Source organism: Acinetobacter sp. FDAARGOS_494, from assembly GCF_003812225.1.
Classification (GTDB): Bacteria; Pseudomonadota; Gammaproteobacteria; order Pseudomonadales; family Moraxellaceae; genus Acinetobacter; species Acinetobacter baumannii.
Genome location: NZ_CP033866.1, coordinates 2130115 through 2591487, shown reverse-complemented (window position 1 = coordinate 2591487; position 461373 = coordinate 2130115). Strand labels below are relative to the sequence as shown.

Below are 461373 nucleotides of genomic sequence, written 5' to 3'. Positions count from 1 at the left end.
ACATTTGTTGTGGGCTTTCATACTGCTCCACTTCAAACGGACTTTTATTTCTGGCACTACCTTCTACTGTTTTGCCATTTGAAAGTGGCTCAACCAATTTACTTACCTCACCAATTTGACTTTGCTGCAAGATGTTTAAACCAGTAGAACTGAGCTTTTTAGCCACTCCGAAGACCTGAGAAAACAAATTGTCAGATTGATTATTATTAAATTTTGTCATCCAGTACCTCGATTTTTTAATTTATCTAATTAGAGATAAATACTAGGTGGAATGTGGATTTATCTCAACTTGAATGTGTGTATTTTAGTTAACCCTAAATGCAACATACTGTGTATTTGGTTATTTTTTTTAAATGCAAAATTGACATAAAGATTTGCCATAAGAAATAAAAAACCTTTCTGCTATCATGGTAGCAACGAAAACATGGGTCTACTGTTCTTACAGCTATATTCTCCTATCATTTAATAGCTGCTCATGATCATAGACTTTAAATATCACCATAAAGGGACCTGTAGATGAAACGTGTTGTAATCACTGGTATGGGTATTAACTCATGTATCGGTAACTCTTTAGAAGAAGTTACTCATTCACTTAAAAATGGAATCTCCGGGACACGTTTTAACCCAACTTATGCTGAACTCAATTTTAAAAGTCATGTCAGCGCTGCGGCAGAACAAGATTTTGACAATATTGATCGTAAATTAAAACGGTTCATGGGCGTATGTGCAATGTACGCTTATAACTCTGCTGTTGCAGCTGTTGAACATGCTGGCTTAAAAGCAGAAGATTTAGCAGATAATCCACGTTATGGTATTGCCGGTGGTTCAGGCGGTGGTTCAACTGCTTCTGTTGTAGAAATGACTGAACTTTTAGAAACTAAAGGTGCTCGTAAAGTTGGTCCTTTCTTTGTTCCACGTAACATGACAAATACAATCACTGCAAACGTGGGTGTAGCATTTAAACTTCAAGGTATTGCTCACTCAATTGCAAGTGCTTGTGCAACTTCTGCAGACGCAATTGGTTATGCATATAACCTTATCGCTCTAGGCAAACAAGATCTTATGCTTGCTGGTGGTGGTGAAGAAGATCACTGGTCTCAAAGCCTATTGTTTGATGCAATGGGTGCTCTGTGTTCTAAATACAACGACACACCTGAAACAGCGTCTCGTCCATATTCTAAAGACCGTGACGGTTTCGTTATTGCTGGCGGTGGCGGTTTCGTTGTTCTTGAATCTCTTGAACATGCTCAAGCACGTGGTGCAAATATTCTTGCTGAAGTTGTTGCTTATGCTGCAAACAGTGACGGTGCTGACATGGTTGCTCCAAGTGGTGAAGGTGCAACTCGCTGTATCTTGATGGCTCTTGAAGAAGCGAAACAACACGGCGTAGATAAAATTGACTATGTAAATACGCATGGTACTTCTACACCAGCAGGTGACGTGACTGAGCTTAAAGCAATGGAACGTGCTTTCGGTGAAGGTAAAGTTCCACCTCTTAGTTCAACTAAATCTATGACTGGTCACAGCTTAGGTGCTGCTGGTGTTCATGAAGCAATTTACTCTGTATTAATGCTTCAAAATGACTTTATCGCGCCAAACATCAACGTGACTGAGCTTGATGAAGGTACTGAAGGCTTTGATATTGTGCTTGAAAAACGTGATACAAAATTGAATACTGTAATGAGTAACAGTTTTGGCTTTGGCGGTGTTAACGCTTGCCTAATTTTCAAGAAGTGGGATGCATAATCCCGCGTAGGATTATCGATGGATGCACCTTCTGATGCCTTTTTGTGGGTAAAAGCATTACATATTATTGCTGTGGTTTGTTGGTTCGCTGCTTTGTTCTACTTACCACGTCTTTATGTTTACCATGCAATGAGTGATGATGCTACCAGCCATCAGCGCTTTGAAGTGATGGAACGTAAGTTGTATCGAGGTATTATGTGGCCATCTATGATTGCCACATTAATTACTGCTCACTTTCTCGTAGATTGGGGTGATGCAACTAGACATTACCATGAAGCCACTTGGTTTTATCTAAAAGTTGGATTAGTGGCTTTATTAGTGATCTACCATTTAGTTTGTGGTTACTATCGCAAAAAGCTTATTGGAAATGCTCACTACAAATCACATAAGTTCTGGCGTTTCTTCAATGAAATGCCAACCTTAATTTTATTTGCTGTTGTGATTTTAGTTGTTGTAAAACCTCAGTTTTAACTGGGGTTTTTTATTATCTAGGACTCTCATCTCATTCTCTTATGCATTTTACTGGCTCAACCTATTCATAATTTATTATTCAGAGCAAAAGACTTTTATACCAGTCTTAATACATTCTTATAAAAACATCTCATCTTTTTTATAAATTCAATCAACAGAAAGGATAAAGCATGAAAAGTCTGGCTTTTATTCATCGTAACGATACTCGCTTTGCGGTCGGTGATTTTTATCCAGTTCTTTCTGTTTTTTCCTACCATGAGTTAGGCAATACCCTCTCACCCTTCTTACTACTCGACCATTTAGGTCCCGGAAAAATTGCACCTTCTATGAAACGTAGAGGAGTTAATGATCATCCTCATCGTGGATTTGAAACGGTAACACTTGTTTATGCAGGTGAACTGGAGCATAAAGATTCATCTGGTGGAGGTGGATTTATAAGTGCTGGCGATGTGCAATGGATGACCGCAGCCTCTGGTGTGATTCATCGGGAATTGTTTAGTGAAGAGTATTCTCGATCTGGTGGTCCCTTTGAAATGATTCAACTTTGGGTCAATTTACCAGCAGCAAATAAAATGAATTCTCCACGCTATCAAAGTTTAAAGAAAGCTGAAATACCGATGGTGAAACTGGAAAATGAAGCTGGATTTGTACGTATTATTGCAGGGCAGTTTAAGCATGTTATGGGCCCTGCACTTACTCACACTCCTATTACCGTATTAGATGTAGAGCTCCAGGCAGGTCAACAAGCTGCCTTCCCTGCTCAATCCGGTGAAACAGCTTTAGTTTATTTACGTTCAGGTCGGGCACAATTTCATAAAGATGAAGACGTTTTAGAGGAACAAGGCCTAGCAGTCATGTCAAACCAAGGAGAGCATTTCTCTATTACTGCCCTGCAAAACTGCAAATTACTTATTTTGACAGGACAACCCATCGCAGAACCGATTAATGGTCATGGTCCATTTGTAATGAATACTTATGATGAGATTTTACAAGCCTATGATGATATTAAAAATGGAAGATTTGCCAAGTAAAACAGACCAGCTGCCGCATGAGAAACAAATGACAGTTATTTGCGTCTGTCTTTCAACATAGTTGATGTATGTTATGCTACAAACCAATAGATGAACTTATTTATTAGCAAAACTATGTTCACTCTCAACGCTTTTAAAATTGTCATATATCGACAATTTATTATTTTCACCCTTTTTATATTTCGTCACTTAAAAAGCTATCCAATTCGATTTCTTACACCTGAAGAAAAAGCTTTAGCACAAAGGGTGTTTGGGAGTTTGCTAGATTGTGAACGTCCTAAAATTATTGCTACTCGTTACTTACCGTGGCAAGCGCATGGAATTTTGATGGCTCCAAATGGGAATATATATGTCAATCTTTCTGACTACAGCAGTAATTACGCGCTAGAGTCTAAATTCATACAAGGGATTTTTATTCATGAGCTAGCTCATGTTATGCAATACCAACGAGGTATTCATGTATTACTAAAAGGTGCGTTACTGCAATCCGCCTACTATCTGAGTTTTAAGTATTACAACCCTTATAAATATACTTACCATCCTCAGAAAGCGTTTAGTTCTTACAATATTGAGCAGCAAGGAGAAATTGCTAGAGATATCTGTTCAGGTAAACTGCCAAATATCATTTGTTTACCTCAGCTTGATTTGTAACCAAATAATCCAGTTTGTTTTCAACGTAACTTTTTTGCTAACTTAACAACAGAAATTTGATAAACAAAAAACATAAAAATAAAGTTGAGATCTAAATTTACTAATGTCAAATTATTGAAAATAAGTATAAAAACTTATTTCAAATTTTTGAGCGATAAGGCAGTATACAAACAATAAAAATAATGAAGCTTGTTTCTATTGTATACAGAAAATCTCGTTATTTTTACGCAGAAAATATGTGATTGGTATATATTATTGATCTTGACATTTTTGTTTACTATTTTACGTGTTTATTATCGTGCTATACACATCGTTGAAAAATTATATCCATAAAAATCAACACTATGTGTATTTATATTCGTTATGATCTAGGATTAGGTTTGAATGAAAAGTTTTAAAGTTGCCCTTGCTCAGTTTTCTCCGCATATTGGCAATATTGACTCAAACACCCAAAAGATGATTGAGCAAGCAAATCAGGCGAAAAAACAAGACGCTGACCTGATTATTTTTCCTGAGCTTTCTGTGATTGGTTATCCAGCTGAAGACTTATTGTTACGTCCAAATTTAAATAAGCGGATGCAAAAGGCTTTTGCTCAACTTAGTGAAGTTAAAGATATTGTGATGGTTTTCGGCTTCGTAAACCAGACAGAAGATGGCCAACGTTATAATTCAGCTGCTGTCATGAAAGACGGTCAGGTTTTAGGTGTCTTCAATAAACATAACTTGCCAAACTATGGCGTTTTTGATGAAAAACGTTATTTCCAAAAAGGCCATCAGCACTTGGTGTTTGAGTATTTAGGCCATAAGTTTGGTGTACTCATTTGTGAAGATATCTGGTCAATCAATACAGTAAAACAATTAAGCCAATTAAATGTTGATACTGTACTTGTGCTTAATTCATCGCCATATGAAGTGGGTAAACCACAGCATCGTAAACAGACATTAAGTGAGCTTGCAAAGCAGCTTCATTTAAATATTGTTTATGTTAACCAAGTTGGTGGACAAGATGATTTAATTTTTGATGGCACAAGTTTTGTCAGCAATCAAAATGGTGAAATTGCTTTACAAGCACCTAGCTTTAAAGAAGATCTCTATATTGCTGAATTTGACCGCGATACAAAATTATATAAAGTTGTCGAGTCTGCTCCTGCATTAGAAACTTTTGCAGAGATCTATCAAGGCCTAGTCATGGCAACACGTGACTATGTAGAACGCTCAGGTTTTCCTGGAGTAATTTTAGGTCTTTCTGGCGGTATTGACTCTGCCCTTACGCTTGCTATTGCAGTTGATGCAATCGGTGCTGAGAGAGTTCAAGCTGTGATGATGCCATATACTTACACATCTCAAATTAGTGTAGAAGATGCAGCGGAACAAGCTCGCCGTATGGGCGTGACTTTCGGTATTGCCGAAATTCATTCAATCGTAAATAGCTTCATGCAAACTTTGTATCCGTTCTTTGGTAATTCACCAGCCGATGCGACTGAAGAAAATTTACAAGCGCGTGCTCGTGGCACATTACTTATGGGCTTATCTAACAAGTTTGGTAATTTAGTCCTTTCTACAGGTAATAAATCTGAACTTTCAGTTGGCTATTGCACACTTTACGGTGACATGGTGGGTGGCTTTGCTGTTCTCAAAGATGTTTATAAAACAATCGTGTTTGAATTAGCAAAATACCGTAATAGCTTAAGTGAAACTCCGGTTATTCCTGAGCGTGTAATTACTCGCCCACCTTCAGCAGAACTACGTCCAGATCAAAAAGACCAAGACTCTTTACCAGCGTATGATGTATTGGATGCTATCCTTTATGCATACATTGAGGAAGATTTAGGTCAGGCAGACATTATTGCCAAAGGTTTTGATAAAGAAGTTGTTGAAAAAGTCATCCGTTTAGTTGATCGTAATGAATATAAACGTCGTCAAGGTGCGATTGGCCCGAGAATTACTTCTCGTGCATTTAGTCGCGAACGACGTTATCCGATTGTCAACGGTTGGACAGCGAATGACTGAGCAGAAAAACTCATCAAAAACTACAGCACTTGCTCAAGCACTTTTGCTTGAGCAGGTGGAATTTTTCAAAAAACAATTATCTATAGAAAACTCACCTATTTATTTCCGGCAATTTATTCAGCTTTTTATGCAACATGCCGACGAAATTAAACTTTATGAAGTTGTGGATTTAGAACAATTACAAGCCGTTGTGAAACGCTATGCTTTTGAAATGCAGCTTGGTGCAGGCTTGCTTGAGTTTATTGGGGAAATTGCACAGCGTATTTATTTATCTGCCATGAAATCTCCAGTTCAGCTACAAGACTTGGTATCCGATCACCAGTTTGAAATGTGGCTTTCCAAGTTTTTGGAAATGGAGCATATTCCACATTATCTCAATCAGTTTTTAAGAACTAGCCCATCTGTCCAACAGCTTTGCCAATATATTGCCACTTCAACCTTAGAACAAAAATTACCTAAATTTCTAACGGCCTCTAGAGTGGATGACTACCATTTTGAATGGCAACATAAACTCAAAAAATTCTCTTTTTTACAGCAACAACGTCTTGAGCATAAACTTGAAACGTGGATTGCCGGCTTTATTCATGAACAACTGACAGAATTAAGCCTTTTATCGGCTGAAGATTTAGAAAGCTTAGTACGTCATATCTGGGAAGATATTAGACATAAAAAAATCTATGAGTTTATGAAACAGCTCACTCCTCTCGATGTTGAGGAGTTCTTTGTTTTAATTTATGAATACTGGAAAGAATTACGACAGTCACAATTTATGCAAGGTCTTATTTTGTATGGTGTCGAAGTTTTTTATGATTTTTATAAAGATCAGAGTTTATTTGAAGTATTAAGTGCAATTGGTTTATCCGAAACTGACTTACAAACTGAAGCTTTACGTTTTTATCCAAAAGTTATGGATGCCTTTAATGAGCACGGTATTTTGGAACCGTTACTTCAAGCGCTCTTAGCTCCTTTTTATCAAAGCTCAAAAACACTCGATATAATTGAAAAACATTTTAGTGAGTAAAAAATAGATAAAAAGAAACCACGCAGGAGCGTGGTTTTTAAAATGGTGGCTATGACGAGACTTGAACTTGTGACCCCCGCATTATGAGTGCGGTGCTCTAACCAACTGAGCTACATAGCCGTAAACTGTGTGCGCATTATCTATAGTTCTGTATAGCAGGTCAATACTTCAAAACTCTTTATGCCCACCAAATGAACAAATATGATTCAGATCACCATTATTTGTTCATTTTTTAGCAAATTCTTACTTTAAGCAATTGATCGGCCACAGAAATATATTAAAGATCTAATATCAATTTTTTGCCTTTTGCTCTTGATACACAAATCATCATGCTCTTTTGTGAAGCTTTTTCGGCATCACTTAAGTATTGATCGAAGTGTTCTGCTTCACCTTCTAAGATAGCGGTTTCACATGTACCACAAACCCCTTCTCGGCATAGACATTCCACATCAATATTTAATGTCTCGATGGCTTGTAAAATAGTCTGGTTACTTTGTACTTCAATTTCCTGATTAGATTTGGCAAGTACCACCGTAAATGCTTCACCATCTTCAGGAACTGTTGAGGCAAATTGTTCCCAATGAATGTATTCATCGCGGTAACGATGCTTGTTACAACAATCAATCACCGCATCAATCATAGGTTTAGGTCCACATACATATACATGTGTGCCTTTTGGTTGCGATGAAATTAATTCATCTAAGTTAAGCATGCTGCCTTCTGAATCGACATAACTAAATACGTGCTCTGCATGTTTCTGCTTTAATTCATCAAGTAAAGCCGCGTGTTCAGGTGAACGGTAAGCATAGTGCAGCTCATACTCTGCTCCACGTGCTGCCAGCTCATCCATTTGAGGTAAGAATGGTGTAATACCAATACCACCAGCTATCAAGATATGTTTATTGCCTGTTTCAGCTAGCGGGAATAAATTTTTTGGTTCTGAAATCTGGATTTCACAGCCTTCATTGCACTGATCATGCATGAAAACTGATCCACCCTTACCTTCCACATCCTTACGAACGCAGACTTGGTAAGTTGATAAATCTTGCGTACAGCTCATCAATGAGTAGGCATTAGAAAGTTGTTCATTCATTTTGACAATAATATGGCTTCCCCCACTAAATCGAGGAAAGTTCTGCCCATCTTGACGTTTGAACGTAAACCGTTTGATTAAAGGGGTTAGCTGTTCCACACGAGTAACAACCGCTGGGAACATTTCATAATGACTCGCCATATTAGAATCCTTCTTTTACCGCATATTTTTGTTGTTAGGGCTTATCCTTAAAGCCCTAAACACATGTATTTAATGGTCATGAATTCTTCAAGACCATATTTTGAGCCTTCACGCCCAACACCTGATTGTTTCACACCGCCAAATGGTACAACTTCATTTGAAATTGCAGTGGCATTCATACCGACCATTCCATATTCAAGCTGTTCTGACACTCGCCATAAACGTGAAATATTTTCGCTATAAACATACGCTGCCAAACCGAAGATTGTGTCATTTGCTTGAGCAACCACATCTGCTTCATCTGTAAAGCGAATGAGCGGCGCAACTGGACCAAAAATTTCTTCTTGGACAATTTCCATTGTACGGTCAACGTTAGTTAAAACTGATGGTTCGTAAAAGGTTTGTCCTAAAGCATGCTGCTTACCACCACAGGCAATCTTAGCGCCTTTGCTCACTGCATCATCAATTAACTGCTGTGCTTTCAAAACTGCTTTTTCATTAATTAATGGGCCAATTTGTACGCCATCTTCAAGTCCATTACCGACTTTAAACTTTTGTACTTCTTGTACAAACTTCTCGGCAAAAGCTTGATAAATATTGTCATGTACATAAATGCGGTTAGCACAAACACAGGTTTGGCCTGCATTACGAAACTTGGCAAAAATCGCGCCTTGTACAGCTTTATCTAAATCGGCATCATCAAACACAATCAGAGGAGCATTTCCGCCCAACTCAAGCGCCAATTTTTTAATGGTGCTTGAACACTGCTGCATCAGTAAGCGTCCCACTGGCGTTGAACCAGTGAAAGTCAACTTCTTCACTTTTTCATGTGAAGTAAATACCGAGCCAATTTCTTGAGATTTACCAGTAACAACATTAATCACACCAGCTGGTATACCTGCCTTTTCTGCAAGCTTTGCAATCGCTAATGCACAGTAAGGTGTTTCATTGGCTGGCTTAATCACGACCGTACAACCCGCTGCTAAAGCTGGCGCTGCTTTACGGGTAATCATGGCAATCGGGAAATTCCACGGCGTAATCGCAGCCACCACACCCACAGGTTCTTTACTGATAATAAAGCGCTGCTGGTTATTTACGGTTGGAATCACATCACCATAAATACGCTTGCCTTCTTCGGCAAACCATTGAATAAATGATGCAGCATAGCGAACCTCGCCTTTTGCTTCTGCTAAAGGCTTGCCTTGCTCAATGGTCATGATTAAAGCAAGTTCATCGGTATAATCGAGAACCAGTTTATGCCAAGCCAATAAGATATCAGCACGGTTTTGGGCCGTTAAAGCTTTCCAACTTTGTAAAGCCGTATAGGCAGCTTCAATTGCTTGGGTTGCCTCCGCCGCTCCCATATTAGGAATTGTGCCAATTTCTTCGCCTGTAGCTGGGTTACTCACCGGAACAGTCGCATTTGACTGTGCAGCTAACCATTGCCCATTAATATAGGCTTGTTGCTGAAATAGTTCAGTACTTTGTAAACTCGACATATCGTCTTCCTAACTGAAGAATCAGGTGTAAGTCATGTTTACACCTGAATAAATCCCTTTGTTTTTATTGATGGTACTGCGCCACAAGATGTTGGAAGTAAGCAATACCATGCTCACTGATACCAGAACGTTGCTTGTCAGTCATGATACGGCCTTGACCACGATAACCACGTGATTTCAAACCACGTTGTACGCTCTCTACCAAGTTCAAATCTTCCGGACGGAATACATTGCGATACCACTCAATCAAATCTTTTTGATCTTGAGTCAGTTCTTCGTTAGTGAAGTAAATATCGTAATGCTGCAAAGTTGTTTCTGCATCAACAGGGAATTCATAAATAACTGTCATGAAGTTACTGCCTGGCGGTACGTTGAACATGGTGCAAGGCCAAGTCCAGAAACCATGAAACTCAGGATCTGTTACTGATGGATCAAGTTTGAATGACTTCTCAGATGAACGTGCAAAGCCATATTGCAATGTCCAGTTTTGATGAGTTGTATGCCAGTATTTATCGACTTGTACAGAGTCAGCAAAGCCCGGATGTGCAGGTCCACAGTGGTAGCATTCCATGTAGTTATCAACAATCACTTTCCAGTTTGCTGGTGTTTCTGTCACAAAGCGTGCTGCCAATTTTAAATCTTTAATCACACCACATGCTTGATTTAAACGTTCAGCAAAGCCCGGCAGCTGGTCTTCTACGCAAGTCGCATTTTCATCCATATTAATAAATACGAAACCTGCATATTCTTCGACTTTTAAAGGCACCATGCTTGAGTTTTCTTTATCGAAAGATTCAACGTGGTCACAGTTACGTGCCAATGCCAAGCTACCGTCTAGCTTAAACGTCCATGCATGATATGGGCAGGTAATTACATTTTTTGCTTTACCACTACCGCTTAAAAGTTCATGACCACGGTGCGGGCACACATTATAAAATGCGCGTAGAACACTATCTTTACCACGAATGATGACAATATTTTCACCAATCACTTTACGGGTAATATAGTCATTTGGCTGAGCCAACTCACTACCATGTGCAACGCAGATCCAGCTTTTAGCAAAGATTGCCTCTTTCTCGTGCTCGAAAACTTGAGATGAAGTATAGAAAACTTTAGGGAAAGTCCATGCAACATCTGGGTTTGCGCAAAAATCTTCAGGTAATTTTTCAACTGCACTCATGTTTTTACTCCATTAAATTCTTTTCGTCCAAATGACTCGATATTAAATTGATGTCTTTTCGACACTGCCAAACATGCGGCGTATCGCACTCAGCATGTTTTGATATAACTGTTGAACTTCCGGACAGTCACGCATCAGACGTAAACTGCCATGTAATAAACCTTTGCCTAAATGGAACTCGTTAGGGATACCTGCTTGTTCCAATTTTTGGGTAAGGAAATAACCGTCATCACTTAAAGGGTCATATTCAGCAACGGCTACAAAACTTGTAGGCATATCTGAAAAGTCCGTCGCCAATAAAGGGGCTAGACGTAAATCCTGCCAATCTTGTGAGTCCGGAGCATATTCCTTTAAATAAAAATGCATATCTTCTGTCGTTAACAACGGCGCATGGGCGTGCTTTTGTGCGGATGCAGTATCAAATGCTGTCGTTAAACATGGATAAACCAATGCCAGCCCTTGAGCTTGTAAACCACTATGTTGTAGTTCCACTGCAAGGGCAGCTGCTAAATTACCGCCCGCGCTATCGCCTGCTAGAACGATATTTTCACTATCGATTTGCCAAGCTGAACCATGTTGTTTAAGCCAGTGATAGACTGCTAAACAATCTTCAAAGGCTGCTGGAAAGCGATGCTCTGGTGCCAAGCGGTAATCCACACTAATAACAACCGCATTTAAGTCCTTACACAAATAACTGATAATAAACTCATGTGAATCGAGTCCACCTACCATCCAACCACCACCATGTAGATACAACACACATGGCCAACCAGACTCAGGTCGATTTGTTTTTGGTAAATACACACGAACAGGCACAGGATGCTCTTCATTTGCAATCACTCGATCTTCTACATCTAACTTGTCATCACGTGGCAAAGTGTAGTGTCGGCACATGGCATCATATGCCGCACGGACTGAGTCAATATCTGCATCTGCTGGTGAATAAATGCTGCTCCAGTACACAAGGCTTTGCATTTCTTCACTTAAGGCATAAGTAGCCTGTTCATATGTCGTCATTACCGTTCCCTCTAGCTGGTTTTTCTATCCAGTTTGATTGAGCTTGCAAGCTCAAGCTGCATCCGTTTTGCATGTTCATCTTGAGTCTGGTTTAAACCAATTTCCTGATCATCATAACCTTGTTGCTCAATTAAATGTGATGGGACTTTGGCATAATCCTGTATGAGCCATTTCACTAAGCCATAGGTCTGAATCAGAATAATCACGATGAATGGTAAAGCCGTCACAATAGTTGCCGTTTTCATGGTGTCTAATGGTGCTTTACTAAAGATCATGGCAATTGGAACTAAGGTCAGCATGACACACCAGAACAGACGTGCATTTGGCGATGGGTCTTGCCCTTCACTTAAACCGCGTGTACATGTTGCTGAAACTGCATACCCAACTGCATCCATATGCGCTGCCAAGAACACCACCATAATGCCGAGGAAAATCCACATCATGAGTTTTCCGGCAGGTAATAGGCTAAGCAATTGACCAATCGCAACCTCACCACCTTGTTGACTTAAGATTTGTGGCACATTTACAGCCCCATGAATAAAGCTATAAACACTATAGTTTTCAAACACACCAAAGATGAACCAAAGACCGACACTACCACCAATTACCATGGCAAAGATCACTTCTTTAATAGTACGGCCTTTAGAAACACGCGTTACAAAGAGTGCCACACCCGGTGCATATGAAATCCACCATAACCAGTAGAAAACAGTCCATTCACGGGTAAACTTGCCGTCACCCATTGGATCGGTAAACAAGCTCATATCGACAAAGTTAGTTGCCATTAATCCGAAACTCATTAATGAATTATTCAAAATGAATTGAGTCGGACCAAAGCAAAGTACATAAATTGCAAATAACACTACACCCAAGCACACCATATGGCTTAAACGCTGCATGCCCTTGTCCATACCTACATATGAACTGAGTGCGAACAGAACTGAAACTGCCAAAATAATGATGACCTTGGTCATAAAGGTATTTGGAATGCCTGTGAGCTGAGACAAAATATTGGTAAATGTTACGGCAGTGAGTACCAATGAAATCGTCAATGCACCGAACATGCAAAGCAAGAACATTAAGTCGACTAAACGACCAACCACGCCGGTTGATTTAAAGCCTGTCACAGCCTCAATCACTGAAGCTAAACTTAAACCCTTGTTTTTTCTCACATGATAGCTGTAGCACAAAGAAATTGATGCCAAAGCATAAATTGCCCATGCACTTAAACCTGAGTGAAAAAATGAATAAGCCACGCTATATTTCAATGCTTCTGCTGACTCAGGCGGTAAGCTCAAACCTGGAGTTTGATAATAGTAGGCCCAGTCCAAAAAGCCCCAGTACAATGTAGAAGACCCAATACCCGACAAGATGAACATAAAAATCCATGACATTGTGCTGTATTGAGGTTTTCCTTCTCCAAGCTTAATTTTTCCGTATTTACTAAAGGCAAGACCAAAAGTAAAAATGATAGCTAAAAAAGCAAACAGTAATACTGGGGTTGTAAATACCGATGTCGTCCACTGCATCCACGTTGCAGCAATCTTTATCGATTCTTGCGAATAAATCGCCAAACCAGCAACTGAAATAAATACAAACAGTAGGCTGGTTACGGCAAGAAATTTATCCGTATAAATTTTTGTGTTTTGATTATCCATATCCATACATCCATTTTTGGATGGCGTTATTCCATAGCGAATACGTCCATTTTAGTTTGGGCTACACATGATGCAATTGCATCTCCTACCTCATAAGTTTTTGCCTGACCGCCGATATCGGCTGTTTTTGGACCATTAATTAATACATTTTCAATCGCCTGCATAATATCTTGACCCGCTTGGATACAGCGCTCGTCTTCTTCACCAAAGAATTCGAACATCATGGCACCCGACCAAATCGCAGCGATTGGGTTGGCAATTTGTTTACCGTAAATATCTGGTGCCGAACCATGGACAGGTTCAAACAGTGATGGAAATTTTCTTTCTGGGTTTAAATTTGCCGATGCGGCTAAACCAATGGTTCCCGTACATGCAGGACCTAAATCGGAAAGAATATCGCCAAATAAATTTGATGCCACAACCACATCAAAGCGTTCAGGTTGTAAAACAAAACGAGCCGCTAAAATATCAACATGCTGTTTATCAGCTTGAATTTGTGGATACTGTTTTGCCATCGCATCAACGCGCTCATCCCAGTACGGCATGCTCACTGCAATACCATTTGACTTGGTCGCTGCGGTAATTTTTTTCGCATCTCGCTGATTTGCAAACTCAAATGCATAACGCAAAATTCGGTCTACGCCATGACGTGTAAATACGGCTTCTTGTAAAACAAACTCGCGGTCTGTTCCTTCAAAAGCTTTACCGCCAATCGCTGAGTATTCACCTTCACTATTTTCACGAACCACGTAGAAGTCGATATCGCCCGGTTTTTTACCTACCAATGGACATTTCACACCCGGCATTAAGCGCACTGGACGTAAATTCACATATTGGTCAAAACCACGACGGAACTGGAGCAGCGAACCCCAAAGCGAAATATGGTCAGGTACTTTATCTGGCCAGCCTACAGCGCCAAAATAAATTGCATCGTAGCCCTGCAAAGTTTCAAACCAGTCATCTGGCATCATTTTGCCGTGCTCAAGGTAGTAATCACAGCTTGCCCAATCGAAAGCATCTAACTGAAGATCAATGCCGTACTTCTCTGCTGCTGCCTTTACAACCTTAATACCTTCTGGTAGAACTTCTAAACCAATGCCATCGCCTGCAATCGTGGCAACTTTATATCTTTTTGCCATAAGCTTCCTTCACACCTTCGACTAATATCCTTGTATGGCTTAAACATGATGTTTTAAGCAAAAATGATCAACAACAGAACTATCACTCCAATGGACACGGATCGTGAATAATCTACCTAACCTATCGGATTTAAAGGTTTTTTGCACAGTCGCCAAACTAAAAAGTTTTGTCGAATCTGCTGAGGAACTCGGGACATCGCCAGCTTTTATTAGCAAGCGAATTAATATTTTAGAAAACACGTTGAGCTGCAAACTTTTTCATCGCAGTACACGTCACGTTAGCCTGACAGAAGATGGCAAACTCATTCTTGAGAGAGTTTCAAATATTCTTGAAGAATTTGATGAAGTTTGTGAACTGGTCAATAACCCACTCAGTACGCCTACGGGTCGTATGGATATTATTAGTAGCTTTGGTTTTGGCAGAAAACATGTCGCACCAATTTTGTCTAAATTAATGATGCTGTATCCAAAACTACAGATTCATTTTGATACCATCGACAATACCAAAGACCTGATTCAACACAGTATTGATTTAGACATTAGAATTGGTAATGAAATTGCACCCAATATGATTGCGAAGAAGCTGGCTTCTAATTTTCGTATTTTGTGCGCGTCACCGAGTTATTTACTTAAACACGGCGTACCTGACAGTATTGAAGATTTACAAACACATGACTGTTTAACAATTAGTGAACGCGACCAATCCTCGGTTTTATGGAAATTTAGGCATGCTTCCGAAGATGTCTCAGTGCATATCAAACCCCGCTTTGTTTCAAATAACGGCGAAATTATTCATCAACTTGCCATAGAAGGTCACGGTATTATTTTCCGTTCGATTTGGGATGTAGCAGATGAATTGATCACCGGCCAACTTCAGCATATTTTGCCTGAATACTGGCAAGATGCAGATGTCTGGGCGGTTTATCCATCACGACTCAAAAGCTCCTCCAAACTGCAAACCTGTATTTTGTTTATTCAAAATGAATTGCTCAATCGTTTACAGCATGTGCAAAACCTAAGCCGTGGACAACTCATTTCACCAGCCGTCAAACGAGAACCACCGCCTGAAAAAGTCTTTCTATAAAAAAAACCCTAAGTGGGCCTGTTCACTTAGGGCAATAGTTTACTTTTAACTTTTAGAAATAATATCCAATTGAAAGATAAAACAGTTTATCCCAATCATTACTGCTACCTTGTGCAAGGCCATTCGCCCCACCACCTACCATTGGATCATTTTTACTCATAATATATTCACCCTGAATACCAATGGCTTTGTAATTAAAATAAACGCCTGCAATTAAACGCTCAGAGTCTTTATATCCATCCTCATCTTTGAAAAAGCGGCTATGAGAGATATAGGGCTTAATATTTTCAATTTTGTGGAATGGCTGAGCAAAGGTATAGTTAATTTCATTGACTAGATATTTGCCTTTGTTAGCAACTTGATACGGATAATCAAATGCTCCAATGGTTGAGCTATTTGGCAATAAATTATCGCCATTAGTGACATCTTGCTTACCTGCTAAGAACATCCATTGCCATGCTTGATATTGCGTTTGAGCAAATACATTCCATGATTTGCGGTGTCCATCTTCATCTGTTCTTTTATTTTCTAAATCTGAATACCAAACTGAACCACCTAACTCGGTCGAAAATTTTTGAGCTTTATCAAGCTCAAATTTTCTAGAGGCCCGCGCAATCCACATATTTTTTTCTTCAATATTGGTCCCTACCGTCAAGTCATCAGCTTCAACGAAATTACCACTATATCGGCTTGAGTCTTTTGATGTCCCCTTATAATTTCCTCCATCAGTTGGATAGAATCCTAAGGTTAAATTGTATTTGTCATCTGCAAATTTATATTTAATCCCCAGATTATCAATATCTTCTAAACCAACGGTATTTAAAAGCGTTTCGTAATAACTACTTCCCCAAAATTCACCAAAGCCAAAATCAACAGGCTGCAAACCTGCCGTGACTCTTTGTTGGTCAGATAACTTATACCCTACCCAAGCTTTTTTTAGAAAAATCGCATCACACAAGCGATCATATTGATAACAGCGAGCATCTGCTCCTGCAATCCAGTTTGGATTTTCATAACCCAACACTAATTTAATATCTGTGAGTCGCCAGTCATCATTTTGGGAACCTTCATTCGCCCCGACCACATAATCTTTATGTAAATAGCGAGAACGTATTGCACCAGACACTTTAAATTGACCCGAATCTAAAGTTGGATCACCCCAACTCAAATCAGCTGCAGAGACTTGTGTTCCAGCAGTTAAACTTAGAATTCCTAAAAATAATAATGACCTTTTCATGTCTTCAACATCCTTGTTAAGTGTTATAAGAACATGAAGAAATTGGCTTAGACAAACAATGCCAGAAGTATGAAGTCGGTCTTTACAAACTGTGTTTAATCAAAAAAACAAGCATAAAAAAAGACCACGCAGGAGCGTGGTCTGTAAAATGGTGGCTATGACGAGACTTGAACTTGTGACCCCCGCATTATGAGTGCGGTGCTCTAACCAACTGAGCTACATAGCCGTAAACTGTGCGCGCATTATCTTAGCTTCTTAACCGCGCGTCAAGAAAAATTTTCAATAAAATGAGGTGAAGTGAGCCTATAAGCCGGGTTCTGTCGAGGATGGTCATTCCTCTAGGCGTACAATCACTCATACGCTCAAGCGACCTACCCGAATCCAGTACGGGCCGCACCTAGGATTCCTATTTGGTCTTGCTTCTGGTGGGGTTTGCCATGCCGTGAACTGTTACCAGACACGCGGTGCGCTCTTACCGCACCCTTTCACCCTTACCTCACGAATGAGGCGGTCTACTCTCTGCTGCACTTTCCGTCGGCTTTCACCGCCCAGGCGTTACCTGGCACCCTGCCCTATGAAGCCCGGACTTTCCTCTCCTGCTTCAGTCACGGAGACCTCCACAGCAGCGACCATCCGGCTCACTTCGAGGGCGCATATTAACAAATTTATTGACTAATTGCTTGTGCTTTTTTGAGCAATTAATCTTTTATATTTGTCGAGTAACTGTTCTTCCGTTTCCTCATGCTGCGGATCTTTTGGAATACAGTCTACTGGACAAAATAATTGGCACTGTGGCTGGTCATGGTGACCAACGCACTCTGTACATAAATCCGGATTGATTTCATAAATCACTTCGCCCATAAAGATCGCTTCATTGGGACAAACTGGTTCACAAACATCGCAGTTTATGCATTCATCAGTGATATATAACGACACGTTACCAACCTTGTTGATGTTTACGTTCAAAGGCTTCAACCACAGCTTGCGGAACAAACTTGGTTACATCTCCTTTTAAACGAGCAATTTCTCGAATTAATGTCGAAGAAATAAAAGAATACTGTTCAGAAGGTGTTAAAAACACCGCCTCGAAATGTGGATCAAGCTGACGGTTCATATTGGCCAGTTGAAATTCATATTCAAAGTCAGAAACTGCTCTTAAACCACGAAGTACTGCTGTGGCCTTTTGTTCTTTAAAAAAATTAACCAACAAACCATCAAAACCTACAAACTCAACATTTGATAGATGGCCTAATGATGATTGCGCCAGTGCAACTCTTTCTTCTAAGCTGAACAAAGGGTTTTTATGATGTCCAATTGCAATCGCTACTACAACTTCATCAAACATTCTTGATGCTCTAGTAACTAAATCAACGTGCCCATTCGTGATAGGGTCAAATGTTCCAGGATAAATTACACGCGTTTTAGACATCCGCTAGTACTCTAATTGTATTGTGCGCCTATTTTAGCAAAAGTTATACATGAGACGAAATATTGATATGTGGGAAAAAACTTCACCTTGGCATCAGTTTACGGCACAATAGGGACAATTGTGGAAGTTTGAATTATGGCGAAAGCAACAGTAGTAAAGAAACATAATGGCGGAACCATTGCACAAAACAAACGTGCCCGTCATGATTATTTTATCGAAGAAAAATTTGAAGCTGGCATGTCTTTACTAGGCTGGGAAGTAAAATCTTTACGTGCCGGTCGTATGAGTTTGACAGAAAGTTATGTCATTTTTAAAAATGGTGAAGCATTCTTATTTGGTGCTCAGATTCAACCACTCCTTTCTGCATCTACACATATTGTGCCGGAAGCTACACGTACACGAAAATTATTATTATCTCGTCGTGAACTTGAAAAGCTTATGGGTGCAGTGAACCAAAAAGGTTATTCGTGCGTTCCATTAGCATGTTACTGGAAAGGTCATCTGGTTAAGCTTGAAATTGCACTCGTGAAAGGTAAACAACTTCACGATAAACGAGCAACTGAAAAAGAACGTGACTGGCAACGTGATAAAGCACGTATATTTCATAAGTAATAGACTAAAAAGCCTCTTTATAGAGGCTTTTTTATTTTTCACTAATTTAATCTATATAAAAGCCCAGCAATATATTCACCAAACCATTTAGCCGTATCTAAATCACCTTGCGGCGGTGTAATTTCAACAGGTGCATTATCTGATTGAGTCATCAACCCTAAACAGCTCGATAAACGGTTTAAATCGGTTTCAGTATGGCCTGTTGTCATTAAAGGTAAACCTGACCACAACATGCCGTGCTGCATCGCAAAAATATTAAGTTGTTGCAGAACCGCCAGTTTATCACCACTTAAACCGCCCGAATTTGCAAAACCCGCTGCTAACTTACCCTGCCATAAACGATTTTTCCAACGTTTAGATGTACTATCCATAAACTTTTTAAAATCGGCAGTTACGCTTCCCATATAAGTTGGGGAACCAAAAATAATGCCCTGTGAGGCATCTAAAACATCCCAATCAATATGCTCAATATTCATCACATGTACTTTGACGCCCATCACTTCGGCGCCACTTGCGATAGCAGACGCTACCTTTGCAGTGTGGCCATAGGGACTGTGATAGACAATAGAGAGATGTTTTTCAGGCAAAGACATAAGCTTAATATTTTGAGCGATTTTTTCTATTTTATCATTTTATTAAAACTTGCTAAACCTTCCTCTATAAACATGAAATCTCAGTACTTGCCTTAATTTCTTGAATAAATATGGAAAATTCAAAATAAAAAACTCTCTTATGCTATTTTGAAATTTAAACAACATAAGAGAGTATTATTAAAACAATCATATCCTTAAGAAGAAATATGATTTTTCAAAACTACATAAAAACAAAAGTTGCCATACGGCCAGTTTTAGCGTCACGGCGGTAAGAAAAATATTCATCTTGCTGTTGGTATGAACACTGATCTCCCCCTAAAACTTTTTCAACTCCTAGGCTCTGTAAGATAAAACGAGCAATTGCATACAAATCAGCATGAAATTTATTTGGAGCTGCCCCATCAATAAATGTAGTTTCCAATTCAGGATATTTACTACAAAAAGCAGTTTTTACCTCTGCTCCGATTTCAAAGCAAGGTTGACTAATCGCTGCACCCAACCATGCCCATGTTGGAGGGTTCTGCATTGCAGCAACTGTATTTTCAATAATACCTCCCGCTAAACCTCGCCACCCTGCATGTAAGTTAGCAATTTCTGTACCTTCAGCATTACCAAGCACGACAGGTAAACAATCGGCTGTCATCATCATTAACGCATGACCTTTGGTTTGCGTAATCAAGCCGTCGCCAATTAAAGCTGTAAAAGGAATTTGTTCATTTACTGTATGGCAAATCGTGCTATGTGTTTGGGTCATCCATGTCATTTTTTTAACCCCAAACTGAGCAAATTCATCTAACAGCATCATCCGATGCTGCTGGACACGCTGAGCTTCGTCTTTAACGTGCAAAGCAAGGTTAAAACCTGTTAGCTCTGTTTGCTCTGCTGGTAATGCCAAAGGGTGATGAACTCGTGTCTGCCCTACGAATACGCCTTGAGGTAAACCCTGAACAAATTCCATATACCAGTCCTTAATATGCAGCGTTTTCTGTACGTAAAACATTAACCAACTGCGTAAAATCTTCAGGCCATGGTGCTTCGAATAACATTTCTTCACCAGTACGAGGATGTTTTAAGCCCAATTTAGCAGCATGAAGTGCTTGGCGTTTAAAACCGCGTAAAGTTTCGATGAGTAACTCAGATGCCCCTGCCGGAATACGTACACGGTTCATATAAACTTGATCACCGACCAAACCATGTCCAATATAACTAAAGTGAACGCGAATCTGGTGGGTACGGCCAGTCTCAAGTTGCGCTTGTACACGGGTAAAGTCTCTAAAACGCTCTTTCACGTTATAGTGCGTTACAGCATCACGCCCACCCGGCAAAATTGCCATTTTTACACGGTCAACCGGATGTCTTTTAATCGGCTCATCGATTGTGCCACCTGCGATAATATTGCCATAAGTGACTAAGTCATAAATACGATAAACAGATTTATCTCCCAATTGTTTACTCAAAGAAAATTGTGCTTCGAGATTTTTAGCAACAACTAGTAAACCACTGGTATCTTTATCAATACGATGTACTAGACCAGCACGTGAAAGCTCGGCTGACTTAGGTGAATGGTAAAGCAAAGCATTGACCAAAGTACCCGAGGTATTACCTGCGCCAGGATGAACCACCATACCTACCGGTTTATTAATGACTAAAATATCTTCATCTTCGTAAACAATATCGAGTGGAATATTTTCTGGTTGACTGTTGGTCTGTGCTTCAAGCTCAACATTTAAAGTTAGCGTTTCATTGCCTTCGCAGCGATATTTAGGTTTGACAATGTTACCATTTACCAACAGATGACCTTCTTTCATCCATTGTTTAAGTTTTTCGCGTGAAAACTCACTCCACAGCATGGCTGCCACTTGGTCGATACGTTGCCCTAAGTAGCTTTCATCTAACTGAACTTGCAACGATAAACGTGTTGCAGTTGTATCAGAAGTATGGTTATCTGCATCCTCAGAATCTTCTAGTAAATTGAAGTCTGTTTCAGAGAAGTTTGTGTTTGAAGATTGTGCTGAAGTCATTTGATCATTTAGATAAAAGTGGTTTAATAGCGCAATTGTAGCTCATTGCCCAACATAACAGAGGAGTTTTTATGTCGCTACCACGTTATAAAATTACGATGCTTGCCTTATCTTTAGGTGTAGCGTCTGCATTTGTGGGCTGTAGCAGCAATCCAAGTAAAAAAGAAGTGGTCGATACTGGCCCTCAATCTAGTGAACAAGCATATTTTGACAAGGCTCAAAAGGCTCTTGATCGTGGTCAATATCTTGACGCTACCAAATCTTTAGAAGCGATTGATACTTATTATCCAACTGGACAATACGCACAACAAGCACAACTTGAACTTCTCTATTCAAAATTTAAGCAAAAAGATTATGAAGGTGCGATTGCACTCGCAGAACGTTTTATTCGTTTAAATCCTCAGCATCCAAATGTAGATTATGCTTACTACGTACGTGGCGTATCTAATATGGAGATGAACTACGATAGCTTGTTGCGTTACACCTCTTTGCAACAATCTCACCGTGATGTGAGTTATTTAAAAGTTGCATATCAAAACTTTGTTGATCTTATCCGTCGCTTCCCAAGTAGCCAGTATTCTGTCGATGCAGCACAGCGTATGAAGTTTATTGGACAAGAGCTTGCTGAAAGTGAAATGAATGCAGCGCGTTTTAACGTTAAACGTAAAGCGTGGATTGCCGCGGCTGAACGTTCACAATGGGTGATTGAACACTATCCACAAACACCTCAAGTACCAGAAGCTTTAGCAACTTTGGCATATAGCTATGATCAATTAGGTGATAAGGCAACTTCGCAACAATACATCGAAGTTTTAAAACTTAATTATCCGAGCCTTGTCAATAAAAACGGCACTGTCAACATGCGTGCTGCACGTAAAGAAGGTAACTGGATCAACCGTGCAACCTTAGGTATTCTTGGTCGTGAATCTAAGTCTGTAACACCTGATACGACTACTTCTTCTGAAGCTGAACCAAAACGTAGTCTACTAAACCGCGTAAGCTTTGGTTTAATTGGTAACTCGGGTAAAGAAGAAGCTGAAGAAACAACTAACACACCTGTTGAAGCACCAAAAAGTGAACGTAGTTGGACTAATCGCTTAAGCTTCGGTTTACTAGATAAACCTGAGCCAAAAGCAGCAGAAGGCGCAACAATTGCACCAGCAACGTCTTCGAGTGAAGCACCGAGTGCCTCACCAGCAGATAACGAAGCAGATGACGCTGCTCAATAAGCAATAAAAGCTTAAAAATAACCAACAAACAGGCAAGTAATATCACTTGCCTGTTTGTTTTTATAAAATAGTAAAATATTTATCGGGCATATCTCGATTCATCATGTCAGAATAATCTGACCTATCGCATCATTAGTTTAAACACGGTTATCTGAATTATGGCAATTCCACAGCATACGATTGATCAGATCTTAGATCGCACAGATATTGTCGATCTGATTGGTCAACGTGTGAAACTGAAAAAAACCGGACGAACTTATTCTGGTTGTTGCCCTTTTCATCAAGAGAAAACACCTTCTTTCCATGTTTACCGCGATAAACAGTATTATCACTGCTTTGGCTGTCAGGCGAACGGAAACGCTATTCGCTTCCTAATGGACATTGATAACCGAAACTTTATTGATGTGATGAAGGAATTATCGAGTAATACGGGAGTCGAATTACCAAAAGATAATACTGATAATAAAAAACTGTCTTATACGCGCCAAGTTACAAAGCCATCAACACCGCCCAAAACGGTTGCTGAACCGACTACTCAAGCACCTATAGAAGATCAGTACAATACGTTTGAACCCGTATATTTTGATGATCCCTTTGCCCAGTTTGAACAGCCATTTAGCTTTGATGAGCCAGTACAAGAAGGTAATTTATATGACCTTCTAGAAAATGTTGCCCAGTTTTACGAACATCAATTACCGACTAGTCAAAAAGCTAAAAATTACTTTAAGCAACGCGGTTTAAGTGACCAGACTATTCAGTTCTGGCGTTTAGGTTATGCTCCTGAAGACTGGCAGCATCTAGAAAAAGCTTTCCCTTATGATATTGAGGGCTTAAAGCAGCTTGGCCTCATCCGTTCAAGTGACAGTGGTCGTGACTTCGACCTTTTACGTGATCGTGTTATTTTTCCAATTCGGGACCCTAAAGGCCGTGTAGTTGGCTTTGGTGGTCGTGCGCTCAATGATGAAATTAAGCCTAAATACATCAACTCGCCCGATTCGGAAGTATTCCATAAAAATCAATTACTGTATGGGCTATACGAAGGCCGAAAATTAAAAGCAAATGACTGGTTAATGGTCGAAGGATATATGGATGTCATTGCTTTACAGCAATATGGCATTACTGGTGCAGTTGCGACTTTAGGAACGGCAAGTAATACCGAACACCTTAATATCTTATTTAAACAAAATAACCGGATTACGATTGCTTTTGACGGTGATGCTGCAGGTCAAAAGGCCGCACGCCGAACTTTAGAAATTGCATTACCCTTACTCAATGATGGTCGTGAGCTCAAATTCTTTGTATTGCCAAATGACCATGACCCTGACTCTTTAATCCGCCGTGAAGGGGTGGAAAATTTCCAGAAGCTTCTACAGCAAGCTCCTTTACTTTCTGACTTTGTTTTTGCTCATCTTACTGGGCAACATGACATTAGTACGCCCGAAGGTAAAAGTCTTGTTATGGGCGAATTAAGAGAATTGACTGAGTTATTGCCAAAACAAGGGTCTTTTCGCTATCTACTAACCCAATCTTTCCGTGAAAAATTAGGCTTAGGTAAGCGTTTCACTCCACAAATTAGCCACGATGCATCCCTATCTTTTAATATTCAAACGAAAGATGAAGACTTTGCAATTGCAATTTTGATGCATCATCCGTTTCTTTATATTCATTTTGAAGGATTACGGGCTTATATTCCGCAAGATGAGTTGTTGGCTAAAATATTAGCAATTTTAAACCGTATATTTGACGAATTGCCTGATGACCAAGAACTAGCTACCTACTATGTTTTAGGTGCTTGTAGCAGTTATTGCCATGAAATTGCAGATATTATGCAAAGGACCAATATTCAAGCCTTAACTCAAGCACCGGAAGTAGCAGATAAACTCGCAAAAGAATATGCTTTAGGCTTACAAGAAAGATATTTACGTCAAAAACTAAAATCTAAAATCTCATTAGTTGAGTCAAGAAACTTAAGACAACAACTCAATGAACTTACCAAACAGATTAGCTTAAGACTTCTTTCTTAACGTTTGGGTTTTCGCTCATGATCGAATACATCCTGTAAATGTTGCTGTAACCATTCAAAATAGTCCGGGCTCTCTGCTTTTGCAGCTTCACGCAACAACATAGAGGTCGGATGTATTAGTTTTTGCGTCAAACGATGGGCAAATTGCTGCAACACTTGCTCAGGATTTCCACCATGATGCAGAGCCTCTAATGCCTGGGTAAGCTCTCGCTGACTAATTTCTTCACTATGTTGGCGGTAAGCATGAATTGTACTGCCCGCCTCTTTGACTTTTTGATGCGTAATTAGCTGGGTGGCTAGCTGATTAACCATCACCTCAGCTTCAACAGCCGCTTGACGACGTTGAGCCAAGTTTTCATCGATCACACTTTGTAGATCATCTACACCGTATAAATACACCCCATCAAGCGACTCTACTTTAGGGTCAATATCACGCGGTACAGCTAAATCGACCATTAACATTTGCTGATAACGGCGTTTTTTTAATGCAGTTTTGACATCTGCATAAGCAATAACCTGATGCAAACTACCCGTACAACTTGAAACAACATCGGCACGATATAGATTCTCAGCCAAATCTGAAAAATCAATAATCTCAACTTCAACTTGATGTGCAATTTCTTGGGCCAATTGATCGGCACGTTCACGGCTACGATTACAAATAATCATCTTGGCGACGCCCATTTCAGCTAAATGCTTGGCAACAAGGCTGTTCATTTCGCCTGCAGCAACCACCATAACCGTTAGTTTTTCAGGTTTACTAAAAACCTGTAAAGCGAGCTGGGCAACTGCATAACCCATTGAAACGGCATGACTACCTACAGCTGTTTCAGAGCGCACACGTTTAGCGGCGTAAAAAGCGTACTCAAATACACTATTTAATTCTGGAGAAACTGTTTGCGCTTCTTTAGACAATGCTAGAGCACTTTTCACCTGCCCTAAAATTTGCGGTTCGCCCAACATGAGTGAGTCCAAACCACTTGCTACACGCATTAAATGTGTGATGGCTTGAGCATTTTCGTAACGATAAACATGATGAATTAACTGCTTTACATCAATATTATTGGCATCAGCTAACCATTTCAGAAGGCTTTCGGCATCTTCCGCCATGGCGTAGACTTCTGTACGGTTACATGTTGAGACAACCACTAAGTCTTTTAAAGACTCGTGATGACGTTGTTCGGCAAGCAAATTACTTAATCGCTCTGCATTGAAAGCAATTTGCTCGCGGAGTTCTACAGAAGCTGTTTGATGGTTGACACCCAATGCAAAGAAAGACATATCAGATCATCATTTCGCTAAATTTATGCTATTGTGCAACATCGGTGTCATAAAAAGCATTACTTTGGATCAATAAAAATTGCGTCAAATGAATAGCCGTATTAATTTTAACGGTGCTTCGATAAGACAGTATTCTACCACATTCTTATTGTTAGGTAGCATGTCCTCATATGTCTATGCACGTCCAGTGCAAGAGACCTATGCCGTGCATTCATTTGATCAGGCTTTACAGCAGAGTATGGTTGCTGAATTTGCCTTAGCTTATGACGATATTCCCACAGCACTGCACAATTACACAGTGCTTGCGATAAAAAGCAACTCAACAACAATTAAACAGCGTGCATTAGACGTTGCACTTGAATATAACGACTTACAAGCTGCATTAAATATTGCAACACATTGGGTTGTTCAAGAGCCTAAAGATGTCCCTGCTTTATTTTATTTATCGCATATTGCGCTAAAAACACATGAATATCAGCTTGCTGCCGAGACTTTAGATAAAATTTTAAAAATAGATCCAACTGCCGATCTTGAACAAATTTTGGCAAGCATTGCACCTGAAAATGCACAGGATCGAGAAGTTTTATTAACCGCTTTACGTTCTAGTGCAGAGAAAGACAACCCATCCATCTTAGCGCTTATTGCCAACCTAGAAGCACAAAATGGTCAGTTAGAACCGGCCTTAAGTACCATTAATCGCGCACTACGCCGTCGCCCTAAAGTGACCAGCTTTATCTTAATGAAAGCCAATTTACTAATCGCACTCAGTGATCAGGAAGGTGCTTTAAAATGGTATGCAAAATCAAGCCGTAAATATAAGAAAAACCTAGACATTCGCCTAGCCGAAGTACGTTACCTCATCCAGATTAATCAACCCCAGCTTGCTCTTGAAAAATTAGAGAAAATTATTCAAAGCAATCCTCATGCTGAAGAGGCTTTGTTTATTGCTGGTTTAACCAGTATTGACCTTAAGCAATATGATAAGGCAGAACAATATCTGGTTGATTTACGCAACTCTGCAAAATATCAAAATGAGGCGTATTACTACTTAGCGATTAATGCTGAAAGAAAACAACATTATGAAACTGCTAAAGCTTATTACCGTTTAGTCGATGGTAGTTTGTATATTGTTTCAAGACGCAATCTCATTGCGATCTATGATAAACAAGAAAACTTACACGACGCTTTACGCTTTTTAACCCAAGAACGAGTCAATTATCCTCAGCATGCAAGCTTTCTTTACCAAGCTCAAGCTGAAATTTTAAAGAAGATGGGCAATAAAAAAGCTGCATTAAATTTATTAGATGAAGCGATCAAAAACTTACCAGATGATCCGGAGCTCATCTATGCAGAAGTTTTATTATTAGACCCTTATACTGACCGCGATAAACTCGATAAAACACTCAAACAATTATTGCAGTTAGAACCCAATAGCCCAACGTATCTAAACGCCTATGCTTATACATTAGCTTTGCAAAATCGTAGGCTTAAGGAAGCACGTCAATATGCTGAACAGGCTTTAGAATATGCCCCTGAACAAGCTTCTATTCTGGATACGCTAGGCTATATCGCATTTTTACAAAATGATTATGAAGCGGCTGCGGAAGCTTTAGGCAAAGCATATGAACTAAGTCATAACATAAATATTGGCATTCGTTACGCTAAGGCACTTTATATGCAAGGATCATTAACTCAGTTCAGTGCCGTGTTACAACAACTGAAACAAAAGCACGCAAATGATCCACAATTACAACAACTTGATGCGTTAATTTTACCTACATCTGCAAAAAAGAGTTAAATTTATGAGCAAACTTGCCCAACTGTGCACAGCGATCTGTGGATCAAGTGTTTTATTTTTAACCGGTTGTCAGCATTTTACTCAACCTAAAGCTGCAGTTACCCACCAAGTACAAGACGAAAAACACTTCAATTTACAAGGTAAAATTGGAGTACGCACCCCCCAGCAAACTGGTAGTGCATTCTTTACATGGATTCAACAGCAAGACAATTTCGATATCGAATTAAGCGGTATTTTAGGTGTTGGAAAAACACAAATACAGGGTAAACCTGGTGAAGTTACTCTAAACAGTGCTAAAACTGGACTGATTACGGCTGCATCTCCTGAAGAACTTTTAGAGCGTGCAACTGGCTGGCAAGCACCAATTACTCATTTAACCAGTTGGATTTTAGCGAAACCTGCAACTTTAAATGCTCAAATTAGTAAAGATAATGCAAATCGTGTGAGCCAACTCATCGAAGATGGCTGGACAGTTAATTTTAGTTATGATGGTGAACAAACTCTACCAAATAAACTGATTTTAAAGCAGGCTCTTGCTGAAGATAAAGAAAACCGTATTACAATGGTGATCCAAAACCGCTAATCCTTACTTATATAAATCTATGATTCGAGTACCTTCTCCAGCTAAGCTCAACCTGTTTTTGCATATCACAGGACGTCGTGAAAATGGTTACCATGAACTACAAACTATTTTCCAACTTATTGATTTATATGACTGGATGACATTTACGCCTATATCTGAAGATGAGATTCAGATTGAAGGTTTAGGTGAGGTTCAACTTGAGCAAAATCTGATTTATCGGGCGGCACAGATATTACGCCCTCACGCTCAAAATCCTTGCGGACTCCATATAAAAATTGAAAAAAATATTCCGATGGGTGCCGGTTTAGGTGGCGGTTCTTCCAATGCAGCAACGACGCTTATTGTCTTAAATCAATTATGGCAATGTGGTCTAACTGAAGAACAATTAGCTCAGTTCGGTGTCAAGCTTGGTGCCGATGTTCCAATTTTTATTTATGGGTTAAATGCATGGGCTGAAGGGATTGGTGAACATTTATCATTCATAGACTTAGATCAAAAACAATTCATTGTTTTAAAACCTGATTGTTTTATCAGCACTCAACTGCTTTTTTCACAAAAAACATTGACAAGAGATTCTAAGCCCACTACATTTTGCGCCTATCAGTTAGAACCTTCTAATTTCGGAAATAACTTTGAGCCTTTGGCTAGAGAGTTATACCCTGAAGTTGAAGAAGCAATGCAATATCTCGATCAGTTTGGTCATGCAAAGCTTACAGGTACAGGTGCTTGTGTTTTTGCTGAGGTAACCGATGAAATGAATGTTGATGACATTCTTAAACATGCACCATGTAAAGCTTACTTGGTACATAGTTTAAAAGAATCTCCTTTACGTCATTTTAAAGTTGCAAGTTAGGGGCGTCGCCAAGTGGTAAGGCAGCGGGTTTTGATCCCGCCATCCGTTGGTTCGAATCCAGCCGCCCCTGCCATTTTCCACCTGTAATGATGATTGTATTAGGGGCGTCGCCAAGTGGTAAGGCAGCGGGTTTTGATCCCGCCATCCGTTGGTTCGAATCCAGCCGCCCCTGCCATCTTAATACAGCATCGAATTTAGGGGCGTCGCCAAGTGGTAAGGCAGCGGGTTTTGATCCCGCCATCCGTTGGTTCGAATCCAGCCGCCCCTGCCATTCTCTTATTTAAAAGACAGACTTAATTGCCTTGCTTTTTGTTGATTAACCTTGACATTGCATTGCAAAAATATTAAAGTTCTGCCGCATTAGGGGCGTCGCCAAGTGGTAAGGCAGCGGGTTTTGATCCCGCCATCCGTTGGTTCGAATCCAGCCGCCCCTGCCATCTACTTCATTACATACCAACCGCCAAGGGTGCTTCATGCCCAATCTTGTCGTTTTTAGTGGAAATGCTCATCCACAGTTCGCTCAAAAAGTCGTAAGTCACTTACATATCCCTCTAGGTGCTGCATCAGTCGGTCAGTTCTCTGATGGTGAAATTTCAGTAGAAATTACTGAAAATGTTCGTGGTAAAGACGTATTTATCGTTCAGCCTACTTGTGCTCCAACCAATGACAACCTTATGGAAATCTTGGTTATGGCAGATGCTTTGCGTCGTGCAAGTGCTGGTCGTATTACTGCTGTTATCCCTTATTTTGGTTATGCTCGCCAAGACCGTCGCCCACGTTCTGCACGTGTGCCGATCACAGCGAAAGTTGTTGCAGACATGCTTACCACTGTTGGTATTGACCGTGTCGTAATGATTGACTTACATGCTGACCAAATCCAGGGCTTCTTCGATATTCCAGTCGACAACATCTACGGTACTCCTGCTTTGCTTGCTGACTTACGTCAACAACAACATGACAACCTTATGGTGGTTTCTCCTGACGTTGGCGGTGTTGTACGTGCTCGTGCCGTTGCTAAACAGATGGGTGATATCGATTTAGCAATCATCGACAAACGTCGTCAAAAAGCCAACGAGTCGCAAGTTATGCACTTGATTGGTGACGTAAAAGATCGTGATTGCGTTATCGTAGACGACATGGTTGATACAGCTGGTACATTGTGTAAAGCAGCTGATGCGCTTAAACAATTCGGTGCACGTCGTGTTGTTGCTTACGCAACTCACCCTGTACTTTCAGGCAAAGCAATTGAGAACTTACGTAACTCTGTTATTGATGAGTTAGTTGTAACTGACACAATTCCTCTTTCTGAAGAAGCATTAAACTTAGGCAAAATTCGCCAAGTTTCTGTTGCTAGCATGGTTGCTGAAACGATTCGTCGTATTAATAACGAAGAGTCTATCAGCGCGATGTTCGATAGTTTATAATATTGCAGCTTTTTTCTTAACCCTAGCTTTGGCTGGGGTTTTCTATCACTAAACTGGTCGCAAGTTTAGTTTATTTAATCTTTAATGAGGATTTATCTCATGGCAAACTTCGTATTAAACGCTCAAGCGCGTGCTGAAGACAAACAAGGGAAAGGTGCGAGCCGCCGCCTTCGTCGCGAATCTTTAGTTCCAGCTATCATCTACGGTGGTAACGCTGAGCCTGTAGCAGTTACTTTAGAACTTCGTGAGCTTGTAAAAGCTTTAGAAAGCAACGCTTTCTTTGAAGAAGTTGTTGAAATCAAAGTAGGTGACAAAGTTGAAAACGTTAAAATCCAAGCGTTACAACGTCACCCAGCTAAAAACACTCCTATGCACGCTGACTTCAAACGCGCATAAGTGTTTAAAGGCGTAGATTAGTGTCAAATATTTCGCTAATTGTTGGTTTGGGCAATCCTGGTTCAGAATATGCCCAAACCCGCCATAATGCAGGTTTCTGGTTCGTCGAACAGCTTGCAGATAAATATGGCATTACATTAAAAAATGATCCAAAATTTCACGGAATCAGTGGTCGTGGTAATATAGAAGGGCATGATGTTCGCTTACTTCTACCTATGACTTATATGAATCGTTCCGGACAAAGTGTTGTTCCTTTCTCAAAATTCTATCAAATTGCTCCTGAAGCAATTTTGATTGCTCATGATGAACTTGATATGAACCCTGGTGTAATTCGCCTCAAAACAGGCGGTGGACACGGCGGTCATAACGGTTTACGTGATATTGTCCCGCATATTGGCCCAAATTTTCATCGTTTACGTATTGGTATTGGACATCCTGGCTCAAAAGAAAGAGTTTCTGGACATGTGCTCGGGAAAGCACCAAGTAGTGAACAAAGCCTGATGGATGGAGCAATTGATCATGCTCTCTCTAAAGTAAAGTTACTTGTTCAAGGGCAAGTACCACAGGCCATGAATCAAATTAATGCGTATAAACCAGCTTAAATTGTTGAACAATCAAGCTTGCTATCTTGCTTTTTTAGGAGCAAAATGCGCATCAGCCACCTAGCCGGCGGCAAAGGCGAAAGATTTCACCATAAGATCTTCATCTTAGGTCTACTCAGGAGACGCTAGCCATGCTATCTCGTTTATTAAAATGCAAAATTCACCGTGCAGTTGTAACCCATGCTGAACTTCACTATGAAGGTTCTTGTGCAATTGATGGCGTATTGATGGACTTAGCTGGTATTCGTGAATACGAAGAAATCCACGTTTGGAACGTAACTAATGGCAAGCGCTTCACAACTTACGCAATTCGTGGTGAAGATAACTCTGGCATTATTTCAGTAAATGGCGGCGCTGCTCACCAAGCAGATGTGGGCGATTTAGTTATTATTGCTACTTTTGGTGATTTCACAGAAGCTGAAGCAAATGCCCATAAACCACGCTTGGTATATGCGAACCCAGATAACACAGTCAATCACACAGCGAACTGTATTCCTGTGCAAGTTGCCTAATTAAAGATTTAAAAATAATAAAAAGCCCGTAAATACGGGCTTTTTTTATAAGACTTTATAAACTTCTGGCAGTTCCCTTCCACCAGCTCTGTTGCTGCTTACAATTTAGAGGCTGTAGCTCTTCTCCACGTAAATCAAATAAAATCGCCTCTCCTTTTGCATTTACCTTAAATTCAGCATATTTCGCTTTCTCATAGCAATGAGCTAAGCCTTCGGCAAATAAGAAACTGCGAGAAGCTGGGTACAAAGATTGATAGTGATTGTCCGGATTTTTTAAAATTAAATTCTGCTCATTAGATAAAGAGTTAGGGTCTAAAATAGTACGGATTACTCGATTTCGTGAATCTAAAATAACTTTTGCTGGAACAGAAGCATGATTAAAAATCACCTGATCTAAAGCTTCACTTTCACTTCCTGTCAGAGCTTTGAGAGATTGTAAATTTAATTCATAAGCCAACGCCATATAGTCCCCTTGTAAAATAGAACGAGGATCAACTGGTTTCAGCTTAATAAAAATACTTTTACTCTGATGCAGGTGCCATTCATTTTTCATCACTAAACCTGCAAAAAATAAAACAGTGACTATTGCAAGCATAAGAGAGAAATACTTTTTCATTACTTTTCTCCCTCAATACAATTAATTTTAGCTTCTTTCATAAGTAGCCCATATAGAGCCAGCAATATAATGCCCGACACCAAGATTGATGCACTTTTAGCTAAAAAACTTAATTGTAAACTGTAATAAAGTTGCCAAAGCACAAAGGCAAATACTACGAGCGTAACACCATAAACAATGCGATCTTTATTTTTTAAAGCCCATGTCAAAATAACAAATAAGATGAATACTTCAAAATAGCCGAGTGCAATAAGTAATATGCCAAAAACTAAAAAGGCAAAAAAAGTTATACCGTGAAGTTGCCGATAGAGATAGAAAAAACTAAAGCATAATAACCATACGCACGGCAATGCATAAAGGAACCATAGTGACTGATCAGCCGAATCAACAAGTGCTAATCCTATAAAGGTATCAAAGAATGAACTCACCCAAATTACAACGAGCGTACATAAGAAGATACTCCGCTTATACGATACGACCGCTTTACTTCCTATCAGTAGTACCGAGCTAAAAACCAAATAGTTAAGTAAGACTAAATTTAAATAAGTCTGAGTAGAGTTTAAGGACCATAATGAATGATCCATTTGTAGTAGATAGATTACTGCTATACCATAAGTTGCAAGCATTTGAATTAAAATAAAGAACCAGTGAGGCTTAAGAAAATAACTAATACATAAAATAAAGATCTGGGCAATCAATACCCATAAAATTTGATCTGTTTCAGAACCAAGATGGAATAAAAAAGCAGTCTGTCCACTCACAAATAAACAATATGCAAACTGCCGGATGAAATAACTTTGCGATTTTGTTAGTAAAGTTATAGCTACAGCAACAAAGATGATTCCAATAATTAAGGAAATAGTCTCCCAAAACACCAAAGTAAATGCTGCAAGCGCTAGACCAGCAAGCCAAGCACCAATTGCCAAAGGAATAATATAAAAACGGCTTTGACGGAAAATCTTGATTAAGAAATAACTAATGAGTGCAAACCAAGTAAAAATAATCCCCGCGATCAATAAAAAGATGAACTCATTAGAATCTTTAAATAGTTGATTAATACCATCCACAAGCCATATGGTCGCCGTCACACCAAGAACAGCAGCCATTAAACTGGCACACAACTGATCATCTTTATTAAAAAAATAATAAAAAGCGATGATTCCTAGAAAAAAAGCCGAGATCAGATAAGATAAATTTTCACTTGATAGGAATTGAATCATTCCTGTTATTGAAATAACAGCAAACCAAGCAATAAAAATAAAACGTAAAGCCGTATATTTCTTTTGACAGATCCAAAATTGCACAAGACTTAATAAATTTAGAGCAAAAAGATAAAGATAGGGAAACTTCTCTGCCCAGAAAGCCTGTTTAAAAAATAAAAACAGGGTGAGTTGGCTTGTAATACAAATTAAAGCAAAGATTCCAATATTTGGTCGATATAGCCACGGCAATAAAAGCAAAGTCCAAATCAAGAAAAGTAAATAACTGTCTGCACCAGTTTGATAAACTTGCCCAATTACAGCCAAACTCAAACCGACCATTAAGCCGCAGATGCCATGTAAAGTTTGCCTTACTCCCTCACTTAAAGTCTTCTTGACACTCACCCAAGCTGTAATAAGTAATATAACAGGTGGAATAATGAGTTGAATGCTATCTGGAAGCATCAACCAATTAGCAGCAATTAAGTGCAGAATACTGAGCGCCATAAATACATAACTGAAAATATGGAGATGCTGAATAAATAAAGTATTCCTAAAAGGATAATAATCTCTTATCTGCATGAAACACCTGTTTTATTTATAATTTTCTAGAAAAAACATAACATTCACTTTTAAGCTCAACAAGTAAGCTCTTGTTAAAAAGCCTATTTTAATTTATGAAAATACTTATTCATAAAGAGACTTAGCATTCTACAAAAGCATCTAGCCAATTTTGCCAAGCGCGCTATAATAAAACCCATCGCTTCAGGGCGGGGTGTAATTCCCCACCGGTGGTAAAGTTAATTTTTATTGTTAAATTAACAAGCCCACGAGCTTAAATTATGTAATTTGAGCAGATTTGGTGAAACTCCAAAGCCGACGGTATAGTCCGGATGAAAGAAGACGACGAACTGAAATAAATCCATTTTATTTCAGTGCCAGCCTGTTTTTGCATCAGTCCTGAAATGTTCAACCGTATTCTTACGAGAGCGTTTCATTATGTCTAGTTTAATTCAACCAGAACTTTTTTTCTCAGCCCTCTCTCCTGCTGAGCAACGCATTCAACAAGCATTAGAAGATATCCGTCAAGGCAAACCTGTCTTGGTGATGGATGACTTCGATCGTGAAAATGAAGCAGATTTAATTGTTGCAGCAGAAACCCTAACTGTTGAGACCATGGCACGTATGATTCGTGATGGCTCAGGTATCGTATGTTTATGCCTTACTGAAGAGTTAGCTGATCATCTTGAACTTCCACCAATGGTTTCTCAAAACTCAAGTCAGTTTCATACTGCATTTACAGTGACTATTGAAGCTGCTCAAGGCGTTACCACTGGCGTTTCTGCTAAAGACCGTGTAACAACGATTAAAACTGCTATTAAAGATGGTGCTGTTGCAACTGATCTTAACCGTCCAGGCCATGTTTTCCCATTACGCGCACGTAATGGTGGCGTGCTTACCCGTCGAGGTCATACGGAGGGGACTATTGATCTAGCAAGATTAGCTGGTTTAAAACCTGCTGGAGTGTTATGCGAATTAACCAATCCGGATGGGACAATGGCATCAGGAATTCAAGTTTTAGCATATGCTCAAACTCATCATTTAACTGTGATTACGATTGAAGAACTTGTTCAATACCGCCAGCAACACGGTATTTAAAATAAATAAAAAGGTTTGACTTGTTCACTTGCAGGTCAAACCTCTAAATTATAATTCTTGAAATTTAAGAAACTTTCTTTTGTGCGGCCTGTTCTTCAACATAATCTAAAAGTTCAGAAAATTTTGTAATCTTTGCTTTAGGTTGTGCTTGAGTAAGTTCTTCTGGTGTCCCATAACCATAAGTCACCGCTACCGCTTCAATACCATTATGGCGGGCGCCTAAAACATCATATTGACGATCACCCACCATCAGGCATTCTTCTGGGTTTAATTGCTCACGTTCAAGAATATAATGGATAAGCTCAGCTTTATTGGTCCGCTCACCCGTTAATTCACTACCGTAAATTTGTACAAAATATTGGCTTAATTCAAAATGATCTAAAATTCGTTTTGCATAAATCGTTGGTTTAGCAGTAGCAACGAACAACCGATACCCTTCTGCTTTTAAGGCCTTAAGTGTTTCCGCAACAGATGGATATACTTCATTTTCAAATAAACCAATCACCGAGAAACGCTCACGGTAAGCAAGTAAAGCTTGCTCAGCTAGTGCATCATCTTGAGTAGCTAATAATTTTGCTAATGACGCTTTTAAAGGTGGGCCAATCGTCCAATCAATATTTAAATCGGCAGCTAATGGATAACCTAACTTATCCATTGCATAACGAATTGATGTATGGATACCAACTTTAGGATCTGTTAAGGTTCCATCTAAATCAATCAAAATATGTTTTATAGCCATTCAATCACTAACCCAGTAAAGTATTTAATTCAATTGGTCGAGAGTTTAATTAAACTCTCTTATACTAACGTAAATTTAAATTGAAAAGGAAATAACCGTGCGTCCAACCGTACTTTGTTTCTCGGGTTTAGACCCTTCAGGTGGTGCAGGTTTACAAGCCGATATTGAAGCGATTGGACAAAGTGGTGCACATGCAGCAATTGCATGTACAGCCCTCACCATTCAGAATTCTCAACAAGTATTTGGCTTTGAAGCAACCTCAAAAGAACTATTATTAGCCCAAGCAAATGCTGTTGTAGGCGATTTACCCATTAAATGTGTTAAGTCTGGCATGCTAGGCACTACCGACAATATTGCGGCTCTAGCCGAATTTTTACGTGCTCATCCTGACTATCAATATGTACTTGACCCTGTCTTAGTTGCAAACAGTGGCGGTTCGTTAGGAGACCAAGCAACTTTAGTTAAAGCATTTGTTGAACTGATTCCCCTAGCGACACTCATTACTCCAAATACAGTTGAATTGCGCGCTTTAACAGGCGTTACCGACTTAGATCAGGCAACCCAAAAGTTATTTGAAATGGGTGCCAAGGCTGTATTAGTGAAAGGTGGACACGAAGATACACCTGACTTTATTAAAAATAGTTTATATATTGATGGCGAGCTTGCAGCAAGTAGTACATGTCCGCGCCTTGAAGGTGAGTATCATGGCTCAGGTTGTTCATTAGCGAGTTTCATTGCAGGTCGTTTAGCTCTAGGTGACTCTTTAAAAATTGCAGTTCAACATGCAGAAACATGGTTATTTGGTGTGTTAAAAAATGCTGAAACACCTGTACTCAATGGACAAAAGATTCCAAAACGGTTTTAACCAATAAATAAAAAAGGCGCTTTAAGCGCCTTTTTTATATTCCTATTATTGAGGAATACGTAAAACTTGTCCTGGAAAAATCTCATCTGGATCTTTCAGCATTGGTTTATTCGCTTCAAAGATTTTTTGATATTGATTGGCATCACCATAAAACTCTTTAGCAATTTTTGAAAGATTATCACCAGATTTCACTGTATAAAATTTGCTTTCTGGCTCAGGAGTTGCAACAGTCATCTGGTCATCTACTTGTGCCACATGATCTACATTACCCACAATAAGAATGATTTTTTCTTTATCTGCTTGGCTTTGGACTTGTCCTTTAATAATAGCAGTGTCAGTTGAGCCATTATATGTTACAGATAAGCCTTCCACCCCAAGGCCTAAGCTTTTAATCAATCCCAATAATTTATTCGCAATTTCTTGTGCAGAAGGTTCTGCTGGTGTTGCTGGAGCTGCTTGTGGTTCTGCTGGTGCGGTATTTTTCTTACCAATACCTTTTACAAAATCAAAAAGACCCATTATTTAGTCCTCATATTATTGTTTATAGTAAAGTCATTAAACTGACCCTTATTGTTATACTTGAAAAAAGAGATACCTCTGCTATCAATTGAGGTTGATCTTGTAAAAATATGTATCTCTATCAATTATCTTACTCGTATAAAAAAAGCCACCTTCCGGTGGCCTTCTTTTTTAATCAGCAATATGCGAATTAACCAAGTTTTTTAGTTACATAGTCAATTGCAGATTGAACTGTAGTGATTTCGTTTGAATCTTCATCAGGGATAGTGATGTCGAAGTCATTTTCGAAAGACATAACAAGTTCAACTAAATCTAAAGAGTCAGCACCCAAGTCATCCATGAAAGATGCTTCGTTTTTAATCTCTTCAGCTTTAAGACCAAGTTGTTCTGCAACCGCTTGTTTAACGCGTTGTTCGATATCGCTCACAGGAATTCTCCTCATTGCTTGTGGCGTTTGATTTGCCACTAGTTTAATTGAATATAAAAATTTTTAAAAGTTTATACATCGGCGTTAGGCCATGTATAAACCACCATTTACATGTAATACCGTACCGGTAATGTAACCTGCTTTATCACTTGCAAGGAAACTCACCGCATTTGCGATATCTTGTGGCTCGCCTAAGCGATTTAAAGCCACTTGATCACTCATTTTTTTGCGAATGTCTTCACTAAGTGCATCTGTCATTTCTGTTGCAATAAAACCTGGTGCCACACTGTTTACAGTGATTTGGCGGCTACCCATCTCTTTTGCAAGACTACGGCTAAATGCTTCAATACCTGCTTTAGCAGCAGAATAGTTCGCTTGGCCTGGGTTTGCAAAGTGAGCTACAACAGAACTGATATTAATAATGCGACCAAAACGTGCTTTCGTCATACCCTTAAGCACACGTTTAGATAAACGATAAACGGCTTTAAGGTGGATATTAAGGATGTCATCCCAATCATCTTCCGACATACGAAGCAACAAATTGTCTTTCGTAATACCTGCATTGTTAACGAGAACAAGTACAGGACCATAGTTCTGTTCAATATGAGACACGACTGCTTCAATCTCATCGAGATTACGCACATCGAGAGCCAAACCTGCACCTTGTTCACCAAAGCTATCAGTTAGCTTTTGTGCACCAGATTCAGAAGTCGCAGTACCTACGACAAAATAACCGTCTTGAATAAGTTGCTGGGCAATTGCAGCGCCAATGCCCCGACTCGCGCCCGTTACTAATGCAACTTTGCGTTCTTGTGTCATGCAATTTTTCCTTCTGCCACTAAAACAGCATTTAGGGCATCTTCCATTTTGCTCTTACTATCAATAGAAAAAGCTTTTTCAATATTTGGTAAACGCTTTGCGAGATTACTCAATACTGTACCTGGGCCACACTCAACAATGTACTGAATACCTTGGTCTTGTAGAGACTGCATGGTACGTGTCCATTGTACAGACTGGTACAATTGTGCTGTTAAAGCCTGACGTAATTGAGCAACATCGGTAGCAATTCCCGCGTTGACATTTTGTATTACAGGAATGGTAGGTAGCTCAATGGCAGTTTGTTCCAAAGCTTCTGCAAATTTTTCTGCTGCCGGCTTCATCAATGAACAATGTGATGGAACAGAAACCGGTAAAGCAATTGCTTTAGCAGATTGTTCTTTTGCCAATGCCATAACTTGCTGTACAGATGCAGTACTACCAGCAATCACAACTTGACCTTGTGAATTATAGTTTGCTGCTTCAACTGAACCTTGGCCTAATGCAGATACGCTCTGGCACAATTCAACTACTTTATCATCAGCTAAACCAAGAATAGCAGCCATAGCGCCTTCCCCTTGAGGAACAGCATTTTGCATGAGTTTTCCACGCAAATTAACTAACTTAACTGCATCCGCCAAACTCATTGAACCTGCTGCAACTAAAGCGCTGTATTCACCTAAAGAGTGACCTGCAAGGTATTTAGGAGCTAAACCACCTAAATCTAACCATAAACGCCATAAAGCAATACTGGCAGTTAATAAGACAGGCTGGGTATTTTCTGTTTGGTCTAAACCTTCACCACTTTGTGCAATGTGCCAAAGATCAAATCCTAGCGCGTCTGAAGCTTCGGCAAAAGTTTGCCCAACTCCACTAAACTGTTCTGCGAGTTCAGCGAGCATACCAACTTTTTGTGAACCTTGACCTGGAAACACAAATGCAGTTTTTGTGGCTAAAGCTACTTGTTCAAGACGTTTAGCAGACATAAGAAATCCTTTTTGGGTTTTCACTCATTTCTCTGGAGAGGAAATTTAACATTTAATTTGTATATTTATAATTGCGAAAAACAACAAAAAAAGGGAGCTTTCGCTCCCATTTTTTCTATACTTAAGCATCACGCTTAATGCATATCATGCAATTATTCAGCATCAGCTGCTTTAGCGAATAATTGGCGACCACGGTAGAAACCGTCTTTAGTCACGTGGTGACGACGATGAGTTTCACCAGTTGCTTGGTCTACTGTTAATGCATTCTCGGTTAAAGCGTCATGTGAACGGCGCATGTCACGGCGAGAGCGACTTTTACGGTTTTGCTGAACGGCCATGATGGCTCCTTACAAAGATCGAAAAAATGGATCAGAACAAATTCAGTTGTCTTATCCCATAATCATAACACAAATTATGAGTTAAGTTTACCCTTCAAACCTGCCAAAACATCAAACGGATTATCCCGTTTCTCTTCGACAACGTTCTGAATGGTAGGTTGATGTTTATGTTCACAAGCATCATGCTTGGGAGATAAAGGCATCAACAATAACAGTTCATCTTCTAGTAATGCGAGTAAGTTGATCGAGGCAGGTGTATCAAAATCACCTTTTGTCGAAGACTCACTTTCACCTAAAACGATGAAATCAGCATCCTCATCCAAGCGCTCTATCAGTGACTCATCATCTACAAGTGCAATATGAAAGTCAGAAACAATTGGCATTTCAACAGGTTCCAAACAACGTTGGCACTCCATTGGAACTTTTGTTTCCATGTGACCATCTAACCACACAATGCGATGATAGGCATCCATTGATAGCTTACAGTCTATGTTGATCAATTGGTTATCAATTGACCCAACAGCTTCACGAGCAATACGAGCAAAGCGAGACAATGGCAGTTGACCTGACCATGTAAAGCCTTGTTCAGCCCATTTAAACGGCTCAATCTGTGCCGGAAAGGTATTTGCTGACATAATTAAGGCGGCAATTCTACAAATTCATCGGTACTCTGTCAAAGATTAAGATACAATTTTGTACTTCTTTAGACAGAACTCGGGGTAAATTAAGCAATGCACCTGTTGCAGCCGCAACCTGAAGTTAACACTTCATTACTCGTTTGCACCCATTCAACCCACCAGAACCCTCTTTTACCTGACGTGGTGCAACTCTCACCATGGCCAAGCTCAAAATTAGAGTCTGAGCAAGTTGATTGGCTTATTTTACACTTTAATCACTGGTTTTCCCACCATAATGTGACATTAGTTCGTGGAGAATTTGAACCAGAATATTTCCCGGCGAACGATCATGAGCCAGCGAAAATTCAATTTGCTCATGGTTTTTTCAATAGTGCTCTTCACGAAATTAGCCATTGGACAATTGCAGGTGCAAAACGTCGCCTATTACCCGATTTAGGTTATTGGTATGCGCCAGATGGCAGAACTAAAGAACAGCAAGATTTATTTGAACAAGTAGAAATCAAACCTCAAGCCATTGAATGGTTATTTGCACAGTCTTTTGGCAGAAAATTCAGAGTCTCGCTAGATAACCTTACGGGCGATGGTGGAGATGGCAGAAAGTTTAAAGATAATGTTTATGCCCAAGTTCAACGTTACTTTTCTGGTGAAGCAAAGTTGCCTGCCGATGCAGCAAGATTCATTGAATGTATTTGCCAATGTACGCGAGCAGGTGCAGCATTACAATTAAATGAATTTAAACGTGAACTCCTTGATTAAATGACAAAAAAACTACGTAAGTTACTTGCTTCATAAGTTTGAAAGGTCTAATACTATTTTTAATAATGGCGTGATGGAGTCTCTAAAATATGCTGCATTTACATGTACATCCTGAAAATCCACAGCAACGCCTCATTGAACAAGCGGTTGAGCGTATTCGTGCCGGAGATGTTGTGGTCTACCCTACCGATGCTGCCTATGCAATCGGATGCCAGATTGGTAATAAAAATGCGATGGAACGGATTGCCCAGATTCGTGGTTTAGGTCCTAAACATCAATATGCAATTATGTGTTGCGATTTATCAGATATCGCGACTTATGCCAAAGTTGATAATGCGACGTACCGTTTACTAAAGGCAAATACACCAGCCATCACCACTTTCATTTTACCGGCAACCAGTGAAGTTCCACGTAGGTTAATGCACCCTAAAAAGAAAACGATTGGTCTACGTATTCCAAGTAATCCAATTTGTCAGGCTTTATTAAAAGAGCTCGGTGAACCTTTACTCACCAGTACATTAATTTTACCGGGGCAAGAAGATCCACTAGATGATCCTTACGATATTGAAAATCAATTAGCTAAGCGTATTGATGTCTTTATTGATGGCGGTTTTGGTACTTTAACAACCACGAGTATTGTTGATTTATCAGGTGAGCATCCTGAAATTATTCGTCGTGGTGTCGGTGATGTAAGTGCTTTTGAATAAGCACTTACTTTTCATTTTTTACCAATAGTTTAAAAAAAAGCATTATCAAGAAAAAAAATACTCTTTATTTAGTTTGGATTTTTTTTACACTTTAGTCGTTAAGCAATTTATTAAAAGTCACAATTCCTTTAGAATGCTTCTCACTATCTGCTGTTCTTCTGCTACAGCTCTTATTGACTTGAAAAACAAGTCTCATGCTTTTGAAAATTCGCGTGGCTTATAATCGTAATGAACCAATCACTTCATCAATCCATGGAAGACGTTCCACACATCCGTGTTTTAGATGAGTGGCACGATACGATTCCTGAGGATCTTTATATTCCTCCAGCTGCCTTTGAGATTTTGCTCGAACAGTTTGAAGGACCACTCGACTTTTTAATTTATCTGATTCAAAAAAACGGTTTTGATCTCATCCAGCTTGATATTGCTCCTATTGCAACTCAATATTTGGCTTATATGGATAGTATGAAATCCTTAAACATTGAGCTGACTGCCGACTATATGGTCATGGCTGCTTTATTGGCTGATTTGAAATCTCGCTTACTTTTACCTAAGCCTACTGTAGTAAGCATCGAAAAAGATCCTAAACAGGATCTTATTGATCGACTCGAAACTTATTTACGCATTAAACAAGCCGCTGAACGTTTAGGCCAAATGCCAGTTCTTGACCGTGATACATTCAGTGCCAATGTAAGCTTAGGTCATATTGCACCTGTTTATGAAGGTTATGATGTTTCAGCATTACACGATGCTTTGTTCTGTGTATTTAACCGTCCGGAACCTGTAACACACACAATTGCGCAAGAGCCTGTACTGTTAGAAGAACGTATTGCTTATATTGAAGAGAAATTAGAGTCAGGCGACGTGTTAAGTTTTAAAGAATTACTTAATCCCCAACAAGGCCGTATGGGAATGGTTGTAACTTTTATGGCTGTTTTAGAATTGACCCGACAACAAAAGATTAAGATTATTGCTACAGGAGTTGAAGCTCCACTAGCTATTCAAGGGTCTTCAATATGAGCAGTTTTGAACAAAATAATAATGATTTGTCATTAGCCGATATTCATCATGAAGTTTTATTACAGCTTGAAGCCATTATTTTTGCTAGTGAAGCGCCTGTCTCAATTGCCCGTTTAAAAGAAGCATTTAATAATCAATATAACAAACAACAGCTTCGTCAGCTTTTACAACAGCTTGCCCTTTTACAACATGGCCGTTCCATTGAGTTGATTGAAACTGCGCAGGGCTTTCGTTTTCAGGTAAGATCCAAATATCGCAATATCATTGCGCAGATTTGGCCAGAGCGACCAACAAAACTGTCACCATCATTACTAGAAACGTTGGCTGTCATTGCGTATCATCAACCGGTCACACGTGCTGATATTGAACAAATTCGTGGTGTATCTAATAATAGTCAGATTCTCAGAACGCTATTTGACTGGAACTGGATTAAAGAAGCCGGTTTTAGAGATTTACCCGGAAGACCTGCGTTGCTAATTACAACGCCTCAATTTCTGAATGCTTTTGGTCTAGCCTCTCTAGGCCAATTGCCTCCCCTGCAGAACGCCAAGGAAGCATTTATGGCTCTCGATGCAAATGCACCGAAGTCATAAAGAGGTGGACTGTTGATCATTATGTCTAAGGTTGTGCTGTCATGAGTGAAAAATTGCAAAAAGTATTAGCGCGAATCGGATTAGGTTCTCGCCGATATATGGAAGAGGTTATTGCCGCAGGACGCGTGAGTGTGAACGGCCGCATTGCCCAAGTTGGCGAGCGCATTGAACCAGGCGATGAATTACGCATTGATGGCCGTAAAGTTCAGTTCCAGATCGAAGATGAAATTCGTCGTCGTGTACTGATTTATTATAAACCAGAAGGTGAAATCTGTTCACGTAATGACCCTGAAAAGCGTCCAACCGTATTTGATCATTTACCACAAATTGCAAATGACCGTTGGGTAATGGTAGGCCGTCTAGATATTAACAGTACAGGTTTATTACTTTTTACAAACGATGGCGAGCTTGCTAACCGCTTAATGCATCCATCTAATGAAATTGAACGTGAATACGCTGTACGTGTAATGGGTGAAGTAACACCACAATTACGTCAAAACATGGTCAATGGTGTAGAGCTTGAAGATGGCCCTGCCAAATTCGAATCTTTCTCTGAAATTGGTGGTGAAGGTATTAACCGCTGGTATCAAGTTGTAGTGAAAGAAGGCCGTAACCGTGAAGTACGCCGTATTTTTGAATCACAAGGCCTTAAAGTAAGCCGCTTATTGCGTACTCGCTACGGTACTGTCATTTTACCACGCGAATTACGTACTGGTCGCTGGATGGAACTCGACAAAACTGACATAGACAACTTGGCAAAATCTGTTGAGTTAAAACCACGTCAAGGTACAGGCTTATTTGGCATGGCAAAACGTCGCACCGAACGTATGACAGAAAAGCCAATGGCAGCACGCCGTGGTGGTTACTTACGTCAGCAACGTCGTGATGATGAAAAAGAAGCGCCAGCTAACACAGGCAATCAGCGCAAATCGACTGGTTTTAACCGTGGATTTAAAAAGTTCTAAGTAAAGTTTTTAAATCAAAAACCGCTCTAAATTGAGCGGTTTTTTTATGGCCTACTTTTTTAATTAATTCATTTTTGCTAGTTCAATCCATTCAGCTTCAGGGAAATGAATCGCTATATAATCCTTCAAATAATTTGAAGTATCTTGAGAGATTAATGGATCTTTTGATTCATCTTTTAGGTTGTAAACCAAAGCTTTTAGTTTCAGACCACGTGACTTAAGCGCCTCGAGACTAAGCAATGTATGGTTAATACTCCCCAAACGACCAGACGTCACCAAAATAACAGGAAACTGATGCTGAGCAACGTAATCAATAGTAAGTAAACTGGTGGTTAAGGGTACCATTAAGCCACCTGCACCTTCTAACAATACAATTTCAAAACGCTCAGCCAATGTTTGAGTCGCATTCTCAATTTTTTGAAAATCGATCTCTCGGTTATCAAGACGCGTTGCTAAATGAGGTGAAGCAGGATAACTAAAGATTTCCGGCATAGTCAGCTTGTCATGATCTTCCTGAAACCAACCTTGCCCCATAATTTCACGATGCTTCTGGATATCCTCTGAGATATCAGCATTACCTGTCTGAATGAGTTTTTGGGTAATCACTTTTTTACCCTGCTCAGTCCATAATTTTGCTAAAAAACCTGTTGCGTAGGTTTTACCAATTTCGGTATCAATCCCACTCACAAAATAGATCTGGCCACTCATTTACTTCATTCTCCGGGCAATACAATAAATCGGGTGATATGTTAAGGAGTACCCCTCAGCGTGCTTAAACCGGTCATAATCTTGATAAAACTGCTGTAAAGTTTGCTTAGTCCAACGATGCTGAGCAGTTGCCGTTACACCTGTTGCTTTTAAATGCTGCAACACGGCTTTAGGCGCATCGAAATAAAGCTGAGTTTCTGACTGTGCCAAATGCAAAATCTCAAAACCAGCCTGAGTTAAGGCACTGTTCCAATTTTCAAGATTCCAATAATTTAAACCTTGTCCGGTTAGCTCTTTAATTTCAATTAGGTTTCTAGGACCAAATGTTGAAAAGCATAGCCAGCCTTGCTCATTTAAAGCAGCATAGCAATGTTGAAGTAGCCGTGGTAAATCTTGCATCCATTGCAAAGCTGAACCGGAAACAATCATATTGAGCTGCTGAGGGAATTCTAAGGTTTCAACGTCTCCAATTAACCATTTCACATGTTCTTCATGATTAAAGTGCTGTTGCACCTCTGCATACAAATCATTTAAAACTAAATCTTCAATTTGAAAAGATTCAACAAGCAGACGAGTTAAATTGCCAGAACCGCAACCAATTTCAAAGACACGTGACATCGCGCTTGGACAAAATTGCTTGAGTAAGTTCGTTAAGTTTTGGCAAATTTGTTTTTGGACAATTGCATGCTTTGAATAGCTTTGCCCTGCTTTAGCAAAACGTTGGGCAACCAAATCTTTATTCAAACTCACAGGAAACTCACCAATGCTTCAAGTTCATGTTGCTCAACCATTGATGTTAAGGAAATGCGCAAACGCGAACTATTTTTAGGTACTGTTGGTGGACGTACAGGCATGGCATAAAAACCGCTTTCCTGAACCTGTTTCGCCTTATCGATAGTAGCCTGACTCTCTCCCACAATCACTGGAATAATATGGCTGGTCGATGGACTCACATACCCCTTTTGCACCACTGCTTGTTGAAGATATTGGCTAATATTTTTTAAATGTTCACGTTGAGATTGAGCCATTAATACTTTTTTAAAAATAAAATTTGCCCATGCCATAACAATCGGAGGTTGTGCGGTACTAAAAATAAGCGGACGCATTTTATTAATGAGATAATCTTTAATAATTGGATGGCAAATAATATAACCACCGACTGCGGCTAGCGCTTTACCCAAGGTACCAACTAGAAAATCAATTTCCTGAATTACATTATATTGTTCGGCACACCCTAAACCTTGCTGTCCACGTACGCCAATTGAATGCGCTTCATCGACATATAACATGGTTTTAGCAAAGCGTTTTTTAAGCTGGACTAAAGCGGTTAAATCTGTTTCATCGCCATCCATACTAAAAATACTTTCCGTGACCACAATAATTCGTTCAATCTGGTCATCATCATGATACTTTTGTAGAAGTTGCTCTAAATGCTGAAAATCATTATGTCGATAGCGCACATACTGGGCACCAGACAAACGAATCCCATCAATCATACTGGCATGAACTAACTTATCTGCCAGAATTAAAGTTTTACTATCAGCAACAGCGGGCAAAATACCAATATTCATATGGTAGCCACTATTGAATAATAGAGCCGCCCGACCACCAAATGCTTGGCTTAGGCTATTTTCCAACTGTTCATATTCATCAAAATTGCCCGTTAATAAACGTGAAGATGAAGAACTAAAATAGCTGCGTTCTAATGGATAGTAATCTAAAAATTCTTGGCGAAGATCAATATCAGCCGCCAACCCAAGATAGTCATTTGAAGCTAAGTTGAGCATCGTTTTATTTTGAATCGTAATAAAACGGCCATGCTGCACATTTTGGGTAAATTGTCTGAAATTACCTTGTCGTTTTAACTCATCTAACTCTGTAGCAAAATGATCGAGCAATGACATCTTAATGTGCCCCCTGCATCGTTTTAACTACTTCAACCAACTGTTCGAGCAAGTCACTTAACTCTTGTTGAGTGATGACATAAGGCGGCATGACATAAACTAATTTTCCAAAAGGACGAATCCAGATTCCACGCTCTACAAATTGTTGCTGTAAAGTTTTCATATCGACATTAAAGGTGAGTTCTACCACACCAATTGCACCGAGCACTCTTACATCGGCAACATAATCAAGCTGATTTAAAGACATTAAATATTGACTAAGCTGTTGCTCAATTCGCTTAATATTGGCCTGCCAATCTTGCTCAATTAATAATTGCGTACTTTTTAAAGCAACAGCACAAGCGAGTGGATTGGCCATAAAAGTTGGGCCGTGCATAAATACCCCAGCCTCACCGCGACTAATGGTTTCTGCTACATGCTTTGTCGTTAAGGTCGCAGATAAAGTCATATAACCGCCTGTTAACCCTTTACCTAGGCACATAATATCTGGCTCAACTTGAGCATGTTCCCAAGCAAAGAGCTTACCTGTACGACCAAAACCAGTGGCAATTTCATCAAAAATTAATAACAGATGATATTTTTCACAAAGCGCTTTAGCCTGACGTAAATATTCAGGATGATAAAAGCGCATGCCCCCTGCACCTTGGACAATCGGCTCAATAATCAGTGCAGCAAGGTTTTCATGATTTTGCTGAATAGCTTGCTCTAGCTCGGCAATATCTTCTTGGTTCCACTCTTCATGAAATTTGGTTTGCGGAGCTGCTACAAAAAGACGGTTCGGTAAACTTGTACCAAAAATCTGATGCATGCCTGTCACTGGATCACAAACAGACATCGCATTCCATGTATCACCGTGATAACCAGAACGTGTAGTAATAAAATTTGTTTTTTGTGGCTGGCCTTGTGCTGTCCAGAATTGCACAGCCATTTTCAAAGCAACTTCAACGGCAACCGAACCTGAATCTGCATAAAAAATTTTATCGAGACTCGGTGGTGTAATTTTTAAAAGAATTTTGCCAAGTTCAATAGCAGGATCATGAGTTAAACCGCCAAACATGATATGAGACATATTTTGTAGCTGGTCAGTCACTGCCTGATTAAGCTCAGGGTGGTTATAGCCATGAATTGCACACCACCAAGATGACATACCATCAATTAAAGTTCTACCATCATCAAGTTCAATCGTTGCCCCATAGGCACGCTTCACTTTAAATGTAGGTAAAGGTTGGGTCATTGAAGTATATGGATGCCAAATATGTTCCAAATCAAAATTATCGGTCATCCTCTATACCCTTTTACAGCAATTAAATCTTTCATTTAGCACATGTTAAACCTGTTAAGAATGAAAGAAAATTGCGAGATCAATCAAAGCTTATGAACTTTGCTGATGAATTGTTAAAAATTGGCAGATTTCTTCAATTGTTCTTTCCACCTGTAAGTAGGGAAAAGCATGTGTAGCGTCTTTTAGCAACTTATAAGTCATGTTTTCTGTAGCGAAATCCTTAAAATTCTCTATAATTTTGCAAGGAATGACATTGTCTTGCTCAGCAAACAGATGAAGCTGTAGACCCAGATAGTTTTTCAAGTTATCTACCAAGTTTAGCTGCTCAAGCATTTGCAACCCCGCTAATAAAAGTTCATTTGACGGCGGGTTTGCTATATTTTGTACACTCATCCAATCTTGTTTCGCTTGAGATGAGCCAAGTGTAATTAAATAATAAAAACGCTTTAAAGTGGCTTGCGGGTTCTGTAAAAAAGACGCTTTAAATTGACTAAAAACATCAGTAGGCATTGCTGTTTGCCAATTATCGGTAGCAACAAAACAAGGATTCGACGCGAGCGTAATTAACGTTTTAGTTTGGCCCGTTTGTTTATAAAAAAAGTCAACCAGATATGTTGCTAACTGTCCACCTAAAGACCAACCTACAACCACATCAATATCAGTTAAAAAATCAAGCTGCTCGTGAAAGTCACAACCTAAAACATTAAAAATATTAATAAGTTGCGTGTCATACCCAGCTTTCGTTAAACCTAATTTTAACGAGTGCAAAGGTTCTACTCCTACTCCCCAACCTGTAATCAATAAAATTTTATTTTGTAACTTCATATGCACGCTCAAAGACAAATTTATGGAAATTATATATTAATATCAATTTAAAATATCTTTTAAAATCAATATAAAAATCGAATTCAAAAAAGTAAAATCAACTATTTAGGGCTGTTAAATATTCTGAAATATATTGATAAATAAGGCCTAAAATATTTATATGAAATATACAAAAATTTAATTATCTAAACATTGAAGCAAATCAAAAAACAACATAATCCACACTTCACCCATAAATCCATTATGCAATGTAATTAATGTTAATACTTATGTTTTTTTATTAAAAAAAATGACTCATCAATTCATTTTAATGTTAGAAGATTAAATATTGATCAAAAAATATGGGCAGGCAAATATGAACAATCAAAGTATAATATCAGATGGGAGAGAAAAATATACATATTTTGTTACACCCAATGATATTATAAATACCTTACCTACAGATAAAAATTATTGTTTATTTCTGGATATTGATGGAACATTAGCTCCATTTCAAATTCATCCTGAGCATAGTTTTATTCCAAATACCACCTTAGAAGTTATAAAAAAAATTATTGAATTAAATATACCGGTGATTGCTGTAACAGGACGTGATGTTGAAACAGCAAGTAAGCTACTTCAGTCTATTGAATTACCTATAGCGGGCTTACATGGTTTAGATATTTATTTTGATTCTGATACTTATATTCGCCCAGATTTAAGCGATATTAATTTTCAAAAATTAAAAGAAGATATTATAAATTCTTGTGAAAAATATCCTGATTTATTAATTGAGGATAAAGAACATTCTATTGCTTTACATTATCGAAAAAACCCGGAATTAGAAGATAATGCAATTTATATTATGCAACAGATTAAATATTTTTATCCTCAATTAAAATTAAATAGAGGAAAATTTGTCGTTGAATTATTACCTAAACAGGCAGATAAAGGTAAAGCAATACAAACAATATTAAATCATCTTAATTTACCGTTAACCCATCCCATATTTATAGGAGATGATTTAACGGATGAAACAGGTTTCATTTTTATTAACCAACAGTTTGGCACTTCAATTAAAGTAGGTTCTGGTAAAACAGAAGCTCAATATAGATTAAAAGATATTAATAGTGTTTCTAATTTTCTTTTTTTCTTCCTAGAAAAAATAAAAAAGTTATACGTCAAAAATAGTCAAGATCAGAATGGAGAACAAATATGTCTAAATTAATCGTGTTATCGAATCGAATTAGTATGCCATCGGGTAAGGCTTCAGCAGGTGGCCTTGCAGTAGCTGTACAAGACGCATTAAATGATAGTAACGGCATTTGGTTAGGCTGGAATGGTCAGCAAATTACCGATACTGAAGCGCCTGAATTCGATCAGGCATATTCTCATGGGATCGACTATATTACCTGCCCTCTTACACATCAGCAATATGCACAGTACTACTGTGGTTTTGCCAATAAAGTATTATGGCCTGCCATGCATGATCGGGATGACCTGATCGAATATAATGCAGAAGAATATAATACCTACCAAAAGGTCAATCGTTTATTTGCTGAAAAATTACAACAGATTGCTCAGCCTGATGATCTGATTTGGGTGCATGACTATCACTTTTTCAGCGTAGCTCGTCATTGCCGTGAATTAGGTATGCAAAATAAAATCGGTTTCTTTTTGCATATTCCTTTCGCAAGCTTAAATATCTGGCGCAAGATCCCAGTTGCACTACAGTTGGTCCAAGATCTTTGCCAATATGATGTGATTGGTTTACAAACTCAAACCGATCAGAACACCTGTATGCAAACTTGTATGGGCTTACTTGAAGCTCAAAAAATACTAAGCGACAGAATCAGTTATAAGAAACGTCAAATCTTGATTAAGTCCTATCCTATCGGTGTTCAGCCAGAGCTTATTCAGCGCCAAGCACAACAGGCCTTTCATACACCATACGTATTTAACTTTGAAGATATACCACGTCAAAAAACAATTATTGGGGTTGACCGGATTGATTATTCAAAAGGTTTACTTGAACGTTTCAATGCATTTGCAACTTTCCTTGAAACTAATCCTGAATATCATGGATTGGTACGTCACCTTCAAGTTGCAACGCCTTCACGTACAGATATTCCAGCCTATCAACGCTTATACCAACGCTTTAAGGCCAAATTAGAACTGATTAATGAAGAGTTTGCTCATGAAGATTGGCGACCTATCGACTGTTGCTTCGACACAGTTCAACATGACAGCTTGATGCATATTTATCGTCGTTCTGACATTTGCTGGATTAGCTCATTACGTGATGGTATGAATTTGGTCGCAAAAGAATATATTGCGGCTCAAGATCCAGAGAACCCAGGTGTGCTGATTTTATCTAAATATGCCGGTGCTGCTGAACAAATGACTCAAGCATTGATTGTTGATCCATTAGATAGAGCAGCCATGATGGATTCTTTAAAAACCGCTCTAGAGATGTCTAAAGCTGAACGTATTAATCGTTATGAACAGTTAATAGAAGGTTTAGCAGCTACTGACCTGAGTGATTGGCGAAATAATTTCTTGAAGGATTTAGAAAATTCTCCGACATTCACAAAGTCCAAGTTGTCCTTACAAGAAAAGTATCAACCCACTTACCATGTCTTATAATAATTTAAGCTTATGGAACATCGAGGATGTTTTACTCGATGTTCCGCGGCTGGTAAGCAAGCTTAGATTACTTTGCCTTCACAAGAGTAAAGCGATTAAGTATAGCAATCATGGTTAATAAAACCGCCACTCCTGATAAGACAGTGGTTAGGCTAGTCCACTGGCCAATCAAACCAATTAAGGCTGGGCCACTTAATGAACCTGTATAAGCAATCGTTGACACTAAAGACAGTGCCGCTGCTTTAGGCATATCATTTTGGCGTCCAACACGAGAGAACATGACTGGTACAATATTAGAACAGCCTAAACCTAAAAGTGCATAACCCAATACGACAACTTGCCAAACAGGTGCCATCACAATAGTGACCATAGCAAGAGCAGCGACAATTGCACTATAAGTCACAATAGTTTTCTCACCCCACTGTTTTAACAAGATATGCCCTGCAAAACGACCACTTGTCATACTAAGCGCGAAGAAAGTATAAGCCAGCCCAGCAAAGGCAGGATTAAGCTGGTATTTACTAGTTAAATAAATACCACCCCAATCCATTGCCGCACCTTCTGACAAAAAGGCAATAAAACACATCATCCCAATCAAAAGGATCGTACCGTTCGGACGTGAAGATTTTTTAGGCGCGTCAGTTATTTCCGCTGCACCTTGTTCATCTTGCTCAAATGTTGTTAAGGCAGATGGAATGGCAACAAAGCTCACCACCAATAAAACCATGACTACAGACAATGTGCTCATGAGTGGTGAAAGGCCAATTGCTAATAGTGCAGTGACAAGCATGGCACCGATTAAACCGCCAAGGCTACACATACCATGAAAACTAGACATGAGCGCACGTAAGCTGTGCTTTTCCACCACAACTGCTTGTAAATTAATAGCAACGCCAAGACTACCTGCTGCCGTACCAAAAATGAATAACGCTACAGCCATCGATACAAGACTATGCCAGATCGTTAAACTTGGTAGTAATACCATCAAGAGTATGGTCGCCATAGCAATTAATGGACGACATCCCCAACGCTTAACTAAAGCCCCAGTCGCAGGCATAGCAATCATTGAGCCGATTCCCATACAAAGCAGCAATAAACCAAAATTTGCGTGATTTAGGTTTAAACGTTGCTGAGCATACGGAATAAGTGGTGCCCATGCAGATATCGCAAAGCCCAAGCTAAAAAAGCTAAGACGAGTTGCTAATCGTTGTGTACTTAAGAGAGTAGCTGTATCTAAAACAGCAGGTTTGGAAAATAACATATACGCGAAGCTCACCATAAAACCATTGGCGATCCATACCAACCGATTCCCCATAGAAAAACCCTTGCCTCATTAAATTTCTAGGCAAGGGTTTTTGTTGGCGAAATTATATCCAATTCCACAGAAAAAACATGGGGTCTGATACAAATTTTCTGACTTTTTTGTAACTACCAAAGCCTTATGTAGTAAGGCTTTGAATATATTCAATTTGGCAGAATTAACATTTAAACGGTGACTTCATTTTATTAAAATGAGCCAATAAAAAACCCAGCCTAGGCTGGGTTTTTCAAGTCATTAAATTTGAGACTGGATATAATTTTGCAGGCCAATCAGTTCAATTAAACGCAACTGTTTTTCAAGCCAGTAAGTATGGTCTTCTTCAGTATCTGATAATTGTTGACGTAACATGTCACGACTGATGTAGTCGCCTTTTTCTTCACAAAGTTTAATACCTGTCGCTAATTTTTCACGCACATGATATTCAAGTGCTAAATCAGCTTTTAAGCAAGATACAACGTCTGTACCAACATTGATATCTTCACGATGCATGTTTGGTTTGGCACCTAAAAATAATACACGACGAATAATCGCATCGGCGTGAGACGCTTCTTCTTGCATCTCATGGTCAATACGTTCATAAATCTTGTTTAAGCCCCAATCTTCATACATACGAGAATGGATTAAATATTGATCACGGGCAGCCAACTCTCCGCCAATGAGCATATTTAAATAGTCTATGACTTCTGGATTGCCACGCATAATAAATCTCCTATCGTATGAGTCTATTATGGGCAAACTTAAAAATGATTGCAAAACAAAAAATAGTTAAGTTTATGATTTTTATCAAATTAAAATGAGAAACATACGCATTTGCAGTTTAAGTTATTTAAATTTCCTTTGCAAAAAGAAACGCTTGTCCGATTTATATGCTCAGACAAGCGTTCAAATATAGCAAAAACCATCAATTTATAAATTTGTAACTAAAATCAATGGTTCTTATTTCGCTAACCTTTTAGCTCAAAGTTTGCCCATAGCCTGCCATGAGTGATAAGAAATCTGTTTCATTCATGACGGGAATACCTAACTTCGCAGCTTTTTCTAATTTTGAACCCGCCTTCTCACCAGCAACTACACATTTTGTTTTGCTAGAAACACTCCCACTTACTCGTGCACCTAATGCTTGTAGCATTTGAGTGGCCTGATCACGGGTCATTTGTTCTAATGTACCTGTAAGTACCCAGCTTTCACCATTTAAAGGTTGACGCGTTGGTGCTGTTGGTGCATCCCAATGAATTCCTGCGGCAATTAAACGATCGAGTACTTCAATGTTATGCGGTGCCAAGAAAAAGTCAGCAATCCACTCTGCTGTAATATCCCCTACATCTGGGGTTTTCTTTAAAGCTTCTACATTCGCAGCTTTAAGTGCCTCTAGCGTCTGAAATGTATTTGCTAACATTCTAGCCGTTGTTTCACCTACTCCACGAATACCTAATGCATAAATAAAACGTGCTAGAGTTGTTTTCTTACTTGCTTCAATCGCATCTATTAGGTTCTGTACTGACTTTTCTCCCATTTTTTCGATGCCCAAGAGAGTTTCTCTGTGCTCATGCAAATGGTAAATATCAGCAACATCTTTAAGTAAATCGAGACGTAATAAAGATTCTACCCAACGATCTCCCAAGCCCTCGATATCCATCGCTTTACGCGATACAAAGTGACGAATGGCTTCAATACGCTGTGCGGCACAATATAAACCGCCTGAACAACGTGCGAGAGCCTCACCTTCAGGCATCACTACAGGCGAAGCACATACTGGGCAGGACTCTGGTAAATGAACAACTTCTGCTTCAGCAGGACGGAACTCCGGCCAAACTTTTTCTACTTTAGGAATCACGTCACCCGTACGATATACACTTACCGTATCGCCAATGCGTACATCCAGACGATGAATTTCCCCAATATTATGCAACGTTACGTTAGAAACAGTCACACCACCCACAAAAACAGGGTTTAAGCGTGCTACAGGGGTCAAAGTCCCTGTACGCCCTACTTGCCAGTCAATCTGCTCAACTGTAGTTAATGCAGCTTGTGCCGGGAATTTATAAGCAGTTGCCCAGCGTGGTTCACGACTTAAGAAACCAAGCTGCTGTTGTTGTTTTAGGTCATCAACCTTCACCACCATGCCATCAATTTCAACTTGCAAGTTTGGACGTTCTTGCTGAATTTGCTCATAGCGCTGCTGTACTTCTTGAATTGAATTACACAAGTACTGACGCTCAGCAATTTGGAACCCAAGTTCCGTTAACCATTGTAAGCTATCATGCATGGTTGTCAGGCCATGATTCGGTTCACACTGTGCAATCCCATACGCATAAAATGCCAAAGGTCGAGCAGCAGCAATATTTGGATCAAGTTGTCTTAAACTTCCTGCGGCTGCATTTCGAGGGTTAGCGAAGGTTTTTTCTCCCTTTGCTTCTTGGTCAGCATTGAGTTTTTCAAAACCAGACTTTGGCATCAATACTTCACCACGTACTTCAAGTAGACGAGGTATTTCATATTTTTCTGAATGCAGAACTTTAGGTAAGTTACGAATAGTTTTAACGTTTTGAGTAATGTCTTCCCCCGTTTCGCCATCCCCACGGGTTACACCGCGAACAAGTACACCATTTTCATACCATAGTGAAATCGCAAGGCCGTCGAGTTTTAACTCAACTTCATATTGTACTTTCTGGTTCGGAAGTCGCTCTTCTACACGGCGTGCAAATGCAAATAAGTCTTCTTGGTTAAATACATTACCAAGTGAAAGCATGGGGACCACATGCGTCACACTCTCAAATTTTGAAAGCGCTTGACCACCTACTTTTGTTGTTGGTGAGTCGGCTTGTACAAGTTCCGGATATTGTTCTTCTAAAGCTTTTAACTGATGAAATAAATGATCATATTCACTGTCCGAGATTGTCGGCTGATCCATGACATAGTAGGCATGGTTATGCTTTGCAATCAGTTGAATAAGCTGACGCATCTGTTCGATCACGGAAGTTATTGCCATTATTTTATTCACCATAAAAAAGGGTGGAAATTTCTCCACCCTGAGCTGCGACTAGATATATTACAATTATCGCAACCTATACCAAAAATTTAAACTAGGCTGTTGCCTGTGCTGGACGATAATCAATCACATGATGGCGCCAATGTTCTTTTAACTGTGGCGTAAATTCAAGGTTATTTTCATCATAAACCTTACCATCAATTTCACGAGCAATAAGGCCTGCAATACTGGTCATCATGTCAAAACCGGTAACAGCTTTGCTGTTTGGAAGTGCAAGGAAAAATGCTAAGCCTTGAACTTGTTCAGTCGATAAAGTTTCTAAATCGAAACCAGCAGGACCATTATCAGTCATACGCAATACAGAGAACATCAATGCACTCGGCTCATCGGTATTTTCATAGCGGTGGAAACAAGACATTTCACCGTAACGTAGACCATATTTTAAAAGCACTTTCAGTGCTTTATCACCCGATAACGCACGGCGCGGATTTGGATATACATTTAATGCGATAATCTGCTCAGCCATTGCTAACGCACTTTCGTCATCAAAACGCTGCTGCTCATGTAAATGTACATCAAGAATGTTGCTTTCACCTTCAAACTCAGCAATTTCAGCAGTTTCGATATTTGGATTTAAGCTTAATTCCGGCTCAGTTTTCGGTTGCCCTTCTGCAACTTTTGGTTCTGATGAGCTAACAACTTCTGGTTCAGCAGAAACGGTATCAACTAACTCAACTGAACTATTTTCACTTACAGTTGGGCTAACAGTATTTTCTTCAGCTTTAACTTCTTCTACTTCTACTGGCGTATTTTCAACGGGTACTTGTGTCTGGACTGTTTGAGCTTGTGAAGCCTGTTCTAGTTCTTTTGTTCCCTTTTCTTCTGACTGTGCTGGCTCGCTTAAAGTTGGTTCCACTCGTTCAGCAACGGCTGCTGACGCAACAGTAACTTCTGGCTGTTCAAGTTGATCTCGTACATGACGAGGGATAACCGGTTGATTACTTTCAGGATTAATATGCAAATCACTGTCTAGCGAGGGTTCAGCATGGTTCGGCTTTTTTAAAATCATTCTTAAGCCAATTAGCATGATAATAATGGCAACAACGATGCCAATAATCGTATTGATTTCCATTCTATGACTCCGAAACTAACCCGTATTCTTTTGCCTGTTCTAAATTGACAGTGACTAATTTTGATGTACCCGGTTCAGGCATGGTTACACCCAACAAGTCAGTTGCCATGGTCATCGCCAGCTTATTATGTGTAATGTAAATGAATTGTACATGTTCAGAAAGCTCTTTTACCAAATTACAATATCTCTGTACATTCGCATCGTCGAGTGGAGCGTCCACTTCATCGAGTACACAAAACGGTGCCGGATTTAACCTGAAAATAGCAAATACTAATGCTAACGCTGTTAACGCTTTTTCTCCACCGGAAAGTAATGCCAGAGAACTGTTTTTCTTACCCGGTGGTCTCGCCATGAGCTTAACCCCAGATTGCCAATCATCCTCAAGACTTAAACTGGCTTCACCACCATTAAAAACTTTTGGAAATAGATTTTGTAACTCTTGATTAATCTGATCAAAAGTCGACATAAACAACTTACGGGTTTCTTGGTCAATGCTCTTCATCGCATCTTTTAACTGAGTTACCGTATTTTCCAAGTCTTGAATTTGGTGGCTCAACTCATCAAAACGCTGAGAAACTTCTTCAAACTCTTGTGAAGCAGCTAAGTTAACTGCACCGATTTTTTCAAACTGTTTCTGTACTTTTTCTAGTTTTTGCTGGTGTTCAGTTAAATCTATTTTCAAACCCGTTTGAAGCTCGGCATTTAACTCTTTGAGCTGTTCTTGATAGTGCTCACGATCCGACTTGGCGGCTTGCCATGCTAAACGTTTGGCTTCAAGCTGCTCTCTAAGCTTTTCATCTTGCTGTTGGTATTGATGGCGTTGGTCTGTAAGCGTTTGTTGCTTCTCTTGGACACTATTAAGCTCAATCTGCCATTCATTCCATGTCTTTTGCAGCTTTTCGGTTTGAGCAAATTGTTGTTGAAACTCTGACTCAAGGTTTGGCAACTCTAACTGAATAGGGTCAACAAACTTTTTCGCCTGTTCCATTTGCGCTGTAATTTGTTGATATTGGCTCTGCAAGAACGAAATATCTTTTTCAAGCAGCTCAATTTGTTGAGTTGTCTGCGTACTATTACGTCGTAAAATCTCACGTTCTTGTTGTTGCTGTTGTAAGACTTGTTGCTGTTCCTCAAGCTGCTCTGTTAATTCTTCTACCTGAAATTGCAAAGTTTTATAGTCAGGTAAAATAGTTTCGAGCTTCATTGCCAATGCATGCAAATCAATTTCAAGATCATCTTTTTGCATCGCATCTTCTTCAAGCTGCGTATCTAATTGAGCGAGTTGATCTTTCAATTGCTGTTTTTGCAATAAAAATGCTTGTGCTGCGGTTTGTTGCTTGGCAATTTGTACATCAAGCTGTTGCAAGTCTTTTTGTTTTTGTTTAATGACTTGTTGTTTTTGCTGTAGGTCAACTTGTAACTGTCCTAGCTCATCTTTTTGCTGAACTATAATTTGATCTAATGCTTGTAATTCTGGTTGCTGCTTTTGAAGAACTTGTTCAATTTCGTCTAGACGAATACGATGACTGAGCATACCTTGCGCACTTTGACTTTCGTCATCATACATAAGAGCAATTACCCAATCTTGCCCGACATGATAACCATCTAAAGTCAAAATAGACTGGCCATATTGCAGTTGTTTTTGTTCATTTAAAGCATGAGATAAATCTTGTGCAATCGCTACATTCGAGAATATTGATAGCTGTGGCGATGCAATCCAATCATTCAAGCAAATCAGGTTCCCCTTAAATTTGCTTGATTGCTCTGAAGGCTTTAACTGGCGAGCAACTCCTTCCTGAAAGGCTTGTTCAGTTTCAACAATATGTGCCTGCAACCATTTTGCTAAAAACTTTTCAATAATTTGTGCGTGTGGTTTGCCCTGCTCTGTTAACTCTAGAGCCTGCATTAAACGTAGCGTATCTTGGTTTTGCTTTGGACTTTGTTTAGCAACAAGCTGGCTTAAGTTTTTCTGCTCTGATAATAAAACCTGTATTTCTGTTTTTAACGTTTGCTGCTGGTTTTTATTTACCTGATGCGCTTGTTGAGCTTGTTCAATACGCTGCACATACTGCTCAATTTCAGCTTCTAGCGTTGAGATTTCACGACAAAGCTGCTGCTGTAATTGCTCAAGCTCGCCTTGTTCATCTTCGTGTACTTGCGATTGGATCTGGTTTGCTTGATGTTGCAGCGTTTCTTTTTGCTGTTCAATGCGCTGAACATTTTTGCCTAATTGCTCGATTTGAGCAGACATTTGCATTTTTTGCTGCTGTTGTTTTTCAACCTGAGCTTTTACTTGCTCAAATTGTTGCTGCGCTTGCCGTTGCTGTGATTGTAAACCTGCAAAACTTTGCTCTGCTTCAGCTGCTGTATGCTCAATTGCAGTTAAAGCTTCGGTTTGCTCTTCTAACTGGCTATTCAGTGTTTCGAGTTGCAATTCAGAAAGCTGTAAACGTTCTTTAGTTTGGGCTTTTTGCTGTTCTAACTGAACGAGAGTTGTACTATTTTGCTGAAATAAACTTTGTTTTTGCTCTAGAGTCATTTTCAGTTCAGACAGTTTCTTTTCAGCTTGTTGCCATTCTTGTTGTAACGGTGAAGATTGCTGAATAAGTCTCTGAAATAAAGCACTGGTAGATTCTAAATCATGTTCAATCGTACTTAATTCTGAACGAACTAATTTAAATGTTTCCCCCAGTTCGTTCATTTGAACGGTATATTCTTCTTGTAGGCGTACACTTTTCTCTGCCTGAAAAGACAAAATTTCAATTTTTAGGGTACGAATCTGGCTTTCTAATGTTTTATATTGAACCGCTGCTTCTGACTGGCGTTTAAGCGTTTTAAGTTGTGATTTTAACTCAAGCGCAATATCTTCCAAGCGTGAAAGGTTTTGCTCCGTATGTTCAAGGTGCTGCAAGGTTTCGCGGCGACGCGCCTGATAACGGGAAACACCTGCCGCCTCTTCAATGAAAATACGCATTTCTTCTGGCTTGGCATCAACCAAGCGGTTAATCATGCCTTGTTCAATGACTGCGTAAGAGCGTGGCCCTAACCCTGTGCCCAAGAAAATGTCAGTAATATCACGGCGGCGACAACGTGTACCATTTAAGAAATACTCAGATTTACCTTCGCGGGTCACCTGACGACGAACTGCGAGCTCATTATAAGCATTATAAGCTCCACCTAATTTGCCATAGGTATTGTCAAAACGCAGTTCTACACTGGCAACACCAACTGGCTTACGCTTGGATGTTCCGGTAAAAATAACATCTTGCATGCTACCACCACGCAGCTGACGAGCGTTTGACTCCCCCATCACCCAGCGGATCGCATCAATAACATTGGATTTGCCACAACCATTTGGACCAACCACTGCTGTGCGGTTCGCCTTAAAATTTAAAGTTGTACTATCTGCAAAAGATTTAAAGCCGGAAAGTTTTAAACTGCTTAAACGCATAATGCCCTAACTAGCGGCGTGAGCGTCTCGCCCAAGCCAATTCAATCTGTTTCATTCGTGTCAGCGATTCCAACACAAGGTTACGTAAGTGTCGACAAAAATCTTCCATAAATAAAGCGGCTTGTTGTGATTTTCGGATCAAAATTGCATCAGTCACGAGTTTAAATAATGCAAATGCTTCTTGTAGTTCCCGTTTAGAGGTATTTAGCGTCAAAAAATAACTACGACGTAATGATGGTAATAATTCTTTATAAAATTTCATTAAATAAGGATTACCGACCATATCTTGCTGTTCAGCAAGATATTGGAAAATAGCATCGTAGAATTTTTCAATATCGCCTGCTTTTACATGCTCAAGAAGCTGTTCTAACAAGAGTTGTAATTGATCGGCTTCATGAGCACGCCATGTTTCGCTTATGCGTTGTACAATATGCCCCAATAACATCATATTTGTATCAAACAACGCTTTGACCTGTTGTGCCGACATTTCCGAAACAATTGCACCACGACGCGGAAAAATTTCAATGAGATGCGTACGCTCGAGTAATAATAGCGCCTCACGAACTGATCCCCTACTTACGTCAAGTTCTTTAGCGATACGAAGCTCTTGTATGCGTTCGCCTTCAACCAATTCGCCACTAATAATCTGTTCGCTAATGTATTTGACAATTTGCTCAGAAAGACTTTCTGTCTCTTCGAGATTCATAAATCACCCGCTACTTTTTATATGCATTAATCCATGCTTTTCTTTCGCATCCTTGTTTTTAACTGATCCCATCCATTAAAAACTATGTCATTGTCTGACAATTTTATTGCATTTTAAGCCAACCCACCCAAAATCCATACAGAAATCGGATGAAAAACTCACCTTTAATCTTTTCAAGTCTTCAAATAAAAAAGCTTAAACCGTGAGAGTCTAAGCTTTCTTTTCTATATATTTTTAATAAAACGTTTTTAATTCATAAAACCTTTATAAATAAAGTAACTGCCGACCACGACTAACAAGCAAGCAAAGCATTTTTTTAGCATTTGTGGTGACAATGCGTGGGCAACCTTAGCCCCAAGTTTAGCAGTGACAAAACTCATGACACTAATACCAATAAAAGCGTAGATATGGATATATCCAATCGTATTAGGTACAGAAATGTGCTCTTTAGCACCAAACCACATAAAACCAATTGCACCTGCAATAGCAATAGGTAAACCACAAGCAGCAGAGGTCGCAACTGCTTTTTGCATGACTACGCCATGACGGTTTAAATATGGGACAGTTAAGCTTCCGCCTCCAATACCAAAAATTGCAGAGGCAATACCAATGCCTCCACCTGCCATAAATTGCATAGGGGTTGAAGGAAGCTGACGTGTTGGGTCAACCACAACATGGGCTCCTTTGAACATCCGATAAGCCATCACAACAGCAAAGACACCAATAAGAAGCTGTAAATGCTGTCCAGACAAAAGGTCGGCAATACCTGCACCTAAAAAGGAACCAATCACTAGTCCCGGTGCTAAATTACGAAAAACAGGCCAGAGGACTGCACCTTTTTTATGATGAGCCGAAACTGAACTAAAGGAAGTCACAATAATGGTTGCTAGGGAGGTTCCGACTGCAATATGCATGATTACAGCGGGATCATAGTGCAACTGGGTAAAAACGACATAGAGGATTGGTACAATAATTAGTCCACCACCAACTCCAAACAGTCCGGCAGTAAAACCAGCAATTGCGCCAATGAGTAAATATATGATTAACTCCATAAATGTTTTACCACTCTGCTCATATTCAACATGGATTTAGAGACTCGCCAACTACAACAACTTTTAAGCGCAAAAAACCAGCTTCCAGAAGTGGTTTTATTAAAAGCAACCACAACTTCGACCAATGATGATATTCGTGAAATTGCCCAAAAAGGCATTACAACAGGCTTGGTTTGCAGTGCTCAACAAACTCAAGGGCGAGGTCAACATCAACGGCAATGGATTTCACCTGAAGGAAACATTTATTTAAGCACATTGGTGCAAACTCGAACACCCTTAGATGGTCGCTTAGCACTTGAAGTTGCGTTAAATATTTTGCAAATTCCACAGCTACAACCTTTGAGCCTACAAGTGAAATGGCCAAATGATTTGTATAGTACACAAGGAAAATGGGGCGGAATTTTGGTTGAACCTCTTTCCCAATATCAGGCGATTGTGGGTGTAGGTATTAATTTAAAAACACCACCAGTCACTGATAGTGATCAACCGATCACGTCTCTAGAAGATTTAGGCCTAGAGCAAATGAGTCGTCTTGAGTTAATTTCAGAGCTTTATGTTGCAATTCAAAATGCAGCCCGCTGGTTTGAACATGGTTGTTATAACCTTGCAGGACGTTTTAACCACCATGCTGCATGGCTTAATCAGTTAGTTCAGTTCGAACATAGTCAAGGACTGGTATATGGCCGTTTCGTTGGAATCTCTAATGAAGGTGCAGTGATTCTTGAAACTCCTGAACCACAGCAGTTTTATCAAGGTCGTCTAAGACCACAAACCACTCAGTAATCAGGTATTTTTCCCATGAAAAGTTTATGGCTTGATATCGGAAACACCCGTTTAAAATACTGGATTACTGAAAATCAGCAAATTATTGAACATGCAGCTGAGTTACATTTGCAGTCTCCTGCCGATTTATTACTGGGATTAATCCAACACTTTAAACATCAAGGCTTGCATCGTATTGGGATTTCTTCGGTTCTCGATACCGAAAATAATCAGCGTATTCAGCAAATTCTAAAATGGCTAGAAATTCCTGTTGTTTTTGCCAAAGTGCATGCTGAATATGCAGGTTTACAATGTGGTTATGAAGTTCCAAGTCAGCTCGGGATTGACCGCTGGCTACAGGTACTTGCTGTTGCTGAGGAAAAAGAAAACTATTGCATTATTGGTTGTGGAACAGCGCTTACCATTGATTTAACGAAAGGTAAGCAACATTTAGGCGGTTATATTCTGCCAAACCTTTATTTACAACGTGATGCACTGATTCAAAATACCAAAGGTATTAAAATTCCTGATTCGGCTTTTGATAATCTAAATCCGGGTAATAACACCGTAGATGCAGTACATCATGGTATTTTGTTAGGCCTGATTAGTACAATTGAAAGCATCATGCAGCAATCTCCTAAAAAGCTGCTGCTGACTGGTGGTGATGCAAAACTATTTGCCAAGTTTTTACAAAAATATGATCCTGTTGTAGAAACCGATCTTTTGCTCAAAGGATTACAGCAATATATTGCTCATTATCCTAAAGACTAAAATACAGAACAAAATAAAAGGCGCTATATGCGCCTTTTATTTTATGGATTTATTTCTTTTGGTCATTATTACCAAACAGTGGTCCCATACCGCCGCCACCGCCAAATTGTTTTTGCATATTGCCTAATGAACGCATCATTTTGCTCATACCAGATGGATTCGCAAACTTCTTCATCATTTTAGCCATTTGTGCTTGTTGCTTAATGAGTTTATTCACTTCAGCTACATCCATACCACACCCAGCTGCAATACGTTTTTTACGGCTTGGGTTCATCAGGTCTGGATTACGGCGTTCCTTGATGGTCATTGACTGGATAATAGCTTCCATTTTCTTGACCTGCTTTTCAGGATTCGCCTGCTCAATTGCTTGCTGAATTCCTGCACTGCTCATGCCTGGCAACTTGTCTAAGAAGCCCATCATGCCGCCCATCTTCTTCATTTGCTCAAATTGCATCAGCATATCTTCAAAGTTGAAGCTGCCACCTTTTTGCAATTTTTTCGCCATTTTCTCGGCTTTTTCTTTGTCGATTTTACGTTCAACTTCTTCGACTAAAGAAAGTACGTCACCCATACCTAAAATACGTTGAGCAACACGGTCCGGATGGAATGGTTCTAAAGCATCAAGCTTTTCGCCCATACCTAAGAACTTAATTGGCTTACCGGTAATAGCACGCACAGAAAGTGCCGCACCACCACGCGCATCACCATCAGTTTTAGTAAGAATCACACCTGTAAGCGCTAAAGCATCGTTAAATGCTTTAGCAGTATTTGCAGCATCCTGACCTGTCATGGCATCAACCACAAACAAGGTTTCAGTCGGCTTAACTGCTGCATGCAATTCTTTAATTTCGTCCATCATGTCTTCATCGACATGCAAACGACCCGCTGTATCGACAATCAACACATCAGCAAACTGGATTTTTGCCTGTTCAATTGCACGGTTAACAATATCAATTGGTTTTTCAGAAGGATCTGATGGAATAAAGCCTGCACCAACTTCTGCTGACACAGTTTCTAACTGTTTAATCGCTGCCGGACGATAAACGTCGGCAGAAACGGTCATTACTTTTTTCTTTTGACGTTCTTTTAAGAAACGTGCCAGCTTGGCTGCTGTAGTTGTTTTACCTGCACCTTGTAAACCAGCAAGTAATACCACAACTGGAGGCTTAGCACTTAAATCCAGTGTTTCATTGGCCTCACCCATCATCTTGGTGAGTTCATCATAGACAATTTTTACAAATGCCTGGCCTGGAGATAACTGAGTCATCACTTCTTGGCCCAATGCCTCTTCCTTAACTTTCGCGATAAATTCACGAGTTACAGGTAACGCGACATCGGCTTCAAGAAGAGCCATACGTACTTCACGTAAGGTATCTTTAATATTGTCTTCGGTCAGCTGCCCTGAGCCAGTAACATTTCTTAAACTCTGCGTGAGTCGTTCTGTTAAGGTATCAAACATTGCAAAATCCGCTTAAAATGGCTAGTTGCAAAAAAATCTTTCTCGAAATAGAAAATTTATGCATAGAATGCTATAGGATACTTTAGTTCGCAGCGAATTTATATCTTATCTAGATGAATTAATCCTGAAAAAGGTTTGACATGATTAGCCTCCCCTTGGTTTACACAATTTTGGCACTCATCGCATATACCACTTCTTTCTGGTATCTGTTCATACGTTTAATGTCAAAACGTGAACCAAACCCATGGTTATTTGCTTTTGTTACGACCTTAGCACTGCTGTTACATGGCACAGTTTTATGTCATGCCATGCTGACGCCATCAGGAATTAACTACGATGTTTTTAATCTGGTGTCTTTTACATCAGGACTTATGTTGTTGTTAAGCTTAGTTTTTAGTACTTTCCGCCCGATTGTACCGTTAAACTTGCTCGGCATTCCTGTAGCGGCGATTGGTCTTATTTTAGGTTTTGCATTTAGCCGTCCCGATCAGTTTATTGAACAGCATTCATTAGGTTTAGATACTCATATTATTCTTTCACTTTCTGCTTATGCTGTTTTACTGATGGCAACCATACATGCGATCTTGATATGGTTCCAAAACCGTGAACTCAAAAAGAAACAAAAAAAACGTATTTGGGTCAATTTACTTCCATCCATTCAGGCCATGGAGTCTTTATTATTTGACCTCATCATTACTGGTTTTATTTTATTAACTATTGCTCTCGCGTTTGGTTTCTTAACAGTTGATAGCTTCTTTGCCCAGCATCTCGCTCATAAAACCGTATTTAGTATTATTTCATGGTTTATTTATGGCTCTTTATTGATTGGCCACTATAAACTTGGCTGGCGCGGACAAAAAGCGATTCGTTTTACCTTAATTGGTTTTGCATTATTAGCGATCGGTTTTATTGGCAGTAAATTTGTGCTTGAGATGATATTGGGCCGATAAAACAATTAAAATATCAGCACTACTAGACAGCGTTATACATATCCCGTATAACGCTGTTTTTGTTTTGCTCAGGTGACTCAGACTGTGAAACTCATACTCGCTCCAATGGAAGGTTTAACTGACCCGATCATGCGGGATACACTCACATCTGTTGGTCACTTCGACTGGTGTGTAACCGAGTTTATTCGCGTTACAGACAGTATTTTGCCAGACCATATTTACTATAGTTTTTGTCCTGAACTTAAAAACGATGGTAAAACAGCTGCTGGAACACCTGTACACGTTCAGTTCTTAGGCAATAATCCAGAGATGCTTGCAGCAAATGCGGCAAAAGTCGTTGAGCTGGGTGCTCCTGCAATTGACCTTAATTTTGGTTGTCCTGCAAAAACCGTCAATCGACATCGAGGTGGTTCGGTACTTCTTGATGAACCAGACGTAGTACATATGCTCATTAAAGCAGTCCGTGATGCTGTACCTGCGCACATCCCTGTTTCAGCAAAAATGCGTTTAGGTTATCTAGATGAAAACCACACCATGGAAAACGCCCATGCTGTTGAAGATGCGGGTGCAAGCTGGTTAACAGTACATGCTCGAACTAAAGCAGATGGTTATACGCCACCAGCTTATTGGGAAAAAATTCTACCGATTAAAGAAGCTTTAAAAATTAATGTGATTGCTAACGGCGAAATCTGGACCAATGCTGATGCTAGAGCTTGCCAGCAACAATCTGGCTGTGAAGATTTAATGATTGGCCGTGGTGCAGTGACTACTCCAGATTTAACACAATGTATTCGCCAAAATATGGATGAAGCACTGTTTACTTGGGAACAACTGGTTGACTTACAAATACGTTTTTTAAATGGTCAAGCAAAAACAGAAATTGGGATGGTTGGCCGTTATAAGCAGTGGTTAGGTATGATGACCAAAGCCTATCCTCAAGCGAAAGAATTATGGGACCAAGTGAAACGCATTAAAGCTTTAGATGAAATTGTTCAGCAGCTAGAGCAAACCAGTTCTTCTCGTATTTAATCACTCAAACAAAAGAGAGCGATTGTTTAAACAACCGCCCTCTTTTGGTATTTCAGGTTAAGTAATTATTAATTATTTTTTAAAAGCCACTTACTTTCATTTTAAAGTCGGTCACCGAAGCACCCGTAACTCCAAAACTCCCCATAGACCCATTGGGTAAATTATTAAATGTTGTTGTACTTTGTGTACCTAAATTTCCTAAAGTCACATTGTTAAGTGATGCATCAAATTTACTAGATACACCTATATTTCCAAAGGTAAGTCCTGTCGGGTCAACCCCAGCATAAAATCCATCAAGAACAAAACCCGTTGACGCATTCGTACCTGCAAATTTAAACCCAAATGTAGCACCCGTGTTATCTGAAACTAAAGTAATCGGGCAGCCAGATGCAGCAGAACAAATCGATTGAATAGCTCCTCCGAATTTAACCATAACCGACTGAGCAGCATGTCCCAGTTGAATATTTAAACGGGGCTTATTGGTTTGTACAAAGTTAATATCAAGATTACCAGTAGAACGAATCAGCTCTTTTACCCCGGTATTCACCGTTGTGCCCGAACTAAAAATTGATTTTGGTGCATAACTTGTTAATGCATAATCGGATGGGCTAGACAAAGATGTACTTGGTGCTAAATAAACTGAAAATGGTAAAAGCCGAATACCATTTACGTCACTCCCCATCGTGACAGCTAAATTTAAAAATGGATTTCCACCACCAGCATCGGTATCGATTGCAATATTAAAAGAAGGATTTGTAGATACAGCAGCTTTAATAAACTCTATGCCAGGAACCGGATTAGTAGAGTTTCCTGCAATGACAAGACCTGCTTTACTGTTGTAAGACGTAGATGCAATACCGTTCGTATCAATCAAGGCGACTTGATTAAATTTAACTTGATCGGCCTGAATACCTAAAGTTAGACCATTTTGACCCGTCGCAGCTGCAAGACTTTGATCATCTAAAGGCTGCATCGCAAAAACACTTGAACTACTGGCAAATAATAACCAGCAGACTATATTTTTATTTTTCATGTCGCTCTAATCCTTAAGAGACAAACGTTTATTATTTGTTCAGACTATCAGAATAATATTCAAGTACAAAGCAATTATCTCTATAACCCGACGAATGCAAATCCAATCACACTAAACTAAAATTTATATAAAAAAGTGACGTTAAACGTCACTTTTATTGATTAGTTAAAGGCGCCATTTCTAGGCACAATGCTAAAGCTGCTATTTAGACGTCCACCCGTAATTGCAAGCTCACCTAAACGTGCTCCTGCACCTGTTGAAGGTGGATAGAAATTAATATCTTTCACACGTAATGCGCCGTCAATACTCTTATCAGGATTAAAATAAACCGCGGTATTTACACCAACTTTACCTAAACCACTTGCGGTATCTTTGCCCACAACTAAAGCGGTATTAAACGCTAGCTTTCCAGTAATATTGTCAAAACCAATTGCAGAACCATCAATCGGGTCGCTAATTTGTACAGTATTACCAGTTGCTGTCGCAGGCATTGTAAAATCACCTAGTACAGTTAAAGCACTACCATCTGCAATTGAACTATTCGGCACTATCGATAAATTAAGATCGCCGCCTAAACGTAGTTTTAAACCAAATAAGACATCATTATTTTTGGCAAAGTTATCGATTGGCGAAGTACAAGACCCGGTTGCCGGACAAGTTTTATATTTAGCTCCTGGTAAATAACCTGCTGCAATTTCGGTTGATAAAGCAAGTAACATATCTTTTAAACCGATATTTAAACTGCCATTTTCTAAACCAATAGTGCCATTGCCTTTGAGGAACATATCAATATTACGTAACCCCATATAATAATCGGTAGGGTTGCCCGCATTATTAGCATTTGGAGAACCATCAATTAATAAAATTGAAGTTGTTTTAGTACCGCCTGCATCTCGACCTGTCGTTCCTACAGCTATACCAAAACCTAAACGTGAAGTTGTACCAGATGTTGCAACTAAATTTTGAATCGGTTTACCGTTGGCATCTTTTGTATAGTAATAAGCACCATTTGCAGGCGCATCTACACCATAGACAGCGGCATTCGCATTTAAATTATAAAAAGGTAATGCCAAACCCCACTGGTTATTTAAACCATTATCTGCAAATTGATTGGCAGCAGCGACATTTGCACTGGTAGTAAAACGACCTCGTCTTGAGAATGCCTGGAACTCTGCTCCACGCATGGCAAGAATTAGGCTAAATGGATTTGTAACCGTATCACGGTGGATATTATGTTGATAATCGGCAGCAGTTGTTAAAGTGCCTGATCCTAAACGAATTGCATTTAGTGTTGCGTTATTTGGCATTAATAAGGTTTTTGTATCAGCAAGATTTAGATAAATATTTCCGCTGTCAAAATAACCGCGTGTAGCCGAGTTCAGCCCCGTTAAATTACCGAATTCAAAACCATAAGCATTCAGACCTGCACCACCAATTTCCAAGGTAGTTGCTTTACCATCTGAACCTAACATCGAATCATTATCTTTAGTGAACTCCCCTTTCATACGAAAGGCAATTCCAGAGTTACCTAAAATACTATTACTTGATCCCGTACCTGAAGCTGTATTAGCAGTACCTAATGTTGTTTTATCTGAAGAGCCATCCATACCACGGACTTGTAAGTAACTATTGACCATACGGCCGCTAGCACCTAAACGAATCAAGCCTTTAGAATTCTGTGGGCTATTTGTCGTGTCTAGGGCATAAGGATTTGACTTATCAACATTTGAGCTAAGCATTACCTCAATATTCAGACCTGAATTGGTTACTTTCCCACTACTGTCTACATATGTACCAGCAGTTAAACCAGAAGCAGAATCGGCGACACGATTAAAATCGACATAGCCATAGGTACTATTTGGAGTTTGCCCAACCGCAGCAGTATTATTCCCTGTATTAGTTTGTAAGACTATGCCACGGGTAGGATCAATAAACATGACGCCTTTACCAACAAAATTAAAGTTAAAATTCTTTAATATCAATTGATTTAGCTGACTACGCGCGTCTAATTGCCCTAAATAAATATTTGCATTATTTAGACCAAGCGTCATGCTTGACTGACTATTCGGGCTAAATAAACCATCTTGAGTAGTAAGAGCCAAGTTTAAAGGCGAAGTTGTTTGTATAGCCAACTGTCCTAAAGTAGGTGAACAAGCAGCCGAACTATTACAGACTTTGACGCTATTTACAGTAATGAGCGAGGGACTACTTTGAATAGAAAAATCGACCCCTGCTTTACCTGTAGTCGCATTACTTCCTACGTCTAAACGGTAGTTTGTACCTAAAGCTTGTGTAGAGGCATTACTTTTTTGTATTTTTACACCACTCGCTTGAGCTCTTAAAATTTGATCAGCACTTGTTGGTGTGCCTGCATGGTCGTCCCAATAAGCATTATCAATATTGATTTCGTTGAAAGTCGTTTGTATCGAGATTCCATCTTGACCATTGACCGCACTCAAATCGGCATCTGTTAACGCTTCTAAAGCAAAAACCTGTCCGCTCACTAACAACATACTGGCTGTTAATGTATTTAAAATAAACTTTGAGCCGTGACTTTCTTTATTTTTGTTCATCACTTCAGTTCCTTTGAAATCTACATTAACCTTTAACAACGTGGATGGCTACCATCACAGCTAAAGACCATGACTTTTCCTTGAATTGCTAAGTTGCCATTCATCATTAAGCCCATAAATCCTGTTTCACGACCGTAGTCATACGCCGATGGGGTTGCAGTAGCCACTTGCTGGTTCGCACTATTAGCAGTCGCTGCATAAGTTGGCTTTTTGAAATATGCATAATCATACATATTTGCACTCGAGCCTTGCGTTGTTGTTGAGCTCGTAAAGTTATCTTGCTCAATTGACAGAGCATTAAAACCAAAATTACGAATTAAAATTGGCTGTGCTGCACTAAAACTCAGTTGAATAGCCGGTTTTATAATTTCAGTATTACTTTTATCAAGATACTTTAAATCAGCACCATCTAAACCCATTTTTTGAATATTTAAAGTGCCTTGCACACCTTTAAATACTAACCAAAGTTTATTACCGCTGTCGCTATTTTCAGTCCAACCACTTGGCTTAGTCGCGTCTGTTTGCACAAAGCGTTTATTAATTGCTAAACCAATATGACAGAACTCTACGTTTTCACAAACGCCGCCACTGCCATTATCAAATATGCCGTTACTGGTCTGGTTTAAATTAAGCATCAAAGATAAATCAGCACCAGCTTGGCCATTAATTGCCTGTAATGCATCATTATCCAAGGTTTGCAATTCTGCATGAGTCACAGTTGCACAAAGAGCAAAGAGTAAAGCAGTTATTTTTTTCATCGCGTTACTCCTCTTATAGACCTTTTGTGGTGAGCTTTAAATGTTGAATTAAAACACCATCAATAACAGCTGACCCCATGTTATTACTAATTGAAGAGCTAATTTGTGCTCCTGATAATTTATATGTGTTTATATCTGCATTTGGTGTAGTCGTATACCAACGTCCATTATTGTAAAGTGCATCAGGTAAAGGTGTACCATTTGGTACAACAAATTGAGCCCCATTCCCTGCATCTGTGGTGGTGTACCCTGTCGTGTTGGTTGTCGGATTATAATAAGCAGTACTATCAATATTCGCCCAGTTTGCTCCTTGAGAATCAAATCTTAAGCCTGAGCCAGCATTTCCTGTCCAGCCTGTTGCCGTACGGTATTGCCAATCATAACAAGTAAAAATTAAACTACATGTATAGCTGTTTACACGACGTTCTTGATTTTGTAATTGATAGAAGTTTCTAGTTTGTGTTGTAGCAGTAACAGTTCCTGTCGGTAATTTCCCAAAAGAAATACCTACAGCATCTTGAGCATTATTCCCTTTAAATGCCTCTAGAGTATTAGTCGTTGCATTATAAACAGTAGAACCAATCGAGATACTACTATGTGTTGCGTTAGAACCTTGATAGGTTTTACCACCTAAGGTTACATTGGCACCACATTGGTAAACATTACAGGTGGAGCCGAGGTAACTACTATCTGTTCCAGTATAGTCAGTATAAATTTTCTTATAGATTTCTGGTTTATTCGGAATACGCGCTAGTTCCAAACTAAAGTTTTTACCATCTGAACTCAAAACTAAAGGTTGATATAAAGACCCTAATACAAGATTAATATTAGGGTTATAAAGATATAAACCTTCGTTTGCATCAAAGGTTGGTGCAAGCCCCCCATTAATAGCGGGAGTAATTAAATTCCCCTGTCCAGTACCAGATTCACGAGTACTTAAACGTAATACATTATTCATAGCGCTATCAGTTGGTGCAGTCCATGAACCTGTTGAAGTAATAGTAGTCGTTTGACTACGAATACGATATAACCAATCTGAACTAGGGGAATTATTGCTAGGCGCTCCAGTATATTGAGTACTATAACGATTTACCCATGGTCCTACTGTAGATGTTGGGGTATTTGCAGTAATTGTTGCTCTTAAATTAGTTGCATCGCCACTATTTAAACGTACAACACCCGCAAAACCTAAAGTATTGTTATAAAATGGACTCAAACCATTTGCGGATGTTGCACCACCCAAAGTTTGGAAGAGCTGTAGACGGCTACCATTTAAACTAAAATTATTCCAAATACCTTGCAGACGTAAACGATTCGCGCGGCTTGCATCAGTACTCGTGCCGATCAAACCATTAGAGTCACCATAGTTAAATTGATCTGTTGCACCATTTATTTTATTTGGATTACGAACAAAAATATCTGACCATAAACCTAATTTAAGTTTATAGGCATCAAGTCCAGCAGTATCTCTTGTCCCTACTTCATATAAAGGCGCTTCTAAAGCTAAATAGGTTACTTGGCAAGTTGGATCAGCTGCTCCACTACAATTTGTTGCACTGAAATTAGGCACAGAGTTTTCTGTCGCAACTTTAAAAATCCACGGATTAATAGCTGTACCCCAACTCGAAATTGCAGCTGCTGTATCGGTAGAAGCAAGACGGGTATTTGTATCGTTATCTGATTTAGAAAGAGCTAAGCCATAAAGAAAAATATCAGCTTTACCTACTGCACGGTCCCCAGAGTCGATCGTACCGTTTTTATTCGTATCTGCAGCAGTCATACTTAAAGGCCCAACAGGCACATAATTAATATAACCTGTATCTTTAGTACGATCCGTTAAAATTTGATTGGTGGTTTCGTTCGCTCCAGCTCCGCGCAATACCATGTAAGTATTTTGAGGTAAAATAGCAATACCTTCACCAGTAGTTTCACTCAAACCAGCATCAGAGAGTTCTTCAAGAGCGAAACTCGATTGGCTTATACAAAGCCCAATTAAAGTTGCCAAAACGGTTTTTTGAAACCTTACCGTATAATTAAGTGTAGTCATCTTGACCTTCCTGTTTTATACGATGCCGTGCACCATATTTATTTTTCTTTAACAATCCTTGATGCTAGGTGAAGCCATCCTTTTCACCTTAGACCAGAAGACAAATCCAGCTAGATATTGCCAACCTTTCCACATTTCTATTATGCGGAATATTTGCACAAATGCAAAAAAAAGCATGTAAAAATTTACTTTTCCGATGAATGTAAAATAGTAATAGCAACCTTCTCAGCATTTAACAAAAAGTTAAACCTGAGCCATGGCAGTTTGGTTTAAAGTTTTGATTGGTTAACTGTAAATTACTTAAATTTAAAGTAAGAGGACTATTTTTTAAATCAACTGTACTAATATTCACATCCAAGTCACCCAGTTTTAACAAACCACCCAAATCAGAAGTTTGCGCAGGGTTAGCTTGTAAATATGCAGAAACAGCAGCTGAAATTTGTGGAAATAGTGGTGAAATATCAATCGCATCTTGAGGAATAATATTACCAATATTAACCGGGTCTGCAAAAGACATCCACCAACCCTTTTGAGCTACGTCATCTGCTTTTGCACCAGGCCACTGTAACATTTGATTTTGTAGAGCTAAATACATTGGCGAGTTAATCGGTAAATTATGAATGAGACCTAATGACTGAGTTAAATTTAAATTTGCAGTAATATTTGAAATTGTCCCGTTCATATATACATTAGAAAATTTCGAGCCTTTACCTGCTACAGCACAAGCTAACACAGAACAATCTGTTACCGTTGCTTCAACCTTACCTCCTTGAGTATAAATACCTGTCGGTTCAGGATAAGCTGGATCATGTGGTCCTGCTGCATTATATTGTACCGTACCATCTACTGGGTACGAGCTACTGTGACCTACATAAATATTAGGAACTTTAACTGGTGCAGATAAAACCTTTGAGCTAACCCGGTTACCATTAACTTGAATAGGAGCAATTTCGAAGTAGTTATTTTGAATACCTGGAATATTAAAGCCTCCATTTGAAGTAATAAAACTAACCTCTGCAAATCCTCCCAAGCCTAAAGCTTGTAAACGTCCCGTTACAGCATTTGCGCCATATAAATTATCTCGCGTAGCAGAAGTTGTTGCATAACCTTTAATCAAACCACTACTATCGGACTGAACCTTCATATAACCCGAAATAGAGTTGATCCCATTCGGGGTGGTTGTATTTTCAGTACCTGCTGTTAATAGTCCAATAAATTTTTCAGCACTTAGTCTTAAACCAACTACTTCACGTGTTGATGCTGAGTTTGGATTCTTAACAGCAAACTCAATGAATGGATTGGTTAAAACAGCCGAAGATGAGGCACGATCTTCATTAGACATAGGTAGCGGATTACCATTGGCATCAAAATTCTGTCCACTTAAACTTAAATTATCAATATCAATATCACAGCCACCCGCACCATTTACACCACCACAACCCAACTGTAGTTTACGAATATTAGTATTGATTTCTAACTCGGCTTCCATTCCTAATTTATAAAAACCAATATTACTGCTATTGTCACGTAGTTTTTCTAAATTTGCAGAGTCAGTAGGTGCGATATAAGACATACTCATTAATGCCTGACCACGAGTAGCTGACAACTCAGCATCAGACATTGGAACTAATGTAGAACCAGCATAAGCTGAAGAAAAGCATAAACTTCCGAGTGCTAATATCGCAACCTGAAGAGACGTAAACTGTCGCATGACCGACCTCCGTATCCTTGGGGGCATAATCTAATTTCTTTTTATTTGGCTTCTTTTTCTTTAATGTACTCTTAAACTAAATACATAAGAAAAATACCGATATTTACGATTTCGCTTCTTTTTAATTTGTGTGATCCACATCAAAGAAAAAAATCAATTCTTGATCATTTTATATCATTTTCTACAAAAGAAAACGTACCTTATTAATATTCCGATAAACGTCACTTTTTAAGGTATATATAAAAAATAGGCCACTTAAAGTGACCCATTTTTAAAGCTCATCTATTTTTAACAACTTATGTCTTAGGAAGTGTAACCCCAGTTTGGCCTTGGTATTTACCACCACGATCTTTATAAGAGGTCTCGCATACTTCATCACTTTCGAAGAATAGCATTTGTGCTACCCCTTCACCCGCATAAATACGCGCAGGCAAGTTCGTGGTATTTGAAAATTCTAAAGTAACGTGTCCTTCCCATTCTGGCTCTAAAGGAGTGACATTTACAATAATACCGCAACGTGCATAAGTTGATTTACCAAGGCACACAGTCAAAACATTACGTGGAATACGGAAATATTCAATTGTACGCGCTAGAGCAAATGAGTTAGGCGGAATAATACAAACGTCAGACTCAATATCGATAAAACTTTTTTCATCGAAATTTTTTGGATCAACAATTGCAGAATGTACGTTAGTGAAAACTTTAAATTCGCGGGCACAGCGTACGTCATAACCATAGCTAGAGACCCCGTAGGAAATCAATTTTTCGCCATTCTTATCAAAACGGACTTGATTCTCTGCATAAGGTTCAATCATGCCGTGTTTTTCGCTCATCTCGCGAATCCAACGATCAGACTTAATAGCCATGTATTTTCTATCCAAAAGGTAATTTCATTGATTGCGACGTACTTTAACGTAAAAAAGCAATTATGAAAACAATGGCGGCTACTCTTATCGCTAAGAATAGCCCGGAATAAATTTTTAAAGATTTAATAAAGCAGAATAGCTAATTGGAATTGAGAAACTAACTAAAACCAACGAAGCTGTTCTTTGTAAATTTGATTGATTTAACCAACGTACTTTATTTGCAGCCAAGACTGACCCTAAAAAAATCCAGAATAAGGCAATCGGGGTAATTAAAGCTAAATAAGCCAGCATATGAATGAGATAAATATGAAAATTAGTCCACGCTGCAACAGGGAAAATCGCTGAAGCAAAAAGTAATGCCTTAGGATTTAGTAAAGTTGCACAAAATAATTCACGTGGGCGAATAGTTGGCTGATCTAATTCAAGCTGTTGATTTGCCGTGTGCCATAATTTAATTGCTAAAAAAATAATATAACAAGCACTGAGCAATTTAAGTAGAGGAGGTAATAAAGGAAGCGTTGCAGAAACTTTCCCGATTAACATTCCCCAAGCTGAAATCGAAATCACATACCCTAGAACTTCTGCCGGAATTAATTTAGCAGATTTTTTGAGGCCTACTTGTACTCCTGATGATGCAAGTAAAGTATTTGTTGGGCCAGGGGTAAGTAAAATAGTGGCAACCAAGCCAATAAAAAGCCATGAAATCATTGAATGACCTCACAATGTAGTCATCTCAGATTAATAGATATTATTCTAGAAGGCAAAATCTAATTGTAAGACAATTTTTTAACATCTTAAGAAATAAAATTTAAAAATTATTTATAAACAATAATTTATTAAAATTTTATTAATTCTAAGCTAAAAAACTATTGAGTCAGTCACAGCGTTTTACGTACCAAATTGTATTTAAGTAATATAAGTATTTTTATTTTAAATCTATTTTTACATTAAAAAGGCCTATAATAAATTATTACCGCAGTAAGTTTAATTTTTAAGCTTTTAATAAGTTTCAATTAATATATTGTTTCTTTGTGTTTATATGAGCTCCTAAGCTCTACTATCCTATGATTATGGCAAAACAATTTTTTCAATCTTGGCTTCCTTCTCCAGAGAAAGTTACAAATATGAAATTTTTAAGGATTTTCGGGCAAAAAACCCTTAATCCTGTGCTTTGGTATGTCAACCGTAAATCTATTACTCGCGCCATTTTTGTAGGGACTTTTTTCGGTTTACTGCCTATACCCTTTCATAGTGTATTTATTGTTATGGCAGTTTTACTGTTTGAAGTTAATTTACCTATTAGTTTAATGCTTGCTTGGCTCAGCAATCCTCTTACATTAGCACCTATTTTATATATTGGTTTCTGGTTTGGTGCCCATATTTATCATGTGCATATGATAAATAAGAAAATGCTTTTAGGGGTGCTTCATCAGATTTCACGTTGGATTACGCATTTTGGTCATGGTCATATCGATTTGAGCCTCGCTAAAATTTTAATATCAGGTCTCATTGTCGAAGCGTTTGTATTTGCAACCATACTATATATAGTGACTGAGATTTTCTGGCGTTGGATGGTCATTCGAAACTGGAAAAATAGAACAGGACATAAAAAACAAGAAGACGCTCTATAAGAATTCATCTTCTTGCCTAAAATTAAATTGTTATTTTGGTAGTTTAGATTTCATATATTCTTCAGCTACGTTAAGCACGTAGTCTTGGCAAGCTTCTCCTGTACCAGGGTCATAAGCTCCATTATTGGTAATATTATTAGATAAAATTCGAATTCCTAAAAACGGAACATTAAACTGGCTTGCAATTTGTGCAACAGAAGCCGCTTCCATTTCTTCAACTGAGGTACCATAACGCTCATGGAAAAATTGAATTCGGTCAAGTTCATTATTCCACACATCTGCCGAGCCAATCGTTCCTTCAACCACTTCACCTTTATCATAACGTACTTTATGTGCCGCCATTAATAGCTCTTGGTCACCTTCAAATTTACGAATTGCAATAGGTTCAGGGTCAGATTCATCTGTTGGTAAGACATCAAAAGCCTCAACCCATGTAAGTGAGTTTGAACCTCCACCTAATGGCTGTTTAGGCGTTCTAAAAGCGCCAATATTGGTTGCATATTTTCCTAAAACGATATCGTAAACATGGAGATCAGGATCGTGCCCCCCTGCTGTTCCCTGGTTAATAATGGCAATCGGTTTATACCGTTCAATTGCCAAAGCAGTTGCGGCAGCAGAGTTACTCATCCCCATACGTGTTTTAGAAATAATCATTGGATAGCCATTGTAGGTTCCTTTCCAAAAGGTCCAGCCACCTATTTTTTCAACAGTTTTATTTTCTAACTTTGAAGCCATTCTTTCCGACTCTACGGGTAAAGCACCCTGAATAATAATCGGCTGTAATTTCTGTTTTTGTTCCTGAACTGTTGGTGTTTGTGAAACTGATGAGTTGTCATCATTACATCCAACTAAAAATAAAGCGCTACATAAACTGATTACGCCCAAACTATACTTAAATTGCATTTTCCACCTGTTTCTTTGAAAAAGAAGCGTAAAGTAGCAATCTGCATGCCAATTTCAAGTTTAGCTTTGTTATTTAGATTCAGTAATTTAAATTTTTCTTTTAACCAGCCAATAAAAAACCCGACTTAAAGTCGGGTCAGATGAATCAAAAGATTCGTTTGTCATCTCGTGCACGCTGAGGGATTTTTTTAATCTGTTGCCACACTGCTTTCGCAATATCGATATAACTATCAGCTGCATCATCCATTGCAACAACACTCGGTTTACCTTGATCAGCATGCTCACGTATTTGAGCATTTAAAGGCAAACGACCTAGCAATGGAATATGATATTGCTCGGAAAGCTTATCACCACCACCGATACCAAAAATTTGCTCTTCATGACCACAGTTTGAACAAATGTGGGTCGACATGTTCTCAACGACACCTAATACCGGAATACCAACTTTATTAAACAACTCGATTCCTTTAGTCGCATCAAGCAAAGCAACATTTTGTGGGGTCGTCACAATGATTGAGCCAGTCACTGGAATACGCTGTGCAAGCGTCAGCTGAATATCGCCTGTACCCGGTGGCATATCAATCATGAGTACATCTAAATCTGGCCAAAGCGTTTGATTAAATAATTGCATTAGAGCGCCTGTAGCTTTCGGCCCACGCCATGCAACAGGTGTGTTGTTATCGCCAGTTAGATGTCCAATAGAAAGTACAGCCATACCGTAAGCATCTAACGGTACAAAATTTTCACTTTCAATAAGAGGAGTTTTACCAGCATTACCTAGCATGGTCGGGATACTTGGCCCATAGATATCAGCATCTAATACCCCAACCTTAAGTCCCATTTTTTGTAAGGCAAGCGCCAAATTGACCGTTGTTGTCGATTTACCAACACCACCTTTACCTGATGAAACTAAAATAACATTCTTGATTCGAGGATGAAGTGGCACATCTCTTTGTTGCGGCGCTGCTTTCTGAATTGGTGGGTTATTTGGATCCGGTTCAGACTTAGGTGAAGCATCAAGCACAGGAGGTAGGTTTGAATTTTCTTTCGGTGCTTTAGATGAACAACTTTGACCCGAACTCTCTTGTGTAGGGCGCTTTTGTTGAACTACATGTAAATTAAGTTCTTCAATACCGCACTTTTGCAAAGCACCAGCTAAATCATCATGAATTTGCTGCAAGTATTCTTTTTCGTCTGGGAAAGTATTAATGGTGAGTTGTAAAACACGACCTTGCACTTGAAGCTGACTAATGCGCTCTTTTAAAGCATCTTTTGAATCTGGCAATAAATAATTTTGGAGTACGGTTTGGATTTCCTCTTCTTTCACTTCTTGTGCGGGTGAAAAAACGGATTTTAATGAAGAAAGCCAAGACATATTGTTTACTCCAAAAACAGATCATTACAGCTTAATGGAGATAGTGTAACAGTATTGCTCCGCACTCGCTCACCTTGGGATGAATAATTACTAACTTCAGAACTCATCTTTTAGGTAAGGAGTACGGATTTTAGTTTAAATCAGCTTATTCAGCAGAATCATGATTTTTCAATTTATTAAGTTTTTCGGTAGCTGTTTTCTTCAACTCATCAAATTTTGCAGTTGCTTGAGTTTTTAACTCATCAAATTTTGTAGCCGCCTCTTCCTTTAATTCTGCAGCTTTGGCTTTAGCATCATCAAGTTTATGCGCTGCTTCAGTACGTAAATGGTCAAACTTATCTTGCAGGCTATGCTGAGCATCATCAAGTTTGCCTTTCAAATCATTAGCTTTATCTTCAACTGCCTCTTTTGCAGCAGCTTGTTTTTCTTTTACATTTTCCTTTAAATCTTCCAAGGCTTTTTCACCTTGTACTTTTGCATCGGCCGCTTTGGTCTTTAGCTCATCTACTTTATCTGCAACTGCTTCTTTACCCGCAGTTTGTTTCTCTTTTACATTTTCTTTTAAATCGTCCAAAGCTTTTTCACCTTGTACTTTTGCATCAGCCGCTTTTGCCTTTAATTCATCTAATTTATTTTCAGTAGTCATCGTTGTTATCCTCATCGTTAATTAAAAAAATTACCTGAATAAGTTATTAGTTATACATCGTTATGGCTTATTTTCTGACCGTAACTGCAATTTGAAACAAAGACAATACAGGAAGATTCAAATATTTTTTGATTTGTTTATCTGTTCTAAAGAGAAATAACTTCTGGCTTTAAGTCCATTTTTATAGATACCTCTTATATTTAGTCAAAGATTATTAATCTTTGCTTATCTTCCTGCATCAGTTAAAATCTTCCACCTTATAAATACGAATGAGAGAATGAGATCCGTGCGTAAAATTTTAGTCACCAATGCCCTCCCTTATGCCAATGGTCCAATTCATATGGGTCATTTACTCGGTTATATCCAGGCAGACATCTGGGTTCGTGCCATGCGGGCAATGGGTCATGACGTGACTTATGTATGTGCGGATGATGCTCACGGTACAGCAATTATGCTACGTGCCGAAGCAAATGGTATTAGCCCAGAAGAGCAAATCGCGAATGTTCAAAAAGAACACATTCGTGATTTTGATGGTTTTGGCGTACATTTCGATCATTATGATTCAACTCATAGTGATGCGAACAAAGCTCGTTCAACAGATATCTATATTAAAAACCGTGAAGCTGGCAATATTGCAGTCCGACCTGTAACTCAATTATTTGATCCGGAAAAAGGTATGTTCTTATCTGACCGTTTCATTAAGGGTACTTGCCCAAAATGTAAGTCAGAAGATCAATACGGCGACTCATGTGAAGTATGTGGTACAACTTATAATGCGACTGAGTTACTCAATCCGCGTTCGACTTTAAGTGGTGCAACACCAGTTGAAAAATCATCAGATCACTATTTCTTCAAGCTCCCAAACTTTGCTGAATATTTGCAAAAATGGACCCGCGATGAAGGTCGCTTACCTCTTTCAATTGCTAACAAATTGGATGAATGGTTTGAAGCAGGTTTAGCAGACTGGGATATTTCTCGTGATGCTCCTTATTTTGGTTTTGAAATTCCGGATGCACCGAATAAATATTTCTATGTGTGGGTAGATGCCCCAATCGGTTATATGTCTAGTTTTGAAAACTATATCAAAACTAAGCGCCCAGATTTAAACTTTGATGATTTCTGGAAGAAAGATAGTCAAAATGAGGTTTACCACTTTATTGGTAAAGACATTGTTTACTTCCATGCTTTATTCTGGCCTGCGATGCTTGAAGGGGCGAACTATCGCACTCCAACAGGCTTATTCGTAAATGGTTTCTTGACTGTAAATGGACAAAAAATGTCTAAGTCTCGCGGTACTTTCATTAAAGCCGAGACATACTTACAACATCTAAACCCAGAGTATTTACGCTATTACTTTGCTTCTAAACTTTCAGATAAAGTTGAAGACTCTGACTTGAACCTTGATGACTTTGTTCAGAAAGTAAATTCAGATTTAGTGGGTAAAGTGGTTAATATTGCTAGTCGCTGTGCTAAGTTTATTAACAGCAGTTTTAACAATACGCTATCAAGTACATGTGCTGAATCTGACTTAGTACAAAGCTTTATTGATGCTGGTGATTCAATTGCTGCTGCATATGAAGCGCGTGAATTCTCTACGGCGATCCGTGAAATTATGGCGCTTGCTGACCGCGCAAACCAATATATTGATGAGAAAAAACCTTGGGCTCTGGCTAAACAAGAAGGTCAAGAACAACAAGTTCTTGATGTATGCTCTGTCGGTATCAACTTATTCCGTCAATTAGCAGTGTACTTAGCTCCAGTACTGCCAACTTTAGCTCAGCAAGTTCAAGATTTCTTAAAACTTGAAAGCTTCGATTTCGAGTCACGTAAACAAATTCTTGTAAGCCATGAGATTGCACAGTTCCAACCTCTTATGCAGCGTGTTGATCCAAAAGCTGTTGCAGCCATGGTTGATGCTTCTAAAGAGTCTTTAGGTGCTCCTGCTCCACAAGCAACTAAATCAGCGAAAAAAGAGAAATCTGCCGAGAAAAAAGCAGCCCCTACTCCAGCAGTTGGTGAAGCTGAAATTATTGGTATTGAAGACTTCTTAAAAGTTGACTTACGTGTTGCTCAGGTCGTTGAGGCAGGTACAGTTGAGGGTTCAGATAAATTACTTCAATTGACGTTAGACGTAGGTGAAGCTGAACCACGTAATGTATTTAGTGGTATTCGTAGTCAATATGCGCCAGAAGACCTAAAAGGAAAATTGGTCGTTATGGTGGCTAACCTTGCACCACGTAAAATGCGTTTTGGTATTTCAAACGGTATGGTACTTGCTGCCGGAAATGGTGAAGGTATTTTCATTATTTCACCAGATAGCGGTGCAAAACCTGGCGATAAAGTTTCTTAATCCGCCTACATATAAAAAAAGCTCCCTACATTGGGAGCTTTTTTATTTCTAACCTACTTTTTAAAATAAGCAGGCTTATCTACACTGAGTACATTTAAAGTGCTATATGTGAGACATTCTATCCATCAATTAATAATTAGATTGCTCATGATTATTGGCTTGTAAATCGGGAATTTTGTAGTCTTTTTCATAAACCGGAGAACCAGCAATACTCATCGCCCGTTCATTTGAAGGTTGCTGTTTACTTGTTGTTCTCATCTCACATCCTGTAGTTAAGATGAAAAAAACAACCGAAATGCTCACCATTAGTTTTTTCATAACGTGATCCTCATTTCTTTTTGTTTTATTAATTAAGTTACCACTTTTTAAATATTTAAGTGCTAAAAAAGATATTTCAATTTGTATATATTTTGCGCAAAAATAAAGCCAGACTACAAAGAGTTGGCTTTATATTTTTTAGATATTTTAATTAAAGATTTATCATTTGAAGAAGATTAACTTTAAGCCCAATACGCTAACAATGCTTCCAGCCACTCGGTCAACACCCGTTTTTGCTTTTAAATACATTTTTCGAGGCTTCTCTGAAGATAAAAGCATTGCTACACATGAGTACCAACCTGCATCAATCATAAAACAAATGAGCGGTAATGCGACGTAGTAATAATTTGGAATTTCTTTTGGCAGTAAAGCAGTAAAAACACTCGCTAGTACAACAGCAATTTTCGGATTACTTAACTGAGTAATCAAACCATATCGGTAGGCTTGTTTATAAGTCATTTTCGATTTGGCATCATTTTCCATGGCAATTGGTTCTTTGGCATGTTTAATAATTTTAAAAGCAAGCCAAAGCAAATACAGCCCACCACCAATTTTTAAAATTAGATAAGCTGAAGGCACTGCCAATAAAACTGCCTGTAACCCCATAACTGCTAAAAAGCCAAAAAGAGCTGCACCCGTGCCCGTCCCTAATGCCGTAAACAAGCCATGTTTACGTGATTTAGATATTGAATTTTGCGCCACATAAATAAAGCTTGGCCCAGGACTTATTGCTCCAAGCATCAATGCCATCGCAATTGAAAAAAGAGGAATAAGGGACTCAAACATTGTATTGACCTAACATCATGCAATTGCGCGATATTCTAGCAGCTTTTTATGACACATATAAAAATGGAAAAGAGATAAATTATAAAAATTGAATTTTCATGTTTTTACAATTTAGCTATTCACAACGGACAAAAATGTCCGTTAAATATATCATCTTTAAATTTTCCAAATCAGTGACATGAGTAAACGTCAAAAAATTGCAGCCCATAATCGGGATGAATTACTCAATGCAGCCGAGGAATGCTTTCGTATTCATGGTATTAATGTCCCTCTACAAGTCGTGATTGACCATGCAGGTGTAGGTAGAGCGACGTTCTACCGCAACTTTTGTGACCGAAAGGCTTTAATTAGCGCCCTTTTAGAGCGTGCGATTACACAGCTAGAGCAAAAAGCTGCTCATTTTCAACAATTCGAAGATGGTTTATTTCGTTTAATTGAAGGACATATTGCACAACTTCCCAAGCTCGCAATTTTACAAGATTTTTGGAGAGTGATTGATCGACAAGATCCAATTATGCTAAAAATTTATGAACGGCGAAATAATGCACTTAAGCCACTGATTGAAAATGCAATAGAACAAAAACTGTGCCGAGCTGATCTAACTGCTGATGACTATGCAATGGTCACAGCAATGTTGGGTTCTTCATTTCAAGGACATGAACCTGAAGAACAGACCCGCTTAGCGAAACGAGCAATTGAATTACTATTTCATGGTATTCAAGTACAAAAAATTCGAGGGATAGAATGAGTAAAACGCCTCGTTATTTAGAAACGCCACCTGACTGGACACCAGAAGAACAACCGACTTTACCTGGTTCGCCAGCAGCGATTGCGCATTCTGTACCTAAGCGATTTCTTTATTTTTTTATTGGTCTGTTTGTCGCTATTTCAGCAAGCTTAAGTAATGGTTTCATTACGGCAAATTTGCCCTTAATCCAAGGTGAGTATGGCCTGACACCTTCTGAAGCCGCTTGGCTTCCTGCTGCTTATGTAATGGCCAATGTCAGTTCGAATCTGATTTTGTTTAAAGCTAGGCAACAATATGGTCTGAGAGTCTTTTCAGAAATAGGACTTGTTATTTTTATTGCCGTGCTGGTTTTGCACATTTTTGTGCATACCTATGAAATGGCCTTGTTCGCTCGGGTTGTAGCAGGTTTAGCTGGCGCACCACTTAGCTCTTTAGGTATGTATTACACCATGCAAGCTTTTAAAAAAGCCGACATGGCAAAAGGTATATATATTGCCTTTGGTTTTCAGCAGTTAGGTGTACCGCTCGCCTGGATTATTTCCCCTTTTCTTGTGAGTACAGACAGTTGGTCTGTTCTTTACACCTTTGAACTCGGCTTAGCACTTTGTTGTTTAGCAATGGTGGTTTCTTTGAAATTACCACGTAGCTTACGAATCTATGTTTTCGAAAAACAGGATTTCTTCACCTTTGCTTTACTGGCGCCAGGTTTTGCATGTCTATGTATTGTGCTGACACAAGGCCCAATCTTGTGGTGGTTTAACAGTGAATGGCTTGCTTATGTATTAATTGCAGGTTTTAGCTTAGTTGTTTTAGGTTTGATCTATGAACATTATCGTGCCAATCCATTAATTATGACACGTTGGTTAGGCGCCTCCTCAACCCTACGCTTTATCTTTGGTGCTTTTGCCATTCGTCTTTTAATGTCAGAACAAAGTTATGCAGCCGTTAATTTCCTAAAAACTATGGGAATGGGTCCAGACCAATTTGTTCCACTCTATGTGGTCATATTGGTGGGGATTTTAAGCGGAACTCTATTTAGTGCGCTTACTTTCTCGCGTGAACGAATTATTTTTCACTTACTTTTTGCAGAGTTTTTGATTCTCATTGCCTGTGGACTAGATTATCACCTTACGAGCGATGTACGGCCTTCAAACTTCTTTGCAAGCCAGTTTTTAGTAGGCTTTGCCGGCGGCCTGTTTATCGGTCCTTTACTTCTAATTGGATTTGCGCAAACTTTGGCTAAAGGTCCTTCGTATGTAGTGACTTTTATTGTCTTATTCTCTGCAACCCAAACATTTGGTGGCCTTGTTGGCTCATCTTTTTTCTCGACCTATCAACAACATCGTACACAAAACTATCAAGTCGAGATTATTAAAGATTTGGAACAAGCTGACCCACTAGTTGCTCAAAGGCTTTCTACCTATCAACGTAGTGCAGCCATCACAACAAATGACCCCGCATTACAAACAGCTCAGTCTATGCGCTCACTTAATCAAGTGGTTACTCGTGAAGCTCAGGTCCGTGCTTACAATGATGTGATTGCATTAAACGGTATTTTTGCCGTCGCCTTACTCTTATGGGGCGGATTTAATATTGCACGTAGTAAATACCTACAACGCAGAGGAATTAGCCGCCCTTAACGGCTTATGTTATTGATGAAATAGAAATTGAGATTGATATATGTCAGATGATCAAAATAAACCGGAACAAACCCCTGCTCAAACATCTAATAATGAGCCAACGCCTGCACCTGCACCTGCACCTGCACCTGCAAGTAAACTGATTCCGACAAAACGCTCAACCCTATTATGGATGTTGGGTGTGCTTATTATCGGTATTTTAGTGATTTTGTGGGCATGGAGAATTGGGCCTTTTGCCACAAGTGTGCAGCAAACTGACAATAGTTATGTTAAAGGTAAAACTACCATTTTATCCTCGCAAATTAATGGCTATGTTAAAGATGTATTGGTAAAAGACTTTGACCATGTTAAAAAGGGTCAAGTATTAATGCATATTGATGCCACCACTTATGACCAAAAAGTAGCACAAGCGGCTTCAGGGGTAGAACAGGCCAAAAATACTTTAGCCAATCAAACTCAGTCAATTGCTCAAAAACAAGCAGATATTGTGGCTGCGCAGGCTAAAGTAGAACAAGTCAGGGCTCAATATGAACTTTCTTTAGCACAGCTTAGACGCTATCAACAGCTAGGGAATAGTGGAGCAGCTTCTAAATCTGAGCAAGATAAAGCCGCTGCTGATGCCGAAAATAATCTTGCAGCCCTTAAACAGGCAGAGGCCAATGTTCTAGTTGCCAAAGAAGCACTTAAAACAGCTCAAGTCGCAGAAGCAGGCTTAGAAGCACAAGTTTCCAGTGCTAAAGCACAGTTAGACCAAGCTCAAACCACCAAAGACTATAGTGTTATTGTTGCTCCAATGGATGGACAACTTGGTGAAGTAAACCCTCGTGTTGGGCAATATGTGGCCGCAGGATCACAGTTACTCTATCTGATTCCACAGCAAACTTGGGTGATTGCCAACTTTAAAGAAACCCAAATTGCCAATATGCGAATTGGACAAAAAGCGTGGTTTACAGTCGATGCAATGAAACATAAAAAATTTACAGGTCATGTTGAACAAATCTCTCCGGCCGCGGGTTCCGAGTTCAGTGTACTAAAACCGGATAATGCAACAGGAAACTTTACCAAAGTCGTTCAACGGATTGCCGTGCGTATTACCATTGACCCAAATCAGGAAGGAATGGAACACTTACGCCCTGGTATGTCAGTGATTACTTCTGTCGACACAAGCTCTTAATCAGCTTTTTAAAAACCTCTTTAAAAAAGCTACAATGTGATCAATCATTATTTTTCTCAATTTCTAATGTTTGATCACATTGCCCAACCTATCTCCTATCAGCACGTTGAACTATCCTTCCCTGTTCATCTCGACATTAAACGTTTAGATTTAGTTCATCCTCAAATTTCGGGTAATAAGTTTTTCAAATTAAAATACAATTTGCTTGCTGCAAAAGAACAAGGTTTATCAAGCATTTTGACTTTTGGTGGGGCTTACTCAAATCATATTGCTGCAACAGCTTATGCAGCTCATCTTTTTGGTTTAAAAAGTATAGGAATTATTCGTGGTGAAGAGTTAGCTGGTAAATCACTTAATCCCACCTTGGCAAAAGCTCAAAGTTTAGGAATGCAGCTACATTTTGTCTCTCGCCATGAATATCGCTTACGAGATGAAGCAAATTACCTTAAACAATTACAGCAACAATTTCCGCAGACCTATATCATTCCCGAAGGTGGTTCCAATGAACTGGCAGTTCAAGGTTGTCAGGAAATCCTGAGCCAATATGACTTAGAGCAATATGATGTGATTTGCTGTGCAGTCGGAACTGGCGGAACGATTTCAGGTCTGATTGAAAGAAGTGCAGCACATCAGAAAGTCTTAGGATTTTCGGCTTTAAAAGGTAATTTCTTACAACAAGAGATTAGGCAATGGACTAAAAAACAAAATTGGTCTTTGACAGATGTATACTGCTGGGGCGGTTATGCGAAAACCTCACCTGAACTATTCGCATTTATTGAAAATTTTGAAGAGCAATATACGGTCCCCCTTGAACCGATTTATACCGGAAAAATGATGTTTGGTCTGTTTGATCTTATAAAAAACAATTATTTTCCAGCGAATACACGCATTTTGGCAATTCATTCCGGTGGTTTACAAGCCGATATTAGAAATAGACCTCACGCATAACTCACCCGCTTTTAGAAGGCCTTATCCCTTACCTGTATAAATGTCCTTAGCATGAGTAAGTGCTGGCATGATAGTATATGCCCCTTTTTAATTTTTACGACTAATCGAGAACTTCTTATGTCTAACAGTCATGTCGATGTCATTGTCTTAGGTGCAGGTGCTTCTGGACTCATGTTGGCTGCACATGCTGCTAAACGGGGACGTTCGGTCTTAATTTTAGAAAAAGCCAATAAAATTGGTAAAAAGATTTTAATGTCAGGCGGTGGGAAATGTAACTTTACCAACCTCTATGTAGAACCTGAAAACTATATTTCTCATAATCCGCACTTTGTTATTTCTGCCCTATCACGCTATAGCAACTGGGACTTTATTGGTCTGGTCTGTGATTATGGAATTGCCTATGAAGAACGTAAACACGGGCAATTATTTACGCTAAACGGCGCTAAAGAAATTTTAGAGATGTTGGTGAGTGAGTGTAATAAAACAAACAATGTCGAAATCCAGACCCATTGTGAGGTTGGACAAGTCGATCCATTAGAACAAGGTGGTTTTTCAGTACACACCAATCAGGGCCGTTTTAGCTGTGAATCATTAGTGGTTGCTACAGGTGGATTATCCATCCCAACTTTAGGTGGCTCTGGTTTTGGCTATGAATTGGCACAAAAATTTGGACATACAGTTTTCCCAACCCGTGCTGGTTTAGTACCATTTACTTTTTCAGATCATATTAAAGAAGTCACTACACGCCTAAGTGGTAATGCTTTAGATGTGACTCTAACTAACTCGAAGAATAGCTTTACTGAAGCATTATTATTTACGCATCGTGGTTTGAGTGGTCCAAGTTCTTTACAGCTTTCAAACTATTGGAATACAGGTGAAAGTTTTAAAATCGACTTTTTCCCGAGCCAAGATTTAGCAACTTATTTAAAAGATAAAAAGAAAGCCCAACCTAAAGTTTTACTGCGTACTCTTCTGAACGAATTTACGGCAAAAAGTATCGTACAAGAGTTACAACAACTTATATGGCCAGAGCAGAGCGAGACAGCAATTGGTAATATCAGTGATGCACAGCTAGATCATATTGCCGAGCAGCTACATGGTTTTATTGTTAAACCATCAGGCACAGAAGGATATCGTACTGCTGAAGTTACCTTAGGTGGAATTGATACAACTGAAGTTTCATCTAAAACACTCGAAAGCAAAAAGCAGAAAGGACTATACTTTATTGGAGAAGTACTTGATGTGACTGGCCACTTAGGAGGCTATAACTTCCAATGGGCTTGGTCTTCGGCTTATGCAGCAGCACAATATGTTTAAATGATGAATAAGCTAATTTGATGCTTTTGAATCATTGGATGATTTTTCAGAATCATGCTTATGGCTTGTTGTCTGTTTTGATGATTCAGATTTGCTAAATACAAATTTATAAGCACTTGCTAAAAAACCAACGGTAATCCCAGCAATTACAACAGGTGCTAAAAAACGACCAGGTTTTTTCATCGTATTTTCCTCACTTATTTGTTTTTATAGCTGTCCAAGACAGAACGACCACTCAATATAGAGTGGTCGAACTTATCACAAAAATCAAAGATTTTTTGTACTGTTTATCTGAAAATTAGTTACACCTACTAAATTTCATCATTTTCGCCAGTAGAACCAAACGGTTTATTTACTGGTGGTTGTGATGGATTTACTTGTGCAGAATCAGCTGGTTTTGCATCAGATGAAACTGTTGTTGATGGTGCAGTTGTAGTCGTTGACGGAGTTGAAACCGTAGTCGAACTACCTGTTGTCTTATTATTAGTAGGCGGTTGATATAAAGGATTTGGTTGACTTGCCTCTTTCTTAGCTTTATCCAGTAAATCAGATAAAAGTCTTTCTGCTGGTTGACGCCCCCCCAAACCAAATGCAAGAGCGAAAGCAACTGCAACTGCGCCTAGCGTTAAGCCGAACGCAAGGTTTACGATCGAATCGGCAATACCCATCGCTCTTAAACCAAGTGCAAGGACTAAACCAATAATCAAGACACGAACCAAACTACCTAACCAACGCGAACTATTATATTCACCGCGTTGAACAACGTTCGCCACAACATTTGCAAGCCAGAAACCAATCACCAAGATTACAGCGCCCAATAGAATGTTTGCACCGAAATGGATAAACATTGCGATTAGACCACTAATCTGATCGAAACCAAGACGGTCAGCAGCTTCAGAAACTGCAAACAACATGGTAAAGAACACGATTAGCCAACCAACGGCATTAGAAACTTTAGTTTGACCTAAAAAGCGTTGTACATCTAATTTTGCTGGAATTTCATCAACACCAGTTCCTGCAATTAACTCAGCAACCAAGCGACCAACAAAACGTGAAACAATATAAGCAACCAGTAAAATTAAACCAGCAGCAATAATGTTTGGAATAGCTTGTAAAATTTCATTGAGCATTGCTGTTGCTGGCTGAGAAATAGTCTCAATACCTAAAGCTTCAAATGCTACAATCAATGTCGTAATAATGATGATGGCAAAAACAAATGAACCTAAGAATTTGCCTACATTTGAATTTTTGAAAAGACCAATTTTTTCCGCTTGAGATTGCACACCTAAGCTATTAATTAATCCTTCAACAATACCGCGTACAATTTTTGCCAAGATATAACCAACAAAAACGATAACGCCAGCAATAAAGATATTTGGTAAGAATGCTACAGCATCATTTACCATATTTTGAACCGGAATCAGTAAGCCTGTTAATCCTAAGATTGAAAGAACAATCGGAAGGAAAAGTAACAATACAAGCCAGTAAAGAATTTCACCAATATTCTGGCTAATTCCCCCTACACCCACTTCGCTGCTTAACTTATCATCAAGTTGAGTTCGGGATAAAACATTGGTCACCCCCGCCCGCACCAGTCGAGCAACGATCCAGCCAATAAAACCCACCACTACAGCAGCAATAATATTTGGTATATAGACGAGTACCTGATTAACCATGTTGCTAAATGGACCGCTCACTCCACTAATGTTGAGCACATTTAAAGCAGCAACAACGGCGAGAATCAGAATAAACCAGAATACGACTTTGGAGATCAGACCTTCTATATTGGGTGTACGTCCAGTCGCTGAAGATAATTTCGCATTGGTATTTACTTTTTGCAGAAGTTTTTTTACACCTGCCGCCACCAATAAAGCGATGATCCAGCCTACCAGTAAGATGACAATTGCAGCTAAAATAGGATGAAACTGATCCCAGTAATACATCGCATCAAACTGAGCGCCGCGAGGCCCATTAAAAAATTCATTCATATTGTTATGTCCTCAATTGTTATGTTCTTTTCAGTGTTATCACTAAATGAAAAACACCAGTTCGTTGTAAAAAATGACGATAAATGCGGTCTATGTCACCTTATGTTTTGAATATTTTTCAATCAACAACCTTCTGCATAAATACAACAAATTGATGCAAAAGATTGCAAAAAAAGCCTTCAGGTCACATCCTAAAGGCTTTTTATCACGATATACTGGTTAGCTTATTACCCTTCATAGGTCTTCAAATCAGAAGTACCACTGATGACTTGTGGTATGGTCTCATGTTGAAAAGCGGCTTCCTCTTTTGGCGTTTTGCTGTGATCAGCAACCATATAAACCACAAGTGCGAGAAGAAAAAGCCCAACAATAATTAAAATATAAACTGGCAATCTTCTTTTTTTTGCAGTCTCTTCCGGACTCGTCACATGAGGCGGTTTTGAAAAATCATGCATCTTCTTTCCCCTCTTCTATTATCATTAACTTTATATTCATCATAACAATTTGATTTGTTGCATTGTGTGAAAAAGCATTATGAGAAGGTGTCTACGGTTGCAAAACTCTACTTTTAAAAATATTAATTTAGTATAAAATTTAGCCGCTTTAATTATAACGTTTTAGAATCTAACTTCTCGATATTCAGAATCTTCACTAAAGTCCGATTTGTAATACAATATGTTTTAGCCCTTACTTTTTATAAAATAGGCTATAATAAGCCCCCTTGTTTTAAAGCTACTCAATTTTATGATGTATCGTCAGCAAAGCGTAACTCTTGATCTCGACACTGACGTCACACATCAATGTTATTTGCATCAGACAAGAGATGACCATCTCATTGGTATTATTGAATTTAATAAACCAAGTTATGAACTCAAATGGGGTGATCTTGAATATTTCCGTCGCCGCACCGAAGAGTTCTCGGTCATGCCATTTCCTGAATGCATTAATGCGATGATTGTTGATATTCGTAATATCAATGTATTTCTGGACAATGAAGTTCCAATTTTACCGTGGCGTTTACTCGAAGAAGATTGTCCTGTTCGCCTAGTTGTTCCTCAAGACCGCCTTGAACACTATGCGGGATTATTTGAACCAACATGGCTTTCAACAGATGTCGACAGTGCGATTGCAGAGATCCGTGAGTTTATGGATATGTTTGTCCATTAATAAACATATCCATAAAAAATTTTCTTAAAATATTTTACTTCCTGTTTTTACCAGTAATTTTCTACCGCAATATTTCCTTCACCACGACGATTCATTGTAAGACCACGGCGTTTTAGAGCCTCTTTCGTATCATCAACCATTTGTGGGTTTCCACAAAGCATGACATGACTTGATGCTGGGCTGAGTTCTAAGCCTGCTACTTTTTCTAGCTCACCATTTTCGATTAACACGGGTAAGCGTTCATGTAACGGTGCAGATGGATCTCGGGTAATGATAGGAATAAATTTAAAACCTAAATGTCCTTCCCCAAAAGTTTCAGCAATCTCTTGAATACGGTCAACATAAGCCAGCTCAGCCGCAGTACGAACACTGTAAACCAAGTTAATTTTCTGGTAATTAGACCAAGTTTCAAAGTCTTGTAGCATCGACAAAAATGGAGCCAAGCCTGTACCTGTTGCCAGTAACCACAGATCATGCGGTAAAGGCTGTTGATAGCGTGCCAACGTCAGGTAACCATATGGAATTTTTTCCAAATAAAGCTCATCACCGACTTTCAAATGCTGTAGATTCGAGGTGAAGGCACCGTCTGGTACTACAATTGAGAAAAACTCTAGCGTTTCATCAAACGGAGAAGACACCACCGAATACGCACGGACAACCAGCTCATCTCCTACCTTTAAACCAATACGCGCAAATTGCCCTGCCGTAAATTTAAAATGCGAAGGACGCGTCATGGTAAAACTGAAAAGTGTTGGGGTCCAACGATGAACAGATAAAACTTTTTCTACGCTAAATTTTTCAATTGACATGATTTCAACGTGGCATGAAATAGTGCGCTCATGTTAGCATGACAGCCGAAATAATGAATACTTTTAAACGTTAAGGCTTTTTAAACATGCGGATGACATTACGCCAGTTGGCTGTTTTTGTAGCAGTCGCCCAAGAAGGAACCGTTACTAAAGCCAGTGATGCGGTCAGACTGACGCAAAGTGCAGCAAGTATGGCTTTAGCCGATTTAGAAGACGGCTTAGGTGCTCCTTTATTTGATCGTTTAGGTAAGCGCTTGCAGCTAAATGATCTTGGACGTTTTCTGCTTCCCCAAGCATTAGAAATTTTAGGCCGCTGTGAAGCCTTTGAACAAGCAGCCAAGGGTGAGTTACAGAGTATTGACCTTCGTATCGGGGCTACTTTAACCATCAGTGATTATCTCATGCCAGATTTAATGGCTAACTTCTTACAACGTCATCCACAAGCACATTTACAACTTCAAGTTGGTAACACACGCCAAATGATTGAAGCTGTAAATCAGTTTCAGCTTGATTTAGCTTTAATTGAAGGGTCTTGTCACTTACCTCAACTCCAATGTATTCACTGGCGTGACGATGAGCTAGCAGTGTGCTGCTCACCTGACCACCCGTTAACACGTTTAAATCGCCCACTTACCCCTCAAGATTTTCATGACGTAGAATGGATATTACGTGAAGAAGGTTCAGGTACTCGTGAAGTCTTTGATAATGCAATTTTGCAAGATTTACCAGATGCAAACATTCGTTTGACGCTTGGACATAACGAAGCGATCTTAAAAATAGTGGCTGGTGGTTTAGGAATGTCGTGTATTTCAAAGTTAGCGATTGAACCTTTAAGTGAAAAAGGTCAACTTGTTATTTTAGATACCCCATTTTGGCAACTTACCCGCCCTCTTTATATGCTAGTGCACCGCCAAAAATATCAAGGTCCGGGCCTTAAAGCATTTTTAAAATTTTGCGATGAAGATCAGGCTTAAAGCTTGATCTTCACATTCATTAGCGGCGGAAATTAGACAATAACTCACTTGTGATCGCTTTATTGTGATCAGCAATTTTAGTTTTCTTAGTCTTCGCAGGATTAGGATCAATACGCTCAATCTTAACAGCTTTAAATTTTCCTCGATTATCTGCAGCAAGAAATCTCACTTTTTCATTTCTTTTCGGTTCACCTTCGGATGCAGGAAAATCAGAAATATGAAAGAAAATATCTCCTTCAGTCGTCGAAATAAAACCAAATCCTTTATCGGCGTTATATTGTTTTACCCTTCCAGTATAAAACTCTTGCTTCATGATTTTTCTCCCTACTTTCCCAATGCAATTACTGTAGTAAATAAAAAGAGACTTTCATGTCCGCTCTTAAAAGTTATACGGCTTAATGAAGTCTCTTTTTATCGTTATTTCAAAAATTAGTCTTTTTGAACACTACCAAAAATCTTGTCACCAGCATCGCCTAAACCTGGAACAATATAACCATGTTCATTTAAGCCATTGTCAATAGATGCAGTATAAAGCTGAATATCAGGATGTGCTGCCTCTACTTTCGCGATTCCTTCAGGTGCTGCAACTAACACCATAACACGGATATCTTTACATCCACTTGCCTTTAATACATCAATAGCAGCAACTAAAGAATTACCTGTTGCCAACATTGGATCAATGATCATGGCAATACGGTTAGCGACATCAGGAACTAACTTTTTATAGTAAGTACGTACTTCTAGAGTTGCTTCATCACGCTCAAGCCCTAACACACTTACTTTTGCACTTGGAATTAGGTTAAGCACACCATCAAGCATACCGATACCTGCACGCAAAATCGGTACAATCGTTATTTTTTTACCCGCGATACGCTGAGTAGTAACATTGCCAGCCCAACCTTCAATCTCACAATCCACAACTGGTAAGTCTTTCGTCGCTTCATATGTCAATAACATAGTCACTTCCTGAGCAAGCTCACGGAAATTCTTGGTACTGATGTCAGCACGACGTAATAAACCTAATTTATGACGAATAAGTGGGTGACGAATTTCTTGAATGGCCACAGATGTTACCTAAAAATATAAAAACGTATTTATTATAATCTTTTTTTAACTATCAATAAAAAAAAGCCTCCATATTTGGAGGCTTTTTTGTACACAAGAATTATTGTTGCTGTGAAAGCATGAAATGTAATGGAGATAAAATTTCTGCTTTTAATGCCAAATTAATCATTGGATCTGGATAAACACCCAAAATAATAACTAATGCAGCAGCAGCCAATACCATTAAACCACCCACTTTTTGTCCCCAATGTGCATCAGCATCAATACGAGGAGTTTCAGGTGGAGTCATATACATAACAACCATCACACGTAAGTAGTAATACAAACCAATACCACTACCCACAATAATCATTGCAGCTAAGAACCAGTGTTGAGTTGTTACAGCAGCCATAACAACCAAGAACTTACCAATGAAGCCTGCTGTTAATGGAATACCAGCCAAAGATAACATCATGACTGTTAATGTTGCTGTAAGTACTGGACGGCGCCAGAACAAACCACGGTAGTCTGCAAGGCTTTGCGCTTCATCTACGTTGTTATATGGGCTAGACATTAACGCTACTGCACCAAAAGCACCAATAGTCGTTAATACATAAGTCACCACATACACAGTTACGCTGCCCAAGCTTGCATATGTCATGCTGATTAAAGCAATTAACAAATAACCAAAGTGAGCAATAGATGAATAACCCAAAATACGCTTTAAGTTGACCTGACGAACAGCAAGCAAGTTACCGACTAAAATTGACAATACCGCAATGATTGTCAAAACAGTCACTAGCGAGTTCACCATGATTGCGCCAGAAGCAAGCAAATAACGTACGAACAAACCAATTGTTGCAACTTTAGCAGCAGTCGCCAAGAACGTTGCCATTGGAGCCGGTGCACCTGCATATACATCTGGTGTCCATTTATGGAACGGTGCAAGCGACAATTTGAATGCAACAGCGAAAATAATAAGTGCTAAACCTAATAACACCATTGGCTGTTTGATTGCACCAAATAAAGCTTGTACAGAATCATAGAATGAAAGCGAACCAGTGTAAGCATAGATATACGCCATCCCCATCAACAACATTGCAGAAGCTGTTGCAGAAAGCACAAGATACTTAATCCCTGCTTCAAGCGACTGACTACGTTGATATGTATAAGCAAGTAAGCCGTATACAGGAATCGACATTAACTCAAGGCTAATGAAGAATGATGCATAGTGTGAACTTGCAACCATCAACATTGCACCTGCTACAGAAGCAAGTAACAAAAGATAGAGTTCTTCGCGGTTGTCTTTATAAGTCTCAATATATGCATGAGACAAAGTACAGCAAGCCAATGATGCAACTAAAATCATGAATTGATAGAACATGGTAAATGGATCAACCATAAACATGCCCATCACATTTGCCGGCACAAATTTACCGCCAAATAATTCTAATAAGATATAAAGTGCAGCAAGGTTTAAACCGACAACAGAGGTTGTTGCGATTAAATTATGGTTACGCTTAATTGAAATTAACAGCATGACGACGACTGCTGTCAAAGCAACAATCATCACTGGTGCTAAAGGCATAAGCGTAGAAAATGATACTGTGAAGTTCATGATTATTGGATCTCCACATGGTCAAGTTGAGTAGCTGTTTGCTGAACAGTTTCAACGACTTCTTGTACTGGTACATAACTATTGACCAACCACTGCATGCTTGAATGAGATACATCCAAGAATGTTTGTGGATAGATACCAAGCCAAACGAGACCAATCGCACAAATCATCAAAATACTAACTTCACGAGCAGATAAGTCTTTTAATGGACTAGTGTAGTGTTGCTTTTGTTCAGAGTTTGGTTCACCAAACAAAGCACGGTGAATCAAGATCAAACCATACAAACCTGCAAATACAAGGCTGATAGAAGCAATGATCGTGAATACAGGATATTTATTAAATGAACCCATCAAAATCAGGAATTCACCAATAAAGTTACCTAAACCTGGCACACCAACAAGAGCTGCGACGAAGAACATTAAGAAGAACGGTAAATACTGGAGCTGACCACGAAGACCACCCATCAAACGTAAATCACGTGTATGTAAGCGCTCGTAGATTTGACCAGACATAATGAACAATGCAGCTGATGACAAACCATGTGCCAACATCATGATCATTAGACCTTGGAAGGTCAAAATATTACCTGCATAAATAGCAAGTAAAACGAAGCCCATATGTGAAATCGACGTATACGCAAGTAAACGTTTCATGTCAGTTTGCTGGTAAGCACACCACGCGCCGTAGAAAATACCAATCAAACCGAAAATAATTGCAATATCTGCAAACTGTGCAGAAGCTGCCGGGAAGAATGGAATTACAAAACGAAGCAAACCGTACGCTGCTGTTTTAATCAAGATACCCGCCAAGTCTACAGAACCCGCTGTAGGTGCTTGAGCATGGGCATCCGGTAACCAGCCATGCAATGGGAAAACTGGTAACTTCACTGCAAAACCAATAAAGAAGCAGATCATGAAACCATACGCGAAGCCAGCAGGTAAACGATTCGCTACAGCTAATAAATAGTTGTAATCAAAACCGATCATACCAGTCATCATGTAACCATAAACCACAAGGCCAAGGATACCGATTAACATTACTAAACCAGCGATTTGCGTATATAAGAAGAACTTGGTTGCAGCGTAAACACGTGAACGACCGTTTGAACCCTTATGACCCCATAACGCAATCAAGAAGTAGATTGGTACAAGCATCATCTCCCAGAAGAAGAAGAATAGGAACAAATCAATTGCCAAGAACACGCCGATAACGCCCCCTAAACTCCATAACAAGTTTAAGTGGAAGAAACCAACATTCTTTTGGATCTCACCCCATGAACAACCAACAGCAAGTACACCAAGTAAAGCTGTTAATAACACCATGAGTAAAGACAAGCCATCTACTGCTAGGTGAATGCCAATACCGAGAGATTGAATCCACGGTAAGTAAAACTCAGCTGTCCAAGTTGGGACTTTTGAGCCTAACTCGTAGCTATAAGTACCACTTTGCCAAAGTGCAAGACCTAAGCCCAACGTGATGAGCATACCAATTAAGGCGATCCAACGTGGCAAAGTTTTGTCGAGTTTATCGACTAACCAACAAGTAAAACCTGCAATGAACGGAACAAGGATCAGCGCGGGTAAAATTAAATTGTTTTCCATTTTATTTCCCCACTACCTGAATAACGATCAAGATCATCAATAACACCACTACACCGAGTGACATGCTTGATGCGTATTCACGCAATGAACCTGTTTGACGTGAGCTGGTGAAACTGTTTCCGCCTTTAACAAGCGCAGGAAGAACAAGCCATAAGCTGTCAATCGGATCACGACCAAATAGTTTGGCGAAGAATAAATAAGGTTTAACAAAAACGATGTCATACAACGCATCGAAACCAAATGCAGTACGACAAATATGAGCTAAGCCAGCACCAAGACTTGTTTTTGCAAACGATTTTACTGCACCGTAAGCAAATGCAAATAGACCAATACCAACAGCTAAACCAACAAGCGCGATACCTACTGCTAAATGCTCTGCCCCATGCATGCCTTCAACAAATTGTTCAGCAACATGGAATTCAGGAATTTTTGCCGTATTCAAAATATTTGCTACCGGAGCTTTTAATGCAGCGCCCACAAAAGTAGACAATACGGCCAAGATACCTAATGGAGCCCAGTAAGTAGCACCTTTAATCTCATGGTAATGTGTATTTTCTTTACCGAAGAATACAACCCAGATTAAACGGAAGGTATAGATTGAAGTCAGGAATGCACCTGCTACACCAGCCCAATATAAGCTGTTATATAAAGCAATCGATTGACCTTGTACCCAAACCTCACCAAGAATCGCGTCTTTAGAGAAGAAGCCGATAGTTAAGAATGGGATAGCTGCTAATGCACCGCCACCAATCGCAAAACATGCAAATAGGAATTTGTTTTTGTAGAACAAACCACCCATTTTGAAAATATTTTGTTCGTGATGGTAAGCAAGAATAACTGCACCAGAAGACAAGAATAATAATGCTTTGAAGAATGCGTGAGCCAACATGTGGAACAAGCCAGCTTGATACGCTTCAGCACCTACAGCCATAAACATATAACCAAGCTGACTCATAGTTGAGTAAGCCAAAATACGTTTGATGTCTGTTTGTACGAGAGCAGCAAAGCCTGCAACTAATAAAGTTACAGCCCCTGTTACCGAAATGAATTGCATCACTTCAGGCGCAAGTTCAAATACGCTGAATAGACGACAGCACAAGTACACACCAGCTGTTACCATTGTTGCTGCGTGGATTAATGCAGAAACAGGTGTAGGACCTGCCATAGCATCTGCTAACCATGTTTGCAATGGAATTTGTGCAGATTTACCAGCAGCACCCAAGAACAACATTAATGCAGTCCAGATGGTAAGTGACGAACTCTTCGTCATTACTTCTGCTGCGTGTTCAACGATATACTGAGTATTAAGCGTACCAAATTGTTGGTAAAGCAAGAATAAAGCGATAAGTAAGAATACGTCACCTACACGGGTAACTGTAAATGCTTTGATCGCTGCCCAACCATTTGCAGGGTTTGCATAATAGAAACCAATCAGCAAGTAAGAGCATAGACCTACGCCTTCCCAACCTAAGAATAACAACGCTAAGTTGTCACCCAACACAAGCAAAAGCATGCTTGCAACGAACAGGTTGAAGTAAGAGAAGAAGCGCGCATACCCTTCTTCACCACGCATGTACCATGATGCAAAGATGTGGATTAGGAAACCAACACCCGTGATCATGCCCATCATGAGTAAAGATAAGCCATCTAAATGTAAGCTAATGCCAGGCGCGAAACCACCAACATTAAACCACGTCCAAAGATTTTGAACAAAAACTTGCTGGCCGCTACTGGTAAATGCCATACCAGCAATCAATGCAAATAATGCAGATAAACCTACAGAACCTACACCAATAATTGCTGCAACATTTTCAGAGAGCTTATCACGCCCAGCCGCCAATAAAATAAAACCGATTAGCGGAAATAATACTGTTAGATATAAATAACTCATCCGCGCATCTCACTAGCAGCATCCACATCCAAATGATGGAAGCGATGATAGAACTGAAGGACAATCGCAAGACCGATACACGCCTCTGCCGCAGCAAGGGTTAAAATCAGAATGAACATGACTTGTCCATCTGGTTGTGCCCATACGCTACCCGCAAGAACAAATGCTAACGCTGCAGCATTCATCATGATCTCAAGGCTCATTAACATAAATAGTAGGTTGCGTCGCACCATTACACCGTAAAAACCGAGTGCAAAAAGAATGGTTGCAACAATCAAACCATGTTCTAAAGGGATCTGGCCCATTATTCTTTTTCCTCTTCTGCACCTGGTTCACGTTTACCTAAGTGGTATGCTGCAACAAGGGCTGCTAGCAATAACATCGCGGCAACTTCAACCAACAATAAATAGTGTGTAAAGAGCGCTTGACCAACAACTTTTGGTCCAATTACTTGTGCTCCAAGTGGTGCAGAGATGGTTGTATATTCACCACCAAGCATCCAAACTAAAAGTAAGCCAAGTAAAAAGCTCATGAGTGCTGGATATGCCCAAGCATCCGAAGAAAGCCATTTACGCTCTTGTTCAACTGTGTGTTGCCCTAAGTTAAGCATCATCACAACGAATACGAACAAGACCATAATCGCACCAGCATAAACAATGATTTCGAGGGCGCCGGCAAACGGCGCACCTACGATCATGAAAATACCAGCAACAGCAAGCAATGAAACAATCAGACTAAGCAATGCATGTACAGGGTTCGTGTTAGTCACTACACGAACCGTAGAAACGATGGCCACGAGCGCCATCAAATAAAACGGCCACATCATGGTAATAGACTCCGTACATCGATTGGTGCACTTTCTTTTTGTGCTTGACCTTTCTCTTTACCGTTAATTGCCATACCAGTTACACGGTAGAAGTTATAGTCTGGGTATTTACCTGGACCTGAAATGAGCAAGTTTTCTTTCTCATATACGAGGTCTTGACGTACGTATTCGCCCAACTCGAAATCTGGAGTTAGCTGAATCGCTGTAGTTGGACATGCTTCTTCACACATACCGCAGAAGATACAACGAGAGAAGTTGATACGGAAAAATTCCGGATACCAACGTCCGTCTTCTTTTTCAGCTTTTTGCAGTGAAATACAGCCAACCGGACATGCAACCGCACAAAGGTTACATGCCACACAACGCTCTTCCCCGTCCGGGTCACGTGTCAAGATAATACGACCACGATAGCGAGGTGGTACAATTTCCTCTGCTGGTACTTCTGGATAAAGAATTGTGTCACGTTTACGGAAACCATGGGTAAATACCATGAATAACGTCCGAACGATTGACCCAACTCCAGCTAGAATTTTATACATTTTGTACTCCCTGCTGTCTTAGGCCTGATTCATCAGAATCACAGCACCAGTTACCAATAGGTTAACCAACGCCAGCGGCAAACAAATTTTCCAACCGAAGTTCATGACTTGGTCGTAACGTGGACGCATTAAAGAACCACGTGCCAATACAAACATCATTACGAAGAATGCTGTTTTAATCACAAACCAGAACACTGGTGGAACAAATGGAATTTCTAAATTGAATGGAGCTAACCAGCCACCAAAGAATAAAGTCACGATCAATGCAGAGATAAGTACAACGTTTACATATTCAGCAACGAAGAACATACCCCATTTCATACCGCCATATTCAACATGGTAACCTTCGGCCAATTCTTGTTCTGCTTCAGGTTGGTCAAATGGGTGACGGTGAGTTACCGCAACACCTGCAACAACGAAAATCAAGAAACCTAAGAACTGTGGAATGATGAACCAAACATCACGTTGAGCTTCAACAATTTCACGAAGGTTAAATGAACCAGCGATTGCAACCACACCCATTAGCGAGATACCCAAGAACACTTCATAAGAAATTGTTTGAGCAGCTGAACGCAAACCACCGAGTAATGAATATTTGTTATTTGATGACCAACCACCGAATAACACTGCATAAACCGCAATACCAGCCATTGCCATAAAGAACAACAAACCGATGCTCATGTCCGCAACACCCAATGCAGGGCTTACAGGAATAACCATGAACGAAAGCACCGCAGTTGCCATCGCAACTGCCGGAGCTAAACGGAAAGTTAATTTATCAGCAAATTTTGGTGTCCAGTCTTCTTTGAACATGATCTTAAGCATGTCGGCAACGATCTGGAACATACCACCAGGACCAACACGGTTTGGACCATAACGGTCTTGCCACCAAGCAAGCAAACGACGCTCAATGAAAGACATCAACGCTGCAACAAGAACAACAACAAGCAAAATCACAACTGCTTGAACAACAGCGTAAGCAATTGGCCAGTTCTCAGCCCAAAGTGGCGTTTGACGTATAATTTCTTGATTCATGAATTACACTCCTAATGCCACTGAAACAGGTTCAGCTAAAGATACTGTCGGAGCTAAACCAACTGGGTAACCAATATAACCTGTAGGTAAATATTCGATTACTTGTACAGGTAAGCTCACAGTTGTTTCGCCTGCTTTTACTGTAATACGTTGGCCTTCTTGTAGATTCAAACGTGTTGCGTCTTGTTCGCCCACAGCAAACACAGCTTCAGGAATACGAGTTTCCATTGCAGGTGTTTTAATTGTGAATTCGCCAGAACCAAAGATATGGTGCATTGGTACAAGACGGAAGCTTTCAGGATTTGCAACTACAGCTGTTGGAGCGACATAGCTACGTGCTGGACGTTTTGCTAAACGGTCGAATAAACGAACGCCTGAATCACCACCTTTTAAGTGACCACCCACTTCATCTTGGTATTTGTTCCAAGATTGTGGAGAGTTCCAACCTGGCGCCCACGCAAATGGTACAAGCGAAGAAGCTTTTTGCGGACCAACATAACCTTCCATAGAGAATGTTAATGCTGAGTCTGGATCTGTCGGTTGTTTAGGTTCATGAACTGATAAAGGCGCACGCATTGCTGTACGACCAGAATAACGACGTGGTTCACGAGCAATTTTCAAACCATGTACACGGTAGCCAGCGTCTGGTGCAACATCTTGAATTGCTTCAAGTACCGGAACGTTCTTCACGATTGTTTCGATTACGTCGTCAAGTACTGTCCAATCAATTGGTTTGCCTTTAAGGCCAGTTTCAATGGCATGCAACCAACGCCAAGATTCTTTAATCGCGTATTCAGGTTTGTAGTAGCTTGGATCGTAAACTTGGTAGAAGCGTTGTGCACGACCTTCTTGGCTTACGACAGTACCATCACCTTCGGCAAAGCTTGCTGCTGAAAGTACAATATCAGCCTGTTTCACAGTTTCAGTTTCACTATGATCAAGCACGATTACTGTTTCAGCTTTATCAAGTGCTGCTTTAACTTGAGCGGCCGGTAAACGACGGAATAAGTCATTTTCAACAATAACAAGTGTGTCGTAGTCTTGAGCAAATGCTTGTTCAAGGCTTAAGCCACCAAATAATGCCAAGCCCATAGAGTTCACTTCAGGAACAACAAGGCTTAAACCAGCTTTTGAGCCAAGGTTTTGCGTTAACTCTGCTGCTGCCTCCATAATTGAAGCATCTTGCAAGCTCGTACCCGCAATAATTAACGGTTTGTTTGCTGCTTTTAAAGTGTCGGCAATAGTTTGAGCAAATGCTTTTGCATCATCATCTAAACCATTAACTGTTTCGCCTTTAACTGCCGCAGCAACTGCAAAACCTAATCGCGCAATATCATTTGGAGATGCAACAACTTCACCAGTCGCAACATCCGCAAGGCGAGTTTGAGTTGCAGCCAAGATATAGATCGGAGATTTCGCTTCCTGACCAATACGTTGTACAGGCTCAGCCAACCAGTCCGGTGTACGTGTTTTTGCAGCCATTTCGCGAGCTTTGTTTTTTGCAGCTTGACGAACTGACAATGCCATACGTGGAGCAGTTTGAGTTAAATCTTCACCCAAAATTAATACTGCATCGTAGCTTTCAATTTCACGCATATTCGGGTTGTAAATGCCCTCTGTTTGCATGATTGAAGCAGCAAGTTCAACGAGGCTTTGCTCTTTTTGTGCAACACCTGTTGAGTAGTTTGCTTGACCTACTAGTTCACGCAATGCGTAATTTGATTCTAAGCTTGCACGTGGCGAACCGATACCTAGAACTTTTTTACCTTCAAGTTTCGCAATTGTTTGGTCCAACGCTTGGTCAACAGAAACAGTAGCTACTGTTTCGCCATTACGGAACTGAGGTTGACGTGGACGATCTGCACGGTTTACATAACCTGTGCCAAAACGGCCTTTGTCACAAAGGAAGTATTGGTTAACCGAACCATTGAAACGGTTTTCTACACGACGGATTTCGCCATAACGCTCACCCGGAGAGATGTTACAACCTGAAGAACAGCCATGACACACGCTTGGTGCATATTGCATATCCCATTTACGGTTATAGCGCTCTGAATGAGTCTTATCGGTAAATACACCAGTTGGACATACTTCAGTCAAGTTACCAGAGAATTCAGACTCTAAAGTACCTGATTCTGGACGACCAAAGTAAACACGTGATGCATTGGCATATACACCAAAGTCTGTACCGCCTGCATAATCTTTGTAGTAACGAACACAACGATAACAAGCAATACAACGGTTCATTTCATGTGCAATGAATGAGCCTAGTTCTTGGTTGTAATGTGTACGCTTAGTAAAACGATAGCGACGACGGTCGTGACCTGTCATTACAGTCATATCTTGTAAATGACAGTGACCACCCTCTTCACACACTGGACAGTCGTGTGGGTGGTTGGTCATTAAGAACTCAACAATAGATTCACGGAAATCTACCGCTTCTTTGTCTTCAATCGAAATATAGGTATTGTCAGATGCTGGTGTCATACATGACATCACAAGACGTCCGCGCGTATCTTCAGGATTTGCATACTGAGTTACGGCACATTGACGACATGAACCAACAGAACCTAAGGATGGGTGCCAACAAAAATACGGAATATCAATGCCAAGGGATAAACATGCTTGTAGCAAGTTTTCTGATCCATTGACTTCGTACGATTTTCCATCGACATGAATTGTAGCCATAGTCGAATCCCTTAAGCTTGTTCTACGTTGCTAGTTTGCACGACAGGACGATCAGTCACTTTCGCTTCAAACTCGCTACGGAAATGTTTGAGTGCGCCCATAAGCGGCTCCATCGCACCTGGTGCGTGAGCACAGAAAGTTTTACCAATCCACAATTTACGAGTAAGTTCTTGTAAGTGGTCGATATCTTCTTTCTTACCTTCACCTGTCTCAAGTGCTTTAAGCGCTTTAACAGCCCATGGCAAACCATCACGGCAAGGTGTACACCAGCCACATGATTCACGCGCAAAGAATTCTTCCAGATTACGGGTCAACGACACCATACATTGGGTCTCGTCTACCACCATTAATAAACATGTTCCTAAACGAGAACCTGCTTTCATAATGGTTTCAGCATCCATTGGTAAATCAATGGTATCCGCCGGTAAAAAGTCAGTAGACGCACCGCCTGGTAACCATGCTTTAAGCTTCAAGCCATCACGCATACCACCAGCATGTTCTTCGATTACTTCACGTGCAGTCGTACCAAATGGTAGTTCCCAAAGACCAGGGAATTTTACTTTACCTGAAGCACCATAAATCTTTGTGCCCGGATCTTTTGATTTACCTGCTGATAAACCGATATACCATTCTGGACCACGAAGCATGATTGCTGGCAAGTTGTTATAAGTCTCAACGTTGTTCACAATCGTTGGACGCCCCCATGCACCAGCAACTTGCGGGAATGGTGGTTTAGTACGTGGGTTAGCACGGCGACCTTCAAGTGAGTTAATCAATGCAGTTTCTTCACCACAAATATAACGACCTGCACCAGTGTGCACGTGTAACTCGAAGTTCCAGCCAGAACCTAAAATATTGTCACCTAAGTAACCTTTAGCGCGGATTTGCTCAAGCGCTTCATTTAGGTATTGTGCAGCCTCAATATATTCACCACGAATAAAGATATAACCCTGAGTTGCTTCTAGGGTATAACCTGCAATCAACATACCTTCGATCAATTGGTGAGGAAGTTTTTCCATCAACAAACGGTCTTTAAAGGTACCTGGTTCCATCTCATCGGCGTTACAGATCAAGTAACGTGGACCGCCATCATTTGGCGCCATAAGAGACCATTTGATCCCTGCAGGGAAGCCTGCACCACCACGACCTTTTACAGTTGCAGCTTTAATGACTTCAAGAACTTCAGCAGGTTTCATACCTAATGCTTTTTTAAAGCCGGCATAACCTTCAAGTGCTTCGTAATCGTCAGCACTACGTACTGATTCTTGTTTGCTTAAACGCCAAGTCAGTGGATGAGTTTCCGGATTACCGTCGCCATAAATTGGTTTTGGTTCAGTATTCATACATACTTCTCCAATAACTGTTTGATTGATGTCACTTCTACTAAACCGTGAGTATCTTCATCAATCATTAACGTTGGGCCTTTGTCACAGTTGCCTAGACAGCAAATTGGAAGCAGCGTAAAACGACCATCTTGTGTCGTTTGACCAAACTGAATACCTAATTCGCGTTGGAATGCTTCAGCAAGTGTTTCAGCACCCATCAAGAAGCAAGCAATTGAATCACAAAGCAAAATTACGTGGCGACCCACAGGTTGGCGATAGATACGGTTGTAGAACGTTGCTACACCTTCCAAATCTGCAACACTAATCGTTAATAATTGTGCGATGGCGTTCATTTGAGCATCATCTACCCAGCCATTACGGCGCTGTACGCACTTTAATGCATCTAAAGAAGCTGCACGTGGGTATGGATAGTGACCAATGTGATGTTCAATTTCGTGGATTTCTTCAGCAGTCAAAATCCCTTCAACATTCACACGTGGTTTTTTATCAGTCAGAATCATCATTTTGCGTTACCTCTTAGCGATCCACGTCAGCCATAACCACGTCAATGGTCGCCAGATAAATGATTAAGTCAGATACTAAACTGCCGTTAATCACTGAAGGAATTTGCTGTAAGTGAGTAAACGTCGGTGTACGGATACGAGTACGATAACTCATCGTTGCCTTATCCGAAGTCAAGTAATAAGTACTTGCACCCTTCACAACTTCAGTCATGAATGACGCTTCACCAGCAGGCATGACAGGACCCCATGACACGCTCAAGAAGTGCGTAATCAAAGTCTCAATATCTTGTAACGTCTTATCTTTTGGTGGTGGAACAGCCAATGGGTGATCCGCTTTATATGGACCAGAAGGCATGTTATCCAAACACTGTTTGATAATTTTGAGTGATTGTTCAATTTCACGGAAGTGAACAAGTACACGAGCGTACGCATCGCCTTCATACTCAACCGGAACTTCGAAGTCGAAGTTTTCATAGCCACTGTATGGACGATATTTACGAACGTCGAAATCAATACCTGTTGCACGTAAACCAGTACCGGTTACACCCCATGCAAGTGCAGATTTGGCATCGTATTGAGCAACATTACGTGTACGACCAATAAACACAGAGTTTTTAAATGCAGCTGTGTAGTATTCGTTCAAACGTTTTGGCATCCAATCTAGCAATTCTTTAACAAGTTTTTGCCAGTTGTTTGGAAGGTCATGTGCTGTACCACCAATACGGAACCATGCCGGGTGCATACGGTAACCCGTAATTGCTTCAACGATATCGTATACTTTTTGACGGTCTGCGAACATATAGAATACTGGGGTCATACCACCGGCATCCTGAATTGCCGTACCACAGTAAAGTAAGTGGTTATTAATACGGAACAATTCGTTCAACATGACACGAATCACTTGTGCACGCTCAGGAACTTTAATTCCAGCAAGCTGTTCAACAGCCATGACATATGGCATGTTTTGCGCACAACCACCCAAGTAGTCAACACGGTCAGTATAAGGAATGAAAGAGTGCCATGTTTGACGCTCAGCCATCTTTTCCACACCGCGGTGGTGATAACCGATATCAGGAACACAGTCCTTCACTTCTTCACCGTCTAACTGCAATACAATACGGAATGCACCGTGCGCAGATGGATGGTTAGGACCCAAGTTCAAGAACATGAAGTCTTCGTCAGCGTTACCACGCTTAAGACCCCAGTCTTCTGGTACAAAGCGTAAGTGTTCCTGTTCGAAATCTTGCTTCGCTTTGTCTTGCATGTACGGCGTATATTCTGTCGCACGTGCTGAATATTCTTTACGAAGCGGGTGACCTTCCCAATAAGTTGGTAACAAGATACGACGAAGCATTGGATGCCCTTCGAAATTGATACCGAACATATCGTAAGCTTCACGTTCATACCAGTTGGCATTTGGCCAGATATTCGTCGCTGTCGGGAGGTTAAGATCGTTTTCGTTCAAGGCAACCTTGATACGAATGTCACTATTACGCTCAAGCGATAATAAATGATAGAACACAGTGAAGTCAGATGCTGGCAAACCATCACGATGTTGACGTAAACGCTCATCCATCGCTGATAAGTCAAACAGCATTACATAAGGACGTTCCACTTTACGCAGGAACATGAGGACTTCTTGCACGCGTGCGCGCTCAACCCAGACTGTTGGAAACTCTTCAAAAGTCGCCTGCACATAGAAATTCTCACCAAATTTGGTTTTGAGCTCTTCTACGATTGCAAATGCTGGGCGTGAATCAACTGGTGTTGATTCTGGCATAGCAATGTCAGTTTCAGCCATTGGCTTGGCTTCCTATTTAATACAAATTCTGTCAATTTTCTCGATGAACATATCGGTTAGATATATCAAAACACCGTCAAAAAATTATTTAATCTCATCCATAGAGCGTAAGTTTTTAACGGCAATACGCTGCGCATTCTTACGATCACGTTCTGGCATCATCTTTGGCTTATACACTGGCTGAAGATCATCACCAATCACGGCAGAAAGCGGGCGTCGCTCTAATTGAATCTGGTCTTGTAAAAGCATTAATGCTTGGATTAATGCTTCAGGACGAGGCGGACAACCTGGGACGTACACGTCAACAGGAATAATTTTGTCTACACCTTGTACTACTGAATAGATGTCGTACATACCTCCAGAGTTTGCACAAGCACCCATTGAAATAACCCATTTAGGTTCTAACATTTGTTCATACAAACGTTGGATAACCGGAGCCATTTTTACAAAGCAGGTACCTGCAACAATCATCAAGTCAGCCTGACGAGGTGAAGCACGAATAACCTCTGCACCGAAACGGGACAAGTCATGCACGCCTGTTAAGGTCGTTGCATATTCAACGTAACAACATGATGTACCAAAGTTAAATGGCCACAAAGAGTTTTTACGTCCCCAGTTTACTGCTGTATGCAAGACATCCTCTAAACGAGTCATGAATACGTTTTTATTCACTTCCTCTTCAAGTGGATCTGTCACAATTTGACGATCTTGCAATGGATATTGATCAGCATCCGGATTCGCGCGGGTCAGAGTATATTTCATCCCGACTTACTCCTTTTCAGATGACAATGCAGGTGTAGTTTTTGACTTAACACGACCTGATGATTGGGCTGGAATCTGGCCTGTAGGGTCAGTTACGAGCTCTTCAATAGAGTTAAAGCGTGTAATTTCAGCAATGTTCATTGTTGGTGAACCGACTTTAATCTTCTCACCTGCTAATTTACGGCGATCTGCCGGTGCCCAACTTAAAGCACCTACAGAGAAGGCATAAACAAGCGCAATTAATAGGTCAACGACAAAGATTACGACAGTGGTATAACCCAACCATCCTACTTCACGCACCGAAGTAGACCATGCATAGAGGTAAAGTGCCTCTAAGTCGAAAACAACGAAGAAAATTGCAACTAGATAGAACTTTGCAGACAGGCGAATGCGAGCGCCACCAGCACTCACGACACCTGATTCAAACTGCTCTTGCTTAGCACGTCCCCACGATTTCCCCCCGAGGAGTAAGGGAACTGTGAGCATAAAGACGCAAAGAAATGTAACGCCGATCACGAAGGCGATAATCGCCCAGTCGTATGGAGTAATGGCACTCATGCGGGGATAACTCCTGGCAGGCCTATTATTTAACAAAGAATGTATGTATTGGCCTTCAAATACACCAAACACAAAATTAATCCCGCCAATTGTACCTGATTTCTAATTTCCCTTGCTAGTTGAAGCGTCTTAGTCTTTTGGATGATTTTCCAATCAAAAGTAATCATCTATGTCTTGTAGAGGGGGTTTCACCGCTTATAATCGGTTTATTTGATAGTTTTCGCACTTGTAATGATTTTTTTCATTTTCTGATTTTTAATATTATTTGCACAATTGCTCAATCGGTCAAATTAAACACCTTACTTTTTTATAATATTAATCGGTTTTTTATTGTATTCATCTTCCCCTCTGAATTATGATGAATGTTTAATCATGCATTAATATTTTATTACTCTTGGATAAGAGTGTTTATCATTAAGGGCAGCTGATGCCATACTCACTTCGTGAATTTTCATTTTCTACCTCCCTGAAATTTTTTCTCTTATTTACCATCATTATTACGCTATGTTGCTTTATTGGAATTGCATCTCGTCCTCTTAGTTTTCTTGCTTTTTTCTGGCCTGCTAACTCGGTATTTCTAGGCCTATTGCTTCGATTTCCACAAACACGCCAAATAGGTAGTTTCGCTGGTGCTTTTACCGGTTACATGATTGCCGATTTAGTTAATGGCACACCCCTTTTTCTCACCCTTATTTTAACGATATCCAACTACCTGTATGTAGTAACGACTTTAGCACTCGCAATATTGTTTAATCGCCATATAAAAGCAGCCTATCAAGGCTATTCTTATTTACTCTTATTCGCACTATGCGGGATTGGCAGCATAACCGGTGCTTTGTTTGCAGCAACTTTTGTGCCTATGTTTAACACCAAATTTATGATTGGTAGTTTTTGGGCCGAATTTGGTTATTGGGTTACATCAGAGCTTCAAAATGCTTTATTGTTGTTGCCCATTATTTTAAACATCCCCCCTTACCTTAAAATAAAAAACCACCTTAAGGGTAATCGTATATATATCAAAGCGATTGATTTTTTGCCTTTATTCGCTGTTTTAATTTCGATAGGAGTGAGTTATTACGACTCGGGTCCAGGTTCCCTACTCTACCCCATCGCCGCATTAATCTGGTGCGCTATCCGCTATAAACCCATTATTGTTGCTCTCATTACATCCTTTACCAGTGCATATATTATTTATCATGTCTCAGGGCATTATTTATTACTGTATCCGCAAGACTATTTAGGCAATACCATTTCTATACGTATAGGGCTGATCATGATGACGGTTGCGCCACTTACCGTTTCCAGTATTAGCGCACTCCATTCTGAATTAATTCAGAAGTTACAACATGCAATTGCCCATGATGAACTCACCTCAAGTTTAACTCGACGCCAATTTTTACAGTCAGTCCGCCTACTCCAAGAAAAAGTACAAAAGGAAAATAAGACCTCTGCATTTTTTATGTTGGACGTCGATCATTTTAAAAAAGTGAATGATAGTTATGGCCACTTAATTGGGGATAGAGCCTTACAGACCTGTGTAACGACCATACAAAATATTTTACATCCTCATGACTTACTAGGACGTTTTGGTGGAGAAGAATTCGCAATTTTTATTCCGGATACCACCAGAGAGGCTGCCTTTGAACTCGCGGAAAGAATACGCATTCAAATTAGTCAGCAACCGATTTATGTATATGGCAAATTACCCATCTTTGTGCAGGTAAGTATTGGTATTAGCTTATATTCTCCAAGCTATCACCGTTCTATTGAAAGTTTGTTTAAAGAAGCAGACGATGCGCTCTATCAAGCAAAGCGCCAAGGGCGTAATAGAGTTTTTATTTCTTTGTAATATTTCCAAGTCATCATCTAGTGTAATGAATTTTATACAATATCTTCTGTTTTGCCATGTATGCTAATAACAGATAATAAGGAGAAAAATGCATGAATCTAGAATATACGCATAAACCAGACTATTACTTGTTTGCACAATTACTGGTGCGACATATAGAAAGCTATATTCATAAACACCCAGATGCAGATAATGCCATTTTTGACTTGCGAGATGTCTATGAAATTTTTAGGCAAGATTTCGCATCAACCACAACAAACCTAGAAGGCATTTTACATATTGCAGACTCATATAGAGTTGAGACTTTGAATGGGGATCAGCCTCTTATTCAGAAATATCAAATTGATGCTAAAAATAATTCGCTCTTGATTGACTTTAATACAGATGCACTCAATAGCCTGAGAAGCGGCAAACCTATTTTGGAACCTGATGCAACTCAGTTATAAATGAAGCAATAAAAAAAGCACCTTATGCAGGTGCTTTTTTATTGGTCTTTAATGGCGGTTGTTTAAAGCGATGTGCTGGCCAAGTCATAATAAAGCGTGCGCCTCCCAAACTTGGACTTTCATCTACCTTAATTTCCCCACCAAACCAGTAAGCAATACGACTTACGATAGAGAGACCCAAACCATAACCGCCAGATGCACGTGTACGGCTATCATCTAAACGGGCAAAGGCTTCAAATACACGCTTGCGGTCTTGCTCAGGAATACCCGGTCCGTCGTCTTCGACACAGACAAAAGCCATGCCATCATTATGAATACCGCCCGTAATCCGAACTTTGTTATCACAATAACGAACTGCATTACCTACTAGATTTTGCACGACACGGTGAAGGTAACGACGCTCTGCATCTACTTTCACATATAAAGGCGGTGGAATAAGTTCAATTTCTTTCTGTGTTTTTAAAGCCTCAGTTTCAACTGCAACCTGATCCAACACTTCGAAGAGTACAATTTCTGCAAAATCTAGTGAAGGTGTACCCTGCTCTAGTTTTGCATAAGTCATGATTTCATCAATTAAGGTATTGAGCGCTTCAATATCTTTATCAATCATGTCGACCTGATGCATACGATGATTGTAATCATCTTCTTCGGCTAACATTTCTGTACCAAAGCGAATACGTGCCACAGGTGTTCTGAGTTCATGAGATACTGCTCTCATTAACTCACGTTGAGCCTCAATCAAACGCTGAATATGGTCAGACATATTGTTATAACTTGAAGCCAAGTTTGCCATTTCATCGCTTCCCTCAATAGGAACACGCAGTGACAAATCACCCGATTTCATACGGTTTAATGCATAACGCACCTGTCGGATTTTGCGCTCTAACGGCAAAATCAAACCGTAAACACCTAGACTTAATAAGAATAAGCTAAATAAGGTAATACCCGCCGAAAGCTGTAAAGGCATCCAGTTAAACATTGGAACCGGACCCAGCACTAACACTTGCGCAGGATGATTCGGTATTGGAGACACAATCGAAATGGTTGTACCGCGCACTGTTGCGCTATCTTTGTACAACATGACACTTTGGTCTTGGCGCAAACGTCCAATCTGTTCAGAATCCAGATTTACATCTTGAATATTTTGAATATTGATCGGATATGAGAAATGCTTTTGAATCTTGGCAAGATATTCTTGTTCCTGCCCCGGATAAAACATTAAATAGTCGAGCACAAAAATAGGAAGAGCCTTCATTTGGCGTTCAGTAATTTTGTCGACTTTTATAGATAAGTAATGTTGTGGGTCGTCACGTAAGCCAATAATGACATATGCAATGCTATTGCTTGCATCGTAACGAACTACAGATTTTTGTGCTTCTATCCGCTTTTTCTCGGTCCGAGACAGCTCAACCTTACTTGCATCGGTATAATAAATTGGAAGTTCGAGCAAATCAGATGCGTCAGAAATCCAATCTATTTTTTGCTGCTTCCCAGGTTGTCGAGCGACTCCTTCACTAATGACATAAGAAATACCATCAGTTAAAGATTCTCGGTATTCTTGTGCGCGTTGGTAGTTGATAATTTGTACCAGTAAATACCCAAAAACAGCTACCAAAACAACAAGAATTACCAGCCCCGCATATATTCGCAGGAATATACTGTGTTTAAACACTCGACCAACCTTATAGGAAGTTTAATCAGATTTTACAATCCATTGGTTTCTTTAACAAACAAGTAACCTTTACTACGTACAGTTTTAATACGTTTTGGATTTTCAGGATCATCGCCAATTTTTGGACGAATACGTGAAATACGTACGTCAATTGAACGGTCTTGACCATCATATTCGATACCACGTAAACGTTCGAAGATATCTTCACGCGATAAAATACGGCCAGCGTTTGATGCAAGCAACCATAACAAGTCATATTCAGCACTTGTAAAGTCAACAAGCTCACCGTTCAACGTTACCGAACGGCCACCATTGTCGATGACGAGGTCGTCAAACTCAATACGTTGAGCAACTTCATCTTCAACAGTTTTATCCATACGGCGTAACAAAGCACGAATACGCGCTAATAATACACGTGGTTGAACTGGTTTCGCGACATAATCGTCTGCACCCATTTCCAGACCAAGTACCTGATCCATATCTTCAGTACGTGCAGTCAACATTAAGATTGGTTGATGATAGTGTGGGCGAACTTCACGACAAACGGTTAAACCATCTGCACCCGGCAACATGACATCCAAGACCACAAGATCCGGTTGCTCACTAATAATACGACGAATTGCACGGTTACCATCGGTTTCTACACCAACTTCCAAACCATTACGGATTAAATATTCTTGAGTTAATCGCGCTAAACGCTCGTCGTCTTCAACGATCAGAATCTTTGGTAACTTTTCTTCTTGGCTCATATCATTGCCCCTATAAATCTCATTACATGTATCTTAAAAATCTTGCAGATACATTCGTTTATCATTTGCAATATACACACGTTTACATTGTAAACAAGTAGGCGTTCACCAAACTGATACATGACAACCATGTTTTGTTGCATTTTATTAATCTTTGAATTTTCAGGTATTTTTATTATCTGTTTATTGTTCTTAAATGTCATAATCTATTCATATTTCCTATGTATGAATATTAAACAAATTATTTCTTCACTAAATTTAAATTCACTCAAGTGTTTGTTTTTTGAGTTATCCACAAAGTTATCTATAAGTGTTTTTTCACAGCTTTGGTATGCTATCTCCCGACAAATCATACAGATAAAAAATTACTAAAAAGTCAAGATTGATCTACCGTAAAAAATCCCGTATCTTGTGTTGAAAATAAACTTTAACTACTAAGTCTTGTGTTTATCCCTCAAATATCGTGGCATGTTTTTTGCTCGGTTCAAACGGTCTATGAACATAACAAAAGTGACAATGGAGCTATGCTGGCATGAGCGTAATTACTTCGACTCCCGGTCAAATTCAGGTGATTAAACGCACCGGAGATGTTGCTGCATTTGATGCAGAGAAAATTTCTGTTGCGATTGGTAAAGCTTTTCTTGCTGTGGAAGGTCAACAAAGTGCGGATTCGAGCCGTATTCACGACCGTATTACCCAACTGACGGAAATGGTACTGAACACTTTCACTCGCCGTTTACCTTCTGGCGGTACCATTCATATTGAAGAGATTCAAGATCAAGTTGAACTTGCACTGATGCGTACTGGGGAGCACAAAGTCGCTCGTGCTTACGTTATCTATCGCGATCAACGCGCAAGTGCCCGTAAAGACACAAATTCTAATCATCACCCTACCTTGCAAGTTACCGATGCAAACGGTCAACTTCAACCACTTGATTTAAGTGCACTGCAAGCAACTGTAAATCGAGCTGCTGAAGGCTTAGAAGGTATTGATGTTCAAGCAATTATCGATGAAACCGTTAAAAACTTATATAACGGCGTAAAAGAAAGCGATATTGCTACCACCATGATGATGGCAACACGTACACGTATTGAACAAGAACCTAACTATACATACGTAACTGCACGTTTGCTTCGTGATGAGTTGGTCAGCACTGGCTTAGCATTCTTAGGTTTACCGGCCGATACAGCTGAAAACAATGCACTTGAAGCATTCTTGAAAAAAGGTGTAGAGCTTGATTTGCTTTCACCGGACTTGCTTAAGTTCGATCTAGAAAAACTAGCAGCGGCAATTCAACCGGAACGTTCTAACCAGTTTACCTACTTAGGTTTACAGACTCTATTTGACCGTTACTTCATCCATTCAAATGGCGTTCGCTTCGAATTACCACAATTATTCTTCATGCGTGTGTCAATGGGTCTTGCACTTAATGAGCAAGACAAAGAAGAGCGTGCAATCGAGTTCTATAACTTGTTGTCTAGCTTTGACTACATGGCATCTACGCCTACCCTGTTTAACTCAGGTACATTACGTCCACAGCTTTCAAGCTGTTACTTAACAACGATTGGCGATGACCTTTATGACATTTATGGTGCAATGCGTGACAACGCGATGCTCTCTAAATGGGCAGGTGGTTTAGGTAATGACTGGACACCTGTACGTGCCTTGAACTCTTATATTAAAGGTACAAACGGTAAATCTCAGGGTGTTGTTCCGTTCCTTAAAGTTGCGAACGATACAGCCGTTGCGGTAAACCAAGGTGGTAAGCGTAAAGGTGCGGTATGTGCGTACTTAGAAACTTGGCACTTAGACATCGAAGAATTCTTAGAACTTCGTAAAAACACAGGTGATGACCGTCGTCGTACTCACGACATGAACACTGCAAACTGGGTTCCTGACCTATTTATGCAACGTGTGTTTGAAGATGGCGAATGGACACTATTCACTCCGTCTGAAACTCCAGACCTACACGATTTAACTGGTGCTGAGTTTGCTGAACGCTATGCATACTATGAGTCTGTTGCGAAAGAACAGAACATGTTGCACAAGAAAGTACGTGCGAAAGACTTATGGCGCAAAATGCTTTCTATGTTGTTCGAAACTGGTCACCCTTGGATCACGTTTAAAGATGTTTGTAACTTACGTTCACCACAACAACACGTTGGCGTAGTTCACTCATCTAACCTATGTACTGAAATTACGTTAAACACCAACCAAGACGAAATTGCAGTATGTAACTTAGGTTCGATCAACCTTGTTCAACACGTTAAAGGCGGCGTATTAGACCGTGAGAAGTTAGCGCGCACTGTTAAAACAGCAGTTCGTATGCTCGATAACGTTATCGACATTAACTACTACGCTGTACCACAAGCGAAGAACTCTAACTTGAAACACCGCCCTGTTGGTATGGGTATCATGGGCTTCCAAGATGCGCTTTACGAAATGGGTATGGCTTACGGTTCTGATGAAGCTGTGAACTTTGCTGATGAGTCAATGGAAGTGATTAGCTACTATGCAATCCAAACTTCAAGTGACTTGGCTGTTGAACGTGGTGCTTACTCAACATTTAAAGGTTCATTGTGGGATCAAGGCATCCTTCCAATCGACTCTTTAGAAATTGTTGCGAAATCTCGTCCAGAACGTATGTTTGAAGTTGACCGTACTCAACGTTTAGATTGGGACAGTTTACGTGCCAAAGTTCAAAAAGACGGTATGCGTAACTCAAACGTAATGGCGATTGCTCCAACTGCAACCATTTCGAACATTTGTGGTGTTTCTCAGTCTATTGAGCCAACATTCCAAAACTTATATGTGAAATCTAACTTGTCTGGTGAGTTCACTGTAATTAACCCTTACCTTGTTCGCGCATTAAAAGAACGTGGTCTTTGGGACACAGTGATGGTTAATGACCTCAAACACTTTGAAGGTTCAGTACAAAAAATTGCTCGTATTCCTGAAGAATTAAAAGCAATCTTTGCAACTGCGTTTGAAGTTGAACCACGCTGGATTGTTGATGCTGCATCACGCCGCCAAAAATGGATTGATCAAGCACAATCTCTTAACCTTTACATCTCTGGTGCAAACGGTAAGAAACTTGACATCACTTATAAGATGGCATGGTTACGTGGTCTTAAGACGACTTATTACCTCCGTGCGTTAGGCGCAACATCTGCTGAAAAATCTACAATTAACACAGGTGCGTTAAACGCGGTTAAACCTGCAACTGTAGAAGCAGCAGCACCTGCGGCAGCTCCAGTCGTAGAAGCGAAGAAGCCTGAAGCTGTTGAAGAAGACGGCTTCACTCAAGCAGCTCCGGTTCCTATGGCTTGTTCAATCGACAACCCAGATTGCGAAGCTTGCCAATAACATTCAATAAAGTTGCTCTTTAACAAAAAGAGCAACTTTAAACGAGGTAAAGATTATGTTTTTTCATCTCAGCCATAACTATATGCTTGGTGTTGGAATCTTAATCTTTGCCTTTATTTTCTTTTATACGCCTATGGTTTACGCCTTTTTTAAAATCCGTAAACAACAGCGTAAGCAAAATAAGTTGTAGGGATAATGGACCAAAGGCCCAAAATTTGGTCATACATCAATAAAACTTAATTTTGTTTACACATTATGAGCGTATAGTAGTGACATCTTCGTTTAGAGATGTCGAACATAGATATATACAACGAAGAGAGAACAACAATGTCTATCCTTAGTTGGGACGATTTTGAAGATGATTCGCAAAAACCGGCTGCACCTGAACACAAGTCTGCGCCCGTCAACCCGGAAAAAACGCCTGATTCGCAGAATGTATCTGCTACGCAGCCATCATCGCAGAGCGTGGCAGCTCCACAATCCACTGGAACCCATTCCGTGCGATCAACAAATCCAACCGATTCAATGGCTCGAGCATCTGAAGCCTTAGAACATTTGGATGTTGCTCCTGGCCTTGAAGAGTTAGAAATGGGCGCGCAACGCGTTCAGGTTGACGACAAAGCCATGATTAACTGTCGCGCCGACTTGAACCAGCTTGTTCCATTTAAATATGAGTGGGCTTGGCAAAAATATCTAGATGGTTGTGCAAACCACTGGATGCCTCAAGAAGTGAACATGAACCACGATATCGCACTTTGGAAGTCTGAAAATGGCTTAACTGAAGATGAGCGTACGATCGTTATGCGTTCTTTAGGTTTCTTCTCGACTGCGGACTCTTTGGTTGCGAACAACCTCGTATTGGCAATTTACCGTCACATCACGAACCCTGAATGCCGTCAGTACATTTTGCGTCAAGCGTTTGAAGAAGCAATTCACACTCACGCTTACCAATACTGTATCGAATCTTTAGGTATGGACGAAGGCGAAGTCTTCAACATGTACCGCGAGATTCCATCGGTTGCGCGTAAAGCAGCTTGGGGCTTGAAATACACTCAATCATTAAGTGACCCTACTTTCCACACAGGTACGCCTGAAAACGACCAACGTTTACTTCGTAACTTGATCGCGTTCTACTGTGTTCTTGAAGGGATTTTCTTCTACTGTGGCTTTACTCAAATTTTGAGTATGGGTCGCCGTAACAAGATGAATGGTGTTGCTGAGCAGTTCCAATACATTTTGCGTGATGAGTCTATGCACTTGAACTTTGGTATCGACATGATTAACCAAATCAAGATTGAGAATCCTCACCTTTGGACTGCCGAGTTCCAACAAGAAGTGATTCAAATGATTCTTGAAGGTACGATGCTTGAAATCGAATATGCACGTGACACAATGCCACGTGGTGTATTGGGTATGAACGCAAGCATGATGGAAGAATATTTGAAATTCATCTGTAACCGTCGTTTATCTCAGTTAGGTTTACCAGAGCAATTTGCTGGTGTAACTAACCCATTTGCGTGGATGTCGGAGATGATGGACTTACGTAAAGAGAAGAACTTCTTTGAAACTCGCGTAACTGACTACCAAACTGGTGGTGCGTTAAGCTGGTAAGTTTTACTGCTTTCGTCACGCGACACATGAGTTGACATTTACGACACATGTAACAACATTATGCGACACATGTAATGCCACTGATATAAAAAATCTGACTTAAGGTCGGATTTTTTATTGCTCACAATATCGTAAGGCGACATATAAGTTTTCCTTAACGACAAATAAAATTTCCTTGAAATAAAAAATAGAGCCTAATAGCTCTATTTTTTTATTGAAAATTAAGCTTGCAATATAATTACAAATCCTTATGGTTAATTGCTGCCATCGCTTTCTTTGCAATCTTTGTTTTAAATCTACCATTTCCACTGATCGTTCTTACGGCAGGACTGACGGGTTATTTTACAAGTAAGAAGTATCCTGAACTCTTTTCTAGCAATGCGGGACACAAGAAAAGCCAAAAAGATTATGGTATTGCTTTAATCGATGACGACACACTAACACCAGATCATGCAAAATTTAGAGGGTTACATCTAGTTAAAATTCTGATTATTGCGGCCCTTCTCTGGTTTATTCCCGTGCTTGGGCTTGACCGCTAATTGACAGTTGATGTGAGATTTTTGACGCATATTTCGAGATAGTTATAATTCCTCTATCATGGGATACATAGGTTGAAACTTACCATTACGCAACATATGTAATGACATTAGAATAAAAAAATCCGACTGACGTCGGATTTTTTTAGATATATTTAAGCTTATCCTATACTTGTAAAGCTAAAACCAAAAAAACAGAATATAATCTTGTTAAAAATTTATAGTTGGGCTTCAAATACCCCTAAATCAATATTAGAGATTAATCATTTATGAGTCATTCATTTAAAGTTGCAGCTAGAACCTTACGCCATTTAGGAGGAGAATTAATAACTTCTGATGAAATGGCTCTTAATGAATTAATTAAAAATGCTTTTGATGCGGGATCAAAGAGAGTAAAAGTATTTATTAACTACCCTATGAATTTAGCAGTACTCTCAAAAACGCTAGAAGATTTCACATCTCTGAAAATAAATAAAAACAAAGCCTTAGAGCTAATAGAGATCAATACCAAGCTCTATATCAACCCACTCAACACGGCCCCCCTCTCTACTTTTCTAACTTATATTGACCAAGTATTAAATACCATTAATGAGCAAAATAAACCTAATATACTCTCTGAAATTAAAGATAATTTTTACAATATAAAGATATGTGATACTGGTCATGGAATGACCGAATCAGAACTCGAATCAGTTTTTTTAACAATTGGTACCCCTTCTAAGTTATCACAGAAATCAAATGGAGATCGTATTCTTTTAGGAGAAAAAGGAATAGGCCGATTATCTATGATGAAGCTAGGAAATAAGGCAACTGTAATAACTAAAACAATTGATGATCAAATATGTAATTCAATATCTTTTAATTGGCAAGATTTTGACAACCCTGATTTGTATCTTGATGAAATCACCATTGAAACTCAAAAAATTAATTATCCAGAAACATTTATAACTGGCACACAAATTCATATCACCGAACTATTATCTGATTGGAGCTTAAAAAAAACAGAAATATTTGTAAAAGAATATATTCAAAGACTAAGAAGCCCTTTTAGAGAAGGGAAGTCTGATTTTCCAATAGATATTTTATTAAATGATACCAGATTAAATATAACCCCTATCCCAAGCTGGTTAAAAGAACAATCAAGCCTACAGGCAGAATATATATTTGAGCCTTCTCAGATCAATTCAGCTCTTCATGGAAGTTTGATATGGAAAGATTCATCAGCACCAGATATTAGAAGTTGGTCTATTGATGATCTATCTAGAATACTAAACACTTCAAGTTCACAATTAAATCTTTTAGGACCGCTTAAAATAAAGTTTCTCTGGTTTAATCGTAAAGATCTAATTGGCACCATAGAAAGAAGTCTCAAAAATATTAAAGAAGAGTTAAATTTATGGGTAGGCGGATTTAGTATTTATAGAGATGGTTTTAGAATAGGATTTACGGGTGGATTAAATGATGATTGGCTAAAAATGGATAGCAAGGCACTTAAAAGTCAAGGTTATACTTTCAATCGCTATCAAACTGTTGGTGAAATATCTATTAGTAAAATAAAAAATCCAAATTTAAAAGATACAGCAAGTAGACAGTCATTAGTTAATAATAATGAATTTGAACTACTACAAGACCTCATATCAGAAATAATTATTAAAGATACAAAAAGTCGAATCGAAGATAGAAAAAAAATATTAGAAATTGTTGCAACTGATGCATTCATAAAATCTTTAGATAAATCTGATGAATCATATAAAAAGGCTAGTGAAGCCTTAAATACATTATCAAAAAATGGAAGCCAGGAGGATAAAGATATTATTGACATGGCCCAAAATGTTATGAAAAATCAAAATGAGCTTATTAATCAATTGAATGCAAAAATGGAAAAGGCTTTCGAAACCAATACGGACATATTGGAATTAGCAAATTTGGGACAAATGGTAGATATTATTGCTCATGAATTGGCTCGTATAACAGAGAATACATCAAATCTTTTAATTCGATTAAAAAATAGCGAAGACAATAAAGAAGAAACATCAAATATAATGAATGAATTGCGTAAACAAATAATTGCAACTGAGAAAAGAATTAGAAGTATTGATGTATTAAGCCCAGCAGTAAGACAAAGAAAAGAAAGTTATGATATTACAGCGCAGTTTAAAACAATACTTGAAGGATACGCACCTAAACTTCAAAGACATAATATTAATTATAAAATAACTGTTGATGACTCCTCTGAACTAAAACCAGTACAGGTTACGATGGTTAGAGGATTAGTAGCACAAATTATGGAAAACTTACTGACCAATTCAGTATATTGGCTTGACCAAGGGTTAAAAATTGGCGAAAAAGAAAAATTAATTGAACTCAATATTGAGAGCGATACTAAAATTATATATATCCGAGATAATGGCCCAGGGGTTGACCCAGCTTATCATCTAGATATTTTCAAGCCCTATTTTACAAATAGAAGAGGGGGTAAAGGCCTTGGATTATATATAGCCGCAGAAATTGCAAAATATCACGAATCAAAATTATATTTGTCTAATGAAATTGAACAAGATGGAAAGTTAAGAACTTTCATCATTGAATTACCGAAGAGTTCTATTTGATATGAAACCAACCTCACAACCAAGCAAAAAGAAAATCCTTATCATTGATGATGAAATTGAGGGTATTTCTCTCAAAAAAGCTCTTACAACTGCTAAAACATTCTTTGAAGCTTTAAGAGATCCTGATAGTGAAATTCGGGAGGAAATGGATAACTTTCTGAATAAGCATCAAAACCAATTTCAAAATAAATTGGAAACTGATGGTACTGTTCATGAGGCTTTTTTTAAAGAAGTAATTCTTTCTGATAGCTTTAAAAATAGCCTATCCACAGTTTCATTAACTTATAAATCTCTTTCAAGCTTATATCAGGAAAATGAATGGCTTCTTCGTATCAAAGGGCTAATTACAAAAGCATTTCCTACTGACGTCTATGACGTTAAATATTTAGAAAATGTGGACAATATTAATATTGATGAATTAGATCAGTTTGATTTATTAATAGTTGATTGGTTTCTTGAAAATGGTTACAGCCAATCTAGTGATCTACTTCTTAAGCTTTCAGAAAAAGATAACCTTCCCGCAATTATTTTATTAACTAGTCATGAAAATATATTAGAGTCAAATACCAAATCTGACTTTTATATAAAAACCAGAATTAGTGGTGCTGGTTTAACGATATTAATTAAAAAAGAAATTAGGGCAGAAAGTTTTGGCTATATTGGATTAAGAATGCTGGCTGAGAAAGCCATTAAACAAAGACCAATAGCAAATGCAAGTAGGCATTATATTAAACAATGGGAAAACGTTTTAGAGTCAGCCAAACAGAATACTATTAAGTCTTTATGGCAGTTAGATACATTTATTATGAAAAGTATTCATACAGATGCTATTTCAGACTCCCAACCATATAGCAATCATTTTCATGATTTCATTTCACGTGAACATTCATGGCATATGGAAACTAATACCACACTAAATACATATGCAGAAAATTTAGGAACCGCACTTAATGAGCACAATTACAATGATTTATTAACACATCATTCAAATGAAGACTCCATAACACTACATAGAGAGTTATTACAACATTATTCTTTCCAAGGTGGTGTTAATACATTCAAAATCCATGACATCACTAAAGATGAACTTCAACAGAAGATTTTAGAAAAATTACCATTTGGAGCTGTACTAGTACATGGAGACAATTCAACCTCAGATTCATACGAAGCTTTCGTCAACATCACTCAACCTTGTGATCTAAGTGGCCTTATTCGTAACCAACCAAATAATTCATTAATATTCATGACATTATCATTAAAAAAGAGATTAGTAAAAAACTCTATGTTTTTTGATACATCAACCTATCATATTTATGGACTTACTTTAAATGATACTCTCTATGACATGATTCCTAAAAATAAACAACTAGTAGGTATAAATTTTAATGAATTTTATCAAAAATTTAATAACTATAAATTAGTTGGAGTCTTACGTAATGACATAACTATGAGTTTACAGCAAAGTACTGCAGCCTCCATTATTAGACCAAGCCAACCTAGGACAAACAGACCATGTTTTGGTTTAGCCAAACTATTTCTTATTTCATGTTCATCAACAGGAGAAAAAAAGTGTATTAGTTTCCCTAATGAAATTGAATTCTTAGGTTCAACATATAAATTAGATAAAACTAAAAATCTAATACAAATTATAGGAAATAATTTAGCTTCAGCTGCTTTTTGGGTATGCCAAGAACTAGAATTTCAAGACAATTCAGATGAGTTTAATAACACTTATAGGCTCTTTCATGAAAGTATTGATATCTCAAAACCATCAAACATTTCTCATCAGACTACAGTAAGAATGCTACCAGTGGACTCTTTTGATGATCATTCACAAGCAATACAAGGTATCCAAGATAAAATCCATAGGAATAAGAATACAATTTGCTTAACTTATGAAAAATTCCACGATTAAACTTATTTATGGCAAACCAAACAAGCCCCTGCCCCCTCGTCTTCCAAGTATAGATCATCAATATCAATAGTATCTATTCTTTGGGGGCGCAGTGGATTAACAGGTTTTCGATGCATAGCCCTTTGTTTTCTTAGCTCATAATCTTTATAAATTTGCGCCAACCGTTCAGGTTTTTCAAGATCACTTAGAGATTCTCCTCGCGTCCAAGTAAATGGAGAGCCTGAATCTATTGCTGTTTTCTCATATGCCTTTGCGTCTTCAAATGCCTTAGGATGGCGTTCTTTTAATCTTGCCCATTCAATTTTTTGTTGAAAGAAACAAAACGTACAACCACTTCTAGAACGCCACTCATAATAAGCTGGCAGTCCAATACCAGAGGACTCTAGCAAATCATAAACGCCTGGCTTATCAATCCCATGTTCACGAAAAGGTAATTTAACTTCTAGGTTTTTATGTTGAGACACTAAACCTTGACGATGATCTTCATCTGCACGAATTGCAACATAGCTATATACTTTATCTCCCTGATCTAGCCATGGCTTAATCCACTTTTTAAAAGGTGTGAGCTTTAATTGTCTGGTACACCACCGGGTCTGTGCACTAGGCAAAAAATTATTATACTGACGAAGCCAAAAATCAAAATCACGATCGCCATTAATATATTCGATTTTCTGACCTAAAAAACCTTCAAGTTTTGCTAGAAACTCATAAACTTCAGGAAGTTCTTTACCTGTATCAGTAAAAAAATAGCGTATTTTTAGTTCGGGAAAATTTTGACGCATATAGATTGCAAGAGCTGCACTATCCTTCCCTCCTGATAATCCTAGAACATGATGTTCAGTCAAGCCTCACCTCCATTTATATGCTGTAGCTCTTGTATGACTTTAGAACCTGCATCAACTAAAGCAGCTAGGAACACTTCTTTTTTATATTGTCCGTTTTCTAATGCCTTAATTAACTGCTTAGATAGACCTTCAATATCATTAGCATCATGTTCAGAAACATCAAAAGAGCCTGTTATAGTTTGCTTACCACCCAAAACAATCCCTATAGCCTGTCTAGTTGGTTCTCTCTCACGGATACTAGCAAAAACCTCAAGACGTCTAAATTCAGTTGCCCATGCAATAAGTTGAAGCTCGCCCGCATCTATATCATGGTCTGTCCATGTATCACTTGGCTTACCAAGTGCCAACATTAATAAGCCTTCTAACTCATGAGTATATCCACTATAAGATGCCATACGAGTAATAAAAGCCTCTAATCTAAACTCAGCACCAATCCCAGATATATTTTTTGCTCGCAGATGCAGTAAATCTAAATTAATATTTTGTTGATCTAAAGCAGTGAGTAAATTTTTCTCTATTTTACGTAATCTAATTTCAAAGATAGAAATAAGTTCATTGATGACTTCTGAGGTACGTTCAACTATTAACTCTGCATTAGTAGACTCAAATACAGCAGGTAAATCAGTAAATAGTACCTTATGGGGATCTGAAGCATGTAAAAGCATATCTCGAATAACTTTCGCTTCTTTAGATAGTGAATTAGTTTTACGAGTCCAAGCTGGGAGCCCAAAAACTATTGATACTAAGGCTCTAGCTGAGTCTAATGGTTCAACCTTAACTGGATAGCTTAACTGTGATGATAAAGAATTAGCTAAGAGCTTCAACATCTTTTTCTCACTAGTTTTAAGCTCTACAAACCTCCAACTGATTCTTTTAGGTGACTGTAACCATTCATCAATTGATGTTTCATTTAAATCTGGGGTAAACATCCCATCTGTATAAACGGCAATATACTGTTTATATGAGATAAAAAAAGCCCAAACTAAAATTGGCTGTAAACCTTTCTTTACACCAAAAGGAGCTTTAGATAATAAATCAAAAATTTCAGAGAGATTGACTACACCCTTTGCTTTTCTTATGAAATCTTTTATTCCATTCCATACCCCAACAATATTACATGGATCAAATTCTGCTTCAGGTGCACATATCTGCCAAGTATCATTTTGATAACGATGAATATTGAAGGCCTTAATAGTTGTTCTATAAAGGCTGGCAGCTGCAGACATATTCTCAAAACCTAAGTTTTCAATATTGTCATTCGCAAGTAGTGCTCTTAAAAGATCTTTCTGGGCTTTAACTGCACTAGCTGAAAGAGTATTTCTATTGACAAGTTCACTACTAACTTTAGGTGATAAATTAAAAATTTGATCAGCCAAGTCTGATGCTATTTTGGACAGACTGCCAGTAAACGTCTGCTTACCCCACTGCCATAAACAATTATTAAAAGCATATTTTAACTCATCATTCAAAGTTTGCTTGACGAGTTGAATTCTTGCTAACACTTCTCTCATAGCAATACTATCAGAATGCAATTTGAGGCTATTATTTCTAATAAACTCTAAGCTTGCGAGTTCCTTCGCTAACCCTTGGATATTATCTCCATTTTTAGGGAAACCAATTAAGACTCCTTTAGCAAAAGCTTTTGAAACTAATTGCTCATTCTTGCCTATTTCATCTTTATCTTTAACAATAATATCAGGAATTACAAGTAGGAACTCACCAAAAGCACTTCCTTGAGTCTGGAAAGAGTCAATATGCTTTTTCACTTCTCTTTCAGAAATAATAGAACAGTTTAACCACCTCATAGCCCCTGTATTCCAATAATGTCTACGAGCCGTTATAGGGGTAAATGCAAGGGTATTTTTTAATTCTTTATAATCAACATCCAACACATTTGAAGTAGCAGTATTTAGTGCAGCTTCAATATCAAAATCACTTCCTGCATAAACACCCCAAGCACCTATATGTTTTCTAAAAATTAAAATTGATGCTCTTGCTAAATCATTTAAGGCATCATGAATTTCAGTAATAGATGCGTTAGGCACTGAGCAATTCAATAACTGATCCTCAGCAACGAGTCCTGATCCATTTCTAAATATTTCGATAAGAGCAATTGTTTTAACTAAGTTTACATGAACATTTGAAAAGATCGCCTCAGCTCTTTCAATAGCATCCACACTGATTGACCATCTATGTCCATCTACAGAAGCTAGTATTGCTTGTTCGAAATTACCCCGTAGATAGTCCCAAAATTGATGAGGCCAATAATAGTCAAATATCTCGCCATCCATTCCTTGTAATACTTCAGAAAATCCTAGCGGCTCTACCGAAGTTAAAAAGCTAAAGATACTGCGTTCATTCTGACCAAATTTTTTCCTTGATGCAGGTCCTAACATAACAGCCATTACAGGGTGAAGTGGCCAACATGCTTCTAATAAAACTGAAAGATTCGATACAGCGCTTGGTCTTCTTTTGTGAATAACCTTGGAGACATTTTCAGCAACTTTTCGTGCTTCTTCATATTGAGTCTCAACATGAATCGCCTTGCCTATTAACTCCAGAGTTTCATCCGTATTTGTAACTAAAGGAATATCAATATAACGGCCTTGTACTTTCGCCCACTCTTGTTGAACGTTACTTCCTAACTTAGCTGCATATTGCTCAAAAGATTGATGCAAAATCCCGATAATAACAAGATTTCCTTTACATCTTGCCGCTGCTTCAGCAAGGTCCTGATAGAATCCTATATCTTCTCCAGAATATGCTGCATATTCTAGAAATTTTCCAAGTTCATCAATTAATAATAAAACCCCAGATTTTTTTGGCAAAACCTCTGCCAACTTAACCAATTGATTTATGACAGAATCTTCTTGATTAATTAGTGATTTATATTGTTCATCTATGGAGTTTAACGTCGCCTGAATTTGCGATTCAATCGAAGTCTTTTTCCCTACTATCGGCAATACAATCCAAGGTTCATCTGTGTAGAAATATTGCTTAATACCAACATTTATTTCATCACCCAATATAGAGCGTGACAAATCTCTAATATCTTTCTTTTCATTAACACAAGAAGCTAAAGTTAAAGCAAGAGATGACTTTCCACCACCATATGGTCCTGTCCAAGTAAATGCTTTCTGTTGTGACTCCAGTAAATAACTACCTGTAATATCAAGTAACTGTTTTGCAGGAGACTGTAAAATGTAACCACTTATTGCATCTGCTCGACCTAGATCAGTATCTAAACGAATTGAGCGTAAGAAATTACGGTGTACTGATACTAATTCTGATAATTTCTTACTCATACGCACCTCTTAAAATTCGCATTTTTACAGATCCCCAAGTTTCTGTACCAATTCTACTCACCTGACGAATTCCAGAACTATCAGTCCACTGCAAATAATTATTAGTAATCTCTGAAATTCTTGAAAGACGATCGCCAACGGCACTTTCATCTAACTTGAATACTCGTCCAGGAGATCCGTAGTCATGAGCAATTAAATTAAATGACAAAGTTTTTTGAGAAGTATTAGTAATCAATTCCCATTGTTCCCAAAAATCTAGTAATGCAAATGCAAAAACCTGATCAGGCAATGAATATTGATTTCCCCTATTAAAACGGTATTGCCCTTTACTAATTTCTGATAGTAAACCGATTCCTGCAAGTAAAGGTTCAATATTGTCCTCTGTGTCATGCGATGAAAAATAACACTTCATACTTGTCGTTATATCAGTTGATAACGTGACATCAGACCTGCCTTTCTGATTAGATAGAGCTAGATCGGAAATGAGCTTCTTCACCTCCAACTCAGTAAAGGTCTGATTTTGAATAAAATTATAAATAGAATAAATAGTTGCTGTACGTCTTGCCCTTCCGGCTAGTAACCAATGTAATAACCAAAGAGTAGCTTCACTTTCTAAATATTGATCGACGCCACTTTTCTCATCAAAGAGTAAATATCCAATTTCTCCAATTTCGAATCCATTCTTATCCGTATGTTCTCTAATAACATCACAAGCTAATGCCCAATGTTTAATAGCCGCAACCATATTCTTACCAACACCAAATCGCTCAATAGCGTCAGGAGCTGAAAAAACGGTTTTAGGAGCATAATCACTATCAGCTTCATAAAACTTAAAAACTTGGTGATATGCCTTTTTTAACCACAATTGACGTAAAGGAAAAGTTTCATGCCCTGAAAACATAGGCTTCATGGTCGAAGGAAAATTTATTTTATTCATTGGCTGGTGATTCTATCCAGTAACTATTGTACTTACTGGGACATTCTACCAGTAGAAACAATAAAACTAAATTGAATCTCTAAGAATAGTTACGAAGACTCAGCATAATGATTAAGAAGTGACCTCTATTAAAAACTGATAAGATGCTACTTAATAATTTATATAATAATTCACTACTTACATCATCCTAGAATCAAAACTCTAAGTTTAATTTTTCAGAATTATACATAATATATTGAAAAATAATAATTTTCTATAAATTAATACTTGAGTTTTATCTTTTCTCCTTATATTTTTAAATTATTAATGGTTATTAAGTAATCTTTCCATGATGAGAACATCTCAAGAAGTAAGAAGTGAACTTCAGAAACGAGGTCTATCTATTGCGGACTGGGCTCGTCAGAATGGATTCACTCCAGAATTAGTCCATCAAGTTTTAAATTCAAACAAAATCCCTGTCCGTGGTAAAAGCCACCAGATTGCAGTCAAACTTGGTTTAAAAGATGGAATTATAGAACCTGATTTTACTTTCGAAAAAATGAAGGAGACGCAGTGACCAGAATTTAATAAAGCACAAATAAAAACGGACCCCGTAGGGTCCTTGGCTCTACACCTAGATATAGAGACCTAGCAATCCAAGTATCTTCCGTGTAGAGCCATTCGTCAAGAGTTGCACTGGCATTTTGTTTTTACAGAACGAATTTTATCGTCCTTAAAAAACAAAAAAGTGCACATCGAATGAAGCATATATGGAAGATATATCATGAATATTTTTACAACTGATGCATGGGACAATTTCCCAGACTCATTACATCCGCAGATTGTTGATGCATTCAATAAAAAACCTGATCTTGATGGCGTCCTGCATGGTCAACGACATATTAGTCAAGGCAGTGTAGGAAAAAGAACAGGACTATTTTCTAGTTATAAGAATAACGGAATGATTCCTTATGAAAGCCAACTAGAATTAGCCCATGCAATACAACTTGAGCGAAATCCGTCTGTTAAATACTATCGCACCCAAGCCTTAAAAATTCCAATAAGCCACAATCAGTTTCTTTATCCAGACTTTCTCATCAAATATACAAATGAAGAAATTGCTTTCCATGAAGTTAAACATTCAAAAAGATTTCTAGATCAGAAAGATATCGAACGTTATCAACGTTTGAAAATTCTCTTAGCTCCAAGCGGTATTACTTTTGACATTGTCGATCGTCATGATTTGTATTCTGACGCGGAAGCAAAAGTATTGCTGCATTACAATCGGCGAAGTCATGCAAGAAACTGGTCTAGTTTTGAAATTCAATTTGCTCTATCTCTGCTGACACGTAGTACATCACTAGTTAAAAACCAATTAATGAGTATATTAAAAAACAATGGTTTGCCCTTGGAGTTGGGGGAATTTCTCATCTTTCATAAATATATAAAGCTTAATACGCCAAATAATAAACAAGGAGGAATCTAAGATGACTATTCCTGATTTTATTCCTCAAGTGGGTCTACGTTTTTCTTTTAAAGATACAAATTTTGAAGTGACCTATGTACACAACAATGTAGTTCGTTTTTCCGCAGTGGATGGTGGAAAAACAAGCAACATCCCGATTAATAGCTTCTCTGAAAGATATAAAACTGGAGAGATTCAATGTACCTCTTCCCCCCATAAGCTATTACTCAATGGTCAATTACTTGATAAAACTAGACGAGCTGAAAATTATATAAAAGTTATTATTACCACGTTAGATGACTACTTTTCTCATAAAAAAATTGGAGCTGTAATTCCTGAAATTGCTAAAAAGATAGATGATCCGTTCCCTCCTAGCACCTCAACAGTGATCCGTTGGATTCGTAGATATATAGAAAATGACTATAATTTGCTAAATATTTATAAGGTAAAAATCGGCAATAGATTCTTCAGATTTTCACCAGAGATGGAACAAATTATATCCAACACAATAGAGCAAATTATTAAAGATAAAAACATAGCTCTGACCCATAAAAATATTCAGATATATATCTATCAGAAAATGTTGGAACACGATATTCAAGAAAACCCACCATCAAGACGAACTATTCAACGTAGGCTTAAACAATATGATCCGTATAAACTTATTAAAGCAACTGAAGGAACAAGAATAGCAAATCAAACACTTAAAGCAGCAGGACGAAAGATGAAAAGTCCATTCATTTTAGCAATTGTAGAAATAGATACCCATATTCTAGACATTATCATTATTGATTCAACAACCAATCTCCCCCTTGGCCGTCCTTACCTAAGCTGTGCGATTGATGTACACACCCGAGCTATTGTTGGTTATTACATCAGTATGCTTCCTCCTAGCGCAACAACCACCTTAGCTTTATTAAAGAATATGCTTCTACGACCATCTCAGAATTTACCTGGAGGTATTCCCTCCTTAATTGTTCCAGATAATGGAGTCGAGTTTAAAAATACGGCACTAAGCCATATCTGCAATCATTTGAAAATCACAATACAGCCTGCACAAAATAGGAACCCAGATAATAAACCACATATTGAACGTTTTTTCGGTACGCTTACATTTGGACTAATTCAACAATTACAAGGTACAACATTTTCTAATCCCGAAGCTCGCGGCGACTATGACTCAAGAAAACATGCAAGTGTTACCCTAGAAAATTTGAAATCATATGTTGATGAATGGATTCATAATATATATCACTGCTCAATCCACTCAATGACGGGACGAGCACCAATGCTATTTTGGGAAGATGCTTCTCAAAGTTGTCCACCATTAACCATATCAACTGATGAAGTAGATATTATTGCCCGTCGCCCAATCAGTAGAAAAATTCATAAAGGACAAGTCAAATTTGAATATTTGACCTACTTTTCGCATGCGTTAGCAACCCTTGAAGCAAATGGCTTAACTGACGTTATTGTTATGATTGATGAGCTCAATTTAGAGCACGTATATATCAAACACTCATCAATTGATGAAGTAATACGAGCGGACTCAACAGAGCCTGATTACACCAAGAATCTCTCTCTGCAAGAACATCTTGAAATTCGCAAGGAACTTAAACTGGTATCTCAAGCAGATAAGCAAAGATTAGGAAAACATCGCGTATGGTACGCTCGATGGAAGTTATACGAACGCATTCAAAAAGATGCTTGTTCTAAAAACAAGAAGTTAAAGCAGTTAAAACTAGAGCTTCCTCAAACACTTAAGAACCTCTTAGACCAAGATATCCATACAGTGTCCCAACCAATAGACCCGTCAGCTTCAACATTTATCTCCTCTTCTGAAATGGATCTTCTAAATCAATCAAACCTTGATGATGATTTTGGAACATTGGAGTTTGATGATGAATAAGTTAGATGCACTTGAGTTGAGTAAGAAGCTTAACAACATGGTTATTACTTCCTCAGAGTTTACCAAAGCTTATGACGGCATTACATCTTGTTCAGCACAGACGAAAGCTTATCAGAAACCTATTGGCAGCTTACTTATTGCAGAGGGTGGTCTTGGCAAAATGACACTTTCACAATCAATCCTGAAAAAGAATCCTTGTTATGAAAAACAAGAAGATGGCTACACAAAAAGAGTAGTCCCTGTGTTCTATATACAAATCCCATCGCCAGCAACAGTTAAATCTGTTGCTGGCATGATGCTAAAAGCCTTGAATGATCCAGCACCTCTTTCTGGAACAACAGCACAGATGACAGAACGTTTGTGCTATGAACCGTACCGGGTTTGTCGGAGACTTTTTTATTTAAGTTAAGCCACCTGACCTAACGGGTTAATCTTATCATAGTACATTGCTTCAAACTCAAAAGGCGATACATAACCCAGTGCACTGTGTACACGCTTTTTATTGAACCAATCTACCCAGTTTAGTGTCGCAAGTTGTACATCTGCTAAACCTTGCCAATCTGCTTTTAAATATTCAATCACCTCTGTTTTGTATAAGCCATTCACCGTTTCAGCCAGAGCATTATCGTATGAATCACCCGTTGTACCGACTGATGCTCGTAAATTTGCTGCTTCTAAACGATTGGTATAGCGAATGGAAAGATATTGCACACCTCTGTCGGAATGATGAATCACATTCTTTGGCATGCCTCGATCATGCAATGCTTGCTCTAATGCATCAAGCACCATATCTGTATTCATCCGTGTAGATACTTTCCATCCAACAATTGCTCGTGAGAACACATCAATAACAAATGCGGTATATACCCAGCCTGAATGAGTTTGAATATACGTAAAGTCACCCACCCATAGTTGGTTTGGATGATCAGCATTAAAATTACGTTTCACTAAATCATCTGCCCGTTTTTGGTCATCTCGGTTACGGGTGGTTTGTTTATTCTTACCACGCCAAACACCTTGTATACCTAGCTTTTGCATCAATCGAGCAACTGTACAACGTGCAATAACATAACCCTCACGTTTCAATTTTTGCCAAACTTTACGTACACCATATCGACCTGAACTTTCTTTCCAAATTCGTTTAATTTGTTCAGCATGATACTCATCATGTAGATCTCGTTTCGCTCGATGTTCTGGATTGTCAGTGAGATCTAAAGTTCGGTAATAGGTTGAAGGTGCAATCGGTAAAATTCTACAAATCGCTTCAACACCATATCGATCTTTATTGTTATGGATAAAATCCACCATTATTTGTGTGGGCGGTCGAGCTCCGCCTGGGCGAAAAAAGCGGCTGCTTTGCGTAGAATTTCATTGGCACGTTTTAATTCTTTAATTTCACGTTCCATTTGCTTCATTTTTTCTTGGTCAGATATCTGTTGTACTTTGGCAGGATTTAGTTGATCCAGATGCTTTAAATACCAAACACGCAATGTTTCAGGAGTACAACCGATTTTAGGAGCAATAGCTGTGATTGCTGCCCAAGTAGAAGGATAATCTTTTTCAGATTCAATTAGTAATTGAACCGCTCTTTCTCTAATTTCGGGGGTATAGTTTGGTTTTGTCATCGGGATAGTCTCTCAGAATATTGACTCTCCGACAAACCCGGTACGGTTCACTATCTCTTAAAGCTCTGTGAAACGGAACTGATCCTGATGGATGAATTCCATCATTTATTTGATATGCAAAAGGTATCAAGGAAGATGAATATTGATGTCTGTAATTGGATCAAAACAGTGACAGACTCAACCAATATAAGTTCCTGCTTAATTGGATTGCCTGAATTTGCACCTTTATTGCAAATAGATAGCCAGCTTGCGCGACGCTTTCCACTGACATTTAAGTTATCTCGGTTAAATATCGGTTCAACTCAATCACCAGGAACCCTTTACGGGTTCCTATCACAAGTAGAACAAAATATTGAAAAAAGACTCACATTAAAATTTTTACCGCGATTAATTGATCCATTATTCGTTCTACAGATTTACGCTTCAACCAAAGGATACCATCACTACATTATTTCACTGATCAGAGAAGCAATGTTATTCGCCCTTCTTGCAGACAGTGACGTTATTACTCAACAGCATTTTTCTTTGGCGTGGGATAAAGGCATTACCTCATATACCAATATGACCACACAGAATCCTTTTCATATGGACACGTCAAAACTAGTACAACGAATGAAGGGTGATCACTGATGCAAGAGAAGCCTTTAATACCAGCAATCCCAACACCATTTCCTGATGAAACCGCTGGAAGTTTTCTCATCCGTCTCATCAAGCTGAATGGGCATATCCATAGCTCAACTTTTTATCGATCTAGAATAGATCTCAAATACAAAGAGACACTGAGCTCAATAACCACACATGATTATCTCTTCCTTAACATACTCAAGAAATTTCAGCTTCCTGATTATTTAAAAGAGTTATCGCTCAAAAGGCATTGTTCTACCTTACGTGGGAATGTAATCTGGAAAAATAAACTAGTAATATCAAATTATTTTTTTTCAAACGATGTCGAACGATTTTGTCCACTTTGCTTAAAAGAAATACCCTATTGGAGAAAAGTTTGGCTAGTTAAACCATACTATGCATGTTTGAAGCACCAAATTCGCTTACACACGACTTGCCCTAGATGCCAATCAACGCTCAGTAGTTTGCGTTCCGAAATCTATATTTGCTCAAAGTGCCTAGGTGATATAAGGAATTGCGAAATTGAGGCAGTATCAGATGAACAAATTAAACATATCCGATGGTTTTTAGAATTTATAGAAACTGAAGAACAAGAAAAATTCAATTTATTAAAAATCTTCTGGTCCACACTTAAAAAATTTTCAGCACATGATCCAGTCCCACCTTCAATAGAACTATTGCTTGAAATAACCTATTTATTCTTTATGGATTGTGATTCCTCTATAGAAAGGATGGTTGACTGGATATCTCAAAGGTCTCATCAAGTCCATCCAAGAATTCAGCTAGTTCCATTCCTTATTGTAGATACCAGGTATTTTGGACAATATACTAAAAAGATTCTTGAGCAATTGCCTGTATCCACTGAATTGGCCCCAGAACATTTATTCCATTTATTAACTATTAAGGAAAGCTGCCAAATCTTAGATATATGCTACTCAACGATTCAAAGGTGGATAGAAAACAATAAGTTACAGTATGTAGTCTCAAAGGATATTCCTAAAAACCGTAAATTCCTTTCGAGCCGCGATATAGAGTATTTCCTTGTTCAGAAGGCACTTCACCCTTCTCCCAAAAAACTGAAACATCCACCAAGAAAAGATGGGCAAAGGCTCACTATTACTAATGTGGCTGCTAAACTGAATGTTCATTATGAAAACATTCGTTACTTGATTAGGACTCGCTATTTAAAAGCAGAAAAACTGTTGGTCAGGTTTAGATGTGCTTATTTTATTAATTCTAAAGACTTAGAGGAATTCAATGAAAAATACATCTTGGTTGGCAGCTTAGCAAAAAAGCTAAAAGTTATCCCTCAAAATCTTACTGAAAAGCTCGCCAGTATTGATATTCATCCAATTAGTGGACCACATATCGATGGAGAATTTAACAACATATTTTTGCAAGAATCCGTAAGACATTTAACTAAAAAAGATATTGAAAAAATAATTAACTATCCAACTCTTACAGGTCGTTATCCTAGCTTTGAGGAGCAACTTCCTAAACCGCCACCAACTTACCTTTCTTTAAATGAAGCAGCAAAGAAACTCCATATCAGTCCAAATAAAACTGCCAGATTAGTCGAAAAAGGCGTCCTTGAAAAAGATACATCACATAATTTAAGTATTTCAATCAGTATTCAATCTTTAAACATGCTAATCGCAAACCTGCATAATCCTAAATTCATATCTGTAAAACAGGCACTTATACAACTAAATTGTTCTGCAAACTGGTTTCATGAGTATTGGGTTGAAACAGGTTTTATTCATATTCATGATTTTCTATACTGGCATTTTGTTGAAAGAAATGAGCTTAATAAAGTACTAAGGTTAAAGAAAAGTTATCTTACGGGCACCGAAGCAAGCACTCTTCTTGGCATGCACAAATCTCATGTGACAAACTTAGAGTCCCAAGGTTTAATTGAACCTGTTTATTTCGGAACACCAAAAATAATTAAGTTATTTAAACGAGAAGATGTCATAAAATTAAAGGAGTTAGGATATGGGGCAATCAAATAAATTCTAAATAGTTCGCTTTATATCTTTGATATCATTACTCATTTAGATTATTAAAATTGCTCTCATCGCAATAATTAGAGCTGATTACGTTCCTCACGACGTTTTTTGAGACGTGCAACCACTTGATCTTGTGGAATTCCAAGTCGTTGATCTGCTTGTGATGCCTCAACTTTGTCTTTAAACCATGCATTGTATTGGGCTTCATGGTCGGAGCTATCAAACTCAAACTCTATAGGATCAAATTCAGTGTTCATGTGCGTCCCAATCAATATATGATCCAAATTTTAACAGGGTTTATCCTTTTTAATAAGAGAGTACATTATTTATCTAAATATAAAAAACCTTAGGCACTTGAATAATCTAAAGAATTAAATCAACCCCATGCCAACATAGTGAAAAATAAAGAAATAATTATAGAAGATAAATATTCAAAATTCATTTTGATAAAAATCATCACTAAAATTAGTACATCATTAAAGAATAAGAATTAGCTTACAATTAGAATCACAAAATAAACCTTTATAAGATAAAGAAATACAATCACCATAATACTAATCACAAACAAAGGAAATAAAAAATGCAAATTGAAATATTAAAAAATCTACCAAATATTCTATTTACAACTTACTCACCTATATGGCTTGTAGTTTGGTTCACAAGCATTTATCAGATTATAAATATCACAATAAAAATTGATGATTTAATATCAAAAAAATTAAATAATCGCCAATATATAAAAACCTCCTTAAATTCAATCCTAATTTTTTTTAAAAAATTATCTTCTGCTCTACAAAAATCTCTTCAACTACCAGATGATATTGAGCCTTGGTCAAAAAAGATACCTACTCCAGTAAAGAAATTTGGAATTTACATTGAAAGTTCCATATGGTTTATTGCATCATTAACCACAACAACATACTTTATTCTAATTGCTTTATTAACTATTTTAACTAAAAAATTGCTAACTATTCCTGATTTTCTTACAATTTTTGGTATTTCAGCCATACTTGTCGTATGTTCAAGATTCTTATATGTGGAAGGTCGAAGATGTTTATTAAAAGCAAAAAATTATAATAAAATTAATATCTAAACAAAGAAATCCTTAAAAACCTCTTCATCTAAATCTTTACTTTCATAAAATCTTTCCATCTGAAGTCCATTTTCATTTAATTGCCAAGAAAAGTAATGGCTTTTCTTGGCAGCTAAATTAGGTGTACCCAAATTATTATATTCTGTACTTTCTTTCATTTCCAACTTAAAATACAACGCGTTTATTCCTTCTTTCTGGAAATCCCTAAAGTAATTAACAAACTTACTCCAAGAAGTATCCATATCACCTTTTTGAATTGAAGATTTAAAATAATAAATTAGGCAATATTCAATAACAAATATTTCCAATTCCTTTGGAATATGATCAAGTACGGAGTTTGTTGAAAATATTCCAATACTATTATGTGGAGGAGAAATAACTGATACTTTAAAAATTAAAACGTTCAGAAAAATATCTCTCTTTTCTTTTAAATGCAACAAGTAGTAAAGCATATCGGAATAACCACGATGCTCTCTAGTCATTGTACGACTTACGGGGTCTTTTGTTTTTCCTATATAATGCACTTCACTTTCAAGACCTAATTCAACATTATATTCATATAAAAAAACATGAATTGGCCATGTTATTTTAACATCTTCATCGAACTTAAAAGTTATAAATTTTTCGTTAATAATTATTTTCTTGAAATCTCGCCAATAATCATGATCAATATTAACTTTTCTTTTTTCTGAACAATTGATAATTAAATTTAAGAATATTTCACCAATATTCTTGCCAATTTTAATTTTCCGTGAGAGATCAAACCTAACTTTAGGTCTAGATGTGAAAAAGTAAATAAACTCTTTTTCATTACAATCTTTTGAGGCTTCAACTTGGTCATTTAATATTTCCTTATAAAACTCTTTATACTCTTCACACTCATCCATTATCAAGTCATACCAAATAGGTGTCGAATACTCTATTGATAAAACCCACTTCTTTGAATTCTCTTTAAAAAAAATGCTGTCCTTAATCTTATTATTAAAATAACCTCTTTTCATCTTCTCTCTTTACTATCCTTGTTATGCAATTTAAAAAATCATTTAAAAGCATCCTATCCAATTTATCATAAGAATCAATACCTAATACTATATTAAGCGTCAAAATATGTCGCTTATCAAAATGTCATCTTATGTGTCGTTTTACTCGTAAAATGTTAGCTTATTTGTCTTATTTTCATGAAACTATTTGTCGGTTAACTATCTAACTTTTTGTTTTATAAAAATACTAATGTCAACATATGTGTCGCGTGACGACGACATATCTAACAACATTACGCGACACATGTAATGCCACTGAAATAAAAAATCCGAGCTAAGGTTGGATTTTTATTGCTCAGAACATCGTCTTTATTAGTCAAAGAGGCTCCCACTCAAATTGACCCATGAGCTTTAATTTATTATAGTAGCCTCCAATAGGTGTTCCTCTACCTTTAAATGTGGATGGAAAAATGGGTGTCCCACTACCCTTAAATGCGGATTGAAAATAGGCACAACAAAACACATCTGATGCCGCTAAAATAAGAAATCCGACATTAAGTCGGATTTTTTATTTCATTACTATTCAAACAATTACTAATAGTATTTTAATAGTCTGAAATATAACTTAGTTAAATCAATAATCCTCAACTTTAGTACCTTTCAGTATTTTTATTAATTAATAAAAATGCGAGTTTAACTCATGACAAAAAATGAATTCTACATATTGGTCGATATTGAGAATATCGGGACCTATACCAGGTGAATTTAGCTTATTATCCATTGGAGCATGTATCGTATCTAATCCGGCAATATCAATATATCGTGAGTTAAAACCTATTAGCTCAAAACATGACTTAGAGGCAATTGCTGTAACAGGTCTCAACTTAGAAAAACTTGAAGTAGATGATTTAGATCTCCTAATGGCTATAGTAAATTTAAAAAAATGGATAAAATCATCATGCCCTCCAGGCCAAGAACCAATTTTTATAAGACTTAATTCCCTATTTAATTGGTCATTCATCAATTACTGTTTTCATAAATCTTTAATGCAATTAAATTATAAAACCAGTTAAATTCTTAAAATAATAAAAGTAAATCAATAATATATTAGCTATATTATATTAATATTTCTCATATTTATTTCCTCTCATTTGGCTAAAATGTTAGCATTTAATATACATACTAACTTCCTCTGTAAATGAAAATCTCATCTAAATTTTCATTTCATCAAATGTCCGAGTTACATCCATATGAAATATTCATCTGAAGCTTAATTATATTCATTATCAATATAATTAAGCAGTGATGATATTAAGAGACAATATATGAGTACCGAATACACTGCACCTTCTGAAAGGGCAGGATCAAAAGTTTATCGCTTTTTCGTAATACTTCTACATGTGTTAATCGCATTATTCTTAATTATCCAAGGTGGAAAACTTGTTAGCTTAGGTGGCTCAAGTTATTACCTTATCGCTGGTATTGCCTATCTACTGATTGCTATTTTATATACATTCAGAAAAGTAGCCAGCTTATGGTTATCCATTTTAACTTTCATCGCAACAGTTATATGGGCTGTTTCCGAAGTTCAAGTCTTTGACTTCTGGCAATATATTCCCCGTCTAGTTGTTCCAACGGTTTTATTTGTACTAAGCTTATGGGCAAGCCGTAGTTTAATAACGCTTTCAACAGAAAAAGTGACTTTTGCTAATCGTGTTGGTTTAGTTGGCTTTATTGCTTGTGTTATAGCTTTAATCTCAGCTTTTTTTCCCCATGGAAAAACTCTAAATCAAGTTAATATTGCTCAAGATCGTAATTTAACTAAACCTACAGCAGAAAATCCTGATAATTGGGAATATTTTGGTCGTAGTGGTAGTGGTACCCGCTTTGCCCCTTATACTGACATTACTCCTGATAACGTTAAAAACTTACAGATTGCATGGACTTACCATACTGGCCGACCAAAAAATATTGGAGTCGATGAAAATACTCCAATTCAAATTGGTAGCACACTGTACTCATGTACTCCAACTAATATTATTACTGCGCTTGATGGTGATAGCGGTAAAGCACTTTGGAAATATGATCCAAAAGCAAAAACAGCTGAACACATTACCTGTCGTGGTGTTGGTTACTATGATGCGACTCAGGATAAAACGCTTTCAAAAGCAGATTTACAAACTCCTAGTATTCAAGCCTGCCCACAACGAATTTTAACATCTACTGTTGACGGTCGTTTAATTGCATTGAATGCAAAAACTGGTGCTTTATGTCCTCAATTCGGGGTAAATGGCCAAGTTGACCTGTTAAATGACATGGGTCCTACTGAAAAAAGTAAACGTTACCATCCAACCTCTACCCCATTAATCGCAGGGCATGTTGCTATCTTAGGCGGTTGGGTTCGAGATATTACTCATGGTGAACCTTCTGGCGTCGTTCGTGCTTATGATGTACGTACTGGTAAACTAGCTTGGGCTTGGGATGTAGGTAATTCAGAATTATCTGGACAACCTAAAAACGGTTTTACTCTTGAAACCCCAAATATGTGGACTATTCCAACCTACGACAAAGATTTAAATCTAGTATATCTGCCTACTGGAAATGGTCCACCTGATTACTGGGGCGGTGATCGTAATGCAGCAAAAGAAAAATTTGGCTCAGCAGTAGTTGCTGTAGATGCAACGACTGGTAAGACTAAATGGTCATATCAAATTGTTCATCACGACGTCTGGGACTATGATTTACCTTCTCAACCTGTTCTTTACAATGTCACCAATGATAAGGGAGAACAAATTCCTGCCCTTATTCAAACAACTAAAATGGGACAAATTTTTGTATTAGATCGACGTACAGGCCAACCTATTACTAAAGTTATTGAAAAGCCTGTACCGACTACAGGTCATGCAGAAGGAGAAAAATTATCCCCAACTCAGCCATATTCTGTGGGTATGCCACAAATTGGTAATGACACTTTACGTGAAAAAGATATGTGGGGTATTTCAACTTTTGATCAACTCAATTGCCGTATTCAGTTTAAAGATTCGGCCTATCAAGGGCTATATACACCACCTAGTGAGAAACCATATATTGAATGGCCAAGTTTATTAGGCGGAATGAATTGGGGTGGTATTTCAATTGATGAATCAACAGGTTTAATGTTCGTCAATGATATGCGTATGCCTTTGCGGATGTCTTTAGTTCGTAAAGAAGATATGGGGAAATACAAAATATCTACCGATGAAGTTCCTGGATTTATGGGAACAGTACGCCCACAATTTGCAGGTCCGTACGCTGGAGTAAAAATTGACATTATGCAATCAGCATTAGGCGTACCTTGTAATCGACCACCTTTCGGTACAATGTCTGCGATTGATTTAAAAACCAAAAAGCTGGTATGGCAAGTACCATTGGGAACAGCTGAACAGCTTGGTCCATTAGGTATTAAATCACATCTCCCAATGCCATTAGGCATGCCAACACTAGGTGGCCCAACTTCAACAGCTTCTGGCTTGGTATTTTTTGCAGGTACGCAAGATTATTATTTACGTGCTCTAGATTCCAAAACTGGTAAAGAAGTATGGAAAGCTAAATTACCCGTTGCAGCAGTTGCGGCGCCTCTAATTTACAAATCACCAAAAACAGGTAAGCAATATGTAGTTATTTCTGCAGGGGGTGCGAGCCACTCAAAAGATGTAGGTGACTATATTATTGCGTTTGCTCTTCCTGATCAGAAGTAACCGAAATTAGCCAAGGTAGACGTCTAAAATTTAGAAATTTAATTTTGGCTTAAGGGTAATTTGGTAACTTTTATCTTGTACAAAACAGTAAAAAGCTGGCTTGTTCCCAAGCCAGCTTTTTACTGTTTTGTACACCAGCATTGAAAGATTTATCTTATCATTCAACTCAACCTAAGTTTTTTATTTAATCTACCAATTTAAAACCAGCCGCTTCCTCTATATCTTTCAAATACTTATCAAAAGCCACTCTCAAATGTTTAGCCTTAAATATATTCTTACTCCAAAAGAAAACATTTAAAAGTAATCTATTACTTAAAAGCCACGCTCTTGCTGAAAATAAACTGGCATTATTAGATTTATCAAATTTAGCCCTAAAAGCATATGCCTTATAAGTTAGCAGAAATTCATCTTTCTCAGATTCTAAAAAATCTAAATTCCACCATTGTCCCCATCTATAAACATAACTTTTCTTTCCTTGAAGAAAACCTAAATTATCTACAGGATTAAATATAGATTTCGTATTATTTTTTAGATTTATATAAGTATTATCTTTATCAAAAACTTCTTTTAACTCAATCTTAAATTCATTATAAGGTTCATACAGCTGGCCATTTCTCCACTCCAAATTTCTAATAGGAATACTTGGTAAAGCTAAAACGCAAGGCTTACTCGTTAAGTCATGAATCTCTATCACAGATTGATATTTTAGATTACTTAAAGAAGCAGTAACGCAAAAAATAACTTTACTGTAATGTTGGTCATTATTTGCTTTCACCCATAGTGTGCAATTAGTCTGCTGCTTTCCTAGAAAAATTTGATTCCAATTTATACTATAATTTACAAATCCCCCCAAATCCTTACGCCACAATAGTTGTAGGTCTCTAGAGGTCCTATATGCAGTTGATACTTTATAGGCATCTAAAAACAAAAATTTAGTAATCCATTCTATTGGTTTTTTTAAAATCGGGCCAAAGATAGAAAGAATGATTTTTATAGCAAAATTAGTTGCAAAATTTATAGGTTCAGCCATTTTATAAACTACTCACTTTTATATATTAAAAATATGATCTTACAAAGAACTAATTGAGGAAAAAGCGCCGAAAAATGGAAAAACTCCCAACCCAATAAAACCAAAAATAGAAAAAATGTAAAATGGAGCTGAAAATTTAGCAGCATTTAATATCTGTATCATTCTTTTTAAATAAACCTCAAAAAGCATATAAAAAAAGAAGAACACTCCCATTAAAAGCATTATTATATTAAAATAATAACTACTTATTAATGGTATAAAATCTGGCAATTTATCATATGAATTTACTATATGCTTACTCCCCAATATAAAAACTACAATTGCTGTAAAGTGTGCAAGTACAGCATGCAAATATAAATTCAAAAACTCTTTTTTAAGTCCTAATTTATCACTATTCATACATTATCCTGCTTAAATGGTTAGTACAAATATTAATAAGAAATTTTATTCTTAGACTCAATCCCTAAACTCACATAGAACGTCAAGATATGTCGCACTTCAAAATTTCATCTTATGTGTCGTTTTTCTTAAAAAATGTCATCTTATCTGTCGTATTTTCATGAAACTCATTGTCGCTTAGCTGCCTAATTCTTTGTTCTATAAAAGGCACCAATGTCAACTTATGTGTCGCATGACGGCTTTCCCAAAAAGCCGCTCATCTAGAGTGGCTTTTTTATTACCAGAATTATTTAGGCTCAGCTCAAGCCTCATTTATTTATTCTTTATTCAATAAATATTTAATAATTTATACAAGGCTGTTCTGAACTTAATCCTATATAAGTTATATTCTTTTAATTTAAAAATAAATAATATAAAAATCTAAATAATTTATAAAAACAATTTAAAATACTAAAATAAAAATTATTGTTTTAAAAAGAATTTTGTTAAACAAATAAAATAAGGTGTCGGCTGACCCACTCTGGCTTTTAAACGAACGAAAACTCAGCCGACGGCGTAGATATACCAAATTATTATTACAAAAACTTATATCCCTACGATTATTTTACAAATCCGAATAAATACTCAAGTAAAAATATCACAAAATTTATCTATATTATTTTTGTCACTCTCATTATTTAAAGCGATAGCTTTAAACCCTATAAATAAATTAAATTTATTTTAAAAACAAAATGTTATAGACACAGTCATTTTAATTTTAAATAAAAATTATTTTATTTCAAAAAGATAAATCATTTTTTAAATACATATATTATTTTAATCTTAAAAATTTTTTATTAACTCAGCCCATTTTTTATGTTTAAAAATGTTATTAAAAATAATCGTATTTTTTATTTTGTTGATTTTGAATATATTTAAAAACTCACTGTATCAGCCGTGAAAAATTACACAACTTGACACCAAATAGTAAAAAATTAAATACTCTTTCTCAATTATGTGCTCTAAAACACATAATCAATAAATAGTAATAACAACATCTCAAACAAATCACATGGAAATAGATTATGTTTATTAAAAGTATTTTATCTTCGATTACTAGTATTATCCCACTTCCTGAAAATAGTAACACAAGCAGTAATTTAGGTAACGGCTCTGGTGACGGCCTACTTAATGGAATATCTTCCGGAAATGGTGAACACAACTATGGTATTGGCAATGGTATTGCGGATGACGCAAGTATTACCGCCCCAATTACCATTCCCCTCAACCTATCTGGTAACTCAATTACTCTCATAGGCAATTCATCTTCAAGTTCGGTGAATAGCTCTCCAACCACCACTTCAAATAACGTTAATGACAACGACGTAACGAATAATGGTAACGGCTCCACCATTGGTAGTGGTACAGGCAATGGCTCTGGTGACGGGCTTTTAAATGGCGCCGCTTCTGGTAATGGTGAACACAACTATGGAATCGGTAATGGTATTGCCGATGACGCAAGCATTACTGCCCCACTTTCAATTCCAATTAACCTTGCGGGTAACTCTATTACCCTAATTGGTGACTCATCTTCTAGTTCGGTCAACAACTCTGCAACCAATACATCAAATACCGTGAATGATAACGACACCACCTATAACGGCAATGGCTCAGGTGCTGGTAATGGTTCGGGCGATGGCTTGTTAAATGGAATTGGCTCTGGCAATGGCGAGCAAAACTACGGTATCGGAAATGGGATTGCGGATGACGCAAGTATTACAGCCCCAATTACGCTTCCTATTAACTTGTCTGGTAACTCAATTACTCTAATTGGCAATTCATCTGCAAGTTCTGTTAATTCCTCGCCAACTACAACGTCAAATACTGTGAATGACAACGACACCACCTATAACGGCAATGGTACTGGTGATAGCGGCGTGAACGCTCTGGGCGGTTCCGGCAATGGTTCAGGTGATGGCGCAGGTAATGGTATCGCTTCTGGCAATGGTGAACATAACTATGGTATTGGCAATGGTAACGGCGACGATGTTGATATTACTGCTCCGATCACTGGTGTTCTAAACATTTCAGGAAACTCATTTACTCTCATTGGTAATTCTTCATCAAGTTCAGTCAATACTGCGCCAACCACCACATCAAATACGGTGAACGACAATGACACCATTGATAATGGTAATAGCGGCGGCACAGGTAGTGGTTCAGGCAATGGCTCTGGTGATGGTTTACTTAATGGCGCTGCTTCTGGCAATGGCGAGCATAACTACGGCATTGGCAACGGAAATGGTGATGATGTAGATATTACCGCACCAATTACAGGTGTTTTTAATTTCTCTGGTAACTCTTTCTCACTCATTGGCAATTCATCTTCTAGTTCAATTAATACTGCCCCAACTACAACGACCAATACAGTTAATGACAATGACGTGACTGATAATGGAAATAATGGAGGCGGGCTTCTTGGTGGAAGTTCTGGAAATGGCTCTGGTGATGGCCTGTTAAACGGCGCTGCTTCTGGCAATGGCGAACACAACTACGGTATTGGTAACGGAAACGGTGATGATGCAGATTTCACCTTCCCTCTTACTGGCGTACTTAACTTTTCCGGCAACTCGCTTTCAGGCTTTGGCAGTTCATCTAGTGAATCGGTAAATGTTGCACCAACCACAGCAACTAATACCGTCAATGATAATGACACCATTGATAATGCCAATACAGGTGGCCTTGGTGGCGGTTCGGGCAATGGCTCTGGCGATGGCCTTTTAAATGGTGCAGCGTCTGGTAATGGCGAACATAATTATGGCATTGGTAACGGAAACGGTGACGATGCAGACTTTACGCTTCCATTTACTGGCGGTTTAAATATTCTGGGCAATGCTTTATCAGGTATCGGCGGTTCTTCCACCGACTCTATTAATATTTCACCGACAACTACTTCAAACACAGTCAATGACAATGACACTACCAACAATGGCAACACTTCAGGTGGTGTGATTGGTTCTGGCGACTCAGGCAACGGCTCTGGTGATGGCCTATTAAATGGTATTTCATCAGGTAACGGTGAACATAATTATGGCATTGGCAACGGTAATGGCGATGATGTTGACGTTGTTGCCCCTATCACTACACCACTTAATGTATTAGGCAACTCTTTCTCATTTATTGGTGGTGAAGGTACAGGCGATATCTTAGGTCCGATTACTGGCATTATTGGTGGTATTGGCGGTGATGGAGATATCCTAAGTCCAATTACTGGCATTATCGGTGGTATTGATGGTGATGGAGATATTTTAAGCCCGATTACTGGCATTATCGGTGGCATAGGCGGCATCGGTGGTGATCTAGGCGATAACCCACTTACAGGTATTATTCAAAGCGGTATTGACGTTCTACAAAATTTAGAAAGTTTAAAAACAGGTTTGATTAATACAGGTATTGATACGATTGCCGGAACAATTATTGGTGTGTTCCCTGATGCAGAGCATCCTGTCGGCGATTTTGCAGACCTTGGAAAACTACTTTTCGAGACTTCACGTGATAGTGTTAACGGTACGCTTGAGGCTATTTCTGACCTTGCAGGCGCTGACCTTGAGGGTGCAAGTGGCTCGATTACTGGTGTAATTGATACTCTTATTACCAATGGTTCAACGGCATCTACCATTATTCAGCATATTGTAGGTGATGACCTAGTCACTGAAAACGGTGGCCTCTTGGGTTCAATCACCACGATTATTGGTGGTGTTGACAGCGGCGACGGTGGTTTACTGGGTGGCCTAGATGGCTTAATTAGCATTAACTATGGTGACTCAGACAATAGTAATTCTGTAGATGTAGAAGATATTTTAGGAAATATCCTCGGCTCGGTAGGTTCAAATCAAGGTATTGCTGTTGGTGAACCTGATCCAACGGGCGGTAGTTTGATTCATACGATTTCACTTAACACAGTAAATCAGTTAACTGACCAACTTTTACATGCTTTACCAACTGTCTAATGTGTTCGTAAAGATATAACCCCTATAAAAGCACCTTTCAAATCTTGAGTTTGGAAGGTGTTTTTTATTAAAGAGCTTTTGACAGTAATACGCTCATGCTTATAGACCATTAATCCAGATCTAAATAACCAAATACAGCCTTTTCAACTCGCTGTTGTAAATCATTTAAATTGCTTTCCCCTGCTATACCTGCCGCGTTAATCATTCCTTTACTTAAAGCAATTACATCTTAAATGGATATCTGAGATGATGGACTTACATAAAGAGAAGAAATTCTTTGGAATACGCAAGATGCCATAATTTCTCAAAGATCATCAATCTTTTCCAGAGTACAAAACTGAGCCAACTAGAATCGCTTGGCCTGCAATGCTAACGTGTAATATTGAATCTATTTTCTCAACTGTCACTAAAACTCGCCCTGGTTTTTTTATTGCGAGACCTTGATACCCCCAATAGCTTACTTTCTGGTCACATTCGATTAAATCGTGGTGAACAAGGTACGCTCCCGCTGGGCCATTTGCATTACCAGTTACAGGATCTTCATTTATACCGATTGCAGGTGCAAACATTCGACCATAAGTAATAGGTTCTTGCCTACTCCCTTCCAAGACAAAGGGGAAAAAACCATTGCAACCTATTTCAGCACTAATAGCTTTCAATTTTTTATTGTTTGGAATTAATTCATCGAGTTTATTTCTGCTCAACATTGGCACCATCACCTTGGAATGCCCCGTCGTGACAACTTGTATTGGTAAATCCGCAAAATCACTTTCACTCACACCGAGTGCGCTTGCGAGTTCAGTCCGTTGACTCTCATTAAAAGGTGATAAAAACTCTACACGACCTTGAGTCATTTTCACCAGTAACTCTTTTGAACTACCAAATATTGAAACGGGTAAATGACCAGCTCCTGTTTTTGCGATTAATGGATAGTCTGATTGGTGGCCTGTAGTTGCACGTAAAAAATGAGTTGCGATTGTGGCATGTCCACAGATCGGGACTTCATGTGTAGGGGTAAAATATCGAACATGTATATCATGGCTCTGATCTTTCGGTGACAAAACAAAGGCAGTTTCTGAATACCCTGCAAATGCAGCAATATCTTGCATCTCTTGAGTCGTAAGATGGTCCGCATCTAGAACAACCCCTGCTCGATTTCCTGTATTTGGTTTAGTGGTAAATGCATCAACTACATAAATGGTCGTCATGGCAGAACTCCTCTGTTATTAATATTGTGATCTCAGAAATAGCTCCTGCCATAACCAGAAAATCTTATTTAATTGCAGCAAGACATATCACCGCTCAAAAACGTTTATGGTCGTCTCATATAATGAGTTTTGAGTCTTTGCAATGGTTGTTTGAATTGTATAAATCTAAACATCGGCGATACTATAGTTTTTATTGCAAACGCATTTTCTAAATATGGAAAGGTATGAACTGGGACGATACTAAAATTTTGTTAGCTATTGGGCGAACTGGCGGGTTGAGCCGCAGTGCAAAATTGCTTGGTATTAGTGTTTCTACCGTACATCGCAGAGCTGTTGAACTAGAAAAAAGTCTCAATGCGGTTCTTTTTTCTCGAGACAGTGATGGCTATACACTCACCCATGTTGGAAAACATTTTTTTGCTTTGGCTGAAAAAGCTGAAGAGCATTTAATAGCGATGGAACGTTACAACGATCAAGGGCAACAATCATTGTTCCGCATTGCTTTACCTGAGTTAATTGGGCAGCAGTTGCTTCAATCAAAGCTAACAGCATTGCAACTCAAGCATCCAGATTTACAATTAGAAATCTCAACAAGTGTCGTTCCTGTTGATTTTTCCCGACGGGAAGCTGACATTATTCTTCGACTTGTCCGACCAGAAAGTGGGCGTTACATTATTCGGCGACTTGGTCAACTGGAATATGGGCTTTATTGTAGTAAAGATTATCTCGCCAGTTTCACAAAGCATGCTGAAACGGCTGATGATTTACTGAATCATCGTATAATTGGTTGGGACAGAAGCCTTCAATATACGTTTTTGGCACAATGGATGCGTGAACTCACTCAAGACGCGGCCCCTGCTTTGTCTTTTGATAACATGCACTCGCAACTATTAGCAGTCATTGAAGGACAAGGAATTACAGCCCTGCCTTGTTTTGTTGCAAAGGCTTTGGGTTTAGTACCTATACTACCTATGCAAACTTTAAAACAAGATGTGTGGTTAATGCGTCATTTAGATACTAAGGATAGTGACTATTCAACGTTAATTAGTGAGACGATTGAAAAAGAGCTACAAGAATATCTGTTGTGATTGATGCGATACGAGACTCTGAGTTTTGTACAGTACCCTACTTTGAGTTCGTAGAGATTATTCCTGCAATTGAAGATGGGTACGTGGAATATGAAAGTTCTTTGTAAAGGTTTCAAAGAACCTTTTAACTTTGTACTAACACGAAAGCATTTAGTAGTGTCTTTAAAATACCCTACTAAATAATTATTTAGATTTAAAAATTTCGAAATTTAATCTGTATGTCAAAAAATTTATCAAACATGCTTCTCTAATTCTTTCTTTAAATAAATCTTGAAACCAAAAGTTTGTTAAAAAAGCAACAAAAAAAGTTATAAAAGTTCTAAATGAACTATTTTCTAATTTATACACCTCTACAATACTATCAAAAAAACTCTCAATTAAAACAAAGAAAGAAGAAGTTATTGAAGATATAACTATGTAAGAAAAAATCTTATAAAATTTTTCTGAAAGCATAACTATTTCTCCAAAAACTTCAAAGTTTATTATTAAAAGGTTATTAAATATAGTTACAAAGCCGCAAGAAATTTTATAAAATATGACCTAAAATAACTACATACTTGTATATAAATTCTTAATAGATTTTATTCATTTTTCACTTCATAAGATTTAACCCATTTAGCCCAACTATTCAATTTATTGCCTGAATATTGAGTAGTTACATCAGTCCATTTTAAATCATATTTTTCTTTAAGCAACTTACCTAAAGCCTGTCCTGATAGTTTATCAGCAGAATATAGCTCTTTAATTTCAAGCATAGCTTGGATACTAAATTCTGAATTAGCTTTAGCATAAACCACAGACTCAAAATCTTTAATATCTAAAATAAATTCATTATCTATTAATTCAAATTTTTTTAAAATTTCTAAAGCCTTATTAGTTCTACCATCATTTATTAATTCTTGAAGATTCTTACCTGCAATCTGAGGATATATCGATATAAATAACTGAGGTGTAATTCTTGGCACAAAAAAGTTAGAAGTACGTCTTCTACTCATCACAGAAGTTTTGGGACTTCCTAAATCTTTATAAATCCATGTATTTGGCTCTGTAGCTGGCTGTAAGAAACCTGTTAATTCTAACCAGCGAATAAGTCTAATAGTATAAGATCTCCAAGTCTTATCTGCATATTTATTATCAGGATAAGTTTCTTTCATTAAATCTATGAAATTTGTAATTGTTAATAATGTTCCACTTGAAAGGTCTTTTAGATGTAAAGTAATAATATGTTTCTTAAATTTTTCTCTAATTATATTCAGAATATTCTCTTGTGTATTTTCTTCTTCCAACAAATCTTCCGATAATACATATTGTGAGTTTTCTCTAGTTGCTAAACCAAATAATAAAACATCAGTTCCTATATTTTGAATTGTACCCTCTGAAAAATCAGTTTTTTCCTGCAACTGTTGAATAGAAATTGGTTTCTTAGACAAATACTTTACAACATTCCATATTGTTGAAAAATCATTAGAAGGCAAATATCTTAATGAGATAATAGGAACAGTCTCTGTTAAAATATACTCTCTAAATATATCCCAATAAATATTTAATCTAATACCACTTTTTATAATTAAACGTTTATGCAGTAAACTTGTAACTATATCTTCACCACACGTATCAATAGTGTCAACTAAATCAACTGGTGCTTTCTGGGCAATAAATTTTAGAGCTTTTATTTCATTAGAATTTAGCTCTTCTAAATCACTTGCAAATAAACTAGATATATCCAGTTTATTATCTAATAGATCTTCTTGTTTTTGGCCAGATAAAATCTTCTCATGTAAATGGATACATAATTTTTTTAATAACCATGGATATCCCTGACTACTAACAATTAAATTATGCCTTAAATCACTATGGATTTTTTCACCAATTACTTCCTCAAACTTATTAATTACTGCATGCGACTCCCTATCTGAAAAAGGATTTAATTTTCTAACAATCCGATAATCTGATAATCTATGCCAAAAGAAATATGCATTATGTTCTGAAGGCATTGTACTATCAGTTTTCCACGCAAACCCAATACATAAATTAGCTTTTAAGCTAGCTGCATCTAATAAAATATTACTTGCATTATTAAATAATTCCAATAAATCAGGTTTACTAAATAATTCTTCGAATTGATCAAAAACTAATACTATGAGTTGTTTCGAGGTATTAAGACTATTTAAATATTCTGCTATAGATTCTGATTCTAGTGGATGATTAACATTTGTAATTTGTAAATCAATCTTTGAATTACCGAATCCCTTCTTTTGTGCTTCTTTTAGTGTTTTTAATAATGCGGAATATATATAGTCAGGAGACTTTGCTGCCCTTACATCAATAGCATATAAGAACAACTTTTTTTTCTGATGAAGATTTTTTGCTTTTTCAGAAAGGGTAATAATTAACGAGCTTTTACCTAAACCTGAATTACCAGTAATTGCGAAAATTCGTGTACCGATTTCTTTTTCTCTTATTTTTTTAAAAAAATCAAATATTTCTTTTATATCTTTCGTTCTCCCAACAAAGTCTTGAGGTCGTGCAGGTCGATAGTCATTCCAATCCTCACCTCTTTGCACTTCTACTACTTCTATTTGGGAATCAAGAGAACTTTTAATATCTTTCTTTGTATTTATAAGTTTGGAAAAGTCTAGTTTAGATAGACTACAGTCAGTTGAGGCAATATTATCTAAAAGTGCCTGATCTTCGACTAAAGTTCCAGTCTTAGCATGATAACAGATAACATTTGTTGGTATACCTGCATTTAAGATAGTAACAGCCCAAAAAATTCCAAAACTTGTTATTAATAAATACCATTCTCCAACCTTATTCAGATCAATATAACTTTCTAAATGTTCTTTTGGAATATTGCTAATGATTCTAGAAGATTGTAATGACTGAACAATATCTTTAGGAGTGTAGATAATTACTCGATTTCCATGAGGTCGATTTGGTAACTCTTCACAAAGCCCTTTTGCATCCTTACTAAAATCAGAAGTCCCAATTAGCCATCCTTCGTCATAGTCCTCAAATACAACAGTACCAAGTAACTGTCTTATTATCGTCGCATCAATCTTTTTATCCCGATAGGCTTTACATTCAACATAAATTTTTTTCTTAGAGACATTATGCTTACATAGTAAATCTAATTCACTTCCTGTTTTACGTACTTCTTCATCAACATGATAATTTTGAGCTTCCAGCATATTTTTACTTAATTTTTCAAGCAAGTCGCCTTTATCTTTTGTTGTAGCTGAATTAGGAGTACAAATTTCAATGTTCATTATAAATACTCAAGATTTAATAATTTTTCATGAAGTATACAATACCAAAACTGATCTATATCTAAAAATACTTAAAAAATAGAAGTTTTACTTTCCAGATTAAAAGTAAATTTATTTTTAGAAAATTAAAACTCTCACCTTTAAGAATATAAGTTAAAGAGCCTAGGTGTTAAATTTATAACACCTGCCCCCAAAACTTCTCCAAAACCACATCTCGTTCATCCAAATTTTTAGAGCTTAAAACCTGTAGCATCAGGCCATCTATAAGGTTTAAAACCATGTCTGCATCAAATTTAAAAGCACGGGTCTCACAGCTAAAAATCAGGTCAAAAAGCTCCCGATGTAGCCATTTTCGGTATTCAACTGCCATACGGTAGGCTTGCGGATACAGCCGTTTTATTTCAAAAACCGCTTTAAGCAGCAAATGGTACAGACTGTTTAAATTGGTATGTAAGACAATAATTTCTTTAAGTTTATCTTTTTGGGTGTAGTAACGGCTTGAGTAAATAATCGAGAGCACTTCTTCTTTGAGTAGGCTTTTTTGAAAGGCGATGCACATTTCAATTAGGCGTTCTTTGGAGTGGAAGTAGTTGTAAAACGTGGCTTTCGGTATTTTGGCTTCTTTGATAATGAGGTCTACCCCTGCATTATGGAACCCATGCGTGGTAAAGAGTTGGATTGCGGTTTGGACCACCTGTAATTTTTTGGAAGGTATTTCTAAAGTTGGCATAGTTTTACCGTTATAAATTCTTGTTGTTTCTAAATGAGATAAAAAGCCTGTGCCCTTTTGGGAGAAAAAAGGCACAGCAAAGCCGTAAGACGGTGCTTGGCACATCTCAAGTTTTATTGTTGATATAAGTTTTTAGCCGTAATGACTTAAAGTCTGAAAAGCGGTTAAGCCTCCAAACTGTTTAAAGATGAATTAAGTGGTGTCGTTATAGCTTTTGGCACTGAGGGCCAAGAAATGATGGATGTGCATAGCCAACTCCTGATTTTGGGAGTTCTGCCAAAGCATTCATTTGGAATTATGGTGGCAGAACGAAAGAGGGTTAGCAGACTGGCTTCGAGAACCCAGCACACCCGAAGGTGTCCCCCTTCCGTCCTACCGCTACAAAAAGGGAGACGAGTGGGTCTACATCAAAAAAACGAGTTTTTTCAATGTCCTCAAAGATCGGTCTGCTAAAACCGGCTGGCAATGTGGCCAGCACGCAAAGCATAATCTGAGAGTTAAGATGTGTCAATGTGGCTTTAATGACAAGTGATTAAATTTCTTATTGTTTTTCATTAGATTAACTTAATTATTATTTAAGATATTATATTTAATTGTATTTTTAAAATTAAACACAAGCGATCCGTGCTTATTGATTTCTTAATGAGTCTTTTATTATGAAACAGCGAAATGATAAGTAGGATTAGACTGTCTCTGTCTGCCCCACTTGGTGATAAGCACGGTTAAAGTAAACCAAACTTTGGTCATGTTGGCTTTGTTTAATCGCCACAATCGGGCATATAAAAATCGTGTGTGTGCCGACTTGTTGAATTTGCTCAATCTCACAATCGAAGCTCACCAAAGCATCTTCCAACACAGGTGCGCCTGTTTCTAACTCAATCCATTCGCCATGTTTAAAGCGTTCTTCTGGTGTGAGCTTAGATGAAAATGCTTTTGAAATATGTTCGTGATGCGCGCCTAACACATTTACGGTTAAGATTTTGTTATCTAGGAAATGTGCATGTGAACTCGCAGCTTGGTTCATACAGACCAATAATGTCGGCGGTGTGTCAGTCACACTACAAACAGCAGAGGCAGTAAATCCAAAACGGCCAGACATGCCTGCCGTGGTCACAACACTAACCGCACTTGTGAGTAAAGACATTGCATTTCTAAAGTCTGTTGCTTGAACCATGACATTATTCCTAAATTGAACCGTACCTTTTCCTGTGTGTTTGCTATACCGCCCAACTCCATCAGGAAGGTACTATCGACATGCGATCTGATTAGAGCGACATGTAGTAAGTAAAATGAGGGTTACTTGTTTGATTATCAACCACCATCAAAAAAGTAACCCTTTATACCACTTATTGGTAAATATTAAGCAGTAAGATCATAACCCGTCAGTTCTCGGCGAACGATTTCTGCACCTGCACTTAAGGCATTTAGTTTGCCGCGTGCCACTTCACGAGAAAGAGGCGCCATACCGCAGTTTGTGCACGGGTAAAGCTTGTCTGAATCTACAAACTGAAGCGCTTTACGTAGTGTGTTGGCAACTTCTTCCGGTGTTTCAATCTGGTTTGTTGCAACATCAATTGCACCCACCATGACTTTTTTACCACGAATAAGTTCGAGTAAGTCGATTGGCACACGAGAGTTGTGACATTCTAACGAGATGATATCAATGTTAGAAGTTTGAAGTTTCGGGAAAGCTTCTTCGTATTGGCGCCATTCTGAACCGAGTGTCTTTTTCCAGTCAGTATTGGCTTTAATACCGTAACCATAGCAAATGTGCACCGCAGTTTCACATTTTAGGCCTTCAATTGCACGCTCTAAAGTTGCAATACCCCAGTCATTTACTTCGTCAAAGAAGACGTTAAATGCAGGTTCGTCAAACTGGATAATATCTACACCAGCAGCTTCTAACTCTTTCGCTTCTTGGTTCAAGATTTTGGCAAATTCCCAAGCAAGCTTTTCACGGCTCTTGTAGTGACCATCATAAAGCGTATCAATCATGGTCATTGGGCCAGGTAATGCCCATTTAATTGGCTGATCAGTTTGCTGACGTAAAAATTTTGCATCTTCAACAAATACAGGCTTTTGACGAGACACCGCACCTACCACAGACGGTACGCTTGCGTCGTAACGGTCACGAATACGAACTGTTTCGCGCTTCTCAAAATCTACGCCATTCAAGTGCTCAATAAATGTCGTCACAAAGTGTTGGCGGGTTTGTTCGCCATCGCTAACAATATCAATGCCTGCAAGTTTTTGCTCGTGAAGTGCTAAACGTAACGCGTCTTTTTTACCTTCAACTAAGCCTTCGTTTTCGAGTTTCCACGGCGACCAAAGCTTTTCAGGTTCTGCAAGCCAAGACGGTTTTGGTAAGCTGCCAGCAGTTGAAGTCGGTAATAACTTTTTCATAATAAATGACCTATATGTTGATTAATTAGGAGCGTAATTCGCAGACCACTGCTCAAGAATCGCTTGGTATGGTTTGATAAATTGCTCTTCAACAAACTTCCCCTGCTCTATAGCCAAACGGCTACGTTCTTCACGGTCATACACAATTCGAGTAAGTGAATAATCTTGGTGCTTCAAGCTTGGTTGATAAGATTTTCCAGCCACTGAATTTGCATTGTAAATTTCAGGACGGTAAATCTTTTGGAAGGTTTCCATCGTACTAATGGTACTAATCAACTCAAGGTTGGTGTAATCACTCAACAAATCGCCAGTAAAGTAGAACGCTAACGGTGCAACGCTATGCGGCGGCATGAAATAGCGAACTTTTAAGCCCATTTTTTGGAAATATTCATCAGTTAATGAATAGTCTTCTTGCTTGTATTCAACACCCAAAACAGGATGTTCGTTTTCAGTACGGTGATACACCTTACTTGTTGAAACGCTTAAGCAAATCACAGGTGCCTTTTTAAAGTTGGCTTTATAAGTCTCAGAGTTAATAAAGCTCTTAAACAAGTTGCCGTGCAGTTCACCAAACTTTTCTGGCGTGCTAAACGTAGACTTGTTTTTGTTGTGGTCTAACAACAGCACACTAAAGTCATAGTCACGTACATAAGAAGAGAAGTTGTTGCCTACAATACCTTCGATGCGTTCATTGGTCTTTTTATCAACAATATTGGTTTTCAATATTTCGATTAAAGGAAGCCCGCTAGTACGGTTTTCGGCATCAATATTCATTTCAACTGAAATGATTTCAAGTTCAACCCCATAGCGGTCGCCCTTAGGGTTGTCCCAATGAGCTAAGGCGTTGAAACGATTGTCGATCATCCGTAATGTGTTGCGCAAATTTTCTTCGCGGCTCATCCCTCTCGCCAAGTTAGCAAAGTTGGTTGTAATACGCGTATTGTCTGCTGGACGATAGTTCTCATCGAAACAAATACTCTTAATCGTAAATGTAAATTCTTTACTCATTGTGATCAGTACCCTAATTTCTGAGATAAACCTAAAAAATCTTTTTGCTCTTTTTGAACTTTCCAGCCTTGTCAGTTTTGTGCCTTGTGGTCTTATCAAAAGTGAATTACTGGAGCGCTTCAGAGCATGGATAGATTTATACCGCAATCACAACATGAATAAAAATGATTTAGTCTCATTCAAAACTGAGTGAAATTCATGTTTAGGGTTTTATAAATAAGTATGAAATTAAATATTTTTCATCTTAGGGAATTTTAGACAACAGAAGTTCAATGTATGACGCTCACATAGCGCTTTAATCATTCTAAATATTTATCATTATTTTCAGATATTTATTAAGAAAAATTCAATTTTAGAAGAATCAACTTAAAGTAATGTGTGCTGACTCTCATTCATCTCTGCTTTTAGCCATTCTAAAAATAGGGTTTTGCGTGGATCTTCCTCAAAAGCACGATGAGAAAGTAGAAAATAGGCTGAACCATCTTGAACGATTGGTGAATTTTTTTGCAATAAGTTCCATTCAAGCTCTTTTTCAATCATATAAATTGAAATGACCGTCGCGCCGAGTCCCGCCAAACAACCTTCTAAACATAAATAAAAATGCTCGAGTTCAACTTTGGTGTAGCCTTTTAAGCTCTGCTTTAACTCAGCAATGCGGCTCATGTTTTTGAAAAAATTTGGTCTAGAAGTCGAAATGAGTAAGTCGTTTGTTTCCGATGGCTTGGTTGCTTGAACTAGAGCGATATATTCATCGGCAATCTTTTCGCTATAGATATGCTCTCCCCAATCAAAGTCATTTCGACGAATCGCAATATCAATATTATCTTTTTCAAAATCAACCACACCGCCTGCTGTGAGTAGCACAACCTCAAAATCATGCCCGAGCTTTTTAAATTTTGATAACCGCGGAATGAGCCATTTCATAGAAAGAGTCGGTTCACAGGACAAAACCAGTTGCTTGTTTTGAGTTTTAGGCTGGCTGAGTTGTATTAAACATTCATCGAGTTGACCAAACACCTGATGGCAACAACTCAATAAAGTTTCACCCTGCTCCGTCATCACAAGCGTTTTATTTTTTCGGTCGAACAAAGTCGTATTTAAAGCTTCTTCTAAATTATAAATCTGTTTACTGACCGCACTTTGCGTCACAAATAATTTCTTTGCAGCTAAAGTCACGCTGCCATACTTCGCTACAAAATAGAAAAATTTTAGTGAATTCAGCGATATTCTTTCAATCATTCCAAAAACTCATAATTATGTTGTCGTTTTTATCGATTTTTATTTTTAGGTTTCTGTTCAAAATAAAAATCATCTTTATTAAAACCTATTTTAGATGATGAAAAACATATTGAATATCGATATCTATCTTCACACATATAAAGCCCCAATCTTTCTCACCAAAAGAATAGCAGCTTTAAGTAGAACAGCTCTCGTCTCAAATACATTCCAAAAAGTACAGAGCATTCCCCTCGTTTTCAGTGAAGGGGCAAAATAATGGCAGAGTTCATTGCGGTTATTCTCATTACAATTTTGGCAGTGATTAGTCCCGGAGCAGACTTCGCGATTGTGACCAAAAATAGTTACTTGTACGGCAGAAAAATAGGTGTGTTCACTTCACTTGGAATATCGCTTGGTGTGTTGGTACATGTAACCTATACATTAGTCGCCGTTGCCTTTGTGATGACTTATACGCCGCAAATTTTGAATATTGTTAAGTATATTGGCGCGCTTTACCTGATCTATATTGGCTATAAAACTTTTACTCAAAAACCTGTTTTAGACTCTGCTGCTTTAAATTCTATAGGTACTCTTCAAGCGATAAAATACGGCTTTTTTACTAACGCCCTGAACCCTAAAACCACGCTATTTGTGATTAGTACCTATACGCAAATTGTGAGTTTAACCACGCCTAAAACCATTCTTTTAGCTTATGGCTTTTTTATGTCTTTTGCTCATTTTGTATGGTTTTCACTGGTGGCTGTACTGTTTTCATCCATACTACTGAGACAGAAAATGTTAGCCAAGCAAGTCCAGATTAATAGGGTGATTGGTTCAATCTTATGTGTATTAGGGGTGATTCTGCTTTTTACTAAGTTTCAGTAGAGCCGCTTAATTTTTAAGAAACTCTATAGTGAGTTTATGGTTAATGGACTGAGCGCTTCGTACAGAACTCAGTCCATTTGAGTGAGATAAAAAGCTATGTTTTAACTTTTTGACTCTGATAAATCATTTATGTTCCAACGATTTGCTCTTTTAAAGGTTCCAACATCGTTAAACCGTACTCCCATATCACGCATGACTTTATGGGCAACCGGTGCCGTCATTTGGCGAATGTAGAATGGTTCTTTCACCACAAAATGGTGGATGGCATGCGTTGAACCAAAGTTAAAGCAAAACAGTTGGAACGGCATCATCCACCAAGGTTTTAACACCTGAGTTTGCTGAATGACATTACCCAATTCGACATCGCCGTAGTAATGCATATTGCTAGTCACAAAGTGCAAGCAGAAGGTACGCAGTACATTCGGTGCAACCCAAACAACAGTCAAAATATTAACCACATGCATAATATTTAAAGTGGTAGCTGACCAAGCAATCGGTGCATTCGCCCAACTTAAAACAGCATCTACTGCATGAAAACCTAAAAAGATATACCACAGCGACCAATGAATAATTCCTAACGGAAAATAAGCCATAAATGCACGTTTAAAAATTACTTTTCTCACCGTCCAATTGCTTGCAGAAATAATACGGAACAAGACCGCCAAGCCGTTATCACCAATCGCGATGAGTCGACGTATGCTCCACTGCTCTCCATTAGTTAAAGCTCTTTCTTCTAAATCAACTTCGGTGCCTGAGTTTTTATGATGGTTAAAATGCAGCTCACGACGCTTCCACGGGTTAATGGTACTTGGTCGAGCTAACCAGACTAAGCCCATCATTAAATGATGTGCCCATGGTTTCTTTCTAAAATACATCCAGTGAATCAGGTCATGCTCTAACTCATGGGTGAGCGATGCGAAAAAAGCAATAATCGGAATTGCAAACCAAGCTGAAAGTTGATGATTTATATAGAGCACGGCAGTCGCTATCATGCCGACCAAAGATATAAATAGAATCATCGCCCCAATGGCATTTTGATGGTTCAAAATAGGATGACGTTTGCGTAAAGCCACGCCTTCTGCTGTTACTACTTTTTTAATATGTTCCGTTTTTTCGCTATCGGTCATTCCGGCAGGATTTTTATAAATATAGGTCATCCGTTATTCCTCAGTTTTTCATGCCTCTACTTTATTTAGATCACCCTAAGTGTGCTTAGCTCGAAACGCCAATCTATTGGCTATGGATGCCAAAATAAAAAGATTCAGAATAAACAAAAGATTTTTTAGTTTTGAATCTTTTATACTGTTCAGAGGAATATGAATCACAAGTTATAGGACATAACATGCCACAGACAGCAACGGCACTGGCTAGCTGGGTGAAAGCGATTCAAAAAGCGCTCGAAAAAGCCGGTGTTGATAGTCAACCTTTATTAGAACAAGCAGGTTTAGATATTCAGGCTCTGAGTAATCCTGATGCACGATATTCATTAAAACAAACAGCAAATTTATGGAAATTAGCAGTTCAGAAAACTCAAGATTCATGTTTTGGCCTTAAAGTTGCCAGCCAAGTCAATCAAAATACTTTTCATGTGTTAGGGCATTCACTGATTACCAGCACCACCCTAAAAGAGATGTTTCTAAGAATTATTCGTTATTTTCGTGTGGTTACGGATATTCCAGAGCTAGAGTTTTATGGGCAAGGAAATAACCATTATTTCGTTATTCATGTTCCCGACGAAGTTCAGCCCGAATCTATCGATGCATTTATTTCCGTTTTTATTCGCTCAAGTCGTGCTTTACAAGGCTCTGTTTTTTCGCCATTACGCATTGAACTTAGACGTTCAGAACCTGAAGATTTAGAAACATTCCAGAATATTTTAAAAGCTCCGATTGTGTTTAATGCACCCAAAGACATGATTGTGTTTGATACAGCAACCATAGAACAACCACTAGAAGGTGCAAATCCCACTCTCACCCAAGAATATGATGAAATTATTAATCGTTATCTGGCACGGTTCGATAAAGAAAATATATTGGCACGAGTGAAAGTAAAATTAATCGAAAAATTATCTACAGGCGACTTTCAGCAACAAGAAATAGCAAAAAGTTTAGGGTTAAGTATTCGTAGCTTGCAAAGGAAACTCTCGGCAGAAAACACTTCATATAGTGAACTGTTAGATGACACCCGTCATGAACTGGCACTTTCTTATATAAAAAACACAGGCCATAGTGTGACTGAAATTGCATATATTTTAGGTTTTACAGATGTCAGTAGTTTTACACGTGCTTTTCGACGTTGGACCGATTTATCGCCCATCCATTATCGAGAAAAATATCTAGCTTGCTCTTAACTTTTAAAAACTTAGAAAAAAAGATGCATATGAATGCATCTTTTTTTATGAGTAACTTACTTTTTAGTGAGTAGTTCTAACATCGAAACTGTAGTGACCTTGGCACCAACTGGCAAAGCTTTTAAGTCAACAATGTAGTTTGGACTATGTGGAATATAAGGCACAGGTTTGCCTTGTTTGACTGCATTTGCAAACACAACTGGGTCTGCTACACCAATAAACATAAAGTTAAAAGGAATGTCTTTTTGGTCGCCTAATAAATGATGAACATCTTCTGATCCCATAACCGCGGGATACTCAGTTAGAACATGTTTATCGCCCAATAGTGCTTTTAAAGGCCCATTTAAACGTGCCGAAAATTCTTTATTGTTAACTACAGGTGTGCTCGAACCTTTAAACGTAAAGGTAGGTAATTGATCTTTACCCATCCCCTGCATTTGGGCCGCACCTTCACTCATAGACTTAATATTATTTAGCATGGTTTCACGCACTTTAGGATCAAACCAGCGCAAATTCATTTTGACCAATGCAGTAGAAGGAATCACGTTATTCGAGTTTCCAGCTTGGATTGAGCCAATCGATAACACTGCCGCTTGTTGCGGATCAACTGCATTACCCATAATGGTTTGATATTGAGTCACTGCGTTTGCAGCCATGCTAATCGGGTTCTTGGTGAGCATTGGTAATGAACCATGTCCACCCACACCTTTAAATAAAACATCAAGCTGATCTGTTCCTGCCATACGTGGCCCCGGTGCATTGATGACAACGCCCACAGGTGCAGGTGTGGTATGTACGGCAAAGAAATAATCAGGTTTTGGTAAGTTGTATTTTGTCCATAAACCGTCAGTCACCATAGCTTTAGCACCTGTTATTGGCTCTTCAGCAGGCTGCGCGACTAAAATAACAGTTCCGTTCCATTCCTTTTTTAAAGCGACTAATGTTTTTGCCATGCTGAGCATCCATGTCATATGTGCATCATGACCACACATATGTGCTACGGGCGTTTCGGTTCCATCATCAAGTTTTACGCGCACTTTACTCGCGTATGGTAGACCAGTTGCCTCTTCAACAGTGTTGGCATCCATATCGGCACGGTACATAACCGTTGGCCCTTCACCATTTTTTAAAATGCCGACCACGCCTGTTTTGGCTATTCCCGTTTTAACGTCAAAACCTAGTGACTTAAGCTCTTTGGCAACAATGGCAGAAGTACGCTTTTCCATAAACCCAAGTTCAGGGTGTTCATGAATGTCTTTATAGACCTTATTTAACCACTCGGTTTGCCCATCAATAATGGTTAACGCTTTTTGTGAAACTACGGGTAAATTTGTTGGACTTGCTTCCGCATGGAGAAGAGTTCCATAACCTGAAATCAAAGTCGACAACCCTAAAAACATACCGTTTTTAATGATTTTATTCATGTAATTAAAACCTTATAAATGACTGATTTAATTTTAAAATTTATATCCAATTTTTAAGCCATAGCTTACTGAGTGGTTATCCTTAAACTCACCTACATAATAGTCACTACCCGCCTGTGCGCCAAGCTGAGCTTTTGCATCGCCTAACCAGTAATACTTCACACCGCCAGAAATAAAGTATTGCGATGTCGGGCTATATTGAGCACCCACGCCCAAGTTGTAATATCCCTTAGTTGGGCCACCCGTTGACACTTTATCGCCTGCTCCTGAGTCCCATCCAACTGACACAGAACCTAACCATTTTGGCGAAAAACGTTGTCCTAAACCCAAATTTAAAGACCATTGGTCGTCATAATAACGAACCAAATTAAAACCTTCCGGGCGGCTTGGCGTTGATAGTACGCCAACAACTTTTGAGATCTCACCAAAGCGATAAGGCTGTAGAGCGAGATCACTCCAATTTACCCAGCGTAAACTACCAAATAGTAACGTTCCCTGACGCAGTCCAGTCTGGAACTCCAAATTCACTGAATCAGGAGATTTAAATTTTGTTGTACCTGTATCTTCTTGTTCTGGCAAATTAGCAATAATCTGATTTAAGTAAGCTTTCTTTTGTGGAGTCATCTGACCAATAGAAATCATGTAATCTAGATGCTGATTAACTAAATCACGACCTTGTTGAGTGCTTAACATATCAATTAAAGGAGCGTTTTCAGTCGCGTTTACTTTATGGGTAATGGCTGAACGGTAGGTTAATGAGACTTTCACAGCTTTTTCTGGAATTTGGTAAGCAAGTCCTGCTAACCACCCTAAATCACTGACAGTTTTAGTATGAAAGTCATATCCATTATAGAGACTAAATACATTACCCCTTAATTCAACCTGACTTTTAAAAGTTTGATAGACTGGCCCCGCATAAAGATTCCAGTTTTTTGTGGGTTGGTAACCCAAAATGAAGCTTAAATTTTGTATATCAAATTCTGATTTTGCATTTCCTGTAGGAGCATGGCCCAATGTAGCGCTGGCAAGCCCTGTGGTTGTAATTCCAGGTAACATAACGGTATCTTTAGGCGTTGCAACGAAGCCATTTACACCTGAATATTCCGTGTCAGCACCAAAAGGCTGATCATATAACAGACCAAATGAATACTGCAGTGCCAACTGTAGTTTTAACGCTGCCGTAGGCCGATAATCGGTATTGGCGATATCTGAAATTGAATGATGTGAAGGGTTGGTACCCGACTCTACACCACTTAAATCGGCATCTGTTATTCCTAAACTTGCTTCAAAATAGTTGCCCAGTTGTAAAAATGCCGCTACAGACTGCCCTGTTTTATCAAATGCAGCAGCATGTAATGTGCTTGTGCAAATCGATGCTATTCCTAAGATAAATATTTTTTTATTCACAACAAAATTCATAGATCCATCCTGGATATTTTTTTATTTTGATTCCTCACTTTATGTAGATTTGAACGATTATGCTTAGCTCAAAACGCCAATAATTTGACCGTAGATGCCATATTGAAAAGTTATAGTTTGTGTAGCTACAACATGGATATTATTTTTCAATCACCCTAAAAACGATTGTTCTTTTAAAATGAGAAGTTATTTTTTTTAAGAACTTTTTGCCTGTATTGCTGTTAATATTAAAACGCATGATAGATTTCCCAATCCTTCATATCTCTATAAATCAAGGATGATGAGCGAATACATTTATTATGGAAATCAAGCAAATAAAGTATTTTTTGACGGTCGTTGAATCAGGCAGTATTGGAAAAGCTGCCCAAAAACTCGATGTGGGGGCTTCGGCGATTAGTCAGCAAATTAGTAAGCTCGAACAAGAGTTAAGCATTCGCTTATTACAGCGTAATGCTTTTGGTGTGACCCCAACCCCAGCAGGTCTTGCCTTTTTAAAGCACTCTCAACTTATTTTGCGTCAAGTGAACTTCGCCATAGATGCTGCACATTCTGCACGACTGTCTGGACATGTCAGCCTTGGTTTTCCACCGACCATTACCGCTTTAATTGGCATCCCTTTAATGAAATTAATGTCTGAACGTTACCCAGACATTCGTTTAGAGATTGTAGAAACCCTGTCGGGGAACCTGATTCAGTCGATTAATTCGCGTCAGCTTGATATCGCCATTATTTTTACCAATGAAATTGATAAACAGTGGTCAATTCAACCCTTGGTACGCGAGCAAATGTATTTAATGGCACGCAAAGAAGTGCTCGAAAAATACGGACTTAGCGAATGTATTAAAAGCGGAATTATTCAGTCGCAGCAAATTGGCGATATTCCTTTAGTGTTGCCACGTCAGCGTCATAGCTTAAGAAAATTGCTTGAGCACAAGATTGGGCAGCTCAATGTCGTCTATGAAATTGATGGCTTGCATTTGCTTATGGACAGCCTGATTCATCTTGACCTTGCAAGTGTGAGGCCCGGTAGTGCTTGCTTACAAGAGTATAAACACAAGCTGCAATTGCTTAAGGTTGTCGACCCTGAAGTTGAACGAATTAACTATTTGGTGAGCCTTGCCGAAGAAGAATTATCACCTGCCGCACTTGCTGCCAAGTCAGCCATTAAGGCATGTGTGAAAGAGTTGATTCAAAACCAGATTTGGCCATGTTCTGAAATTATTTTATAAAGGGTCATTAATTTTTCTAAATACCTAATTAATTTTCTCCTCTCACTCCCTCCTGCTTTTTAAGATTACATTTTCCTTCGAATGATAAGTGGTTTTCTGTTTATCGAAACATAGATGTGTAGTTTGAACTGGAAACAAGGCATCACATTTTCTACGAAGGACACCTTTAAATCTCATCTCTAACCCATTTCCTATTTAGGTTTATTGATTGAATCAGTTTACGTCCAAACCTTGAAGATCGTGAATGTTTCCATTTTGTTAGGCCAAGGAGGTCTCCAATGGATGTCGTTAATAACCGTAGGGCTACTTTTAAAAAAATATTAAATGTAACGAGTGGCAACTTTTTAGAACAGTACGATTTTTTTCTTTTTGGTTTCTATGCCACCTATATCGCAGCAAAGTTTTTCCATTCTGATAATGAATATGTCTCTTTAATGATGACATTTACCGTGTTTGCTGCGGGTTTTCTTATGCGTCCTCTCGGCGCTATTTTCTTGGGTGCCTATGTCGACAAAGTCGGTCGTCGTAAAGGTTTGATTGTCACTTTAAGTCTTATGGCAATTGGCACCATCTTAATTACCTTTGTGCCGGGTTATGAAACTATTGGTATTATCGCGCCAATTTTGGTGGTAATTGGCCGTCTATTACAAGGCTTCTCGGCAGGTGTTGAATCTGGCGGTGTTTCAATTTACCTCGCTGAAATTGCAACCGATAAAAATCGTGGCTTTATTACTAGCTGGCAGTCTGGTAGCCAACAAATTGCGGTTGTGTTTGCGGCCTTACTTGGTTATTGGCTCAACACCATTTTAACTCATGCTCAAGTGGGTGAATGGGGCTGGCGTATTCCATTCTTAATTGGCTGTTTAATTATTCCTTTAATCTTCTTGTTCCGTCGTACTTTAGAGGAAACTGAAGACTTTAAAGCGCAAAAAACTCATCCATCTTCAAAAGAAATTTTCAGCACACTTGTAAGCAACTGGCGCATTGTACTTGCCGGCATGATGATGAGTGCGATGACTACGACAACTTTCTACTTTATTACGGTTTACACCACGGTGTATGCGAAACGTACTTTAGAAATGTCGGTAACAGATAGCCTTTTAGCAACCGTGTTTGTGGGTTTGTCGAATTTCTTCTGGTTACCAATGGGTGGCTTACTTTCCGACAAAATTGGCCGTCGTCCAGTATTAGTGGGTATTACGACTCTTGCGATCTTTACCAGCTATCCAGTTTTAAGCTGGTTGGTGAGCGACATTAGCTTCTCAAACCTACTTATTACCCTTGCTTACTTCTCGTTCTTCTTTGGTATGTACAACGGCACTATGGTCGCAACACTTGCCGAAGTGATGCCAAAACGTGTACGTACCGTTGGCTTCTCTTTAGCATTTAGTCTTGCAGCCGCGATTTTTGGTGGTATGACTCCAATGGCTTGTACCTTCCTTGTCGAAAATACAGGTAATGCAAGCACACCAGCGTTCTGGCTCATGCTCGCTGCGGTATGTAGTCTCATCTCAAGCTTGTATTTATGTCGTGGTTCTAAACAAAAAGACCCTGACACGATTGCTGAACCTGCAAAGGTTAGCGCTTAAAACAACTCATTCCTTAACCTGAAATTTTAATAAACAGTACGGCTGACCTTAAATCTCCGTACTGTGCTTTCTTGCAATTCAAGTGAGGCACTATGAAAAAGTCCCCTATCTTCATAACTATTTGCCTAGCTGGTGCAGGCTTAGGATCTACATTTGCCAATGCAGATACGCTCGAAGTAATTAGCTCAGGCGGTTTCTATTCATCTATGGAAAAACTCATTCCAATATTTGAAAAGCAAACTGGTCACACTGTTCACCTCTCATCTGGTTCGTCTATGGGGGAGTCACCGACTGCAATTCCAAATCGACTCAATCGTGGTGAACGTTTTGACATTGTTGTGTTGGCTGCTCCTGAACTAAGCAAACTCGCAGAAAAAGGTTATGTTGACCCAAACTCACAAAGCGCTTTGGTGAATTCAAGCATTGGCATGGCTGTGCCTAAAGGTGCACCAAAGCCAGACATTAGCTCTGCGGCAAAATTTGAAAAAGTTTTATTAAATGCCAAGCACATAGGCTATTCTGCAAGTGCGAGTGGTACGCATCTTGAAAAAGATGTTTTCCCAAGCTTTCCACCTGTCGAATACAAAGTAATTTCGAGTAAAGCAGAAAAAGTGGTAGGCGACCGCGTTGCAAAACGTATTGCCGAAGGCCAGTTTGATATTGGTTTCCAGCAAATTAGTGAAATCAAACCTTTTACCGGCAAATATGGTCAAGTTGAGTTAGTTGGTCCAATCCCTGCGCCTTACCAAAAAGTTACCGTATTTGCTGCTGGTATTGGTAAAAACTCGGAACATGCAAAAGTCGCAAAAGAGTTAATTAAATTTGTGAAATCGCCTCAAGCGACACAAATTATTGAAGAACAGGGTCTTGAGCAGGTTAAAGAATAAAAGCTCTAAAAGGCAACATTTTGAGGTGATGTTGCCTTTTCTCTTTTAGTGGTTTACTCAAAGCAATAGAACAAAATCTATAGCGATAAACCAGTGTAGAATTAATCCATAAAGGTCAAAGTAGAATTTGCCGTGGAACTTAAACAATTAAAGTATTTTATTGCAGTGATCGAGTCAGGAAGCTTGGGTAAAGCTGCAAAAAATCTCGATATTGGAACGTCTGCATTAAGTCAGCAAATTTCAAAATTAGAAAGCGAGCTTTCTATTCGCCTTTTACAACGTACTGCTTTGGGTACGGTTCCCACCCCTGCGGGTTTAGCTTTTTTTCAACAGGTTCAACTGGCACTTAGACACCTAGACCATGCCATAGACTCTGCGCACTCCTCACGTTTAAGTGGCCACGTCACCGTCGGTTTTTCACCGAGTGTTGCAGCTGTTATTGGCACACACTTTTTAAAACTGATGAGAAACCGTTACCCCGACATTAAAGTCCGTTTAATCGAAGGCTTATCGGGTGACCTCAAAGCTTTAGTTAATGCAAGACAGCTCGATGTGGCTATCATCTTTAGTGATGATGTCGACCCACAGTGGGCCATACAACCTTTAGTCAAAGAACAGATGTTTTTAATCTCGCCTAAAGAAGTACTGGGTCAGTACCATCTTGAAAGCTGTATCGACACTCAAACCATTACTCATTTACAGCTTAAAGAACTTCCCCTAATTTTACCGAGCCAACGACATGGGCTGCGCTTGTTGCTTGAACAGAAAATTCATCAACTTAAAGTGGCATATGAAATTGATGGGCTGCATTTGTTAATGGAAAGTATTAGCCAACTCGAAATGGCAACCATTCAACCTGCGGGTGCATCGTTAAACTCGCGGCAAGACCTGTGTTTACTGCGCGTTGTAGAACCTGCTATTGAACGCATTAACTATTTAATTAGTCTCTCTGAAGAAGAACTCTCGCCTGCTACTTTAGCCACCAAAGTAGTAATTCGTGCCTGTATCACTAACCTGATTAATGAAAAGCGCTGGTCTGGTGCGGAACTCATAAACACTTAAGCCATTAGTGTTTATTTTTACTAAACACCCATTCAAGCCTAGCCTCTCACTTCATCTTCCCTTTTGAAGCTACATTAGCCCTAGCTGAGAAAGGGAGAAATCCATGCATGATGTAATTGTGATTGGTGGTGGGAATGCCGCACTGTGTGCCGCGCTCACAGCAAAAGAAAGTGGTGCTTCTGTACTGGTAATAGAGGCAGCGCCCAAAGAGTGGCGTGGTGGTAACTCACAACACACTCGTAACCTCCGTTGCATGCATGATGCTCCTCAAGATGTATTAGTCGATGCCTACCCTGAAGAAGAATATTGGCAAGACCTACTTAAAGTGACTGCGGGCAAAACCAATGAGCACTTAGCTCGTCTAGTGATTCGTAGCACGGCGACCTGTCGTGACTGGATGCGTAAACATGGTGTGAATTTTCAGCCGCCGCTCTCAGGTGCCTTACATGTTGCACGTACCAATGCCTTTTTTATGGGGGGCGGTAAAGCCCTCATTAATGCGTATTACCGAAGTGCCCAAGAACTTGGCATCGAAATTTTATACAACACAAAAATTAAAGACCTAAAGTTAAACCAAGGATATTTTGAAGCTGCAATTGCGGAAGATGGCCGTGTATTTAAAGCGAAAAGCTGTGTATTGGCCGCAGGTGGTTTTGAGTCAAATTTGGAATGGTTAAGAGAAGCATGGGGACAAAATGAAAACGGCGAATGGCCTGCCGATAATTTCATTATTCGTGGTACCCGTTTTAATCAGGGCAACTTACTCAAATTTATGATAGATCAAGGCGCCGATATTATTGGTGACCCATCACAATCACATTGCGTCGCCGTAGATGCACGCGCACCGTTATATGACGGCGGTATTTGTACTCGTATTGACTGCGTTTCCTTGGGGATTGTGGTCAATAACAAAGCTGAACGTTTTTACGATGAAGGCGAAGACTTCTGGCCAAAACGTTATGCGATTTGGGGCCGTCTTGTTGCCAAACAGCCACAGCAAATTGCCTATTCGATTATCGACTCAAAAGCCATTGGTCGCTTTATGCCCCCTGTGTTTGCGGGTGTAAAAGCAAATAGCATTCAAGAGTTAGCCGAAAAAATCGGGCTGGATGCAAAAACCTTATACCATACCGTAGAAGAATTTAATCAAGCCTGTGTGCAAGGCACCTTTAACCATACCGTTTTAGATGACTGCACCACCGAAAATATTGTTCCCAACAAAACTCATTGGGCCGTTCCTCTCGACCAACCACCCTTCTATGCCTATGCGCTTAAACCCGGCATTACCTTTACCTATTTAGGCTTAAAAGTCGAAGACGATGCTGCGGTACGTTTTAACAATAAACCAAGCCGTAACCTGTTTGTCGCAGGTGAAATGATGGCAGGTAATGTACTCGGTCAGGGTTATACCGCGGGCGTGGGTATGTCGATTGGCACGACCTTTGGACGCATTGCCGGAAAAAATGCAGCCCACTATGCACTTTCACAAGGAGTTGAACATGAATGCTAGTACCAAAGCCCTAATTCCAGTTGTTCAGCTCTCAGACCACGAGCAAGAAGTCCAAAGAGCCCTACAGATTTGTAATGCTTGTCGTTACTGTGAGTCATTTTGTGCTGTATTTGCTGCCATGACCAAACGTCTTGAGTTTAACCAAGCCGATATTCATTACCTCGCAAACCTCTGTCATAACTGTGGTGCGTGTTTACACGCTTGCCAATATGCCCCGCCACATGAGTTTGGTGTAAATATTCCAAAAGCGATGGCGCAAGTACGTTTAGAAACTTACCAAGAGTTTGCGACCCCTCAGCCTTTAGGTCAACTTTATAAGTCTGTAGGTATTCCTTTTGTTTCGACGTTAACACTCATTTTCTTTTTTTGCATGTTAGCTGTAGTGTGGTGGAAAGGCACTGACTTATTTGCAGGCTATCAAGGTAATTTTTATGCGATTTTCCCGCATAACTTTTTAGCACTACTGTTTGGAGCGACCTTTACAGTTGCAATTGTTTTACTCGGCATTGGAATTAGCAAATTTTGGCGCCAGACGTCTAAAGTTATTCATGGCAAAGTTGAGAAACCAGACTTAGTTCAAGCCACCCAAAATGTATTAACGCTTAAATATTTAGATGGTGGACATGGCAAAGGCTGTAATGAGCAAGATGACCGTTACACACAAATCCGCCGTGTGTTCCATCACCTGACGTTTTATGGCTTTATGCTCTGCTTTGCAGCTACAGGTGTAGCGACTTTATATCACTATTTTCTTGACCTACATGCGCCTTACCCTATCTTTAGCTTGCCTGTGATTTTGGGTACTTTGGGTGGAATTGGCTTAGTTGTCGGGCCTGCTGGCTTACTCTATTTAAATCTTAAACGTCATCCGTTGCATGGTGACCGTGAGCAAAAACCTGTAGATCGAGGCTTTATTTTCCTTCTACTTATTGTTAGCGCTTCAGGGCTAGTACTTATGGCATTTCGTAATACCCCTTACATGGCACTTTTACTGATTTTCCATTTAGCTACAGTCATGACATTCTTTATTACCATGCCATTTGGAAAGTTCGCACATGGTTTTTACCGCAGTGCTTCTTTACTCAAATTCGCCATCGAAGAGCGTATTTCGAAGAAGTCATAATGTTCAGGATTAGAAAAACTTCCTAATAAGAAACCGCTATAAAAGCGGTTTTTTATATTCAACTACAATGATAATTGAATGGCCATATTGAAAACGGTAATAGCTTAAGCAATCTTCCCATCAATAATGCCTTTCTCTTTTAACGTAGCCAGCTCCTCTGCTGTTTTAAATCTCGATAAGATTTGAGTAGTATGTTCACCTAGCTCCGGCGGTGCATGACGATATTCAACGGGAGTATCAGACAGTTTGATTGGTGAGCCAATGGTTTGGAAGTTTTCATTTAAACGATGAGGAATGTTCACCACCAAATTGCGATGCACAATTTGTGGTTCAGCTAAAGCATCTTCAATAGAGTTGATAACACCTACGGGTACTTTTAAGGCATGAATCATGTCGACCCATTCTTTAGCAGTTTTTCGCAAAAAGTGTTCCGACAATAAAGGTATCAGTTCATTTCGATATTTTACGCGGTCTTGGTTGCGCACAAACTTTTCATTTTCGAGCAACTCTGGATAACCAATCGCAATACACAAATCTTTAAACTGTTTGTCGTTGCCACAAGCAATAATAAATTCTTTATCTTTAGCCTTAAAAGTTTGATACGGCACAATACTTGGGTGTTGATTACCCATGCGTTGTGGCGCTTTACCCGAAGCTAAATAATTCATTCCCTGATTTGCCAGTGCCGCGACCTGTACATCAAGGAGTGACATATCAATATACTGACCACGCCCTGTGTGTGAACGTGCAATCAAGGCAGCTTGAATGGCAATGGTTGAATATAAACCAGTTTGAATATCTACCACAGCCACTCCAACTTTTTGTGCACCACCACCTGTTACATCATCAGGTTCGCCAGTAATGCTCATTAAGCCAGACATACCCTGAATAATAAAATCATAACCGGGTTCTTCTGCACGTGGGCCATCTTGCCCAAAACCGGTAATCGAGCAATAAACAATGTTCGGGTTCAACTCACTTAATGACGCGTAGTCCAAACCATATTTAGCCAAAGACCCTGTCTTATAATTTTCAATCACGACATCTGCAGTCTTGGCAATTTCATAAATTAAGGCCTGACCTTCTGGTGTGGTAATGTCCACTGCAACCGAATATTTATTGCGGTTGGTACACTGGAAATAACCAGATTCACGGGTCATGTTTCCATCTTGATCGGGCATCCAAGGTGGCCCCCACATACGGGTGTCATCACCGACTCGAGGACGTTCAATTTTAATCACTTCCGCGCCAAGGTCTGCCAAGATTTGCCCACACCAAGGCCCTGCAAGCACACGACTTAAATCTAAAACCCGAATTCCTTGTAATGCACCCATAACGATACCCTTATCTTTTTAGAAGGTGCTCAACGCACCTCCCTGTCATTGTTTATGATTGTCTTTGTGGATCGTACTGACGATCTTTAATAAATAAGCCAGGCAATACACCCGCAACAAAATACGCAGCGCCCATCACAATAAAGGCCATGGTAAACGTACCGCCCGATGCCAAGAAACCAATGATAGCTGGTGCAATAGCGGCTCCGACACGACCAATGTTATAGGCACCGCCAATGGCTGTTCCGCGCACGTCGGTTGAAAAACTTTCAGCCATATAGGTCGCGTTTACACCATATGGAATGCCATATAAGAAGCCAAAAGTGATCAATAAATACAAAATATTGTCAGGAGTATTGAAGAAAATAATGATTGGCAAAAACACAGCACTGGCAATTGTGCCAAATACAAAAACAGCACGGCGGTTAAACTTGTCTGCAAGATAGCCCGCTAAAATTTTTCCTAAAATCATTGCGGTATATGAACCCACCATATAACTGGTTAAGTTTTTAAAGTTCATATGCACTTCTGTTTCTAAATAACTTGGCATCCAGTTGTTAATGCCGTAATAACCAAACTGTAAGAAGAATGCTGTGGTCATCCACAACAAAAACATTTTACGGTGCTTAAAGTTATTAAAGATTTGTTTGTAGATACTGCTACTTTTTGGCTTTTCAGCCACCACTCTTTCTTTAGGCTGTCTGTTGCCTTGTAAGCTTTCAATTTTGGTGAGCTGCCAAGATTTTGGCTCCGGCACAAATCGTTGCAGGAAAATATTAACGAAAGCAGGTACTACGGTCAGGAAGAATAAAACGCGCCAGCCATAATCTGGAATAATTGCGCCAGCTAATAACGTTGCAGCAATATAACCTACAGTCTGGCCCGTCTGTAACGTGCCCAAGACCGTTGTACGGTAAGTGGTTGGCACATATTCAGCCATTAAGGTATTACACGCCATATAGAGTGCTCCGATTCCTAAAGCACCTATAAAACGTAGAGCCATAAATTGCTCGAAGCTTTGCGTAAAGCCTAACAAACAAGTCGCTACAGAAAAGAAAGTCACCGAGTTGGCAATGGTCCGTACGCGACCAAACTTGTCACATGCCCAGCCACCCAAAATACCGCCAATCCCCATACCTGCTAAAGAAGCACTGCCTAAGGCACCCGCTTGAAAGGTAGTTAACCCAAACTCTGCCTTTAAACTGGTCAAGCTATAAGACAGCAGCATAATATCAATGCCATCGACCACCATCGCAAAATAGGCAAATAACAACGCCCATTTCCATGTATGAGGTCCAATCCTTTCGTATGTTCCAAGGTTACTTGGAAATGTATTTCTTAATTCTTTCGATATTACTTGAACGTCATTGTTCATCTTTAGTTCCTCATTTTCCCAAATGAGTCATCGGTAGCTTACTTATGTTTTCTGTATGACTTAATCTTCTATATTTTCATCATCTTACATTTGGTTTTAAGTACACAGAGACACATCTTCACATGAGTATCCTTACGATGAATCTTGTCATTTTCCATAAATTTTTGCGTAAAAATCCCTAAAGGTGCTCCCGAAAGAACACCTCTATTTTTAAAAATGAGTGTGTTAGTTACTAAATGCGGCAATACCAGTTTGTGCACGACCTAAAATCAAGGCATGAACGTCATGTGTACCCTCGTAGGTATTTACGACTTCAAGATTGACCAAATGGCGTGCCACACCAAACTCGTCACTAATGCCGTTTCCACCCATCATGTCACGTGCCATGCGGGCAATATCAAGCGCCTTTCCACAGTTGTTACGCTTAATTAGAGATGTACCCTCAACTGATGCAATGCCTTCATCTTTCATGCGGCCAAAACGTAAAGCTGCCTGTAAACCCAAAGCAATTTCAGTTTGCATATCTGCCAGCTTCTTTTGAATCAATTGATTTGCAGCCAACGGGCGACCAAATTGTTTGCGGTCCATGGTGTATTGATGTGCTGTATGCCAACAGAACTCGGCAGCACCCATTGCACCCCATGCAATGCCATAACGAGCACTGTTTAGACAGGTAAATGGGCCTTTTAAGCCTCGAATTTCAGGGAATGCATTTTCTTCAGGTACAAAAACGTTATCCATCACGATTTCACCCGTAATCGAGGCACGTAAACCGACCTTGCCATGAATAGCTGGCGCAGATAGGCCTTCCCAGCCCTTTTCTAAAATGAAGCCGCGAATGTCACCCACATTACCTTCAGCAGAAACTTCTTTTGCCCAGACCACAAATACATCTGCAATTGGACTATTGGTAATCCACATTTTTGCGCCAGTCAAACGGTAACCACCATCAACTTTTTTAGCACGTGTAATCATACTGCCCGGATCTGAACCATGATCAGGTTCGGTCAAACCAAAACAACCAATGTATTCACCAGTAGCCAGTTTAGGTAAGTACTTCTGCTTTTGCTCTTCGGTACCAAATTCATGAATCGGAACCATCACCAATGAGCTTTGCACGCTCGCCATAGAGCGGTAGCCCGAGTCGACATATTCAATTTCACGCGCAACCAAACCGTAACTCACATAGTTCAAACCTGCGCCACCATATTGCTCAGGAATGGTTGGCCCCAGTAAGCCAAGCTCTCCCATTTCACGGAAAATAGATGGATCTGTTGTTTCATGACGGAATTGTTCAAGTACACGGGGTTGCAAACGTTCTTGACAATAGGCATGAGCCGCATCACGAATCATGCGCTCATCTGGGCTAAGCTGTTGCTCAATTAAAAATGGGTCTTGCCAGTTAAATTGAACTTTTGCTTTTTTTGTTGTCACCATGTGATTCATCGCATCCTCTGCTTGATTTGATCTTCTTTATTTAACTCGATGTTATGCGTGAAAAATGCAGTAATCAAACGATAAATGTTCATGCAGATATGCGACTTACGCATATTTAAAATGGGTCGCATTAAATTTAACTATTTAATTCGTTGTATTTCATTAAAAATGACTTATTTTTATACTAAACTCGGATATCTGCATTTAGGTCATATGTTGTTTTGAAATATGATGGCAAATAAAAGGATTTATTTATGCGAAAAAGTATCCCGTCCATTCAGGGTCTAATTTGCTTTGAAAGTGCAGCAAAACATCTAAGTTATACCTATGCTGCGCAAGAGTTATGTATTACCCAAAGTGCAGTTTCTCGCCAAATTCAACAATTAGAAGATTTCTTAGGCGTTGAACTCTTTATACGTACTCGGCATGGTGTCGAACTCACCATTGCTGGTCAGCAGTATTTTAAAAGTATTAAGCCCTACTTATTAGGTTTAGAGAAATGTACAGCCGATGTGATTTCTCATAAGGGTTTAGGTGGAACATTAAAGTTAGGTGTGGTTCCTACCTTTGCAACGCGATGGTTATTACCCAAACTCCATCTTTTAAATCAAAAACACCCTGAAATTACGGTTCATTTAGAAACCAGTACTAAACCTTTTTTATTTAATGACAACATTTTTGATGCTGCGATTTTTGCAGGTACGCAACAGCAAATTGACCACTGGCCCGGCATACAAGCACATTATTTAATGGATGAAGAAATTGTACCTGTGTGCTCACCAAGACTAATCGAAAAGTATTTTCCAGATGCTGTGATGATTAATGAAAATACCTATGATTTAAGCCCAGAAGATTTATTAAAAATCCCTCTACTACAACAAACCACTCGACCTAGCATTTGGCAAGAATGGTTTCTAACTCATCAGATGCAACACCCTAAGCCTTTTGATGGACAGCGCCATGAGTTATTTTCGATGCTTGCCGTTGCTGCCAGTCATGACATGGGAATGGCTTTAATTCCACAAATGTTGATTGAGTCTGAACTACAAAAAAAAGAACTAGTAATTGTTTCCAATAAAAAACTAAAAGGCAGCCGGAAGTACTATCTCATTCATTCGAGCCAAGACATCTCACCGACTATTCAAAAATTTGTTGAGTGGATTTACCAAGAACTAGAACAACTAAAGACCAATACCAATTAGCTGAGCAGCCCTGATTTATGCCAAATATTGCGATCTATAACCATAAAAAAGATTGTGATTAATCAAATCACAATCTTTTTAGTTAAGCGTAAATGACTTTGAAATTAATGACTCATTAATTGAATATCTGAACCGCTACGTTTCGGGTCAATCAAGATTTTGGCATGCTGTTCAGGATCACGTAATGCTTCAAATGCATTAGTTACACCTTCTAGGCCAACAACACCCGTAATGAGCGGTGAACAGTTCACTTTCCCTTCTGCAATCATGTGTAGCGCATCTCTAAACTCAAGCGGTGTATAGCCCAACACAAACTGAATTTCTAACTCTTTATTAATTGCAAGTGCGGGTTCTATTTTATCACTTTGCATGCACACGCCCACCCCAACAATTCGGGAAAACAAAGGTGCACCTTCAATAATTTGCTGCAAAACACCCGGTACGCCTACACACTCAAAAATAACAGGACGTTTTGGTAGAGCGCCTAATTTGTCAATCATGCGCCATCCATGCCACCACGGTAAGCGTGTCGCTTGCAACTTATCAAATAGTCCCATACCCATGTTAATTGCATCTGATACATTGCCAAGCAAACCAAATTCTTTCCAGTTGGCAAATGGTGATGTCTCTTTAGGGTCTACCACAATATCGGCACCACATTGCTCGGCAAGCTTACGTCGGTTTGGAGAAAAGTCACTGGCAACTACGGTTTTAACCCCAGCAGCTTTAAGCATTAATATGACACCTAGCCCGACAGGACCACAGCCAATCACAATCGCAGGTTCACTTGTTTTTACACGGCTACGGCGAACAGCATGCAATGCAACCGCCATAGGTTCGGTCATGGCAGCACTATCCGCATCTAGACCATTCGGTACTTCAAACATCAAGCTTGATTGAGCCAATACTTGCTCGGCATAGCCACCCGAAGCATTTGGGGAAAGCCCTGTAGACAAATAACCATGCTGATCTACATTTAAAAGCGGCATTGCGCAAACGAGTGTATCCGCTTTAAATTTATGGCGTGTTTTTGGACCGTAGTCTAAAACCTTGCCGCAAAACTCATGTCCAAGTACAAATGGGTCTGTAGACTTCGCTAAACCATTAAACCCGACACGTGCAGCCAAATCATGCATGTGGTCGCAGTGATGCTGCATATGTAAATCTGAACCACAGATCCCACATCGCACCACTTCCAATAAAACTTGTCCTTTTGCAGGTGTTAAGTTCGGTTGGTCCACTACTTGCAATGTTGCTTGATGACAAAGTACCGACTTCATTTGAGTGCTTCCTATTTCTTCTTTTTCATTTACTTGCCAGAAATAGATTTCTACAGATAAATTAATCGCTTTATCGGTTTGGTCTTTAGCAAGCCTTTATTCATCTTTACAAGTAAAAGGCAAAATACCAATGACCATTCTTCAGCCAATCCACTCTTAAAGAGTCAACACAAAAAGGCTCAGCGAAATTAAAAACAATAAAAATCTTGGTGCTTGTATCTTACACAGACTGTGTTGTCTTCTTAGGCCAGAACAATGTCATCAAAATTAAAACTTATACAAATATAGTAATTTCAAAAAACTCAACTCAACCATTTTCACAAAAACATAGCAAATCCAAACTTTTATCAGTGCATCTAAACAGGCATGATGAATTGATGCAAACAGATAAGAAGAAATTTATGATTACTAAAACGCTCCCGCTTACAGATATACACCGCCACCTTGATGGCAACATCCGCATTCAAACCATTTTAGAGTTGGGGCAACAATACAATTTAGATTTGCCTGCTTACGACATAGAATCTTTACGACCACACGTACAAGTGATGGATAACCAACCCGACTTATTAAGTTTTTTATCTAAGCTCGATTGGGGCGTAAAAGTATTAGCCAGTTTAGATGCCTGTAAACGTATTGCTTTTGAAAACATGCAGGATGCAGCACAGCAAGGACTAGACTATGTAGAACTACGTTTTTCACCGGGTTATATGGGAATGACCCATCAACTTCCACTTGAAGGCGTAGTTGAAGCTGTGATTGCTGGAATAAAAGAAGGTAGTCAGGCGTACGGCGTAAAAGCGAATTTAATTGGTATTATGAGTCGTACTTTTGGTCAAGAAGCCTGCGAAAAAGAATTAAATGCCCTCCTTGCCCATAAAAACGATATTAAAGCACTGGATCTTGCTGGAGATGAGCTTGGTTTTCCGGGCAATTTATTTATTGATCACTTTAAAAAAGCACGTGATGCAGGTTGGCACATTACCGTACATGCAGGCGAAGCTGCTGGCCCAGAAAGTATTTGGCAAGCCATTGAAGAATTAGGTGCAGAACGGATTGGACATGGTGTTAAAGCAGTTCAAGATTTAAAACTTCTAGATTATTTGGCTAAACACCAGATTGGGATTGAATCTTGTCTCACCTCAAATATTCAAACCAACACAGTGCCTTCTTTAGCAGAGCATCCATTAAAGACTTTTTTAGAACATGGAGTGCTTGCTACCATTAATACGGATGACCCAGCAGTAGAAGGCATTGAGATACAGCATGAATATTTAACTGCTGCCCCATTGGCAGGTTTAAGTCCTGAGCAAATTTATACAGCTCAAGAAAATGGACTTAAAATCGCATTTTTATCACATCAAGAAAAAGATGAGTTAAGACAGAAATATCAATAACAGAGAACAGAGAACAGAGAACAGAGAACAGAGAACAGAGAACAGAGAACAGAGAACAGAGAACAGAGAACAGAGAACAGAGAACAGAGCTTATATAAATAAGTTCAGATATTGGAGCAATTTGGAATTAAAATTTTATTATAGAAAACAAAAAAATTCCTTCTATCCATAAGATAAGAAGAAATGATTTTAATATATGGGATATTTTAGAAAGCTTGAACGCTTTTAAATATGGTCGGAGCAGTAGGATTCGAACCTACGACCCCCTGGTCCCAAACCAGGTGCACTACCAGGCTGTGCTATGCTCCGAAATTGGGGTGAATGACGGGATTCGAACCCGCGACAACTGGAATCACAATCCAGGGCTCTACCAACTGAGCTACATCCACCATCAAATAAGTTCTACGTACCAAGCTACCAAATGGCGCGCCTGACAGGATTCGAACCTGTGACCATCCGCTTAGAAGGCGGATGCTCTATCCAACTGAGCTACAGGCGCTTAACCGATGATGCTTATCATGCGATACTTCGCCGATCTTAAAATATTCTTTTAAGTGGTCGGAGCAGTAGGATTCGAACCTACGACCCCCTGGTCCCAAACCAGGTGCACTACCAGGCTGTGCTATGCTCCGATCTATCTCAGCTTTTGCTGTATCGCACATCGTGCGGTACGGTGTGCATTCTAGGCGCGACGCCCTCAGACGTCAACACCTATTGTCAAAAAAAGTTAAAAATCCTTATCAAATGTATATTTAACAAGCATTTTGAGGCTTTTTAACGTTTTAATGATGCACTAAAGGCTAACATTCGATCTAAAGGCATTTTGGCACGTTCAGCAAGTGCTGGGTCAACGTGTATTTCTTGATCACCTTTTTGTAAAACTTCTAAAATTCCATCAAGTTCATTCATGGCCATCCATGGACAATGTGCACATGAACGACAAGTTGCGCCCTCACCCGCTGTTGGGGCTTCAACCAGAATCTTATCTGGTACTGCTTGCTGCATTTTGTAGAAAATGCCACGGTCCGTTGCCACGATTAAACGTTGGTGTGGCAAAGTTTGAGCAGCTTTAATCAATTGAGATGTACTACCTACCGCATCGGCAATTTCTACCACCGACTCTGGTGACTCAGGATGCACCAATACAGCCGCATCTGGGTACAGTGCTTTCATGTTAGCAATGCCACGTGCACGGAATTCTTCATGCACAATACATGCGCCATCCCAAAGCAACATATCAGCGCCGGTTTTCTTTTGAATATAACGACCTAAGTGCTGATCTGGTGCCCAAATAATTTTTTCACCCAAGCTATCTAGGTGCTCAACAATTTCAACTGCACAGCTTGAAGTCACCACCCAATCCGCACGAGCTTTAACAGCAGCCGATGTATTGGCATAAACTACTACAGTGTGGTCAGGGTGCTGATCACAAAATGCCGTGAACTCATCGACTGGACAACCTAAGTCAAGTGAACAGGTTGCCTCAAGTGTCGGCATCAGAATTGTTTTTTCAGGAGACAGAATTTTTGCTGTTTCACCCATAAACTTAACGCCAGCCACAACCAGTGTAGAGGCTGCATGATCTCGTCCAAAACGGGCCATTTCTAAAGAGTCAGAAACGCATCCACCTGTTTTTTCGGCAAGTTCTTGTACATCTGGATCGCAATAGTAGTGAGCAACAAGGACAGCATCACGTTTTTTGAGCTCTGCTTCGATCTGTGCAAACTTTTGTTGTTTTGCTTCTTCACTTAGGCGGTTGTCTTTTGGTTCACCTAAACGGTCTAAATGCGCTTGTACAATGTTTTTTGCATCGTTGGCAATTAAAGTCGCATCACTCATAAAACGTCTTCTCTATCCTTCATGCTGGCATACCTGCTCGCATATAACGTTACTGCTTAAACGATTTACTAAATTCAATCATTTAATATCAAAAGATGGGGCTAATAAAAAAGCCTCTTTGTCGAGGCTTGATTATAACTGAATATTTACGAACGGTAATCTGCATTAATCTTGACATAGTCGTAAGATAAGTCACACGTATATACCGTGTCTTTGGCTTGTCCGCGGCCTAAGTCAACACGAATGGTAATTTCGGTTTGTGCCATTACACGAGCACCTGCTTCTTCGGTATAGTCCTCGGCTGCGCCACCATCTTTACAGATTTGCACGTCGTCTAACCATACCTGAATTTTAGACACGTCTAAGTCTTTCACTCCAGCATAGCCGATTGCAGCTAAAATACGACCCCAGTTCGGATCAGATGCAAAAAGTGCAGTTTTAACAAGTGGTGAATGCGCAATACTATAAGCAATGTCACAACATTCTTGAGTATTTGCACCACCTTCAACAGCAACAGTAATAAACTTGGTTGCACCTTCTCCATCACGGACAATTAACTGTGCTAAACGGTTCATTACACGAGCAAGTACTTCTAACACTTTAGCGTAGCGTACATCGCTTTCCGATGTAATTTCAGCACCACCAGCCTGACCAGTTGCCACAAAAATACAAGAGTCATTTGTTGAGGTATCACCATCAATGGTAATACGGTTAAATGAATGCTCAACTGTAGTCTTTAATAGCTTTTGTACTAAATCACGGCGAATAGGCGCATCTGTTGCCACAAAGCTCAGCATAGTTGCCATGTTTGGACGGATCATCCCAGCGCCTTTACTAATACCGGTCATGGTATAAGTCATACCATCAAGCTCAAATTGTTCAGATGCGCCTTTTGGCACTGTGTCTGTTGTCATAATGCCAGATGCCGCATCACTCCATGCAGCGTCTTGTACGCTATTTAATGCAGGTTGTAAGCCAGCGAGTAAACGTTCCATCGGAAGCTGCTCACCAATCACGCCTGTTGAAAATGGAAGTACTTCGAAACTGTTAACGCCAGCAAGCTCCGCTAACTTTGCACAAGTATCCTGAGCATTTTTCAAACCTGTAGGACCAGTACCAGCATTGGCATTACCTGTATTAATCACTAAATAGCGCGGATTGCCTTCGGCAAGATGAGCTTTAGATACATGAACAGGTGCCGCACAGAATGCATTTTGCGTAAATACACCTGCAACATTTGAACCTTCTGCAAATTCAAAAATGACTAGATCTCGTCGGTTTGGGTAACGTACATATGCTTCTGTTGAGCCAATTTTTACACCTTTTACCACATGCATTTGTGGCATTGTTACGTCACCGACAGCCATTTTTAAAACATCCAGAGTTTGTTATGAAAAGATTAATATTTCAGAAAATAGCGAGGTTATAAAACACGCTTTATATGAAATATCAGAATTGACAGCTTATTAGAAAAGCCTGAAAAAATCGAGCGCTAAAAATAGCTTATTTTTGCTCTAATCTTAATAAAATATCTTTCTTATCAAGACCACCGGCAAAACCAACCAAAGCTCCGCCCGCACCAATTACTCGGTGACAAGGTGCAATAATTGAAATCGGATTTTTGCCATTTGCAGCACCCACTGCTCGCACTGCTTTTTCATTTCCGATCTGAACGGCAATATCTTTATAACTTCTTGTTTCACCATACGGAATCGTAAGTAATGCCGTCCAGACCTGCTTTTGAAATGCAGTTCCTTCGAAATCTAGTGGCAATGTAAATTCACGGCGTTTGCCTTCAAAATATTCTTGTAATTGTTGTTCGGTCTTTAATAAAACTGGATGCTCAAGTTGTTCGACCAGCTCTGCCAGTCGAACACGTTTTGGATTTTCATTGTCCCAAAGTACTGCCACCAAAGCATTTTCATTCGCAACCAGCTTTAATTGCCCAACAGGCGAATTGATATACTTATAAGACAGCAACATACTTGATCCTCTTAGGATGGAGACGAAATTTTCATTAGAACCAGTCCAGATACAATCAGTACAGCGGCAATCATTCTCATCGCACCAATAGGCTCATGAAGAAAGAAAATACCAACTAAAAATGATCCAATTGCACCAATGCCTGTCCAAACCGTATAAGCAGTACCAAGGGGTAAAGTTTTCATTGAAATTGAAAGTAGAACTACACTCAAAATCATAAAAACTACGGTAATAATACTAGGTGTTAAGCGTGTAAAACCTTCAGACATTTTCATAGAATATGCCCAAATCACTTCAAATACACCTGCTAAAATTAAAATAGCCCAAGCCATAACATTCACTAATTTTTATAGTGTCAGGTCGTCCCGACATGATTACCCATTATGGGGGAGGTCGTTCCTCCTTTATGTGAGGACTCAGTTTACTTTAAAATAAAAAATGAAGGCAAACCCGAACTCAAGCTTGCCTCTATCAGAAAATATTATTCATTTTTTAACTGTAAAATTTTTCGTGCACCATTTAAAACGAACAAAACAATAATCAATCCAATAATTAAATCAGGATAACGAGAGCCTGTGATTGCAACCAGTATTCCCGCAATAATGACACCTAAGTTTACGATGACATCATTTGCAGAAAATATATAACTCGCCTTCATATGTGCCCCGCTCTCTTTATGGTCACTCATTAAGTAAAGACAACTAATGTTGGCCGCAAGCGCTAATCCCCCAATTAAAATCATTAAAATTGAAACTGGTTCACTGCCATATATAAAACGGCGCAGCACATCAATTAAAACGATTATGGCTAAACCAAACTGCAACCAACCCGAAAGATGTGCAGCCTTTAATTGAGCGTCGAGGTTTTTACCCACCACGAATAATGCAATACCATAAATTGCAGCATCGGCAAACATATCGAGCGAGTCAGCAATTAACCCTGTGGAGGAGGCAATGATGCCTGCCATTAACTCAATGACAAACATGACCCCATTAATCAGTAACAGCCATTGTAGTACCTGTTTTTGTGCTGCATTAGTTGAGGAACTTGGTCGAACCTTTTTGGGTTTTTCAATAGGCTCATAATGTGGTTGGGTTTGTTGTAATTCGGCTCCTAAACCTAGACGTTGCAGGCACTGCGTAATCTTTTCATCTTGAGTACTGTGATACACCGCTAAGTGGCGGGCGGGCAAATCAAAATAAAGTTCTTGAATATGCTCAGCATAAGAAGCTAAAGCCATTCTTACCATTTGTTCTTCGGCTGCACAATCCATACGGGGAATATGATAATAACTCACCCATTGGGTTTTATTTACCCTAGGTTCACTTGCCACAGAAAAGTCCTGAGCTGCTACATTTGAGCACCCACAGCTAGAACAGCTTTTATTTACATTTATTTGATTCTCTTGTTTTTCTAAAGCCATCTTTGCACCATAACTGACACAAAAAACAATGCCATCAGTATAAACCAATGGCATGTCATTAAGCTTACTTTTTGTTCGGCAATTAGAATTTTAGTGTTAACCCAGCTCCATAATACCAACCATGTTCTGAGTCGGTTCCAGTTTGCCAAGCGGTTTGTTTTAAACCTTTTTCATAACCATAACCGACATCAACAAATGGCATGACCTTTTTATTGATTTCATAACGGGTTTGAAAGCCAGCTTGTAAACTCGACAGGCCTGTTTTACTGGCATAGCGAGATTCATCTTGTAAAACAACATCTGCTTTTAAATAGGGCTTACCAATCAACTTTTGAGTAAAAAGCAAATCTCTTTCTGTCTCTAGGCTTAACTTCCATAACTTATCTTCACCTACATAAAGATAAGCATCGGTTTCAAAAAAGTAAGGCGCCATGCCATGTAAGCCCACTACACCAGCCCAGCGATCTTCCTTTTCGTCTTCCCGTTGTAAACGTTCATAGTTTACCCCGGCCTGTACATCCCAATAGTCAGCTACATTGCGGCTATAAAGTAATGAACCGCCATAATTGGCATCTTCTGACTCTGCTTTTTCAACGTGGGCTTTAATGAACAATTTATTTTCATCCGTTCCCACCCAGCTTTCCAATTCAGAAGAAAAACTGCTTTCACCCTCTTCATTTTGAGTCCAGCCAGTATCAATCTTTGTTGCTTGATAAACCTGTCCACCATGTTCGCGTAAATGATCGTGTGTTAAAGGTTCTTGAGCAAAAGCAAATACAGATATACCCGAGAAAGCACCGCAACATATCATTTGAGAAAATAACTTAGTGATGCGCATGACTAGCTCCTTTCTCATTTTCAGATTGAACAGTTGGCTGGGACTGAGCGGGTTGTTGTCCATCGTTGACTTGAGCAACAATTAATTTATTCATCATTCCAGCACTCATGTGATAGAGCAGATGGCAATGAATCGCCCATTCTCCCAAAGCATCGGCTGTCAATAACGCCGTAACGGTCTTTCCGGGTGGAACAATAATAGTATGTTTATTTGGTAAATTTTCAGCTTGTTGACCATTTTCCAATTGCATAAACATGCCATGTAAATGCATTGGATGAGCCATCATACTGTCATTCACAAACTTCAAGCGTATGCGTTCACCATACTTAACTTGTAAAGGTATCGTGTCACTAAATTTCTTGCCATTAATGGTCCAGATATAACGCTCCATGTTGCCACCTAAACGAATGACTAATTCTCGTTCGGGCGCACGGGTATCTGGCTGAGGTGTTAAAGATTGCAAATCGCTATATTGCAGTGCTTTCATACCCGCTGGCGTTGAAGCATTTGCCCAGCCATAAACTGGTTCATCCTTTTTAGACTTATTCTCAGATTGAGCAGGCATCTCATGATTCATATTCATCATAGTGTGGTCATGCTCGCTAGATGACATTGCCTGCATATCATGCTTCATTTCAGACATCGCTGACATATCATGCTTCATGTGCATCATGGAATGATCATGTTCGCCAGATGACATATTTTTCATGTCATGATCCATTTTCATCACTGTGTGATCATGATTAGCCTGACTCGTCTCTTTTTTCATTTCAGGCATGGCCGACATGTCATGTTGCATGTTCATTTGATGGCCAGCATGTTCATTACTTCCATCACCATGACTCATGCCCATATCATCCATGGTCAATAAAGCACGTGGGCGTGGTATTGGCATTTGGACTGGCCCCACAGCCTGCGTATTTTCATTGTGCAAAGTACCGATAGCAAAACCACTACGGTCAATAGACTCTGCTTCAATCTGATAATTTGGCTGTTTAGGTTCCACAATGACATCGTAGGTTTCAGCTGTACCAATACGAAACTCATCAATTGCTACAGGTTTAACTGGCTGCCCATCTGCACTTACAACTGTCATTTTCAAATTTGGAATTCTGACATCAAAAAATGACATTGCTGATGCATTAATAAATCGCAATCGAACCTTATCACCAGCTTTAAAATTAGCTGTCCAGTTTTGCTGAGGAGTCTTGCCGTTGACTAAGAAGGTATAGCCCGTCACATCAGACATATCGGTTTTTAACATCCGCATCTGATTCCACATCGAACGATCTTGCCAAGTTGCTTTTAAGCCCTGTGCTTTAACTTGCTTCCATACATCAGATACAGTTTCACGGCGGTTTTGATAATACTCAGCAGATTTTTTCAAATTCTTCATAATGCTATCGCTAGAAGAATCATGGAAATCTGAAAGCATCACTACATAATCACGATCAGTTTTTTCATGCGCCGCAACTGGTATTTTGCCTTTTGGGTAAATCACAAGCGGCCCATATAAACCGTCTTGCTCTTGGCCTTTACTATGGGCGTGATACCAATATGTGCCATTTTGTTTCACCTTAAAGCGGTAAACAAAATCTCCATTTGGAGCAATCCCTTTAAAATTATTAAAACCCGGCACACCATCCATTAACCCTGGCAGTAACAACCCATGCCAGTGTAAAGAGGTATCTTGATTCTTTAATTGATTATGGACGCGAATAACAGCCTCATCCCCCTCTTCAAACTCAAGGAGTGGTGCTGTAAATTTTCCATTTACGGTAATTCGTTTAAGGGGTTTGCCCGTAACATTGACTTGTTGTTCATTAATATTAAGGTGATATTCCTTAATTGCCGCGAGAGTCCATGGTGAAACCAATAGACCAAATACAGCGACGAGGCTGCTAATCGTTTTATGAGACATTGCTTTAATCCTTTTAACTAAAAAAATAAGTAAGAAAGGATTAAGCTTTTGGTGGACGTAAGATTTCTTGCCAGTATCCGGCTAAATGCTGTGCCTGATAAATACTACTAAATTGAGATGGAATAGGAATAAATGATGATTCAATATCTGGTATAGCTTGCTGTAAAGCCAGATTTACCATCTGACAATGGACCGGGTTACAGTCTTGGCAGTGTTTACCATGTTGGTGAGAAACCTGACTCATAGATTGATGACACGTTGCCTGCTCATCAGCTTGAATATGCATAGAGTGATGTTTCATTTGCTCACTATGACACGGCATAGTATGAAGATCATGCTGCATAGGTGTCTGAGCAATAGACACACCACTCCACCCAATAACTAAAGTCATCAGGAACACAAACCAAGCATACTTGCGTAAGTGTTGCAGTGTCATCATTTATTGCCTTGAGCAATCTATTTATCTTAGTTGTATTAGCATAACCAAGTTTTTAAACAGATACAATTTTCCATCTTAGTTGATTGTTGTTAAGGTCATTAAGCAAATGGAGGCTGATGCTGAAGAACTAAGTCAATCACCTGTAATGCACCTTCTTGCTCATTATTTGCAGTTGTGTAAGGAGCAACGGCTTTTAAGGCTTCAACTGCATTTTCGACTGCAAACCCATAACCTGCTGCTTTAATCATCTGGATATCATTATTGTTATCACCAATCGCAACGACTTGATCGGGTTGAACCTGCCATTTTTGCAATAATAGCTTCAAACCATGTGCTTTGTGCTGGTCCGGAAGAATCAAATCGATAAAATTAAAGCCACTTGAGACTGGTACCAAAACCTTATCTTTTACAAAACTTTGCTTCTGAAAATGCTCAAAAATTGTAAAACTTTCATTTTCCTGCGCAGTAAAAGTAATTTTACACACCAAGTCATCTAGTGCATAAAAGTCATCTATAACCGTCAGCTTTTCAAAATAGCGAGCGACTTTAGCATAATCTTCCGCGTTCATACTGCTATGCACATAAGCACTCTGTTTTCCGCAGATCACCATTTTAGAGGTATACACTGGGTCAATCGCATTTAAAATCTCAACGAATTGCTCTTTGCTTAAATGAGCAAAAGCTAACTCTTGCCCCGCATCTACAACATGAGCACCATTTTCGGCAATAAAAGCAATCTCATGATTAATTTCTGGAAAATACGTAACAAGCTTTGCAAGCTGATTACCACTAGCGACTACAAAACGGATATTATTTTGTTTTAGTTGTTCATACTGTTTTAAAAAACGTGCTTTGTTGTACTGCTTCTTAGAATTAAGAAAAGTCCCATCCATATCTACCGCTAAAATTTTTACTGTCATTAATGATCTAGGTCTCTTACTAAAATCTTATTAAATCAAATTTAGCTTTATTTTTCATGACACTTTTACAGTTTTCTATTCAATATATTTTAAAAAGTTTTACACAAGCCCTCTCGTTTTTTGCACAGGTTATTTTTTAGCAAAGCTTAATAAAAAAACAGATCCCAAAATATCCCGATAGAATAGAAAAAGAACGCCAAAGCGTTCTTTTTTCATACATTTTGCTTAGAGAATAAACGGTTGATCTCATTTTGTTTATTTTACCAACATCTTATCCATATGGTTATCAACACAGTTATCCATACAGTTATAAACAAAGTTATCCACAAGTTTACTCTCAGCCTAATATTCTTTTTTTAAGCGTCTACACTACCGACTTTTGCAAGCTCTGCACGCATTTGATCAATCACAACTTTATAATCTGGTTGACCAAAAATTGCCGAGCCAGCAACGAACATATCAGCACCAGCTTCTGCAATTTCACGGATATTTGCAGGACCAACTCCACCGTCTACTTCTAAACGGATATCACGGCCACTTGCATCAATAATTTTACGCGCTTCACGTAATTTTTCTAAAGTCATTGGAATGAACTTTTGGCCACCAAAACCTGGGTTTACACTCATTAATAAAATTTGGTCAACTTTATCAAGAACATAGTCTAGATAATGCAATGGTGTTGCTGGGTTAAAAACTAATCCTGCTTTAGCACCACCAGACTTAATAAGCTGTAATGAACGGTCAATGTGATGAGAAGCTTCTGGGTGAAACGTAATGATATCTGCGCCTGCTTCTAGGAAATCACCAATAATACGGTCAACTGGAGATACCATTAAATGCACATCAACAGGAGCAGTAATTCCATAATTTTTTAAAGCCTTACACACACCTGCACCAAAAGTTAAATTTGGAACATAGTGATTATCCATCACATCAAAATGCACTACATCGGCACCAGCAGCTAACACTTTGTCTACATCTTCGCCTAAACGAGCAAAATCGGCAGATAAAATAGAAGGAGCAATCAAATAAGGCTTGGACATAGGTGGATGACCTGGCTAAAAATTTAAGGAGAGGCTAAAAATTATAACAAAAAAGAACCTACTTGGCCCGCTCTTCCTTGCTTAAATGACAACATTTCAAACTTGCAACGTAACGTTGCTACTATAGAATGCCAAGTGCCAAACGAATTTGTTAAGGTACATTAAACCAATGTGAGGATTGATAATGAAAAGCACAACTCATCTATTAACAAATGATGGAAAACGCATTGCAAAACGTCTAGTTAATCATTGGAAACATAAGTTTGAAGTACAAGAAACTGAACAAGATTTTAAAATCTTAATGCCTACCGCAACCATTACGCTTGCACCAGAAACAGAGCAGTTAAATGTTGCTATTGATAGTCAGTTAGATGACCACAACCACTTAGAAAAAGTTGTTCTTGATCATCTAAACCGCATGGCTCAACAAGAATTTCAAGTTGAATGGCAACACTAAATTAATTAACCAGATACCTTTTCTAACTGGATTGCATGGAACTGCAAATGCTCATCCATAAAAGTCTGGATAAAATAATAGCCATGATCATAGCCAGCATGTTGTCTTAAAGTTAAAGGCTGTCCTGCCTTTAAACATGCTTGCTTAAATTTTTCAGGGTGAAGTTGTTCATAAAATTGGTCATCTAACCCCTGATCCACCAAAATTTCATTAAATACCGCACCATTTTTTGAGACTAAAGCCGTGGCATCATGAGCCAACCAGCTCTCACGATCTGTACCTAAATAATGGCTAAATGCTTTTTCACCCCATGCACATTCAGTTGGCGCGCAAATCGGTGCAAATGCAGACACTGACTTAAACTTCTCAGGATATTTAAAAGCTAAAGTTAAGGCGCCATGTCCCCCCATCGAATGTCCAAAAATACCGACTTGTTGAGCATTGACTGGAAAACTTTTTAAAATAAGTGGATATAACTCATCGATTAAATAGCTTTCCATCTGATAATGCTCAGACCAAGGCGCTTGCGTCGCATTAATATAAAAGCCTGCGCCTTGACCTAAATCCCAATTGTCACCTACTGCAACTTGTTCACCACGAGGTGAAGTATCAGGTGTAATCAGTATAAGACTAAGCTGGGCAGCCATATGCTGTGCATGTGCCTTAATGGCAAAAGTTTCTTCAGTACATGTTAAACCCGCTAAGTAAAACAAAGTTGAGCAAGGTTTGCCTTCTAAAGCAGCAGGTGACAAATACACCCCAAACTTAGTAGAGCCTTTTAATAATTGAGAATCAAACTGATAAATGCGCTGCTCACCTTCAAAGCAGCGGTTTTTTTGCAGGAGTTGCATCGTTTTTAGCCTCTGTTTGTGTCTGAGCAATATTTACACTACCTGTATTTGGTTGAGGAAAAAGATATTTTTCCAACTGAGGTAGCATAAGTTCCATATTCTTACCAATCATCCATTGTGGCTCTGAAGGTTCTACACCTTGAGCTACTTCCCATTTGGTTACGGTTTGCTTAGCAGCATTAAACGAATCTTTCATAGAAGACTGCTCTCGCATCGCCAAATCAAAGAAAGCTCGTCCAAAATAAGTATAATCAGCTTCGTTATTACAACCGAACGAAGTTTTATCCGCAGCAGATGCCGTAATAATTAAAGTATCAGGTGACTGTAACGCCGGAATAAAACTTCCTGAGTAACAAGCAGAAATGACAATCACACGCCAACGTATCCCCGCTTTATCGAGCGTTTCACGTAACCATTTCGGATCGACTTGCCCCAAATCTAGAGGTGCATTTTCAATTTCAAAATGGTTTTGTTCACCGTGCGATGTCATATATAAAAATAACACATCACTATCACGGTTCATTTGCTGGCCCATACGGCGTAAGGCCAACTCTATACTGGTTTTAGATGCAATCGGGATTTCAGTTCGGGTATCCGGATTATTGACCAGCATCATTGAACGCCCGACTGTACCAAAACGCGTATCAAATTGTTCTTTAATACGAACCACTTCCGATTTAAAAACGTCTTGATAACTATCGCCTGCAACACCCAAGAAATACCAATGACTTTTAGCTAACTCACCATATTGAACTTGCTCTAAAGCATCATGAAGTAATTTACTTTGTGCATAAAAAGCATCTTCGGCAAAAGTAGGTGGAGAATCTTCCACTTTCCAAATAGGCTGATCTTTTACTGAAAGTTGCCAAACCACCATGGTCGCAATGGTCGCAACCATAACCAATGCCCGCTCCCACCAAGGCCACTTAAGCTCACGTGAGAACACCCAAATGACCGCCAAACTTTGCCACACAAAAAGTGCTACAAACAAACCAGGTAAAATACCGTTATAAATAGCATCCGGAATAAAGTTTAGATAACCATTAGATCCCAAATATTGAATTAAACACTGTATTAATAAAATATTGGTATCTAAAACCAACCACAATAAGGCTGGAACCAACATTAAACGCGGCTGATTAATACGCTGTGATAAGAAAATACCAACAATAAGCGCAATAAAAGGCCAAAGTGCGTATCCTATTAGACCTTGTGAGTTGAAGTCGCCAATTTGACCGGCAACAAGCCAACTATAAAGTGAGTTGGTACACCCACCTAATACTCCCCAAACAATGAGCTGAAGAATAGAGGGATGTACGATCTGTAAGGAACGTCTTGACCCCAAAAATAACCACATTCCGGCAAGCTGGTTACTTTTAAAATCATGCCAAAAGTTAATGGAAGGTTTGAGATCAATCATAAAAAGGTTTCAAAAATTTCGTTTTTGTCAGGCACCATAAGTGTATGCCTGCTAAGAATTTTAGCAATCATGCTTTTGAACTATATCACATATATTTGTACATTATTCAAGCAATAAAACTTAACCTTACATAAGCTTACTGAAAGTAAGCATCAAAACGACAAGCATCCCCCTGCCACTGATGGGCTGGTTCTTGATTTGCTAAAAAAATAGCATGTCGTGGACGTTTTACAATCACTCGCTTTGCAACTTTTTTGGCTAGCTCAAGCAAATGATCACCCAAATCCATTTCTCCATCTTCGGGTAAAAGTAAATGCAAAAGCTGCATCTGCTTTTTGACTTGGGCTTGTTTTTTAATTGCTTGTTGATTTTGATCGCGCTGTGGGAACATCGGGTCAAGGTAGACCACATCAACTGTTTTTGCTTCTTGATCTAATTGCTGTAAATAGCTTGCAGAGTCGGCGAAGAGCAGTTGAATACGATCCATAAATTGACTTAAAAATGGATCACGCTGTGCCTGAGCTTTTGAATCCTCAAGTAAAGTAAATAAAATCGGATGACGCTCAACGAGCTGGATTTGGGCACCTAGATAAGCCATAAGTAAGCTGTCATGACCTAAGCCCGCTGTAGCATCGACTAGTACTGGCTTTTCACCTAACTGACAAGCACGAGCAATCATTTCCGATTTAAGACTTGCTCGTTTTAAACGCGGAATTTCAGCTTTCCAGTCAGGCTGCATTTTCATGCCATTAGCAGATAACCAAAGTCCGTTTTCATCTACACAAAGAGCCAAGTCAGGATTTAAACGTAAAAAACGGGCATTAAGTTTTTCAATAGGCTGTAAATCGACAGTCACGCCTCTAGAATAAAGCACAGCTTGGTAGTGCTGTGCTTGTTCTTGAAAATCTACTTCAAAATATATGTGCATGCGCAGTGCCTTTAATTTGTTTTGCCCTGATCCGCAATTTTTTTCCATGCATCATCACGTAAGTAAACCGGTAAAGCATGTTCAGCATCAACCCACTGCTTTTGCGCTGCATACACACGTGCAATCGAAGCAATGTCTTGTGCAGTGGCAGTGATTGTTTGATATTCTGCATCAGTTTGAAGAAGCTTAGCACCCGAACCGATTAAGCAATGCTTTGCATAGGCAGCCGCTTGCTCGTAGTTCATTAATTTTTCTTCATCTATACACTGCATGATGCCTCGCTCATCTAGAACAAAACTTGCAATGTAAACTTCATTCATACGTGCATCGAGTACCGCAGTCACCTGTTCTAAACCTTCAAGTCGGTAAGCTGCTTGTGCGAGAGCTTGTAAGGTAGAAACGGGAACCACAGGTAAATCTTGTGACCAAGCTAAAGCCTGAGCAACAGCAGCATTAATTCGAACACCACTAAAAGAACCGGGCCCTCGACTAAAGGCAATTGCATCTAAACCAGCTACGTCAAGTCCGGTTTGCTGTAACCCTTGCTCAATCATTGGCAAAATGGTCTGGGTTTGTGCTTTCGCTCGCGTATCGAGTTGGAAAAAGAGTTCTTGGGTTTCATCGATTAATGAAATGGAACATTGCTCGTTTGCAGTTTCCAACGCCAGCAGTTTCATGCACAACCTTAGTATTCAATCAGATTAAAAACGGAAGTTATGATACCCCACTCGGCTCTGATAGGCGAGTTGTTCCTATCTAAATAAAAATGCCAAGCTGGTGCTTGGCATAGAAAATATCTCGCTAAAATTTTAAAAGTGGAATTCTTTCAAATCGGTATAGCTTTTAAAGTGTTCAGCATAATGTAGTGCGCTCAAGCGTATTTTTGCTGCGCCTTCTTCATCTAAAGTTTTTACAATTTTTCCAGGTGAGCCCATTACCACTGAGTTATCTGGAATCACTTTACCTTCCGGTATTAAAGCATTAGCACCAATAATACAGTTCTTACCAATCACAGCTCGATTTAAAATGACGGCGTTCATACCAATCAAACTGTTATCGCCAATTGTACAACCATGCAACATGACTTTATGACCAACGGTGACATATTCGCCAATATTTAGCTCAAGGCCCGCATCAGTATGTAATACCGAATTTTCTTGAATATTAGAAAAATTACCAATCCGAACGACACAATTATCGGCACGTACTACAGCACCAAACCAAATACTGACCTGACGGCCTAGTTCTACTTGTCCAATAAGCGTTGCGGTTGGAGCAACCCAGCCATCCCATGGCTCATGTAAGGCTTTTGGATGCTGCCCTTGATAGCTATACATCATAATTTATCAGTCCTGATCTTTATTTTTTATGAGAAAATTTTGGCATTCCAAACGTTGGTGCATTCAGTAGAAATGGCCATTCTTTTTGGTAGCCTAAACCATATTTAAATAAGGCAATTAACATTCGCGCTGTGAGCCCCCAAATAATTTCATTATCAATCTGCAAGCTTGGGAAGTATAAAGATTGATGAGCATATCGCACTTCATATGGCGTCGGACGCGTCTCTATAAGTTGCTGTAAAGGCACAAAGAAAATTCGATCAATTTCGGTGGGCTGAGGAATTAAAGTTACCTCAGGAGGAATAAGCCCAACAATCGGTTTTACAGACAAGCCACTTCTTGCACGTTGCATCGGCAAATCGCCTAACAACTGCACATCAAACGGATTTAAAGCCGTCTCTTCTTGGGCTTCTCTTAGCGCTACAACAATATTACTAGTATCACTAGGGTCACGCTTGCCACCAGGAAAAGAAACTTCCCCCGCATGGTTGTTCATATGTATTGAACGGCGTGTAAGCAGTACCTTAGGATTATTTTCATTCGTAATCGCAATAAGTACCGCAGCTTGTGCTTCTTGTATGCGGGTGGAAAAGCGCAATCTTTGCTGTAACTTTTGTGTTAGCAAGTGCTCTTCCATACCATTCACCTATTATTCTGTCTCTCTTTGCATCATATCTGAAAATCAAACTTAGGGAATAGAGTTGATGCGTAAGTCTAAAAATTCAGTTATGCTGAGGCATCTCTATACTCGATGATAATTATGAGTTTCTGTGTAGCGTGTGGGCATAAAACCGAACAAAAAATTCCTTTAGGTGATCATAAAGTACGCCGTGTTTGTACTCATTGTGGAAATATTCACTATGAAAACCCCAAAGTAATCTGCGGTGCCTTAGCGTTATGGGAAGACAAAGTACTACTTTGTCGTCGCGCGATTGAACCTCGTTATGGCTTATGGACTTTGCCTGCGGGTTATATGGAATTATTCGAAACTATGGAACAAGGTGCGGCGCGTGAAACTCGTGAAGAGGCAGAAGCCGAGATTGAAATAGAACAACTTTATTGCATGTACAATATTCCCCGTATTGGGCAAATTTATGTGTTGTTCAAAGCACAGCTGAAAGATGGCATTTTCGGTGCTGGAGAAGAAAGTATCGAATGTCGACTGTTTGAAGAACATGAAATCCCATGGGGTGAACTTGCCTTTCCTAGTGTTGAACACACATTAAGACATTATTTTGAAGACCGTAAACAACAAGTTTTTCCAACACATCTAGAGACGTTAGGAACTCGTTTAGACCATACAGGCTAATCAATTAAATAATAAAAAAGACCGCTTTTGCGGTCTTTTTTATTTGTTGAATATGTTAAGACTTAGTTTTAATTGCTTTACAAGCTGGAATAGATTGATCGGCAAGTTTAATTGTTACTGTACCAAATTTACGTTGAGCCAAAGCTTTATCCGCAGCGGTTGGAGCAGGCACATCCTTAAGCATATTATAGCTTTCTTGAGCTGCCGCATGTTGATTAAACCAAGCCGTATTATTATCAAAATTAATGCTTGTACTATCCACCTTATTTGCCAATAAATTAAATAGATTCAATTTCGCAGGCCCCGGAGAAACGCCTACAAAAGTTACCCCAACCATCACACCATCAATATTTGCAAATTTTGGATTAGATAAAATCATACGAACATAAACAGATTGATCACCATTTAAAGGATCATTAAATGTCGCTGCTGTGGTACCAATTCGATATTGTTGCATACCATTGTTATCAATTAAACTTGCATCTGATACCGTAGCACATTGACCAGACATATCCGTTGTTGTCGAATTAGGTTTGATATCAGTACGAATATCACCATGCTCATCAATCACAATACCTAAATTTACAGGTTGGATAGTGGTATCTGAGAAATTAAATGTTAAAGTAGCGTAAAGAGGGAAAATATATTTTTCTCCTGTCTTTACATTCCCTGATGTTTTAAAAACATTTCTCTCTAGATAACTAATAGGATTACTTTTAATAATACTCAATACCCCATTGTAGTTATCACCATCAACATTTTGGCGCCAGAGACCATAGTGTTGTGGATTACCTGTACTTAGCTTCGTCAAATACTTATAGAATGCTTCTGTACCCGCCACTCCATAATCATTAAAGAATTTTCCTTGATAAATCTGTAGATCTTCGTTTGGATTATTTGAAAAACTCAAACGGAGTGGTGTAGTTGACTGAATTTCTCGACTAACAGGATTTAACCAATTATTTTGTGCATTTACATTGAGTTTAGCTGGTTTAACTTTTGTAGTTAACAAATACGGATTTTGTACTTTGTTATCTATTACAATGGCACTTCCCTTCCACTGTAAACCATAGCCCAACGTATAACCTTGACGGTCCGATAATAAATAAAGATCATCTGTTGAATGACGTAAGTTAATTGTATTATTCAAGCATTCTTCCTGAGTACTTCTATTGCAACCATTAAACACTTGATAATTTTGAAGGATTGTTGAGTTAATAAATAAATTGAATGATTGGAAAACACCAGCATTACTTAAATTAGTCGTTTGTACTAAAAGTTTATATGCATCATCATCAGAAATTTGATTTACATCTAACCACGGTTTCAAAATACTTGCATAAGCTCCGTTTTGGAACTCTGTAGCAGTTACGCTCTGAGAAATTTTAGTAAGTTGATCTTTCTTTATATCTGTAAGTTGAGTGGGTTGTATATCACCGATGAGATTATCACCATTTTCTACACCAATGCTTTGGAAGATTTTTATTAAAGCAATCGCCACTTTAATTGTTTCATCATTTTTATCTAATGTTGTTGGTGCTTTACCTGTAATACCACTTGCTAAATCCAACACTCTTAAATATATCGGATTGATCTCTTTAGACTTACCATTAACGGCAGTAAATTTCCCAATCGTATCAAGATTAACATTTCCTAAAAAAACCTTTTTATTATCTTTACTTTGAATATAAAAACGTGCTGTATCACCAACCTTACAGGATCCTATTACAGCATTTCCTGAAATTTTAGTCGCATAATGAAAATTTGTGGCAGAACTACAATCAAAATTGATACCCGCTATTGGATAATCTAAAGCAAATTGCAAACAAGTTGAATCTTCTGCACCATTATCACTAGTAGTTGGTGTACAACTGCCAGAAGTTAAGTTTCCGTTATTAGTACCAGAATTTGGATCTTCATTAATTGTCGAACTTCCTCCACCACAACCATTTAACATCAATGCAATTGTGGTAAGAGCAAAAGGCCATAAAATTTTTTTATTCATTTAGCTACCCTACTTATTTTTAACGTAATACCGAAATTTGAATTTGTCCCTGATTTGTTAACTCTTTTTCTGTAACATCCACGGCAGAAGATAAAGGCGTCATCATAATATAATGTGCTGAAGGCGGTACTTTTAAAACTCCTTGAATCGATGCATGCTGTAACATAGTCGAAGGATAAGATTTGCTTTTAAACCCGCTCACTCCTTCCAAAATACAGCCTTTATCATCCAAAAATACAACGAGTGGCCAATAATATAGAGGCTTCTCATTACTAGAAGCAAAAGATATAACTTTTAAATGCTGAACAGAAGGATTTAACTGTACCAACTCATATTCAAACTTTTCTTTCAATGGCTTCCGTGGCCATAAGTTTACTTCCTTATTTATGCTAAGCGTTTTAATTGATTTTTTATAATCTTTAATAAAGCACTTATCTTGTTCAAAAGCTGCTTCTAGCTCTTGTGAAGACAAACGCATATACGTTGGTGCTAAAACAACAGTAGAGTCTTGGTCTTGAGTTTGTCGATTGAAAAGCTGATCTAAAGTTGATCGACTTACACCCTTTTTCCGCTCTACTGATTCAGTGCGCCCCAAACCATCAGGCATAAGGTAAAACCGCTTTTTACCTTCAAGGTTAAATTCTTGATCTTCAAGATATTCATTATTTACATACTCTACGCCATCAATAGTTGTAAATTTAGATTTATCGAGTGAAGAATCGGAGGATGGTGCAGCTTGAGATGTACTCTTTATTGGTGGAGGAACGAGAACTAACTTTTTTTGCCATTCATTATTAGATACTGAAGGGGCATTTCCGCTCTCAATAATTTTATTTTTTTCTGGGGATGTTTTTAAATCATCACTGACTACTGAAACAGTTTTTGTATTTTTCTGAGTTTTTTGCGGTGCAGTCGGTGCAGTCGGTGCAGTCGGTGCAGTCGGTGCAGTCGGTGCAGTCGGTGCAGTATTTAATTTTTCTTGGACATGTTGTTCCAGTTTTTTCGGTGAATTTTTAATTTGTTCTTTTTCTTTAGATGTTTTTTGTACAGAATCTACTATTAGTGGATTCTGCTGAGTTTGTGGTTTTCTTTCCTCTATTTTAGGGATAGGTTGTTTTTTCTGATCAATTCTTTTACTCGGTACAATCATAGGCCGCCCATCTGGCCCAATAATTGTATAAAAACCGTCTGCATAAGATACAGAAATACTGGCTATCGCAACGCATAAAGTTGTGATAGCGACTTTAGGTCGAAATATCCCTTTATATTGTTTTACCATTTTGTTCTATAGCTCAAACCAAGTACTGTAACTTTTGTATTCGTTTTTACATCTAAGCCAGAATAAGGGTTTAATAAAATATTATCGACACCACATTTATTCGATAAAGTACTCGTACAAGCTGGGATGTTGTCACGACTACGAAGGAACCCTACTGAAAGATCTAGATCTGTATCTGCATCAAAACGATAACCTACACCAAGACCAAATAATTGTGCGTTATTAATTGGAACCATGGTATTGCGTTTGTCATTAGGTATTGAACTGGCACGAGGCTCATAACCAGCTCGTAATTTCAAACGATCAGTTGCTGAATATTCAAGGCCAATCCCCCAACTCCACGGCGATGTAAATTTTAATGGTAATGCTAAAGAATTATCAGTAACGTCATTAGATAAAAGTTTAGCAACTTTTAATAAGGTGATTTGGCGGTCAAACTCAAATTTAAATTTATTCCATGCCGAATAATCAGTCCATCCAACATCTAAATTTAATTGTAAATCTGGCAATATTTTATATTTAATACCCGCTTGAAAATGTGCTGGGTATTCAAGATCCATTGCAACCAAACCGGACTCAATATCAGGAACATAACCGGGTAAGCCAAGAATAGCAGCTAAAATTTGGCCTGTTGCAGAAGAATTCAGGCCACGTACTAGCTCTTGAGGTGCTTTGGCATTATCAATCATATATTTACCTTTTAGACGCATCTTGGCTGCACTTTGATATACCATACCAAAACCAAAATCGTCTGTTGGTTCCCATAGCAATCCCAAGTTATAGCTTGGACTTAATGATTGTTCTAAAGAAACTTGTAAGGCACCCATTTTATTAAATGGGTTCATTCCTTCTTTAGCATTACAAATTCCTAATAACAACAAATCAGTAATCATATCGTTATTATCTTTGAAGGGTGCGCACACCACATCATCGACCATACGTAAAACACCAATCATTTCATTAGGAAAACGTAGATCAGTTTTCAGTGCGATTGCGTTATAGGACATCCCTACGGAAGCACCAATAGATAAATGATCATTTACCTGATAACCAAAAGATGGCGATAAATAAGTGATCCGCTCAACTGCAACTTGCTGTCCCATGTAGTTGCCTGGATTACCATTTTCAGCTCCGAAACCTGCGACTAATGGTGCATACATAGCTGTAGCATAGGTGACTTTTGATCCTGGTGGCTTATAGGCAATTCCGGCTGTAGGGGCAACTAGTGGATAACCCGCCCCAAGATCAACCATCTTTTTAAGAATTGGTACATATAAACTTGCATATTCAACATCACCATGTACTGATCCTTTAAAATCTGTACAAATATTAGCTGAAACCTCAGGACCATCATTACAAACAAGTGGGTCATCGGAATAACCAAAAATGTTATAACCAGGTGGAGCGGAGAACTCACGTTGAATATCGAAGTTAGCAAGAATCCCCTGCACATCTGTTTGCAGCCCATCAATTTTTGCTAAAGCTGCAGGGTTAAAATGGACTGCACTAATACCTGGAGGGTCTGCAGTTACAGCATTCCCCATCGATAGTGAGCGGATATCAACAGCTAAGTTTTGTCCTAATTGAGCATTGGCAAAGCTAGAAAAACCGGAGATAACAATTGCCGCCGTTAAAGGACATAATTTAGGATATTTCACCTGCATATCTCCTTATTTTTGTTTTTTCTCTGTACACGACAAATTTCACAGAACCCTTATCCTATCAGGATTCTGCTTTCTTAAAATTGCCAAAATTTCCTTAAACTCTTCTTTTTTCCCAAAACCAATTAAACGCTGAATCGCCATTTGAACATAGTCTAAACCATAGCGAAATAAACTCATTGAGAGTCGTCCATGCTTCTTTATTTTTATCGCTTTTTTTTGATTATGTTGCCATTCACCCGTTAAGTAACACCAACAGAAGCTTATAGCTAACACCGCAATCAATTTTTTCACTCGTCTAGGGTCTGTCAAGCGCGTATTTTCAAGATTAAACCCGCGTCCTTTGAGACAACTGAATAAGGTTTCAATTTCCCAGCGTAATGCATAATCCTGAATAGCATTGGCATTAAACTGAGGAGAAACGACGAGTAAAAGCTCTCCATTTTCTAACTGTAGTGCACTTATATATAGTTTCACCCGACCAACCAAAATCCGTCGTTTACGACATTCAATTTGACCAACTTTAAGATGGCGAAATAAATCACTAATTTTATGATTCTTTCCTAAATGATTGGTGACAATGAAGTTTTTTTAACACGAATGCAGAAGTTGATGTCTTGTTCAATTAACCATGTAAACCACTGCTCACCGATAAACTCTCTGTCTGCGAACACATTCACAATACGGTCTTTACCAAAAATGGCTATAAAGCGTTGAATCAAAGCAATACGCTCTTTCGTATCTGAATTTCCACGTTTATTAAGCAATGTCCAAAGGATAGGTATCGCTATTCCACGATAAACGATTGCGAGCATCAGGATATTAATATTTCGTTTTCCCCATTTCCAATTGGTTCTATCTAAAGTCAGTTGCACTTGGTCGAATGAAAACATATTGAAAATCAACTGAGAAATTTGACGATAATCAAAATACTGACCTGCAAAGAAGCGCTGCATACGTCGATAAAATGATTGTGGTAAACACTTGATGGGCAAGGCTTTAGATGCAGAAGAAAGATTACATGTTTGCTTTAAAATAATCACAAGCATGATGAGCGCAAAGCACTTTAAATGTGACTTGTTCCATTTTAGAGATTTGTTTAAGATAAGATATAACTCATTGAGATGTGTCATAGTATTCGTCGTTAGAAAACAATTATTGTGACATTATTTCAATGAGTTATCTATTTTTGTCGTGTACAGAGTTGTTTTTTATTAAAACCTAAAATATCTAACGGGAATGACAAACCAAGTGAAATATCTGGCGCATCTTCGGTTAAACCAATACCAACGGTACCGTTAACAATCGTTTCAGGTGAAACCCGAACACCTAAAGCAAAAGACAACATCGCACTACTTTGATCAGGTGATTTATAGCTTTCTCCATTTTCAAACTGGAATTCGGCATCCATATTGAAACTTTGCTGATATGACATGGTTAAAGACACATCATAGTTAAATGAGTAAGCGAAACCAAAAGAAAAGCCACCGCTAATCCCTGGATCAAATGAAGTTAATGTACGCGAACCTCGGGCTTGATTAAGGCCACTTTCTTTAAAGCCGTAATTGGCAGAAGCAGAAGCAAAGAGAACGACTGGATCAATATATTTACGGGTACTTGCTCCCACACCAACTGAGTAATAACCTTTACCCGTTGACAATTCATCTAAACCAATCTCATAAGGACTATCGCCAGTCTTCGTTGACAGGCTACCAAAAAGAACCAAAGGTAAACGACCTTGTTTTAAAGGAAACGGCTCCCAACGTGCACCAAATGAAATATCTCCCAATCCTGCAGTTGTTGTATCACGAATAATTTCAGACTTTGCTACAAAAGGAAGAGTTGCGGATAAAGTTAAGTTATCTAATACCCCATATTGCAAAGTAAAACTATTTGTTAATGTATGGTTTGCATCTTCCTCAACACGTAAACGGTTGAGCTGAGAGGAATTATCCGATAAGGCTAAATCAATACGAGTATCACGATAATAAGTGTAGTCAAGATCATAATAAGAAGAAATTACACCCTTCTTAATCAAAGAATATTGGCGCTCATTTGAAGTAAATACCTCTTGTAAATTTGTCTCCTGGCTAGCATCACCTTCTTTTTTCTGTAGTGCACTTGCTGCTTGATGTGCCTCACTATTAGATGCTGGAACTACATTATTAGTTTCAGAGACATTAGATGTTTGTGTAGTACTATCTGTTGTAGCCTCACTAGAACTAGCAGTATCTGAAGCACCAGAGTTTTCATTTGCTTCTACAGACTGATTAGAATCGGATACTTGCGTTGATTGCACTTGATCTTCGGCATAAATTGTCCCTGTAATGGCACTCATACTTAAAGCCAACACACTCATCTTTATCCATCGATTATTCATGTTTTTCCCACCCAATTTATTTATTTTACTAACTTTAAATTTGACTATTTACGCTTGTAATAAAGCCGCATATAGGTTTCTATCGGCTGTCCATAAGTCGCAGAATGATTATCGTTATCCAAGACACGCCTCATAGTTGATGCTTTGTTTGCTAAACGGTCATAATTAAACGCTGGATATTGCACATCAACAAAAGCATATCTATTAACCGTTGCATCTTCCACATGGCGCATATCTGCATCTTTTAACGCCAATAAATCTTTACGCTGTGATGCAGGAACAGAAATAACAAATAAAGTATTATTATCCCAAATTTCTTTAAAACGCCCCTCATCAAAACTGATATTCCCTAAAGCAGGGTCAGCTACGTATACTCTTCCATCTTTATAAGCTTTATATACGACAAAATGTTTAAAACCAGCATATGAAATAGGCACAATTGCTGGCTGCCCCAGTTTGACTAAATCAGAAAACTCACCTCGATAACCACCGCTTTCTAAACCAATTGCTGTGACAAAGCGTTTCATATCAAGTAATGAGAAACTTCGTCGCTCAATAATACGTTGATATTCGCCATACTGCAGCAAACCACTCATTGTTTGCTGTTCAGTTAAACTTGTTCCAACATAGCCGTTTAATAAAGTCGTAAGCGCAGCAGATCCACAACTATAATCGTAGGCTTGCCGAACAATACCACGAAACTGGTCTTCAACAGCTGGTTTTATAGTAACTGGTTCAATATGATTTCGATGAAATGATAAATTACGCGAATCGGCAGTCTCTGTATAATAAACAGTTCCCGGCGGCTTTTTTTCTATTTCAAAGGCTTCTGTCGCAAAGTAATACATCAATGCTGAGCCTAAAACTATCTCTAACATAAGCACTTGGTCTAAATGGTGGCCTAACCGGCCTTATTCATTTTATTCTTAGAGCAATAGCTCTACATCCCTGTGTGTTGAAGATACCTTTTTTTTCTGTAAAAAACAGCTTTTTTTTAATCTTTTTGATGAATGCATAGTTTTACATTTATAAACTGATAATTAATTCTCGTTTTCAAATGTTTTATATTCTTTCCTATTATATAAGCTAATATTATTTAAACAGAAAAGCATAGATATTAGTTTTATTAAAATAAATAAAAAAAGCGCGTATAAACGCGCTTTTTACAAATCTTTAAATTAATGACCAGAGATAGTAATTGTAGATTTACCCACATTTAAACCTTGAATTTCCAAATCACCAATTGAAGCATTACCCGCTGCACCTAGGTGTACGCCTTGTGCATAAACATTCATACCTTGCGTACTGTTATTTTGGATACGTAAACCTGTAGGAACTACAGAAATATCTGCATTTACATCCAAGTCACCAGTTGTATTACCAGCACCACGAACCATTACTTTGTCTAGGACAATTTTACCGCCACCTGCAGCATCATTAATACCGAAGTTAGATAGTGTTAAACCACCTTGCAAACTAGAGTTCACTTTAATCATCGCGCCTTGCGGAGTTGAACCTAACTGAACATTTGCAGAAATTTGGCCCAAAGATAAATCTAAGCCAGAAATAATTTCAGTTGGAGCTGTTTCAGTAATACCACGTACAGCGGTTGTTTGATTTAACGTACCAGAAGTACCTACACCAATTGAACCTACATGTACATCAACCGCACCTACTGTTGCAGCAACGTTTAAGAAAGCGCCATTTGAACCAGAAGCACCATTTGTGTCAATTGCTAAATCTAAAAGATTACCTGTACCTTTTTGAGTTACAGTGACACCACTAATTGCGATTGCACCAGCAGTACCTGAAGCACCCGTAATACCAGTTGATGTTGCTAAACCATCATTATCGTGTAGATATAGTTTATCGATAGTAATACCGCCTGAACCTAGAGCGATACCAATATTAATACCATCTTGACCTGTAGCAGCACTGAGCGCAGCATCATCCATTGATTGCATTGCCATTGCATTTGCACTGATAGCTAAAGAAGAAACTAAAGCAAGTTTAGTGAACATTTTCATTGAGCACTCTCCCAAGAGCATTTATTTTTTGACTTTAACCACTCTTACTGTCTCAAGTTGCATTTTTCTTTTATGGCAACCGAAACTTCCAATCCTTGAGTAGTTTTGCTTAGCAATTACTAAATTACAGCTACGTTAATTTTTGTTCAACTAGTGTAATGCATTTTTTGCCAATTACCCGACAAACGGTACGGCGTCAAACTGACTAAAAAGATTTATTACTATTCTGAAATCTGAAGGATAATTCGATTATTTTTTCCACGAAATGTTAGGGTCTTTTCACTCAACTGCCTGTTGAACTCTAACTTGTAGTAAACTATGCCACCTCTTCCAAACTCTCACATGTTTAAAATGTCTCATTTAAAGAAAAAAATCTCTTTAGAAAGCTATTACTCCGCTGCTGATATTTTAAAAAAATTAGAAGAGTTAACTGGACTTGTATATCTTCAAGATGATAACAATCCTGTTATTGGTTTTTTGCCAAAAAATTATTTAATCACTCAAAATAACCAAAACTTTTTATTCACTAAAACTGATTTAAATAAATATAAGTTTTCATCTTATATAGAAAATCTTTTAGATTTTACACAATTCCAATCTCAAGAACTAAAAAATAGCAATAGAGAAAAAATAAGTTTTAAGGGCGGATATATTGGTTTTATTAGTTATGACTTTTCTGCACATCAATTTATAAATAATCAATCACATAAACAACCGTCTTTATTTATAGGTTCCTATTATTCTTTTATTAAAAAAATAAATAATGAATGGTATTTTTTTAGCGATGAAAATAATGCTTTTGAAATTTTTAACTATCTTTCAGATCTCCTCAATAAACCTGCTAATAAACTACAAAAAAATAATTTTAAACTAGAACAAAATATTCATCCTCGCTGGTCTAAAAATACATACTTAACTGCTTTTCATAAAATACAAGAATATATTAAGGCAGGAGATTGTTATCAAATTAACCTTACTCAAGAATTCAAAGCGAATTTTACTGGTTCATTATTAAATAAAGCAGATGAGCTATGGAATTTAACCAATGCACCATATTCTGGTTATTTAAAATTAACAGAATTTGAGTTGTTAAGTTGCTCTCCTGAATTATTTATTGAATTTAATGTAAATAAGCAAATTAAAACCAGACCCATTAAAGGTACAATGCCTCGTTATGAGAATAAAGAGCAGGATTTACTTTCAAAACAAACTTTAAAAAATTCTAAAAAAGATCAAGCAGAAAATGTGATGATCGTTGATCTATTACGTAATGATTTGAGCATTTATGCCAATACAGGTTCGGTAAAAACAACAAAACTATTCGAAATTGAGAGCTTCAATCAAGTTCATCATATGGTGAGTGAGATTACGGCTACACTTAAAAATGATATTAATCCTATGCAGATGTTGCTCACTGCTTTACCAGGAGGCTCAATTACAGGAGCTCCTAAAATTCGGGCAATGCAAATTATTGAAGAGCTAGAAGGCGCACCTCGGGGAGCATATTGCGGCACTTTAGGATATTTTAATTTCGATGGTACTGGACGCTGGAATATTTTAATTCGTAGTTTTCAACAATATCAAAACCAGCTCTCTATTTGGGCAGGCGGCGGTATTACTATTGCTTCAGAGGCTGAGGCTGAATATCAGGAAAGTCTTGATAAAATCTCTGCTATGCTGAACTTGATGAACAGCACAGCAGAATAAGTATTAAAGAATATCTTGCTTCAAAGTTTGAACTAAACGCGCGTTTTGCTCATTAGTTCCAACCGTGATACGTAAAAACTGATTAATGCGAGGCTTATTGAAGTAACGAACAATAATGCCCTGCTCACGTAATTTTTGTGCAAGTTGCCCAGCATCATGCTGTGAATGCGTAGCAAAAATAAAATTCGCTTTCGATGGCAAAACGTTAAAACCAAGTTCAGTTAAATCACGAACAAGTTTCTCTCGACTTGTTATAACTTTTTGGCACTGCTCTTCAAAATAAGCCTGGTCTTCAAAAGAAGCTACCGCTGCTGCAATAGCAAAGCGATCAATTGGATATGAATTAAAACTATTTTTTACAGCCTCAAGTGCTGCAATCAAGTGCGACTGAGCAATCGCAAATCCGACTCGTAGGCCTGCTAAAGAACGAGACTTTGAAGTCGTTTGGCATACCACAAGATTTTCATAGCGGTTTATCAAACTTACAGCTGACTCCGCACCAAAATCAACATACGCTTCATCAATCACAACCACGCGGTCCGGATTTGCCTGTAATACTTGTTCGATTTCTGCCAAGCTGAGCGCAATACTTGTTGGTGCATTTGGGTTGGTAATAATAACCCCACCATTTGGCTGGGTATAATCTCGCACATCAATTTCGAAATTCTCATTGAGAGGAATTTCTTTTGTTTTTGTGCCAAAAAATTGGCTATAAACTGGATAGAAACTATAAGTGATGTCCGGATACAGGATTGGTCCATCTTGAAGAAAAAATGCTTTAAAGATATGAGCCAATACCTCATCAGAACCGTTACCTACAAAAACTTGAGATACATCAATATTCTGTTGTTTCGCAATTGCTTGCTTTAACACTGTCGCATCCGGATCTGGATATAGACGCAGCACATCGGCTTGTTCATGTAACACCTCTTGAACTGCTTCTACTACTTTTGGTGATGGTGGATACGGGTTTTCATTGGTATTTAACTTTAATAGATTCTGGATTTTAGGTTGTTCACCTGGCACATACGGCTCTAATTCACGAACCTCAGGACTCCAAAAACGCATTTGTGCTGTAGATACAGTCATAGTCTTATCTCAAAAAAGGGCTGAAAGTCAGCCCTGAATAATCATGAAAAACACTGATAGGCTTAAAACTTATTGATAACGATAACGCGCCGAGCGTGCATGGGCATCGAGATTTTCTTGAACAGCAAGTACATCAGCTGTTTTAGCCAAAGTCTTAACGCCATCTTTTGAACACATGATCAAACTAGAGCGCTTTTGAAAATCATATACACCAAGTGGCGAAGAGAAACGAGCTGTGCCTGATGTCGGTAATACGTGGTTTGGGCCAGCACAATAATCACCAATTGCTTCAGGTGTATAGCGACCCATAAAAATTGCCCCTGCATGACGAATATCTTGGCTCATCGCTTCAGCATCATCAAGACATAGTTCCAAATGCTCTGGTGCAACCTGATTAATTAAATCAACTGCTTCAGCACGGTCTTTTACCAAAACTAATGCACCACGATTTTTAATCGATGTACGCGCAATCTCGGCTTTAGGCAATTCATTTAAATGTTTCTCAATTGCAGACTCTACTGCTTCTAATAATGCTTCATCTGGAGTAATGAAAATAGCTTGAGCTACTGTGTCATGTTCAGCTTGAGATAATACATCCATCGCTAACCATTCAGCATTATTCACACCTTCTGCATAAACTAATATTTCAGAAGGTCCAGCAATCATGTCAATACCCACCTGACCAAATACAGCACGTTTAGCAGCTGCCACAAATCGGTTTCCAGGACCCGTAATTTTATCAACACGTGGAACAGTTTGAGTACCATAAGCTAAAGCAGCAACAGCTTGTGCCCCACCAATGGTAAATACTCGGCTAACACCTGCTAGATAGGCGGCAGCTAAAACGAGTGGATTTAGTTCACCATTTGGGGCTGGCACAACCATAATAATTTCAGGTACACCAGCCACATGTGCTGGTACCGCATTCATAAGTACAGATGAAGGATAAGATGCAAGTCCGCCTGGTACATAAATACCAACACGGTCAAGTGGAGTCACTTTTTGTCCTAGGGTATTACCCAAATCATCCACATAAGTCCAGCTATCTTGTTTTTGAGCTTCATGAAAAGTACGAATACGATCAGCTGCAAGTTTCAGGGCTTCACGAATCTCTTGATTTAAACCATCAAAAGCAGCTTTAAGTTGTTGTTGAGACAATTCTAGATCGGAAAATTGATGCGCTGGATGTCGATCGAACTGTTGAGTAAGTTTTAAAACATGATCATCACCATGCTGACGAACATCAGCAATAATTTGATCTACTGTTTGAACTAAATTAGGATCATTAACGGTTTCAAAAGCTAAAAGCTCGGCAAAAACCTGTTTGAAGTTCTGATCTTGAGTCGATAAACGTCGCATCAATTTACCCACAAGGCGAAAAAGAAAAACCAAGTTTACTCTTTTTCTAAGCTCTTGTGGGCATCATATCTACAACTATCGCAAAAGCATGATAGGAAATTACTTTTAACGTGATTGAACAGCTTGTTCAAGTTGGGAAATGATTGGGTTCAATAAAACCTGTTTACGCTTAAAGCTCGCTTTATTGACAATAAGACGTGAAGATACTTTGCAAATTTCTTCTAATGGCTCAAGACCATTTGCTCGTAAAGTATTTCCAGTATCCACTACGTCAACAATATAATCGCCCAAACCAACTAATGGTGCTAACTCCATAGAACCATAAAGTTTAATAACATCCACCTGCTCGCCTAAGCTCGCATAATATTGACGTGTAAGATTGACATACTTAGTGGCAATTTTTAAACGACCTTTTGGGCGTTCCATTCCTACTTTACCAGCAGTCATTAATTTACATTTCGCAATCTGCAGGTCCAATAACTCATAGACATGCTGAGCGCCATGTTCCATAAGTACGTCTTTACCTGCTACACCTAAGTCAGCTGCACCATTCTCAACATAAGTTGGCACATCAGACGCACGTAAAATTAAAATACGAACCTGCTTATGTGTGGTTGGAAAAATCAACTTACGCGATTTTTCCGGGTCTTCAAGCAAGTTAATACCGGCTGTAGCAAGTAAAGGTAATGTTTCTTTTAAAATACGTCCTTTACTCAGTGCCAAGGTTAAACCATGATCAAAATTACCCATTACGTTAAAATTAGGATCATCGTTTCTTACGTCATTCATTAACTTACTCGCTTAATTTTGGCACCTAAACCTTGAAGTTTTTCTTCGACATGCTCATAACCACGGTCAATATGGTAGATACGGTCAATTAATGTATCACCTTCAGCAACCAAAGCCGCTAAAACCAAAGAGAATGAGGCACGTAAATCTGTTGCCATTACAGGTGCTGCTTGTAATTTTTCAACACCCGTCACAACAGCATCATGGCCTTCGACCTGAATATTAGCACCCATACGTGACAATTCAGGAACATGCATGAAACGATTTTCAAAAATGGTCTCGGAAATCGTTGCAAACCCACGGCCAATTGCATTTACAGCCATAATTTGTGCTTGCATGTCAGTCGGAAATTCTGGGTGAGGTAGTGTTCTAAAACTTACTGCTTTAGGACGCTTACCCAACATATCCAATTCAATCCAGTCATCGCCACGGGTAACTTCAGCACCCATTTCTTCAAACTTATCTAAAACAGCCTCAAGCAATGAAGGATCTGTATGGGTGGTTTTTACACGTCCACCAGTAATCGCAGCAGCAGCTAAGTAAGAACCTGTTTCGATGCGGTCTGCAACAACTGCATATTCACAGCCATGTAGACTTTCTACACCAGTAACAACCAATGTATCCGTATCTAAACCTTCAATTTTTGCGCCCATTTTAATAAGCATTTGCGCAAGATCAGTAATTTCAGGTTCACGTGCAGCATTACGAATTGTGGTTACACCGTCTGCCAAAGCAGCTGCCATTAAAATATTTTCGGTACCACCAACAGTAACCATATCAAAAACCACTTCGCCGCCTTTCAGACGACCATCAACAGTGGCATGTACATAACCATTTTCAACTTCGATATGTGCACCCAATGCTTCTAGGGCTTTTAAGTGTTGATCTACTGGACGAGAGCCAATAGCACATCCACCAGGTAATGAAACCTTGGCATTTCCGTAACGCGCTAATAATGGCCCTAATACCAAAATAGATGCACGCATTGTTTTGACAAGCTCATAAGGAGCAAACTGGTTATCTAAAGTAGAAGTATCCGCCTTAACCGTGTCATTTTCATAACTAATTGTAACACCCAGTCCACCGATTAATTTTACCAAAGTATTTACATCTTTAAGATTTGGAACATTGGTTAATGTAATTGGAGAGTCAGCAAGAATCATTGCCGCAAGTAACGGTAAAGCCGCATTTTTAGCACCAGAAATGCGTACTTCCCCTTCGAGCTTAACACCGCCCGTGATTAAAAATTTATCCATTAATATTTAAGCTCCGAAAAGGCTTGCTTTGCGCCATTCATCTTTGGTCATCGCACGAATTGTTACGGCATGAACTTCGCCACTTGCAATATAAGTATTTAATGGTGCATAAACTGCTTGTTGGCGGGCAACAGTACGCTTACCTTCAAATTGATCATCCACAATACGGAGGTCAAATTTTCCAGCCTGTCCGCTCACCACTACTTCCGCCTCAGGAAAAGCTTCTTTTAAAATTTGAGTGAGCTGTTCACTATTCATTGCAAAGACCTCTGACACAACCTACGGTGTAAAACGAAGTATTTTACTATAACTTTTTCAAAGAATTCAGTACGTGTTTATATTTTATCAATAAAAAAAGAGGCTATATTTCAAGCCTCTCTCAATTATTAAAAACTTATTAAATAGAAACAGCAACTTGAGAATACGTACATTGCATTTTCCGATATTTTAACAATTGTTTTTTTAATTTTTCAGTCAGTTTTTTTATTGAAGTATACATATCATCCGCTGTTGCTTGAGCAAACAGCTCAATTCCAGGTAATCGAACTATCGCTTCAGCCACATGATTAGAGCTACCTTTATGTGAGCGCTTATCAATCTGATGATCTTTCGTTAATTTAATCTGCATACTATTCACCTGATCAAGATGTTTCGTTAACTGATTAAATTTTGCTTTAATATTTTCTTCTATAGCTGGTGTAATTGCTAAATGATGTCCACGAATCGTTATTTGCATAATTCTATCCCTCACCTTTTTGGGTTATATAAAGAAGAACTAAAACGATTTAATGCAATCTAAAAAGATGATTTGGGACAATTAAACCATTTTAGCTACTCCTCTTGGTGAAAATGAAATTTCATTATTTCGTCATAATGAATGAGTAGAATAGCCATACTTCAAAATTTAGATCAAGACTTTTCTCTCGGATGACGATGGAATATGTAACGATTCTCTATATTTTGCTACAGTCCTTCTAGCTACTTCTATTCCCTCCTCTTTCAATAAAGCAGCAATTGCATTATCAGACAAAGGTTTACGCGGATTTTCATTAGAAACTAACTTTTTAATCATCGCCCGAATTGCGGTAGAAGAAGCCTCACCTCCTGTGGTTGTCCCCACATGACTAGAAAAGAAGTATTTCAACTCAAAAAGTCCACGTGGAGTAAGCATATACTTATTTGTTGTAACGCGAGAAACGGTCGACTCATGTAATTCTACTTCTTCTGCAACATCCCTTAGTACTAAAGGTTTCATTGCTTCGGGACCTATTTCAAGAAATGCTTTTTGATGCTCAACAATACAAGTCGCAACTTTTAATAATGTTTTGTGCCGTTCATCAATACTTTTTATAAAATTTTTAGCCTCAAGCATTTGATTACGTAGGTATAAATTATCATCACTTTGATCTGCCCTACGAATCATACTCGAATAAAAAGAATTGATTCTTAATTTTGGCATCACATCAGGGTTTAACTGAACTTGCCAATGCAAGTCCTTCTTGGCAACGACTACGTCAGGAATTTGATACTCTGATTCTTGCTTTTCAAAATCCATGCCTGGATAAGGCTTTAATGTTTTTAATAAATCAACTGCAAATTTTAATTGTTCTTTGGAAAGCCCTGTTTGCTTCAATAATTTATTAAGATCATTCGCAATCAGTAATTCGTAATATTGAAGTAGACTTCTGGCTTCTTTCAAATATTCAGTTTCTCGAGGCAAGAACTCCAACTGAACTTTTAAACATTCAGCTAAATTACGAGCTCCGATACCAATTGGATCAAGACGTTGAATATGTTTTAAGACTACTAAAACTTCATCCTCTTCCACTTCCTCGTCTATATCCATCTCACTTAATAAATGCTGTACTGCCAAAATAATCTCTTCTAATTCAGCATCCAGAAAACCTTTATCATCTAAAGCATCAACTATGCAATAAGCAATCAACTGATCTATTTTTGAAAAATGTAGTAAGTTCACTTGCTCCAAAATATGTTCTTTAAGCGTCAGGTGAACTTGGCGATTATCTTCACGCTCTTCGAACTCAGGAGTACCCAAAGCAGTGGATTGATGTGTATAAATGTCATCCCATTCAGTATCAACAGGCAAGTCATCAGGTAAGTGATCAGCATTCAACTCTGTTGTAAGGTCATCTGTTTCTTTGTGTTCTAAAGTAGATAAACTTTCTGCTAGTGATTCATCTTCTACTTTTTCAAGTAATGGATTACTATCTAATTGAATTTGGATTTCTTGCTCTAATTCTAGGCTAGAAAGTTGTAGTAAACGGATTGCCTGCTGCAATTGAGGCGTTAACGATAATGAATTCGCAACTTTCAATCCAACAGATAATTTCATATATTTCTCTTTCCAAAAAACAAGCAAAAATCATGCCTATTAATTATTTATAGCATAGAGTTCTGATTTATCCTATACATTGACTCATCAATTCATGAGAAAAATAGAAATTTATTTATTAAAAACGATAGGATTTTTATTCTGTCTTATTCTTTAGTATCGATGATTCTTTGAAATAACTCTTTTCTGATTGCTTTCTTGATATAAAAAAACACCCCCAACCACTGGTTGGGGGTGTTTAGAATAATGAGCTGGCGATGACTTACTCTCACATGGGTAATCCCACACTACCATCAGCGCTAAGAGGTTTCACTTCTGAGTTCGGGAAGGGATCAGGTGGTTCACTCTTGCTATGGTCGCCAGCACAACTGTTTATGGATACTTGCTTAGGTCTTATTTAATGCCGAAGCGTTTTCCAAATCTGTAACAGACTGGGCTGAATTGAATCTTACTTTATCTGTTCATTTTAGCTAGAGGTATAACTAAATCAAGTTGTCTTGCATACTTAAGAATCGATTGATGCTTCATATACAACTGCTTGGGTGTTGTATAGTCAAGCCTCACGAGCAATTAGTATTGGTCAGCTTCACATATCACTATGCTTCCACATCCAACCTATCAACGTCCTAGTCTCGAACGGCTCTTTAGAGGACATAAAGTCCTAGGGAAATCTTATCTTGAGGTAGGCTTCCCGCTTAGATGCTTTCAGCGGTTATCCCTTCCGAACATAGCTACCCGGCGATGCGACTGGCGTCACAACCGGTACACCAGAGGTTCGTCCACTCTGGTCCTCTCGTACTAGGAGCAGATCCTCTCAAATTTCCAGCGCCCACGGTAGATAGGGACCGAACTGTCTCACGACGTTCTAAACCCAGCTCGCGTACCTCTTTAAATGGCGAACAGCCATACCCTTGGGACCTGCTTCAGCCCCAGGATGAGATGAGCCGACATCGAGGTGCCAAACACCGCCGTCGATATGAACTCTTGGGCGGTATCAGCCTGTTATCCCCAGAGTACCTTTTATCCGTTGAGCGATGGCCCTTCCATACAGAACCACCGGATCACTAAGACCTACTTTCGTACCTGCTCGACTTGTGGGTCTCGCAGTTAAGCGCGCTTTTGCCTTTATACTCTACGCGTGATTTCCGACCACGCTGAGCGCACCTTCGTACTCCTCCGTTACTCTTTAGGAGGAGACCGCCCCAGTCAAACTACCCACCAGACACGGTCCTCGTCCCGGATCACGGGACAGAGTTAGAACCTCAACATTACCAGGGTGGTATTTCAAGGACGGCTCCACTGGAACTAGCGTTCCAGCTTCAAAGCCTCCCACCTATCCTACACAAGTAAGGTCAAAGTTCAGTGTCAAGCTGCAGTAAAGGTTCACGGGGTCTTTCCGTCTAGCCGCGGGTACACTGCATCTTCACAGCGATTTCGATTTCACTGAGCCTCTGCTGGAGACAGCGCCGCCATCATTATGCCATTCGTGCAGGTCGGAACTTACCCGACAAGGAATTTCGCTACCTTAGGACCGTTATAGTTACGGCCGCCGTTTACTGGGGCTTCGATCAAGAGCTTCGCTTACGCTAACCCCATCAATTAACCTTCCAGCACCGGGCAGGCATCACACCCTATACGTCCACTTTCGTGTTTGCAGAGTGCTATGTTTTTAATAAACAGTTGCAGCGGCCTGGTTTCTGCGGCTGTCGTCAGCTCAGGAAGCGAGTTCCATCACCAACAACAGCGTACCTTCTCCCGAAGTTACGGTACCATTTTGCCTAGTTCCTTCAGCAGAGTTCTCTCAAGCGCCTTGGTCTACTCGACCTGACCACCTGTGTCGGTTTCGGGTACGATTCCTGTGTAACTGAAGCTTAGAGACTTTTCCTGGAAGCATGGCATCAACCACTTCGCTGTACAAGTACAGCTTGCTATCAGATCTCAGCATAGAGTACCCCGGATTTGCCTAAGATACATGCCTACATCCTTTCACCTGGACAACCAACGCCAGGCTGATTTAGCCTTCTCCGTCCTCTCATCGCATTACACAGAAGTAATGGAATATTAACCATTTTCCCATCGACTACGCCTTTCGGCCTCGCCTTAGGGGTCGACTCACCCAGCCCCGATTAACGTTGGACTGGAACCCTTGGTCTTTCGGCGAACGGGTTTTTCACCCGTTTTGTCGTTACTCACGTCAGCATTCGCACTTCTGATACCTCCAGCATGCTTCTCAACACACCTTCATCGGCTTACAGAACGCTCCCCTACCACGTATACAAAGTATACATCCGCAGCTTCGGCACATAGTTTTAGCCCCGTTACATCTTCCGCGCAGGCCGACTCGACTAGTGAGCTATTACGCTTTCTTTAAAGGGTGGCTGCTTCTAAGCCAACCTCCTAGCTGTCTATGCCTTCCCACATCGTTTCCCACTTAACTATGATTTTGGGGCCTTAGCTGGCGGTCTGGATTGTTTTCCTCTTGACTACGGACGTTAGCACCCGCAGTCTGTCTCCCGGATAGTACTCATAGGTATTCGGAGTTTGCATCGGTTTGGTAAGTCGGGATGACCCCCTAGCCGAAACAGTGCTCTACCCCCTATGGTATTCGTCCGAGGCGCTACCTAAATAGCTTTCGGGGAGAACCAGCTATCACCAGGCTTGATTAGCCTTTCACCCCTATCCACAAGTCATCCCCTGGCTTTTCAACGACAGTGGGTTCGGTCCTCCAGTTAGTGTTACCCAACCTTCAACCTGCTCATGGATAGATCGCCTGGTTTCGGGTCTATACCCAGCAACTAAACGCCCTATTAAGACTCGATTTCTCTACGGCTCCCCTATACGGTTAACCTCGCTACTGAATATAAGTCGCTGACCCATTATACAAAAGGTACGCAGTCACACCACGAAGGTGCTCCCACTGCTTGTATGCATGCGGTTTCAGGATCTATTTCACTCCCCTCACAGGGGTTCTTTTCGCCTTTCCCTCACGGTACTGGTTCACTATCGGTCAGTCAGGAGTATTTAGCCTTGGAGGATGGTCCCCCCATATTCAGACAAGGTTTCACGTGCCTCGCCCTACTCGTCATCATTATGTGTGCCCTTTCGTGTACGGGAATATCACCCTCTACGTTCGCACTTCCCAGAGCGTTCCACTAAAACACACATAACTTAATGGGCTGATCCCCGTTCGCTCGCCGCTACTGAGGGAATCTCAATTGATTTCTTTTCCTAAGGGTACTGAGATGTTTCACTTCCCCTCGTTCGCCTTGCAACACTATGTATTCATGTTGCAATACCTACCTTAAAGTAGGTGGGTTCCCCCATTCAGACATCTCCGGATCAAAGGATATTTGCCGCCTCCCCGGAGCTTTTCGCAGGCTATCACGTCTTTCATCGCCTCTGACTGCCAAGGCATCCACCACATGCACTTAATTACTTGACTATACAACCCCAAACAGTCGATGTTACCTACAAGTTAGTAACTTCAACATTTCAGTTTAGAGCACTGTGCACTTAAGCACCGTACAGCTTCAATCTAAATTCACATACCAAAACGCTTGATTCAGTTAATTTGCTAGTTCTCAATTCATCTAGATTAATTGCTTAACCTAAACTCTTGAGTGAACAATTTATTTCAGACTCAATTTTGCCAATCTGTTAATGAGTTAATGTGTCTTCGTCAGATCACACTAATTACCGTGATAATGAAATCACAGAAGTTAATAAACCAAGATCTCAATCTTTATTTACTAATTTCTGTAATCCGAACTTATCTTAAGTTCTGGTGGAGACTAGGAGAGTCGAACTCCTGACCTCCTGCGTGCAAAGCAGGCGCTCTACCAACTAAGCTAAGTCCCCAGCTTACATCATCAATCATGTATCTTTTATCTATAACTTCAACCAGTCAAAGTCATGGTGGGTCTGACAAGACTTGAACTTGTGACCCCACGCTTATCAAGCGTGTGCTCTAACCAACTGAGCTACAGACCCTCAGATACATCTATGAAGAACAACTTGTTGTGGATTCTTACCAATCGTCAATCTTTCGTTAAGGAGGTGATCCAGCCGCAGGTTCCCCTACGGCTACCTTGTTACGACTTCACCCCAGTCATCGGCCACACCGTGGTAACCGCCCTCTTTGCAGTTAGGCTAGCTACTTCTGGTGCAACAAACTCCCATGGTGTGACGGGCGGTGTGTACAAGGCCCGGGAACGTATTCACCGCGGCATTCTGATCCGCGATTACTAGCGATTCCGACTTCATGGAGTCGAGTTGCAGACTCCAATCCGGACTACGATCGGCTTTTTGAGATTAGCATCACATCGCTGTGTAGCAACCCTTTGTACCGACCATTGTAGCACGTGTGTAGCCCTGGCCGTAAGGGCCATGATGACTTGACGTCGTCCCCGCCTTCCTCCAGTTTGTCACTGGCAGTATCCTTAAAGTTCCCATCCGAAATGCTGGCAAGTAAGGAAAAGGGTTGCGCTCGTTGCGGGACTTAACCCAACATCTCACGACACGAGCTGACGACAGCCATGCAGCACCTGTATCTAGATTCCCGAAGGCACCAATCCATCTCTGGAAAGTTTCTAGTATGTCAAGGCCAGGTAAGGTTCTTCGCGTTGCATCGAATTAAACCACATGCTCCACCGCTTGTGCGGGCCCCCGTCAATTCATTTGAGTTTTAGTCTTGCGACCGTACTCCCCAGGCGGTCTACTTATCGCGTTAGCTGCGCCACTAAAGCCTCAAAGGCCCCAACGGCTAGTAGACATCGTTTACGGCATGGACTACCAGGGTATCTAATCCTGTTTGCTCCCCATGCTTTCGTACCTCAGCGTCAGTATTAGGCCAGATGGCTGCCTTCGCCATCGGTATTCCTCCAGATCTCTACGCATTTCACCGCTACACCTGGAATTCTACCATCCTCTCCCATACTCTAGCTCACCAGTATCGAATGCAATTCCCAAGTTAAGCTCGGGGATTTCACATCCGACTTAATAAGCCGCCTACGCACGCTTTACGCCCAGTAAATCCGATTAACGCTCGCACCCTCTGTATTACCGCGGCTGCTGGCACAGAGTTAGCCGGTGCTTATTCTGCGAGTAACGTCCACTATCTCTAGGTATTAACTAAAGTAGCCTCCTCCTCGCTTAAAGTGCTTTACAACCATAAGGCCTTCTTCACACACGCGGCATGGCTGGATCAGGGTTCCCCCCATTGTCCAATATTCCCCACTGCTGCCTCCCGTAGGAGTCTGGGCCGTGTCTCAGTCCCAGTGTGGCGGATCATCCTCTCAGACCCGCTACAGATCGTCGCCTTGGTAGGCCTTTACCCCACCAACTAGCTAATCCGACTTAGGCTCATCTATTAGCGCAAGGTCCGAAGATCCCCTGCTTTCTCCCGTAGGACGTATGCGGTATTAGCATCCCTTTCGAGATGTTGTCCCCCACTAATAGGCAGATTCCTAAGCATTACTCACCCGTCCGCCGCTAGGTCCAGTAGCAAGCTACCTTCCCCCGCTCGACTTGCATGTGTTAAGCCTGCCGCCAGCGTTCAATCTGAGCCATGATCAAACTCTTCAGTTAAAATCATTTTGCACCTTATTTATAGACAAGGTGCCAATTCTGGCTCATCAATTACTGACTTAAATTTCGCTCAAATAAACTTCGAGTAATTTAAACCAATCAATCAATGAAAATTATTTCGATTAATCAATCAGTAAAAATCCACACAAGTTGTTCTTCAATTCTCTTAATGATCTTCTTACTGGTTCGTCACCAGCAAGCTAGGTCGGCTATATTACTCTTAATCTCTTAAAAGTCAACAGGTAATTTCGATATTTTTAAAACTTATTCTCTAAACCATCTCATCATCAAATTCATCACTTAAAGCAATCAACCTAATCACAAGTAACTGTTTTTCAACAAGTTTCTATCTGCATCACCGCCGATGGATGTGCATTATAGACCATCTCTCTCCCTTTGCAACCCCTTTTTATAGCATTTCACACCAAGCGTACATTTTTTAGGCTTTTTGGCTATATTTCTATATAATTTGATCAATTTTACATTGATAATAGCTTATCGCTTCTGTATTAAAATATATCTCTACCCAACTGCATATTGAATATAGCCTGGCTAGCGGTTAAGGAATTATATGAATTATTCTAATTTACTTTTGTCGAGCTTATTAACTGTAGGTCTTTACACCTCAGCCCATGCTCAAGAAAATCTTACTGAAGAATCTGCCGCTAGTTCGGAAGATGTTACTTCAACCCAGACTCAGCATAGCCGACCTCACTTACAAATTATTAAAGATTTGAAAGGTATAAAAGTTAAAGATTTAAAGATCAACGCAAATGCTGCTCAACCGGATACAGTGAAAGATCCATTACAGTCACTGAACCGTCCAATTTATTCTTTTAACGATATGTTAGACCGCCATGTTTTGCGTCCCGTTGCTGTTGAATATAGAGAAAAGACGCCAGAAGATGTACGTGGTTCTTACCGACAATTTCGTAAAAACCTTGGCGAACCATGGAATGCTGTTAACCAGCTAATTCAAGGACGTCCTGGCCGCGCCGCAAAAACTTTAGGTCGTTTTACTATTAATACGTTAACAACTTTAGGTTTAGCCGATCCAGCGAGCCGCTTAGGCTTACCTCCTGAAGAAGAAAGTTTTGGTGTAACTCTCGGTTACTATGGTGTTCCTTCTGGACCATTTCTTATGCTGCCTTTCTTTGGGCCAAGCACTTTACGTGATGGCGTTGGCTTGGCTGTAGATGCTCAGGCCCGTCCACAAAAATACATTATGGATGATCAAGATGGCCTGTATTGGTCGACTAATCTATTACAAGCCGTTGATACACGCGCTCAATATCTAGATTTAGACCAAACTATACAAGGCGATCAATATGCAATGATTCGTGATTTATATCTCCAACGTAAAGCGTTCCAGATTGCCGAGAAAAAAGGTGATTCGGCAGATGTGTCTTTTATTGATGATGACGAATCCGAAGATGTACCAGAAGATAACACTGATAAAACCGAAAAATAATTAAAGGACAAATCAAGGTATTGCATTTTTCTTATAATAAGGCAATACCTTGATTTTGGTCATACATCCTCTATGATGGATAAAGTGATCTTGAAAAAGGACTACCATATCTTCTATGTATTTTATTAAACCGACACGCTCTATCCCTTTCGTAGAGCAAGCTCTGGAAGCATTACCAGACTTACAAGTCATTCACATAGATGATCTCGATTTATACGACCCAACAATTATCGCAATTGCTGATGTACAAGATTTCCTAACTTATAAATGGCGTTTACCTACAATCGTGATTGCTTTTGAGCATGAAGGTAGTGCTTTAGCTCAAGCATGGGAAGCTGGTGCTCTTGCAGGATGGGTATGGAACCAGTTACCTAAAGATCTAAATAAAGCTTTAACAAGAATTGATGCACAATATAAACGTAATCAGGATAGCCGTGATTTACCTTCGGCAGCAGAATTACAAAAACGTTTATTGCCAAATCCTATTGATTTATTAAATTATGAGGTTGAAACTTTTTTCCAACCTTCTGCCTATTTATCAGGCGACTGGTACGACTACTGGAAGCTCAATGATAAAGAGGTTTTATTTTATCTCGCCGATGTATCGGGGCATGGTGTAACAAGTAGCTTATTAACTTCTTGGATGGCAGCCTTTCATGGTCGCTCCAAAACACCACGACAGTTAATCAAAAAGTTAAATGGGATGCTAGTTCAAGAGAATATTGAAAAACATATTACAATTGTGGTCGGTATTCTAAATCTTGAAACTCATAGTCTTCGCTGGTCTAGTGCAGGCCATTACCCTCCTCCAATTATTTTTGAACCTAATCAACCTCCAAAAATTTTAACCACCAGCAGCTTTCCCTTAGGGTTAACTGATGAGTTAGAAGTTGAAGAACATGTATGTACATTAAATCGTCATGCACGTTTCATTATTTGCTCAGATGGAGCACTAGAACCATTTGATGGCGGCTTGAATGATCAGTTTCAACAATTAGTTCAACATTTGCAAAATCAATCATTCCAAGCCCCTGATCACGTTGCTGATGACATTGCCATCTTTAGTCTTTGTCGAATGAATTAATTTAAGAATCAATTAATTACATAATATACGACTTAAGGACTCTTGAGTCTGAGATGGCACTATGTGATAATTTTTCTATCCTTCTCTGAAAATGGCATTTATATGTCAACAGGTCATGTTGAATATGCAAGTTTAAATGGAACGCATATTTTCAAGCTTATTGGTGAAGTGCGAGCCCATTCTTGTATAAGTCTAGACAAACTTTTAAACAGAATTGAACAGCAAGAAAATGTTGTTGGTGCAATCGTTGATTTAACCCAAACAACATTTATTGATAGTACTGTATTAGGTATCCTAGCTAAGCTAGGTTTAAAACTGAAACAGACTCATCATATTCAAGCTGTGATGCTATCTACCAATCCAGATATCACAACCTTAGCCAACAGCATGGGGCTAGGGCAGGTTTTTGTCATCCTGAATTATTGTGGCGATCCTAACGTTTGCACTTTAACGTTAAATGACGAGCACATTACTCATAATGCGATGCTAAGAACCGTTCTGGACGCACATAAGACATTGATGAAACTCAATGCAAATAATCAGAACATGTTTGAGCCGCTTGTTAAGCAATTGCAAAAAGAACAAGACACGCTTGAACAAGTATCTGATAAGCAAAATGCCTAAACTTTATTGCTAATCTGGATGTGTATATGACTCTTGTTTCAGTTGTTCAAATGAATTCCCAAGATGACATTGAAAGCAACTTTCAAGTAATTGAGTCATTGATTCAGCAAAGTAAGGCTCAAAATGCCAGCTTAATTGTTTTTCCCGAAAACTTTGTTTGTTTTGCGGCTGGCAAACAGCGTGAAACAGCAGAGCAATTTGAGTCAATTCAACAAAGACTTGAGAAACTTGCGCATCAGTATCAAATCTGGATTGTTGCAGGCACTCTACCGTGCCCATTTCGTCCGGATGGTTCCATCATACAAGATGGTCGAGTGCGTACAGTGAGTTTATGCATCAGTCCTGAACGTACCGAAGCACGTTATGACAAAATACATTTATTTGATGTACAAGTTGGCGATGCTGTGGGTGGATATCAGGAATCTCGTTTCTTTGAACCAGGAACAGACGTTGTAGTCACATCTACCCCTTTTGGCAATATTGGCCTAATGGTATGTTATGACTTGCGTTTTCCTGAGTTAGCTTTAACCCTTAGACAGCAAGGTGCTCATCTATTAACTGCTCCTGCTGCATTTACCTATACAACAGGTCAGATGCATTGGCAGCTTTTGCTGCAAGCACGTGCAATGGATAGCCAATGCTATGTTTTAGGGGCTGCGCAACAAGGTTGGCATGGGGAAAAACGCCAAACTTGGGGGCATGCAGGAGCAACTGATAGTCGTGGTCAAGTTTTAAGTATGATTGGTTATGAAGGGAATGGTTTAATTACGGTACCTTTTGATTTAGCTGCTCAAGAACTTGTGCGTACATCAATGCCTTTAATGATGCATCGTAAATTAATTCACTATTAAAAGCTTAATTATTCATGTGGAAATACTTATTTAGCATTTTTTGCTTAGGGGCAAATATTCACTGTTATGCGACTGATTTCGGGACAACGAATAATTTTGTCTCTCCAAATTTGCAGCTTAAACAAAATGTACTACCTCCTACTCCAAAAAATATTCCTCTGCCTGCTTTTGGCCAGCGGATTATTGGTTGGGGGACAGGTGCAGAAGGTGCCAGACAGCGTTTAGAGAATATTCAGCCTGCCGATGTTTCTATGATTAAAAAACAAGGAACAACTTTAGAAATGATCACGGCCTGGCAAGATTTTTATGAACAAGAGCAACAACGTAATGAAAATAACCCAACTGCAAAATATCGTGCTCGTTTAATGAAAAAAATTGCCGACCTTTGGTAACCATTTTAAATTAGTATTTTTAAGTGATGGAGTAAAGTTTAGATTACTCCATTTTTTTACGTTATCTTATTTTTATCAATAGCTCTAAATTATGAGCATTTAAGAAATTAAACATAAAGCGATATACTAGAAAAGCACCCATTAGTTTTCTGAGGAATATATGGACCAAGACTGTCAAAATCTAAAGCTTGAGAATCAATTATGTTTCCTCATTTATTCAACAAATTTAGCCCTTAATCAACTTTATCGCAAACTTTTAACTCCATTAGGGATTACTTATCCTCAATATTTGGTGATGTTGGTGTTGTGGGAAAAAGATGAGATTACTGTTTCAGAAATTGGCAGCAAGTTATTTTTAGAGTCTTCAACTTTAACCCCAATTTTAAAAAAGTTAGAAGCATTGCAGCTTCTTAATCGTACTCGATCAAAAGAAGATGAAAGACAAGTCATTATCACGCTTAGCGAAAAGGGGAAAAAACTTAAAGAACAGGCCGTAAATATTCCAAAGCATATCTTAGAGGCCAGTTCTTGTGATACGGCTACCCTTCTCGGTCTCAAAGATCAATTAACACAACTCCGTACAAATATAGCTAAATAATCACCAATTTTTTTACAAAATTGACTTGTTAAAATAATTAAGTCGTGTACGATATATTTGCATTCAATTTAATTTAGGAATAAAAAGATGTCATTAGAAAAAGTTGTGTATCGTGCAAAAGCTAAAGCAACAGGTGGCCGTGATGGTCGTGCAACTTCATCAGACGGTGTATTAGACGTACAACTTGGTGTACCTAAAGAAATGGGCGGTGCTGGTGGTGCCGTAACTAACCCAGAACAATTATTTGCAGCTGGTTATTCAGCATGCTTTTTAGGTGCTTTAAAATTTGTTGCAAATCGCGATAAATTCAATATTAGCAAAGATGCGTATGTTGAAGGTGAAGTCGGTATTGGTCCAATTCCAACAGGTTTTAGTATTGAAGTTACTTTAAATGTTTATTTAATCGGTATGGACCGTGAAGAAGCTGAAAAGTTAGTTGCAGCAGCTCATATCGTTTGTCCATATTCAAATGCAACTCGTAACAATATTGATGTGACGTTTAATATTGTGACTGAATAAGTTTTAATATAAAAAATGCCCGAATCATATCGGGCATTTTTTATATCTTACAAATTATGCTTCACTTGCTTCATTGGTTACACGAAGCACTTCTTCAAGTGTAGTTTTACCTGAGAGCACCTTACGTAAACCATCATCGCGAATAGAACCAGAATACTGACGAGCATGATTTTCTAATTCAAATTCAGCTGCATTACCATGAATGAGACGGCGCATAGGTTCATCAATAGGTACAATTTCATAAATCGCTGTACGGCCATTAAACCCTAAATGAGAACACTGATCACACCCTTGAGCCTCTGGTAACTTTAAACTTGGTTCATGGAAAATATGCTGAAAAACTTGCTTCTCAAAAGTATCGGCTTCACGCCATGTCATACAATGTGGACATAAAGTACGAACCAAACGCTGCGCAACCACCCCAATTAAAGAGCTTGAAAGCAGGAAAGGTTCAATCCCCATATCTTTAAGTCGAGTCACTGCACCAATAGCGGTATTGGTATGTAGTGTTGATAACACCAAATGACCTGTTAAAGATGCCTGCACCGCAATTTCAGCAGTTTCTAGATCACGAATCTCCCCCACCATGACCACATCTGGATCTTGACGTAACATTGCTTTTAAAGCTCGAGCAAAAGTCATATCTACTTTGGTATTCACTTGAGTTTGGCCAATACCTTCAAGCTGATACTCAATTGGATCTTCGGCAGTTAAGATGTTACGGGTGTTGTCATTTAGATCAGATAAGGCAGCATATAAAGTCGTCGTTTTCCCCGAACCAGTAGGCCCTGTGACCAAAATAATACCGTGCGGACGATGTACTAACTGAGTTAAACGTTCATAGTCATTTGCCATTAAACCTAGGTGAGTCATATTAAGGCGACCCGCTTGTTTATCGAGTAAACGCATGACCACCCTTTCACCATGTGACGATGGCAAAGTTGAAACACGGACATCGACTTCACGACCAGCAAGACGTAAAGAAATACGTCCATCTTGCGGTACACGCTTTTCAGCAATATCGAGTTTCGCCATAACTTTAATACGCGAAACAAGTAACGGGGCTAGTTCACGGCGTGGCTGCACAATTTCACGTAATTGACCATCTACCCGTAAACGAACTGATAGCTTTTTCTCAAAGGCTTCAATATGGATATCTGAAGCTCCAACACGAATTGCCTCAGAGAGAAGTGCATTGATTAGACGAACAATAGGCGCGTCATCCTCTTGATCCATTAAGTCTTCTGTTTCAGGCACCTGATCTGCAAGGCTTAATAAATCCGGATGGTCTTCTAAGCCTGCAGCTACTTGTTGAGATTCACCTGTATCACCTGCATAACTGGTACTTAATAGACTATTAAATTCTTGTTCAGTGCATAATTGATAGTGTGCAGGTTTCCCCAAAATTCGTCTTGCTTCCTGCAATGCAATTTTTTCTGTATTTTGACGTCTAACAATAAAAACTTGATCACCGTCATAACGAAATAAAACACCATGACGCTTGGCAAAACTATATGGAACTTGTATTTGTTTCAATATTTGCATCACAATTTATAATGATGAGTAAGATGATTTTGAGTGTACTCTAAGCAGATTACAGCGTGAAGTCTGTTTAACAACTCGGTAGAGGAATTTTACGTCTTGTTTGAAAATAATGAATATCAGCCTCACCCCCAGAATTCTTTAAAATGGTGGGGTGAACAGCACTTTGAAATTAACCAGTCCAAAGCATGGCAATTCGGTTCAATGCTCTTTCGTTTAACACGTGGCATAAAAGAATGGCGTATCGAATATTATCGCCCGACTCTCCAAGATGATAATGAGCAAGATTGGCACATCATAACGGATGCAAATTTTGGTTTTCCACATTCTGTGCAAGTTGAACGTTATATGTTTCGGAAAACTAATCCGAAGTTTCTACTCATGCCACGTTTGGCGGACCGATCAGTGGTAATTAAACCAGTTGATCCAATCTATATTCCAGCGGGTCAACGAGGGACACTTTATATTAGTACCCCCCTATGGATTGCCGGTTTAGTTGAAAGTCAGCATGAACCTTTATTTGAGATTCCTGTAATTCAACCCAAAGATACATGGTTTGGTCCCAATGCCCAGCAAGGTGAAATTTGTTATGCAACCTCTGTTGATGGTCGTACCGATTTAAATCTATTAACCCCACGTGCTTTTCGTGCAGTTACGCCGATTGATTTCCATAATACCAGTAATCATCAATTACGCTTTGACCGTATGAATGTACCGGTTACTGCCCTACCGCTATTTTATAGTGAAAGTACAGGACGCTTATGGACATCACAAATCAAAGTCTACTATGAAGGCTCTGACCGCCCAGCCCGTATTCGTATTGAAAACCGTACTCCCCCTCTGGCAGGTGAAGTGACTTATGTTCACCCACCACGTTCACCGGGTGGTGCGCTATTTAATATGTTTGATTCATTCTTTTAAGGGGGTTTTATGGCCGATTCAAGTATTCCAAAAGATATCGCTGATAGCCTCAAAAGCATATTTACCAATATCAATACCGAACGAATTAGTGAAATTTTAGTCGGTGTTGTGCTTTGTTTTATTGGTTTTGTCCTTGCCCGTATTATTTCAAATACATTTATTAGAACCGTTGGCTCACGTTTTAATGCTCACCAGCGTCTGGTATGGCGCCGCGGTATTTTCTATTTTATTTTCTTACTCTTCATTATGACGAGTTTAAAAGAAGCCGGGTTCAAACTTAGTGTATTTCTGGGGGCAGCGGGGATCTTAACAGTAGCACTCGGTTTCGCATCACAAACATCTGCCAGTAACTTGATTAGTGGTTTATTTTTGATTGGTGAAGGTTCATTTGAGGTCGGTGATACGATTCAAATTACACTTATTCGAGGGAATACAATCGAAGGCGAAGTTATCTCAATTGATTTGCTTTCGGTAAAGTTACTTACACTCGACAACGTCTATATTCGTTTACCAAACGAACAACTCATTCGTGCTCCTGTACACAACTTATCAAAATATCCAATACGGCGTATTCCAATTACTTTGGCAATTAACTTTCATGAAGACATTATTAAAGTCCGTGAGGTTCTACTTAACGTCGCAGCAAATTATCCACTCGTGTTAGATGATCCAAAACCTGCTGTTACAGTTACTGCCTTCAGGGAGTCATCGATTGAGCTTTTATTTGCAATGTGGTGTCGTCAAGAAAACTCTTTAAAAGTTCGAGATGAAATGCAAGAACGTATCCGAAATGGTTTTTTAGATAACCAAATTGAGATTCCTGTTCCGAAAATGGGCTTAATTGATCGACCATCTACTGCTTTTGCTGAAGATGATATCGATCAATACAGCAATCAAAAAGAGTTAAAACGAGAGCCTAAAGCTTAGGCTCTTGATTCTTCTGTACAGAGGATGACGGTGGTAATGGCGCAAGATAAGCAATAATCAACATTACCCCACCTGCTCCAATAAACGAAATGACCCGAGTTAATGTCGCACTTTGTGATAGATCAAGCAAAATTAGTTTTAATACAACAATCCCTAAAAGTGCAGCGCCTACAAACCAGAGTTGACGAATCATTTTTCGACTAGAGTATGTAGTCAAAACAAATGCCAATATAACCCAAAGTAACGTCAAACTTAGCTGTACTACACCATTTGTCCAAATTGAAGCACTCCATAGCGGAGTTGCCCAGTAATGGTGCAAGCCTCTGACGACTACACTACTAAATACCAGTAAGCCCACTAAAATTGTTGTAATTTTAAAAGTCCATTCCAGCGATTTATCTTGATCAAAAGCATGCTGATAAATAATAAAGAGCAGACCTGCAAATACTACAATAGAAAGAAAATCAGTTAAGTTAAATAAAGGAACAAAGTAAAGATATTCAGCAGAATGAACATCAACACTCACCACAAGCAACCAACTGAGGCTTAAACACCACACCGGAATTTGATGCAATAGTGTCGTTTTATGAGTTTTATAAGCCCAAAGCGAATAAATCACAGGAACAAAAGCCAAAGCGACTATTGGCATTTTTGGGAAAATAGCCACGCCAACTATCGCTAACGCTAACCAGCTTAAACCCGCCCATACCTTGACGTAACCCAAATGACTTGACTGCGGTTGAGCCATAATAAATAAGCCACTAAGAATAATGGTAGAGACTAGGAAAGTAGTTTGTTGTAATGAGTCTACCCATTTAAACAAAGTAAATACTTGACTCGCAAAGGCCTCCCCTAAAACCAATAACAGTAACAGGCTAATTAAAATTAACTGCAAACTTTGCCATTGCACACGAAGTTTATAGTGAACAATCGCACTAAATATTGCTATTAGAGCGATAGCAAACATCAAATATGGACTTAAAGCATGATGATGCCATGCCATTATTTCTACACCTGCAACGGCGCCCGCATACATGCCTAAGCATAAGAAAATACCGCTAAACAGGCTTGCGCTAAAATAGCGTTGTTCTTTGCTGTTGTATTGCAATAAATAAAAGGCTGAAATGAATTGGGCAATTGCATAAATGCTAGTGCTTAGTGTTGGAAACTCTTCATTTGCCCAAACCTGATAAAACAGTGCAAGTGAGCTAAGTAAAACTAAAATCACGCCAATATATCGGCTTAAACGGTAGCGTTCAGTTACTCCCCAAACGATTAAAGCCGTTCCTTGTGCAACCCAGCCAATAGCAGTCCAGTGCGCCCCTTTTGCGAGTGGAAAAATTAAGGCAAAAAAAGCAACCGCGAGAATGAAAAAACTTTTTGCAAGGACCGAAAGCTGGGGATGAGTTTTTTTAATCCAGAACGTTAACACCGCATAGATGCCTGCTAAAACAGCAGCACCAATTGTTAAAGCTTGGGTCGACTCATGAACTAAATAGGCATGAAGCGTAAAGCCTAGTACAGGTACACTAAAAATAAGACCAACATCTAAGAGCGGAGGTAAACGGATCCCCTCTTGTTTTTCATGTTCTGAAACCCGAGAGATATTTTGGCTATAACGAACACTTAACCAAATAAATAGCGCTATATGGAGCCATAAAATCCAGTCTAATGTGTCAAATTTTGCTGGCTCTGCATAAAATACGATTGCACTACCGCCAATAAACATTGTGGCAAAGAAAGCGATCTGATTTAGGATTTTCCAAGGCTGAATAAAATTAACCGCAGCGACTGCAAGATTAATAACAAGATAGTAACTAAATAAAAAAACCACATCAGGACGATATTGCGGAATAACTAAAGGAGCCGCATACGCCATACCCAGTGCGAGTATTGCCAAATAAATAGCTTGTTGTTTTAAACTCAGGAATACTGTAATTGCTAATAAAATCGTAAATAGAATACTGGCTGTAGTTAGGCTGGTGATTACACCAAAATGATGTGAGAACACAAGCGTTAGAAAGACAACAGCTAACCCTACACCTTGCAGTGCCACAGCAAATAGCTGATTTTTCTTTTGCAAGGTATATCCAAATGCTGTTAATACACCTCCTGCAATCGCAATAAAACCAAGTTTTACACCTAAGCTCAACTGCCAGTGCTCACTTGCAAAACGCAGTAAGAGCACTACCCCAACCATAAGCACAGCAACAGCAACCCTTAAAATTGGATTACCATGAATCATCCAATCGACTGCTGGTTGCCACCATGCGGTGGTCTGCGTACGAACTGTTTGTTTTTCTTGATTTAATGCTATTGTTCCAGGTAAAGCTGGCTCGGTAATATTGTTTGGATCAACTTGCCCTAATACAGGCGTTATCACTTCTGTATGTATAGATTCATTTACATTTACTGTTTGCTTGGCTGTCTCGAGGAACAATAAACGAGTATGAAATGCACTGATGGTTTGAATCAAACATAACAGTAAAACCAGTAATGCCCCACCAGCAATCCACATCCAATGATTGATATAAGCAACTAATGCAACCAAAGCGGCGGTATAAATTACCGTTCTTTGCATATGAATAGAATAAAGTGGCGTTGTCTGGTGAGAAAACTGTTGTTCTAAATGAGTTAAACGTTGATGCAGACTTGATAATGACTGAACCAGTATGACAGTGAATGCAATAGATAAAGCAACAACGGCACTCTGAAATTTAAAACCAATTGAAATGGCTAAAAACAAAGTCAAAGCGATCAAAACGATGATCATTCCCTGTTTGTCTTTTTTATACATGGGCTTAGCAATATGACACCTTCATTACAAATCATCTTACTTCAAGCCAATACATGCGTATATTTATACATACAAAATACTGCAAAAATCATAAACCTGCATTCATAGCCGTTTTCACGTAAAATACCCATAATTCAGTTTAAGGAATTGTTCAATGCCACCATTTGTCTTGGTTGATGGGTCCTATTTTTTATTTCGTGCATATCATGCATTACCACCATTGACGACCTCTACAGGGTTACATACCAATGCAATACGTGGAGCAATTTCTGCCATTCAAAAATTGATGCGTCGTATGCAACCGACACATATGGCTGTCATTTTTGATACGCCTGAGCCAACTTTCCGTCATAAGCTTTCACCTATTTATAAAGGTGACCGCCCGACTATGCCGGAAGAATTGTCTCAACAGATTCCATATTTACATGCATTGATTAAGGCTCAAGGGATTCCTTTATATAGTCTTCCGGGTGCAGAAGCCGATGACATTATCGGGACTCTCGCTAAACGCGCCGTAAAAGAAGGTCATCATGTCCTTATCTCAACCGGAGATAAAGACATGGCCCAGCTGGTTAATGACTATGTAAAACTTGAAGATAGCTTTAAAGATCGAGTGCTAGACACCGACGGCGTATTTGAAAAATTTGGCGTTTGGCCAAACCAGATTATCGATTACTTAACCCTTATGGGTGACGCATCTGACGGCATTATGGGTGTACCTGGCGTAGGCGCAAAGACGGCTGCCAAATTACTGACTGAATATGGGACATTGGATAATATCATTGCCAATGTAGACCAACTTAAAGGCAAACTGAGCCAAAATATTAAAGATAATTTAGACAATATTAAGCTTGATCACCAGTTGGCAAGCATTGTCTGTGATCTTCCTTTAGAACTCGACTGGCATGAATTAAAACTTACTGATCCAAATGTAGATGCCTTACGCAATCTCTATACGGAGCTTGAGTTTAGAAACCAGTTACAGTCTCTCGATCATCCAAACAATCCAAATAGCTCAAGCTATAAGCAGCAAGCTTCACAAACTATTGTCCAAAATGAAGTTAAACCTGCTCAAACGATTGAAACAGAAGATCAAGCAAGCTTGACTAGTCAAGATGACCAGCTTGGAACTGCAAACTATCACACTGTTTTAACACAAGAAGCATGGGATCAGCTCTGGCAACGCATGCAGAATGCCGATCATTTTGCTATTGATACAGAGACCACAAGTCTTGATTACCGTATTGCCGAGATGGTTGGTTTTTCAATCGCATTTGATGCAAAAGATGCCTACTATGTTCCTTTGGCACATAATTACGAAAATGCACCACAACAACTGGACCGTGAACAAGTTTTAGCGCAAATCAAGCCTATACTTGAAAATGAAGCAGTTAAAAAAATCGGTCATCATCTTAAATATGATGCGCACATTTTTGCTAATCACGGTATTGAACTTAAAGGTTGGTATTTCGATAGCATGCTGGCATCTTATGTACTGAATGCAGCAGCTACTCGTCATGGCATGGATGATGTTGCTCGAGTTTACCTAAGCCATTTGACCACTACTTTTGAGCAAATTGCTGGCAAAGGTGCAAAACAGAAGACTTTTAATCAAATTGAGATTGAAGTTGCAGCTCATTATGCAGCTGAAGATGCTCATGTGACCTATCGTTTATATGAAGTACTTTCAAATAAACTTAAAGCACATCCTGAATTAGAAAATATTTTATATAACATCGAGATGCCAGTTGCTCGAATCTTATCGGGTATGGAAGAAGATGGAATCCGTTTAGATCATGCTTTCTTAGATAAATTAAGTGTTGAATTTGCGAAAACTATGGAAGACCTTGAAAATCAGGCCATGGAAATTGCAGGTGAAACTTTTAATATTGCTTCGCCTAAACAAGTAGGTGAAATTCTATTTGATAAGTTAGGCATTAAAGGTGGTAAAAAAACTGCAACTGGGCAATACAGCACCAGTGAAAGTGTTCTTGAAAAAATTGAGCACCCATTAACGGAAATTATTTTAGAACACCGTGGATTAGCAAAATTAAAGAGCACCTATACTGACCGTTTAATTGAGCAGTCGCATAATGATACCCATCGTGTACATACCAGCTATCATCAAGCACTAACGGCAACAGGTCGCCTATCCTCTTCTGACCCTAACTTACAAAACATTCCAATTCGTAGACAGATTGGCCGTCAAATCCGTAAAGCATTTATTGCACCGGAAGGACGAGTTTTGTTAGCAGCCGATTACTCGCAAATTGAACTTCGTTTAATGGCTCATTTTTCTCAAGATGATGCCTTAGTTCATGCATTCCAACATGGTCAAGATGTACACCGTAGAACAGCGGCAGAAGTGTTAGGTATTGCAATTGAAGATGTGACCAATGATCAGCGCCGTCAGGCTAAAGCTGTGAATTTCGGTCTACTTTACGGCATGTCCGAGTTTGGTTTAATTCGTCAACTTGGCTTTACTCGTGAAGAATCGCAAAACTATATCAAACAATACTTCCAGCGCTATCCTGGCATTTACGAATACATGCAACGTACTCGCCAAGTAGCATCGGAACAAGGGTTTGTTGAAACTATTTTAGGTCGCCGTCTGTATACACCGGATATTGACGCCCGAAATGTGATGGTACGTAAAGCTGCTGAACGTGCTGCAATTAATGCACCTTTACAAGGTAGTGCTGCTGATATTATTAAGTTAGCAATGATTGAAGTAGATAAAATCCTGCCAAAAGATCAAGCAAAACTATTACTTCAAGTTCACGATGAATTGGTGTTTGAAGTTGATTCAAACATTGCAGATGAACTTTCAAAACAAATTGCGGATGTCATGCAGTCTGTTCTGGAAATTTCTGTACCGTTAGTCGTAGAAGTAGGCCAAGGTAAAAACTGGGATGATGCCCATTAATTTATCGATAAACCAATAAAAAAGGGCTGTAATACAGCCCTTTTTTTAATCTTACAAAATTAAAGTCCAGTTAATAAAACTTTAGCGACTTCATTCATTAAGATCTCGGCAATATAGAGTGCCAAAAATGCCAGAATTGGAGATAAGTCAATCATCCCCATATTAGGCAATAAACGACGGAATGGGGCGAGTAACGGTTCAGCTAAATCTTGAATCACCTCAATATAAGGTGAACGAGATTGAGTAAACATAACGACCCAACTCAAAATGATTGTTGCAAAAATTAAGTAACGGCAGAAACGAATCAAATCCTGAATCATGGTCACAAAAGTCAGAATCACTAAATGAACCGGACTATTTGGCATGGAACCCGAAAGATACATTACACCGAAAATTTTCAGTAAATATAAAATAATTAAAAGAACCAACGCTGCCAGATTGAATCGGCCTTTTGCGACCGTTGGAAAAATTCGGCCAAAAATATCAACAATCTTAGTCGCCTTTACTGTCGATAAAACCACAGGATTATAAGGACTTACTGCCGCCAATTGCATTAAAAAACGGAAAAAGACCAATAAAATCGCGACGTTAATTAAAATTCCAAAAATTAGCGCAGAATTTGCACCCATAGTTGTCTTATCCTATTAAAGCTATTTTGCACTGTCACTCAGTTCTTGAGCCAATTCTTGGCTACGTTTCTGTGCAGCAGCTAATGCAGATTGAATATTTTGAGAGATTTGTGCACGATCAAAAACTTCAAGTGCAGCTTGGGTTGTACCATTCGGTGACGTCACATTTTTACGCAGCTCAGACGGAGTATTTGAACTCGTAATTGCCATTTGAGCTGCACCTAATGCTGTTTGAAGAGTTAAAGCAGTTGCAACTTTTTCATCCAAGCCTAAATTTTTACCTGCACGAATCATACTTTCCATGAGGTAGAAGAAATAAGCTGGGCCTGAACCTGAAACTGCCGTTACCGCATCAATTTGAGCTTCGGAGTTTACCCAAATTGTTAAACCAGTTGCTGCTAAAATCTGACTCGTTAATTCACGGTCCGAGGCACCAACCACATCAGTCGCGTAAATACCATGAGCACCAGTTTGAACTAATGCAGGTGTATTTGGCATAACTCGCACAATACGTTCACTATCAATCAAATTTGATATTGTCTTAATTTCCGCACCGGCAATAATTGAAATAACCAATTTATCCGATAATAAACCTTTTAACGGACGTAGAACATTTGCCAGAACTTGTGGTTTTACAGCAAGAACAACTACATCGGCATTCTGGATAGCAGCCGTATTATCTTGAGTTACATGAACTTCTTTTTCTTGCAATAGTTGACGAATTTGTTCGACAGGATCTGAAACGGTAATACGTGTTGGTGGTAATCCTCTTGAAATGAGCCCGCCAATTAATGCTTGGGCCATATTACCACCACCAATAAAACAGATATTACAATTCACTGCTGTTGCCATAACTATATTCGCCATTTACCAGATTACAAGAATGAGAAATTAAATCTGGTTGCCACCCTCCTTCCTCACAATATGGAGACTGAGCCAACCAAAATCCTTTCGGTGTAAAAACCCCAAGCATAACATTATCTAAGACTAATATTTGAATTGTATGACGAAGCCAAGGCAAAATATGTGCTTCTTGAATTGCTTTTTTTAAAGGCCATTGCCCAACACGACCATATAGGTGAATCTTTTCCCCACCTTGACGTCGAATGATTTTTAATTTTTTATTCAATAAAGAATGACTTAAACCAATTTTTTTACACTCAACATGGAATAGTCCAGCTGCGCCCTGCCATCTTTCTTCTAATTTAAATGAATGCTCTAGTTCAGCATCAACCGGATTTAAAGTTTCAGCGAAATAAATCTGTTTACTCAACCTATAGAGTATATTTTGATAACGGACATAGTAAAACTGGTTCCAATGTAAAGCGGCTTGAGCATCTGACTTAGACTCAATAACTTCTGTTCTTAGCCGTTCGACCATTTCAAATGCAGGTCGATATTGCCCTTGGCCTTTCATCCACGCAGAAAGTAACTGGCGCTGCCGCGCAAAAGATAACTCGGATAATTTCGTTAGATCTAAATAGTCAGCTGAACCAGAATATTGCCAATCATCTTTAAGAACTTCTTCTAAAACTTCAGAAGCATCTTGCATCAGATAACTGGTTCGGCTCAAAGCTTGCTGCATTTTTGGAAAACGGCTTGTTAAAAATGGCCACAGTGCTTCACGACACCACACCCTATCGTAATGGGTGTCATAGTTCATTGGATCATCAATATATTTAACTTCAAGCTGAGCGGTCCATAAAGCGATTTGCTCACGTGTTAAATCCAAAAAGGGGCGCCAAATTGTCATATCTTTACGGTAATCAATAGCCTGCATCGCAGCAAGCCCATCTACTCCCGCACCTGACAATAATCGCAAAATAACTGTTTCTGCCTGATCTTGTTGATGATGAGCAAGCAACAGAATTTCATTTTCTTGTAAATGTTGCTGATATGCTTGATAACGTGCTTGACGTGCTTGAGCTTCCAGATTGCCGTTTGCAATCTGAACTTTTTGAATAATATAAGGAATATTTAATATTGTTGCCTGTGTGGCAACCACTTCCGCCCACTCTGCACTTTGATCTTGCAGTTGATGATCAATATAAATTGCTCGGATCTTTTGAGGGAAAATTTGAGCCATTAAATGTAGTAGTAGCATTGAATCCATGCCACCACTACATCCAATAAGAAAAGAACTTTTTTCAGAGAACTCTTGAGCTTGCTTTAAGACGCCACGCCTAAATTTTCGCTGCCAAACTTCATTAAACGTTGATAACGTGCTTCGCATCGTTCATTTGCATCCATTGGTAGCAATTCATCCAAAGCCTGCTTTAAAACTACTTTTAAGTTTTGCATCACACGCTCAGGATCTAAATGCGCACCTTCACCTTCATCTACTACGTATTCAACAATACCTAGCGATTGTAGTTTATCTGCTGTTAAACCTAAAGCTTCACTCGCTTGAGCTGCTTTCTCAGCAGTTTTCCACAAAATAGATGCACAGCCTTCAGGCGAAATCACAGAATAAATACTATGTGACAACATAATTACTCTGTCAGCAACACCAATACCTAAAGCACCACCAGAACCACCTTCACCAAGTACTGTTGCGATTACAGGTACTTTCAGGCTTGAAAGTTGAGCAAGGCTAGTCGCAATTGCTTCTGCCTGACCACGTTCTTCAGCACCAACACCCGGATATGCGCCCATAGTATCAATAAAGGTGAAAACTGGTAGATTGAAACGCTCAGCCATATCTAAAAGACGCTGAGATTTACGATAACCTTCTGGGTTACACATACCAAAGTTGTGCTTTAATTTTTCACGGGTACTACGACCACGGTGTTGTCCAATGACCATCACAGGTTGACCGTCAAAACGAGCAAGACCACCTACCATCGCACCATCGTCACCAAACAAACGATCACCATGCAATGCATCAAACTCTGTAAAGATTTCACCGACATAATCTAGAAACTGCGGACGTTCAGGATGACGTGCAATTTGAACCGTTGTCCACGCTTTGGACTGAGTAGCTTTTTTCATAGGTCGAATATTATCCCTTTAATCGATAAATTTTTCCGACTGAATATTCAATTCAATGTCCCAATGCTTAAACTGCTCTTGCTCATCATGCAAGTCGGCAACTAACAATGGCCATTGTTTGGCATCACCAGAAACACTAAGTTGCCATTGTTGATCATTTATGATGGTCAATTCAATGGCAGGAAGCATCTGATCACTGCGGCTATGGTTGAGTAAAACTGCTAGGCGAAGTAACAAACTTAAATAAACTAATTTATGACCGCCAGCCTTTAAAACTTCATTTTTTACATCATTTCGCAATTTACGGCGGTGATGAGCAACCAAATGTGAAAGATGATTTTGGTCAATTTGTGAGAAACCAGGAATATCGGAATGTTGCAATAAATAAGCACCATGACGATGATAGCCACCATGACTAATCGCTAAACCAATTTCATGCAAATATGCTGCACGGCGCAGTAAGTCACTGTCTTCACTCGTTAAATTAAGTGGTTTAGCAACACTATCAAATAAGTATTGAGCCGTATTTACAACTCGTTCTGCCTGTTTCGGATCGGCGTTATAACGTCCCATTAATGCTTGTACACTACGGTCGCGGATATCCTCATGCTTAAAACGGCCTAACAGGTCATACATGACTCCTTCACGTAATGCACCATCAGAATATGCCAAACGTTCAATTTCTAAAACTTCAAAAACAGCGTACAAAATTGCCAATCCGGCTGGCAAAACTGCTCGTCGGTCTTCTCGAAGTCCTTCAAAATCAATTTCAGAAATATTTTTGAACTTAAGTAACTTATCTTTAAGTTTATGGAGACCTTCACGTGTGACATTTTCTTGCTCGTCACTTAGCCCCATATTCACCATAATCTGGCGGCAAGCTTTAATGGTCCCACTTGAACCTACAACAGTATCCCACCCTTCCATCTTATAAGTGGTGGCGATTGCTGAAAGCTCTTTACGCGCAGCAACAACTGCTTTATCAAATGCTTTTTGTGTGATTTCACCATCGGCAAAATAGGCTTTTGTATAGGCTACACAACCCATCTGTAATGATTCAGTATAAATTGGCTCAAATTCTTCGCCAATAATAAACTCGGTAGATCCACCACCAATGTCAACCACTAAGCGGCGTCCTCCATTGGCCATCGTATGTGATACACCAAGATAAATCAGGCGTGCTTCTTCACGGCCTGCAATAATTTCAATAGGTTTAGGTAAAATTTCAGCAGCTTTTTGAATGAACTCATGTCCATTTTTAGCCTGACGCAAAGCGTTCGTCGCCACAATTCTTAAACGGTTAGGTTGAACTGAGCCTAAACGCCCAACAAAACGAGCCAAACAGGCTAAACCACGTTGCTGTGCTGCTTCTGTTAAGTTTTTATTTTCATCAAGACCAGCTGCAAGCTGTACTTTTTCTGACATTGAAGCCACTTTTTTAACTTCACCGTGATCTACCCGTGCAATGGCAAGGTGAAAACTGTTCGACCCCATATCTATGGCAGCAAGTAATTCTTCATCAATCAGAAAGTCAGACATTATTGAACTAAACCCATAACAATTCACGCCTAGAGTAATTCACAAGAATGCAATTGAAAAGCCATTTTCATCAACAATTAATAGCGTTTGATATTTTTCTATTTGTTAAACGATTGTACAAGCCGATGATGAATATCGTGAGCATCCATTAGACAAATTTACTTAAGCCTTGAATAATAGCATCAAACCCTTACATTGAACTAAGTAGCTATGTAATACTGATAGAGATTATCTCCTCCTATAGTGATAGCACTTTTTTCTAAAAATTGGAGCCGTACCATGTCTGCGACTATTGTAAATACAACTGATGATAACTTCCAAGCAGATGTTCTAGATGCTGAAACACCTGTACTTGTTGACTTTTGGGCAGGTTGGTGTGCACCTTGTAAAGCAATTGCACCTGTTCTTGAAGATTTATCAAGTGAATATGCGGGTAAAGTAAAAATCGTTAAAGTTGACGTGACTTCTTGTGAAGAGACGGCAGTGAAATACAATATCCGTAATATTCCTGCTCTATTACTTTTCAAAAATGGTGAAGTAGTAGCTCAGCAAATCGGCGCTGTGCCTCGTTCTAAACTCGTTAGCTTCATTGACGAAAACGTTTAAGACGTAACGTTACAGATGAAAATACGCTATACCTTTATAGCGTATTTTTTTCGGCTATAAATTGACAAATTAGCTGATCTCACTTATATTGCATGCTCAAGAGGCACTGAAGGGAATCGTCTTCTGTCCGGCTTCTTACAAGATACAAACATAAAGATCGCCACTCGGCAACAGAAATTGTTTTTTCACATTTCTCTTCGAAACAGTTAATCAGACTTCTGAATTGTTATTGTGTAAATACAATTGCGATACTCTTTTTTGTATGCGAGCGATTTTTCTTCTTTTTAAACCACACTCTACTCTTTCCTAATTCTGACCCTTATGAACTTAACTGAACTCAAGAAAAAACCAATCGGCGAACTAATTAAAATTGCTGAATTTATGGGCCTTGAAGGTATGGCTCGTAACCGAAAGCAAGATATTATCTTTGCCATCTTGAAACGCCATGCGATGAATGGCGAAGAAATTTTTGGTGACGGCGTTCTTGAAATTCTCTCTGATGGTTTTGGTTTTTTGCGCTCTGCCGCAGGTTCGTATTTAGCTGGTCCGGATGATATTTATGTGAGTCCTTCACAAATCCGACGCTTTAACTTGCGTACAGGTGACACCATCACAGGTACCATTCGTCCACCAAAAGAAGGTGAGCGTTATTTTGCTTTGCTCAAAGTTAATCAAATTAACTATGACACGCCAGAAAATTCTCGTAATAAAATCTTATTTGAAAACTTAACTCCACTTTTCCCGACCGAACAACTGGTTATGGAACTTGGTAATGGTACAACAGAAGACTTGACCGCGCGTGTAGTCGATTTAGTTGCACCAATCGGTAAAGGTCAACGTTCTATTATTGTCGCTCCGCCAAAAGCGGGTAAAACAATGTTACTTCAAAACATTGCTCAATCTATTGTGAGAAACAATCCGGAAGTTTTCCTTATTGTTTTATTAATTGATGAGCGCCCAGAAGAAGTAACTGAGATGGAGCGTACCGTACGCGGTGAAGTCGTTGCTTCAACATTTGATGAAGCACCAGCACGTCACGTACAAGTTGCAGAAATGGTCATTGAAAAAGCAAAACGTCTTGTTGAGCACAAAAAAGACGTTGTGATTTTACTTGACTCCATTACACGTTTAGCCCGTGCATACAACACAGTAATTCCTTCATCAGGTAAAGTATTAACTGGTGGTGTGGATGCACATGCTTTAGAACGTCCAAAACGTTTCTTCGGTGCTGCTCGTAATATCGAAGAAGGCGGTTCTTTAACAATCATCTCTACTGCTCTTATTGAGACTGGCAGTAAAATGGATGATGTCATTTACGAAGAGTTTAAAGGTACAGGTAACCAAGAAATTACACTTGATCGCCGTATTGCTGAAAAACGCGTCTTCCCTGCCATGAATATTAAGAAATCTGGCACACGTCGTGAAGAACGTTTAATGGATGAAGATAAATTACGTAAAGTTTGGATTCTCCGCAAACTTCTTCACCCTATGGATGAGTTGGCAGCTATGGAGTTCTTACTTGATCGTATGAAAGAAACCAAAACAAATGATGATTTCTTTGATCAGATGAAACGTAAAGCTTCAACATAATCATATTATTTATTCTAAAAAGGCCGCTCTATTGAGTGGCCTTTTTTATTTGGTTGACAAGCTTTACACAAAAATACATTTTGCTGATTTTTATGTAAAATTATTTATAAGTTTTTGAAAACAAATATTTTTAATATAAAAAAGCCATGTTTTTTAGTAGCTTACTTATACCTTTTCCAATATATCTCAGCTGATTAATTGTTTTTTTCTGTTAAAAAACAGGCTTTTTTCACTCTTTTCCCGATCTTTTTTGACAGCCAACAGTAGTATTTCAACATTTGCAGTGATAGCATAGCGGCAGACCAGTTAGACTGCTCCATGCGTTGTTACCTAGCTACGTTTTAGGAATAATAAAAGCAAAACAGTCCAACTTAGGTTTTTTTAATCTCAAATCTTTTTTGTGAGAGTGATGCCATGTTATTCAAAAAATTTGCTGTTGCTGCTGCTGTTGCTGCTACTTTAGCTTTCGTTGGTTGTTCTAAGAAAGAAGAAGCTCCAGCTGCTGGTGCTGCATCTGAAGCTGTAGCTGCTGCTTCTGAAGCTACTGCTGCTGCTTCTGAAGCTGCTGTAGCTGTTGACGCTGCTGCTTCTGAAACTGCTGCTGCTGCTTCTGACGTTGCTGCTGCTGCTTCTGACGTTGCTGCTTCTGCTGCACACTAATCTACACTCTAGATTAGCTAAAAAAGAGGACATTTTGTCCTCTTTTTTATGGCTAAATTTTATGTTTAGACATCAAATAGATTTGATGTATTAATGGCTAAGTATACTTTTCTAATATTAAGAAAAATTTATTCTAGGTTTATTTAAAATTATAAATAAAAAAAGCAGATCAATCGATCTGCTCATTTCCAACGCGTTGTCTAAATTTCTGACCCGCTCTGAAGGTAACTACACGGCGTGCAGAAATCGGAATTTCTTCGCCAGTTTTCGGATTACGTCCTGGACGCTCGCGTTTATCTCTAAGCTCGAAATTACCGAAACCAGAAAGCTTAACCTGCTCGCCCGCAATAAGCGCTTGGCTAATTTCGTCAAAGAACAACTCGACCATTTGTTTTGCTTCACGGCGATTTAAGCTGGTTAACTCACTTAAATGATCAGCCATGTCTGCTTTAGTTAGTGCTGTCATGAGGCCCTCAATGTCGCTTGATAAGTGTTTTCCAACACTTGGATTATATTGTCCATACCAGATTTAATTTCAGCATCTTCAAGCGTACGTGAAGGATGTTGCCATAATAACGCAAACGCTAATGAGCGTTTACCTTCTTCGACACCCTGCCCCGTATACACATCGAATAACCAAGTAGAGTCTAAAAGCTCTCCACCAGTTTTTTCGATTAACTGCTGAATATCTCTAACATTTATATTATCAGAGATTAAAAGCGCAATATCACGTCTAACCGAAGGAAAACGTGATAATTCTGTAAAATTAGATACATAAGATTGCAAAACAGCAGCCTGATCAAGCTCGGCAACCCAAGTTGTGCTCAAATCTAGTTCGTTTTCTAAAGATGGATGCAAGCGGCCCAAGTAACCAATTGATTGGCCATCAACTAAGATTTCAGCAGATTGCCCTGGATGCAACCATGGACGCTCTGAACGTACATACTCAACTTTGACACGTCCAGCAGCTAAAATCTCTTCTACTTCACCTTTAAAATCGAAGAAATCCATTGGCTGTGGCTTAGCATGCCATGATTCAGGTTCACGAGAACCTACGGCAACTAAAGCCAATGTAGGAATTTGCTTCAGATCCTGAATAGAATTAGCATTTTGATAATCAAAACGTAAACCTAGTTCAAAGAAACGTACACGGCTTTGCTGACGGTTTAAATTATATTGTACACAAGGGATTAAACTCGAAAGCAATGTGCTGCGCATTACAGCCAAATCACTAGAGATTGGATTTGCCAACATTAACGGACTTACTTGCGGGTTCAATTGCTTTTCAAGTTTTGCATCAGCAAAGCTAAAGCTAATCGCTTCTTGATACCCTAAAGTGACTACCGTTTGACGTAACTGCGCGATTTCAAAACGATCTTGGTACTTAGCAAGTTGAACATCCATACTTGGTAAGCTGATCTGAATATTGTCATAACCATCAATACGTGCAACTTCTTCAATCAAATCTTGATAAATTGCCATATCGTAGCGATGTGATGGTGGAACTACGCTCCATTCACCATTCGCTTGAACAGTGACTTCACAACCTAATCGAGTTAATGCATCTGTAATGAACTCTGCCGCTACTTTGTAACCCAACAACTGGTCTACTTGAGCTTGCTTAAGTTCAATCGCTTCACGTTTCGGAAGTAAATCAGATTTTTCAACTACAGTAATTGGACCGAACTCACCACCCGCCAACTCTTGAATAAGCTGAGAAGCACGGTTCATCGCAATTAATGGTAATTCAAAATCTACACCGCGTTCATAACGTTGTGAAGAATCTGTATGTAAACCAAAGCGACGAGCACGTCCAGCAATCGCAAGCGGAGCAAAAAATGCGCTTTCCAAGAAGATATCAGTCGTATCATCAGTTACGCTTGATGCTAGACCACCCATGATCCCAGCGATTGCTAGTGCTTTTTGGTCATCTGCAATAACCATCACATCATCTTGTAGTTCAACTTCTTGATCATTTAAAAGCTGTAACTTTTCTTGTGGCTGAGCTTGGCGAACATGTACAGTCCCTTCGATTTTAGCTAAATCGAAAGCATGCATTGGCTGACCCAATTCCATGAGGACGTAATTCGTTACATCAACTAAAATACTATGAGTACGAATTCCTGAACGTGCTAAAGCCTGTTCCATCCATTCAGGGGTCGCAGCTTTAACATTTACATTTTTAATGACACGTCCTAAGTAGCGTGGAGCACCATCCGTGTTGATGACTACTTTTTTCTCATCAGTAATTGTCGCATCAACTGATTTGATTTCAGGCTCATTCATTTGCAGTTGGTTAATCACTGCAACTTCACGTGCGATACCACGAATACTAAAGCAGTCACCACGGTTTGGTGTAATACTAATATCGATGACATTATCATCAAGTTTTAAGTATTCACGAATGTTTACCCCTACTGGAGCATCATCAGGTAACTCAAGTAAACCATCGATTTTATCTTCAAGGTCAATTTCAGAGGCACCGCACAGCATGCCTTGTGACTCAACACCACGAAGCTTACCTTTTTTGATTTTAAAATCACCCGGTAATATTGCACCAATAGTTGCCACAGGTGCTTTCATTCCAGCACGAACGTTAGGAGCACCACATACAATTTGTAAAGGCTCACCTGAACCAATATTCACTGTTGTTACACGCAGACGGTCTGCATCAGGGTGCTGTTCAACTGTTAGAACTTCACCAACTACAACGCCAGTAAATGGCTTAGCAACAGGTGCCAGCTCATCTACTTCAAGACCAAGCATAGTCAACTGATCAGATAATGTATCGCTATCAATTGCTGGGTTAACCCATGTGCGTAACCAATTTTCGCTAATCTTCATCTTTATAAAACCTTATTTAATCCTGAAAAAATGTTAGGCAAATTGGCGTAAGAAACGCACATCATTTTGATAGAACATACGCAAGTCATTAATGCCATAACGCAACATTGCAAAACGTTCTACCCCTAAACCAAAAGCAAAGCCTTTATATTTATCAGGATCAATCCCCGCAGCACGCAATACATTTGGATGTACCATGCCACAGCCTAATACTTCTAACCAACGTCCACGCTCATCCATGATATCCACTTCCGCACTAGGCTCTGTAAATGGGAAATATGATGGACGGAAACGTACTTTTAAATCTTTCTCAAAAAATTCATTCAGTAGGTTAATTAATAAACCTTTTAATTCAGCAAAGCTGGTGTTCTCAGCAACGTACAAACCTTCAATTTGATGGAACATTGGCGAATGCGTTTGGTCTGAGTCGCAGCGGTATACACGGCCTGGACAGACAATACGAATTGGCGGCTGGCTTGTTTCCATGGTACGAATTTGCACACCAGAAGTATGCGTACGCAACAAATGGTTTGCATCGAAATAGAAAGTATCATGCATAGCACGTGCAGGATGGTGCCCAGGAATATTTAATGCTTCGAAGTTATGATAGTCATCTTCAACTTCTGGTCCTGTAGCAACCGTAAAGCCAGCTTTAGTAAAGAACTGGCAAATACGTTCTTGCACTTGAGTAACAGGATGAACTGTACCAACGCGCTGTCCACGGCCTGGCAAAGTAATATCAATGGTTTCACTTGCTAATTTTTGCGCCAGTGCAGCTTGTTGTAATGCTGTTTGACGCTCAGTTAAAGCGTTATTAATTGTTTCTCGAACAGCATGAATCGCAGCACCTTGTACTTTACGTTCTTCAGGGTCCATTTTCCCTAATGCTTTCGATTGTTCTGCAAGCTGGCTTTTTTTCCCTGTAAATTGCACACGCACCTGATCAAGTGCAACAAGGTCTTGAGCTGCTGCAATGGCAGCAAGCGCTTCTGTGGTCAGGGCTTCCAGTGACATAGTAACTCTCAAAGCAACAAATTTAAAAATATAATAAAACACTGCATTCTAACAGTTTTTCACCGTATTGATGAAGTTTATCCATCATGAAAAATGTATTAGGCAACAAAAAGATAAAACGTATAAAATAATAGCATCGTCAATGAGATCAATTATTATGGCGCTTAATCAGATTTGGAAACAACAACTTACACTTGTGACCTATGGTAACGAATACCTACGTCAGAATTTAAGTTTTAGCCAATGGCGACAACATCATATTTTTGACCAACATAGTTTTCAATTTCGTGACTTAATTTCACAACATTTACTTGCTCAACATTTCCAAGTTTGGTTAGAAGCACTCAAAAAACAGGGAACAACCCAGATCTCTCTTCACTTATCAACAATCTTAAATGAAGAGCAAAATCCAAATAATAATGTCGAACTTTTACCTTATGCTCATTTTATTGTAAGTCATCAAAACAATAAGAAAATCGCATGGATTTTTGGACATGAGCTTGCCGAATGGTACAGCAACGATAACGAGTTTGAGCCGCCTCTGACTCAACGCAGCGATTTACGCTTAGAGACTTTCTGGCGTTTTGAATTGAATGAAAAATTATCTAAGAAAGTTGAAGCTGACTTAAAAGCACCTCAATGGGACGAAATTTCAGACTTTATGGAAACTGAGTTATTTCGAAGTAAGTATGCAGCAGGTTTTGAAGAACCAGAATTTCAGAAAAAATATTTTGATGGGTCAACACATCAAATTTCGGTAGAGCATCAACCAACTCTTGCTCTTATTCCTGAAAGCTACCCAGCAGATTGTGCACATCAACTCCTCTACCGCACTCAGGCTTTATCAGATTATTTAGAGCAGAAAAAACGCACCGCAAATGATCCTTTAGGGGAAGACTTAGACCAAGAACAAATTATTAACTTAAGAAACTTTACCCACAAAACTGACGACCTATTTGCAAAACTTATTGTGAAAGCAGCAAATCATTATCAAACAGCTCAATTAAAACCTGTTGAGAAACCTTCTCCTTTTGATACAACGAATGAGTCCGCAACTCATTTAAAAGCACCTCATCATAAGGCTGGAGGAACAGGGGTAATCAAGCTTATTGTTCTGACAATAATTATTTGTGCTTTAGCCTATTATTTTGGTCTTTAATCAAGATTAAAGTTGCCATTCATAAAATAGTTCTGTTATTCCAAGGCCGAACTCTGGTAGTTCGGCTTCACCAGTTAATTTGGCTCCCATTTTTTCATAGAAGAAGCGACTTGGATTTTTATTAAAAACTTCTAAACGAATAAAAGCATAACCTTGATTTAAAGCGCATTGATAGAACTTTTGGAATAACGCACGCCCTACTCCTTTTCTTTGAATTTCTCGTAATAAATAAAAAGCACGAATTTCAGCAATATTATTTTCCGGATTTAAATAACCATCGAGAAAGCCTTTCACTACTCCATTTTCAGTATAGATAAATAACTTATGATCAGGACTTCTACTTATCTCTTTCCATAACTGTTGTTTATCTAGTACGTTAAGCTCATTCAATATTTCTTGCTTAATCATACCTGTATAGGTTTCTTTCCAACTCTGTACATGTACTTCTGCAATAGACAATGCATCCTTAAATGATGCTATACGAATATCTGTGTCATTTAATGGTTTCAATTCACTTCCCTCATGTCACTACTTTTTAGAGTGAAGCATTAATTCGTCTCGTACTAACCTACTCAGTTAAAAGTAACTCTCGAACATGTATTAAAGCAAAACCCAACAAATTTAGTCCTTGCCATAGAGATGGATCTTGAATGTGTGGATGGTCTTGCGCCATACCAACACCCCAAATTTTATCGACTGGAGATGCTTCAACCAAAATACGGTCTTTTGTTGCTAATAAGAATTTTTTTAACTCCGGATGCTGTGAGAATTTAGCAAAATTCGCCTGCACCACTATGTCAAAACGTTTTTCTTGCCATATCTGTTCATTATAATTACGTACTTTACGGCCTAATTGCTTCGCTTCATTCGGATGTTTAACCTGCAAAATCTGTGCAAAAATTTCTTTATCATTAAATAATTTTGCTTTTTGCGCCATCATATAGTGCTCAGCAGTAAAGTATTCAATACCTTCTACATTAAATTGCGCAGGAAACCACTGGCTAAAACAGCTTTTATCAATAAGATTAGCTTTCTTAGGAGTATGTCCCCAGAAATATAAATATTTGAACTGGTGACCTTGCTGTATTTTTTGAATTAAGTCATTTAGAAATTTTTCGTCTTTCATCATTTATCTCTGATTATTTTCTTTTTTAAAATAGAACCACTAAAAATAAAAAAGACCGCTAAAAAGCGGTCTTTTTTTGAATCTCTAAGCTTATGCAGCTAATGCGCCTTTAGCTTTTTCAGCTAAAGCAGCAAATGCTACTGCATCATGCATAGCGATGTCAGCTAATACGCGACGGTCGATGATCACTTGAGCTTTTTTCAAGCCATCGATCATACGGCTGTAAGACAAACCGTTTTGACGAGCACCAGCGTTGATACGCGCAATCCATAGAGCACGGAATTGACGTTTCTTCTGACGACGGTCACGGTAAGCGTATTGACCAGCTTTGATTACCGCTTGGAACGCTACGCGGTAAACGCGTGAACGAGCACCGTAGTAACCTTTAGCGCGAGCAAGAATTTTTTTGTGACGGCGATGAGCCACTACACCACGTTTTACACGAGCCATTTATAATCTCCTTAGATGTATGGGCACATACGACGAACTGAAGCAACGTCACTTACGTGAACCATTACACAGCCGCGCAATTGACGGATACGCTTAGCAGATTTTTTGGTCAAAATGTGGCGCTTGAATGCTTGTTTGCGCTTAAAACCGTTTGCAGTCGCTTTGAAGCGTTTAGCTGCACCACGGCGAGTTTTTAACTTAGCCATAGTAACCTCTTTTGGGCACCTGTTCGGCACGATTGCACCATTGCAAAATCGACCTGCAGGTAAGGAAGCGCGTATTTTATAGTATGCTGACTAAAATTAAAACTATTCCTAGAATTTTTTTAAATTAATCCCTTTAGAAATGAGAAAAACCTATCTCTTTTTTAGATGAATATAATCGGCAATAATTTCAGCATCGCTGCTTATTTACCCCTATAATATGAGCAAATTATCAACATACGATATTTCAAATGCAGAAACATGATGCATTCGCTGCCCTGCGCTATAGAGATTTCTCAATTGTCACCATTAATCAATTTTGCTTAACATTAGCAATTTTGATTCAAGAAATTATTGTTGCCTATTCACTTTATCAAATTACCAAAGACCCTCTAACTTTAGGTTTAATTGGACTAGCAGAAGCCATTCCATTTATTGCCCTATCGCTTTGGGGTGGTTATTTTGCTGATAAATTTAATAAACAGGTCATCATGAAAATCTGTTTATTTTTCTCAGTACCTCTTCCTTTAGTTTTATGGTTACTGTTCCATCTGCATGGGTTGGGTCATATCAGTGTAAATTTCCTTTCTTGGGGCATTTATGCGGTTATTTTTGGTTTGGGCACCATACGTGGTTTTTACAACCCTTCTGCTACATCCCTAAAACCATTTTTAATTCCACGTGAGCTTTATGCAAATGGTGCAACATGGACAACCATTGGTTGGCAGAGTGGTGTAATTATTGGGCCTATGCTCGGTGGGTTCATGCTCGCTTATTTAGGCAGAGAAACCAGTCTTTTTAGTGTTGCCGGTCTACTTACTATCTGCTTTATTCTCATTAATTTATTACATAAACGTAGCTTTCCTAAAATTGAAACTGCCAATGTTCTAGAAAGCTTAGGCGATGGCTTTCGCTTTATTTGGAAAACCAAAATAGTTCTTTGGGCGATTTCTTTAGACCTTGCCTCTGTTTTATTTGGTGGTGTAATCGCTCTACTCCCTATTTTTGCCGAAGATATTTTAAAAGTCGGTCCTGAAGGCTTGGGTTACTTGCGTGCAGCTCCTTCTATTGGTGCGCTCATTACTATGATTGCTTTAACTCGTTTTCCGCCAACTCAGCACGCATGGCGTAATATGCTACTTGCAGTTGCAGGGTTTGGTGTATTTACAATCCTTTTCGCGTTCTCGAACAACATGTGGTTATCACTATTTGCGTTGGCGATGACGGGTGCTTGCGACAGTATTTCGGTGGTAGTTAGACAAACCATTTTGCAAATATTCCCACCAGAAAATATGCGTGGTCGCGTAGCGGCTGTAAATGGAATGTTTGTCTCATCAAGTAATGAGCTGGGTGCATTTGAATCAGGCTTGGCTGCCAAATATTTGGGAACTATTGCAGCGACTATTTTTGGTGGTTGTATGACTCTTGCAGTAGTAACCTTCTGTTGGCTAAAAACCAATGATCTTTTTAAAGTCGATATTACTAAAAGCTCAGAAGATTAGTTAAATCATTTTAATAAAGCATCTTCGGATGCTTTTATTTTAAATAAAACCTGTAATTACCCAATAAATGAAAATATAACGCCCAGCCTTAGCGATAAGGACCATAAATAAAAAGCGCCAAAAATTTTCTTTGAATAAGCCAGCAACCAAAGTAATAGGGTCACCAATCACAGGTGTCCAACTTAAAAGCAGCGAATAAAAGCCATATTTATGATAAAAGCGTTGGGCTTGTTCTAAACGTTTTTCAGAAACCGGGAACCATTTTTTATGTTTAAACTGTTCTATTTTTAAACCTAACCACCAGTTTATACATGAGCCCAATACATTTCCGAAAGTAGCAATCAAAATGAGAAGAAAAGCTGAATGTTGATTTTTTAATAATAAAGCAGCAAGTACAGCTTCTGATTGTAGCGGTAATAAGGTAGCCGCCCCAAAAGCACTCAAAAAAAGTAAAAAGTAACTTAGCATATTAAATTAGACCAAATCACCTTTCACCTTATTCATTACCCTACCAATAAACTTAGATGACTTTAATTGATAATGCTTTTTGTACTGCAGGGCGTGCTGTTAAGCGAACAATGTATTCTTGTACATACGGGTAATCCTCTAATTGAATCCCCTGCCATTCATAACGCAAAATCCAAGGTAGAATTGCCATATCAGCAATTGAGTATTCCCCTGCAACAAACTTCTGACCAATGAGCTGTTTATTCAACACACCATATAAACGCTTAGTCTCATTTACATAGCGGTCTATAGCATAGGGAATTTTCTCTGGCGCAAAGCGGTTAAAATGATGATTTTGTCCTAACATAGGACCTAAACCACCCATTTGCCACATAAGCCATTGTTCCACTTCAACTCGCTCTTGCTCGTCTTTCGGGTAGAACAATCCAGTTTTTCGTCCTAAATACTGCAAGATCGCGCCTGATTCAAATACTGAAATTGGCTCACCACGTGGACCATCTTGGTCAACAATGGCAGGAATTTTATTATTCGGAGAAATTTTCAGGAAGTCTGGTTGAAATTGATCATTTTCTAAAATATTAATTGGGTAAAGGGTGTAATCCAGTCCCATTTCTTCTAAGGCAATTGTGATTTTATGTCCATTGGGTGTGCCCCAATAATATAGATCAATCATTCTATTTTCCTATTCATCGTTATCATGACTGCGTCTTGCGTTATATCATGTTTTGGGTAATACAATGATATTTCCAACACCAAAAAACACATAAAAATTGAGAATAACTTTGGATTAAAACGATATTAAACGTCAGTTTAAGAAAATAGGGCTAAAAGACGAGAGGCATAAAAAAGCACTGCTTTTGCAGTGCTTTTTTTGAGTGTTACTTTTTCTTTTTCGGTCCAAGTAACATACCCATTTGTCGACCTTCCATTTTCGGTGCTTGCTCTACAACCCCTAACTCAGCTACGTCTGCTTCAATTTTTTGCAATTGAGCTAAACCAAGTTGTTGGTGAGCCATTTCACGACCACGGAAACGTAAGGTGATCTTAACTTTGTTGCCTTCTTCAAGGAACTTCAGAATAGCACGAAGCTTAACTTGATAATCACCTACATCAGTTGCTGGGCGTAGTTTGATTTCCTTCACTTGCACTTGATGCTGTTTTTTCTTGGCATCTTTTTGCTTCTGTTTCAGGTCAAACAAGTGCTTGTTGTAATCCATGATTTTACAAACAGGCGGCTCAGCGTTTGCGACAATCTCAACAAGGTCAAGATCTGCATCCTCAGCAGCACGCAGTGCTTCATTTAATGAAACAATTCCTTTTTGCTCACCATCAGCACCGACAAGGCGTACTTCTTTTGCACGGATCTCATCGTTAATTGCTGGACGGTTACTCTTTGCACCTTGTTGTTGGTTACGGTCAGGCTGTTTAATCTTTCTTACTCCACAATATACCGGCCACGTTCGGCGACGGCAGATTTCACTAAGTCAATGAAAGCATCCACTGACATAGTACCTAAATTTTTTCCTGAGCGAGTACGTACATTCACTGTACCTTCTTCAACTTCTCGATCACCAAGAACTAACAGGTAAGGAATGCGCTCTAGAGTACGCTCACGAATCTTAAATCCGATTTTTTCATTTCTCAAGTCAGAAATAGCACGAAGACCATTTTCCTTGAGTTTTGCCACAACTTGCTCACTTGCTTCAGCTTGAGAATCAGTAATATTCATGACACATGCTTGTACAGGTGATAGCCAAGGCGGCATAAAACCAGCGTAGTGTTCAATTAGTATACCAATAAAACGCTCAAAACTACCAAGAATTGCACGGTGCAACATGACAGGTTGATCACGCTCGTTTTCTTCAGTTACATAAGAAGCATCTAAACGAACTGGCAAGTTGAAGTCACACTGAATGGTACCACATTGCCATACACGACCAAGACAGTCTTTTAAAGAGAACTCAATCTTTGGACCATAGAATGCGCCTTCACCCGGCTGCAATTCCCATTCAAGACCAGCTGCATCTAAAGCATCTGCCAAAGATTTTTCAGCTAAATCCCAAAGTGCATCATCCCCTACACGCTTTTCTGGGCGAGTAGATAATTTCATTTGAACTTCTTCAAAGCCAAAGTCTTTATAAACATCTAAAGTGAGTTTAATAAAGTCTGCAACTTCTTTACCGATCTGTTCTTTAGTACAGAAGATATGCGCATCATCTTGAGTAAAACCACGAACACGCATAATACCGTGTAAAGAACCAGATGGCTCATTACGGTGACAAGAACCAAACTCAGCTAAACGAATTGGTAAATCACGGTAAGACTTTAATCCTTGGTTAAACACTTGAACGTGACAAGGACAGTTCATTGGTTTTACAGCATAGTTACGACTTTCAGAATGAGTCGTAAACATGTTTTCTGCATAGTTTGCCGCATGACCAGATTTCTCCCAAAGCGTAAAATCTACGATTTGCGGAGTTTTGATTTCTTGGTAACCATTGTCTTGCTGAACTTTACGCATGTACTGTTCTAGTACTTGATAAATAGTCCAGCCATTTGCATGCCAGAACACCATACCCGGTGCTTCTTCTTGCATATGGAATAAGTCTAATGCTTTACCAATTTTACGGTGATCACGCTTTTCAGCTTCTTCAATACGCTTGATGTAAGCTGCTAACTGTTTTTTATCAGCCCAGGCAGTACCATAGATACGTTGAAGCTGTTCATTCTTCGCATCACCACGCCAGTAAGCACCAGAGATTTTAGTAAGCTTGAATGATTTTAAGAATTTTGTGTTCGGTACGTGCGGACCACGACACATATCTACATATTCTTGGTGGTAGTACAAGCCCATTGCTTTTTCTTCAGGCATGTCTTCCACAAGACGTAATTTATATTCTTCGCCGCGGTCAGTGAATACTTTGATGACTTCATCACGCGGTGTCATTTTTTTGATAACGTCATAATCTTGATCGATGAGCTTTTTCATACGCTCTTCAATCGCTGCCATATCATCTAGTGTAAAAGGACGTGGCATCCAGATATCGTAATAGAAACCTTCTTCGATGACCGGACCAATCACCATTTTTGCTTCAGGGAAAAGCTGTTTTACTGCGTGCCCTACAAGGTGTGCACAAGAGTGGCGAATGATCTCAAGACCTTCTTCATCTTTTGGAGTGATAATTTGTAAGGTCGAGTCTTCGGTAATTAAGTCACATGCATCAACTAAGCGATCATTTACTCGTCCAGCAACGGTATTTTTTGCTAAACCAGGCCCAATACTTTGAGCGACTTCCATAACAGATACAGGGTGATCAAAACTCTTTTGATCGCCATTTGGCAATGTGATAATTGGCATAAAAAAATCCTTAAGGAGTGATGCCCTATACGAAGGAGCATTTCACCGCGAGATTATGATCGAGGCAAGCCTCAAAATATAAAAACGGTGTAAATCAAAATTAAAAAACCTGAAAGATTTTACACTTGTTCAAGCCAAGTGAAAACCTTTGTACTCATAAAATCATAAATACATTTTGCTTATACGGTAAACAGCAATAAATGACTTTAATAAAGACCTAGCTAAATTTTCAGAAATACATAAATAGGATAATTATTCATCAGAACTGATTTAAGATGTTGAAAATAGCATTTCTGCTCATTTTCTGACTGGGAGGTATTTCTCTTTAAGACTAAAGCATTAATGCTTTGATTACTATTAAGCCATATTTTCAAAGAATGAATTAAAAAATAGAACACGGAGTTGTTTCACATGGTTAGTGCCTATAACGAATTACCACGCACACCCGCAAACTTTGTTGCGTTATCCCCTTTGCGCTATTTAGAGCGCGCAGCTTATATCTACCCAGACCAAGCTTCTATTATTCATGGCAACCGTCAGATTTCATGGAAACAAACTTATCAGCGCTGCCGTCAATTTGCATCTCAGCTTCAACAATTAGGCATAGTTAAAAATGATACGGTTTCAGTTTTACTGCCAAATGTACCAGCAATGATTGAAGCACATTTTGCTGTACCAATGGCGGGTGCTGTTCTTAATACCCTAAATACCCGTTTAGACGCTAAAACCATCGCTTTTATGCTAGAGCATGCTGAAACTAAAGTACTTTTAGTTGACCCCGAGTTTGTTAATTTAGCAAGAGAAGCTTTATCGCTCATTCCTAACCAACATATTATTGTGATTGATGTTGCGGATGAAGAGTATGAAGGCGAAAACCAATTCCTTGGTTCTTTCGAATATGAGGAATGGTTAGCTCAAGGCGATGCCAATTTTGAATGGCAATTACCTGAAGATGAGTGGGATGCAATTAGTTTAAATTATACCTCTGGAACCACTGGAAATCCTAAAGGAGTGGTTTATCACCACCGAGGTGCATATTTAAATGCAGCAAGCAATATTTTAGCCTGTGGTATGAAACCCCGTGCTGTTTATTTATGGACACTTCCTCTTTTTCACTGTAATGGTTGGTGCTTTGCATGGAGTATTGCAGCCAGTGGCGGAACCAATATTTGTCTACGTAAAGTTGACCCAGAACTGGTGATGCAGCTTATTGCAAAACATAAGGTTGATTACTTCTGTGGCGCTCCAATCGTCCTATCTATGATTATTAATCTGCCTAAGGAAAAGCAGCCAAGCATAGAACATCATGTTGAAGTTATGGTGGCAGGTGCTGCTCCACCTGTCGCTGTCATTGAAGGTATGCGAAATATTGGGATTAATGTCAACCATGTGTATGGTTTAACCGAAACCTATGGACCATCTGCGCTTTGTGCTTCTCAAGCGGGATGGAGCGACCTCTCCATTACCGAGCAAGCGCAACTACACTCTCGTCAGGGTGTACCTTATCCTTTACAAGATAGTATGCGGGTGTTAGATCCTGAAACGATGCAGCCAGTTCCAAATGACGGTGAAACCATGGGAGAAATCATGTTCCGTGGCAATATTGTCATGAAAGGATATTTAAAAAATCCAAAGGCAACTGAGGAAGCTTTTGCAGGTGGCTGGTTCCACACGGGTGACCTAGCTGTTTGCCATCCAGATGGTTATGCAAAAATTACTGATCGCTCTAAAGATATTATTATTTCAGGTGGAGAAAATATTTCATCTTTAGAAGTCGAAGACGTTTTATATAAACACCCAGCAGTTTTAACAGCCGCTGTTGTGGCAAAACCTGACGAACGTTGGCAAGAAGTACCATGTGCATTTATTGAATTAAAAACTGGGGCTAGTGTCACGCCTGAAGAAATTATTGAGCATTGTCAAAAAGAACTTGCGCGCTTTAAAGTTCCTAAAGATGTGGTGATTACTGAAATTCCAAAAACCTCAACAGGTAAATTGCAAAAATTCATCTTGCGTGAATGGGCAAAAGAACGCGCTTAATCTGAATTCTATAAAAATAAAAAAGCGGCGTATCTAACGCCGCTTTTTATTAAAAACTGTATTAACCTTGATCTGACAATAGAGCAACCTGTTGTACATAGTTAATAAATTTCATTTTAGTTGCTTCAAGATCTGCTTCTGCAACTTGCTGGGTTTTATCACGATTAATTCTTAAGACATGCTGGCGTAAAGTATGTCGTTCTGATGCATTATAGATTTTGCTAAACTCATTGATTGCAGGGTCACCCTGCTCGATCATACGATCTACCCAACGCATGAGTTGAGCTTGTTTCTTCGCGCCTTGCTGAGGGGTCAAATAAGATAAAATGACTGTCTCATCTTCATTGCGCAAGAGTTTACCAACACGCTGAAACTGACGACGGCGCGCTTCGAACGAACTAATATTCTGAACTTCCAAAAGAGCATCAATTAAACGCTCATCAACAGGAAGTTTTTGAATTTGTTTGATAGAAAGTTGTGCTAACTGCTCACCTAAAGCAGCCATACGTTGAACTGCTTTTTTCTGTTCGGTTTTACTTGCACGTCCTTCTAAAGAATCAAAATCTTCTTCAGTATAACGCTTGGGACGACGTGCCACGATTAATCTGCCTCATAAAATTTTGCGGCGAATAACGCCTGTACTTCATTTAATGCCTGTTCTTCGTCAGTGCCATCAATGACTAAACGTAAAGTAGTCCCTTTACCTGCACCTAACATCAGTAACGACATAATATTCTTTGCATCTACTAAATGATCGCCCTTACCAATTTGAATTGACGAACGAAACTTTGTAGTGACCTCTATCAGTTTTCCTGATGCACGTGCATGTAAACCGAGTTTATTAATTACATCAACAGTTGTGTCTATCATGACCAGTGCTTCATTTCTCTGTGTAAGACCTGAACAGACCATTCTGCCTCAAGTGCTTGTTTTAGTCTATCTACCATATAAACTGAACGATGCTGGCCGCCTGTGCAACCTATTGAAATCGTCATATAGTGACGATGCCCTTCAGCAAATGCCGGCAGCCATTTTTTTAAGAAGTGGAGAATGTCCTCAAACATTTCATTTGCTTGTGGACTTGCTTCTAAAAATTGTTTAACTGGCTCGTCTAAACCAGAAAAGCGGCGTAATTCTAAATCCCAATGCGGATTTGGTAAATGCCGTACGTCAAAAACATAGTCGGCATCTAAAGGAATGCCATGTTTATAACCAAATGACTGCAATATAACAATTAGATTATCTGATTGTCCTAATTTTGATAGCAAGATATGTTTTAAATCGTGAACACTTTTATCTGTGGTATCAATGTGAACAGTGGCACGAAACTGAATTGGAATCAGCAACTGCTTTTCTTCATGAATACACTGTAAAAGGCTTTTGAAACGATTTGCTAACGGATGTGGACGACGTGAAGCACTAAATCGTGCAATCAAATCTTGATCTTGTGTCGTCAGATAAATCACATCAACCGTACCATGTTTTTGTAATTGCTCAAAAACATGGTCGAACTCTTGCATATCTGCCCGAGTACTTCGTACATCCACCCCTAAAGCAAGCTGCTCAAGATTATTTTCATGATCTAGCTTTGCCACGATCTCAGGCAGCAATGCCAAAGGTAAATTATCAATACAGTAGTAGCCCAAATCTTCTAATACTTGAAGAGCTGAAGATTTTCCTGAACCAGACTGTCCTGTCACGATAAGTATACGCTTCATGGCATGGCTGTCCTTTTATATATTATTGAGGTGTAAAGGCAACTTGTAGATTATCAATTAAACGCGTTCCACCTAATTTCGCCGCGACAAACAACACGATATCACGATCAAATTGAGAAGCAGCTAACAAATTAGGTTGGCGAGCCTCCACATAATCCACAACAAAACCATTGTCTGTCAACAGTGTTTTCAAATCTGCCAAGACTTGTTGTAAATCTTTACCTTGGTGTAATTGCTCTTCGGCTTGTTTTAAACCTTGATAAATGACTGGTGCAACCTGACGCTGTTCAGGAGTCAAGTAACCATTTCTTGAACTCAGTGCCAAACCGTCTTCTGCACGAACAATTGGTACGCCAATAACTTCTAACGGAATATTCAAATCCTGTACAAACTGGCGAATCACTGCTAATTGCTGGTAGTCTTTTTGACCAAAGAAAGCATAATTCGGTTGCACAATATTAAAGAGTTTGGTGACAACCAGTGCTACGCCATCAAAGTGCCCCGGACGTGAGCTTCCACATAAATCATCAGTAATTTGACTGACGCTAATGTTAGTTAAGCGAGGTTGTGTACCGTACATTTGTTCAACTGATGGTGCAAAAATAATGTCACAGCCAACATCTGCAAGTAGACGACTATCCTGCTCTAACGTACGCGGATAATTATCAAAATCTTCACCCGGACCAAACTGTGTTGGGTTCACGAAGATACTCACAACCACAACATCACATAACTTTTTCGCTTCACGAACAAGAGTGAGGTGGCCTTCATGTAGATTTCCCATCGTTGGGACAAAACCAATGATTTTACGTGCAGCTCTAGCAGGATTTAAAGAAGCAGCTAAGCCTTGTATAGTGGTTTCTGTTTTCATGAATTACAGCTCAACTTGGAAAGTGTGTTCTTTAGCTGGGAACGACTGATCTTGTACAGCAGCATGAAAAGCTTTAAAAGCATCTAAAATCGCTGTTTCACCAGATTGTTCTTTCATAAAGTTACGTACAAAACGCGCAACTCGACCAAACGTTAGACCTAACATGTCTTGTACAACCAATACCTGACCATCAGTCGCATTACCTGCCCCAATACCGATCACAGGAGTATTTGGGAACAATTCAGCAATTTCTTGACCTAATTGTGCCGGAACGCATTCGAGTAATAAAACTGCCGCGCCCGCTTCAACCACCGCCGTACAATCGGCAATAAGCTGATCGGCTGCTTCACGCGTTCTAGCTTGTAACTTGTAGCCACCAAATACATGTACAGACTGAGGAGTTAAACCTAAATGTACACATACAGGCACACCATTACGTGTTAACACTTGGACAGTTTCACTTAGCCATGCACCACCTTCGATTTTGATCATTTGGGCACCAGCTTGCATAACTGTTTTCGCATTCTGCAAAGCATCGTTTAAAGTGGCATAACTCATAAATGGTAAGTCAGTCATAATTAAAGCATGCTGATTACCGCGACGGACTGCCGCTGTATGATAGGCCATGTCTTCAACAGTTACAGGTAAAGTTGAGTCACGCCCCTGAATTGCCATTCCAAGAGAATCACCAATTAAGATCGTATCAATTTCAGCAAGTTCCATTGCTTTTGCCATACTTGCATCGTAACAAGTTAGGCAAGAGAACTTACGTCCTTCGGCTTTAAATTTTCTTAAGTCACTTAGACTAATCATGATGGTATCCTCTACAGGAGTTTGCAGAACGTAATAAGTCCGGCTTTAAGCCCAAGACTCATCAGCAAGTACAGTCAGCGTTGGCTGTTGTATGAGTTCTAAATTTTTAAGTGGCTGATCATTAATATGTAGATCAGCATCTAAATCTAATAAAGGAATCACAACAAAATCTCGTTGTAATATTCCTACATGCGGCACCGTTAAGCGCTCATTTTGTATTTTTTCATTGCCATAAATCAGTAGATCAAGATCTAAAGTTCGCTCCCCCCAATGACGGAGTCTTACCCGCCCAGCTTCCTGCTCAAAACGCTGTAACTGGTCAAGTAAGTCAAGCGGAAGTAACTCGGTTTTTAGCTGAGCGACTGCATTTAGATAATTCGGCTGATCTTGGGGACCCATAGGGGGACTTTGGTAAAGTTTAGATACTTTCACTTCACCAAGAGATTTAAGTTTGGCTATCGCTTCAGACAGAATCTGGCGTGAGTCACCTAGGTTACTTCCTAAGCCAATATATGTGGTTACTGTCATTGTGTCGGCCCAAAAATAACTTGGCTCAAATCACGTTGTACCCGCTTGCGCTTTAAAATTGGATGATCACTCATCACATTCGTTTGTGCTGCGGAAGATTTTTCAATAAAACGGTCAATAGACTGCTCTTGTCGTGCACGTTCTTTTTTACCACGACGGCTTCGAGACTCTGGAACATCAACCAAAGGCTCAATTTCCGTATCAACTTTATTGCTTTCAACAGGCTCAGCAGCAACCTTACGACGACTTTTCGCCTTCTGACGATTATATTGGCTAATCGCAGCTTCTTTTTCGTCGTTTGACATTTCTTGGTAAGCTTCCCACCAGCTTCCCATTCCCTGTGTTGTGTCATCACCTGACTTTTCACGAAGTAATAAGAAGTCAAACCCAGCGCGGAAACGAGCATGGCTTGCCAATGCTTCAATTTGCTGTGGTTTTGGATTAAGCAAACGGGTTTGCATTTCCCAAACTTCACGAATAAAAGTTTCGGCAAAACGAGGAATAACTGTGCGTGTTGCTTGACGTTTTAAAACATCCAAACCTGCTTGAGCACGTGCTTCGGCCGGAACAACGCCTTTTGATAAATAAAAATCACAACGCTCTAAAAATGGCTGCCACAATAAAACCGCATAGAAAAATGCTGGATTAATCGTTTTACCCACCTGAATACGTTGATCAGTATTTTTTGCTGCACGTTGAATAAATGGAGTGAGATCCGGACGAATATCTGCAAAAAGCTGTTTCCACACACCAAAGTCAATCAACATTGGTAACACGCGTGCCAAATGCCCCATTGTGAAAAGCTTTTGAGACTCATCGTATAAACGGTGTGGTGAAACATCCCGAAGTAATTGCGTCATCTCAACATCAAAAATGTCGAGAATTGCCGAATCAATTTTAAAGTTGAGCTTAGCTGCAAAACGTAATGTCCGGAGCATACGCACCGGATCTTCTTCAAAACGTTGCACAGGATCGCCCAATAAACGTAAAGTCTTACTTTTGACATCATCAATTGCTTTACAGAAATCGAGCACAATACCCTTACGCGGCTGATAGTACAGTGTATTGATAGAAAAATCGCGTCGAGCAAAGTCCTGTTCGATGGTTCCCCAGTTGTTGTCACGTAAAATCATGCCCGAAGCACTGGTCACCGCTTTTTTAGGAGGCGCACGGAAAGTGGCAACTTCGATTAGCTCACGTCCTGAATAGACATGTGCCAATTCAAATCGACGGCCAACAATTCGGCATCGACGACCAAAAACTTCTTTAATTTGAGAAGGTGTTGCATTGGTGACTGCATCGAAATCTTTAGGATTGAGTCCTAGCATTAAATCACGGACACCACCCCCAACAATATAAGCTTCATAGCCTGCTTTAGTCAGACTATCGATCACATCTAAAATCGAAGAAGGAAGTTGGGCTGTGGACAAACCACATTTTGACGCTCGCAAGGTTTGCAAAAGACGCTGTCTCCTACGTCAGGACGTAAATAACAAGTTGTCGCTAATCATAGCTCTAACACACACAAAGGGCAATTTGATTCTCTTAGATTGCGCAGGAAATGATAATTGACGAATAGAACTTTTATAAGGCTAAACGCGATTTATTTTTTTCAAAAATAGCTGGTCCAATTCCTTTAACGTTTTTAATTTCGTCAATATTTTTAAAGCTACCGTTCTTTTGTCTGTATTCTACAATCGCTTGAGCCTTTTTCTCACCTACACCTTTTAATTGCTGAAACTCATTTACATTCGCCTGATTCAAATGAATTTGCCCTGTAGAGTCATTAAAATTTTTAGTTTGAGAAATTTTAGAACCATTAGAATGAGAAGACTTAGTGATGTTTAACTTTTGGTCATACATCTGCTGTTTAGCCTTCCATTCTTGAAAGTTTTGATCAAAAGATTGAGCGTAAACCGAAGGTGAAATTACTCCCAAGCACAAAATTATTAAAACAAAATACTTATTTTTCCAAAATCTCATGCTGTATTGCATGTGGTTTTTCCCCTGATTTTAATTGTCGTTTTGCCTGATTCCACAATTCATCCATTTCGGACAAGGTCATGTCTTCCAATGTTCTTTGCTGTTTTATGGCTTGCTCTTCAATAAAAGCAAAACGACTTCTAAATTTATGTATGGTTGATAAAAGTGAACTTTCACTTGAAATGCCAAGTTTACGTCCTACATTGACTAATGAAAACAGGCAGTCTCCAAATTCATCTTGAATTTCATTACTATTTTGATTTTTAAGTGCCTGTTTAAACTCATCTAATTCTTCTTCTAATTTTGTATAAGCATCTTCTACCGTTTCAAAATCAAACCCAACTTTTGCAACATTTTTTTGAATTTCCTGCGCCTGAGATAGTGCTGGTCCATGTTTAATTTCATCTAATCTTGATTGTGGTTTTCCTTGCTTTTCTTGTTGTTTAATTTGTTCCCATAACTCACTTACTTGTTCTGGTGTTAAGTTGTTAAATTGGTCTGCTTGAAAAACGTGCGGATGGCGTCGTACTAATTTTTCGCTAATTGCCTCAACCACATCTTGAAAATTGAACGCCCCCTGCTCGCTAAACATTTGCGATTGAAATACCACTTGTAATAACAGATCACCCAATTCATTCCGAATTTCATTAATGTCACCTTGACGAATGGCAGCCTCGACTTCATATGCCTCTTCAATCGCATATTTAGTCAGTGACATTGGAGTTTGCTCTTGGTCCCACGGACATTTTTCACGTAGCTCTTGCATAATTTTAAGCAATTTATCCATGTAACCCTCAAGTTCAAAAAATTGGTCAGTAACTTTAAAATCTTAATTTGCTATGATCAAAATTAAAGCGGCAAATCATTCGTCATATTGTAACGATAAAGAGAAAAAAAGATGAAACATAGCATTCTGATTAGTGGCGCAGCTCAAGGTATTGGAGCAGAAATTGCACGGGTATTTTATCAGCGGGGTTATAAAGTCGGCATTTATGACATTAATGAGTCGCTTCAAAATACACGACAATTTTTGCAGAATCTGCCAGCCAATGATGTTCTCCTTACTGGTTCACGCGGCACAGGAAAATCTTCAATTGTCCGTGCCCTTTTAACCGAGTATAAAGATCAAGGATTACGTTTAATTGAAATTGAACGTGATGATCTGTCCGATCTTCCTGAAATCCAGAAGCTCATCCAGAAGCGTCCGGAAAAGTTCATTGTCTACTGCGATGATCTGGCCTTTAATGCTGAAGATGAAAACTATCGCAGCTTAAAAAGTGTACTTGATGGCTCATTACAGTCAGGTTCAAGTAATTTTATTATTTATGCAACCAGCAACCGTCGACATCTGTTACCAGAATTTATGCATGAGAACACGCCAGTGACTCGTGTAGATGTACCGCAATATACCGAGTTGCATCCACAAGAAGCCATTGAGGAAAAAATTTCACTCTCGGATCGTTTTGGAATGTGGCTTTCATTCTATCCAATGGATCAAAACCTGTATTTAACCATTGTAGAACACTATCTTGCTAAAACAGATATGCCAATGAATGACGAAGCCCATGCTGAAGCCCTACGCTGGTGTCAGGCACGTGGTCAACGGTCAGGACGTGCCGCCTATCAGTTCTCTAAACACTGGATTGGATCACAACAACTAAAAGCACTGTAAAATTTTAAACTAGAAAAATTAACAGGTTTCATTATTAGTCAGATTATAAAAGGCCCATTTATCTCAAATGGGCTTTTTATAAAATTAGAGTTTCTGTCAAGCTCTTAAATAATATTCAGCTGTTTTAATGATTTCATCAATAATTCATTACGTATAGATGCCGGCATTTCTGACCGCATTTCCATATTTAATGCAAAAGCGACAATTTTTCCATCTGGCTGCTCAACCCAGCCGGTCAACCAGCCCACTTGTGGTTTTATATCCATTGCCCAACCAGTCTTTCCAAAAATTTTGTAGCCATTACTCTCTTCTAAAAGAAGCATATTTTTTACATTAGCCTGCACTTTTTCACTAAATGGAAGCTGTGTATGTGCTAATTGGGAAACAAACTCTACCTCTTGAATAGGCGTAACCTTTAATGGTCCTACCAACCAGAAATTATCAACCTGCTGTCCAATTTCAGCATTACCGAAACCAATACGTTTTACTTCTTTTTGCATGAGATCAAGACCGATACGTCGCGCAAGTTCCTGATAGACTGGGACTGCAGAAAGCTTCATGGCTTCTCCTAGTGTCATGTCTTTTTCCCAAGCGGTAAATGACCTTTTCTCGCCCTTCCATTTAAATATTTCATTAATATCCGTTTTCTGGTTCTCCAATCCGATCAGGGCATTCAACATTTTAAATGTAGAGGCTGGCACATATTCTGTATTTGCGCGGCTTAGAGCATTACCATATAGATTAATTTTTTTATCTGTTTGAATAACCAGCACACCTGAGGTGTTTTTTCATCAAAGTATTGATGAATCACCTGATTATGTCCTTGAACAATCTGACTCGGGGTTTCATTTATTAAATTATGCTGAACCGTACAACCAGAAAGAAAAAGAGAAGCAACCACATAGCAAGTAAAATATTTATTCATTTTAAACACCAGATCAATAGAAAATAACTCTGTACACGACAAAAATAGATAACTCATTGAAATAATGTCACAATAATTGTTTTCTAACGACGAATACTATGACACATCTCAATGAGTTATATCTTATCTTAAACAAATCTCTAAAATGGAACAAGTCACATTTAAAGTGCTTTGCGCTCATCATGCTTGTGATTATTTTAAAGCAAACATGTAATCTTTCTTCTGCATCTAAAGCCTTGCCCATCAAGTGTTTACCACAATCATTTTATCGACGTATGCAGCGCTTCTTTGCAGGTCAGTATTTTGATTATCGTCAAATTTCTCAGTTGATTTTCAATATGTTTTCATTCGACCAAGTGCAACTGACTTTAGATAGAACCAATTGGAAATGGGGAAAACGAAATATTAATATCCTGATGCTCGCAATCGTTTATCGTGGAATAGCGATACCTATCCTTTGGACATTGCTTAATAAACGTGGAAATTCAGATACGAAAGAGCGTATTGCTTTGATTCAACGCTTTATAGCCATTTTTGGTAAAGACCGTATTGTGAATGTGTTCGCAGACAGAGAGTTTATCGGTGAGCAGTGGTTTACATGGTTAATTGAACAAGACATCAACTTCTGCATTCGTGTTAAAAAAACTTCATTGTCACCAATCATTTAGGAAAGAATCATAAAATTAGTGATTTATTTCGCCATCTTAAAGTTGGTCAAATTGAATGTCGTAAACGACGGATTTTGGTTGGTCGGGTGAAACTATATATAAGTGCACTACAGTTAGAAAATGGAGAGCTTTTACTCGTCGTTTCTCCTCAGTTTAATGCCAATGCTATTCAGGATTATGCATTACGCTGGGAAATTGAAACCTTATTCAGTTGTCTCAAAGGACGCGGGTTTAATCTTGAAAATACGCGCTTGACAGACCCTAGACGAGTGAAAAAATTGATTGCGGTGTTAGCTATAAGCTTCTGTTGGTGTTACTTAACGGGTGAATGGCAACATAATCAAAAAAAAGCGATAAAAATAAAGAAGCATGGACGACTCTCAATGAGTTTATTTCGCTATGGTTTAGACTATGTTCAAATGGCGATTCAGCGTTTAATTGGTTTTGGGAAAAAAGAAGAGTTTAAGGAAATTTTGGCAATTTTAAGAAAGCAGAATCCTGATAGGATAAGGGTTCTGTGAAATTTGTCGTGTACAGAGGAGTCGCTTGCTCAAAATTTAGCGCAGGAATTAGGACCGAATGCATGCGCAGGGTATCTAGATGTCAGTGACTACAGCCAGTGGCAACATATATTAAAAGAATTTACCGACTGGGCTGGCGAGCTTAATATTTTGGTGAATAATGCAGGGATTTTATATTCCGGAGCCTTTGAAAATATCGATATCAAGTCACACCAAAGAACAATCAATATTAATGTAAACGGCGTAATCAATGGTTGCCATGCTGCACTCCCTTATTTAAAACAAGCTTCTTTTGCACGAGTCATTAATCTCTCTTCAGCTTCTGCAATTTACGGGCAAGCTGACCTCATTTCTTATTCGGCCAGTAAATTTGCAGTGAGAGGAATTACCGAAGGTTTAGATGTGGAATGGAAAAAATACGGTATTCGTGTTTTAGATGTGATGCCTTTATTTGTACAAACCGCAATGGTCAACAATATGGATGCAGGTTCTATTCAAAACATGGGAGTCGATTTAACGCCTAATGATATTGCTCAACAGGTGCTTTCACTTGTAGAGAAAAAAGCTCATTTCTGGACACCTACTCACACTCCAGTTGGTATAAAAACCAAATTGCTTTATCAACTCTCAACAATAAGCCCCCAGTTTTTAAATCGTTTAACGAATATTTATCTATCAAGAAAGTAGCTTATAAAAAAGGCCGTCAATTGACGGCCTTTTTCTCAATTTAGTTAAACACCTTGAATCATGCGTCGTGCGCTAATAATCCCCGGTTGTTGCTCTAAACGAGCTAACAAACGTGAAAGCTGAGCCAAGCCTTTCACCTCAATGAGCAACTTCATATTAGCAATACCATCTGCCTCAGAAATTGTGTTCACCTGACGGATATTAATCTGGTCAGAAAAAATCACTTGAGTTAAGTCTTTGAGTAAGCCACGACGATCATAAGCCTCAACTACAATTTGAACACTTTGACCACGAGTTGGCTGCATTTCCCAATCGGCTTCAACAGCACGTTCTGGCTCTTGCTTGATCATACGTTGATAATCAGAACATAAGACTTTATGAATACTTACCCCACGGTTCAACGTGATATAACCGGCAATTGATTCACCATGAACTGGTTGGCAACACTGCGCAATATGTAGCTCAACATTGTCTAAACCATCAATTAAGATGCCATGCGCAGACAGAGTATGACTAGCACGTGGGTTTAATGTTGGTTTAAGTACCAGTTCAGGTTCATCCTGATCCAGATGCATTTGACGATTAATCTGATTAATCAGAGCATGCAAACTAATATCGCCGCTGACCAGACTAACCAAAATATCATCCCCTGTTTTCACATTAAAATGTGACGAGTAATCGTTGAGATCGATACTCTTAGGGTGAATCGCCAATCGAGACAATTCTTTGTTTAGTAACTCACGGCCAACTTCAAGGTTCTTACTACGGTCTTGCTGTCTGAACCAATGACGTAATTTGTCACGGGCACGAGCTGTCTTGATATAACCTAAAGAGTTCACCAACCAGTCACGGTTAGGCTCACGATCCTTCTTGGTTAAAATCTCAACCTGCTCACCTGTTTTTAACGTATAGGTTAATGGTACATAGCGCTGGTTAACACGTGCTGCATAACACTTGTTTCCTACCTCTGTATGCACATGATAAGCAAAGTCTAAAACTGTTGAGCCACGTGGTAGTTCTTTAATATCACCATCACGACTAAAGACATAAATCTTTTCAAAACCTTCAAAGTCTTGAAGCTGATCAAAACCTTCCGTCTCATCTTCATTTTGATGTACTGTTGTTTCATTACGTTCTTGGTAATGTTCCAAAACAGCACGAAGCGAATGCAAACGATGGTTAAAAGAGTGGTCGGTATTCTTTGAACCTTCTTTATAGTTAAAGTGCGAACATACCCCTAACTCTGCTTCGTCATGCATCTCATGAGTACGGATTTGTACCTCTAAGGATTTATTCTCAGCAATAACAGCAGTATGTAATGAGCGATAACCATTGGCTTTCGGGTTAGTAATATAGTCATCGAACTGATGTGGGATATGACGCCAAATCTGATGAACAATACCTAATGAGTGATAACACTCAGGTACGCTATTCACCAATACACGTAAAGCACGAATATCATAAAGCTGATCGAAACTTAGGTTTTTGCTTTTCATCTTTCGATAAATCGAATAAATGTGTTTTGCTCGACCTGTAATTTCAGCTTCAATACCATGCGCCGCCAATTCACTTTTTAAACGGTCTATCACGAACTGGATATAATGTTCACGCTCAAGACGTTTTTCATTGAGTAATGAAGCAATCTCTTTATAACGGTCTGGCGCCAAATAACGAAACGCTAAGTCTTCAAGTTCCCACTTCAGCTGTGCAATACCAAGGCGATGCGCTAATGGCGAATAAATAGTTAAAATTTCACGTGCCACACGCTCTTGACGTTCACGAGATGAGTTTGCCAACTCACGTAAAGAGTAAGTACGTTCAGCTAACTTAATTAAAACGACACGAACATCTTCGGTCACTGAAATCAGCATTTTATAAATGCCGCTTAAATGTTCCCGTTGGTTGTTATTAAAATGGTCTTCTAGTCGTTTATTTTTTTCAATAAGCTCTGAAAGCTTACCCATTGCCAAAGTACCTTTGACAAGGTTATAAACTTGCTCACCAAACTTTCGCTTTACTTCTTCTATATCAGTAATGTCCTCACGAACACTACGATAAAGCATTGCAGCAGATAAAGTATCTTCATCTACATGTAAATGCGCCAGAATATCAGCCATTCCAACACCAGTAGCAAATGTATTGGAACGATGATTAACCGTTGAATCTAACTCTTTTTGTAGGGTTAAATGCGCAACCTCTTCGAGTTGTTTAAGCTCTGCCCCATCTAATATTTCACGAACCCGATCCAACCATGAGGCTAAACCGACTTGTGTTTCGGCGGCATGCTCTACAGTCGTTTCCTCTGACAACTCAGTTAGTTGTTCAGGTAACTGTTCACGTACTGTGACCATACCATTCTCCTGGATATGTAACTCATGTTTTTAATCGTTTATCTCTTGAATTTTCTCAAATAAAGCAATCGATTCAACATGTTCTGTGTGCGTAAACATGTCCATAACCGCTGCTTTTTTTAACTGGTAACCATGTTGAACCAAAACACCTGCATCCCTTGCTAATGTTGCTGGATTACATGATACATAAACGATTCTTTTTGCTCCAAAGTTCGGTACATACTGCATAATTTCATATGCACCAGCACGAGGAGGATCAATCAATAATGCATCAAATCCTTGATTTGCCCAAGAATGATGCGAAAAATCTTTTGTTAAATCTTGTGAAAAGAAGCTTGCCTGCACCAGATTATTACGCTTTGCATTATCTGTTGCCCGCTGCACCATTTCTTCACTTGCTTCCACACCTACAACCTGACCCTTTGCACCAACACATCGTGCAAGTGGAAGCGAAAAATTACCTAACCCACAAAACAGATCTAGTACTCTTTCACCCTGTTGCAATTGAAGCAATTCACATGCCAATTGCACCATTTGTTCATTTACTGTGGCATTGACCTGCGTAAAATCCAATGGCGAAAAAGCAAAATTTACATCAAATGCATTTAAAGCATAATGTAATCGCATAGCTCCTTGTTCTTCATCAATACGACGAAGACTTTCGGGTCCTTTAGGTTGCAAATACAACTGCCAGCCTTTGTGTAACGCAAATTGTCTTAATTGGTTGACATCAGCATTGTTTAGTTTTTCGATATGACGAACTAATAAAGATGTTTCATAATCACCTTTTGCTAATTCTACATGACCAATATGCGCTTTGCCTTTTAGACTTTGGAGTAAATTACGCAATTCCGGCAGACTATCTGATAACTTTTTATCCAAAACGCTACAAGTATGGATAGATGTTAAACGATTACTATGATGCTCACGAAAACCTAGAATCAAACGGTCCTGTTTTGGCAAATAGCGCACACCTATTCGAGCACGACGGCGATAATCACTTTGCAAAGAACGAATTGGTTCTAACCATTGTTCAGGCTGAATACCAGCAAAGTGTTGCAAGTGTGACTGAAGGACATTTTGCTTTAAACAGATCTGCTCATCAGGGTGGATGTGCTGCATGCTACACCCACCGCAAATACCATAATGAGGACAAACTGCCTCTACACGATTTGCTGAAGGTTCTGCTAAAAGCGCTACCATTTCAGCTTCTTCAAGTCGCTTAGCCTCATGCGTAATTTGGGCTTTTACTGTTTCTCCAGGCAACGCATAACGAATAAACACTTTTTTACCATGCTTATCTGCCGGATGGTCTGGATGAGAACCATAATGCGCAATTCCCCGCCCCTCATGAGAAAGAGTTTCAACCTGAAAAATATATTCGGGTTGTTGAGGTTTACGAGATTTGGCTTGCTGTTTCAAAGAATGAACCTAAAAATTTAAAGGATTAAAATAGTGGGACGTAAATTCGGTATGCTTCGAAGTACGTTGCCACACCTCAAGAAAATCGGCTTGCTGAGGCATAGTCTGTAAATACTCAATACTCGAACTAATCCAGTGGTTATGCTCATCTATATTCATTTGGCCTTTGAGCAATAGCCAACGCAAATAAATAAACCATGTATTGAGCACATCACCTTCACAATAACTGGTTAACTTTAACCATTGTTCTGTACGTACGTATTCAGGCACATGATAACCCGACTCACCACGTTTACCTGGTAAACCTAAAATACAGGCTACATCATCGAGTTTCTGAAAATTACGGCCATTAAACATTGCCATAACATCCATTAAATCAATATGACGGTGGTGATAACGGTTTTGGTAATTATTAAAACGCTTCTGACTATCAAGCTCGCCTTGATCAAATAACCCGGGTGCCGAAAGACCATGATACATGGCACGGAATAAAATGACGGGCAAATCAAATTGCGAACCATTCCAGCTCACTAAAGTTGGATGACGCTTATCAAAAATGGATAGAAACTTCTGTAAAATTTCAGCTTCCGAATAGTGTTCCCGACTAAAAGAAAATAATCTGAAACCTGATTCATCAATCCACAAACCAGAAATACAAACGATTTCATGTAAAGGCAAACGCTGAAAATCCATGCCGGATTCTTGGCGACGGATTTTTGTGAGTGCCTGTTCAACATCTGCCTCTGGCAAATCAAGATGATATAAATGCGCTCCCGCTTTTAAATCAGTTAAAGTTTCAATATCAAAAACTAAAGTAGGAAAACGCATTTTTTCTCTCAATTATGAGTCATCAGTCCTGTACTGAAAACAGGCCTGTAGACAAGTAGCGATCACCACGGTCACAGATAATGCAAACAATCACAGCATCCGGATTTTCTTCTGCAATTTTTACTGAAGCCCATACCGCCCCCCCAGAAGATGTACCTGCACTAATTCCTTCTTCACGTGCTAAACGGCGAGCCGTTTTTTCCGCTTCAATTTGCGGAATATCCATAATTTGATCAACACGCTTTGGTTCGAAAATCGTAGGTAAATATTCTTGTGGCCAACGGCGAATACCGGCAATATTTGAACCTTCAGAAGGTTGTAAACCAATAATTTGAATATCTGGATTTTGTTCTTTTAAATACTTAGAAACACCCATAATGGTACCGGTTGTACCCATTGAACTTACAAAGTGGGTAATCTTTCCACCTGTTTGTTTCCAAATTTCAGGGCCAGTCGTAAGGTAATGAGCTTCGACATTATCTGGATTGCCAAACTGATTGAGGACCAAACCTAGACCTTCAGCTTGCATTTGCAAAGCCATATCTCGTGCAGCTTCCATATTCGGTGCTTCAATCAATTCTGCGCCATAAGCACGCATGGCGTCCTTACGCTCCTGACTTGAATTCCCAGGCATAATCAGTTTCATTTTATAGCCGCGCATCGCCGCAACCATAGCTAAAGCAATACCGGTATTACCACTGGTAGCTTCAACTAATGTATCACCTGGTTTAATTTGACCACGCTTTTCAGCCTGCATAATCATGTTATATGCAGGACGATCTTTTACAGAACCTGCTGGATTATTACCTTCCAATTTTGCTAAAACCGTTGCCTGCGTATGACAAGCCAAGCGCTGCAAACGGACCAGAGGTGTTTTACCTACATAGTGATCTAACAAAAATTCGTCGGCTAAAAAATCAGGTTGTGTATTACTCATGATCAACACCTAAATCGGGGTGGCACTATTGTATGAAAAAATGATCGGTACTGCATCCATTTCACTATGCTTTTTAATGAAAGTGATTAAAGCCCAGTCAGTTATAAAATGCCGTCTGTTTTAAAATAAAGCGTGATAATATGCCCTACAGAGAGATCAATCTGATGTAGCTATGTCTAATTTCAATAAAACCTTATCGAAACGCTTACGTCTGAATCATGCATATGGGCAATTAATTGCTCTTATTTTTGTGCCCATTATGATTTTAACGTGTGTTGGGGCTTTTCTGGTTTTAACTGAAACATCACGTTCTGCAAAGCAACAACAATTGCATCATGCCTCAGCGATTTTGGCACGCTACAATCAAATTGCTAAAGATCTCTACACATTAGTAGAACTACAACCAGACGAATATGATCATGCTCAACATATTATGCAAAGTATGTTTAGCGAGAAAAATCTAAAGCGTGCTGCTTTAATTGATAGTAATGGTCAGACTTATTTAAGTATCGGTTATCGAGATAATCGTTACTGGCCTAACTTCACACAAAACAATAACTTTTTTGGTCCGATCTCTTATAACCATAATAATATTTATGGAGTCCGTATCATTGATACCGCAGGAAAGCCTCCTGTCTGGCTCTTGATTGAAATGGATAATCAACCACTTGAATTAGCGCGTTATCGCATTTTGATTGCTTTGGTCATTACCGGTCTGATGACTTTATTATTACTTTTGCTCTGTCTTAACTTTTATTCTCGCCGCTGGATTGCACCCATGTATGAAATACGTATGCAATTACAGCGTCTCAATGCAGACACTTTAGACCAACACATCGTGATTAACAGTTCCGGTGAGTTAAGATTACTCCAGCGCGATATCGCAAACGTGGTGAAACGCTTACATTTTAGTTTTTTAGAGTTAAAAGAACATACCGAGCAAACAGAAGAAGACTTACGCAGAACTTTAGATACTTTAGAAGTTCAAAACATTACTTACCGTCAAGCACGCGACCAAGCCATTTCATCTAATCAGGCAAAATCGGTTTTCCTTGCCAATATCAGTCATGAACTTCGTACACCGCTTAATAGTATTGATGGCTTTATTCATTTATTACTTCGCCAACAAAATTTAAGTAACGAACAGAACCTTTATTTACAAACTATTCGCAAGTCCTCCGCCCATTTATTAGCATTAATTAATGATGTATTAGATTTCTCAAAAATTGATGCAGGTAAACTGGAACTTGAAACAGCACCTTTTGACTTAGAAGAAGCTGTATTTGATGTCATGGATATGTTGTCACCTTTGGCTGCACAAAAGCATATTGCCATGGCTTTTTATTATGCAGACAACATTCCTCAACAAGTGATTGGTGATGCTTTACGCTTTAAGCAAATTTTGACCAATTTGATTTCCAATGCCATCAAGTTCACGCCAGACGGTGAAATTATTGTTCGTGTACGTATGGAACATGATGACATCGGTCAGTGCTTGCTTCATTTTAGTGTTCAGGACAGTGGTATTGGTTTAAGTGGTACAGACCGTAAAAAATTATTTGAGTCGTTTTCGCAAGGCGATGCATCTGTTACCCGCCAATTTGGTGGTACAGGCTTAGGTCTGGCAATTTCTAAACAATTGGTTCATCTCATGCATGGCCAAATTGGCTTTGAAGATAACCAAGAACGTGCTCCAACAGAAAAAGGTTCAACATTCTGGTTTACTGCACAGTTTGCTGTAGATGAAGAACATGAGATTGAACATCCTCACTTCGAACATTTACAAGTGGTGTCTTATTTAGCTCACCCTGCAACAGCCAGTGTTTTGCGCTACTATCTTGAAAATTATCAAGTACCACATATCGAAACTCAATCGATTCTGGACTTGTTTAGCCGCTTAAAACATCTCGACCAAAAAGACAATACATGGCTCATTGTTGATCATAGTGGTGATACTGAAGCTCTACTCAAAGAAATTCGTAGCCGCTATCAAGGTAACTTAGCAGTTTACGGCTATCAAATGACGCTTGAGCCAAACATGCTCACCGAATATCGCGCTCGCCCACTTTATCAACCATTAAGCCGCAGTGGCCTCATTCAATTATTAAGTGACCAACCTATCTTTGAAGAGGAACAACAAGACTTTAATGGACAGGGTTTACATATTTTGGCGGTCGATGACCATTTACCTAACTTAATTGTTTTAGAAGCATTATTAGGTGAGTTAAATGTCAAAACCACTAAGGCTTTAAGTGGACAAGAAGCGCTGAATATTATTCAAGAAAGAATTGATCAGAAGCTTAAACCATTTGATTTGGTATTTATGGACATTCAAATGCCGGTTATGTCGGGCATTGATACCACACGTGCGATCCGATCTTTAGAATCCACTTTAGATGGGGAAATGCAACTTCCAATTATTGCTCTAACAGCCCACGCGCTTGCAGATGAAAAGCAAAAGCTTCTTAAAGTTGGTATGAATGACTATGTCACCAAACCAATTCAAATGGAGCAGATCATTCAAATTTTAACGCAATGGACGAAAAACAACTTCACTGCGCAAAATCTAGCTAAAGATCATCATGTGGTTGCAGAAGCGTTAGATCCAGAAATTTTAAATTGGCAGCAAAGTTTACAACTGGCAGCAAACAAAGAAGATTTAGCTCAAGATCTTCTCAAAATGTTGGTAGATAGCTTCCCAACCGAGCTAGAAGAAATGCAACAACTCATTGAGCTTGAAGACTTTCCTCAGCTTGAGCATGTACTACACCGTCTCTATGGCGCAACACGCTATGTAGGCACACCAAAACTTCAACAAGTGACGGGTGACTTTGAACAATTTATTTCTACGCTACGCAAAGAACGCCGTAGAGCTGACGATGGCTTCATTGAAGAAGTCATGAGACGTTTCGATGAATTAGGTCTCGTCATTAAAGAAGTTGAGAGTGCAGCTCATCAAATTTTAGTCATACCAGATTAAATAATAGTTGTTAAATAGGCATGACTGACCTGTCATGTTTCCAATTTCCAGCCATGCTATGCTCCGCTTATCGATAAAAAAATAAGCGGGAATTTCATGGCACTTTTACGTATTGAAAAAAATAATGGCATTGCAACAGTTTATCTAAACCGTCCTGATAAACGTAACGCTATGAGTTTTGCTCTACTCAAAGAACTCGTAACAACGGCTAAAGCTATACAAAAAGACCGAGATATCCGCTGTGTAATTTTGACGGGTGAAGCACAAGTGTTTAGTGCTGGTATTGATTTATCTGACTTAAACAATCCTAAGAACTCTGCATTTGCTATTTGGGAACTTGTTAAACCAGGGCAAAGCCTTTTCCAAAAAGCCTTTCTTATTTGGCAAAATTTGCCCGTCCCTGTTATTGCCGCTCTTGAAGGTTATTGTTTTGGGGCAGGTATGCAACTTGCACTAGCTGCCGATATCCGCATTGCCCACCCAGACATTAAAATGTCGATTATGGAAAGCCGCTGGGGCTTAGTACCAGATATGGGTCTTACCCGTTCGCTCAAAGGCTTGATTGGAGTTGACCTTGCAAAAGAGCTGACTTTAACTGCCCGTGTTTTTGACGGAAATTATGCAAAAGATATTGGACTTGTGACTCACTTAAGTGAGAATCCATTAGAAAAAGCAAATGCGATCGCTTCAGAAATGTTGCAGCGCTCACCTGATGCATTGACTGCTGCAAAACGTGTACTAGATGCAATGGAACATCAACCAGAAAAATCATTACGCTTAGAAAAAATCTGGCAACTTAAATTATTACTTGGTAAAAATAGCAAACTTGCTCGTAAAAAAGACAAACATCCGGAAGTTAAATTTTTACCACGCCAATATAGATAAGAGCTTTATTATGAATTTTGATCGTAATACTCCTATTGCTTTTTTAGGCATAGGACTTATGGGAAGCCGTATGGCAAGCCGTCTTATACAAGCCGGCTTTCAGGTCGCAGTATGGAATCGAACAGCATCTGCTTGTGAAGAACTTATTGATATTGGCGCGCATGCACTCGATCTTTCCAACATCGGACAGTACCCTCTCATTTTGACTTGCTTAGCCGACGATAAAGCTGTGCAAGCAGTATTTGATCAAATTCAAACAAACTTAAAAGCGGGTCAGGTCATTGTCGACTTCTCAAGTCTCTCTGTTGCTGCGACAAAAGCACTTGCTCAGGCTGCTGCTTCACAAGATGTGATATGGATTGACTCCCCTGTTTCAGGAGGTACAGCTGGGGCAGAACAAGGCACGCTAGTCATTTTTGCAGGTGGCGATGCTCAAACTATTGAAGCTTTAAGTCCTGTTTATAATGTTCTTTCCCAACGTGTCACAAGAATGGGAGATACAGGCACAGGACAAGCAACTAAAATTTGCAATCAACTCATTGTGGCAGCAAACAGCGCCCTGATTGCCGAAGCAGTTGCACTGGCAGATCGGGCGGGCGTAGATACCACTTTACTCGCTCCTGCCCTAGCTGGCGGATTTGCCGACTCAAAACCTTTTCAAATACTGGCACCACGTATGGCGACTCATACTTTCGAACCTGTTCAGTGGAAAGTTCAAACATTATCGAAAGACCTTAACAACGCAGTAACATTGGCTAACAATGTTAATTTAGACATCCCCGTTGCACAAAAAGCTCTATTACAGCTACAAACTCACCAAAAAAATGGCTTTGCTGAGAAAGATTTAGCTACTATGATTCAAGTAGTAGAGCAATAATAAACGGAGTTTGTGTATGGGTCGTCTTGCCGTTAACTTATCCATGATTTTTACCGAAGTTCCTTTAATTGAACGCTTTGCATTAGCCCATGCAGAGGGCTTTGAACATGTAGAAATTCAATTCCCATACGAGCTTGCCATTTCTGATATTCAAGACCAACTTGAACGTTACAACCTAAATTTATGTTTAATTAACGTTCCTGCTGGTGACCTTATGCAAGGTGGAAATGGCTTAGCAGGTATACCGGGTCAAGAGGCTGCATTTCGTGAGGCATTACAGTTAGCGATTCGCTATGCCACAGCATTAAAAGTACCTCGTGTTAATATTTTGGCAGGTAAGCAACCTCAAGACTCTGACTTACTCCCTTGCCTTAAGACACTTGCAAGCAACTTAAAATTAGCCTGTGATTTACTGACAGAACACGATATTGAACCTGTATTTGAAATGATTAATGGCACAGATATGCCACGCTTTTTGGTACAGAACATTGCCCAAGCCCAAGAAATGCTAGAAGCAGTCAATCACCCTGCCTTAAAAATGCAATATGACTGTTACCATATGGCAATGATGGGTGAAGATGTACTTGAAGGGTTACAAGAAAATATTCACCAGATTGGCCATATTCAGTTTGCAGATTGTCCGGGACGCCATGAACCCGATACAGCTCAAATACCGTATGAGCAAATTTTTTCATGGATTAAGCAAAGTGCTTATGAGGGCTATATTGCGGCAGAATATAAACCTAAAAATGGCTCAAATCAGTCATTTACATGGAAAAAGAAATATTTTTCCGATGATGTAAATATATAAACTGTTACTAGTTTTGTTTGAAATTCTGAGTGAAAACCACTATATTAGATAGTGAGTAATTGTCAGGAAAATATACCCTATATGAATTTAGAACCATCGCCCAGCGTGTCTAATTCTCACGATTTCGCAATGAACACCTCAAATAAAGACGTACAAGCTTGTCTTAAAGTCGTCCATGACGCTTTAGTTGATGTAAAAGCAAAAGATATTCTACAGTTAGATGTTAGTTCTATTAGCAATGTTGCTGATGCTATTGTCATCGCGAGTGGTACTTCTACTCGTCACGTCAAAGCACTTGCTGACAATGTTGCAGAAGAAGCTCGAAAAGCTGGTTTCCGCCCGATTGGCGTTGAAGGCGAACGAGATGCCGAATGGATCTTAATCGATCTTGGCTTTGTTGTAGTACATGTGATGCTACCAACTGCCCGCAAATTCTATGATTTAGAAAGCTTATGGCGTACTGCTCCAGAGTCGGTCGCATAAAATTTTGCTTTTAAAAAAAGCGGCTCTTTTGAGCCGCTTTTTGTTTATATACTTACTCAAACTTTTATTATTTAAACAGCCACCTTTACCCTCACTTCCTATGAAAAGCTGTTAACTCAACAAAACTTTAATAACACTAACAAGCAAGTCATCACTCTTATTTAAAATTGACATGACAAATTGTCAGAATTCCAGCACTATACCAATTCTTATAGTCTCATCAATAAATAGCATAACCGGAGCACTAAAAAGTGAAGATACTCATTACAGGCGCCAACACAGGTATTGGTTTTGCCACAGCAGAACAACTTGTAAAACAAGGACAACATGTCATTTTGGCATGCCGAAATCCTCAAAAAGCACAAGAGGCACAAAACAAACTACGCTCACTCGACCAAGGACAAGTCGATGTCGTTTCTCTTGATTTAAACAGCCTTGAATTAACTCAAAAAGCTGCCGAAGAAATTGCAGATAAATATGGCAGCCTTGATGTACTTATTAATAATGCCGGTCTATTTTCAAAAACAAAGCAACTCACGGTAGATGGGTTTGAACAGCAATTTGGCGTTAACTATTTAGGTCACTTTTTATTAACTCAAAAACTACTCCCCGTTTTAAAGCAGTCTCCTCAAGCACGTATTATTCATCTAGCGTCTATTGCACACTGGGTTGGTTCAATTAAGCCTAATAAATTTCGTGCGGAAGGTTTTTACAATCCCCTGTTCTATTATGGACAATCCAAGCTTGCAAACTTACTGTTCAGCAATGCATTAGCTGAACAACTAGCAGACAATTCAATTACCAATAATGCATTACACCCTGGTGGTGTTGCTTCCGATATTTATCGTGATTTACCAAAACCCGTTTATGCAGCCATGAAAGTAGGTTTAGTTCCAACATCGGTTCCTGCAAAACTCATTACAGAAATGGCGACTGGTGACACATGGCAAAACCGCAATGGTGAATATGTCAGTGCGCATATGCCTGACTGGAAATCCTCTCATGCCAAAAACCAGCAATTAGCACGCGATCTCTATCAGCAATCTATGACTCTAGTGGAAAAGTTCCTCTAACCCTCAAAAAATAAAAAACCACCCGAAGGTGGTTTTTTTATATCAAAGCAACTTAGTGGCCTGTACCATTAATTGCTTTCGTCATATCTTCAACAACTTTCTTAGCATCACCAAAGATCATCATTGTTTTTTCGTTATAGAACAAGTCATTATCAAGTCCAGCATAACCTGTCGCCATAGAACGCTTAATCACCATGATTGTACGTGCTTTATGTGCTTCAAGAATCGGCATACCATAAATTGGTGAACCTGGGTCATCTTTTGCAGCAGGGTTCACAACGTCGTTTGCACCAATAACAAGTACTACGTCAGTTGCTGGGAAGTCTGAGTTAATCTCATCCATTTCCAAGATGTCTTCATATGCTACGTCTGCTTCAGCAAGCAATACGTTCATGTGACCAGGCATACGACCTGCAACCGGGTGAATTGCGAAACGGACGCGAACACCTTGCTCTTTTAGAATTTCGCATAACTCTTTTACAGCATTTTGTGCACGACCTTGCGCCATACCATAACCCGGTACAATCACAACGCTGTCTGCATTTGACATTAAGAAGCCAGCATCATCAGCAGAACCTGAACGGTAGTTACGCTGAACCTGTTCACCTTTAGCAGCTGTAGAAACTGCCGCACCACCCATTGCACCACCAAACAATACGTTGATGATTGAACGGTTCATTGCTTTACACATGATGTATGACAGAATCGCACCAGATGAACCTACAAGTGAACCCGCAACGATCAACATGTTGTTTTCAAGGGTAAAACCAATACCTGCTGCTGCCCAACCAGAGAACGAGTTAAGAAGCGATACCACCACAGGCATATCACCACCACCTACCGGTGCAATCCATACCCAGCCAAATGCAAGTGCAAGTGCGGTCATTGCCCAGAAAGCAGTCATGTTGCCAGTTGTGAAGAAGTAGAAACCACAAGCCAACATCGCAACAAAGATAAGTGCTTGAACAGGTTTAACCCATGCACCAGAGATTGTTTTAGCCCATTTTTTCGCAGCCAATTTACCGTAAGCAAACACAGATGCTGTAAAGGTAATCGCACCAACGAAACAACCAACAAACAATTCAAATAGGTGAACCTTACTCATGTGTGCATGTTGCACGCCAGCCGCTGTTAATGCTGCCTCATTTTGAGCAAACAATGCTGTAAGCTGGTTGTTATGCAAAATTGCTGCAACTGCAATCAAAACCGCAGCCAAACCCACCAATGAGTGCATAAGAGCAACAGTTTCAGGCATTTGAGTCATGGGTACAGTACGTGCACGTGCAATACCCACAATCGCACCAAGCACCATTGCACCACCAATCATCCAGATCACTGGGTTGTTGGCAACAAAGAAAGTTGTCACAACTGCAATCGCCATCGCGATCATACCGTAACGGTTACCTTGAATTGCTGTTTTAGGACCAGACAAGCCACGAAGCGTCAAGATAAAGAGGATTGCGCCTACAAGGTATAACCAGTTTGCATTTGCTTGAATAAATTCCATGTCAAAGCCCTCTTATTTCTTTTGCTTAGGCTTGAACATTTCCAACATGCGTGCAGTTACTGCAAAGCCGCCGAAAATATTAATGCTTGCTAAAAATACCGCAATGGCACCCAGTACACTCACCACATTCACACTTTGAAATGCAACGTTAGCATCCACACCTAAAACTGGCAGACCTACAGTTTGCAACATCGCACCAACAACAATAATCGATGACAATGCGTTGGTTACCGCCATAAGTGGCGTGTGCAAAGCTGGTGTAACACCCCAAACAACGTAATAACCTACGAAGATGGCAAGGACGAAAATTGTAATAGTTTCAACCATGAGAAATCTCCTTAACCACGCTTAAGCAGCACTTGACCGCCATGAGTGACCAATAGGGCTTTTTGGATTTCGTCTTCTTGATTAATCGCAAAGTTTTTCTCTTTGTCGAATAAAGTCTCTACGAAATTAAAAACGTTACGTGCATATAATGCAGAAGCTTCTGTCGCAACAGTGGCCGGAATATTTGGAATACCCAAAATTTTTACGCCATTTTCAGTGACAACAGTTTCGCCAACTTTAGAACCTTCAACGTTACCGCCTGTTTCAACTGCCATATCTAAAATGACAGAGCCTGGTTTCATTTTGGCAACAGTTTCAGCTTTGATCAGACGCGGTGCATCACGACCTGGCAACAATGCTGTTGTAATCACGATATCGGCATTCGACACAGCCTTATCTACAATCGCAGCTTGGTCTTTGATGTATTGCTCACCCGGCATCCAGCCATAACCATTTTTTGCTGCATCTGCTGCACGTTGCTGTTCTTCTTCAGACATTGGTACGTCTAACCACTTACCACCTAAAGACTCAACCTGATCTTTTGCTGTTGGACGCAAATCAGTTGCTTCAACAATTGCACCCAAACGTTTTGCAGTAGCAATCGCTTGAAGGCCTGCAACCCCAACACCCATAATCACAACACGTGCAGGCTTTACAGTACCAGCAGCAGTCATAAGCATTGGGAACATGCGTTGATATTCAGCAGCCGCAAGCAAAACTGATTTATAACCAGCTAAGTTTGCTTGAGAAGACAACACATCCATGTTTTGTGCACGAGAAAGCGTACGAGGAAGCAATTCCAGAGCAAAAGCAGACACTTGCTGATTCGCAAATTGGTCTAGCTCGGTATTACGATAAGGATCAAACATTGCTACAACAGTTGTATTTGCTGCAAGTTTTTGAATTTCCCCGCCTTGTGGCGCACGAACTTTCAAAATAATTTGACTACCCGTATAGGCATCATCCGTAATGGTTGCACCGACCTGTTCATAAGCACTGTCAATGTACGCAGCCTTTACACCAGCACCACGTTCAATCACAACGCTATGACCAGCGCTAATCAACTTCTTTACTGTCTCTGGCGTAGCAGCTACACGATTTTCACCGACGACAGTTTCGGTTGGGATTCCGATCTGCATGAGCGTTCCTCAAGCTAATTTCTCATTGTCAAAAACATTGCAACCCGCAATGTTTCCCCCATGTGTATTCTTTGTACAGAATTTGGATTCTAATTGAACTTTTTGAAAATACCACCCACTATTTATTTAATAAATACCCATATTTTGAACTGATGATTCACGATATTTGACTTGAGGTGTAATATAGGAAGATTTTTCTTTTTTTTGCAGACAATAGTCTCTCTTATACAGTCCTGTATATGAAAATTTCTTTATCTTCGTTTCAAATTGGGTCTTTTTTTGCGCTTTGCTCTGCTTTTCTATTCAGCACAAAAGCGATTTTCATTAAACAAACTTATGCCCTTTCTCCATTAGTAGACGGTACAGTCCTGATGGCTTTACGGATGTTAAGCGCTTTACCGTTTTTTCTATTAATTTGCTGGTTCAATAGGCATCATAATCAGGGCATAAAAAAGAAGGATTGGCTAATTTTAATTTTTGCCGGTCTGTTAGGCTACTACTTTGCCAGCTGGCTCGATTTCATGGGCCTCATGTTTATTAGCGCTTCTTTAGAGCGAATCATCCTATTTTTATATCCCACACTTACCGTGATCGCTTCAAGTCTGCTCTACAAACAAAAATTAGATGTAAAAAGTTTATTCGCCATTTTTCTTAGTTATGGTGGAACCGTGTTAGTGATGCTGCAAGAGCACAACAATGCACCAATTCAGGGCAACTTTTGGCTCGGAACAAGTTTTGTATTTGCTAGCGCTGTAGCTTTTGCCGGTTATTTACTGCTGACTCCACCATTAATTAAAAAATTTGGTTCTTGGAATTTCACAGGCTTAGCTTTAACAGTTGCCTGTATAGGTACATTAACCCATTACACTTTAAGTACCCCTCACCCGTTTCAACTCCTATTACAACTTCCCTCAAGTGTAATTTGGTACGGGATTGGCTTAGGTTTTTTAGTCACTGTCTTACCTACCGTTATGCTTATGCAAAGCATTGAGCGTCTCGGAGCATCTCAATCTGCAATGATTGCTTCGATCGGACCAGTTTTAACGATTTTGCTTGCCGTTGCTTTTTTAAATGAACACCTAAATATATGGCAATGGGTCGGTTGTTTCCTCAATATAGTCGGTGTAATGATGATTACTTTAAGAAAGAAAAGACTAAAACACTAAATGCTCTTGACCTCAACTTAAGTTGAGGTTGGATACTCATCTAAATTTTATTAAACGGTTGAGTTCCATGAACAAAGAAATTTTTAAAATCATAAATCCTTCTACTTTATATGACCCAACACCTAACGCTTACAGTCATATCGCTGTAGTAAGTAATTTTAACAATATTATTCATATTGCAGGTCAAGGTGGCGAAGACCAACAAGGTCAATTAAGTTCTCATTTCAGTGAACAAGTCCTACAAGCATTTGAAAATATTAAATATGCGTTAGTAGCTGCCAATGCAGAACTTACGGATATCGCTGTTTTAAGAATTCTAGTTGTTGACCATTCGGTAGAAAAACATGAGATTTTGATTAAAATTATGAAGGATTTATGGAAAAATCATCCTTTTCCAGCCTGCACACTCATTCCTGTGCCGCGTCTTGCACTAGAACATATGCTCATTGAAGTCGAAGCAACGGCATACACTTAATAAAATCGAGAGAACATCATGTCTACCCCTGAAGATATCAGTCAAAATAAACCTTTACTTTGGTTGATGGCAGCAGCATGTGGCCTATGTGCAGGTGTGAATTACTATTGCCAACCCCTAATTCACTCTATTCAGCAAGATTTTGCTGTAACTCAAGCACAAGCTGCTTTAACAGTAACATTTGCTCAGGTGTCTTATGCCTTAGGTTTACTCTTTATTGTGCCAATGGGGGATATCGTCAATAAAGCCAAAGCTATTCCGTTTTTAATGATGCTTTGTGCAGTTGGCCTATTTACCTCTGCTTTTGCTGTTAACTTACCTATGCTCTGGATCGGTACAATTTTAGCGGGTTTGTTTTCAGTTGCAGCTCAAGTGCTTATTCCTCTTGCAACAATGACGGTTAAACCTGAAAAAACTGGTGAGATTATTGGTTTTTTAATGAGTGGCTTATTGGTCGGGATTTTACTCTCTACCAGTCTGGCTGGCTTATTTTCCAACCTTTTCCACTGGAAAGTCGTTTATGCCATAAGTGGTATATTAATGCTTCTGTTGGCCTATACCTTAAAAAGCCGCCTACCTTATGTCATGCGTATGAAACTGAACTATGGACAAATCTTTGTTTCCATGGCTCAGCTTTTAAAGCAGGAAAAGCGACTTTTATTAAGAGCGCTTACAGGTGCATTCGCCTTTGCGTCAGTGAGTATTTTGTATTCAACAAACGCGTTACTACTGACCTCGGCACATCATTTACCCGATCTATTTATTGGACTGGTACCTTTAGTCGGTATCTTTGGTGCGTTATCAACACGTTATATCGGCAAATATGCCGACCAAGGCTACACACGTTTACTCACTTGGATGGGTTGCGGGCTATTTTTGGTAAGCTGGATTTGTTTCTATTTCGGACAAACTCTACTTTCAGCTTATGTTATTGGTTTTGCTTTAATTCAATTGGCACTTGCCCTTGTTCACACCAGCAACCAAAGTATTATCTTCCGTTTACGTCCCGATGCTAAATCTCGTATTAATGCTATTTATATGACTACTTATTTTATTGGTGGTGCAGCCGGTTCAGCATTAGGGATTTTTGCATGGAATCGTGGTGGATGGACCATGACTTGCCTAGCAGGTGTGGGACTCGTTGTATTTTGTATTTTATTTAGCATGATTGATGCTTTCTTACAAAAAAAGCAAATGGCTTAGCTATAAGGTAATTTGTTAAAAATCATCTTTCTATATTTAACATAAGGGCGGTTATAAATTACGCAGTTAAATGCCACTGTCGATTCAGGACTAAACCCCGTATAATGCTGCCCTTTCTTTAATTTAGCGACTTTTGGGTCTATCGGTTATGCAATCACTTCAATCGTTACAACCTCGTATTTCAGTAGCCCCAATGATGGACTGGACTACAAAGGACTACCGATTCTTTGCACGGTTGTTTAACCCAAACGTTGTGCTTTATACAGAAATGGTGACTACGGGCGCGATTCTATTTGGCGATGCGAAACGCCATTTGGGCTATAACGCTCAAGAACACCCAATCGTATTGCAGCTTGGCGGCTCAAACCCACAAGAACTTGCCACTTGCACAAAAATGGCTGAAGACTGGGGTTATGACGAAGTCAACTTGAATGTAGGCTGCCCAAGTGACCGTGTACAGAACAATAAAATCGGTGCATGTTTAATGGCAGAGCCAGACTTGGTCGCTGAATGTATTCACAGCATGCAAAAAGTGGTGAATATTCCGGTAACGGTTAAGCACCGTATCGGTATTGATGACATGCAGTCTTACGAAGAAATGCTGCACTTTGTAGATACTGTAGCAGCAACAGGTTGTACTCACTTTGTTGTACATGCCCGTATTGCGATATTGAAAGGTTTGTCTCCAAAAGAAAACCGAGAAGTACCACCGCTACGCTATGAAGATGTTTACCGTTTAAAGCAAGAACGCCCGCATCTGACTATTGAAATTAATGGTGGTATTAAAACTTTTGCCGAAACTCAAGCTCATTTACAGCACGTTGACGGCGTCATGATTGGCCGTGAAGCCTATCACAACCCTTACTTACTTGCTGAGCTCGGCCAACTTTGGAACCTAGAAGCACCAGATCGTTTCGATATTATGGAACAAATGCTACCGTATATTGAACAACGTCTAGCTGAAGGTGCACCCCTCTCTATCATTACACGTCATATTTTAGGTCTATTCCAAAATTTACCGGGCGCTCGCAAATGGCGACAAGCTCTAAGTGGTGGAAATGCAAAAACTTTAACTGACGTCGAGAATGCAATTCATAATATGCAAGCTGCTATTATCCGTACTGAAGAGTATTTAAAGGAACACCAATTTTAAGCCAGCCCATGTTTCTAAAATTGTAAGAAAATGTGGCATTTTAAATCAGAGACTTAGATTTTGAGTATATTCGCAAATGTTGGCTCGAAATATTCAAAATTAAGCTCTGATTAATTATTTATATTCAATAATATCAAAAACTTAATTTGTATAATTTCAAAAGCTCTTTTAATTAGCCCTTTTTTCCATAGCCAGAAATAAAAACTGGCAAAAAGATACGTTATTACATAACATAAACAAAACTTTTAAGTTTGGGCCATTAGTATCTCTGAACGCCACAGGTAGGTGGTGATTTTCTAAATACGGATATAGGTAGTACGGGTAGAGATTTCACGATGATTATTTATGACGGACAAGTAGCTGATAACTATATGTATCAGGATTCAAATCAGGCAGCCATTGTTGTATCCCACAGCACACCAAGCCTCCCTTATCCATTCACCATGAAACCCAATAATCACTCCACTGAAACCAACACTCCTCCAGCCATTGATGTAGAAAAATTCGTAGCTAAATTAGAAAGTATTACCTCTAGACGCAGTAAAGCGCGTTGTGCACGTAGCATCCGTATTGCGCTTGAGTCTGCTGGTGCCGATGTTGAAAATCATCCGATTGCAGCATCTGATTGGGGCGATACCCTCAAGAAAATTGGCTATAAAGAAATAAATCCAGCCTTTGATGAGCCACAAGAAGGCGACATTTATATCATTCACAGAACCCGCAACCATATTTACGGTCATATCGCTGGTTACACAGGAAGCGAATGGGTGTCGGACTTTAAACAAAGTAGTTATGACGTCTATAAAGATGATAACGTCACCTATACTTACTATAGATTAGGCTAATTCACTTCTAAGATAGAAACATTTGATGAATTTGCTCGGCGCAGTGCTGAATGATTTCATCATGGCCTTTTCTATAGACCAGTAAAACTTCCGAAAGAGATAGGGAATCTTCCAAAGGTATTAGTTTTACATTGGCAGGTAAGATTTGTTGAAACTCCGCAGGAACAATACCTACCCCTAAATTTGCCGCCACGAGCTGTAACTGTGAAATCTTACGCGACTGAATGGAGGCTTTTTGTGGGGTAAATCCTGCGGCTAAACACAGATTTGCGACCAAATAACTTAAGCCTCCTCTTTCGGCATGAGGTGTTGATACAAAACACTCATCTTTTAAGTCTTTTAAATAAACCTTTTCTGATTTAGCAAACTTGGCATGATCAATATGCACAGCCACCATTAAAGGCTCTTCATATAACTTAAGAGTATTTATACCATCTAAAGTATGCCGAACTGGTGGGCGGATCAAACCGATATCAATTTCACCATTTAATAACGCTAAGATTTGCTGCTCGGATGATAAGGTATTAATCTCAAAGCTCAACTGCTGCGTTAGGCTAACTTCTTTTAATATCTGAACCTTTGTATTATCCACGACAATACTGCTGGAATGAGCAATTTTAATCTGTCGATTTTTCCCTTCCGAAACACTTTTAGACAGGTCAATAATTTCATTTAAATAAAGCAAGTTATCTTTTATTTTCTTATAGAAGACCTCTCCCGCTGGCGTGAGTCTTGCTCTTTTGTCCGTACGATCAAACAACTGAAAATCAATTTCTTCTTCTAATAGTTTCATTTGTCGACTTAAAGCAGACTGAGCAATAAATAGCTTTTCGGAAGCAGCAGTAAAACTCCCTTCTTCAACAATTTTTATGAAATATTGGAATTGTTTTAATGTGAGCATTATCATCTCAAAATTAGATAATTTGGTCTATTTTCTATATTAGATTAGATAGATCTCCTTCGCTAGAATTTTATTAAGACTATTCACTTGATTGAATTCTTCATGAAGTATTTAAAAGGTTTCGCAATATGCACCATTGTTATTTTAATTTTATGGTGCTTTAAATTTTATGATCAGCAACTACCCACACAGCCCAAACAAGACAATATAGAGCTATATGATTAAATAGTTTTTCCCAAAACAAAAGGCATGCACTCACATAAGCGCATGCCTTTTCCATATTTAAATTAGGCTTTCTTTAAATCGAGCTTTTTCAAAACTTCAGCCACAGCAATCATGGCAAAGCTTGAAGTCACCACCACCGCTGAACCATAGCCACCACAGCGCAAGCCAGCCGATGGGCAGACATCTGCGCTTGAAAATGGATTGTCGATTGAGTAAATACAGGTAATGCCAAATTTCTCTTTTGGCTTTTTACAGATGCCACGAGCACGAAGCTGACTACGTAGCTTCGCTAACATTGGGTCTTGTTCTGTTTTTGATAGATCCGCCACGCGAATTTTAAGTGGATCGAGCTTACCCCCTGCTCCACCGGATACAATTAAAGGAATTTTATTAAAACGACAATGGAGCATTAAAGCCAGTTTTGCTTTAACATCATCGATGCAGTCCAAAACAATGTCTGGTACAGGGTTTAAAAGCTCTGCAACATTTTCAGGTGTTAAGAAGTCATCAATAATATTGACTTTAATGCGTGGGTTAATTTGGCGACAACGCTCCGCCATAATTTCAACTTTTTCACAGCCCAGAGTTGAGGTCATTGCAGGTAGCTGACGGTTTACATTTGATGCCGCAACCACATCCATATCGACTAATGTGATCTCACCAATACCTGTACGCGCTAAAGCTTCTACTGCCCAACTGCCGACCCCACCAATACCAATCACCATCACATGACTTTGTTCATAGTGCTGGAACGATGAATCACCATAAATTTTGGCTACACCTGCAAAACGGCGGTCATATTCATCATTTTGTGGTAAATCGGACATGGAAATGGCTTTCTCTAAAAAATCAAACCATATATTTTACTGTTTTTTACGTAGAGCGTCTTGCCGCTCTTACAAATAAAAATACCCAGTAAAATTGCAATAATTGAATTCCACCAACTTACTTTTATTTCAAAGCAAAAATGAAGTTGATTTCAACAGATGCATTTTTTGGAAGTTGGTACACGCTGACCGATGTACGTGTATGCCGTCCCGTATCTAAACCCAAAATTTCATAAAGTATTTCAGATGCTCCATCAGCAACTTCGCTTTGCTGTATAAAAGATGACGTTGAATGAACAAATACATTCATTTGTAAAACTTTTCCAATAACATCTAAAGTCCCATAGTGCTGTTTTAAAATTGCTAAAGCTCTCATGGTGCTAATACTTGCAGCAAGCTGTGCATCTGATAAATCAACATCTAATCCAACTTTTCCACAAATCTGTACCGTATCTCCCACTCTTGGAATTTGACCACTAATAAATACAAGTCCAGCGTGTTCAATTAATGAGGTATATTTACCTCCTATTTTTATATCCCCTGAAAAATCATATCCCAATCGAGATTCAACTTTTAAAAATACTGTATCTCTACCCATAATTGCTTCTTCTTATAACAAAAATTATTTTATTTATATTTAGCTTATCCATTAAATAAAGACAATAAAAAAGCCTCATGAATATAAGGCTTTTTTATATAGCTTTTGAAAAATAGACATTTATGAAGCAATCAAATTCCGAAGTACATAATGCAAAATACCACCTGCCTTAAAGTACTCAACCTCATTTAACGTATCAATTCGACATAACACATTAAAATGACTGGCTACCCCATTTGGCCCTTTCACATCAACCTCAAGAATTTCATGAGGCTGAATACCATCCGATAAACCACGAATCGAAATGACTTCATGACCCGTTAAGTTGAGGGACTGTCTGGTTTGGCCATCAACAAACTGTAATGGCAACACGCCCATACCCACCAAGTTTGAACGGTGAATACGTTCAAAACTTTCAGCAATGACAGCTTTTACACCTAACAAGTTCGTTCCTTTGGCAGCCCAGTCACGTGAAGAACCTGTTCCGTATTCTTTACCAGCAATAATCACAAGCGGTGTATGTTCTTGTTGGTAACGCATTGCCGCATCATAAATGGCAAGCTTCTCACCACTTGGCACATGTATGGTATTACCGCCCTCTTCGCCGCCGAGCATTTCGTTCTTAATACGAATGTTAGCAAAGGTGCCTCGCATCATGACTTCATGGTTACCACGTCGTGAACCATAAGAGTTGAAGTCTTTTGGCTCAACACCTTGCTCTTGTAAATAGCGGCCAGCTGGACTGTCTTTTTTGATATTACCCGCTGGTGAAATATGGTCAGTGGTTACCGAGTCACCAAGCACTGCCAAAATACGTGCCTGTTCAATATTCTTGATTGGTTTTGGTGGCTCACCAATACCTTCAAAGAACGGCGGATGACGAATATAGGTCGAGTCATCAGCCCATTCGTAAGTTTTACTTTTTGGAATCTGAATCGCTTGCCAGCTTTCATCACCATCAAACACCGCAGCATATTCTTTGTGGAACATGTCGGTATTTACTTTTTGTAAGACAGCATCAATTTCTGCCTGACTTGGCCAGATATCTTTTAAGTAAACAGGTTGCCCATCTTTACCTTGCCCGATTGGTTGAGTCGTTAAGTCTGTACGGATATTCCCAACTAAACCATAGGCAACCACAAGTGGTGGTGAGGCAAGCCAGTTGGTTTTAACTAATGGATGCACACGCCCTTCAAAGTTACGGTTACCCGAAAGTACAGATGCCACGTTTAGATCATGACACTGAATCGCATCTTCAATTGGTTCAGGTAAAGGACCTGAGTTACCAATACACGTTGTACAACCATAACCAACCAAGTTATAGCCCAACTCATCTAAATACGGCGTAAGCCCAGCCGCCAATAAATAGTCGGTCACGACTTTAGAACCAGGCGCAAGTGAACTTTTTACCCACGGTTTACGCTGCAAACCCTTTTCAATTGCTTTTTTAGCAAGTAAACCGGCTGCCAACATGACACTTGGGTTAGAAGTATTGGTACATGAAGTAATCGCTGAAATCACGACATCACCATGATTTAATGGATATTCTTGCCCTTCAATTACACAAGATGGGCTTTCATGCTGAATATTGGCTTTGGTCGCTTCTACAGCCGTACCGCCACCGCCTTCATTTTCTAAACGTTCTTTCGCTTCTTTGGCTGGCTTAAGGGTTAATTCCATGAGCGCATTAAACGTTTTAGGTACTTCCGATAAAAGTACGCGGTCTTGAGGGCGTTTTGGACCTGCCAAACTTGCCTGAACCGTACTCATATCTAAACTTAACGTATCTGTAAACACAGGTTCATCACCCGCATTACGCCATAAACCTTGCGCCTTGCTATATGCTTCAACCAATGCAATACGGTCACTTTGACGACCAGTTAATTTCAAATAACCCAAAGTCACTTCATCAATTGGGAAGAAACCACAAGTTGCACCATATTCAGGTGCCATATTAGCGATGGTTGCACGGTCAGCAAGTGGTAAGTCGGCTAAGCCATCTCCATAGAACTCGACAAATTTACCCACTACACCTTTTTGGCGAAGCATTTGAGTAATGGTAAGCACCAAGTCAGTTGCCGTAATCCCTTCTTGTAATTTTCCAGTCAGTTTAAAACCGATCACCTCAGGAATGAGCATAGAAATAGGTTGGCCTAACATGGCAGCTTCTGCTTCAATCCCCCCAACACCCCAACCTAATACCCCTAGACCATTAATCATAGTGGTATGTGAGTCTGTACCCACTAAGGTGTCAGGGAAAGCAAAGGTTTGTCCGTTGTCTTCACCTAACCACACTGCTTGAGCCAAATACTCTAAATTGACCTGATGGCAAATACCGGTACCTGGTGGCACAACACTAAAGTTATTAAATGCAGATTGTCCCCAACGCAAAAATTGATATCGCTCGCCATTTCGCTGCATTTCAATTTGAACGTTTTCTTCAAAAGCCTGATCATCGGCAAAATGGTCTACCATCACAGAGTGGTCAATAACCAAATCTACAGGTGATAACGGATTAATTTTTTCAGGGTCACCCCCCGCTTCAGCCATTGCAGCACGCATTGCGGCTAAGTCAACGACTGCCGGAACGCCGGTAAAATCTTGCATTAAAACCCGTGCAGGTCGATATTGAATTTCTTGATCTGAGGTACGGGTTTTTAGCCACTCAGCTAAAGCATAAATGTGTTCTGTTTTAACACTGAGCTGATCTTCAAACCGTAATAAGTTTTCCAACAGTACTTTTAATGATTTCGGCAGTTTGGCAATGTCACCTAGCTTTTTCTCGGCTTGGGTTAAGCTAAAAATCTGATAATTGCTGGAACCTACTGTTAGCGTCTGTAAAGCATTAAAACTATTGATATTGCTATACTTAGCCATTGGGTTATCCTCCCATGTCTGGCAATGTTATTTTTCACGTTTTTACATGTTGTTTTCTTACTTTAAGCTTCTTTTTTAATCGCTGTGTTTTGTTTTAGTTACTATTTCTAATCTTTGATTTTTATTACGATAATTTCAAAGCAGATAAAGAGTTTTTCCACAGCAAATCTGCTAATTCTGACTCTGCCATATTTAAATTTTCAGCCAAACTTTTTAGTACATAAGGTAAATTCACAGGCGTATTTCGAGTACGCTGCTCAGTTGAAGTTTGGCAGCAAAGTGGCGTCATATCAGGACAGTCTGTTTCAATCACTAAATGCTCGGCACCTATAGCCTGCACAACCGTATGAAGCTTTTTCGCATTGGGGTTCGTGATTTGTCCCGTCACACCAATTTTAAAACCAAGCTTAATCAGGCCTTTTGCCTCCTCTACTCCGCCACTAAAGGCATGAGCAATGCCACCGAGTTTAAACTTATGCGCTTTTAATAGTGCGAGCACATCACCATGTGCTTTTCGTATATGAAGCAACACCGGTTTTTGGTATTGAGTTGCCAGATCTAACTGATCACCAAAATACTGTTTTTGCTTGGCATATATATCGGGCTGCTTGTGTTCCTTTAAGAAGGTATCTAAGCCGATTTCTCCTATTGCGACGCAGTCTTCTTGCTGCAAAATCTGTTCAAGATGAGAAAGATGCTCTGGTTTGTGCTGCTCAATATAAAACGGATGCAACCCCGGTGCTAAATAAGAAGTAGGCACGTTGTCCCACTGCTTGAGCTGATGATGGGTTTGTACCAAATCATCAAAACGTGACTGTAAAAAGCCTATTAACACCAGAGCATCCACACCCACTTTTTTAGCTTCAAGTGCTAACTGGTGCCGATCTTCATCAAAATCGGCAACATCAAAATGGGTATGAGTATCAAACAGATGCATTAGCTGGCACTTTTTGCGGCAGGTGTCGAAGCTGGTTTAGCTTTAGGCTGCGGCAAATATTCTTCTTTCAATACTTCTTGTAATTGGTCATATGGAATGACTAAACGAGGTAGCCCGACCACATAAGGTCCAATTTCATATTCGCCATATTGAAGAATCAAGCCTTGGTCACCTAATAGGAAATTTTCTGTGAGTTTAAACGGCCAAGCTTGCTCATATTCACTCACACTATTTGCAAGTTTTGAGTCTGTCACCCAAGCTTTAAACGCTTCATGTGCTAATTTTTCTAAAGCCGCTTTTTTCTCTGGACGTAACAAGTCTTCAAGCTTGACCTGCTTTTCTTTCTTTAAATCAAAATTATAATATTGCTGCGCTGCCGAGCCATGTGCCCCGCCTAAATAGCTACTACTATTTACAACAACAGTTACGACTTTACCTTGAGACTGTATGATTTTAGGTTTCACCAACAGATTAATCTGGTGATTACTACTTAGAGCCTTTAATTCATTGTCCAAATCAATAAATGAATTTGCATAGCGCTGAACCTGAGCATCGAAACTATCTTGTTGCTCTGTAGCGGCAGCTACTGAAGCTTCTGTCTTCTTATCAGCTTGTGCTGCTTTTGCATCTGGTTCTGCAATTTCAAGAATCTGTCCGAGTGCTTTTAAAACTTGTTGATCAATAATCTTATCAATAAAAGGGAAATTACTTTGTAGGCGTTCTACCGTAAATTCAGGGCAAGTTTTACCATCACAATCCGGTAAAGTCACTTTACTTGGAACTGTTTCCCCTTTCAAAGTCAGTTCTACAGGCTTTTGTTCAACCACAGCCGGTTTTTGCTGATCTTCCGACTCTTTAGGATCACTTTTAGGCTGACATGCCACCAAAAATATCGCAGAAGCAAGTAGCGTTAAACGTAGCGAAGCCTTAGAAGTTAACATCATATTTTGCCTTTATTCTGAGAAGATTATGCATAACTCATATGAAGTTAGCGCATCTACAAGTAGGTTGCAAATTCTGCTACCAACTTAAAACATTTGTTCATAAACCTGAGGTTGCAATATTTTTTTCGTTTGTTCTGTTGTTAAATAAATATCAAGTTGAGGCGCATCTTTCGTAATCTGATTTGCCTGATAGTGCAAACCTACCCCTTCACCATCAAAGAACCAGTCAGCTTGTCCCCAATATAAAGTTTTTGGGGCCTGTTTGTTGACATCGGCAGTTTGCTTTTTCAACCAGTCCTGGTACGCAGTTTGAACAATTTGATGTACTGTCGGTTGCTGGTCTTTTTTAAGCACATCAAGCAACGTTAAGTTTTTATGAAGTTTACGATCAGCCACGAAAAAATAATAACGGTCTTTTATGGTGATCTCTTCTTGTTTACTGTCTAAAGCCAATTGCAATAACACATACTGGTTACGCTGCGAGGCAATGCGTGTACGAATGTGTAATTCATAAGCACGATTTTTAGAATATTTATCTTGCCATTCATCCGACTTTTTCACGTAAGCATTAATCGCTTGTTGAAGGCTTAAATCTTTTTTCAAATTAATTTGAGCTTGAATAACTTTCGCCTGATTTTTTTCAATCCAGCTATTTAACCACGCATCTTGGGTTTTTATGGTTTGAATATCGACATCAATACAATTTTTCTTTTCACAAAACGGCACTGCATAACTTGCTTTGGTTTCGGTCAAATTTAAATAAGGTAAAACCTCTGCTTTCTCAACCGGATGGTCTTGAGTAGAAGCTGAATTTTCTTGAGAAGATGATGAAGACTGAGGCTTTTTCCAGACAAATACACAAATAGCCAAAATTAGAGCTATGGCTGCAACCACAAGCGCAATAATTGTCTTTTTACTCAAGTTCATTTCATCATCCTTTCTTATTTTTCAAAACAAAACAGCTTCTATTCGAAGCTGTTTGTCACATTTACATGATTAGTGTTCACGTGTGCTACGGAACTCAATATCAGGCCAACGCTCTTGCATAATCTGCAAGTTCACTCGGCTTGGCGCAAGATACGTTAAGTGTCCGCCACCATCAATAGAAAGTTGGTCATGTGCCTTTTTCTTAAACTCATTAAGAATCTTTTCATCATCACAATGAATCCAGCGTACCGTATTTACACTTACTGGCTCATAAACACAGTCAACTTTATATTCTTCTTTCAAGCGGTAAGCAACAACGTCAAACTGAAGTACACCCACAGCTCCCACGATCAAATCATTGCTAATTTGTGGCATAAATACCTGAGTTGCACCTTCTTCAGACAACTCTTTCAAACCTTTTTGCAACTGTTTTGACTTTAATGGGTCTTTCAAACGTACACGGCGGAACATTTCCGGCGCGAAGTGAGGAATACCAGTGAAGTGCAAGTTTTCACCGCTAGTGAAAGTATCACCAATCTGGATTGTACCGTGGTTGTGTAAACCAATAATATCGCCCGGCCATGCTTCTTCTAAGTGCTCACGCTCGCCTGCAAGGAAAGTCAACGCATCACTAATACGAACCTCTTTACCAATACGTACGTGATTCATTTTCAGGCCTTTCTCGTATTTACCTGAACAAATACGCATGAAGGCAATACGGTCACGGTGTTTAGGGTCCATGTTGGCTTGAATTTTAAATACAAAGCCAGAGAAACCTTCTTCTTTTGCTTCAACCATACGCTCTTGCGTTGGATGTGCTTTAGGTTCAGGTGCCCAGTTCATAAATGCATCGAGAACGTGGTCAACACCAAAGTTACCTAATGCTGTACCAAATAAAACAGGTGTTTGTTTACCTTGTAAGAAAAGTTCACGATCTAATGGCTCATTTGCCATTTGTACAAGCTCAAGTGACTCTTCAAAAGAAGCCCAAGCTAACTCACCAACTTTTTCACGAATATCGGCGTGATTATAGCCATCACGTACTTCAATATCGGTAATGGTTGAACCAAAACCTGCTTTGTAGACATACAATTTATCTTCAAGAATATTGTATACACCAGCAAAGTCACGACCCATACCAAGTGGCCATGTAATTGGTACACAGCGAATATTCAAGACGTTTTCAATTTCATCTAACAACTCAAGTGGCTCACGAATTTCACGGTCCATTTTGTTGACGAATGAAATAATTGGTGTGTCACGCATACGACACACTTCCATCAATTTGATGGTACGTTCTTCGACACCTTTTGCACCGTCAATCACCATCAGTGCAGAGTCAACAGCAGTAAGGGTACGATAAGTATCTTCCGAGAAGTCTTCGTGCCCCGGTGTATCGAGTAAGTTAATCGTGTGACCTTTATATGGGAACTGCATAACAGACGTGGTGATCGAAATACCACGTTCTTTTTCCATTTCCATCCAGTCAGATGTAGCTGCACGATCAGATTTACGGCTTTTTACCATCCCTGCAACCTGAATCGCTTTACCCCATAACAACAGTTTTTCTGTCATGGTGGTTTTACCGGCATCGGGGTGGGAAATAATAGCAAATGTGCGTCGTTGAGCGACCTGTGCCGCTAACTCATCTTTAAAACTCATGAAATACACCTACTGCGGAGATTGCAGTGCCAAAGATCTAAAGTCGATCAAAATAAAAATTGGCGTAATTGTAGCAGATTTATAGGTACTGTTTAGAGATTGTTGAGTTGTCTATCCGTGTTTTCATATTTGGAATATTTTTAATTGAGCCATTAAAAAAGCCTGTTCAATATCAACAGGCTTTTTATGAATAAACTTAGACGTTTATGCTAATTTCTTTTCTTCAATAAATTGGACATCGGCAATTTGTGCATCCCAAAACTCGGTCCACAGTGCACAATAATCAAGACATAGTTGAGTCAAGCTTTCATAATCATCTTTGGTAATGGCTTGAGCCAACGCAAACCAAAGGTCATCCTGATGGTCATCATCAGCAGCTTCAGCTGTTTCATCTGTTGAAACGCCGTGTACATGGTAATAACCACCACCCTCAACATCGATATTTACAAACTTGGTTGCTTGTCGCAATGGTGGGCTAAAAAGAATAACTTCTTCTTCTGCCACCGCCAATAATGCCACCACATTAATATAACGATCGTAAGAAGCTTCTAAAAATGTTCTCACCTGATCTGCAATTTTTGAAGGTTTATAATTACGGCGGTCAGCCTCAGTCAAACCATAGTCATTTAGCAAATCTTCATATAATGGATAATGTGCATATTCAGGGTTGCCTAAATAATAATTATCTTTATCTAAACCCGGTCGAAAACCAAATTCATCTAATATATTTAAGCTCAACAACACCCGTGGAAACATTTTAGCACCCGAGTGAAGCTTTGGTTCCAATTGCTTTGTCAGAAACTGCGCCTTTAATAAAGCATCGGTAAAAATCTGAACAATGGCATGACGATATTCTAAATGAATACGAGTCAAGGTTTGTTTATCAAGATAACCGTTATTTAATATTTCAATTGCAGGGTGTTTACTTACTGGCAATTGCGCAATTTTATTCCTTAATTGTTTGAGAAACAGTAAGTTTTCTTCCCATTGTGAAGCAGGAATACTATCTTTCATCCCCTGCAATGCTTTTTCTCTTGGATTATTAAAGTCTTCAAATTTTTTTGACATAATCATTCTCAATAAAAAGTTTTTCTTATAGTTAAGCTAAAGGCTATCCCTCTATTTCCATTACGTATTCGAACGTAAAAAGGATAAATTCCGTATACCCATACTTAACGAATTGATATTATGTTTATTATCTCAACAAATCAATGGATTAATTAATATTATTTAAAAAAGTAAACTATTGCCAATAAAATATTTATTTCTTTATTTATCAAGGCAAACCAAGCTATTGAATAAATATAATTTTTTAAATATCATTAAATAAGTTTTATTTAAGCTTTCATACTTTACAATAGCAAAGTTAATCAAAAAATATCTATGACGGGGCAACCAATGTCAAAAAGAGAAACGATTATAACAACAGCAATGACCCTTTTTAATCAGAAAAGTTATACCTCTATTGGGGTAGACAAAATTATTGCTGAATCTAAAGTTGCAAAAATGACTTTTTATAAGTACTTCTCTTCTAAAGAAGTTTTAATTGAAGAGTGTCTTCGCCGAAGAATTTTAGAAGTCCAAACTTCTTTATTAGATAAAGTTAATAGTGCAGATGACCCATTAAATAAACTGAAAAGTATTTTTAATTGGTATATCGACTGGATTAACACTGAAGATTTTAGTGGTTGTTTATTTAAAAAAGCAACGATAGAAGTCCTGCAGCTCTATCCTTCTATTAAAAAACAAGTAAATAAATACCGTGAATGGATTTACAGTTTAGTTTTATCTATATTTTTAGAGTTAGAAATTGAAGATCCAAAAGTATTAAGCAGTCTTTTTCTTAACATTATAGATGGGCTTATTATTGACGGGACTATTAACAAACCAGAAATTAACTCTGAAGAAACATGGTCTTATATAAATAAACTCATTGAACTTGAAACAAAACAAAAATATGAAGCCGCTTAAAAAAATTTAATTATTACGGCCCTTTACCATATTATAAGTTTTATTTTTGAAGATGAGAGGAGCTGTAATACATGCTCTATCAGGTGATCAGATCTGTTTTTTATCTGGTTCAATATAATGTTCAGGTTGATATGTTTTAAAAGCATAACCGCCTGAACTTTATATAAATTTAGTTATTCTAAATATATCAATTAATAAACATATAGATTTTAATAAGTTAATCTTTAAGAAAAATACCCTTTAAAATATAAGCGAATAACAGTTCTCTCGTATCACCCCTAGTTTCATCTAGCAGCTGAATAATGGCACCATCTAATGTAAATAAAAACATATCGCTATCGCTTTTCGTAGTGTCTTTCTTCACAGTTAAAAGCAATTTATAAACTTCAGTAGTTAACCAATGCCGATATTGTACAACCACTTGATAGGCTGCGGGATAGAGTTTCTCAATTTCAAAAATAGCCCTAAATAGCAAGTGGTAATAACCATCCAGATTAGTATGTAAAAAGAAAATCTTTTTGAGTTTTTCACGCAAGATTAAATCTTTTTGTATGTAAATGATTGAGCGCACTTGTTCTTTTAAGACGTCTTTTTGAAAGTGTAGGCACATTTCAATAAGCCGTTCTTTAGAGTGGAAATAGTTATAAAACGAAGCTTTTGGCACCTCTGCTTCTCGCACAATGCGGTCTACTCCTACATTATGAAAACCATGTTTATTAAAAAGATATCGAGACTTATGGAGTACGCTTAACGCGCGAAATGAGAGATCTGAATATGACATATAGTTACCGTTATAAAATAATTTCTTGTTGTGTATAGAGATAAAATGACTGCAACTTTTGCTCTAAGCAAAAAAAGCATGCAAAGGCCCCAAAGACTGCGCTAACGCATCTCAAGTTTTATTGTTGATATGATTTTTTAGTCGTGAAGAACTGATGCCTGAAAACCTAAAGGTGATCAAACTGCATAAAGACTAACTGGGAGGTGTAAAAATAGTATGCATAGCCAACTCCTTATTTTGGGAGTTCTGCCAAAGCATTAATAAAAGATTATGGTGGCAGAACGAGCAAGGGTTCGCAGACTGATAGTAAAGAATCAGCACACCCAAAGGTGTCCCTCACTCGTCCTACCGCAACGAGCGAGGGACGATTGTACACACAAGACTACTCCTCAGAGGGAATAATCTGATGCCTTTACTAATCGGTCTGCGACAACCGGCTGGCAATGTAGGCCAGCAGGCAAAGGATAATCTGAGAGTTTAAAAGTGTCAATGTGGAATTTATGACAAGTTTTAAAAATTCTTATTATTTTTCATTAGATTAACTAAATTATTATTTTAGATATTATATTAAGTAGTAGTTTTTAAATTTAACCAAATATCTGGTTTAAACAAAATGAGCACCTTGCGACTGAATCAGTTGCCCTACATTTACAGGCATACCCAACAAATAACCTTGGAACTGCTGACAGCCCAAGCGTGTTAAAATCTCAACTTGTTGCTGTGTCTCCACCCCTTCGGCTGTTACGGTTAAACCTAACTTTTTCGCCAAATGAATAATACTTTCTAAAATGACTTCTTCTTTTGAGCCCGGTTTTAAATCGACAATAAATCCACGGTCAATTTTAAGTTCATCGACTGGTAAATCTTTTAAATATAAGAAGCTTGAGTGCCCTGTTCCAAAGTCATCAATTGCCACACGAATGCCCATATCGCGCAGTCGCTCACAAGCACGAATGCTTAAGTCGATATGCCGCATTGCGGTTGATTCGGTAATTTCAATAATGAGGTGATGCGGCTGAATTTGATATTTTTTTAACAAACCTTCGAGAGTACTAAAGAGCTTTTTATTTTCGAACCGCAAGGCAGATAAATTGACTGCGATTGGATAAAACTGCGTATTGCTACGTTCCCATTCCTGAATTTGTTGGCAAGCTTGCTCAAGCGCCCAATATCCCATTGGAATAATTAAACCTGTCTTTTCCGCGCCACCAATAAACATATGCGGTGTCAGCATACCTAAAGATGGATGGTTCCAGCGAATGAGTGCTTCTACCCCACAAATCTCAAGATTGGTATTAAATTTTGGCTGGTAGTAGAGAACAAATTGTTTTTCTTCGACTGCTTTGTATAAATCATTGATCAGTTTTGACTGACTTCTTGTTTCTTGTTGATGGGTAGAATAACTAAAGACGGTATAAGTATTGCGGCCCTGCTCTTTAGACATCAGCATGGCAGCATCGGCATTCATTAGCAGGTCTTGAACATTTTGCCCATGTTCAGGGAATAGTGCGATACCTAGACTTGCTGAAATATTAATTTCTTTACCGGAAATTTGGTAACTGTCTTGAATAAGATGTAATACTTTTTCAGCAAGTTGCATTGCCTCTTCAGTATCAGTGTTTTCAGCAATGAGTAAAAACTCATCCCCACCAATTCTAAGCAATTTACATTTTTCATTGAGTTGCCAATGTAACCGATTGGCCATTTGTATAAGCAGTTGATCACCAATGTGGTGTCCAAACGCATCATTTACCGATTTAAAACGGTCTAAATCAATATAGAGAAAAGCAATTTTTTGGTCTTTATAACGGTGATCTGACAGGAGGACTTCGGCGTAATCCACTAAATAAAGTCGGTTTGGTAATTTAGTTAAGTTATCTTGAATAGAAAGGTTGGCTAATTCTTTATTGGCTTTGCGCAGTTCTAGATTTCGCTGGTTCAGTCGTTGTTCCAGCACGGCAACAATAAAACTCGCGACCAGCACCAGACAGGTAACCAAAATAATTGTAAATAGTAGCAAGTCATGTTCAGCCTGATATTGGCTTACAAACTTATCGGTAATATTTGTCGAAATAAGTGCCGTATAGTGCATCCCCATAATACTTAGGGTCATCATCACTGCAAAGGCTAATTTTAAACTTATACGGTGCCGTTCACTTTCTTTTAATTTATAGGCCAGCAAGAAAGCTAGCCCCGACCCGCTCATGGCAATTAAGACAGAAAATAAAATAAGAAAGGAAGTGTAGTCTTTCTTATAAATATCAATATTCCAGCCTAACATACTCACATAATAAGAAGCAGAAATTCCAATTCCCATAATGACTGAGCTTAAAATGAGTCTAAATATAGGAAGTGTAAAACGAGAAGTCAGCCAAATTGCGACACTTGAAAGTACAGCACTAATTCCAAAAGCCAGTGTAATTAAAGGAACGTTCGAGGAAGCTGCTTCAAATAAATGGTAAGCATGCATGCCGACAATATGGACAATACTAATCGCTGCTGCGAGTAATAATCCATTGAGTAATAGAATAAACGGCTCAATCTTTTTATAAGTTTGCTTAAATATTAACTGCTCCATGGAAATCACAATATAGCAAATAGCGCCAGCCGCAATAAAAGAGCCGACGATCAATGTGCTATCGTAATCAACATGACCCATATTGGACTTCCATGATTATTCAATACTTTTTTTTATTTTGTTCAACTCATTGCACAAAATACAATTAAACACGTTAAAGAAAAATTAGTAAATTCGACTTTTTTAGTCAGTTATAAACAATAACATTATCTAACATTTGGTCAAGTATTTTTTACTTTAGAAATCAATAAAGTAAACAAAAATTAAGCATCCAATTATATGAAAAATATAGGATTTCTTAAGTCTAGGTCAATTGACCTTAATGATGTTTTTTTAAACTTGTTTTAGGGGCTAATAAAATAAAAAACCCTGCATTTAGCAGGGTTCTTTTAAAAACAATAGAAAAGAAAATTAGTTTTTCTCTTTGTCTACGATCTTGTTCGCTTGAATCCAAGGCATCATCGCACGTAATTTAGCACCAGTTTGTTCAATACCGTGTGCAGCATTTTGACGACGACGAGCTGTCATAGATGGGTAGTTTAACGCACCTTCTTGGATGAACATCTTCGCGTATTCACCAGATTGAATACGTTTTAATGCATTACGCATTGCTTCACGAGACTGTTCATTGATTACTTCAGGACCAGTTACGTATTCACCGTACTCAGCATTGTTAGAAACTGAGTAGTTCATGTCAGCGATACCGCCTTCGAACATCAAGTCAACGATTAACTTAAGTTCGTGTAAGCATTCGAAGTAAGCCATTTCTGGTGCATAACCAGCTTCAACCAAAGTTTCGAAGCCCATTTTCACTAGTTCAACTGCACCACCACAAAGAACTGCTTGCTCACCGAATAAGTCAGTTTCAGTTTCTTCACGGAATGAAGTTTCGATAATACCTGTACGGCCACCGCCTACGCCAGAAGCGTAAGAAAGCGCAACGTTACGTGCATTACCAGAAGCGTCTTGGTGAATTGCGATTAGGTCAGGAACACCTGAACCACGTTGGAATTCTGAACGTACAGTGTGACCAGGAGCTTTAGGCGCAACCATGATTACGTCTAAGTCTTTACGTGGAACAACTTGGTTATATAGAACAGAGAAACCATGAGCAAATGCTAAAGTCGCGCCTTCTTTGATGTTTGGCTCAATCACGTCACGGTAAAGTTGTGATTGGAATTCATCTGGAGTCAAAATCATTACGAGGTCAGCTTGCTTAACTGCTGCTGGGACTTCAGCAACTTTAAGACCAGCGTTTTCAGCTTTCTTCCAAGAAGCTGAACCAGCACGTAAACCTACAGTTACGTCTACACCTGAGTCTTTAAGGTTAAGTGCATGAGCATGACCTTGAGAACCGTAACCAATAATCGCAACTTTCTTGCTTTGGATGATTGATAAGTCACAGTCTTTATCGTAAAAAATTTGCATTTGTGTTCTCCGCTAAAATACTTTTTAAAAAATTAAATGGCTAAAACTTTTTCGCCACGGGCGATACCTGATACACCTGAACGAACGACTTCAAGAATGGTGTTTTCTGCAAGCGCATCGATAAAACCATCTAATTTTTCAGTTGTCCCTGCTATTTGAATGGTATAGGTCGTTGGTGTCACGTCTACAATTTGCGCACGGAAAATATCCGCAGTGCGTTTAATTTCAGCACGTGAAGCACCCAATGCTTTTACTTTGATTAGCATGAGTTCACGCTCAATGTGTGAACCTTCTGATAAATCAACTACTTTTACCACCTCAACAAGCTTGTTGAGCTGTTTCGTAATTTGTTCGATCTTATGGTCATCGCCATAAGTCGTTAACGTTAAACGCGATAATGTCGGATCTTCGGTTGGTGCAACATTAAGTGTTTCAATGTTGTAGTTACGTTGACTGAATAAGCCCACCAAACGAGAAAGCGCACCAGCTTCGTTTTCAACGAGTACAGAAATAATATGTCTCATTAAATGCGCTCCCCTTTAGAAATCCACATATCACGCATAGATTGACCTGCAACCTGCATTGGATAAACGTGTTCGCTACGGTCAACCATAACGTTGATAAATACGCATTTATCATTGATTGCCATTGCTTCTGCAAGCTTAGATTCAAGTTCATCGGCATGATTAATTTGAATGCCTACATGACCATAAGCTTCCATTAACTTGGCAAAGTCAGGTAATGACTCAACATAAGAACTTGAATGACGACCTTCATAGTTCATATCTTGCCATTGTTTCACCATACCTAATGCACGGTTGTTCAAGCACAAGATTTTTACGTTCAAGCCATATTGTTTACAGGTTGAAAGTTCCTGAATACACATCTGAATTGAAGCTTCACCCGTAATACAAACAACTTGTTGGTCTGGGAAAGCAAGCTTCGCAGCCATTGCATAAGGTAAACCAACACCCATGGTGCCAAGGCCACCTGAGTTGATCCATTGGCGAGGACGTTTGTACTTATAATAAAGTGCACCAAACATCTGATGTTGACCTACGTCAGAAGTAATAATGGCATCGCCATTGGTCACTTTATATAAAGTTTCAACAACCTGCTGTGGCTTCATAGTGCCATCAGATGGATTTTCATATTTCAAGCCATGAACTTTGCGCCATTCATTGATTTGAGACCACCAAGCCGCAATTGCTTCAGGATTTGGTTTAGACACATTTAATTGTTTTAACTGTGCCAACATTTCTTGAAGAACTGGCTCTACTGCACCAACGATCGGAATATGCGCCATAATCGTTTTTGAAATAGTTGCAGGGTCGATATCGACATGAATCACTTTTGAGTTCGGGCAGAATTTGGCTGGGTTATTTGTTACGCGGTCATCAAAACGCGCACCAATCGCCAAAATTACGTCTGCATGGTGCATTGCCATATTGGCTTCATATGTACCGTGCATACCCAACATGCCAATAAACTGTGGGTCATCGCCCGGGAATCCGCCTAACCCCATAAGTGTGTTAGTTACCGGATAACCAAGTAAATGTGCAAGTTCGGTTAATAACGCAGAAGCATTCCCTTGTACGACACCACCACCTGTATAAATAACAGGACGTTTTGCAGTTAGTAATTCATCAATTGCTTTACGAATTTGACCAGAGTGGCCGCGTGAAGGTGGTTGATATGAACGCATCTTCACTTTTTCAGGGTATTCGTATGCAAACTTTTCTGCAGGGTTAGTCGCATCTTTAGGAATATCGACTACAACTGGACCAGGGCGCCCACTTGATGCGATATAGAATGCTTTTTTAATAATTGCAGGGATTTCACTTGCGTGGCGGACCTGAAAGCTGTGTTTCACGATAGGACGTGAAATACCAACCATGTCAGTTTCCTGGAAAGCGTCTTCACCAATCAGATGTGATGCAACCTGGCCAGACAAAACCACCATTGGGATTGAGTCCATATAAGCTGTTGCAATTGGAGTTACTGTATTGGTTGCGCCTGGACCAGAAGTGACCAGTACTACGCCAGTCTTACCTGTAGCACGCGAGTAGGCATCTGCCATATGACCAGCAGCTTGCTCATGGCGCACGAGGTAATGATTGATTTTGTCTTGTTGAAATAGCGCATCATAAATATGTAATACTGCGCCGCCTGGATAACCAAAAACATGTTCAACGCCTTCGTCCGCAAGAGCGCGAACGAGCATTTCACCACCAGATAAAAGTTCCAACGTGATTCACCCTAAAATCTTATATCACTATTTTATGGAAGGCATAAATAGTGTTTCATTCATTGAATTGTCTGCACTGTTATAGCACACATATTGTCTAGTTTTCGTTGCAATAGAAAAATTTCTGTTTTTCAGCCGTATAAGCTGTTTTAACATTAATAAAGCATGTCTGGATATACATACTTTAGTAAAATCAATCTCTCGGCTAGAGAGAATGTCTATTACAAAACATGACAGTTATTCGAAGGGTGATCGAGTAAATGCATATAAAACTAGAGAAAGCATTTTTGTTGTTTCTATATACAAAGTCAAGAATAAAGAAAAGGTTTTTCCATAAAAAAATTTAGCTGCTGCTTTTTTAATCTAATATTAAATCGTGAATTTACTCTTCTTAGCTCATTATTTATTAAAAATTCATTATTTTTATATAAAACGATCCATTCTAAATTGCTTATTTATAAAGTTTATTTAAATATAGTCAGTTTACATTGGGGAAGAACTGATATGAATTTATCTTATTTAAAAACAAGCCTGTATACAGCCGCTACAACAGCGATTTTACTTTGCTCAAGTCAAAGTCAGGCACAGCAATATTATAAATGGATGGATCAAAGTGGCTCGACACATTACACCACGACGCCACCACCTAAAGGAGCGAAACATTTGAACAAAGTTTCGACTTACGGCAGTCAACCATTGTTGAAAAATCCAACATCAAACTTAGAACAACCATCTCAGGATAAAGTCGTGCAAGAAGTAACTAACGTAGCAGTGGAAAAAGGTGCACCTGCTGTCCCGGTCCCACCTGCCCCGTCTGTATCGGCACCAAGATAATTAAAATGAGAGTGGTGAATATTTTTACCACTCTTCGATTATTTAAAATAAACAAGAATAGATTGGGAAATTTTATAGCGCAGATTAAAAGATAAAATCCTGCTCTAAAAACTGACATTTTCCTCTATTTTGCGCTATGCTGTGCAGCAATCTTTCATTTCAATTTTCGTTGTATAGCTTACGTCTATGACTATTTCTCACATTGACCCAGAATATCAAGCAAACACGATTGAACCATCAGTCCAACAAGATTGGGAAAATCGTAAAGTCTTTAAAGTTGCCGACACTGTCGAAGGTAAACATCGCTACATCCTGTCAATGTTCCCTTACCCAAGTGGCAAACTGCACATGGGTCATGTGCGTAACTATACCATTGGCGATGTAATTAGCCGTTTTTACCGTTTAAAAGGCGAAACCGTATTACAACCTATGGGTTGGGATGCATTTGGTTTACCAGCAGAAAACGCTGCAATTGCCCATAAAGTTGCTCCGGCAAAATGGACATTTGAAAACATCGCTTACATGCGTGACCAATTAAAAAAATTAGGTCTATCTGTAGATTGGGACCGTGAATTTGCAACGTGTACACCAGAGTACTATCACTGGGAACAATGGTTGTTCGTTCAGCTTTATAAAAAAGGTTTAATCTACCGTAAACTTTCAACAGTAAACTGGGACCCGGTTGACCAAACAGTTTTGGCAAACGAACAAGTTGAAAATGGTCGTGGCTGGCGTTCAGGTGCATTGGTTGAAAAACGCGATATTCCAATGTACTACTTCCGTATTACGGACTATGCACAAGAATTATTAGACGACCTAGACACTCTACAAGACGGCTGGCCTCAACAAGTGTTGACCATGCAGCGTAACTGGATTGGTCGTTCGACAGGTATGGAAATTACCTTCCCATCTGCCAATACTGAAATTTATGCTGACGGCTTAACTGTTTATACAACACGTGCCGACACACTTATGGGTGTGACGTACGTTGCCGTTGCAGCAGAACACCCTCTTGCGCTTAAAGCTGCTGAAAATAACCCTGAATTGGCTGCATTTATTGAAGAATGCCGCATGGGTTCAGTTGCAGAAGCTGACTTGGCTACAGCCGAGAAGAAAGGTATGGCAACAGGTTTGTTTGTAAAACACCCTGTAACTGGCGAAGAGCTTCCTGTCTGGATTGCGAACTACGTATTAATGTCTTACGGTTCTGGCGCAGTAATGGCTGTACCAGCACATGATGAACGTGACTTTGAATTTGCTAACAAGTTCAACTTGCCAATTAAGCAAGTCATTGATGCCAAAGGTGCTGACGATGCAGATTATTCTGCTACCGAGTGGCAAGAATGGTACGGTTCTAAAGAAGGTAAACTTGTTAACTCTGGTGAGTTTGACGGTCTAGAATTCCAAGCTGCATTCGATGCATTCCTTGCGAAATTAGAACCACAAGGTTTAGCAAATTCTAAAGTTCAATTCCGTTTACGTGACTGGGGTGTTTCTCGTCAACGTTACTGGGGTTGCCCAATTCCAATGATTAACTGTGATACTTGTGGTCAAGTCACAGTTCCTGAAGATCAACTTCCGGTTGTATTACCAACTGATGTTGTTCCAGATGGTTCAGGTAATCCACTAAATAAAATGCCTGAATTCTATGAAACTAAATGTCCTTGCTGTGGTGGCGATGCACGCCGTGAAACAGATACATTGGACACATTCGTAGAATCATCTTGGTACTACGCACGTTATGCATCTCCAGACTTTACTGGTGGTATGGTAAAACCTGAAGCAGCTAAAAACTGGCTTCCTGTAAACCAATATATTGGTGGTGTTGAACACGCGATTCTTCACTTACTTTATGCACGTTTCTTCCACAAATTAATGCGTGATGAAGGTGTTGTACAAGGTAATGAGCCATTTACCAACTTGTTAACTCAAGGCATGGTGCTTGCAGATACTTTCTATCGTGAAGCAGAAAATGGTAAGAAAACTTGGTTCAACCCTGCTGATATCGAATTAGAACGTGATGAGAAAGGTCGCATCATTTCTGCAAAATATTCAGGTGATGGTCAAGAAGTGATTATCGGCGGACAAGAAAAAATGTCCAAGTCGAAAAATAACGGTATTGACCCACAAGCCATTATTGATCAATACGGCGCAGATACAGCTCGTGTATTTATGATGTTTGCTGCTCCACCAGATCAATCTTTAGAATGGTCTGATGCAGGTGTTGAAGGTGCAAACCGTTTCTTGAAACGTGTATGGCGTCTGGTAGCAAGCTTCCTTGAAAAAGGAAACTCTGCAACAGCAATCGATAAAGCAAACTTGTCTAAAGATGCTCAAGATTTACGTCGTAAGACACACGAAACCATTCAAAAAGTAAGTGATGATATTGAGCGTCGTCATGCGTTCAATACTGCAATTGCTGCATTGATGGAATTGTTAAACGCAAGCAATAAGTTTGAAGCAAAAGATGACAATGACGTTGCTGTAGAACGTGAAGCAATCACCACATTGTTAACTTTACTTGCTCCATTTGCTCCGCATTTAAGCCAGACTTTATTGGCTCAGTTTGGTACGGACTTAACAGAAGCAACTTTCCCTGAAGTTGATGCTTCTGCATTAACCCGCAATACTCAAACGATTGTTGTACAAGTAAATGGTAAACTTCGCGGTAAACTTGAAGTTTCTGTTGATATTTCTAAAGATGAGTTATTAGCTCAAGCGAAAGCATTACCAGAAGTTCAGCAGTTCTTAACAGGACCAACCAAAAAAGAGATTGTGGTTCCAAACAAATTGGTTAACCTCGTGGTTTAATTACAGGTATTAATGAGAGGATCAAGCATGCACTTAGCCCAACGTTTAGCCGCTGTTGTTTTAACCTTAGGCCTTAGTGCAGGCTTAGTCGGGTGTGGTTTCCATTTAAAAGGAACCAACCCGACTGCGACTCCACTTGTTTATAAAAAATTAAGCCTTGAGTTACCGGCAAAAACCGATGACCTTGAAACACAATTAAAAGTGTATTTAACGGCAAATGGTGTTCAACTCAGCAATGACAACGACGCCTATGTTCTTCGTGTTTTAGAATACACGCCTCGTCGTCAGCTTCTAAATGGTAAACTTACAGAAGTGTTATTACGCTTGACTGTAACTTTCCAAATCGAAGATCGTCAAGGTAATAAAATTACAGAGCCGCGTACTTTAACCGCAGCTCGTAGTTATCAATATGATTTGGCAACGGTCAACACTGAGAACCAGCAAGAGAGTTACTTGCAACGTATTGTAATTGATGACCTTGCACAGCAAATTACTCGTCAAATTTCAGCCAATCGCTTACCAAAAGCTCAACCATAGACGTATCTTTTCTTAAGTAATGAAACTTGACTATTTACAAGCCCTCAAACGCATTCCGGAAGCTCGGGGTGCGTGGATCCTGCATGGACAGGAACCTTTATTAGAACAAAATTTACTCGACACTTTCCGCAAAAGCTGGCAGCAACAAGACATTGAAAGACAGCGCTACGATATTAGTAGTGTAAGTGACTGGAAAAATGTCTTTAATGCACTGAACAGCCTATCTTTATTTTCTCAGCAACTTGCGATTGAAGTTCACGGCAATATCAAGCCCGATGCCAATGGTTTAAAACAGCTAAAAAGTTATATCCAGCATAATGAAACTAACCTGCTGTTAATTGTTTTACCCAAACAAGACAGTAGCAGCTTAAAATCTGCTTTTTTCCAAGTTGTTGAAGCGAACGGTGTGGTGGTTGCCCTTACTGCTAACTATCCGCAAGACCGTCAACGAATATTAGCCGCTGAGGCTGAGAAGTTAGAAATTCAACTCGACAATGATGCTTGGCAGTGGCTCATGCAGCATCATGAGCATAACCTGCTCGCTGCTAAAAATAGCTTGATGCGGGTAAGAGATACTTTTCCAGACCAGAAACTAATTCAAATTGAACAGTTATATGCATGTCTACAAGATCAGTCTCGTTACACCACTTACGATTTAAGCGATGCGTTATTAGAAGGTAATCTTGCTCAGTCCATTAAGATCTTTCAATATTTAATCGGTTCCGGTGAACCGGAAAGCTTAATCTTATGGACATTAAGTAAAGAAATGCGTTTATTAATGCAGTTGTTTGAACAACCACATAATGCATTACAACTGGGTATATGGAAAACAAAAGTTAGCTTATACCAACAAGCATTAAGAAGACTCAATCCACAGCAATTTTTGGGATGGTCTGCCCTGCTTTTACAAATTGATGCCGCAATCAAAGGCATGTCCAATGAGAATGCCCAACATTTAATGCAACAAGCCATTGCCGAGCTGTGTGGAAAAACATTATTTATACATTAGGGCAGCCAAATCATTTGCCTGCTTTATTGAAATATCATAAAAATTCACGTTTTATCCTCATTTGACTCTTATACTAAGTTAAATTTTAGACTTTTCGACCTCTCGCCATGCCAAAAATAAAGCCAATTAAACTCGTAATTATTGTCGTCTGTATCGCCATTATTGCTGTCTTAGCTTGGAAATTCTTAAAGCCTAAACAACAGCAACCTCAATATATTACAGCAGAGGTAACTCGCGGGGATATTGAGAATAATGTACTTGCAACCGGTACACTTGATGCAACCAAGCTTATTAGTGTGGGTGCTCAGGTATCTGGTCAGGTCAAAAAGATGTATGTACAGCTTGGTGATCAAGTAAAACAAGGTCAACTTATTGCACAAATTGACTCGACCACCCAAGAAAACAGTTTAAAAACATCTGATGCTAATATTAAAAATTTAGAGGCACAGCGTCTTCAGCAAATCGCTTCTTTAAACGAGAAACAACTCGAATATCGTCGTCAACAACAAATGTATGCTCAAGATGCAACACCTCGTGCAGATTTAGAGTCGGCTGAAGCTGCTTATAAAACAGCTCAGGCACAAGTTAAAGCATTAGATGCCCAAATTGAATCTGCAAAAATAACGCGTTCAACAGCACAAACTAATATTGGCTATACACGTATTGTTGCACCAACTGATGGTACGGTTGTTGCGATTGTGACTGAAGAAGGTCAAACGGTAAACGCAAACCAAAGTGCTCCTACTATCGTCAAAATTGCAAAACTTCAAAATATGACGATTAAAGCACAGGTGAGTGAAGCCGATATTATGAAAGTGGAAAAAGGTCAGCAGGTCTATTTCACGACCTTAGGTGATGAAACCAAGCGCTATGCAACCTTACGTCAAATTGAACCTGCTCCAGATTCGATCTCTAGTGAATCAAACAGCACCACAAGTTCAACAACAAGCTCAGCTGTTTACTACAACGCTTTATTTGATGTTCCAAATACGGACGGCAAATTGCGTATTGATATGACTGCACAAGTTTATATCGTATTAAATTCAGCAAAAAATGCCTTATTGGTTCCATCTTCTGCGTTAAGTAGCAAACAATTTTCTGGCCAAAGAAAACAGGGTCAATCAGCAGATAAAGCGAGTTCTACTCCAAGTGCAGAACGCAAGCATCAAGGTAATGGTGTTCGTTTAGAACGCTTAAATTTAACTCCTGAACAAAAACAACTTATTGAACAAGGCAAAGCAACACTAAGTGTAGTTCGCGTTTTACAAGCAGATGGTACGACTAAACCAACACAAATTTTGGTAGGTATTAATAACCGTGTAAATGCACAAGTACTTGCCGGATTAAAACAAGGTGACCAAGTTGTGATCGCTGATAGTTCAGAAAACTCTGCAGCTTCTGCAAACAGTGGTAATAACCGTCGCCGTAGCGGTCCAATGGGAATGTAAGCATGACAAAACAAGCTTTGCTTGAAGTCAGCAATCTGGTCCGGGAATTCCCTGCTGGCGAAAGCACGATTCAAATTTTAAAAGGCATTGACCTGACCATTTATGAGGGTGAGCTGGTTGCTATTGTTGGCCAGTCCGGCTCTGGTAAATCAACGCTCATGAATATTTTGGGCTGTCTGGACCGCCCAACAAGTGGTAGTTATAAGGTTAATGGTCAAGAAACCGGTAAGCTAGAGCCCGACCAGTTAGCGCAGTTACGCCGTGAATATTTTGGTTTTATTTTCCAGCGCTATCATTTACTGGGTGACTTATCAGCTGAAGGTAACGTTGAGGTTCCAGCTGTTTATGCTGGTGTTACTCCAGCAGACCGTAAACAGCGAGCTACTGCCCTGCTCACGGAGTTAGGTTTAGGTACTAAAACGCAAAACCGACCAAGCCAGCTTTCAGGTGGTCAACAGCAACGTGTATCAATTGCACGTGCCTTAATGAATGGCGGCGATGTGATCTTGGCCGACGAACCAACAGGGGCACTCGATTCACATAGCGGCGTTGAAGTGATGCGAATTTTGCGTGAACTCAACGCGGCTGGCCATACGATTATTTTGGTAACGCACGATATGCAAGTTGCAAAGAATGCAACGCGCATTATCGAAATTAGTGATGGGGAAATTATTAGTGACCGTCCTAATGTTCCAGACCAATCTTTAGAAGAAGTTAAATCTGATCCAGATGCAGCACCTGCTTTACAAAATAAGCAGAAAAAAGGCAAAAGTATTTCGGCTTGGCGTTCAACCCTAGATCGCTTATCCGAAGCCTTTCAAATGGCTTTACTGTCCATGAATGCCCACCGCATGCGTACTTTTTTAACTATGCTGGGGATCATTATTGGTATTGCCTCTGTCGTAACGGTGGTCGCACTGGGTAATGGCTCTCAACAACAGATTTTGAGCAACATTAGCAGTTTAGGCACCAACACAATTACGGTATTCCAAGGTCGTGGTTTTGGTGATAACTCCAAGACAGCCAATTTTAAAACGCTGGTTCCTGCCGACGCCGATGCATTAATGACACAACCTTATGTCAGTGCAGTCAGCCCGATGGTCAGTACATCCAAGACCATGCGTTATCAACAAAATGAAGCAAATGCGACTATTAACGGTGTAAGTAACGATTATTTCGATGTAAAAGGTCTAGTTTTTAAAGACGGCCAAACCTTTGATCAACGAAGTGTCCGCGACCGTTCGCAAGATGTAGTCATTGATACCAATACGCAAAAACAATTCTTTAGCGATGGTACTAACCCAATCGGGCAAGTCGTGTTACTGGGTAGCGTGCCAGCTCGTATTATCGGCATTGTAGAACCTCAGACCAGCGGAATGGGTTCGGATGACACGCTGAATGTATATATGCCTTATACCACGGTCATGAGCCGTATGTTAGGGCAAGCGCATGTCCGTAATATTATCGTACGTATTAATGATAAATACTCGACCAGTGCTGCTGAAAACGCCATCGTTAACTTATTAACCCAACGCCACGGTGCCCAAGATATTTTCACCATGAACAGTGACAGTATCCGACAAACCATTGAGAAAACCACAAGTACTATGACCCTCTTAGTATCAGCAATTGCTGTAATTTCTCTGGTAGTTGGTGGTATCGGTGTAATGAATATTATGCTGGTTTCGGTGACTGAACGTACGCAAGAAATTGGTGTGCGTATGGCTGTGGGTGCTCGACAAAGTGATATTTTGCAGCAGTTCCTGATTGAAGCAATTTTAGTATGTTTGATTGGTGGTGTACTTGGCGTACTGCTATCACTTGGCTTAGGACAACTGATTAATAAGTTTGCCGGTGGCAACTTTGCTGTCGCCTATTCAACCACGTCAATTGTTGCTGCGTTTGTGTGTTCAACATTGATTGGTGTCGTATTCGGCTTCTTACCTGCCAAGAATGCAGCAAAACTTGACCCTGTTGCAGCACTATCACGAGAATAAGGAAAACTGCATGTCTTTTTCTATGACTAAACTTAGCGCAGCACTTCTCCTCACTAGTTCTCTTGTGGGATGTGCCGCTGTAGTAAAAACACCTTACCAAGCACCAGCTGTACAAGTTCCGGGTAGTTTTCAGTACGATAAGGCTAAAGCTAAAACAGCATCGGTTGAGCAATATTCTGACCGTTGGTGGACATTGTTTGGAGATGCACAGCTCAACCAACTCGTAACTAATGTTTTAGAGCGCAATAGTGATTTGGCTGTTGCGGGAATCACACTCAAGCAAGCACGCTTGCAAGCTGATTTAACCGCGAATAAACAAGGCTTACGGACCAACTCTAGTGTTTCTACAGGACATTCTTTCGACTTAAATTCGGGAGATGACAGCGCGAAAGGTTTATCAATGAGTGCTGGGGTGAGCTATGAACTTGATTTGTTTGGCAAGCTTGCTCGTCAAACTGAAGCAAGTAAATGGGAAGCCTTAGCAACCGAACAAGATCTTCAAGCTACTGGTCAAAGTCTGATTGCCACTACTGCGAAACTCTACTGGCAACTCGGCTATTTAAATGAACGTTATGCAACTGCGCAGCAAAGCTTAGCCACTTCGCAAAAGCTTTATCAATTGGTTCAAACTCAGTATAAAGCAGGTGCAGTTTCAGGCTTAGACCTTACGCAAGCCGAGCAGTCTGTTCAAAGCCAAAAAGCAAGTTTAAGCCAGATTGAGCAACAGCTTGTTGAAACGCGTACAGCCATTGCTGTGTTATTGCATGAGCCAGTACAGCAACTCAATATTCAAGAGCCACAGCGTTTACCACGTACAGCGCTGCCTGCTATTGGTGCGGGTTTACCAGCGGATATTTTGTCACGTCGCCCAGACTTGCAAGCAGCTGAGCTTCGCTTGAGAAAAGCACTAGCAACTAAAGATGCAACTAAAGCAAGCTACTACCCGTCAATTAGCTTAACCAGTAGTTTAGGTTCAAGCAGCACATCGTTAACGGAGTTATTACGTAACCCTGCCCTTACGCTTGGAGCGAGTTTAAGCCTACCGTTTTTGCAATATAACGATATGAAAAAAGATATCGCGATTAGCAACCTAGATTATGAAAAAGCGATTATTCAATATCGCCAAACGCTTTATCAGGCTTTTGCTGATGTAGAAAACGCGTTATCAAGCCGCACAGAACTCGACAAACAAGTAGCGTTACAAGAGCGTAATGTCGAACTTGCAGAAAAAACTGAACGTTTAACTGAAGTCCGCTACCGTTATGGCGCTGTTGCGTTAAAAACACTTCTTGATGCACAGCAAACTACACGTACTGCGCGCTTGAGTCTTGTTGAAACCAAACAAAGCCAATACAACGCTTATGTTACCCTTATGCAGGCATTAGGCGGTTCACCTGTAAAAGAACTGCCGCAATAACTTGCGCCCAGTAAAAAAGCCGTAGTCCTTCAACTACGGCTTTTTTTATGTCTGAATAAATCTTAAGACTTATTCATCATCCATCATAGATTGGCTCATACCTACAGTATTGAAACCAGCATCTACATATAGGATTTCACCAGTAATACCTGAAGCCCAAGGTGAGCATAGGAATAACGCTGCATTACCCACTTCTTCAATGGTTACGTTACGTTTTAATGGCGCAACTTTTTCGTTAGCATCTAGCATTTTACGGAAAGATTTAATACCAGAAGCAGCCAAAGTACGAATTGGACCCGCAGAAATTGCGTTTACACGGATACCGTCAACACCCAAACTTGATGCCAAGTAACGAACGCCAGCTTCTAAAGATGCTTTTGCCATACCCATTACGTTGTAGTTAGGCATAACGCGCTCAGAACCTTGGTAAGTCAAAGTTAATAAACAACCTTGGCGAGCTTGTAATAAAGGTTTTGCAGCACGTGCCATTGCAACAAAGCTGTATGCGCTAATGTCATGAGCAATTTTAAAACCGTCACGGTCAGTCACGTCAGTAAAGTCACCGTCAAGCGTGTGTGCAGGTGCAAAGCCGATTGAGTGCACAACACCGTCTACGCCGTCCCAATGTTTTGCAAGTTCCGCAAATGCATTATCAATTTCAGCATCAACGGCAACATCACATGGAAACACAAGCTTAGAACCGAATTGCTCAGCAAACTCATCTACACGTTTTTTTAATTTTTCGTTTGGATAAGTAAATGCAAGCTCAGCACCTTCACGGTGTAATGCTTGTGCAATACCATAAGCAATTGATAATTTACTAGCAACGCCTGCAATCAAAAAGCGTTTACCTGCTAAAAGTCCTTGTGTCATGCCGATCTCACTCAAAACAATTTTCAGCATAATGCCAATATTCAACGTTTTTCGAAATTGCATAATGCATCTTTTTTCAAAAATCGCACGAAAAAAAATCGCTCCGATTTAGGAGCGACTTTTTACCAACTCATTTCTAGTCGTCAGACAATAAGCCAAGTAAACGTAAGAAAGAGATATACATCCATACTAAAGTTGCAAGTAAGGCAATACCACACAACCATTCCATGAATTTTGGTGCACGATATGCTGCATTAGTTTCGATCAAATCAAAATCTAAAATTAGGTTCAGTGAAGCAATCACTGCAACAAAAGCAGCAAAACCAATACCTAACCAGTTGCTTTCAAAAATATAAGGAATGCTTGAGCCAAACGCTAAACGCATCACCATCTGCACGATAAATACAATAAAGATCGCCAGAGATGCAGAGATCACAACTGATTTGAACTTTTCAGTTGCGCGTATGATTTGAAACTTATATAGACCAAACATCACCAAAGTCGTGACGAAAGTTGCCAATAAAGCTTGAAGAGGAACGCCCGGATATTTCAACTGGAAAGTAAAAGAAATACCACCTAAGAAAGCCCCTTCAAATAAAGCATAAGGAATTGCCAAAGTTGGAGCAGTTGTTGGTTTAAAAGTCGTAATTAAAGCTAAAACCAAGCCGCCAATTGCACCCACAATTGAAGCCGCATAAGCAATACCAACATTTGCAGTAAAGGCTGCATAGAAAAATAAAGCGACACCCACTGCGGCTGCAATGATGGTCAACATCACAGATTTTTGAATCGCACCTTGCACGGTCATCGGTTGACTATAGTCACTGACCGTTTCAACGCGTGTCAGTATCGGGTTATTACTTTGCATAAATGCTCTCTTTTTATAATAAATAAACTTAAAACATCATTTTAAGCAAAATGAATATGAAAGCCAAATTCCCACTTGGCATTATTGTAACAATGTCCTTTAAACAATAAAAAAGGGAGCTTTCGCCCCCTTTTCTTCTTACTTGAATAACCTAATCAATCTTTACCGTCAGTATTCATAATGAAGAAGTATTCGCGGTAATACTTAAGCTCAGAAATAGAATCACGAATGTCATCCATCGCCAAATGTGATGCATTTTTTTTCAGACCACTCATAATTTCAGGACGCCAGCGTTTTGAGAGTTCTTTTACTGTAGATACGTCAAGATTACGATAGTGGAAATACTGTTCTAGTTCAGGCATAAGACGATGTAAGAAACGGCGATCCTGACAAATCGAGTTACCACACATTGGTGAAACTTTTGGATTTACCCATTTTTTTAGAAATTCTAAAGTCTGTAACTCAGCATCACGAGCTGTCAATTTACTACGACGAACTCGTTCAATTAAACCTGACTGGCCGTGCTGACGCGTATTCCACTCATCCATTGCATTTAAAATACGATCAGGTTGATGAATAGCCAAAACCGGACCTTCGGCAAGTACATTTAAATGATCATCTGTAATAATTGTTGCAATTTCAATAATCTGGTCGTTGTCGGTATCTAAACCTGTCATTTCCAGATCAATCCAAATTAATCGTGTATTTAAAGTACTGCTCATGAATGTACGTTCTAAAGTGCCGTAAAAACATCAATAGTAGCAAATTTCTTGCTTCTGCGCTGTAATTCCATACCAGCTTCGTGCTATTTTTGCGGTCTTCAAACAATGGTTTTTTTGGGATATGAATGGCTCTAATTCGTAAGCGTCGTTTAACTGAGCAACAGCAACGTCGTATTGAAAAACAGCATAAAACTCGCCAAGAAGAAGTCGATACTTCACAAGATCTAGATGGGCTGGTTGTACAGCACTATGGACGTCAACTTGAAGTACAGGCACTTTCTGTACCCGATCATCACCCAGAAAAACCGCAAGTCGCCGAAGGCGAACCAGAACCGTTTTGGAAACCCATTGAATTAAATAGCGTTTGGCGCTGTCACACCCGTACAAACCTTGAATTACTGGTCACTGGTGACCGAGTGAAGTGGCAAGCTGACCCTAATACAGGTTTAGGGATTATTACCGCAATTCATCCACGTACTTCATTACTTACACGCCCGGATCGCTATCACAAAGTAAAACCTGTAGCTGCGAATATCAGCTTAATCGTTATTGTTTTTGCCCCACTGCCAGAACCGGCACCTACTTTGATTGACCGCTACTTAGTGGCATGTGCAGATGCGAATATTCCGGCTCTTTTAGTGCTTAATAAATCAGATTTACTCACTGAAAATGATCCGATTCTCGACATGCTCAAAGAGTATGAAAATTTAGGCTATGAAGTCATGATTTGTCATTCTAAAGGTGACATCTCAGCATTGTCCCAGCGTCTTGATGGCGAGACAGTAGCTTTTGTAGGTCAGTCAGGAGTTGGGAAAAGCTCACTTATTAATGTGCTCATTCCAGATGCTGAACAAAAAACCAATATCATTTCTGAAAACTCAGCACTTGGACAGCACACCACGACTTCTACTCGTTTAATCAACTTTGGTAGAAATGGCGCCTTGATTGATTCACCGGGAATTCGCGAGTTTGGGCTTTGGCATCTCGATTTAGATAAAATTCGTATGGGCTTCCCTGAAATCGAAGCACATTTAGGTTCGTGTCAGTTCCGTAATTGCACTCATACTCATGAAAAGAACTGTGGCTTAAAACAAGCTGTTGAAGCAGGTGAAATTTTACCACGCCGCCTAGACAGCTTTTTACGTTTAATCGATGAGATTCAAGAAGCGCAGCAAAAAAACTAATTTTCTACCCCATTTGCCCTTGAAGTGGTGATTTTGATCACCATCTATATACGCTATACTCTAGGTCAATTTTGTTTTTAATTTTTTTAGGTGACTTGTGGAACGCTGGTTAGAGTTTATGGGGAATCACCCCATTTTGTTTGGTACACTCGGAGTCTTGATCGTATTGTTCTTCATTTTTGAAGGTCAACGTAACGGTCGTAAAATTTCTCCACAGTCGCTTGGTATTTTAGTGAAAGCGAAAAATGCCCTTTTGATTGACTTACGCGATAGCAAAGACTTCCGCGAAGGTCACATTAGTGGTAGCCGCAATATTCCTTATAGCCAAATTGCAAGTCATGCTGATGAATTAAAAGCAAGTGACCGTCCATTGGTATTTATTTGCAACCTAGGGCAAGTTGCTGGTAGCGCTTTACAGAAAGTCGCTCACCATGACAGCTATCGCCTTGATGGTGGTATCAGTAACTGGAAAGCTCAAGGCTTACCTCTCGTTAAAAGCAAACCAAAAGCTTAAGGAGAATTGTTATGGCAGCAAATGTCATTGTTTACTCAACTTCTGTATGCCCGTACTGCGTTCGCGCTAAACAATTACTTGAGCGTAAAGGTGTTGCTTACAAAGAAGTAAATCTTTCTGTTGAAGCGCCAGAAGTACGTGCTGAATTAATGCAACGTACAAATCATCGCACTGTTCCACAAATTTTTATTAATGATCAGTTTATCGGTGGTTTTGACCAACTTTATGCTTTAGAGCGTGAAGGTAAACTCGACGAATTATTGGCTTAACATCGCATCCATATTAAGGAAAAAACAATGAGCGAAGAACAACAAGTTCAACCACAATTAGCTTTAGAGCGTATTTATACAAAAGATATTTCTTTTGAGGTTCCAGGGGCACAAGTTTTCACTAAACAATGGCAACCTGAACTTAACATCAATCTTTCTTCAGCTGCTGAAAAGATTGACCCAACTCACTTTGAAGTATCTTTAAAAGTTGTGGTTCAAGCCAATAACGACAATGAAACAGCGTTCATCGTAGATGTAACTCAATCTGGTATTTTCTTAATCGATAATATCGAAGAAGACCGTTTACCTTACATTTTGGGTGCATACTGCCCGAACATTTTGTTTCCGTTCTTACGTGAAGCGGTAAACGACCTAGTAACAAAAGGTAGCTTCCCACAGTTACTTCTTACTCCAATCAACTTTGATGCAGAGTTCGAAGCAAACATGCAACGTGCTCAAGCTGCTGCTGTTGAAGGTCAAGCTTAATTTTATAGCTTACCCTAAACTCAAAAAACCGCGTAATTCGCGGTTTTTTTTATGAGAGTAATTTAGATTTAACGGTCAAGTGAATGAATCTGAATAGAAGGAAACTGGAATCCACGGCATGATTGTTCTGAACGCCATGCGACTGTTAAGATCATATTACCTAACACAAAGTTTTGGTAGGCAAATGTCCCAATGAGCTCATGCGAACATAATCCGCCATGATTTGTAGGATGTGCTTGGGTGTTTAAGGTATTTAAATCTAAACGTATACCAAGACCCGATGCTTTTAAAACAGCTTCTTTAGTCGTCCAGACTTTAAACCAATATTCCCTATCTTGTTCTAGACTTTGCCACGTTGCATATTCATCAGGATGAAAAGCATGTTGTGCCAGACTATCCAGACGTACTTTACGATCAAGCTCTTCAACATCTACGCCAATATCTTTAACATGTTCGCTCATGGCTAAAGCGTAGTATTGTTGGCTATGTGAGTGATTAAAATGCAAAGTGTGATTCAATAAATAAGGTTTACCATGTTCATGCTTGGCAAACTCCAATTCCGTTGAATTGAATTGTAGTTTCTCTGCAATCAGTCGATTTCTGACACTCTGTATTTGTTGTTTTTTATAATGATTAAATGAACGGAAGTCTGGAAAATCTTGTTTAGACTTTAAAAGAAGCTGAGATAATGCCTGTGTATAGACTTCAATTTTGCGCTTAGACATTATCTCGACCTTATTTAAAATTAATTAAAATTTAACCACGTCGCCTTTTAATGCCACACCCGCCATCATGGCGCCTTTATAGCAATCGTAAGTGGTCGTACTCGTTGTTTCATTGGCTTTAAAATAGCTCACAATATTGGTAACGGCGTTTGCCCCTTGTGCTTTAGCATTGTTTTGCATTTGGATCAGTGCTGAACGTAAAACCCAGTCACAAGAAGTTGCTGCTGACTTACCAAAACCATTGGTCTTTTTATTGGTTACCGCATCTTTTTGAATGATTTTACCGCCAGACTTTGTACCCTTTAAATAAAACTTTACTGAACCATCTAAAGTCCCATCTGCAACTGCACGGTCTACAGCTTCTTTAAAATTTAACTGATGTACTTCATCTCCAGCCTGAACAGTGGCAGTAAAACCCGCACTTAGCATTGCTACAAATAAAAGTTTTTTATTTAACATTGTTGTGTTCCTTATTGTTTAACACGTTTAAAAATAAGCGAAGTATTAATTCCGCCAAAAGCAAAGTTATTGCTCATAATAATGTCAGCATCCAAATTTCTCGGCTGCTGAACGATATAATCTAGTTCACCACATAGTGAGTCGATTTCATCTAGATTTAAAGTTGGAATAAAACGGCCACGATTCATCATTTCGATGCTTAACCAAGCTTCAATAGCCCCACACGCCCCCAGCGTATGTCCAAAATAACTCTTTAAAGAGCTAATTGGTTTATAGCCTAAAACTTTTGCAGTGGCTTGGCTCTCCGCCACATCCCCCTGATCTGTTGAAGTACCATGTGCATTTACGTAGGCAATGTCTTTAGCTTCTACAGATGCATCTTTAAGCGCTAACTCCATACAGCGCCCCATCATTTCTGATTCAGGACGAGTTACATGTTGACCATCGGTATTACTACCATAGCCAATCACTTCTGCATAAATATGGGCACCTCGTGCTTTGGCATGTTCATATTCTTCCAGAATTAAACAGCCTGCGCCTTCACCAATCACCAATCCATCTCGTTTAGCATCAAATGGTCGTGGTGTTTTTTCAGGTTGATCATTCATTCCACTGGTCGCGAACAATACATCAAAAACTGCCGCACCTGCCGCACTGAGTTCCTCTGCACCACCCGCAATCATGACCTGTTGCTTACCATATTTGATTGCTTCATACGCTTGCCCAATTGCCATGGAACCAGAGGTACACGCGCTTGAGGTAGGTAAAGTTAATCCTTTTAGGCCAAAATATACGGTCATGTTCACCGCACTGGTGTGGGCCATCATGCGAATATAAGTGGTTGCATTAATCTTACTCATGCTCTGGTGAAGCAACATGCTTGCAAACTCACCCACGGCATCTACGCTACCCGCAGAAGACCCAAAGGCAACACCCGCTTCGCCACTAGATAAAATTTCATGTCCAAGCAAACCAGCATTTTGTAACGCAGTTTCGGCACAAACCACAGACATGAGTGCTACACGCCCCATACCACGGGTAACCTTACGGTTAAAATGTTTTGGAATATGAAATGTTTCAACAGGCCCAGCAAGCTTGGTCCGAAGGTCAACATATTGCTCCCACTCCGGCATGTAACGTATACCGCTTTTGCCGGCTTCAAATCGCGCAAAGATGTCATCGGCAGTTTCACCTAAAGAGGTAATTCCTGCCATTCCTGTCACAACTACACGTTTCATCAGATGAGTCCTCCATTCACAGAGATCACCTGTCGAGTTACATATGAAGCTTCATCTGAACACAAGAATTTCACTACGCTCGCCACTTCATCAACCTGTCCCATGCGTTGCAGCGGAATCATTTTAAGCGCATGTTCTTTGACTTCATCTGTCACCATTTCGGTTTCGATCAGTCCAGGAGCTACACAGTTCACAGTAATTTTTCGCTTCGCCAATTCGAGTGCTAAGGCTTTGGTCGCACCAATCAGACCTGCTTTTGCAGCACTATAGTTAACCTGACCACGGTTACCCATAATTCCAGACACAGAAGATAAAGTGACAATACGGCCACCTTTGCGTAAGTGAATCATTGGCATGATGAGTGGTTTTAAAACATTATAGAAACCATCTAAAGAGGTCGAAATCACTTCATCCCAATCTTGATCTGTTAACGCAGGAAAGGCCCCATCATGAGTAAGACCTGCATTCAATACAACCCCATAGAATCCGCCATGCTGCTCTACATCTTGCTCTAAAATCTGTTGAACCGTCTGGCGTTCATTTACATCAAACATTAGATAATGGCTATTTTGTCCTAATGCTTGAATCTCTTGTACGACTTGCTCAGCCTCTGCCTGACGTGAACGCGCGTGCACAGTTACATCAAAACCAGCCTTTGCCAGCTGTAATGCAATCGCTTTCCCAATTCCTCGACTTGAACCCGTTACTAAAATTCGTCTTGTCACAATGTATTCCTAATTCTTTGTGGTTATTCAAATGGTGATTCTGTTGGTTCAAATACACTTAACGTTGCCTGAATGCAGTGCTCAGCATATTGAATTTCACAGGAAAATTGCCCAAGTCCTTCATGAAAATATTGTTGCTCTATTTGGATGATCAATTGTGAACCTAAGGAGAAATAAGGGATGGGTAAATTTAATTTACGTGTTCCCAATAAAAAACCGACTTTTGGTGCTTGTTTTGACTGCTGACCTTGCCAGCCTGAATAAGCACTAATTGTTTGTGCCATAATTTCAATGCTTGCCCATGTCGGCAATCCTTCCGCTTCACAAAACATGAGCTCTGGTGTAATCGTGAGTTCTGCTTGTGCCCGCCCTTCTGCAACCTCTGTTAAATGGTCAATAAATACCATCGGTTGCTCATGAGGAATATATTGAATTGCATCCAGTTTCATTAGGGCTTCACTCCAAAAACAAGACTAATATTACTTCCCCCAAAAGCGAAAGAATTACTCATGACATAACGAATGGGCTGTGTTAACTCGGCTTCTTGCACATAGTTTTGGTCGACCAAATCTGGATCAATCTCAACATTTTGATGTAAAGGCAACCAGCTTTGATCTTTTAAAACTTGCTCACAAATAAAAGCTTCTATGGCACCCGCTGCACCGAGACAATGTCCAGTTTTATGTTTTGTACTACTTAAAGCAACTTGGTAAACACCAAAAACTTGTCTTACAGCCTTAATTTCCATTGCATCATTTTGTGGAGTTGCGGTTCCATGCAAGTTGATATAACCCACCTCTTGAGCTGAAATATGTGCCATATCTAGTGCACGTTGCATGGCTAAAGCGGCACCTTTACCTTCCGGATGTGGAGCCGAAATATGCCATGCATCCATGGTCTCACCCGCCCCCATTAACATGACAGGTGCTTGTTCTTTACTTAGTACAAAAAACGCAGCGGCTTCACCAATATTAATACCATCACGGCTTATGCCGCAGGGTTGGCAAATATGTGCAGATAAACTTTCTAGACTATTAAATCCATTTAGAGTCAATTTGCACAAGGTATCGACGCCACCCACCAGCACAACATCTGCTAAGTCTGCGTGAAGTAATCTCTGCCCTGCGGCTAATGCTTTAGCGCTTGAAGAACAAGCTGTTGAAATCGTATATGCAGGCCCTTCCCATCCTAAGTACTGCTGTAATGCTTTCGCTAAACAGCTCATTTCTTGAGGATAGTGTGATATCGATAGATCTGTTTGCCCTTGAAAATATTGCTTAAGTAATAATTCATTATCTGCAATACCAGAAGTAGAGGTGCCTACCACAATGGCTAAACGTTTATTTTCAAAGGAAGCAGTATAAGCTTTTAACTCTGTTTCGATTTTAGATAATGCAGTTAAGGCAAAACGTAGATTACGTGAATCTACAGACCGCATAGCATCAGGTACGCTCGAACATAATGGATGCGTATATTGCCCCACCCAAACATCACGATCAGCGATTAAATCATCTCGCAAACTCAAGGTTTGCTGCGGCTGTTGTAATGCCTGTTTAATTTGATTAAGTTCGCAGCCTAATGCAGATAAACCAACACTAAATTGTATGCCTACTGCCATTGGAGCTGCATTTTCTGAAGGTAAATGTTTCATGGCGTAGGACTTTCTTCTGTCTGCAAGGTGTTCTCAATCGAACTCAGCATCATGGTATAAGGGACTTGTTCATTAATCAATTCAATACTTCCTTGTCCCTGTTTAAGCTGTAACACAGGCTGCTTTTCAATATAAACAACTTGCTTATCTGCTTGTTGTTTCATCTCTACAGCTTGTTGCCCTAAATGCGAAAACTGAGGGTATGTCGCAAACAAAAGATCACGTACCACAAACTCAAAAGGCAATAAACGCATCTGATCAATGCGTTGTTCAACATGAACTCGGTGCCCATCAAACTGTAACTTAAATAATTGCTGGCCTGTCAGGCTTAAAGCGACCATATCCAGTACAGCGCCCTTTTGCTGTTGATATAACAAGAAGCTAAAACTTTGCTGCTTCCACTGGACCTCAACCTGATCTTGTCTTTGATAAGTCTGAGCCTGCCATAGTGGACTTTGTAGCCCTTTGGCATGTGGCATGATTTGACAACCATTTAAAAATATCAAGCTACTGAGTAATATCGTTGCCCATTTGCGTTGCATGGTTATCCCTCAAGTACCTGTTCTTGCGCCAAGCCTTCACGACAATATTCTGCCAAAGTGCTGAGTCTACGTTTGGCATTTTTATGGATCGGGTTTTTTTCATCCCACGCATAACCAGCCAATAATGAAGAAATCATACGGCGAATGCCTTCATTCTGATTTTGCGAAAACACCACATCTTGGAACTCATCTTCGTACCATGATTCAACATAGGCACGAAACACCTGAATACCACGGCGTAATGGTTTTTCATATTCTTCTAACCAGTCGACTTGCTGACCTTGCAAAACTCGTTCAACCAAAGGAACCGCCAAACTTGAAGATTTAAGAGCAATCGTCACACCTGATGAAAAGACTGGATCAAGAAACTCACCCGCATTACCTAATAGCGCATAGTTGTGACCTGCCAAATGTTTTACATTCGCTGAGTAGCCCACCAAGGTCCGCACTGGCGTATCAAACTTTGCACGGCGCAAGACATGTGACAAGCTTGGTTCATCGGCCAAAATACGCTTAAACATTGCCTCAGGTTCATTATCTTCAGCATTTTCGACCATGTATTTGTCAAAAAAATCTTGTTCTGCAACAACACCAAAAGAAGCTCGTCCATCTGCAAATGGAATCAGCCAATACCATGCACGATGATCTTTTTCATGGACAGTAATTAAAATTTTATTACGATCAAACTCTGGGTCATCTGTAATTCCGTCTTCAATATGGGTAAACAGCGCACGTCTTACCGGAAAATTTGATGGACTTTCTAGATCTAGTAACTTTGGCAAAATTCGTCCAAAGCCACTCGCATCTAACAAGAATTTAGTTTGAATTTTATAACGTTGTTGTTCTTTATCTAATACAGTTAATACAGGCTGTTCAGATGCAACATCAACATCTAAAACCTCATGCCCAAAGCGAATATCCGCACCATAAGCTTGAGCCTGTTTTGCTAATAAGTCGTCAAAATCTGCACGGCGAACTTGCCAAGTTGTGCCTGGACCATCGGTAAATTTTTCTGTAAAGTCATAAAAACTACGCTGTTTGCCACGTAAAAAAGCCGCACCATTTTTAAATTGAAAAGCGTATTGTTCAACATGTTCACGGACTGTTTCTAATAAACCAGCTTCTTCTAAAAATACCATAGATTGTGGTAGCAATGACTCACCAATCGAAAAACGAGGGAAATGCTGTTTTTCAATGACCGTAACGGTATAGCCCTTTTTTCGAAGAAGTGCAGCAGCAGAACTACCTGATGGCCCAGCCCCAATAATCACGACGTCAATTTTTTCTATAGTGCTCATAGCACAACTTCCTTTTTAATTTATTCAAATTATGAATGGTCTTGTAAATTCACGATATGTTTTTCATCTGCGGGGGTTAACAAAGTCGCATAGATAAACGAGAAAATAACCCCGAATAAAACCGTTAAACCAAAACAATGAATTGCATAAGTATGGCTAAATGAAAGTAATCCAAAGCCAAGTAAGGTCGACATCATACATAAAAATAATGCCATTCCAACTACTTGAGGGTGATCATGTCCATGTCGGTAGAAAATTGCATAGTCGACACCAATCCCAATAATCAGAAAAGTCGCCATAATACTAAACAGGTTAATCTCGACACCTAACCATGCCTGAACAGCAAAAGTGCTTAGTAAAGCCAAGCTGACTGGCAAGACCAAAGGTACAATCGAACTTAATCCATAAATAAGCGCTAAACCAACTGCCAGACCAATTAAGGCATAAATCAGAAGATGTTGAGCCTGCACTCGATGTTCAGCAAACATTTGTGACATTGCAGTAATCGGTTGCTGGAAATGTATATGCTCATTCTGAAGTTGCTTTAACGCGTCAGGTTGTTTCACCCCTGTCACCATAACTAATCGCTCATTGGCTTGAGGTTGTAAAAAAGCTAAAGGGTGATCTTTAAATACTGAAAAATCTAATAACGGTTGTGCCGCTAGTTGCTGTTGCCACTGTAAAACATCAGTGACATTTAGGCCCATACTTTGTGCATATTGCTGCAAAGTCGCTTTTGGAATATTTCTTAATAGTTGTAGATTATTTTGCTGCTCTGCCAATGGTGGAACCCATTGACCTAAAGCTTGAAATGCACTGATTTTTCCGTTTGTTTGCAACTGTTGTAATTGCCCTATCAGTTGCTGCTCTTGTTGCTGCATTTCATTTGCCGATGCTGCACGCACCACAAAATAATCACTACTTTGTTGCTGGCCAAATTGCTCACGAACCGCTTGGTCCTGCAACTTTAAACTCGCGTCCATACCTTGTAAGTTACGAATATCATCGTTACTTTTAAGATAGAAAAGACTCGACGTACCGACTGCTAAAATGATTGCAATCAAGCCAGAACGAACTTTGGTTCGTTGCTGAAACCATAACCGTGCTTGTCCAATCCACGATAGTGCTTGTATAGCAGGCTGAGCATTGAGTGCTGGTAATCTTGGTAATAGCAGTACACTACTGATCCACGCCGCAGTTAATCCTACAATTGAAAAGACCGCAATCTGCTTAAATCCTGGAAATGGGGTAAAACTCAAAAAGATGTATGCAACTAATGTGGTCATTAAACCCATAAACAAACTTGGTAATAGCGGTTTTAAAATTTGAAAACCGCCAAGCTTTCTGTGCTGCGATTGCATCGCCATAAAATAAAATGAAAAATCAACACAAACACCAATCAGACTTGCACCGAACACTAATGTCATCAGGTGAATTTCACCAAACACCCAATGTGTGACTGCAAACGCCACAAAGCTTCCAGTCGAAACTGCAATAAACTCGGTCGCCAAAGGTCGCAATGAGCGAAAGCCGAACCAAACCAGAAAAATTAAGCCCAGTGTCGAGCCAACACCAATGGTTGAGATTTCCTGTTTGGCCGATTGCGTACCAAAATTTGAAAATAAAATAGTTCCAGTCCAATGAGATTTTAATCCCATTGCCGCTAGTTTTTGCTTAGTTTGTTCAATCCAAGTAGAGGTCTGTTCTTGGTAATCAATATTGTATGGACTTTGCGTCAACTGTAATACGAAAAGCCGAGAAATGCCTTGTTCATGATGAATTGTGGCAAAGCCCTGCTCCATTTCAATATCTTGTTGCGACGGGGTTGCCAACTGCATGGCATAACGAGGGAACAACAGTAACGGGTCTTGCTTAAGTGACTCAGCAGTGACAGGCATGCCTGGACTCATCATCTGCATCAGACTTTGTTCAGTCAGCGCAGCATAGTCCTTTTTTTGCAATAAGGCTTGATCTTGAGTACTCAACAACCCTGCTCTATGTTGATACAACTGTTTTGCAAATTGATCAAAATCAAGCTGTGGTTTGAGTGGCTGCCATAGTGCACTTTGCTTAGCTTGAGCTTTTAAAAAATGCGTCGCTTGTTGTATCGCAGCCTCATCTTTGGCATCTACCACCACAAATACTTTATTGTTGAGTTGCTCATTCATGTACTGCTGAGTACGTGCAAGTTCTGGGTCCTGCTGAACTTTAGGCAATAACGCAAAAATATTAGTTTGAATATGAATATCTTTATTCAGCCACGTCACGCCAAGCCCCACAGCAACCAATAGCAGAGCAATTAACCAAAGCGCGGTGAACTTATTTTGCCAGTTGGAAAATCGCATGCTCAGCAGCCGTTAGAGTCGTCGGTTGAGAAGTCTGGTGACTAAAGCGAATGGTCGTTAAATTATTCGCTTTCTCGGTAATCACGATTTGGTTAACGTACTGTTGACCTTGAGCATCAACACGCACAAATAACTTTTTAAACAAGCTACTTTTCGGAGTTAAGCTCATGCTCCAACCCGCTGGACTATAATTCGCACTTACCACATTAAAATTCTTTGCCAAAGCCTGTTCATTACCAGACATGAGCTGTAAGAATAAAGTCGCGACCGAACTATATGGCGATTGATCAACTTGTATCTGGCTAAATGTACGCTGAGTTTTCTGTACCAATTTGGTTGGGGTAACAATCAAATCTGCTTGCACAGGTCGCTTGATTTGCCACGCTACACCATAAGATTTTGAGAACAACAAAGAGCCGTTCGATACAAAAGTTTTATTCAACGATGGCAATTTTTTTTGCTGTTCGAAATCAGCACGAACCGTAGGAGACTGTGATAATTGCTGAAAAATTTGAATGATCTGTGTTGGCGCTGCATAGACCGCACTTAAACTGCTCATCCAAACAGCAGCACCTAAACCTAAAGTTTTGATGAATTTAGACATCACGCATTCCTCTTCGGTTGAAACTCAGACCATGCATTCAAGCGATCAAACAAAACCTGTGGCGATTGAAAACACATTTCACGAGCTTCAATATTCACCGCCACCTGTGTGGTATAACCCTTGGTTAAACGTTTCCCTGACTCAGCATCAAAAATCAAATAATCAATTTTCAAACGGTTTTCCCATTCTTTTAAAATGGCCCGAACCCGAATCTTTTGTTCAAACTCAATACCGTATGCATAGCGAACATGGCTTTCAATCACAGGCCATGCATAGCCTGATTCTTTCATCTGCATATAGTTGTAATGAAATTGATCGAGCAATTTACAGCGCGCAATCTCAAAATATTTTAAATAGTGTCCATGCCAAACCACATTCATGGTATCGACATCATGAAATGGAATTTCAATGATTACATCTGCATGCATTGGCTCACCTTATCCCATAAATTCTGGTTGATTAAACAATTCAAGTTGGTCTAAACGATTAACAATCTGTTGTAATTCGGTTTGTAATGGTCGGTCTTCTTCGACAAATGCAAAGCTTTGTAAGGTCCATTGCATAAACGTTTGCAATGTTGGACTTAACTGTGTGGTTAAACCTTTTAAATGAATCGCCTGCACACTCGCGCAGCAAAGTGCTGCAATGACTTGCTGTGTCAGGGTAATCACACGGCTCGCATCACGCGCAGCAATGGTACCCATGCTGACTTTGTCTTGGTTATGGCATTCGGTTGAACGTGAAAAAATTGAAGCTGCCAAAGTATTTTTCAAGGCTTCAGCCGTCCACGCCGACACCCCAATTTGTACCGCTTTAAAACCATGATTCAGTGGTAAACGTTCAGCTGTCGCACCTGTTAAATTACGTGGCAAACCATGATTCATTTTGTGGTCAACCAACTGTGCAATTTGTCTGTCCATCAAGTCAGCAATATTAGCGATCATAATTTTCAAGCTATCCATTGCTTGTGCAATGTGCCCACCGTAAAAATGACCGCCATGCAATACACGCATCCCTACAGGATCAATCAATGGATTGTCATTACTTGAGTTCAACTCATTTTCAATGAACTGACGTAACCATACTTTTGAGTCTTCAAACACACCAATAATATGCGGTGCACAACGAAGCGAATAACGGTCTTGCAAACGTGGGCTTTGATGTGCTGTTTGTACTTCACTATTCAGCCAGTCACGTAATTGCTTGGCAATGTGTTGCTGTCCCGGATGGGGCTTCTGTGCAAACAGGACTTCATCAAAATGACTAGGATTACCTTCCAAAGCCAATACATTTAGAGCAGTAATTAAAGTACTTGCAAGTGCAATTTGCTCTGCTTTTTTATAGTTTAGACAAGCAATTGCCGTCATCACCGCTGTGCCGTTCATGAGCGCCAAACCTTCTTTAGGTCTAAGCGTTAAAGGCAGCATATTTTTTTCAGCATACACCTGAGCAACTGGAACAATTTGTCCATCGATATAGACATCACGCTCACCAACTAAAGTTCCCGCAATATAGGACAACGGCGTTAAATCCCCACTTGCCCCGACTGAACCTTCAGATGGAATAACTGGAATTACATTTTCATTCAGCAACCAAACTAAGCGTTCCAGCAAAGCGATCGACACGCCTGAATAGCCGCGAGCTAACGAACATAAACGCGTCACAACTACTGCACGTGCAGTGATGACATCTAAATTTTCACCTAAACCACAACCATGAAAACGTGAAAGATGCAGCGGTAATTCATTAACCTGATGCAATGGCACTTCAACTAAACATGAGTCGCCATAACCCGTAGTCACACCGTAGATAACCCCTTCCTCTTCAAGGAGCTGATCGAGAAAATCAGCGCCTTTTTGAATCAGTTCACGCCATTCAGACGTTTCTGGTAAAGCAACCTGACATTCGCCTCTGGCTACAGAAACGACATCTTCAATACTCAGTGGCTGTTCACCTACGGTTAACACACGCATGTTATTTCGTCCAAAAATTATAAAAATTAAACCATTGATAAGGGGCACGCAGACAATGCTGTTCTAGTACGGCAACGTATGTTTTAGTGATGGTTTGCATACTTTCAATACGGTTAGCACGAGGTAAATTTATCTGCTCGGCAATTGAATGAATATGCACTTGAAACTGCTGCTGCACCCGATAGCAAAACACAGCAATAACAGGCACTTTGAGTAAATTTGCTAAAATCCATGCACCTTGTGGGAAAGCTGCTGACTCCCCTAAAAAATCAACATGCTGTACACGATCTGACTGCACAGGCACTCGGTCTGCCGCCACAATGACCCACTCACCTTGCTGCATTTTGTCTTGCAACAGCATGGCAGTTTCAATACCTAGCTCATCAACTGATAAAAGGCAAACATCTGCCTTATCATTTATTTTTTTCAAAAACTCATTAAATTTTGTCGCGTGCTTTTGGTAAACCAGCACATTAATTTTCTGCGGATGCTCTGACTTAATAGCTCGAAGCAACTCAATATTGCCAAAGTGAGAGACAATAATCAGAGCACCTTTTTGATAATGCTGAGAGAAGTTTTCATGTCCAAAAACTTGCAGTTCCTGTTCGGGAATATTACCTAGCCAGCCCTCAATCTTATCTAAAATACATTCGCCAAATTGCATGAAATGCGCATAGCTATTTGACCAATTTGGTTGGTAGTTAAACGGCGACTTCGATCCAGCAAAATGATGCAGTTTTTGTAAATAAAGTAAGGAAGCCTGTCTTGCTGTGGTAGCAAATAACCAGTACCACATAATGACGAAGTACATCACCAACTTGCATAACCAACGTCCACCAAAACGGTAAAACCATAACATCAGCATGAGAGGTAGCATCCCTCCTCGCTCTTTAATGTCATTCCATTTTGGTGAAGCTGAATCTGTCATAGTCAACCTTGCAGCTTTTGTTTTAATAGCTTCGGCAAGCGAATCAGCATGCCCATAAACAAAGTTGCATGCGCTTTGCTTAGCCCTAAGTTATCTCGCCAAGCATGAAAATGAGAAATTCCTTGCTCTGGATAAACCACAGGTGTTGGTACATTAATAAAAGGCGTATTTTCCCATTTTAAACGTACTAAAATTTCACTATCAAAACCCATACGTGGCTGAAATTTAGCACTATTTAAAACCTTTATCGTGCTCTCAAGCGGATACACGCGAAACCCGCACATGCTGTCTTTAATTTCAAAAGACAAACTGTTTAACCAGACCCAAAAATGGGTAATGTAACGGCCATATAAGCGCTTTTTAGGAATAGAGGCATCAAAATATGGCTGACCAATTACCATTGCATCGGGATGCTGGTGAGACTGCTCAATAAATTTTGGAATGTCATCCCAGCAGTGTTGACCATCCGAATCGAGTTGTAATGCATGGCTTAAACCAAGCTCATAGGCTGCACGTAAACCAGTCATTACGGCTTGCCCCTTACCCTTATTCACCTCATGTTCAATTAAGTGAATTTGAGAATATTGCTCTGCCAATGCTTTTAAAATTTGGCTACAAGCATCATCACTGCCATCATTGACCAACACAATCGGTAGATGAAAACTGTCCAGATAAGAAATCAAATCTGCTAAATAATGTGGATGATTATAAACCGGAACAACAAAGCCGTAATTGGACTGCATTTTTAATCCTCTACTTCTGTTTGCAAGGCAAATAATAGTCGCCCTGAAGCCAGAATATGTTCTGAATCACGTAGTTCAAAACTCACTTTATGCTCTTTTCGAGCAAGCTTGAGTTGTACCACGGCATACGGACGAATCAGGTTTTGAAATTTTAACTGCTCATATCCCTGACACCAGCTCAAATCAGACCAAATTGATTTAGCAAAGTGTTGTAAAAAGCCTATTTGCCCAACCCCAGGATAAATGGGTTGTGTTGGGAAATGCCCTTTAAAACAAGCCAACTCAGGTGGAAATTCTAATTCCCAAATGTGATCATCTGAATTTTGAGACTGTGACAGCACCACGGGTTGCAACATAGGCTTAAATAGAGTTTTCAAATAGTTTTTATTGAGTTTGGACTGAGTATTTTGTGGTAACTGACTTAAGAACCGCCACTGACGTGGAATCGCGATCGTTTCCAAGCCGTCTTTCAACTGTTGTTTTAAATGGCTGACAAAAGCCGACTTACCCTGTTGCTGTAACTGTTCACGAGCTTGCTCTGTTAGAACAACAATACAACCCAACATTTGGCGTTGCTCATGTTCAAATACCAATACATGGCATTGCTTTACGACATCTAAAGCTTGAATGCTTTGCTCGATCGCATCTAGGCTTAAACGCTTTTCTTCAAGTTTTACAATTCGATCTGTACGCCCCAGCAGCTTAAAGATCTGACATGTTGCATCTGTCCATGCCGCACCGTCACCTGTGGTAATCCAGTCATTCTCATAGGCATGATTACTCTTGACCATAAGCTGTTGGTCTTCAATACGAATAGCCACATTACTAAATGCAGTCCAAGCATCTTCATCTTTAGCGCGATGGGCAATACCACCAGTTTCCGAACTTCCCAAAACTTCAATAATCGGACGATTTAGTAAAGGACGAACATCACTTTCTAGCTTGCCCCCAGAACTAAAGACCATCTGGCAGTGTTGTAAAACAACATCGGTTGTCCAGCGTTTTAATAAAGCAGGACTTGAGATCAAATAATTGCTTAACCCCATTGTTTCTAATTGTTTTTGGGCTTGTACCACATCTTCAGGGAATGCCATTTGAGGATTATAAAAACTTCGACCTCTAGCAAGTGGTAGTAGTAATTTAAACAGTAATCCATAAATATGTTGATGACTAACTGTTGCAATCGCAGTTGCATGTTCATCAAAGCTAAAACTCTGACTCAACCCTTGGACTTCGTTAAGTAATTGTCTAAGTGTTCTTGGAATTTTTTTAGGTTCCCCAGTTGAACCCGAAGTATAAAAATAGAGTTGAGCCTGCTCTAAAAAAGTATCATCTAAGGTTAAAGATAAAGGTACAACTTCTCCAATTTCTTGACGCTTTAAAAAATAGATCTGCTGTGCTGAAAAATCCTGTTCTAATTCACGCACTCGATTGGGTGGCAAAAGTATTTGCTTTTTCGCTAACAAGGCAGCAAAGAATAAAACGAGAAATTCATAACTATCTGCTTCCCATAAAGCCCAAGTTAGATTTTCCATTTGAGCAATTGCAGCAGCTTGTAATGCCACATCTTGCCAAAATTGATTAAAACTGGTCGAGTTTAGAGTACCGTCTATACAAAGTGGCTGAGCTGAATCGATGAATTTCTGAAAATGGCAATACATAGTTTTTAATTAATGATTTGAAGAATGTAAACGCTGATGTCGCTTACGCAAAATAAATTCACCAAGGAACAAAATGCCCATCAGCACATAAGAAATAAAGCCATTATAAATGACCCAAACCTGAGTTGAGGTAAAAAGCACAGTGCTTAAAGCAATCAATGCATTACAAAAAAAGAAAACACACCAAACTTTGGTGACCTGTCTGGTCCACTGTACACCGGAAGCAGGTAAATCAGGTTCAACGAGTCGGGCAAAGCGCTCAATCATAGACGGCGGCTTAATGAGCGTCAGCGCAAAAATAATTAATGCACCTAAACTCATACCCACTGGATACAGCTTTAGCCAAGCATGGTCATGTGACAACAAACTCAGGCTACCACAAACGATGGCAAAACCCGTTAATGGCCATAATAACGAGTTGCCTTTGCTAAAAAGTCTGATCACACCCAACCCGATGAGTAAAGCACTCACCCAGACAAATTGGCCGTGACTCAAACTCCAGCCCACAATAAAGGGATACAGCACAAAAAGTGCCGTCATTATCCCTTTAAGAATAAACTTCATTCAGCAGTCATGTTCTGAATAACCGTCACCACATCAAGTACGGTTCTCACATTTTTAAAGTCTTCAGGTTTTACTTGCTTACCTGTTAACTCTTTAATTTTTACAACTAAATCAACCGCATCAATACTGTCTACATCAAGGTCTGAATAAAGGTTCGAATCGAGTTGAACAGTCTCTGGTTCAATTTCAAACAAATCTTCCATCCATTCGCGGAGTTTAGTTAATACTTGCTCTTGAGATAACATCATCATGCTCCTTATGACTTCTGTTGTGCTTCAACTAAAGCAACCAAGCTCTGGATTGACTTAAAATGCTGTTTAGTTTCATCCGATTCTGCATTTAAATGAATGTTGTAACGCTTTTTCAAAGCCAGTCCCAACTCAAGTGCATCAATCGAGTCTAATCCTAAACCTTCTCCAAATAATGGAGCTTCTGTATCAATATCGGCAATAGTAATATCTTCTAGTGCTAGAACATCAATAATCATTTGCTTTAGTTCATCAGCAAGATTGCTCATTTCAAGATAACTCTTCATCAAAAATTTTATAAAAACTACGACTTAACTGACGAACTTGTTTAGGTCCTACTGTTAAATCATCTAACAGATCTGATACTTGCACAGCATCTAATACCTTGACCTCAATATGAAATGGTTGAGATGGTACGTGGTACCATTTTTCATTCTTGGTTAAAGTTGATGGTGTACAAGTAATAATTACTGGGCGAATTGGTACATTTGCACGAATGGCAATATTGGCTGCGCCTCGCTGAAACTCGTTTAAGGTCATCCCTTTTTCAGTGCGCGTTCCTTCCGGAAAAATTAAAAGAGAGGCCGCATTATTTTCTTTTAGACGCTTTACACAGTCTTCAACAAACTGCTGAGAACCTGCATTTAAAATATAGCCTGCGCTTTGTACGGGTCCTTTGGTAAATGGGTTCGACCAAAGAGACTGCTTCACGACACAATTAGCCTGCTGCATCATACCAATTAGTACTACAACATCAATCAAAGTCGGATGATTGGCAATCACCAGCTCTTGGCGACTATTTTGTAGTTTTTCCAGCCCCTCTACCGAATAAGTCATGATGCCGAGTTTGACCATCATGTCAGTAAAGCCTTTGAAACTATGTTTAATCACATTTTGCGCACGTTGCTGTCGCTTTTGCGGATCAGAAGTGGTTGCATTGAGTACAGGTGCAATCACTGAGGCAATGGCTATACCACCTAGCCCAAAACTGGCAAAGCTAAAGCCAGTAGCAGCCACACGCCAGCAATAATTACTTTTTTGCTTGAGATTTTTAAGATTTAGCATTTGTTCCACCCAAATGCAGATGTTAACTGGTCAGCATCCTGCCAAAAATGAGCAAAAGCAGGAGCATCTGCTTCATCTGTATGCGTCCACGCAGTAATTTGTAAATTAGGTTGCTCTAGAGTAACGACAGCAGCCATCGCATAGGCAGGAAAATTGATCGCCTCAGCATAAATATTAGGTAATGGCTCATCATAGGCGACGACTAAGACCCGCTTAATCTCAGGCATTGACTTTAAAAGTGCATAAGCCTCAATCAAACCTTCAGTCCATGAACAGCTTAAGCTTGTAGAGGGAGTATCATCCTGACATAAAATCGAGTAGAGGCCCGAAATTGCATTATGAACAGACGTTGAAAATTGTGTTGGCGATGGAGTTTGATCATTTAAAACGTCTTGCAAGATATTTAACGTTTTTGCCTCATCACCATATTTTGATACCCAAACAATATAGTCTGCACTTCTTCCATCTAAACTACTAATTGCAGTATTTAATGCTAATTTAGCTAAAGGTGACAGACGTCTCCTTTGCATGGCTGGAATACACTCAAGTGCCGCATAAGAAGGTTGGGCATGTGTAAGCGTTAAATGAGCAAGATGTAGTGTTACCATGCTAAAAAAGAACCTTAAGCAGCATTATTCTTTCGGAATATAGATTATTTTATAAAAAAACGGATTATAGCATTCGTTATAAAATTTACAAAAAATTACGTTTATCACTCACACTTTTTCATAAATCTTTTTTCACCTTAATTCTTTGTAAAAAAAAGCCCAAAGAAGACTTTGGACTTTTTCAATTAAAAACAGATTAACGTTTAAATTTCTTTTCTGCTTTTTTGAATTTCTGAATATAACGACGACGACGTGCAGCTGTACGTTCATCGACCTGACTCTTACGACCTTCAAACGGGTTTTCAGAAGTCTTAAATTCAATTTTAACTGGTGTACCTTCAAGCTTATAAACCTTACGGAACACATTCTCTAAATAACGGCGGTAATCTGCAGGAGTCTTATCCACCTTGTTACCGTGAATCACGATAGTCGGTGGATTTTGTCCACCCATGTGCGCATAACGCATTTTAATACGACGACCTTGAACTGTCGGCGGCTGATGCTGATCAGTTGCATCATTCAAAATTTGTGTCAATTTCGCAGGAGATACCTTTAAGTTTGCAGACTCATAAGCACGGTGAATTGATGGATATAACTCACCCACCCCAGTACCATGTAGAGCAGAAATAAGGTGAATTCGAGCCCAAGGAATAAAGTCAAAACGGCGCTCAACATCAAGCTTACACTGCTTGCGGTCGTATTCACTCATGTTGTCCCATTTATTGATCGCAATGACCATGGCACGCCCAGCTTCCAGCGCATAGCCAATTAAATGTAAGTCTTGCTCAACAATACCTTCACGGGCGTCAACTACAACCACCACCACATGTGCGTCTTTCATCGCTTGTAAAGTCTTCACAATTGAGAATTTCTCAATCATTTCATCAACTTTACCTTTACGGCGTACACCTGCTGTATCAATTAAAGTGTATTTACGACCTTCACGCTCGAACGGAATATAAATAGAGTCACGAGTTGTACCCGGTTGGTCAAACGCTACCACACGGTCTTCACCAAGTAAGCGGTTTACTAACGTTGATTTACCCACGTTCGGACGACCAATAATTGCTAGACGCAATCCGGTATCTTTATCATGCTCTTCAGGATTTTCATCTTCTGGAATATCTTGAAGTACATCCTCAAGCATTTGTTGTACGCCACGGCCATGGCTCGCTGCAACTTGTAATGGTTCACCCATACCAAGCTTGTAGAACTCAACCAAAGCAGCTTCAGCATGAACACCATCAACCTTATTGGCAACAAGATAAATTTTCTTGCCTAAAGTACGTAATTCACGGGCAATTTGCTCATCGGAAGCTAACAATCCGGCACGCGCATCAACTACAAAAATAATAATATCTGCTTCATTGATGGCTGTTTTCGACTGCTCGGCCATGTAGTTATCGATACCGCCTTCACTTTCACCAATACCGCCAGTATCAACAACAATGAAAGACTTATTTTGATAAGTCGCATCACCATATTTACGGTCACGAGTCAAACCCGCGAAGTCGGCTACAAGTGCATCACGACTCTTGGTAATCTGGTTAAATAACGTTGATTTTCCGACATTCGGACGACCAATGAGCGCAATAACGGGTTTCATACAATAACCTTAATTCAAGACCAGCCATATCTCATGGCATGAGCATTAGAAACAGTACAGGAGATATATTTTAAGGTCAGATATGACCATAATAAAAGACGGGGCTTTGAACTGATTTAATTCAAACACCCCGATATTTTTAACAGCGTAATTTGTTAAGCGGCTATTTTAGCACAAGCGAACAAAATTAACGATTCTGCCAAATACTTAAATCGCCTTTTCGGGTCGAAACATAGAGCTGATTCTCAATCACACGTAATGTATTGACCTCACCACTTGTTTTAGAACGACCAATCAACTTACCTGTTGTCGGGTCGATTAAGTGTAAAACACCATCCAAATCACCAACAATAAGGTCCGATCCCAACACGACAGGATTACTTAAATGACGATTTAAGAGACTATCATTTTGCCAAAGCTGTTCGCCTGTTGTTAAGTCATAAGCAGTAAGCTTGCCGTCAGTTGACGAAACAAACACTTTATTATCATAAACTTCTGGACGCTTGGTGCTACTTGAATCTTCACTCCAAACCACACGTTGAGAAGCAAGATCAGTAACAGTTACTTGCCCTTGGAAACTAGTCGTTACCATGAGTTGACCCGCAACAACCGGATCACCATCAATGTCAATTAAACGCTGAATATCTGAACGCCCTTCACTTACTGCAACACGGCGTTGGAAGCGCGGAATACCACTAATCGTATCAATTGCATAAACATATGCATTTGCAGAAGCAATTAAAACCGTGCGAGGGTCAAGACTCACTGGCGATGGTTGACCACGTAAACTGAACTGAACATTTGGCAATTTATATGCCCAAACTTGTTGTCCTGATGATACATCATGTGCAAATACAGTACCGTCATTTGCAATTGTAATCACGCGGCCAGACTGAACTAAAGAAGGACTTAATAAAGCACCGGATAATTGTGCAGTCCATTTTTGTTCACCCGTTGCCTGATCTAAAGCAAATAACTGACCTTTACTGTTACCAACAACAACAATACCTTCAGCTGCTTCAACACCAGAGCTTAAGCCCAATTTACTAACTTTTTTCTCCCAAAGACGTTGTTTACCACGGTATGCAGCAACTTCACCTTTAGGATCAAGGGTAAAAACAACACCTTCGCTAGCATCAAGTTGTAAACGTAATGGATCTGCCTTATTCGTAGAAGAAACACTGCGTGAAAACACGGGCACCAAACTCTTATTTGACTCAGTCAATTTCGGTAGTGGATTTGGTTTTGCTTCTTTTACTTTGTTGCTAGAACATCCGACCAATACAGCCGATGCGATTGCAATTGCCAAAGGCAGTTTGAATTTCTGATTCATTAAGACTCTTCCACCTGTGTTTCCAAAATTGGGCGCTCAATCTGTGGATCTTCAACTAAAACGCCAACACTTTCGAGTTTAATTTGTAAAATTTGTCGCTCTTGTTTACGTTCCAGTAACGAATCCCATGCAGCTTGATATGCTTTTTTAGCAGAATCAATATCTTTCTTAGCAACAAAGATATCACCACGTAACTCTTCTACTGTTGCTTTAAATGCCGGATCGACATCACCAGACAAGGTTTTTAGAGCTTCATCATATTTGTTTTGCGCCAATTGTGCATCTGCTAAACGCAATTTTACAACCTGAATCAGTCCTTCATCTTTTACTTTTGAATTCTCAACTTTTTTCAAAGCTTTTTCAGCAGCAGCATAATCTTGTTTTTCATATGCAAGTTTTGCCAATACAAATTGAGTTTGTATCGCCTGAACTGAATCAATATCGTCTTTTACAATCTTATCTGCCGAAGCTGTTATTGAAGCTAAAGCATTTGGATTATCGGCTGTTGCATTCGCCTCATCCATTAACTGCTGTACTTTTGCAGTTTCTGTCTGACTCGTTGCAAGGTTTCTTTTTTGCCAATATTCCCACCCGAAAAAGGCAATCAATGCAATGAGAATCCCGCTAATCATGGCAGAACCATATTTTTTGGCGAACGACTTTAAGCTGTCGAATTGTTCTTCATCACTTAAGCTCATGTGATTGTCCTTTTCCAGATGTTTCAGTTTATTTTGTAAATTTTTCAATTAAGAATGGTACAAGTTCAGCCAATGCAACTTGTGATTGCTCAGCTGTTGCCAACTCTTTTACAGCAAGCTGCTGTGCTTCCCACTCACGTTCACCCAAAATTATGGCGTAAACAGCCCCAGCCTGATCAGCTTTTTTCATCTGACTCTTCATGCTGCCTTGTGAACCAGTTTTAATGCGGATGTTACTATTCGCAGCTTCTAATTGGTCACGTAATTGTTCTGCCAAAACTAATGCTTTAGATTGATAAGCAGGCTCTGCAACCAAGAAAGCTTCACAGTCACGTACAATTTCAGCTTGTTCGACTTGCTCAATTAGAAGCAATAAACGCTCCATTCCCATGCCAAAACCAACGGCAGGTACAGACTGATCTGCTTTTCCTTTTAACTGGCCAACCAGACCATCATAACGTCCACCTCCGCACACTGTACCTTGCGAACCAAGTGCAGTTGTTGTCCATTCAAAAACAGTTTTATTGTAATAATCTAGACCACGTACCAATTTTTGATTAATTACAAATTTAATGCCTGCAGCAGTCAAATAATCTTGTAATTGTTGGAAGTGGCTTAAACTGTCTTCTTTTAAGAAGTCATATAACTTCGGCGCATTTTCCAGAATTTTCTGAGTCGATTCAATTTTAGAATCTAAAATACGTAATGGGTTTGTTGTTAAACGGCGCTGTGAATCTTCATCCAAAGCATCTTTATGTTCATTCAAGAACGCAACCAAAGCATTACGATATTCCGTACGCTCTTCTTTTTCACCTAAAGTATTCAGCTCAAGTTGAACCATATGTGCAACGCCCATACGCTTCCATAACCGAGCTGTCATTAAGATAACTTCAGCTTCAATATCAGGAGTCGCTACACCAAAAGTTTCCACGCCAAACTGGTGGAATTGGCGGTAACGGCCTTTTTGTGGTTTTTCATAACGGAACATAGGCCCCATATACCACACACGTGGCGTAGCACCACGCAACAAATTATGTTCAACCAACGCACGGACACAACCCGCTGTTCCTTCCGGACGTAAAGTCAGTGACTCAGGTGGGTTTCCTTTATCGAAGAATGTGTACATTTCTTTTTCTACGATATCAGTTGCATCACCAATAGCACGTTTAAACAGTCCCGTTTGTTCAACGATCGGCAAACGAATTTGTTGGTAACCATAAGCATCCATTAAAGATGCTAAATGCTGCTCGAGACGTCTCCACGCTGCTGTTTGCGTTGGTAAAACGTCATTAAAACCTTTGATTGCGACAATTGAACTCATGATGAACTACGAATAATTTCTTTAGATTTAGCTTCTTCAAGCTCTTGAACACGTTGACGAACCATAGTTTCGATTTCATCAACCAATTGATTGGTATCAATTAAATGGCTTTTCTCACCATTACGATAAACCAATGAACGAGGCGCAGCCCCAACGACCCCGATATCTGCTTCTTTTGCTTCACCTGGGCCATTTACCTTACAGCCAATAACCGAAACGTCCATTGGTGTACGGATATCTTCTAAACGCTCTTCTAAAGCCTGCATCACCTGAATCACGTTAAATTCTTGGCGAGAACAACTTGGACAAGCAATAAAGTTGATACCGTTAGAACGTAGGCCAAGCGATTTTAAGATATCAAAACCGATCTTGATTTCATCTTCAGGTTCAGCAGCAAGCGAAATACGCATCGTATCGCCAATGCCTTCCATTAATAACCCACCAAGAGCAATCGCTGATTTCACAGTACCTGTACGGTAAATACCAGCCTCGGTTACACCCAAGTGCAATGGATTATCAATTTGTTGTGAAAGCAAACGATAAGCATCCATGGTTAAAAACACATTCGATGCTTTTACGCTGACTTTAAACTCATGGAAGTCAAGACGGTCTAAAATATCAATATGACGTAAAGCTGACTCAAGAAGTGCCTGCCCTGTAGGCTCGCCATATTTTTTCTGTAAATCTTTTTCTAGAGAACCCGCATTGACGCCAATACGCATAGAAATACCGTGATGACGTGCCGCAGCCACAACTTCACGAACTTTCTGGTCTGAACCGATATTGCCCGGGTTAATACGCAAGCAGTCCGCACCATAATCCGCAACTGCCAAAGCAATTCTATGGTCAAAATGGATATCAGCAACTAATGGAACTGAAACACGCTTACGGATTGCACCAAAGGCTTCAGCAGCTTCCATAGAGGGCACTGAAACACGCATAATATCTGCACCTGCATCAACACAACGCTCAATCTGAGCCACAGTTGCGTCAACATCGCAAGTTTCGGTATTTGTCATACTTTGCACACTAATAGGTGCATCGCCACCGACATAGACCGAACCAACACGGATTTTACGTGTTGGTCGACGTTTAATTGGGTTCTCTATCATTGTATCGCTCAACTCATGGTATTAGCGGGATAAACGGAATTCAGCTTTACCGTTTACCGTATATGGAGACAATGAAATCTGTTCTTGGTTTAGACTTAATGACACAGCCGTTGCATCATCAAGACGAATCTGGAATGGAGACTCACCATTTAAGGTTAAAGTCGATGCCTGACGACCCGTCGCTAAAACCTTCCCTGTTGCATCTACAATATGAACAGAAGTTGGACGGTTAAAGTTTAACACCAATTGGTCACCCGCTGTTGCAGAGGTGTTCCCTTTCATAGGTAAAACTTCAACATTAGACTGATTTGCTTTTGGCAGCTCAGCATCTCCTTTGTTTGAGGTCCATTTTTGGACACCCATCACAATTAATGACACGACAGCAATAATCAAAATTGCAAGCAGTGCGCGCTTTAACCATTTTTTGTTACGATCACTATTAGAACCCGGTAATTTACCCATGATTTTAATTGGTGAGTTGTTTAAAGCATGATTTGGCAAAAGCCCAGTATCGTTTGCATAAATCTCATCAAAACGCTGGATAATTGCAGTTGCATCAGTATTTAAATACTTCGCATAAGAACGATAATAGCCTTTGATAAAAGTCGCTTCTGGCAAAGATTTATAGTCGTCTTGCTCTAACGCATTGAGCGTTTTCAGCGGCATATTTAAATCTGAAGATACTTGCTCTAATTCTTTTTTCTGAGAAACACGAATTTGACGTAAATACTCACCAGGACGTTGAATATTTCCTAAAGCAGAAGTCGGTAAGCTTGAGCCAGTTGGCTGCTGTGAATTAGGATTTATTTCCATACGGCCTCAGTACTATACTGTAATTGCAAATAACGTTGATATTCTGGACTTTCCGGGAATAAAGCACGTAACTGGTTTACTAAAACTTGCATTCCCATTTTATCCGCATTGGCTCGAGCCACTCTTAAACCAATCCAAAGTGCGCGTGCACCCTGATTTTTCTGCCCCACTGTACGAACATATTGTTCATACATTTGTGTAGCAGCCGGAATCTGCTGCTGCAAATAAAAAATTTCTGCTAACTCTAACATTGAAATGTAAGAGTCGCGGTTAGCAAGAAGTGCTTGTTTGAATGTTTTTTCAGCACTCGCAATATCGCCTAGTTTTAAATAAATTCGCCCCAGATTTTCTAAGGCCTGGTAACGTTGATCATAGCCTAATGTTGCACCAGCAATACGAAATTGCTCAATAGCATCATTATAACGCTCCATTTGGTACAAATACGTACCATAATTATTACGTGCCTGAGCATTGTCTGGTTCAGATGAAATTGCACGCTTAAAGTAATGTTCTGCTTTTTCTAAATTGGGTTTACTGCCTTCTTGTTGCAATAAAATACCCATCATCATATTTGCCGTTGCATCACGACTATCGACACTTAACGCTTGGTCAAGAGAACGCTTTGCAGAATCCAAGTCACCAGAACGAATGTATTCGGCAGCAAGCTGCGTACGCACTTTTACTGCTTTTTCCGGGTCCTTTTTAACCGTTTGCGAAGTCTGACAACCACTTGTCAAAAGTGCAACAGCAACCCCCATACATAACATGATCTTCAACTTCGGAGTACTCAAAGTCTGCCCTCAATATTATCCTTGTGTACGTAAAATCTCTTGTCGTTGAGCCACTTTCTTTTGCCACTGCTCAGCACGACGCGTACGGTCAGCAACTTGGCCGACCAATTGTCCACATGCGGCATCAATATCATCGCCACGTGTTTGACGAATCGTACACACAAATCCTGCATCAGACAAAGTTTTTTGGAAAGAGATGATACGATTTCGACTTGAGCGTCCATATGGCGCATGAGGGAACGGATTAAATGGAATCAAGTTAATTTTACTTGGTAAGTTTTTAAGTAATTTAAGCAACTGCTGTGCATGTTCAGGTTGGTCGTTCACACCTTCTAACATGACATATTCAATGGTCACATGTTTACGCGCGCTTTCATTACCATCTTTTGCAATATAACGCTGACATGCCGCAATCAACTGAGCCAATGGATATTTTTTATTAATAGGCACAAGTTCATTGCGCAATTCATCATTTGGCGCATGTAGGGAAATTGCTAAAGCAACATCAATATCTTTTGCAAGTTGATCAATTTTTGGCACAACACCTGACGTTGACAAAGTCACACGTCGTTTTGACATACCATAAGCAAAGTCATCGAGCATAATGTGCATTGAGCTTAATACGGCATCGTAGTTGAGCAATGGCTCACCCATACCCATCATCACGACATTGGTCACTGAACGCTCGCGCTCAGCAACAGGCACTTCTTCCATATAGGAATAGTTTGCCATCCAAAGTTGCCCAATAATTTCATCTGGGGTTAAATCACGCTGAAAACCTTGCTTACCTGTTGAACAAAATGAGCAGTCCAATGCACAACCTACTTGTGAAGAAATACACAAAGTTTTGCGTGAACCTGTTTTATCTTCGGCAGGAATTAATACAGTTTCTACTAAAGAGCCAGAACCTTCACCTACGCGAAACACCCATTTACGTGTTCCGTCTTTTGAATAATGACGGTGTACCACTTCAGGGGCTTTAATTTCACAAATTTGTTCAAGCTTTGCACGTAATTTACCTGAAATATTGGTCATTTCAGCAAAATCAGTAACAAAGTATTGATGAATCCATTTCATAACCTGACCGGCACGAAACTTTTTCTCACCAATATCTTCAAAGAATTTTTCTAATTCAGCACGTGACATGCCGAGTAAATTCACTTTTTCGGCAGCAGGCGATGCTGGCGTGGACGAAGATTGCTGCTGTCCATCAAGATTTTCAGATGAAACGACCACTGCAGAACTCATGTGTATTTACCTAAACCATGTCAAAAAAAGAATATATTGTTCAAGAATCAAACAATATGCTCTTGAGAGAATAAAAAAACCAGATAAGTAGTATACCACTTATCTGGTTTGAATGCTTTCGATTAACGAGTGCGTGGGCAGATCTCGTTGTCAGCAAAGAAGTAAGCAATTTCACGCTCTGCAGAAGCAACTGAGTCAGAACCGTGAGCAGCATTTTCATCGATGCTTACAGCGAAATCAGCACGGATAGTACCAGGAGCCGCTTCTTTAGGGTTTGTAGCACCTAAGATTTCACGGTGAGCAAGAACTGCGTTTTCACCTTCAAGAACAGATACAACAACTGGACCAGAAGTCATGAATGCAACTAAGTCACCAAAGAAACCGCGTTCTTTGTGCTCTGCATAGAAACCTTCAGCATCAGCTTGAGAAAGGTGTTTCATTTTAGTCGCAACAATTTTTAAACCCGCTTTTTCGAAACGAGCAAAAATTTCACCGATGTGGTTTTTAGACACAGCATCTGGCTTTACGATAGACAAAGTACGTTCAATTGCCATGAGTGGCTCCTTTATTTTAAGATTTAAACTTTAAAAAATTTGCCGCATTATACCGATGTCATAGGCAATAATCAGCTTTGAATGTGTAAAAGTTGCGATTTTTTCTACTGTTTTTAGCGAACTTCATCCAACCAAGCCATCTGGATGGCTTCTAGCAATCCTTCGGTTGATTTATTTGGGTCATCACTGAAGTCTGGTAACGCACAAACCCATGCATGTAAATCGGTAAAACGAATCCATTGCGGATCAACTTCTGGATGTGCTTCTGACAATTCAATGGCAATATCAATCGTATCTGTCCAACGTAAGCCCATAGCGGCTCCTATCTGTTTAATCTGCTAAATCAAGAACTGTGTACTTTAGCAAATCCACAAACCTAATCGATAGCTTAAGCTGATAAAAATTACTGTTCGTTATAAAGCAATGCTCAATAATGGCGCGACAAAAATAATCAGACTTGCTACTGCTGCACCAATAAGTGCGCCCACAATCACATCACTCGGATAGTGAAGTCCAAGTACCATACGAGACAATGCCACAAGCACCATGAACGGCAACATCGCTGCAAGCAACACAGGTTGGATATACCCCAACACAATTGTCACCATGACAGCATGTAACGTATGACCTGATGGAAAACTAAAGTGATCGAGTGGTCTTTCACCGAGAACAATCACCTGATGTACTTGGTAAGGACGTGGACGCGTGGTTTTATGTTTTAAGAATTTATAAATTGCTGTTCCAACCGAACCACCAAGTAGCAAATAGATAATTTGCAAGCTATAGGTAATGCCCTGCATTCCCCATACAATCGCCAACATGAGGTACCAAAAAGGTCCGTCACCAGCACGGCTAATAATTTTGAAGAATAATGCCACACGCTGTGAATGAGAGAAATTATTGAGATATAAGCAGCCTCGTAAATCGAGATCGAGTATTTTTATTTTTGCATTCTTAAATTTCATGGTTGTTCTCCTATTTTAGGATACTTAGGTGAAGTCCGCCGAGGGTTCCTTCACTACCTGATAAAATGCCTGTTCTAATTGCTGTACCGGAAGTTGCCAACCGCTTTGCTGTACTTTATGACAGGCTTGTATGCCCATTTCTCTAAGTTGTTGTATTGAAGGAAGCTGATAAATTTGTTGTATAAAATGGTTCTTATGCCCAAGTGGGCTTAACCAACCGTTTACGCCATGTATTAAATACTGGTGTGCACATGCATAATCATACGCGATAACTGGCAAACCGCTCGCCATTGCTTCCAAAACTACGTTACCAAACGTTTCAACTTGGCTTGCAAATACAAAGACATCGGCACTTGCATATGCGACTGCCAAATCGTGCCCGCGCAAACTACCCGTAAAAATAACATTTTTCGCCTCAGGTAGTGCTTTTAATCGAGCAAGATCCGGGCCATCTCCCACCACAACCAGTTTAGTTTTCTGTTGCTGAATGTTTTGCATAGCTGCATAACTCTCAACGATCAGCTGGACTTCTTTTTCCGGTGATAAACGACCTACATACAACATGACACGTGTATTGGAATCAACGCCCCATTGCTGGCGTAAGCTTTCTGAGCGATGTTTTGGTGAAAAACGAGTAGTATCCACTCCTCGCCCAACAACGACTAGAGGGCATGTAATTCCAAAACCGCGTAAAGCCTCTTCCGTGTCCTTGCTCGGAACACAGGTCACCTGAGTATTGTTATGGAACCAGCAAAGGTATTTTTGAATCGGCTTCACCAAAAAGGCCAAATCGAAGAACCTGCTAAAATCTTGAAACGGCGAATGAAAGCCACTAGAGACCGGAATATTTTTGGCTTTTGCGGCTTGCATGGCTGTTAAACCTAACGGTCCTTCGGTCACAATATGTACGACATCTGGCACAAATTTTTCAAAAGCTTTTGAAACTTTTAAATATTGGGGCCAGCCAAATTGCAAAGTTGGATATTTTGGAATCGCTTGTGACATCACCAGACATTCTTGTTCTGGCAAAAAATCATGACATTTGGCTTTTTGCTCAGGTCGAACAAGTAGAATTTTATGCCCTTGTTTCTGTAAACCTTGGCATAGCTGCAACAAAGAGAGTGCTACACCATTAATTTCAGGCGGCCATGTTTCTGTCACAATCGCAATTTTTAAACGAGGACGAACCAACTCGTGAAGTTGGTGCAATTCCTGAGTATTAGACAAATGCTGTTTTTGTTTAAAATAGAATTGGAAGCTTTCAGGAAGTTGCTGTTGTTTTAATAGTGCTGTCGCGTATGAGCCTTGCATAGCGCCATCCATCAGTATATTTATTTTCATGCTTAAAGATTAAGCAGCTTTCTTGACACTTTGATGATAAATGCATGACAGTTTACTGACATAAAAATTCAAAAAGCACGCCGAGAATAGCGTGCTTTTTCATAAAGCAGACAAGAGAACTTAACGGTTCTGCAATTTCGCATAATCCATCAATACATTCGCAGCTTCATTTACGAACGTTTCTTCTTCTGGCAACGCAGGACGTTGATTAGCTTTCATTTTGGCACGAGATTCAGCTAGAGCATCTAAAGAAGCCTGATAGCTTTCCCAGTTAGGGAAAGGTTTTTGACCTGTTGCTATACGACGTTCATTTTCAGCATCTAAAGTTTGCTTTTCTAAACTCAAAAGCTCTGCACGGCGCTTATCAATATCAAGCACAACTTGTTTCTGGTCACTCGTAACCTTCGCAATTGCCGTACGTTTATTTAAATACTTAAACTGTGGATCAACAGCAACGCGTTGTTCCGAAAGTTGAGACAGCTTCGCTACATATGGCTGCACTGAACCTTCACGCTTAAATGGTGCAGTCGGAATCGTATCCCACTTCAACGCATTTTTCGATTTACGCTCACCAAACTCTTCGTTATAGATATCAACAAGCTTAATATCTGGCACTACACCTTTGTTTTGTGTACTACCACCAGTTACACGGTAGAATTTACGCTGAGTTAAGGTTGCTTGACCATATGCCAAAGTATCGAGTTGGACCTGAGCTGTACCTTTACCTGTGGTTGTACTACCAATGATAATGCCACGCTCATAATCTTGAATTGCAGCAGAGTAAATTTCACTTGCAGATGCTGATGCCAAGTTCACCAATACAGCGAGTGGACCTGTATAGATTTGCTGACCACCATCATTGTCTTCAAACACACTTACGTTGCCATTGCCATCACGAATTTGCACAACTGGACCTGACTTAATCACTTGTCCGAGCATACGTGCAACTTCTTCTAATGAACCACCTGGGTCATTACGCAAGTCAATAATAATACCTTCTACTTTTTTAGCTTTTAATGCCTCAAACGCATTTGCAGTATCTTCAGAAACTGAGCGATATTGCTGACCAGCACGACGTGAACGATAGTCAAAATAGAACGATGGAATTTCAATCACACCTAATAGATGCTTTTTACCATCACGTGTCACTTCAACTGTACGTGAACGAACACCGGCATCCTCTTCTTGAATGACATCACGTACCAAAGTCACATTGCGTGCCTGACTCATTGATGCACCAGCACCAAGAAGCTTCAACGTTACTTTTGTGCCACGCTTACCACGAATCAACCCAACAATTTCCGAACTCGACCAGCCGACAACATCGACCATTTTGCCGCCCTCTTGAGCGACACCAACGATTCGGTCTCCTGATTTCACTTGACCAGACTTACTTGCAGGACCACCTTCTACAATAGTTTCAATCTTGGTGTAATCTTCATTACCACGTTCTGGGCGAATCGATACCCCAATACCTTCAAGCTGTAAGGTTGTTTGGCGATTGAGTTCTATCGCATCAATTGGCGGATAATAGTTACTGTGTGGATCATAAGTTGCCAACATTGCATTTAATGTTTTATCCAACACATCGTCGCTTTTCACACGACTAATTCTTTCAAGCTGACGCGTATAACGCTTAGTCAAAGTCTGAGCTGGCGTTAAATCTTCTGGGCCTGTTAAATCTTGACCATCAGCAAGTGAAGGGTTTTCTTTTAACGCCTTTTGTTTCGCCTGCTCTTCTTCACGGCTAATTGTTAAATTGATTAACTGAGAAACCAGCATTTTACGCCAGTGATTTTGCTGCTCAGCTGACGTTTTAAAATACGGTGCTTTTTCGCGATCTACTTCAATAAAAGTATTTGGCTGTTTTAAGTTTTGTGGTTTCTTCAACTCAGCAAGCATGAACTCATAAAACTGTTTTAAGCGCTCACGATATTGCTGGTGAATAGCAAATGGCCCAGTTAAATTCCCCGCTTTTAATGAAGCACCAAAATTTGAACCATAGAGCTTTTTATAGTTTTGAACTTCAGCGTCTAAAAATAATGAGTGGTCCGGATCAAGACTGTCTAAGTACATATCAAGAATACGGTTAGATGTGTTCGCATCCAGACGCATATTTAAATAATGTTGGCGGTCTACTAAAGTTGCCAGTTGACGAGCCACCAAGGCTTGCTCTTGCGTTGGCTGGATCGATTGAGAAACAGCAGCAGTATTGGTTGCTGCTCTTGCTTCGTTCATCGTATGAGAGAAGAATAAACCGCCAGTCGCGATTGCTACTGCACAAGCTATAGTTTGAAGTTTCATAAATTCTTAATACTTCCTTGGGTGTTCGTATCTTACACGCTCTGTTTTCGATATGAACTAAGCAGATTCAACATCTTAACCAACTAAATTGTTTATACCGTGTAGTTTTATCATATTCTGTACTGACAAAATGTAGCAAATCATTGCAAAATTCGCTTATTGTTTTTCAATCAAAATTCAAATGGAACCAATATGATTGGCGCGTTGATGCTGGACATAGCCGGCACAGAACTTACTCAAGAAGATATTGAACTATTACAAGCTCCGCAAGTCGGTGGCATGATTTTATTTGCACGAAATATTGAATCACCACAACAAGTCCGTGCTTTAACCGACCATATGCGCCAAGTTCGCCCAGATATTTTGATTGCTGTCGACCAAGAAGGTGGTCGCGTTCAACGTCTAAAATCTGGCTTTACATTATTGCCAGCCATGGGCCGTTTTGGCGAGCTCTATATCACTCAACCTCAAAAAGCACTTGAATTAGCTGAACAGTGCGGCTGGTTAATGGCAACTGAAGTTTTGGCTGTGGGGATCGATTTTAGTTTTGCGCCAGTTTTAGATCTGAATGCAATTAGCGATGTAATTGGTGACCGTGGCTTCTCTAAAAATATCGAAGATATCGCTCCACTTGCTGGTGCATTTATGCGCGGTATGAAAAAAGCCGGCATGGCAAATACCGGTAAGCACTTCCCTGGTCACGGTTCGGTAAAAGCCGATTCACATGTCGCAGCCGCAATCGATAGCCGTAGCTATGACGAAATTTATAACCATGACATGCAAAGCTTTATCAAGCTTATGCCTGAGCTAGATGCGCTCATGCCTGCACATGTAATTTACGATCAGGTTGACCCAAATCCGGCAGGTTTCTCACCTTTCTGGATTCAAGAAGTCCTTCGTAATCGCTTGAAGTTTAATGGCGTACTTTTCTCCGATGACTTAAGCATGCAAGCTGCTTGTGTCGCTGGGGGTGCAGATGCGCGTATTCAAGCGGCTCTGGCAGCAGGCTGTGATATGGGGTTAGTGTGTAATGATCGTAGTGCAGCATGTACAGCACTCGATGGTATTACAAACTTAGAGCTACCAAATCAAGAGCGTTTAGAACGTATGCGTGGTCGAATTCCACAAATCCAAGTTGGTGAAACTTTATCGCTTGGAAATGACTGGCAAGCTGTCAAAACAGCCATTGAAGAGTTTAAGAATTCACTCTAAATTCTAGTGCAAGACCATATTTGACTGATAATTAAAAAATTGTCAGTCAAACCACACAAAAACAATAAATCGAGTTCAGGACGAATGACACAACACCTTTCAAAACACCGCCACATTTCTTTTACAGCTCACTATACAGGCTATATCTGGTATCAAATGGGGATCTCACATGAAGCACTTGCCACCAGTAAAGGCAAATCACTGGCATATTTAATTCACCCATTAGAGTCTTGGGCAGAGAAATATGTGGGAGGCAGCATGCGCACGACGCTTAAACAGCGCCATACCATGCTTGATCATGATTTAGAGAAGTTAATTCAAGAAAACCCTGATTTACAGGTGCTTGAAATTGCTTGTGGTTTATCACCTCGTGGCTGGTGGTTTAGGCAGCATTATCCTTCCATTAGCTATCGAGAGCTTGATTTGCCCGATATGGCTCATACAAAGCAAAATGCATTACAACAAATTGAAAAAAATGCACCTGAAGTTTTATCAGTCGATTTATTTACCGAAGCCTTTGCTCAAGCATTCGAAGTGTTTGACTCTAATCGCCCACTAGTTGTAATCAGTGAAGGTTTAATTAACTATTTTGATAAAGACTTATTAAAGCAACTGATCCAATCCATTGCCCACTATGGTGCTTCCTTTAAAAAGCTTCATTATTTAACCGACCTGTATCCTGAACCCGTTAAAAACAAACTTGCAAGTATTATCTGGAACAGTAGTAAATTACTTAAACTTATGTCTCGAAGCTCATTTAGTTTTCATTTTAAGACTCCACTAGAAGTGAAAGACTTTTTTAAAGATGCAGGCTTTAGTCAAGTTAACGTTGAACAACCGCAAATATTCTTTGGACAAGTTTCTAAAAACAGCGATGAAGAGCATTTAGGGGACTTAGTCTGGACTATCCATACTCAATTAAAGTAAAAAAATGGAAGCCTCGTGAGTTTTGAGGCTTCCAAATCATAAAAGAATTAAACGTTAAGCTGCTTGTTTCTGGCGAGTAATGAAGCGGCTTAAACGGTCAGCAAGTTCAAAACTACCATGTTTAAATAAGGCACGGACTCCTTGTTCAGTAGCTTCAAAGATTAAACACTCAATCGAAAAAGCGCCCTCTTCATCTTCTAAATGTAAAGCCAAATCACGTGGATGTTCATTTACAAACTCAAGCTGTGCTACATCATCTAATTTCAAATACATTCCAAAAAAAGTCACATCAATAATCATCACTGGCACCTCTGTTTCACATTCACGGTGGCTCAGTTTCGTTTTAGGCTGGAGAACTGGTATACGCTCTTCACCTCGGCGTTCCATGTTTTGCATTTGCTCACGCGTCATTGGAATAATGCCATCCAGATTTTGGATAGGTTCACCTTTCAAAAATGAAGTGAACAAACTCATAGTTTCTTTACGGCGCTGGAGCTGCGGCACATGGTCGGCGTTAGCAATCAGAGCAAATTCCATATCTGGACATTGCAAAGCAAAATTGGCATTTTCATGAGGCAAAGTAAAACTATCGTACTGCCCTGCTGCGACCAGTGTCTTACATTCTGGAATAGGTACATCTGTTAAACGCAAAAGGCGATTACAGTTAATTTCATAACGTTCTCTTTCAGTACCCGTAAATTCTGCCATTTGCCTAAAAAATAATTTTTTAGCTGTAGGCGACATACGTGTTTTATCTAATTTGGCATGATTCACCAAATATAAAATTACCGCTTGCCCAAACTCTTCCATACGATTTTCTTGCATGAGTTTGAGCGACTCTTCCAGAATCATCCGCCAGCTTTTACGGGTCTTTTGCATAACACCCATTAAAATCATACGGTCCATCAAATCTGGACGATGATAAGCAAAACATGAAGCAACAACTGAACCCAACGACATTCCCATTACAGAAACTTTTTGAATTCCGACGATATCTAGCCAACGTCCTAACATTTCCGACAAATCGGGAAGCTCTAATGTTCCAGCAGAAATTCCGGTATCTCGATTGGTAATTTGTTGATTTGCGCCCATAGATGGCAAGTCGATTAAAATCACCGGGCCACTTTCAAATAGTTGTTCAACACAATATTTATACGAGTTAAAATTTTGAAAAGCACCGCCAACAATCACAATCGGTGTTTTGTGAATCGTTTGTGGGTCTGCAATCGCCATATATTCAATTTTCCAACCGTCAATCCATGTGGTACGAGCTGGCTGTTTAAAACTATCTCTATGGTAGATATCGAAAAACCCAAAACCGGCATAAGCTTGGTTTATCTCCGAATCCATTTGAATAATGGAATTCATATCCTTGCTTCCTCCTTGCTGTAATTTTTTTATGCTGCAAGAGTTCCTTCTTGAACACGTAATCTTTTATGCACAAATCTTTAAAATTTGTATTTGTTTGTATTGCACAATAACATTCTAAACAATTGTCTGAAATATACGCAATCGCTGAATTGACCGCTCATCCTGTTTAAGCCGCGAATAGTTTGCAAAATATTTAAATGTTTTTTTATAGCGGTCACATTTTTCCAAAAAAGCCATTCATTGTTCCGCATTTGACTGCTACTATCGTAGTCATTGGTAAATGATTAAAAAATGCTATGCAAGATTCAATTGAACAATATATGCAAAAAGTTGGGCAACAAGCACGTGATGCTTCACGCGTCTTAACAAGTGCTTCCACCTCACTTAAAAATCATGCACTCTCTGCTATTTATACTGCTTTGGAAAACAACCAAGCAGCTATCTTGGCGGCGAATCAAATCGACATGGAAAAAGGCCGTAGCAACCAGCTCGACAGCGCCTTACTTGATCGTCTTGAGCTTACGCCCGCACGTTTTAAAGGGATGTTGCAAGGTTTAAAAGATGTGATCGCGCTTGTCGATCCAATTGGGGAAATCACGGATCTTGCATATCGCCCCACAGGCATTCAAATTGGGAAAATGCGTGTACCTCTAGGTGTCGTTGGTATGATTTACGAATCACGTCCAAATGTCACACTTGAAGCTGCATCTTTAGCAATTAAATCGGGCAATGCCATTATTTTACGTGGTGGCTCAGAAGCACTTGAGTCAAATAAAGCAATCGCAGAAGCGGTGAAGCATGGCTTAAAAGTTGCTGGTTTACCTGAGCACTCAGTACAAGTGATTGAAACTTCTGACCGCGCAGCGGTTGGTCACCTCATTACTATGGCTGAATATGTTGATGTCATTGTTCCACGTGGTGGTAAAAGCTTAATTGAGCGTGTAACCAACGAAGCTCGTATTCCTGTGATTAAGCATCTTGATGGTAACTGTCATGTGTTTGTAGAAGCTCAAGCAGACTTACAAAAAGCGTTACCAATTACCTTGAATGCTAAAACACATCGTTACGGCGTTTGTAATGCAATGGAAACTCTGCTCGTTGATGAAAAAATTGCAGAAGTTTTCTTACCACACATTGCTGAGCTTTATGCTGAAAAACAAGTTGAGCTACGTGGTTGCCCAGAAACACGTCGTATTTTGGGTACTACTGTCAAACCTGCGACAGAAGAAGATTGGTATACCGAATATCTAGGGCCGATTCTTGCAGTTAAAGTGGTGAGTGGTATTGATGAAGCAATTGACCATATCAACAAATATGGTTCGCATCATACCGATGCAATTGTGACAGAGAACTATACTTTGGCACGTCAGTTCTTGGCTCGCGTAGATTCAAGCTCCGTCGTAGTTAATGCATCAACTCGTTTTGCCGATGGCTTTGAATATGGTTTAGGTGCTGAAATTGGTATCTCAACAGATAAGATTCATGCACGCGGCCCTGTTGGCTTAGAAGGTTTAACTTCTCAAAAATGGATTGTGTTAGGTGACGGTCAAATTCGTCAATAAGTCTCCTACTTAAATAAAAACGCCTGATCCATATCAGGCGTTTTTATTTTGTTATTTCCCACAGAAAAACCAGCCCGAAGGCTGGTTTTTTTTAACCATAGATCAATTAGAAAATAAAGTCGGTATTCACAAATTTCGAATAGTGCTCAGACACCATAGAAGCCAGCATACCTTTACTGTCATCAGTCTGTTTAGCCGCAATCATAGAGCGAATCGAGAATGCACGAAGTGCATCATGCACAGAAAGTGTACCTTCTGCTGAATCTTTACGACCACCAAATGGGAATACATCAGGACCACGTTGACACTGACAGTTGATGTTTACACGACAAACTTGATGTACAAGTGTATCGACCAAATGGCCAATTTGCGCTGGGTCACTACCAAAAATACTCACCTGCTGACCATGATCAGAAGTAGTGACATAATCCAATACAGTTTCAATATCATCATAAACAGCAACTGGTACTACTGGGCCAAACTGTTCTTCGCGATACAGTCTCATCCCCTCAGTCACTGGATAAACTACGGCTGGATAGAACATGGTTTTGCAGAATTCACCCCCTTCCGGATTAACCACTTTTGCTCCTTTTGCCACAGCATCTTCAATCACTTCAGTCATGTAGGCTGTACGGTGCATGCCCGGTAGCGGCGTAATAGATACACCTTTTTCCCACGGCATACCTACTTTCAACTTAGCCAGCTCAGTCGTTAAACGGTTAACAAACTCATCGGCTATCGAACGGTGCACCATCAGCATTTTTAAAGCTGTACAACGCTGACCATTGAATGACAATGCACCCAACAGGCACTCTTTCACTGTCAGGTCCAAATCAGCATCTGGCAAAATGATAGCTGCATTCTTCGCATCCAACCCCAAAATCGCACGCAGACGGTGAGATTTAGGATGTTGCTTTTTCAAGTGGTCGGCCACTTTACTAGAACCAATCAGTGCCAGTACATTAATTTGCCCAGATGCCAGCAAATGCGGCACCACTAGAGAACCTGGTGCATAAATGGTATTGATCACCCCTTTTGGAAATGAATCACGAAATGCCTCTAGCAATGGTTCAAATAATAAGGTTCCAAATTGAGGTGGTTTAAAAATAATAGTATTACCCATCAGCATAGCCGGGATCAGGGTTGCGAAGGTTTCATTCAGCGGGTAGTTGTATGGTCCCATACACAACACAACACCTAATGGAGTACGACGAATTTGACCAATGGTGCCTTCAGCAATTACAAAGCGGGAGTTGGCATTATCCAGATCTTTCAGGGCATCAATGGTTTGACGCATGTAGGTAATAGTACGATCAAACTCTTTCTCTGAATCGGCCAAGCTCTTACCAATTTCCCACATGATCAGCTTAATAATCAGATCTCGTTGCTCTACCATGCGCTGAATAAAATTTTGCATACAAGCAATGCGCTCACTAACCTTCATCATTGGCCATTCGCCACGACCATTGTTGTAAGCTCGTACCGCTGCTTCTAATGCTTCATCACTTTCTTTTTCGCCCATGACTGGATAACTACCAAGTTCAACTTGCTCTAGGCTACCGTCAGGCTGCTGAATCCAGATTGGAGATAATGTTTTCTTGGTTGCACCAGCCCATAACTTCAACTCACCATCCACGAGTGAAACACGCTGATGAATTTGAGATGGCAAACGTACACTTTCAGGAATACCGTCCACTACTGGGAATTTATGCTGTAAATTATTTAACTGATTCATTCTTCTTAATACCTTATTATTTGTATGTCTTTATATATCCCCGAACCGTACACTGTAATCAGTTCTTCTTCGGATCAATACCACTATTATTATCAGTACTCACCTTGCTTGAACCGTAGACCACAAGGTGAATTCTTAAAGCATGGATAGTTTCGATATTTTCTAGATGAATTTACCCCCGACACACACTATCAGTTACCCCTAGCTTTTGGATAACTTGTTCAATGATCTGTTCTGGTGTGAGAGCAATATCAATAGCAATTGCTTCATTCACATCAGGTTCCTCTAATGTATCTAGTTGGGTTTGTAACAATGCCGGATCAAAAAAATGACCAGATCTTTCTGCAAGTCTTTGCTGTAATAGTTCATAAGAACCTTTTAGATATACAAACTTAACATTCTGGTCCTGCCCTCTTAAAATATCGCGATACATCCGCTTTAAAGATGAGCATGTAAACACAGCCGTTTCACCATCTCTTTGTTTTGCTTCAATTGCCTGACGAATAGCTTGCAACCACGGCAAGCGGTCTTCATCGGTTAAAGGGATACCTTGGCTCATCTTACTTTTATTTGCAGCTGAATGAAGCGTATCGCCATCAAGAAACTCACAAGCCAAACGCTCTGATAACAACTCACCAATAAGGGTTTTCCCTGTGCCACAAACACCCATTGCTATCACTATCATGGATTACCTACCTCTAATTACAAAACAGCACTAAGCAACAATGTGAAAGACAAACCAAGTACCGAAATAATTGTTTCCAGTACAGACCAAGTCTTCAGTGTCTGCCCAACTGTCATTCCAAAATATTCTTTGATTAGCCAGAAACCAGCATCGTTTACATGCGAGAAAATTAATGATCCAGAACCTGTCGCTAATACTAAAAGTTCAGGTCTAACGACTACACCTGCTGCTGCCGCAATAGGTGCGACAATGCTACAAGCCGTGGCCATCGCAACAGTAGCCGAACCTGTTGCCAGACGTATGAGAGCAGCAACAAGCCATCCTAATAACAATGGTGAAAGGTTTGCTTTTAAAGCAGTAGAGACGATTTCATTAGAAATTCCACTGTCTCTTAAAATACCGCCGAAACCGCCACCAGCACCAACAATCAGCAAAATACCCGCAATTGAAGCTAGACATCCACCACAGAATTTTTCAATTTGTTCACGGTTAAAACCCTGCATAGTGCCAAAAGTAATAAAGCTGACCAAAACAGCAATAAGCAATGCAATATCAGAAGTACCAATAAAGCGTAATAACTCATTTGGGAATGTTTTTGGTGCAAAGAAAACATCTGCCCAACTACCAACTAGCATCAATGCAACCGGTAGCATGATCGTAAATAAGGTAATCCCAAAGCTCGGCAATTCACGTGTGTTGTTAGCATCTGCTTCAACAAACTGCTTTGCTAAAGGATTATTTTCTGGCAATTTGACATATTTGTTAATCCATAATGCATACAATGGACCTGCAACAACTGCTGTCGGGACGCCAACCAATAAACTGTACATAATGGTTTTACCGATGTCGGCATGGTAAGCCTGTACCGCAAGCAAAGCGGCTGGATGGGGTGGAATCAACCCATGTACGACCGATAAACCCGCAACCATAGGTAAACCAACAATTAATAATGATTTACCTGTACGTTTGGCAATATTGAATGCAATTGGAATAAGAAGTACAAAACCAACTTCAAAAAATACCGGAAGCCCTACAATTAACGCAATGAACATCATGGCCCAGTGAATATGTTTTTCACCAAACCATTTAATTAAAGTAATTGCTATTCGTTCTGCACCGCCTGACTCGGCCATCATCTTGCCAAGCATGGTTCCTAACGCAATCACAATCGCAAGGTGACCTAGTGTTTTACCGGTACCTGCTTCATATGATTTAACAATCCCGTCCATTGGCATGCCAACTGCAAGAGCTAAACCAAGAGAAACAATAATAAGAACTAAAAAGGGGTAAATTCTAAACTTCGCGATCATGACAATCAAAGCAACGATCGCAATTAAAGTATAGACAAGCAACATGCCACCCTGAACCGTCTCCATGTGACACTTTCTCCTTGGAATAATGTTATCTAGGCACTGCCTAAATAAAGGTCTTCAACCAGAGATATACTCATTGTTGAAGCACTCATTTTTTATATTTAGTATGACTAGCAACCGCCAGTCACAGCATCACAAAAAATCTAAAGCACCTAAAAGACACTTTAGATTTTTAAACCACAATTACTTTCGTAAAACTCATAACTGACTTGCAATTTGGGCTAAACGGGTAATTTCAGCCCAATCTTGTGCAGCGACAACAGGTTTAGGCGTTAACCATGACCCACCTACACACACCACATTAGGTTGCTTTAAGAAATCTGGAGCTGTCTCTGCTGTAATTCCACCTGTTGGACAGAAACGTAAGTTTGGAAATGGACCATAAAATGCTTTTAGCATCTCAACCCCACCTGCCTGTTGAGCAGGGAAAAACTTCACAATGTCGTAGCCCAACTCAATCGCTTGAATGAGATCACTCGGTGTCATTACGCCTGGTAAAAGAGGTAAACCTGCATCTTGTGCAGCCAAATGCAAGTCTTTGGTCAAACCAGGTGATACCCCAAATTTAGCACCAGCTTTTTTAGCTTGTGCACAATGCTCAGGCTTAGTAATCGTTCCTACACCTACCACAATGTCATCTGCTAACTGAGATGCACGTTCAATGGCAGCAAGCCCAGCTGCTGTACGTAAAGTAATTTCCAGTACCTTTACACCACCAGCATGCAACGCACGTGATACATGTTCACCTTGTTCGGCAGAGTCAAAAGCCAACACTGGAATTACTGGACCTAATTTGACAACATCTTCAATCTTGCTCATTACTTTGTAATTCCTTTGTCTTAAATCTGCCCTTGTGGCTCTTCGCCAACAAGTGCACCAAACACAGATGCGCCATGTTCAGCAGGCGCTGCTGCCGCACGGAACACACCAAATAATTCACGGCCAAAACCAACTTCGTTTTCTGCCTGATGTTCTGGTTGAGCAACAGGACGTGACTGCCAAGTCTGCTCATCTAACTCAATATCGAGTACACCAGCTTCAGCATCAATGATTAACATATCTCCGGTTTGAACTTTGCCAATCGGACCATTCAATAACGCTTCTGGAGACAAATGAATGACTGCTGGCACTTTGCCTGAAGCACCAGACATACGACCATCGGTTACTAATGCAACATGGAAGCCTTGATCTTGTAAAACGCCCAACACAGGAGTCAAGCGGTGCAACTCAGGCATACCATTAGCACGCGCACCTTGGAAACGGACAACCGCAATAAAGTCTCGGTGCAATTCACCACGATCAAACGCTGCCTGTACCGCTTCTTGCGAATCAAAAACAATTGCCGGTGCTTTCACTTTACGGTGCTCTGGTGCAACCGCAGAAATCTTGATAACACCACGACCAAGGCGACCTTGCATTAAGCGCAAGCCGCCATCTGGCTGAAACGGCGCATCAATGCTACGGAGTACTTTGTCATCAAGGCTTTGAACTACCCCGTCAACCCAAGTGAGCTTACCGTCAATCAATTTCGGTTCTTTGGTGTAATGCAGTAAACCTTTACCAGCGACAGTCGTCACATCGTTATGTAACAAACCAGCCTCAAGTAAGTTACGAATAAGGAATGCTACCCCACCCGCAGCTTGGAAATGGTTTACATCGGCCTTACCATTTGGATAGATTTTTGCGAGCAATGGAACAACAGCAGACAACTCATCAAAGTCATCCCAGTCAATTAAGATGCCAGCCGCACGCGCAATCGCAATAAGATGCAACGTATGGTTGGTTGAACCGCCTGTAGCCAATAAAGCCACAATGCCATTGATAATGGCTTTTTCATCAATAACATGGCCAATCGGCGTGTAGTTGCCTCGCTCGGCAGTTAAGTCAAGTACACGTTTAGCAGCTTCGGCAGTGAGAGCATCACGTAATGGGGTATGAGGATGAACAAATGCCGCACTTGGCAAATGTAAGCCCATCACTTCCATCAACATTTGGTTACTGTTCGCAGTACCATAGAATGTACATGTGCCCTGACCATGATAGGCAGCCGATTCAGCTTCAAGTAAGGCATCGCGTCCTACTTGACCTGTCGCGAATTGCTGGCGGATTTTAGCTTTATCATCATTCGACAAACCGCTACTCATTGGCCCCGCAGGGACAAAAATGGTTGGTAGATAACCAAACTGCAAAGCACCAATCAGCAAGCCCGGAACAATCTTATCGCATACCCCGAGACACAATGCGGCATCAAACATGTTATGGGAAAGTGCAATCGCAGTCCCCATCGCAATGGTTTCACGTGAAAATAGTGATAATTCCATACCGGCATTACCTTGAGTAATACCATCACACATTGCCGGTACACCGCCCGCAAACTGTGCAACACCACCATTTTCACGTGCAGCTGTTTTTATAATGTCAGGGAATGTTTTATATGGGGCATGTGCTGAAAGCATTTCATTATATGAAGACACAATGCCAATATTTGGTTCACGGCCAACTTTAATAATTAATTTTTCATTATCTTCCATGCCAGCAAAACCATGAGCCAGGTTGGCACATGAGAGTGCACCACGAGCTGGGAATTTGCCTTGGGCATGTTCAATACGTTGTAAATATGCAGAACGAGTTTTTTGGCTACGCGCAATTACACGTTCAGTAACTTTTGCCAATACTGGATTCGGCAAGTCCATGCTGGACGCTCCTGTACAACCGGATAAGCCGGAACATAAAAATAGACCAAATGATATATTTCATCATCATTTGATAAGGGGGAGGAACAATATTATTAAGGCAAAAAGCGACATGCAAGCCCTAGTCAACTTTACGGTAATACTCGAGCATCGGTATTAAATACAAATTATGTTTAAGTTTTAAACGAGAAGCTGGTTTTATTTTTGACTATATTTATTGGTATATCTGCCTCTATTAACTATGAGAAAATTCTCATAATATCAAAGCAATAAAATATTCTTATAAATGTATTAATACCGACTTTTTTATACTAAGTTTTATATTAAAAATGTTTATGATTTATTCATTTTAACCTATATATAAACGATTAAAATTTAATTTCATTTACGTATATTATTTGTAATACTCCCCTCTAGTTTGATTAAAATAACAGCACTTCTTTTTTCTTAAAAAATTTATACCAAATATTTGAAAAATACATTAAATAGAAATTCACCTTTCATAAATATATACAAAAAACTGTTTAATTCTTCTACAAAAAAACAATAAATACAGTGGTTAAGCTTTATACTGAGCGAATATTAGTTATAAAAAATTTAATGGTCGATAGTGCTTAAGTCTAATGGGCTAAAGTCTATCTTGGACAGAAAAACAACACATGTTAAAACATCACAACCTGCTCTTAATGCATCACACAATTAATGCCTTTTGATCAGGAAGTTAGGAAAACTATTTTTATATCAGGACTTGGGTATTTCAACGTGGCTACATCAGTATTAGTTATTAATTGCGGTTCTTCATCTATTAAATACGCACTGGTTTCAGAGCGTCGTGAAGATCGTATTTACGGTTTAGCAGAAAACTTAGGGGCAGCTGATGCTCGTATTAAAGGGATTACCGTCGGTGGAGAACCGCTAGAGCTTTCAATTCCTTATGCTGACCACGCCAAAGCTTTAGAAACTTTACTTGCACGTCTTGCAAACTATAAACCTCAAGCAATCGGTCATCGTGTCGTACATGGTGGAAGCCTTACCAAAGCTGAACTACTCACCCCTGAAATTGTAGAACGTATTCGTGCAGCCACTCCGCTTGCACCGCTTCATAATCCTGCTCACTTAATCGGGATTGAAGCAACGATGCGCCTATTCCCTGAATTACCTCAAGTTGCCGTATTTGACACCGCATTTCATCAAACTATGCCTGCACATGCATACCGTTATGCAATCCCTAAGTTTTTATATACAGAACATAATGTTCGTCGCTATGGTTTCCACGGTACAAGCCATGCTTATGTGTCTGACCGCGGCAGTGAACTGGCAGGAAAATTCCAAAAAGGCGGTTGGTTAACAGCACACTTGGGCAATGGTAGCTCGACTTGTGCAGTGTGGAATGGACAAAGTGTTGATACTTCTATGGGCCTTACTCCACTTGAAGGTGTTGTAATGGGAACACGTAGTGGTGATGTCGATCCAAGCTTACACAGCTTCCTTGCTAAAAATCTTGGCTGGGACTTAGCAAAAATCGATAAAGTTTTAAATAACGAAAGTGGATTACTTGGCTTATCACAACTCTCTAACGATATGCGTACAGTGATTGAAGCTGCTGAAAATGGCAATGAAGATGCTTGCCTTGCGATTGAAGTATTTAGCTATCGCCTTGCAAAATCACTTGCTGCCCTAAGTTGTGGTTTACCAAGTATTGATGGCTTGATCTTTACAGGCGGTATTGGTGAGAACTCAGCTTATATACGTGAAAAAACTCTAGCTTATTTACCTCATTTCGGTTTACAGCTCGATAAAGACCAGAACAACAATTTAAAACGTGGTACAGAAGGCCGTATTGATAGCGGCACAGGTCCACAAATCTGGGTGATTCCAACCGATGAAGAAGGCCGTATTGCCAAAGAAACTCGTCAGGTTGTAGAAGTTTCACAAAATACATCTCCTGAAGTTAGCCTTGCTTAATTACAGAAGTCAAAAAACGCTATTCATTTATTTATAGGTTTATATGAATACAATTTTATTAATTCCTACAGGTGAAGGGGTTGGTTTAACCTCTGCCTGCTTAGGTATGATTTATGCACTTGATTGTAATGGGATTAAAGCAGGCTTTTTAAAACCGTTCTCTCAGGTAGATCAAGAAAATTTAGACCGAACTACATCTTTATTTGGTCATTTATTTCAAAGCAAAACTGTCCAATCCATTTCTCATGAAAAACTAACCCAACGCATTGCGGCTGGTGAAGTCGATGAGTTACTTGAAGAAGCAGTAAGTCTTCATCGCAGTATCGCAGCAGATAATAATGTGATTATTGTTGAAGGCTTATTACCAAATGGGCAAGACCATTTTGCCAGTGAACTTAATGCAAGCCTTGCACAAGCGCTTGATGCTGAAGTGGTTTTAGTCAGTACAGCAGATATTCAAAACCCACGTAAAACAGCAGAGAAAGTTGAAGCTCACTTACGGCAGTTTGGTGGTGCAACCTCTAACCGAACAGCGGGCGTACTCTTTATGCGTACACGCGGGTTATCTGAAGAGACAGCTCAAATACCTGTCGCATTTGACCCGTCGTTACGTCCAACCGAAGACATCGCAAAATTTACGGCAGAATTGCAAAAATATAACCGCTACTTTGGATCAAGCGATTTACCAATTATTGGTCTAGTTCCGTTTAGTAATACCTTAAGTGTACCTAGAACATTGGATATCGCGAGCGTGATTGATGGCCAATGGATAAATCAAGGCGAAGCAAAAACACGTCGTATTTTGCACTCAAGTTTAATTGCCTCAAGCATTGAATATGAACTGAATAAATTCATTGCTGGCGAACTGATTATTAGCGCTTCTGAACGTACCGATGTATTACTGGCAAGTAGTCTCGCCACCAGTAATGGCATTCCACTGGCAGGCTTGGTGTTGACTGAGCGTGAAGCTCCTGCTCCCAAGCTTTTAGAGTTTTGCCAAAGTGCAATTAAACAAGGGTTGCCAATTTTACATACCCATTTAAATACACTAGAAACTGCGCAGCGCCTATCCGATTTTGGTAATGAAATTCCAACCGATGACACTGAACGTGCCGAACAAGTGACCCGATTTGTTTCAAGTCACATAGATGTCGAATGGCTTAAACAGCATAGTAATAACGGTGCTATACCACGTCTTTCCCCTTCTGCATTCCGTCATGAACTGGTGCAAAAATCAATTGCAGCTAAAAAACGGATTGTCCTTCCAGAAGGTGATGAGCCACGCACTATTGAAGCTGCTACTATATGTCAGGCTCGTGGTATTGCGCATTGTATTTTGTTAGCAAAACCAGAAGCTGTACATGACGTAGCAAAAGCACGTGGTATCGAGTTACCGGCTGGGTTAGAAATTATTGATCCAGATCAGATCCGTGACCAATATATTGCACCAATGGTTGAACTCCGCAAAGGCAAACTCAACGACCTACAAGCTAAAGAGCAATTACAAGATACTGTAGTTCTCGGCACCATGATGCTAGCTCTAGATCATGTGGATGGATTAGTTTCGGGGGCAGTTCATACAACCGCCAATACAGTGCGTCCAGCTTTCCAATTGATTAAAACCGCTCCAGCATACTCACTGGTTTCATCCATTTTCTTTATGCTTTTACCGGATGAAGTCTATGTCTACGGTGACTGTGCAATTAACCCGGATCCTACAGCCGAACAGCTTGCCGAAATTGCGATTCAGTCTGCTGACTCTGCAAAAGCGTTTGGAATTGACCCACGTATTGCCATGATCAGCTACTCAACTGGTACATCTGGAACGGGTGCTGATGTTGAGAAAGTACAGCAAGCGACTCAAATTGCACAGCAACGTCGCCCTGATTTACTGATTGACGGTCCACTACAATACGATGCGGCTTCAGTTGAAAGTGTAGGACGCCAAAAGGCGCCAGACTCACGCGTTGCTGGCCGTGCCAATGTGTTTATTTTCCCTGACTTAAATACAGGCAACACAACCTATAAAGCAGTACAACGTGCAGCAAATGTAGTTAGCGTTGGGCCAATGCTGCAAGGCCTAAATAAGCCAGTCAATGACTTGTCTCGTGGTGCTTTAGTAGATGACATCGTCTTTACTATTGCATTAACAGCCATTCAGGCCGAGCAGCAAGCTGCTGCCAAATAATTAATATCATTTAATCTTTTCTACCTCTCGCCATTTGATATCCGCTCAAATGGCTTTTTTAATTTTTTAAAGAATAAGCCTGATTCTAGGTTGTTCTTAATTTTAAATAACTTAGCCTTTGTGTTATTCGACTTTCGGTCAAAAGATCAACCAATCCCCCACAAGATTGTCTTTTTGTCATATAATTTAGCCCGCTAGCTAACAGCCCGCTCAAGAGATTTTTTGGTATGACAACGATTATCAAACAAGATGACTTGATTACATCAATCAAGGACGCCCTACAGTTTATTTCGTACTATCACCCGCAAGACTTTATCCAAGCGATGAGCCGTGCTTATGATCGCGAAGAAAACAAAGCTGCAAAGGATGCAATTGCACAGATTTTAATTAACTCTCGCATGTGTGCGGAAGGTCATCGTCCAATTTGCCAAGATACTGGTATTGTTAACGTTTTCCTTGAAGTGGGCTTAGATGTTAAATTTGATTTAACAATGAGCTTAGACGATGCAGTAAATGAAGGTGTTCGCCAAGGTTACCTTGAAAACAGCAACGTTCTTCGTGCATCTGTTCTTGCTGACCCTGCATTTGGTCGTAAAAATACAAAAGATAACACCCCTGCCGTTATTCACTACAAACTCGTACCAGGTAACAAAGTAGATATTACAGTTGCTGCTAAAGGTGGCGGTTCAGAAAACAAATCTAAACTTGCGATGCTTAACCCATCTGACTCGATTGTTGACTGGGTTCTTAAAACCGTTCCAACTATGGGTGCAGGCTGGTGTCCTCCTGGTATGCTCGGTATCGGTATTGGTGGTACTGCTGAAAAAGCCATGATGCTTGCGAAAGAAGCACTCATGGAAGAAATCAACATGGACGAATTACTTCGCCGTGGACCAGAGAACAAAATCGAAGAACTTCGTATCGAAATCTTTGAAAAAGTAAACGCTCTTGGTATTGGTGCACAAGGTCTTGGCGGTTTAACCACTGTTCTTGACATTAAAATCAAAGACTACCCATGTCACGCTGCTGGCAAACCAGTAGGTATGATTCCTAACTGCGCTGCGACTCGTCACGCTCACTTCCAGCTTGATGGTTCAGGTGTAGCTCATATTCAAGCACCAAAACTTGAAGACTACCCATCTGTAACTTGGGATGCTTCACAATCTAAACGTGTAAACCTTGATACCATTACTCAAGAAGAAATGGATTCTTGGAAACCGGGCGACACATTACTTCTTAGCGGCACAATGTACACAGGTCGTGATGCTGCGCATAAACGTATGGTTGAAATGATCGACAACGGTGAAGAATTACCGGTTGATCTTAAAGGTAAATTTATTTACTACGTTGGTCCTGTTGATCCGGTACGTGATGAAGTGGTTGGTCCTGCCGGTCCTACAACTGCAACACGTATGGATAAATTCACACGTAAAGTACTCGAGCATACTGGCCTATTCGGTATGATCGGTAAAGCTGATCGTGGTCCTACAGCAATTGAAGCAATCAAGGACAACAAAGCAACTTACCTTATGGCGGTGGGCGGTGCAGCTTACCTCGTATCTAAAGCTGTTCGCGAAGCTGAAGTGGTTGCATTTGCAGACTTGGGTATGGAAGCAATCTACAAATTTGTAGTGGAAGATATGCCTGTATCTGTTGCAGTTGATGTAAACGGTACATCAATTCACGCAGTAGCTCCAAAAATCTGGCAAGCGAAAATTGGTAAAATTCCAGTAATCGATGCCGCAGCTGGCTAATCAAGAAAAGCACCGGATTCGGTGCTTTTTTTATGCCTTTTAATATTTTTTTGAAATTGAAAAGAATTGTAACAATTGGTTCGCCAATCTGTGCTATTAATGAATACACCCACCCGCCCTACACTGCATATAGGTCATTTCATGACTATTCGCCCTATTCTTAAAAATCTTTCAATCAGTCTCTGTCTAAGCTGTATTACTACAAGCTTATTTGCTTCTCCTGCCAAGTTAAGTTCAGTGAAAGAACTCATGCAAATGAGCCAAATTGATTATCTATTGAAAGAATCAATCAATGAGTTAACGCCTTACTATGATCAACAGGCTGAACAGATCATTAGCAATATTACGGGCATCAAAACTTTAGGCCCGAAAGAAAAAGAGGCAGCGAAAAAGTTAGGCTTACTTTTAAAAGATTCGAGTAACCAGCTGATTAGTAGCCCTAAAACGACTCAAGCCTTACAAGATATTTATTTAAAAACTTATACCGAAGAAGAAATCCAAGCAAATTTAAAGTTTTTGAAAACCCCAGAAGGCCAATCAATTACCCGTAAAAACGTACAGATTATGGGGCAAATTTCAGAATATATGATGGAATTGGGACAGCAAACTTTTAATGACCCTAAAGCACGAGATCATATGCAAGAAGAAATGCTAAAAATTATTGCACCCTTAATGAAAGATAAAGAAAAGTCTTAACTTTTCTTTATCGACCTCAAATTGTTACCACGTTAAGGGGTTCCACAATTTAAATGGTTTTATCAGATGTACATCTGACTTTTCATTATATTTAGCAGGTTTTAATTCTTGGGGCTTATGACGTATTTTTCCTGAAGCATCTTCAGCAACAAAATTATAGCTAGAAGATTTAAGCTCGGTAAATGCAATTTCTCTACGACCAATATTATCTTGCATTAACATAAATGGACCCGTGTGCTCACTACGGTCCATTTTATTTTCTTCATCATACTTCAAATAATAAGATGCGCCTGCATCTACCGTAATATCGATATATTTAGGTTCTTGAAAATGGATCCCCAACAAAGGGCGGCTCGCTGAAATACGGTAGGTTCCTGCTGGCAGTTCAATCCAGTAATAATGGTTATGCAATAAACTTGGAATTCGTTTGCCATTTACAAATAAATTGATGGCTGCAATTTCTTGACGATTCCATTTCGTGTCTGGACGGTAAAGATAGACAACTGCTGCCTGCTCATTTTGGGGTTTAACTGGCGCAAATGTCTGACCTAACTTTTGATTTACCCATCCCCCTACAGTGAAGCCCCCTAAACGATATTGATCCAATAAACCGGGTTCTTTATCAACATCAACTTTAGGTAAAGTGGCAGTCAGTTCACCTGAATTCTTTTCTAAGTGTGATGAACTTTGGCAACCTGCAAGTAATGTGGCACAACTTAAAGCAATAATTAAATAACGCATGACATCCCTCAAAGCGTTTTCTTTTGATTTTTCTATATCGCAAAACTATGCGTATTTTGTTTTTTTAGATTAACACCACCTACATGAATTGAAAACAAAAAAAGCATGAATCACCGAGGCAATTCATGCTTTTTAGATGAATGAAATCTAAGCAGACTTCGAATCAATTACTTTTAAATCTGCCTTAGCAACACTTTCATGTGTTACTGCTTCTTTAGGCTGACGTTCTGACTTGTAGACAGGTTCAGCTTCACCATTAATAACTGCTTCATTAATGAAAACTGTTCCTACATCTGTACGGCTTGGCAAGTCATACATCGTTTCAAGTAGAACATTTTCCAAAATCGAGCGTAGGCCACGAGCTCCGGTATTACGCTCAAGCGCACGCTTAGCCACTGCACGTAAAGCTGAATCTTCAAATACGAGGTCAACATTTTCCATATTGAACAGGTATTGATACTGACGAGTTAATGCATTTTTCGGTTCAGTCAAAATTTGCATTAACGCTTCTTCATCAAGCTCTTCAAGCGTTGCAATCACTGGTAAACGGCCAATGAATTCTGGAATTAAACCAAATTTAACTAAATCAGTTGGCTCAACTTGACGGAATAATTCAGCAAGTTTTTTGGTTTCATCTTTGTTTTTAACATCAGCCGTAAAGCCAATTCCGCCTTTCTCTTGACGCTGTTGTACAATTTTTTCCAGTCCAGCAAATGCACCACCACAAATAAATAGGATATTTGAGGTATCAATTTGAATGAACTCTTGCTGTGGATGCTTACGTCCACCTTGTGGTGGAATTGAGGCTACAGTACCTTCAATCATCTTAAGCAAAGCTTGTTGTACACCTTCACCAGACACGTCACGAGTAATCGACGGATTTTCAGATTTACGTGTAATTTTGTCGATTTCATCAATGTAGATAATACCCTTTTGAGCTTTTTCTACATCGTAATCTGCTTTTTGCAAAAGTTTTTGTACGATATTTTCAACGTCTTCGCCAACATAACCCGCTTCCGTCAAAGTAGTCGCATCTGCCATTGCAAACGGCACATCTAATAAACGAGCCAATGTTTGAGCAAGTAATGTTTTACCTGAACCGGTAGGCCCAATCAGTAGAATGTTACTTTTAGCAATTTCCACATCTTTAGACACATGACCAGATTGCCCGACTTTTAAACGCTTATAATGGTTATAAACGGCAACAGATAATGTCTTTTTGGCAAGATCCTGACCAATCACATATTGATCAAGCGCAGCACGTATTTCATGTGGTTTTGGCAATGCCTTGCTTGCCCAGTCACCTGCTTCAACCTGTTGGCTGGTTTGTACAAGGTCTAAGCAGACATCTACACACTCATTACAAATATATGCGTCCTCGCCCGCAATCAGTTTCCCGACTTCAGACTGCGTTTTACCGCAAAATGAACAATGTTTTTGTCCTTGAGGATGTTCGGACATATTCTCTCCACAAATAGAATCTTAAATATGAGGGCAAGCGATAGGGTTAAATGACTATATGGAGGCGCTTTCCAACAACTCAAGCCACTTAATATTTTCCCTTATGGACGCTTACTTAATACCTGATCGACCAAGCCATATTCTTTTGCTGCTTGTGCAGTCATAAAGTTATCACGATCGGTATCACGAGCAATCGTGTCATAGTCTTGACCACTGTGTTCTGCCATCAAACGGTTCAAGCGCTCTTTAATAAATAGAATTTCACGAGCATGAATTTCAATATCTGATGCTTGACCACGGAATCCACCTAATGGTTGGTGAATCATTACACGTGCATTTTCAAGGCAATAGCGTTTACCTTTAGCACCAGCATTTAATAAGAATGCGCCCATAGATGCAGCCTGCCCCATACAGTATGTCACTACATCAGGTTTAATAAATTGCATCGTGTCATAAATCGCCATACCAGCAGTGACCGAACCGCCTGGCGAGTTAATATAAAGATGGATATCTTTATCTGGGTTTTCAGCTTCCAAGAACAACATTTGGGCAACAATCAAATTTGCCATGTTGTCTTCAACTTCACCAGTTAGAAAAATGACGCGCTCACGTAAAAGTCGTGAATAAATATCAAAAGAACGTTCGCCGCGAGAAGATTGTTCAACCACAACAGGAACTAAAGCATTTTCAATTGTTGGAACATACATACGTTATTTATTCCTAAATTTTTTGTGACTTAACCTATGGCAACAATATGCGGGATAATTTCTCAAATTGCAAAAGGTTCGCACTGAAATATTATATTATTTATACCTAAGTACTTAAGACGTACTCAAATTAACCATATACCTAAAAATGAAAAAGGCGCCTAAAGCGCCTTTTCCTGACTTCTCAAAAGATTAGCCCATACGGCGAGCTTGTTGTTCTTTCAATAAATCTTCATAAGATACTGCTTTATCAGTCACTTTAGCAGAAGCTAAAATGTGATCAACAACTTGATCTTCTAACACAACAGCTTCAATTTGAGCGCGTTGTTGAGCATCATTTTTGAAGTATTCAATCACTTCAGTTGGATCTTCATAAGAAGAAGCCATGTCGTCGATGTAAGCATCAACACGTGCTTGGTCAACTTCAAGTTTAGCATCAGCTAATACTTTGCTTACCAATACGCCAAGCTTAACAGAGCGTTCTGCTTGTTCTTTGAACAATTCGTCAGGAAGCATGCTCTTGTCAAAAGATTGCGCGCCTGCACCACCAAATTGTTGAGTGAACTGTTGAACCATTTGTTGACGTTGACGGTCAATTTCTTGAGCAACCATTGCAGCTGGAACTTCAATTTCGTTAGCAGCAACAAGAGCATCAAATGCAGCTTGTTTAACTTGGTTACGTAAACCATTGCGAACTTCACGTTCCATGTTTTTACGAACGTCAGCTTTTAATTTTTCAATGCCTTCTTCTTCAGAAACACCGAAGATTTTTAAGAATTCAGCATCAATCTCTGGAAGTTTAGGCTTTTCAACTTGCTTCACAGTGATTTTGAACTGAGCTGCTTTACCCGCTAAGTTTTCAGCTTGGTAATCTTCAGGGAAAGTTACATCAATAACTTTCTCTTCACCAGCTTTCATGCCAATGATGCCGTCTTCGAAGCCAGGAATCATACGGCCTGAACCTAACACAAGTTTAAAGTCTTCAGCAGAACCGCCTTCGAACTTCTCACCGTCGATAGAACCTTCGAAGTCAAAAGTCACTTGCATGTCTTTTTTCGCCATACCCTTGGTTACAGCCCAAGTTTGACGTTGCTTTTGCAAGTTTTCGATCATGGTGTCAACGTCAGCGTCTTTAATTTCAGCTGTTTTACGCTCAACTTCCAAACCGTCAAATGCTTTTACTTCAACTTCAGGATAAACTTCTACAGTTGCTTCAAAAACTAAAGCATCTTCTTTATGTTCAACTTTCTCAATGTTCGGCATACCTACCGCATTGATTTTTTCTTGTTGAATTGCTTCAAATACGCTGTCACGAATGATGTCATTCACAACTTCTTGATAAATACTTGCACCGTATTCGCGGCGAACAACGTTTGCAGGTACTTTGCCCGGACGGAAGCCGTTGATCTTCACAGTTTTGGCAGTGCGCTTCAAACGAGCTTCAAATTGCTCGTTAATACGGCTCGTCGGTACAGAAACATTTAAACGACGGGCAACGCCCGAAACCGCTTCAGTCGTTACTTGCATGGCTTCCTCGATAAAAATTAGTTAGTAGGAACAGTTTTTAAAAAAGTGCTGTATTATATGACAACTTTTAAGATATACAAAATTAACCGATCAGATCATAAAATTGAAGGACGTATTTTTAGGAAATTTCACAGTAATTTTATGATTTTTTAATTTTTTTTAATGCAACGTTAAGCAAAAGTAATTTTTTAACTATTCTTTACAAATCTAAAATTACAATTAATTTTAATAAAGTTATCGTTTTTGCAAACAGTTAAGTTTAATCAATCAATTAGAGCCATTTTGTAACTAAAAGTGATTAAAACTTTCACATTTCCTTCACAATTCTATCGGCAAATCCAATTAACACAAACTGTACATATAAATAAGAATTATTATTATTCGCATAACGTTTATATTTAAGTCCTGAAAGTCATGTCATTGATTAGAACACGTAAAAAAATTGTTTCCTCTGCAATCGCCTCATCGCTCTCGATGATAGCAACAACTGCGATGGCGCAAGAAGCAGTTTCGCAATTACCAACTATCCATACTAAAGCGACTCAAGAAGAATCTTTAAAGGTTGATCAATCAGCAAACTCTAAATTTGTTGCTCCCCTTCTAGATACTCCTAAATCAGTATCAGTTATCTCAAAACAACTTATAGAAGATACCAAAGTAACAACTTTAGCAGATGCATTGCGTACTGTTCCTGGCATTACTTTAGGTGCAGGTGAAGGCGGTAATCCGAATGGTGATCGACCTTTCATCCGTGGTTATAGTTCAGAAAGCTCTATGTATATTGATGGTATCCGCAACTCTACCTCACAAAACCGTGAAATGTTTGCGGTCGAGCAAGTAGAGGTAACCAAAGGTTCTGCATCAGCAATGGGTGGTGCAGGTTCAGTTGGTGGCAGCATCAATATGATTTCCAAGGTAGCTAAAAAGGGTGATTTTCTAGAAGGCTCAGTAGCCGCTGGTACTGATAACTACCAACGTATCACTTTAGATGGTAATAAAGACTTTGGAAATGGCATTGCAGCACGTGTAGCTGTTTTGGGACATCAAAATGAAAAGGCTGTCCAAAGTAATGGGGCTGAATATAAACGTGTTGGTATTGCACCAAGTATTACTTTTGGCTTAGATACACCGACACGTGCAACTTTGAGCTACTATTATTTACAAACTGATGATAAACCTGATTCAGGTATTCCTTATTGGGATTCATCTCTTGGAAAAGCTCAAGGTAAACCGGCTGAAGTCAAACAAGGTACATATTACGGCTGGAAAGATCGAGATTTTCAAAAGCAAGAAAATCACATCGGTACAATTAAATTAGAACACGACCTTACCGACAATATAACTATTACTAATACGGCCATGTATGCCAAATCAAAAAATGATTATGTCTGGACAAACCCAGATGACTCAAAAGGTAATGTTGGCAAAGGTCTTGTTTGGCATCGTTTGAACTCAGCTATTACAGATAGTGAGACATTTACCGATCAATTAGCACTTACAGGTAAATTTGATACTGGCTTCTTAAAGCACAGATTTAATGTAGGAGCAGAGTACAGCAAACAAAAAACTGATAAAGGCGGCTATAACATTATTGATGCCAAAGGTAATGTTTCTAGTACTGGCTTCTATAGCGATTGTTCAGACTTATCAACAAATTGGTGTACTTCGCTCAATGGTCCAACTCAAAAGCCATTTGTTGACCGTTTACAAGCACGCCCAGACTTTGATGCAACTGTAGAAAGTACTTCTGTCTACTTACTCGACAATATTGAGATCACACCAAAATGGTTATTAGATCTTGGCCTACGTTGGGATAAGTTTGAAGCTGAACAAAACTTCTTAGCCACTTCTAGTGCAGCGGCCTATACAGCAAAAAATGATTCAGATTTCGTGACCTATCAAGCGGGCATTACATTTAAACCAACAGAGAATGGCTCAATTTATACAAGCTATGCAACCTCAGCTAGTCCAGTCGGCTTAAATGCAGGTTGGGGGGATAATAGCGAAACAATTAATGCCAATAATCAAATGATTGATCCCGAAGAGGCACAAACATTTGAAATCGGTACGAAATGGGATTTCCTAGATAACCACCTAAATTTAACAGCTGCTATTTTCCGTACTGAAAAACAAAATACACGTGTACAAATCGACCCAACTACTTATGCAAATGTAGGTGAAAGTAAAGTTGATGGTTTTGAATTAGGCTTAAATGGTGAAATTACTGATAAATGGAACATTTCAGCTGGCTATACTTATTTAGACAGTGAACTAACCAAAAATGGTAAATCTTGCCGTAGCGGAAAATGTACTGACCAATCCATTTATAATGGCAACCAAATGCCAAACGTACCTAAGCAAGCTGCTACGTTATGGACTACCTATAGAGTACTTCCACAATTGACGGTAGGCGCTGGCGCTGTTTACTCTGACAAAGTATATGGTGATGTAGCAAATACTAAATGGGTTCCATCTTACGTACGTTACGATGCGATGGCACGTTACAACGTAAATAAAAATGTTGATCTTCAATTAAATATCAACAACCTATCTGATAAGCGCTATTTCACTAAAGCTTACGCTTCTCACTATGCAACAGAAGCAGAAGGCCGTAGTGCAGTTCTAGCAGTTAACTTTAAATACTAAGTTAACCTAGAATCCCATAATATTTTTATGGTTTATAATATAAAATAGCCTCTCTTGTTAGAGGCTATTTTAATTTTCTACTATTATTACTCGCAGGTATCACCGTGATCCATCATATTCCCAATGTCTTGAGTAAAGAGCAGGTCCAATATTTTCGTAATGAAATGGATAAAATTGAATGGGTCAATGGCAAAGTAACCGCTGGTACACTCTCTGCAACTGTAAAACGCAATCAGCAGCTACCTGAAGATCACCCTCTTACTCACCATCTCAGCAATATTATTCTTGAGGCACTAGGCACACACCCTTTATTTTTATCTGCTGCAATTCCACTTGATATCATCCCTCCTCTTTTTAATCGTTATGAGAATCAGGAGTCTTTTGGTTTCCATGTAGATAATTCTATCCGACGCATACGTGGTACAAATGAACGGCTTAGAACTGATTTGTCATGCACTTTATTTTTAAGCGAACCTGAAGAATATGAAGGTGGTGATCTGGTCGTAGAAGACACTTATGGTTATCACGAAGTGAAACTCCCAGCAGGAGATATGATTTTATATCCATCCACCAGCTTACATGAAGTGACTGCAATTACTTCTGGCTGCCGTATTGCTTCTTTTTTCTGGGTGCAAAGTATGGTTCGTGATGACGCCGAGCGACATATGCTTTTTAACTTAGATCAAACGGTACAAAACCTAAGAATGCAACTGGGTGATAATCATAGTGAAGTAATTAAACTGACTAACCTTTACCATAATCTCATGCGTAAATGGGCTGAACTGTAACACTATTTATTTTTGCCTTATTTGAGCTAATTAATTATTTTTACCTCAATAAGGCAAAATAATGAAAATTATTTTCAACAAAACATAAAACAATGGAAAATTAGAAAATTATTTTCTAAACACTGAAATTAAAATCTCTATAAGACTTTTGCACAACGTGTAATCATCGTTTAGATGTGGTATATCTAAACAATAAGCATATTTGCAAACCACCAAACTTACTATTTCATGGTCTATAGATGAAAACGAATTACTTGTTTGCCCAGCCTACTCAAGCAAGACATCATCTCGAACTCCTGATGCTGCGCCTCGCGCGCGTATAAATTTTTGTCTGTATTTTAGAGCAGACCTTTTCAAATTCCCTTTAATTTTTCTGTATTAGATACCATATATAACTGTAGACGTTGCCTTTCACACGATACTTGACGCAACCGTGCTACGAGATAAGGAGTTTTCTCATGATGTTGGCTGACCCTAGCAAAAAATACCGCCGTATGTACCAGCGAGTCGATTTACCAGACCGCCAATGGCCAAATAATGAAATTACAAAAGCGCCAATCTGGATGAGCACGGATTTACGTGATGGTAACCAAGCAATTTTTGAACCGATGAACATGGAACAAAAGTTCAAAATGTTCAAAATGCTTGTAAAAATCGGTTTTAAACATATTGAAATCGGCTTCCCTTCTGCGTCTCAAATTGACTTCGATTTTACTCGTATGTTGATCGAAGAAAATCATATTCCTGATGATGTATACATTGAAGTATTGGTTCAGGCACGTGACCATTTAATTGAGCGTACTTTCGAAGCTTTAGCAGGTGCTAAGCGCGCAATTGTGCATATTTATAACTCTAACTCTCCAACTTTCCGTCAAAAAGTGTTGAATGTAGATGTTAATGGCGCAAAACAGTTGGCGGTGAATGCAGCTCAGAAAGTGAAAGAATATGCTGCGCAATATCCTGAAACTGACTGGATTTTCCAGTATAGCCCAGAATGCTTCTCTGCAACTGAATTAGAAGTAGCGAAAGAAGTCTGTGATGCGGTTACAGAAATTTGGGATGCACGCCCAGATCATAAAGTTATTTTGAACTTACCTGCGACTGTCGAAGTTTCAACACCAAATGTTTATGCAGATCAAATCGAATGGATGCATCGTAATTTGGCACGTCGTGATGGCGTGATTATTTCTGTTCACTGTCACAATGACCGTGGCTGTGGTATTGCTGCATCAGAACTTGCCATTATGGCAGGTGCCGACCGTGTGGAAGGCTGCGTATTTGGTAACGGCGAACGTACCGGTAACGTTGACGTTGCAGCAATTGCATTGAACATGTACACCCAAGGTGTAGCGCCAGAATTAGATTTCTCTAATATTAATGAAGTCATTGCAACGGTTGAAGAATGTACTGGTTTACCTGTACACCCTCGTCATCCATATGCAGGTGACTTGGTATTTACTGCATTCTCTGGTTCGCATCAGGATGCAATCAAAAAAGGCTTTGAATACCAGAAAAACGAAGAAATCTGGGATATGCCTTACTTACCAATCGACCCGAAAGATTTGGGCCGCGACTATGATGCTGTCATTCGTGTAAATAGTCAGTCTGGTAAAGGCGGTATCGCTTACTTATTAGAATCAAACTATAACGTTGTATTGCCTCGTCGTTTACAAATCGAATTTAGTCAGGTTGTTCAACAATATACTGATGAGAATGGTACAGAGATTAGTGCTAAACAAATCTGGACCTTATTTAAAGACACGTATGTTGAAGTGAAAAACCACCATTACACGGTCAAAAACTATAAGTTATCTGACATTAATGGTACTCAAATTATTGAACTTGAGATTGATGTTGAAGGTGAAACTCAACAATTACGTGGTGAAGGTAATGGTCCTATCTCTGCATTCTTAAATGCACTTCAATTACCAATTGATGTATTGAACTACGAAGAACGCAGTATTAGTTCAGGTGCAAATGCCAAAGCATTAACCTTAATTGAACTTCAAGTGAAAGGTACAGGCAGAGGCTCATTTGGTGCAGGTGTTCACGACAACACAGTCACTTCATCTATTGAAGCTATTATTGCATGTACCAACCGTTTGATTGATCAAGGTGTTTTAAGTACAGATCAGGTTGTTGCCGCCGCTGTTTAATTAAAAAAAAGACTTTGGAAAGGATACCTAGCTTGGTATCCTTTCTTTTTATTCCTGAAAGATTTAAAAGGCGAAATGTTCCCGTGTCTTTTCCAGCTGACTCAGTGGGGTTAGTCACTCCGCAAAAGTTCCAATTTGAAGAACCCTTACATCTTGAATGTGGCCGTGTTTTACCGCGCTTTGAGTTAATGGTTGAAACTTACGGCACTTTAAATGCAGATAAATCAAATGCGATTTTAATCTGCCATGCCCTTTCCGGACATCATCATGCAGCGGGTTATCACCATGAAGATGATAAAAAAGCTGGATGGTGGGATAGCTGTATTGGCCCGGGCAAGGCAATCGACACAAATAAATTTTTTGTAGTTGCGCTTAATAATATTGGCGGATGTAGTGGATCAACCGGTCCAACTTCACCGAATCCTGAAAATGACAATCGTCCCTATGGTCCAGATTTCCCGTTAGTAACGGTCCGTGACTGGGTCAAAACTCAAGCCATGCTTTCTGACCGCTTAGGAATAAGTGTCTGGTATGCGGTGGTCGGTGGTTCTTTGGGTGGCATGCAAGCATTACAATGGTCGGTAGACTACCCTGACCGTTTACAAAAATGTGTCGTTATTGCCAGTGCGCCAAAGCTTTCAGCACAAAATATTGCGTTTAACGAAGTGGCACGTCAGTCCATCTTGTCCGACCCGGACTTCCATCATGGCCGTTATTTGGAAAATGATAGCTATCCGAAGCGTGGTCTAATTTTGGCTCGTATGGTTGGCCATATTACTTATCTTTCTGAAGAAGCCATGAAACAAAAATTTGGTCGTGATTTAAAATCCGGCAAGTTTATGTACGGTTTTGATGTCGAGTTTCAGGTCGAAAGTTATCTCCGTTATCAAGGTGAACAGTTCAGTCGTAACTTTGATGCCAATACTTATCTCATTATGACCAAAGCTTTGGATTATTTTGATCCATCGCGTGAGTACGGTCACTCGCTTACAGAAGCGATGAGTAAAACCAAATGCCAGTTTCTGATTGTCTCATTCACCACTGACTGGCGTTTTGCACCAAGTCGCTCACAAGAAATTGTAGATGCTCTCATTACCAATCATAAACCGGTAAGTTATCTTGATATTGATGCTGAACAAGGTCATGACTCGTTCTTATTCCCGATTCCACTGTATGTCAAAACACTGCGCGCTTTCTTAGGCGGTGAAGAACATTTAAAATCGACTTCACTGGAGGCAAGCTAATGCGTATTGATCAACAACTGGCAGAAAAGTGGATTAAACCCGGCTCTAGCGTACTCGATTTAGGGTGTGGTGACGGTGAATTACTCGCTCATATGAGCCAAAAGCATCAAATTCGTGCTTATGGTTTAGAAATTGATCAAGAAAAGATTGCAATTGCCGTCAGTCGCGGGTTAAATATTATTCAACAAGATTTGAATCTCGGTTTAAGCCGTTTTGCCGACCAGTCTTTTGACTATGTGGTTATGGCACAGGCTTTGCAAGCCGTAGATGCACCCGATGTTTTATTAAGAGACATGGTGCGTGTGGGTAAACAGGCCATTATCACTTTTCCAAACTTTGCACACTGGAAGACTCGCTCTTTTCTAGCATTAAAAGGGATGATGCCTGTATCGGATGCTCTACCATATATGTGGTATAACACCCCCAACATTCATTTATGTACGTTTAAAGATTTCGAAGCACTATGTGCGGAAAATCAAATACAAATTATTAATCGACTCGCCGTCAATGGAAACCAGCAGGGAAGCCTGTTAAGCAAACATGTTCCGAATTTGTTTGGTGAAGTCGCTATTTATCGAGTGAGTGCACTATGAAAAAGACATTATTTAGCACACTAATTGCAGGACTGCTAAGTATGCAGGCTCATGCAGATTATATCGCCCAGCCACAATCGGTTGCGAGCCAAGCTGCGCGCTTCTCCACAATGGGGATTCATGACCTTCAAAAAGCTGCTCAAGCGGGTCAAGCTGGAGCACAGTTTTATCTTGGTACACGTTATCAATACGGCAAAGATGTAGCAAAAGACGATAAACAAGCATTTGCATGGTTTAAAACTGCTGCTGATCAAGGTCTTTCACCTGCGCAATTAAATGTTGGCCGTATGTATGCTGATGGTATTGGCGTTAAGAAAGACGAAGCTATGGCTCGTAAATATTTCGAAAAAGCGGCAAGTAACGGCGATAACCGTGCAAGCTACAACCTTGCGATGATGGAAGAGCAAAAGAAAAACTACGTAGGTGCTTACCAGTGGTATGAACTTTCAACTCGTGATGGCATGCTCGACAATAAAGTGATTAGCTTATCTGAAGGTAAAAAGACGGCTCTTGCTGCAAACTTAACTCAAGAGCAAATCCGTATGGCACGTGACCGCGCGGATAAATGGATTCAAGCACAATAATAATCCAGCTTATACTTACTCGACTAAAACCACCTTATATCACCTATAAGGTGGTTTTAGTTTTTTAAGCTTCTAATTTTATATTCCATTTGTTTTGCTCTATATCCCCTTTCAAAAAACACGTAACATAGCTCACGTTCAATATTGGTTATAAAGTTTGGTTATCTTATGTCTACCCCACATTGGTTTGATCAGGGCTCTTTAGTCCTTGCAAGTAACAACAAAGGTAAAGTCGCAGAGTTTGAAAAACTTTTTGAACAGCTCAAGTTGCCTGTAGAAATTATTCCTCAGGGTCACCTAAATATTCCCGACGCCATTGAAGACGGCTTAAGCTTTATTGAAAATGCCATTATTAAAGCGCGTCATGCCTCTAAAATTTCAGGGAAACCTGCTATGGCTGATGACTCCGGTATTTGTGTTCCGGTTTTAGGGGGTGCACCTGGTATTTATTCAGCACGTTATGCTGGAGAACATGGTGACGATGCAGCGAATAATGCCAAATTATTAAATGACCTTTTGCCATTTCGTAAAAATGGTGAAGCGATTGAAGGTATGTTTGTGTGCGTACTTGCTTTAGTGACGCATGCGGAAGATCCATTGCCACAAATTTTCCAAGGCATCTGGCATGGTGAAATTTTAGAAGCGCCACGTGGTGAAAATGGTTTTGGTTATGACCCACTGTTCTGGTTACCAGAGCTTCAAGTTTCTAGTGCTGAGTTGTCTAAAGAAGAAAAAAATAAGATTAGTCATCGTGGACAAGCGATGCAGTTATTTAGAGAGAGCCTGCAGAAGTAGGCTGATCACAGGGCCAAACTATACAGCGTTAAAACAGATTAAACTTTGTATAGGCGAACCTTACTTTTCAAAGATGAAAAGTAAGCAAAAATCTTTTGTTAGACTGATGGCACTTCCCTGTGCCACAGTCTAACTGGCGGCATCCATGCCGCCTTCGCACAAGTAAATGTGGGGAAGAAAATTTAAAATTAATTATAATGCTACATGTAAAAACATCGCATAAATCGCAATACACACACAACTCACAATCGTCCCTGAAGCGATATAAGCAGCAGATCTACCCGTGCCTTGATAATGGGTTTCTAGAGCTACAATATTGGCTGCCGGTGGCAAGCAAAACATTAAAAACATTACACCGATGTGCTGATTTATATTTGGAATCTGTAAAAATCTATAACTTAATCCACAAAGTACAAATCCACAGGCCACTTTAAATGCTTGAGCTTTTGTACTGTAAATTAAATCTTTTGCATAAACTCTGGTACGGCGCAGCCACATTCCAAGCACACACATACCTGCAAAAGTCATTGCAAATTTAGCAACCTCATAAACCCAATGTATAGCAGGGCTTTCGATATGTTGGGTCCCTAAAAGTCTGAGTACAACAGCACAGAATATCGATATACAAGGCGGAGAAGTTAAAACCTTTTTTAATATATTGAGCTTACTTTGCGGTGCCGTAGTAACGGCAGTCACAGCCCAAGCATTGCCAAAAAGCGACATTCCAATATATAAAGCAACAATTGGAGCAGTTGCTTCAGGACCGAATAAAGCCATAGCAAAAGGAAAACCAAGCCATCCCATGTTGGTATAACTTACGCAAAGTGCCAATAAGCGGTCTTTAAATAAAGCCAGATAAGCAAAGAAAATAATGAACGCCGAACCAAAACTAAAGAGCATTAAGCTCAAGCTTCCCGATTGATAAAAGACCATGTTGTAAATAATCACAATCGGAATCAGGAGTCGTGCAAGCCAAGCTGAGAGAATAGGTTTTACGGTTTCTGAAATGGAGGTCTGAGCAAGTAGAAGTCCTGTGATAAATGCCAATACAGGCAGTAATAATGCCACGCTCTCTCCTCTCGCTCGTCAAAATCAGCTTGTTATGCTACACCTTTTGATTTTGAAATGTATGATCTATTTCAAGTAAATTCGTCTAAGAACGAAGCTCGATAAAATTTAAAAATCCTCCCAAAAAATATTTTTAAAAATCTGATCGTAAGTGTCTACTTATAAATATTGTCTTAAAAATGAAATATAAATGTCACATTCCTGTCATGGCAACCTGTTGATATAAAGCGAACTAAAAAGAGGTATAAAATCATGGCTGGTTTATCTATTTGGCATGTCGTTATTTTCGCAATTGTCGTTATTTTATTGTTCGGTACATCTAAGCTAAAAAATATCGGTAAAGATGTAGGCGGTGCAGTAAGAGATTTTAAAAAGTCAGTTCGTGAAGAAGACGAAGCTGCATCTTTAAATAGCCCTCGTACAATTGATGCACAAGTTAAAACATCTGAAAGCACATCAGTGAAAAGCTAAAGGTTTGACCCATGCTTGATGTAGGAATGACAGAGTTACTCTGTTTTGCAATTATTGCAATTTTAGTTTTAGGTCCAGAGAAGCTTCCGGAAGCTGCACGCTTTGCAGGTCGCTGGTATGTTCGACTAAAACGCTATATTACGAATCTGCAAAACGAGATTGATCAGGAGCTACGTCTGTCTGAGTTCCGCAAAGAAATGCAAGAGGAACTTAACCGCATTGAAGCATTGGAACGTAAAGTACAACAACAGCTTGAAGAAATACAAAAACAGCAGGTTTCAGAATCTTTAGAAGCAACTGAAACAGCTAAAACAACACAAAAGCCTATTCGGAAATGTACTCCTATATCGGGCCATTACAAAGTGCCGTATCTGACTAAAGTTACGCCTTTGGCTCCTCAAACTGATATTTCAGAAACATCTCCTGTTGAATTGAAGATTGCCGTATGAACCAACTGCCTTCAACCGCTGTAAATAGTCAAGAAAACCTAGACCAAATGCCAATCATGAATCATTTGGTGGTTTTAAGACGTCATTTATTTAGGATTGTAGGGGTAACATTATTCTTATTTTTTTGTTTACTACCCTTTCGAAATCATACTTATCAATTATTATCTGAGCCTCTAAGGTTACAACTTCCTGCCTCATCTTCCATGATTGCAACGGATGTTACAGCAACATTTATGGCGCCATTTAAACTTAATTTATTTGTTGCGCTCATGCTGGCAATGCCATTTATTCTTTATGAAATATGGTCTTTTGTTCGTCCAGCGCTTTATCAAAAAGAGCGTCATTTAGCGCTGCCGTTACTGATTGGTAGTATTATTTTATTTTATGCAGGTGTCGCTTTTGCTTATTACATTACCCTGCCTGCCATATTACATTTCTTTATTAGCGTTTCACCTGAAACAGTAGCACCAATGACCGACATTAATAGTTATTTAAGCTTCTGCTTAAAGCTATTTTTAGTGTTTGGTGTCACTTTTGAAATTCCTATCGCGACCTTGCTACTCATTTTGATTGGTGTGGTAAATACGCAAAGCCTTGCTGAAAAAAGACGTTTTATTATTGTAGGATGCTTCTTTGTAGCGATGTTTATTACCCCACCCGATGCGATTTCGATGGTGATGCTAGCAATTCCAATGTGGCTACTTTTCGAAATAGGCTTACTCTTCGGCAAAATTCTTGAGAAAAGAAAAACTCATTCTGCTGAATAAAAATAATATAAAAAATCCTGAACTAAGAAGTTCAGGATTTTTTATGTAGAACGCTTTTTAATCTACAAAGCAATAAACTGTCTTCAAAGTGACTTAAAAATGTAAGAAAAGTGTCATTTTCAATCCATAGAATCGACTCAACAAATATACACACAAAAGTTACGGATTTATTATGACCACTGCTTCTAACCACCCAACACGTCGCGATATTTTAAAATGGTTTACGGGGATCCCTTTTCTTCCATTAGGTGCGATGGCTACGGCAGCAACGTTAGCAGGTTGTAACGATAGCGATAACGACTCATCTATTGTCACTCCGTCAAAGCCAATTAACTTTAAGAATGCAACGTTCACTTCAATGCCAGCTCCTTCAACGGTAGCAGATATTGCCACAACAGCATGTGCATCAAAACTTGCTATTTCATGGGAAGACGGCAGCAAAACAGAATATCAACTCGCTTACAAACCATTCTTCTTAACAGGTACAGAAGTGCCTGATGGTAAAGGAGGAAAAGTCATCGCGGGTGGTTATTACGATATTAATAATAAGCCAATTATTGATAAATCAGTTGCAGGTAAAGAACGTCAATTCTTCTCTGACTGCCCAGATGGTAGTTCTCTCATTAGTTTCAAACAAGCAACAGGCAAAGATTTCACAGATGCTGACAAGAAAGCATTAGGTGTAACCGGTAACCCAGTGTTCCATGTGGTTCAATTTGAATATCTATCAAAAGACCAAAATGGTGGTGATACTTACGGTAAATTATCATCTCCGATTGCTGTCTTAACTTTAGATCAAGATCCAAAGACAGGTCACTTAACTTTAATTAAATACCATAACGTTGATACTTCAAGTGCACATGGACTATGGATTACTTGTGGTGCAAGTTTATCTCCATGGGGAACTCATCTTTCTAGTGAAGAATACGAACCAGATGCTTTTGATCAAAAATTAGGTCAATCACTTTCAACACTTAAAGCCTTCAGTAAAAATATATATGGCGATGAAAACATTGCCAATCCATATAACTATGGCCACTTGCCAGAAATTACCGTAAATGCAGATGGTACTGGTCGCGTTACAAAGCACTATTGTTTAGGTCGTATTTCACACGAACTTGTACAGGTTTTCCCTGATAACCGCACTGTGTTAATGGGCGATGACTATACCAACGGCGGCCTATTTATGTTCGTTGCAGATAAGGAGAAAGATTTATCTGCAGGTACACTCTACGTTGCAAAATATACAACAGTACTTAGTGATACAACGACTGGTCAGATTTCTTGGATCAGACTTGGTCATGCAACAAGTGCCGAGATTGAAAACCTCATCAAGAGCGGCATTAAAGGAACTGATATTTTTGAGTCAGTTCTACAAATTGCTAAATATCCAAGCGATGCAACAATAGCAGAGAAAGAGGCTATTGATGCAGGCGACAAAGGTACTCCTGAGCAACAAGCTTTAGCCAAAGCTGCAAAAGAGCGTTTAAAACTACAACAAGCTGCCCAAAAAGCAGAATTAGAAGCTCAAGGTTTTAAATTTACTTATTTAAGTAAAACTGGCGTATATCTCAAGCTTAAAGATAATAGCGACAGAACTAAACTTGCAGCGGCTTTCCTTGAAACACACCGTTATGCTGCTTACATGGGTGCTTCAATGGCATTGACCAAAAACGAAGGCACAACAGTAAATATTGCAGATAAAAAAGCTTATTCAGCTTTAGCTAATATTGTCGATTCAATGGTTGAAGGTGGTAGCGGTTATCTTGCTGAGCACAACGTTAAATTCCCGAAAATCACTGCTGGTGGTATTTTGGAGCACACATTAACTGGTGGCCAGAAAGACAGCTCAAATGTTGCAATCAATAGTGAGTGGGTACCTAGCCAATCTAACCTTCTCATTAAAGGTAAAGATATTAGCTTTGACAGCTTAGGGAACACCGCTGACCCAGAGCAAATTGCTAGCCCTGATAACTTGAAGTTCTCAGAAAAACTTCGCACTTTATTTATCGGTGAAGACTCTGGTAACCACTTAAATAACTTCTTATGGGCTTATAACGTTGATACCAAACAGCTCATCCGTATTTTATCTACACCGGCAGGTGCTGAATCGACGGGTCTACATGCAGTCGACGAGGTAAACGGTTGGACTTACATCATGAGTAACTTCCAGCATCCAGGTGACGAATGGAACCGTTTCTACAAAGAAAAAGATGGTGTTCGTACTGGTATTAGCGCAGATTTACTCGCTCAAATTGATACTGCAATTAATACAAATTACAGTAATAAATTTGCAGCAGCAGTTGGCTATATCACTGCCGACCCAATTGCACCATCTGTTGTGAAGAAATAATTTCTTTCAACACTATAAAAGAGGCCTGCTTTATGCAGGTTTCTTTTATTTTTAAAGTCTCATTAAAAAAATAAAATTCCTTCAACCTTTCACTAAACGGTCAAATATTTCATTAACTTATCATCAAAACGTCAAAGCCTCGTCACATTCACAAACTAAGCTCATGAAGACTTTTAGAACAATCTCTTTATTTACTTAGGAATTTCCCATGACAGAGCTGACGCCATATCATGAAGACCAAGAATTGGATAATAATACTTCTGACAATATCCACTTTCGTGACATTTTAGAACAACACATCAGTCGTCGTAGTTTAATCACCAAAGCAGCAAGCGGTGCAGTAGCACTGACTTTAGCTTCTACTTTAACTGGCTGTAATGATAACGATGATGACTCTGGCTCTAATAATGGTGGAACCACACCTGTAGATCCAAATAAAAAACCGGAAAAACTCACATTTACGCCCGTAGCTAAAAATTTAAATGATATTGTGACTGTACCTGAAGGTTATGAAGCTAATGTCATCTACGCTTTAGGTGACTCAATCAATCCAAGAGTTGGAGATTGGGACGACAATAATATTCCATCTGGCCCAAGCTTCCAGTTTCGCTCTGGCGACTGCCATGACGGCATGCATTATTTTGGCTTAAACACATCAACAAACCGCTTTGACGAGACTGTGTCAGCACAAGGTTTGTTGGTGATGAATCACGAATATATTAATCAGACCTTCCTTCATCCCAAAGGTCCTACAAAAGTGGATGGACGTCGCCCTGAAGATGAAGTCATTCGTGAAACCAATGCACATGGGGTTTCTGTAATTCATATTAAAAAAGATCCAACCACTCAAAAAGTAGAGATTGTTAAAAACTCTATTTTTAATCGTCGTATTACAGCTTCTACAGTTATGGAGTTTGCAGGTGCTGCAGCGGGTTCAAGCCTGCTTGCAACTCGCTTCTCACCTGCTGGACGTCAAACACGTGGCACTCATAATAACTGCGGTAACGGTTATACACCTTGGGGCACTTATTTAACCACTGAAGAAAACTTTATTGGTTATTTCCAACGTTCGGGTAGCGATGAATATGCACGTACAGATGCAGAAAAAATTGCATTAAAACGTTATGGTTTAGGCGTTAAAAAAGATGAACCTTATCTGTATGAGAAAGATGAAAAAGGTGCACCTAAAAAAGATAAAGATGGCAACATCATTTACTTAAAAGATAAAAATGGTGAGTTAATCCCTAACGTTGATGAACAAGGGCGACAAATTTATTTAGGCACAAGTTCGCGTTACGGCTGGGAAACAGCAATTGGTCAAGTAGAGTCACAAGACTTGTATGATCGCTGGAATGCCGATGTAAAAGCAGCTCAAGCTACCCAAGATTACCGAAATGGGCCAAATACATTTGGCTGGATGGTTGAGATTGATCCATTTGATGGACGCCAAAATCCGGTTAAACGTACTTCATTAGGCCGTTTCGCACATGAAGACAGTGCTTGCCGTGCCGTAGTAGGTCAACCATTAGCATTTTATATGGGTGATGACTCTCGTGGTGAATACATCTATAAATTCGTTTCAACCGCTGTGTGGGACACCAAAGATATAAACGGTGGTTATACAGCTGGCGACAAATACATGAATGCAGGCAAATTGTATGTTGCTAAGTTTAATAACGATGGTTCAGGTCAATGGGTTGAACTTGCTTATGGCAAAAATGGCTTAAATGAAAGCAACACTACCTACCCGTTTAAGTCACAGGCAGATGTTGTTACATTTGCACGCTTAGCAGCGGATTCTGTAGGTGCAACAAAAATGGACCGCCCAGAATGGTGTACGGTCAACCCAGTAAACGGTGAAATCTATGTCACACTCACCAATAACTCAAATCGTGGTAAAGACTATGCAACTGATGCAGCTAACCCACGCAACTATACAGACCTATATGCAGGCACAAAAGAACAAAAAGGAAACGTAAACGGTCATATTATCCGTTTTAAAGAAACTGATGATAAAACGACTGCTGAAACCTTCAAGTGGGATATTTATCTATTTGGCGCAGAAGCAGCAATGGCTTCAAACATCAACTTATCCGGCTTAACAGATAACAATGATTTTTCATCTCCGGATGGTATGTGGTTTGACCCACGCGGTGTTCTCTGGATTGAAACCGATGACGGCGCTTACACTGATGTTACTAACTGTATGATGCTTGCAGCTCTGCCGGGTCAAATCGGTGATGGTGGTACAGCAACAACTTCAAATGGACAGCAAACCATAACAGGCGCCAAAGTTACAGACGCAACTTTGCGCCGTTTCTTAGTCGGACCAAAGCAATGTGAAATTACTGGTATTGCCATGACTCCTGACTACAAAGCAATTTTCATTAATGTTCAGCACCCTGGTGAAGATTCACCAAGTTACGCGAAACCAGAAAGTAACTGGCCTGCCACACAAAAAGACCCAAGCAATAAAACTGCGCGCCCACGCTCAGCAACTGTTGTGATTACCCGTAAAGATGGCGGCGTTATTGCTGGTTAATTGATTTACCCAGAAAAATGCCGATCACTTGATCGGCATTTTTTATTTCTATCGATTTAAGAGAACCTGTTGCTGCACAATTTGACCACTATGTTCACCTTGCTGAGTCTTTTCCAACCATATCCATTCATTATTGGTCATTCTTAAAAAATTCGAACACCGTGTTCCATATACGGGGCTTTGAATAAAAGTCGATGACAATAATTCTTCCATTTCCGGCTGAATGCCCGTGTTTGGCAACAATGCTGTGGTGACCTTACGCTCATCTTCTAAAATATCCCACGCTGCATGCTGCAAACTTAACTCTTCTGTTTTGTGTTGATGCATAGGCAGGAACTCTTGCGTAAAACGTGTACGTAAATGTCTGGTTTTTTCCCAGTGATCGGACATTAAACCATTCGAAACCACATATACGCCGTTGGCTAATACTTGAGGAGCCTCACCGCGGTTACTCATATAGACCGCCTGATCAGCAGTTCCCATAAACAGGTTAAAACCAGCAAAGTTCTGTTGCTGTTGTTCTAATTGCTGAGCAAAGCGAATCGGTAACAAATCAGACTCTAAAAAAGCCTGAACCAAATGACCACGAGAGGTCTCATATTGTTTTTTATCACGTCCATCACGGAAATTGGTTAACACAGCCCATCGGCCCTGCGGCGTAACACCCATCCAAGTACCACCCGACTGTAAGTCTTGCCCTGCAATGATTGGTGTATGTTCCCATTGATACAACAATGCGGTTGGTCGATGATAAAATTCATCACGATTTGAAATCAGACACAAGGGCATATCGTCCAGAACATGCCATGCTAAAGCCACAATACACATTGATTCTTGTTCCCTATGTTTACACATTGAATGTACAACATTTTTCACATCATTCCGCTACAATCTGTCAAAACGTAAGATCAAGGAGCAGCAATGCTGACCTATCCTAATATCGATCCGGTCGCAATACATCTAGGACCTCTTCAAGTCCATTGGTATGGACTCATGTATTTATTGGCATTTTTATGTGCTTGGGGGCTTGCTTCCTACCGTGCCAAACAGCGTGATGGCTGGACATCGGACATGGTTTCCGATCTGGTGTTTTACGGCGCCTTAGGTGTTGTACTCGGCGGACGTATCGGCTATGTGCTTTTCTATGAGTTTGATAAATTCCTTGAAAACCCAATTTGGTTATTCCAAGTCTGGACAGGTGGTATGAGCTTCCACGGCGGCTTCTTAGGCGTCATGATCGCAATGCTATTCTGGTGTAAAAAATATCAAAAAACATGGTTCCAGACACTCGACTTTATTGCCCCTTGTGTACCGACAGGCTTAATGTTCGGACGTATTGGTAACTTTATTGGCGGAGAGTTATATGGCCGTGCGGTCACAGATCCGAATTATCCATTCGGAATGATTTTCCCAACCGATCCATTACATCTGGTTCGTCACCCTTCTCAAATCTACCAAGCGCTTTGCGAAGGGCTATTACTCTTTATTATTTTGTGGTGGTTTAGTTCAAAACCACGCCCACGTATGGCTGTATCTGCCCTATTTTTAATGGGTTATGGTGTTGCACGCTTTGTGATGGAATTCTTCCGTCAGCCGGATGCCGACCAAGGTTTCATCTTGTTTGGCTGGATGACGAAAGGACAAATCCTCACCGTTCCAATGCTACTGATAGGCCTTTGGATGATGTGGTATGCCTACCAAAAGAAAATTTATGACTGGGGCCCTCAAAAGAACAGTTAACATCTAAATCAGAGGAGTTTCGGCTCCTCTTTTTTATGCTACAGTTTTTATCTCCCAAGAAAGAAGATTCGCCATGCTGGAATTCTGGTTTAATACGCAAGTCCCGACTTTTAAAAAATTAATCATTTTAATTATTACCCTCTTAATCTGTATTGGGTTATATCAATATCAACCATTACCTTTAGATACCATTTTAATGTTTACAGGAACTGGGGTTATTTTTTTAATCTGCCGTTACTTTAAATTGCATTTTGCTCAAAGTAACCCGACTGGTTTACTTTACCGCCTATTTACGTGGGTTCCTATCGCTCTTTTATTTGCACTTATCTTTGTAAAAACCATGCCTAACTTGCTGATATGGGGCGTTCAAGGAATCGCTTTTATGGCGCTTGCTGCTTTTATTTTTTCACCTCAATCTTTATTTAACAAATAGGCTCATTTTTATGTTGGCTTATTGGTATAACGTACCGCGTCACATCAAACTCATCTTCATTATTGTCGTTTGTGCTGCAATTTATGCAGCCAATCAAGTCCAGCCTTTATCGCCGACTTACACTGTTCTTAGTCTCGTGTTAGGGTCCGGGCTTCACTTCGGGCAATATTTACAAACAAAAATTCCAGAGCACAGTTCACATAAACTTAAGCTCCAGTTTCTGCTTAGAATTTACCCTCTCATTATTGTTGCTATTATAATGTGGTTACTGCCCCCTCAACACAATTGGATTGCAACAATACAAGCTTTAGGCTTTGTACTGGTTGGATTTTTTCTTGTTTCGATTTATCAAAATCGGGCCAAACGTTTTTAAACAGTAAATGTAGCTCTCTTTCCTACCTATCGTTAAAGCATGCTATTATCTTCCACGGTTTATTAATCCATGAACCGTCTCCCCTTTTATTTTATGGAAATTAATCCGAACTCGAGAGTGTTATGCGTGCATATTTAGACCTTCTACAACATATCCTTGATAATGGCGGTGACAAAGGCGACCGTACAGGCACAGGAACCCGTTCTGTATTTGGTCATCAAATGCGTTTTGATCTCTCTAAGGGTTTTCCTTTACTCACCACAAAAAAAGTTCACTTTCGTTCTATCGTGATTGAGTTACTTTGGTTCTTAAAAGGCGATACTAACGTTAAGTACTTACAAGACAATAAAGTCACCATTTGGGATGAATGGGCAACAGCAGAACAAACTGCCCGTTTCGGCCGCCCAGAACATGAGCTTGGCCCAGTTTATGGCCATCAATGGCGTAATTTCGGCGCAACTAAAAATGCCGATGGTACTTATAACCAAGATGGTTTTGACCAAATTAAATGGTTAATTAATGAAATTAAAACCAACCCAAATTCACGCCGTTTAATTGTCTCTGGCTGGAACCCAAATGAGGCTGGACAAGTTGCTTTACCGCCTTGCCATACGCTCTTCCAATTCTTCGTACAAGACAACAAGTTGTCATGCCAGCTTTATCAACGTAGTGCTGACGTATTCTTAGGCGTGCCATTTAATATTGCCAGCTATGCCCTACTCACCCATATGATTGCTCAAGTGTGTGGCTTAGGTGTTGGTGATTTTGTTTGGACAGGTGGCGATACGCATCTTTATGCCAACCATTTTGAGCAGGCAAAACTACAATTGACGCGTGAGCCATTACCACTTTGCCAATTAAAACTTAATCCGGATGTTAAAGATATTTTCGACTTCAAATTTGAAGACATCGAGATTGTAGGTTACGAGTCACATCCGGCAATTAAAGCACCAGTTGCAGTATAACGACGGCCTCTGTACACGACAAATTTCACAGAACCCTTATCCTATCAGGGTTCTGCCTTCTTAAAATTGCCAAAATTTCCTTAAACTCTTCTTTTTTCCCAAAACCAATTAAACGCTGAATCGCCATTTGAACATAGTCTAAACCATAGCGAAATAAACTCATTGAGAGTCGTCCATGCTTCTTTATTTTTATCGCTTTTTTTTGATCATGTTGCCATTCACCCGTTAAGTAACACCAACAGAAGCTTATAGCTAACACCGCAATCAATTTTTTCACTCGTCTAGGGTCTGTCAAGCGCGTATTTTCAAGATTAAACCCGCGTCCTTTGAGACAACTGAATAAGGTTTCAATTTCCCAGCGTAATGCATAATCCTGAATAGCATTGGCATTAAACTGAGGAGAAACGACGAGTAAAAGCTCTCCATTTTCTAACTGTAGTGCACTTATATATAGTTTCACCCGACCAACCAAAATCCGTCGTTTACGACATTCAATTTGACCAACTTTAAGATGGCGAAATAAATCACTAATTTTATGATTCTTTCCTAAATGATTGGTGACAATGAAGTTTTTTTAACACGAATGCAGAAGTTGATGTCTTGTTCAATTAACCATGTAAACCACTGCTCACCGATAAACTCTCTGTCTGCGAACACATTCACAATACGGTCTTTACCAAAAATGGCTATAAAGCGTTGAATCAAAGCAATACGCTCTTTCGTATCTGAATTTCCACGTTTATTAAGCAATGTCCAAAGGATAGGTATCGCTATTCCACGATAAACGATTGCGAGCATCAGGATATTAATATTTCGTTTTCCCCATTTCCAATTGGTTCTATCTAAAGTCAGTTGCACTTGGTCGAATGAAAACATATTGAAAATCAACTGAGAAATTTGACGATAATCAAAATACTGACCTGCAAAGAAGCGCTGCATACGTCGATAAAATGATTGTGGTAAGCACTTGATGGGCAAGGCTTTAGATGCAGAAGAAAGATTACATGTTTGCTTTAAAATAATCACAAGCATGATGAGCGCAAAGCACTTTAAATGTGACTTGTTCCATTTTAGATATTTGTTTAAGATAAGATATAACTCATTGAGATGTGTCATAGTATTCGTCGTTAGAAAACAATTATTATGACATTATTTCAATGAGTTATCTATTTTTATCGTGTACAGAGAACGACGGCTTAAATTTCATTAGATTACGGTTTAGAGAATAAGATTATGGCATGGCAAAATGTAAAAGTTGTCCACGTTGTCGCAATGGACAAAAATCACTGTATTGGTAAAGGCAATGCGTTGCCATGGCATATCTCTGCCGACTTAAAACACTTTAAAGAAATCACACAAGGTGGTGTGGTGATCATGGGCCGCAAAACGCTTGAGTCTATGGGCCGTGCTCTACCGAACCGTGTGAACTGGGTAATTACCCGTGACATTAACTGGCATTTTGACGGCGTAAAAATTGCGTATTCAATTGAAGATGCTTTAAATGCTGCTTTAGAAGATGCCAAAAACACCGAAAAGCAAGCTTTATTCATTATTGGTGGTGGTGAAATCTTTAAGCAAACCTTGTCAATTGCAGACCGTCTTGAGCTCACTCATGTTGACTTAGATGTACAAGGTGATGCACATTATCCAACAATACCGAGTGAATTTCACAAAACTGCAAGCGAACAGCAAGTAGATGAAAAATCAGGAACTTCATTCGAATTTGCCACTTATAAAAAATAATTTTCTGGTCGCCTATGCACAATATCGGAACACGTGAATTTATTATCGCCCTCCTCTTCGGCGCTTTACATAGTTTATTCACGTTGTTTATTGTGCTTTCCAGCATTTGGGTATGCTTAGCCCTATGGGTCCAACAACCTTTTGGCTGGTTAGGCAGCCGTATTATTATTGGCATATGGATTGCCTTTGCTTTAAGTATGGCGGGTTTATATTTTAATGGGCATATCATTAGCCGTCGTACAGACGTTTTAATCTACCTGTTAGCTTTTGCCTGCTCTTTGGTTTGGTACTTTTCGATTACTGCACGTCAAGACCGTGACTGGAACCCTGAGGTTGCCAATATGCTAAGTTACGAAAAACACGGCGATGTTATTACTTTGCATAATGTCCGTAACTTCAACTGGCATCCTGATGGAACCTATGATGTTCGCTGGGAAACCCGTACTTTTGACCTGAACCAGTTAAATGGCATAAATATTATTACTTCTTACTGGATGGGGCCACAAATTGCCCATACGCTAGTCAGTTTCGAATTTAAAAATCAACAACCTTTAGTTTTTTCGATCGAAATTCGAAAAGAAAAGACTGAAGAGTTTTCAGCAATTGGCGGCTTCTTTAGAAAATATGAACTGAGCTTAATTGCATCTGATGAAAAAGATATTGTCTACACGCGTAGCAATATCCGTAAAGAGCAAGTTTATAATTTCCCGGTCAATATGCCTCGCTCTGAGCAAAAAGCGCTCTTTTTAGAATATCTTAAAAAAGCAGATGAACTACGTGCAGAACCAAAGTGGTACAATACGCTCACAAGTAATTGTACAACTTTAATTTTTGATATGGTTCAAGCCATTAACCCATATCAGCTTCCTAAAGATTATCGGTTAATTGCCTCTGGTTACTTGCCTAATTATTTATATGATCTTAAAGCACTCGATCAAAATATTAGCTTGAAACAGTGGTACCAAATTGCACACATTAACCCACGTACTGAACATTTCGAACAATTTGCAGACCAAAGCAGTGAGCATTTCTCTCAAATTGTTCGACAGGGTTTACCTAAAGTAAAATGAAATAAGTAATGCAATTTTCTTTACTTTTTTATACACGCTTTACTTTGTAATCTAACTAGATAAACCCTATTGTAATAGGCAGGAAATAGAGGAAAAAACAATGCAACAGGCATTATTTGGCGGCGGCTGTTTTTGGTGCGTCGAAGCCGTATTTTTACAAATACGTGGTGTAGAAAAAGTAACAAGTGGTTATGCTGGTGGGCATACAACTCACCCAACTTATGAGCAAGTATGTCAAGGTGACACTCAGCATGCTGAAGTGGTTCTTATCGACTTTGATGAACAACAAGTTACATATTCTCAGTTACTTGATGTGTTCTTTGCAACGCATGATCCAACGACTTTAAACCGCCAAGGTAATGATATTGGTACTCAATATCGCTCTGTTATTTACTATTTTAATGAAGAGCAAAAGCAGGCAGCGGAACACACCATTCAGACATTAAAAGATGATGATCTTGATATTGTGACTGAATTATCCCCTGCTCCTACATTCTATCCAGCAGAAGACTATCATCAAAATTACTATGAAAAGAACCCTTCACAAGGTTACTGTAACTTTGCAATTCCACCTAAGCTGTTAAAGTTACATAGTAAATTCCAACATCTCATGAAAAATTAATAAATGAGAAAATAAAAAAGCAACCGAATTGGTTGCTTTTTTATTACGTGAAACTAGATTTTAGTTTTCACTTACAAAGGCAATATCGCTCAGTCCGGCTTCACTGGCGCGAGACATTACCTGAGCAACAGTATCGTACTTCGACTCTTTATCAGCGCGAAGTTGAACTGTCGGTTTAACCGCACCTTGACCTGCTTCTTGGAAACGTTTTTGAAGCTCATCAAGGCTAATTACTTGAGTATCCCAAGCCACTTCACCATTTGCATTGATACTAATCGTAATTGCTTTTGGTGGTGGATCAATAATTTCAGCAGTTGTTTTAGGAAGCGTTAATGGAATCGATGGGTTGGCAACTGTTGCTGTGACCAAAAAGATGATCATTAACACCAACATAATGTCGATTAGCGGAATGAGATTCATCTCATTCATGCCACTATCGTGGTCTTCACCCAATTGAAAAGCCATTAAGCTTGACCTCCAACATAACTTTGCTGTGCAGTTTTAACATCAGACTTTACAGTTGAGTCTTGCTGCAACATGGTGTCGATTAACAAACTGTGTGCTTGATCTTGTAAATCATGAGCAAGGCCACGATTCGCACGTACACAGATGTTATAAGCCAATACCGCTGGAATCGCAACTGCAAGACCAAGACCAGTCATAATAAGTGCTTCACCTACTGGTGTAGCCACTTGAGCTAAACCTGCCTGTCCGCTCTTACCAACGGCAACTAACGCGTGGAAAATACCCCATACTGTACCAAACAAACCAACGAATGGTGCAATTGAAGCAATTGTTCCTAAAACTGAAATACCTTTATCAGCATTGGCTTTCTCAGCAGAAATCTGACGCAATAATGCTTGCTCTGCAACTGCTTTACGTTGTTCAAAACTCAAAGGTTGTAACTTTGCTTTGAGCGAAGTAATAGCCTGAGAGAGTTGAGCATAAGCTTGTTGTTTTAGTTGGCGAGTCCCCATCAAACGTAAGATGAAAACTGTCCAGGTAGCAATCGACATTGCCAATAAGATGAAATACAGGGTTTTACTCACTGCATCTGCATGTTGCCAATAGATTGAAAAGTTCATATTCGAACTCCTGATTAAGGTTAGCCGTTGGGACTCAAATTCATTTAAGGGGTTAAGTCAAACGGTTGCTCTGCTTTAATTGGATAAGCAACACCGTTTTCCATATAAGGTTTAAATTTTGCACTACGTACAGCACGGACTACCTTGTCATCTAGACTTGGAATACCGCTGCTACGGGTTACGCGCACGTTAGTAATCTTGCCTTTCTCATCGGCTTCAATAAGTACAACAACCGAGCGTGCTTCGCCCTGTAAATCTTTTGGTGAAACAGTCAAACGTGGTGAGCGGCTCCACTGTACACCCGAACCACCAATTGAAACGCGTTTTGGCGATGGATCTGGAGCAGGTTGAGCTTTAGGTGCTTCTTGAACCACTGGCTTTGGCTTTTCAACGACTTTTTCAGTCACAGTAGTCGTTGGCGTTACTATTTTCGGTTCAACTTTAGGTTCTGTTTTTACTGTTTCTTTAGGTGTTTCAGCCTTTTTGACCTGCTGAATTTTTTCCACTTTTTTAGGTGGAGTTACAGGTTTCTCGACAACTTTAACCTCTTTCACTTCTTTTTTAGGTTCCGGCTTTTTAGGCGGTTCTTTTGGTTTTGGTGGTAAAGGTTTTGGTTGCTCTTGAATTTTTACAAAGCGGACTTGTAAAGGTTTCTTTTCAATTGGCTTTAGTTCAGCAGGCTTAATGTGGCTGACTGCCCATAAGACCCCGATATGACCAATTGCAACCGCAATTAGTGCCGTGATGACTTTCTTTTTCATCGGATTGGGAGAGTTTAAGGCTGCGGAAGATTGACTCATAAGAATCTAATTACCTAATGGATGATGATTTCGGTTTTCAATTTATAGAAACGATTTCAAACATCGGATAGAACAATAAAGTGCCACAATAATAAATGAGAAGTGTTTTCATTTGCAACTACTTTTTTATGAAAACATTCCTCATTATCGCGAGGTCTAACTTGATAAAGTGATATCACCTTAGTTTTCTCATGCTTAGACAACGCACTAAAATTTGTAAGTTCCCTATTTTTACTTATCAGATCGCGCTCAGCTTAAAAAATAATTAAGTAGCTAGATATTAAAAGTATTCTATAGAGCAACAGACTTTAGTTATGTTATAACATTTTAAATTTATTTTAGCCATAAAAAAAGCACGCTCAAAAGCATGCTTTTAAAGGAATATAAGTTGTTAGAAAACAACAGTCTTATTGCCATCTACAATAATTCGGTCTTCTAAATGCCATTTAACAGCACGAGCTAATACATTACGTTCAACATCTTCGCCAAGCTCACGTAACTGCTCAACATTATAATCATGGCTCACACGTTCAACGTCTTGCTCAATAATTGGGCCTTGGTCTAAGTCAGCAGTCACATAGTGAGCTGTTGCACCAATCAACTTTACACCTTTTTCATATGCTTGCTTGTATGGGTTTGCGCCCACAAAAGCAGGTAAGAATGAGTGGTGAATATTGATAATTTTCATTTCCCATTTAGAAACGAAATCTTCACTTAAAATCTGCATGTAACGCGCTAGAACTAACAAGTCATTGCCTTGCATCATTTCATGAATTTGAGCATAAGCTTCTGCTTTATTGTCTTTAGTTACTTTAATGACTGTAAATGGAATACCAAAGTTTTCAACCGCTTCACGTAAATCTTCGTGGTTAGAAATTACGTGGGTAATTTCACACGGTAAAGAACCACGTGCATGACGCCACAATAGCTCAAGCAAAGCATGGTCAACTTTAGAAACTAAAATACCAACCTTTTTAATATCATTAACAAAAGCAAGACGCCATTGCATGCCATAACGTTCCGCTACATTTGCTGCGAAAGTCTGAATTAAAGCATCTTTACGAGACTGTAAATGATCAAGTTCAAATTCAACACGCATGAAATAACGTCCGCCTTGAGCTTCCGTCGCATACTGATCAAGCGCGGTAATGTTTGCACCCTGATGGTACAAAAAGCTCGATACAGCCTGTACGATCCCAGGCTTGTCTTCACAAGTAATCAGTAAACGGGCTGTATTGGCAGTGGTCATATTCATTTGGTTAATATCACTTAATTGAGACAAAATTTTGATAAGCCGAGTATTCTAGCGCTCTAAATAAACAAGCACAACTATTCATCTTTTAGGGACGATAAGCTGGCAAAAAGATCCGAAGGTCCAAGCGACTCCAATAATTGCTCATAAGTCGCGCGGCTTTCCCCCATTAAATAAGGGCCTTCTAAAAAAACCATTTGACGTAAAGCTTGCCAAACCCATTTTTCTTCAAGGTGGTTATTGTCACTAATGTGTCCGGACATATATAGAAAGTTGGTCCAGTTGGTTAAGACAATCCAGAGGTTAATAATGAGCGCTTCAATTTCCGATGGCGTCATTTTCATAAGCCCGGCATCAACAAAGGCCTGATAAATTCTTTGGCCTTGCTGCATGACCTGCCCTGCAAACCGAGGATAGATCTTTTTAAAGTCTTCGTTACTTTCAACTAAATGATAAACATCACGGTGAATAAAACGATAGTTCCATAGCTGACCACTGAGTACCTGAAAATAATTAATTTTGTCATTGGTCGTTAATGGTCTGTCCTCAGGTAAAGAGAGCATTTCTAAAGTCTCAACCTGATATTGGTGCATTAATTCCTTAATGATTTCATGCTTGTTTCGAAAGTGGTAATACAAGTTTCCAGGACTAATCCCCAACTCTGCAGCAATATGATTGGTAGTGACAGACCGTTCGCCACGCTCATTAAAAAGCTGCAAACTGATTTGTAAAATCCGGTCTTTTGTCTTCAGAGCTTTAGGTAGAGACATTTTAATAACCTTCGTTAATTCATATGGTTAAGACTTGCACACAGAAACCAACTTGACTCTTTAGAGTATTTACTCTAAAAAATAAGTATATCAGTATATTTGGTAAGTACCGATGAACAGTCAAACAAAAACAAATCCAGAGACTCAGGTTCCTTATGATGTTAAGCATTTACATGATTTGCTTGAGCAGCAAAAGATTGCCTACTTACGTCATCCGGTACCCACTGCTAAAGAGCGTATTGATCGTTTAGCTCGTCTTAAAAGAGTCTTGGTAAAATATCAAGATCAGATTGCCGAAGCAATTAACCTTGATTATGGCAATCGTGCCATTATGGAAACCAAAATTGGTGAGTTACTTACCTGTCTTGAACAAATCAAGTATTACAGTAAGAACGTGACCGGATGGATGAAACCATCAAAACGCCATATCAGTGTATTACATCAGCCAGCAAAAGGTTGGGTACAATATCAACCAATGGGTGTTATTGGCATTATTACACCTTGGAACTATCCATTACTACTTTCCGTTGGCCCACTCATCTGTGCTTTGGCGGCTGGTAACCATGCCATGATCAAAATTTCGAGTGCTTCTCCAAATTTTGGACAGGTTCTTGAAAATGCTCTTTCTGAAGCTTTTCCACAAGAATTGGTTGCTGTGGTTAATGGCGGTGGTGTGATCTCTGATGCGTTTAGTCACCTGCCTTTTGACAAAATGATTTTCACAGGCTCGACTTCTGTTGGTAAAACAGTCATGGCGGCTGCAGCTCAAAACCTTGTGCCAGTCATTCTTGAGTTGGGTGGTAAATCCCCTGCGCTTGTACATGCTTCCGTAGACATGAAAGATGTCGCACAGCGTATTGCTGTGGGTAAATTATGGAATGCAGGCCAAACTTGCGTTGCGCCAGACCATATTTTCTTGCCGCGTGGTAAAACTGCCGAGTTCATTGAAAACTTTAAATTGATTGTGGCTGGAATGTATCCTCATTTCCGTAACAATCAAGACTACACATCTATTATTAATGATAAGCAGTACAACCGTATTCAGGGCTATCTAGAAAATGCCCGTGATCAGGGTGCTCGTATTATTGAAATTAATCCTCAAAATGAAATTTTAGATGATGTCCGCAAAATTGCACCGACTCTGGTTACTGGTGTAACAACTGCAATGGATATTATGCAAAATGAAATTTTTGGTCCTGTTCTACCAATTTTAGAATATGACCAAATCGAAGAAGTCATCGAATTTATTAATAGTCGACCACGTCCTTTGGCGATGTATTATTTTGACTATGATCAGGCACGCGCCGATTATATCTCTCAGCATACTCATTCAGGGCATTTCGGAATTAACATGGTGATTACCCATGTAGCACAAGATGATTTACCTTTTGGCGGTATTGGTGCGTCAGGTATGGGTAAATATCACGGACCGGAGGGCTTTTTTGGGCTTTCGCATGAACGTTCGGTCATGTCAAATCCAAAACTTTATAGCTTGAAATATATTCTTCCACCGTTCAATAAACCGATTCATCGCTTCATTTCGAAAACCTTGTTGCGTTAACTGATCAAGGCATGATCTGTTATACTAGATCATGCCTCGTTTTTACCAATTTCGCTTGTCTTTTAATCGTATTTTTGGTATAAAACGCCCCTTGAATGAATTCATCCGTTTACATTTAGTATGACTGGCCACAGATTTGCTGTTGGCTAAATCAATGGAGTTACACCATGTCTAAGGTTTGCCAAGTTACCGGCAAGCGTCCAGTCGTTGGTAACAACGTCTCACACGCCAACAACAAAACCAAGCGCCGGTTCGAGCCGAACCTGCACCACCACCGTTTCTGGTTAGAAAGCGAAAAACGTTTTGTACGTCTTCGTTTAACCACTAAAGGTATGCGTATTATTGACAAATTGGGTATCGAAAAGGTTGTTGCAGACCTTCGTGCTCAAGGTCAAAAGATCTAAGGAGTCTGAGCAATGCGTGATAAGATTCGCCTCGTTTCTTCAGCTGGTACAGGTTACTTCTATACCACGACTAAAAACAAACGTACTATGCCGGAAAAAATGGAAATCAAAAAATTTGATCCAAAAATCCGTCAACACGTGATTTTCAAAGAAGCTAAAATCAAATAATTTTAGCCTCGAAAAAAACGACTTCTTTATGAAGTCGTTTTTTTTTGCATTTTTTTTATACCTGCCTTTTTGTTAAACTTTCCACATATTCCGCCTTGGCATTTTTTATGCTTGTCTTTAGCCTAACTCACGTAAAAGGAGTTTTTAGTGCCGCATGACGTAGATTTAATTATTTTACTTGCTGTTGGTTTCGGCGTTGCCCTGTTTTTTGGCTATATTGCCGCCCGACTACGACTTCCCCCTCTTATTGGCTATCTCATTGCCGGAATTATTATTAGTCCTAATACTCCTGGTGTTGAAGCAGATATTCATCTTGCAAACCAACTTGCTGAACTCGGTGTAATGTTCCTCATGTTTGGCGTTGGTATGCATTTTTCCTTAAATGATCTTTTACTTGTTCGCCGCATTGCCTTGCCAGGTGCAATCTTACAAATTGCTGTTGCAACTTTACTGGGTATTGGCGTTTCAATGTTATGGGGCTGGAGCTTTGGCTCCGCACTCGTTTTTGGCTTAAGCCTGTCATGTGCGAGTACAGTTGTATTATTAAAAGCTTTAGGAGACCGTGGCCTTCTAGATTCTGTAAACGGCAAAATTGCTGTGGGCTGGCTGTTAGTTGAAGATTTAGTCATGGTACTTGTTTTAGTACTTCTTCCAGCTACAGCTGTTTTACTCGGCGGAAAAGCTCCAGCAGGCGCAGAAGGTAACATCTGGCTAACTCTTGGAATCACCCTATTAAAGGTTATTGGCTTTATCGCCTTTATGCTGATTGTCGGTAAGCGCGTTGTGCCTATTATTATGCAGTTTGTTGCTCGCTTAGGTTCAAGAGAGCTATTTACGCTTACTGTAGTCGCTGCTGCTGTATCGATTGCCTATGGTTCTTATGCCATCTTTGGAGTTTCAATGGCATTAGGGGCATTCTTTGCTGGAATGGTCGTTAAAGAATCAGATTTTAGCCATCGCGCAGAAGAAGAAACGCTACCATTACGTGAAATTTTCTCGATTTTATTTTTCGTTTCAGTAGGAATGTTGTTTGATCCACATATCCTTATTGAACGTCCACTACATATCTTGGCTGTTATCGCGATTATTATGGTGGGTAAAACACTTGCTGCAATGGCCTTGGTTTTATTCTTCCGTTATCCAATCAATACTGCTTTAACAGTCGGGGCCAGCCTTGCTCAAATTGGTGAGTTTTCATTTATTTTGGCTACCCTTGGTGTCTCTTTAGGTCTATTAACTTTAGAAGCTCAAAACCTGATTTTAGCAGGCGCATTATTCTCAATTACACTGAACTCTTTCATCTTCTCGGCAATTGAGCCGGTACAACGTTGGATTCGTGAACGCTCTCATTTAGCACGACTTCTTGAACGTAGTGGTGACCCATTAGCCATGCTGCCCGATGAAGTCGATCAATCTTATCTACGCGATCAAGTGGTGATTGTAGGGTATGGTGGCGTTGGACGACGTATTACTGAAAATTTAATTAATCAAAATATTAAAGTCGTAATTGCAGAAGAGAATCGTGAAATCGTAGAAAAACTACGTCAGGCAAATATTGCAGCTGTAAGTGGTGTAGCAACCGAACCTGGCGTTTTAATTCAAGCACATATCATGCACGCACGACTCTTGGTAATTTCACCTATGGATATTTTAGATATTCATCGGATTGTAGATATTGCGAAGCAATTGAACCCTCAAATTCAGGTTTTAATTTGTGCAGAAAGTAAAGAAGAAGCCGCAGTGATTAGAGACGAACACATTGGTGAAGTATTCTATGCGAAAGAAGAAATGGCTAAGAATATGAGCCATCATATTTTAAATCAAATCGAACTTGCGCATCAGTCCACACATCATTAATGCATACAAAAAAAGCGTACTCAAGAGTACGCTTTTTTTAACTTAAGAATTTAGGCTGCTCATCCACAACTTCAGCCTGCCATTCATTGACCTGCTTTTCTAACAGCCCAAACAAAGCAGCTTGAATCATATGTTGTGCAACTATAGGCGTCTGTTCACCTAATATTGCTTTTAGTTCATCACTAAACTGAATTTTAACCAAGGGCTCTTTTTCAGAACCAGCATTACGCAAGGCGAGCTCACCACCTTCTAGTTGGACCAATTCCAACACTGCTTCTTGATTTCCAAATAACTCTTTCAATTGCTGTATAGACATATACTTCCTCCATGTTTCAACATGGTGGCAAAGCACCCTTGCACTTTGCATCTCTCGTCTTATTTATATAGGCGCACTGGGATTAAATTTCAAGCGCTCAGATAGTTTAATTTTAGAACTCGACCATTTCGTTACGAAAACCATCAATTAAATGACTTAACTCTCTATGCCATTCACGCAAAATTTTCACATCAGGTAACCATGATTGTGGTCCCTGAGTCACTTTAATGATCAAATTAGAAGAAGTTTCTTCTTCCGGTGTCGGTTCAGTTGGTTCCGGTGCATATTGGCACATACGGTAAGCACGTTTTAATTCTGCAACGAAGCCATCTTTTGCCAATTGCTGCAAAACAGAAACTTCCGGAGAAACTTGTCCTTTTGCCGCCATATGCTCTTCAATAGATTTTAATGTCGGTTGCAAGTCATTTAAACGGTAATAACGTACCAATTCTTGCAAAAATGCCAACATCGCACCATGTAAATGAAATACAGCTGCTTCACGATACGCTTGTACCTGCTGTACATGATCAGTTTGCTCTGCTTGTTGACACGCTAAGCGTGCAAAATAGAGTTTTTGATTGGTACGATCGGCATGATAACGAGCAACACGTGACATAACTAAACTTTCCTGTTCTAAAATTGCCATCTATATGGCTATTCTTAGCTTAACGACTCCATTGATAAAATCAACGTTATTTATGGTAAATCCAGAGAGACTTGATAAATTTTACGTTATCCCTCATCACCATCATTCTTTAAAAAATTTTGGTTCTCAACAATGAATAGATCTTTAAGAGGCAGCTGTGCAGGGACCCATGAACGAACTTCAAGTGTTTTTATTCTCTGAGCTATACGTGTTCCATTTGGAGCAACCACAGAAAGAGCTAAAAATTGTTGCATAAAAGCCTTACTCTTCAGCTGCCTTAACCCGAATACCGTAACCTTTTACTTTAAGTGTATTTAGACCTTTAATTGCTTTAATGGCTTCACGCGGATTCGGCATTTCGACAAAGCCAAAGCCCTTTGATTTACCCGTATCTTTATCGGTTACAACGACACAAGACTCAACTTTACCATAAGCTTTAAACAGCTCTAAAACTTCAGCTTCAGTCACTGAACGATCTAAATTACGAACTAATATTTTCATTTTCCAACCTTCATTGACCATCAAAAGAAAGGCCAATATACATTTGAGTATTCACAGTGTCTTATACAGTAATTTAGTCAAGATCGATACCAAAACCTAAGTTTACTGTTCGTGAAGTATTCCATTGTTTTTTGGCAAATGGCTGTGGTACCTGACGATGAATTTTGGCCTGAACCAAATGGGCAGGTAAATCATTTAGAAAATAGCTTTCGATTTTGCGGCCTTGTTCGTCATACGTGTCTTGTGACCATGTATTGAGATTTTGCTTCGTCAAAATCAATTCATTTTCCGCACGTGTTAATGCAACATACAATACTCTGCGCTCTTCTTCGACTTCATCAAAATCGCCCTGTGCACGCGCATAGGGATATTGGTTTGGTGAGACATGTGGCACATAACACACTTTCTGTTCTGCACCTTTAGCGGAGTGAATTGTAATTAAGGTCACTAAATCATCATCACCCGCTTTTTCAATTTCAGAAATTGAAATTGGTTCAAGCACATATTCTTCAAGAAACTCACCAAGAGATGCATGCTTACGCGCAAGTTGTTTAACTAGGTCGAAATCCCTAGCACGACGTGACCAGTCTTTAGTTTTATAGTTTTGCTCTAACTGTTCACTTAATGCATCTAGTGCTAGACCAATGCTTGCCTCAACATGCTGCTGTAGCACATCAAGCTGTTTCAAAATCAAAATGGCCTGCAAAGGAACTTTTCCATGACGCTCCAAACGCTCACAACGCTCTTCGACCTCACTAATGCTCATTAACTCTTGCGCTAACTTGCTGGCACCCACATCTCCAATACCATCCCATAAGGTTAAAAAGCGCATCCAAGCCAAGTCATCCTGTGGGTTACTCACAATACGTAATAAACTGAGCACATCCTTTACATGCGCTGATTCAAGTAACTTTACGCCACCAATAAAACGATACGGAATTTCAGCGGCAATAAATGCTCCTTCCAAATAGCGTGCGCTATAGCCTGAGCGGACTAACACCATATGGTCGTACCAATTTGCACCCTGTTGGTGTCGCTCTATTAAGTCTTGTGCAATCCAGTTGGCTTCTTCAAATTCATTACCAAACAAATGGAGTTGTGGCTTTTGTCCTTTGCCACGATGAGCCTGTAACTGTTTTTGATAATCGATTGGACTGTGAGCGAGTAACCAATTTGATAAATCTAATATTTCTTGAGTCGACCGGTAATTTAAATCTAAAGTATGAATCACTGCATCTGGAATACGTTCTTTAAAAGAATGAATGTTTTCAAAATCGGCCCCACGGAAACCGTAAATCGACTGGGCGTCATCTCCCACACAAAATAATTTCACCTTACCAATCAGTGGCTGCAAAAGTGCCCACTGTAAAGGGTTGGTATCTTGCATCTCATCAACTAACAAAGCTTGGCAGAAACCAGCAACCCAGTTCGTCAGTGCTTCCGAGTTTTGTAAATGAACAGCGACGATCGACAAAATGTCATCATAGTCTAAAAAATTACGCTCTCTTTTACGCTGTTCATAGGTTTTCATTAACTCAGCAATTTGTGATTTATATTCATATGCTTCAGGTAATTGCTTGAGTAACGCTTCAGAAAGCTTAGATTGCGTATTTCGGGCATAAGAATATAAATCACATAGCTCTGCCGCTTTAGGCAAAACATTATCTTTGTCTTTGCCTCTCAATAAGCGAAACATGAGTAACTGATCATCACGATCAATAATACTAAATTGGGTTAAACCAAACGCTTGCGGATTACGACGCAATAAATACATGCAAAAGGTGTGAAAAGTGGATGCACGAAGACCTTTGGCTTGTGCCCCAACATGCTGTTCAACCCTTGCCACAATTTCACTCGCAGCACGGCGGGTGAACGTTAAAATCTGAATTTGATTTGCAGGTAAACCTTGATCAATTAAATAAGCTGCGCGAGCAACAATAGTTTTCGTCTTGCCGCAACCCGCTCCAGCCAAAACCAGACAGTTTTGAGCCATAGTCGTCGCTGCTTTTTTTTGCTGAGCATTTAATTCATTAATTAACTTTGCAAGACTCATAACACATATCGCTAAAACACCAAGGCTTAGTTTAACAGACCCATGCCATGAGATGGACCTTCGCTCACTAAAAACAAAAAAGAGCACCCTAAGTGCCCTTTTGTTCGTTATTTATTTTAAGAAACTGTTTTTGAGCTAGAAGGTAAATGCTTAATCGCAGAAGCGAGTCCTAAAAAGTTAATACCCTGAAATAAAATATCTACTGCCAAAAACATTCCTAACACCCAAAACGGAGAATCTTTAGAAACTAAAATTAAAATACCTGTAGCGAGGGTTAATAATCCTGAAAATAAGGTCCAGCCCCACCCTGCAATTGGTCTTAGTAAAAATGCATTTATAGTGCGGATTACACCCGCAATAATCAGAGCAATTGATAATAAGCTTGTTAAAACCACAGCCGTAGTAACAGGCGTAGAAAATGCATAATAGCCTGCCATTAAATACAGCACTCCAAAAAGTGCCCACAGCCATCGGCTACCGCCTTTAAATACACTTAAGGCAGCAATTAAATGCAGTACACCGCCCACCATCATTAAAATACCAAACAGAAAAACAACCGAAAATGTGGCAAATGGCAGTGAGCTAAATAACACCAAACCAAAAATAATGAGCACAAAGCCTAATATTAGATACCATTTACGATCAGCATGTAGCTGATTACGAACCAAATCATTACCTACAGTTTTCATGACGGCGACTCTTATTATCAGGTATTAGGAAGTTTATATAATGTCATTATAGTGATGCACTTCACATTTATTGTCTGTATAAGATGTGCATCGTTTATTAACAATTGATGTGGATAAAACAGTATTTATCCACAATTTTATTTCAGCCACCCCACTTCTTGGGCTGTTGGTAAACCTATGACGGTTTCTTGTAAATCACTTGGCATTTTGCTGGTCTGCTCAGATAATGGTGTTCGACCACCCATGATTTCTGCTCGCTTTTGTGGATAAAGGGGTACTTTTTCAGGTTGTGCATATCCTAATGGATATATGGGCTGACCTGTTTTTAAATCATATTTATCTTTTGCCCCAAAGCCATGTAATAGCTCATGAACAATTACAACCTGATTTTGTGATGCTTGCCCACGTGTAGCAAACAAATTAACACTACCAATACGGCCTTTTTCTAAAGCAGTCGAATGCACCAAAACTTTTTGATAATTGGGATCGTAATAATTTAAATAAAGTTTGAGCGATGCTCCATTATCTTCAGGCTGTTGTTGTCGCCATGCATAAAAACGAAACTTTAAACTCCACCAAACCACATGAAAAATACCAGCATTTTGTGGCACCTCAGGCGGACGCTGCTGTAACTGTTGCCCCAAGCGTATTTCAAAGTTTGCTGATTGGCCCCGATAATGTTGCGACCATTCACTTAAATAGCTTTTAAGCGCCTGGAAATCAGTGTTTTGTAACTGATGAATATAAGTTTGTGTGGTTTGTAAGCCATCTGCATTTATTGGGTGTAATACCACCACAATAGGCTGATTCCAGTCTTGGTTTTGGTCACGCCACGCTTGAACTGCAACGATTAATAAAACAATTAATAGACATAAAATCCGAATGTTTTTCCACATTCTTTTTCCCCATAAAAATTAAAATTTTCTTTTATTGTTGTAGATGTAAAAAATGCTAGCTGAGCTAGCATTTTTTACCTATCTTATTTAGCCTTCAATCCATTTACCGTCTTGATAAATTAGGCTCCATTTGGTTTGTTTACCTTCTGGTGTTTCAGAACCCACATATTGTGATTGGTTCTTACGACTAAACTTCACAATGGTTGGGTTACCTTCAGGGTCTACATCTGGAGCTTGTAAAATAAACTGGTATTTTGGATCAAGTTGATCAGCTACGCTACGAAGCTCAGCAACTTTTGGTGCACGTGTTTCACGAATTTTCGGGAACTTACTTGCAGCCAAGAACAGACCAGCCGCGCCATCACGTAACACAAAATAATCATCATGCTTGGTTGAACGCAAGTGTTCCATCTTGATTGGTTCTACACGTGGTGGTGCAGGTTGACCATTTTTCAAGACTTTACGAGTATTGTCACAGCTTGTACAAGCGAAATATGGGCCGAAGCGACCAGTCTTAAGCTGCATTTCACCATCACATTTATCACAAGGAATGGTTGGGCCATCATAACCTTTGATCTTGAACTCGCCTTCTTCAAGCTCATAGCCATCGCAATCCGGGTTGTTACCACAAACATGTAACTTACGGCCACCATCAATGACGTAGCTGTCCATTGCCGTGCCACATTTCGGACAACGATGTTTTGACATCAAGTCTGCTGTTTCAGCACTATCGTCATCAGATAACGCTGCTAGAGACTCAACTGGCGTTAAGTTCAAGGTCCCTTTACAGCGTTCCTTAGGCGGCAAGTTATAGCCAGAACACCCTAAGAATACGCCTGTAGTGCCCGTACGAATCTGCATTGGACGTGAACATTCAGGGCAATGTACTGCTGGTACTTCAACTGGCTGGTTACGACGCATTCCCTGCTCACCTTGAGCATTGGTCAAACGCTTTTTAAAATCACCATAGAATGTGTCTAGCAATTCCTTCCAGTTACGCTCACCCGTTGCTACACGGTCCAACTGACCTTCAAGGTCTGCTGTAAATGCATAGTTCATCAGGTTATTAAAACTTTCATCAAGACGATCCGTTACGATCTCACCCATTTTCTCGGCAAAGAGACGGCGATTTTCTAACTTAACGTAACCACGTTCTTGAATAGTAGAAATAATGGCAGCATAAGTCGACGGACGACCAATACCACGTTTTTCAAGTTCTTTTACTAAAGATGCTTCAGTAAAACGAGCTGGTGGTTTGGTAAAATGCTGACTTGGATCTAGCTTTTCTAGCTTTAAAATTTCACCCACTTTAATTGCAGGTAAAATGATATCGTCATCAGATTTGTTGGCACCACGAACTTTAGTAAAGCCATCAAATACAAGCGTACGGCCTTTTGCCTTTAACTCAACATTGCCAGCTTCAACTGTTAAAGTTGAAGATAAATATTCTGCCGGAGTCATTTGGCAAGCTACGAACTGACGCCAAATTAAATCATACAAACGCTGAGCATCACGCTCTACACCAGCAAGTTGATCACCAGTCAGCGCAACATTTGATGGACGAATAGCTTCGTGGGCTTCTTGAGCACCTGCTTTATTACCATAGCGATTTGGCTTAGCTGGTAAATATTTTTCGCCATATTGGCTTTCAATATGCGCACGTACCATACTTACAGCATCATCACTCAAAAACGTTGAGTCAGTACGCATATAAGTAATGAAACCAGCTTCATACAAGCGCTGCGCCAACATCATGGTTTTCTTTACAGAGAAACCTAAACGTGTACTTGCAGCTTGTTGCAAAGTCGACGTGATGTATGGGGCGCTTGGATTCACCTTAGTTGGTTTATCTTCACGCTGGGCAACTTTATATTCAGCACCTTTTAATACATCTAACAGGGCATCTGTTTCAGCTTTATTTTTTAATTTAAGTGTTTTACCCGCCTGTTTAACAGCCTCAAGACGAATGTCATCTTTTTTAGCTTTAGTGTCTGCAAAGACTTGCCAATATTCTTCTGGAATAAAAGCACGAATTTCACGTTCACGTTCAACAACAAGCTTTACCGCTACAGACTGTACACGACCTGCCGATAAACCACGGGCAATCTTTTCCCATAATAATGGCGAAACCATGAAGCCTACTACACGGTCCAAGAAACGACGTGCTTGTTGTGCATTAACACGGTTTAAGTCGAGACGTGTTGGCTGTTTAAATGCTTCTTGAATGGCATTTTTGGTAATTTCGTTAAATACCACACGATGATAACGGCTATCGTCACCACCAATCACTTCGCGTAAGTGCCAAGCGATTGCTTCCCCTTCTCTATCCAAGTCCGTTGCGAGATAGATTGCATCTGCATCTTTAGCAAGTTTCTTTAGTTCAGCAACAACATTTTCTTTGCCAGGCAGAACTTCGTAATGCGCTTGCCATCCATGTTCCGGATCGACGCCCATACGATTGATTAAAGCCTGATTCGCTTTTTGTTCTTTTTCAGCCTCAGTGAGTTTGGTCCGGGCAGCCGGCTTTTTCTCTGTTGCTTTACTGCCGCCTGTTGGCAAGTCACGTACGTGACCTACAGAAGACTTAACAATGTACTGCGAACCTAAATATTTGTTGATGGTTTTCGCTTTGGCAGGCGACTCCACAATCACTAAGGCACGTTTATGTGCAGCAGAGGCAGAAGATGCTGTGCTTTGAGATGCAGAGCGCGAGGTATTCGCCATATAAAATGTTATTCCTATACCAATAAATTTAAAAATCAGGCTTCAGCCAAGGCCAACAGATAAGCCTTCATCTCATCTAATTGCGTAGCTTTCAGGTCCGATTCCTCATCCCAATAAAGGCCTACACAGTTTGCCTGCATATCAATAGCATAAATCCCTTTTAATGCAATGGGAGAATCATTAAATTTCTCATCGCCTTGCACAACTTTTAATTTTCCGTCTATAACGCGAGCACGCATGAGCGGTAAACGAGCATCGGGGATCAATACACTATAGTAAGCAACCATGCTGGCACGCTTTTCAGTTGCCATCGGGACATGTGTCCATTCAGGTGCAGCAATTACGCGTGGATGTAGCCCCATTTTGCGGGCTTTGTCTCGCATAATTCCCAGCGCCTTTTCACGTGGACTCACTCTTAAACCAAAAATGGAGCCTAGCACGAAAAGAACAATGATAACGGTAACCCAAATTCCGATATTGTCCATAGCAAAACCTATTAATCTCTTTTATTAGAGTTGCATAAGCTGACCAGAAAACGCAAGTTACATCATAAAAATAATGTCCAATTAACCGACAAGGCTAAAAACTACAACATTTCCTCATAGATATTTTTAACAATCGAGGCAGAATATTTAGGCGCTCTTTTCAGTTTCAAGAGTAGTTAACTTACCAAACTGATCCAGATGCGCATCTCCCCACGTTTTTAAAGCAAGAAGTATCTGCTCAAGCCCGCGCCCTAAATCAGTTAGACAATATTCCACTTTAGGAGGCACTTGAGGATAAACCTCACGATGAATAATGCCATCTTGTTCTAATTCCCGAAGCTGATTGGTCAGCATTCTTTGTGTAATGCTTGGAACTCGTTTACGAATTTCATTAAATCGTAAAGTTCCTTCATTTAATAAATGCCAAAGAATGACACATTTCCATTTGCCATCAATCAAACTGATTGCGGCCTCAACTGAACAACCTGGTGAGCAGTCAAAACTTGAATGTCGAGCTTTTGCCATTTTACAGTATCCTTTTTGACACTATGAGCGTTATTTGTCTGTAGTCACTATTTTTAAGCTTACGTTATGATCAAACTCTCAACAAGAGGAATGATGATTATGAAAGCTGTGGCATATCAAAAAGCGGGGCCTATTACATCCCCAGAGGCACTCGTAGATATTGAAATCGACACTCCAGTAGCTAAAGGACATGATTTACTTGTTCGTGTTCAAGCTGTATCAGTAAATCCAGTCGATACCAAAATACGTAAAAATGTAAGTGCTGAACAATCTGGTTGGAAAGTACTTGGATGGGATGCTGTAGGCACGGTAGAAGCGATTGGCGATAAAGTTACTCAATTTAAAATTGGTGATGTGGTTTGGTATGCAGGTGCTTTAAATCGCCAAGGCAGTAATAGTGAATTGCAATTAGTTGATGAACGTATTGTCGGGCATAAACCAAAGACTTTAGAAGTGACTGAGGCTGCGGCCCTCCCTTTAACGGCAATCACAGCTTGGGAAATGTTATTTGATCGTCTACAAGTTCCAAAGACTGCGCCTACTAATACGACTATTTTAGTGATTGGTGGAGCTGGTGGGGTAGGTTCAATTACCATTCAGCTTCTTAAGCAATTAACTAACCTCACGATTATTGCTACAGCTTCACGCCCCGAAACAAAAGAATGGGTAGAACAACTAGGTGCTGACTATGTATTAGACCACCGTCAGCCTTTAGCTGCACAAATTAAACAATTAGGTTTAAGTGCACCTTTATATGTATTCTCAACCACTGAAACAGATCAACATTTATCAGATATTGTAGAGTTAATTGCTCCACAAGGTCATTTTGGACTTATTGATGACCCTGATCAGTTAGATATTAAACCGTTTAAATCTAAGTCTGTCTCAGTACACTGGGAATTTATGTTTACGCGCTCCATGTTCCAGACTGAAGATATGGAAAAACAAAGTGAGCTACTAAATGAAGTCAGTAAACTGGTGGATGAAGGTAAAATCAAAACAACTGTGACTCAGGTTTTAAGCCCAATTAATGCTGAAAACTTAACACGGGTTCATGAGCAAATTGAAAGTGGTTCAACCAAAGGGAAAATCGTTTTACACGGATTTTAAGTTGCACTTTTGAAAATAAATGGCAAGCGTAACGCTTGCCATTTTAATTAGTAATGCGGTGGTTTATTCGTTAATGGATCAAAAGGTGCAACACCTTCTGATAAATCTGCAGATTCCACACGTTGATAAAGTAATTGCATTTGTTTTTTTAAATCAGCTATTTCTAAAGTTTGAATCGCGAGTTGCTGATTTAATTCCTCAACTAAATCATCTAAAAATGCAATTCGCACTTGCAAATCTTCAATGGGTGCGGAAAATGACGCTTGATCATCATGATATGGTGGTTTAGTCATTTAAGTCCTCATTTGAGATTTTGGAAAACATTATGGCCTATATTACTTTAAGGGATGTCCAACTTGCTTTTGGCGGACCTGCCCTGCTCGATGGCGCGAACTTCAACCTAGAACGTGGCGAACGAGTCTGTTTAATTGGTCGTAATGGTGAAGGTAAGTCTACTTTACTTAAACTCATTGAGGGAAGCCTACTACCGGATTCTGGTGAAGTTTCTGTCCAAAATGGTTTAACTGTTTCTATGTTAGCCCAAGATGTTCCAATGTCATCGGGCAAAGTTGCAGATATTGTAGCAGAAGGTGCAGGAGAAGCCGCTGCCGTGCTTAAAGCCTATCATGAAGCAAGTGATGCCTGTGTACTTGGTGACATGGAAGCTTGCGATCGTATGGGATCTTTACAGCATAAACTTGACCAACTTGATGGATGGGCATTAGAAAATAAGGTCAACACGATTTTAGGTAAAATGGAGTTAGATCCGAATGCAGATCTAGCCGACCTATCGGGTGGTCGTAAACGTCGTGTTTTACTTGCCCGCGCCCTACTTACTCAACCAGATGTGTTATTACTCGATGAGCCAACTAACCACTTAGATGTTGAAAGTATTGAGTGGCTTGAGAAATTCCTGCTTGATCAAAATAATTTAACCTTACTCTTTATTTCGCATGACCGTTCTTTTGTAGACCGCCTTGCAACTCGTATTGTGGAATTGGATCGCGGCATATTACGCAGCTATGAAGGTAACTATTCTCGTTATCTTGACCTAAAAGCTCAGCAGCTTGAAGCTGAAGAAAAACAAAATGCCTTGTTTGAAAAGAAACTTGCCGAAGAAGAAGCATGGATTCGTCAAGGTATTAAAGCACGTCGTACACGTAATGAAGGTCGTGTTCGTGCCCTTAAAGCATTACGAGAAGAGTCAAAAGCCCGCCGTTTCCAACAAAGCAAAGTCAATATGGGCGTTCAAGAAGCACAGCGCTCAGGCAAACTTGTATTTGATATTGAACATTTAAGCGTAAGTTACGATGGACAAACCCTCATTAGAGATTTCTCTGCCATTGTTATGCGCGGTGACCGCATTGGTTTGGTCGGTGATAACGGCGTAGGAAAGACTACTTTAATTAAAGCGATCTTAGGCGAAGTTCAGCACGAAGGTGTTGTCAAAACAGGAACTCAGCTTGAAATTGCTTACTTCGACCAATTACGTAATCAGCTTGATCTTGAAAAGTCGGTTTCTGAAAACGTTTCTGAAGGTTCAGATTTCGTTGATGTAAATGGTCAACGTCGCCATATTCTCAGTTACTTACAAGACTTCCTATTCTCTCCGGAACGAGCTCGTACACCGGTGAAAGCACTTTCTGGTGGTGAGCGTAATCGTGTCCTGTTAGCAAAACTGTTGCTTAAGCCATCGAACCTGATTGTAATGGATGAGCCAACGAATGACTTAGATATGGTCACACTTGAGCTACTTGAGGAGATGTTGTCTGAATATAAAGGTACTTTGCTTCTAATTAGCCATGACCGTGCTTTTATGGACAACGTTGTGACATCAACTTGGGTATTTGATGGCAAAGGCGGTATTGCAGAATATATCGGTGGTTATCAGGACTATTTAATTCAGCGTCCAAATGAGAGAGTCGTTGACCAAAAAGGCGATGTAAAAAAAGCTCAGGCTAAAGCAGAAGCTGAAAAAAATGCAGCTCAAACGAACGTAAAAAAGGTCAAATTAAGCTACAAAGATCAACGTGAACTTGAGCAATTACCGGCAGAAATTGAAAAGTTAGAAAATGAGCAAGCTGAACTTTCTGACAAACTTGCTGACGGCTCCTGGTTCGTAACGGATGCCGATGCAGCAACCAAAGCAAGCCAGCGTCTAGCAGAAATTGAAGAGTTACTCCTTGAAAAGTTAGAGCGCTGGGATGAACTTGAGCAAATGGGTAAAGGGAATTAATTAATTTTTTTACCTGCTGATTAATTTAAAAAGCCTCCTAGATTAGGGGGCTTTTTTAAATATAATTTAAGATATTTTTTCAAATAAGATTTATAAAAATAATTATGTTATACCTATCAGTATAATAATATTTAAGGATATTTCCATGCTAGATCTCTCTCAAATTTTGGCATTTGGATTCATTTGTCTGGCGATGGTACTCACCCCTGGCCCAAACATGATTTATCTTATCTCTCGTTCCATTAGTCAGGGCAAAATCGCAGGATTTATTTCTCTCGGTGGCGTTGCCGTTGGTTTTGTATTTTACATGCTCTGCGCATCTTTTGGGATTACAGCACTTGTTGTTGCAGTACCTTATGCATATGACACTATTCGTATTGCCGGTGCAATGTACTTACTTTGGTTAGCATGGAAAGCTTTACGTCCCAATGCCGCACCTATTTTTAATATTAAAGATTTGGCGGTTGACTCACCATTAAAGTTATTTTTAATGGGCTTTTTGACTAATTTACTTAATCCTAAAATTGCGATTATGTATTTATCTTTATTACCTCAGTTTATTCACCCACAACAAGGCAGTATTTTAGCGCAGTCTATCCAACTCGGGACTATACAAATTTTTGTAAGCGTTTCAGTAAATGCGCTGATTGTATTTTCTGCTGGTAGCATTGCTCTTTTTCTACAGAAAAAACCACTTTGGGCCAGCATTCAACGCTGGGTCATGGGAACAGTATTAGCCGGTCTTGCGGTTCGTATTCTTCTAGAACACCGTCGATAACCCGCTTTATTTTTCTTTATCGCGTCTAAACCTTCAATTTACTCCTGTGTATTACGACGATAAATTCAGTTCGTGATACACTTTTGGCAGTTTTAATTTTTTAAATTCTTTATATCGTTATGAGCCAAAAGCAGCCTTATACGCCCGGTGAGTTTCAATGGTCCTTTTTGTTACCTAAATATTGGGGTGTGTGGATTGCGATTACTTTCTTGATGCTTTTGGCTATTTTGCCGTGGGCAATTCAATGGCGCTTAGCTCATGGATTGGCAAACCTTGCTTGGAAATATTTAAAATCTCGTCGTAAAACCACAATTCGTAATTTAGAGGTTTGCTTTCCAGAATGGACACCTGAAAAAGTACAGCAACAAGCAAAACAAGTTTTTGTAGATATGATGCTTGGTATTTTTGAGACCTTAAACGCATGGTATAAGCCTTACTGGTTTAAAAACCGTGTCACTATTGAAGGCTTAGAACACATTACCAATGCACAAGCTCAAGGCAAAGGTGTTTTATTGCTTGGTACACATAGTACTTTACTCGATGCAGGTGGTTATGTATGCGCCCAATATTTCGAGCCGGATGTTGTGTATCGCCCTCAAAACAATCCCCTCCTCGATATGCTAATTTATCGTTGCCGCGGCACAATTTATAAAGCACAAATTGATCATGATGACATGCGTGGTTTGATTCGTCATCTTAAAGAGGGTGATGCAATTTGGTATAGTCCCGATCAAGACTTTGGGCTTAAACAAGGTATTATGGCACCATTTTTTGGAGTGCCAGCTGCCACTGTAACCGCTCACCGTCGTTTATTAAAAATTTCCAAGGCGGTTGCTGTTCCTTTATATTTTTATCGTCATGGCGATGTGCAAGATCCTAAATATCATATTCTAATTGAACCTGCGGTTGACAATATGCCAAGTGAAGATGAAGTCGATGATGCAACGCGTGTGAATAAGATTATTGAGAACCAGCTTCGTATCGCACCAACTCAATATATGTGGTTTCACCGTCGTTTTAAGACACGTCCTGAGGGATATGAAGAGATTTATTAAGATAAGGCTGTAATAATTTTAGATTAGTAATAGGCACAGCCTCGATTTAAAGTGATATTCAAATACTTTCGGATAGGCAGACCTTACTTTTTAGGGATAAAAAGTAAGCAAAAATCCTTTGTTCCGCTGATGTTACATCCTTGTAACACAACGCAACAGCGACATCCATGTCGCTATCACGATAGTAAACTCTGGATAATGATTTAGTTTGAGATGATGTATCTATGGATGATCCATCTTTTATGAACGTATAAGGCAAAAAACAATGAAAGTGATGCAACTTCTCCCAGAACTTAATAGCGGTGGCGTAGAACGCGGCACACTGGAAATTGCACGTGCACTGGTTGCACAAGGTCATCAGTCTCTAGTTGTGTCTAATGGCGGGCGTTTGGTCTCACAACTTGAAGCTGAAGGTTCCACACACTTAACGCTGCCTATCCATAAAAAATCATTGTCAAGCTTGTGGCAAATCCGTCCATTACGTCAGCTGATTGAAGAGCACCAACCAGACATTGTACATGTGCGCTCTCGCGTACCTGCGTGGCTAACCCACTTCGCTTTAAGAAAAATACCAGCGAATAAACGCCCTCACCTCATTAGCACGGTACATGGTTTCTATTCAGTTAATCGTTATAGTGCGATCATGACTCAGGCAGAAAAAGTGATCGCTGTTTCTGACAGCGTAGTTAAATACATCACAGACCATTATAAAAACTGTCCACCACAAGATATTGTCCGTATTTATCGAGGCATTGACCCTGCTGCTTTTCCGCATAACTACCAACCTTCAGCACAGTGGTTTAACCAAGTTTTTAACGACTTTCCCGAACTCGAGAATAAATTTTTACTTTGCCTACCTGGCCGTATTACTCGTTTAAAAGGACATGAAAGTTTAATTGAACTGATGCAAAAACTAGGTGAACAATATCCTCAACTGCATGCTGTTGTTGTGGGTGGGGCTGATGTAAAAAAACAAGCCTATTTAAGTGAGTTGCAAAACACCATTCAAAGCAAAGGACTTGCAGATAAAATTACCTTTGTAGGACATCGCTCAGATATACGCGAATGGCTCGCTTTTAGCGATATAGTGCTCTCTCTATCCAATCAAGCAGAAACATTCGGTAGAACAGCATTAGAAGCCCTTTCGGTAGGCACGCCGGTCATTGGCTGGAACCGTGGCGGTGTTGCCGAGATTTTATCTCATGTATACCCACAAGGTCTTGTTGAAGCAGAAAATGAAAAAGCTTTAGTAGAAACAGTAAAGAATCATATTGAACAACCGCAAACAGTCGCTCCTGTGACAATGTTTAGTTTAAAAGATATGTGTGACCAAACCCTTGAGCTATATCAAAGTGTATTGAAATAACCCAATAAAAAAACCCGCGATGTTCGCGGGTTTTTTTCGACTAAAAAACTTCTCTATTACTTAAGAGATGCTTCATAAGCAGCAGCTTTTTCATAGTCGTATTGTTTTTCCCATTTACTGATTACAAGTACAGCAAGCGCGTTACCTACAACGTTCAACGCAGTACGAGCCATATCCATGATACGGTCAACACCAGCAATAAATGCTAAGCCTTCTACAGGAATACCAACACTACCTAATGTCGCCAATAACACAACAAATGATACCCCAGGAACACCTGCAATACCTTTAGAAGTAATCATTAACGTTACAACTAAAATCACTTGTTGGCTGATTGTCATTTCAATGCCGTAAAGCTGTGCAATAAAGATTGCTGCGATACTTTGGTAAAGCGTAGAACCGTCAAGGTTAAATGAATAACCAGTTGGGATTACAAAACTAGAAATCGCTTTTGGCGCACCATAAGCTTCCATTTTTTGCATAATACGCGGTAAAACTGTTTCCGAACTTGCAGTCGAATACGCCAAAATTAATTCATCTTTCAAAATCTTAAACAAAGTAAAGATATTGATGCTGAACATTTTTGCAGTAATACCTAAAACCACTAAAGCAAAGAATAAGATTGCACCATAAACTAATACAACCAACTTACCCAATGGAATAAGCGAAGCAAAACCGAAGTTTGCAACAGTTACAGCGATTAAGCCAAATACACCCACTGGCGCATATTTCATGATGATGTGTGTTACACGGAACATTGTTTCCGATACAGCATGAAATACATTTAATAATGGGTCTTTTGTTGTTGCTGGTAATGAAGATAAACCAATACCAAATAGCACAGCAAAGAAAATCACTGGCAACATTTCGCCATGCGCCATTGAACTAATAATGTTCGTTGGGATAAGCGATAATATCGTCTGGATAATACCATGAGACTGTGACTGTACTTCTTCAGTTGTATGCTTATATTGAGAAATATCAGTTTGTACCAGTTGAGACATATCAATGCCTGAACCTGGATGGAAGATATTCGCTGCAAACAAGCCAACCAAAATAGCAATAGTAGTAATAATTTCGAAATAGAGAATGGTTTTAAAACCAAGACGCCCTAGACTTTTTGTACTGCCAACACCAGCAATACCTAAAATCAATGTAGAGAAAACGATTGGGATTACAATCATTTTAATCAGGCTAATAAAGATCTTACCTAATGGAGTAAGAACGTTATTTACAATACTATCTTTGATTTCAGGCTGGTTATGTAAAACAGCCCCGACAACTATCCCTAGGATTAAAGCAATTAAAATTTGCCATGCAAGGCTAAATTTAAAATTCTTCATAAGACAATCCTTATGCACCGCAAAGTATCAAATATGAGAGGGAGAAGACCACTACTTTAGAGTGAAACCTCAATATGTACACGAATTTCCAAACAGAAATTTAAATGCACAAGCAAATCACAACCCGCCGATCCGGCGAAGTAAACAACAATGCCTGTTGACGATCCAACATGTCAACGATCGGCACATTCTATTGAGATTTGCCAATTAAACAAGTCCAATTTATATCTAAATAGGTCAAAGCCTAGATTTATCCGTCAATAATCTATAAAAACAAAAACTTAACAAAAAAGTTTTTTGTATCCATTTTCATTAAAAATTGCTCAGATATCTCTGTACACGACAAATTTCACAGAACCCTTATCCTATCAGGATTCTGCTTTCTTAAAATTGCCAAAATTTCCTTAAACTCTTCTTTTTTCCCAAAACCAATTAAACGCTGAATCGCCATTTGAACATAGTCTAAACCATAGCGAAATAAACTCATTGAGAGTCGTCCATGCTTCTTTATTTTTATCGCTTTTTTTTGATTATGTTGCCATTCACCCGTTAAGTAACACCAACAGAAGCTTATAGCTAACACCGCAATCAATTTTTTCACTCGTCTAGGGTCTGTCAAGCGCGTATTTTCAAGATTAAACCCGCGTCCTTTGAGACAACTGAATAAGGTTTCAATTTCCCAGCGTAATGCATAATCCTGAATAGCATTGGCATTAAACTGAGGAGAAACGACGAGTAAAAGCTCTCCATTTTCTAACTGTAGTGCACTTATATATAGTTTCACCCGACCAACCAAAATCCGTCGTTTACGACATTCAATTTGACCAACTTTAAGATGGCGAAATAAATCACTAATTTTATGATTCTTTCCTAAATGATTGGTGACAATGAAGTTTTTTTAACACGAATGCAGAAGTTGATGTCTTGTTCAATTAACCATGTAAACCACTGCTCACCGATAAACTCTCTGTCTGCGAACACATTCACAATACGGTCTTTACCAAAAATGGCTATAAAGCGTTGAATCAAAGCAATACGCTCTTTCGTATCTGAATTTCCACGTTTATTAAGCAATGTCCAAAGGATAGGTATCGCTATTCCACGATAAACGATTGCGAGCATCAGGATATTAATATTTCGTTTTCCCCATTTCCAATTGGTTCTATCTAAAGTCAGTTGCACTTGGTCGAATGAAAACATATTGAAAATCAACTGAGAAATTTGACGATAATCAAAATACTGACCTGCAAAGAAGCGCTGCATACGTCGATAAAATGATTGTGGTAAACACTTGATGGGCAAGGCTTTAGATGCAGAAGAAAGATTACATGTTTGCTTTAAAATAATCACAAGCATGATGAGCGCAAAGCACTTTAAATGTGACTTGTTCCATTTTAGAGATTTGTTTAAGATAAGATATAACTCATTGAGATGTGTCATAGTATTCGTCGTTAGAAAACAATTATTGTGACATTATTTCAATGAGTTATCTATTTTTGTCGTGTACAGAGTTATTTTCTATTGATCTGGTGTTTAAAATGAATAAATATTTTCTCTGTACACGACAAATTTCACAGAACCCTTATCCTATCAGGATTCTGCTTTCTTAAAATTGCCAAAATTTCCTTAAACTCTTCTTTTTTCCCAAAACCAATTAAACGCTGAATCGCCATTTGAACATAGTCTAAACCATAGCGAAATAAACTCATTGAGAGTCGTCCATGCTTCTTTATTTTTATCGCTTTTTTTTGATTATGTTGCCATTCACCCGTTAAGTAACACCAACAGAAGCTTATAGCTAACACCGCAATCAATTTTTTCACTCGTCTAGGGTCTGTCAAGCGCGTATTTTCAAGATTAAACCCGCGTCCTTTGAGACAACTGAATAAGGTTTCAATTTCCCAGCGTAATGCATAATCCTGAATAGCATTGGCATTAAACTGAGGAGAAACGACGAGTAAAAGCTCTCCATTTTCTAACTGTAGTGCACTTATATATAGTTTCACCCGACCAACCAAAATCCGTCGTTTACGACATTCAATTTGACCAACTTTAAGATGGCGAAATAAATCACTAATTTTATGATTCTTTCCTAAATGATTGGTGACAATGAAGTTTTTTTAACACGAATGCAGAAGTTGATGTCTTGTTCAATTAACCATGTAAACCACTGCTCACCGATAAACTCTCTGTCTGCGAACACATTCACAATACGGTCTTTACCAAAAATGGCTATAAAGCGTTGAATCAAAGCAATACGCTCTTTCGTATCTGAATTTCCACGTTTATTAAGCAATGTCCAAAGGATAGGTATCGCTATTCCACGATAAACGATTGCGAGCATCAGGATATTAATATTTCGTTTTCCCCATTTCCAATTGGTTCTATCTAAAGTCAGTTGCACTTGGTCGAATGAAAACATATTGAAAATCAACTGAGAAATTTGACGATAATCAAAATACTGACCTGCAAAGAAGCGCTGCATACGTCGATAAAATGATTGTGGTAAACACTTGATGGGCAAGGCTTTAGATGCAGAAGAAAGATTACATGTTTGCTTTAAAATAATCACAAGCATGATGAGCGCAAAGCACTTTAAATGTGACTTGTTCCATTTTAGAGATTTGTTTAAGATAAGATATAACTCATTGAGATGTGTCATAGTATTCGTCGTTAGAAAACAATTATTGTGACATTATTTCAATGAGTTATCTATTTTTGTCGTGTACAGAGTTATTTTCTATTGATCTGGTGTTTAAAATGAATAAATATTTTACTTGCTATGTGGTTGCTTCTCTTTTTCTTTCTGGTTGTACGGTTCAGCATAATTTAATAAATGAAACCCCGAGTCAGATTGTTCAAGGACATAATCAGGTGATTCATCAATACTTTGATGAAAAAAACACCTCAGGTGTGCTGGTTATTCAAACAGATAAAAAAATTAATCTATATGGTAATGCTCTAAGCCGCGCAAATACAGAATATGTGCCAGCCTCTACATTTAAAATGTTGAATGCCCTGATCGGATTGGAGAACCAGAAAACGGATATTAATGAAATATTTAAATGGAAGGGCGAGAAAAGGTCATTTACCGCTTGGGAAAAAGACATGACACTAGGAGAAGCCATGAAGCTTTCTGCAGTCCCAGTCTATCAGGAACTTGCGCGACGTATCGGTCTTGATCTCATGCAAAAAGAAGTAAAACGTATTGGTTTCGGTAATGCTGAAATTGGACAGCAGGTTGATAATTTCTGGTTGGTAGGACCATTAAAGGTTACGCCTATTCAAGAGGTAGAGTTTGTTTCCCAATTAGCACATACACAGCTTCCATTTAGTGAAAAAGTGCAGGCTAATGTAAAAAATATGCTTCTTTTAGAAGAGAGTAATGGCTACAAAATTTTTGGAAAGACTGGTTGGGCAATGGATATAAAACCACAAGTGGGCTGGTTGACCGGCTGGGTTGAGCAGCCAGATGGAAAAATTGTCGCTTTTGCATTAAATATGGAAATGCGGTCAGAAATGCCGGCATCTATACGTAATGAATTATTGATGAAATCATTAAAACAGCTGAATATTATTTAAGAGCTTGACAGAAACTCTAATTTTATAAAAAGCCCATTTGAGATAAATGGGCCTTTTATAATCTGACTAATAATGAAACCTGTTAATTTTTCTAGTTTAAAATTTTACAGTGCTTTTAGTTGTTGTGATCCAATCCAGTGTTTAGAGAACTGATAGGCGGCACGTCCTGACCGTTGACCACGTGCCTGACACCAGCGTAGGGCTTCAGCATGGGCTTCGTCATTCATTGGCATATCTGTTTTAGCAAGATAGTGTTCTACAATGGTTAAATACAGGTTTTGATCCATTGGATAGAATGAAAGCCACATTCCAAAACGATCCGAGAGTGAAATTTTTTCCTCAATGGCTTCTTGTGGATGCAACTCGGTATATTGCGGTACATCTACACGAGTCACTGGCGTGTTCTCATGCATAAATTCTGGTAACAGATGTCGACGGTTGCTGGTTGCATAAATAATAAAATTACTTGAACCTGACTGTAATGAGCCATCAAGTACACTTTTTAAGCTGCGATAGTTTTCATCTTCAGCATTAAAGGCCAGATCATCGCAGTAGACAATGAACTTTTCCGGACGCTTCTGGATGAGCTTCTGGATTTCAGGAAGATCGGACAGATCATCACGTTCAATTTCAATTAAACGTAATCCTTGATCTTTATACTCGGTTAAAAGGGCACGGACAATTGAAGATTTTCCTGTGCCGCGTGAACCAGTAAGGAGAACATCATTGGCTGGCAGATTCTGCAAAAATTGTCGTGTATTTTGCTCAGATATATAAAAAAATTTATGGACGATGACTTATAACTGAGTAGATTTTTAAATTAAGAATACCTTAAAAATATTGGTTTTATTTACAACGAATTAAATGATATATCTATAAAATATCAACCCGAGTTCTGCGTCCTGCAAAACTCGGGTAAATGAGGTTGTGCTTTCAGGGTATATAATTCTTTTTATCGCTTCCGTTCTAACATCTTATCCGTGATGTCGTTCCATATCAGCTTAGTGCATCCTTACTTGGGATTATCCATTCCCGCTTCCGTGTGCCGATGAATGTAGAATACGGGTTTTAACTCTGTCTGCCTATTGGACCTAGACTCAAATCTTTGTACGTTATTGCTTACAACTCACTTTATATATTTTTCTCTTTATAAGGCTGTGCAATTTCATCAGTCACGATTTTTTCTTCTTTTTCAGCTTTAGCAATACCTTCTTGTATCGCGGCTTGAGCTTCTTCTTCATCGGCTTGAGTTTGTTCTAGTTCCTCGTGAATTTCTTCAAATATTCGACCTGTTTGTAAAACGACATAGACAGGAAAATGGTCTGATCCAATATGAGATAAACGCTGCATTTTTACTAAACCGAAGTCTGTACTATGAAAGATATGGTCAAGTGACCAGCGCAATAAAGGATAGTCCGCATGAAAAGTATTAATAAAATGCCGCCCCACTCGTGGATCGAGTAGCCCACTAATACGTTGAAATAAACGGGTTGTTCGTGACCACGCTACGTCGTTTAAATCCCCCATCACAATACAACTTTCATCAAGATCTTTAATTTGATCTCCGACAATTAAAAGCTCAGCGTCACGCAGTGTTGAATCTTTTGCTTCAGTTGGGCTAGGTGGCTTAGGATGTAAACAGTAGAGCTGAACAGGCATGCCAGATCGCAAAATTACCGTGGTATGAATAGAAGGTATTTCATTACTTAAAATGAATTTAACCTCAGTATTTTTAAGCGGTAACCGGCTATATAAATGCATCCCGTATAAATTATCTAAAGGTACGGGCACACGGTATGGATAATCTTTCTCGATCTCTTTTAAAGCATTTTCCCAAGTTGTATCGCTCTCTAAAGTAAGCAATAAATCAGGTTTCAACGTCCGTACATGCTCAAGTAATAAATGATATTTATCATTCGGGGTGAGCACATTAGAAACTATCAGTGAAATCTGTTTTGTAGGATCTAGCTGATGCTGTTTGACCTTTTTAACCTGTTTTTTCCAAAACAGCGTATACGGTAAAACCATTTTAAGTTGGTAGGCAATCGCTGCGATGAGTACCGCAAGCAAAAGCTCACGCCATACGTCCCATTCGGTCGGCCAAAACAACATACCAATTAAAGCAATTAAGCCAATAAACAGAATTTGTAATCTTGGAAAATCTGCACCTCGAAACCACCACTCATCACGAGGAATAAGTGACCAGAAGCTTAACCAAATCACCACTACTGCCAGTACTTCGATATAAATCATTGAAATTACTCTTTTAAGATGATTTGTTTTTTAATGTTTTTGTCATCTTTATCAATTTTGTATGTAACATAAACAAGATATTCTACTCAATAAAATTGCTGTTTTGATTCTGTAACGCTTGCAGTTGTGAGCACTTTTGATACACTCAACTCCCCCTTTAACAATTTTAACGCACCGAGGCAAAATGACATGAAAGTAGGTCTGGTCGGTTGGCGCGGGATGGTCGGTTCCGTCCTTATGCAACGTATGGTTGAAGAGAATGATTTTGCTCATATTGAGCCATTCTACTTCTCTACCAGTAATGCAGGTGGTGAAGCTCCTTCATTTGGTGGTAAGACTGCCCCAGCACTTATGGAAGCTACAGACATTACCAGTCTGAAGCAAATGGATGTCATTATTACCTGTCAAGGTGGTGACTACACGTCTGAAGTTTTCCCAAAGTTAAAAGCAACTGGTTGGGATGGCTACTGGATTGATGCGGCATCTACTTTACGTATGACTGATGATGCAATCATCGTTCTTGATCCGGTTAACCTTAATGTAATTAAAGACGGCTTAGCGAAAGGTACTAAAACTTTCGTTGGTGGTAACTGTACAGTATCACTCATGTTGATGGGTGTTGGCGCACTTTTCCAAAATAATTTGGTTGAGTGGATGACTGCGATGACTTATCAAGCGGCATCAGGCGCTGGCGCACAAAACATGCGTGAGTTGTTAACAGGTATGGGTTATTTATATAACAATACCAAGACTTTGTTAGATGATCCTAAATCTGCAATTCTTGATATTGACCGTCAAGTTGCCGAGTTACAACGCGGTGAGGGTTTCCCTTCTGCGAACTTTGGTGTGCCACTTGCTGGTTCATTAATTCCTTACATTGATAAACAGCTTGAAAGCGGTCAATCAAAAGAAGAGTGGAAAGGACAAGTTGAGACCAACAAGATCTTAGGTAACTCTCAAATCGTTCCTATCGATGGTCACTGTGTTCGTATCGGTGCAATGCGTTGCCACTCTCAAGCATTAACCATCAAATTGAAAAAAGATGTTCCGCTTGATGAGATCGAAGATATGATTCGTAACTCAAACCAGTGGGCTAAAGTTGTACCAAATACACGTGAAGCATCAATGACTGATCTTACACCTGTTGCTGTAACTGGTACCCTAACTGTACCTGTAGGTCGTTTACGTAAACTCAATATGGGTAAAGAGTACCTCGGCGCATTCACAGTAGGCGATCAGTTACTTTGGGGTGCTGCTGAGCCTCTACGTCGTATGTTACGTATTTTAGTAGAATACAAAAGCTCATAATTTGATCTGAATTATTCAGTCAAAATAAAAAGCCGATCACATTTGATCGGCTTTTTCGTAACTGGTTTGTAAAAAATTAACAATTTATTTACATTTCATTATTGTATAATTTTGAACGACTTTACGACTGATCAGGTCATGGATTGAGATGACTGCATATAACAAATTAAAAATTGCCATTTTCACCATTATGTCTTCGCCTTCTATTTATGCGATTACATTAGATCCTATTCAAATTCAATCTGCACCTGGGGAATTACTTTATGCAGAAATGAATTTTCAGCAAGCAGATCCTAATACCCCATTGCAAGTCAGTTTGGCCACTCAAGATGATCTCAATGGTTTGGGAGTAACTCATCAACCTCCGGGTAACCTAAACTTTTATACACGCCAAAATGGTCAGGGTTCTGGCGTTATTGTGATTACCTCATCGCGTCCTATTATCGATCCTGAACTGAATATTGTCGTAAAAGTCAGTGAAGGTAACGCAACCCGTCTTCAACATATTAAAACCGTTTTAAAGCCATCGCCTATAAAAAAGGCCGCCATGAACGAAAGTCCACTTTCACCGCAATTTATCGTAAATGAAAAAGATATCGCATTAAATTTACCTGAAAGTACTCAGTACACATCTACTGAAAATACATCAACGGTGGCAGAAACCACAAGTAATGAACATAATCTAAATATTAGCACTGGAACTGCTCCAGCTTTGAATAGTTCTAGCCCTGCTCCTGTGGCTCCTTTTACCGAAAAACCTTCGACTCAAACACTTCAGCCAACTATAGCTACGATGAATACCGAATCATCGGCTGTAGAGAAACAGCCTTCGACTTCACTCAAATCAAGTGATGGCAATCAAACAACTACCGTCAAAAAAGCAGCGCAATCTAAAACTGCCCAACAAAAAAATGTATTAAGTAAAAATACGCCGAAAAAGCAAAAAATTAGCGCTTATAAAGGCCCGGCACCTACTGGTAAATATGTCGTACAACGTAACGAGTCTTTATGGAGTATTGCCAATCGTATTGCAGCACAGACCAAACAACCTGTGGCTAAAATCATGCGAGATATCCAAGCACAAAACCGACATGCTTTTATTCAAGGTGATGTAAACCGTTTACGTCAGGGAAGTTCGCTAAACTTAACAACAAATACAACTAAAGCTTCCCATTTAAAACCTAAATCGAGTGAAGCTCACTTGGCAAAACCCTCTTCTGGCAGAGCTAAATATCGTTTACAACAAGCTGAAATGAGCATTGTGGCAGAGAACAGCCCAAATTCTGCTCATGGAAGTGCAAAAAAGAGCACACAACAAAGTCAAAACAATACTGAGTTAGCAGTAAAAGTTATGACAACTCGCAAAAAAACCGTTACATTACAAAGGAATGTAACCAAACTAAATCAAACTTTAAGTTTAAAAGACCAACGTATTCAACTCTTGAATGCGCGTTTGGCAGAGTTACAACAGCAATTACAGGCACAGCAACAAACTCACAAGCAAAAACATTAAGTTAAAACCAGAGTTAGCACGCTTTATATTGCAAATATTTATTTTTTAAGGGGAAAGTAATGTTATATGTGATTCCGTTTATCATATTACTCGTGGTCGCCGTTATTTTAAAAAAACGCGAGAATAGTCAAAAACAAGAGGCCACTTCCCCAAAAAATATAAATAGAAAATCCGGCAAAAAAGCGAGTGCTAAATCAAGCAAAAGTTCGCGTGAAAAAACAAAAGCCAAGGTCATTGAGGAAAATACTCCTGCTATCCCTCAAAGCAATCCTGTACCTGAAGCTTTGCGACACAATATTCAACAGCTCATTCAAGAAAAACAGTTTTCAGCAGCTGAAGCTCAAGTCAATCAGGCGCTAAAAAAAGATAATACTCAACATGAACTGTATTTATTACTTCTTGAAATTCATATTGCTCAGAAAGATGAATTTGCAATTCAACAGTTGATTAGCCATATTCGTAGCTTAGGTTTAAATGAAATAGCAGCTCAAGCAGAAACTCGACAAAAAGAATATGAATCATCCAGACAACCTGATGCTATTGATTTCCCTCAAGCTCAAACATATGAAGAACCGAAAAACACAGATACAACGGCTCAGTTCGATGAATTAACAACCAGTTCTTCCGAGGCTTCTTTTGATGACCTACAGAAAGACTATACGCCCGTAAAACAAGAACCTGCTGTTGAAATTGAACCTTTAGAGTTTAACTTTTCATTCGAACAGACTTCGGCTACGGAAAATACCAACCAACCAGCACAACAACCTGAGTTATCATCCACTCAAGAAACAAATGAGCTGGCCGATTTAGAGTTTTCTTTTGACTTGGCACCTCTGCATGGAACTGAGGAAAAATCTCAACCAGTAGAGCTAAAAGCAGACCAAGAAAATAGCATCAATGCATTAGATTTTAACTTTGACTTAAATCCTTCAAGTTCAGAGACGAAATCTGTTGAACAAGCTCCATCATTAGATGAAATTAAACTCGTAGAACAAACCCCATTAGAAGCGGCTTCTATCGCACCTCTTGAGTTTTCGTTAGATGAGCCTGCCTTAGTTCCAGCGCCAGAGCTTGAAACTCAAAGCCATATAGATGTAGTAAATGAAGCAGCTACTCAAACCCAAATAGAGGATCCGCTTTTAGAAGCTTTTCCAGAATTAAAACAAATAAATGAAAATGAACTCGATTTAAAATTGGCTGAACAATACATTAAGTTTGGAGCGAACCAAGCAGCGTGTAATTTACTACAGGGTGATGAGCAAAAATTCAACACAGAACAACAACAACATGCGAAAAACCTACTTAATCGCATAGCTTCTTAGAACTGTTCGATTTACCATAAGCAGTCAGAGATGACTGCTTTTTTATGCCTGCAAAAAGATGAAAAAAATAGCTTTATTTTATATGGGTGGTACTTTTGGTTGCATTGGTGAACCTTTAGCTCCTATGCCTTATGACCAATTCCTACCTCAACTTGAGAAAGTGATTCCCCCACACTTAACAGTTCATTGCTTTGCTGCGCCCAATATTGTCGATAGCAGTGCATGTACAGCACCTGACTGGTTACGCCTAATTCAACGCATACAACAACTACAACTAGAAGGCTATCAGCATTTTGTTGTGATTCATGGTACAGATACGCTCAGTTATGCAGCTGCGACTTTAGCTCGCTTTTTAGGGCAAAGCTGTCATATTGTGATTACTGGTAGCCAATACCCGTTACTCAATATTCAAGGTGATAACACCCGTGAATTTACTGATGCAATTGAAAACTTATATCTTGCATTAGAGCAGGTCATTGCACTTCCGGTTGGTGCTTATCTCGCATTCCACCATCAAGTATTTCACGCACAAACTGCATTAAAAACGCATACCACTGAACTTGATGCATTTTCAGGGTTAAGTAGTAACGTTGAGTTTACGCCTCAGCAAAATGAATTGATCGTACAAGATGCTCAAATTGAAAAAGCTGCTTCCTTTCAGATTTTAAACTGGATGATGCAGCCGATTGCAACACAGCATTTAGTACAACAATTACGTCACTTACTTCCTGCCCCACCACACTTTTTAGTGTTGCAAGGTTTCGGTACAGGTAATATCGCCGTAAACGATGAGTTTTTGGCAACATTAGATGAACTCTATACTCGTGGATGTGTACCAATTTTGGCGACACAAGTCACTTTTGGAGGTATGGACCAACGTTATGCAATTAGTGCTTGGGCCAAAACTGCAAAAATTGTCATTAATGATGCCCATAGCCATGCAGATCTCTATGCAAAAGCGCTTCAAATCTATTTAAAATACCCAACCCCAGAACAATGGTTGAACCATTGGAATGAAAATCTGCATTAAATAGAGGTGAAGCCATGCAACGTTATGCGGTCGGTATTGAATTTAGTGGTATTCAATATCGAGGTTGGCAAACACAACAGCCAGGCGTTGCCAGCGTTCAGGAAACTATAGAGCTTGTACTCAGCAAAATCGCTGATGAACCAATCACACTTCACGGTGCTGGTCGAACAGATGCAGGAGTACATGCAACAAATATGGTGGCTCATTTTGACACTAATGCGATTCGTCCAGAGCGTGGATGGATCATGGGAGCAAATAGCCAACTTCCTAAGGATATTTCAATTCAGTGGATTAAACAGATGGATGAAGAGTTCCATGCACGTTTTAAAGCCACTGCTCGTCGCTACCGCTATGTTGTATATAACGCTCCACATCGCCCTGCACTTTTACATAAACAAGTCACGCATATTTATCAAAAATTAGACGTGCAAAAAATGATTAAAGCTGCCAGCAAATTTGAAGGTACGCATAACTTTGAAACCTTCCGTGCAGCAGCCTGCCAGTCAAATCAACCTGTACGACATGTAAAGCATTGCCGATTGTTTGAACATGGACGTTATTTGGTTTTAGATATTCAAGCTGATGGCTTTTTACATCATATGGTTCGAAATATTATGGGTTGCTTACTTGAAATTGGGCAAGGCATGTATGAAATCGACCATATTGATGCAATGTTCGCAGCCGAAGATCGTAAGGCAGCAGGAATTACCGCCCCACCTGATGGTCTCTATTTTATTCAATGTTATTATCCCGAGCAGTTTGACTTACCACAACCACCACTCGGGCCACATTGGTTAAACCTACCTGAGTAGGCTTAACCAATTTTTAGTTCTAACGGTGTTGCTTACGCTTACGGTACTCAACTGGTGTTTCGTTAGTCCAGCGCTTAAACGCGCGGTAGAATGTACTCGGTTCAGAAAAACCTGTTAAATACACAATACGCTCAACACTCTCATTAGTGTTAGCTAAAAGTTTTTTAGCTAAACGACAACGGTAGTCAGAAAGTATTTGCTGGAAGCTGGTATTTGCTTCACTTAACTGCGTCCGTAAACGACGCGGCGTAATATTTAATTGTGCCGCTACGGTTTCTAGCGTCGTTTCTCCACTTTCAAGTGTCGAACCAATCGCACGACGGACCTCACCCACTAAATCATAACGGGCAAGTTCTTGTAACTTTTCAATTGCCAATTGTTCATGCAATTGAAGTAATTCAGGCTCTGCCTGCCAAAGCTGAAAATCTAAAATGGCAGGGTCAAAATATAGCCGTGTTTCTTTCTGCCCTAAGCTTACCGGACAGCCATAGACGCGGAAGTATTCATCTTCAGAAGCACCTTCACTGAAATTAAAATCAATGAAGATTGGATGGAACTGGCCTTCGGTAATAAATTTGAAGAATCTGAGCACACCTGAAATCGCACATTCTGAAAAATGACGATTAACAAGGTTGTCTGCCCCTACCTGCTCACCATTGGTCAAATAGCAGCGTCCATCTTCAACCACCAGTTTTGCATCAAATGCATCACTAATGAGACGCTGGTAAGCCAAAGCTCGCTTAAGCCCTTCACCAAAAGTTTCACTACTAATAAATAAATGTTCAATCACCTGACCACGGTACAAAGGTAAATGCTCACCTAAATGCAAACCGATGTCTGGATCTTTACTGACTTCTTGAGCAGCAGTCCAAAAGGCATACTGCGCACTTAACGGAGTACGTGCGTTTGTATCGACCTGATTTAAAGCGACTCCCGCTTTAGTTAATATTTCTTCTGTTGGCAATCCTGCACGACGAATTGCTTGATAGCCAAAACGTAATACAACTGATGCATCTGTTAGCTGACCCACGCAGTGCCCTTCCATGTAGATACTTCATTGATACTTAGGAGCTGTTGACTCTTTATGCATGAACAGTCCCTAATAACTATGATTTTAGATTAGCGTTGATTGACCAAACTGACAACAGAATTAGAGTTCTTTTGTGAAAAAAATTACATCTTTTTTTATTAGTCATACTTTAACCAGATGCTTTCACAAGAAGATGTCTATCTTGTTTTTTTTAAATAAATTGACTATAATTTGCGCCTTTCCAATTTGATCATCAGGTAGGCTATGGCCAATAAAGAGGAACTCATTGAGTTCGAAGGCGTTGTCACCGAAACGCTTCCTAATACGATGTTCCGTGTACGTCTTGAAAACGGTCACGAAGTTATTGCACACATTTCTGGTAAAATGCGTAAACACTATATTCGTATTCTTACTGGCGACAGTGTGAAAGTCGAAATGACTCCATATGACTTAACCAAAGGTCGTATTACGTACCGTGCTCGCTAATTAGTGAATGCAAAAAAGCCACTTCATCATGTGGCTTTTTTATTGCGTTTTTTATTCACTTAATCGACTGGTTTTACATCCCACCGTTTGGCATTCACGCAATCTTTCTTGCAGCCAATGGTTTCTTTCTTGCGTTGTCTGTAAACGACACTGCACGTCTACGCTATTTCTATTAGAATCTGTACATTCAGCATCACGTTGGCGTATCCAAGCAAGCTGCGACTTCTTAAGCGTATTTCTTTGTGCTGTATTTAATTTCGCTCTTAATGCCTGATAATTCTTATTCAGGTCTGCATCAGCACTCGCATAGATTTTATTGGTACAGTAAATATCATCATAAGTATTACGAGCACTATCACAGTTATCAGCATAGACCGTGGTTATTCCGAAACACAAAAAGGCAAAAACTATTTTTTTCATACTCTTCTTCCTTAAGTTTTGGGCAATTATTATTAGTCTGTAAATATAAGAATAAGTCTAAAGGCAAACTCACCTTCTATTTATCATAATCCTGCTTTTTTACTTTACAAGTTAGCAAATCCAACCTATTGTTCTTTAATGATAAATATAATTCTATATAGAGAAAAAATGAATATATCTACCTTATGTCAAATGAGTTTGCTTTCATTCATGCTGCTTAATATTAACGGCTGTGCTAGTCATCCACGCCAATCTATAGATTTACAAGAATATTTAAAAAATTTTATAGGCAAATCATCTACAACGATTCAGCAAGATCTCAACTTACGGAGTCTTGGCTTTCAAGTCGCCCGCACACCACAAAAAACTTCTGATCAACTTATTTATACAATTTTACGGCCCTTAAGCATCCCAATTCCAATGGTGAGTAATGTCGATATGAGAGGTGGTTCTGTTCCCATACAATCAGGAAATTTGAGCGGCAACTCTTATGATCTTAACTTTAATTGCAAGGTTATTTTTAAACTCAAAAATGACATTGCCGAGTCTATTCAATACGAAGGTAAAGCTTGCTAAACACAACCATAAAAAAACGCAGCTTTAAGCTGCGTTTTTTAGCAAAGTGGCGATTAAGCAAGAGCAGCAACAACTGCTTCACCCATCTCGGCTGTACCAACTTTAGTCATGCCTTCAGACATAATATCGGCTGTACGTAAACCTTGATCAAGTACTTGCCCTACTGCATCTTCAATTGCTTTAGCAGCAGCTTCTTCACGGAAGGTATAACGAAGCATCATCGCAACTGAAAGAATGGTTGCCAACGGGTTTGCAACGTTTTGCCCTGCAATATCAGGCGCTGAACCATGACAAGGTTCATACATGCCTTTGCCATTTTCATCTAAAGAAGCCGATGGCAACATACCAATTGAGCCGGTAAGCATTGCTGCTTCATCAGACAAGATATCGCCAAACAAGTTACCTGTCACGATTACATCAAACTGTTTAGGCGCACGTACAAGCTGCATGGCAGCATTATCCACATACATATGTGAAAGCTGAATATTTGGATAATTGGCTTGCTGTAAATCTGTGACCGTTTGCTTCCAAAGCTCTGTTACTTCTAAAACATTGGCTTTATCTACAGAACACACTTTACCGCCACGTAATCCTGCAAGTTCAAAAGCAACTTTTGCAATACGCTTAATTTCGCTTTCAGAATAAACGTCAGTGTTATAGCCCTGTTTTTCACCATTTTCGAGTTCACGAATACCACGTGGTTGACCAAAGTAGATACCACCAGTTAATTCACGAACAATTAAAATATCTAAGCCAGCAACAATCTCAGGCTTTAAGCTAGAAGCATCGGCTAATTGTGGGTATAAAATCGCTGGGCGCAAATTAGCAAATAAGTTAAGTTCACTACGAATTTTTAAAAGACCGCGTTCAGGACGGATAGAACGTTCAATAGTGTCCCACTTTGGTCCGCCAACAGCACCTAATAAAATGGCATCAGCTTTTTTTGCTTGCTCGCTAGTTACGGCTGGATACGGCTCTCCATGAGCATCAATCGCTGCACCACCTAACAAGCCATGTTCCCAAGTCAACGACAAATTAAATTTTTCATTTACTTTATTTAATACTTTTTCTGCTGCCCCAACAATTTCAGGACCAATCCCATCGCCAGCCAAAATTAAAATCTGTTTAGACATGAAGTTTTCCATTTTCAAAGACAAGACAGCGTTACGACTGCCGTGGTGTTAGTTTTTTCTGTTCGAGAAATTCACCTAGTCCTGTGGTGACATCAAATGGTCGACAAAAACGGCGAATTACCCGCCCATCCTGCTCTAAGTCAACACATAATGGATCTGGTACAGAAACATTCAGCAAACTACCCGAACGGTTAGATTTGTCTCGGTACATTTTAAACATATAGCGATGGTTAGCTTTGAATTGGTGAATAACATGAATCGTTTCAGCCCGATCTGGAGAAATCGGATAGTAACGAATCACCACTTCATATTGTTTGGCAGGCACAGATAGATACAAACTATTGCTTTGACTTAACACCGAACCATTTAATCTCACAATTCCTTGATGAATTGCCTGATTACTAATACGACGTGTCTGTGCATCAACAACAGTAATATCATTTAGCCGTTCAAATTCGCAACTTTTTGCGCCCGAACAATATATTGCTGCATTCTGCCCCAAATTTTCTTGTTCAGCCTGCTTAATACGAACAGTATCCACTACATTGTAAGTGCTCTGACAAGCACTTAGTGTTATCGCGCACAGGCTCAACAAAAAGCTATGAGTAACGTTCCTCTTCATTGTTCAAGCCCAATCCTCATCTAGTGCATAATTTTAAGCTGTTGTTATGCTTTAGCATGTTAGCAAGAGTTTGAACACGACGCCATGACTATGTTTAAAATGTACCGAAAGGTTAATTTATCTCTTGGAATACCCAAGGACGAACCTGTTTGGTTTTTTCTTCATAAGCGCGGATTGCGTCCGCATTTTGAAGTGTCAAGCCAATATCATCCAAACCATTTAACAAGCAATGCTTACGAAATGGATCTACTTCGAATTTAAATGCTTCGCCAGTTGGTGTACGAACTTCTTGCGCAGCCAAATCAATTGTTAATTGATATCCTTCTTGCGCAGCACATTCCTTAAATAACTGATCAACAATGTCTTCAGGCAAAATGACTGGCAACATACCGTTTTTAAAACAGTTATTAAAGAAAATATCAGCAAAGCTTGGCGCAATAACGGTACGGAAACCATATTCATTTAATGCCCAAGGTGCATGCTCACGGCTTGAACCACAACCAAAGTTGGTACGTGCAATTAACACGGTTGCTCCTTGATAGCGAGGCTGATTTAAAACGAAATCCGGATTTTTTGGACGTACCGAGTTATCTTGTCCCGGATAGCCTTCGTCTAAATAACGAAGTTCATCAAATAAGTTGTCGCCAAACCCAGTACGTTTAATCGACTTTAAAAACTGTTTTGGAATAATTAAATCTGTATCAACATTGGCACGATCTAATGGTGCAACGATACCTTGTTCAACTGTATAAGCTTTCATGGTTTGCTCCAGACCGAATTAAAATGAACGAACGTCAACAAAATGACCTGCAATCGCAGCCGCTGCTGCCATTGCCGGACTGACCAAGTGAGTACGACCACCATTACCCTGACGACCTTCAAAGTTACGGTTCGAGGTTGATGCACAATGCTCACCCGGTTGTAACTTGTCTGCATTCATTGCTAAACACATTGAGCAACCCGGCTCACGCCATTCAAAACCAGCTTCCAAGAAGATTTTATCCAAACCTTCTTTTTCAGCTTGTTGTTTAACTAAACCAGAACCCGGAACAATCATGGCTTGCTTAATGCTAGGTGCCACTTTACGGCCTTTAACTACTTCAGCAGCAGCACGGATGTCTTCAATACGAGAGTTCGTACAAGAACCGATAAAGACACGATCAAGTTGAATATCAGCTAAAGCTTGTCCTGCATTTAAGCCCATATACTGATAAGCACGTGTCCAATCATTACGTTGTACGTCATCTTTCGCTTGTTCTAAAGTTGGTACAGCTTTCGAGACAGGAATAACCATCTCAGGTGAAGTACCCCAAGACACTTGTGGTTCAATCTCCGCACCATTTAACTCAACTACAGCATCAAAAACGGCATCAACATCTGAATGTAAAGTGTTCCAGTAAGCAACGGCTTGTTCCCACTGCTCACCTTTTGGTGCGTAGCTACGGCCTTTTACGTATTCAATAGTCTTATCATCAACTGCGACCATACCCACACGAGCACCCGCTTCAATCGCCATGTTACATACCGTCATACGTCCTTCAATCGACATATCACGGAAAACTTGGCCACCGAACTCAATTGCATAACCCGTACCGCCTGCAGTACCGATTTTACCGATAATGGCCAACACGACATCTTTTGGTGTTACACCTTTACCCAATACGCCATCGACGCGAACCAACATGTTTTTAGATTTTTTCTGAACCAAACATTGTGTTGCTAACACATGTTCAACTTCAGATGTCCCAATACCATGTGCCAAGCAACCGAAAGCACCGTGAGTCGCTGTATGTGAGTCACCACACACCACCGTCATACCCGGTAAAGTTAAGCCTTGTTCAGGTCCGACAACATGCACAATTCCTTGGCGAATATCATTAATACCGAATTCAACAATATTAAATGCCTTACAGTTATCATCTAAGGTCTGAACCTGAATACGAGATGTATCATCTTCAATACCAGCGATGCCCTGATCACGTTCTTTTTTAGATGTTGGAACGTTATGGTCTGGGGTAGCTACGTTTGCACTTAAACGCCACGGTTGACGACCAGCAAGTTGCAAACCTTCAAATGCTTGTGGACTCGTTACTTCATGCAATAAATGACGGTCGATATAAAGTAAGCACGAACCATCATCACGCTGAGTAACTACGTGGTCATCCCACAATTTGTCATATAAAGTTTTGCCTGCCATGTCGTCTTGCTCCATTGGACTGGGTAATTCTAATCTTTCTTCGATTATAGCCAGAGTTTTACATAAATCTAATTTATCATTTTTATAAATTAGAAAACTTTTAGGAATAATTCCTGAATGTTTTAATATCAGTCAAAATATATAAATCGGATTTGCTAATGATTATCATTTGCATAATCCATTTTTAATCCTATACTCTCATCTCTATACTAAAAATATCAAATACAGGTAGAGAGAATGGTTATGGCTAATATTCAAAAATTCGTTGTTAATAATCAACGTACATTAAAGAAAACCTTAAGTTACTACATAATGCATATTACGGTAGCCATGTTAGTTGCCTACTTTGTAACGGGTAATATTTGGATGGCTTTAACATTAAGTATGTTAGAACCAACAGTACAAGCTTTTGCATTTTTCTTTCATGAAAAAGTATGGGCAGCAAAAGACCGCCGTATATCAGCTTTAAGCGAAAACGAGACGACTGCTTAGATTAAGATTAATACGCTAAATCACAACTTTATAGAACGTTGAGCTGCAAGCATGATACGATTTTGGCTTGGCAACTTTAGCCTCTCTCGATTTTTCTATTCCAAGTAGAGTTGTATTATGAATCTTGCAGCCTTTGAAGCTTTTGTAAAAGTTATGGAAACAGGTTCGATCTCTGTGGCTGCAGATCAACTATTTATTACTCAACCTGCTGTCACCAAACGTATTCATAGCCTAGAAGAGTACTTTGGCGTAAAGCTATTTGAGTCGGCAGGCCGTGGGGTTCAAGCAACTCATGCTGCGCATTCATTATTACCAAAAGTTAAAAGCTGGTTAAATGAACTTCGAGATATTCACCACACGCTAAGTCATGAGCAAACCCAAATACAAGGACGTTTAAAAATCGGGACGAGTCATCACATCGGTTTGCATCACTTGCCTGCTCCGCTTAAACACTTTGTTCAGCAGTTTCCTCAAGTCACGCTAGACGTACATTTTGTTGATTCCGAACAAGCACACGAACAGGTACTTGCTGGCGATTTAGAGTTAGCTTTTTTAACACTCCCGCCCTCAGGTGATGAGCGTCTTAACTATATTACGATCTGGAATGATCCTTTAGTTTTTGTAGCTGCTCCATTTCATCCATTGGCTCAAAAAAAGAATTTGACCTTACAAGATTTAATTGAATATCCAAGTTTGCTGCCTGCCGCACAGACTTATACAGCCCAAATCACCTTGGCTGAGTTTGAAAAACAAGGCCTTAAACCGAAAATTACCATGAGCAATAACCCACTAGAGTCAATTCGTATGTTGGTCTCTATTGGTTTAGGTTGGTCAGTTTTACCAAAAACTCTGCTGAATCAAGATATGCAGCAGCTTGATTTAAATGTCGAGATGAACCGGCAGTTAGGCATGGTATGGCATCCTGCACGTACTCAATCTAGAGCCATGCAGGAATTGATTAAAATGATGCAAGAATAACGGTATTAATGGCTATATTTTTTAACAAGGATATAAATCAAAGCCGCGAAAGGTAGTAGTAAAAATAGAACGCCCCAACTGAAACATATAGCAGCGAAAATAATTCCGCCAAGTGCACTCATAAACAGTAAAGCAATGATATAAATAAGTAACTCACCAAAAATAGCGGTAATGAGCTGATCTATAAATTCTTGAAAGAAACCATTGCTACCTTTACTTTTAGTGCGCTTATTTTTAGTCATGCTATTTTAATTAATAAAGTTATATATTGATTAGAAATAATACTATAAATATATACCCTCTACTCTACTATCATTATACTTTTCACTTAAGATTCATGATCGTGAAGAATCAATATTCAAAGATAATTAAAATCGGTTTATATCTATTTATAACTTTAGCTATCTTAGTTCTAGTTACATTTATTTGGTTTAAACGGATACGTGTTATTTTCGCCCATCACCTTTCATTGTTACATTGTGATGGTCAAGTCTGTGTAGATGATCCAAAGACACAGCCTCTTGCAAAGACACTTTATAATCAGGCATTAAAAGAGACCCAAAATAAAGTAGGTGCTTTTCATCAACAACCCACTATGGTTTTTTGCTCAACTCCACAATGTGCAAATACCTTTGGTATGGAAAAAGCAGCCGCTAAAGCGATTGGTAATTTGGGGTTATTGGTTGCACCGCGAGGCTGGAAAGATTTCTATATCACTCATGAGCTTATTCATCATCGACAAGCAGAAGAATGGGGAAATATAGCAATGCTAACTAAACCTAAATGGCTGGTAGAAGGCATGGCTTATAGCTTAAGTGATGACCCACGACCTACTTTATCGGTTCCTTTTCAACAATGGCGAGCTCAATTCAAGCTTTGGCATCAACAAAATCCTGATTCAAATATTTGGCTTACCACAGAAAAAATTAAATAATTTATTAGAGAGCTTCCGGAATATTACATTTTTCTAGGAAGCTCTTGCTTTAAATTAAATCGACCAGTCCTGAATTTCCCAGTTGTGTTCTTGAGCCAGTTTCTCAAGACGATCATCAGGGTTGACTGCAATCGCATGCGTTGCATATTCAAGTAAAAAACGGTCATTAATTGAATCTGAATAAGCCCAAGACTCAGAAACGCTACGACCGTCCAGCCATGCCTCAAGACGTGCAAGTTTGCCCTTTTGATAACACGCTAAACCCGCCACTTTACCTGTATATTTACCATCAGCAACCTCGGCGTTAGTTGCTAAGATTTCAGTAATTCCAAATTCACGGAAAATCGGCGCAGTAATAAAATCACTTGTTGCTGTAATACCTACAATGGTATGGCCTAAATCTTGATGTTTTTTGATTGCATCAAAACCTTTTGGTCGCATTTGAGGACGAATCACTTTTTCCATAAACAACTGATGAAGCTCAGTTAAGTAGTTATTATCATGCTTTGTTAAAAAGCCGAAAACAAACTCATTATAAGCATATGGATCTAGTTGCCCTGCTTTGTAGTCTTCATAAAATTTATCATTCATCTGACGATGATGAACCGGATCAACCAAACCTTCATTGACTAAAAATTCACCCCACGAGTGGTCTGAATCGGTATTTAACAAGGTATGGTCTAAATCAAACAACGCCAGTTTCATGAAAATTCTCGTTTAAACTGAAATTTAAGAAAAAAAATGTAAATCTATCTCCGCTAGTCGATAGAAATTCGTTAAGATCGTAACAATTTAAACATTTTACTTTGATCTTTTCGAGCTGGACATAAAAAAGTGTTTGTCCCCGTGATCGAAGTCAACGATATAGACAATATTTAGGTAGCCAAATGATCGACTCAGAAGGTTTCCGACCCAATGTCGGGATCATTTTGGCAAACGATGATGGACAGGTTTTATGGGCAAAGCGCATTGGTCACAATGCTTGGCAATTTCCACAAGGAGGCATCCAGTTTGGAGAAACCCCTGAACAGGCACTTTTTCGAGAACTGAGAGAAGAAATCGGCTTATTGCCCGAGCATGTCCAGATTATTGCGCAAACCAAAGGATGGCTGCGTTATCGTTTGCCACATCGGTATATTCGGTCAGACTCTGACCCCGTATGTATCGGACAGAAACAGAAATGGTTTTTACTGAAGTTAACTGCGCCTGCAAAAAACATTCAGTTAAACCTCGCCGACCCGCCTGAATTCGATGAATGGCAGTGGGTTAGCTATTGGTATCCTCTTGGTCAAGTGGTGAACTTCAAACGTGATGTTTACCGTAAAGCCATGGTGGAGTTGTGTACACAGTTGCCAGTGCAACAATTACCCTAAAAATCATTTATCTAGCAAATGATTTTTATTAAAAGTGCTGTTATAAATACATTCATAGTCTAAAAAAATACTGGAGTATACATCCATGTCAAACATGCAACTCGACACTCTAAGACGCATTGTCCAAGAGATTAATGCGTCCGTGAGTTTGCATGAATCGTTAGACATTATGGTCAATCAGGTTGCTGAGGCCATGAAAGTGGATGTTTGCTCTATTTATTTACTCGATGAACGCAATCAACGTTATGTATTGATGGCCTCAAAAGGCTTAAATCCAGAATCTGTTGGGCATGTTTCATTGCAGTTAGGTGAAGGCTTGGTGGGTCTGGTTGGGCAACGTGAAGAAATTGTTAACCTTGACAATGCGCCAAAGCACGAACGCTTTTTGTATTTACCTGAAACGGGCGAAGAAATTTATAACTCATTCCTTGGCGTACCCGTCATGTATCGCCGTAAGGTTATGGGTGTTTTAGTTGTCCAAAATCGACTTCCTCAAGATTTTAGTGAAGCGGCCGAATCATTTTTAGTCACCTTATGTGCACAGCTCTCAGGTGTTATTGCACATGCGCATGCGGTTGGAAATATTGATGTATTTCGCAAGCCAAGCAATGGGCCTGCCTATAAGACCTTTCAAGGCGTTTCCGGTGCAGGTGGGGTGGCTTTAGGTCGCGCTATTATTTTATATCCGCCTGCCGACTTAGGTTCAGTACCTGACCGCGAAGCAGAAGATATCAGCGATGAACTCCGCATTTTAGATCAAGCTATTTCATCGGTACGTTCAGAGATTCGTTCTTTAGATGAAAAAATGCATGACTCGCTCATGGCAGAAGAACGGGCTTTGTTTAGCGTATTCTTAAGAATGCTAGATGAAAATGCCTTACCTGCAGAAATTAAAGAACTGATCCGTGATGGGCATTGGGCACAAGGTGCGGTGCGCCGTGTAATTGAAAAACACACTGCCCTATTTGCACAAATGGAGGACGATTATCTTCGTGAACGCGTTTCTGACCTTAAAGACTTAGGGCGACGTATTCTAGCGTACTTACAAGAAGAAGATTCGAGCCACCGTGAACTTAGCCCAGACAGTATTTTAATTGGTGAAGAAATTAGTACCGCTGCGCTAGTAGAATTACCAGTAGATAATATCGCAGCGATTGTGACGTCAGAAGGCGCAGCCAATTCGCATATGGTGATTGTTGCCCGTGCATTAGGGATTCCAACGGTGGTCGGCGTAACCGAACTGCCTGTAAATACGCTTGATGATGCAGAAATGATTGTGGATGCCTATCAGGGCCGTGTTTTTGTAAACCCTCCACGTCGTTTACGTCAACGTTATAAAGAAATTCAAAAAGAAGACGAGCAAATCGCAAAAGATCTCAAACAATATGAGACCAAAGAAGCGATTACACCAGACGGTGTCTCTGTTCAACTGTTTGTGAACACGGGTCTTATGATTGATGTAGTCCGCGGTGTACAACGTGGCGCTCAAGGTGTGGGTTTGTACCGTAGTGAAATTCCATTCATGTTACGGGAACGTTTCCCGGGTGAAGAAGAACAACGTGCCATCTATCGCCAACAATTGAGTCACTTTGCCAATAAGCCGGTAGTCATGCGTACCCTCGATATTGGTGCCGATAAAGACTTACCTTACTTCAGTATTGAAGAAGAGAACTCGGCATTAGGGTGGCGCGGTATTCGTTTCACGCTTGACCATCCGGAGATTTTCTCAGCACAAATCCGGGCAATGCTTAAAGCCAGTATTGGTTTAAATAATTTGCATATCCTATTGCCAATGGTAACGACAGTAAGTGAAGTCGAAGAAGTACTTTATTTACTTGAGCGTGACTGGATTGCAGTACAAGAAGAAGAACAAGTTAAAATTACCAAACCAAAAATCGGGATTATGGTTGAGGTACCGAGTGTACTACTACAAATTGATGAATTCGCCGAACTTGTCGATTTCTTCTCGGTTGGTTCAAATGACTTAACTCAATACTTACTTGCTGTGGACCGTAATAATCCGCATGTCGCAAACGTCTATTCACACTTCCATCCGTCTATTTTGCGGGCTTTAACTCGACTCGTGAAGGAATGCCATAAATACCAAAAACCAGTAAGTATTTGTGGTGAGATGGCGGGTGATCCGTTATCGGCAATCTTACTGATGGCCATGGGCTTCAATACCCTTTCGATGAGTTCAAGTAACATCTTGCGTGTCCGAAAAGCAATTTGCCATGTCCCAATGTCAGATGCCCAAAAGCTGCTTGATGATGTCATGAAAATGAATAATCCGCTTATTGTAAAAAGCTGGCTTGAGTACTACTTTAAAACTCACGGTCTAGCCGATATGGTTAAATCTAACCGCCTTGTAAGCGTATAAATACTTAAAAAGGAGAGTCAAAAGCTCTCCTTTTTCAATTCATCTATTTTTAAATTTTCTCTTTATTTTTAAGCTGCCACTTAGCGCACCCCTAATCTTTATTTTTCCAAAAATCGGTTTTACCAATTAATATGGACAATTTAATCCATTTGAAAAATAAACGATCAGATTCTAGTATATTTAAAGAACGAAATTGAAAGATATTGCGATGTTTCAATGATTAAGGAGCTCATGCCATGCGTCATTATTTGCAAAATTTGAACCATTTTCCCTCTTGTTTTTTAGCCTTCATGCAGTAAATTGAAGGAATAATAAACAAAGGAAACTCATGTATTGTTGAATAAAACTGATGAGCTGACATAACAGTGAAAAATTTTTAAAACGGTTTCTCTCACCATTTGTTCTCTCATTTCTTTATTCGATACGCATCATTTTTTTAACCCAGAAGTCCAGGAAAATGAGCCTTCAGTTTTATTAAGAGCTCAATAAATATTACCCAGAGAGAATATAATCATGTCAAACGAATCAAAATGTCCTTTTTCAGGTCATAACTCAAAACCGCAAGTAACAGTCGGTGGTGGCACGGCTAATTTACACTGGTGGCCAAATCAATTACGTGTTGACTTACTCAATCAACATTCAGAACGCTCTAATCCACTCGGTAAAGATTTTAATTACCGTCAAGAATTTAAAAAACTCGACTACTACGCACTTAAAGCCGACATCAAAAATGTATTAACCGATTCCCAAGACTGGTGGCCAGCCGACTGGGGAAATTATACGGGCTTATTTATCCGTTTAGCGTGGCATGCTGCCGGTACATATCGTATGGGCGATGGCCGTGGTGGTGCCGGTCGTGGTCAACAACGTTTTGCTCCATTAAATAGTTGGCCTGACAATGCAAGTTTAGATAAAGCACGCCGTTTACTATGGCCAGTTAAACAAAAATACGGTCAAAAAATATCTTGGGCCGATTTATTTATTCTTGCCGGGAACATCGCACTTGAGTCTTCTGGTTTCCGTACCTTTGGTTTTGGTGCCGGTCGTGAAGATGTTTGGGAACCAGACAACGATGTAAACTGGGGCGATGAAAAAGAATGGTTAGCTCATCGTAACTCTGAAGCATTGGCGGGCAGTAATCTTGCTGCAACCGAAATGGGCCTAATTTATGTGAACCCTGAAGGACCACAAGCGAGTGGTGACCCACGCTCAGCAGCACCGTTTATTCGTGCCACTTTCGGCAACATGGCAATGGATGATGAAGAAATTGTTGCCTTGATTGCTGGCGGTCATACTTTAGGTAAAACTCACGGCGCTGCCTCTGCTGACCATGTCCAAGCAGACCCAGAAGGTGCACCAATTGAACAAATGGGCTTTGGTTGGGCAAACAGCTATGGCACAGGTGTCGGTAAAGATGCGATCACTTCAGGTTTAGAAGTTATTTGGTCACAAACGCCAACACAATGGAGCAATTACTTCTTTGAAAACCTCTTCAAATACGAATGGGTACAAGAACGTTCACCTGCTGGCGCAATTCAATGGGTAGCAGCAGATGCTGAAGCCATTATTCCAGATCCTTTCGACCCATCAATTAAACGTAAGCCAACGATGCTTACTACAGATTTGACCCTACGTTTTGACCCTGAGTTTGAAAAGATCTCTCGTCGTTTCCTTAACGATCCACAAGCCTTTGCCAATGCTTTTGCTCGTGCTTGGTTTAAATTAACTCACCGTGATATGGGACCAAAAGCACGTTATTTAGGACCAGAAGTTCCTGCCGAAGATTTAATTTGGCAAGATCCATTACCTGCTGCTAGCGCTACACCATCTTCTGCAAGCATTGCTGATGCAAAAGCAAAAATCGTTGCTCTAGGGTTATCTACTGGTGAGTTGGTTTCCCTTGCATGGGCATCTGCATCAACATTCCGTGGTGGAGATAAACGTGGTGGTGCAAACGGTGCACGTATTGCTTTATCACCACAACGTGAGTGGGAAGTAAACAAAAAAGCTGTTGAGACTTTAACTAAAATTGAAGAACTCAAGGCATCAACCCAATTGTCATTGGCGGATTTAATCGTGTTAGCTGGTAATGTTGGTGTAGAGCAAGCTGCTCAAGCAGCAGGTTTCAATATTACCGTTCCGTTTGCCCCTGGTCGTGTTGACGCATTACAAAGTCAAACCGATGTTGAATCATTCCAATTACTGCTCGGTCTTGCTGACGGTTTCAGAAATTGGAAAAAACAGGGAGTCAACACACCAGCTGAAGTCTTATTAATTGATAAAGCACAACAACTGACTTTGACTGCACCAGAGTTAACTGCATTGATTGGTGGTTTACGTGTACTAGGCACTAACTGGGATGGTTCTCAACATGGTGTCTTCACTCAGCAAGTTGGGGTGCTCAGCACAGACTTCTTCACAAACTTACTCGACATGTCGAATGTATGGGCACCTGTTGATTCAACAAGTGAAGTATTTGAAGGAAAAGACCGTAAATCAGGCACAGTGAAATTTACCGCAACACGTAATGATTTAGTCTTTGGTTCGAATTCTATCTTACGTGCATTAGCCGAAGTTTATGCTCAGGCAGATGGTAAAGAAAAATTTGTTCAAGACTTTGTTGCTGCATGGACTAAAGTCATGAATCTTGACCGTTTTGACTTAGCTTAATTTAAGCCAAAATAATAAAAAGCCAGTTCAAATGAACTGGCTTTTTTAATACAAAACAATGAATTTTTAGACAGTCAATTTATGCCCTTCTCGAATGCAATAAAAAGGATTAGCAAGCTTTGATGAAGCTTTAATGGCTTGAGCTAACGCATGTTCAGGATCTTCACGCCCCTCATCCGTTAACTGAAAAGTTCGATAGTGAATTGCCACCGACCGATGTGCTTGTAAATCTAAATGCGCATGAACTGCATCTTGCGGATTCATATGAACATAGCTCATTAATTTACGAGGTTCATAAGCTCCGATTGGAAGTAAGGCCACACGCGGCGCACCATAGCGCGTATGAATTTGTTTGAAGTGGCCGGCATAACCGGTATCACCCGCAAAAAAACAATGTCCTGTTTTCGCCAAAACCGAAAAACCGCCCCAAAGTGCCTTATTTTGGTCACGTAAACCCCGCCCCGAGCCATGCTGAGCAGGTGTATAAACAATTCTTAATTCGTGATAAGGAATTTCCTGCCACCAATCCATTTCAATTACATGGAACTCTTTAGGCAAGTAAAATCCGTTGCCAAGCCCTGTATAAATCGGCATAGCAAACTTCTTATGCAGCCACTCAAGCGTTGCTAAATCCATATGGTCATAATGGTTATGGCTCAACAATACCCCATGAATGGTAGGTAACTGTTCTAAAGCAAAACCCGCTGGGCATACACGGCGTGGACCACGGCCATGTAAAGGACTTGCGTAGTCACACCATACCGGATCGGTAATAAAGTTATAAGGTCCAATTTGAATGAGTACCGTAGCATGCCCTACAAACCAAACTTGCCAATCATCTAAATCCGCATGAGGACGGTTTTGTGGTAAAGCAATTGGTGTATTAACACGTACATCATATTCATTCTGAATATCAACATTCCAAGTATAAGACTCACGAGTGACTAACCAACGCAATAACTCTTTCGATCCTCGTGCAGGCGATCTAGGCTGCTGATTATAAAAACGGGTATCATTTTCATGGCCCAGTTCAGGATGACAAAAAGGTGGTTTTATCCATGTATGCGTCCAACAGGACTGAGTCGGCAATTGATAAGTTAATGTCGGCTTGTCTTTCATGGGCTTATTCTATGGTTGTAGCATCAGGAGGATGAATCATTCAGTTTTCTATCTTAGCGATTTAAATAAATTAAGCTATGACACTTACACTTATTTATCATATAAATATCCCTTTTATTTTTGTCACAGCCGACATAGATCAATCTAAAGTGCCACAAAAAAATGTTTAGATGTGTTGAGTTTGTGATTCGTTAATTACTATTCTTATTAAAAGCTACTGTATAACATAACAATAGAATATAATAAGCAAAGACTTACAACAGAGGTGAGCTAGTTTCTTTGTGGTTAATCTCTTATTTTTAAAACTGCTCAATTTTATCAATTTTGCTTCATATATAAACTATTAAACCAAGCAGCACATGCATTGAAAAAATTAAAAAAATATAGCAAGATGAACCGAAACATTTATTAACAAAATACTCCTTACACATTTTTTGTTAGAAATTAAGATTCTCAATTGTTAAATTAACAATACTTTTTTTCATAATATGAGAAAACTTTAAGTGAATTTCTGGAAAGTAATTTAAATTTCTTTTCTAAATTTAAAATCACTTTGTTATGAATATGAATTAATATATTTTACAAATTAATAATTAAATAAAATTTCATATTAATTTCATAATGATTTATAAATTTTCATTTATTTTATAAATACCTAAAGCACCTTCACGCTATATAGTTTTATGCTTTATACTTTGCTTAAATCATAGTAAGACATTTTTTGGATTAGTCTTATGGAATTACGCCATCTTCGATATTTCATTACAGTTGCTGAAGAATTAAATTTTAGTAAGGCCGCTCTCAAACTCTATACTGCTCAACCCTCCCTTAGCCAACAAATTAAAGATTTAGAAGAAGATGTCGGGGTACGACTTTTAAACCGCACAAAACGTAAAGTTGAGTTAACAGAAGAAGGTGAAGTATTTTTAGAGCATGCCCGTTTAACGCTTGCTCAAGCTGATAAAGCAGTAGCGATGGCCCGCCAAGTCTCAAAGGCTAAACAACAATTATTACGTATCGGTTTCGTCCCCATAGCAGAAATGAAAATTTTTCCATACGTACTTCCAAATCTGCGCTTACAACACCCTGACCTCACCATTGAATTATCAAGTTTAAATAACGCTGAGCAACTCAAAGCCTTAAAAAGAGGTGAACTCGACATCACGTTTACCCGTGATAATACTGAAAATGATGAAATCCAAAGCCAATTTGTCTTAACAGAACCTTTAATTTTTTTATTACCAAGAAACCATCCACTTGCGAAATATGACCGTATTCCGGTCAAAGCTTTGCATGGTATTGATTTTATTATTCCGGCAGCTGAACAATCTAATACACTACACAATACAATTTTAGAGTTTACTAAAACTCATGGTATTGACCTCAATATTGTACAAAAGGCCGATAGTATTTTACTTAATATAAACTCTATTGGTTCAGGCTTAGGTTGTACTATTTTACCTGCCTATGTCGCGCCTTTAGGGGTCTCTAACACTGTAGTTCGCCCTCTAGATGTCGAATTACCTTCTTTAGATTTATTTGTTAGTTATCGTAAAAATACAGAGTCAGTCGGTGTAAAAAGATTTATTGATCAACTCAACAAAGTATTTCATCTTGATAAAAATCTAGATTAAACACTTTAGGTATATTGACGCTTATTATTAAAGAATAAATGAGTTAGAAAATTTAAATGTATGTATAAATAAATGAAATTAAAATTTATTTAATATCTTTTATCGATTAATTAATTTGAGATAATTTTTATTATATTTTAGATTGTCACACTTAATAAAAACAAAAATGACGATCTAAATTATAAAGGTTATATAAAACCTAATGTTAAATTAACCAAACAGTAAAAAATATATTTAAGATAACAGCAAGGAGAGTTAACAAGATGGTTGGACTATTTCAGCATTTAGGACGTAGTGTACAAAACCGCCCTCACTTCTTTATTGCTTTAATTTTTGGAGTAGTTGTTGCAAGTTTATTGGCATGGCTCACTTCATGGAAATGGTCTACCATTTTATTAGCAAGCTGGAATGGCTCGATCAGTTTATATTTACTCCATGTCTGGAAACTGATGAGAAGTGCCGACCATTCACAAATGCAACAGCAAGCCAAAAAACAGGACGAAAGTAAATGGGTCATTATGCTCATTGTTTTATTGGCCATCACAATGAGTCTGGTTGCAATTTTGGTACAACTTTCCCAGCTCCCTTCTGGGCATTATGAAAAGTTAGGACATGTAGCGTTAGCTTTACTCACCATTATTTCAGCATGGCTTTTCATGCATACCGTTTTCGCTTTGCATTATGCCCATGACTTTTATATGGCTCTATCCAGAAATGAAGAGAATGGTGGATTAGACTTCCCGGGTACCGAACATCCGACCTACCCTGACTTCTTATATTTTAGCTATATTATTGGCACCTCAGCACAAACCGCCGATGTTTCAATTACCAACAAACATATGCGTCTTTTAAACTTATTTCATGCTGTATTATCTTTTGGCTTCAACACGACCATTTTAGCGATTTGTATTAACGTTGCTGCTGGCTTTCTTACCAACTAAGACCTTTATTTAAAAACAAAAAAAGCCCCATTTAGAGGGCTTTTAAGAATAACTATACTTACAACAGTTGGCCCATACTGCTTTGTTTTAAGCCTTCGCGCTGTTTGATCGTTTCAACATAACGTGCAATAGCTGGGTGCGATTCAATCGTTTTCATTTTTAATTGCCATAATAGCATGGCTCCAACACTTATATCTGCAGCGGTAAATTGTTCACCACATACATACGGATTTGCTTCACTCAGTCCTTGAACTAAAGCTTGATAAGCATCGTTATAATCACCATAACCCACAAACATTTTTTGCTCAGGTGAGATCTCTATTCCTAAAGCTTTATCGACACCAGCAGCTTCCCAAGGACCTGCCATCATAAAGAGCCAACGATAGTACAAACCACGTTTCGGATCATCTAAAGCAGGTGCCAAACCTTTGTCACTAAATTTGTCTGCCAGATATGCACAAATTGCACCTAATTCATAAATAACGACATCGCCATCTACCAATACAGGCACTTTCCCAAATGGGTTAAGCTTTAAATATTCGGGTGATTTCATCTCGGTTCGGTATGCTACTTCAATACGTTCACATTCCACGCCAAGCTCAACCAAAAGCCAGTCTATAACGACACCACGCGATTCATTGTTAGTATAAAGTTTAAGACTCATTCTTATTGCTCCTTGTTTATCGTGATTCCTAGTCTACAAATACCTTTTGTCAGTTTTTGTCAGTAGTCCTTTGCATTTCTTGTTTCCACCATCTTTGAAACAGATGTTTTTTAAATTCAGGATATATTTCCTCACTCATTTGCAAGTCATGAATACGATCTATCCGAAAATGGCGAAAGGCCTGCCGTAATTCACACCAAGCAGCAAGTACAACTTTGTCATGTAAATACCCTAAAGCAAAAGGCCAAAGAGAACGTTGACTTATACGCTTGTGTTCATCGCAATAATCGACTTTGATCTTTACTTGTTTACGAATCGCTAAACGTACTTGTTCTACTAAAGCTTCATCAACCGGATGCCAGTAATGTGTAACACCTAGCGTCATATCATCGATCAAATATTTCCGGTGCTCTGGTAAAACCGCATAAAGTTTAGAATAGATTGAAACAGCTGCCGATTTCATTGCCTGATCTGGAACGTCTTTCAACCACTCTAAAGCTAAAAATAGAGCCTCGGCTTCATTCTCATTAAAAGTAACCGGTGGTAATAAAATGTCTTCTTTAAGCTGAAACCCCAAACCTGCCGATGCATCTATTCTGACACCTTGAGCACGTAAACTATCAATATCACGGTAAATGCTGCGAATACTAATTCCCAAGCGTTCAGCCAAGACTTGAGCAGTAACGGGATAACGAGATTCACGGAGTTGCTGTAAAAGATTTAATAGACGAATAGAGCGGCTCATTTTTTCTCTTCTTATTGTTCTTTAGTTTTAAAAATAAGGAGGAATAAATTCCTCCTTCTTACATCATTTTAAATTACGCTACGTCTACAGTAGATAACTTTGCATACTCTCTTAAAAAGTTGTGCAGCTCAGGTACATCTTTAGCAATGGTTAAAGGTTGGAACTGTTGTAGAACTTCGACCGAGTGCACTCCATAGCCCACCCCAATACGAGGCATACCTAAACGCTGAGCCATTTCAAGGTCATAACTACTATCACCAATCATAACTGCCTGTTCGACACTTACTCCAGTTACAGTCAAGATTTCTTGTAACATGAGCGGGTCTGGTTTTGAACGGGTTTCATTGGCTGCTCGAGTAACATCAAACAGATGAGTACTCTGTGTTTTTGCAATCACACGGTCTAATCCACGACGGTTTTTACCCGTCGCAACTGCAAGTTTTAAACCTTGAGCTTTTAAGTCATGAAGTAGTTCAGAAATACCTTCAAACCATGCATCATTTGTCGAGTTGGCAATATAGTGATCGCCATATGCTTTTAAAATCGAATCATGCAAATCAGGTACTTCTGGAAATAAGGTCTGCATCACTTCCGGCAAACCTAAACCGATAATACTCTTTGCGGCTTCATCAGTCAGAGTTAACTTATGCTCTTCTGCCGCATGCTGTAAACTTGCAACAATCTGACCAACAGAATTATATAAAGTACCATCCCAGTCAAAAATCACTAATTCGGTTTTCAGACTCATTTTGCTACTCTCAAAGCCTCTAATAACTGGGTCATGTCTTCTGGCAACGGTGCTTCAATCGTTGGGTAACCCGGAATATCCAAACGCATGGCATGTAAACACAAACGGCGTGCTTCAGGCCCCGTATATGCAGTGTTGTGCCCATATTTATCATCGCCCACCAACGGATGTCCAATACTTAAACCATGTACACGAATTTGATGGGTACGCCCTGATAAAGGAGATGCATGAACTAAAGTGGCATTTTTAAAGCGCTCTGCAACTACCCATTCGGTTTTACTTGGCTTACCTTCTTTAGATACACGTACACGACGTTCGCCATTGGCTAACTCATAACGAAATAAAGGCGCATCAATGAGCTGTTTATCAAGACTCACCTGACCTTTTACAATCGCTGCATAGGTCTTACGAATTTTGTGTTCACGCAACATATCTTGTAGCAGTTTTAAAGTGCTACGCTTCTTACTAATCATAACTAGGCCAGAAGTATCGCGGTCAATACGGTGAATCAGTTCTAAATATTTTTTACCTGTTGCCGCACGTAGTGCCTCAATCAAACCATAAGCCACGCCACTACCACCATGTACAGCAATACCTGATGGTTTATTTACAACTAATAGACCTTCATCTTCATAGACCACACGACTTAATAAACCTTGAGCCACACTGTCGCTTACAGGAACAGCAGTTTCATCTTTTTGTTCATAGCGAATAGGTGCAACACGAATCTGGTCCCCAATTGCAAGTTTGGTCTCGGCTTTAATACGTTTTTTATTCACGCGAACCTGACCTTCACGAATCAAACGATAAATTCGACTCTTTGGCACACCCTTTAAACGTGAAAACAGGAAATTATCGATTCGTTGTCCTGCTTGATGCTCATCCACCTCAAACCAAGTGACACTTTGCCATTGCTGTGTAGAATTCATACTAATATTTAAACCTGAAATTTTACGAAATTTGATTAATAAATGACCGATTAGCTTAGTTTTTTCACAAGAAATCTAAGCTTAGCCCATAGGCAGATGCTGCAAGGTTTGATATAGTCAGCGCACGGATACCACCGTAAGTGAACATCTAAAGGGAAATTTCCCTGATTGAAACCTCAATCAAAATGATGCTTTCATCACCAGCTCGGACAGGTCCTAAAGAATTATGCCGACGCCGAAGGCTTATTATATCGGCAAAATGACAAACTGTTGCGTTTAATTCAGTTTGTTCAAAAAAATATGTTACCAACTCTAGTTGGTTATGGAACGTAAACTGATACACATCAGACAAATCGCTCCTTAATGTTGCCTTCAGGCTAAAGCGTTGATGCATTGGAACTGCCGAAAGCACCGATACGATG

Annotated in this window: 414 protein-coding genes, 12 tRNA genes, 3 rRNA genes, 1 other RNA gene, 10 pseudogenes, 1 riboswitch and 1 other annotated feature (1 of these 442 only partly in view); of the genes and pseudogenes, 169 read left to right on the top strand and 271 right to left on the bottom strand. The window is 39.4% G+C overall.

Translation table 11 applies throughout. The features are described from left to right. A protein-coding gene (locus EG365_RS12515) for an EcsC family protein (RefSeq protein WP_000160011.1) crosses the window boundary here: on the bottom strand, window positions 1-220 show its start. Its footprint begins 1106 nt before the window's first position; only the first 220 of its 1326 coding nucleotides appear in the window; it begins with the start codon at window positions 218-220; its stop codon lies beyond the left edge, outside the window. A 296-nt stretch (window positions 221-516) separates the two neighbouring features. Here EG365_RS12515 and EG365_RS12510 point away from each other — a divergent pair, with 296 nt between their 5' ends. The 6 genes from EG365_RS12510 (at window position 517) to EG365_RS12485 (ending at window position 6930) form a co-directional block, all read left to right on the top strand. Continuing rightward, on the top strand, window positions 517-1746 hold the full coding sequence (locus EG365_RS12510) for a beta-ketoacyl-ACP synthase II (protein ID WP_000832710.1): 1230 nt from the start codon (window positions 517-519) through the stop codon (window positions 1744-1746). A gap of 18 nt (window positions 1747-1764) precedes the next feature. Further along, window positions 1765-2217: a protoporphyrinogen oxidase HemJ gene (hemJ, locus tag EG365_RS12505; RefSeq protein ID WP_000339889.1), complete on the top strand. Its 453-nt coding sequence runs from the start codon at window positions 1765-1767 to the stop codon at window positions 2215-2217. A 170-nt stretch (window positions 2218-2387) separates the two neighbouring features. After that, a complete protein-coding gene (locus EG365_RS12500; protein ID WP_000838098.1) occupies window positions 2388-3248 on the top strand; it encodes a pirin family protein in 861 nt (286 codons plus the stop codon). Window positions 3249-3338: 90 nt separating this feature from the next. Next, window positions 3339-3899 carry a hypothetical protein gene (locus EG365_RS12495; RefSeq protein WP_001048150.1) on the top strand — a complete coding sequence of 187 codons (561 nt, stop codon included), beginning with the start codon at window positions 3339-3341 and terminating at the stop codon, window positions 3897-3899. A gap of 384 nt (window positions 3900-4283) precedes the next feature. Next, entirely contained in the window at window positions 4284-5909 is a 1626-nt protein-coding gene (locus EG365_RS12490) for an NAD+ synthase (protein WP_000834616.1), read from the top strand. After that, window positions 5902-6930: a hypothetical protein gene (locus EG365_RS12485; protein ID WP_000139295.1), complete on the top strand. Its 1029-nt coding sequence runs from the start codon at window positions 5902-5904 to the stop codon at window positions 6928-6930. Before EG365_RS12490 ends, EG365_RS12485 begins: the two co-directional genes overlap by 8 nt. Window positions 6931-6973: 43 nt before the next feature. Here the strand turns inward: EG365_RS12485 and EG365_RS12480 are convergent. The 7 genes from EG365_RS12480 to EG365_RS12450 all read right to left on the bottom strand — a co-directional run bounded on the left by EG365_RS12480 (window position 6974) and on the right by EG365_RS12450 (window position 14657). After that, window positions 6974-7050: transfer RNA gene (locus EG365_RS12480), tRNA-Met, on the bottom strand. Window positions 7051-7207: 157 nt separating this feature from the next. Beyond that, window positions 7208-8164, bottom strand: coding sequence for a carnitine monooxygenase, reductase subunit CntB (gene cntB, locus EG365_RS12475; protein WP_000146422.1), 957 nt, complete (start codon window positions 8162-8164; stop codon window positions 7208-7210). Window positions 8165-8211: 47 nt separating this feature from the next. Then, window positions 8212-9663 carry an NAD-dependent succinate-semialdehyde dehydrogenase gene (locus EG365_RS12470; protein WP_000096952.1) on the bottom strand — a complete coding sequence of 484 codons (1452 nt, stop codon included), beginning with the start codon at window positions 9661-9663 and terminating at the stop codon, window positions 8212-8214. 64 nt (window positions 9664-9727) lie between these two features. Beyond that, window positions 9728-10843, bottom strand: coding sequence for a carnitine monooxygenase subunit alpha (gene cntA / locus EG365_RS12465; protein WP_001277084.1), 1116 nt, complete (start codon window positions 10841-10843; stop codon window positions 9728-9730). Between the two features lie 42 nt (window positions 10844-10885). Beyond that, complete coding sequence (locus EG365_RS12460; RefSeq protein WP_000214723.1) at window positions 10886-11860, bottom strand: alpha/beta hydrolase; 975 nt, start codon at window positions 11858-11860, stop codon at window positions 10886-10888. An 11-nt stretch (window positions 11861-11871) separates the two neighbouring features. Beyond that, window positions 11872-13524, bottom strand: a complete 1653-nt coding sequence (locus EG365_RS12455; protein ID WP_001984224.1) for a BCCT family carnitine transporter — start codon at window positions 13522-13524, stop codon at window positions 11872-11874. 20 nt (window positions 13525-13544) lie between these two features. Next, the gene (locus tag EG365_RS12450; protein ID WP_001129656.1) at window positions 13545-14657 is read right to left on the bottom strand and encodes a tartrate dehydrogenase; all 1113 of its coding nucleotides are present in this window, start codon (window positions 14655-14657) and stop codon (window positions 13545-13547) included. Window positions 14658-14760: 103 nt separating this feature from the next. Between EG365_RS12450 and EG365_RS12445 the strand changes: the two genes are divergently transcribed. After that, entirely contained in the window at window positions 14761-15741 is a 981-nt protein-coding gene (locus tag EG365_RS12445; protein ID WP_001061609.1) for a LysR family transcriptional regulator, read from the top strand. A gap of 52 nt (window positions 15742-15793) precedes the next feature. On the opposite strand, the gene EG365_RS12440 is transcribed toward EG365_RS12445, so the two are convergent. From EG365_RS12440 to coaD, 5 genes are all read right to left on the bottom strand, one after another. Next, window positions 15794-16978, bottom strand: coding sequence for a porin (locus EG365_RS12440; RefSeq protein WP_000830722.1), 1185 nt, complete (start codon window positions 16976-16978; stop codon window positions 15794-15796). Window positions 16979-17127: 149 nt separating this feature from the next. Continuing rightward, window positions 17128-17204: transfer RNA gene (locus tag EG365_RS12435), tRNA-Met, on the bottom strand. A gap of 64 nt (window positions 17205-17268) precedes the next feature. Then, window positions 17269-17623: RNase P RNA component class A (gene rnpB / locus EG365_RS12430), an RNA gene on the bottom strand. Between the two features lie 27 nt (window positions 17624-17650). Then, complete coding sequence (locus tag EG365_RS12425; protein ID WP_001979799.1) at window positions 17651-17914, bottom strand: YfhL family 4Fe-4S dicluster ferredoxin; 264 nt, start codon at window positions 17912-17914, stop codon at window positions 17651-17653. Window position 17915: 1 nt separating this feature from the next. After that, on the bottom strand, window positions 17916-18407 hold the full coding sequence (gene coaD / locus EG365_RS12420; RefSeq protein WP_000047853.1) for a pantetheine-phosphate adenylyltransferase: 492 nt from the start codon (window positions 18405-18407) through the stop codon (window positions 17916-17918). A 135-nt stretch (window positions 18408-18542) separates the two neighbouring features. Between coaD and smpB the strand changes: the two genes are divergently transcribed. Beyond that, a complete protein-coding gene (smpB, locus tag EG365_RS12415; RefSeq protein WP_001029798.1) occupies window positions 18543-19019 on the top strand; it encodes an SsrA-binding protein SmpB in 477 nt (158 codons plus the stop codon). A 41-nt stretch (window positions 19020-19060) separates the two neighbouring features. Here the strand turns inward: smpB and EG365_RS12410 are convergent, their stop codons facing one another. The 3 genes from EG365_RS12410 to rluD form a co-directional block, all read right to left on the bottom strand. Continuing rightward, complete coding sequence (locus EG365_RS12410) at window positions 19061-19612, bottom strand: flavodoxin family protein (RefSeq protein ID WP_000056378.1); 552 nt, start codon at window positions 19610-19612, stop codon at window positions 19061-19063. Between the two features lie 220 nt (window positions 19613-19832). Then, on the bottom strand, window positions 19833-20570 hold the full coding sequence (gene pgeF, locus EG365_RS12405) for a peptidoglycan editing factor PgeF (protein WP_000397513.1): 738 nt from the start codon (window positions 20568-20570) through the stop codon (window positions 19833-19835). Between the two features lie 10 nt (window positions 20571-20580). Further along, a complete protein-coding gene (gene rluD / locus EG365_RS12400; RefSeq protein ID WP_000199617.1) occupies window positions 20581-21633 on the bottom strand; it encodes a 23S rRNA pseudouridine(1911/1915/1917) synthase RluD in 1053 nt (350 codons plus the stop codon). A 71-nt stretch (window positions 21634-21704) separates the two neighbouring features. Here rluD and EG365_RS12395 point away from each other — a divergent pair, with 71 nt between their 5' ends. Together EG365_RS12395 and EG365_RS12390 are read left to right on the top strand one after the other, a co-directional pair. Continuing rightward, a complete protein-coding gene (locus tag EG365_RS12395; protein ID WP_000056809.1) occupies window positions 21705-22862 on the top strand; it encodes an outer membrane protein assembly factor BamD in 1158 nt (385 codons plus the stop codon). Window positions 22863-23020: 158 nt separating this feature from the next. After that, window positions 23021-24886, top strand: coding sequence for a DNA primase (locus EG365_RS12390; RefSeq protein WP_001007229.1), 1866 nt, complete (start codon window positions 23021-23023; stop codon window positions 24884-24886). On the opposite strand, the gene hemA is transcribed toward EG365_RS12390, so the two are convergent. Next, window positions 24883-26166 carry a glutamyl-tRNA reductase gene (gene hemA, locus EG365_RS12385; protein WP_000007425.1) on the bottom strand — a complete coding sequence of 428 codons (1284 nt, stop codon included), beginning with the start codon at window positions 26164-26166 and terminating at the stop codon, window positions 24883-24885. The two genes, EG365_RS12390 and hemA, sit on opposite strands and share 4 nt — an antisense overlap. An 88-nt stretch (window positions 26167-26254) precedes the next feature. On the opposite strand from hemA, the gene EG365_RS12380 reads away from it, so the two are divergent. The 11 genes from EG365_RS12380 to panD all read left to right on the top strand — a co-directional run bounded on the left by EG365_RS12380 (window position 26255) and on the right by panD (window position 32334). Further along, window positions 26255-27964 carry a tetratricopeptide repeat protein gene (locus EG365_RS12380; RefSeq protein ID WP_001088487.1) on the top strand — a complete coding sequence of 570 codons (1710 nt, stop codon included), beginning with the start codon at window positions 26255-26257 and terminating at the stop codon, window positions 27962-27964. Window positions 27965-27968: 4 nt separating this feature from the next. Then, entirely contained in the window at window positions 27969-28547 is a 579-nt protein-coding gene (gene lolB / locus EG365_RS12375; protein WP_000039820.1) for a lipoprotein insertase outer membrane protein LolB, read from the top strand. A gap of 19 nt (window positions 28548-28566) precedes the next feature. Further along, the gene (gene ispE / locus EG365_RS12370) at window positions 28567-29400 is read left to right on the top strand and encodes a 4-(cytidine 5'-diphospho)-2-C-methyl-D-erythritol kinase (RefSeq protein WP_000621866.1); all 834 of its coding nucleotides are present in this window, start codon (window positions 28567-28569) and stop codon (window positions 29398-29400) included. Continuing rightward, window positions 29399-29473: transfer RNA gene (locus EG365_RS12365), tRNA-Gln, on the top strand. Before ispE ends, EG365_RS12365 begins: the two co-directional genes overlap by 2 nt. A 27-nt stretch (window positions 29474-29500) precedes the next feature. Continuing rightward, window positions 29501-29575 (top strand) — tRNA-Gln (locus tag EG365_RS12360). Between the two features lie 21 nt (window positions 29576-29596). Further along, window positions 29597-29671, top strand: a tRNA-Gln gene (locus tag EG365_RS12355). A 91-nt stretch (window positions 29672-29762) separates the two neighbouring features. Then, window positions 29763-29837 (top strand) — tRNA-Gln (locus tag EG365_RS12350). Between the two features lie 36 nt (window positions 29838-29873). Continuing rightward, window positions 29874-30824 (top strand): ribose-phosphate pyrophosphokinase, encoded by a 951-nt coding sequence (locus tag EG365_RS12345; RefSeq protein WP_001133287.1) that lies wholly within the window; start codon window positions 29874-29876, stop codon window positions 30822-30824. A gap of 99 nt (window positions 30825-30923) precedes the next feature. Next, a complete protein-coding gene (gene rplY / locus EG365_RS12340; protein WP_001273421.1) occupies window positions 30924-31220 on the top strand; it encodes a 50S ribosomal protein L25 in 297 nt (98 codons plus the stop codon). A 20-nt stretch (window positions 31221-31240) separates the two neighbouring features. Continuing rightward, window positions 31241-31822, top strand: a complete 582-nt coding sequence (gene pth, locus EG365_RS12335) for an aminoacyl-tRNA hydrolase (RefSeq protein WP_000065594.1) — start codon at window positions 31241-31243, stop codon at window positions 31820-31822. 131 nt (window positions 31823-31953) lie between these two features. Continuing rightward, a complete protein-coding gene (gene panD / locus EG365_RS12330; protein ID WP_000952664.1) occupies window positions 31954-32334 on the top strand; it encodes an aspartate 1-decarboxylase in 381 nt (126 codons plus the stop codon). Window positions 32335-32389: 55 nt separating this feature from the next. On the opposite strand, the gene EG365_RS12325 is transcribed toward panD, so the two are convergent. Next, entirely contained in the window at window positions 32390-32950 is a 561-nt protein-coding gene (locus EG365_RS12325) for a GDYXXLXY domain-containing protein (RefSeq protein WP_000759824.1), read from the bottom strand. Continuing rightward, entirely contained in the window at window positions 32950-34731 is a 1782-nt protein-coding gene (locus EG365_RS12320) for a DUF2157 domain-containing protein (RefSeq protein ID WP_001987685.1), read from the bottom strand. Before EG365_RS12320 ends, EG365_RS12325 begins: the two co-directional genes overlap by 1 nt. A 176-nt stretch (window positions 34732-34907) precedes the next feature. Beyond that, a riboswitch (FMN riboswitch) is annotated at window positions 34908-35058 on the top strand. A gap of 90 nt (window positions 35059-35148) precedes the next feature. Between EG365_RS12320 and ribB the strand changes: the two genes are divergently transcribed. Continuing rightward, on the top strand, window positions 35149-35808 hold the full coding sequence (gene ribB / locus EG365_RS12315; RefSeq protein ID WP_000096538.1) for a 3,4-dihydroxy-2-butanone-4-phosphate synthase: 660 nt from the start codon (window positions 35149-35151) through the stop codon (window positions 35806-35808). A gap of 64 nt (window positions 35809-35872) precedes the next feature. Here ribB and EG365_RS12310 read toward each other — a convergent pair whose 3' ends face one another. Beyond that, window positions 35873-36547, bottom strand: coding sequence for an HAD-IA family hydrolase (locus EG365_RS12310; protein WP_000985175.1), 675 nt, complete (start codon window positions 36545-36547; stop codon window positions 35873-35875). Window positions 36548-36644: 97 nt separating this feature from the next. On the opposite strand from EG365_RS12310, the gene EG365_RS12305 reads away from it, so the two are divergent. Continuing rightward, window positions 36645-37412, top strand: coding sequence for a hydroxymethylpyrimidine/phosphomethylpyrimidine kinase (locus tag EG365_RS12305; RefSeq protein ID WP_001247938.1), 768 nt, complete (start codon window positions 36645-36647; stop codon window positions 37410-37412). Between the two features lie 45 nt (window positions 37413-37457). Here the strand turns inward: EG365_RS12305 and lysM are convergent, their stop codons facing one another. From lysM to EG365_RS12275, 6 genes are all read right to left on the bottom strand, one after another. After that, window positions 37458-37931 (bottom strand): peptidoglycan-binding protein LysM, encoded by a 474-nt coding sequence (lysM, locus tag EG365_RS12300; RefSeq protein ID WP_000522216.1) that lies wholly within the window; start codon window positions 37929-37931, stop codon window positions 37458-37460. Window positions 37932-38121: 190 nt separating this feature from the next. Continuing rightward, complete coding sequence (gene acpP, locus EG365_RS12295) at window positions 38122-38358, bottom strand: acyl carrier protein (protein ID WP_001279871.1); 237 nt, start codon at window positions 38356-38358, stop codon at window positions 38122-38124. An 84-nt stretch (window positions 38359-38442) separates the two neighbouring features. Continuing rightward, the gene (gene fabG, locus EG365_RS12290; protein ID WP_000191300.1) at window positions 38443-39177 is read right to left on the bottom strand and encodes a 3-oxoacyl-ACP reductase FabG; all 735 of its coding nucleotides are present in this window, start codon (window positions 39175-39177) and stop codon (window positions 38443-38445) included. After that, window positions 39174-40160, bottom strand: a complete 987-nt coding sequence (gene fabD / locus EG365_RS12285) for an ACP S-malonyltransferase (protein ID WP_001274814.1) — start codon at window positions 40158-40160, stop codon at window positions 39174-39176. The genes fabG and fabD overlap by 4 nt, the downstream gene beginning before the upstream one ends. A gap of 152 nt (window positions 40161-40312) precedes the next feature. After that, window positions 40313-40498, bottom strand: coding sequence for a 50S ribosomal protein L32 (rpmF, locus tag EG365_RS12280; RefSeq protein WP_000290730.1), 186 nt, complete (start codon window positions 40496-40498; stop codon window positions 40313-40315). Window positions 40499-40572: 74 nt separating this feature from the next. Continuing rightward, the gene (locus EG365_RS12275; RefSeq protein ID WP_001275712.1) at window positions 40573-41133 is read right to left on the bottom strand and encodes a YceD family protein; all 561 of its coding nucleotides are present in this window, start codon (window positions 41131-41133) and stop codon (window positions 40573-40575) included. A 96-nt stretch (window positions 41134-41229) separates the two neighbouring features. Between EG365_RS12275 and EG365_RS12270 the strand changes: the two genes are divergently transcribed. The 5 genes from EG365_RS12270 (at window position 41230) to rluB (ending at window position 45177) form a co-directional block, all read left to right on the top strand. After that, entirely contained in the window at window positions 41230-41892 is a 663-nt protein-coding gene (locus EG365_RS12270) for an elongation factor P hydroxylase (RefSeq protein ID WP_000550438.1), read from the top strand. An 89-nt stretch (window positions 41893-41981) separates the two neighbouring features. Then, on the top strand, window positions 41982-42599 hold the full coding sequence (locus EG365_RS12265) for an L-threonylcarbamoyladenylate synthase (RefSeq protein ID WP_000902820.1): 618 nt from the start codon (window positions 41982-41984) through the stop codon (window positions 42597-42599). A gap of 228 nt (window positions 42600-42827) precedes the next feature. Next, window positions 42828-43619: a segregation and condensation protein A gene (locus tag EG365_RS12260; protein ID WP_001076479.1), complete on the top strand. Its 792-nt coding sequence runs from the start codon at window positions 42828-42830 to the stop codon at window positions 43617-43619. Then, entirely contained in the window at window positions 43616-44212 is a 597-nt protein-coding gene (gene scpB, locus EG365_RS12255; RefSeq protein ID WP_000093856.1) for an SMC-Scp complex subunit ScpB, read from the top strand. Before EG365_RS12260 ends, scpB begins: the two co-directional genes overlap by 4 nt. A gap of 41 nt (window positions 44213-44253) precedes the next feature. Continuing rightward, the gene (gene rluB, locus EG365_RS12250) at window positions 44254-45177 is read left to right on the top strand and encodes a 23S rRNA pseudouridine(2605) synthase RluB (RefSeq protein ID WP_001291248.1); all 924 of its coding nucleotides are present in this window, start codon (window positions 44254-44256) and stop codon (window positions 45175-45177) included. Window positions 45178-45240: 63 nt separating this feature from the next. Here rluB and bioD read toward each other — a convergent pair whose 3' ends face one another. The 5 genes from bioD to EG365_RS12225 form a co-directional block, all read right to left on the bottom strand. Then, window positions 45241-45885: a dethiobiotin synthase gene (gene bioD / locus EG365_RS12245; protein ID WP_000016597.1), complete on the bottom strand. Its 645-nt coding sequence runs from the start codon at window positions 45883-45885 to the stop codon at window positions 45241-45243. After that, entirely contained in the window at window positions 45886-46635 is a 750-nt protein-coding gene (bioC, locus tag EG365_RS12240; RefSeq protein WP_000055843.1) for a malonyl-ACP O-methyltransferase BioC, read from the bottom strand. After that, window positions 46632-47789 carry an 8-amino-7-oxononanoate synthase gene (locus EG365_RS12235; RefSeq protein WP_000054334.1) on the bottom strand — a complete coding sequence of 386 codons (1158 nt, stop codon included), beginning with the start codon at window positions 47787-47789 and terminating at the stop codon, window positions 46632-46634. Before EG365_RS12235 ends, bioC begins: the two co-directional genes overlap by 4 nt. 1 nt (window position 47790) lies before the next feature. Then, complete coding sequence (gene bioA / locus EG365_RS12230; protein ID WP_000131430.1) at window positions 47791-49071, bottom strand: adenosylmethionine--8-amino-7-oxononanoate transaminase; 1281 nt, start codon at window positions 49069-49071, stop codon at window positions 47791-47793. Between the two features lie 90 nt (window positions 49072-49161). After that, window positions 49162-49896: a hydrolase gene (locus EG365_RS12225; protein WP_000776145.1), complete on the bottom strand. Its 735-nt coding sequence runs from the start codon at window positions 49894-49896 to the stop codon at window positions 49162-49164. Window positions 49897-50251: 355 nt separating this feature from the next. Between EG365_RS12225 and otsB the strand changes: the two genes are divergently transcribed. Next, window positions 50252-51103 (top strand): trehalose-phosphatase, encoded by an 852-nt coding sequence (gene otsB, locus EG365_RS12220; RefSeq protein WP_001064784.1) that lies wholly within the window; start codon window positions 50252-50254, stop codon window positions 51101-51103. Continuing rightward, window positions 51091-52521 carry an alpha,alpha-trehalose-phosphate synthase (UDP-forming) gene (locus tag EG365_RS12215; RefSeq protein WP_000040106.1) on the top strand — a complete coding sequence of 477 codons (1431 nt, stop codon included), beginning with the start codon at window positions 51091-51093 and terminating at the stop codon, window positions 52519-52521. The genes otsB and EG365_RS12215 overlap by 13 nt, the downstream gene beginning before the upstream one ends. Before the next feature lie 67 nt (window positions 52522-52588). Here EG365_RS12215 and EG365_RS12210 read toward each other — a convergent pair whose 3' ends face one another. The 7 genes from EG365_RS12210 to EG365_RS12180 all read right to left on the bottom strand — a co-directional run bounded on the left by EG365_RS12210 (window position 52589) and on the right by EG365_RS12180 (window position 63172). Continuing rightward, on the bottom strand, window positions 52589-53782 hold the full coding sequence (locus tag EG365_RS12210; RefSeq protein ID WP_002000178.1) for an MFS transporter: 1194 nt from the start codon (window positions 53780-53782) through the stop codon (window positions 52589-52591). Between the two features lie 294 nt (window positions 53783-54076). Beyond that, the gene (ftn, locus tag EG365_RS12205; protein ID WP_001214863.1) at window positions 54077-54541 is read right to left on the bottom strand and encodes a heteropolymeric bacterioferritin subunit Ftn; all 465 of its coding nucleotides are present in this window, start codon (window positions 54539-54541) and stop codon (window positions 54077-54079) included. Window positions 54542-54794: 253 nt separating this feature from the next. Then, a complete protein-coding gene (ligA, locus tag EG365_RS12200; protein ID WP_001018842.1) occupies window positions 54795-56831 on the bottom strand; it encodes an NAD-dependent DNA ligase LigA in 2037 nt (678 codons plus the stop codon). 94 nt (window positions 56832-56925) lie between these two features. Further along, window positions 56926-57963, bottom strand: a complete 1038-nt coding sequence (locus EG365_RS12195) for a cell division protein ZipA C-terminal FtsZ-binding domain-containing protein (protein WP_000405211.1) — start codon at window positions 57961-57963, stop codon at window positions 56926-56928. Between the two features lies 1 nt (window position 57964). Further along, window positions 57965-61414 carry a chromosome segregation protein SMC gene (smc, locus tag EG365_RS12190; protein ID WP_001239984.1) on the bottom strand — a complete coding sequence of 1150 codons (3450 nt, stop codon included), beginning with the start codon at window positions 61412-61414 and terminating at the stop codon, window positions 57965-57967. 10 nt (window positions 61415-61424) lie between these two features. Then, the gene (locus EG365_RS12185) at window positions 61425-62120 is read right to left on the bottom strand and encodes a GntR family transcriptional regulator (RefSeq protein ID WP_001047228.1); all 696 of its coding nucleotides are present in this window, start codon (window positions 62118-62120) and stop codon (window positions 61425-61427) included. Between the two features lie 248 nt (window positions 62121-62368). Next, complete coding sequence (locus tag EG365_RS12180) at window positions 62369-63172, bottom strand: sulfite exporter TauE/SafE family protein (protein ID WP_000420176.1); 804 nt, start codon at window positions 63170-63172, stop codon at window positions 62369-62371. Window positions 63173-63202: 30 nt separating this feature from the next. Between EG365_RS12180 and EG365_RS12175 the strand changes: the two genes are divergently transcribed. Together EG365_RS12175 and EG365_RS12170 are read left to right on the top strand one after the other, a co-directional pair. After that, complete coding sequence (locus EG365_RS12175) at window positions 63203-63955, top strand: biotin--[acetyl-CoA-carboxylase] ligase (protein ID WP_000362833.1); 753 nt, start codon at window positions 63203-63205, stop codon at window positions 63953-63955. Between the two features lie 15 nt (window positions 63956-63970). Beyond that, a complete protein-coding gene (locus EG365_RS12170) occupies window positions 63971-64705 on the top strand; it encodes a pantothenate kinase (RefSeq protein WP_000839415.1) in 735 nt (244 codons plus the stop codon). 49 nt (window positions 64706-64754) lie between these two features. Here EG365_RS12170 and ffh read toward each other — a convergent pair whose 3' ends face one another. Then, window positions 64755-66164, bottom strand: a complete 1410-nt coding sequence (ffh, locus tag EG365_RS12165) for a signal recognition particle protein (protein ID WP_000460625.1) — start codon at window positions 66162-66164, stop codon at window positions 64755-64757. 140 nt (window positions 66165-66304) lie between these two features. Here ffh and EG365_RS12160 point away from each other — a divergent pair, with 140 nt between their 5' ends. Both EG365_RS12160 and EG365_RS12155 read left to right on the top strand, forming a co-directional pair. Continuing rightward, window positions 66305-67114: a cytochrome C assembly family protein gene (locus tag EG365_RS12160; protein WP_000624642.1), complete on the top strand. Its 810-nt coding sequence runs from the start codon at window positions 66305-66307 to the stop codon at window positions 67112-67114. Between the two features lie 84 nt (window positions 67115-67198). Beyond that, window positions 67199-68143: a tRNA dihydrouridine synthase gene (locus EG365_RS12155; RefSeq protein WP_001984199.1), complete on the top strand. Its 945-nt coding sequence runs from the start codon at window positions 67199-67201 to the stop codon at window positions 68141-68143. Between the two features lie 79 nt (window positions 68144-68222). Here the strand turns inward: EG365_RS12155 and EG365_RS12150 are convergent, their stop codons facing one another. The 7 genes from EG365_RS12150 to EG365_RS12115 form a co-directional block, all read right to left on the bottom strand. Then, window positions 68223-69176: a DUF6160 family protein gene (locus EG365_RS12150; protein WP_000791883.1), complete on the bottom strand. Its 954-nt coding sequence runs from the start codon at window positions 69174-69176 to the stop codon at window positions 68223-68225. 161 nt (window positions 69177-69337) lie between these two features. Continuing rightward, complete coding sequence (locus tag EG365_RS12145; RefSeq protein WP_001038886.1) at window positions 69338-71749, bottom strand: DUF6160 family protein; 2412 nt, start codon at window positions 71747-71749, stop codon at window positions 69338-69340. 32 nt (window positions 71750-71781) lie between these two features. Next, window positions 71782-72507, bottom strand: a complete 726-nt coding sequence (locus EG365_RS12140; protein WP_000724347.1) for a DUF6160 family protein — start codon at window positions 72505-72507, stop codon at window positions 71782-71784. Window positions 72508-72520: 13 nt separating this feature from the next. Continuing rightward, window positions 72521-74554, bottom strand: coding sequence for a hypothetical protein (locus tag EG365_RS12135; RefSeq protein WP_000209709.1), 2034 nt, complete (start codon window positions 74552-74554; stop codon window positions 72521-72523). A gap of 232 nt (window positions 74555-74786) precedes the next feature. Then, on the bottom strand, window positions 74787-76265 hold the full coding sequence (locus EG365_RS12130; RefSeq protein WP_001248739.1) for a hypothetical protein: 1479 nt from the start codon (window positions 76263-76265) through the stop codon (window positions 74787-74789). Window positions 76266-76561: 296 nt separating this feature from the next. Continuing rightward, the gene (gene dcd / locus EG365_RS12120; RefSeq protein ID WP_000985728.1) at window positions 76562-77131 is read right to left on the bottom strand and encodes a dCTP deaminase; all 570 of its coding nucleotides are present in this window, start codon (window positions 77129-77131) and stop codon (window positions 76562-76564) included. A gap of 114 nt (window positions 77132-77245) precedes the next feature. After that, the gene (locus tag EG365_RS12115) at window positions 77246-77839 is read right to left on the bottom strand and encodes a LysE family translocator (RefSeq protein ID WP_000626780.1); all 594 of its coding nucleotides are present in this window, start codon (window positions 77837-77839) and stop codon (window positions 77246-77248) included. 356 nt (window positions 77840-78195) lie between these two features. Here EG365_RS12115 and EG365_RS12110 point away from each other — a divergent pair, with 356 nt between their 5' ends. Further along, the gene (locus tag EG365_RS12110) at window positions 78196-78762 is read left to right on the top strand and encodes a DUF2062 domain-containing protein (RefSeq protein WP_000605100.1); all 567 of its coding nucleotides are present in this window, start codon (window positions 78196-78198) and stop codon (window positions 78760-78762) included. Between the two features lie 30 nt (window positions 78763-78792). Here EG365_RS12110 and EG365_RS12105 read toward each other — a convergent pair whose 3' ends face one another. The 3 genes from EG365_RS12105 to EG365_RS12090 all read right to left on the bottom strand — a co-directional run bounded on the left by EG365_RS12105 (window position 78793) and on the right by EG365_RS12090 (window position 81686). After that, on the bottom strand, window positions 78793-79665 hold the full coding sequence (locus tag EG365_RS12105) for a 5'-methylthioadenosine/S-adenosylhomocysteine nucleosidase (RefSeq protein WP_001159877.1): 873 nt from the start codon (window positions 79663-79665) through the stop codon (window positions 78793-78795). Between the two features lie 145 nt (window positions 79666-79810). After that, complete coding sequence (apbC, locus tag EG365_RS12095) at window positions 79811-81040, bottom strand: iron-sulfur cluster carrier protein ApbC (RefSeq protein WP_000118701.1); 1230 nt, start codon at window positions 81038-81040, stop codon at window positions 79811-79813. A 145-nt stretch (window positions 81041-81185) separates the two neighbouring features. Continuing rightward, window positions 81186-81686, bottom strand: a complete 501-nt coding sequence (locus EG365_RS12090) for a hypothetical protein (RefSeq protein WP_000206124.1) — start codon at window positions 81684-81686, stop codon at window positions 81186-81188. Window positions 81687-81972: 286 nt separating this feature from the next. Here EG365_RS12090 and metG point away from each other — a divergent pair, with 286 nt between their 5' ends. Continuing rightward, the gene (metG, locus tag EG365_RS12085; RefSeq protein ID WP_001226777.1) at window positions 81973-84036 is read left to right on the top strand and encodes a methionine--tRNA ligase; all 2064 of its coding nucleotides are present in this window, start codon (window positions 81973-81975) and stop codon (window positions 84034-84036) included. A gap of 129 nt (window positions 84037-84165) precedes the next feature. Here the strand turns inward: metG and EG365_RS12080 are convergent, their stop codons facing one another. Beyond that, window positions 84166-84354, bottom strand: a complete 189-nt coding sequence (locus EG365_RS12080) for an NF038215 family lipoprotein (RefSeq protein WP_000735804.1) — start codon at window positions 84352-84354, stop codon at window positions 84166-84168. A gap of 162 nt (window positions 84355-84516) precedes the next feature. Next, the gene (locus tag EG365_RS12075; RefSeq protein WP_000463103.1) at window positions 84517-85140 is read right to left on the bottom strand and encodes a LysE family translocator; all 624 of its coding nucleotides are present in this window, start codon (window positions 85138-85140) and stop codon (window positions 84517-84519) included. A gap of 178 nt (window positions 85141-85318) precedes the next feature. Here EG365_RS12075 and EG365_RS12070 point away from each other — a divergent pair, with 178 nt between their 5' ends. The 5 genes from EG365_RS12070 (at window position 85319) to EG365_RS12050 (ending at window position 90967) form a co-directional block, all read left to right on the top strand. Next, window positions 85319-85888 (top strand): TetR/AcrR family transcriptional regulator, encoded by a 570-nt coding sequence (locus EG365_RS12070; RefSeq protein WP_000044601.1) that lies wholly within the window; start codon window positions 85319-85321, stop codon window positions 85886-85888. Next, the gene (locus EG365_RS12065; protein ID WP_000047785.1) at window positions 85885-87528 is read left to right on the top strand and encodes an MFS transporter; all 1644 of its coding nucleotides are present in this window, start codon (window positions 85885-85887) and stop codon (window positions 87526-87528) included. Before EG365_RS12070 ends, EG365_RS12065 begins: the two co-directional genes overlap by 4 nt. A 40-nt stretch (window positions 87529-87568) precedes the next feature. Next, window positions 87569-88702, top strand: coding sequence for an HlyD family secretion protein (locus EG365_RS12060; RefSeq protein ID WP_001278637.1), 1134 nt, complete (start codon window positions 87569-87571; stop codon window positions 88700-88702). A 66-nt stretch (window positions 88703-88768) separates the two neighbouring features. Beyond that, entirely contained in the window at window positions 88769-89650 is an 882-nt protein-coding gene (locus tag EG365_RS12055; RefSeq protein WP_000459527.1) for a 1-aminocyclopropane-1-carboxylate deaminase/D-cysteine desulfhydrase, read from the top strand. 117 nt (window positions 89651-89767) lie between these two features. Beyond that, window positions 89768-90967, top strand: coding sequence for an NAD(P)/FAD-dependent oxidoreductase (locus tag EG365_RS12050; protein ID WP_000071502.1), 1200 nt, complete (start codon window positions 89768-89770; stop codon window positions 90965-90967). Between the two features lie 12 nt (window positions 90968-90979). Here EG365_RS12050 and EG365_RS12045 read toward each other — a convergent pair whose 3' ends face one another. From EG365_RS12045 to EG365_RS12035, 3 genes are all read right to left on the bottom strand, one after another. After that, on the bottom strand, window positions 90980-91150 hold the full coding sequence (locus EG365_RS12045) for a hypothetical protein (protein ID WP_000742883.1): 171 nt from the start codon (window positions 91148-91150) through the stop codon (window positions 90980-90982). 128 nt (window positions 91151-91278) lie between these two features. Further along, window positions 91279-92955: a mechanosensitive ion channel gene (locus tag EG365_RS12040; RefSeq protein WP_001001669.1), complete on the bottom strand. Its 1677-nt coding sequence runs from the start codon at window positions 92953-92955 to the stop codon at window positions 91279-91281. Between the two features lie 227 nt (window positions 92956-93182). Then, entirely contained in the window at window positions 93183-93410 is a 228-nt protein-coding gene (locus EG365_RS12035; RefSeq protein WP_000543705.1) for a hypothetical protein, read from the bottom strand. A gap of 292 nt (window positions 93411-93702) precedes the next feature. On the opposite strand from EG365_RS12035, the gene EG365_RS12030 reads away from it, so the two are divergent. Beyond that, a complete protein-coding gene (locus tag EG365_RS12030; protein WP_002000170.1) occupies window positions 93703-94122 on the top strand; it encodes a hypothetical protein in 420 nt (139 codons plus the stop codon). 47 nt (window positions 94123-94169) lie between these two features. On the opposite strand, the gene EG365_RS12025 is transcribed toward EG365_RS12030, so the two are convergent. Continuing rightward, window positions 94170-94931 (bottom strand): ferredoxin--NADP reductase, encoded by a 762-nt coding sequence (locus EG365_RS12025; RefSeq protein WP_000021170.1) that lies wholly within the window; start codon window positions 94929-94931, stop codon window positions 94170-94172. Window positions 94932-95017: 86 nt separating this feature from the next. Here EG365_RS12025 and gigC point away from each other — a divergent pair, with 86 nt between their 5' ends. Continuing rightward, on the top strand, window positions 95018-95905 hold the full coding sequence (gene gigC, locus EG365_RS12020; RefSeq protein WP_001242992.1) for a LysR family transcriptional regulator GigC: 888 nt from the start codon (window positions 95018-95020) through the stop codon (window positions 95903-95905). Window positions 95906-95924: 19 nt separating this feature from the next. On the opposite strand, the gene EG365_RS12015 is transcribed toward gigC, so the two are convergent. From EG365_RS12015 to ndhC, 15 genes are all read right to left on the bottom strand, one after another. After that, on the bottom strand, window positions 95925-96218 hold the full coding sequence (locus EG365_RS12015) for a cold shock domain-containing protein (RefSeq protein WP_000806838.1): 294 nt from the start codon (window positions 96216-96218) through the stop codon (window positions 95925-95927). Window positions 96219-96334: 116 nt separating this feature from the next. Continuing rightward, on the bottom strand, window positions 96335-96970 hold the full coding sequence (gene upp, locus EG365_RS12010; RefSeq protein ID WP_001007343.1) for a uracil phosphoribosyltransferase: 636 nt from the start codon (window positions 96968-96970) through the stop codon (window positions 96335-96337). 100 nt (window positions 96971-97070) lie between these two features. Next, entirely contained in the window at window positions 97071-98567 is a 1497-nt protein-coding gene (gene nuoN, locus EG365_RS12005; RefSeq protein ID WP_001011955.1) for an NADH-quinone oxidoreductase subunit NuoN, read from the bottom strand. A gap of 2 nt (window positions 98568-98569) precedes the next feature. Next, on the bottom strand, window positions 98570-100168 hold the full coding sequence (gene nuoM / locus EG365_RS12000; RefSeq protein ID WP_000429844.1) for an NADH-quinone oxidoreductase subunit M: 1599 nt from the start codon (window positions 100166-100168) through the stop codon (window positions 98570-98572). Window position 100169: 1 nt separating this feature from the next. Next, window positions 100170-102059 (bottom strand): NADH-quinone oxidoreductase subunit L, encoded by a 1890-nt coding sequence (nuoL, locus tag EG365_RS11995; RefSeq protein WP_000121137.1) that lies wholly within the window; start codon window positions 102057-102059, stop codon window positions 100170-100172. Continuing rightward, complete coding sequence (nuoK, locus tag EG365_RS11990) at window positions 102056-102364, bottom strand: NADH-quinone oxidoreductase subunit NuoK (protein ID WP_000529822.1); 309 nt, start codon at window positions 102362-102364, stop codon at window positions 102056-102058. Before nuoK ends, nuoL begins: the two co-directional genes overlap by 4 nt. Next, complete coding sequence (gene nuoJ, locus EG365_RS11985) at window positions 102364-102882, bottom strand: NADH-quinone oxidoreductase subunit J (RefSeq protein ID WP_014205902.1); 519 nt, start codon at window positions 102880-102882, stop codon at window positions 102364-102366. The genes nuoK and nuoJ overlap by 1 nt, the downstream gene beginning before the upstream one ends. After that, on the bottom strand, window positions 102882-103424 hold the full coding sequence (nuoI, locus tag EG365_RS11980; protein ID WP_000276693.1) for an NADH-quinone oxidoreductase subunit NuoI: 543 nt from the start codon (window positions 103422-103424) through the stop codon (window positions 102882-102884). Before nuoI ends, nuoJ begins: the two co-directional genes overlap by 1 nt. Before the next feature lie 18 nt (window positions 103425-103442). Continuing rightward, window positions 103443-104459 carry an NADH-quinone oxidoreductase subunit NuoH gene (gene nuoH / locus EG365_RS11975; protein WP_001070989.1) on the bottom strand — a complete coding sequence of 339 codons (1017 nt, stop codon included), beginning with the start codon at window positions 104457-104459 and terminating at the stop codon, window positions 103443-103445. 3 nt (window positions 104460-104462) lie between these two features. Beyond that, window positions 104463-107147 carry an NADH-quinone oxidoreductase subunit NuoG gene (gene nuoG / locus EG365_RS11970; protein ID WP_000190953.1) on the bottom strand — a complete coding sequence of 895 codons (2685 nt, stop codon included), beginning with the start codon at window positions 107145-107147 and terminating at the stop codon, window positions 104463-104465. Window positions 107148-107158: 11 nt separating this feature from the next. Further along, window positions 107159-108490, bottom strand: a complete 1332-nt coding sequence (gene nuoF, locus EG365_RS11965) for an NADH-quinone oxidoreductase subunit NuoF (RefSeq protein ID WP_001091095.1) — start codon at window positions 108488-108490, stop codon at window positions 107159-107161. Continuing rightward, window positions 108487-108996 carry an NADH-quinone oxidoreductase subunit NuoE gene (gene nuoE, locus EG365_RS11960; protein WP_000973142.1) on the bottom strand — a complete coding sequence of 170 codons (510 nt, stop codon included), beginning with the start codon at window positions 108994-108996 and terminating at the stop codon, window positions 108487-108489. The genes nuoF and nuoE overlap by 4 nt, the downstream gene beginning before the upstream one ends. Window positions 108997-109009: 13 nt before the next feature. Next, a complete protein-coding gene (gene nuoC / locus EG365_RS11955; RefSeq protein WP_000852150.1) occupies window positions 109010-110797 on the bottom strand; it encodes an NADH-quinone oxidoreductase subunit C/D in 1788 nt (595 codons plus the stop codon). Between the two features lie 84 nt (window positions 110798-110881). After that, complete coding sequence (locus EG365_RS11950) at window positions 110882-111559, bottom strand: NuoB/complex I 20 kDa subunit family protein (RefSeq protein WP_000878003.1); 678 nt, start codon at window positions 111557-111559, stop codon at window positions 110882-110884. Between the two features lie 6 nt (window positions 111560-111565). After that, window positions 111566-112117 carry an NADH-quinone oxidoreductase subunit A gene (ndhC, locus tag EG365_RS11945; protein ID WP_001274550.1) on the bottom strand — a complete coding sequence of 184 codons (552 nt, stop codon included), beginning with the start codon at window positions 112115-112117 and terminating at the stop codon, window positions 111566-111568. Between the two features lie 427 nt (window positions 112118-112544). On the opposite strand from ndhC, the gene EG365_RS11940 reads away from it, so the two are divergent. Together EG365_RS11940 and EG365_RS11935 are read left to right on the top strand one after the other, a co-directional pair. After that, a complete protein-coding gene (locus tag EG365_RS11940) occupies window positions 112545-113966 on the top strand; it encodes a sensor domain-containing diguanylate cyclase (protein WP_001147032.1) in 1422 nt (473 codons plus the stop codon). Between the two features lie 92 nt (window positions 113967-114058). After that, window positions 114059-114412 carry a hypothetical protein gene (locus EG365_RS11935; RefSeq protein ID WP_001047855.1) on the top strand — a complete coding sequence of 118 codons (354 nt, stop codon included), beginning with the start codon at window positions 114059-114061 and terminating at the stop codon, window positions 114410-114412. Window positions 114413-114434: 22 nt separating this feature from the next. Here the strand turns inward: EG365_RS11935 and bfmS are convergent, their stop codons facing one another. The 3 genes from bfmS to EG365_RS11920 are packed head-to-tail and all read right to left on the bottom strand — an operon-like array spanning window position 114435 to window position 117036. After that, window positions 114435-116084, bottom strand: coding sequence for a sensor histidine kinase BfmS (gene bfmS / locus EG365_RS11930; protein ID WP_000472465.1), 1650 nt, complete (start codon window positions 116082-116084; stop codon window positions 114435-114437). 32 nt (window positions 116085-116116) lie between these two features. Beyond that, on the bottom strand, window positions 116117-116833 hold the full coding sequence (bfmR, locus tag EG365_RS11925; RefSeq protein ID WP_000076438.1) for a response regulator transcription factor BfmR: 717 nt from the start codon (window positions 116831-116833) through the stop codon (window positions 116117-116119). Further along, window positions 116830-117036 carry a hypothetical protein gene (locus tag EG365_RS11920; RefSeq protein WP_000143214.1) on the bottom strand — a complete coding sequence of 69 codons (207 nt, stop codon included), beginning with the start codon at window positions 117034-117036 and terminating at the stop codon, window positions 116830-116832. The genes bfmR and EG365_RS11920 overlap by 4 nt, the downstream gene beginning before the upstream one ends. 329 nt (window positions 117037-117365) lie before the next feature. Here EG365_RS11920 and EG365_RS11915 point away from each other — a divergent pair, with 329 nt between their 5' ends. The 6 genes and pseudogenes from EG365_RS11915 to EG365_RS11890 all read left to right on the top strand — a co-directional run bounded on the left by EG365_RS11915 (window position 117366) and on the right by EG365_RS11890 (window position 126871). After that, window positions 117366-120200: a ribonucleoside-diphosphate reductase subunit alpha gene (locus tag EG365_RS11915; protein ID WP_000111540.1), complete on the top strand. Its 2835-nt coding sequence runs from the start codon at window positions 117366-117368 to the stop codon at window positions 120198-120200. A gap of 55 nt (window positions 120201-120255) precedes the next feature. Continuing rightward, window positions 120256-120390, top strand: coding sequence for a hypothetical protein (locus EG365_RS11910; RefSeq protein ID WP_000465010.1), 135 nt, complete (start codon window positions 120256-120258; stop codon window positions 120388-120390). Window positions 120391-120527: 137 nt separating this feature from the next. After that, the gene (locus EG365_RS11905) at window positions 120528-121811 is read left to right on the top strand and encodes a ribonucleotide-diphosphate reductase subunit beta (RefSeq protein WP_000025829.1); all 1284 of its coding nucleotides are present in this window, start codon (window positions 120528-120530) and stop codon (window positions 121809-121811) included. A 242-nt stretch (window positions 121812-122053) separates the two neighbouring features. Then, window positions 122054-122341, top strand: a pseudogene (locus EG365_RS11900) (chromate transporter); the annotation flags it as partial. A gap of 275 nt (window positions 122342-122616) precedes the next feature. Continuing rightward, window positions 122617-124956 (top strand): sensor histidine kinase, encoded by a 2340-nt coding sequence (locus EG365_RS11895; RefSeq protein WP_000019725.1) that lies wholly within the window; start codon window positions 122617-122619, stop codon window positions 124954-124956. Window position 124957: 1 nt separating this feature from the next. Next, window positions 124958-126871 carry a hypothetical protein gene (locus EG365_RS11890; protein ID WP_000805411.1) on the top strand — a complete coding sequence of 638 codons (1914 nt, stop codon included), beginning with the start codon at window positions 124958-124960 and terminating at the stop codon, window positions 126869-126871. Window positions 126872-126873: 2 nt separating this feature from the next. Here EG365_RS11890 and EG365_RS11885 read toward each other — a convergent pair whose 3' ends face one another. Genes EG365_RS11885 through EG365_RS11875 form a run of 3 tightly spaced genes read right to left on the bottom strand, consistent with a single transcriptional unit; the run spans window position 126874 to window position 131958 of the window. Further along, the gene (locus EG365_RS11885) at window positions 126874-127716 is read right to left on the bottom strand and encodes a phosphoadenosine phosphosulfate reductase family protein (RefSeq protein ID WP_000134740.1); all 843 of its coding nucleotides are present in this window, start codon (window positions 127714-127716) and stop codon (window positions 126874-126876) included. Continuing rightward, window positions 127713-131021, bottom strand: a complete 3309-nt coding sequence (locus EG365_RS11880; RefSeq protein ID WP_000038711.1) for a hypothetical protein — start codon at window positions 131019-131021, stop codon at window positions 127713-127715. Before EG365_RS11880 ends, EG365_RS11885 begins: the two co-directional genes overlap by 4 nt. Further along, window positions 131014-131958, bottom strand: a complete 945-nt coding sequence (locus tag EG365_RS11875) for a DUF4007 family protein (protein WP_001033777.1) — start codon at window positions 131956-131958, stop codon at window positions 131014-131016. The genes EG365_RS11880 and EG365_RS11875 overlap by 8 nt, the downstream gene beginning before the upstream one ends. Before the next feature lie 328 nt (window positions 131959-132286). On the opposite strand from EG365_RS11875, the gene EG365_RS11870 reads away from it, so the two are divergent. The 4 genes and pseudogenes from EG365_RS11870 to EG365_RS11855 all read left to right on the top strand — a co-directional run. Continuing rightward, the gene (locus EG365_RS11870; protein ID WP_000986488.1) at window positions 132287-132514 is read left to right on the top strand and encodes a DNA-binding protein; all 228 of its coding nucleotides are present in this window, start codon (window positions 132287-132289) and stop codon (window positions 132512-132514) included. A 207-nt stretch (window positions 132515-132721) separates the two neighbouring features. Then, the gene (locus EG365_RS11865; RefSeq protein ID WP_001020416.1) at window positions 132722-133423 is read left to right on the top strand and encodes a TnsA endonuclease N-terminal domain-containing protein; all 702 of its coding nucleotides are present in this window, start codon (window positions 132722-132724) and stop codon (window positions 133421-133423) included. Window position 133424: 1 nt separating this feature from the next. After that, the gene (locus EG365_RS11860) at window positions 133425-135311 is read left to right on the top strand and encodes a Mu transposase C-terminal domain-containing protein (RefSeq protein ID WP_000154902.1); all 1887 of its coding nucleotides are present in this window, start codon (window positions 133425-133427) and stop codon (window positions 135309-135311) included. Continuing rightward, window positions 135304-135678: pseudogene (locus tag EG365_RS11855) on the top strand (TniB family NTP-binding protein); the annotation flags it as partial. The gene EG365_RS11860 and the pseudogene EG365_RS11855, both read left to right, overlap by 8 nt. A gap of 38 nt (window positions 135679-135716) precedes the next feature. On the opposite strand, the gene EG365_RS11850 reads toward EG365_RS11855, so the two are convergent. Beyond that, a protein-coding gene (locus tag EG365_RS11850) for an IS3-like element ISAba19 family transposase (RefSeq protein ID WP_087486619.1) occupies window positions 135717-136936 on the bottom strand; the annotation gives its coding sequence in 2 pieces (ribosomal slippage) (window positions 135717-136660 and window positions 136660-136936; 1221 coding nt in all). Then, window positions 136545-136661 (bottom strand) — a sequence feature (AL1L pseudoknot). (Overlaps the previous gene by 117 nt.) 51 nt (window positions 136937-136987) lie before the next feature. Between EG365_RS11850 and EG365_RS11845 the strand changes: the two are divergent. Together EG365_RS11845 and EG365_RS11840 are read left to right on the top strand one after the other, a co-directional pair. Then, window positions 136988-137566, top strand: a pseudogene (locus EG365_RS11845) (TniB family NTP-binding protein); the annotation flags it as partial. Beyond that, window positions 137566-139572 (top strand): helix-turn-helix domain-containing protein, encoded by a 2007-nt coding sequence (locus EG365_RS11840; protein WP_001156616.1) that lies wholly within the window; start codon window positions 137566-137568, stop codon window positions 139570-139572. The pseudogene EG365_RS11845 and the gene EG365_RS11840, both read left to right, overlap by 1 nt. A 74-nt stretch (window positions 139573-139646) precedes the next feature. Here the strand turns inward: EG365_RS11840 and EG365_RS11835 are convergent, their stop codons facing one another. After that, window positions 139647-139826 carry a hypothetical protein gene (locus tag EG365_RS11835; protein ID WP_001090935.1) on the bottom strand — a complete coding sequence of 60 codons (180 nt, stop codon included), beginning with the start codon at window positions 139824-139826 and terminating at the stop codon, window positions 139647-139649. A 323-nt stretch (window positions 139827-140149) separates the two neighbouring features. Between EG365_RS11835 and EG365_RS11830 the strand changes: the two genes are divergently transcribed. Beyond that, window positions 140150-140662, top strand: coding sequence for a hypothetical protein (locus EG365_RS11830; RefSeq protein ID WP_001165350.1), 513 nt, complete (start codon window positions 140150-140152; stop codon window positions 140660-140662). Here the strand turns inward: EG365_RS11830 and EG365_RS11825 are convergent. Then, complete coding sequence (locus EG365_RS11825) at window positions 140659-141663, bottom strand: hypothetical protein (protein ID WP_000820340.1); 1005 nt, start codon at window positions 141661-141663, stop codon at window positions 140659-140661. The genes EG365_RS11830 and EG365_RS11825 overlap by 4 nt on opposite strands. A 655-nt stretch (window positions 141664-142318) precedes the next feature. Further along, window positions 142319-142663 carry a hypothetical protein gene (locus tag EG365_RS11820; protein ID WP_000999624.1) on the bottom strand — a complete coding sequence of 115 codons (345 nt, stop codon included), beginning with the start codon at window positions 142661-142663 and terminating at the stop codon, window positions 142319-142321. Between the two features lie 304 nt (window positions 142664-142967). Between EG365_RS11820 and EG365_RS11815 the strand changes: the two genes are divergently transcribed. Continuing rightward, window positions 142968-145379 carry a membrane-bound PQQ-dependent dehydrogenase, glucose/quinate/shikimate family gene (locus tag EG365_RS11815; protein WP_000102827.1) on the top strand — a complete coding sequence of 804 codons (2412 nt, stop codon included), beginning with the start codon at window positions 142968-142970 and terminating at the stop codon, window positions 145377-145379. 184 nt (window positions 145380-145563) lie between these two features. On the opposite strand, the gene EG365_RS11810 is transcribed toward EG365_RS11815, so the two are convergent. Beyond that, window positions 145564-146409 carry a hypothetical protein gene (locus EG365_RS11810; protein WP_000830090.1) on the bottom strand — a complete coding sequence of 282 codons (846 nt, stop codon included), beginning with the start codon at window positions 146407-146409 and terminating at the stop codon, window positions 145564-145566. A 39-nt stretch (window positions 146410-146448) separates the two neighbouring features. Further along, window positions 146449-146808 carry a hypothetical protein gene (locus EG365_RS11805; RefSeq protein WP_001083481.1) on the bottom strand — a complete coding sequence of 120 codons (360 nt, stop codon included), beginning with the start codon at window positions 146806-146808 and terminating at the stop codon, window positions 146449-146451. A gap of 1064 nt (window positions 146809-147872) precedes the next feature. On the opposite strand from EG365_RS11805, the gene EG365_RS11800 reads away from it, so the two are divergent. Further along, window positions 147873-150797 carry a beta strand repeat-containing protein gene (locus EG365_RS11800; protein WP_000470118.1) on the top strand — a complete coding sequence of 975 codons (2925 nt, stop codon included), beginning with the start codon at window positions 147873-147875 and terminating at the stop codon, window positions 150795-150797. Between the two features lie 109 nt (window positions 150798-150906). Here the strand turns inward: EG365_RS11800 and EG365_RS19375 are convergent. Next, a pseudogene (locus EG365_RS19375) lies at window positions 150907-151026 on the bottom strand (TetR/AcrR family transcriptional regulator); the annotation flags it as partial. Between the two features lie 85 nt (window positions 151027-151111). Further along, on the bottom strand, window positions 151112-152005 hold the full coding sequence (locus EG365_RS11795; RefSeq protein WP_000208331.1) for a PhzF family isomerase: 894 nt from the start codon (window positions 152003-152005) through the stop codon (window positions 151112-151114). A gap of 224 nt (window positions 152006-152229) precedes the next feature. Here EG365_RS11795 and EG365_RS11790 point away from each other — a divergent pair, with 224 nt between their 5' ends. Both EG365_RS11790 and EG365_RS19575 read left to right on the top strand, forming a co-directional pair. After that, complete coding sequence (locus EG365_RS11790) at window positions 152230-153093, top strand: LysR family transcriptional regulator (protein ID WP_001103908.1); 864 nt, start codon at window positions 152230-152232, stop codon at window positions 153091-153093. Then, window positions 153090-153200: pseudogene (locus tag EG365_RS19575) on the top strand (Darcynin 1); the annotation flags it as partial. The gene EG365_RS11790 and the pseudogene EG365_RS19575, both read left to right, overlap by 4 nt. A 76-nt stretch (window positions 153201-153276) precedes the next feature. Here the strand turns inward: EG365_RS19575 and EG365_RS19490 are convergent. The 7 genes from EG365_RS19490 to EG365_RS11750 form a co-directional block, all read right to left on the bottom strand. Further along, window positions 153277-153546, bottom strand: coding sequence for a hypothetical protein (locus EG365_RS19490; RefSeq protein ID WP_000947692.1), 270 nt, complete (start codon window positions 153544-153546; stop codon window positions 153277-153279). A gap of 128 nt (window positions 153547-153674) precedes the next feature. Then, on the bottom strand, window positions 153675-156362 hold the full coding sequence (locus EG365_RS11780) for a restriction endonuclease (RefSeq protein WP_001019260.1): 2688 nt from the start codon (window positions 156360-156362) through the stop codon (window positions 153675-153677). 175 nt (window positions 156363-156537) lie between these two features. After that, on the bottom strand, window positions 156538-157092 hold the full coding sequence (locus tag EG365_RS11775; protein ID WP_002019316.1) for a TetR/AcrR family transcriptional regulator: 555 nt from the start codon (window positions 157090-157092) through the stop codon (window positions 156538-156540). Between the two features lie 682 nt (window positions 157093-157774). Next, window positions 157775-158266: a flavin reductase gene (locus EG365_RS11765; RefSeq protein ID WP_000249482.1), complete on the bottom strand. Its 492-nt coding sequence runs from the start codon at window positions 158264-158266 to the stop codon at window positions 157775-157777. A 185-nt stretch (window positions 158267-158451) separates the two neighbouring features. Then, window positions 158452-159495, bottom strand: a complete 1044-nt coding sequence (locus EG365_RS11760) for a methionine synthase (protein ID WP_000735356.1) — start codon at window positions 159493-159495, stop codon at window positions 158452-158454. A gap of 21 nt (window positions 159496-159516) precedes the next feature. Beyond that, window positions 159517-160503 carry a DUF1852 domain-containing protein gene (locus EG365_RS11755; protein WP_000031355.1) on the bottom strand — a complete coding sequence of 329 codons (987 nt, stop codon included), beginning with the start codon at window positions 160501-160503 and terminating at the stop codon, window positions 159517-159519. A 366-nt stretch (window positions 160504-160869) separates the two neighbouring features. Then, window positions 160870-161742, bottom strand: a complete 873-nt coding sequence (locus EG365_RS11750; RefSeq protein WP_000572816.1) for a LysR family transcriptional regulator — start codon at window positions 161740-161742, stop codon at window positions 160870-160872. A gap of 255 nt (window positions 161743-161997) precedes the next feature. Between EG365_RS11750 and EG365_RS11745 the strand changes: the two genes are divergently transcribed. Beyond that, on the top strand, window positions 161998-162606 hold the full coding sequence (locus tag EG365_RS11745; RefSeq protein WP_000807285.1) for a LysE family translocator: 609 nt from the start codon (window positions 161998-162000) through the stop codon (window positions 162604-162606). A 101-nt stretch (window positions 162607-162707) separates the two neighbouring features. Here the strand turns inward: EG365_RS11745 and EG365_RS11740 are convergent, their stop codons facing one another. Beyond that, window positions 162708-163733, bottom strand: coding sequence for a fatty acid desaturase (locus EG365_RS11740; protein ID WP_081400949.1), 1026 nt, complete (start codon window positions 163731-163733; stop codon window positions 162708-162710). Window positions 163734-163948: 215 nt separating this feature from the next. On the opposite strand from EG365_RS11740, the gene EG365_RS11735 reads away from it, so the two are divergent. After that, a complete protein-coding gene (locus tag EG365_RS11735; RefSeq protein WP_001136630.1) occupies window positions 163949-164956 on the top strand; it encodes an AraC family transcriptional regulator in 1008 nt (335 codons plus the stop codon). Between the two features lie 56 nt (window positions 164957-165012). Here EG365_RS11735 and EG365_RS11730 read toward each other — a convergent pair whose 3' ends face one another. Both EG365_RS11730 and EG365_RS11725 read right to left on the bottom strand, forming a co-directional pair. Next, window positions 165013-166380 (bottom strand): amidohydrolase, encoded by a 1368-nt coding sequence (locus EG365_RS11730; RefSeq protein WP_001033443.1) that lies wholly within the window; start codon window positions 166378-166380, stop codon window positions 165013-165015. Window positions 166381-166413: 33 nt separating this feature from the next. After that, window positions 166414-167799: an outer membrane protein transport protein gene (locus EG365_RS11725; RefSeq protein WP_001012244.1), complete on the bottom strand. Its 1386-nt coding sequence runs from the start codon at window positions 167797-167799 to the stop codon at window positions 166414-166416. A 299-nt stretch (window positions 167800-168098) separates the two neighbouring features. Between EG365_RS11725 and EG365_RS11720 the strand changes: the two genes are divergently transcribed. From EG365_RS11720 to tcuB, 6 genes are all read left to right on the top strand, one after another. Then, on the top strand, window positions 168099-169028 hold the full coding sequence (locus tag EG365_RS11720; protein WP_000403826.1) for a LysR family transcriptional regulator: 930 nt from the start codon (window positions 168099-168101) through the stop codon (window positions 169026-169028). A 278-nt stretch (window positions 169029-169306) separates the two neighbouring features. Continuing rightward, a complete protein-coding gene (locus EG365_RS11710; protein WP_000383637.1) occupies window positions 169307-170617 on the top strand; it encodes an MFS transporter in 1311 nt (436 codons plus the stop codon). 92 nt (window positions 170618-170709) lie between these two features. Then, the gene (locus EG365_RS11705) at window positions 170710-171504 is read left to right on the top strand and encodes a substrate-binding domain-containing protein (RefSeq protein WP_000749503.1); all 795 of its coding nucleotides are present in this window, start codon (window positions 170710-170712) and stop codon (window positions 171502-171504) included. Between the two features lie 132 nt (window positions 171505-171636). Continuing rightward, the gene (locus EG365_RS11700; RefSeq protein ID WP_000421125.1) at window positions 171637-172566 is read left to right on the top strand and encodes a LysR family transcriptional regulator; all 930 of its coding nucleotides are present in this window, start codon (window positions 171637-171639) and stop codon (window positions 172564-172566) included. A 103-nt stretch (window positions 172567-172669) separates the two neighbouring features. Next, window positions 172670-174076, top strand: coding sequence for an FAD-dependent tricarballylate dehydrogenase TcuA (gene tcuA, locus EG365_RS11695; RefSeq protein WP_000543965.1), 1407 nt, complete (start codon window positions 172670-172672; stop codon window positions 174074-174076). After that, a complete protein-coding gene (tcuB, locus tag EG365_RS11690; RefSeq protein ID WP_000994352.1) occupies window positions 174066-175199 on the top strand; it encodes a tricarballylate utilization 4Fe-4S protein TcuB in 1134 nt (377 codons plus the stop codon). Before tcuA ends, tcuB begins: the two co-directional genes overlap by 11 nt. A 104-nt stretch (window positions 175200-175303) precedes the next feature. On the opposite strand, the gene EG365_RS11685 is transcribed toward tcuB, so the two are convergent. From EG365_RS11685 to EG365_RS11675, 3 genes are all read right to left on the bottom strand, one after another. Then, window positions 175304-176533: a CaiB/BaiF CoA transferase family protein gene (locus EG365_RS11685; protein WP_000501144.1), complete on the bottom strand. Its 1230-nt coding sequence runs from the start codon at window positions 176531-176533 to the stop codon at window positions 175304-175306. Window positions 176534-176585: 52 nt separating this feature from the next. Next, window positions 176586-177908 (bottom strand): MFS transporter, encoded by a 1323-nt coding sequence (locus tag EG365_RS11680; protein ID WP_001058259.1) that lies wholly within the window; start codon window positions 177906-177908, stop codon window positions 176586-176588. Between the two features lie 225 nt (window positions 177909-178133). After that, on the bottom strand, window positions 178134-179354 hold the full coding sequence (locus EG365_RS11675) for an acyl-CoA dehydrogenase (protein WP_001016269.1): 1221 nt from the start codon (window positions 179352-179354) through the stop codon (window positions 178134-178136). Window positions 179355-179599: 245 nt separating this feature from the next. On the opposite strand from EG365_RS11675, the gene EG365_RS11670 reads away from it, so the two are divergent. Next, complete coding sequence (locus tag EG365_RS11670) at window positions 179600-180547, top strand: LysR substrate-binding domain-containing protein (protein ID WP_001232140.1); 948 nt, start codon at window positions 179600-179602, stop codon at window positions 180545-180547. 104 nt (window positions 180548-180651) lie between these two features. Here the strand turns inward: EG365_RS11670 and EG365_RS11665 are convergent, their stop codons facing one another. After that, a complete protein-coding gene (locus tag EG365_RS11665) occupies window positions 180652-181827 on the bottom strand; it encodes a zinc-binding dehydrogenase (protein ID WP_000843791.1) in 1176 nt (391 codons plus the stop codon). 401 nt (window positions 181828-182228) lie between these two features. Here EG365_RS11665 and add point away from each other — a divergent pair, with 401 nt between their 5' ends. Beyond that, window positions 182229-183224 carry an adenosine deaminase gene (gene add / locus EG365_RS11660; protein ID WP_000629041.1) on the top strand — a complete coding sequence of 332 codons (996 nt, stop codon included), beginning with the start codon at window positions 182229-182231 and terminating at the stop codon, window positions 183222-183224. A gap of 232 nt (window positions 183225-183456) precedes the next feature. Here add and EG365_RS11655 read toward each other — a convergent pair. The 14 genes from EG365_RS11655 to rpe all read right to left on the bottom strand — a co-directional run bounded on the left by EG365_RS11655 (window position 183457) and on the right by rpe (window position 193630). Further along, a tRNA-Pro gene (locus EG365_RS11655) sits at window positions 183457-183533 on the bottom strand. 4 nt (window positions 183534-183537) lie between these two features. Next, window positions 183538-183613 (bottom strand) — tRNA-His (locus EG365_RS11650). 33 nt (window positions 183614-183646) lie between these two features. Further along, a tRNA-Arg gene (locus EG365_RS11645) sits at window positions 183647-183723 on the bottom strand. Window positions 183724-183779: 56 nt separating this feature from the next. Beyond that, a tRNA-Pro gene (locus EG365_RS11640) sits at window positions 183780-183856 on the bottom strand. A 142-nt stretch (window positions 183857-183998) separates the two neighbouring features. Next, a complete protein-coding gene (gene nadA, locus EG365_RS11635; protein WP_001278262.1) occupies window positions 183999-185063 on the bottom strand; it encodes a quinolinate synthase NadA in 1065 nt (354 codons plus the stop codon). Window positions 185064-185209: 146 nt separating this feature from the next. Continuing rightward, on the bottom strand, window positions 185210-186430 hold the full coding sequence (argJ, locus tag EG365_RS11630; protein WP_000268130.1) for a bifunctional glutamate N-acetyltransferase/amino-acid acetyltransferase ArgJ: 1221 nt from the start codon (window positions 186428-186430) through the stop codon (window positions 185210-185212). A gap of 136 nt (window positions 186431-186566) precedes the next feature. Then, window positions 186567-187046 (bottom strand): methylated-DNA--[protein]-cysteine S-methyltransferase, encoded by a 480-nt coding sequence (locus tag EG365_RS11625; RefSeq protein ID WP_000927482.1) that lies wholly within the window; start codon window positions 187044-187046, stop codon window positions 186567-186569. A gap of 11 nt (window positions 187047-187057) precedes the next feature. Further along, a complete protein-coding gene (locus EG365_RS11620) occupies window positions 187058-187378 on the bottom strand; it encodes a DMT family transporter (protein WP_000312237.1) in 321 nt (106 codons plus the stop codon). Window positions 187379-187527: 149 nt separating this feature from the next. Next, a complete protein-coding gene (locus tag EG365_RS11615; RefSeq protein WP_001131884.1) occupies window positions 187528-188523 on the bottom strand; it encodes a cation transporter in 996 nt (331 codons plus the stop codon). Window positions 188524-188551: 28 nt separating this feature from the next. Continuing rightward, on the bottom strand, window positions 188552-189307 hold the full coding sequence (locus tag EG365_RS11610) for a copper resistance protein B (protein ID WP_001223261.1): 756 nt from the start codon (window positions 189305-189307) through the stop codon (window positions 188552-188554). Further along, window positions 189294-191228, bottom strand: a complete 1935-nt coding sequence (locus tag EG365_RS11605; protein WP_000018555.1) for a copper resistance system multicopper oxidase — start codon at window positions 191226-191228, stop codon at window positions 189294-189296. The genes EG365_RS11610 and EG365_RS11605 overlap by 14 nt, the downstream gene beginning before the upstream one ends. Window positions 191229-191268: 40 nt before the next feature. Beyond that, entirely contained in the window at window positions 191269-191664 is a 396-nt protein-coding gene (locus EG365_RS11600) for a hypothetical protein (RefSeq protein WP_000174927.1), read from the bottom strand. Between the two features lie 101 nt (window positions 191665-191765). Beyond that, window positions 191766-192587 (bottom strand): Cof-type HAD-IIB family hydrolase, encoded by an 822-nt coding sequence (locus tag EG365_RS11595; RefSeq protein ID WP_000216425.1) that lies wholly within the window; start codon window positions 192585-192587, stop codon window positions 191766-191768. A gap of 356 nt (window positions 192588-192943) precedes the next feature. Beyond that, on the bottom strand, window positions 192944-193630 hold the full coding sequence (rpe, locus tag EG365_RS11590) for a ribulose-phosphate 3-epimerase (RefSeq protein ID WP_000043044.1): 687 nt from the start codon (window positions 193628-193630) through the stop codon (window positions 192944-192946). 184 nt (window positions 193631-193814) lie between these two features. Between rpe and EG365_RS11585 the strand changes: the two genes are divergently transcribed. Further along, window positions 193815-194087 (top strand): DUF2218 domain-containing protein, encoded by a 273-nt coding sequence (locus tag EG365_RS11585; RefSeq protein ID WP_000843456.1) that lies wholly within the window; start codon window positions 193815-193817, stop codon window positions 194085-194087. Between the two features lie 5 nt (window positions 194088-194092). Here EG365_RS11585 and fghA read toward each other — a convergent pair whose 3' ends face one another. The 6 genes from fghA to EG365_RS11555 all read right to left on the bottom strand — a co-directional run bounded on the left by fghA (window position 194093) and on the right by EG365_RS11555 (window position 199272). Then, entirely contained in the window at window positions 194093-194938 is an 846-nt protein-coding gene (gene fghA / locus EG365_RS11580; protein WP_001176409.1) for an S-formylglutathione hydrolase, read from the bottom strand. Continuing rightward, window positions 194907-196358, bottom strand: coding sequence for a C13 family peptidase (locus EG365_RS11575; RefSeq protein WP_000566255.1), 1452 nt, complete (start codon window positions 196356-196358; stop codon window positions 194907-194909). The genes fghA and EG365_RS11575 overlap by 32 nt, the downstream gene beginning before the upstream one ends. A gap of 136 nt (window positions 196359-196494) precedes the next feature. Further along, window positions 196495-197286 carry a class I SAM-dependent methyltransferase gene (locus EG365_RS11570; RefSeq protein ID WP_000548447.1) on the bottom strand — a complete coding sequence of 264 codons (792 nt, stop codon included), beginning with the start codon at window positions 197284-197286 and terminating at the stop codon, window positions 196495-196497. Window positions 197287-197297: 11 nt separating this feature from the next. Beyond that, the gene (gene tsaB / locus EG365_RS11565; protein WP_000770261.1) at window positions 197298-197963 is read right to left on the bottom strand and encodes a tRNA (adenosine(37)-N6)-threonylcarbamoyltransferase complex dimerization subunit type 1 TsaB; all 666 of its coding nucleotides are present in this window, start codon (window positions 197961-197963) and stop codon (window positions 197298-197300) included. Window positions 197964-198095: 132 nt separating this feature from the next. Continuing rightward, entirely contained in the window at window positions 198096-198623 is a 528-nt protein-coding gene (locus EG365_RS11560; protein ID WP_002000137.1) for a gamma carbonic anhydrase family protein, read from the bottom strand. 22 nt (window positions 198624-198645) lie between these two features. After that, window positions 198646-199272: a CoA pyrophosphatase gene (locus EG365_RS11555; RefSeq protein WP_002000136.1), complete on the bottom strand. Its 627-nt coding sequence runs from the start codon at window positions 199270-199272 to the stop codon at window positions 198646-198648. 114 nt (window positions 199273-199386) lie between these two features. On the opposite strand from EG365_RS11555, the gene EG365_RS11550 reads away from it, so the two are divergent. Continuing rightward, window positions 199387-199935: an NUDIX hydrolase gene (locus tag EG365_RS11550; RefSeq protein ID WP_000006663.1), complete on the top strand. Its 549-nt coding sequence runs from the start codon at window positions 199387-199389 to the stop codon at window positions 199933-199935. A gap of 55 nt (window positions 199936-199990) precedes the next feature. Here the strand turns inward: EG365_RS11550 and EG365_RS11545 are convergent, their stop codons facing one another. The 7 genes from EG365_RS11545 to EG365_RS11510 form a co-directional block, all read right to left on the bottom strand. Continuing rightward, window positions 199991-201940 carry a hypothetical protein gene (locus EG365_RS11545; protein ID WP_001035103.1) on the bottom strand — a complete coding sequence of 650 codons (1950 nt, stop codon included), beginning with the start codon at window positions 201938-201940 and terminating at the stop codon, window positions 199991-199993. A gap of 19 nt (window positions 201941-201959) precedes the next feature. After that, a complete protein-coding gene (gene filE / locus EG365_RS11540; RefSeq protein WP_000240744.1) occupies window positions 201960-203219 on the bottom strand; it encodes a putative pilus assembly protein FilE in 1260 nt (419 codons plus the stop codon). Beyond that, window positions 203213-204877: an OmpP1/FadL family transporter gene (locus EG365_RS11535; protein WP_002023213.1), complete on the bottom strand. Its 1665-nt coding sequence runs from the start codon at window positions 204875-204877 to the stop codon at window positions 203213-203215. Before EG365_RS11535 ends, filE begins: the two co-directional genes overlap by 7 nt. A gap of 45 nt (window positions 204878-204922) precedes the next feature. Next, window positions 204923-206013, bottom strand: a protein-coding gene (locus EG365_RS11525) for an IS4-like element ISAba1 family transposase (RefSeq protein WP_085940648.1) whose coding sequence is annotated in 2 segments (ribosomal slippage) — window positions 204923-205473 and window positions 205473-206013 — 1092 coding nt in all. Because the reading frame shifts where the segments join, the coding sequence is not laid out codon by codon here. A gap of 50 nt (window positions 206014-206063) precedes the next feature. Continuing rightward, a complete protein-coding gene (locus EG365_RS11520) occupies window positions 206064-207260 on the bottom strand; it encodes a hypothetical protein (protein WP_212811543.1) in 1197 nt (398 codons plus the stop codon). 44 nt (window positions 207261-207304) lie between these two features. After that, window positions 207305-208138, bottom strand: coding sequence for a C39 family peptidase (locus tag EG365_RS11515; protein ID WP_000890111.1), 834 nt, complete (start codon window positions 208136-208138; stop codon window positions 207305-207307). Between the two features lie 300 nt (window positions 208139-208438). Beyond that, the gene (locus EG365_RS11510) at window positions 208439-209287 is read right to left on the bottom strand and encodes a DUF6160 family protein (protein WP_000781580.1); all 849 of its coding nucleotides are present in this window, start codon (window positions 209285-209287) and stop codon (window positions 208439-208441) included. A 318-nt stretch (window positions 209288-209605) separates the two neighbouring features. Here EG365_RS11510 and EG365_RS11505 point away from each other — a divergent pair, with 318 nt between their 5' ends. Beyond that, complete coding sequence (locus EG365_RS11505; protein WP_001134889.1) at window positions 209606-210994, top strand: anthranilate synthase component I family protein; 1389 nt, start codon at window positions 209606-209608, stop codon at window positions 210992-210994. A 3-nt stretch (window positions 210995-210997) separates the two neighbouring features. On the opposite strand, the gene hisC is transcribed toward EG365_RS11505, so the two are convergent. The 12 genes from hisC to EG365_RS11445 form a co-directional block, all read right to left on the bottom strand. Then, the gene (gene hisC, locus EG365_RS11500; RefSeq protein ID WP_000218892.1) at window positions 210998-212083 is read right to left on the bottom strand and encodes a histidinol-phosphate transaminase; all 1086 of its coding nucleotides are present in this window, start codon (window positions 212081-212083) and stop codon (window positions 210998-211000) included. 69 nt (window positions 212084-212152) lie between these two features. Next, window positions 212153-213442 carry a histidinol dehydrogenase gene (gene hisD, locus EG365_RS11495; RefSeq protein ID WP_001253721.1) on the bottom strand — a complete coding sequence of 430 codons (1290 nt, stop codon included), beginning with the start codon at window positions 213440-213442 and terminating at the stop codon, window positions 212153-212155. A gap of 105 nt (window positions 213443-213547) precedes the next feature. Beyond that, window positions 213548-214231 (bottom strand): ATP phosphoribosyltransferase, encoded by a 684-nt coding sequence (gene hisG, locus EG365_RS11490; RefSeq protein ID WP_001000724.1) that lies wholly within the window; start codon window positions 214229-214231, stop codon window positions 213548-213550. Next, window positions 214231-215487: a UDP-N-acetylglucosamine 1-carboxyvinyltransferase gene (gene murA, locus EG365_RS11485; protein WP_000357156.1), complete on the bottom strand. Its 1257-nt coding sequence runs from the start codon at window positions 215485-215487 to the stop codon at window positions 214231-214233. The genes hisG and murA overlap by 1 nt, the downstream gene beginning before the upstream one ends. Window positions 215488-215493: 6 nt before the next feature. Beyond that, window positions 215494-215745, bottom strand: a complete 252-nt coding sequence (ibaG, locus tag EG365_RS11480) for a BolA family iron metabolism protein IbaG (RefSeq protein ID WP_001083680.1) — start codon at window positions 215743-215745, stop codon at window positions 215494-215496. Window positions 215746-215884: 139 nt separating this feature from the next. Next, window positions 215885-216223, bottom strand: a complete 339-nt coding sequence (gene hpf, locus EG365_RS11475; RefSeq protein ID WP_001167461.1) for a ribosome hibernation-promoting factor, HPF/YfiA family — start codon at window positions 216221-216223, stop codon at window positions 215885-215887. Window positions 216224-216391: 168 nt separating this feature from the next. Continuing rightward, window positions 216392-217840 (bottom strand): RNA polymerase factor sigma-54, encoded by a 1449-nt coding sequence (locus EG365_RS11470; protein WP_000778202.1) that lies wholly within the window; start codon window positions 217838-217840, stop codon window positions 216392-216394. A 249-nt stretch (window positions 217841-218089) separates the two neighbouring features. Next, window positions 218090-218204 (bottom strand): 5S ribosomal RNA (gene rrf, locus EG365_RS11465). A gap of 185 nt (window positions 218205-218389) precedes the next feature. Further along, window positions 218390-221282: ribosomal RNA gene (locus EG365_RS11460) — 23S ribosomal RNA — on the bottom strand. A 340-nt stretch (window positions 221283-221622) separates the two neighbouring features. After that, window positions 221623-221698 (bottom strand) — tRNA-Ala (locus EG365_RS11455). A 55-nt stretch (window positions 221699-221753) separates the two neighbouring features. Then, window positions 221754-221830, bottom strand: a tRNA-Ile gene (locus EG365_RS11450). Between the two features lie 59 nt (window positions 221831-221889). Next, window positions 221890-223426, bottom strand: a 16S ribosomal RNA gene (locus tag EG365_RS11445). Together the 16S, 23S and 5S rRNA genes with 2 tRNA genes alongside form the textbook arrangement of a ribosomal RNA operon. A 571-nt stretch (window positions 223427-223997) precedes the next feature. Between EG365_RS11445 and EG365_RS11440 the strand changes: the two genes are divergently transcribed. From EG365_RS11440 to EG365_RS11410, 7 genes are all read left to right on the top strand, one after another. Next, window positions 223998-224897, top strand: coding sequence for a VacJ family lipoprotein (locus EG365_RS11440; protein ID WP_001109856.1), 900 nt, complete (start codon window positions 223998-224000; stop codon window positions 224895-224897). Between the two features lie 115 nt (window positions 224898-225012). Further along, complete coding sequence (gene gigA / locus EG365_RS11435; RefSeq protein ID WP_000273589.1) at window positions 225013-225981, top strand: RsbU family protein phosphatase GigA; 969 nt, start codon at window positions 225013-225015, stop codon at window positions 225979-225981. Window positions 225982-226083: 102 nt separating this feature from the next. Beyond that, entirely contained in the window at window positions 226084-226605 is a 522-nt protein-coding gene (gene gigB / locus EG365_RS11430; protein ID WP_000103064.1) for an anti-anti-sigma factor GigB, read from the top strand. Window positions 226606-226631: 26 nt separating this feature from the next. Continuing rightward, window positions 226632-227456 carry a carbon-nitrogen hydrolase family protein gene (locus EG365_RS11425; protein WP_000177091.1) on the top strand — a complete coding sequence of 275 codons (825 nt, stop codon included), beginning with the start codon at window positions 226632-226634 and terminating at the stop codon, window positions 227454-227456. A gap of 14 nt (window positions 227457-227470) precedes the next feature. Continuing rightward, complete coding sequence (locus EG365_RS11420; RefSeq protein WP_000266123.1) at window positions 227471-227848, top strand: DUF4951 domain-containing protein; 378 nt, start codon at window positions 227471-227473, stop codon at window positions 227846-227848. Between the two features lie 160 nt (window positions 227849-228008). Further along, window positions 228009-228446, top strand: coding sequence for a MarR family winged helix-turn-helix transcriptional regulator (locus tag EG365_RS11415; RefSeq protein WP_000371729.1), 438 nt, complete (start codon window positions 228009-228011; stop codon window positions 228444-228446). Window positions 228447-228533: 87 nt separating this feature from the next. Beyond that, window positions 228534-228965 carry an organic hydroperoxide resistance protein gene (locus tag EG365_RS11410; protein ID WP_000051124.1) on the top strand — a complete coding sequence of 144 codons (432 nt, stop codon included), beginning with the start codon at window positions 228534-228536 and terminating at the stop codon, window positions 228963-228965. A 54-nt stretch (window positions 228966-229019) separates the two neighbouring features. Here the strand turns inward: EG365_RS11410 and gspE are convergent, their stop codons facing one another. Continuing rightward, window positions 229020-230510, bottom strand: coding sequence for a type II secretion system ATPase GspE (gene gspE, locus EG365_RS11405; RefSeq protein ID WP_001166319.1), 1491 nt, complete (start codon window positions 230508-230510; stop codon window positions 229020-229022). Window positions 230511-230606: 96 nt separating this feature from the next. On the opposite strand from gspE, the gene EG365_RS11400 reads away from it, so the two are divergent. Both EG365_RS11400 and EG365_RS11395 read left to right on the top strand, forming a co-directional pair. Next, complete coding sequence (locus EG365_RS11400; protein ID WP_000462729.1) at window positions 230607-231428, top strand: hypothetical protein; 822 nt, start codon at window positions 230607-230609, stop codon at window positions 231426-231428. A gap of 9 nt (window positions 231429-231437) precedes the next feature. Then, window positions 231438-232355, top strand: coding sequence for a mechanosensitive ion channel family protein (locus tag EG365_RS11395; RefSeq protein WP_000785635.1), 918 nt, complete (start codon window positions 231438-231440; stop codon window positions 232353-232355). On the opposite strand, the gene EG365_RS11390 is transcribed toward EG365_RS11395, so the two are convergent. Then, window positions 232345-235152, bottom strand: coding sequence for a DUF2339 domain-containing protein (locus EG365_RS11390; protein WP_000276857.1), 2808 nt, complete (start codon window positions 235150-235152; stop codon window positions 232345-232347). The genes EG365_RS11395 and EG365_RS11390 overlap by 11 nt on opposite strands. Window positions 235153-235306: 154 nt before the next feature. Between EG365_RS11390 and polA the strand changes: the two genes are divergently transcribed. Next, a complete protein-coding gene (gene polA, locus EG365_RS11385; RefSeq protein ID WP_001134660.1) occupies window positions 235307-238078 on the top strand; it encodes a DNA polymerase I in 2772 nt (923 codons plus the stop codon). Window positions 238079-238137: 59 nt separating this feature from the next. On the opposite strand, the gene EG365_RS11380 is transcribed toward polA, so the two are convergent. From EG365_RS11380 to ppx, 5 genes are read right to left on the bottom strand one after another with little or no spacing between them, the layout of a single operon-like run. Continuing rightward, window positions 238138-238707, bottom strand: a complete 570-nt coding sequence (locus EG365_RS11380; protein ID WP_000501183.1) for a YggT family protein — start codon at window positions 238705-238707, stop codon at window positions 238138-238140. Window positions 238708-238728: 21 nt separating this feature from the next. Then, a complete protein-coding gene (gene proC / locus EG365_RS11375) occupies window positions 238729-239565 on the bottom strand; it encodes a pyrroline-5-carboxylate reductase (protein WP_085916948.1) in 837 nt (278 codons plus the stop codon). Beyond that, the gene (gene tilS / locus EG365_RS11370) at window positions 239537-240820 is read right to left on the bottom strand and encodes a tRNA lysidine(34) synthetase TilS (protein ID WP_000377920.1); all 1284 of its coding nucleotides are present in this window, start codon (window positions 240818-240820) and stop codon (window positions 239537-239539) included. The genes proC and tilS overlap by 29 nt, the downstream gene beginning before the upstream one ends. Window positions 240821-240876: 56 nt before the next feature. Next, the gene (locus EG365_RS11365) at window positions 240877-241698 is read right to left on the bottom strand and encodes an acetyl-CoA carboxylase carboxyltransferase subunit alpha (protein ID WP_000710404.1); all 822 of its coding nucleotides are present in this window, start codon (window positions 241696-241698) and stop codon (window positions 240877-240879) included. 18 nt (window positions 241699-241716) lie between these two features. Then, entirely contained in the window at window positions 241717-243237 is a 1521-nt protein-coding gene (gene ppx / locus EG365_RS11360; protein ID WP_001279274.1) for an exopolyphosphatase, read from the bottom strand. Window positions 243238-243516: 279 nt separating this feature from the next. On the opposite strand from ppx, the gene trxA reads away from it, so the two are divergent. Beyond that, entirely contained in the window at window positions 243517-243843 is a 327-nt protein-coding gene (gene trxA / locus EG365_RS11355) for a thioredoxin (RefSeq protein WP_001276875.1), read from the top strand. A 321-nt stretch (window positions 243844-244164) separates the two neighbouring features. After that, window positions 244165-245433: a transcription termination factor Rho gene (rho, locus tag EG365_RS11350; RefSeq protein ID WP_001054522.1), complete on the top strand. Its 1269-nt coding sequence runs from the start codon at window positions 244165-244167 to the stop codon at window positions 245431-245433. A gap of 194 nt (window positions 245434-245627) precedes the next feature. On the opposite strand, the gene EG365_RS11345 is transcribed toward rho, so the two are convergent. Continuing rightward, window positions 245628-245753 carry a hypothetical protein gene (locus tag EG365_RS11345; RefSeq protein WP_002127429.1) on the bottom strand — a complete coding sequence of 42 codons (126 nt, stop codon included), beginning with the start codon at window positions 245751-245753 and terminating at the stop codon, window positions 245628-245630. A 94-nt stretch (window positions 245754-245847) separates the two neighbouring features. On the opposite strand from EG365_RS11345, the gene EG365_RS11340 reads away from it, so the two are divergent. Continuing rightward, complete coding sequence (locus tag EG365_RS11340; RefSeq protein ID WP_000897685.1) at window positions 245848-246093, top strand: hypothetical protein; 246 nt, start codon at window positions 245848-245850, stop codon at window positions 246091-246093. Window positions 246094-246262: 169 nt separating this feature from the next. Here EG365_RS11340 and EG365_RS11335 read toward each other — a convergent pair whose 3' ends face one another. From EG365_RS11335 to pheS, 3 genes are read right to left on the bottom strand one after another with little or no spacing between them, the layout of a single operon-like run. Next, on the bottom strand, window positions 246263-246559 hold the full coding sequence (locus tag EG365_RS11335; RefSeq protein ID WP_000126166.1) for an integration host factor subunit alpha: 297 nt from the start codon (window positions 246557-246559) through the stop codon (window positions 246263-246265). After that, window positions 246556-248937, bottom strand: a complete 2382-nt coding sequence (gene pheT, locus EG365_RS11330; RefSeq protein WP_000703074.1) for a phenylalanine--tRNA ligase subunit beta — start codon at window positions 248935-248937, stop codon at window positions 246556-246558. The genes EG365_RS11335 and pheT overlap by 4 nt, the downstream gene beginning before the upstream one ends. 33 nt (window positions 248938-248970) lie before the next feature. Beyond that, window positions 248971-249951, bottom strand: coding sequence for a phenylalanine--tRNA ligase subunit alpha (gene pheS, locus EG365_RS11325; protein ID WP_000050953.1), 981 nt, complete (start codon window positions 249949-249951; stop codon window positions 248971-248973). 157 nt (window positions 249952-250108) lie between these two features. Between pheS and EG365_RS11320 the strand changes: the two genes are divergently transcribed. Continuing rightward, window positions 250109-251110, top strand: coding sequence for a hypothetical protein (locus EG365_RS11320; protein ID WP_001207245.1), 1002 nt, complete (start codon window positions 250109-250111; stop codon window positions 251108-251110). Window positions 251111-251116: 6 nt separating this feature from the next. Here EG365_RS11320 and EG365_RS11315 read toward each other — a convergent pair whose 3' ends face one another. From EG365_RS11315 to EG365_RS19485, 5 genes and pseudogenes are all read right to left on the bottom strand, one after another. After that, the gene (locus EG365_RS11315; protein WP_000803551.1) at window positions 251117-251620 is read right to left on the bottom strand and encodes a GNAT family N-acetyltransferase; all 504 of its coding nucleotides are present in this window, start codon (window positions 251618-251620) and stop codon (window positions 251117-251119) included. Between the two features lie 58 nt (window positions 251621-251678). Continuing rightward, window positions 251679-252236: an NADAR family protein gene (locus EG365_RS11310; RefSeq protein WP_000650943.1), complete on the bottom strand. Its 558-nt coding sequence runs from the start codon at window positions 252234-252236 to the stop codon at window positions 251679-251681. Window positions 252237-252326: 90 nt separating this feature from the next. Next, complete coding sequence (rplT, locus tag EG365_RS11305; RefSeq protein ID WP_000124858.1) at window positions 252327-252686, bottom strand: 50S ribosomal protein L20; 360 nt, start codon at window positions 252684-252686, stop codon at window positions 252327-252329. Window positions 252687-252697: 11 nt separating this feature from the next. Then, a complete protein-coding gene (gene rpmI / locus EG365_RS11300; protein WP_001096359.1) occupies window positions 252698-252892 on the bottom strand; it encodes a 50S ribosomal protein L35 in 195 nt (64 codons plus the stop codon). Further along, window positions 252880-253011 (bottom strand): annotated as a pseudogene (locus EG365_RS19485) (hypothetical protein); the annotation flags it as partial. The pseudogene EG365_RS19485 and the gene rpmI, both read right to left, overlap by 13 nt. A gap of 129 nt (window positions 253012-253140) precedes the next feature. Between EG365_RS19485 and nreB the strand changes: the two are divergent. After that, window positions 253141-254391 (top strand): nickel resistance MFS transporter NreB, encoded by a 1251-nt coding sequence (gene nreB, locus EG365_RS11295; protein WP_001169063.1) that lies wholly within the window; start codon window positions 253141-253143, stop codon window positions 254389-254391. 39 nt (window positions 254392-254430) lie between these two features. Here the strand turns inward: nreB and EG365_RS11290 are convergent, their stop codons facing one another. The 4 genes from EG365_RS11290 to thrS form a co-directional block, all read right to left on the bottom strand. After that, entirely contained in the window at window positions 254431-254859 is a 429-nt protein-coding gene (locus EG365_RS11290) for a YqaA family protein (RefSeq protein WP_000954155.1), read from the bottom strand. A gap of 52 nt (window positions 254860-254911) precedes the next feature. Beyond that, on the bottom strand, window positions 254912-255532 hold the full coding sequence (locus tag EG365_RS11285) for a glutathione S-transferase N-terminal domain-containing protein (RefSeq protein ID WP_000566573.1): 621 nt from the start codon (window positions 255530-255532) through the stop codon (window positions 254912-254914). A 205-nt stretch (window positions 255533-255737) separates the two neighbouring features. Next, entirely contained in the window at window positions 255738-256289 is a 552-nt protein-coding gene (gene infC / locus EG365_RS11275; RefSeq protein WP_012297364.1) for a translation initiation factor IF-3, read from the bottom strand. Window positions 256290-256294: 5 nt separating this feature from the next. Next, complete coding sequence (gene thrS, locus EG365_RS11270; RefSeq protein ID WP_001121792.1) at window positions 256295-258217, bottom strand: threonine--tRNA ligase; 1923 nt, start codon at window positions 258215-258217, stop codon at window positions 256295-256297. A gap of 411 nt (window positions 258218-258628) precedes the next feature. Between thrS and EG365_RS11265 the strand changes: the two genes are divergently transcribed. Further along, window positions 258629-260257, top strand: a complete 1629-nt coding sequence (locus EG365_RS11265) for an acyl-CoA synthetase (RefSeq protein ID WP_000253052.1) — start codon at window positions 258629-258631, stop codon at window positions 260255-260257. A gap of 61 nt (window positions 260258-260318) precedes the next feature. On the opposite strand, the gene yjgA is transcribed toward EG365_RS11265, so the two are convergent. From yjgA to mazG, 9 genes are all read right to left on the bottom strand, one after another. After that, window positions 260319-260855, bottom strand: a complete 537-nt coding sequence (gene yjgA / locus EG365_RS11260; RefSeq protein ID WP_000124014.1) for a ribosome biogenesis factor YjgA — start codon at window positions 260853-260855, stop codon at window positions 260319-260321. Window positions 260856-260857: 2 nt separating this feature from the next. Next, window positions 260858-261127: an HPr family phosphocarrier protein gene (locus EG365_RS11255; protein WP_000567533.1), complete on the bottom strand. Its 270-nt coding sequence runs from the start codon at window positions 261125-261127 to the stop codon at window positions 260858-260860. Further along, window positions 261124-261975: an RNase adapter RapZ gene (rapZ, locus tag EG365_RS11250; RefSeq protein ID WP_000821671.1), complete on the bottom strand. Its 852-nt coding sequence runs from the start codon at window positions 261973-261975 to the stop codon at window positions 261124-261126. The genes EG365_RS11255 and rapZ overlap by 4 nt, the downstream gene beginning before the upstream one ends. Window positions 261976-261997: 22 nt before the next feature. Continuing rightward, entirely contained in the window at window positions 261998-262846 is an 849-nt protein-coding gene (gene panC, locus EG365_RS11245) for a pantoate--beta-alanine ligase (RefSeq protein WP_000846362.1), read from the bottom strand. 3 nt (window positions 262847-262849) lie between these two features. Further along, complete coding sequence (gene panB / locus EG365_RS11240) at window positions 262850-263659, bottom strand: 3-methyl-2-oxobutanoate hydroxymethyltransferase (protein WP_000624763.1); 810 nt, start codon at window positions 263657-263659, stop codon at window positions 262850-262852. A gap of 45 nt (window positions 263660-263704) precedes the next feature. Beyond that, window positions 263705-264187: a 2-amino-4-hydroxy-6-hydroxymethyldihydropteridine diphosphokinase gene (gene folK, locus EG365_RS11235; protein ID WP_000219213.1), complete on the bottom strand. Its 483-nt coding sequence runs from the start codon at window positions 264185-264187 to the stop codon at window positions 263705-263707. Continuing rightward, window positions 264184-265647: a polynucleotide adenylyltransferase PcnB gene (pcnB, locus tag EG365_RS11230; protein WP_001194207.1), complete on the bottom strand. Its 1464-nt coding sequence runs from the start codon at window positions 265645-265647 to the stop codon at window positions 264184-264186. Before pcnB ends, folK begins: the two co-directional genes overlap by 4 nt. Window positions 265648-265771: 124 nt before the next feature. Continuing rightward, window positions 265772-266182: a ComEA family DNA-binding protein gene (locus EG365_RS11225; RefSeq protein WP_002017231.1), complete on the bottom strand. Its 411-nt coding sequence runs from the start codon at window positions 266180-266182 to the stop codon at window positions 265772-265774. Next, window positions 266151-266957: a nucleoside triphosphate pyrophosphohydrolase gene (mazG, locus tag EG365_RS11220; RefSeq protein ID WP_000359483.1), complete on the bottom strand. Its 807-nt coding sequence runs from the start codon at window positions 266955-266957 to the stop codon at window positions 266151-266153. Before mazG ends, EG365_RS11225 begins: the two co-directional genes overlap by 32 nt. 111 nt (window positions 266958-267068) lie before the next feature. Here mazG and EG365_RS11215 point away from each other — a divergent pair, with 111 nt between their 5' ends. Continuing rightward, a complete protein-coding gene (locus tag EG365_RS11215; protein ID WP_000682845.1) occupies window positions 267069-267842 on the top strand; it encodes an ATP-binding protein in 774 nt (257 codons plus the stop codon). A 104-nt stretch (window positions 267843-267946) separates the two neighbouring features. On the opposite strand, the pseudogene blaOXA reads toward EG365_RS11215, so the two are convergent. Then, window positions 267947-268767 (bottom strand): annotated as a pseudogene (gene blaOXA, locus EG365_RS11210) (OXA-23 family carbapenem-hydrolyzing class D beta-lactamase). A 98-nt stretch (window positions 268768-268865) separates the two neighbouring features. Between blaOXA and EG365_RS11205 the strand changes: the two are divergent. Beyond that, window positions 268866-269956 (top strand): IS4-like element ISAba1 family transposase gene (locus tag EG365_RS11205; RefSeq protein WP_085940648.1). Its coding sequence is split into 2 segments (ribosomal slippage): window positions 268866-269406 and window positions 269406-269956, totalling 1092 coding nucleotides; the frame shifts between segments, so codons are not numbered across the junction. A gap of 18 nt (window positions 269957-269974) precedes the next feature. Further along, window positions 269975-270643: pseudogene (locus EG365_RS11200) on the top strand (SDR family oxidoreductase); the annotation flags it as partial. A gap of 44 nt (window positions 270644-270687) precedes the next feature. Here the strand turns inward: EG365_RS11200 and EG365_RS11195 are convergent. Genes EG365_RS11195 through cysM form a run of 4 tightly spaced genes read right to left on the bottom strand, consistent with a single transcriptional unit; the run spans window position 270688 to window position 276181 of the window. Further along, a complete protein-coding gene (locus tag EG365_RS11195) occupies window positions 270688-272994 on the bottom strand; it encodes a RelA/SpoT family protein (protein WP_000259109.1) in 2307 nt (768 codons plus the stop codon). Window positions 272995-273024: 30 nt separating this feature from the next. Further along, window positions 273025-274416 carry a 23S rRNA (uracil(1939)-C(5))-methyltransferase RlmD gene (gene rlmD / locus EG365_RS11190; protein WP_000813062.1) on the bottom strand — a complete coding sequence of 464 codons (1392 nt, stop codon included), beginning with the start codon at window positions 274414-274416 and terminating at the stop codon, window positions 273025-273027. A 9-nt stretch (window positions 274417-274425) separates the two neighbouring features. Beyond that, window positions 274426-275244, bottom strand: coding sequence for a 3'-5' exonuclease (locus EG365_RS11185; RefSeq protein WP_001212164.1), 819 nt, complete (start codon window positions 275242-275244; stop codon window positions 274426-274428). Window positions 275245-275266: 22 nt separating this feature from the next. Beyond that, the gene (cysM, locus tag EG365_RS11180) at window positions 275267-276181 is read right to left on the bottom strand and encodes a cysteine synthase CysM (protein WP_000072604.1); all 915 of its coding nucleotides are present in this window, start codon (window positions 276179-276181) and stop codon (window positions 275267-275269) included. Between the two features lie 172 nt (window positions 276182-276353). On the opposite strand from cysM, the gene EG365_RS11175 reads away from it, so the two are divergent. From EG365_RS11175 to EG365_RS11150, 6 genes are all read left to right on the top strand, one after another. Then, window positions 276354-279161 carry an ATP-binding protein gene (locus EG365_RS11175; RefSeq protein ID WP_000064534.1) on the top strand — a complete coding sequence of 936 codons (2808 nt, stop codon included), beginning with the start codon at window positions 276354-276356 and terminating at the stop codon, window positions 279159-279161. A 96-nt stretch (window positions 279162-279257) separates the two neighbouring features. After that, the gene (locus tag EG365_RS11170) at window positions 279258-280046 is read left to right on the top strand and encodes a crotonase/enoyl-CoA hydratase family protein (protein ID WP_001196725.1); all 789 of its coding nucleotides are present in this window, start codon (window positions 279258-279260) and stop codon (window positions 280044-280046) included. 10 nt (window positions 280047-280056) lie between these two features. Further along, on the top strand, window positions 280057-280923 hold the full coding sequence (locus EG365_RS11165) for an NAD(P)-dependent oxidoreductase (RefSeq protein ID WP_001008365.1): 867 nt from the start codon (window positions 280057-280059) through the stop codon (window positions 280921-280923). 16 nt (window positions 280924-280939) lie between these two features. Then, the gene (locus tag EG365_RS11160) at window positions 280940-281734 is read left to right on the top strand and encodes a hydroxypyruvate isomerase family protein (protein WP_000532984.1); all 795 of its coding nucleotides are present in this window, start codon (window positions 280940-280942) and stop codon (window positions 281732-281734) included. A gap of 81 nt (window positions 281735-281815) precedes the next feature. Next, window positions 281816-282217 carry a ribosome silencing factor gene (rsfS, locus tag EG365_RS11155; RefSeq protein WP_001047580.1) on the top strand — a complete coding sequence of 134 codons (402 nt, stop codon included), beginning with the start codon at window positions 281816-281818 and terminating at the stop codon, window positions 282215-282217. A gap of 251 nt (window positions 282218-282468) precedes the next feature. Next, a complete protein-coding gene (locus EG365_RS11150) occupies window positions 282469-283290 on the top strand; it encodes an SDR family NAD(P)-dependent oxidoreductase (RefSeq protein WP_000697821.1) in 822 nt (273 codons plus the stop codon). Between the two features lie 52 nt (window positions 283291-283342). Here the strand turns inward: EG365_RS11150 and EG365_RS11145 are convergent, their stop codons facing one another. The 3 genes from EG365_RS11145 to EG365_RS11135 are packed head-to-tail and all read right to left on the bottom strand — an operon-like array spanning window position 283343 to window position 286263. Next, window positions 283343-284797 (bottom strand): NAD(P)(+) transhydrogenase (Re/Si-specific) subunit beta, encoded by a 1455-nt coding sequence (locus EG365_RS11145; protein ID WP_000394402.1) that lies wholly within the window; start codon window positions 284795-284797, stop codon window positions 283343-283345. 12 nt (window positions 284798-284809) lie between these two features. Further along, window positions 284810-285124 carry a proton-translocating transhydrogenase family protein gene (locus tag EG365_RS11140; protein ID WP_000230434.1) on the bottom strand — a complete coding sequence of 105 codons (315 nt, stop codon included), beginning with the start codon at window positions 285122-285124 and terminating at the stop codon, window positions 284810-284812. An 11-nt stretch (window positions 285125-285135) separates the two neighbouring features. Continuing rightward, on the bottom strand, window positions 285136-286263 hold the full coding sequence (locus EG365_RS11135; protein ID WP_001165468.1) for a Re/Si-specific NAD(P)(+) transhydrogenase subunit alpha: 1128 nt from the start codon (window positions 286261-286263) through the stop codon (window positions 285136-285138). A 239-nt stretch (window positions 286264-286502) separates the two neighbouring features. Between EG365_RS11135 and EG365_RS11130 the strand changes: the two genes are divergently transcribed. From EG365_RS11130 to EG365_RS11110, 5 genes are all read left to right on the top strand, one after another. Next, window positions 286503-287429, top strand: a complete 927-nt coding sequence (locus EG365_RS11130) for a DMT family transporter (protein WP_000703577.1) — start codon at window positions 286503-286505, stop codon at window positions 287427-287429. Window positions 287430-287496: 67 nt separating this feature from the next. Next, on the top strand, window positions 287497-287904 hold the full coding sequence (locus tag EG365_RS11125; protein ID WP_001031013.1) for a RidA family protein: 408 nt from the start codon (window positions 287497-287499) through the stop codon (window positions 287902-287904). Between the two features lie 18 nt (window positions 287905-287922). Next, complete coding sequence (locus EG365_RS11120; RefSeq protein ID WP_000106695.1) at window positions 287923-289107, top strand: MFS transporter; 1185 nt, start codon at window positions 287923-287925, stop codon at window positions 289105-289107. Window positions 289108-289255: 148 nt separating this feature from the next. Beyond that, window positions 289256-290260: a tRNA dihydrouridine(20/20a) synthase DusA gene (gene dusA / locus EG365_RS11115; protein WP_001191173.1), complete on the top strand. Its 1005-nt coding sequence runs from the start codon at window positions 289256-289258 to the stop codon at window positions 290258-290260. A gap of 335 nt (window positions 290261-290595) precedes the next feature. Then, window positions 290596-291105, top strand: a complete 510-nt coding sequence (locus tag EG365_RS11110; RefSeq protein WP_000587862.1) for a hypothetical protein — start codon at window positions 290596-290598, stop codon at window positions 291103-291105. A gap of 7 nt (window positions 291106-291112) precedes the next feature. On the opposite strand, the gene EG365_RS11105 is transcribed toward EG365_RS11110, so the two are convergent. Then, window positions 291113-292006, bottom strand: a complete 894-nt coding sequence (locus EG365_RS11105; RefSeq protein WP_000956775.1) for a LysR family transcriptional regulator — start codon at window positions 292004-292006, stop codon at window positions 291113-291115. Between the two features lie 102 nt (window positions 292007-292108). Between EG365_RS11105 and EG365_RS11100 the strand changes: the two genes are divergently transcribed. Then, window positions 292109-292231: a hypothetical protein gene (locus EG365_RS11100; RefSeq protein ID WP_001984446.1), complete on the top strand. Its 123-nt coding sequence runs from the start codon at window positions 292109-292111 to the stop codon at window positions 292229-292231. Window positions 292232-292293: 62 nt separating this feature from the next. On the opposite strand, the gene EG365_RS11095 is transcribed toward EG365_RS11100, so the two are convergent. The 8 genes from EG365_RS11095 to EG365_RS11060 form a co-directional block, all read right to left on the bottom strand. Further along, a complete protein-coding gene (locus EG365_RS11095; protein ID WP_001281716.1) occupies window positions 292294-293058 on the bottom strand; it encodes a ThiF family adenylyltransferase in 765 nt (254 codons plus the stop codon). Between the two features lie 124 nt (window positions 293059-293182). Continuing rightward, a complete protein-coding gene (locus EG365_RS11090; RefSeq protein WP_000532213.1) occupies window positions 293183-293656 on the bottom strand; it encodes a RidA family protein in 474 nt (157 codons plus the stop codon). Between the two features lie 120 nt (window positions 293657-293776). Further along, window positions 293777-296533 (bottom strand): aconitate hydratase AcnA, encoded by a 2757-nt coding sequence (gene acnA / locus EG365_RS11085; RefSeq protein ID WP_001151979.1) that lies wholly within the window; start codon window positions 296531-296533, stop codon window positions 293777-293779. Between the two features lie 124 nt (window positions 296534-296657). Further along, window positions 296658-297470, bottom strand: a complete 813-nt coding sequence (locus tag EG365_RS11080) for a TatD family hydrolase (RefSeq protein WP_000549986.1) — start codon at window positions 297468-297470, stop codon at window positions 296658-296660. Beyond that, on the bottom strand, window positions 297470-298411 hold the full coding sequence (locus EG365_RS11075; protein WP_000958109.1) for an RsiV family protein: 942 nt from the start codon (window positions 298409-298411) through the stop codon (window positions 297470-297472). Before EG365_RS11075 ends, EG365_RS11080 begins: the two co-directional genes overlap by 1 nt. A gap of 87 nt (window positions 298412-298498) precedes the next feature. After that, window positions 298499-299341 (bottom strand): hypothetical protein, encoded by an 843-nt coding sequence (locus EG365_RS11070; protein ID WP_001054081.1) that lies wholly within the window; start codon window positions 299339-299341, stop codon window positions 298499-298501. Window positions 299342-299410: 69 nt separating this feature from the next. Then, window positions 299411-301003, bottom strand: a complete 1593-nt coding sequence (locus EG365_RS11065) for a peptide chain release factor 3 (protein ID WP_000008538.1) — start codon at window positions 301001-301003, stop codon at window positions 299411-299413. 204 nt (window positions 301004-301207) lie between these two features. Next, window positions 301208-302071: a hypothetical protein gene (locus EG365_RS11060; RefSeq protein WP_000037366.1), complete on the bottom strand. Its 864-nt coding sequence runs from the start codon at window positions 302069-302071 to the stop codon at window positions 301208-301210. Between the two features lie 330 nt (window positions 302072-302401). On the opposite strand from EG365_RS11060, the gene EG365_RS11055 reads away from it, so the two are divergent. After that, entirely contained in the window at window positions 302402-302974 is a 573-nt protein-coding gene (locus EG365_RS11055) for a TetR/AcrR family transcriptional regulator (RefSeq protein WP_000043984.1), read from the top strand. Between the two features lie 217 nt (window positions 302975-303191). On the opposite strand, the gene EG365_RS11050 is transcribed toward EG365_RS11055, so the two are convergent. From EG365_RS11050 to EG365_RS11025, 5 genes are all read right to left on the bottom strand, one after another. Further along, on the bottom strand, window positions 303192-303755 hold the full coding sequence (locus EG365_RS11050; protein ID WP_000122215.1) for a TetR/AcrR family transcriptional regulator: 564 nt from the start codon (window positions 303753-303755) through the stop codon (window positions 303192-303194). A 604-nt stretch (window positions 303756-304359) separates the two neighbouring features. Next, on the bottom strand, window positions 304360-306414 hold the full coding sequence (locus EG365_RS11040; protein WP_000510213.1) for a GGDEF domain-containing phosphodiesterase: 2055 nt from the start codon (window positions 306412-306414) through the stop codon (window positions 304360-304362). 330 nt (window positions 306415-306744) lie between these two features. Then, window positions 306745-307761: a ketol-acid reductoisomerase gene (gene ilvC, locus EG365_RS11035; RefSeq protein WP_001165443.1), complete on the bottom strand. Its 1017-nt coding sequence runs from the start codon at window positions 307759-307761 to the stop codon at window positions 306745-306747. A gap of 32 nt (window positions 307762-307793) precedes the next feature. Next, window positions 307794-308285 carry an acetolactate synthase small subunit gene (gene ilvN / locus EG365_RS11030; protein WP_001215920.1) on the bottom strand — a complete coding sequence of 164 codons (492 nt, stop codon included), beginning with the start codon at window positions 308283-308285 and terminating at the stop codon, window positions 307794-307796. Beyond that, entirely contained in the window at window positions 308285-310009 is a 1725-nt protein-coding gene (locus EG365_RS11025) for an acetolactate synthase 3 large subunit (protein WP_000422094.1), read from the bottom strand. Before EG365_RS11025 ends, ilvN begins: the two co-directional genes overlap by 1 nt. A 504-nt stretch (window positions 310010-310513) precedes the next feature. Between EG365_RS11025 and EG365_RS11020 the strand changes: the two genes are divergently transcribed. The 7 genes from EG365_RS11020 (at window position 310514) to EG365_RS10990 (ending at window position 320062) form a co-directional block, all read left to right on the top strand. Next, window positions 310514-310843 carry a DUF4124 domain-containing protein gene (locus EG365_RS11020; protein WP_001054470.1) on the top strand — a complete coding sequence of 110 codons (330 nt, stop codon included), beginning with the start codon at window positions 310514-310516 and terminating at the stop codon, window positions 310841-310843. 186 nt (window positions 310844-311029) lie between these two features. Continuing rightward, window positions 311030-313654, top strand: coding sequence for a leucine--tRNA ligase (gene leuS / locus EG365_RS11015; protein ID WP_000155773.1), 2625 nt, complete (start codon window positions 311030-311032; stop codon window positions 313652-313654). Window positions 313655-313681: 27 nt separating this feature from the next. Beyond that, entirely contained in the window at window positions 313682-314191 is a 510-nt protein-coding gene (gene lptE / locus EG365_RS11010) for an LPS assembly lipoprotein LptE (RefSeq protein WP_000549819.1), read from the top strand. A 19-nt stretch (window positions 314192-314210) separates the two neighbouring features. Then, window positions 314211-315200 carry a DNA polymerase III subunit delta gene (gene holA / locus EG365_RS11005; RefSeq protein WP_000762831.1) on the top strand — a complete coding sequence of 330 codons (990 nt, stop codon included), beginning with the start codon at window positions 314211-314213 and terminating at the stop codon, window positions 315198-315200. Window positions 315201-315307: 107 nt separating this feature from the next. Continuing rightward, window positions 315308-316648, top strand: coding sequence for a MacA family efflux pump subunit (locus EG365_RS11000; RefSeq protein ID WP_001124214.1), 1341 nt, complete (start codon window positions 315308-315310; stop codon window positions 316646-316648). Between the two features lie 2 nt (window positions 316649-316650). Continuing rightward, window positions 316651-318645: a MacB family efflux pump subunit gene (locus EG365_RS10995; RefSeq protein WP_000165904.1), complete on the top strand. Its 1995-nt coding sequence runs from the start codon at window positions 316651-316653 to the stop codon at window positions 318643-318645. A gap of 22 nt (window positions 318646-318667) precedes the next feature. Then, the gene (locus EG365_RS10990) at window positions 318668-320062 is read left to right on the top strand and encodes an efflux transporter outer membrane subunit (protein ID WP_001988176.1); all 1395 of its coding nucleotides are present in this window, start codon (window positions 318668-318670) and stop codon (window positions 320060-320062) included. Between the two features lie 69 nt (window positions 320063-320131). On the opposite strand, the gene EG365_RS10985 is transcribed toward EG365_RS10990, so the two are convergent. The 3 genes from EG365_RS10985 to orn all read right to left on the bottom strand — a co-directional run bounded on the left by EG365_RS10985 (window position 320132) and on the right by orn (window position 322525). Continuing rightward, entirely contained in the window at window positions 320132-320935 is an 804-nt protein-coding gene (locus EG365_RS10985; protein ID WP_002027450.1) for an enoyl-ACP reductase FabI, read from the bottom strand. 136 nt (window positions 320936-321071) lie between these two features. Further along, window positions 321072-321803 (bottom strand): Bax inhibitor-1/YccA family membrane protein, encoded by a 732-nt coding sequence (locus tag EG365_RS10980; protein WP_001191562.1) that lies wholly within the window; start codon window positions 321801-321803, stop codon window positions 321072-321074. A 155-nt stretch (window positions 321804-321958) separates the two neighbouring features. Then, window positions 321959-322525 (bottom strand): oligoribonuclease, encoded by a 567-nt coding sequence (gene orn / locus EG365_RS10975; RefSeq protein ID WP_000099436.1) that lies wholly within the window; start codon window positions 322523-322525, stop codon window positions 321959-321961. Between the two features lie 125 nt (window positions 322526-322650). On the opposite strand from orn, the gene rsgA reads away from it, so the two are divergent. The 4 genes from rsgA (at window position 322651) to secB (ending at window position 324978) form a co-directional block, all read left to right on the top strand. Then, entirely contained in the window at window positions 322651-323709 is a 1059-nt protein-coding gene (gene rsgA / locus EG365_RS10970) for a ribosome small subunit-dependent GTPase A (RefSeq protein ID WP_001174001.1), read from the top strand. Window positions 323710-323806: 97 nt separating this feature from the next. Further along, window positions 323807-324223, top strand: a complete 417-nt coding sequence (locus EG365_RS10965) for a rhodanese-like domain-containing protein (RefSeq protein WP_000443006.1) — start codon at window positions 323807-323809, stop codon at window positions 324221-324223. Between the two features lie 11 nt (window positions 324224-324234). Then, entirely contained in the window at window positions 324235-324492 is a 258-nt protein-coding gene (grxC, locus tag EG365_RS10960; RefSeq protein ID WP_000729828.1) for a glutaredoxin 3, read from the top strand. A 27-nt stretch (window positions 324493-324519) separates the two neighbouring features. Then, the gene (gene secB, locus EG365_RS10955; protein WP_001288260.1) at window positions 324520-324978 is read left to right on the top strand and encodes a protein-export chaperone SecB; all 459 of its coding nucleotides are present in this window, start codon (window positions 324520-324522) and stop codon (window positions 324976-324978) included. Window positions 324979-325046: 68 nt separating this feature from the next. Here the strand turns inward: secB and EG365_RS10950 are convergent, their stop codons facing one another. The 33 genes from EG365_RS10950 to EG365_RS10790 form a co-directional block, all read right to left on the bottom strand. After that, complete coding sequence (locus EG365_RS10950) at window positions 325047-325703, bottom strand: 4'-phosphopantetheinyl transferase family protein (protein ID WP_000044274.1); 657 nt, start codon at window positions 325701-325703, stop codon at window positions 325047-325049. 24 nt (window positions 325704-325727) lie between these two features. After that, a complete protein-coding gene (locus tag EG365_RS10945; RefSeq protein ID WP_000932716.1) occupies window positions 325728-326162 on the bottom strand; it encodes a hypothetical protein in 435 nt (144 codons plus the stop codon). An 11-nt stretch (window positions 326163-326173) separates the two neighbouring features. Beyond that, a complete protein-coding gene (locus EG365_RS10940; RefSeq protein ID WP_000832751.1) occupies window positions 326174-327400 on the bottom strand; it encodes a beta-ketoacyl-ACP synthase in 1227 nt (408 codons plus the stop codon). After that, the gene (locus tag EG365_RS10935; RefSeq protein ID WP_000198397.1) at window positions 327400-328125 is read right to left on the bottom strand and encodes a 3-ketoacyl-ACP reductase FabG2; all 726 of its coding nucleotides are present in this window, start codon (window positions 328123-328125) and stop codon (window positions 327400-327402) included. Before EG365_RS10935 ends, EG365_RS10940 begins: the two co-directional genes overlap by 1 nt. 23 nt (window positions 328126-328148) lie before the next feature. Next, on the bottom strand, window positions 328149-328574 hold the full coding sequence (locus tag EG365_RS10930; RefSeq protein ID WP_000762338.1) for a 3-hydroxylacyl-ACP dehydratase: 426 nt from the start codon (window positions 328572-328574) through the stop codon (window positions 328149-328151). Further along, entirely contained in the window at window positions 328574-329776 is a 1203-nt protein-coding gene (locus EG365_RS10925) for a beta-ketoacyl-[acyl-carrier-protein] synthase family protein (protein ID WP_000681797.1), read from the bottom strand. Before EG365_RS10925 ends, EG365_RS10930 begins: the two co-directional genes overlap by 1 nt. Continuing rightward, window positions 329773-330318 carry a DUF3261 domain-containing protein gene (locus EG365_RS10920; RefSeq protein ID WP_001189187.1) on the bottom strand — a complete coding sequence of 182 codons (546 nt, stop codon included), beginning with the start codon at window positions 330316-330318 and terminating at the stop codon, window positions 329773-329775. The genes EG365_RS10925 and EG365_RS10920 overlap by 4 nt, the downstream gene beginning before the upstream one ends. Window positions 330319-330320: 2 nt before the next feature. Then, window positions 330321-331616 (bottom strand): NAD(P)/FAD-dependent oxidoreductase, encoded by a 1296-nt coding sequence (locus EG365_RS10915; RefSeq protein WP_000103766.1) that lies wholly within the window; start codon window positions 331614-331616, stop codon window positions 330321-330323. A gap of 29 nt (window positions 331617-331645) precedes the next feature. Beyond that, the gene (locus EG365_RS10910; RefSeq protein ID WP_001212574.1) at window positions 331646-333961 is read right to left on the bottom strand and encodes an MMPL family transporter; all 2316 of its coding nucleotides are present in this window, start codon (window positions 333959-333961) and stop codon (window positions 331646-331648) included. Further along, complete coding sequence (locus EG365_RS10905; RefSeq protein WP_000032762.1) at window positions 333936-334565, bottom strand: LolA family protein; 630 nt, start codon at window positions 334563-334565, stop codon at window positions 333936-333938. The genes EG365_RS10910 and EG365_RS10905 overlap by 26 nt, the downstream gene beginning before the upstream one ends. Continuing rightward, window positions 334565-334993 (bottom strand): acyl-CoA thioesterase, encoded by a 429-nt coding sequence (locus EG365_RS10900; RefSeq protein ID WP_000542808.1) that lies wholly within the window; start codon window positions 334991-334993, stop codon window positions 334565-334567. Before EG365_RS10900 ends, EG365_RS10905 begins: the two co-directional genes overlap by 1 nt. Window positions 334994-335002: 9 nt before the next feature. After that, the gene (locus tag EG365_RS10895) at window positions 335003-336538 is read right to left on the bottom strand and encodes an HAL/PAL/TAL family ammonia-lyase (RefSeq protein WP_001265376.1); all 1536 of its coding nucleotides are present in this window, start codon (window positions 336536-336538) and stop codon (window positions 335003-335005) included. A gap of 1 nt (window position 336539) precedes the next feature. After that, window positions 336540-337466, bottom strand: a complete 927-nt coding sequence (locus tag EG365_RS10890) for an acyltransferase (protein WP_000132215.1) — start codon at window positions 337464-337466, stop codon at window positions 336540-336542. Window positions 337467-337468: 2 nt separating this feature from the next. Continuing rightward, window positions 337469-338209, bottom strand: coding sequence for a glycosyltransferase family 2 protein (locus EG365_RS10885; protein ID WP_001191645.1), 741 nt, complete (start codon window positions 338207-338209; stop codon window positions 337469-337471). A 2-nt stretch (window positions 338210-338211) separates the two neighbouring features. Then, entirely contained in the window at window positions 338212-339870 is a 1659-nt protein-coding gene (locus EG365_RS10880; RefSeq protein ID WP_000271578.1) for an AMP-binding protein, read from the bottom strand. A gap of 9 nt (window positions 339871-339879) precedes the next feature. Then, complete coding sequence (locus EG365_RS10875) at window positions 339880-340434, bottom strand: septation protein IspZ (protein ID WP_000668777.1); 555 nt, start codon at window positions 340432-340434, stop codon at window positions 339880-339882. Beyond that, window positions 340431-340685 carry an acyl carrier protein gene (locus tag EG365_RS10870; RefSeq protein WP_001987856.1) on the bottom strand — a complete coding sequence of 85 codons (255 nt, stop codon included), beginning with the start codon at window positions 340683-340685 and terminating at the stop codon, window positions 340431-340433. The genes EG365_RS10875 and EG365_RS10870 overlap by 4 nt, the downstream gene beginning before the upstream one ends. Before the next feature lie 5 nt (window positions 340686-340690). After that, window positions 340691-340951, bottom strand: a complete 261-nt coding sequence (locus EG365_RS10865; RefSeq protein WP_000067033.1) for a phosphopantetheine-binding protein — start codon at window positions 340949-340951, stop codon at window positions 340691-340693. A gap of 1 nt (window position 340952) precedes the next feature. Next, on the bottom strand, window positions 340953-341756 hold the full coding sequence (locus EG365_RS10860) for a lysophospholipid acyltransferase family protein (protein ID WP_002000541.1): 804 nt from the start codon (window positions 341754-341756) through the stop codon (window positions 340953-340955). After that, window positions 341741-342355 carry a beta-ketoacyl synthase chain length factor gene (locus EG365_RS10855; RefSeq protein ID WP_000258012.1) on the bottom strand — a complete coding sequence of 205 codons (615 nt, stop codon included), beginning with the start codon at window positions 342353-342355 and terminating at the stop codon, window positions 341741-341743. Before EG365_RS10855 ends, EG365_RS10860 begins: the two co-directional genes overlap by 16 nt. Window positions 342356-342551: 196 nt before the next feature. Continuing rightward, window positions 342552-343961, bottom strand: coding sequence for a ribosome biogenesis GTPase Der (gene der, locus EG365_RS10850; protein WP_000805592.1), 1410 nt, complete (start codon window positions 343959-343961; stop codon window positions 342552-342554). A 187-nt stretch (window positions 343962-344148) separates the two neighbouring features. Beyond that, window positions 344149-345294 (bottom strand): outer membrane protein assembly factor BamB, encoded by a 1146-nt coding sequence (gene bamB, locus EG365_RS10845; RefSeq protein ID WP_001072119.1) that lies wholly within the window; start codon window positions 345292-345294, stop codon window positions 344149-344151. Then, window positions 345294-345992 carry a YfgM family protein gene (locus EG365_RS10840; protein WP_000058788.1) on the bottom strand — a complete coding sequence of 233 codons (699 nt, stop codon included), beginning with the start codon at window positions 345990-345992 and terminating at the stop codon, window positions 345294-345296. The genes bamB and EG365_RS10840 overlap by 1 nt, the downstream gene beginning before the upstream one ends. 28 nt (window positions 345993-346020) lie before the next feature. Further along, window positions 346021-347313 carry a histidine--tRNA ligase gene (gene hisS / locus EG365_RS10835; RefSeq protein ID WP_000095264.1) on the bottom strand — a complete coding sequence of 431 codons (1293 nt, stop codon included), beginning with the start codon at window positions 347311-347313 and terminating at the stop codon, window positions 346021-346023. Beyond that, a complete protein-coding gene (gene ispG, locus EG365_RS10830; protein ID WP_000572095.1) occupies window positions 347310-348425 on the bottom strand; it encodes a flavodoxin-dependent (E)-4-hydroxy-3-methylbut-2-enyl-diphosphate synthase in 1116 nt (371 codons plus the stop codon). Before ispG ends, hisS begins: the two co-directional genes overlap by 4 nt. Before the next feature lie 21 nt (window positions 348426-348446). Next, window positions 348447-349238, bottom strand: a complete 792-nt coding sequence (locus EG365_RS10825; protein ID WP_000405164.1) for a helix-turn-helix domain-containing protein — start codon at window positions 349236-349238, stop codon at window positions 348447-348449. Continuing rightward, window positions 349229-350029 carry a type IV pilus biogenesis/stability protein PilW gene (pilW, locus tag EG365_RS10820; protein ID WP_002027454.1) on the bottom strand — a complete coding sequence of 267 codons (801 nt, stop codon included), beginning with the start codon at window positions 350027-350029 and terminating at the stop codon, window positions 349229-349231. The genes EG365_RS10825 and pilW overlap by 10 nt, the downstream gene beginning before the upstream one ends. A 15-nt stretch (window positions 350030-350044) precedes the next feature. Then, a complete protein-coding gene (gene rlmN, locus EG365_RS10815) occupies window positions 350045-351277 on the bottom strand; it encodes a 23S rRNA (adenine(2503)-C(2))-methyltransferase RlmN (RefSeq protein WP_000093084.1) in 1233 nt (410 codons plus the stop codon). A gap of 122 nt (window positions 351278-351399) precedes the next feature. Then, window positions 351400-351831 (bottom strand): nucleoside-diphosphate kinase, encoded by a 432-nt coding sequence (ndk, locus tag EG365_RS10810; protein ID WP_000963851.1) that lies wholly within the window; start codon window positions 351829-351831, stop codon window positions 351400-351402. 113 nt (window positions 351832-351944) lie between these two features. After that, the gene (gene iscX, locus EG365_RS10805) at window positions 351945-352145 is read right to left on the bottom strand and encodes a Fe-S cluster assembly protein IscX (protein WP_000524329.1); all 201 of its coding nucleotides are present in this window, start codon (window positions 352143-352145) and stop codon (window positions 351945-351947) included. A 99-nt stretch (window positions 352146-352244) separates the two neighbouring features. Next, window positions 352245-352796 (bottom strand): phosphatase PAP2 family protein, encoded by a 552-nt coding sequence (locus EG365_RS10800; RefSeq protein WP_000669567.1) that lies wholly within the window; start codon window positions 352794-352796, stop codon window positions 352245-352247. A 24-nt stretch (window positions 352797-352820) separates the two neighbouring features. Beyond that, on the bottom strand, window positions 352821-354119 hold the full coding sequence (locus EG365_RS10795) for a glycosyltransferase family 4 protein (RefSeq protein WP_000348500.1): 1299 nt from the start codon (window positions 354117-354119) through the stop codon (window positions 352821-352823). 138 nt (window positions 354120-354257) lie between these two features. Continuing rightward, a complete protein-coding gene (locus EG365_RS10790) occupies window positions 354258-356441 on the bottom strand; it encodes a carboxy terminal-processing peptidase (RefSeq protein ID WP_000776304.1) in 2184 nt (727 codons plus the stop codon). Between the two features lie 192 nt (window positions 356442-356633). Between EG365_RS10790 and nagZ the strand changes: the two genes are divergently transcribed. Further along, window positions 356634-357653 (top strand): beta-N-acetylhexosaminidase, encoded by a 1020-nt coding sequence (gene nagZ / locus EG365_RS10785; protein ID WP_000578588.1) that lies wholly within the window; start codon window positions 356634-356636, stop codon window positions 357651-357653. Between the two features lie 84 nt (window positions 357654-357737). Then, entirely contained in the window at window positions 357738-358580 is an 843-nt protein-coding gene (locus EG365_RS10780) for a class I SAM-dependent methyltransferase (RefSeq protein ID WP_000191928.1), read from the top strand. A gap of 54 nt (window positions 358581-358634) precedes the next feature. Here the strand turns inward: EG365_RS10780 and EG365_RS10775 are convergent, their stop codons facing one another. Continuing rightward, on the bottom strand, window positions 358635-359948 hold the full coding sequence (locus EG365_RS10775; protein ID WP_001084481.1) for an alpha/beta fold hydrolase: 1314 nt from the start codon (window positions 359946-359948) through the stop codon (window positions 358635-358637). 299 nt (window positions 359949-360247) lie between these two features. Here EG365_RS10775 and EG365_RS10770 point away from each other — a divergent pair, with 299 nt between their 5' ends. Further along, window positions 360248-361513, top strand: a complete 1266-nt coding sequence (locus tag EG365_RS10770) for a glutamate-5-semialdehyde dehydrogenase (RefSeq protein ID WP_001154159.1) — start codon at window positions 360248-360250, stop codon at window positions 361511-361513. 106 nt (window positions 361514-361619) lie between these two features. Here EG365_RS10770 and EG365_RS10765 read toward each other — a convergent pair whose 3' ends face one another. The 5 genes from EG365_RS10765 to edd form a co-directional block, all read right to left on the bottom strand. Further along, window positions 361620-363248, bottom strand: a complete 1629-nt coding sequence (locus EG365_RS10765) for an NADP-dependent glyceraldehyde-3-phosphate dehydrogenase (RefSeq protein WP_001072699.1) — start codon at window positions 363246-363248, stop codon at window positions 361620-361622. 172 nt (window positions 363249-363420) lie between these two features. Then, entirely contained in the window at window positions 363421-363933 is a 513-nt protein-coding gene (locus EG365_RS10760; RefSeq protein ID WP_001978744.1) for a gluconokinase, read from the bottom strand. A 17-nt stretch (window positions 363934-363950) separates the two neighbouring features. Then, window positions 363951-365309, bottom strand: coding sequence for a gluconate:H+ symporter (locus EG365_RS10755; RefSeq protein ID WP_000450961.1), 1359 nt, complete (start codon window positions 365307-365309; stop codon window positions 363951-363953). A 195-nt stretch (window positions 365310-365504) separates the two neighbouring features. Beyond that, entirely contained in the window at window positions 365505-366125 is a 621-nt protein-coding gene (gene eda / locus EG365_RS10750) for a bifunctional 4-hydroxy-2-oxoglutarate aldolase/2-dehydro-3-deoxy-phosphogluconate aldolase (protein ID WP_000034283.1), read from the bottom strand. 20 nt (window positions 366126-366145) lie between these two features. Then, window positions 366146-367999 carry a phosphogluconate dehydratase gene (gene edd, locus EG365_RS10745; RefSeq protein WP_000365484.1) on the bottom strand — a complete coding sequence of 618 codons (1854 nt, stop codon included), beginning with the start codon at window positions 367997-367999 and terminating at the stop codon, window positions 366146-366148. Between the two features lie 762 nt (window positions 368000-368761). Between edd and EG365_RS10740 the strand changes: the two genes are divergently transcribed. The 4 genes from EG365_RS10740 (at window position 368762) to EG365_RS10725 (ending at window position 374602) form a co-directional block, all read left to right on the top strand. Further along, on the top strand, window positions 368762-369964 hold the full coding sequence (locus EG365_RS10740; RefSeq protein ID WP_000236000.1) for an acetate/propionate family kinase: 1203 nt from the start codon (window positions 368762-368764) through the stop codon (window positions 369962-369964). A gap of 43 nt (window positions 369965-370007) precedes the next feature. Then, window positions 370008-372152, top strand: coding sequence for a phosphate acetyltransferase (pta, locus tag EG365_RS10735; protein ID WP_001092288.1), 2145 nt, complete (start codon window positions 370008-370010; stop codon window positions 372150-372152). A gap of 227 nt (window positions 372153-372379) precedes the next feature. Then, complete coding sequence (locus EG365_RS10730) at window positions 372380-373906, top strand: fumarate hydratase (protein WP_000207467.1); 1527 nt, start codon at window positions 372380-372382, stop codon at window positions 373904-373906. Between the two features lie 141 nt (window positions 373907-374047). After that, complete coding sequence (locus tag EG365_RS10725) at window positions 374048-374602, top strand: DUF2059 domain-containing protein (protein WP_000155519.1); 555 nt, start codon at window positions 374048-374050, stop codon at window positions 374600-374602. A gap of 24 nt (window positions 374603-374626) precedes the next feature. Here EG365_RS10725 and EG365_RS10720 read toward each other — a convergent pair whose 3' ends face one another. The 4 genes from EG365_RS10720 to tig all read right to left on the bottom strand — a co-directional run bounded on the left by EG365_RS10720 (window position 374627) and on the right by tig (window position 379038). Then, window positions 374627-375343 carry a DUF2846 domain-containing protein gene (locus EG365_RS10720; RefSeq protein ID WP_001269745.1) on the bottom strand — a complete coding sequence of 239 codons (717 nt, stop codon included), beginning with the start codon at window positions 375341-375343 and terminating at the stop codon, window positions 374627-374629. Window positions 375344-375490: 147 nt separating this feature from the next. Then, the gene (gene clpX, locus EG365_RS10715) at window positions 375491-376804 is read right to left on the bottom strand and encodes an ATP-dependent Clp protease ATP-binding subunit ClpX (protein WP_001289250.1); all 1314 of its coding nucleotides are present in this window, start codon (window positions 376802-376804) and stop codon (window positions 375491-375493) included. 101 nt (window positions 376805-376905) lie between these two features. Then, on the bottom strand, window positions 376906-377511 hold the full coding sequence (gene clpP, locus EG365_RS10710) for an ATP-dependent Clp endopeptidase proteolytic subunit ClpP (protein WP_000289452.1): 606 nt from the start codon (window positions 377509-377511) through the stop codon (window positions 376906-376908). 192 nt (window positions 377512-377703) lie between these two features. Then, a complete protein-coding gene (gene tig, locus EG365_RS10705; RefSeq protein ID WP_001198432.1) occupies window positions 377704-379038 on the bottom strand; it encodes a trigger factor in 1335 nt (444 codons plus the stop codon). Window positions 379039-379452: 414 nt separating this feature from the next. Between tig and EG365_RS10700 the strand changes: the two genes are divergently transcribed. The 7 genes from EG365_RS10700 to rdgB all read left to right on the top strand — a co-directional run bounded on the left by EG365_RS10700 (window position 379453) and on the right by rdgB (window position 387844). Next, window positions 379453-381684: a TonB-dependent receptor gene (locus EG365_RS10700; protein ID WP_000052887.1), complete on the top strand. Its 2232-nt coding sequence runs from the start codon at window positions 379453-379455 to the stop codon at window positions 381682-381684. 104 nt (window positions 381685-381788) lie between these two features. Beyond that, on the top strand, window positions 381789-382472 hold the full coding sequence (locus EG365_RS10695) for a Fe2+-dependent dioxygenase (protein WP_001984475.1): 684 nt from the start codon (window positions 381789-381791) through the stop codon (window positions 382470-382472). Window positions 382473-382930: 458 nt separating this feature from the next. Then, window positions 382931-384628: a 2-isopropylmalate synthase gene (leuA, locus tag EG365_RS10690; RefSeq protein WP_000978841.1), complete on the top strand. Its 1698-nt coding sequence runs from the start codon at window positions 382931-382933 to the stop codon at window positions 384626-384628. Window positions 384629-384711: 83 nt separating this feature from the next. Continuing rightward, on the top strand, window positions 384712-385872 hold the full coding sequence (gene metX, locus EG365_RS10685) for a homoserine O-succinyltransferase MetX (RefSeq protein WP_000009640.1): 1161 nt from the start codon (window positions 384712-384714) through the stop codon (window positions 385870-385872). Then, window positions 385872-386465 carry a methionine biosynthesis protein MetW gene (gene metW / locus EG365_RS10680; RefSeq protein WP_001217230.1) on the top strand — a complete coding sequence of 198 codons (594 nt, stop codon included), beginning with the start codon at window positions 385872-385874 and terminating at the stop codon, window positions 386463-386465. Before metX ends, metW begins: the two co-directional genes overlap by 1 nt. Beyond that, complete coding sequence (locus EG365_RS10675) at window positions 386462-387049, top strand: tetratricopeptide repeat protein (RefSeq protein WP_000751693.1); 588 nt, start codon at window positions 386462-386464, stop codon at window positions 387047-387049. The genes metW and EG365_RS10675 overlap by 4 nt, the downstream gene beginning before the upstream one ends. A gap of 168 nt (window positions 387050-387217) precedes the next feature. Then, complete coding sequence (gene rdgB / locus EG365_RS10670; RefSeq protein ID WP_000106708.1) at window positions 387218-387844, top strand: RdgB/HAM1 family non-canonical purine NTP pyrophosphatase; 627 nt, start codon at window positions 387218-387220, stop codon at window positions 387842-387844. A 192-nt stretch (window positions 387845-388036) separates the two neighbouring features. Here rdgB and EG365_RS10665 read toward each other — a convergent pair whose 3' ends face one another. Next, window positions 388037-388912: an AEC family transporter gene (locus EG365_RS10665; protein WP_001196414.1), complete on the bottom strand. Its 876-nt coding sequence runs from the start codon at window positions 388910-388912 to the stop codon at window positions 388037-388039. 252 nt (window positions 388913-389164) lie between these two features. Here EG365_RS10665 and EG365_RS10660 point away from each other — a divergent pair, with 252 nt between their 5' ends. The 5 genes from EG365_RS10660 (at window position 389165) to EG365_RS10640 (ending at window position 395494) form a co-directional block, all read left to right on the top strand. Next, a complete protein-coding gene (locus EG365_RS10660; RefSeq protein ID WP_000908081.1) occupies window positions 389165-389383 on the top strand; it encodes a Sec-independent protein translocase subunit TatA in 219 nt (72 codons plus the stop codon). 11 nt (window positions 389384-389394) lie between these two features. Beyond that, complete coding sequence (tatB, locus tag EG365_RS10655; RefSeq protein WP_000887761.1) at window positions 389395-389832, top strand: Sec-independent protein translocase protein TatB; 438 nt, start codon at window positions 389395-389397, stop codon at window positions 389830-389832. Beyond that, window positions 389829-390599, top strand: coding sequence for a twin-arginine translocase subunit TatC (gene tatC, locus EG365_RS10650; protein ID WP_001072722.1), 771 nt, complete (start codon window positions 389829-389831; stop codon window positions 390597-390599). The genes tatB and tatC overlap by 4 nt, the downstream gene beginning before the upstream one ends. Before the next feature lie 172 nt (window positions 390600-390771). Further along, window positions 390772-392952, top strand: a complete 2181-nt coding sequence (locus tag EG365_RS10645; RefSeq protein ID WP_000205456.1) for a PhoX family protein — start codon at window positions 390772-390774, stop codon at window positions 392950-392952. Window positions 392953-393160: 208 nt separating this feature from the next. Beyond that, window positions 393161-395494 carry a PhoX family protein gene (locus EG365_RS10640; protein WP_000137990.1) on the top strand — a complete coding sequence of 778 codons (2334 nt, stop codon included), beginning with the start codon at window positions 393161-393163 and terminating at the stop codon, window positions 395492-395494. A 48-nt stretch (window positions 395495-395542) separates the two neighbouring features. Here EG365_RS10640 and EG365_RS10635 read toward each other — a convergent pair whose 3' ends face one another. Next, window positions 395543-396322, bottom strand: coding sequence for an NRDE family protein (locus EG365_RS10635; protein ID WP_000335024.1), 780 nt, complete (start codon window positions 396320-396322; stop codon window positions 395543-395545). Window positions 396323-396415: 93 nt separating this feature from the next. Here EG365_RS10635 and lgt point away from each other — a divergent pair, with 93 nt between their 5' ends. The 4 genes from lgt to thyA all read left to right on the top strand — a co-directional run bounded on the left by lgt (window position 396416) and on the right by thyA (window position 399005). Continuing rightward, window positions 396416-397234, top strand: coding sequence for a prolipoprotein diacylglyceryl transferase (gene lgt, locus EG365_RS10630; RefSeq protein WP_000959084.1), 819 nt, complete (start codon window positions 396416-396418; stop codon window positions 397232-397234). A 73-nt stretch (window positions 397235-397307) separates the two neighbouring features. Then, window positions 397308-397667, top strand: a complete 360-nt coding sequence (locus EG365_RS10625) for a hypothetical protein (RefSeq protein ID WP_000889270.1) — start codon at window positions 397308-397310, stop codon at window positions 397665-397667. Between the two features lie 10 nt (window positions 397668-397677). After that, on the top strand, window positions 397678-398040 hold the full coding sequence (locus EG365_RS10620; RefSeq protein WP_000881953.1) for a hypothetical protein: 363 nt from the start codon (window positions 397678-397680) through the stop codon (window positions 398038-398040). A 122-nt stretch (window positions 398041-398162) separates the two neighbouring features. After that, a complete protein-coding gene (gene thyA / locus EG365_RS10615) occupies window positions 398163-399005 on the top strand; it encodes a thymidylate synthase (protein WP_001203168.1) in 843 nt (280 codons plus the stop codon). Window positions 399006-399030: 25 nt separating this feature from the next. On the opposite strand, the gene EG365_RS10610 is transcribed toward thyA, so the two are convergent. Beyond that, window positions 399031-400121, bottom strand: a protein-coding gene (locus EG365_RS10610; protein WP_085940413.1) for an IS4-like element ISAba1 family transposase whose coding sequence is annotated in 2 segments (ribosomal slippage) — window positions 399031-399581 and window positions 399581-400121 — 1092 coding nt in all. Because the reading frame shifts where the segments join, the coding sequence is not laid out codon by codon here. Between the two features lie 117 nt (window positions 400122-400238). On the opposite strand from EG365_RS10610, the gene EG365_RS10605 reads away from it, so the two are divergent. The 3 genes from EG365_RS10605 (at window position 400239) to msrA (ending at window position 402440) form a co-directional block, all read left to right on the top strand. Continuing rightward, entirely contained in the window at window positions 400239-400748 is a 510-nt protein-coding gene (locus EG365_RS10605; RefSeq protein WP_000312553.1) for a dihydrofolate reductase, read from the top strand. Window positions 400749-400762: 14 nt separating this feature from the next. Beyond that, entirely contained in the window at window positions 400763-401818 is a 1056-nt protein-coding gene (locus tag EG365_RS10600) for a DUF4105 domain-containing protein (RefSeq protein WP_000551512.1), read from the top strand. A 100-nt stretch (window positions 401819-401918) separates the two neighbouring features. Beyond that, window positions 401919-402440: a peptide-methionine (S)-S-oxide reductase MsrA gene (gene msrA, locus EG365_RS10595; RefSeq protein ID WP_001183413.1), complete on the top strand. Its 522-nt coding sequence runs from the start codon at window positions 401919-401921 to the stop codon at window positions 402438-402440. 60 nt (window positions 402441-402500) lie between these two features. Here the strand turns inward: msrA and EG365_RS10590 are convergent, their stop codons facing one another. The 5 genes from EG365_RS10590 to EG365_RS10570 form a co-directional block, all read right to left on the bottom strand. Beyond that, window positions 402501-402905, bottom strand: coding sequence for an ExbD/TolR family protein (locus tag EG365_RS10590; RefSeq protein ID WP_000885431.1), 405 nt, complete (start codon window positions 402903-402905; stop codon window positions 402501-402503). Further along, window positions 402905-403525 (bottom strand): MotA/TolQ/ExbB proton channel family protein, encoded by a 621-nt coding sequence (locus EG365_RS10585; protein WP_001011664.1) that lies wholly within the window; start codon window positions 403523-403525, stop codon window positions 402905-402907. Before EG365_RS10585 ends, EG365_RS10590 begins: the two co-directional genes overlap by 1 nt. A gap of 44 nt (window positions 403526-403569) precedes the next feature. Further along, complete coding sequence (locus EG365_RS10580; RefSeq protein WP_000083586.1) at window positions 403570-404325, bottom strand: energy transducer TonB; 756 nt, start codon at window positions 404323-404325, stop codon at window positions 403570-403572. A 391-nt stretch (window positions 404326-404716) separates the two neighbouring features. Beyond that, window positions 404717-405580 carry a formyltetrahydrofolate deformylase gene (gene purU / locus EG365_RS10575; protein WP_001057506.1) on the bottom strand — a complete coding sequence of 288 codons (864 nt, stop codon included), beginning with the start codon at window positions 405578-405580 and terminating at the stop codon, window positions 404717-404719. Window positions 405581-405654: 74 nt separating this feature from the next. Then, entirely contained in the window at window positions 405655-406347 is a 693-nt protein-coding gene (locus tag EG365_RS10570) for a TetR/AcrR family transcriptional regulator (RefSeq protein WP_000056618.1), read from the bottom strand. Between the two features lie 112 nt (window positions 406348-406459). Between EG365_RS10570 and EG365_RS10565 the strand changes: the two genes are divergently transcribed. The 4 genes from EG365_RS10565 to EG365_RS10550 all read left to right on the top strand — a co-directional run bounded on the left by EG365_RS10565 (window position 406460) and on the right by EG365_RS10550 (window position 410337). Further along, entirely contained in the window at window positions 406460-407908 is a 1449-nt protein-coding gene (locus EG365_RS10565; RefSeq protein WP_001088257.1) for a coniferyl aldehyde dehydrogenase, read from the top strand. Between the two features lie 167 nt (window positions 407909-408075). Then, window positions 408076-408312: a 50S ribosomal protein L28 gene (gene rpmB / locus EG365_RS10560; protein WP_000048256.1), complete on the top strand. Its 237-nt coding sequence runs from the start codon at window positions 408076-408078 to the stop codon at window positions 408310-408312. Between the two features lie 12 nt (window positions 408313-408324). Beyond that, complete coding sequence (rpmG, locus tag EG365_RS10555) at window positions 408325-408480, top strand: 50S ribosomal protein L33 (RefSeq protein WP_001205031.1); 156 nt, start codon at window positions 408325-408327, stop codon at window positions 408478-408480. 147 nt (window positions 408481-408627) lie between these two features. Next, window positions 408628-410337, top strand: coding sequence for a cation:proton antiporter (locus EG365_RS10550; protein WP_001119808.1), 1710 nt, complete (start codon window positions 408628-408630; stop codon window positions 410335-410337). Between the two features lie 37 nt (window positions 410338-410374). Here EG365_RS10550 and EG365_RS10545 read toward each other — a convergent pair whose 3' ends face one another. From EG365_RS10545 to EG365_RS10500, 10 genes and pseudogenes are all read right to left on the bottom strand, one after another. Further along, the gene (locus EG365_RS10545; protein ID WP_000027403.1) at window positions 410375-410653 is read right to left on the bottom strand and encodes a hypothetical protein; all 279 of its coding nucleotides are present in this window, start codon (window positions 410651-410653) and stop codon (window positions 410375-410377) included. Window positions 410654-410765: 112 nt separating this feature from the next. Continuing rightward, entirely contained in the window at window positions 410766-411269 is a 504-nt protein-coding gene (locus EG365_RS10540; RefSeq protein WP_002027464.1) for a DUF6586 family protein, read from the bottom strand. Between the two features lie 122 nt (window positions 411270-411391). Next, a pseudogene (locus tag EG365_RS10535) lies at window positions 411392-411553 on the bottom strand (ASCH domain-containing protein); the annotation flags it as partial. 7 nt (window positions 411554-411560) lie between these two features. Beyond that, complete coding sequence (locus EG365_RS10530) at window positions 411561-411800, bottom strand: RNA recognition motif domain-containing protein (protein WP_000699342.1); 240 nt, start codon at window positions 411798-411800, stop codon at window positions 411561-411563. Between the two features lie 73 nt (window positions 411801-411873). Continuing rightward, window positions 411874-413853, bottom strand: coding sequence for an ATP-dependent helicase (locus EG365_RS10525; protein ID WP_000050352.1), 1980 nt, complete (start codon window positions 413851-413853; stop codon window positions 411874-411876). A gap of 116 nt (window positions 413854-413969) precedes the next feature. Continuing rightward, window positions 413970-414542 (bottom strand): HdeD family acid-resistance protein, encoded by a 573-nt coding sequence (locus EG365_RS10520; protein ID WP_000859452.1) that lies wholly within the window; start codon window positions 414540-414542, stop codon window positions 413970-413972. 137 nt (window positions 414543-414679) lie between these two features. Further along, on the bottom strand, window positions 414680-415438 hold the full coding sequence (locus EG365_RS10515) for a hypothetical protein (RefSeq protein ID WP_000265777.1): 759 nt from the start codon (window positions 415436-415438) through the stop codon (window positions 414680-414682). An 87-nt stretch (window positions 415439-415525) separates the two neighbouring features. Then, the gene (gene topA, locus EG365_RS10510; protein WP_000024261.1) at window positions 415526-418162 is read right to left on the bottom strand and encodes a type I DNA topoisomerase; all 2637 of its coding nucleotides are present in this window, start codon (window positions 418160-418162) and stop codon (window positions 415526-415528) included. Window positions 418163-418197: 35 nt separating this feature from the next. Then, the gene (locus EG365_RS10505; RefSeq protein WP_000368721.1) at window positions 418198-418647 is read right to left on the bottom strand and encodes a hypothetical protein; all 450 of its coding nucleotides are present in this window, start codon (window positions 418645-418647) and stop codon (window positions 418198-418200) included. 147 nt (window positions 418648-418794) lie between these two features. Beyond that, window positions 418795-419172: a winged helix-turn-helix transcriptional regulator gene (locus EG365_RS10500; protein WP_001029768.1), complete on the bottom strand. Its 378-nt coding sequence runs from the start codon at window positions 419170-419172 to the stop codon at window positions 418795-418797. 99 nt (window positions 419173-419271) lie between these two features. Between EG365_RS10500 and EG365_RS10495 the strand changes: the two genes are divergently transcribed. Next, window positions 419272-420282: a zinc-binding alcohol dehydrogenase family protein gene (locus tag EG365_RS10495; protein ID WP_000648652.1), complete on the top strand. Its 1011-nt coding sequence runs from the start codon at window positions 419272-419274 to the stop codon at window positions 420280-420282. 47 nt (window positions 420283-420329) lie between these two features. Here the strand turns inward: EG365_RS10495 and EG365_RS10490 are convergent, their stop codons facing one another. Continuing rightward, the gene (locus tag EG365_RS10490) at window positions 420330-420575 is read right to left on the bottom strand and encodes a SlyX family protein (protein WP_000165735.1); all 246 of its coding nucleotides are present in this window, start codon (window positions 420573-420575) and stop codon (window positions 420330-420332) included. 32 nt (window positions 420576-420607) lie between these two features. On the opposite strand from EG365_RS10490, the gene EG365_RS10485 reads away from it, so the two are divergent. From EG365_RS10485 to EG365_RS10470, 4 genes are all read left to right on the top strand, one after another. After that, a complete protein-coding gene (locus EG365_RS10485) occupies window positions 420608-422518 on the top strand; it encodes an ATP-binding cassette domain-containing protein (RefSeq protein WP_000323476.1) in 1911 nt (636 codons plus the stop codon). A 145-nt stretch (window positions 422519-422663) separates the two neighbouring features. Beyond that, on the top strand, window positions 422664-423296 hold the full coding sequence (locus tag EG365_RS10480) for a LysE family translocator (RefSeq protein ID WP_000886284.1): 633 nt from the start codon (window positions 422664-422666) through the stop codon (window positions 423294-423296). 119 nt (window positions 423297-423415) lie between these two features. Further along, window positions 423416-424351, top strand: a complete 936-nt coding sequence (locus tag EG365_RS10475) for a lauroyl acyltransferase (protein WP_000078878.1) — start codon at window positions 423416-423418, stop codon at window positions 424349-424351. A gap of 265 nt (window positions 424352-424616) precedes the next feature. Beyond that, the gene (locus EG365_RS10470) at window positions 424617-425717 is read left to right on the top strand and encodes a glycosyltransferase family 4 protein (RefSeq protein WP_000867091.1); all 1101 of its coding nucleotides are present in this window, start codon (window positions 424617-424619) and stop codon (window positions 425715-425717) included. A gap of 56 nt (window positions 425718-425773) precedes the next feature. Here EG365_RS10470 and gltP read toward each other — a convergent pair whose 3' ends face one another. The 3 genes from gltP to EG365_RS10455 all read right to left on the bottom strand — a co-directional run bounded on the left by gltP (window position 425774) and on the right by EG365_RS10455 (window position 429722). Continuing rightward, window positions 425774-427060: a glutamate/aspartate:proton symporter GltP gene (gene gltP, locus EG365_RS10465; RefSeq protein ID WP_000787678.1), complete on the bottom strand. Its 1287-nt coding sequence runs from the start codon at window positions 427058-427060 to the stop codon at window positions 425774-425776. Between the two features lie 349 nt (window positions 427061-427409). After that, window positions 427410-428500 (bottom strand): IS4-like element ISAba1 family transposase gene (locus tag EG365_RS10460; protein WP_085940648.1). Its coding sequence is split into 2 segments (ribosomal slippage): window positions 427410-427960 and window positions 427960-428500, totalling 1092 coding nucleotides; the frame shifts between segments, so codons are not numbered across the junction. A 131-nt stretch (window positions 428501-428631) separates the two neighbouring features. Beyond that, window positions 428632-429722 (bottom strand): IS4-like element ISAba1 family transposase gene (locus EG365_RS10455; RefSeq protein ID WP_085940648.1). Its coding sequence is split into 2 segments (ribosomal slippage): window positions 428632-429182 and window positions 429182-429722, totalling 1092 coding nucleotides; the frame shifts between segments, so codons are not numbered across the junction. A gap of 98 nt (window positions 429723-429820) precedes the next feature. Here EG365_RS10455 and EG365_RS10450 point away from each other — a divergent pair. Next, window positions 429821-430642, top strand: coding sequence for an OXA-23 family carbapenem-hydrolyzing class D beta-lactamase OXA-23 (locus tag EG365_RS10450; RefSeq protein WP_001046004.1), 822 nt, complete (start codon window positions 429821-429823; stop codon window positions 430640-430642). Window positions 430643-430746: 104 nt separating this feature from the next. On the opposite strand, the pseudogene EG365_RS10445 reads toward EG365_RS10450, so the two are convergent. Beyond that, window positions 430747-431406: pseudogene (locus tag EG365_RS10445) on the bottom strand (ATP-binding protein); the annotation flags it as partial. A 367-nt stretch (window positions 431407-431773) separates the two neighbouring features. After that, complete coding sequence (locus EG365_RS10440) at window positions 431774-432895, bottom strand: endonuclease/exonuclease/phosphatase family protein (RefSeq protein WP_000639217.1); 1122 nt, start codon at window positions 432893-432895, stop codon at window positions 431774-431776. Between the two features lie 189 nt (window positions 432896-433084). On the opposite strand from EG365_RS10440, the gene asd reads away from it, so the two are divergent. The 5 genes from asd (at window position 433085) to truA (ending at window position 438880) form a co-directional block, all read left to right on the top strand. After that, complete coding sequence (asd, locus tag EG365_RS10435) at window positions 433085-434203, top strand: aspartate-semialdehyde dehydrogenase (RefSeq protein WP_000862762.1); 1119 nt, start codon at window positions 433085-433087, stop codon at window positions 434201-434203. Window positions 434204-434351: 148 nt separating this feature from the next. Next, on the top strand, window positions 434352-435716 hold the full coding sequence (locus EG365_RS10430; protein ID WP_000128073.1) for a FimV family protein: 1365 nt from the start codon (window positions 434352-434354) through the stop codon (window positions 435714-435716). A gap of 59 nt (window positions 435717-435775) precedes the next feature. Further along, window positions 435776-437038, top strand: coding sequence for a hypothetical protein (locus EG365_RS10425; RefSeq protein ID WP_000967572.1), 1263 nt, complete (start codon window positions 435776-435778; stop codon window positions 437036-437038). Between the two features lie 58 nt (window positions 437039-437096). Further along, a complete protein-coding gene (locus tag EG365_RS10420) occupies window positions 437097-438068 on the top strand; it encodes an asparaginase (RefSeq protein WP_000717085.1) in 972 nt (323 codons plus the stop codon). 14 nt (window positions 438069-438082) lie between these two features. After that, a complete protein-coding gene (truA, locus tag EG365_RS10415; RefSeq protein WP_001190096.1) occupies window positions 438083-438880 on the top strand; it encodes a tRNA pseudouridine(38-40) synthase TruA in 798 nt (265 codons plus the stop codon). 19 nt (window positions 438881-438899) lie between these two features. Here truA and EG365_RS10410 read toward each other — a convergent pair whose 3' ends face one another. Next, on the bottom strand, window positions 438900-439910 hold the full coding sequence (locus EG365_RS10410; RefSeq protein WP_002009591.1) for an AraC family transcriptional regulator: 1011 nt from the start codon (window positions 439908-439910) through the stop codon (window positions 438900-438902). 264 nt (window positions 439911-440174) lie between these two features. Here EG365_RS10410 and infA point away from each other — a divergent pair, with 264 nt between their 5' ends. Beyond that, window positions 440175-440396 carry a translation initiation factor IF-1 gene (infA, locus tag EG365_RS10405; protein ID WP_001284370.1) on the top strand — a complete coding sequence of 74 codons (222 nt, stop codon included), beginning with the start codon at window positions 440175-440177 and terminating at the stop codon, window positions 440394-440396. Window positions 440397-440447: 51 nt separating this feature from the next. Here infA and EG365_RS10400 read toward each other — a convergent pair whose 3' ends face one another. Then, window positions 440448-440816 (bottom strand): lysozyme inhibitor LprI family protein, encoded by a 369-nt coding sequence (locus EG365_RS10400; protein ID WP_000724608.1) that lies wholly within the window; start codon window positions 440814-440816, stop codon window positions 440448-440450. A 168-nt stretch (window positions 440817-440984) separates the two neighbouring features. On the opposite strand from EG365_RS10400, the gene EG365_RS10395 reads away from it, so the two are divergent. Next, on the top strand, window positions 440985-441392 hold the full coding sequence (locus EG365_RS10395; protein ID WP_002017265.1) for a hypothetical protein: 408 nt from the start codon (window positions 440985-440987) through the stop codon (window positions 441390-441392). A gap of 53 nt (window positions 441393-441445) precedes the next feature. Here the strand turns inward: EG365_RS10395 and leuB are convergent, their stop codons facing one another. The 4 genes from leuB to leuC all read right to left on the bottom strand — a co-directional run bounded on the left by leuB (window position 441446) and on the right by leuC (window position 445344). Continuing rightward, a complete protein-coding gene (gene leuB / locus EG365_RS10390; protein ID WP_000043186.1) occupies window positions 441446-442525 on the bottom strand; it encodes a 3-isopropylmalate dehydrogenase in 1080 nt (359 codons plus the stop codon). A 31-nt stretch (window positions 442526-442556) separates the two neighbouring features. Then, window positions 442557-443147, bottom strand: coding sequence for a hypothetical protein (locus EG365_RS10385; protein WP_001984507.1), 591 nt, complete (start codon window positions 443145-443147; stop codon window positions 442557-442559). Window positions 443148-443259: 112 nt separating this feature from the next. Further along, window positions 443260-443907 (bottom strand): 3-isopropylmalate dehydratase small subunit, encoded by a 648-nt coding sequence (leuD, locus tag EG365_RS10380; RefSeq protein ID WP_000649450.1) that lies wholly within the window; start codon window positions 443905-443907, stop codon window positions 443260-443262. Between the two features lie 18 nt (window positions 443908-443925). Further along, on the bottom strand, window positions 443926-445344 hold the full coding sequence (gene leuC / locus EG365_RS10375) for a 3-isopropylmalate dehydratase large subunit (RefSeq protein WP_000907606.1): 1419 nt from the start codon (window positions 445342-445344) through the stop codon (window positions 443926-443928). 237 nt (window positions 445345-445581) lie between these two features. Between leuC and EG365_RS10370 the strand changes: the two genes are divergently transcribed. Together EG365_RS10370 and EG365_RS10365 are read left to right on the top strand one after the other, a co-directional pair. Next, window positions 445582-445836 carry a DUF2061 domain-containing protein gene (locus EG365_RS10370; protein ID WP_000244900.1) on the top strand — a complete coding sequence of 85 codons (255 nt, stop codon included), beginning with the start codon at window positions 445582-445584 and terminating at the stop codon, window positions 445834-445836. A 117-nt stretch (window positions 445837-445953) separates the two neighbouring features. Continuing rightward, window positions 445954-446814, top strand: a complete 861-nt coding sequence (locus EG365_RS10365; RefSeq protein ID WP_001046500.1) for a LysR family transcriptional regulator — start codon at window positions 445954-445956, stop codon at window positions 446812-446814. A 5-nt stretch (window positions 446815-446819) separates the two neighbouring features. Here the strand turns inward: EG365_RS10365 and EG365_RS10360 are convergent, their stop codons facing one another. Next, a complete protein-coding gene (locus EG365_RS10360) occupies window positions 446820-447056 on the bottom strand; it encodes a hypothetical protein (RefSeq protein ID WP_000164722.1) in 237 nt (78 codons plus the stop codon). 95 nt (window positions 447057-447151) lie between these two features. On the opposite strand from EG365_RS10360, the gene EG365_RS10355 reads away from it, so the two are divergent. Continuing rightward, complete coding sequence (locus EG365_RS10355) at window positions 447152-447748, top strand: hypothetical protein (protein ID WP_000635911.1); 597 nt, start codon at window positions 447152-447154, stop codon at window positions 447746-447748. A 54-nt stretch (window positions 447749-447802) separates the two neighbouring features. On the opposite strand, the gene EG365_RS10350 is transcribed toward EG365_RS10355, so the two are convergent. After that, window positions 447803-448453, bottom strand: coding sequence for an HAD family hydrolase (locus tag EG365_RS10350; RefSeq protein WP_000761586.1), 651 nt, complete (start codon window positions 448451-448453; stop codon window positions 447803-447805). A gap of 182 nt (window positions 448454-448635) precedes the next feature. Here EG365_RS10350 and EG365_RS10345 point away from each other — a divergent pair, with 182 nt between their 5' ends. From EG365_RS10345 to katG, 3 genes are all read left to right on the top strand, one after another. Next, window positions 448636-449121 (top strand): RNA pyrophosphohydrolase, encoded by a 486-nt coding sequence (locus tag EG365_RS10345; protein ID WP_000567254.1) that lies wholly within the window; start codon window positions 448636-448638, stop codon window positions 449119-449121. An 85-nt stretch (window positions 449122-449206) separates the two neighbouring features. Then, window positions 449207-451501: a phosphoenolpyruvate--protein phosphotransferase gene (gene ptsP / locus EG365_RS10340; protein ID WP_000069129.1), complete on the top strand. Its 2295-nt coding sequence runs from the start codon at window positions 449207-449209 to the stop codon at window positions 451499-451501. 513 nt (window positions 451502-452014) lie between these two features. After that, the gene (gene katG, locus EG365_RS10335) at window positions 452015-454171 is read left to right on the top strand and encodes a catalase/peroxidase HPI (protein ID WP_000064297.1); all 2157 of its coding nucleotides are present in this window, start codon (window positions 452015-452017) and stop codon (window positions 454169-454171) included. A 66-nt stretch (window positions 454172-454237) separates the two neighbouring features. Here the strand turns inward: katG and EG365_RS10330 are convergent, their stop codons facing one another. Then, window positions 454238-455290 carry an MBL fold metallo-hydrolase gene (locus tag EG365_RS10330; protein ID WP_000653392.1) on the bottom strand — a complete coding sequence of 351 codons (1053 nt, stop codon included), beginning with the start codon at window positions 455288-455290 and terminating at the stop codon, window positions 454238-454240. A 734-nt stretch (window positions 455291-456024) separates the two neighbouring features. Here EG365_RS10330 and hcaR point away from each other — a divergent pair. Beyond that, window positions 456025-456924, top strand: a complete 900-nt coding sequence (hcaR, locus tag EG365_RS10325) for a DNA-binding transcriptional regulator HcaR (protein WP_000423241.1) — start codon at window positions 456025-456027, stop codon at window positions 456922-456924. A gap of 263 nt (window positions 456925-457187) precedes the next feature. Beyond that, the gene (locus EG365_RS10320; protein ID WP_000232918.1) at window positions 457188-457865 is read left to right on the top strand and encodes a DUF1345 domain-containing protein; all 678 of its coding nucleotides are present in this window, start codon (window positions 457188-457190) and stop codon (window positions 457863-457865) included. A gap of 58 nt (window positions 457866-457923) precedes the next feature. On the opposite strand, the gene EG365_RS10315 is transcribed toward EG365_RS10320, so the two are convergent. The 4 genes from EG365_RS10315 to EG365_RS10300 form a co-directional block, all read right to left on the bottom strand. After that, window positions 457924-458529 carry a glutathione S-transferase family protein gene (locus tag EG365_RS10315; RefSeq protein WP_000053844.1) on the bottom strand — a complete coding sequence of 202 codons (606 nt, stop codon included), beginning with the start codon at window positions 458527-458529 and terminating at the stop codon, window positions 457924-457926. Between the two features lie 49 nt (window positions 458530-458578). Continuing rightward, window positions 458579-459274 (bottom strand): helix-turn-helix transcriptional regulator, encoded by a 696-nt coding sequence (locus EG365_RS10310; RefSeq protein ID WP_000091415.1) that lies wholly within the window; start codon window positions 459272-459274, stop codon window positions 458579-458581. A gap of 73 nt (window positions 459275-459347) precedes the next feature. Next, entirely contained in the window at window positions 459348-460022 is a 675-nt protein-coding gene (locus EG365_RS10305) for an HAD-IA family hydrolase (protein ID WP_000054126.1), read from the bottom strand. Continuing rightward, window positions 460019-460951, bottom strand: a complete 933-nt coding sequence (locus EG365_RS10300; RefSeq protein ID WP_001089412.1) for an RluA family pseudouridine synthase — start codon at window positions 460949-460951, stop codon at window positions 460019-460021. The genes EG365_RS10305 and EG365_RS10300 overlap by 4 nt, the downstream gene beginning before the upstream one ends. Window positions 460952-461373: the final 422 nt, after the last annotated feature.

Coding starts and splice junctions, on each gene's coding strand:
- EG365_RS12510 (WP_000832710.1), top strand. CDS start 517: ATGAAACGTGTTGTAATCACTGGTATGGGTATTAACTCATGTATCGGT.
- hemJ (WP_000339889.1), top strand. CDS start 1,765: ATGGATGCACCTTCTGATGCCTTTTTGTGGGTAAAAGCATTACATATT.
- EG365_RS12500 (WP_000838098.1), top strand. CDS start 2,388: ATGAAAAGTCTGGCTTTTATTCATCGTAACGATACTCGCTTTGCGGTC.
- EG365_RS12495 (WP_001048150.1), top strand. CDS start 3,339: ATGAACTTATTTATTAGCAAAACTATGTTCACTCTCAACGCTTTTAAA.
- EG365_RS12490 (WP_000834616.1), top strand. CDS start 4,284: ATGAAAAGTTTTAAAGTTGCCCTTGCTCAGTTTTCTCCGCATATTGGC.
- EG365_RS12485 (WP_000139295.1), top strand. CDS start 5,902: ATGACTGAGCAGAAAAACTCATCAAAAACTACAGCACTTGCTCAAGCA.
- cntB (WP_000146422.1), bottom strand. CDS start 8,164: ATGGCGAGTCATTATGAAATGTTCCCAGCGGTTGTTACTCGTGTGGAA.
- EG365_RS12470 (WP_000096952.1), bottom strand. CDS start 9,663: ATGTCGAGTTTACAAAGTACTGAACTATTTCAGCAACAAGCCTATATT.
- cntA (WP_001277084.1), bottom strand. CDS start 10,843: ATGAGTGCAGTTGAAAAATTACCTGAAGATTTTTGCGCAAACCCAGAT.
- EG365_RS12460 (WP_000214723.1), bottom strand. CDS start 11,860: ATGACGACATATGAACAGGCTACTTATGCCTTAAGTGAAGAAATGCAA.
- EG365_RS12455 (WP_001984224.1), bottom strand. CDS start 13,524: ATGGATATGGATAATCAAAACACAAAAATTTATACGGATAAATTTCTT.
- EG365_RS12450 (WP_001129656.1), bottom strand. CDS start 14,657: ATGGCAAAAAGATATAAAGTTGCCACGATTGCAGGCGATGGCATTGGT.
- EG365_RS12440 (WP_000830722.1), bottom strand. CDS start 16,978: ATGAAAAGGTCATTATTATTTTTAGGAATTCTAAGTTTAACTGCTGGA.
- coaD (WP_000047853.1), bottom strand. CDS start 18,407: ATGTCTAAAACGCGTGTAATTTATCCTGGAACATTTGACCCTATCACG.
- smpB (WP_001029798.1), top strand. CDS start 18,543: ATGGCGAAAGCAACAGTAGTAAAGAAACATAATGGCGGAACCATTGCA.
- EG365_RS12410 (WP_000056378.1), bottom strand. CDS start 19,612: ATGTCTTTGCCTGAAAAACATCTCTCTATTGTCTATCACAGTCCCTAT.
- pgeF (WP_000397513.1), bottom strand. CDS start 20,570: ATGGAATTTGTTCAGGGTTTACCTCAAGGCGTATTCGTAGGGCAGACA.
- rluD (WP_000199617.1), bottom strand. CDS start 21,633: ATGACTTCAGCACAATCTTCAAACACAAACTTCTCTGAAACAGACTTC.
- EG365_RS12395 (WP_000056809.1), top strand. CDS start 21,705: ATGTCGCTACCACGTTATAAAATTACGATGCTTGCCTTATCTTTAGGT.
- EG365_RS12390 (WP_001007229.1), top strand. CDS start 23,021: ATGGCAATTCCACAGCATACGATTGATCAGATCTTAGATCGCACAGAT.
- hemA (WP_000007425.1), bottom strand. CDS start 26,166: ATGTCTTTCTTTGCATTGGGTGTCAACCATCAAACAGCTTCTGTAGAA.
- EG365_RS12380 (WP_001088487.1), top strand. CDS start 26,255: ATGAATAGCCGTATTAATTTTAACGGTGCTTCGATAAGACAGTATTCT.
- lolB (WP_000039820.1), top strand. CDS start 27,969: ATGAGCAAACTTGCCCAACTGTGCACAGCGATCTGTGGATCAAGTGTT.
- ispE (WP_000621866.1), top strand. CDS start 28,567: ATGATTCGAGTACCTTCTCCAGCTAAGCTCAACCTGTTTTTGCATATC.
- EG365_RS12345 (WP_001133287.1), top strand. CDS start 29,874: ATGCCCAATCTTGTCGTTTTTAGTGGAAATGCTCATCCACAGTTCGCT.
- rplY (WP_001273421.1), top strand. CDS start 30,924: ATGGCAAACTTCGTATTAAACGCTCAAGCGCGTGCTGAAGACAAACAA.
- panD (WP_000952664.1), top strand. CDS start 31,954: ATGCTATCTCGTTTATTAAAATGCAAAATTCACCGTGCAGTTGTAACC.
- EG365_RS12325 (WP_000759824.1), bottom strand. CDS start 32,950: ATGAAAAAGTATTTCTCTCTTATGCTTGCAATAGTCACTGTTTTATTT.
- EG365_RS12320 (WP_001987685.1), bottom strand. CDS start 34,731: ATGCAGATAAGAGATTATTATCCTTTTAGGAATACTTTATTTATTCAG.
- ribB (WP_000096538.1), top strand. CDS start 35,149: ATGTCTAGTTTAATTCAACCAGAACTTTTTTTCTCAGCCCTCTCTCCT.
- EG365_RS12310 (WP_000985175.1), bottom strand. CDS start 36,547: ATGGCTATAAAACATATTTTGATTGATTTAGATGGAACCTTAACAGAT.
- lysM (WP_000522216.1), bottom strand. CDS start 37,931: ATGGGTCTTTTTGATTTTGTAAAAGGTATTGGTAAGAAAAATACCGCA.
- fabG (WP_000191300.1), bottom strand. CDS start 39,177: ATGACACAAGAACGCAAAGTTGCATTAGTAACGGGCGCGAGTCGGGGC.
- fabD (WP_001274814.1), bottom strand. CDS start 40,160: ATGTCTGCTAAACGTCTTGAACAAGTAGCTTTAGCCACAAAAACTGCA.
- rpmF (WP_000290730.1), bottom strand. CDS start 40,498: ATGGCCGTTCAGCAAAACCGTAAAAGTCGCTCTCGCCGTGACATGCGC.
- EG365_RS12275 (WP_001275712.1), bottom strand. CDS start 41,133: ATGTCAGCAAATACCTTTCCGGCACAGATTGAGCCGTTTAAATGGGCT.
- EG365_RS12270 (WP_000550438.1), top strand. CDS start 41,230: ATGCACCTGTTGCAGCCGCAACCTGAAGTTAACACTTCATTACTCGTT.
- EG365_RS12265 (WP_000902820.1), top strand. CDS start 41,982: ATGCTGCATTTACATGTACATCCTGAAAATCCACAGCAACGCCTCATT.
- EG365_RS12260 (WP_001076479.1), top strand. CDS start 42,828: ATGAACCAATCACTTCATCAATCCATGGAAGACGTTCCACACATCCGT.
- scpB (WP_000093856.1), top strand. CDS start 43,616: ATGAGCAGTTTTGAACAAAATAATAATGATTTGTCATTAGCCGATATT.
- rluB (WP_001291248.1), top strand. CDS start 44,254: ATGAGTGAAAAATTGCAAAAAGTATTAGCGCGAATCGGATTAGGTTCT.
- bioD (WP_000016597.1), bottom strand. CDS start 45,885: ATGAGTGGCCAGATCTATTTTGTGAGTGGGATTGATACCGAAATTGGT.
- EG365_RS12235 (WP_000054334.1), bottom strand. CDS start 47,789: ATGTCATTGCTCGATCATTTTGCTACAGAGTTAGATGAGTTAAAACGA.
- bioA (WP_000131430.1), bottom strand. CDS start 49,071: ATGACCGATAATTTTGATTTGGAACATATTTGGCATCCATATACTTCA.
- EG365_RS12225 (WP_000776145.1), bottom strand. CDS start 49,896: ATGAAGTTACAAAATAAAATTTTATTGATTACAGGTTGGGGAGTAGGA.
- otsB (WP_001064784.1), top strand. CDS start 50,252: ATGAACAATCAAAGTATAATATCAGATGGGAGAGAAAAATATACATAT.
- EG365_RS12215 (WP_000040106.1), top strand. CDS start 51,091: ATGTCTAAATTAATCGTGTTATCGAATCGAATTAGTATGCCATCGGGT.
- EG365_RS12210 (WP_002000178.1), bottom strand. CDS start 53,782: ATGTTATTTTCCAAACCTGCTGTTTTAGATACAGCTACTCTCTTAAGT.
- ftn (WP_001214863.1), bottom strand. CDS start 54,541: ATGCGTGGCAATCCAGAAGTCATAGACTATTTAAATATGCTCATTGGC.
- ligA (WP_001018842.1), bottom strand. CDS start 56,831: ATGGCAATAACTTCCGTGATCGAACAGATGCGTCAGCTTATTCAACTG.
- EG365_RS12195 (WP_000405211.1), bottom strand. CDS start 57,963: ATGGAAATCAATACGATTATTGGCATCGTTGTTGCCATTATTATCATG.
- smc (WP_001239984.1), bottom strand. CDS start 61,414: ATGCGTTTAAGCAGTTTAAAACTTTCCGGCTTTAAATCTTTTGCAGAT.
- EG365_RS12185 (WP_001047228.1), bottom strand. CDS start 62,120: ATGAATCTCGAAGAGACAGAAAGTCTTTCTGAGCAAATTGTCAAATAC.
- EG365_RS12180 (WP_000420176.1), bottom strand. CDS start 63,172: ATGGAGTTAATCATATATTTACTCATTGGCGCAATTGCTGGTTTTACT.
- EG365_RS12175 (WP_000362833.1), top strand. CDS start 63,203: ATGGATTTAGAGACTCGCCAACTACAACAACTTTTAAGCGCAAAAAAC.
- EG365_RS12170 (WP_000839415.1), top strand. CDS start 63,971: ATGAAAAGTTTATGGCTTGATATCGGAAACACCCGTTTAAAATACTGG.
- ffh (WP_000460625.1), bottom strand. CDS start 66,164: ATGTTTGATACCTTAACAGAACGACTCACGCAGAGTTTAAGAAATGTT.
- EG365_RS12160 (WP_000624642.1), top strand. CDS start 66,305: ATGATTAGCCTCCCCTTGGTTTACACAATTTTGGCACTCATCGCATAT.
- EG365_RS12150 (WP_000791883.1), bottom strand. CDS start 69,176: ATGAAAAATAAAAATATAGTCTGCTGGTTATTATTTGCCAGTAGTTCA.
- EG365_RS12145 (WP_001038886.1), bottom strand. CDS start 71,749: ATGAACAAAAATAAAGAAAGTCACGGCTCAAAGTTTATTTTAAATACA.
- EG365_RS12140 (WP_000724347.1), bottom strand. CDS start 72,507: ATGAAAAAAATAACTGCTTTACTCTTTGCTCTTTGTGCAACTGTGACT.
- EG365_RS12135 (WP_000209709.1), bottom strand. CDS start 74,554: ATGACTACACTTAATTATACGGTAAGGTTTCAAAAAACCGTTTTGGCA.
- EG365_RS12130 (WP_001248739.1), bottom strand. CDS start 76,265: ATGCGACAGTTTACGTCTCTTCAGGTTGCGATATTAGCACTCGGAAGT.
- dcd (WP_000985728.1), bottom strand. CDS start 77,131: ATGGCTATTAAGTCTGATCGTTGGATTCGCGAGATGAGCGAAAAACAC.
- EG365_RS12115 (WP_000626780.1), bottom strand. CDS start 77,839: ATGATTTCATGGCTTTTTATTGGCTTGGTTGCCACTATTTTACTTACC.
- EG365_RS12110 (WP_000605100.1), top strand. CDS start 78,196: ATGATTATGGCAAAACAATTTTTTCAATCTTGGCTTCCTTCTCCAGAG.
- EG365_RS12105 (WP_001159877.1), bottom strand. CDS start 79,665: ATGCAATTTAAGTATAGTTTGGGCGTAATCAGTTTATGTAGCGCTTTA.
- apbC (WP_000118701.1), bottom strand. CDS start 81,040: ATGTCTTGGCTTTCTTCATTAAAATCCGTTTTTTCACCCGCACAAGAA.
- EG365_RS12090 (WP_000206124.1), bottom strand. CDS start 81,686: ATGACTACTGAAAATAAATTAGATGAATTAAAGGCAAAAGCGGCTGAT.
- EG365_RS12080 (WP_000735804.1), bottom strand. CDS start 84,354: ATGAAAAAACTAATGGTGAGCATTTCGGTTGTTTTTTTCATCTTAACT.
- EG365_RS12075 (WP_000463103.1), bottom strand. CDS start 85,140: ATGTTTGAGTCCCTTATTCCTCTTTTTTCAATTGCGATGGCATTGATG.
- EG365_RS12070 (WP_000044601.1), top strand. CDS start 85,319: ATGAGTAAACGTCAAAAAATTGCAGCCCATAATCGGGATGAATTACTC.
- EG365_RS12065 (WP_000047785.1), top strand. CDS start 85,885: ATGAGTAAAACGCCTCGTTATTTAGAAACGCCACCTGACTGGACACCA.
- EG365_RS12060 (WP_001278637.1), top strand. CDS start 87,569: ATGTCAGATGATCAAAATAAACCGGAACAAACCCCTGCTCAAACATCT.
- EG365_RS12055 (WP_000459527.1), top strand. CDS start 88,769: ATGTTTGATCACATTGCCCAACCTATCTCCTATCAGCACGTTGAACTA.
- EG365_RS12050 (WP_000071502.1), top strand. CDS start 89,768: ATGTCTAACAGTCATGTCGATGTCATTGTCTTAGGTGCAGGTGCTTCT.
- EG365_RS12045 (WP_000742883.1), bottom strand. CDS start 91,150: ATGAAAAAACCTGGTCGTTTTTTAGCACCTGTTGTAATTGCTGGGATT.
- EG365_RS12040 (WP_001001669.1), bottom strand. CDS start 92,955: ATGAATGAATTTTTTAATGGGCCTCGCGGCGCTCAGTTTGATGCGATG.
- EG365_RS12035 (WP_000543705.1), bottom strand. CDS start 93,410: ATGCATGATTTTTCAAAACCGCCTCATGTGACGAGTCCGGAAGAGACT.
- EG365_RS12030 (WP_002000170.1), top strand. CDS start 93,703: ATGTATCGTCAGCAAAGCGTAACTCTTGATCTCGACACTGACGTCACA.
- EG365_RS12025 (WP_000021170.1), bottom strand. CDS start 94,931: ATGTCAATTGAAAAATTTAGCGTAGAAAAAGTTTTATCTGTTCATCGT.
- gigC (WP_001242992.1), top strand. CDS start 95,018: ATGCGGATGACATTACGCCAGTTGGCTGTTTTTGTAGCAGTCGCCCAA.
- EG365_RS12015 (WP_000806838.1), bottom strand. CDS start 96,218: ATGAAGCAAGAGTTTTATACTGGAAGGGTAAAACAATATAACGCCGAT.
- nuoN (WP_001011955.1), bottom strand. CDS start 98,567: ATGAACTTCACAGTATCATTTTCTACGCTTATGCCTTTAGCACCAGTG.
- nuoM (WP_000429844.1), bottom strand. CDS start 100,168: ATGGAAAACAATTTAATTTTACCCGCGCTGATCCTTGTTCCGTTCATT.
- nuoL (WP_000121137.1), bottom strand. CDS start 102,059: ATGAGTTATTTATATCTAACAGTATTATTTCCGCTAATCGGTTTTATT.
- nuoK (WP_000529822.1), bottom strand. CDS start 102,364: ATGGGCCAGATCCCTTTAGAACATGGTTTGATTGTTGCAACCATTCTT.
- nuoJ (WP_014205902.1), bottom strand. CDS start 102,882: ATGTGGCCGTTTTATTTGATGGCGCTCGTGGCCATCGTTTCTACGGTT.
- nuoI (WP_000276693.1), bottom strand. CDS start 103,424: ATGTATAAAATTCTAGCTGGAGTTGGGTCAATCGTTCGGACGTTATTC.
- nuoH (WP_001070989.1), bottom strand. CDS start 104,459: ATGAATCAAGAAATTATACGTCAAACGCCACTTTGGGCTGAGAACTGG.
- nuoG (WP_000190953.1), bottom strand. CDS start 107,147: ATGGCTACAATTCATGTCGATGGAAAATCGTACGAAGTCAATGGATCA.
- nuoF (WP_001091095.1), bottom strand. CDS start 108,490: ATGAATACTGAACCAAAACCAATTTATGGCGACGGTAATCCGGAAACT.
- nuoE (WP_000973142.1), bottom strand. CDS start 108,996: ATGATGATTCTGACTGATAAAAAACCACGTGTGAATGTTGAAGGGATT.
- nuoC (WP_000852150.1), bottom strand. CDS start 110,797: ATGGCTGAAACTGACATTGCTATGCCAGAATCAACACCAGTTGATTCA.
- EG365_RS11950 (WP_000878003.1), bottom strand. CDS start 111,559: ATGAAATATACTCTGACCCGCGCGAATCCGGATGCTGATCAATATCCA.
- ndhC (WP_001274550.1), bottom strand. CDS start 112,117: ATGAGTGCCATTACTCCATACGACTGGGCGATTATCGCCTTCGTGATC.
- EG365_RS11940 (WP_001147032.1), top strand. CDS start 112,545: ATGCCATACTCACTTCGTGAATTTTCATTTTCTACCTCCCTGAAATTT.
- EG365_RS11935 (WP_001047855.1), top strand. CDS start 114,059: ATGAATCTAGAATATACGCATAAACCAGACTATTACTTGTTTGCACAA.
- bfmR (WP_000076438.1), bottom strand. CDS start 116,833: ATGAGCCAAGAAGAAAAGTTACCAAAGATTCTGATCGTTGAAGACGAC.
- EG365_RS11920 (WP_000143214.1), bottom strand. CDS start 117,036: ATGACATTTAAGAACAATAAACAGATAATAAAAATACCTGAAAATTCA.
- EG365_RS11915 (WP_000111540.1), top strand. CDS start 117,366: ATGAGCGTAATTACTTCGACTCCCGGTCAAATTCAGGTGATTAAACGC.
- EG365_RS11910 (WP_000465010.1), top strand. CDS start 120,256: ATGTTTTTTCATCTCAGCCATAACTATATGCTTGGTGTTGGAATCTTA.
- EG365_RS11905 (WP_000025829.1), top strand. CDS start 120,528: ATGTCTATCCTTAGTTGGGACGATTTTGAAGATGATTCGCAAAAACCG.
- EG365_RS11895 (WP_000019725.1), top strand. CDS start 122,617: ATGAGTCATTCATTTAAAGTTGCAGCTAGAACCTTACGCCATTTAGGA.
- EG365_RS11890 (WP_000805411.1), top strand. CDS start 124,958: ATGAAACCAACCTCACAACCAAGCAAAAAGAAAATCCTTATCATTGAT.
- EG365_RS11880 (WP_000038711.1), bottom strand. CDS start 131,021: ATGAGTAAGAAATTATCAGAATTAGTATCAGTACACCGTAATTTCTTA.
- EG365_RS11875 (WP_001033777.1), bottom strand. CDS start 131,958: ATGAATAAAATAAATTTTCCTTCGACCATGAAGCCTATGTTTTCAGGG.
- EG365_RS11870 (WP_000986488.1), top strand. CDS start 132,287: ATGATGAGAACATCTCAAGAAGTAAGAAGTGAACTTCAGAAACGAGGT.
- EG365_RS11865 (WP_001020416.1), top strand. CDS start 132,722: ATGAATATTTTTACAACTGATGCATGGGACAATTTCCCAGACTCATTA.
- EG365_RS11860 (WP_000154902.1), top strand. CDS start 133,425: ATGACTATTCCTGATTTTATTCCTCAAGTGGGTCTACGTTTTTCTTTT.
- EG365_RS11840 (WP_001156616.1), top strand. CDS start 137,566: ATGCAAGAGAAGCCTTTAATACCAGCAATCCCAACACCATTTCCTGAT.
- EG365_RS11835 (WP_001090935.1), bottom strand. CDS start 139,826: ATGAACACTGAATTTGATCCTATAGAGTTTGAGTTTGATAGCTCCGAC.
- EG365_RS11830 (WP_001165350.1), top strand. CDS start 140,150: ATGCAAATTGAAATATTAAAAAATCTACCAAATATTCTATTTACAACT.
- EG365_RS11825 (WP_000820340.1), bottom strand. CDS start 141,663: ATGAAAAGAGGTTATTTTAATAATAAGATTAAGGACAGCATTTTTTTT.
- EG365_RS11820 (WP_000999624.1), bottom strand. CDS start 142,663: ATGAATGACCAATTAAATAGGGAATTAAGTCTTATAAAAATTGGTTCT.
- EG365_RS11815 (WP_000102827.1), top strand. CDS start 142,968: ATGAGTACCGAATACACTGCACCTTCTGAAAGGGCAGGATCAAAAGTT.
- EG365_RS11810 (WP_000830090.1), bottom strand. CDS start 146,409: ATGGCTGAACCTATAAATTTTGCAACTAATTTTGCTATAAAAATCATT.
- EG365_RS11805 (WP_001083481.1), bottom strand. CDS start 146,808: ATGAATAGTGATAAATTAGGACTTAAAAAAGAGTTTTTGAATTTATAT.
- EG365_RS11800 (WP_000470118.1), top strand. CDS start 147,873: ATGTTTATTAAAAGTATTTTATCTTCGATTACTAGTATTATCCCACTT.
- EG365_RS11795 (WP_000208331.1), bottom strand. CDS start 152,005: ATGACGACCATTTATGTAGTTGATGCATTTACCACTAAACCAAATACA.
- EG365_RS11790 (WP_001103908.1), top strand. CDS start 152,230: ATGAACTGGGACGATACTAAAATTTTGTTAGCTATTGGGCGAACTGGC.
- EG365_RS19490 (WP_000947692.1), bottom strand. CDS start 153,546: ATGCTTTCAGAAAAATTTTATAAGATTTTTTCTTACATAGTTATATCT.
- EG365_RS11780 (WP_001019260.1), bottom strand. CDS start 156,362: ATGAACATTGAAATTTGTACTCCTAATTCAGCTACAACAAAAGATAAA.
- EG365_RS11775 (WP_002019316.1), bottom strand. CDS start 157,092: ATGCCAACTTTAGAAATACCTTCCAAAAAATTACAGGTGGTCCAAACC.
- EG365_RS11765 (WP_000249482.1), bottom strand. CDS start 158,266: ATGGTTCAAGCAACAGACTTTAGAAATGCAATGTCTTTACTCACAAGT.
- EG365_RS11760 (WP_000735356.1), bottom strand. CDS start 159,495: ATGAAAAAGTTATTACCGACTTCAACTGCTGGCAGCTTACCAAAACCG.
- EG365_RS11755 (WP_000031355.1), bottom strand. CDS start 160,503: ATGAGTAAAGAATTTACATTTACGATTAAGAGTATTTGTTTCGATGAG.
- EG365_RS11750 (WP_000572816.1), bottom strand. CDS start 161,742: ATGATTGAAAGAATATCGCTGAATTCACTAAAATTTTTCTATTTTGTA.
- EG365_RS11745 (WP_000807285.1), top strand. CDS start 161,998: ATGGCAGAGTTCATTGCGGTTATTCTCATTACAATTTTGGCAGTGATT.
- EG365_RS11740 (WP_081400949.1), bottom strand. CDS start 163,733: ATGACCGATAGCGAAAAAACGGAACATATTAAAAAAGTAGTAACAGCA.
- EG365_RS11735 (WP_001136630.1), top strand. CDS start 163,949: ATGCCACAGACAGCAACGGCACTGGCTAGCTGGGTGAAAGCGATTCAA.
- EG365_RS11730 (WP_001033443.1), bottom strand. CDS start 166,380: ATGAATAAAATCATTAAAAACGGTATGTTTTTAGGGTTGTCGACTTTG.
- EG365_RS11725 (WP_001012244.1), bottom strand. CDS start 167,799: ATGAATTTTGTTGTGAATAAAAAAATATTTATCTTAGGAATAGCATCG.
- EG365_RS11720 (WP_000403826.1), top strand. CDS start 168,099: ATGGAAATCAAGCAAATAAAGTATTTTTTGACGGTCGTTGAATCAGGC.
- EG365_RS11710 (WP_000383637.1), top strand. CDS start 169,307: ATGGATGTCGTTAATAACCGTAGGGCTACTTTTAAAAAAATATTAAAT.
- EG365_RS11705 (WP_000749503.1), top strand. CDS start 170,710: ATGAAAAAGTCCCCTATCTTCATAACTATTTGCCTAGCTGGTGCAGGC.
- tcuA (WP_000543965.1), top strand. CDS start 172,670: ATGCATGATGTAATTGTGATTGGTGGTGGGAATGCCGCACTGTGTGCC.
- tcuB (WP_000994352.1), top strand. CDS start 174,066: ATGAATGCTAGTACCAAAGCCCTAATTCCAGTTGTTCAGCTCTCAGAC.
- EG365_RS11685 (WP_000501144.1), bottom strand. CDS start 176,533: ATGGGTGCATTACAAGGAATTCGGGTTTTAGATTTAAGTCGTGTGCTT.
- EG365_RS11680 (WP_001058259.1), bottom strand. CDS start 177,908: ATGAACAATGACGTTCAAGTAATATCGAAAGAATTAAGAAATACATTT.
- EG365_RS11675 (WP_001016269.1), bottom strand. CDS start 179,354: ATGAATCACATGGTGACAACAAAAAAAGCAAAAGTTCAATTTAACTGG.
- EG365_RS11670 (WP_001232140.1), top strand. CDS start 179,600: ATGCGAAAAAGTATCCCGTCCATTCAGGGTCTAATTTGCTTTGAAAGT.
- EG365_RS11665 (WP_000843791.1), bottom strand. CDS start 181,827: ATGAAGTCGGTACTTTGTCATCAAGCAACATTGCAAGTAGTGGACCAA.
- add (WP_000629041.1), top strand. CDS start 182,229: ATGATTACTAAAACGCTCCCGCTTACAGATATACACCGCCACCTTGAT.
- nadA (WP_001278262.1), bottom strand. CDS start 185,063: ATGAGTGATGCGACTTTAATTGCCAACGATGCAAAAAACATTGTACAA.
- argJ (WP_000268130.1), bottom strand. CDS start 186,430: ATGGCTGTCGGTGACGTAACAATGCCACAAATGCATGTGGTAAAAGGT.
- EG365_RS11625 (WP_000927482.1), bottom strand. CDS start 187,046: ATGTTGCTGTCTTATAAGTATATCAATTCGCCTGTTGGGCAATTAAAG.
- EG365_RS11620 (WP_000312237.1), bottom strand. CDS start 187,378: ATGGCTTGGGCTATTTTAATTTTAGCAGGTGTATTTGAAGTGATTTGG.
- EG365_RS11615 (WP_001131884.1), bottom strand. CDS start 188,523: ATGCCATTGGTTTATACTGATGGCATTGTTTTTTGTGTCAGTTATGGT.
- EG365_RS11610 (WP_001223261.1), bottom strand. CDS start 189,307: ATGCGCATCACTAAGTTATTTTCTCAAATGATATGTTGCGGTGCTTTC.
- EG365_RS11605 (WP_000018555.1), bottom strand. CDS start 191,228: ATGTCTCATAAAACGATTAGCAGCCTCGTCGCTGTATTTGGTCTATTG.
- EG365_RS11600 (WP_000174927.1), bottom strand. CDS start 191,664: ATGACACTGCAACACTTACGCAAGTATGCTTGGTTTGTGTTCCTGATG.
- EG365_RS11595 (WP_000216425.1), bottom strand. CDS start 192,587: ATGACAGTAAAAATTTTAGCGGTAGATATGGATGGGACTTTTCTTAAT.
- rpe (WP_000043044.1), bottom strand. CDS start 193,630: ATGTCCAAGCCTTATTTGATTGCTCCTTCTATTTTATCTGCCGATTTT.
- EG365_RS11585 (WP_000843456.1), top strand. CDS start 193,815: ATGAAAAGCACAACTCATCTATTAACAAATGATGGAAAACGCATTGCA.
- fghA (WP_001176409.1), bottom strand. CDS start 194,938: ATGCAACTCCTGCAAAAAAACCGCTGCTTTGAAGGTGAGCAGCGCATT.
- EG365_RS11575 (WP_000566255.1), bottom strand. CDS start 196,358: ATGATTGATCTCAAACCTTCCATTAACTTTTGGCATGATTTTAAAAGT.
- EG365_RS11570 (WP_000548447.1), bottom strand. CDS start 197,286: ATGCACATATATTTTGAAGTAGATTTTCAAGAACAAGCACAGCACTAC.
- tsaB (WP_000770261.1), bottom strand. CDS start 197,963: ATGAAACTGCTGGCGTTGGAAACTGCAAACGAGCAATGTTCCATTTCA.
- EG365_RS11560 (WP_002000137.1), bottom strand. CDS start 198,623: ATGTATAGCTATCAAGGGCAGCATCCAAAAGCCTTACATGAGCCATGG.
- EG365_RS11550 (WP_000006663.1), top strand. CDS start 199,387: ATGAGTTTCTGTGTAGCGTGTGGGCATAAAACCGAACAAAAAATTCCT.
- EG365_RS11545 (WP_001035103.1), bottom strand. CDS start 201,940: ATGAATAAAAAAATTTTATGGCCTTTTGCTCTTACCACAATTGCATTG.
- filE (WP_000240744.1), bottom strand. CDS start 203,219: ATGGTAAAACAATATAAAGGGATATTTCGACCTAAAGTCGCTATCACA.
- EG365_RS11520 (WP_212811543.1), bottom strand. CDS start 207,260: ATGAATAATCGATGGATAAAGATGAGTGTGTTGGCTTTAAGTATGAGT.
- EG365_RS11515 (WP_000890111.1), bottom strand. CDS start 208,138: ATGTTAGAGATAGTTTTAGGCTCAGCATTGATGTATTACTTTGCGACA.
- EG365_RS11510 (WP_000781580.1), bottom strand. CDS start 209,287: ATGAAAATGTTCACTAAACTTGCTTTAGTTTCTTCTTTAGCTATCAGT.
- EG365_RS11505 (WP_001134889.1), top strand. CDS start 209,606: ATGCCACCTCTTCCAAACTCTCACATGTTTAAAATGTCTCATTTAAAG.
- hisC (WP_000218892.1), bottom strand. CDS start 212,083: ATGACTGTATCTACAGCACAAATGCGTTTTTGGAGTCCTGAGGTTCGT.
- hisD (WP_001253721.1), bottom strand. CDS start 213,442: ATGCGACGTTTATCGACTCAAGATCAGAACTTCAAACAGGTTTTTGCC.
- hisG (WP_001000724.1), bottom strand. CDS start 214,231: ATGAATGACGTAAGAAACGATGATCCTAATTTTAACGTAATGGGTAAT.
- murA (WP_000357156.1), bottom strand. CDS start 215,487: ATGGATAAATTTTTAATCACGGGCGGTGTTAAGCTCGAAGGGGAAGTA.
- ibaG (WP_001083680.1), bottom strand. CDS start 215,745: ATGAATAGTGAACAGCTCACTCAAATTTTAAAAGAAGCTTTTCCTGAG.
- hpf (WP_001167461.1), bottom strand. CDS start 216,223: ATGCAAATAACGATTCGTGGACATCATTTAGCAATTACACCAGCTATA.
- EG365_RS11470 (WP_000778202.1), bottom strand. CDS start 217,840: ATGAAATTATCTGTTGGATTGAAAGTTGCGAATTCATTATCGTTAACG.
- EG365_RS11440 (WP_001109856.1), top strand. CDS start 223,998: ATGAATTATTCTAATTTACTTTTGTCGAGCTTATTAACTGTAGGTCTT.
- gigA (WP_000273589.1), top strand. CDS start 225,013: ATGTATTTTATTAAACCGACACGCTCTATCCCTTTCGTAGAGCAAGCT.
- gigB (WP_000103064.1), top strand. CDS start 226,084: ATGTCAACAGGTCATGTTGAATATGCAAGTTTAAATGGAACGCATATT.
- EG365_RS11425 (WP_000177091.1), top strand. CDS start 226,632: ATGACTCTTGTTTCAGTTGTTCAAATGAATTCCCAAGATGACATTGAA.
- EG365_RS11420 (WP_000266123.1), top strand. CDS start 227,471: ATGTGGAAATACTTATTTAGCATTTTTTGCTTAGGGGCAAATATTCAC.
- EG365_RS11415 (WP_000371729.1), top strand. CDS start 228,009: ATGGACCAAGACTGTCAAAATCTAAAGCTTGAGAATCAATTATGTTTC.
- EG365_RS11410 (WP_000051124.1), top strand. CDS start 228,534: ATGTCATTAGAAAAAGTTGTGTATCGTGCAAAAGCTAAAGCAACAGGT.
- gspE (WP_001166319.1), bottom strand. CDS start 230,510: ATGCAAATATTGAAACAAATACAAGTTCCATATAGTTTTGCCAAGCGT.
- EG365_RS11395 (WP_000785635.1), top strand. CDS start 231,438: ATGGCCGATTCAAGTATTCCAAAAGATATCGCTGATAGCCTCAAAAGC.
- EG365_RS11390 (WP_000276857.1), bottom strand. CDS start 235,152: ATGTATAAAAAAGACAAACAGGGAATGATCATCGTTTTGATCGCTTTG.
- polA (WP_001134660.1), top strand. CDS start 235,307: ATGCCACCATTTGTCTTGGTTGATGGGTCCTATTTTTTATTTCGTGCA.
- EG365_RS11380 (WP_000501183.1), bottom strand. CDS start 238,707: ATGGGTGCAAATTCTGCGCTAATTTTTGGAATTTTAATTAACGTCGCG.
- tilS (WP_000377920.1), bottom strand. CDS start 240,820: ATGGATTCAATGCTACTACTACATTTAATGGCTCAAATTTTCCCTCAA.
- EG365_RS11365 (WP_000710404.1), bottom strand. CDS start 241,698: ATGAAAAAAGCTACTCAGTCCAAAGCGTGGACAACGGTTCAAATTGCA.
- ppx (WP_001279274.1), bottom strand. CDS start 243,237: ATGTCTGACTTTCTGATTGATGAAGAATTACTTGCTGCCATAGATATG.
- trxA (WP_001276875.1), top strand. CDS start 243,517: ATGTCTGCGACTATTGTAAATACAACTGATGATAACTTCCAAGCAGAT.
- rho (WP_001054522.1), top strand. CDS start 244,165: ATGAACTTAACTGAACTCAAGAAAAAACCAATCGGCGAACTAATTAAA.
- EG365_RS11345 (WP_002127429.1), bottom strand. CDS start 245,753: ATGGAGCAGTCTAACTGGTCTGCCGCTATGCTATCACTGCAAATGTTG.
- EG365_RS11340 (WP_000897685.1), top strand. CDS start 245,848: ATGTTATTCAAAAAATTTGCTGTTGCTGCTGCTGTTGCTGCTACTTTA.
- EG365_RS11335 (WP_000126166.1), bottom strand. CDS start 246,559: ATGACAGCACTAACTAAAGCAGACATGGCTGATCATTTAAGTGAGTTA.
- pheT (WP_000703074.1), bottom strand. CDS start 248,937: ATGAAGATTAGCGAAAATTGGTTACGCACATGGGTTAACCCAGCAATT.
- pheS (WP_000050953.1), bottom strand. CDS start 249,951: ATGTCACTGGAAGCCCTGACCACAGAAGCGCTTGCTGCCATTGCAGCA.
- EG365_RS11320 (WP_001207245.1), top strand. CDS start 250,109: ATGGCGCTTAATCAGATTTGGAAACAACAACTTACACTTGTGACCTAT.
- EG365_RS11310 (WP_000650943.1), bottom strand. CDS start 252,236: ATGAAAGACGAAAAATTTCTAAATGACTTAATTCAAAAAATACAGCAA.
- rplT (WP_000124858.1), bottom strand. CDS start 252,686: ATGGCTCGTGTAAAACGTGGTGTAGTGGCTCATCGCCGTCACAAAAAA.
- rpmI (WP_001096359.1), bottom strand. CDS start 252,892: ATGGCTAAGTTAAAAACTCGCCGTGGTGCAGCTAAACGCTTCAAAGCG.
- nreB (WP_001169063.1), top strand. CDS start 253,141: ATGCAGAAACATGATGCATTCGCTGCCCTGCGCTATAGAGATTTCTCA.
- EG365_RS11290 (WP_000954155.1), bottom strand. CDS start 254,859: ATGCTAAGTTACTTTTTACTTTTTTTGAGTGCTTTTGGGGCGGCTACC.
- EG365_RS11285 (WP_000566573.1), bottom strand. CDS start 255,532: ATGATTGATCTATATTATTGGGGCACACCCAATGGACATAAAATCACA.
- thrS (WP_001121792.1), bottom strand. CDS start 258,217: ATGCCAATTATCACATTGCCAAATGGCGATCAAAAGAGTTTTGATCAC.
- EG365_RS11265 (WP_000253052.1), top strand. CDS start 258,629: ATGGTTAGTGCCTATAACGAATTACCACGCACACCCGCAAACTTTGTT.
- EG365_RS11255 (WP_000567533.1), bottom strand. CDS start 261,127: ATGATAGACACAACTGTTGATGTAATTAATAAACTCGGTTTACATGCA.
- rapZ (WP_000821671.1), bottom strand. CDS start 261,975: ATGAAGCGTATACTTATCGTGACAGGACAGTCTGGTTCAGGAAAATCT.
- panC (WP_000846362.1), bottom strand. CDS start 262,846: ATGAAAACAGAAACCACTATACAAGGCTTAGCTGCTTCTTTAAATCCT.
- panB (WP_000624763.1), bottom strand. CDS start 263,659: ATGATTAGTCTAAGTGACTTAAGAAAATTTAAAGCCGAAGGACGTAAG.
- folK (WP_000219213.1), bottom strand. CDS start 264,187: ATGACAGTAACCACATATATTGGCTTAGGAAGTAACCTAGGTGACTCA.
- EG365_RS11225 (WP_002017231.1), bottom strand. CDS start 266,182: ATGCAATACAGCATGAGATTTTGGAAAAATAAGTATTTTGTTTTAATA.
- mazG (WP_000359483.1), bottom strand. CDS start 266,957: ATGGATAAATTGCTTAAAATTATGCAAGAGCTACGTGAAAAATGTCCG.
- EG365_RS11215 (WP_000682845.1), top strand. CDS start 267,069: ATGAAACATAGCATTCTGATTAGTGGCGCAGCTCAAGGTATTGGAGCA.
- EG365_RS11195 (WP_000259109.1), bottom strand. CDS start 272,994: ATGGTCACAGTACGTGAACAGTTACCTGAACAACTAACTGAGTTGTCA.
- EG365_RS11185 (WP_001212164.1), bottom strand. CDS start 275,244: ATGCGTTTTCCTACTTTAGTTTTTGATATTGAAACTTTAACTGATTTA.
- cysM (WP_000072604.1), bottom strand. CDS start 276,181: ATGAGTAATACACAACCTGATTTTTTAGCCGACGAATTTTTGTTAGAT.
- EG365_RS11175 (WP_000064534.1), top strand. CDS start 276,354: ATGTCTAATTTCAATAAAACCTTATCGAAACGCTTACGTCTGAATCAT.
- EG365_RS11170 (WP_001196725.1), top strand. CDS start 279,258: ATGGCACTTTTACGTATTGAAAAAAATAATGGCATTGCAACAGTTTAT.
- EG365_RS11165 (WP_001008365.1), top strand. CDS start 280,057: ATGAATTTTGATCGTAATACTCCTATTGCTTTTTTAGGCATAGGACTT.
- EG365_RS11160 (WP_000532984.1), top strand. CDS start 280,940: ATGGGTCGTCTTGCCGTTAACTTATCCATGATTTTTACCGAAGTTCCT.
- rsfS (WP_001047580.1), top strand. CDS start 281,816: ATGAATTTAGAACCATCGCCCAGCGTGTCTAATTCTCACGATTTCGCA.
- EG365_RS11145 (WP_000394402.1), bottom strand. CDS start 284,797: ATGGAATTTATTCAAGCAAATGCAAACTGGTTATACCTTGTAGGCGCA.
- EG365_RS11140 (WP_000230434.1), bottom strand. CDS start 285,124: ATGGTTGAAACTATTACAATTTTCGTCCTTGCCATCTTCGTAGGTTAT.
- EG365_RS11135 (WP_001165468.1), bottom strand. CDS start 286,263: ATGCAGATCGGAATCCCAACCGAAACTGTCGTCGGTGAAAATCGTGTA.
- EG365_RS11130 (WP_000703577.1), top strand. CDS start 286,503: ATGAAAATTTCTTTATCTTCGTTTCAAATTGGGTCTTTTTTTGCGCTT.
- EG365_RS11125 (WP_001031013.1), top strand. CDS start 287,497: ATGAACAAAGAAATTTTTAAAATCATAAATCCTTCTACTTTATATGAC.
- EG365_RS11120 (WP_000106695.1), top strand. CDS start 287,923: ATGTCTACCCCTGAAGATATCAGTCAAAATAAACCTTTACTTTGGTTG.
- dusA (WP_001191173.1), top strand. CDS start 289,256: ATGCAATCACTTCAATCGTTACAACCTCGTATTTCAGTAGCCCCAATG.
- EG365_RS11110 (WP_000587862.1), top strand. CDS start 290,596: ATGATTATTTATGACGGACAAGTAGCTGATAACTATATGTATCAGGAT.
- EG365_RS11105 (WP_000956775.1), bottom strand. CDS start 292,006: ATGCTCACATTAAAACAATTCCAATATTTCATAAAAATTGTTGAAGAA.
- EG365_RS11100 (WP_001984446.1), top strand. CDS start 292,109: ATGAAGTATTTAAAAGGTTTCGCAATATGCACCATTGTTATTTTAATT.
- EG365_RS11095 (WP_001281716.1), bottom strand. CDS start 293,058: ATGTCCGATTTACCACAAAATGATGAATATGACCGCCGTTTTGCAGGT.
- EG365_RS11090 (WP_000532213.1), bottom strand. CDS start 293,656: ATGGGTAGAGATACAGTATTTTTAAAAGTTGAATCTCGATTGGGATAT.
- acnA (WP_001151979.1), bottom strand. CDS start 296,533: ATGGCTAAGTATAGCAATATCAATAGTTTTAATGCTTTACAGACGCTA.
- EG365_RS11080 (WP_000549986.1), bottom strand. CDS start 297,470: ATGCATCTGTTTGATACTCATACCCATTTTGATGTTGCCGATTTTGAT.
- EG365_RS11075 (WP_000958109.1), bottom strand. CDS start 298,411: ATGTTAACTTCTAAGGCTTCGCTACGTTTAACGCTACTTGCTTCTGCG.
- EG365_RS11070 (WP_001054081.1), bottom strand. CDS start 299,341: ATGAACTTGAGTAAAAAGACAATTATTGCGCTTGTGGTTGCAGCCATA.
- EG365_RS11065 (WP_000008538.1), bottom strand. CDS start 301,003: ATGAGTTTTAAAGATGAGTTAGCGGCACAGGTCGCTCAACGACGCACA.
- EG365_RS11060 (WP_000037366.1), bottom strand. CDS start 302,071: ATGTCAAAAAAATTTGAAGACTTTAATAATCCAAGAGAAAAAGCATTG.
- EG365_RS11055 (WP_000043984.1), top strand. CDS start 302,402: ATGTCAAAAAGAGAAACGATTATAACAACAGCAATGACCCTTTTTAAT.
- EG365_RS11050 (WP_000122215.1), bottom strand. CDS start 303,755: ATGTCATATTCAGATCTCTCATTTCGCGCGTTAAGCGTACTCCATAAG.
- EG365_RS11040 (WP_000510213.1), bottom strand. CDS start 306,414: ATGGGTCATGTTGATTACGATAGCACATTGATCGTCGGCTCTTTTATT.
- ilvC (WP_001165443.1), bottom strand. CDS start 307,761: ATGCAAATTTTTTACGATAAAGACTGTGACTTATCAATCATCCAAAGC.
- ilvN (WP_001215920.1), bottom strand. CDS start 308,285: ATGAGACATATTATTTCTGTACTCGTTGAAAACGAAGCTGGTGCGCTT.
- EG365_RS11020 (WP_001054470.1), top strand. CDS start 310,514: ATGAATTTATCTTATTTAAAAACAAGCCTGTATACAGCCGCTACAACA.
- leuS (WP_000155773.1), top strand. CDS start 311,030: ATGACTATTTCTCACATTGACCCAGAATATCAAGCAAACACGATTGAA.
- lptE (WP_000549819.1), top strand. CDS start 313,682: ATGCACTTAGCCCAACGTTTAGCCGCTGTTGTTTTAACCTTAGGCCTT.
- holA (WP_000762831.1), top strand. CDS start 314,211: ATGAAACTTGACTATTTACAAGCCCTCAAACGCATTCCGGAAGCTCGG.
- EG365_RS11000 (WP_001124214.1), top strand. CDS start 315,308: ATGCCAAAAATAAAGCCAATTAAACTCGTAATTATTGTCGTCTGTATC.
- EG365_RS10995 (WP_000165904.1), top strand. CDS start 316,651: ATGACAAAACAAGCTTTGCTTGAAGTCAGCAATCTGGTCCGGGAATTC.
- EG365_RS10990 (WP_001988176.1), top strand. CDS start 318,668: ATGACTAAACTTAGCGCAGCACTTCTCCTCACTAGTTCTCTTGTGGGA.
- EG365_RS10985 (WP_002027450.1), bottom strand. CDS start 320,935: ATGACACAAGGACTTTTAGCAGGTAAACGCTTTTTGATTGCAGGCGTT.
- EG365_RS10980 (WP_001191562.1), bottom strand. CDS start 321,803: ATGCAAAGTAATAACCCGATACTGACACGCGTTGAAACGGTCAGTGAC.
- orn (WP_000099436.1), bottom strand. CDS start 322,525: ATGAGCAGTACTTTAAATACACGATTAATTTGGATTGATCTGGAAATG.
- rsgA (WP_001174001.1), top strand. CDS start 322,651: ATGGCTCTAATTCGTAAGCGTCGTTTAACTGAGCAACAGCAACGTCGT.
- grxC (WP_000729828.1), top strand. CDS start 324,235: ATGGCAGCAAATGTCATTGTTTACTCAACTTCTGTATGCCCGTACTGC.
- secB (WP_001288260.1), top strand. CDS start 324,520: ATGAGCGAAGAACAACAAGTTCAACCACAATTAGCTTTAGAGCGTATT.
- EG365_RS10950 (WP_000044274.1), bottom strand. CDS start 325,703: ATGTCTAAGCGCAAAATTGAAGTCTATACACAGGCATTATCTCAGCTT.
- EG365_RS10945 (WP_000932716.1), bottom strand. CDS start 326,162: ATGTTAAATAAAAAACTTTTATTTGTAGCAATGCTAAGTGCGGGTTTT.
- EG365_RS10940 (WP_000832751.1), bottom strand. CDS start 327,400: ATGAAACGTGTAGTTGTGACAGGAATGGCAGGAATTACCTCTTTAGGT.
- EG365_RS10930 (WP_000762338.1), bottom strand. CDS start 328,574: ATGAAACTGGATGCAATTCAATATATTCCTCATGAGCAACCGATGGTA.
- EG365_RS10925 (WP_000681797.1), bottom strand. CDS start 329,776: ATGAAACATTTACCTTCAGAAAATGCAGCTCCAATGGCAGTAGGCATA.
- EG365_RS10920 (WP_001189187.1), bottom strand. CDS start 330,318: ATGCAACGCAAATGGGCAACGATATTACTCAGTAGCTTGATATTTTTA.
- EG365_RS10915 (WP_000103766.1), bottom strand. CDS start 331,616: ATGAGCACTATAGAAAAAATTGACGTCGTGATTATTGGGGCTGGGCCA.
- EG365_RS10910 (WP_001212574.1), bottom strand. CDS start 333,961: ATGCGATTTTCCAACTGGCAAAATAAGTTCACCGCGCTTTGGTTAATT.
- EG365_RS10905 (WP_000032762.1), bottom strand. CDS start 334,565: ATGTCTAAATTCATCAAAACTTTAGGTTTAGGTGCTGCTGTTTGGATG.
- EG365_RS10900 (WP_000542808.1), bottom strand. CDS start 334,993: ATGCATGCAGATGTAATCATTGAAATTCCATTTCATGATGTCGATACC.
- EG365_RS10895 (WP_001265376.1), bottom strand. CDS start 336,538: ATGCGTGTGTTAACCGTAGGTGAACAGCCACTGAGTATTGAAGATGTC.
- EG365_RS10890 (WP_000132215.1), bottom strand. CDS start 337,466: ATGACAGATTCAGCTTCACCAAAATGGAATGACATTAAAGAGCGAGGA.
- EG365_RS10885 (WP_001191645.1), bottom strand. CDS start 338,209: ATGCAGTCCAATTACGGCTTTGTTGTTCCGGTTTATAATCATCCACAT.
- EG365_RS10880 (WP_000271578.1), bottom strand. CDS start 339,870: ATGTATTGCCATTTTCAGAAATTCATCGATTCAGCTCAGCCACTTTGT.
- EG365_RS10875 (WP_000668777.1), bottom strand. CDS start 340,434: ATGAAGTTTATTCTTAAAGGGATAATGACGGCACTTTTTGTGCTGTAT.
- EG365_RS10870 (WP_001987856.1), bottom strand. CDS start 340,685: ATGATGATGTTATCTCAAGAGCAAGTATTAACTAAACTCCGCGAATGG.
- EG365_RS10865 (WP_000067033.1), bottom strand. CDS start 340,951: ATGAGCAATCTTGCTGATGAACTAAAGCAAATGATTATTGATGTTCTA.
- EG365_RS10855 (WP_000258012.1), bottom strand. CDS start 342,355: ATGGTAACACTACATCTTGCTCATTTAACGCTTACACATGCCCAACCT.
- der (WP_000805592.1), bottom strand. CDS start 343,961: ATGAAACCCGTTATTGCGCTCATTGGTCGTCCGAATGTCGGAAAATCA.
- bamB (WP_001072119.1), bottom strand. CDS start 345,294: ATGAATCAGAAATTCAAACTGCCTTTGGCAATTGCAATCGCATCGGCT.
- EG365_RS10840 (WP_000058788.1), bottom strand. CDS start 345,992: ATGAGCTTAAGTGATGAAGAACAATTCGACAGCTTAAAGTCGTTCGCC.
- hisS (WP_000095264.1), bottom strand. CDS start 347,313: ATGAGTTCAATTGTCGCAATCAAAGGTTTTAATGACGTTTTACCAACG.
- ispG (WP_000572095.1), bottom strand. CDS start 348,425: ATGATAGAGAACCCAATTAAACGTCGACCAACACGTAAAATCCGTGTT.
- EG365_RS10825 (WP_000405164.1), bottom strand. CDS start 349,238: ATGGAAATAAATCCTAATTCACAGCAGCCAACTGGCTCAAGCTTACCG.
- rlmN (WP_000093084.1), bottom strand. CDS start 351,277: ATGAGTTCTGCAGTGGTCGTTTCATCTGAAAATCTTGATGGACAGCAG.
- ndk (WP_000963851.1), bottom strand. CDS start 351,831: ATGGCAATTGAACGTACTTTGTCTATCGTAAAGCCAGATGCTGTGTCT.
- iscX (WP_000524329.1), bottom strand. CDS start 352,145: ATGGGCTTACGTTGGACAGATACGATTGATATTGCCATTGAATTGTCA.
- EG365_RS10800 (WP_000669567.1), bottom strand. CDS start 352,796: ATGAAATTTAAGAATGCAAAAATAAAAATACTCGATCTCGATTTACGA.
- EG365_RS10795 (WP_000348500.1), bottom strand. CDS start 354,119: ATGGATGGCGCTATGCAAGGCTCATACGCGACAGCACTATTAAAACAA.
- EG365_RS10790 (WP_000776304.1), bottom strand. CDS start 356,441: ATGAAACTTCAAACTATAGCTTGTGCAGTAGCAATCGCGACTGGCGGT.
- nagZ (WP_000578588.1), top strand. CDS start 356,634: ATGATTGGCGCGTTGATGCTGGACATAGCCGGCACAGAACTTACTCAA.
- EG365_RS10780 (WP_000191928.1), top strand. CDS start 357,738: ATGACACAACACCTTTCAAAACACCGCCACATTTCTTTTACAGCTCAC.
- EG365_RS10775 (WP_001084481.1), bottom strand. CDS start 359,948: ATGAATTCCATTATTCAAATGGATTCGGAGATAAACCAAGCTTATGCC.
- EG365_RS10770 (WP_001154159.1), top strand. CDS start 360,248: ATGCAAGATTCAATTGAACAATATATGCAAAAAGTTGGGCAACAAGCA.
- EG365_RS10765 (WP_001072699.1), bottom strand. CDS start 363,248: ATGAATCAGTTAAATAATTTACAGCATAAATTCCCAGTAGTGGACGGT.
- EG365_RS10760 (WP_001978744.1), bottom strand. CDS start 363,933: ATGATAGTGATAGCAATGGGTGTTTGTGGCACAGGGAAAACCCTTATT.
- EG365_RS10755 (WP_000450961.1), bottom strand. CDS start 365,309: ATGGAGACGGTTCAGGGTGGCATGTTGCTTGTCTATACTTTAATTGCG.
- eda (WP_000034283.1), bottom strand. CDS start 366,125: ATGAGCAAGATTGAAGATGTTGTCAAATTAGGTCCAGTAATTCCAGTG.
- edd (WP_000365484.1), bottom strand. CDS start 367,999: ATGGACTTGCCGAATCCAGTATTGGCAAAAGTTACTGAACGTGTAATT.
- pta (WP_001092288.1), top strand. CDS start 370,008: ATGAATACAATTTTATTAATTCCTACAGGTGAAGGGGTTGGTTTAACC.
- EG365_RS10730 (WP_000207467.1), top strand. CDS start 372,380: ATGACAACGATTATCAAACAAGATGACTTGATTACATCAATCAAGGAC.
- EG365_RS10725 (WP_000155519.1), top strand. CDS start 374,048: ATGACTATTCGCCCTATTCTTAAAAATCTTTCAATCAGTCTCTGTCTA.
- EG365_RS10720 (WP_001269745.1), bottom strand. CDS start 375,343: ATGCGTTATTTAATTATTGCTTTAAGTTGTGCCACATTACTTGCAGGT.
- clpX (WP_001289250.1), bottom strand. CDS start 376,804: ATGTCCGAACATCCTCAAGGACAAAAACATTGTTCATTTTGCGGTAAA.
- clpP (WP_000289452.1), bottom strand. CDS start 377,511: ATGTATGTTCCAACAATTGAAAATGCTTTAGTTCCTGTTGTGGTTGAA.
- tig (WP_001198432.1), bottom strand. CDS start 379,038: ATGCAAGTAACGACTGAAGCGGTTTCGGGCGTTGCCCGTCGTTTAAAT.
- EG365_RS10700 (WP_000052887.1), top strand. CDS start 379,453: ATGTCATTGATTAGAACACGTAAAAAAATTGTTTCCTCTGCAATCGCC.
- leuA (WP_000978841.1), top strand. CDS start 382,931: ATGATGTTGGCTGACCCTAGCAAAAAATACCGCCGTATGTACCAGCGA.
- metW (WP_001217230.1), top strand. CDS start 385,872: ATGCGTATTGATCAACAACTGGCAGAAAAGTGGATTAAACCCGGCTCT.
- EG365_RS10675 (WP_000751693.1), top strand. CDS start 386,462: ATGAAAAAGACATTATTTAGCACACTAATTGCAGGACTGCTAAGTATG.
- rdgB (WP_000106708.1), top strand. CDS start 387,218: ATGTCTACCCCACATTGGTTTGATCAGGGCTCTTTAGTCCTTGCAAGT.
- EG365_RS10660 (WP_000908081.1), top strand. CDS start 389,165: ATGGCTGGTTTATCTATTTGGCATGTCGTTATTTTCGCAATTGTCGTT.
- tatB (WP_000887761.1), top strand. CDS start 389,395: ATGCTTGATGTAGGAATGACAGAGTTACTCTGTTTTGCAATTATTGCA.
- tatC (WP_001072722.1), top strand. CDS start 389,829: ATGAACCAACTGCCTTCAACCGCTGTAAATAGTCAAGAAAACCTAGAC.
- EG365_RS10645 (WP_000205456.1), top strand. CDS start 390,772: ATGACCACTGCTTCTAACCACCCAACACGTCGCGATATTTTAAAATGG.
- EG365_RS10640 (WP_000137990.1), top strand. CDS start 393,161: ATGACAGAGCTGACGCCATATCATGAAGACCAAGAATTGGATAATAAT.
- EG365_RS10635 (WP_000335024.1), bottom strand. CDS start 396,322: ATGTGTATTGTGGCTTTAGCATGGCATGTTCTGGACGATATGCCCTTG.
- lgt (WP_000959084.1), top strand. CDS start 396,416: ATGCTGACCTATCCTAATATCGATCCGGTCGCAATACATCTAGGACCT.
- EG365_RS10625 (WP_000889270.1), top strand. CDS start 397,308: ATGCTGGAATTCTGGTTTAATACGCAAGTCCCGACTTTTAAAAAATTA.
- EG365_RS10620 (WP_000881953.1), top strand. CDS start 397,678: ATGTTGGCTTATTGGTATAACGTACCGCGTCACATCAAACTCATCTTC.
- thyA (WP_001203168.1), top strand. CDS start 398,163: ATGCGTGCATATTTAGACCTTCTACAACATATCCTTGATAATGGCGGT.
- EG365_RS10605 (WP_000312553.1), top strand. CDS start 400,239: ATGGCATGGCAAAATGTAAAAGTTGTCCACGTTGTCGCAATGGACAAA.
- EG365_RS10600 (WP_000551512.1), top strand. CDS start 400,763: ATGCACAATATCGGAACACGTGAATTTATTATCGCCCTCCTCTTCGGC.
- msrA (WP_001183413.1), top strand. CDS start 401,919: ATGCAACAGGCATTATTTGGCGGCGGCTGTTTTTGGTGCGTCGAAGCC.
- EG365_RS10590 (WP_000885431.1), bottom strand. CDS start 402,905: ATGGCTTTTCAATTGGGTGAAGACCACGATAGTGGCATGAATGAGATG.
- EG365_RS10585 (WP_001011664.1), bottom strand. CDS start 403,525: ATGAACTTTTCAATCTATTGGCAACATGCAGATGCAGTGAGTAAAACC.
- EG365_RS10580 (WP_000083586.1), bottom strand. CDS start 404,325: ATGAGTCAATCTTCCGCAGCCTTAAACTCTCCCAATCCGATGAAAAAG.
- purU (WP_001057506.1), bottom strand. CDS start 405,580: ATGAATATGACCACTGCCAATACAGCCCGTTTACTGATTACTTGTGAA.
- EG365_RS10570 (WP_000056618.1), bottom strand. CDS start 406,347: ATGTCTCTACCTAAAGCTCTGAAGACAAAAGACCGGATTTTACAAATC.
- EG365_RS10565 (WP_001088257.1), top strand. CDS start 406,460: ATGAACAGTCAAACAAAAACAAATCCAGAGACTCAGGTTCCTTATGAT.
- rpmB (WP_000048256.1), top strand. CDS start 408,076: ATGTCTAAGGTTTGCCAAGTTACCGGCAAGCGTCCAGTCGTTGGTAAC.
- rpmG (WP_001205031.1), top strand. CDS start 408,325: ATGCGTGATAAGATTCGCCTCGTTTCTTCAGCTGGTACAGGTTACTTC.
- EG365_RS10545 (WP_000027403.1), bottom strand. CDS start 410,653: ATGTCTATACAGCAATTGAAAGAGTTATTTGGAAATCAAGAAGCAGTG.
- EG365_RS10540 (WP_002027464.1), bottom strand. CDS start 411,269: ATGTCACGTGTTGCTCGTTATCATGCCGATCGTACCAATCAAAAACTC.
- EG365_RS10530 (WP_000699342.1), bottom strand. CDS start 411,800: ATGAAAATATTAGTTCGTAATTTAGATCGTTCAGTGACTGAAGCTGAA.
- EG365_RS10525 (WP_000050352.1), bottom strand. CDS start 413,853: ATGAGTCTTGCAAAGTTAATTAATGAATTAAATGCTCAGCAAAAAAAA.
- EG365_RS10520 (WP_000859452.1), bottom strand. CDS start 414,542: ATGAAAACTGTAGGTAATGATTTGGTTCGTAATCAGCTACATGCTGAT.
- EG365_RS10515 (WP_000265777.1), bottom strand. CDS start 415,438: ATGTGGAAAAACATTCGGATTTTATGTCTATTAATTGTTTTATTAATC.
- topA (WP_000024261.1), bottom strand. CDS start 418,162: ATGGCGAATACCTCGCGCTCTGCATCTCAAAGCACAGCATCTTCTGCC.
- EG365_RS10505 (WP_000368721.1), bottom strand. CDS start 418,647: ATGGACAATATCGGAATTTGGGTTACCGTTATCATTGTTCTTTTCGTG.
- EG365_RS10500 (WP_001029768.1), bottom strand. CDS start 419,172: ATGGCAAAAGCTCGACATTCAAGTTTTGACTGCTCACCAGGTTGTTCA.
- EG365_RS10495 (WP_000648652.1), top strand. CDS start 419,272: ATGAAAGCTGTGGCATATCAAAAAGCGGGGCCTATTACATCCCCAGAG.
- EG365_RS10490 (WP_000165735.1), bottom strand. CDS start 420,575: ATGACTAAACCACCATATCATGATGATCAAGCGTCATTTTCCGCACCC.
- EG365_RS10485 (WP_000323476.1), top strand. CDS start 420,608: ATGGCCTATATTACTTTAAGGGATGTCCAACTTGCTTTTGGCGGACCT.
- EG365_RS10480 (WP_000886284.1), top strand. CDS start 422,664: ATGCTAGATCTCTCTCAAATTTTGGCATTTGGATTCATTTGTCTGGCG.
- EG365_RS10475 (WP_000078878.1), top strand. CDS start 423,416: ATGAGCCAAAAGCAGCCTTATACGCCCGGTGAGTTTCAATGGTCCTTT.
- EG365_RS10470 (WP_000867091.1), top strand. CDS start 424,617: ATGAAAGTGATGCAACTTCTCCCAGAACTTAATAGCGGTGGCGTAGAA.
- gltP (WP_000787678.1), bottom strand. CDS start 427,060: ATGAAGAATTTTAAATTTAGCCTTGCATGGCAAATTTTAATTGCTTTA.
- EG365_RS10450 (WP_001046004.1), top strand. CDS start 429,821: ATGAATAAATATTTTACTTGCTATGTGGTTGCTTCTCTTTTTCTTTCT.
- EG365_RS10440 (WP_000639217.1), bottom strand. CDS start 432,895: ATGATTTATATCGAAGTACTGGCAGTAGTGGTGATTTGGTTAAGCTTC.
- asd (WP_000862762.1), top strand. CDS start 433,085: ATGAAAGTAGGTCTGGTCGGTTGGCGCGGGATGGTCGGTTCCGTCCTT.
- EG365_RS10430 (WP_000128073.1), top strand. CDS start 434,352: ATGACTGCATATAACAAATTAAAAATTGCCATTTTCACCATTATGTCT.
- EG365_RS10425 (WP_000967572.1), top strand. CDS start 435,776: ATGTTATATGTGATTCCGTTTATCATATTACTCGTGGTCGCCGTTATT.
- EG365_RS10420 (WP_000717085.1), top strand. CDS start 437,097: ATGAAAAAAATAGCTTTATTTTATATGGGTGGTACTTTTGGTTGCATT.
- truA (WP_001190096.1), top strand. CDS start 438,083: ATGCAACGTTATGCGGTCGGTATTGAATTTAGTGGTATTCAATATCGA.
- infA (WP_001284370.1), top strand. CDS start 440,175: ATGGCCAATAAAGAGGAACTCATTGAGTTCGAAGGCGTTGTCACCGAA.
- EG365_RS10400 (WP_000724608.1), bottom strand. CDS start 440,816: ATGAAAAAAATAGTTTTTGCCTTTTTGTGTTTCGGAATAACCACGGTC.
- EG365_RS10395 (WP_002017265.1), top strand. CDS start 440,985: ATGAATATATCTACCTTATGTCAAATGAGTTTGCTTTCATTCATGCTG.
- leuB (WP_000043186.1), bottom strand. CDS start 442,525: ATGTCTAAACAGATTTTAATTTTGGCTGGCGATGGGATTGGTCCTGAA.
- EG365_RS10385 (WP_001984507.1), bottom strand. CDS start 443,147: ATGAAGAGGAACGTTACTCATAGCTTTTTGTTGAGCCTGTGCGCGATA.
- leuD (WP_000649450.1), bottom strand. CDS start 443,907: ATGAAAGCTTATACAGTTGAACAAGGTATCGTTGCACCATTAGATCGT.
- leuC (WP_000907606.1), bottom strand. CDS start 445,344: ATGGCAGGCAAAACTTTATATGACAAATTGTGGGATGACCACGTAGTT.
- EG365_RS10370 (WP_000244900.1), top strand. CDS start 445,582: ATGGTTATGGCTAATATTCAAAAATTCGTTGTTAATAATCAACGTACA.
- EG365_RS10365 (WP_001046500.1), top strand. CDS start 445,954: ATGAATCTTGCAGCCTTTGAAGCTTTTGTAAAAGTTATGGAAACAGGT.
- EG365_RS10360 (WP_000164722.1), bottom strand. CDS start 447,056: ATGACTAAAAATAAGCGCACTAAAAGTAAAGGTAGCAATGGTTTCTTT.
- EG365_RS10355 (WP_000635911.1), top strand. CDS start 447,152: ATGATCGTGAAGAATCAATATTCAAAGATAATTAAAATCGGTTTATAT.
- EG365_RS10350 (WP_000761586.1), bottom strand. CDS start 448,453: ATGAAACTGGCGTTGTTTGATTTAGACCATACCTTGTTAAATACCGAT.
- EG365_RS10345 (WP_000567254.1), top strand. CDS start 448,636: ATGATCGACTCAGAAGGTTTCCGACCCAATGTCGGGATCATTTTGGCA.
- ptsP (WP_000069129.1), top strand. CDS start 449,207: ATGTCAAACATGCAACTCGACACTCTAAGACGCATTGTCCAAGAGATT.
- katG (WP_000064297.1), top strand. CDS start 452,015: ATGTCAAACGAATCAAAATGTCCTTTTTCAGGTCATAACTCAAAACCG.
- EG365_RS10330 (WP_000653392.1), bottom strand. CDS start 455,290: ATGAAAGACAAGCCGACATTAACTTATCAATTGCCGACTCAGTCCTGT.
- hcaR (WP_000423241.1), top strand. CDS start 456,025: ATGGAATTACGCCATCTTCGATATTTCATTACAGTTGCTGAAGAATTA.
- EG365_RS10320 (WP_000232918.1), top strand. CDS start 457,188: ATGGTTGGACTATTTCAGCATTTAGGACGTAGTGTACAAAACCGCCCT.
- EG365_RS10315 (WP_000053844.1), bottom strand. CDS start 458,529: ATGAGTCTTAAACTTTATACTAACAATGAATCGCGTGGTGTCGTTATA.
- EG365_RS10310 (WP_000091415.1), bottom strand. CDS start 459,274: ATGAGCCGCTCTATTCGTCTATTAAATCTTTTACAGCAACTCCGTGAA.
- EG365_RS10305 (WP_000054126.1), bottom strand. CDS start 460,022: ATGAGTCTGAAAACCGAATTAGTGATTTTTGACTGGGATGGTACTTTA.
- EG365_RS10300 (WP_001089412.1), bottom strand. CDS start 460,951: ATGAATTCTACACAGCAATGGCAAAGTGTCACTTGGTTTGAGGTGGAT.